Source organism: Halorientalis regularis (genome assembly GCF_023698535.1).
GTDB lineage: Archaea > Halobacteriota > Halobacteria > Halobacteriales > Haloarculaceae > Halorientalis > Halorientalis regularis.
The window spans coordinates 1-366,706 of sequence record NZ_JALJCL010000002.1 but is presented as its reverse complement, the minus strand read 5'-3'; the positions used below and the strand labels follow the sequence as shown (position 1 = coordinate 366,706).

Annotated in this window: 359 protein-coding genes, 1 tRNA gene and 4 pseudogenes; 175 read left to right on the top strand and 189 right to left on the bottom strand. The window is 67.4% G+C overall.

What is annotated here, in order from left to right:
* Window positions 1–123: 123 nt before the first annotated feature.
* A pseudogene (locus MU521_RS04045) lies at window positions 124–966 on the top strand (RNA-guided endonuclease TnpB family protein); the annotation flags it as partial.
* Between the two features lie 92 nt (window positions 967–1,058).
* Here the strand turns inward: MU521_RS04045 and MU521_RS04040 are convergent.
* The 11 genes from MU521_RS04040 to MU521_RS03990 all read right to left on the bottom strand — a co-directional run bounded on the left by MU521_RS04040 (window position 1,059) and on the right by MU521_RS03990 (window position 19,901).
* Entirely contained in the window at window positions 1,059–1,421 is a 363-nt protein-coding gene (locus MU521_RS04040; protein WP_092690074.1) for an Ig-like domain-containing protein, read from the bottom strand.
* A 170-nt stretch (window positions 1,422–1,591) separates the two neighbouring features.
* Window positions 1,592–2,134 (bottom strand): DUF7261 family protein, encoded by a 543-nt coding sequence (locus MU521_RS04035; protein WP_092690072.1) that lies wholly within the window; start codon window positions 2,132–2,134, stop codon window positions 1,592–1,594.
* Window positions 2,131–2,541, bottom strand: coding sequence for a DUF7262 family protein (locus MU521_RS04030; RefSeq protein WP_092690069.1), 411 nt, complete (start codon window positions 2,539–2,541; stop codon window positions 2,131–2,133). Before MU521_RS04030 ends, MU521_RS04035 begins: the two co-directional genes overlap by 4 nt.
* On the bottom strand, window positions 2,531–3,205 hold the full coding sequence (locus MU521_RS04025) for a DUF7263 family protein (protein WP_092690067.1): 675 nt from the start codon (window positions 3,203–3,205) through the stop codon (window positions 2,531–2,533). Before MU521_RS04025 ends, MU521_RS04030 begins: the two co-directional genes overlap by 11 nt.
* The gene (locus tag MU521_RS04020) at window positions 3,202–3,669 is read right to left on the bottom strand and encodes a DUF7266 family protein (protein WP_092690064.1); all 468 of its coding nucleotides are present in this window, start codon (window positions 3,667–3,669) and stop codon (window positions 3,202–3,204) included. Before MU521_RS04020 ends, MU521_RS04025 begins: the two co-directional genes overlap by 4 nt.
* On the bottom strand, window positions 3,666–4,382 hold the full coding sequence (locus MU521_RS04015; RefSeq protein ID WP_092690062.1) for a DUF7289 family protein: 717 nt from the start codon (window positions 4,380–4,382) through the stop codon (window positions 3,666–3,668). The genes MU521_RS04020 and MU521_RS04015 overlap by 4 nt, the downstream gene beginning before the upstream one ends.
* Window positions 4,379–6,310, bottom strand: a complete 1,932-nt coding sequence (locus tag MU521_RS04010) for a type II secretion system F family protein (protein WP_092690060.1) — start codon at window positions 6,308–6,310, stop codon at window positions 4,379–4,381. Before MU521_RS04010 ends, MU521_RS04015 begins: the two co-directional genes overlap by 4 nt.
* Window positions 6,297–8,537, bottom strand: a complete 2,241-nt coding sequence (locus tag MU521_RS04005) for a type II/IV secretion system ATPase subunit (RefSeq protein ID WP_092690057.1) — start codon at window positions 8,535–8,537, stop codon at window positions 6,297–6,299. The genes MU521_RS04010 and MU521_RS04005 overlap by 14 nt, the downstream gene beginning before the upstream one ends.
* Window positions 8,538–8,981: 444 nt before the next feature.
* Window positions 8,982–17,837, bottom strand: coding sequence for a CARDB domain-containing protein (locus MU521_RS04000; RefSeq protein WP_092690054.1), 8,856 nt, complete (start codon window positions 17,835–17,837; stop codon window positions 8,982–8,984).
* Window positions 17,838–18,467: 630 nt separating this feature from the next.
* Complete coding sequence (locus tag MU521_RS03995) at window positions 18,468–19,415, bottom strand: ArsA family ATPase (RefSeq protein WP_092690051.1); 948 nt, start codon at window positions 19,413–19,415, stop codon at window positions 18,468–18,470.
* A gap of 132 nt (window positions 19,416–19,547) precedes the next feature.
* The gene (locus tag MU521_RS03990; RefSeq protein ID WP_175452809.1) at window positions 19,548–19,901 is read right to left on the bottom strand and encodes an Hsp20/alpha crystallin family protein; all 354 of its coding nucleotides are present in this window, start codon (window positions 19,899–19,901) and stop codon (window positions 19,548–19,550) included.
* A gap of 88 nt (window positions 19,902–19,989) precedes the next feature.
* Here MU521_RS03990 and MU521_RS03985 point away from each other — a divergent pair, with 88 nt between their 5' ends.
* Together MU521_RS03985 and MU521_RS03980 are read left to right on the top strand one after the other, a co-directional pair.
* A complete protein-coding gene (locus MU521_RS03985) occupies window positions 19,990–20,313 on the top strand; it encodes a hypothetical protein (RefSeq protein ID WP_092690096.1) in 324 nt (107 codons plus the stop codon).
* A 90-nt stretch (window positions 20,314–20,403) separates the two neighbouring features.
* A complete protein-coding gene (locus tag MU521_RS03980) occupies window positions 20,404–20,808 on the top strand; it encodes a hypothetical protein (protein ID WP_175452808.1) in 405 nt (134 codons plus the stop codon).
* Between the two features lie 15 nt (window positions 20,809–20,823).
* Here the strand turns inward: MU521_RS03980 and MU521_RS03975 are convergent, their stop codons facing one another.
* A complete protein-coding gene (locus MU521_RS03975; protein ID WP_175452807.1) occupies window positions 20,824–21,201 on the bottom strand; it encodes a CBS domain-containing protein in 378 nt (125 codons plus the stop codon).
* 251 nt (window positions 21,202–21,452) lie between these two features.
* On the opposite strand from MU521_RS03975, the gene MU521_RS21400 reads away from it, so the two are divergent.
* Window positions 21,453–21,575, top strand: a complete 123-nt coding sequence (locus MU521_RS21400) for a hypothetical protein (protein WP_281187027.1) — start codon at window positions 21,453–21,455, stop codon at window positions 21,573–21,575.
* Between the two features lie 113 nt (window positions 21,576–21,688).
* Here MU521_RS21400 and MU521_RS03970 read toward each other — a convergent pair whose 3' ends face one another.
* Window positions 21,689–23,506, bottom strand: a complete 1,818-nt coding sequence (locus MU521_RS03970) for an L-aspartate oxidase (protein WP_092690046.1) — start codon at window positions 23,504–23,506, stop codon at window positions 21,689–21,691.
* A 42-nt stretch (window positions 23,507–23,548) separates the two neighbouring features.
* A complete protein-coding gene (locus tag MU521_RS03965; RefSeq protein ID WP_245681152.1) occupies window positions 23,549–23,926 on the bottom strand; it encodes a hypothetical protein in 378 nt (125 codons plus the stop codon).
* A gap of 116 nt (window positions 23,927–24,042) precedes the next feature.
* Here MU521_RS03965 and MU521_RS03960 point away from each other — a divergent pair, with 116 nt between their 5' ends.
* The 4 genes from MU521_RS03960 to MU521_RS03945 all read left to right on the top strand — a co-directional run bounded on the left by MU521_RS03960 (window position 24,043) and on the right by MU521_RS03945 (window position 27,138).
* Window positions 24,043–24,375 carry a hypothetical protein gene (locus tag MU521_RS03960; RefSeq protein ID WP_092690043.1) on the top strand — a complete coding sequence of 111 codons (333 nt, stop codon included), beginning with the start codon at window positions 24,043–24,045 and terminating at the stop codon, window positions 24,373–24,375.
* Between the two features lie 55 nt (window positions 24,376–24,430).
* Window positions 24,431–25,771 carry a cytochrome P450 gene (locus MU521_RS03955; RefSeq protein WP_092690041.1) on the top strand — a complete coding sequence of 447 codons (1,341 nt, stop codon included), beginning with the start codon at window positions 24,431–24,433 and terminating at the stop codon, window positions 25,769–25,771.
* A 69-nt stretch (window positions 25,772–25,840) separates the two neighbouring features.
* Window positions 25,841–26,578: an SDR family NAD(P)-dependent oxidoreductase gene (locus MU521_RS03950; protein WP_092690038.1), complete on the top strand. Its 738-nt coding sequence runs from the start codon at window positions 25,841–25,843 to the stop codon at window positions 26,576–26,578.
* Window positions 26,579–26,796: 218 nt separating this feature from the next.
* A complete protein-coding gene (locus MU521_RS03945) occupies window positions 26,797–27,138 on the top strand; it encodes a hypothetical protein (RefSeq protein WP_092690035.1) in 342 nt (113 codons plus the stop codon).
* A gap of 7 nt (window positions 27,139–27,145) precedes the next feature.
* On the opposite strand, the gene MU521_RS03940 is transcribed toward MU521_RS03945, so the two are convergent.
* From MU521_RS03940 to MU521_RS03915, 6 genes are all read right to left on the bottom strand, one after another.
* Window positions 27,146–28,051, bottom strand: a complete 906-nt coding sequence (locus MU521_RS03940) for an SDR family NAD(P)-dependent oxidoreductase (protein WP_092690032.1) — start codon at window positions 28,049–28,051, stop codon at window positions 27,146–27,148.
* Window positions 28,052–28,105: 54 nt separating this feature from the next.
* The gene (locus MU521_RS03935; protein ID WP_092690029.1) at window positions 28,106–28,483 is read right to left on the bottom strand and encodes a hypothetical protein; all 378 of its coding nucleotides are present in this window, start codon (window positions 28,481–28,483) and stop codon (window positions 28,106–28,108) included.
* A 62-nt stretch (window positions 28,484–28,545) separates the two neighbouring features.
* Window positions 28,546–29,550 (bottom strand): alcohol dehydrogenase catalytic domain-containing protein, encoded by a 1,005-nt coding sequence (locus MU521_RS03930; protein ID WP_092690091.1) that lies wholly within the window; start codon window positions 29,548–29,550, stop codon window positions 28,546–28,548.
* A gap of 107 nt (window positions 29,551–29,657) precedes the next feature.
* A complete protein-coding gene (locus MU521_RS03925) occupies window positions 29,658–30,320 on the bottom strand; it encodes a DUF2238 domain-containing protein (RefSeq protein WP_092690026.1) in 663 nt (220 codons plus the stop codon).
* A gap of 87 nt (window positions 30,321–30,407) precedes the next feature.
* Complete coding sequence (locus tag MU521_RS03920) at window positions 30,408–31,037, bottom strand: hypothetical protein (RefSeq protein ID WP_092690023.1); 630 nt, start codon at window positions 31,035–31,037, stop codon at window positions 30,408–30,410.
* Between the two features lie 75 nt (window positions 31,038–31,112).
* Window positions 31,113–31,514, bottom strand: a complete 402-nt coding sequence (locus tag MU521_RS03915) for a DUF2267 domain-containing protein (protein WP_092690020.1) — start codon at window positions 31,512–31,514, stop codon at window positions 31,113–31,115.
* Window positions 31,515–31,670: 156 nt separating this feature from the next.
* Here MU521_RS03915 and MU521_RS03910 point away from each other — a divergent pair, with 156 nt between their 5' ends.
* Entirely contained in the window at window positions 31,671–32,519 is an 849-nt protein-coding gene (locus MU521_RS03910; protein ID WP_245681150.1) for a diacylglycerol/lipid kinase family protein, read from the top strand.
* A 22-nt stretch (window positions 32,520–32,541) separates the two neighbouring features.
* On the opposite strand, the gene MU521_RS03905 is transcribed toward MU521_RS03910, so the two are convergent.
* From MU521_RS03905 to MU521_RS03855, 11 genes are all read right to left on the bottom strand, one after another.
* On the bottom strand, window positions 32,542–32,739 hold the full coding sequence (locus tag MU521_RS03905; protein WP_092690017.1) for a hypothetical protein: 198 nt from the start codon (window positions 32,737–32,739) through the stop codon (window positions 32,542–32,544).
* Window positions 32,740–32,783: 44 nt separating this feature from the next.
* On the bottom strand, window positions 32,784–33,173 hold the full coding sequence (locus MU521_RS03900) for a CBS domain-containing protein (protein ID WP_092690014.1): 390 nt from the start codon (window positions 33,171–33,173) through the stop codon (window positions 32,784–32,786).
* 205 nt (window positions 33,174–33,378) lie between these two features.
* On the bottom strand, window positions 33,379–34,842 hold the full coding sequence (locus tag MU521_RS03895; RefSeq protein WP_092690011.1) for an amidohydrolase family protein: 1,464 nt from the start codon (window positions 34,840–34,842) through the stop codon (window positions 33,379–33,381).
* A gap of 72 nt (window positions 34,843–34,914) precedes the next feature.
* The gene (locus MU521_RS03890) at window positions 34,915–35,598 is read right to left on the bottom strand and encodes a histidine kinase N-terminal 7TM domain-containing protein (protein ID WP_175452806.1); all 684 of its coding nucleotides are present in this window, start codon (window positions 35,596–35,598) and stop codon (window positions 34,915–34,917) included.
* A 109-nt stretch (window positions 35,599–35,707) separates the two neighbouring features.
* The gene (locus tag MU521_RS03885) at window positions 35,708–36,580 is read right to left on the bottom strand and encodes a DUF58 domain-containing protein (protein WP_092690006.1); all 873 of its coding nucleotides are present in this window, start codon (window positions 36,578–36,580) and stop codon (window positions 35,708–35,710) included.
* Window positions 36,577–37,530 (bottom strand): AAA family ATPase, encoded by a 954-nt coding sequence (locus MU521_RS03880; protein ID WP_092690003.1) that lies wholly within the window; start codon window positions 37,528–37,530, stop codon window positions 36,577–36,579. The genes MU521_RS03885 and MU521_RS03880 overlap by 4 nt, the downstream gene beginning before the upstream one ends.
* Window positions 37,523–38,356: a DUF7502 family protein gene (locus MU521_RS03875; RefSeq protein ID WP_092690000.1), complete on the bottom strand. Its 834-nt coding sequence runs from the start codon at window positions 38,354–38,356 to the stop codon at window positions 37,523–37,525. The genes MU521_RS03880 and MU521_RS03875 overlap by 8 nt, the downstream gene beginning before the upstream one ends.
* Before the next feature lies 1 nt (window position 38,357).
* Window positions 38,358–38,969, bottom strand: a complete 612-nt coding sequence (locus tag MU521_RS03870) for a hypothetical protein (RefSeq protein ID WP_092689998.1) — start codon at window positions 38,967–38,969, stop codon at window positions 38,358–38,360.
* A complete protein-coding gene (locus tag MU521_RS03865) occupies window positions 38,966–41,296 on the bottom strand; it encodes a vWA domain-containing protein (RefSeq protein ID WP_092689995.1) in 2,331 nt (776 codons plus the stop codon). Before MU521_RS03865 ends, MU521_RS03870 begins: the two co-directional genes overlap by 4 nt.
* Complete coding sequence (locus tag MU521_RS03860) at window positions 41,296–43,110, bottom strand: vWA domain-containing protein (protein WP_092689992.1); 1,815 nt, start codon at window positions 43,108–43,110, stop codon at window positions 41,296–41,298. Before MU521_RS03860 ends, MU521_RS03865 begins: the two co-directional genes overlap by 1 nt.
* Window positions 43,111–43,176: 66 nt before the next feature.
* Window positions 43,177–44,937 (bottom strand): histidine kinase N-terminal 7TM domain-containing protein, encoded by a 1,761-nt coding sequence (locus MU521_RS03855; RefSeq protein ID WP_175452805.1) that lies wholly within the window; start codon window positions 44,935–44,937, stop codon window positions 43,177–43,179.
* A 108-nt stretch (window positions 44,938–45,045) separates the two neighbouring features.
* Here MU521_RS03855 and MU521_RS03850 point away from each other — a divergent pair, with 108 nt between their 5' ends.
* On the top strand, window positions 45,046–46,143 hold the full coding sequence (locus tag MU521_RS03850) for an ATP-binding protein (RefSeq protein WP_092689987.1): 1,098 nt from the start codon (window positions 45,046–45,048) through the stop codon (window positions 46,141–46,143).
* Window positions 46,144–46,173: 30 nt separating this feature from the next.
* Here MU521_RS03850 and MU521_RS03845 read toward each other — a convergent pair.
* Window positions 46,174–46,383, bottom strand: a pseudogene (locus tag MU521_RS03845) (IS6 family transposase); the annotation flags it as partial.
* Window positions 46,384–46,817: 434 nt separating this feature from the next.
* Between MU521_RS03845 and MU521_RS03840 the strand changes: the two are divergent.
* The 7 genes from MU521_RS03840 to MU521_RS03810 all read left to right on the top strand — a co-directional run bounded on the left by MU521_RS03840 (window position 46,818) and on the right by MU521_RS03810 (window position 53,344).
* The gene (locus MU521_RS03840) at window positions 46,818–47,723 is read left to right on the top strand and encodes a transcription initiation factor IIB (protein ID WP_092690086.1); all 906 of its coding nucleotides are present in this window, start codon (window positions 46,818–46,820) and stop codon (window positions 47,721–47,723) included.
* 156 nt (window positions 47,724–47,879) lie between these two features.
* The gene (locus tag MU521_RS03835) at window positions 47,880–48,521 is read left to right on the top strand and encodes a hypothetical protein (protein WP_092689984.1); all 642 of its coding nucleotides are present in this window, start codon (window positions 47,880–47,882) and stop codon (window positions 48,519–48,521) included.
* 87 nt (window positions 48,522–48,608) lie between these two features.
* Window positions 48,609–49,631 (top strand): Cdc6/Cdc18 family protein, encoded by a 1,023-nt coding sequence (locus tag MU521_RS03830; RefSeq protein WP_092689980.1) that lies wholly within the window; start codon window positions 48,609–48,611, stop codon window positions 49,629–49,631.
* Window positions 49,632–49,702: 71 nt separating this feature from the next.
* Window positions 49,703–50,008 carry a putative quinol monooxygenase gene (locus MU521_RS03825; protein WP_092689976.1) on the top strand — a complete coding sequence of 102 codons (306 nt, stop codon included), beginning with the start codon at window positions 49,703–49,705 and terminating at the stop codon, window positions 50,006–50,008.
* A gap of 168 nt (window positions 50,009–50,176) precedes the next feature.
* Window positions 50,177–50,866: a P-loop NTPase family protein gene (locus tag MU521_RS03820; RefSeq protein ID WP_092689972.1), complete on the top strand. Its 690-nt coding sequence runs from the start codon at window positions 50,177–50,179 to the stop codon at window positions 50,864–50,866.
* Window positions 50,853–51,185: a DUF8156 family protein gene (locus MU521_RS03815; RefSeq protein ID WP_092689969.1), complete on the top strand. Its 333-nt coding sequence runs from the start codon at window positions 50,853–50,855 to the stop codon at window positions 51,183–51,185. The genes MU521_RS03820 and MU521_RS03815 overlap by 14 nt, the downstream gene beginning before the upstream one ends.
* Entirely contained in the window at window positions 51,182–53,344 is a 2,163-nt protein-coding gene (locus tag MU521_RS03810; protein ID WP_092689966.1) for a type B DNA-directed DNA polymerase, read from the top strand. The genes MU521_RS03815 and MU521_RS03810 overlap by 4 nt, the downstream gene beginning before the upstream one ends.
* 19 nt (window positions 53,345–53,363) lie before the next feature.
* Here MU521_RS03810 and MU521_RS03805 read toward each other — a convergent pair whose 3' ends face one another.
* A complete protein-coding gene (locus MU521_RS03805) occupies window positions 53,364–53,993 on the bottom strand; it encodes a hypothetical protein (protein ID WP_092689963.1) in 630 nt (209 codons plus the stop codon).
* Window positions 53,994–54,036: 43 nt separating this feature from the next.
* Here MU521_RS03805 and MU521_RS03800 point away from each other — a divergent pair.
* A pseudogene (locus MU521_RS03800) lies at window positions 54,037–54,245 on the top strand (hydantoinase B/oxoprolinase family protein); the annotation flags it as partial.
* Window positions 54,246–54,290: 45 nt separating this feature from the next.
* Here the strand turns inward: MU521_RS03800 and MU521_RS03795 are convergent.
* Window positions 54,291–55,049, bottom strand: a complete 759-nt coding sequence (locus MU521_RS03795; protein WP_092689960.1) for a creatininase family protein — start codon at window positions 55,047–55,049, stop codon at window positions 54,291–54,293.
* A gap of 98 nt (window positions 55,050–55,147) precedes the next feature.
* Between MU521_RS03795 and MU521_RS03790 the strand changes: the two genes are divergently transcribed.
* The 3 genes from MU521_RS03790 (at window position 55,148) to MU521_RS03780 (ending at window position 56,717) form a co-directional block, all read left to right on the top strand.
* Window positions 55,148–55,846, top strand: a complete 699-nt coding sequence (locus tag MU521_RS03790) for a YkgJ family cysteine cluster protein (protein ID WP_092689958.1) — start codon at window positions 55,148–55,150, stop codon at window positions 55,844–55,846.
* A gap of 79 nt (window positions 55,847–55,925) precedes the next feature.
* Window positions 55,926–56,321 (top strand): TRAM domain-containing protein, encoded by a 396-nt coding sequence (locus MU521_RS03785; RefSeq protein ID WP_092689955.1) that lies wholly within the window; start codon window positions 55,926–55,928, stop codon window positions 56,319–56,321.
* A gap of 144 nt (window positions 56,322–56,465) precedes the next feature.
* The gene (locus MU521_RS03780; protein WP_092689952.1) at window positions 56,466–56,717 is read left to right on the top strand and encodes a DUF7123 family protein; all 252 of its coding nucleotides are present in this window, start codon (window positions 56,466–56,468) and stop codon (window positions 56,715–56,717) included.
* 28 nt (window positions 56,718–56,745) lie between these two features.
* Here the strand turns inward: MU521_RS03780 and MU521_RS03775 are convergent, their stop codons facing one another.
* From MU521_RS03775 to mfnA, 8 genes are all read right to left on the bottom strand, one after another.
* Complete coding sequence (locus MU521_RS03775; RefSeq protein WP_092689949.1) at window positions 56,746–57,351, bottom strand: winged helix-turn-helix transcriptional regulator; 606 nt, start codon at window positions 57,349–57,351, stop codon at window positions 56,746–56,748.
* Between the two features lie 111 nt (window positions 57,352–57,462).
* Window positions 57,463–58,638 carry an SPFH domain-containing protein gene (locus tag MU521_RS03770; RefSeq protein WP_092689947.1) on the bottom strand — a complete coding sequence of 392 codons (1,176 nt, stop codon included), beginning with the start codon at window positions 58,636–58,638 and terminating at the stop codon, window positions 57,463–57,465.
* A 579-nt stretch (window positions 58,639–59,217) separates the two neighbouring features.
* Window positions 59,218–59,805, bottom strand: a complete 588-nt coding sequence (locus MU521_RS03765; protein WP_092689944.1) for an NfeD family protein — start codon at window positions 59,803–59,805, stop codon at window positions 59,218–59,220.
* A 46-nt stretch (window positions 59,806–59,851) separates the two neighbouring features.
* A complete protein-coding gene (locus MU521_RS03760) occupies window positions 59,852–60,112 on the bottom strand; it encodes a DUF7312 domain-containing protein (protein ID WP_092689941.1) in 261 nt (86 codons plus the stop codon).
* 67 nt (window positions 60,113–60,179) lie between these two features.
* Window positions 60,180–62,264 carry a methionine--tRNA ligase gene (gene metG / locus MU521_RS03755; RefSeq protein ID WP_092689938.1) on the bottom strand — a complete coding sequence of 695 codons (2,085 nt, stop codon included), beginning with the start codon at window positions 62,262–62,264 and terminating at the stop codon, window positions 60,180–60,182.
* A gap of 54 nt (window positions 62,265–62,318) precedes the next feature.
* Window positions 62,319–62,903: a DUF7504 family protein gene (locus MU521_RS03750; protein WP_092689936.1), complete on the bottom strand. Its 585-nt coding sequence runs from the start codon at window positions 62,901–62,903 to the stop codon at window positions 62,319–62,321.
* 69 nt (window positions 62,904–62,972) lie between these two features.
* A complete protein-coding gene (locus MU521_RS03745) occupies window positions 62,973–63,524 on the bottom strand; it encodes a YqaA family protein (RefSeq protein WP_092689933.1) in 552 nt (183 codons plus the stop codon).
* 84 nt (window positions 63,525–63,608) lie between these two features.
* Complete coding sequence (gene mfnA, locus MU521_RS03740) at window positions 63,609–64,661, bottom strand: tyrosine decarboxylase MfnA (RefSeq protein WP_092689930.1); 1,053 nt, start codon at window positions 64,659–64,661, stop codon at window positions 63,609–63,611.
* 125 nt (window positions 64,662–64,786) lie between these two features.
* Between mfnA and MU521_RS03735 the strand changes: the two genes are divergently transcribed.
* Window positions 64,787–65,524, top strand: coding sequence for an SDR family oxidoreductase (locus tag MU521_RS03735; protein ID WP_092689926.1), 738 nt, complete (start codon window positions 64,787–64,789; stop codon window positions 65,522–65,524).
* A 33-nt stretch (window positions 65,525–65,557) separates the two neighbouring features.
* Here MU521_RS03735 and ppsA read toward each other — a convergent pair whose 3' ends face one another.
* From ppsA to MU521_RS03720, 3 genes are all read right to left on the bottom strand, one after another.
* The gene (gene ppsA, locus MU521_RS03730) at window positions 65,558–67,831 is read right to left on the bottom strand and encodes a phosphoenolpyruvate synthase (RefSeq protein WP_092689923.1); all 2,274 of its coding nucleotides are present in this window, start codon (window positions 67,829–67,831) and stop codon (window positions 65,558–65,560) included.
* Between the two features lie 118 nt (window positions 67,832–67,949).
* The gene (locus MU521_RS03725; protein ID WP_092689920.1) at window positions 67,950–68,849 is read right to left on the bottom strand and encodes a PhzF family phenazine biosynthesis protein; all 900 of its coding nucleotides are present in this window, start codon (window positions 68,847–68,849) and stop codon (window positions 67,950–67,952) included.
* Between the two features lie 527 nt (window positions 68,850–69,376).
* Entirely contained in the window at window positions 69,377–69,532 is a 156-nt protein-coding gene (locus MU521_RS03720) for a hypothetical protein (RefSeq protein WP_175452804.1), read from the bottom strand.
* 100 nt (window positions 69,533–69,632) lie between these two features.
* Here MU521_RS03720 and MU521_RS03715 point away from each other — a divergent pair, with 100 nt between their 5' ends.
* Together MU521_RS03715 and MU521_RS03710 are read left to right on the top strand one after the other, a co-directional pair.
* Window positions 69,633–69,977: an ArsR/SmtB family transcription factor gene (locus MU521_RS03715; protein ID WP_092689917.1), complete on the top strand. Its 345-nt coding sequence runs from the start codon at window positions 69,633–69,635 to the stop codon at window positions 69,975–69,977.
* Window positions 69,974–70,321 (top strand): hypothetical protein, encoded by a 348-nt coding sequence (locus MU521_RS03710; protein WP_092689914.1) that lies wholly within the window; start codon window positions 69,974–69,976, stop codon window positions 70,319–70,321. The genes MU521_RS03715 and MU521_RS03710 overlap by 4 nt, the downstream gene beginning before the upstream one ends.
* On the opposite strand, the gene MU521_RS03705 is transcribed toward MU521_RS03710, so the two are convergent.
* The 4 genes from MU521_RS03705 to MU521_RS03690 all read right to left on the bottom strand — a co-directional run bounded on the left by MU521_RS03705 (window position 70,318) and on the right by MU521_RS03690 (window position 75,710).
* Window positions 70,318–71,349, bottom strand: coding sequence for a segregation/condensation protein A (locus tag MU521_RS03705; RefSeq protein ID WP_092689911.1), 1,032 nt, complete (start codon window positions 71,347–71,349; stop codon window positions 70,318–70,320). The genes MU521_RS03710 and MU521_RS03705 overlap by 4 nt on opposite strands.
* On the bottom strand, window positions 71,342–74,932 hold the full coding sequence (gene smc, locus MU521_RS03700) for a chromosome segregation protein SMC (RefSeq protein WP_092689908.1): 3,591 nt from the start codon (window positions 74,930–74,932) through the stop codon (window positions 71,342–71,344). The genes MU521_RS03705 and smc overlap by 8 nt, the downstream gene beginning before the upstream one ends.
* A 24-nt stretch (window positions 74,933–74,956) precedes the next feature.
* The gene (locus MU521_RS03695) at window positions 74,957–75,298 is read right to left on the bottom strand and encodes a DUF7518 family protein (protein WP_092689905.1); all 342 of its coding nucleotides are present in this window, start codon (window positions 75,296–75,298) and stop codon (window positions 74,957–74,959) included.
* A gap of 109 nt (window positions 75,299–75,407) precedes the next feature.
* Window positions 75,408–75,710 carry a DUF6199 family natural product biosynthesis protein gene (locus tag MU521_RS03690; RefSeq protein WP_092689903.1) on the bottom strand — a complete coding sequence of 101 codons (303 nt, stop codon included), beginning with the start codon at window positions 75,708–75,710 and terminating at the stop codon, window positions 75,408–75,410.
* A 117-nt stretch (window positions 75,711–75,827) separates the two neighbouring features.
* Between MU521_RS03690 and gatB the strand changes: the two genes are divergently transcribed.
* On the top strand, window positions 75,828–77,345 hold the full coding sequence (gene gatB, locus MU521_RS03685; RefSeq protein ID WP_092689900.1) for an Asp-tRNA(Asn)/Glu-tRNA(Gln) amidotransferase subunit GatB: 1,518 nt from the start codon (window positions 75,828–75,830) through the stop codon (window positions 77,343–77,345).
* 46 nt (window positions 77,346–77,391) lie between these two features.
* Here gatB and MU521_RS03680 read toward each other — a convergent pair whose 3' ends face one another.
* A complete protein-coding gene (locus MU521_RS03680; protein WP_092689897.1) occupies window positions 77,392–78,147 on the bottom strand; it encodes a HEAT repeat domain-containing protein in 756 nt (251 codons plus the stop codon).
* Window positions 78,148–78,323: 176 nt separating this feature from the next.
* Between MU521_RS03680 and MU521_RS03675 the strand changes: the two genes are divergently transcribed.
* Both MU521_RS03675 and MU521_RS03670 read left to right on the top strand, forming a co-directional pair.
* Window positions 78,324–80,816: a DNA topoisomerase I gene (locus MU521_RS03675; RefSeq protein ID WP_092689894.1), complete on the top strand. Its 2,493-nt coding sequence runs from the start codon at window positions 78,324–78,326 to the stop codon at window positions 80,814–80,816.
* A gap of 45 nt (window positions 80,817–80,861) precedes the next feature.
* Complete coding sequence (locus tag MU521_RS03670; RefSeq protein ID WP_092689891.1) at window positions 80,862–81,566, top strand: phosphoglycerol geranylgeranyltransferase; 705 nt, start codon at window positions 80,862–80,864, stop codon at window positions 81,564–81,566.
* On the opposite strand, the gene MU521_RS03665 is transcribed toward MU521_RS03670, so the two are convergent.
* The 5 genes from MU521_RS03665 to MU521_RS03645 all read right to left on the bottom strand — a co-directional run bounded on the left by MU521_RS03665 (window position 81,567) and on the right by MU521_RS03645 (window position 87,349).
* Window positions 81,567–82,520, bottom strand: a complete 954-nt coding sequence (locus tag MU521_RS03665; protein WP_092689889.1) for an ABC transporter ATP-binding protein — start codon at window positions 82,518–82,520, stop codon at window positions 81,567–81,569.
* Window positions 82,520–83,746 (bottom strand): FecCD family ABC transporter permease, encoded by a 1,227-nt coding sequence (locus MU521_RS03660; protein WP_092689887.1) that lies wholly within the window; start codon window positions 83,744–83,746, stop codon window positions 82,520–82,522. Before MU521_RS03660 ends, MU521_RS03665 begins: the two co-directional genes overlap by 1 nt.
* Window positions 83,747–84,002: 256 nt before the next feature.
* Window positions 84,003–86,213 carry an amino acid permease gene (locus MU521_RS03655; RefSeq protein WP_092689883.1) on the bottom strand — a complete coding sequence of 737 codons (2,211 nt, stop codon included), beginning with the start codon at window positions 86,211–86,213 and terminating at the stop codon, window positions 84,003–84,005.
* Between the two features lie 23 nt (window positions 86,214–86,236).
* Window positions 86,237–86,686 carry an NAD-binding protein gene (locus tag MU521_RS03650; protein ID WP_175452803.1) on the bottom strand — a complete coding sequence of 150 codons (450 nt, stop codon included), beginning with the start codon at window positions 86,684–86,686 and terminating at the stop codon, window positions 86,237–86,239.
* 183 nt (window positions 86,687–86,869) lie between these two features.
* The gene (locus MU521_RS03645; protein ID WP_092689878.1) at window positions 86,870–87,349 is read right to left on the bottom strand and encodes an Lrp/AsnC family transcriptional regulator; all 480 of its coding nucleotides are present in this window, start codon (window positions 87,347–87,349) and stop codon (window positions 86,870–86,872) included.
* A 122-nt stretch (window positions 87,350–87,471) separates the two neighbouring features.
* Here MU521_RS03645 and aspS point away from each other — a divergent pair, with 122 nt between their 5' ends.
* On the top strand, window positions 87,472–88,776 hold the full coding sequence (aspS, locus tag MU521_RS03640) for an aspartate--tRNA(Asn) ligase (RefSeq protein ID WP_092689876.1): 1,305 nt from the start codon (window positions 87,472–87,474) through the stop codon (window positions 88,774–88,776).
* Window positions 88,777–89,067: 291 nt separating this feature from the next.
* On the opposite strand, the gene MU521_RS03635 is transcribed toward aspS, so the two are convergent.
* Window positions 89,068–89,607, bottom strand: coding sequence for a PIN domain-containing protein (locus MU521_RS03635; RefSeq protein ID WP_092689873.1), 540 nt, complete (start codon window positions 89,605–89,607; stop codon window positions 89,068–89,070).
* On the bottom strand, window positions 89,604–89,906 hold the full coding sequence (locus MU521_RS03630) for a UPF0175 family protein (RefSeq protein ID WP_092689869.1): 303 nt from the start codon (window positions 89,904–89,906) through the stop codon (window positions 89,604–89,606). The genes MU521_RS03635 and MU521_RS03630 overlap by 4 nt, the downstream gene beginning before the upstream one ends.
* 124 nt (window positions 89,907–90,030) lie before the next feature.
* Here MU521_RS03630 and MU521_RS03625 point away from each other — a divergent pair, with 124 nt between their 5' ends.
* Complete coding sequence (locus tag MU521_RS03625; RefSeq protein ID WP_092689867.1) at window positions 90,031–90,318, top strand: hypothetical protein; 288 nt, start codon at window positions 90,031–90,033, stop codon at window positions 90,316–90,318.
* On the opposite strand, the gene MU521_RS03620 is transcribed toward MU521_RS03625, so the two are convergent.
* A complete protein-coding gene (locus MU521_RS03620; protein ID WP_092689865.1) occupies window positions 90,315–91,625 on the bottom strand; it encodes an acyl-CoA thioester hydrolase/BAAT C-terminal domain-containing protein in 1,311 nt (436 codons plus the stop codon). The genes MU521_RS03625 and MU521_RS03620 overlap by 4 nt on opposite strands.
* A gap of 117 nt (window positions 91,626–91,742) precedes the next feature.
* Here MU521_RS03620 and MU521_RS03615 point away from each other — a divergent pair, with 117 nt between their 5' ends.
* The 4 genes from MU521_RS03615 to MU521_RS03600 all read left to right on the top strand — a co-directional run bounded on the left by MU521_RS03615 (window position 91,743) and on the right by MU521_RS03600 (window position 98,847).
* Window positions 91,743–92,570, top strand: a complete 828-nt coding sequence (locus tag MU521_RS03615; protein ID WP_092689861.1) for a pantoate kinase — start codon at window positions 91,743–91,745, stop codon at window positions 92,568–92,570.
* Window positions 92,571–92,649: 79 nt separating this feature from the next.
* Entirely contained in the window at window positions 92,650–95,541 is a 2,892-nt protein-coding gene (locus MU521_RS03610) for a DUF1508 domain-containing protein (RefSeq protein WP_092689859.1), read from the top strand.
* A gap of 79 nt (window positions 95,542–95,620) precedes the next feature.
* Entirely contained in the window at window positions 95,621–96,367 is a 747-nt protein-coding gene (locus MU521_RS03605) for a 4-phosphopantoate--beta-alanine ligase (protein WP_092689856.1), read from the top strand.
* Window positions 96,367–98,847, top strand: coding sequence for an ATP-binding protein (locus MU521_RS03600; protein ID WP_092689854.1), 2,481 nt, complete (start codon window positions 96,367–96,369; stop codon window positions 98,845–98,847). The genes MU521_RS03605 and MU521_RS03600 overlap by 1 nt, the downstream gene beginning before the upstream one ends.
* On the opposite strand, the gene MU521_RS03595 is transcribed toward MU521_RS03600, so the two are convergent.
* Entirely contained in the window at window positions 98,840–100,681 is a 1,842-nt protein-coding gene (locus MU521_RS03595) for a histidine kinase N-terminal 7TM domain-containing protein (RefSeq protein ID WP_092689851.1), read from the bottom strand. The genes MU521_RS03600 and MU521_RS03595 overlap by 8 nt on opposite strands.
* Window positions 100,682–100,833: 152 nt before the next feature.
* On the opposite strand from MU521_RS03595, the gene MU521_RS03590 reads away from it, so the two are divergent.
* From MU521_RS03590 to MU521_RS03580, 3 genes are all read left to right on the top strand, one after another.
* Window positions 100,834–101,754: a sulfide-dependent adenosine diphosphate thiazole synthase gene (locus MU521_RS03590; RefSeq protein ID WP_092689846.1), complete on the top strand. Its 921-nt coding sequence runs from the start codon at window positions 100,834–100,836 to the stop codon at window positions 101,752–101,754.
* Between the two features lie 199 nt (window positions 101,755–101,953).
* Window positions 101,954–103,960, top strand: a complete 2,007-nt coding sequence (locus MU521_RS03585; RefSeq protein WP_092689843.1) for a hypothetical protein — start codon at window positions 101,954–101,956, stop codon at window positions 103,958–103,960.
* Window positions 103,961–104,017: 57 nt separating this feature from the next.
* Window positions 104,018–104,779, top strand: a complete 762-nt coding sequence (locus MU521_RS03580) for a DUF7001 family protein (RefSeq protein ID WP_092689841.1) — start codon at window positions 104,018–104,020, stop codon at window positions 104,777–104,779.
* Here MU521_RS03580 and MU521_RS03575 read toward each other — a convergent pair.
* The 4 genes from MU521_RS03575 to dcd all read right to left on the bottom strand — a co-directional run bounded on the left by MU521_RS03575 (window position 104,776) and on the right by dcd (window position 108,494).
* Window positions 104,776–106,110, bottom strand: a complete 1,335-nt coding sequence (locus MU521_RS03575) for a hypothetical protein (protein WP_092689838.1) — start codon at window positions 106,108–106,110, stop codon at window positions 104,776–104,778. The genes MU521_RS03580 and MU521_RS03575 overlap by 4 nt on opposite strands.
* Window positions 106,111–106,145: 35 nt before the next feature.
* Entirely contained in the window at window positions 106,146–106,808 is a 663-nt protein-coding gene (locus tag MU521_RS03570; protein WP_092689835.1) for a class I SAM-dependent methyltransferase, read from the bottom strand.
* Window positions 106,808–107,704, bottom strand: a complete 897-nt coding sequence (locus MU521_RS03565) for a thiamine-phosphate synthase family protein (RefSeq protein WP_092689832.1) — start codon at window positions 107,702–107,704, stop codon at window positions 106,808–106,810. Before MU521_RS03565 ends, MU521_RS03570 begins: the two co-directional genes overlap by 1 nt.
* 199 nt (window positions 107,705–107,903) lie before the next feature.
* A complete protein-coding gene (gene dcd, locus MU521_RS03560; protein WP_092689830.1) occupies window positions 107,904–108,494 on the bottom strand; it encodes a dCTP deaminase in 591 nt (196 codons plus the stop codon).
* Between the two features lie 91 nt (window positions 108,495–108,585).
* Between dcd and pth2 the strand changes: the two genes are divergently transcribed.
* The 6 genes from pth2 to MU521_RS03530 all read left to right on the top strand — a co-directional run bounded on the left by pth2 (window position 108,586) and on the right by MU521_RS03530 (window position 112,633).
* The gene (gene pth2, locus MU521_RS03555; protein WP_092689827.1) at window positions 108,586–108,924 is read left to right on the top strand and encodes a peptidyl-tRNA hydrolase Pth2; all 339 of its coding nucleotides are present in this window, start codon (window positions 108,586–108,588) and stop codon (window positions 108,922–108,924) included.
* A gap of 42 nt (window positions 108,925–108,966) precedes the next feature.
* Window positions 108,967–109,212 carry an antitoxin VapB family protein gene (locus MU521_RS03550; RefSeq protein WP_092689824.1) on the top strand — a complete coding sequence of 82 codons (246 nt, stop codon included), beginning with the start codon at window positions 108,967–108,969 and terminating at the stop codon, window positions 109,210–109,212.
* The gene (locus tag MU521_RS03545) at window positions 109,209–109,604 is read left to right on the top strand and encodes a PIN domain-containing protein (protein ID WP_092689822.1); all 396 of its coding nucleotides are present in this window, start codon (window positions 109,209–109,211) and stop codon (window positions 109,602–109,604) included. Before MU521_RS03550 ends, MU521_RS03545 begins: the two co-directional genes overlap by 4 nt.
* Window positions 109,605–109,717: 113 nt before the next feature.
* On the top strand, window positions 109,718–110,356 hold the full coding sequence (locus tag MU521_RS03540) for a phosphoribosyltransferase (RefSeq protein WP_092689818.1): 639 nt from the start codon (window positions 109,718–109,720) through the stop codon (window positions 110,354–110,356).
* Window positions 110,357–110,452: 96 nt separating this feature from the next.
* Entirely contained in the window at window positions 110,453–111,838 is a 1,386-nt protein-coding gene (gene truD, locus MU521_RS03535) for a tRNA pseudouridine(13) synthase TruD (protein WP_092689815.1), read from the top strand.
* 69 nt (window positions 111,839–111,907) lie between these two features.
* Complete coding sequence (locus tag MU521_RS03530) at window positions 111,908–112,633, top strand: DUF2103 domain-containing protein (protein ID WP_092689813.1); 726 nt, start codon at window positions 111,908–111,910, stop codon at window positions 112,631–112,633.
* A gap of 9 nt (window positions 112,634–112,642) precedes the next feature.
* On the opposite strand, the gene MU521_RS03525 is transcribed toward MU521_RS03530, so the two are convergent.
* Window positions 112,643–113,248: a hypothetical protein gene (locus tag MU521_RS03525; protein ID WP_092689810.1), complete on the bottom strand. Its 606-nt coding sequence runs from the start codon at window positions 113,246–113,248 to the stop codon at window positions 112,643–112,645.
* A 39-nt stretch (window positions 113,249–113,287) separates the two neighbouring features.
* Here MU521_RS03525 and MU521_RS03520 point away from each other — a divergent pair, with 39 nt between their 5' ends.
* The 7 genes from MU521_RS03520 (at window position 113,288) to MU521_RS03490 (ending at window position 117,789) form a co-directional block, all read left to right on the top strand.
* A complete protein-coding gene (locus tag MU521_RS03520) occupies window positions 113,288–113,566 on the top strand; it encodes a 50S ribosomal protein L37ae (protein ID WP_092689807.1) in 279 nt (92 codons plus the stop codon).
* The gene (locus MU521_RS03515) at window positions 113,566–113,700 is read left to right on the top strand and encodes a DNA-directed RNA polymerase subunit P (protein WP_077205698.1); all 135 of its coding nucleotides are present in this window, start codon (window positions 113,566–113,568) and stop codon (window positions 113,698–113,700) included. The genes MU521_RS03520 and MU521_RS03515 overlap by 1 nt, the downstream gene beginning before the upstream one ends.
* A gap of 1 nt (window position 113,701) precedes the next feature.
* A complete protein-coding gene (locus MU521_RS03510; RefSeq protein WP_092689805.1) occupies window positions 113,702–113,962 on the top strand; it encodes a KEOPS complex subunit Pcc1 in 261 nt (86 codons plus the stop codon).
* 101 nt (window positions 113,963–114,063) lie between these two features.
* Window positions 114,064–116,562, top strand: a complete 2,499-nt coding sequence (locus MU521_RS03505) for a PAS domain S-box protein (RefSeq protein ID WP_092689802.1) — start codon at window positions 114,064–114,066, stop codon at window positions 116,560–116,562.
* A 54-nt stretch (window positions 116,563–116,616) separates the two neighbouring features.
* Window positions 116,617–117,015, top strand: coding sequence for a DUF7344 domain-containing protein (locus MU521_RS03500; RefSeq protein WP_245681149.1), 399 nt, complete (start codon window positions 116,617–116,619; stop codon window positions 117,013–117,015).
* Window positions 117,016–117,158: 143 nt separating this feature from the next.
* Window positions 117,159–117,548, top strand: a complete 390-nt coding sequence (locus MU521_RS03495; protein WP_092689800.1) for a prefoldin subunit beta — start codon at window positions 117,159–117,161, stop codon at window positions 117,546–117,548.
* Between the two features lies 1 nt (window position 117,549).
* Window positions 117,550–117,789, top strand: a complete 240-nt coding sequence (locus MU521_RS03490) for a DUF3194 domain-containing protein (RefSeq protein WP_092689797.1) — start codon at window positions 117,550–117,552, stop codon at window positions 117,787–117,789.
* Between the two features lie 4 nt (window positions 117,790–117,793).
* On the opposite strand, the gene MU521_RS03485 is transcribed toward MU521_RS03490, so the two are convergent.
* From MU521_RS03485 to MU521_RS03470, 4 genes are all read right to left on the bottom strand, one after another.
* Window positions 117,794–119,977, bottom strand: a complete 2,184-nt coding sequence (locus tag MU521_RS03485; protein ID WP_092689795.1) for a hypothetical protein — start codon at window positions 119,975–119,977, stop codon at window positions 117,794–117,796.
* Between the two features lie 88 nt (window positions 119,978–120,065).
* On the bottom strand, window positions 120,066–121,964 hold the full coding sequence (locus MU521_RS03480; protein WP_092689791.1) for a DUF2070 family protein: 1,899 nt from the start codon (window positions 121,962–121,964) through the stop codon (window positions 120,066–120,068).
* 137 nt (window positions 121,965–122,101) lie between these two features.
* Complete coding sequence (locus MU521_RS03475) at window positions 122,102–122,650, bottom strand: GMP synthase subunit A (protein ID WP_092689788.1); 549 nt, start codon at window positions 122,648–122,650, stop codon at window positions 122,102–122,104.
* A 42-nt stretch (window positions 122,651–122,692) separates the two neighbouring features.
* Entirely contained in the window at window positions 122,693–123,247 is a 555-nt protein-coding gene (locus tag MU521_RS03470; protein WP_092689786.1) for a DUF7097 family protein, read from the bottom strand.
* 215 nt (window positions 123,248–123,462) lie between these two features.
* Between MU521_RS03470 and MU521_RS03465 the strand changes: the two genes are divergently transcribed.
* Window positions 123,463–125,157: a methyl-accepting chemotaxis protein gene (locus MU521_RS03465; protein WP_217630114.1), complete on the top strand. Its 1,695-nt coding sequence runs from the start codon at window positions 123,463–123,465 to the stop codon at window positions 125,155–125,157.
* Window positions 125,158–125,162: 5 nt separating this feature from the next.
* Here the strand turns inward: MU521_RS03465 and MU521_RS03460 are convergent, their stop codons facing one another.
* Entirely contained in the window at window positions 125,163–126,935 is a 1,773-nt protein-coding gene (locus MU521_RS03460; RefSeq protein ID WP_139171073.1) for a sensor histidine kinase, read from the bottom strand.
* A 71-nt stretch (window positions 126,936–127,006) separates the two neighbouring features.
* The gene (locus tag MU521_RS03455) at window positions 127,007–128,752 is read right to left on the bottom strand and encodes a sensor histidine kinase (protein WP_092689778.1); all 1,746 of its coding nucleotides are present in this window, start codon (window positions 128,750–128,752) and stop codon (window positions 127,007–127,009) included.
* A 186-nt stretch (window positions 128,753–128,938) separates the two neighbouring features.
* Here MU521_RS03455 and MU521_RS03450 point away from each other — a divergent pair, with 186 nt between their 5' ends.
* The 4 genes from MU521_RS03450 (at window position 128,939) to MU521_RS03435 (ending at window position 136,269) form a co-directional block, all read left to right on the top strand.
* Window positions 128,939–129,394 (top strand): DUF192 domain-containing protein, encoded by a 456-nt coding sequence (locus MU521_RS03450; RefSeq protein ID WP_092689776.1) that lies wholly within the window; start codon window positions 128,939–128,941, stop codon window positions 129,392–129,394.
* 69 nt (window positions 129,395–129,463) lie between these two features.
* On the top strand, window positions 129,464–131,098 hold the full coding sequence (locus MU521_RS03445) for a (R)-citramalate synthase (RefSeq protein ID WP_284731802.1): 1,635 nt from the start codon (window positions 129,464–129,466) through the stop codon (window positions 131,096–131,098).
* Between the two features lie 356 nt (window positions 131,099–131,454).
* Window positions 131,455–132,000, top strand: a complete 546-nt coding sequence (locus MU521_RS03440) for a type IV pilin domain-containing protein (protein ID WP_250864787.1) — start codon at window positions 131,455–131,457, stop codon at window positions 131,998–132,000.
* A gap of 447 nt (window positions 132,001–132,447) precedes the next feature.
* Window positions 132,448–136,269, top strand: a complete 3,822-nt coding sequence (locus MU521_RS03435; protein WP_175452802.1) for a PAS domain S-box protein — start codon at window positions 132,448–132,450, stop codon at window positions 136,267–136,269.
* Between the two features lie 184 nt (window positions 136,270–136,453).
* On the opposite strand, the gene MU521_RS03430 is transcribed toward MU521_RS03435, so the two are convergent.
* Entirely contained in the window at window positions 136,454–137,935 is a 1,482-nt protein-coding gene (locus MU521_RS03430; protein WP_092689765.1) for an AMP phosphorylase, read from the bottom strand.
* Window positions 137,936–137,982: 47 nt separating this feature from the next.
* Window positions 137,983–138,450 carry a DUF4112 domain-containing protein gene (locus tag MU521_RS03425; RefSeq protein ID WP_092689762.1) on the bottom strand — a complete coding sequence of 156 codons (468 nt, stop codon included), beginning with the start codon at window positions 138,448–138,450 and terminating at the stop codon, window positions 137,983–137,985.
* A gap of 149 nt (window positions 138,451–138,599) precedes the next feature.
* Between MU521_RS03425 and MU521_RS03420 the strand changes: the two genes are divergently transcribed.
* Together MU521_RS03420 and MU521_RS03415 are read left to right on the top strand one after the other, a co-directional pair.
* Window positions 138,600–138,743, top strand: a complete 144-nt coding sequence (locus tag MU521_RS03420; RefSeq protein ID WP_175452801.1) for a hypothetical protein — start codon at window positions 138,600–138,602, stop codon at window positions 138,741–138,743.
* Between the two features lie 63 nt (window positions 138,744–138,806).
* On the top strand, window positions 138,807–139,277 hold the full coding sequence (locus tag MU521_RS03415; RefSeq protein WP_217630112.1) for a phosphopantetheine adenylyltransferase: 471 nt from the start codon (window positions 138,807–138,809) through the stop codon (window positions 139,275–139,277).
* Here the strand turns inward: MU521_RS03415 and MU521_RS03410 are convergent, their stop codons facing one another.
* Complete coding sequence (locus tag MU521_RS03410; RefSeq protein WP_092689754.1) at window positions 139,278–139,760, bottom strand: universal stress protein; 483 nt, start codon at window positions 139,758–139,760, stop codon at window positions 139,278–139,280.
* Between the two features lie 75 nt (window positions 139,761–139,835).
* Entirely contained in the window at window positions 139,836–140,273 is a 438-nt protein-coding gene (locus tag MU521_RS03405; protein WP_092689751.1) for a bifunctional nuclease family protein, read from the bottom strand.
* A 144-nt stretch (window positions 140,274–140,417) separates the two neighbouring features.
* On the opposite strand from MU521_RS03405, the gene MU521_RS21790 reads away from it, so the two are divergent.
* Window positions 140,418–140,564, top strand: coding sequence for a DUF7129 domain-containing putative zinc-binding protein (locus tag MU521_RS21790; RefSeq protein ID WP_432613031.1), 147 nt, complete (start codon window positions 140,418–140,420; stop codon window positions 140,562–140,564).
* A 42-nt stretch (window positions 140,565–140,606) separates the two neighbouring features.
* A complete protein-coding gene (locus MU521_RS03400; protein ID WP_092689749.1) occupies window positions 140,607–141,395 on the top strand; it encodes an enoyl-CoA hydratase/isomerase family protein in 789 nt (262 codons plus the stop codon).
* A gap of 1 nt (window position 141,396) precedes the next feature.
* On the opposite strand, the gene MU521_RS03395 is transcribed toward MU521_RS03400, so the two are convergent.
* Window positions 141,397–143,706: a heavy metal translocating P-type ATPase gene (locus tag MU521_RS03395; protein WP_092689747.1), complete on the bottom strand. Its 2,310-nt coding sequence runs from the start codon at window positions 143,704–143,706 to the stop codon at window positions 141,397–141,399.
* Between the two features lie 158 nt (window positions 143,707–143,864).
* On the opposite strand from MU521_RS03395, the gene MU521_RS03390 reads away from it, so the two are divergent.
* Window positions 143,865–144,116, top strand: a complete 252-nt coding sequence (locus MU521_RS03390) for a DUF8142 family protein (RefSeq protein ID WP_092689745.1) — start codon at window positions 143,865–143,867, stop codon at window positions 144,114–144,116.
* Between the two features lie 141 nt (window positions 144,117–144,257).
* Here MU521_RS03390 and MU521_RS03385 read toward each other — a convergent pair whose 3' ends face one another.
* Together MU521_RS03385 and MU521_RS03380 are read right to left on the bottom strand one after the other, a co-directional pair.
* On the bottom strand, window positions 144,258–145,586 hold the full coding sequence (locus tag MU521_RS03385; RefSeq protein ID WP_175452800.1) for a cytochrome P450: 1,329 nt from the start codon (window positions 145,584–145,586) through the stop codon (window positions 144,258–144,260).
* An 807-nt stretch (window positions 145,587–146,393) separates the two neighbouring features.
* Window positions 146,394–146,478 (bottom strand) — tRNA-Ser (locus MU521_RS03380).
* 105 nt (window positions 146,479–146,583) lie between these two features.
* Between MU521_RS03380 and MU521_RS03375 the strand changes: the two genes are divergently transcribed.
* Entirely contained in the window at window positions 146,584–147,531 is a 948-nt protein-coding gene (locus MU521_RS03375; RefSeq protein ID WP_092689740.1) for an AAA family ATPase, read from the top strand.
* Here the strand turns inward: MU521_RS03375 and MU521_RS03370 are convergent.
* Window positions 147,528–148,301, bottom strand: coding sequence for an MBL fold metallo-hydrolase (locus MU521_RS03370; protein ID WP_092689738.1), 774 nt, complete (start codon window positions 148,299–148,301; stop codon window positions 147,528–147,530). The two genes, MU521_RS03375 and MU521_RS03370, sit on opposite strands and share 4 nt — an antisense overlap.
* Window positions 148,302–148,340: 39 nt before the next feature.
* On the bottom strand, window positions 148,341–148,628 hold the full coding sequence (locus tag MU521_RS03365; protein ID WP_092689735.1) for a MarR family transcriptional regulator: 288 nt from the start codon (window positions 148,626–148,628) through the stop codon (window positions 148,341–148,343).
* 273 nt (window positions 148,629–148,901) lie between these two features.
* Between MU521_RS03365 and MU521_RS03360 the strand changes: the two genes are divergently transcribed.
* Together MU521_RS03360 and MU521_RS03355 are read left to right on the top strand one after the other, a co-directional pair.
* Entirely contained in the window at window positions 148,902–149,609 is a 708-nt protein-coding gene (locus tag MU521_RS03360; RefSeq protein WP_092689734.1) for a class I SAM-dependent methyltransferase, read from the top strand.
* A gap of 39 nt (window positions 149,610–149,648) precedes the next feature.
* Window positions 149,649–150,551 carry a glycosyltransferase family 2 protein gene (locus MU521_RS03355; RefSeq protein ID WP_092689731.1) on the top strand — a complete coding sequence of 301 codons (903 nt, stop codon included), beginning with the start codon at window positions 149,649–149,651 and terminating at the stop codon, window positions 150,549–150,551.
* Here the strand turns inward: MU521_RS03355 and MU521_RS03350 are convergent.
* Window positions 150,536–152,029 (bottom strand): glycosyltransferase family 39 protein, encoded by a 1,494-nt coding sequence (locus MU521_RS03350; RefSeq protein ID WP_092689729.1) that lies wholly within the window; start codon window positions 152,027–152,029, stop codon window positions 150,536–150,538. The genes MU521_RS03355 and MU521_RS03350 overlap by 16 nt on opposite strands.
* 61 nt (window positions 152,030–152,090) lie before the next feature.
* On the bottom strand, window positions 152,091–152,912 hold the full coding sequence (locus tag MU521_RS03345; protein ID WP_092689727.1) for an amidohydrolase family protein: 822 nt from the start codon (window positions 152,910–152,912) through the stop codon (window positions 152,091–152,093).
* Window positions 152,913–153,105: 193 nt separating this feature from the next.
* Between MU521_RS03345 and thsA the strand changes: the two genes are divergently transcribed.
* Window positions 153,106–154,665, top strand: coding sequence for a thermosome subunit alpha (thsA, locus tag MU521_RS03340; RefSeq protein ID WP_250864789.1), 1,560 nt, complete (start codon window positions 153,106–153,108; stop codon window positions 154,663–154,665).
* 124 nt (window positions 154,666–154,789) lie between these two features.
* A complete protein-coding gene (locus MU521_RS03335) occupies window positions 154,790–156,148 on the top strand; it encodes an APC family permease (protein WP_092689721.1) in 1,359 nt (452 codons plus the stop codon).
* A 60-nt stretch (window positions 156,149–156,208) separates the two neighbouring features.
* Here the strand turns inward: MU521_RS03335 and MU521_RS03330 are convergent, their stop codons facing one another.
* Window positions 156,209–158,692 carry a DUF5059 domain-containing protein gene (locus MU521_RS03330; protein ID WP_092689720.1) on the bottom strand — a complete coding sequence of 828 codons (2,484 nt, stop codon included), beginning with the start codon at window positions 158,690–158,692 and terminating at the stop codon, window positions 156,209–156,211.
* A 133-nt stretch (window positions 158,693–158,825) separates the two neighbouring features.
* Here MU521_RS03330 and MU521_RS03325 point away from each other — a divergent pair, with 133 nt between their 5' ends.
* Window positions 158,826–159,338: a CinA family protein gene (locus tag MU521_RS03325; RefSeq protein WP_092689717.1), complete on the top strand. Its 513-nt coding sequence runs from the start codon at window positions 158,826–158,828 to the stop codon at window positions 159,336–159,338.
* Here MU521_RS03325 and MU521_RS03320 read toward each other — a convergent pair.
* Both MU521_RS03320 and MU521_RS03315 read right to left on the bottom strand, forming a co-directional pair.
* On the bottom strand, window positions 159,329–160,099 hold the full coding sequence (locus MU521_RS03320; protein ID WP_092689715.1) for an SAM hydrolase/SAM-dependent halogenase family protein: 771 nt from the start codon (window positions 160,097–160,099) through the stop codon (window positions 159,329–159,331). The genes MU521_RS03325 and MU521_RS03320 overlap by 10 nt on opposite strands.
* A gap of 24 nt (window positions 160,100–160,123) precedes the next feature.
* Window positions 160,124–160,657, bottom strand: a complete 534-nt coding sequence (locus MU521_RS03315) for a nicotinamide-nucleotide adenylyltransferase (RefSeq protein ID WP_092689713.1) — start codon at window positions 160,655–160,657, stop codon at window positions 160,124–160,126.
* A 166-nt stretch (window positions 160,658–160,823) separates the two neighbouring features.
* Here MU521_RS03315 and lonB point away from each other — a divergent pair, with 166 nt between their 5' ends.
* From lonB to MU521_RS03295, 4 genes are all read left to right on the top strand, one after another.
* A complete protein-coding gene (lonB, locus tag MU521_RS03310) occupies window positions 160,824–162,950 on the top strand; it encodes an ATP-dependent protease LonB (protein ID WP_092689711.1) in 2,127 nt (708 codons plus the stop codon).
* 2 nt (window positions 162,951–162,952) lie between these two features.
* Entirely contained in the window at window positions 162,953–163,855 is a 903-nt protein-coding gene (locus MU521_RS03305; protein WP_092689709.1) for a CPBP family intramembrane glutamic endopeptidase, read from the top strand.
* Window positions 163,856–164,073: 218 nt separating this feature from the next.
* Complete coding sequence (locus tag MU521_RS03300; RefSeq protein WP_175452799.1) at window positions 164,074–164,214, top strand: hypothetical protein; 141 nt, start codon at window positions 164,074–164,076, stop codon at window positions 164,212–164,214.
* The gene (locus MU521_RS03295; protein WP_092689706.1) at window positions 164,204–165,445 is read left to right on the top strand and encodes an RNA-guided endonuclease TnpB family protein; all 1,242 of its coding nucleotides are present in this window, start codon (window positions 164,204–164,206) and stop codon (window positions 165,443–165,445) included. Before MU521_RS03300 ends, MU521_RS03295 begins: the two co-directional genes overlap by 11 nt.
* A gap of 180 nt (window positions 165,446–165,625) precedes the next feature.
* On the opposite strand, the gene MU521_RS03290 is transcribed toward MU521_RS03295, so the two are convergent.
* The 3 genes from MU521_RS03290 to MU521_RS03280 all read right to left on the bottom strand — a co-directional run bounded on the left by MU521_RS03290 (window position 165,626) and on the right by MU521_RS03280 (window position 167,514).
* A complete protein-coding gene (locus tag MU521_RS03290; protein WP_092689702.1) occupies window positions 165,626–166,087 on the bottom strand; it encodes an MGMT family protein in 462 nt (153 codons plus the stop codon).
* Window positions 166,088–166,122: 35 nt separating this feature from the next.
* Window positions 166,123–166,788 carry a twin-arginine translocation signal domain-containing protein gene (locus MU521_RS03285; RefSeq protein ID WP_092689699.1) on the bottom strand — a complete coding sequence of 222 codons (666 nt, stop codon included), beginning with the start codon at window positions 166,786–166,788 and terminating at the stop codon, window positions 166,123–166,125.
* Between the two features lie 63 nt (window positions 166,789–166,851).
* Complete coding sequence (locus tag MU521_RS03280) at window positions 166,852–167,514, bottom strand: hypothetical protein (protein ID WP_139171072.1); 663 nt, start codon at window positions 167,512–167,514, stop codon at window positions 166,852–166,854.
* A gap of 91 nt (window positions 167,515–167,605) precedes the next feature.
* On the opposite strand from MU521_RS03280, the gene trpC reads away from it, so the two are divergent.
* The 4 genes from trpC (at window position 167,606) to MU521_RS03260 (ending at window position 171,424) form a co-directional block, all read left to right on the top strand.
* On the top strand, window positions 167,606–168,391 hold the full coding sequence (gene trpC / locus MU521_RS03275; RefSeq protein ID WP_092689693.1) for an indole-3-glycerol phosphate synthase: 786 nt from the start codon (window positions 167,606–167,608) through the stop codon (window positions 168,389–168,391).
* Window positions 168,388–169,635, top strand: coding sequence for a tryptophan synthase subunit beta (trpB, locus tag MU521_RS03270; protein ID WP_092689690.1), 1,248 nt, complete (start codon window positions 168,388–168,390; stop codon window positions 169,633–169,635). The genes trpC and trpB overlap by 4 nt, the downstream gene beginning before the upstream one ends.
* Entirely contained in the window at window positions 169,636–170,481 is an 846-nt protein-coding gene (gene trpA, locus MU521_RS03265) for a tryptophan synthase subunit alpha (RefSeq protein WP_092689687.1), read from the top strand.
* A 139-nt stretch (window positions 170,482–170,620) separates the two neighbouring features.
* Window positions 170,621–171,424, top strand: coding sequence for a 2-amino-3,7-dideoxy-D-threo-hept-6-ulosonate synthase (locus tag MU521_RS03260; protein ID WP_092689684.1), 804 nt, complete (start codon window positions 170,621–170,623; stop codon window positions 171,422–171,424).
* Between the two features lie 160 nt (window positions 171,425–171,584).
* On the opposite strand, the gene MU521_RS03255 is transcribed toward MU521_RS03260, so the two are convergent.
* The 4 genes from MU521_RS03255 to MU521_RS03240 all read right to left on the bottom strand — a co-directional run bounded on the left by MU521_RS03255 (window position 171,585) and on the right by MU521_RS03240 (window position 174,667).
* Entirely contained in the window at window positions 171,585–172,337 is a 753-nt protein-coding gene (locus MU521_RS03255; protein ID WP_349356955.1) for a formate/nitrite transporter family protein, read from the bottom strand.
* Window positions 172,338–172,584: 247 nt separating this feature from the next.
* Entirely contained in the window at window positions 172,585–173,085 is a 501-nt protein-coding gene (locus MU521_RS03250) for a hypothetical protein (RefSeq protein WP_139171071.1), read from the bottom strand.
* A 384-nt stretch (window positions 173,086–173,469) separates the two neighbouring features.
* Window positions 173,470–174,225, bottom strand: coding sequence for a hypothetical protein (locus MU521_RS03245; protein ID WP_092689677.1), 756 nt, complete (start codon window positions 174,223–174,225; stop codon window positions 173,470–173,472).
* Between the two features lie 199 nt (window positions 174,226–174,424).
* Window positions 174,425–174,667, bottom strand: coding sequence for a hypothetical protein (locus tag MU521_RS03240; protein ID WP_139171070.1), 243 nt, complete (start codon window positions 174,665–174,667; stop codon window positions 174,425–174,427).
* Window positions 174,668–174,700: 33 nt separating this feature from the next.
* Between MU521_RS03240 and MU521_RS03235 the strand changes: the two genes are divergently transcribed.
* The 5 genes from MU521_RS03235 to MU521_RS03215 all read left to right on the top strand — a co-directional run bounded on the left by MU521_RS03235 (window position 174,701) and on the right by MU521_RS03215 (window position 179,008).
* A complete protein-coding gene (locus MU521_RS03235; protein ID WP_092689674.1) occupies window positions 174,701–175,066 on the top strand; it encodes a DHH family phosphoesterase in 366 nt (121 codons plus the stop codon).
* A 68-nt stretch (window positions 175,067–175,134) separates the two neighbouring features.
* Entirely contained in the window at window positions 175,135–175,560 is a 426-nt protein-coding gene (locus MU521_RS03230) for a DUF5791 family protein (protein ID WP_092689671.1), read from the top strand.
* A gap of 2 nt (window positions 175,561–175,562) precedes the next feature.
* Window positions 175,563–176,459 carry an SDR family oxidoreductase gene (locus MU521_RS03225; protein WP_092689669.1) on the top strand — a complete coding sequence of 299 codons (897 nt, stop codon included), beginning with the start codon at window positions 175,563–175,565 and terminating at the stop codon, window positions 176,457–176,459.
* 99 nt (window positions 176,460–176,558) lie between these two features.
* Entirely contained in the window at window positions 176,559–177,731 is a 1,173-nt protein-coding gene (locus MU521_RS03220; RefSeq protein WP_092689666.1) for a DHH family phosphoesterase, read from the top strand.
* Window positions 177,732–177,919: 188 nt separating this feature from the next.
* Entirely contained in the window at window positions 177,920–179,008 is a 1,089-nt protein-coding gene (locus MU521_RS03215; RefSeq protein ID WP_092689661.1) for an aldo/keto reductase, read from the top strand.
* Here the strand turns inward: MU521_RS03215 and MU521_RS03210 are convergent, their stop codons facing one another.
* Window positions 179,009–179,179 carry an HVO_0758 family zinc finger protein gene (locus MU521_RS03210; RefSeq protein ID WP_175452798.1) on the bottom strand — a complete coding sequence of 57 codons (171 nt, stop codon included), beginning with the start codon at window positions 179,177–179,179 and terminating at the stop codon, window positions 179,009–179,011.
* A 144-nt stretch (window positions 179,180–179,323) separates the two neighbouring features.
* Between MU521_RS03210 and MU521_RS03205 the strand changes: the two genes are divergently transcribed.
* Window positions 179,324–180,421, top strand: a complete 1,098-nt coding sequence (locus MU521_RS03205; RefSeq protein ID WP_092689659.1) for a glycosyltransferase family protein — start codon at window positions 179,324–179,326, stop codon at window positions 180,419–180,421.
* Between the two features lie 7 nt (window positions 180,422–180,428).
* Here the strand turns inward: MU521_RS03205 and MU521_RS21600 are convergent, their stop codons facing one another.
* Window positions 180,429–181,208, bottom strand: coding sequence for a response regulator (locus tag MU521_RS21600; RefSeq protein ID WP_092689656.1), 780 nt, complete (start codon window positions 181,206–181,208; stop codon window positions 180,429–180,431).
* Window positions 181,209–181,313: 105 nt separating this feature from the next.
* On the opposite strand from MU521_RS21600, the gene MU521_RS03195 reads away from it, so the two are divergent.
* The 5 genes from MU521_RS03195 (at window position 181,314) to MU521_RS03175 (ending at window position 184,922) form a co-directional block, all read left to right on the top strand.
* Window positions 181,314–181,784 carry a DUF7109 family protein gene (locus MU521_RS03195; protein ID WP_092689654.1) on the top strand — a complete coding sequence of 157 codons (471 nt, stop codon included), beginning with the start codon at window positions 181,314–181,316 and terminating at the stop codon, window positions 181,782–181,784.
* Between the two features lie 57 nt (window positions 181,785–181,841).
* A complete protein-coding gene (locus tag MU521_RS03190) occupies window positions 181,842–182,441 on the top strand; it encodes an NUDIX hydrolase (protein ID WP_092689651.1) in 600 nt (199 codons plus the stop codon).
* A gap of 102 nt (window positions 182,442–182,543) precedes the next feature.
* Window positions 182,544–183,320: a DUF7388 family protein gene (locus MU521_RS03185; protein WP_092689649.1), complete on the top strand. Its 777-nt coding sequence runs from the start codon at window positions 182,544–182,546 to the stop codon at window positions 183,318–183,320.
* Window positions 183,317–183,769: a hypothetical protein gene (locus MU521_RS03180; protein ID WP_092689647.1), complete on the top strand. Its 453-nt coding sequence runs from the start codon at window positions 183,317–183,319 to the stop codon at window positions 183,767–183,769. Before MU521_RS03185 ends, MU521_RS03180 begins: the two co-directional genes overlap by 4 nt.
* Window positions 183,770–183,794: 25 nt before the next feature.
* Window positions 183,795–184,922: an NAD(P)/FAD-dependent oxidoreductase gene (locus MU521_RS03175; RefSeq protein ID WP_092689644.1), complete on the top strand. Its 1,128-nt coding sequence runs from the start codon at window positions 183,795–183,797 to the stop codon at window positions 184,920–184,922.
* Here MU521_RS03175 and MU521_RS03170 read toward each other — a convergent pair whose 3' ends face one another.
* Together MU521_RS03170 and MU521_RS03165 are read right to left on the bottom strand one after the other, a co-directional pair.
* Complete coding sequence (locus tag MU521_RS03170) at window positions 184,923–185,414, bottom strand: Hsp20/alpha crystallin family protein (RefSeq protein ID WP_092689640.1); 492 nt, start codon at window positions 185,412–185,414, stop codon at window positions 184,923–184,925.
* Window positions 185,411–185,569 carry a DUF7559 family protein gene (locus tag MU521_RS03165; RefSeq protein ID WP_175452797.1) on the bottom strand — a complete coding sequence of 53 codons (159 nt, stop codon included), beginning with the start codon at window positions 185,567–185,569 and terminating at the stop codon, window positions 185,411–185,413. Before MU521_RS03165 ends, MU521_RS03170 begins: the two co-directional genes overlap by 4 nt.
* Window positions 185,570–185,638: 69 nt before the next feature.
* On the opposite strand from MU521_RS03165, the gene MU521_RS03160 reads away from it, so the two are divergent.
* On the top strand, window positions 185,639–186,430 hold the full coding sequence (locus MU521_RS03160; protein WP_092689636.1) for a DUF429 domain-containing protein: 792 nt from the start codon (window positions 185,639–185,641) through the stop codon (window positions 186,428–186,430).
* Here MU521_RS03160 and MU521_RS03155 read toward each other — a convergent pair.
* Window positions 186,427–187,251, bottom strand: coding sequence for a hypothetical protein (locus MU521_RS03155; protein WP_092689632.1), 825 nt, complete (start codon window positions 187,249–187,251; stop codon window positions 186,427–186,429). The two genes, MU521_RS03160 and MU521_RS03155, sit on opposite strands and share 4 nt — an antisense overlap.
* A 107-nt stretch (window positions 187,252–187,358) precedes the next feature.
* Here MU521_RS03155 and MU521_RS03150 point away from each other — a divergent pair, with 107 nt between their 5' ends.
* Window positions 187,359–189,080 carry a radical SAM protein gene (locus MU521_RS03150; protein ID WP_092689629.1) on the top strand — a complete coding sequence of 574 codons (1,722 nt, stop codon included), beginning with the start codon at window positions 187,359–187,361 and terminating at the stop codon, window positions 189,078–189,080.
* A gap of 14 nt (window positions 189,081–189,094) precedes the next feature.
* On the opposite strand, the gene MU521_RS03145 is transcribed toward MU521_RS03150, so the two are convergent.
* Together MU521_RS03145 and MU521_RS03140 are read right to left on the bottom strand one after the other, a co-directional pair.
* On the bottom strand, window positions 189,095–189,910 hold the full coding sequence (locus MU521_RS03145) for a hypothetical protein (protein WP_092689628.1): 816 nt from the start codon (window positions 189,908–189,910) through the stop codon (window positions 189,095–189,097).
* A gap of 71 nt (window positions 189,911–189,981) precedes the next feature.
* Window positions 189,982–190,167, bottom strand: coding sequence for a DUF7836 family putative zinc-binding protein (locus MU521_RS03140; protein ID WP_092689626.1), 186 nt, complete (start codon window positions 190,165–190,167; stop codon window positions 189,982–189,984).
* A gap of 196 nt (window positions 190,168–190,363) precedes the next feature.
* On the opposite strand from MU521_RS03140, the gene MU521_RS03135 reads away from it, so the two are divergent.
* A complete protein-coding gene (locus tag MU521_RS03135; RefSeq protein ID WP_092689623.1) occupies window positions 190,364–192,223 on the top strand; it encodes a flippase-like domain-containing protein in 1,860 nt (619 codons plus the stop codon).
* Here the strand turns inward: MU521_RS03135 and MU521_RS03130 are convergent.
* A complete protein-coding gene (locus MU521_RS03130) occupies window positions 192,220–192,726 on the bottom strand; it encodes a DUF84 family protein (protein ID WP_092689619.1) in 507 nt (168 codons plus the stop codon). The genes MU521_RS03135 and MU521_RS03130 overlap by 4 nt on opposite strands.
* Before the next feature lie 151 nt (window positions 192,727–192,877).
* On the opposite strand from MU521_RS03130, the gene MU521_RS03125 reads away from it, so the two are divergent.
* From MU521_RS03125 to MU521_RS03105, 5 genes are all read left to right on the top strand, one after another.
* On the top strand, window positions 192,878–194,191 hold the full coding sequence (locus tag MU521_RS03125) for a wax ester/triacylglycerol synthase domain-containing protein (RefSeq protein WP_139171069.1): 1,314 nt from the start codon (window positions 192,878–192,880) through the stop codon (window positions 194,189–194,191).
* A gap of 231 nt (window positions 194,192–194,422) precedes the next feature.
* Window positions 194,423–195,394, top strand: a complete 972-nt coding sequence (locus tag MU521_RS03120) for a transcription initiation factor IIB (protein ID WP_092689613.1) — start codon at window positions 194,423–194,425, stop codon at window positions 195,392–195,394.
* 85 nt (window positions 195,395–195,479) lie between these two features.
* Window positions 195,480–196,523 (top strand): DNA-methyltransferase, encoded by a 1,044-nt coding sequence (locus tag MU521_RS03115; RefSeq protein ID WP_092689609.1) that lies wholly within the window; start codon window positions 195,480–195,482, stop codon window positions 196,521–196,523.
* Between the two features lie 75 nt (window positions 196,524–196,598).
* Complete coding sequence (locus MU521_RS03110; RefSeq protein ID WP_092689606.1) at window positions 196,599–197,288, top strand: type I 3-dehydroquinate dehydratase; 690 nt, start codon at window positions 196,599–196,601, stop codon at window positions 197,286–197,288.
* A 93-nt stretch (window positions 197,289–197,381) separates the two neighbouring features.
* Window positions 197,382–197,792, top strand: coding sequence for a zinc ribbon domain-containing protein (locus MU521_RS03105; protein ID WP_092689603.1), 411 nt, complete (start codon window positions 197,382–197,384; stop codon window positions 197,790–197,792).
* Between the two features lie 21 nt (window positions 197,793–197,813).
* On the opposite strand, the gene MU521_RS03100 is transcribed toward MU521_RS03105, so the two are convergent.
* From MU521_RS03100 to MU521_RS03055, 10 genes are all read right to left on the bottom strand, one after another.
* Window positions 197,814–199,328: an aldehyde dehydrogenase family protein gene (locus MU521_RS03100; RefSeq protein WP_092689601.1), complete on the bottom strand. Its 1,515-nt coding sequence runs from the start codon at window positions 199,326–199,328 to the stop codon at window positions 197,814–197,816.
* Between the two features lie 117 nt (window positions 199,329–199,445).
* A complete protein-coding gene (locus MU521_RS03095) occupies window positions 199,446–200,612 on the bottom strand; it encodes a 3-dehydroquinate synthase II (protein ID WP_092689599.1) in 1,167 nt (388 codons plus the stop codon).
* Window positions 200,613–200,720: 108 nt separating this feature from the next.
* Window positions 200,721–203,834 carry a DUF7286 family protein gene (locus MU521_RS03090; protein WP_139171068.1) on the bottom strand — a complete coding sequence of 1,038 codons (3,114 nt, stop codon included), beginning with the start codon at window positions 203,832–203,834 and terminating at the stop codon, window positions 200,721–200,723.
* Window positions 203,831–204,730, bottom strand: coding sequence for a DUF7284 family protein (locus MU521_RS03085; RefSeq protein WP_092689593.1), 900 nt, complete (start codon window positions 204,728–204,730; stop codon window positions 203,831–203,833). The genes MU521_RS03090 and MU521_RS03085 overlap by 4 nt, the downstream gene beginning before the upstream one ends.
* On the bottom strand, window positions 204,730–205,119 hold the full coding sequence (locus MU521_RS03080) for a DUF7285 family protein (protein ID WP_092689590.1): 390 nt from the start codon (window positions 205,117–205,119) through the stop codon (window positions 204,730–204,732). Before MU521_RS03080 ends, MU521_RS03085 begins: the two co-directional genes overlap by 1 nt.
* On the bottom strand, window positions 205,097–205,567 hold the full coding sequence (locus tag MU521_RS03075) for a DUF7283 family protein (protein WP_092689586.1): 471 nt from the start codon (window positions 205,565–205,567) through the stop codon (window positions 205,097–205,099). Before MU521_RS03075 ends, MU521_RS03080 begins: the two co-directional genes overlap by 23 nt.
* Window positions 205,568–205,601: 34 nt before the next feature.
* The gene (locus MU521_RS03070) at window positions 205,602–207,356 is read right to left on the bottom strand and encodes a type II secretion system protein (protein WP_092689582.1); all 1,755 of its coding nucleotides are present in this window, start codon (window positions 207,354–207,356) and stop codon (window positions 205,602–205,604) included.
* On the bottom strand, window positions 207,353–209,260 hold the full coding sequence (locus tag MU521_RS03065) for an ATPase, T2SS/T4P/T4SS family (RefSeq protein WP_092689579.1): 1,908 nt from the start codon (window positions 209,258–209,260) through the stop codon (window positions 207,353–207,355). Before MU521_RS03065 ends, MU521_RS03070 begins: the two co-directional genes overlap by 4 nt.
* Window positions 209,261–209,286: 26 nt before the next feature.
* Window positions 209,287–209,781, bottom strand: coding sequence for a DUF7311 family protein (locus tag MU521_RS03060; RefSeq protein WP_092689575.1), 495 nt, complete (start codon window positions 209,779–209,781; stop codon window positions 209,287–209,289).
* A complete protein-coding gene (locus MU521_RS03055; RefSeq protein WP_092689573.1) occupies window positions 209,781–210,383 on the bottom strand; it encodes a DUF7310 family coiled-coil domain-containing protein in 603 nt (200 codons plus the stop codon). The genes MU521_RS03060 and MU521_RS03055 overlap by 1 nt, the downstream gene beginning before the upstream one ends.
* 151 nt (window positions 210,384–210,534) lie before the next feature.
* On the opposite strand from MU521_RS03055, the gene MU521_RS03050 reads away from it, so the two are divergent.
* From MU521_RS03050 to MU521_RS03030, 5 genes are all read left to right on the top strand, one after another.
* Window positions 210,535–212,025, top strand: a complete 1,491-nt coding sequence (locus MU521_RS03050; protein WP_092689570.1) for a CARDB domain-containing protein — start codon at window positions 210,535–210,537, stop codon at window positions 212,023–212,025.
* 47 nt (window positions 212,026–212,072) lie between these two features.
* Window positions 212,073–213,152 (top strand): tubulin/FtsZ family protein, encoded by a 1,080-nt coding sequence (locus MU521_RS03045; protein WP_092689567.1) that lies wholly within the window; start codon window positions 212,073–212,075, stop codon window positions 213,150–213,152.
* An 88-nt stretch (window positions 213,153–213,240) separates the two neighbouring features.
* Complete coding sequence (locus MU521_RS03040; protein ID WP_092689564.1) at window positions 213,241–213,528, top strand: DUF5789 family protein; 288 nt, start codon at window positions 213,241–213,243, stop codon at window positions 213,526–213,528.
* A 378-nt stretch (window positions 213,529–213,906) separates the two neighbouring features.
* On the top strand, window positions 213,907–215,565 hold the full coding sequence (locus MU521_RS03035) for a sensor histidine kinase (protein ID WP_092689561.1): 1,659 nt from the start codon (window positions 213,907–213,909) through the stop codon (window positions 215,563–215,565).
* 133 nt (window positions 215,566–215,698) lie between these two features.
* Window positions 215,699–216,136, top strand: a complete 438-nt coding sequence (locus tag MU521_RS03030) for a DUF302 domain-containing protein (protein WP_092689559.1) — start codon at window positions 215,699–215,701, stop codon at window positions 216,134–216,136.
* Here the strand turns inward: MU521_RS03030 and MU521_RS03025 are convergent.
* The 3 genes from MU521_RS03025 to MU521_RS03015 form a co-directional block, all read right to left on the bottom strand.
* The gene (locus MU521_RS03025; protein WP_092689556.1) at window positions 216,133–216,399 is read right to left on the bottom strand and encodes a LapA family protein; all 267 of its coding nucleotides are present in this window, start codon (window positions 216,397–216,399) and stop codon (window positions 216,133–216,135) included. The genes MU521_RS03030 and MU521_RS03025 overlap by 4 nt on opposite strands.
* A gap of 58 nt (window positions 216,400–216,457) precedes the next feature.
* A complete protein-coding gene (gene nreA / locus MU521_RS03020; protein WP_092689553.1) occupies window positions 216,458–217,714 on the bottom strand; it encodes a DNA repair protein NreA in 1,257 nt (418 codons plus the stop codon).
* A gap of 61 nt (window positions 217,715–217,775) precedes the next feature.
* Window positions 217,776–218,741 carry a transcription initiation factor IIB gene (locus tag MU521_RS03015; RefSeq protein ID WP_092689550.1) on the bottom strand — a complete coding sequence of 322 codons (966 nt, stop codon included), beginning with the start codon at window positions 218,739–218,741 and terminating at the stop codon, window positions 217,776–217,778.
* A 192-nt stretch (window positions 218,742–218,933) separates the two neighbouring features.
* Between MU521_RS03015 and rnhA the strand changes: the two genes are divergently transcribed.
* Both rnhA and MU521_RS03005 read left to right on the top strand, forming a co-directional pair.
* Window positions 218,934–219,527, top strand: coding sequence for a ribonuclease HI (gene rnhA / locus MU521_RS03010; protein ID WP_092689548.1), 594 nt, complete (start codon window positions 218,934–218,936; stop codon window positions 219,525–219,527).
* Window positions 219,520–220,143 carry a DUF7108 family protein gene (locus MU521_RS03005; protein WP_092689545.1) on the top strand — a complete coding sequence of 208 codons (624 nt, stop codon included), beginning with the start codon at window positions 219,520–219,522 and terminating at the stop codon, window positions 220,141–220,143. Before rnhA ends, MU521_RS03005 begins: the two co-directional genes overlap by 8 nt.
* Here MU521_RS03005 and MU521_RS03000 read toward each other — a convergent pair.
* Window positions 220,140–220,499 carry a PadR family transcriptional regulator gene (locus MU521_RS03000; RefSeq protein WP_092689543.1) on the bottom strand — a complete coding sequence of 120 codons (360 nt, stop codon included), beginning with the start codon at window positions 220,497–220,499 and terminating at the stop codon, window positions 220,140–220,142. The two genes, MU521_RS03005 and MU521_RS03000, sit on opposite strands and share 4 nt — an antisense overlap.
* A gap of 318 nt (window positions 220,500–220,817) precedes the next feature.
* Between MU521_RS03000 and MU521_RS02995 the strand changes: the two genes are divergently transcribed.
* On the top strand, window positions 220,818–221,348 hold the full coding sequence (locus MU521_RS02995) for an inorganic diphosphatase (RefSeq protein ID WP_092689540.1): 531 nt from the start codon (window positions 220,818–220,820) through the stop codon (window positions 221,346–221,348).
* 484 nt (window positions 221,349–221,832) lie between these two features.
* On the top strand, window positions 221,833–223,179 hold the full coding sequence (locus MU521_RS02990) for an alkaline phosphatase family protein (RefSeq protein WP_092689538.1): 1,347 nt from the start codon (window positions 221,833–221,835) through the stop codon (window positions 223,177–223,179).
* Between the two features lie 19 nt (window positions 223,180–223,198).
* Here MU521_RS02990 and MU521_RS02985 read toward each other — a convergent pair whose 3' ends face one another.
* Window positions 223,199–223,612, bottom strand: a complete 414-nt coding sequence (locus MU521_RS02985) for a universal stress protein (RefSeq protein WP_092689535.1) — start codon at window positions 223,610–223,612, stop codon at window positions 223,199–223,201.
* A gap of 36 nt (window positions 223,613–223,648) precedes the next feature.
* Entirely contained in the window at window positions 223,649–224,896 is a 1,248-nt protein-coding gene (locus MU521_RS02980) for an inorganic phosphate transporter (RefSeq protein ID WP_092689533.1), read from the bottom strand.
* A gap of 164 nt (window positions 224,897–225,060) precedes the next feature.
* Between MU521_RS02980 and MU521_RS21595 the strand changes: the two genes are divergently transcribed.
* A complete protein-coding gene (locus MU521_RS21595) occupies window positions 225,061–225,969 on the top strand; it encodes a DUF4352 domain-containing protein (RefSeq protein ID WP_175452796.1) in 909 nt (302 codons plus the stop codon).
* Between the two features lie 60 nt (window positions 225,970–226,029).
* Complete coding sequence (locus tag MU521_RS02970; protein WP_092689527.1) at window positions 226,030–226,923, top strand: cell division protein CdpA domain-containing protein; 894 nt, start codon at window positions 226,030–226,032, stop codon at window positions 226,921–226,923.
* Between the two features lie 27 nt (window positions 226,924–226,950).
* Here the strand turns inward: MU521_RS02970 and MU521_RS02965 are convergent, their stop codons facing one another.
* The gene (locus MU521_RS02965) at window positions 226,951–228,243 is read right to left on the bottom strand and encodes an MFS transporter (protein ID WP_092689524.1); all 1,293 of its coding nucleotides are present in this window, start codon (window positions 228,241–228,243) and stop codon (window positions 226,951–226,953) included.
* A 142-nt stretch (window positions 228,244–228,385) separates the two neighbouring features.
* Between MU521_RS02965 and MU521_RS02960 the strand changes: the two genes are divergently transcribed.
* Complete coding sequence (locus MU521_RS02960) at window positions 228,386–228,709, top strand: transcription factor S (RefSeq protein ID WP_092689520.1); 324 nt, start codon at window positions 228,386–228,388, stop codon at window positions 228,707–228,709.
* Between the two features lie 3 nt (window positions 228,710–228,712).
* Window positions 228,713–229,312 (top strand): DUF6517 family protein, encoded by a 600-nt coding sequence (locus MU521_RS02955; RefSeq protein WP_092689517.1) that lies wholly within the window; start codon window positions 228,713–228,715, stop codon window positions 229,310–229,312.
* On the opposite strand, the gene MU521_RS02950 is transcribed toward MU521_RS02955, so the two are convergent.
* The 4 genes from MU521_RS02950 to MU521_RS02935 form a co-directional block, all read right to left on the bottom strand.
* Complete coding sequence (locus MU521_RS02950; RefSeq protein WP_092689515.1) at window positions 229,309–229,707, bottom strand: hypothetical protein; 399 nt, start codon at window positions 229,705–229,707, stop codon at window positions 229,309–229,311. The genes MU521_RS02955 and MU521_RS02950 overlap by 4 nt on opposite strands.
* A 3-nt stretch (window positions 229,708–229,710) precedes the next feature.
* The gene (locus MU521_RS02945) at window positions 229,711–230,430 is read right to left on the bottom strand and encodes a tRNA (adenine-N1)-methyltransferase (RefSeq protein WP_092689512.1); all 720 of its coding nucleotides are present in this window, start codon (window positions 230,428–230,430) and stop codon (window positions 229,711–229,713) included.
* Between the two features lies 1 nt (window position 230,431).
* The gene (locus MU521_RS02940) at window positions 230,432–230,821 is read right to left on the bottom strand and encodes a nascent polypeptide-associated complex protein (RefSeq protein WP_092689510.1); all 390 of its coding nucleotides are present in this window, start codon (window positions 230,819–230,821) and stop codon (window positions 230,432–230,434) included.
* A 213-nt stretch (window positions 230,822–231,034) separates the two neighbouring features.
* On the bottom strand, window positions 231,035–231,550 hold the full coding sequence (locus MU521_RS02935) for a PUA domain-containing protein (protein WP_092689508.1): 516 nt from the start codon (window positions 231,548–231,550) through the stop codon (window positions 231,035–231,037).
* Window positions 231,551–231,716: 166 nt separating this feature from the next.
* On the opposite strand from MU521_RS02935, the gene MU521_RS02930 reads away from it, so the two are divergent.
* On the top strand, window positions 231,717–231,899 hold the full coding sequence (locus MU521_RS02930) for a DUF8178 family membrane protein (protein ID WP_092689505.1): 183 nt from the start codon (window positions 231,717–231,719) through the stop codon (window positions 231,897–231,899).
* On the opposite strand, the gene MU521_RS02925 is transcribed toward MU521_RS02930, so the two are convergent.
* On the bottom strand, window positions 231,896–232,393 hold the full coding sequence (locus MU521_RS02925; RefSeq protein WP_092689502.1) for a LabA-like NYN domain-containing protein: 498 nt from the start codon (window positions 232,391–232,393) through the stop codon (window positions 231,896–231,898). The two genes, MU521_RS02930 and MU521_RS02925, sit on opposite strands and share 4 nt — an antisense overlap.
* Window positions 232,394–232,697: 304 nt before the next feature.
* On the opposite strand from MU521_RS02925, the gene dapA reads away from it, so the two are divergent.
* The 9 genes from dapA (at window position 232,698) to MU521_RS02880 (ending at window position 240,260) form a co-directional block, all read left to right on the top strand.
* Window positions 232,698–233,618 (top strand): 4-hydroxy-tetrahydrodipicolinate synthase, encoded by a 921-nt coding sequence (dapA, locus tag MU521_RS02920; RefSeq protein WP_092689500.1) that lies wholly within the window; start codon window positions 232,698–232,700, stop codon window positions 233,616–233,618.
* Window positions 233,615–234,373, top strand: a complete 759-nt coding sequence (dapB, locus tag MU521_RS02915; protein ID WP_092689498.1) for a 4-hydroxy-tetrahydrodipicolinate reductase — start codon at window positions 233,615–233,617, stop codon at window positions 234,371–234,373. Before dapA ends, dapB begins: the two co-directional genes overlap by 4 nt.
* Window positions 234,370–235,200, top strand: a complete 831-nt coding sequence (locus MU521_RS02910; RefSeq protein ID WP_092689496.1) for a 2,3,4,5-tetrahydropyridine-2,6-dicarboxylate N-succinyltransferase — start codon at window positions 234,370–234,372, stop codon at window positions 235,198–235,200. Before dapB ends, MU521_RS02910 begins: the two co-directional genes overlap by 4 nt.
* Window positions 235,197–236,444, top strand: a complete 1,248-nt coding sequence (gene lysA / locus MU521_RS02905; RefSeq protein WP_092689493.1) for a diaminopimelate decarboxylase — start codon at window positions 235,197–235,199, stop codon at window positions 236,442–236,444. The genes MU521_RS02910 and lysA overlap by 4 nt, the downstream gene beginning before the upstream one ends.
* Window positions 236,432–237,340: a diaminopimelate epimerase gene (gene dapF, locus MU521_RS02900; RefSeq protein WP_092689490.1), complete on the top strand. Its 909-nt coding sequence runs from the start codon at window positions 236,432–236,434 to the stop codon at window positions 237,338–237,340. The genes lysA and dapF overlap by 13 nt, the downstream gene beginning before the upstream one ends.
* Entirely contained in the window at window positions 237,340–238,413 is a 1,074-nt protein-coding gene (locus MU521_RS02895; RefSeq protein ID WP_092689487.1) for a M20 family metallopeptidase, read from the top strand. The genes dapF and MU521_RS02895 overlap by 1 nt, the downstream gene beginning before the upstream one ends.
* A gap of 41 nt (window positions 238,414–238,454) precedes the next feature.
* Complete coding sequence (locus tag MU521_RS02890; RefSeq protein ID WP_092689484.1) at window positions 238,455–239,234, top strand: sulfite exporter TauE/SafE family protein; 780 nt, start codon at window positions 238,455–238,457, stop codon at window positions 239,232–239,234.
* 133 nt (window positions 239,235–239,367) lie between these two features.
* The gene (locus tag MU521_RS02885) at window positions 239,368–239,826 is read left to right on the top strand and encodes a hypothetical protein (RefSeq protein ID WP_139171067.1); all 459 of its coding nucleotides are present in this window, start codon (window positions 239,368–239,370) and stop codon (window positions 239,824–239,826) included.
* A 257-nt stretch (window positions 239,827–240,083) separates the two neighbouring features.
* A complete protein-coding gene (locus MU521_RS02880) occupies window positions 240,084–240,260 on the top strand; it encodes a hypothetical protein (RefSeq protein ID WP_175452795.1) in 177 nt (58 codons plus the stop codon).
* A 219-nt stretch (window positions 240,261–240,479) separates the two neighbouring features.
* Here the strand turns inward: MU521_RS02880 and MU521_RS02875 are convergent, their stop codons facing one another.
* The 4 genes from MU521_RS02875 to MU521_RS02860 all read right to left on the bottom strand — a co-directional run bounded on the left by MU521_RS02875 (window position 240,480) and on the right by MU521_RS02860 (window position 244,467).
* On the bottom strand, window positions 240,480–241,130 hold the full coding sequence (locus MU521_RS02875) for a helix-turn-helix domain-containing protein (RefSeq protein ID WP_092689479.1): 651 nt from the start codon (window positions 241,128–241,130) through the stop codon (window positions 240,480–240,482).
* Window positions 241,131–241,184: 54 nt separating this feature from the next.
* The gene (gene purB, locus MU521_RS02870; protein WP_092689476.1) at window positions 241,185–242,573 is read right to left on the bottom strand and encodes an adenylosuccinate lyase; all 1,389 of its coding nucleotides are present in this window, start codon (window positions 242,571–242,573) and stop codon (window positions 241,185–241,187) included.
* 48 nt (window positions 242,574–242,621) lie between these two features.
* Window positions 242,622–242,816, bottom strand: a complete 195-nt coding sequence (locus tag MU521_RS02865; RefSeq protein WP_092690081.1) for a hypothetical protein — start codon at window positions 242,814–242,816, stop codon at window positions 242,622–242,624.
* 64 nt (window positions 242,817–242,880) lie between these two features.
* Window positions 242,881–244,467 carry an acyl-CoA carboxylase subunit beta gene (locus MU521_RS02860; protein ID WP_092689474.1) on the bottom strand — a complete coding sequence of 529 codons (1,587 nt, stop codon included), beginning with the start codon at window positions 244,465–244,467 and terminating at the stop codon, window positions 242,881–242,883.
* Window positions 244,468–244,773: 306 nt separating this feature from the next.
* Between MU521_RS02860 and purH the strand changes: the two genes are divergently transcribed.
* Window positions 244,774–246,387: a bifunctional phosphoribosylaminoimidazolecarboxamide formyltransferase/IMP cyclohydrolase gene (gene purH, locus MU521_RS02855; protein ID WP_092689471.1), complete on the top strand. Its 1,614-nt coding sequence runs from the start codon at window positions 244,774–244,776 to the stop codon at window positions 246,385–246,387.
* 353 nt (window positions 246,388–246,740) lie between these two features.
* The gene (locus MU521_RS02850) at window positions 246,741–248,006 is read left to right on the top strand and encodes an RNA-guided endonuclease InsQ/TnpB family protein (protein ID WP_092689468.1); all 1,266 of its coding nucleotides are present in this window, start codon (window positions 246,741–246,743) and stop codon (window positions 248,004–248,006) included.
* 131 nt (window positions 248,007–248,137) lie between these two features.
* On the opposite strand, the gene MU521_RS02845 is transcribed toward MU521_RS02850, so the two are convergent.
* Window positions 248,138–249,343 (bottom strand): acyl-CoA dehydrogenase family protein, encoded by a 1,206-nt coding sequence (locus tag MU521_RS02845; RefSeq protein ID WP_092689466.1) that lies wholly within the window; start codon window positions 249,341–249,343, stop codon window positions 248,138–248,140.
* Between the two features lie 167 nt (window positions 249,344–249,510).
* Between MU521_RS02845 and MU521_RS02840 the strand changes: the two genes are divergently transcribed.
* Window positions 249,511–250,158 (top strand): hypothetical protein, encoded by a 648-nt coding sequence (locus MU521_RS02840; RefSeq protein ID WP_092689463.1) that lies wholly within the window; start codon window positions 249,511–249,513, stop codon window positions 250,156–250,158.
* Here MU521_RS02840 and MU521_RS02835 read toward each other — a convergent pair.
* From MU521_RS02835 to MU521_RS02810, 6 genes are all read right to left on the bottom strand, one after another.
* Window positions 250,149–251,354 (bottom strand): acyl-CoA dehydrogenase family protein, encoded by a 1,206-nt coding sequence (locus MU521_RS02835; protein ID WP_092689460.1) that lies wholly within the window; start codon window positions 251,352–251,354, stop codon window positions 250,149–250,151. The two genes, MU521_RS02840 and MU521_RS02835, sit on opposite strands and share 10 nt — an antisense overlap.
* A 177-nt stretch (window positions 251,355–251,531) precedes the next feature.
* On the bottom strand, window positions 251,532–252,095 hold the full coding sequence (locus MU521_RS02830) for an SCP2 sterol-binding domain-containing protein (protein WP_092690079.1): 564 nt from the start codon (window positions 252,093–252,095) through the stop codon (window positions 251,532–251,534).
* A 210-nt stretch (window positions 252,096–252,305) separates the two neighbouring features.
* Window positions 252,306–253,037: an SCP2 sterol-binding domain-containing protein gene (locus MU521_RS02825; RefSeq protein ID WP_092689457.1), complete on the bottom strand. Its 732-nt coding sequence runs from the start codon at window positions 253,035–253,037 to the stop codon at window positions 252,306–252,308.
* Between the two features lie 210 nt (window positions 253,038–253,247).
* Window positions 253,248–253,616, bottom strand: a complete 369-nt coding sequence (locus MU521_RS02820) for a 2Fe-2S iron-sulfur cluster-binding protein (protein ID WP_092689455.1) — start codon at window positions 253,614–253,616, stop codon at window positions 253,248–253,250.
* Complete coding sequence (locus MU521_RS02815) at window positions 253,613–253,873, bottom strand: hypothetical protein (protein WP_092689452.1); 261 nt, start codon at window positions 253,871–253,873, stop codon at window positions 253,613–253,615. Before MU521_RS02815 ends, MU521_RS02820 begins: the two co-directional genes overlap by 4 nt.
* A 2-nt stretch (window positions 253,874–253,875) precedes the next feature.
* Window positions 253,876–254,907 (bottom strand): ribonucleotide-diphosphate reductase subunit beta, encoded by a 1,032-nt coding sequence (locus tag MU521_RS02810; protein WP_175452794.1) that lies wholly within the window; start codon window positions 254,905–254,907, stop codon window positions 253,876–253,878.
* 266 nt (window positions 254,908–255,173) lie between these two features.
* Here MU521_RS02810 and MU521_RS02805 point away from each other — a divergent pair, with 266 nt between their 5' ends.
* Together MU521_RS02805 and folP are read left to right on the top strand one after the other, a co-directional pair.
* Complete coding sequence (locus MU521_RS02805; RefSeq protein WP_092689446.1) at window positions 255,174–255,830, top strand: helix-turn-helix domain-containing protein; 657 nt, start codon at window positions 255,174–255,176, stop codon at window positions 255,828–255,830.
* Window positions 255,831–255,884: 54 nt separating this feature from the next.
* Window positions 255,885–258,329 carry a dihydropteroate synthase gene (gene folP / locus MU521_RS02800; protein WP_092689443.1) on the top strand — a complete coding sequence of 815 codons (2,445 nt, stop codon included), beginning with the start codon at window positions 255,885–255,887 and terminating at the stop codon, window positions 258,327–258,329.
* Window positions 258,330–258,348: 19 nt separating this feature from the next.
* Here folP and MU521_RS02795 read toward each other — a convergent pair whose 3' ends face one another.
* Window positions 258,349–259,797, bottom strand: coding sequence for an acetyl-CoA hydrolase/transferase C-terminal domain-containing protein (locus tag MU521_RS02795; protein WP_092689440.1), 1,449 nt, complete (start codon window positions 259,795–259,797; stop codon window positions 258,349–258,351).
* Window positions 259,798–259,851: 54 nt separating this feature from the next.
* Entirely contained in the window at window positions 259,852–260,910 is a 1,059-nt protein-coding gene (locus MU521_RS02790) for a glycosyltransferase family 4 protein (protein ID WP_092689438.1), read from the bottom strand.
* A 216-nt stretch (window positions 260,911–261,126) separates the two neighbouring features.
* On the opposite strand from MU521_RS02790, the gene MU521_RS02785 reads away from it, so the two are divergent.
* The 3 genes from MU521_RS02785 to MU521_RS02775 are packed head-to-tail and all read left to right on the top strand — an operon-like array spanning window position 261,127 to window position 264,814.
* Window positions 261,127–262,929 (top strand): S9 family peptidase, encoded by a 1,803-nt coding sequence (locus MU521_RS02785; RefSeq protein ID WP_092689435.1) that lies wholly within the window; start codon window positions 261,127–261,129, stop codon window positions 262,927–262,929.
* Between the two features lie 53 nt (window positions 262,930–262,982).
* On the top strand, window positions 262,983–263,918 hold the full coding sequence (locus MU521_RS02780; RefSeq protein WP_092689433.1) for an ABC transporter ATP-binding protein: 936 nt from the start codon (window positions 262,983–262,985) through the stop codon (window positions 263,916–263,918).
* Window positions 263,915–264,814, top strand: coding sequence for an ABC transporter permease subunit (locus MU521_RS02775; RefSeq protein WP_092689430.1), 900 nt, complete (start codon window positions 263,915–263,917; stop codon window positions 264,812–264,814). Before MU521_RS02780 ends, MU521_RS02775 begins: the two co-directional genes overlap by 4 nt.
* A gap of 211 nt (window positions 264,815–265,025) precedes the next feature.
* On the opposite strand, the gene MU521_RS02770 is transcribed toward MU521_RS02775, so the two are convergent.
* Window positions 265,026–266,081 carry an NAD(P)-dependent glycerol-1-phosphate dehydrogenase gene (locus MU521_RS02770; RefSeq protein WP_092689428.1) on the bottom strand — a complete coding sequence of 352 codons (1,056 nt, stop codon included), beginning with the start codon at window positions 266,079–266,081 and terminating at the stop codon, window positions 265,026–265,028.
* An 81-nt stretch (window positions 266,082–266,162) separates the two neighbouring features.
* Window positions 266,163–267,152, bottom strand: a complete 990-nt coding sequence (locus MU521_RS02765) for an NAD-dependent epimerase/dehydratase family protein (RefSeq protein WP_092689426.1) — start codon at window positions 267,150–267,152, stop codon at window positions 266,163–266,165.
* 213 nt (window positions 267,153–267,365) lie between these two features.
* On the opposite strand from MU521_RS02765, the gene MU521_RS02760 reads away from it, so the two are divergent.
* A complete protein-coding gene (locus tag MU521_RS02760; protein WP_175452793.1) occupies window positions 267,366–267,524 on the top strand; it encodes a hypothetical protein in 159 nt (52 codons plus the stop codon).
* A 170-nt stretch (window positions 267,525–267,694) separates the two neighbouring features.
* Here the strand turns inward: MU521_RS02760 and gltB are convergent, their stop codons facing one another.
* Both gltB and proS read right to left on the bottom strand, forming a co-directional pair.
* The gene (gltB, locus tag MU521_RS02755) at window positions 267,695–272,257 is read right to left on the bottom strand and encodes a glutamate synthase large subunit (RefSeq protein WP_092689423.1); all 4,563 of its coding nucleotides are present in this window, start codon (window positions 272,255–272,257) and stop codon (window positions 267,695–267,697) included.
* A gap of 264 nt (window positions 272,258–272,521) precedes the next feature.
* Window positions 272,522–273,973 carry a proline--tRNA ligase gene (gene proS / locus MU521_RS02750; RefSeq protein ID WP_092689421.1) on the bottom strand — a complete coding sequence of 484 codons (1,452 nt, stop codon included), beginning with the start codon at window positions 273,971–273,973 and terminating at the stop codon, window positions 272,522–272,524.
* A gap of 99 nt (window positions 273,974–274,072) precedes the next feature.
* On the opposite strand from proS, the gene MU521_RS02745 reads away from it, so the two are divergent.
* Complete coding sequence (locus tag MU521_RS02745; protein WP_092689418.1) at window positions 274,073–274,417, top strand: DUF7344 domain-containing protein; 345 nt, start codon at window positions 274,073–274,075, stop codon at window positions 274,415–274,417.
* A gap of 126 nt (window positions 274,418–274,543) precedes the next feature.
* Here the strand turns inward: MU521_RS02745 and MU521_RS02740 are convergent, their stop codons facing one another.
* Window positions 274,544–274,861, bottom strand: coding sequence for a hypothetical protein (locus tag MU521_RS02740; RefSeq protein WP_139171066.1), 318 nt, complete (start codon window positions 274,859–274,861; stop codon window positions 274,544–274,546).
* A gap of 138 nt (window positions 274,862–274,999) precedes the next feature.
* Between MU521_RS02740 and MU521_RS02735 the strand changes: the two genes are divergently transcribed.
* A complete protein-coding gene (locus MU521_RS02735; RefSeq protein WP_175452792.1) occupies window positions 275,000–275,137 on the top strand; it encodes a hypothetical protein in 138 nt (45 codons plus the stop codon).
* Between the two features lie 328 nt (window positions 275,138–275,465).
* On the opposite strand, the gene MU521_RS02730 is transcribed toward MU521_RS02735, so the two are convergent.
* Window positions 275,466–275,948, bottom strand: a complete 483-nt coding sequence (locus tag MU521_RS02730; protein ID WP_092689412.1) for a DUF7984 family protein — start codon at window positions 275,946–275,948, stop codon at window positions 275,466–275,468.
* Window positions 275,949–276,209: 261 nt separating this feature from the next.
* On the opposite strand from MU521_RS02730, the gene MU521_RS02725 reads away from it, so the two are divergent.
* Window positions 276,210–278,135 carry a beta-CASP ribonuclease aCPSF1 gene (locus tag MU521_RS02725; RefSeq protein WP_092689409.1) on the top strand — a complete coding sequence of 642 codons (1,926 nt, stop codon included), beginning with the start codon at window positions 276,210–276,212 and terminating at the stop codon, window positions 278,133–278,135.
* A gap of 212 nt (window positions 278,136–278,347) precedes the next feature.
* Here MU521_RS02725 and MU521_RS02720 read toward each other — a convergent pair whose 3' ends face one another.
* From MU521_RS02720 to MU521_RS02700, 5 genes are all read right to left on the bottom strand, one after another.
* On the bottom strand, window positions 278,348–279,403 hold the full coding sequence (locus MU521_RS02720) for a phosphotransferase family protein (protein ID WP_092689407.1): 1,056 nt from the start codon (window positions 279,401–279,403) through the stop codon (window positions 278,348–278,350).
* Window positions 279,396–280,214, bottom strand: coding sequence for an endonuclease III domain-containing protein (locus MU521_RS02715; RefSeq protein WP_092689405.1), 819 nt, complete (start codon window positions 280,212–280,214; stop codon window positions 279,396–279,398). The genes MU521_RS02720 and MU521_RS02715 overlap by 8 nt, the downstream gene beginning before the upstream one ends.
* A gap of 42 nt (window positions 280,215–280,256) precedes the next feature.
* The gene (locus MU521_RS02710) at window positions 280,257–280,724 is read right to left on the bottom strand and encodes a hypothetical protein (protein WP_092689402.1); all 468 of its coding nucleotides are present in this window, start codon (window positions 280,722–280,724) and stop codon (window positions 280,257–280,259) included.
* A gap of 67 nt (window positions 280,725–280,791) precedes the next feature.
* Window positions 280,792–281,205, bottom strand: a complete 414-nt coding sequence (locus MU521_RS02705) for a DUF371 domain-containing protein (protein WP_092689399.1) — start codon at window positions 281,203–281,205, stop codon at window positions 280,792–280,794.
* Between the two features lie 39 nt (window positions 281,206–281,244).
* Window positions 281,245–281,391, bottom strand: coding sequence for a hypothetical protein (locus tag MU521_RS02700; RefSeq protein ID WP_175452791.1), 147 nt, complete (start codon window positions 281,389–281,391; stop codon window positions 281,245–281,247).
* 135 nt (window positions 281,392–281,526) lie between these two features.
* On the opposite strand from MU521_RS02700, the gene MU521_RS02695 reads away from it, so the two are divergent.
* The 5 genes from MU521_RS02695 (at window position 281,527) to MU521_RS02675 (ending at window position 287,621) form a co-directional block, all read left to right on the top strand.
* Window positions 281,527–283,377: a glycoside hydrolase family 2 protein gene (locus tag MU521_RS02695; RefSeq protein WP_092689396.1), complete on the top strand. Its 1,851-nt coding sequence runs from the start codon at window positions 281,527–281,529 to the stop codon at window positions 283,375–283,377.
* 248 nt (window positions 283,378–283,625) lie between these two features.
* A complete protein-coding gene (locus tag MU521_RS02690) occupies window positions 283,626–284,516 on the top strand; it encodes a coiled-coil protein (protein WP_092689393.1) in 891 nt (296 codons plus the stop codon).
* Window positions 284,517–284,668: 152 nt separating this feature from the next.
* The gene (gene sppA / locus MU521_RS02685) at window positions 284,669–285,670 is read left to right on the top strand and encodes a signal peptide peptidase SppA (RefSeq protein WP_092689388.1); all 1,002 of its coding nucleotides are present in this window, start codon (window positions 284,669–284,671) and stop codon (window positions 285,668–285,670) included.
* A 46-nt stretch (window positions 285,671–285,716) separates the two neighbouring features.
* Window positions 285,717–286,847, top strand: a complete 1,131-nt coding sequence (locus tag MU521_RS02680) for a DUF373 family protein (protein ID WP_092689385.1) — start codon at window positions 285,717–285,719, stop codon at window positions 286,845–286,847.
* A gap of 51 nt (window positions 286,848–286,898) precedes the next feature.
* Complete coding sequence (locus MU521_RS02675) at window positions 286,899–287,621, top strand: diphthine--ammonia ligase (protein WP_092689383.1); 723 nt, start codon at window positions 286,899–286,901, stop codon at window positions 287,619–287,621.
* 307 nt (window positions 287,622–287,928) lie between these two features.
* Here the strand turns inward: MU521_RS02675 and MU521_RS02670 are convergent, their stop codons facing one another.
* On the bottom strand, window positions 287,929–288,267 hold the full coding sequence (locus tag MU521_RS02670; protein WP_092689380.1) for a winged helix-turn-helix transcriptional regulator: 339 nt from the start codon (window positions 288,265–288,267) through the stop codon (window positions 287,929–287,931).
* An 85-nt stretch (window positions 288,268–288,352) separates the two neighbouring features.
* Here MU521_RS02670 and merB point away from each other — a divergent pair, with 85 nt between their 5' ends.
* Window positions 288,353–288,964, top strand: coding sequence for an organomercurial lyase (merB, locus tag MU521_RS02665; RefSeq protein ID WP_092689378.1), 612 nt, complete (start codon window positions 288,353–288,355; stop codon window positions 288,962–288,964).
* A gap of 11 nt (window positions 288,965–288,975) precedes the next feature.
* Here merB and MU521_RS02660 read toward each other — a convergent pair whose 3' ends face one another.
* Window positions 288,976–289,941 (bottom strand): nucleotidyltransferase family protein, encoded by a 966-nt coding sequence (locus MU521_RS02660; protein WP_092689375.1) that lies wholly within the window; start codon window positions 289,939–289,941, stop codon window positions 288,976–288,978.
* Window positions 289,942–290,060: 119 nt separating this feature from the next.
* Between MU521_RS02660 and MU521_RS02655 the strand changes: the two genes are divergently transcribed.
* Both MU521_RS02655 and MU521_RS02650 read left to right on the top strand, forming a co-directional pair.
* Window positions 290,061–290,357: a transcriptional regulator gene (locus tag MU521_RS02655; RefSeq protein WP_092689373.1), complete on the top strand. Its 297-nt coding sequence runs from the start codon at window positions 290,061–290,063 to the stop codon at window positions 290,355–290,357.
* Between the two features lie 118 nt (window positions 290,358–290,475).
* A complete protein-coding gene (locus tag MU521_RS02650; RefSeq protein WP_139171065.1) occupies window positions 290,476–290,973 on the top strand; it encodes a hypothetical protein in 498 nt (165 codons plus the stop codon).
* Here the strand turns inward: MU521_RS02650 and MU521_RS02645 are convergent.
* Window positions 290,961–291,461 carry a Rieske (2Fe-2S) protein gene (locus MU521_RS02645; protein WP_092689368.1) on the bottom strand — a complete coding sequence of 167 codons (501 nt, stop codon included), beginning with the start codon at window positions 291,459–291,461 and terminating at the stop codon, window positions 290,961–290,963. The two genes, MU521_RS02650 and MU521_RS02645, sit on opposite strands and share 13 nt — an antisense overlap.
* A gap of 92 nt (window positions 291,462–291,553) precedes the next feature.
* On the opposite strand from MU521_RS02645, the gene MU521_RS02640 reads away from it, so the two are divergent.
* Window positions 291,554–292,606, top strand: coding sequence for a saccharopine dehydrogenase family protein (locus MU521_RS02640; protein WP_092689366.1), 1,053 nt, complete (start codon window positions 291,554–291,556; stop codon window positions 292,604–292,606).
* Window position 292,607: 1 nt separating this feature from the next.
* A complete protein-coding gene (locus MU521_RS02635) occupies window positions 292,608–292,805 on the top strand; it encodes a hypothetical protein (protein ID WP_092689364.1) in 198 nt (65 codons plus the stop codon).
* Window position 292,806: 1 nt separating this feature from the next.
* Here MU521_RS02635 and MU521_RS02630 read toward each other — a convergent pair whose 3' ends face one another.
* The 5 genes from MU521_RS02630 to aroE are packed head-to-tail and all read right to left on the bottom strand — an operon-like array spanning window position 292,807 to window position 297,308.
* Window positions 292,807–293,694, bottom strand: coding sequence for an aminotransferase class IV (locus tag MU521_RS02630; RefSeq protein ID WP_092689361.1), 888 nt, complete (start codon window positions 293,692–293,694; stop codon window positions 292,807–292,809).
* Complete coding sequence (locus tag MU521_RS02625; protein ID WP_175452790.1) at window positions 293,667–294,308, bottom strand: anthranilate synthase component II; 642 nt, start codon at window positions 294,306–294,308, stop codon at window positions 293,667–293,669. Before MU521_RS02625 ends, MU521_RS02630 begins: the two co-directional genes overlap by 28 nt.
* Window positions 294,305–295,888: an aminodeoxychorismate synthase, component I gene (gene pabB, locus MU521_RS02620; RefSeq protein ID WP_092689359.1), complete on the bottom strand. Its 1,584-nt coding sequence runs from the start codon at window positions 295,886–295,888 to the stop codon at window positions 294,305–294,307. Before pabB ends, MU521_RS02625 begins: the two co-directional genes overlap by 4 nt.
* A gap of 42 nt (window positions 295,889–295,930) precedes the next feature.
* Entirely contained in the window at window positions 295,931–296,485 is a 555-nt protein-coding gene (locus tag MU521_RS02615; protein WP_092689357.1) for a helix-hairpin-helix domain-containing protein, read from the bottom strand.
* A 25-nt stretch (window positions 296,486–296,510) separates the two neighbouring features.
* The gene (aroE, locus tag MU521_RS02610; RefSeq protein ID WP_092689354.1) at window positions 296,511–297,308 is read right to left on the bottom strand and encodes a shikimate dehydrogenase; all 798 of its coding nucleotides are present in this window, start codon (window positions 297,306–297,308) and stop codon (window positions 296,511–296,513) included.
* A gap of 125 nt (window positions 297,309–297,433) precedes the next feature.
* Here aroE and MU521_RS02605 point away from each other — a divergent pair, with 125 nt between their 5' ends.
* From MU521_RS02605 to MU521_RS21590, 7 genes and pseudogenes are all read left to right on the top strand, one after another.
* Window positions 297,434–298,819: a sodium/calcium exchanger protein gene (locus tag MU521_RS02605; protein ID WP_092689351.1), complete on the top strand. Its 1,386-nt coding sequence runs from the start codon at window positions 297,434–297,436 to the stop codon at window positions 298,817–298,819.
* Entirely contained in the window at window positions 298,819–300,198 is a 1,380-nt protein-coding gene (locus MU521_RS02600; RefSeq protein WP_092689349.1) for a D-aminoacyl-tRNA deacylase, read from the top strand. Before MU521_RS02605 ends, MU521_RS02600 begins: the two co-directional genes overlap by 1 nt.
* 97 nt (window positions 300,199–300,295) lie before the next feature.
* On the top strand, window positions 300,296–301,453 hold the full coding sequence (gene ftsZ / locus MU521_RS02595) for a cell division protein FtsZ (protein WP_092689346.1): 1,158 nt from the start codon (window positions 300,296–300,298) through the stop codon (window positions 301,451–301,453).
* A gap of 90 nt (window positions 301,454–301,543) precedes the next feature.
* The gene (locus MU521_RS02590; protein ID WP_092689343.1) at window positions 301,544–301,720 is read left to right on the top strand and encodes a protein translocase SEC61 complex subunit gamma; all 177 of its coding nucleotides are present in this window, start codon (window positions 301,544–301,546) and stop codon (window positions 301,718–301,720) included.
* 1 nt (window position 301,721) lies between these two features.
* Window positions 301,722–302,159, top strand: a complete 438-nt coding sequence (locus MU521_RS02585; protein ID WP_092689341.1) for a transcription elongation factor Spt5 — start codon at window positions 301,722–301,724, stop codon at window positions 302,157–302,159.
* A 92-nt stretch (window positions 302,160–302,251) separates the two neighbouring features.
* Window positions 302,252–302,347: pseudogene (locus MU521_RS02580) on the top strand (transcription elongation factor Spt5); the annotation flags it as partial.
* 354 nt (window positions 302,348–302,701) lie between these two features.
* The gene (locus MU521_RS21590; RefSeq protein ID WP_245681225.1) at window positions 302,702–303,439 is read left to right on the top strand and encodes a potassium channel family protein; all 738 of its coding nucleotides are present in this window, start codon (window positions 302,702–302,704) and stop codon (window positions 303,437–303,439) included.
* Window positions 303,440–303,441: 2 nt separating this feature from the next.
* Here the strand turns inward: MU521_RS21590 and MU521_RS02565 are convergent, their stop codons facing one another.
* Window positions 303,442–303,843 carry a hypothetical protein gene (locus MU521_RS02565; RefSeq protein ID WP_092695003.1) on the bottom strand — a complete coding sequence of 134 codons (402 nt, stop codon included), beginning with the start codon at window positions 303,841–303,843 and terminating at the stop codon, window positions 303,442–303,444.
* 78 nt (window positions 303,844–303,921) lie between these two features.
* The gene (locus MU521_RS02560; RefSeq protein WP_092695001.1) at window positions 303,922–304,227 is read right to left on the bottom strand and encodes a DUF7565 family protein; all 306 of its coding nucleotides are present in this window, start codon (window positions 304,225–304,227) and stop codon (window positions 303,922–303,924) included.
* 99 nt (window positions 304,228–304,326) lie between these two features.
* On the opposite strand from MU521_RS02560, the gene MU521_RS02555 reads away from it, so the two are divergent.
* On the top strand, window positions 304,327–305,100 hold the full coding sequence (locus MU521_RS02555; RefSeq protein WP_245681224.1) for a PHP-associated domain-containing protein: 774 nt from the start codon (window positions 304,327–304,329) through the stop codon (window positions 305,098–305,100).
* 1 nt (window position 305,101) lies between these two features.
* Here the strand turns inward: MU521_RS02555 and MU521_RS02550 are convergent, their stop codons facing one another.
* A complete protein-coding gene (locus MU521_RS02550; RefSeq protein WP_092694999.1) occupies window positions 305,102–305,596 on the bottom strand; it encodes a metal-dependent hydrolase in 495 nt (164 codons plus the stop codon).
* 45 nt (window positions 305,597–305,641) lie between these two features.
* Window positions 305,642–306,160: a CinA family protein gene (locus tag MU521_RS02545; protein WP_092694996.1), complete on the bottom strand. Its 519-nt coding sequence runs from the start codon at window positions 306,158–306,160 to the stop codon at window positions 305,642–305,644.
* A 209-nt stretch (window positions 306,161–306,369) separates the two neighbouring features.
* Between MU521_RS02545 and MU521_RS02540 the strand changes: the two genes are divergently transcribed.
* Window positions 306,370–307,476, top strand: coding sequence for a pyridoxal phosphate-dependent aminotransferase (locus MU521_RS02540; RefSeq protein ID WP_092694994.1), 1,107 nt, complete (start codon window positions 306,370–306,372; stop codon window positions 307,474–307,476).
* Between the two features lie 9 nt (window positions 307,477–307,485).
* Here the strand turns inward: MU521_RS02540 and MU521_RS02535 are convergent, their stop codons facing one another.
* Window positions 307,486–308,562 carry a hypothetical protein gene (locus MU521_RS02535; RefSeq protein WP_092694992.1) on the bottom strand — a complete coding sequence of 359 codons (1,077 nt, stop codon included), beginning with the start codon at window positions 308,560–308,562 and terminating at the stop codon, window positions 307,486–307,488.
* A 114-nt stretch (window positions 308,563–308,676) separates the two neighbouring features.
* Between MU521_RS02535 and MU521_RS02530 the strand changes: the two genes are divergently transcribed.
* From MU521_RS02530 to MU521_RS02525, 3 genes are all read left to right on the top strand, one after another.
* Window positions 308,677–311,178, top strand: coding sequence for an ATP-dependent DNA helicase (locus MU521_RS02530; RefSeq protein WP_092694990.1), 2,502 nt, complete (start codon window positions 308,677–308,679; stop codon window positions 311,176–311,178).
* A 55-nt stretch (window positions 311,179–311,233) separates the two neighbouring features.
* Window positions 311,234–311,389, top strand: coding sequence for a DUF7563 family protein (locus MU521_RS21375; protein WP_175452932.1), 156 nt, complete (start codon window positions 311,234–311,236; stop codon window positions 311,387–311,389).
* Window positions 311,390–311,478: 89 nt separating this feature from the next.
* The gene (locus tag MU521_RS02525) at window positions 311,479–312,600 is read left to right on the top strand and encodes an ArsA family ATPase (RefSeq protein ID WP_092694988.1); all 1,122 of its coding nucleotides are present in this window, start codon (window positions 311,479–311,481) and stop codon (window positions 312,598–312,600) included.
* Here MU521_RS02525 and MU521_RS02520 read toward each other — a convergent pair.
* From MU521_RS02520 to MU521_RS02510, 3 genes are read right to left on the bottom strand one after another with little or no spacing between them, the layout of a single operon-like run.
* Window positions 312,597–312,773 (bottom strand): hypothetical protein, encoded by a 177-nt coding sequence (locus MU521_RS02520; RefSeq protein ID WP_175452931.1) that lies wholly within the window; start codon window positions 312,771–312,773, stop codon window positions 312,597–312,599. The two genes, MU521_RS02525 and MU521_RS02520, sit on opposite strands and share 4 nt — an antisense overlap.
* A 56-nt stretch (window positions 312,774–312,829) precedes the next feature.
* Window positions 312,830–314,155 carry a glycerate kinase type-2 family protein gene (locus tag MU521_RS02515; RefSeq protein ID WP_092694986.1) on the bottom strand — a complete coding sequence of 442 codons (1,326 nt, stop codon included), beginning with the start codon at window positions 314,153–314,155 and terminating at the stop codon, window positions 312,830–312,832.
* The gene (locus MU521_RS02510) at window positions 314,152–314,979 is read right to left on the bottom strand and encodes an SDR family oxidoreductase (protein ID WP_092694984.1); all 828 of its coding nucleotides are present in this window, start codon (window positions 314,977–314,979) and stop codon (window positions 314,152–314,154) included. Before MU521_RS02510 ends, MU521_RS02515 begins: the two co-directional genes overlap by 4 nt.
* A 114-nt stretch (window positions 314,980–315,093) precedes the next feature.
* Between MU521_RS02510 and MU521_RS02505 the strand changes: the two genes are divergently transcribed.
* Window positions 315,094–315,879: a creatininase family protein gene (locus MU521_RS02505; RefSeq protein ID WP_092694982.1), complete on the top strand. Its 786-nt coding sequence runs from the start codon at window positions 315,094–315,096 to the stop codon at window positions 315,877–315,879.
* Window positions 315,880–315,904: 25 nt separating this feature from the next.
* On the opposite strand, the gene MU521_RS02500 is transcribed toward MU521_RS02505, so the two are convergent.
* Window positions 315,905–316,711: an endonuclease V gene (locus MU521_RS02500; RefSeq protein ID WP_092694980.1), complete on the bottom strand. Its 807-nt coding sequence runs from the start codon at window positions 316,709–316,711 to the stop codon at window positions 315,905–315,907.
* 3 nt (window positions 316,712–316,714) lie between these two features.
* The gene (locus tag MU521_RS02495) at window positions 316,715–317,653 is read right to left on the bottom strand and encodes a rhomboid family intramembrane serine protease (protein ID WP_092694978.1); all 939 of its coding nucleotides are present in this window, start codon (window positions 317,651–317,653) and stop codon (window positions 316,715–316,717) included.
* A 119-nt stretch (window positions 317,654–317,772) separates the two neighbouring features.
* Here MU521_RS02495 and MU521_RS02490 point away from each other — a divergent pair, with 119 nt between their 5' ends.
* From MU521_RS02490 to MU521_RS02475, 4 genes are read left to right on the top strand one after another with little or no spacing between them, the layout of a single operon-like run.
* Window positions 317,773–318,222, top strand: a complete 450-nt coding sequence (locus tag MU521_RS02490) for a DUF5788 family protein (RefSeq protein ID WP_092694976.1) — start codon at window positions 317,773–317,775, stop codon at window positions 318,220–318,222.
* A gap of 48 nt (window positions 318,223–318,270) precedes the next feature.
* Entirely contained in the window at window positions 318,271–318,681 is a 411-nt protein-coding gene (locus tag MU521_RS02485; protein ID WP_092694974.1) for a GNAT family N-acetyltransferase, read from the top strand.
* Window positions 318,682–318,733: 52 nt separating this feature from the next.
* Window positions 318,734–320,476: a DNA polymerase/3'-5' exonuclease PolX gene (polX, locus tag MU521_RS02480; RefSeq protein ID WP_092694972.1), complete on the top strand. Its 1,743-nt coding sequence runs from the start codon at window positions 318,734–318,736 to the stop codon at window positions 320,474–320,476.
* Window positions 320,473–320,982, top strand: a complete 510-nt coding sequence (locus MU521_RS02475; protein ID WP_281187069.1) for a Mut7-C RNAse domain-containing protein — start codon at window positions 320,473–320,475, stop codon at window positions 320,980–320,982. Before polX ends, MU521_RS02475 begins: the two co-directional genes overlap by 4 nt.
* Before the next feature lies 1 nt (window position 320,983).
* Here MU521_RS02475 and MU521_RS02470 read toward each other — a convergent pair whose 3' ends face one another.
* From MU521_RS02470 to MU521_RS02445, 6 genes are all read right to left on the bottom strand, one after another.
* Complete coding sequence (locus MU521_RS02470) at window positions 320,984–321,913, bottom strand: alpha/beta hydrolase (protein WP_092694970.1); 930 nt, start codon at window positions 321,911–321,913, stop codon at window positions 320,984–320,986.
* Window positions 321,914–321,936: 23 nt separating this feature from the next.
* Window positions 321,937–322,119 (bottom strand): DUF7522 family protein, encoded by a 183-nt coding sequence (locus MU521_RS02465; RefSeq protein WP_092694968.1) that lies wholly within the window; start codon window positions 322,117–322,119, stop codon window positions 321,937–321,939.
* A 44-nt stretch (window positions 322,120–322,163) separates the two neighbouring features.
* On the bottom strand, window positions 322,164–322,922 hold the full coding sequence (locus MU521_RS02460) for an SDR family oxidoreductase (RefSeq protein WP_092694966.1): 759 nt from the start codon (window positions 322,920–322,922) through the stop codon (window positions 322,164–322,166).
* A gap of 75 nt (window positions 322,923–322,997) precedes the next feature.
* Window positions 322,998–323,654 carry a DUF7504 family protein gene (locus MU521_RS02455; protein ID WP_092694964.1) on the bottom strand — a complete coding sequence of 219 codons (657 nt, stop codon included), beginning with the start codon at window positions 323,652–323,654 and terminating at the stop codon, window positions 322,998–323,000.
* Window positions 323,651–324,547, bottom strand: coding sequence for a GAF domain-containing protein (locus MU521_RS02450; protein WP_092694962.1), 897 nt, complete (start codon window positions 324,545–324,547; stop codon window positions 323,651–323,653). Before MU521_RS02450 ends, MU521_RS02455 begins: the two co-directional genes overlap by 4 nt.
* Before the next feature lie 130 nt (window positions 324,548–324,677).
* Window positions 324,678–325,451, bottom strand: a complete 774-nt coding sequence (locus MU521_RS02445) for an enoyl-CoA hydratase/isomerase family protein (protein ID WP_092694960.1) — start codon at window positions 325,449–325,451, stop codon at window positions 324,678–324,680.
* A gap of 93 nt (window positions 325,452–325,544) precedes the next feature.
* Between MU521_RS02445 and MU521_RS02440 the strand changes: the two genes are divergently transcribed.
* A complete protein-coding gene (locus MU521_RS02440; protein ID WP_092694958.1) occupies window positions 325,545–326,021 on the top strand; it encodes a DUF5797 family protein in 477 nt (158 codons plus the stop codon).
* Window positions 326,022–326,079: 58 nt separating this feature from the next.
* On the opposite strand, the gene MU521_RS21370 is transcribed toward MU521_RS02440, so the two are convergent.
* The 3 genes from MU521_RS21370 to MU521_RS02430 form a co-directional block, all read right to left on the bottom strand.
* The gene (locus tag MU521_RS21370; RefSeq protein WP_281187068.1) at window positions 326,080–326,205 is read right to left on the bottom strand and encodes a hypothetical protein; all 126 of its coding nucleotides are present in this window, start codon (window positions 326,203–326,205) and stop codon (window positions 326,080–326,082) included.
* Between the two features lie 99 nt (window positions 326,206–326,304).
* Complete coding sequence (locus MU521_RS02435; protein WP_092694956.1) at window positions 326,305–327,369, bottom strand: DUF5787 family protein; 1,065 nt, start codon at window positions 327,367–327,369, stop codon at window positions 326,305–326,307.
* Window positions 327,370–327,432: 63 nt separating this feature from the next.
* Entirely contained in the window at window positions 327,433–327,858 is a 426-nt protein-coding gene (locus tag MU521_RS02430; protein ID WP_092694954.1) for a bis(5'-nucleosyl)-tetraphosphatase, read from the bottom strand.
* A gap of 117 nt (window positions 327,859–327,975) precedes the next feature.
* On the opposite strand from MU521_RS02430, the gene MU521_RS02425 reads away from it, so the two are divergent.
* Window positions 327,976–328,299 carry an uS10/mL48 family ribosomal protein gene (locus tag MU521_RS02425; RefSeq protein WP_092694952.1) on the top strand — a complete coding sequence of 108 codons (324 nt, stop codon included), beginning with the start codon at window positions 327,976–327,978 and terminating at the stop codon, window positions 328,297–328,299.
* Between the two features lie 33 nt (window positions 328,300–328,332).
* A complete protein-coding gene (locus tag MU521_RS02420) occupies window positions 328,333–329,613 on the top strand; it encodes an amidohydrolase (protein WP_092694950.1) in 1,281 nt (426 codons plus the stop codon).
* 28 nt (window positions 329,614–329,641) lie between these two features.
* On the opposite strand, the gene MU521_RS02415 is transcribed toward MU521_RS02420, so the two are convergent.
* Window positions 329,642–330,172: a type IV pilin domain-containing protein gene (locus tag MU521_RS02415; protein ID WP_092694948.1), complete on the bottom strand. Its 531-nt coding sequence runs from the start codon at window positions 330,170–330,172 to the stop codon at window positions 329,642–329,644.
* A gap of 170 nt (window positions 330,173–330,342) precedes the next feature.
* A complete protein-coding gene (locus tag MU521_RS02410; RefSeq protein WP_092694946.1) occupies window positions 330,343–331,755 on the bottom strand; it encodes a geranylgeranyl reductase family protein in 1,413 nt (470 codons plus the stop codon).
* A gap of 157 nt (window positions 331,756–331,912) precedes the next feature.
* Here MU521_RS02410 and MU521_RS02405 point away from each other — a divergent pair, with 157 nt between their 5' ends.
* Window positions 331,913–332,239 carry a 2Fe-2S iron-sulfur cluster-binding protein gene (locus MU521_RS02405; protein ID WP_092694944.1) on the top strand — a complete coding sequence of 109 codons (327 nt, stop codon included), beginning with the start codon at window positions 331,913–331,915 and terminating at the stop codon, window positions 332,237–332,239.
* Between the two features lie 91 nt (window positions 332,240–332,330).
* On the opposite strand, the gene MU521_RS02400 is transcribed toward MU521_RS02405, so the two are convergent.
* From MU521_RS02400 to MU521_RS02380, 5 genes are all read right to left on the bottom strand, one after another.
* Window positions 332,331–333,515: a DUF5305 family protein gene (locus MU521_RS02400; RefSeq protein WP_092694942.1), complete on the bottom strand. Its 1,185-nt coding sequence runs from the start codon at window positions 333,513–333,515 to the stop codon at window positions 332,331–332,333.
* Between the two features lie 45 nt (window positions 333,516–333,560).
* The gene (locus MU521_RS02395) at window positions 333,561–334,703 is read right to left on the bottom strand and encodes a signal peptidase I (RefSeq protein ID WP_092694940.1); all 1,143 of its coding nucleotides are present in this window, start codon (window positions 334,701–334,703) and stop codon (window positions 333,561–333,563) included.
* 54 nt (window positions 334,704–334,757) lie between these two features.
* A complete protein-coding gene (locus MU521_RS02390) occupies window positions 334,758–335,648 on the bottom strand; it encodes a DUF1102 domain-containing protein (RefSeq protein ID WP_092694938.1) in 891 nt (296 codons plus the stop codon).
* A 76-nt stretch (window positions 335,649–335,724) separates the two neighbouring features.
* Entirely contained in the window at window positions 335,725–336,936 is a 1,212-nt protein-coding gene (locus MU521_RS02385) for a LamG-like jellyroll fold domain-containing protein (protein ID WP_217630191.1), read from the bottom strand.
* Between the two features lie 210 nt (window positions 336,937–337,146).
* On the bottom strand, window positions 337,147–337,863 hold the full coding sequence (locus MU521_RS02380) for a hypothetical protein (protein WP_139171178.1): 717 nt from the start codon (window positions 337,861–337,863) through the stop codon (window positions 337,147–337,149).
* 524 nt (window positions 337,864–338,387) lie between these two features.
* Here MU521_RS02380 and MU521_RS02375 point away from each other — a divergent pair.
* From MU521_RS02375 to MU521_RS02345, 7 genes are all read left to right on the top strand, one after another.
* Window positions 338,388–338,993, top strand: coding sequence for a DUF7344 domain-containing protein (locus MU521_RS02375; RefSeq protein WP_245681223.1), 606 nt, complete (start codon window positions 338,388–338,390; stop codon window positions 338,991–338,993).
* Window positions 338,993–339,526 (top strand): hypothetical protein, encoded by a 534-nt coding sequence (locus MU521_RS02370; RefSeq protein ID WP_092694932.1) that lies wholly within the window; start codon window positions 338,993–338,995, stop codon window positions 339,524–339,526. The genes MU521_RS02375 and MU521_RS02370 overlap by 1 nt, the downstream gene beginning before the upstream one ends.
* Before the next feature lie 82 nt (window positions 339,527–339,608).
* On the top strand, window positions 339,609–341,297 hold the full coding sequence (locus MU521_RS02365; protein WP_092694930.1) for an AMP-binding protein: 1,689 nt from the start codon (window positions 339,609–339,611) through the stop codon (window positions 341,295–341,297).
* A gap of 153 nt (window positions 341,298–341,450) precedes the next feature.
* Complete coding sequence (locus tag MU521_RS02360) at window positions 341,451–342,611, top strand: hypothetical protein (protein WP_092694928.1); 1,161 nt, start codon at window positions 341,451–341,453, stop codon at window positions 342,609–342,611.
* 64 nt (window positions 342,612–342,675) lie between these two features.
* Window positions 342,676–343,746 carry an ABC transporter permease gene (locus MU521_RS02355; RefSeq protein ID WP_092694926.1) on the top strand — a complete coding sequence of 357 codons (1,071 nt, stop codon included), beginning with the start codon at window positions 342,676–342,678 and terminating at the stop codon, window positions 343,744–343,746.
* The gene (locus MU521_RS02350; RefSeq protein ID WP_092694924.1) at window positions 343,743–344,486 is read left to right on the top strand and encodes an ATP-binding cassette domain-containing protein; all 744 of its coding nucleotides are present in this window, start codon (window positions 343,743–343,745) and stop codon (window positions 344,484–344,486) included. Before MU521_RS02355 ends, MU521_RS02350 begins: the two co-directional genes overlap by 4 nt.
* 85 nt (window positions 344,487–344,571) lie before the next feature.
* Complete coding sequence (locus MU521_RS02345) at window positions 344,572–345,507, top strand: ferritin family protein (RefSeq protein ID WP_217630190.1); 936 nt, start codon at window positions 344,572–344,574, stop codon at window positions 345,505–345,507.
* 121 nt (window positions 345,508–345,628) lie between these two features.
* On the opposite strand, the gene MU521_RS02340 is transcribed toward MU521_RS02345, so the two are convergent.
* Window positions 345,629–347,077 carry an amidase gene (locus tag MU521_RS02340; RefSeq protein WP_092694922.1) on the bottom strand — a complete coding sequence of 483 codons (1,449 nt, stop codon included), beginning with the start codon at window positions 347,075–347,077 and terminating at the stop codon, window positions 345,629–345,631.
* Window positions 347,078–347,187: 110 nt separating this feature from the next.
* Window positions 347,188–348,222 (bottom strand): NAD(P)/FAD-dependent oxidoreductase, encoded by a 1,035-nt coding sequence (locus tag MU521_RS02335; protein ID WP_092694920.1) that lies wholly within the window; start codon window positions 348,220–348,222, stop codon window positions 347,188–347,190.
* A 239-nt stretch (window positions 348,223–348,461) separates the two neighbouring features.
* Between MU521_RS02335 and MU521_RS02330 the strand changes: the two genes are divergently transcribed.
* The gene (locus tag MU521_RS02330; RefSeq protein WP_092694918.1) at window positions 348,462–349,055 is read left to right on the top strand and encodes a DUF7110 family protein; all 594 of its coding nucleotides are present in this window, start codon (window positions 348,462–348,464) and stop codon (window positions 349,053–349,055) included.
* A gap of 26 nt (window positions 349,056–349,081) precedes the next feature.
* Here the strand turns inward: MU521_RS02330 and MU521_RS02325 are convergent, their stop codons facing one another.
* On the bottom strand, window positions 349,082–350,203 hold the full coding sequence (locus tag MU521_RS02325; protein ID WP_092694915.1) for a hypothetical protein: 1,122 nt from the start codon (window positions 350,201–350,203) through the stop codon (window positions 349,082–349,084).
* Window positions 350,204–350,299: 96 nt separating this feature from the next.
* Window positions 350,300–350,545: a hypothetical protein gene (locus MU521_RS02320; protein WP_092694913.1), complete on the bottom strand. Its 246-nt coding sequence runs from the start codon at window positions 350,543–350,545 to the stop codon at window positions 350,300–350,302.
* A gap of 143 nt (window positions 350,546–350,688) precedes the next feature.
* On the opposite strand from MU521_RS02320, the gene MU521_RS02315 reads away from it, so the two are divergent.
* Window positions 350,689–351,657, top strand: a complete 969-nt coding sequence (locus MU521_RS02315; protein ID WP_092694911.1) for a phosphoadenosine phosphosulfate reductase family protein — start codon at window positions 350,689–350,691, stop codon at window positions 351,655–351,657.
* A 151-nt stretch (window positions 351,658–351,808) separates the two neighbouring features.
* On the opposite strand, the gene MU521_RS02310 is transcribed toward MU521_RS02315, so the two are convergent.
* Window positions 351,809–352,018 carry a hypothetical protein gene (locus MU521_RS02310; protein WP_092694910.1) on the bottom strand — a complete coding sequence of 70 codons (210 nt, stop codon included), beginning with the start codon at window positions 352,016–352,018 and terminating at the stop codon, window positions 351,809–351,811.
* A 147-nt stretch (window positions 352,019–352,165) separates the two neighbouring features.
* On the opposite strand from MU521_RS02310, the gene MU521_RS02305 reads away from it, so the two are divergent.
* Window positions 352,166–352,810, top strand: a complete 645-nt coding sequence (locus MU521_RS02305) for an adenine nucleotide alpha hydrolase family protein (RefSeq protein WP_092694908.1) — start codon at window positions 352,166–352,168, stop codon at window positions 352,808–352,810.
* Window positions 352,811–352,822: 12 nt separating this feature from the next.
* Here the strand turns inward: MU521_RS02305 and MU521_RS02300 are convergent, their stop codons facing one another.
* Complete coding sequence (locus tag MU521_RS02300) at window positions 352,823–353,242, bottom strand: VOC family protein (RefSeq protein ID WP_092694906.1); 420 nt, start codon at window positions 353,240–353,242, stop codon at window positions 352,823–352,825.
* Between the two features lie 36 nt (window positions 353,243–353,278).
* Window positions 353,279–354,775, bottom strand: coding sequence for a DUF790 family protein (locus MU521_RS02295; RefSeq protein ID WP_092694904.1), 1,497 nt, complete (start codon window positions 354,773–354,775; stop codon window positions 353,279–353,281).
* Between the two features lie 81 nt (window positions 354,776–354,856).
* On the opposite strand from MU521_RS02295, the gene MU521_RS02290 reads away from it, so the two are divergent.
* On the top strand, window positions 354,857–355,279 hold the full coding sequence (locus MU521_RS02290; protein ID WP_092694902.1) for a hypothetical protein: 423 nt from the start codon (window positions 354,857–354,859) through the stop codon (window positions 355,277–355,279).
* On the opposite strand, the gene MU521_RS02285 is transcribed toward MU521_RS02290, so the two are convergent.
* Window positions 355,276–356,679, bottom strand: coding sequence for a DEAD/DEAH box helicase family protein (locus MU521_RS02285; protein WP_092694900.1), 1,404 nt, complete (start codon window positions 356,677–356,679; stop codon window positions 355,276–355,278). The genes MU521_RS02290 and MU521_RS02285 overlap by 4 nt on opposite strands.
* Before the next feature lie 112 nt (window positions 356,680–356,791).
* Here MU521_RS02285 and MU521_RS02280 point away from each other — a divergent pair, with 112 nt between their 5' ends.
* From MU521_RS02280 to MU521_RS02255, 6 genes are all read left to right on the top strand, one after another.
* Window positions 356,792–357,394 carry a hypothetical protein gene (locus MU521_RS02280; protein ID WP_092694898.1) on the top strand — a complete coding sequence of 201 codons (603 nt, stop codon included), beginning with the start codon at window positions 356,792–356,794 and terminating at the stop codon, window positions 357,392–357,394.
* 68 nt (window positions 357,395–357,462) lie between these two features.
* Window positions 357,463–358,170, top strand: a complete 708-nt coding sequence (locus MU521_RS02275) for a nucleotide exchange factor GrpE (protein ID WP_092694896.1) — start codon at window positions 357,463–357,465, stop codon at window positions 358,168–358,170.
* 191 nt (window positions 358,171–358,361) lie between these two features.
* Complete coding sequence (gene dnaK, locus MU521_RS02270; RefSeq protein WP_092694894.1) at window positions 358,362–360,311, top strand: molecular chaperone DnaK; 1,950 nt, start codon at window positions 358,362–358,364, stop codon at window positions 360,309–360,311.
* A gap of 398 nt (window positions 360,312–360,709) precedes the next feature.
* Window positions 360,710–360,964, top strand: coding sequence for a hypothetical protein (locus tag MU521_RS02265; RefSeq protein WP_092694892.1), 255 nt, complete (start codon window positions 360,710–360,712; stop codon window positions 360,962–360,964).
* Window positions 360,965–361,040: 76 nt separating this feature from the next.
* Window positions 361,041–362,195 (top strand): molecular chaperone DnaJ, encoded by a 1,155-nt coding sequence (dnaJ, locus tag MU521_RS02260; protein ID WP_092694890.1) that lies wholly within the window; start codon window positions 361,041–361,043, stop codon window positions 362,193–362,195.
* 279 nt (window positions 362,196–362,474) lie between these two features.
* A complete protein-coding gene (locus MU521_RS02255) occupies window positions 362,475–363,173 on the top strand; it encodes a class I adenylate-forming enzyme family protein (protein ID WP_092694888.1) in 699 nt (232 codons plus the stop codon).
* 3 nt (window positions 363,174–363,176) lie between these two features.
* On the opposite strand, the gene MU521_RS02250 is transcribed toward MU521_RS02255, so the two are convergent.
* Together MU521_RS02250 and MU521_RS02245 are read right to left on the bottom strand one after the other, a co-directional pair.
* Window positions 363,177–364,922, bottom strand: a complete 1,746-nt coding sequence (locus tag MU521_RS02250; RefSeq protein ID WP_092694886.1) for a histidine kinase N-terminal 7TM domain-containing protein — start codon at window positions 364,920–364,922, stop codon at window positions 363,177–363,179.
* A 59-nt stretch (window positions 364,923–364,981) separates the two neighbouring features.
* The coding region (locus MU521_RS02245; RefSeq protein ID WP_250864786.1) for an acetate--CoA ligase at window positions 364,982–366,706 on the bottom strand (1,725 nt) is incomplete at its 5' end.

Genomic DNA, 366,706 nt, shown 5'->3' with positions numbered 1-366,706 from the left:
TCGCCACCGCCGTTGCTGGAGCGGCTGATCGAGGACGCTCAGAAGATTCACCAGCAACGACCGATCTTACAGGAGACGCTCGCTACCGCTACACAACCGAGGTGTGAGTCTTAGCTAAAGACGAATGCGTTCAGGGCCTTTCAGCCTGTCACCCTGCCCGATTCTCGACAGGATTCACGGAAAATCGAAGATTTTCCTGAAGTCGAAAACGCTTCGCGTTTTCGGAATTCACCATTGGCTTCGGAAGAAGCCGCGCTGGACGTGGGCGCAAACAATCTCGTCGCCTGTACCACCACGACTGGCCAACAGTACCTCTACGAAGGCCGGGACCTGTTCGCCCGGTTCCGCGAGACGACCGAGGAAATCGCCCGCTTGCAGTCCAAACTCCGCGAGGGACGATACAGCAGTCACCGGATACGGCGGCTGTATCGCAAACGGACGCGACGGCGCGACCACGCACAGGACGCGCTGGTTCGGGATCTGATGGAACGACTCTACGCCGAGGGGGTCGCAACGGTGTACGTGGGCGACCTTACTGACGTACTCTCGACGCACTGGTGCGCCGAGGTGAACGAGAAAACCCACCAGTTTTGGGCGTTTCGGGCGTTCATCGAGCGACTGTCACACACCGCCGAGGAATACGGCATCACGGTCGAAGTGCGCTCAGAAGCCAACACAACCCGGACCTGCCCTGTGTGTGGCGAGCAGGATGATACAGATCGGGACGGCGACGTGTTCCGGTGTCTATGCGGTCACGAAGCCCACGCCGACCTGTGTGCGTCTCGCACGTTCCTCGAACAGCAGGCTGGCAAAGAAGTCGGGTCGATGGCACGGCCCGTGCGCCTCAAGTGGGACGACCACTGTTGGTCGGAGATGCCACACTCTCCCGAGAGGGCAAGTCCCAACGAGGAGCGCACAACCCGGAGTACCGGCAACGGGAAACTTGCCTCCGTGGGTGCGGCGTAGCTAGCATCCCCACCGGAGGAATCCCACGGCTTCAGCCGTGGGAGGATGTCAATGGCCGGAAGTCGAGCACGAACGCGCCCGCACCGCGAGCGTCAGTAGACGCCCTCTGCGACACTCACGAGTCCGTTCCCGACTTCGACCAGCGCGGTCTCGGACGGCGCGCTCCCGACCAGACAGTCGGCGCTGGCGCTGTCGGCACCGTCGATCCGAACGTCGACACGGTAGACCGCACGCGGGAGTCGCGTCCGGATGCTCGTGACCGCCTGTGGGGTGAGGGTGCAGGTCCGCTGGAACGCGATTTCGTCGTCGGCGTTGTGAAACTCGACGGTGACTTCGTGAGTCGTCTCGCTGTCGTAGTTCCGAAGGACGAGGGTCTCGTCGGAAACGAGCAACCGTTCGTCGCCAACCGGTTCGGCTGCTTCGGATCGGCGTTGGAGGGGGGATTCGGGCGGCATACTCAGCAAAAGGGGGTCAGACCACTAAAAATGGACCTCGGTGTTTCTGACTCTGAAAACCATCCTGTCCCGTCAGGTGGGCAGTGAGACGCGGTGATCGAACTGACAGCGGGCTCTCGCTGTCGGAAGGTCGTGTCGACGGCCGGCACCGAGAACCGCGCGCCCGTTCGCTAGCTCGACTCGACGACCAGCGTCACCCGTCGCTCGCCGCGCTCGGTCGCCACCGTCACGTCCAGTGCGACCGCGAGGACGTGTGTCTCGCCGACCCGTTCCTGCGCCACGACGCCATCTTCGGCCACGCAGTCGCCGAAATCGCGGTTCGGACCGTCCGGACAGCGGTCGGTCGCCCAGTCTTCGGCAGCCGACTGGTTGTAGGTCGTTCCGTAGGCCGTCCCGGATTCGATGCGGGCGGTCGCGAGCGTCGACAGATGTGGGTCGAGTCGATTGTGGACCACGCTGATAGTCTCCTCGCGCTCGCTCCACGGTCGACCGGTCGCGTTCGTCCCGGCCTCGTGGACGGCTCGCTCCAGCAGTCGCTCGGCGTTCGCGATGGGGGCGTCGTACTCCGTGCTGGCCGCCACGTCGGCGTGGTAGCCGAGCTGAAGATAGGCGAGGACGACCGGCGCGAGCGCGACCACGAGGACTGCGGCCGCGGCGAGGACGAGTTGGCCGCGCTCGCCGTCCCGTCGTCTCGTCGGCTCGGCCCCAGTCACGCGTACCACACCCAGATCGTCACGCCGCCGTTGACCGTCGTGACGGTCGCCCGCCCCACTGGAGCGCCGGCGGGTTTCTCGAACCCGACCGCACCGTGTGGCGTCTCGACGCGGTACATGAGGTTGTCCGGGAGGATGCGCTCGACCCGGCGGTCCAGCGCCGCTCGCTCCCGCTCGAAACTCGACGGCGACGCGACGACCTCGGCGAGCCGGGTCGTCCCCTGGTGGCGCGGCGCTTCACCTCGCAGGACCGTCGCGGCGTCCTCGGCGTACACGTCGAGTTGCGGTTCCCGCGTGTCGGGTTGTGGGACACCGAGCGCGAACCCCATCGCCACTGTCAGCAGGAAGACGACGCCGACACCTGCCTCGATCAGCGACAGCGAGAGCTGACCGCGATCACCCCGCATCTACGGTCACCTCCAAGATCGCCTTCGTCTCCCGGGCCGGGAAGTACGCCACGCGCACGTCGCCGGTCGAGAGCGTCCGATTGGCCGAGAACGCCAACTGGGTGGTCTCGAACCGTGACAGATCGGCGGCGAGCGTCCCGCGGAGTCCCGACGCGTTGTGGCGGACGACTCGGCCGTTCGCACGGACGGTGTGAATGGCGGTCCGCGGTGGCGGATCGAGCGTCAGGCGAACGCGGTCGGTCCGGCGCGGGATCGTCGTCGTGTTCCCGATGTCGAGGGTGGGCTCGTAGCTCCGAGTCTGGGTCGTCCGGACGAGGACGATCCGCCGAATCGTCGTGCCGCCGTCGGGCGTCCCGGTCTCGACGAGTGTGCGGTCGTCGAGCCGGACGCGGACGGCACGGTCGCCGACAACGGGATACTGTGCCCGGAGCTGAGCCAAGGTGACATTCCCGACCGCCGTCGCGTTCAGCACGTTCGCCCGTGTCGTCAGCGGCCCCGTGGGACCGACCAGCCGCTCCGACAGCGCGATTGCGACCCGCCGTTCGTCGGCGTCGCGTTCGGCACTGGCGAACGCACCGTCGGCCAGCGCCATGCCGAGCCCGGCGGTCGTCGTCAACACCAGCAGGGCGACGGCGAGCGCCGGGAGGTTCGTCTGGGCCCTCATGGCACCCCCGTTTCCAGTCGAACGACCAATCCCGCGTCCACGCGACGAACGCGGACGACTGTCGCCTCGCCGCTGCCCCAGCGTCCCTCGACCCGAACGACCGAGTCGGGAAGCGCGAGTCGCGCTCGTTGGTCGAGCCGGTCCCGCGGGTGGTCGAGGACGAGCGACCGGTTCTCGGCGCGGATCTCGTAGCCAGCGCCCCGGATCGTCGGTGGCAGGTCGACCCGCACCCGTATGTCTGCGGCTGTCGCGTTCGGTGGGACGGCCTGCTGGACTCGCTCGGCGGCCGTCGCCAGCGTCCGCTCGCTCAGCTGCTCGCCCGCGGCCGTCCGGGCGTCGGGGACGACACCGCCGTAGACAGTGACCGAGACGAGGCTAACGAACAGCGTCACCAGCCCGATGGCCAGTATCTTCTCGACGACGGTGCTGAAGGCTCTGTCGTCCCGTCGAAACGTTTCGATCATCCGCCGTTCACCTCCGCGTGCATGTCGTGGACGACGAGATATCCCGTCCGGCTCCCCGGAAAGCGTCCGACGACGCTCTCCGTTCCGTCACCGTCGAAGTCCCGGCGTGAGACCGTCGCGCCGCGCTCGCGGAACCAGCGTTCGAGCGGTCCCGGCGTGGCCGTCTCGATGGCGATTCCGAACGTGCCCGTTCCCAGTGCGGTCCGGTTGTGCCTGACGCGAGTGCGAACGGTAGCCGTGGTCTCCCCGGTGCCGCCGACGCCACCGGCGCTCGCGTTGAGCCGCGCGACGCTCGCGACGAACACGTCGCCACCGGCTGTGGCGGTGATCGGTGGCCCGTCGTGGAGCCACGCGCTCCCGCCGGACCGCCGGACGATGGCGTCGCCCACGTAGGAAACGCGGCGATCACGGGCCTCGAAGACGAGTCCGCCGACTTCGACGGTGGCGCGGACGCCCGAGGCGTCGAGGATTCTGATCTCACGGTCGACGGTCGAGAGGTGGCCGCTGGTGAACCGGACGGTGTCGCTGTGCTGGCCGGTCGTCTCGACGGGCTCGAGTGCGTCGTCGAGTGCGGTCGCCACCCGAGCGGCGTCGGCGCTGGCCGCGTTGTGCTGGACCAGCGCCCCGACGGCGGCCGTGAGCGCGGCCATCGAGATGACCGCGATGCCCAGCAGGAGGGCGACGCCGACGACGTTCGACTGAGCGCGGGTCATACCATCCCCGCCCCCGTGAAGACGACGTAGGCGACGCCGACCAGCGCCGCCGAGTGGAGCAGCGCCTCGTAGCGACCGCGCGAGGCGGTGCCGGCGAACCAGCCACACGCCAGCATCGTCGCCTGCGTGACGACGTAGAACCGCCAGCGGTCCCGCGCCGGGTCGATGGCGTCCGGACTGATCGCCAGCCCTGCACTCGATCCGGCAACCGAGGATAGCTGGGTGAACCCGTCGAGGACGTAGCCGTTGACTGCGACCATGATCGCCACGACCAGGAGGGCCGTCGTCCAGCCGACCGCGACGTACACCAGCAGTGAGGAGCGCAACTGCTTGCGGGCGTGGTAGAGTCGCCCGATCTCGGTCTGGAGCGTCTCGAACACGTCCTCGGAGTCGCTGCCGGCGTCGAGTGCGCCGGTCACGAGTCCGATGGTCTGTTCGGCCATCGGCGTCCCGACTTGCTCGACGAATCGAGCGAGCGCGGCCGCCTGTACGTCCGTCCTGTCCCCGTTCCGGTCGCCGCCGGTCGTCAGGTTCATCGTGAACGCCAGGTCGTCCACGTCGTTCTGGAGCGCGCCGAGGTCGACCTCGCGGGCGACTCGCTCGACCGCGTCGGGGAACGGCCGGCCGAGGCTGACGTGCCCCGACACGGCGTGAACGAAGTCCTTGATCTCCCGATCCTTCGCGTCGTCGATGCGCGCTCGCCGGACGGCGACGAGCCCGACCGGGAGCCCGAACGCAACGTATCCCAACAGAACTGCGTTCAGGGGGCGATAGCTCCAGGTCCACAGCAAGACGGTGATCGCCCCGGCCAGTGGGGTGGTCACGACGGCCGCGCTGGCGGGGTTCGTCGGCACGCTCTCCAGCAGGGCGAGGACGCCGTCGGGCAGGCCGTACCGGCTCGTGGAGTGTTCGGCCGGCCGGAGCGATTCCACGAGTAGCGCCGAGCCGGCACCGACCGCGAGGACGAACGCGCCGCTCCCGTAGACGAGGACCGTCCTGGTCGCCACCGGTCCGACGGGCGTCGCGACCGGTTCGGACAGCCCGGGCGCGAGGACGCTCATCACCGTCAGGATGAGGACGAACAGCGCGGGGAGGACCAGGAGGACGACGAACAGTTCGGAGAGGAGTTCGAGGAAGCCGCTGGTCCGCTCGCGGGCGCGTGCCTCCCGGTTCGAGAGCATCCGCCCCTCCAGCTGGAGGTAGTTCGCCAGCGCGTCCCCGCCCTGATTGGCGTGTTCCCGGAACTTCAGCAGGAAGGGCGCGAGCAGGTCCGTGGAGGGGGTGTCACGAGCGACCATCTCCAGGCCCTCGTCGACGCTGCCGGTCAACTCGGCCTTGTTCAGCGCTGTCCGGAAGGCGACCGCCGTCTCGCCGTAGGCGTCCTGGTCGGCGACGGTTCGCAACATCGTGCGCTGGTCGCTACTCCCCGTCGCGAGGACCCGCAGGTACCGGACCGCCCCCGGAAGAGTGCGCTCGATGCTCGACCGGCGTGCGCTGGCGACCCACCGGAGGTAGAGCCCGCCGGTCCAGACGGTGACTCGCTTGCCGACCAGCCCGGCCGCCAGTCCGATCCCGAGCGCGACGTACAGTCGGGGAATCGCGGGGAGGCCGATCCGGTTGACGACCGGGAGCCCCGACCCCAGGAAGCCGACGATACTGTCGATCAGCGCCGAAGGCAGGGCGGCGGTGACTGTCCCGGTCAGCACCGCGAGCGCGACCAGCACGACCCAGGAGACGCCGTAGACCCGCGCGAGGTACACGTCGAACCCGGTCGGGAGGTTCGCGGCCCGGTAGCGCTTCCGGTCGGGTTCGTGTCGCGCCCGGTCGGCATGGCGCGAAAAGAGTGCATACAGCCCACGGTCGAGGACGGAGAGCGATCGGGTCCCGGATGCGGGACTGGTCACCGTGTCCCGGTCAGTCGTCGCCATCGGCCCCTCCGAGTTCCATCTCGATGTCCGGTTCGTAGCCGTTGCCGTCGCGGTCAGCGACGGATCGGCTCGCTCGTTCCACCGTGGCCGCCTCGTCGGTCCACAGGTCGGCGAGGAACTCGAACAGGTCCTCGAAGTCGGTGACGCCCTCGCGTTCGAGGTACTCCACGTACCGGTGTTTCCGGTGGAACTCGTCCTCGACGGCGTCGACTGGTCTGTCGGTTCGCTCGGCGAGGCGGTCGAACACACGTGTCTCCATCGCCCGCTCGTCGTCGCCCAGCTGGGGGTGGTCGTAGGCCAGTCGGAACTCGCCGTCGTGGCCCCGCTCGACGACGGTGTTGTAGTAGATCGTCGTCCCGTCCTTGCGGATCGTGCCACAGGCGTCGGCCTCGCGGTCCAGCTCACGGAACGCCGACTCGTCCAGCAGTTCGACGACCCGGCCGACGTAGCGGTCGCCGTCGATATGGCGGGGGAAGACGACCAGATCGAGTTCCTTCAGCAGGTACGGCGGGAGTCCCTGCTCGACGATCCGGTTGACTAGCGTCCGCACGTCCTCGGCGTGGGTCGTCCCGATGATGCCGTGGCCGGTATTCAGGCTCTCGGCGAAGGTTTCGAAGGAAGCAGGCGTGTTGATCTCGGCGATCACCTCGATGTCGGGATTGAGGTAGTTAGCTTCGGTCATGAGGTCCGACATCGTGACGCGCTTGTACTCGCTCTCGTGGTCGCGGGTGGTGAGCGAGACGCCGGTCTCGTGGGGCAACTCCACCTCGCGGGACCCTTCGTCGATGCTGATCGGTCGATCGTCGTACCGGACGAAGGGCATGTGGGCGTTCATCAGCGTCGTCTTCCCGACACCGGTCGGGCCCGAGAAGAGGACGACGCCGCGGTGTTCGTACAGCAACCACAGCAGGGCGACCAGTTCCGTCGAGACGCTGTTGCGCTGGAGGAGGTCCACGGGTGTCATCACGTCGGGGGCCTGCTTGCGGATCGAGATGTGGGGGCCGTCCTCGCTGATCGTCGGGAGCGCCACCGCACACCGGATCGTCTCCTCGACGCCCTCGGGCTGGAGGTTCACCTTCGCACTGGGCGTGCTGGCGTTCAATTCCGTCCCGTCGGCCGCGGCCAGTTGCGTGACGACGTTGACGAACGTCTTCTCGTCCTCGAAGGTCAGGTTGGTCGGGATGCGCTCGTTGTGCCCCACGTCCGCACGCGGGACGACCTTGACGCGCTCGCCCACTCTGTTGGCCTCGATGTCCTCGAGCGTCGGATCGCGGATCGGGATGGTGAGTTTGCCGTGGCCGACGTAATCGCGCAGGACGTAGTAGACGAGATCCGACAGCCGGTCGTCGGCGAACCGGCGGTCGACCGGCGGAACGGCCAGGTCGTACTCGGCCAGGGCCGTTCGGACCCGGTAGGAGAGGGCGTCGAACCACGCGCGGGTGTTCCGGGCGGTCAGCTGTCGGGAGAGCAGCTCCCGGGCGCGTTCGGCGACGAACGCGGCGGCGTCCTCGACGAGCCCGTCGGTACTGGTCTCCCAGATGCGCTCCTTGCAGTCCTCGATGAGTTGTTCGTCGCCCGGCAGGAGGTCGGGTTCCTGCACCGCGTACTTGGTGGTGAACGGATCGTTGCCCAGCACGTTCTCTCGGTAGACGACGACGGGGATCTCGAACCCGTGGAAGGTGACGGTGTGGCGTTCGAGCCGGTCGCTGGCGAACCGTTCGAGGTGGTCGGGATCGGCTGGGAGTTCCGTGATGGCGGGCGCGTAGTCCTCGGTGTGGACGACCAGCCGATCCTCCGCTGCGTCGGCCACGTCGATGCGCTCGTCCAGCGCGTAGGGTGTCAGTTCTTCCAGACAGCGCAACTCGGCGAGCGTGTGGTAGTCCAGGCGACGGCGACCGGCGGGCGTGCAGTCGGTCAGCCGGCCGATCACGCGGCGGGACTTCGGCGCGAAGCCCCGTTGCATCGACTCGATGGCCCCCTCGCGGGTGAGCGGCCGGGCGAAGCCGGCGTCCGCGAAGTGGTCGCGCACGCGGCCGAAGTCGCTCCGTTCGGCGGGTGTCATACTCGGCTCCCGGACCTCGTAGCCGAACCCGTCCGGGCGCTCGCGGATCGTCGCGACCACCCCGGGATGCACCTCCCGCTGGTCGCACACGTCGGGCGCGTACCAGGCGTCTGGATCGTCCGGCGGGACCGGCGCTGGCACCTGCTCCCCAACCCGTTGGCTCATATGCCGGCTTGGTCGCGTTTTCTGACTTAAAATTACGGACGGCCGGTGTCCGGATTGGCCCTCTCTCGTACCGACTGGCTCTGCGAGTGACCCGGGGACCCCTCCAGAACTGGGGTCCGTCGAAGCGTCCTGTGTACCCACTCTCTGATGACTCCTCGTGGATCGAAAGAGAACGATCCGAACCGATCCCCGCGGCGTATCGCTCCCCGACCGTACGCTGGAGTGCCTCCACGGTCATCTCGGCTACCCTTTCGTCGCGATCGTCGAGCACAGTGACGATCCGATCGGGCAGAGGGACAAGGAGATCCGGGTAGTCGTCTGCGCTGTCGTACACGCGTATTTCCCGGTCGGACACCGGCCGCCTTCTCCGTGACGGTCCGGTCGAGGACGATTCGGTCTACGCGCACCCGGCCTGTGTCGGTCGGTGACGCCGGTGTCGGCGGGTCACCGACCGCGGCGGCGAATCCGAGCCGCGAGGACGGCGACGAACAGCGCGACCAGCGCCGCGAGTCGGCCGAACCCAGGCCCGTCGGCCGTGGTCGTGGTCGGCGCCGCGGTCGGCGTCCCGCCGTCCTCCGCGGCCGGCTCCGCCGCCGTAATCGGCGTCGCACCACTGGTCTCCGTCGTCGGCTCCGTCGTGGATTCGGTCGCCGTCGTCGTGGTGGTCTCCGTCCGGGTTCCCTCGGTCGTCCGCTCCGGCGTGGCCGTCACGGTCCGTTCTCCGTCGTCCGCCACTCCAGCGTCACCGCCGCCGGTCACACCACCGGCGTTGCCGCCGCCACCGGACCCCGTGCCGCCGTCGGACCCACCGTCCGAGCCAGTCCCGGAGTCGCTGGACCCATCGTCCGAGCCGCTCCCGGAGTCGTCGGACCCACTGCCGGCGTCCACGTCCGCGGCGACGGTCAGCGACGCCGACACCGCCGCCGGTGACTCGTACCGCGTTCCGCCGTCGTCGCTGATGCTCTCGGTGTCGACGACGACGGTCCCGTTGCCGGTCGCCTCGCCGCGGAGGGTCGCTTCGAGGATGGCCGGCCCGTCGCCGTGGCCGGCCGCGACCAGCGCCGGTCCGCCGTCGCGGTCGGCCAGTTGTTCGCTGTACTCGCTGTCGACGGCCGCCAGCTCGGTGACGGTCAGCGGTCCGTCCGCCCGAACCGTCACGTTGAACGCGCCGACCGGGTCGTTCGGGACGGTGACGGCTACCGTCGCCGTCCCGTCCGCTGGGACCGTGACGCCGTCTTCGATCTCGATCTCCGGTTCCGTCGCCGCGGTCTGTGCCCCCACGCCGGCGGTCCCACCGGTGGCCGCACCGGCGAACGCCACACCGGCGACCGCGCCGGGCGCGCCCGTGGGACCCGGTTCAGACGGGCCGACGACGGACGGCTGCGGGCCGCCTCCGTCGGCACCGTCGCCGTCGTCGGTCTCGGCGAGTATCGTCTGGACGTCGTGGACGTCGACCCGACCGTCACCGTTGGCGTCGAACCGCGGGCGCTGCGTCCGTAACGATTCGTCGGTCCTGCGCTCGAAGAACGCCCGGAGGTCGTCGTCCGTGACGACGCCGTCCCCGTCGAAGTCCTCGTACACGCCGTCACAGTCGGCGTCGGTCGGCAATCGGCCGTCGACCAGCGGGGGTGCCTCGCCGTCCCGCGGCCGGACCCGCACCCGGGCGACGGTCCCGCGCTCGGTGGGTGCCACGGACCGCGCGGTTCCGTTGCGGCTGTCGTTCAGTGCGACCGAGACCGACTGCCCGGTCGACAGGTTCGGCGCGGTCACGAACGCGCGTCGGAACCCGGTCGGTCGCTCCGCGGTCGCCGGCGGCACGCAGACCTGGCGCGTCCGGACGTCGTCACCGTAGGCGACTTCCAACTCTGTCCGCGTGCCGTTCAGGCCGCCGTTCGTGATCGGTACGCTGACGAACGTCGTGTTCCCCAGCGACACCGCCTCGACACCGGGTTCCGGGATCGTCGGACCGGCCCGAGCCAGGGGCAGCCTCTCGCGGGCCGCGAGTCGCTGCTCTGCAGGCTCTGTCGCCCGCACGAGCACCTGGCCCGGCTCGCTACGGTTGAGTACGTCACGCGAGACCTCGAAGCCCACGCTCCCCGTCTCACCCGGCGCCAGCGACCCAGCGACGCTCCGTTCGAGTCCCAGGTCGCCGTTCACCAGTTCGACCGACGCGTTCGTCACGAGCGTCTCGCCCGCGTTCGTGACCGTGGCGTTCATCACCAGCCCGTCGGTCGTCGGCGTCTGTCGCGCGTTCTCGACCGACAGCCGGGGCCGCTGTGCGACCGCCGTCGCCTCGTTGTTCGCTTCCGAGAGTTCCGCCAACTCGCCCTCGGCGTCGGCTCTGAGCGTGACGACGCCGGTTTCGGGCACGGTCGTCGTGACGGACACCGTGGACCGGCTCCCGGCGTCGATCGGATCGACGGTGACCGCGTCGATCACGGTTCCGTTCCCGTCCGCCGCCGCCAGCTCACTCCGCCCACCGGTGCCGGCGTCACCCGTGTTTGCGACGGTCACGTCCAGGCTCACGCGGTCGCCGACGGTCGCGTTGCGGACGGTCGCACGGTCGTCCTCGGGCAGTGAGACGGTCAGGTCCGGACGGTAGTCGTGGTCGACGTAGAACAGGTCGTCGACCGCACCCGGTTGTCCGAACGCGACCGCCGCCGCCACCGAGACGAACGACCGGTCGTCGGTCGTCACGGCGTGGTCGTAGATCGTCCTGTCGGTGTCGACGGCCTGTTCGACTGTCCGGGGTGGCGACCAGCTCCCGTTGCGGAACAGCTGGTAGTAGGTGGTCCGGGCGTTCGGCAGGAACGCCTCGTCCGCGGCCGGGCTCGACCCCTGGTACTGGAGCAACCGCCGGTCGCCCACCGTCGCGAGCCGCAGCTCCCGGACGGTTGTCCCGTTGCCGACCGGGACGGTTCGAACGCCGTCCCCGTCCGCCAGCGTGACCGCCCCCGATCCGGAGGTACCGTCCGCAGTCCAGGCGACGGCGTCGGCGGCGACGTCGAACGTCGTCAGATTGTCGACGGCCTCCTCACGCAGCGTCGTCACGCCGGTGTCGTCCACTTCCGAGACGACGAGGGTGCTCGCGCCGTCGCTCGGGCTTTCGTGGCCGATTCTGACCGCACCGGTGTCGGTCGGCGCTGCTCGCGGCCCGTGGCCGTTACCCAGGGTCCCGTTCTCGACCGGCGTGCCGGCAGCGTCGAGACGGGCGTACTCGACGGTCTCGTCGTCGAGCGTCGTGTAGTCGAAGTCGCCGTCACGTTCGTACGCGACCACGAACCCGGTCCCGGACGCGATGGCCGCTGCGACGGGCGACCCCTGATACCGGCTGTCGTTGGTCAGCACGCGCGGCTCCGACCAGCCGGTGTCGTCGTTGACCGCGTACGCGATCTCGGAGGCGTTGCGCGTGTCCTGGAAGGTCAGCTCGCCCGCCGGGATCGAGTCGAGTTGGTCGCTCTCCATCCGCGCCCAGGCCACGACTGTCGTGCCGCCGGCGCGTGCCACCGTCGGGTCGACGTTGTACGCGGCGTCGTCGGTCAGCCGGACCCGGTCGCCGAAGCTCCCGTCGGCGTACTCCCGGACGTAGATCTCTCGCCGTTCGGGCTGGGGCCGGTCGCGGGCCTGTCCGCTCCAGGCGACCGTGTAATCGCCGTCACTGCCGGCGATGGCCGGGTCGGTGTCGTTGAGTCCGTTGTCGGTCAGTCGACCGTCGGCTGGGTCGTACGACGCCCGCCGACCGGTCTGTCCCAGCGTCGGTGCTCGGTCCAGCGACAGCGGCACCGCCGGCGTGCCGGCGGCCATGGGGAGCACCGTGGACGGGCCGGCACGGGCGGCGAACGGCGGCCCAGGTCGGTCGACGTCCTGTGACCCGGCGGCGAACAGGGTCTTCCCCGCGGTGAACTCCCCACTGAAGCCCGGCGCACTGACACGCGCGCCGACGGCACCGTCGAGGCTGCCACCGAAGTCGATACTGGTGATCGAGACGTCGTCGAACCGGTTGGGGTCGTTGTCGATCGTCGCCTCGCCGTTGCCCTCGATCTCGCCGTCGACCGAGACGAACACCTCCTGGCCGGCGACGGACTGTGCCGCCTCGACGCCGCCGGTGACGTTCGCGTAGCCGAGCCCCTCGTCGACGGTCAGTCGGCCGCCCCTGATGCCCGACAGCGTCAGCTCGAACCCGTACCCGGGTCCGATGTAGGCGGACGCGCTGACGTTTTGCCCCCCGACGGCCGGGAACCGGCCCGGCAACCCGATCTGGAGGTCCCGCGTCAACAGCGTCCGGGCGATGACGTAGAAGCGGGCGTTGCCGTTCAGCCGCCACTCCGGCACGCCGTACTCGGCGGCCGCGCCGATGCGGAACGACTGGTTGACGTTGGTGACCGCGCTGAGCGGAACACCGACCGACAGCGACCCGTCGCCGTAGCGGGCGGCGAAGGCCTCGCGCTGGTAGGTGTCGACGCCGTACCGGATCGCGCCGCTGAGACCGATCTGCTTCCCGCCGACGACCGGGTAGCTCTTCGGCGGTTCGACCACCGCGTTCAGTCCGCCGTCCGGAATCACGATGGCTTCACCGACGGTCCCGCCGTCGGAACCGACGGTCGAGCCACCGTTGCGGTAGATTCGCTCGGCCCACAGTGGCGGGTCCGTCGTGTAGAGGTCGACCGTCTCGACGGTCCGGCCCTCGTCGTCGACGGCGACGACGCGCAATTCCGCGTCCGGGCCGAACCCGTCGTCGTTCGGAACGTCGGAGACGTCGAACTCGGCGCTCCAGCCGTCACTCGGGTTCGTATCGGTGACGTTCCCGCCGTCGACCCACTGGGGTGCGAACGTCACCCTAGTCACCTGGTCCGGCGCGAGGAACTGCGCGCCGAACCCCTCGCGGATGGTCGTCTCGCCGTCCGGTTCCAGGTCGTCGCCGGGGTCGCTGATGTAGACGCCGTCACTGCCGTCGACGCCGGTGAGGATGGGCGGCAGTTGCTCGGGCGACCCCACGCGGTACGGTTTCGTCCTGAACGTCGTCTGCGGCTGGTTGGGGTACTGGACGGTGACGCTGGCACCTGCACGGCCCGCTTCGGCGAACGCCTGCGTCACGCGCGTGCCGGTAAACGTGACCTTCTCGATGTCGTCCGGCACCCCGATTCCGCCCGGTCTCCCCCTGGCACGGTCCAACGAGGGGTACAGGAACTCCCACTCGACGTCCGGCGTCTCGCTGCCACGGCCGAAGAAGTACGACCGAACCGCCTGTCCGACCCGGAACCGGACCGGCTGGGTCACCGGGAACGCCGGGTCACGATCCGCGCGGACCCGTGGCGTCGGTCGCGCGGAACTGGGTAACAGGAACAAGTCCACGTCCCGACGCAGGGTATCGGCCTCGAGCGTCGGCGTAATCCGCTCGCTCACGAGAACCCGGAGCGTCGCCGCGTCGCTGGTCGTCGGGAGCGAGACCGTCCGGCCGGGGTCGACGGTCTCGTTCCCGTCGAGGGACGTGACGGCCGACAGCCGCGTCAGTCCGTCCACGTCGGTGAGATTCGTCCCGTCGACGATCACCTCCCCGGCGATCAGCGGCCGACTGGCGTTGTTGGTGAGTTCGAGTGTTCCCTGTTGGCGATCGTAACTCACCTCGAAGTCGGTGTTGCTGGACGGTCCAAGCTCGATCTCCGGCAGCCGGAACTCGAAGGTCTTGGTCTCAAGCGGCTCGAAGGTGACGTTCTCCCGGAGTCGGACCGTCGAGACGACCTCGTTTCGCCCGACCGGCGCCTCCTCGGTCGGGATACTGAACACCACGTCCTCCGTCTGGTTGACGACGCCGCGGTTCGTCACGTTGACGACCACCGTTCGGCCCTCCTCGTTGCGGAGGAACTGACGGAACTGGCGGTCCGTGACCTCCAGACCGCGGAGCGCGGTGTCGTTTCGCTCGACGTCGTCGAGCGCGCGGAGGCGGGGGAACTCATCTGGACCTGGCACGTACCAGGTGTCGTCGAAGTCGAATCCAGTCATGTTCCCGCGGGCGGCGTCGCCGGTCATCGCCGCAGTCGTGAGGGCCGTGCCGTTGGCCGAGCCGTCCTGTCCGGTCGCTTCGGTGTCCCAGTAGGAGTTCCGCACCGTACGCTCGCCGGTGAACCGGTCCCGCTCGCCGGTGAGCCCGCCGACGTTGCTGTCGCCGGTCACTTCGCCGGTCGCATACGTCCGGTCGAGGACGCCGCCGAACGCGCCGACGAGACCACCGACGCTGCTGGTCCCCGAGACGTTCCCCGTCGCGTACGAGTCGACGACTTCGCTCTGGACGCTCTGGAACCCGACGAGGCCGCCGACTTCGGGCCCGGACGCGGCGACGTCTACGGCCGCCGAGGAGTTCCGGACGGTCACTTCCTCGTTGAATCCGATCAGGCCGCCGGCGACACCTCCGCCGGCCGAGATACGCCCCCTCGCCTGTGAGCGGCGCACGTCCGTGCTCAGGGCGATTCCGATCAACCCGCCCACCGTATTGTCCGTGTCGATCTCGACCGCAGTCGTCGAGTCGGTGATCGTCGTCCCGGAGAAGGCCGTTCCGGCGATGCCACCGGCGTTGCCGACGACGGAGCGAATCTCACCCGCGACCGACACGTTTCGGATCGTCGCGTTCTGCAGGGAACCGGTGTACCCCGCGAGGCCGCCGACGTTCGCCGCACCGCCGACGTCGACGTTCTCGAGTGCGAGGTCGGTCACCCTCCCCGAGAGGTTGTAGAACAGCCCCCTGTTGTTCTCCGCTTGTCCGACCCCGGTCTGGTTGACGACGAGTCCCGAGATCACACGGCCGTTCCCGTCGAACGACCCGGTGAATCCCGCCGTGCCGTTTCCGATCGGCTCGAAGCCCAGCCCGTCGTTGGCGTCGGGACCGGCCACCTCGTCGTATCCGGCCGTACTCGGGGTGAGGTCGTTCGCCAGAACGTAGTCGCCGCTCAGGTTCTGCCGGATCGCGTCGAGGTCGTTCCAGTCTTCGATCCGGCTACTCGGGCCGCCGTCGGCCAGCGCCCGGAGTTCGGGGTACTCGCCGGGCCCGCCCGCGGCCCACGTGTTCTCGAAGTCCAGGCCGCTCATGTTCTCGCGGGCGGCCTGGCCGGTCATTTCGGTGGTGGAAAGGGGCGTTGCGTCGTCACCGGACGTACCCTGCCCGGTCGTCTCCGTGTCCCAGTACGAGTCCTCGACCGGGTCGGTCGGTCCGAACGAGTTGTTGTACCCGACCAGTCCACCGACGTTCGTCGTGCCGGAGACGGGCCCGACGGCGAACGTGTCGGTAACCCGTCTCCTGTTTTCTCCGACGAGTCCGCCGACACGGTCAGCGCCGTCAACGGCGCCGGCTGCCACCGCTGCCTGCACTATCCCCCCGTTGTCCCCGACGAGTCCGCCGACCCACGTGTCGCCGCTGACGGTACCGTTCGCCGAAACGTTCGTTACTGAACCCTCGAACGATGAGAAGCCGACGAGTCCGCCGACCCACGTGTCGCCGCTGACGGTGCCACCCGCCGAGGCTCCTCTCACCGTCCCTTCGTTGAAGCCGACGAGTCCGCCCGCGTTCGTGAGGTCCTGGTCACCGACGGTGACGGTCGCCGACGCCTCCCGTACCGTCCCTGTGGGCTCGTTGAGTCCAACGAGGCCGCCTGCAACGTCCCTGCCGCCGACAGTGCCACGCGCAGAGACGTTTCTCACCGTGCCTCCGTTCGTCCCGACGAGCGTGCCCACGGCGTCACGGGCGGTGACCTCGGCGTCGACGAGCGAGACGTTCCTCACCGTGCCGTTGTTCCATCCGAACAAACCGGCGTGGGAGTCGTTCGGTCTGTCGATGCTGAGCCCCGAGACGGTGTGTCCGTCTCCATCGAAGGTCCCGTTGAACTGTTCACTCTCGACACCGATCGGCTCGAAGCCCGACCCGTTGTTGGCCTCGGGACCGGCGACGTCCTCGTAACCGGGCGTACTCGGGGTGAGGTCGTTCGCCAGGACGTAGTCGTCGCTCAGGTTCTGTCGGATCGCGTCGAGGTCGTTCCAGTCCTCGATCCGGCTACTCGGGCCGGAACCGACATCAGCGCCGACCTGAACTCGGAGGTCCGGGAACTCGTCTTGCCCACCGGTTTCCCAGGTGTTCTGGAAATCGAGACGGTCCATGGCGTCGACGGCGGAGTCACCCTGCAGCTCCGATCCCGCCAGACCGGTCGCGTTCCGGTCGTCGATCGCGGTCGCGGAGGTGTCGTAGTACACCCCGGAGACGGTGCCGTCGGTGAAGCCGACGGCCGCCGCAACGTCGCGCTCGAGGCCCGATTCGACGGCAGCGGAGACCCACGAGCGGTTTACGGTCGCGATGTTGCGACCGACGATTCCACCCGTTCCCCCGGTATCGGACGGGCCCGTGTGGTTCACGGTCCCCGTATTATACGCCGTCGTCACGGCCTCGCCTTCGATGAGGGCGTTGCCGTTGACCCCGACGATTCCGCCGACGGTGAAATCGCCGGTCACCGTCCCGGCGTTGGAACTCAGACGGACGAGACCGTTGTTGCTCCCGACGACACCGCCTGCTTGTCTGGCTCGGACCGACGCCGTATTGTTCGACTGTCGGACCACTCCCTCGTCATTGTTGACGCCGACGACGCCACCGCCGTATCTCCCTTCGATGGTCCCGGACACTGTCGTCCGGTTGACCAGACCGCTGTTCGACCCCGCGACGCCGCCGACATAAAAACTGGCATTCAGGACACCCGACACTTGGACGTTCGCCACGGTTCCGCTGTTCCTCCCGACGACAGCCCCGACTCCGTTGTCACCGTTCAGATCCACATCGGACAGCGCGAGGTCGGTGACGGACCCGCGACTGTTTCCGATCAACCCCACTGGAGTCGTGTCGGGTCTGTCGGCGAATAGACCGACGATTTCGTGTCCGTTGCCGTCCAGTGTCCCGCTGAACCTCGCGCTGTCGTTACCGATCGGCTCGAAGCCCGATCCGCTGTTGGCGTTCGGACCGGCGACGTCTTCGTAGCCCGGCGTCGTCTCGTCGAGGTCGTTCACCAAGACATAGTCGCCGTCCAGGTCGTTCCGGATCGCGTCGAGGTCGTTCCAGTCCTCGATCTCGACGGGGTTCGCCTGCTGGGCGACCACACTCGAACGCCCTTCGGCCACCGGCCCGCCGCCTGCGGCCCGACTCGCCGTGGTATCACTACCACCGACAGTTCGGGTACCGTCGTCGGCCTGTGCAGCAACGGCTCCGAGCGGGCCGACCGCTCCCGCAATCGGCCAGACCACGAGCGCCGCGGTCACCACGAGCACCAGCACGGCTCGGCCGCTCCTGCGCCGTGGTGACCTGCTTCGGTCAGATCCCCTCATCTTGACCCCTGCAATCCCGCGTTCCGGACTCTCCGACCCCACGCCGGCGGTTTCCCTCACTGTACACCCTGACCGTGTCGGCCAGAACGGGACACCCAGTCCCCGTCCCACCCATTTGCTCGCTTCCGTCACCCCACATGCCTGCGATTAGTTTGCTGAGCGGGAGTTTGGGTCGTCCGTATTGAACCCTCGGCGAGTGTGTGCGGCAAGTACACAGCCGACGGACCTCGGAGCGGTGGCACTGCTCGGACCGACGGATCGCCCTCACTCGGGTGGGGCCCGAGCGGTCGGCCCCGGGCTCGCACCTGCCGTGCGGTCGTCGTCGGGAATCTCCACTCCCGACGTCTGCGAACGAATCCGAAACCGTGCCTTCGAGCCACCGACCACCACACGGGGACTCCTGCAGGACACGGGAGCGGGTGCGACACCCGATCCGCCCGAACCCCGTGTGGTTCAGTTCGAGCAGTTGCGAGCAGTGTGGCGCCCTCGGCACCCGGTAGTCGGTCCGACGTGCGGGACAAACGGAGAGTCGAGTGGACTCGTACCGGGGAGCGAACCCGAGTGACGATAGGGAGGGCCCTACTGCAGGCCGAGGTCCGCGGCGACCCGCTCGAGCGCCTCCAGCCCCGTGACCTCGCCGGGCTGGTCGGCGACGCGCCAGACGTCGAGGTCCGGGAGCTGTGCGCGGAGGTCCTCGATGGCGTCCTCCTGGACGGCCTTGTTGGCCTGACAGCGTTCGCAATCGCCGGGGTCCTCGATGACCTTGTTGACGACGAGTTCGCCGACGGGCACATCGAACCCGCGGAGCTTGGCGACGAGGCGGACGGACTCCTCGACGGCCATCGTCTCTGGGAGGGTGACCACGCGGAACGTCGTCAGGTCGGGGTCACGCAGGACGGACTCGACGCGGTTCATGCGGTCGCGCATCTCGGTGATGGCGCTGGGGTCGTCGGTGTGGCGGCTCGCCAGCACGCCCAGCATCAGTGTCTTCTGGACGTTGACCTTCCGCTGGACCTGGTCGTGGACCTCCGCGGCCGTCGATAGCGTGTCGGCCATGATGCCGGGCAAATCGAGCAACCGGAGTGTGTGGCCGGTCGGTGCGGTATCGAAGACGACGTAGTCGTAGTCGTCGGTGTCGACGTATCTCGCCAGTCCGTCGAGTGCGGCGAGTTCGTCGCTACCGGGGACGATACCGGAACTGAACAGGTCGGCCGCGTTGCCGATACCCTCCTCCTTGCTCTCGAAGTCGACGCCGGCCTCCTCGAGGACGTCCTCCATCGTCTCGAACAGCTCCTGATAGCGCTCCAGTCCCTCGTCGGGGTCGACCTCGACGCCGAACAACCCCTCGCGGATCTCGGTCGGGTCGTCCCCGACCTCGGTCCCGACGGAGTCCGACAGCGAGTGTGCCGGGTCCGTCGAGACGACGAGGGTCTCGTGGCCAGCGCGTGCGAGCGCCAGCCCGGACGCCGCCGCGACGGTCGTCTTCCCCACACCACCCTTCCCGCCGTAGAGGACGAACTCTGTCACACCCGACACTCGGGGCTCGGCGAACTTAATTCCGCCAGAGGCGGTAACGGACGGAACCTGTCGCTCTCCGTCGGTGGTGACCGGACATCGAAGAGGTTGCTCCTGTGACTCGAGCGAACGTCGCTCAGTCTCTCACTGGAAGCCGATATTCGCAGGATCGTTCTGTCGGTCGAGTGTAACTTCGAGAACGCCGTTGTTGAAACTCGTCTCTGCCGATTGATCGTCGACGTACGACGGCAGGTCGACGCGTTTGACGACTGGACGCGGGTCACGCGCGACACGGATCGCCAGGATCCGGCCGTCGCACTGGGTATCGATTTCGTCCTGGCTGGCGTCCGGAATGTCCGCGACGACACGGATTTCGTCGTCGTACTCGTGGACATCGACAGGTTCCGTCTCGTCGCCAGCCATTCCGGACAGCATCTCGTTGATCTTGCCGAAGGAGTCGCCGAACGGATCATCGTCGTCGTCCGGATTCCGTCTCATCGCTATATTTAGGGCAGTAACGCTGATAAGACTTCGGTGCGAGGGGGACGGAGACAGGTTGAATCCGCTCCGGACCAACGACCAACCGATGGGACAGCGGACACTGGACGGCGACGACCTCTCCGACCTCCGTGCCGAGTACGACCGACTGGTCCACGAGCGACTGCCAGCGGCGGCACGGGACGGGGAAGAGTGGCCGATCCACGCCGATCACTGCTTCGCACGGATCGTCCTCGACGACCTCTTCGAGGACGAGTGGTACGACCATGTCGACGGCCGACCGGCGTACGAGCACCTCTCCGCGGCGGAACTCCGGGGAGCTATCGATACCGCCCACCGGCTCCTCGACGAGGGTCCGTCGCTCGCGACGGAACTGAACCGAAACTCGCTCCGATGGCGCGACGAACTGTGATCCGGACGACCCGTCGAGTTCGGACCCGGGTGAGTGCCGACGCCCGCACCGGCCCATCGGCTGCCACCGCGTACGTGCCCGCCACACACTGTGGCCGGCGAGCCACTGATCGAGGGGTCGCGGGCGCTGTCGGCGTTCGTCGTCAGTACCCACGTCGAGTTCCGGGCCTTGGTCGCCGGCGCTCGGGCAGTCGCTACACTGTCGACCCACCGGCCGGTCAGCGCCGTCCACATCCGCGGTGACGCTGCGGCGGTCATCGACACCGTCGACCCGACCCGGCCGACCGCTCCGGGGGACGCGATCCGCCGCCGGCGTGTCGCTAGCGTCCGCGACGCGCTCGCCGACACGGGGCGGGGACGCTTCCGTCGTCACTCCGACCTCGGTCGTCAGTTACTCGGCTGCGGGCGACGCCGTTTTTCTGCGCTCACGCGCGTTCGCGGTGAACAGCGCATACGTCGTGTCGGTCGGACGCTGTACGCCGTCTGCCGAGACTGACCGCGTCAAGAGCGGTCACTGGAACGAACTGATCACATCGTTGAGATTCGGCACGAGCGAGTGCGTGATGTCGGTCGTCGTGACGATACCGATGGGCTGGCCGTCCTCGACCACGGGGAGTTTCTTAATGCCGTTGGCCCGCATCCGCTCGCAGGCGATTTCTATCGATTCCTCCGGTCCGACCGTCAGAACCGTCTCCGTCATCAACTGGCCGACAGTCTCTCCATCGACGGTTCGTTCCGCCGCGATTGCCTTCACCAGGTCGGATTTGGTGACGATTCCCTCGATACCGTCGCTTTCGACGACGAGCGATCCGATCTCGTTTCGTAACAGCGTTCTCGCGGCCTCCGACGCCGACAGCTTATAATCGACCGTCCGGACGGGGGCGCTCATTACCTCTGACACTGGTTGATCGAGTATGCTTCGGTCCATGGGCAGGGCACAGGCGGAACCGAACGCCTGTATATCACGAATGTTAGTGAGGAAAACGTGAATAAATAACTAACGCTGGCCCACAGCGGACGAGCCAGCGGTAGCCCACCGACAGCCACACGCAGACCGAAGTGTCCTGCCTCCGCGGAAGAAAACGCACGACCCAGACCGTTGGTGGCCGACCGAAAACCGACAGATGACTCTGCTCGGGGATGGACCCGGAGCAACGACCGGACGGCCCCGAACCTATCGCGACCGAGTTCGATGGCACGCTCGACCGGAACGCAGTTCCGGTCCAGACGTCGACGCTCGTGTTCCTGGGTGTGGAGACGTAGGTGAATCTGGTCGACACAGAACATCCGCAGTACGCGACCGTCCGCACTCTCGAGACGACGATGTGGTCGCTCCACGGTCGAGGCGATGGCGAGCGGAATCGACCGGGCCGACGTCACTCCAGCTGGTGGTAGTCGAGTTCGTGGCCCTCTTCGAGAGCGGTCTGGACGGCGTCGCTCGGCTCGTCGACGGGCTCGGTATGCGTGGTCAGCCCGCCGAGGTCCGCGCGCTCGAAGCAGATGTTGCGCTGCCAACTCTCGTCGGTCTCGGGGTAGTCGGTGCGGTAGTGGGCACCCCTGGACTCGGTGCGTTCGAGTGCGCCCCGCAGGACGGCCTCGGCGGCGGTCAGCATGAATCCCACGTCGAGCGCGAGCTCGAAGGACCGGCTCGTGACCGACCCGACGGCCATGTCCGCGGCCATCTCGCGCACGTCGTCGAGTGCGTCGAGCCCGGCCCGGAGCGATTCCTCGTCCCGGAGCAGACCGGCGTGTTCCCAGGTGAACTCCTGCACCGCCTCGAAGACGGTCTCGACGGCGTACCCGCCGTCGCTGTTGGCCGTCGCCGCGAGGTCCTGGAAGTGGGGCTCGATGAGGCTCTCGACGAGGCTGTCGGGCACCTCGCCAGGGCCGTCGACCCGTGGCGCGATCCGTTCGCCGGCCACGACGCCGTAGGCGACCGTCTCGGCCAGCGAGTTGCCACCGAGGCGGTTAGCCCCGTGGACGCCCGCCATGGTTTCGCCGATGGCGAACAGGCCGTCGACGTCGGTCTCGCCGTACTCGTCCACGGAGACGCCACCCATCCCGTAGTGTGAGGTCGGCGCGACCTCGACCGGTTCCTCGGCCATATCGACGCCGAGGTCCTGGAACCGCTCGTACATCCGGGGGAGTCGCTCCTCGATGAAGTCGGCGTCGCGGTGGCTGATGTCGAGGTAGACGCCGCCGTTCTCGGTGCCACGGCCCTCGGAGACTTCCTGTGCGATTGCCCGCGCGACCACGTCACGCGCGTCCAGTTCCATCTGGTCGGGCGAGTACCGCTCCATGAACCGCTCGCCCTCGCTGTTGTAGAGCCGTCCACCTTCGCCCCGGACGGCCTCGGTGACGAGGCGGCCGCTCCAGGGTTCCCACTCGGGGTCGTCCTCGTCGACGGCCATGCCGGTCGGGTGGAACTGGACGAACTCCATGTCCATCAGTGACGCCCCGGCGTCGACGGCCAGGGCCGGCCCGTCGCCGTTGTTCTCGTCGTCGCGAGAGGTGTGACGGCCGTAGATCGCCGCGTAGCCGCCGGCCGCGAGGACGACGGTCCCGGTATTGAACAGGACGAACTCGCCCGTGTCCATGTCGTACCCGATGGCCCCGTGGAGCTGCTCGCCGTCCGAGACCAGCTTCGTGATCATCACGTTCTCGCGGTAGGGAATCGACCGGTCCTGGGCCTGCTCGACGAGCGTTTCGAGCAGTGACTCGCCGGTGTGGTCACCGGCGAAGGCGGTTCGGCGGAACGACTGGGCGCCGAAAAAGCGCTGGTCGATCTCGCCGTCGTCGGTCCGGGAGTAGTCCATCCCCCACTCGTCGAGTTCCCGGAGGCGCTCGGGCATCTGCTTGGCCACCGTCTCGACCTTCTCGGGGTCGTTGACGAAGTGCCCCTCGTTGAGGGTGTCCGCGGCGTGGATCGTCCAGTCGTCTTCCGGATCGTGGGTTCCGAGCGCGCCGTTGATCCCGCCACGCGCCCAGGTCGTGTGGGCGTCGCCGTGATTGCGCTTGCCGAGCACGAGGACGTCCTCGACGCCACGGTCGTCGAGCTCGATCGCCGCCCGGGCCCCGGCCGCGCCAGCACCGACGACGAGGACCGACACGTCGACTTCCTCGTACGCCGGCACCGGCTCATCGTCGGTTCTCGTATCGGGTCTGCTCACAACATACGTAGGGGCCGAAGCCATTTGAACCCTTCGTGCGCGTGTGCCCGCGCGCACGCAAGCCGATCACGACGCGCCGTCGGCTTCGCCGGTGATCCCGGCCACGACGACGTACAACCCGAACGTCGAGACGAAGGTCCCGGCCAGCTGGACCCCCGCGGTCGGCAGGAATCCGGTGTCCGCGTACAGCAGGGGTGCGAGCATGAACCAGCCGCCGAAGATCGTCGTGAGGACGGCGGCTGGCAGACTGGGCCGTCCGGTCGCCCGGAGCAACTGAACACTCCGGACGGTGAACACTAGTCCGAGAAGTCCACTCGACGTGACGCTTCCAGTGAACGCCCGCGAGGCACCCGTCGCGAGCGGGACGACGGCCGCGGCCGCACACGCGAGGACACACACGACCGCCGAGGCCAGGAGGAACCGTGATGGCGCTGTCTCTGACACGGGAGAACAATGGGTCCCGTCGGATTAAATCTCCCGTCGGCACACGCCGGCCGAACCGCCGCTACTGACGGGGCCGGCCGCGACGGTTTTTGTCGCCCCGACCCGTACTCGTCGCCGTGAATCACGTGCCCGACGCGGCGCTCGACGCTATCGACGCGTTCGGGGAAGGCCTCCTCGTGGGCGATCCGCCGCCGATCACCGAGCGGTTGCGGAGCGACCTCCGGTTGGTCGTCCGCACGACCGGTGACGGGACTGCCCGCTGTCGGTTCGAGACGGAACACACCCAGACACCCCCGACGCTACGTGACCGTGGCTCGTTCGTGGTGACGATCGTCGACGGCACCGACAGCCGATTTCGAGCCTGGGGGATCGACCCGCCCGAAGCGTACCGGTACACCGAGACCGTCGACGGGAGCCACCACTACGAGGGACGGCTCCGCCTGCCCTGACTGCCGGCGGTGGTCCCCACCGAAGACCTTTGTTCGTCTCGCCCTTGTCGTGGGTATGTCCGACAGGGTGCATACCCCGCCGGGACCGCCGGTGGTGGGGAACGTGCCGAAATTGACCGACGATCCGCTTCGATTCTTCGTCGCGCTCCAGGAGGCCTACGGCGGCCGGTATCCGCTGGTGCGACTCGATCCGCCGGTGGGCCAGTCGTTCGTCGTCGTCCTCGACGCGGAACTGGTCCACGAGATACTCGGGGATCGGGACCGGTTCGCGCGACCGGCGCTCGGGCCACAGGAACGGCGCCGGCAGGGGTTGCTCTCCAGTGACGGGGTGCTCTGGGAGCAACAGCGATCCGTCCTCCAGCCGGAGTTCGTCGGCGGGAAACTCGCCGAGTACGCCGACATCACGGCCGACACGGTGTCGGAGACGATCGACGGCTGGCCCGCCGAGGGCCGGCTCGACCTCCACGAGGAACTCTCGACGCTGACGATGCGGGTGATCACGCGGTCGCTGTTCAGCCGCGACACCGACCCCGAGCAGGCCCGTGCCGTCCACGAGGCGCTGGGGCAGTTGAGCGACGAGGTCGAACCCAGTGCCACGGACGTATTGTTGCCGGACGCGCTCCAGTCCGGGCCGTCGGAGACCTTCGAGGAAGCCGACGCCGTCATCGAGGGCGTCGCGTCGGAGTTCGTCGAGTGGCACCGTGACCAGTCCGACCCGCCAGCGGACATGATCACCGCGCTCATGGACGCCCAGGCCGACCCGGACGTGGCCCTCTCGGAGAACGAACTCGTCGACGAGGCGGTCCTCTTTCTCACCGGCGGCCAGGAGACGACGGCACTCACGATCACCTACGCGTTCTACTGGCTCTCGAAACACCCGGCGATGCGCGACCGCGTCGCGGCCGAGGCGGCGGCGGTCCTGGACGGCGGGGAACCCACCTGGGCGGACCTCTCCGACCTGACCTACACCGAGCGAGTGGTCCGGGAGACGCTCCGGCTCACCCCGGCAGTGTGGAACGTGACGCGCGAGGTGCGCCAGCCGACGACCCTCGCCGGCACCGAACTGGACGCCGAGGACCTGCTGTTCATGTCGACGTACGCCCACCACCGTGACAGCCGCGTCTGGGCGGACCCGCTGGCGTTCCGTCCGGACCGCTGGGACGGCGAGGTCTCCCGGAGCGAGGACGCCTACTTCCCGTTCGGGAGCGGCCCGCGCATCTGTATCGGCCAGCAGATCGCGCTCACGGAGGCACAGTTCACGCTCGCGCACGTCCTCCAGCACTACGACGTGACCGTCGAGGCCGACGAACTGGCCCTGCAACCGAGCGTGACGCTCCGGCCGACCGAGCCCGTCCACGCGACCGTCACCGAGCGGTCGGCGCCGGTCTCGGAGTGAAGTGGTGGGCCGTCCTTTTCGGCGGGTAGACGCGGCTGGATTCAAGTCGATCCGAGCCCTGACGCGGGTATGGAGCTGGCACCCGACCTCGACGGACGGACGGCACTGGTGACCGGGAGCGCGACACGCGTGGGGCGTGAACTGCTGTTGACGCTGGCGGCCTGCGGTGCCGACGTGGCGGTTCACTACAACGAGAGCGCCGACGCTGCACGGACGACGGCGGCCGACGCCCGCGAGTACGGCGTCGACGCGACGACGGTCCAGGGCGACGTGACCGATCCCGACGACGTCGACGCCCTGTTCACGGCCGTCGAAGCGGACCTCGGGACGGTCGACGTCCTGGTCAACAACGTCGGCAACTTCGACGCCCGCCACTGGGAGGACATCGAGTGGGCGGCCTGGCGCGACGTGGTCGAGAGCACGTTCTACGGGACGGTCCTCTGTTCGCGGCGGGCACTCGACGGGATGCGCGATCAGGAGTGGGGCCGGATCGTCAACGTCGGCTTCGCCGACAGCGACCGGATGCACGCCCACCCGGTGAACTTCCCGTACTTCGTGGCCAAGACGGGCGTGTTGATGTTCACCCGGATGCTCGCCGCCGACACCACCGAGGACGGGATCACGGTCAACGCCGTCTCCCCGTTCGCGGTCGAGAACACGGTCTCTGACGTCTCCTCGTTCCCGCGGGGCCGGGCCGCGAGTTTCGAGGACGTGGCCGCGCCGCTGCTTTTCTTCGTGAGCGACGCTGCCGCCTACATCAGCGGCGAGAACGTCGCCGTCGACGGCGGTCGGCTCCCCGAACGCTGACGGGCTACACCCGGTTCAGCACGAACCGGCGCGGGGCTGGAACCGCGCGCCACAGTGCGGACAGGTCGCGTAGAAGTCGTCGTCGGCACACTCGAACCCCTCGCCGCAGGACTCACAGCGAAGCAGTGTCGCCATACCCGAGCCTCGGACCACACGGACAAAAACCCCGCCGTCGGGCCGGCGGTCGGACCAAGTGGCTCGGGGCCATATCGTCGTCGATGCCCGGCGACGACCCCTCCGGCGCACGGACCCGAACCGAGCGAGTCGGGCGTGCGGGCATCGCGGTCATGCTCGTGGCCCACCTCGTCTGGGACCCCGTGCTGACGCTGGTGGGCGTCGCTACCTTCGGGGTCGCCGAGGAAGATACCGCCATCGTCCGGACGCTGCTCTCGATCCACCCCGCCGCGTGGCTCGGCGTGAAGGTCGTCGTTCTCGGTGCGTTCACCGCGGTGTTCTTCAGAATCGGCGGCCACCGTGACCTCGGGACCGCCTGGCTCCCGTGGCCGGTTGCCCTCGTGGGAATACTCGCACCGCTGGGGTGGCTGGAACTGTTGTTCTGAGCGGGGCTCACTCCCCGGCCAGCGGTTCGTCGATCCCCAACAGGTCGGCGCTCTCGGTCCAGAGTCGTCGCTGGGCCTCCGTGTCGCGGGCGGCCGCCGACGGGGTCGACGGCGTCTGCTGGTCGAAGTACCGGCCGGAGACGTCGGCGGTCCGCTCGGCGGCGGCGAGGGACACGAGCGCGGCCGCGCCGTCGTCCACGTCGGTCACGAACGGAAGGCCGCCGAGTAGTCCCACCAGACGGGGGAGCGGGCCCGGGAGAAAGCGGGCAAAGTTCGAGCCGGGGATCGCGCCCGGGTGGACGGCGTTGGCAGTGACATCGCGGCCGAGCCGGTCGAGGCGGCGGTCGAGTTCGAAGGCGAACAGCACGTTCGCCAGCTTCGATCGGCTGTAGGCCGACATCCCGGAGTAGCCGGCGGTGGATCTGACGGCACCGAGATCGAGGCTCCCGCCGCGGTGGGCCGCCGAGGCCGTCGTCACGATCCGCCCGCCGTCGGGAACCAGATCCACCAGTTCCGCCGTCAGCAGGTACGGCGAGAGGTGGTTCACGTGGAACGTGTACTCGACACCGAGGTCGGTCGTCGCACCGTCCCGGAAGAATCCGCCCGCGTTGTTCACGAGAAGGTCGAGCGCGTCCGTCCGCTCGCGGACCGTCTCGGCCAGGTCGCGCACGGCGTCGACGCTGGCGAAGTCCGCGCGGACGAACGTCGCGTCGCTCCCGCGAGCAGTGAGGTCGTCGACGACTTCCTCGCCGGCACCCTCGTCCCGGCCGTGGACGAGCACGTCGGCACCGAGTGCGCCCAGCGCGAGCGCCGCCCGCCGACCGATCCCGCTCGTCGATCCAGTCACTAGCGCGGTCGATCCCGTCAGGTCACGGTCGGTGACGCCGGCCCGTTCGAGCACTGTCTGTGCCATCGTCACGGATAGGGTCTCCAGCCGCAAAAACCGCTCTCTGCCGCTTTCGTCCCTTCAGGCCAGTCCGACGTACAGCACGCCGGTCGTCAGGGCCGCGAGCGCGACCGCTGCCACGGTGATCTTGGCCGCCTGCACGCGGTCGTCCCGTCGCACGTCCTCGGGCACGGTACCGCGCTCGCCGCCGGACCCGCCGAAGTCGTACCGGCCGACCAGCGCCAGTCGGACGCAGAAGGAACTCGCAGCCTGGATGCCCCACTCGAAGGCGACCGCCAGCGGGACGAACACACCGACGAGCAGCACGCGGGGGAGCACTCCCGAGAGGCAGGCCGCCACGTACCCTGCGGCGACGGCCGCGGCCGCGGTGGCGAAGCCGAACCGTCGTCTGCGCTGTGCCGTCCCGATGTTGCACACGCCGGGTTGGTACTCGCTCACGAACCAGTTAGGGACTCGACGAGAAAGAGCATTACCGATCCGGCACCGCGTCTGCCCGTCGCTCAGGGTTCCAGGACGACCCGGAACCGCGCCTCGTTCTCGATCATGCGCTCGTAGGCCGCCGCGACGTCGTCGAGCGGGAAGGTCTCGATCTCGGGACGCACGTCGCGCAGGGCGCTGAACTCCAGGGTGTCCTGGGAGTCCCGTGCGTGGCCGGAGGCCCAGCCCTCGACACCGCCGCGGGTCCCGACGAGCGTGTTGGCGTCCACCTCGATGGGCGCCCCGGGGACGCCGACGACGACGACCGATCCGTCGATGCCCATGCCGCCGACCACCGACGAGATGGCGTCGCTCGATGGTGCCGTCGCGAGGACGACCCGTGCGCCGCCGAGGGCCTGTAACCGCTCGGCGGGATCGGTCTCGGCGGCGTTCACGAAGTGGTCCGCGCCGAGCGAGCGCGCGAGGTCTTCCTTGTCGGGGCTTCGCGAGATCGCGACGGTCTCGTAGCCGGCGGCGTGGGCGTACTGGAGACCGAGGTGGCCCAGGCCACCCACGCCCTGCACGGCGACGAGGTCGCCCGGTCGAGCGTCGCTGTTGCGCAGGGCGTTGAACGTCGTGACGCCGGCACAGAGCAGCGGCGCGGCGTCGGCCGCGTCGAGGTCGTCGGGCACCGCCGCGACGGCCTCGCTCGGGACGGTCACGTACTCGGCGTAGCCGCCGTCGAACGTGATGCCGGTGATCTCGCCGTTCTCACACTGGAGGAAGTTCCCGCGCCGGCAGGGCTCACAGGTGAAACAGTGGCCGCCGTGCCAGCCCGCGCCGACCCGGTCGCCCTCGGCCCAGGCGGTGACGCGATCCCCGACGGCGTCGACGCGGCCGGCGATCTCGTGGCCCGGGACGTGGGGATAGCTGATTCCCGGATACGTCCCCTCCTTGGCGAAGACGTCGCTGTGACAGATCCCGCAGGCCTCGACGGCGATCCTGACTTCGTCGGGGTCGGGATCGGGAACGTCGCGTTCGACGAGTTCGAAGTCCCCGCCCGCTTCCGGAACGACCGCGGCACGCATCGTATCGGACATAACATCCACTGGTCGCGCGGGGCGAGCAAAAAGACGGCGACACGGGCCGGCGATGAGATGCCCCGGTGGCGGCCTGCCCCCATCGCTCCTCCGTTTCACTCCTCAACCGGCCACACGACGACGGTCATCACGACAGACCCCACAACCACTACGCCACCGCCGCCGACCACCAGCGTCTCGGCGGCCCGCGGGAACCGGTCGATCAGGGGGACGAACACGCCGACCTCGAAGCCGACGATCAGCAGTGCGCCGACCACGTCGAAGAGGAGGTCGAAGGCGGTGTCGCGCCAGCCGTAGTGGACCAGCACGGGCTCCACGTCGAACCGGTCGCCGACCTCGCGCGCGACGAGTTCGATCAACTCCCAGAACACGCCGACGGCGAAGGTGAAGAGGACGGTGGCGACCGAGAGGACGACCGTCGAGGGGGCGAAGGCGACGACGAGTGCGGCGTACAGGAGGGCGGCGACCAGCGCGGCGGAGACGGTGTGGGTGAGGTGGTCCCACCACCAGATCGCCTCGTAGCACCCGAGCATCCCCAGCGAGTGGAGGAAACCGGCCAGCGCGACCCACAGCGGAACTGTGGGGTCGATCACGACCGAGGGTGAGACGATCCCGACCACCGCTGGAAGCAGGGCGACGGCGAGGGCGAACAGCGCGTTCACCGCCGCGGCGACGTTCCGGCGGCGTGCGGCCTCGCCGAGGGTTCCGAGGACGGCGAGCTGGAGGACCAGCGCCAGCCCGGCGACGGCGTCGGTCACGGTCGCCCTCCCTGACGAATCGCCGTTCGCGCGTTCACGCTCACGCGTGCCATCTCACCCCGACCCAGTGCCCCTGTCCCCGAGAAACTACTGTTCGCCGCCCTCCTGCCGATAGCGTGTCGGGAGCTGTGCCAGTACCACGGCTGGAAGGACCGCCCCGAACTCCTCGACGAGTCGTTCGGCCAGCGTCGGGAGGACCCGCCGGACGGTGGCGTAGATCACCGCGACGACCAGGCCGGCGAGGACGGCCAGCCGGAACGCGCCGTCGACGGTCACCAGCAGGGGGACGGCCAGCAGGCTCGACAGCAGGAGGTCGCCAGGTGACCCGTCGTAGCCGACCCAGCGCCGGGGTGTGATCCACCGCCCGCGGTAGTGGTCGTAGACGGCCCGGTCCGAGGTCCCCTCCCACGGGCGCAACTCCAGGCCGCCGCCGAAGGCGTCGGTGACGCTGTGGAGGGCCGCGCCCAGCAAGCAGAAGGCCAGGCCGACGGTGAGCGCGGTCGGCACTGCCAGCGCGAGCGCGATCGCCCCGGCCGCGAGCGCGGAGAAGTACACGGGATAGTGCAGCGTCTTCCGGTGACCGAGGTACATGTCGAGGTCCGGGAGGACGCCGCCAGCGAACCCTGCCGCGAGCGCGACGGGCGCGAACTCCGGGGCCACGAACACGACCGGGAGCGCGAGCACCATCCCTGCCAGAGCGTGGGTCGGGAGCATCATCGTGTCGGAGAGAAAAAGACAGAAAGTCATGAGTGTGTCGGTGGATCGTGCGGAGGGGTCACACGCCTGCCCGACTCAGCCCGCGAGTTCGGCGGTCTCGAACAGGGGGTCGAAGCTCTCGGGGAGGTGGTCGTGGACGCGTCGGAGTTCGTCGTCGCCGCCGTGAGCGGCGATGGTGGCGATGGTCGCCCGCGTGTGGATCACGGCGTCTTCGGGGCTGACGCCGATGCCCTCGCGGTCGGCGACCAGGACGACGAACTCGTCGGCGGTCCGTTCCTCGTGGGTGTCGCGGTGTTCGGTGATCGCGTCACCGAGTGCGCCCGGGAGGCGGACGCCGAGTGCGTCGGCCTCGGCCGTCGGGATCGACTCCCCGAGCGTGAGCAGGGTCTCGATGGCGGCCCGCTCGGCGGTGGCCATGTTGTCGATCCCGGCCCGGCTCCCGAAGTCGTCCATGATCGCGTCGTAGTCGGTTCGCATCGAACGACGACTGGTCGCGTCGCTGACGGCTTGAAGATTCGGGCCAGTTCGACCGTCGACCCGTCGGGCCGCCCCTCTCGGTCCAGCCGATTAAAATACGCGGCGACCCTCGGTAACAGTACGCAGGTCGGGTCACACCGGTGCACCCTCGACCCCGTGAGCGGGACGGGCGATTACGGCGAGTACGTCACGCGCCTGCACCGGGATCGCGGGTTCGAGGTCGACCGCACCGAGGACGAGGGTGACGCGCTGGCGCTGGCCCGCGAGGCCGGCACGGCGGGCGTGTCCGAACTTGCAGTCTGTGGCGGCGACGGGACGATCAACGAGGTCCTCCGGGGACTCGACGCCGCCGACCACCTCGCCGACGTGACGCTGTCGGTGATCCCGGCCGGGACGACCAATATCCTCGCCCGGACCGTCGGGATCGAGGGGGTCGAAGACGCCGTCGACATCGCGGACACCGGCGAGGTCGCGACCGTGGACGTGGGGATGGCCGGCGACGAGCCGTTCCTGGCCTCCTGTATCGCGGGCTTTCCCGCGGAGGCCAGCGTCGCGACCTCCAGCGAACTGAACGCCCGGTTCGGGACGCTGGCCTTCCTGCTCACCGGTGCCCAACAGGCCCGATCCTTCGACGGGCTGGACGTGCGCCTCGAAACCGAGACCTGGGAGGGGGAAGCCCTGTGCCTGCTCGTGGGCAACGCGCGCCGGTTCGTCGAGGAAGGGAGCCAGGCTGACGTGGCCGACGGGCTGTTCGACGTGGCGGTCGTCGAGAACATGCCGACGGGCGACCTGATGTCGGAAGCGATCCGCCACCGCGTCCTCGGCCAGGGGACCGAGGGCGTCACCCACATCCAGGCCGCACAGATCACCGTCACCGGCCGTGACGGTCCGATCACGTTCAGTCGGGACGGCGAGGTCAGCACACACGAGACCGTGACGATGGCGATTCGACCGCGGGAACTACATCTACGGGTGGGCCCGGACTACGAGCCCCCGCCGGAGTGAGTGGGGGGTGCGACCGCGCTGCTCACTTCGGGCCGCCGGTCGGCCGGTCGCGATCCGTCGCACCGCCGGTGATGGCGTCGCCCGCCGGCGCGTCGTCGCTCGCGAAGGTGGGCGTTTCGTCGGCCGTCGTCTCGGTTTCGGCGTCTTCTCTCGCCTCTTCAAGCAGTTCTTCGGCGATCTCGTCGCGCAGGATGAACCCGGGAGCGAGTCCGTGACACATACACGCGTTCCAGGGACTGGATGCTCATAAATCCCGGCCTGCACTCAGGCCGTCGCTGTCTCGGCCGTGTGACGCAGGATGTCCGTCGTGGTCAACATCCCCACCACGTCGTCGTCGACGACCGGGATGTGGTTGAACCCGCTGTCCAGCAGGTGCGCGGACGCCTCGGTGACCGTCGCGTCGGGCGTGATAGTCTCGACGGGAGCCGTCATGCGTTCTTCGACGGTTGTCTCGGTCGGGTTCGCGTCGTCGGCGGCCACCTGCACGAAGTCCGTCGACGTGAGGATACCCACCGGGTCACAGTCCGCGTCGATGACCGCGACGGACTTGATTTCGGTGTCGCGCATCGCCCACGCGACGTCGGACAGAGTCTCGTCCGGGGCGACAGTCAACACCGGCGTCGTCATGATTTCGCTGACTGCAGTCTCGGGCATAGGTTTCACACCGTCCCCGCGAACAAAACCGTTCGTTTCCCGGCGAGTGTTGACAGTCCACACGTCCTACCGGCAGTCGGCTCGAACGGCGGGCATCAGCGTACGAGCGGGCCGAACACACGAGCCTCGATCTTCCGGCAACCTTCGCCGGCAGCCGTCGGTGCGGGACCGACCCGTTCGGCCACGTCCGCGTGATCGATCTCGCTCAGAGCGAGAACCGATCTCTCGCCGACTGGATCGCAAGCCGGGAGAGCAGGCGAGCAGGCCCGCGTTTATCGATCTCGCGGGCGGTCGCGACCGCACTCGGTGGATCGCCGCCACCCACGTCGAGATCCCAGTCGGTTTCCTCGACGAACCGCTCGACGGCCGCCTCGGCGCGCTGCTGGATCGCGTCGCCGTCGAGCCGTGTCGGCGTCCCGTCCTCGACCACGATCTCGCCGTCGACGACGACTGTCTCCACGTCGGCCGGCGCGGCCTGGTTGACGACCTGCGCGGGGAGGTTCGTCCGCGGTGCGAACTTCGGTGCGTCCACGTCGAGGACGAGGAAGTCCGCCCGTTTGCCGGGTTCGAGGCTCCCGATTTCGTCGCCGACGTTCAGCGCCCGCGCACCGTCGACGGTGAGCATCCGGAGCAACTCCATCGACTGGAACTGTCCGCGCCCGCGTTCGAGGTTGGCTGCGAGACGTGCCTGTCGGGCCTCGCCGAACAGGTTGTACGAGTCGTGCCAGTAGTGATCGTCGAGTCCCAGCCCTACGTCGACGCCGGCCGCCCGGAGTTCGGGCACTGGCGTCCACTGCGTCGACGGATCGGGGTTCCAGTAACAGAAGACGGAGGGGCAGTGGGCGACGCCCGCACCTGCCTCGGCAGTGCGCCGGATGTCGTCCTCGTCGGCGATCCGGAAGTGAGCGGCGACCAGTCGATCGTCGAGTAGCCCCACGTCCGACAGGAGTGCGGTCGAGTCCGCGCCGCCGTTGGCCCGTGCCATACTGTCGCTCTCGTCGAGTTCGAGCAGGTGCGTGTGGACGAGGAGGTCGGGATACTCGGCGGCGAGATCGGCAGTCCGCTCCCACAACTCTCGGGTACACGACCAGTCGTCGTGCGGACAGATCGTCGCGCGGATCCGCCCGCCGTAGGTGTCGTGGTGGGTTTCGACGAATTCGCGAGCCCGGTCGAACTGCTCGTCGACGGGACGGTCCCAGAACAGGTCGCTGATCGCGGGACCCAGGAAGCCGCGCAGTCCGGCCGCACCGACCGTCTCGGCGCCGACACCGGGACGCACGTCCATCGAGTTGACCGTCGTGATGCCGCCGGCCAGACCGTTGTAGGCGGCGAGTTCGTACCCCGCCTCGATCAGGTAGTCGAACTCGCCGTCGGCGAACTGGGTGTAGACGGCCGTCATGCTTCCCATCATCTCCAGCAGGTCGAGGTCGCTGAACGCGCCCAGCAGTGGTGTCAGTTCGAGATGCGTGTGGGCGTTGACCAGCCCTGGCATCACCAGTGCGCCGTCGCCGTCGATCACGTGGTCCGCGTCCAGCGCCGTGTCGTCGGGGCCCGTGGACCGTACCTCGGTGATCGTGCCGTCTTCGACGACGAGTGTTCCACGCTCGAAGAGGCGATTCCGTTCGTCGACCGTGAGGAGGGTCGCGTCGTGGACGACGATATCGGGCATGGATCTCTCGTCTCGCCGCCGCGTGAAAACGTTCCTCCCTCGGTCCGTACCCGGATTTCCGAGTGGAACCCGTCAGTAGTAGAAGATGGCGGTGGTGAGCGTGATCGCGGTCACGATGTAGGTGACCGGCCCCCAGTCGATGGCGGTCAGGTCGGCGGCGTACAGCAGACTACCGAAGGTCGGCAGGATGCCGCCGAACAGGAACAGCTGGGTCTGACGGAGTCGCCGGCCCGAGACCTTCGGCCACTGGGCGGCGAACAATCCCGCGGCGACGAACGACACACCCAGCGAGTAGAGCGCGTGGATGTAGTACCACGGACCGTACGTGACCGAGAGCCGCTCGATACCGCCCTGCGTGACCATCTCGGCGTCGACGCGGATCAACTCGTGCAAGCCGAAGTGGTTCGTCCACACGAGGACGATGGTGAGCGTCGGAATCGCCGCCAGCAAGGCGACGTTACGCCGTGTCAACAGATCCGACCGATCCGTGAACTGGAAGGCAAAGAGCAGGAAGGCAAGCGACGCGAACGCGGGACCGATGAACCGGACCGTGTTCCACAGCAACGCTTGGTCGAGGGTCGTACTCGCCAACTGGAGCGCGTAACTGACCGACCACACGACGATAGGTGTGAACAACGCGATCATGAGATAGGCCCCTTTCTGCTGGCGTTTCATCATCGTGATCGCCAGCAACGCGCCGACGATCACGGCCGAAAGCGCCAGGGGGATCGTGTACGGTGTCGCCTGAAATGCCATTGTACTCGTCTCCGACATATCGGTGTAATAAAATACTTTGGTGAGAATCACGACCCGATTTCGGTGTCTGCCGGAGCACTCCACGGGTGAGGACTGTCGAACGCGCCGGTCACTCCACCCAGACCTCGCCGAAGGTGTCGAAGAAGTCCGCGCCGCTGTCGACGGCGACGTGGCGCGCGCCCAGGCGGTCCCCGACAGCCTCGATCTCGTCGATGTGGGACTGGAGGCGGTCGCGGTAGCGGCGTTCGACGTTCGCACCGAAGTACGTCCGCAGTGTCGTGTCGGCCTCCGGATCGCGGAAGATCGTGTCGCCACGCGCCGGCGGGTCCCGCTCGTCGGGGGCGAGGACGTGCGCCAGCGTCAGGTCGTTGCGCTGGAGGGCGGCCAGTCCCGCCTCGATCTCGGCGGGGTCGTCGAGGAAGTCACTCGCTACGAGGACCAGCGACTTCGAGTCGATGGTCGCGGCGTAGTCTTCACAGGCCGTCCGGAAGTCCGTCTCCCCGTCGGGGTCGGTCTCGTTCAACTGTTCGATCAGTCGCAGCACCTCCCCCTGTGTCGAGCGGTTGCGGTCGATCCGCTCGAAGGTCTCGCCGAGCAGTGCGAATCGGAAAGCGTTCCTTTCGGCCGCCGCGAGTGCGGCGAAGCCCAGGCCCAGTTTGGCCGCGGACTCGAACTTGTGGGGGGTCGCCGACACGGTCCTGTCGCCGCCGAAGTCCATCGACGTGCTGGCGTCGAGCAGGACGTGGACGGTGAGGTTGCGTTCGGCCTCGTACTGCTTGACGTACAGTTCCTCGGTGCGGGCGTAGACGCGCCAGTCGACCAGTCGGGTGTCGTCGCCGGGCGTGTACTTGCGGTGGTCGCTGAAGGTCAGCCCTTCCCCGACCTCCGTGGAGCGCTGTTCGCCCTGCCTGACGGCGTCGACCCGCCGCTGGACGGAGGGGTCGAACCGCGCCAGTTCGTCGAGGAAGGTGGGTTCGATCACAGCAGGTCTCCGATCACGTCGTCGGCCGTCACGCCGTCCCGTTCGGCCCGGAAGTCCACGACGACACGGTGTCTGAGGACCGGACGCGCCATCGCTTCCACGTCCTCGCCGGTGACGTGGGCCCGGCCGGCCATGAACGCGCGGGCCTTCGACAGCACGACCAGCCCCATGCTCGCCCGCGGACTCGCCCCGTACTCCAACCGGTCGGCCGTCCGGGTCGCCCGCACCAGTTCGACCACGCGGTCCCGGATGTCCTCGGCGATGGGTACCTGACGGACGAGTTCCTGGGCGCGCAGGAGGTCCCCGCTCGCCAACTGCTGTTCGACCGGGATGGTGTCGTCCAGTCGGCCGGTGTAGCGGTCGACGATCTCCCGCTCGGACGCCTCGTCGGGGTAGTCGACGAGGACTTTCGCCAGGAAGCGGTCCTTCTGTGCCTCGGGTAGCGGGTACACCCCCTCCTGTTCGACCGGGTTCTGTGTCGCCAGCACGAAGAAGGGGTCGGGCAGGTGCCGGGTCTCGCCGCCGGCGGTGACCTGTCGCTCCTGCATCGCCTCCAGCAGTGCGGCCTGGGTCTTGGGCGTCGCACGGTTGATCTCGTCGGCCAGCACGACGTTGGCGAAGATCGGCCCGGGCTCGAAGGTGAACTCCCGGCCGTCGCGGGTCTCGCGGATGATCTCGGTGCCCGTGATGTCGGAGGGCATCAGGTCCGGCGTGTTCTGGACCCGCGAGAACGAGCAGTCGGTGACTTCCGCGATGGTCCGAACGAGCATCGTCTTGCCCAGCCCGGGGACGCTCTCTAGCAGTGCGTTCCCGTCGGCGAGCAGGCAGGCCAGTACCTGATCCAGGACGGCCTCCTGGCCGACGAGGCGCTTTCGCACCTCCGTCCGCACCGCCGCGAGTCGGTCCTGAATCCTGTCCACCTCGTCGTCGTCGAGTGTGTCGTCAGTCATCGGTATCACGCTGGACGCGCAGGTTGTATTCCCGCACCAGATCCGCGTCTTCGAGGTTCCGTTCGGCGGCGAAGCCGGCCTGCCGGGCCGCCACGGCGTCGCCGCTGGCCGACAGCCCGCTGTCCTCGTAGCTGTCGACCTGCTCGCCGGCCCCGCCGCCGCTACTCCGTGAGAAGTTCACGTCGATCGCCTCCCGACCGCCGGCGGCCGCCTTGCGCTCGCCGAGCACGTCGTCGGGGTTCCGGAGTTCGGACACGCCGTTGTCAGGCCCGCCGAACGACTCCGGGCTTCGCTGTTCCTCGGTCGTGTTCGTCGTCGGCGCGAACGTGACGCCCACGACGGCCGCCTGGACCGTCAGGGCACTCGCCAGGACGACCACGACGGCGCTGACCGACAGCCAGCGGGTGTGGAGGAAGCCGCCGGCGCTGGTCTCGGAGAGCCGGTCTGTGACCTCCCGGTAGAGCCGCCGGGCCATCTGCGTCTCGGCCCCGTCGGCCGCGGCGTCGCGGGCGGTCCGGAGCGCGTCCGCGACGACCGGGTTGGCTGCCTCGAACCGCTCGACCGTGTAGTAGCGGACCCGGAGACCGAACTCGATGCCGCCGGCCAGCAGGGCGACGCCGATAGCCGCGACCGTCCCGCCCCGGACCGGCCCGACCGCCGGCAAGGGGGCCGCGACGACCCGCGTCAGCAAGTTCACGACGAGGAAGACGGCCACGGCGTCGACCACTGCGTGGAGGGCGGCCGCCTTGTACCCCTCGCGCCTGATCGCCCGGACCGCGCGCTCGATCCCGGTGCGTTCCTCGCTGGGTTCGGGTTCCTCGCTCATCTCAATCACACTCCGGATACTGCGAACTGTTGTCGATCTTTCCACAGAGGTCGTCCAGATCGCTCTGCAGGGCGTCCCTGTCGTCTTTCAGGCCGTCGATCCGGTCGTCCTTGTCGTCGATGGTGCTGTTCAACTCGTCGGTCAGGTCTTCGAGATTCGTGTTTCGCTCCCGGAGCTCGGTGTTCTCCCGAAGCAGTTCGTCCCGGCGTTCTTCGAGTTCGGCCACCCGATCCCTGAGGTCCGCCCGCTCGTTCAGGAGGTCGTCGATCTCGCTCTGGAGTGCCTGCTTGTCGTTTTCGAGCCGGTCGATCCGGTCGCGGGCGGCAGAGAGGTTGCGCTCGGCGGCCTCCAGCTGATCGGTGAGGTCCCGTACGTCCGTCTGTCGGGTTTCGAGGCTCTCGTTGATCCGTTCGAGCCGCTCCCGGGTCTCTTCGAGTTCGCTGCGAACGGTCGCGAGTTCTTCTTCGGCGGTCGCTTTCTGCTGGGCGAGCCGTTCCGCGCGGTCGGTCACGTCGCCGACGCTGTACTCGTAGTAGACGGTGACGCCGCCGACGCCGAGGACTGTCAGTCCGACCACGGCGAGCAAGACGACGTTGAGTCTGGTTCCGATCATAGGTGTCTGATGCGAACGAGTCGCCGCGTGCCGACCTCGACGAGGTACAGCACGAGTGCGACGACGAGGACGAGCCACGTCCACTCCCTGGTGACGGTCTCCACGGTGCTGGCCTCCTGGCGGACCTGCTCGGCGATGGCCGCGGCCTGACCCGGCTCGAACACGCCCCCGCCCGAGCGCTCGACGGCGGTCCTGACGGCCCGCGACTGGCCGAAGGCCGCGAACTCCCGGGGGTAGTTCACGGCGAACTCGGCGGCCAGCAACGACTGGTAGCCCGCCGATGCCGGCACGAACGTCGTCTCGTACTCGCCGGTGTCGACCTGGACGAACCGGTAGCCGTCGGCCGACGGCCGGTTGGCCCCCTCGTAGGTGGCCGTCGCGGGACTGCCCACGCGGGCGTCCGGGGTCGACGTGATGCCGGTCGCCAGCCGCTCGGGGTCGCCGATGGCCCAGTTGACGGACTTGGTGATGCCCAGCGAGTCCGGGGCCGAGAGCAGGCCGTCCAGGCCGCCGTTCTCGCCGTATGCGGTGATCGCGACGGTGCGCCCCAGCCCGTACCGCCAGGCCGTGATCGCCGGCGCACCGTCCGATCCCGCGACCAGCAGGTCCGCCCCTCTGGCCGCGGCGACCGAGTGGGTCCGGGCCGGCCGGGCGGTGAACTCGACGCCGCTCGTGATGAAGTGGGTCCGGTCCAGCACCGTGAGGCCGCTCCCCTGGAACTCCCGGGTCTCGCCGCCGAACTCGATCCGGAGCTTGCTGGACTCGTCGGCCCGGAGGAAGACGCCCTCGCCGGCGTCGGCCACCTGCTGGAGGTAGTCGACGGCGACTTCGTTGCCGACGCCGACGGGGATCACCTCGATGCCACGCTCGCTGGCCCGGGCCGCCGCGGCTGGGGCGTCCCCGGTGTATGCGCGCCCGTCGGTCAGCAGGATAACTGTCCCGCTTCCCCCGAGCATCCGGGTCGCGCCCTCGATGCCCGCGCTCACGTCGGTACTCCCCGTACTCTCCAGCCGGCGGATGCGGTCTTCGAGGAAGGATCGGGAGTTCCCCAGCCCGGTGAGGCCGGCGATCCGGTAGACCTGATTGTTGAAGGCGACGATACCGACCCGGTTCTCGTCGCCCAGTTGGTTCAGCACGTCCAGCGCCAGCGCCTGCTGGGCCGACATCGACCCGCTCGTACTGCCGGAGATGTCGACCGCGACGACCACCCGCGAGGTCTCGCCGCCCTCGCCGATAGTGACCGGCAGGAGGTCGGTCAGCAGCGACTCGCGGTAGTCGCCCCGCTCGAAGGCGCTGGGGCCACCGACGGTGACCAGTCCCGTGCCGTCGATGACGGCCCGCTGGAGCGCGCTCACGTTGCCCAGGTCGCCCGCGGCGACGTTCTGGACCACGACGGCGTAGTACCCCGAGAGGTTCGCCGGGATCGACTCGACGGTGTCCACGTCGTACACGTCACGGAGGAACCCCTCGAAGGCGTAGTCGCCCCGCGAGACGTAGAGGATCTTCGGCGGTTCGACGACCCGCACGGTCTTGCGGAACACGTCGTTGCGGTCGTACACGTCGCCGCCCTCGATCCGGGCGGTCACCCGGTGGCTCCCGGTCGAACTGAAGTTGTACGTGAACGTCAGCCCGCCCGCCTCCGCGACGGTCTCCTGGCGGATCTGCTGGCCGTCGATGCTGACGGTCAGGGTCGTCTCGGTCCCGGAAAGCGCCGTCCCGTCGACGGTCACGCGGAACTGGTTCGCGACGCCGGTGCTGGTCTTGGCCGGGCCGCTGACCGTGACGGCCCGCTCGGTCCGGTTCGAGTCGAGCGAGACGGCGTGGATCGAGGCACCGACCCGTTCGGCGACGCCCGCGGCCGCGTCCAGCGAGCGCCCGCTCGTCACGCGCCCGTCCGAGACGAGCAGGACGCTCCCGTTCGGGGCGAGCGCGCTCGTCACCGCGTCCCCGACCGGCGAGTCCGTTTCGCTACCGACCGTCCGGGTCCTGACGGCGACCCCCTCGTTCTCGATGGCGGCCGCGAGGTCGCCGGGCGCGGCGTCGGTCGTCGCCATGCTAGCCGAGCGGTCCACGAGCATCGTTACCGTGGGTTTGCCCGTCGAATCCGTCGTCGCCAGCGTGTACGGGCCGGCGGCCGCCACCACCAACAACGTCACGAGCAGGAGTCGCGAGGTCAGGAACAGCGCCCGCGAGCGTCCCGTGAACACCGCCCGCTCGCGCCGGCGGAAGGCGAGGCCCACCAGGACCGCCGCGACCGGCAGCGCGACCAGCACGAGCGGGCGCTGGAGGCCGATCCGGAGCCCCGCCAGCGTGGTTTCGACGGGCATCAGATGTCACCTCGCCGGCGGAGATACCCCAACTCGGCCCCGAGCAGGCCGAGCAGGCCGAGCAGGACCAGCGGCGTGAGGTCCTGTCGCACCTGCTGGCCCGTCGTGGGACCGCCGTCGCCGGCTCCCGCACCACTGGCGTCGACCGGGGCGGCGCTCACGTTCGACTCGGCGGGCGAGAGCAGGGCGGCGCTGGTCCGCCGGTCCGTCGTCCGGTAGGTGCCTACCCGATCTAGCTGGACTGCCGCGGTCGTCCGCCGGCCCGTCGGTGTCTCGACGGTCGTCTCGTTGGCCAGCTGGAGCGTCGTTCCCGTCTCGCGGTTCAGGTCCGACAGCGAGGGGCGGTCGGCCAGCCAGTGGATCGCCCGCTTCCAGAACACGGGATAGCGGTAGTCGTAGCGGAAGGCGGTCTGGTTGGGGAGGTAGCCGTAGTACATCGTTCGGCCGCCCGCCCGCCCGTCGGTGGCCAGCAGTGGCGATCCGTCCGAGAGCGTCACCAGTGCCGTCCCGGTCGCCGTGGCCCCGAGGTGGTAGTCCGGGGCCGGGAAGTCGAAGCCGGTGGTCACGGGGTGGCTGGTGACGTTGTCGATGCCGCCGGACTGTTCGATCCCGCCCGGCGTGACCGGGAGGAGGTCGCCGTAGCCGACCTCGCCGACGTTGCGCTGGCCCTGGAGCAGGACACCGCCGCCGTCGTCGACCGTCCTCTGGGCGGTCTCGACGGTCGACCCCAGTACGCGCTCGGCGACCACGTCGGCGAACACCACGGCGTCGTAGTCGCCGGTCGTCGAGACCGGGGGTCGCTTCACGGTCACGTTCACCGTCGGGATCACGTCGAGTGCGGTCCGGAGGTTCCGGTTGTTCCCGTTGGTCAACAGCAGGGTGTCTTCGGCCTGCTCGTCGGGGACCGCGACGGGCACGCTGTCGTCGACCGGGAACGCGTCGCTCCCCGCTAACCGGGCGGTCGCCGACGCCGCGGGGAGCGGGAAGACGACCGAGCGCCGGTCGCCCGGCTGGAGCGACACCGTCCGTGACTGGCCGGCGACGGTCAGGGTCCGCTCGGCCGCCGTCGCGCCCGTGTTGGCGACGCGGAGGACGACGTTGCGGTTCTCGAACGACCGGCCGACGATGCCGACGTTCTCGGTCGTCCCGCTGCCGAACTGCCGGAGGGTCAGCGTCGCGCCGCTGGCTCGCACCGCGTCGGCGGCCTGCTTCCAGCCCGCCTCGCCGCCGCCCGACCCGCCCGCGAAGTCGCTGAACACGAGGACGCGGCTCTCGGAACCGGCGAGTTCGCGGGCGCGCTCGATGGCCCCGCGGAGGTCGCCGGGCGCGTGCGCGACGCGGAGTTCGTCGAGCGCCGACCGCGCGTCCTCGGGGTCGGCCTCCGTGACGGGCGTCCGGACGGACCCGCCGGCGACGACGACGGTCGTCGGCGTCCCGACGGCCGCTCTGGCGGCGGCGACGGCCTCGGCGAAGCGGGTCCCGTCGCCGGTCTCGGTGGCCATGCTCGCGGAGGCGTCGACGACCAGCACCGTGGGCTGGGCGCTGACCTCGCGGGTCGTCGTCACGTAGGGGGCGGCCAGTCCGACCGCGAGCAGAACGATGGCGAGGACCTGCAACAGGAGCAGGAGGTTGCGGCGCAGTCGCTCTAGCACCGGGTTCGAGCCCCCTTCGTCCGGGTCGGACTGGAGAAACGCGACCGTCGGCAGGGGGAGTTCCCGCGGATCCGGCTGGATGAGGTACAGCACGACGAGCGGGACCAGGGCGGCGAGGGCGGCCAGGCCGAGCGGGGCGGCGAAGACGTCACCGAGCGCCATGTGTTGGAGGGACCACTGCAGTCACGCTTCTCTTGTGGGACGGGTACTATAAGCCTCGTGGAAAGTTTAACGGGGATTTGCGTCACCGGTCGCCTCGTACGCCGCACTGTCGACGCCGACGACGGGGAACCGGACGGTCGCGGTCGTCCCTGCGTCGGTCACGTCGAAGTCGACGTCGCCGCCAGCCGCGCTGACGCTCCAGGTGACGAGCCAGAGGCCGAGGCCGCTCCCGTGTTGGAGGTCGGTCTCGTCGCCGTCCTCGATGACGGCCAGTTCGTGGTCGGGCACCCCCGGTCCGCGGTCGCGGACGGTCACCGTCACCGTGTCGTCCTCGGCCCCCACCGAGACGGTCACGTCCGGCGCGGTGCCGTCCGCGTCGCCGCCGTCGCTCGCCGCGGTGCCCTCGCCGATCCGCCCGTGTTCCAGCGCGTTCTCGACGAGGTTGCGGACGACGACCTGGAGCAAGGCGGGGTTGATCCGGAGCAGGGCGGCGTCGGTCCCCTCGATGTCGACGGTCGCCTCGGGGAACTCCTCGCGGAGTTCGGCCACCACTTCGCCCACCACGTCCCGGGCGGCCACCAGCGACTCGGTGTCGTCCTCGATGACGCGCTCGAAGCTACGGGCCTTCTCGCTGAGCGAGACCAGTCCCTGGGTCTTCTCGCGGGCGGGTTCGAGCAACTCGGCCACGTCGTCGTCGGCGCGGTCGGCGGCGGCGTCCAGGTTCATGTCCACGACGGTCAGATCGTTACGGAGGTTGTGCCGGAGGACGCGGTTCAGGACGGCCAGGCGCTGTTCGCGCTGGCGCTCGGCGGTGATGTCCTGGAAGACGAGCGTGTAGCCCAGGTGCGCGCCGGTCCCGTCGTCGAGATCCGTCGAGGTGACCTTGAACGTCCGCCTGCCAGCGTCGGTCCGGATCGTGGCGTCCTGCTCGGTTTCGGTGGGGTCGATCTCGTCGCCCTCGTAGCAGGCGGTGAACGGTTCGGTCAGCACGTCACGGGCCGCCAGCCCGAGCGTCGACTCGGCGGCGGGGTTGTAGTTGACGACCCGGTGGCGTTCGTCGACGATCACGACCGGGTTCCCGAGGTCGGCGATGGCCGCCCGGTTGCCCGCCCGCCGCGTCGCCGGGTGGAAGTCGAACATCCCACTGCCGACGAAGGCGTAAGCGTCGAAGGCGACGTGGGCGAGAAAGAGGACGGGCGCGACGTTGATCCCCGGCGCGGGGACGACGCCGAACGTCCAGGCGATCAGGCCGATGCCCGGCGGGAGCGGGGAGAGCGCGACGGCCAGCGCTTCGCCCCGGTAGAGGTCGCCGTAGCTGATGATCGTGTCCACGAGCAGGAGCGTCCCGACGGCGGTGCCGATGCTGGTGACGCCCAGGATCAGGAACGCGCCGCCGCGGCGGGTGAACGACGCCGTCGACAGTCCCCAGGTCGACCGGACCGCGAAGTCCGCCCAGACGAGTTCGTGGACCGGATTGGTGACGACCAGCAGGGTCAGCAGGACGGTGAGTCCGGCCAGCAGTGTGAACCACGGCGAGCGGATGACGTGGCCCCGGCCGGTGTAGGCCAGCGCGAAGGCGATAAAGAGCGCGCCGAGCCAGATGTAGGCCACCCAGAACAGCGCCTCGACGGCCCAGCGGAGCCAGTAGCCGGAGACGAGGTAGCCGACGCCGTAGCCGGCCGTCAGCGCGAACTGGACGCCGAGTACGACCAGGAGCCACGTCGCGCCCGGGCGGTCACGGACCGACCACAGGTAGTAGCCGAGCGCGAGCGTGCCGGCGGCCGCACCGAACGAGCCGACCACAGGCCAGAGCGTGGTCGGAAGCACGTCCGAACCCTCGGCCCCCCGAAGGACGTACCTTTCGGTCGGCTCACCGGGGGGAACGGCGTGACACCGTGGGAGGGTTGAAATACGAAGGCCGGGCCAGACCGGGGTGTGACAGGCCAGGAGTTCGTCATCGGGCGCGGGAAGGACCTCGACGCTGGCCCGTCGGGCCGGCTGGGTGCCTACCGGGCGCTGGACGGGAGCGAGGGGGCACCGGTGTATCTGGATCTCGATGGTCCCCACGCCATGCTGATCGTCGGGAAACGTGGCTACGGGAAGTCCTACACGCTGGGGGTCATCGCGGAGTCGCTGGCGCGGGCCCGTGGCGTCGCGCCCGTCGTTATCGATCCGATGGACGTGTTCACGACGCTCGATCAGCCGGCGCGGGGCGACGCGGACCCGGTGCTGGCCGACGTGTTGGAGGACCCGGCCGTCGCGCCCTCAGCGCTGGACCCGCGGTCGTGGTGTGCGCTGCTGGGACTCCCGGCCGAGAGCGGTGCCGGGAGCCTCCTCTGGCAGGCCGCGGGCGAGGCCGACACGCTCGACGGGATGCGCGACGAGATCGACGCGACGGACGCGCCGGACACGGACACGCGGGCGGCGATCAACCACGTCGACATGGCCGAGGCGTGGGGCGTGTTCGACGCCGAGGGGCTGACGGCCCGGGACCTTGCCGGCCCCGAAATCACGGTTATCAACGTCGCGGGGATGGACACCGACCCGATGAACGCCGTGGCGCGAGGCATCGGCGAGGCGCTGTACCGGGCCCGCGAGACCGAGACCATCGACCGGCTCCCCTGGCTGTTGATCGACGAGGCCCACACGCTCTTCCAGGGGGTCGCCGAGTCGACGCTGGAGACGATCCTCACGCGGGGGCGCGCACCCGGTGTCAGCATCGTCATGGCAACCCAGCGACCGAGCGCGGTGCCGGAGGTCGGGATCTCCCAGTCGGACGTGCTGCTCTCCCATCGGCTGACCTCGGAGGCTGACCTCGACGCCCTGCAGGCGGCCCAGCCGACCTACCTGAACTCGTCGCTGGCCGACGAGGATCGGATGCCCACAGAGACGGGTGAAGTCGTCATCATCGACGACTCGACGGAGACTGTTCACGCGGCACAGGTCCGGCGGCGGGACACGCCCCACGGCGGGGACAGTCCCAACGCCAGCGACGTGGTGGTCGACAGCGGGGCGGTGGCCGGAGACGACTGAAGAACGGCGACGGGCATCGCCACCATCGTGCTAACTTTGGCATTGATTCCACCAGACGGCCAAGGCCTGTAGCCACGATTCTGCCGTCGGTGGCTCTACGTTACTGAACGTATTTGAAAACGAAGAGGTGCGTCGTTTCACCTCACGGAAGACACGTTCGACGGCATTCGGATTTCCGTGACGCGTTGTCTGAAATCGGAGGCCGAGTCGCTCCAGCGCGGCTTTGAGATGGTGCTCGCCGCTCTTCCCGAGGCGCAGTTCGGCTGATCCGCTCACAGCCGTCGATACCGGACGGAAAGGGCTGGTGCCTCGTGGAGCAGGATGAAATACTCGACTGGCCAGGGCCGGGAAGATTCCACGATCTGGTATGAAAGACTTTACATCGAAACCAAGAGTGAAATTAGATCGGTATCGTCCCTGCTCGCAGTAATGAATGAACTCTGATATACTGTTCGAATCTGCGCGGGACCGCCAGTCATCGGTTGACGGTCGGGTTCGTCCAGAGACGGCTGTCGAAGCCGATAAAGACTGAAATACGCTGTTTTACCTACCTGCCATCACCCGGTTATACACGCTTTATTAAATCGAGTCTGATATTCTGTTCCCAGGACAAGTAGTAACTTTTATACTTCAAATCTCCCGCTATGGATATGTCGCGATTCGGTGGACTACAAATGGGTGGTGTAAACGACGGTGTTTCCTGCACCGAGTGTGGCGGATCGGTACGGCGTACGGGCACGGAGACAGTCTGTGACGACTGTGGGCTAGTCGTCGACGAGGACGCGATCGACCGCGGACCGGAGTGGGGCTCGCTCGACGCGGAGAACGACGAGCGCCGGACCGGTGCGCCGTTGACGCGGGCGCGTCACGACAAGGGGCTGTCGACCGAGATTGGCTACGGGACGGGAGCCGAGGTCTCGGGCCGGCGACAGCGCCAGCTCGTCCGGATGCGTCGCCAGCACAACCGGGCACGGCTCTCCTCGAAACGGGAGCGCAACCGGCTGTACGCCTTCACCGAGATCAGACGGATCGTGTCGGTCCTGGGACTGCCGACGACGATCCGCGAGCAGGCGTGTTCGCTGTTCGAGTCGGCTCAGTCGGAGGACCTGCTCTGTGGCCGCTCGCTCGAAGGGTTCGCGGCGGCGGGCGTGTACGCGACCTGTCGGACCAACTCCATCGCCCGGACGATGGACGAGGTGGTCGACGTTGCCCGCGCCGACCGGAGCGAACTCAAGGCCGCCTACGACGCCCTGAACCGCGAACTCGGCCTGCCCGTCGGCCCCATCGACCCGAGGGACTACCTGCCACGGTACGCTTCGGAACTGGACCTGGAGGCCGACGTGGAGAGCGGGGCGCGGGAGTACGCCGTCCTGCTCGTCGAGACCGGTCGTCTGGGCGGGAAGAACCCCAGCGGCGTCGCGGCCGCCTGCCTCTACAAGGCAGCTTACGACCACGGCGTCGAGGTGACTCAGACCCGGGCGGCCGACCTGGCCGACGTGTCCCGGATGACCATCCGCTCGACGGTGACGGACCTCAAGAACCTCCGGCAGGCCGAAGACGTGGAGTTGCCGTTCGAGTAACTGGAGCCGGTCGTCCCGTCGGTCGCTGCGTGAAACCGTCCGGCACTGGCTTTCACCGGAAGCCGTACCTGCCCGGCGACGTGCCGCAACACGCTGGCAGCCCGTTCGACGACGATACCCCGAAGGGTTAGGTAAGTGGAGTGTCATCGGACAGGTATGTTCGGGCTGGGGAGCGATTCCTACGAAGACGTCGAGGACGTGGTGGTCGAGGACGCCGACGATCTGGTCCTCTCGAACCCCCAGGACGTGTTCGTCGAGCGCCGCGCCGTCGCCGGCGAGTGTCGCATCGACTCCGTCGGGGACGTGTACCTGACCGACTCGAACGAGGATATCGCGGACCCGTACCGCGATTGTGTCGTCTCCGGGGGTGACGACACCCGGATCGAGACCTGCGAGGACGTGCTGATCACACGCGGCGCGGTCGACGGCGACCTCGTGATCGAGAACACCATCGACGACGTGTTCACCGCCGTCACCGACGCCGTCGTTCTCGACGCCGTCGACGACGTCTACCTCCGGGGCGGCGTCGGCCACGGAGACTCTGTGCGGGTCGAACGCGCCGAGGACGTGCGCATCGAGTCCGACGCACGCGTCCCGGCGGTGACCGCCGATGACACCGAGGACGTCCTCGTCGCCGGTCCATCGGCCGTCGCCGACGGCGTGGACGAACGGGCCTACCACGAACGCGCGCCCGTCCACCTCGGCGACGTGGAAGACGTGCTGGTCGAGGCCCGTGCCGTCGAGGGACGACTGGTCGCTGCCGATCCCGGTGACGTCGACGAGGACGCGGTGCTGTGAGCGACGAGTGATCGGTGTGTGAACCCTTCTGGAAATTCCGGAAGCGACACGCCACCAGTTAAGCCACTGGCACCACAGGGGGCTGACATGATCGAGGACGCCCGTGTGTTGCGTGCGGAGTTCGTCCCGCACGAACTCGAACACCGGGACGGTGAGGTGACACACCTGTCACAGGTCCTCGAACCGGTGACGCGGGGCGAGCCCGCGGGGCCGGCCATCATCACCGGGCCGTCGGGGGTGGGCAAGACCTGTGTGGCTCGCTACACCGTCGAGCAGTTGCGCGAACAGCATCTGGACGTGGCCTCCCAGTACGTCAACTGCTGGCAGAACTACTCGCGCTTTCGCGCGCTCTATCGCGTCCTCGAAGGGCTGGGCAAGACCGTCGACATCCACCGGCAGTCGACACCGCACGACGAACTCCTCGAACGGCTCCGGCAGTACGACGGCCCGCCCTGTGTGGTCGTGCTGGACGAGGCCGACCAGCTGGAGTCGGCGGACGTGCTCTACGACCTGCACGCGTTATCTTCCTTTTCGCTGGTGTTGATCGCCAACCGCGAGGCGGACCTGTTCGCCGGGGCCGACGACCGACTGCGCAGTCGCCTCCGGGGGAGCGAGCGGATCGGCTTCGACCGCTACGGGATCGATCAGCTCACGTCGATCCTGCAGGCGCGTGCCCGCTGGGGGCTGACCGAGGACGCCGTGGCGACCGACCAGTTGCGCGATATCGCCGACGCCGCCGCGGGGGACGCCCGCGTGGCCATCAGCATCCTCCGGAACGCCGCCCGGCGCGCCCAGCGGACGACAGCTGCGACGATCACCGACGAAATCGTAACGGCGGCGGTCCCGGCCGGCCGGTCGGCGGTCCACCGGCGCACCCTCGACACCCTCACGCCCCACCAGCGGGCCGTCTACGAGATCGTCGCGGACGCCCGTCGGATCGACCCCTCGACGCTGTACCGGCGCTACCGCGAGGCCGTGGACGACCCCAAGACCGACCGCACGGTCCGGAACTATCTCGGGAAGATGGTCCAGTACGACCTGCTGGTCGCGGAGGGCACGAGCCGCGACCGCACATATCGGGTCGTCGAGCCCGCGGCCGACGAGGGCTGACGCCGGCGCCACAGACCGATTTCCGCCACGGACAGGTTTATTTCGCTCTCGCCCAACTAGAACGCGCTCCCATGAGTGACTCCGAGTACGCGTTGCTGGCACGACTCGAAGCCAAGGACGGCAAAGAAGCCGAGGTCCAGGAGTTCCTGGAGTCGGCGCTCCCGATGGCCGAAGACGAACCCGACACGACGACCTGGTTCGCCCTCCGGATGGGCGAGTCGACGTTCGGCATCTTCGACACGTTCCCCGACGAGGACGGCCGGCAGGCCCACCTCGACGGCGAGATCGCCGCCGCGCTGCTGGAGCAGGCCGACGACCTGCTCGCCGAAGACCCCCAGATCGAGGAGGTCGACGTGCTCGCGGCCACACACGCCTGAGCCACCGGCGACCGCGACGGCGACCCCGCACCGTGACAACTCTTCTGGAAACCCGCGAAACCTGCCGTTCAGGGCCGAGAACATCCGTTCGTGACCGGGACCGGGCTTTCCGGAACTTCCGGAAACGACGCGCCAGCGCCCTTTTCGATGGCTCCACTCGGTCCGGGTATGGATCGCACTCGACTCCCCGAACTCCCGACGCTCGACCCCGGCGTCCAGTTGCTGGCGATTGACGGCCAGCGGGCCGGCGAACCGCTCCGTGCGCTCGTCCTCGACCACGCGCTCGGCGGCGGCGGGCAGGTCCGCTGGGTCGACAGCCGCGGGTACGCGCGCACCGACCGGCTGGCCCGACTCGCCCCGGACCCGCGGGCGCTCGACCGCATCCGGATCGCTCGCGGGTTCACCGCGCATCAGCACGTCGCGCTGGTGCGCCGACTGCCAGACGTGGTGACCGACGACACCGCGCTGGTCGTCCTGCCGGCGATGGACGCACCCTACCGGGCCGACGACGTGTCCCGGGGTCGTGCCCTCCTGCTCCGGAGTCTCGCCACCGTCGCCCGAGTCGCCCGCGACCACGCGGTCCCGGTGCTGGTGACCCGGACCGATCCCGAGGGCCTCGGCGAACCGCTCGCGGCGGCCGCCGACCGCACCGTGGAGTGCCGCCAGACGCCACAGGGGCCGCGGTTCGTCACCGACGACTTCGAGACGCAGGTCTACCCGCAGGGGGACGGGATCGTCCAGACGACGCTCGCGTTCTGGCGGCGCGTGCTGGCTGCCAGAGCGCCGGCCGCCGGCAGCGAGAGTGGTCACGACGATCACCCCACCCCTGCGGAGGTGACCGTCGATGGGGCGTACTAACCCGACCTTCCGGGACCGACTGGAGCGACTGCGCGCCGACTGGAGCGACTACCGGCGGGCGCTCCGCCGACGCGACGAGCCACACTTCGACCGGCTGTTCGAGTACGCCCGCGCTCACGCCGACGCCTGTGGCTACCTGAACCACGACTCGCCCATCGTCCCCGTCCTGCTGTCGGTGGCGCTGGAACAGCAGGCGACCATCGACGCCCTCGAGGAGCGGATCGCCGCGCTGGAGGCCGCCGAGGGCGACAGCGATCGCCAGGTCGACGCCTGCCAGACCGTGATCGAGCGCCCCTGGCCGGGCGCGGGCGACGAATGACCCTGACCGTCGATTTCGAGGACAGCGAGACGCGAAGCGCCGCTCGCAGCCGGACGCGGTCCGGCGACGGCGACCCCGTGGTATGGGAGTGTACCGACGACGGCGCGACGGCGACCCGGGACACCGACTACGCGCCGACGGTGTGGGTCACCCGCGAGGGCGGTCCCGTCGCGGCCGTCCGCGAGACCGTCGCCGGCATGGTCGACGTGCGGGGCGCGACCGTCGAGCGCCGCCGTCGCGAGTGGCGCGCCGACCCCGAATCCGCCCTCCGGGTCACCGTCGACCGGGTGGACCGAATACGGCCCGTGGCGACCAAGCTCACCGACCTCGGCCGACCCGGCGAGTACCGCTGTTACGGCGTGGACCTCTCGCCGGGCTTCCGATACTGTCTGGACCGGGGGCTGTCGCCGGTGCCCGACCGCGAGTTGCGGACGCTCGAACTCGGGACGACCGAGGCGGCCCGCAACGGTGACCCGCTCGATTCGGTGACCGTCGACGGAGATACCTTCGAGGGAAATACTGGGGGTCTCGTGGCTCGGGTCGCCGATACCGTGGCCGAGGTCGACCCCGACGTGCTGGTCCTCGATGCGGGCGCGACGATCCCGACGCTGTACGAGGCGGCCGCGACGGCCGGCCGGACCCTGCAGCTGGGGCGTCGGCCGGGCTGGAAGCGGCTGGCCGGGGAATCGACCTACGAGAGCTACGGGCAGGTCCACCACTCGCCCGCGCGGTACACGGTGCCCGGGCGGGCGGTCGTCGACCGCTCGAACACCTTCTTCTACCGGCAGGCCGGCCTCGACGGCTGTCTCGATCTGGTCGAGCGATCCTGGAAACCCCTGCAGGAACTCGCCTGGGCCTCCATCGGCAACGTGCTGACGGCGATCCAGATCCGCGAGGCCCGCGACCGGGGCGTGCTGGTGCCCTGGCGCTCGTACCGCCACGAGCGGTTCAAGTCCGCTCGCACGCTCGCCGACGCCGACCGCGGCGGCCACACCCTCGAACCCGCGGTGGGCGTCCACGAAGACGTGCACGAACTCGACTTCGGGAGCCTCTACCCGTCGATCATGATCGAGTACAACCTGAGCCCCGAGACGGTCCGCTGTGACTGCCACGACCGCGCGGACGTGCCCGGCCTGGGCTACAGCGTCTGTGACGACCGGGGCTACCTCCCGGACGTGCTCGGTCCGCTCGTGACGGATCGGCGGGCGATGAAACGCGAGCGGGCGGCGACCGACGACCCCGAGCGCCGGCGTGCACTCGACCGGCGTATCGAGGCTATCAAGTGGATTCTCGTCTCCTCGTTCGGTTACCAGGGCTTCTCCAACGCCAAGTTCGGCCGGATCGAGTGCCACGAGGCGATCAACGCTCACGCCCGCGAAATCTTGCTGGACGCGAAAGCCGAACTCGAAGCGGGCGGCTGGCGCGTGCTTCACGGCATCGTCGACAGCCTCTGGGTGACCGCCGCGCCGGACGTACCCGACCGCGAGCGGACGCCGCTCGCCGAACTGGCCGAGCGGATCACCGAGCAGGCTCGCGTCCCCCTGGAGTACGAGGCGGCCTACGACTGGATCGCGTTCGTGCCCCGGGCCGACAGCGACGCCGGCGCGCTGACGAAGTACTTCGGGAGGGTCGCCGATCCCGCCCCCTCCGACGACGCCCACACCTACCGCGGGATCGAGTGCCGGCAGGACAGCACGCCACCGTTCGTCGCCGACTGCCAGCGCGAGTTGATCCGGACGTTCGACACCCACCGCGACCCCGAAGCGGTCTGTGATCGGCTCGCCGGCCAACTGCAGACCCTCCGATCTGGCGCGGTCGACCCCGCGGAACTGGTCGTCGAAAAGCGCGTCTCGAACGAGCGCGAGGCCTACAGCCAGCGGACGCGTTCGGTCGCCGCGCTGGATCGACTCGCCGACACCGGACTCGGCCGCGAACCCGGCCAGAGCGTGCGCTACGTCGTTACCGACGACGGGCGTGACTCCCGCGAGCGGGTCCGACTGGCACGCGAGTCTCCCACGGAGTACGACGCCGAATTCTACGCCGATCGGCTCCTCCGGGCCGCCGAGAGCGTCTGCGCGCCGCTGGGCTGGCGTCGCGGCGGCATCGAGGACTACCTCGCGGATCGGGCGGACGCGTCGCTGTCGGCGTTCGGTCGATAACGGAGCATTCGGCGGTCGATCAGTTCTTGGCGATACCGGGCCGCCAGTCGCGGAGCCGGGTGACGCCGGCGCCGACGAGCCCGGCGGGAATCGCCATGACGACGGAGCCGACGATGAAGTCACCGAGGCCGCCACCGCCGCCACCGCCCGCACCGCCGCCAGCGCCGATGGAGATGAAAATCGCCACCAGAATCCCCATCACGAGAAAGCCCGCGGCGTTGCTGACGAACGCGAGGACGTACGTCTGGGTGTCGACCTCGCCGATCTGGAGGAAGTCCTGGAGTCCGATGACTGCCGCCAGGATGCTCCCGCCGAAGATCGCAACGCCGAACGCCATCAGCGTGATGCCGAGGCTGATGAAACCCGCGGCGCCGGTGGTGCCCCCACCCCCGAGAAGCGAATCGGCGAGGAGGGCGGTGAGACCGATGCCCACGCTGACGATGGCGAAGATTCCGACCACGTACTTGATGACCGACTGGCCAGCCGGCCGACTCAGCACGTCGGTCGCGCTCGGCCCGGTCTGGACCTGCTGTGCACGCCCCTGTCCGGGCTGGGCCTGTCCGGCCTGCCCGGGCTGGCCGCCGGTCTGGCCGCCCTGACCTGCCTGTCCACCCTCGTCTTGCCCCGTCGGATCGTCGTCCGAACTCATACGTGTACCATTAATTAGACAAGTAATAAAGGTGAACGGTGGCAGGATCGTCGCGACAGGCACCGTATACTACGTCATACGATGTATTACGGACCTGGACATCCCGTCGAACCACGGCTGTTACGAGCCGGTGACGGTGACGGCACCCGAAGGGTCATCGTTGAACCCGAGACGGCCAGCGGCCGTCGTCGGGGGCAACGTCGAGACGAACCAGCGGGTCACCGATTCGTCTTCACCGCGCTGGCCGAGGCCGACGAATCCGACGATGGGAACTGAAGGCGAAGCCGCGCCCCCGTCTCAGACCGCGTCCCGCTCGGCCTCGATGTGCTCGACGTAGGCCTCGGTGACGCGCTCGAAGATGGCCTCGCCGGCTTCGGCGGTCGCCTCGCGTGGGTCGCCGAGGACGCCGTTCTTCGTGATCGACGCAAAGCCCTCGCTGAGAAGCCGCGCGGTCGAAATATCGCCCTCGTGGCCGGGGGCGAGGTCGTCGGTTTCGACGAGTCCCTCGTCGATGGCTAGTACCATCGCGGTCTCGGCGGCCCCGGCGTGGATCACCGACTGGTCGTAGTCGACCCCTGCCTCGCTCAACCCCTCGTTCAGCAGTTCCATGTGTTCGTCGAGGTCGGTCAGCGCGATCACGTTCGCGTCGACCTCGCGGGCCACGTCCGGAGCGACGGTCTCGACCGGCGCGAAGTTGCCGCCGTGGGTCGGCACGAGCACCACGTGCTCGAAGCCGTGGGCCGAGAGCGAACGGCAGTACGCCCGGACGAGATCCATCAGTGTCTCCGGCGGGACCGTGATCGTACCCGGGAACTCCATGTGGTGGCCCGAACACCCGGGGCGGATCGTGGGTGCGGCCAGTGCGTCGCCCAGTCGCGTCGCGATACGCGTCGCGAGTTCGTCGCCGTCCAGCGTGTCCATGTTCAGTGGCAGGTGGGGACCGTGCTGTTCGATCGACCCGACCGCGACGACCGCCGTCCGCGTTCCACGTTCGAGCGCCGATTCGACGTCCGGCCAAGATAGCTCAGCGAGTGCAACGTCGTCGGGAGAAGCCATCTACAGCCGATCGGACGCCCCAACGTGAGTCTCTTTCGCCCGACCGACGATCGTCGCGAAGCCACGCAGCTTTTGCGCTTCCATCGCTTTCGATCGGTATGGACACCCTCGAAGCCGAACTCGACCGAGCGCGTGACCTCGACGTGGCCACCCTCGCCGACGCCATCGTCGAGATCGGTTTCGAGTGTACCCGCTGTGGTGCCTGTTGCAAGGCCGAAACCTGCGGAAACGAAGCGAGCGACGACGCTGAATCCGATTCTGAACCCCACACGGCGACGGTCTTCCCGGACGAGATTCGGCGGGTGCAGGACGCCGGCGACCAGGAGTACGACTTCCGGGACGCGGCCCGTCCGATGCCCTACGGTCTCGAAGACGGCCCGGAGGGTCCGGAGGGCGAGACCTTCGAGTGGGCGCTCCAGACCGACGACTGCGGGGACTGTACCTTCTATTCGGAGGACGAGTCAGGGACCGGGGCCTGTACGGTCCACGAGGATCGGCCGCTGATCTGTCGGACCTACCCGTTCTCCGTCGCACTCGGGGGCACCAGCCAGCCGATGGGGGAGGCCGTCGACGAAGAGGGCATGGTCCGGGCCCACGAGTGTGAGGGGCTGGGTCGGGACATCTCGCGGGCCGAGGCCGAGGAGCTGGCCGCGGCGCTGAAAGAACGAGCGATCCGGGAGATCGAAGAGGCCATCGCGGTCCGGGACGCGTACGAACCGGTCGAGACGGGGCCGGGCGAGATAGTCGTCCACGATTCCGAGGGCCAGAAGCGACCCGATGGGACGCCGCTGGACTGAGGGCGGAGCGTCCGTCAGGGGCCGAGTCACGGGCAAGTTCTTTACTATAGGCCTACCACATGCCCATGGAGGTCTAACCTTGGAGATATCTGATAAACTCCTGTGTTTGTTCAGCGCCGAAGTCGAGCGGAGTGAGGACGGGTACGTGATCGAGGTACCACAGCGCGAACTCGATACCGGCTCGGTCGAGGCCGGCGACACCTACCGGGTGGCGCTCATCGAGAGCGAGCGCGAGGAAGTGTCCGAGGACGAACCCGAAACGCCATCCTCGGAGCCCCAGCCCCCGGTCGAGGCCGGCGAGATCCGCTACGTCGAGATCGAGGACATCGGCAAACAGGGTGACGGGATCGCCCGCGTCGAACGCGGCTACGTCATCATCGTCCCCGGGGCCGAGATCGGGGAACGCGTGAAAGTCGAGATCACCGAAGTCAAGTCCAACTTCGCGGTCGGCGAGATCATCGAAGAGGACATCTGAGCGTTACCCACCTGTACCAACGTACCCGTCTCGGCTTCGTTCCCGACCCGTTCTCCCTCCGACCAGTCCGAAAAACCGCACGACTGCGGCCGGTTAACCGTCTGTACCAAACCCGCTAAAGGGACCCTTACCGTACACGTTTGTATGAGCGCAACCGCGACCGCGACGGCCCAGGCACAGACCAGCCTCTCGGAAAAGCAGTCCCGCATCCTTGAGTACCTCCGGGAGAACGCCGACACACAGACCTACTTCAAGTCACGCCTCATCGGCGATGCGCTGGACATGTCCGCCAAGGAAGTCGGCACCAACATGCCCGCCATCGAGAACGGCGACTTCGAGGTCGACGTGGAGAAGTGGGGGTACTCCTCCTCGACGACCTGGAAAGTCACCTCCTGAAACCCACGTTCGCGTTCGCTCGTTTTCTTCAGCCGTCGTAACTGAGTAGCGTGTCGGCCTCGGCCGCCAGCGCCGCGGCGTCGGAGCCGAACGAATCGGCGTACCGCACGAGCAAGAGCATGATCGTCTCCGGTCGTTCGACGGCGTAGCCGTCCGCCCGCGAGAGCAGGCCTGCCGTCTCGAGTTCGCTCCCGTACTTGCTGATCGTCGGCGTCGAGACGCCCAGCCGGTCGGCGAGGCCGCCCGCGGTCAACGCCGGATCGCGCAACAGCGCCACGAGCATCCCCCGCGGCGTCTCCCGGCGCAGGTAACCCAGGGCTACCTGTTCGAACTCCGAAAAGCGGTCGGCCGGGAAGTACCGGCGGTAGTCGCCGTCCTTCCGGCTCTCGACGACACCTGCACGGACCAGTCGGCGGAGATGGTGCTGGGCCTCGCCGGTGCCCAGCTGTAGGTCGTCGCGGAGCTTCGAGAAGTGCGCGCCGGGAGTCGCGGCGACGTAGCCCGCGATGGCGTCGGGGGCGTCGCTGTCACTCGTCCCGTCGGACTGGAAGCGAGCGAGGGGGCTGGCCGCGCCGATGGCTGCGAACCGGCGCAGTGTCGACCGCTTGGACTCGTCCACCCCCTCCTCAGGCATAGCTATGGGTTGGTAAGACGATGATAAAACGCCTTCGACTAGTCATCCCGGCCGATTCGCTGACGAACGAGTGCGCTGGCCGTGCGCGTCGGTTGCGGGGCCGTTGCGTCGCTACTTGCCGTCGGCCTCGCCGTCGGTGTCCTCGACGCTCGTCCCGCCGCCACCGCCAGTCTCGAACTCGTCGTCCATCTCGTCGATGACGTCGTCGGGATCTTTGATTTCGGCGGGATTGTCGCCCTGTTTGACGGCTTTGGCCTGTTCCTCCATGGCCTCCACGTCGACCTCGGCTTCCTGGTCGATCTGGCCGAGGATCTCCTCGATGTTGTCGAGGCCAAGCATCTCGCGGGTCTCGCTGTCGAACTCCAGGCTGTCGAGGGTTCCCTCGCCGTTGGTCTGGACGTCGCTGCCGGAGAGGTGTTTGCCGTAGCGGCCGACCATCGAGGTCAGTTCCTGGGGCAGGACGAAGGTGTTCGACTCACCCTGACCGATGTTCTCCAGTGTCTCCATGCCCTTCTCGATGACGGCGCGTTCGCCCATCGACTCGGCGGATTTGGCGCGCAGCACGGTCGAAATCGCGTCACCCTGCGCTTCGAGGATCTGGCTCTGCTTTTCCCCCTGTGCGCGGATGATGTTGGACTGCTTGTCACCTTCCGCCTTCTCGACGGCGGAACGGCGTTCACCCTGCGCTTCGAGGATCATCGCGCGGCGGCGGCGCTCGGCGGAGGTCTGCTGTTCCATGGCTTGCTGGACGTCCTGGGAGGGGTTGACCTCGCGGACCTCGACGGACTCGACGCGGATCCCCCACTCGTCGGTGGGTTCGTCGAGTTCGCGGCGGATCTTGGCGTTGATCTCCTGGCGTTTGTTCAGGGTGTCGTCCAGTTCCATGTCCCCCAGCACGGCACGGAGGGTGGTCTGGGCGAGGTTCGAGACGGCGCGTTTGTAGTCGTCGACTTCGAGGTAGGCCTTCTTGGCGTCCATCACCTTGATGTAGACCACGGCGTCGGCGGTCACCGGCGAGTTGTCGCGGGTGATCGCTTCCTGCCGGGGCACGTCCAGCGTCTGCGTCCGCATGTCGAACGTGTGGGTTCGCGAGACGAAGGGCGGGACGAAACTGATGCCCGGTTCGAGCAGTTTGCGGTACTCACCGAAGACCGTCAACGCGCGCTTCTCGGTCGCGTCGACGATCTCGACCATCTGGTAGACCGTGACCACAGCGAGTACCAACACCAGCATCAGGACGATGCTGATGGTGCCACCGCCGAGTTGCAGTACTGTCGCGGGGAACATTACTTCAATTTCGGACGAACAACAGAAAAGGGTTCGGTCCCGTGGGGCCAGTGGTCTCGTCGGGACTCTCGGACGCGAACGACACCGGACAGGGACACAAAAGGGTTCGGTACGGTCGGGTTAGTGGCTCCGTGTTGGTTGGGTTGGGGGGAGCGAAACCGGAGAGCAGCGAGCCGACGTGGGAGCTCGCCATGCTCGTGGACAACGGAACCACTGACACCAGTGGTGACCAGCCACGTAGTCGCTGACAGCGCACTGTGGAGCGTGACTACCTGGCTGACCACCTCCCGGTGCCGGTCGCGCCGGCGACCCCTCTCGCCGCACGGGAACTGCACGAACGTGCGGCGCACCTGCGTTTCCTGTACGCCCGTCGTCGGCTGAACATTACATCTACACGTATGTCTGAGGAAGGTAATAAAGATTGGGTATAAGGAAAGTAATATCGATTATTAGTGTTTGGTCACGTCGGGTATATCCGACGAAAGCAAACAATCGTGTGGATGTATCTCGGGTTTGGACGTGGACCGAAGAATCACGTCGATATCGCCGGGACGAAACTGGGCGGCTGTTCGCAGTCGGTCAGGCCGCGTCCGGGTCCGCGTCCGGTTCGCTCGCCTCCGCGTCGCGTTTGCTGGCCTCCTGTGCGAGTTCACGGTCGATGTCGTCCGAGATGTCGTCGATGGCTTCGACCGTGACGACGTTGCCGCCGCCAGGGTCGATGACGATGACCTGGGTGCCCTCGGCGATCTCGCCGTCGACGGAGCGGGCCCGGTAGAGCGGGTTGAACCCGCCGTCGTCGAGTTTCACTTCGCCGCCCGTCTCGGTGACCCGCTCGGTGACGCGGCCGGTCTGACCCCGCAGGTCGTCCGAGGAACTCGTCTGGCCGGTGCCTTTCCCGCCGTAGAAGTCGAACTGCCGGTAGCCATAGAGCGTGATCCCGCCGACGACCAGCACCAGCGCGGCGAGGACGAGCGGCGCGAAGATGCCGATACTCGTCGGCAACAGGAGCCCGGCGATGCCGGCGACCAGGAGGGCGACGCCCAGGACGATGAAGTGGGCACCGGGGGCCAGCGCCTCGGCGATGACCAGCCCCGCTCCGGCGACCACGAGGAGCAAGGCGAGGTCCTGTCCCAGCACCGAGGCCTGTGCGAGCAACCAGAATACCATACCCGTGAGTAGGGCTGCCCCGGGGTTAAGCTTCGGGGTCGGCGGGTCAGATCACGCCCAGGACCGCCATGAAAAACAGGACGGTACACAGTGCGCCGAGCAGGACGAACACCGTGTTCTCCATCGAGGGCGACCCTGGTTCGAGCGGCTGGTCGAGGACCATCGCGCCGGCGACGTTGCCCTCCTCGTCGCCCGCCTCGCCGTCTTCGTCCCCGCCGCTGTCGGGCCCTGCCGCCGCCTCGCCCCCGTCCTCGGGCAGGTCCTCCAGTTCGAACTTCCAGCCGCCCTCGTCGTCCGCCTCGGACATACGGGACTGTACTGGCCTCACGACCAAAAGCACACGGTCCGCGTCCGCGGTCGATCCGCCGACCGCGCTACTGCACCTTCGACCCCAGCGGCGCGTCGTCGTGGGTCGTCAACAGGTCGGCCTCGTCGCCGGCCGCCAGGATCATCCCGTCGGACTCGACGCCGAACAGCTCCGCCTGCTCCATGTTCGCCAGCAGGATACACCGCTCGCCCGGCAACTCGTCGAGGTCGTGGAGTTGCTTGATGCCGGCGACGACCTGTCTGGTCTCGACGCCGATGTCGACCTCCAGGCGCGCGAGGTCGTCGGCCCCCTCGATGGGCTCGGCCACCTCGATCCGCCCGACGCGCATGTCGAGGGCGCCGAAGTCCTCGAAGCCGATCCGCTCGTCTGCCAGCGCCTCGGGCTCGAAGGCAGCAGTGTCGCCGTCGGCCTCGTCGTCCTCGGTCGCTTCCTCGACGCGCTCCTGCAGTTTCTCGTTCAACTCGTCGATGCGCTCGTCCTCGATCTTGGCGAACAGTTCGCCGGGCTCGCCGAACTCGGCCGGCGGCGTGGCCAGCGCGTCGTCGAGCGCCGTCTCGTGGACGGAGCCGTCCTCTCCCAGCTGGGTCCAGAGCTCGGCGGCCTTCTCGGGCATGACCGGTTGCATCAACACGGCACAGGCCTTCGCGAGTTGCACGCAGTCCCGGATGACCTGGGCGGCCTGCTCGGGGTCGTCGTCGGTGAGCTTCCAGGGCTCGTTGCGCTGGATGTACTCGTTACCGAAGTCGGCCAGCTCGACTGCCGCCGCGCCCACGTCGCGGATGCGGTAGTCGTTGAGCGCCGCCTCGAACGCCTCGATTGACTCCTCGATTCGGTCGCGCACGTCGTCGCTCACGGCCACGTCTGGCGTCCCGTCGTAGTTGCGGTGGGCGAAGAGCAGCGACCGGTACGCGAAGTTCCCGAGGTTCCCGACCAGTTCCCCGTTGACCCGCTCGGCGAAGCGGTCCCAGGAGAAGTCCACGTCGGTCTCCATCCCGCTCCCGTCGATCATGTAGTAGCGGAACAGGTCGGGGTGGAACCCCTCGTCGAGGTACTCGTCGGCCCAGACCGCGCGATTGCGCGAGGTCGAGAGGGCCTTCCCGTCGATCCCGACGAACCCCGTCGCCAGGATCGCCCGGGGCTCGTTGTAGCCCGCGCCCCGGAGCATGGCGGGCCAGAAGACGGCGTGGTGCTGGATGATGTCCCGGCCGATGACGTGGACGATTTCACCGTTGTCCGCGCCGGTCAACTCAGACTCGTCCTCGACTTTCCAGACGTCTTCCCAGTCGTACTCCGCTTTCCCCACGCGCTCGGTGTACTGCTTGGTCGAGGAGACGTACTCGATGGGGGCGTCGACCCAGACGTACAGCACGAGCTCCTCCTCACCCTCACCGGGGTAGTCGATCCCCCAGTCCATGTCCCGGGTGATACAGAGGTCCTGCAATTCGCCCTCGATCCACTCGCGGGGCTGGTTCTTCGCGTTGTCGGTGCCCTCGACGCGGTCGATGAAGTCCTGCAGGTAGTCCTGGAAGTTCGAGAGCCGCAGGAACTTGTGGTCGCGCTCGCGGTACTCGGCGGAGTTGCCGGTGAGCGTCGAGACGGGGTCCTCGACCTCGCCGGGTTCGAGGTGGCGCTGGCACCCCTCGTCGCACTCGTCGCCGCGGGCGTGTTCGCCACAGTAGGGGCAGGTCCCCTCGACCAGTCGGTCCGGGAGCCACTGGTCGGCGTCGGGGTCGTAGGCGACCTGGATTTCCTTCTCGAAGACGTGGTCGTCGTCGATCCACGAGCGGACGAACTCCCGGGTCGTCTCCACGTTCGTCTCGTCGTGGGTGTGCCCGTAGTTGTCGAACTCGACGTTGAACTTCGGGAAGGTCTCGGCGTACTCCTCGTGGTACTCCATCGCGAACGCCTCGGGGGAGACGCCCGCCTCGGCGGCGTTGACGGCGATGGGTGTCCCGTGCATGTCCGACCCGCAGACGAAGGCCGTCTGCTGGCCGACGCGCCGGAGCGCGCGGGCGACCGTGTCACCGGTGACGTAGCCCCGGAGGTGGCCGACGTGCAGGTCGCCGTTGGCGTAGGGCAACCCGACGGTCACCACCGCGGGATTGTCGGTGGGGAATGCCTCGTGACTCATATCCCTACGGTCCCGACAAACGGCCTAAAACCCGCCGGTTCGCGGGCGGGGTCACTACTGCTGGACGGTCCAGCCCTCGTCGTCCTCGCGGCGGACGACCGTATCGAACAGCGTCGCGATGGTCGCCACCGTCTGCTCGTCCTGTGTCGCGGGGTCGAGGTGGGCGTGGACGGACGCGTCGACCGCCAGACACCGGCTGGTGATCGTGTGCAGGAAGCGAAACACCCGGTCGCGGTCGGCGTACTGGAGCAACGAGGTCAGCGAGTTCAGACAGACCGTGATCGGTTCGCCGTCGCCGTCCCAGCGGTCCAGATACCGCGAGATGGCGATGCTCGCGCCCGTGAGGTCGCTGGCCGGGACGTGAGTCGTGTGGACGCCGTCCGGCGACTCCCCGTCGGCGTGGGACTCCGGGCAGACGATGGCCATCGACGCCGGCAGGGCGTCGTGGGTCGCTCGCCAGTGGTCGACGAGCCGTGTCGGCCGGCGCGTGTAGGACAGCGACAGCACGCGCTGACGCTCGGGACTGGCACTCGAAAGCAGGTCGACACAGAGGTCGTTCGCTGCCACGTCGGCCGACGACGCCAGCACGAGCGCCCGCGGACGATTCCTGACCGACTGGGCTGTGGACTGTGATTCCATCCCCCGATCTGGTTGTCATTTCTACGGGGACGCTGGAATAGCTTTCGGTCGGTTCGGCACGAACCAAAGTCAGATGATGGCGAACGCGGCCGCCCCGAAGGAGATGGTCACGAGCAGTCGGCCGACACTGCCCGCGAACGTCGCCAGCGCGAACCTGACGTAGTCCTCCTCCAGCACGGTGAAGGCGTAGATAGAGAGCGTGTCGGGGAACCCGGGGACACAGAGGGCCAGCGCCAGCCCCACGTACCCCCACTTCTGGGCGAGCTGGACGGTCTTGCTCTCGGACCACTCCACCACGTCGAACCGCGACCGGCGCAGGAACCGGATCACCGGGCCGGACTGTTTGGCCTCCTGACCGATGTGGAACGCGAAGACGCTCCCGGCCGCCTTCCCGAGGCCACTGACGAGGACGATGAGGCCGATCTCGGCCGAGTGTGGGAGGCCGAGGTTGAGCGGCGTCGCGAGGACGACCTCGCTGGGCAGCGGGAGGATGAAGGCGATCAGAAACGAGTAGACGGCGATGATGCCCAGCCCCGCGGGACCGGTCGCTGTCCGGATCGCCTGTTCGACGACCTCGAGTTGGAGGAACCACTCCAGAACCGCGAGGGTGGCGGCGGGCACTACGCGGCGTTTTTTCTGCCGTTGCTGTAAGCCTTCATATTTGTGTTCCCGAGGTCTCCGGAACCGGGCAGTCGGATCGCCCTGTCAGAACCAGTCGAGTTCGGCGACGAACGAGCGCAGCATCGACCGGGTGACGTGGGGCATACAGACCACACGCATCTCGCCCGCGCCGGTCTTGGTGACCCGCCAGCCGCGGCGGCGCAGATCCTCCGTGACGGGCATCGACATGTCGGCGGCGACGATGGGCAGTTCGGGTTCGACCACGTCGTGGCCCCGGGCGGCCAACCGGTCGGCCAGCCACTCGGCGTTGGCCATCGACTCGTGGTACTGCTCGCGGTAGCCGACGGGCCACAGCGCGTCCATCGCGGCGACGGCGCTGGCGACGCCCGCCCCGCTCCGGGTCCCGGTCAGCGTCGCCTGTGATTTGGACTCCAGATACGGCGTCTCGACGGCGAGTTCGTCGAGCAGCGACTTCGAGTGGGTGACCAGCCCGCCCGACGGGATGGCGGCCTGCCCCATCTTGTGCGGGTCGATAGTCATCGTGTCGACGTCCGCGTGGCCGAAGTGCCACCGGTGATCGGTGAAGGGCAGGACGAACCCACCCCAGGCCGCGTCGACGTGACAGAGCGCGTCGACCTCGTTGGCGATATCGGCCAGTTCCGGGATGGGATCGACGCGGCCGTACTCCGTCGAGCCGGCGACGCCGACCACGACGGCCGTGTCCTCGTCGACGGCCCGGGCGACGGCGTCGGGATCGGCGCGGTGGTCCTCGTCGGTCGGCGTCGTCCGCAACTCGACGTTGAGGATGTCGGCAGCCTTGTTGAACGAGAAGTGGGCGCTGTCGGGCGCGACCATGTTCGGCCGGTCGGTGTCGGCCCGGTTGCGCGCGATGCGAACCGCCTGGATGTTGGCCTCCGTCCCGCCGGAGGTGACGTACCCCGCGGGATTGGGCAGGCCGGTGACCGTCCCGAGCATGTCGACGGCTTCTTGCTCCAGTTCCGAGACCGTCTCGTAGGTGCCCGGGTCGCCGGGATTCGTCGCCAGAAACTCCTCGGCGGCCTCGCGGGCCGCTGGATGTGGCTTGGTACACATCGAGGAGAGAACGCGGCTGAAGTCCTGCGGTTCGACCCGCTGCATACTCCATCCAAGTGATGGCAACGGCTTAGGGATTGCGCTCTGTTCACTCGCCGCCACCCCTGTATATACGCTGTTTGCCGCGACGGCACGAACCGTTAACAACTGTCCCGCCGTAGCCGGGAGCGATGCTACGGAGTTCACTCGACGGCGACACAGCGGTCGTCACTGGGGCGAGCGCGGGCATCGGCCGCGCGACTGCGCACGCGCTCGCACGGGAAGGCGCGAACGTCGTCCTCGCTGCCCGGAGCGAGGACAGACTCGACGACATCGCCGCGACCGTCCGCGATGAGTACGACACCGCGGCCCTGGTCGTTCCGACGGACGTGACCGACGAAGACGCCGTGGCGGCCTTGATCGACGCCACGGTCGAGGAGTTCGGCGGCCTCGACGTGCTGGTCAACAACGCCGGGTTGGCTCGGGGCGGCCCCATCGAAGACATGTCCACCGAGCAGTACCGGACGATGATGGACACGAACGTCGACGGGATGTTCTTCGCCGCCCGGGCCGCCATCCCCCACCTCCGGGACTCGGGCGGGACGCTGGTCTTCCTGGGGAGTTTCGCCGGCGAGTACCCGCGCCCCTCCAACCCCGTCTATGCCGCGAGCAAGTGGTGGACTCGCGGGTTCGCCAAGAGCCTCTCGGCCCAGGTCGGCGACGACTTCGCGGTGACGGTCGTCAACCCCGCGGAAGTGCGCACGGAGTTCGGCTACGAGGAAGGCACGCCGTTCGAAGAGCGGTTCGACGAGGGCGAGGCCAGCGAACCCGCCGAGATCGCCGAGGCCATCGTCTTCGCGGCGAAACAGTCGCCCTCGATGGCCGCGGAGATCGACCTCTACCGGCGGGACAAGTTCGAGATGTTCTGAAAACCGGGCGCAACGCGAGTTCGCGGCTGGCTGTTACCGCACCGAGTCGAGCAGGAGTTTCTGCTCGACGCGCTTGACTTCGTGCTGGACGTCGCGAACGGCGTCGATGTTGGCCGAGATGGACGTGGCTCCCTCGTTGACGAGGTGTTTGACCATCCGGGGCTTGGAGCCGGCCTGGCCACAGATCGAGGTGTTCACGTCGTGGTCGCGGCAGGTCTCGATGGTCTGGCTGATGAGATCGAGGACGGCGGGGTGGAGTTCGTCGAACCGGTCGGCGACGTTGCCGTTGTTGCGGTCGACCGCCAGCGTGTACTGGGTCAGGTCGTTGGTGCCGAAGGAGGCGAAGTCGATGCCGGCTTCGGCCATCTTCTCGACGCCCAGCGCCGCGGCGGGCGTCTCGATCATGACGCCCCAGGAGCGTTTCTCGGGGTCGATGCCCGCCTCTTCCATCAGGTTCCTGGCCCGAAGCACGTCCTCGGCGTCGTTGACGAGGGGGAACATGATCTCGACGTTGTCGTAGCCCATCTCGAACAGCTGGCGGAAGGCTTCGAGCTCGTGCTTGAAGACCTCCGGCGTGTCGAGGCTCCGGCGGATGCCCCGGTAGCCCAACATTGGGTTGTGTTCCTCGGGCTCGTTCTCGCCGCCTTCGAGCTGTCTGAACTCGTCGGTCGGCGCGTCGAGCGTGCGAACCCGGACGGGGCGCGGGTAGAACTCGTCTGCGACCCCGCGGACGCCGTCGACGATCTCCTGGATGTAGGCGCGTTCGCCGTGGTCCTCGATGTAGCGCTCGGGCGTCTTGTTCGTCGAGAGGATCATGTGCTCGATCCGGAGCAGGCCGACGCCGTCGGCACCGGTCGCCGCGGCGCGTTCGGCCGCCTCCGGGATCGAGACGTTGACCTTGACCTCCGTCGCAGTCATGGGCTTGACGGGGGCCTGCGGCCGGACTTCCTCGACGGGTTCGGTCTCGTCCTCGGTCTCGACGCCCTCGCGGATGGTCCCCTTGTCACCGTCCAGGGTGACCAGCTGATCGTCTTCGAGCGTGTCGGTCGCTCCACCGGTCCCGACGACGGCGGGCGCGCCGAGTTCGCGCGCGACGATGGCGGCGTGGGAGGTCATCCCCCCTTCGCTGGTGACGATGCCGGCCGCCCGCTTCATCGCGGGCACCATGTCCGGCGTCGTCATCTCGGTGACGATGATGTCGCCCTCGCCGACCTTGTCGAGCTGGTCGAGCTTGTCGACGATCCGGACTGCGCCCGAGGCGATTCCCGGGCTCGCGCCCAGACCCGAGAGCAACACGTCTTCTTCCTCGGCCTGGGCCGCGGCCGCGCCGGAGCCGTCGGCGGTGGCGGCCGACTCGCCGTCCTCGGCGATCGTGGTGATCGGCCGGGACTGCAGCATGTAGACCTCGCCCTCGAAGATGGCCCACTCCACGTCCTGTGGGGTGTCGTAGTGGTCCTCGACGCGCTCGCCGAGTTCGACGAGGCGTTCGATCTCGGCCTCGTCGATGACCCGTTCGTTGCGCTTCTCGTCGGGCACGGGCCGTTCGTTGGTCTCGCCGGTCTCGGGGTCTTTGGCGTACATCGTCTTCTTGTCGGCGACCTCCACGTCGGTCACCGCGTCGCTCTCCCGGTCGATCACGTAGTTGTCCGGCGTGACCGAGCCGGAGACGACGCCCTCGCCCAGGCCCCAGGCGGCCTCGATGATGACCTTGGGTTCGCCGGTCGAGGGGTGGGACGTGAACATCACGCCCGACTTCTCGGCCTCGACCATCTGCTGGACGACGACCGCGATGTCGACCTTGTCGTGGGCGAAGCCCTGCTCCTGCCGGTAGTAGGTGGCCCGCTGGGTGAACAGGGAGGCCCAGCAACGCTTGACCCGGTCGAGCAGGTCCTGCCCGGTGACGTTCAGGAACGTCTCTTGCTGGCCCGCGAACGAAGCGTCGGGCAGGTCCTCGGCGGTCGCCGAGGAACGCACCGCGACGAACGCCTCGTCGTCGCCGATCTCCTCGTAGGAGGCCAGAATCTCCTCGCGCAGGTCCTCGGGCATCTCCGTCTCCAGAATGAGTTCCTGTGCGCGGGCCTCGGCTTCGGCCAGCGCCTTCGAGTCCTCGGCGTCCACGTCGACCGCCTCGAACAGTTCTTCGTCGATTCCTGTCTCCTCGATGAATCGTCGGTAGGTCCCCGCTGTGACGACGAACCCCGGGGGAACCGGCAGGCCTGCGGCCGTCAGTTCCCCTAACGAGGCCGCCTTCCCGCCGACCGACTCGAGGTCGTCTGCCCCGATTTCGTCCAGCCAGAGTACAGCCATGTCCTCACCTGGGAAGTACAGAACACCGATAAAGAAGGTTCCGAACCGCGGCTTGGGTGCAACGCTTGCCACCCGCGGACGGGCGAAACAGAGTCCAGAAACCCCAGCGCGACGGAATTTAGACCTCGATGATGTCGTCGTCTTCGGTCTCCGGAACCACCAGATCGCCGTCCAGCGCCGTCACCGCCCACCCGCCGACCGCGATCTCCGCGCCGACCCGGACGTACACCGTCCCCGGGCGGTCGACGAAGTGCCCTTGCTCGAAGACCAGCTCGTCGGGCAGATCGTCGAAGGCCTGGAACTCCCGCAGGTAGGCCCCGACTGCGCCGCTTGCGGTCCCCGTCACGGGGTCCTCGGGCACACCCGCCTTCGGCGCGAACATCCGCCCGTGTAGCGTCGACTCCTGTTCGAGCGTGTCGAAAGTGAAGGCGTAGACGCCCGCGGTGTCGACCTCGCGGCTCAACTCGGCGATGGCCGCCATGTCCGGGTCGAGGTTGCTCAGGTGTTCTAGGAAGTTTACCGGGATCACCAGGAAGGGAAGACCAGTCGTACTGCGCGCCAGCGGGAGGTCCGCGCCCACGTCTTCCAGCGCCGCCACGTCGACGCCGAGCGCGTCGGCCATGCGGTCGTAGTCGAGATCGACGCGTCGGATCTCGGGCTGGTTCTGGGTCATCCAGACGCCGCCATCCTCGGTGACCTCGATATCCAGCACGCCGGCCTCGGTTTCGAGCGTGTGGTCGCCGGCCTCGATCTCGTCGCGCTCGTAGAGGTACGCGTGGCTCGCGATGGTCGCGTGCCCGCACATGTCGACCTCGGTCCTGGGCGTGAAGTAGCGAACCGCCCGGTCTGCATCTTCGGAGGACCGGAGGAATGCGGTCTCGCTCGCGCCCAGCTCCGACGCGATGGCCTGCATCTGTTCGTCGTCGAGGCCGTCGCCGTCGGGCACGACGCCCGCGGGGTTGCCCGCCAGGGGCTCGTCGGTGAACGCGTCGACCAGAAGCGCCTGTCGCGTGTCCATGCCTCCGGGTTCGGAGAGGGGTCGGATCAAGCTACCGGCGGTGCGGGAGGCCGTCCTACGCCGTCGGTCCATCGCGTCTCCGGCGGCCGCGAGCGCTTCCAGTAGCGTCCGTCCCTCTGGTCTAGAGGTCGACAGCGGCCGCTCCGGACGGATCGTCGAAAGATACGATTCGAGTGGTTCCCCGCCACACACCGACCAGCCGCTTGCCGCCCCGCGCGACCGGCCGGGGGGATCACCGGTGTCCGTCGTCCCGGACGTACTGGAGCGCCTGGAGGAACTGCTCGGTGTCGACCCGGCCCTCGGTCTCGGCCAGTCGCTCCTGGAATCTGGTCGGCGTCATGTTCACCGTTACCATACAACACGAAAGATCATAGCTCTTTCGCCGGGAACCGAACGGGCCGAAATCGTGTGCTGCCATCCCGCTCGGGGCTACCACGTCGAGACCGTTAACTACCCGTTCTTGGCGGGTTGAGACGACGAGCGCGACGAACAACGATTGCCGAGAGTCCGGCGGGACGACCGGTCGGCTACAGTTCGTTTTCGCCCTCGTGCTCGTCCAGCTTCGCTTTGATCTCCCGGAGGCTGTTGATACCGTACAGGCCCAGGACCAGCCACGCGACCGAGAAGACCACGCCGAGAACGGCGAAGGTCAGTCCGAGGGTCGTTTCGTTGATTGGGACCATGCTCGGAGGGAGGCGGGCCATGAATATAAGCCGCCAGCCTCGGTTTCAGCGAGTGAAGTCGTGCAACCGCGTTGATACTCGGTCACCGAGTGGTGGTACTGTGGATGCAGACAGCGATGTCGAGGCCATCGCGACGCTGCTGGCCGACGACTGCGCGCGGACGATCCTCGAAGCGACCGCCGCGCAACCCCTGTCGGCCGACGAGCTCAGCGACCGCTGTGGCGTGTCGACGCCGACGGTCTACCGCCGCCTCGAGGACCTCCGGGTACACGATCTGGTCACCGAACAGACCCGCGCGGACGCCGACGGCCACCACTACAAAGTCTACACCGCCACCCTCGACCGCGTCGTCGTCGATCTCTCCGCGGACGGCCTCACGATCCGACTGTCCCGACGGGACCGCATGGCCGACCGCTTCACCCAGTTCGTGGAGGACCTCCGATGACTGACCCAGTACTCCAGTTCGCGGCCCGGACGAGCGACCCCGTCTCGTCGACCTTTACCGTCGCCATCGCGGTCCTCGGTCTGCTCGTCGGCTACATCGCCTTCCGGGGGTACCGGCGCAACGAGAGCCTGCCGATGCTGTTCGTCGCGACCGGCTTCCTGCTCACCTTCTGGACCCGTGGCTTCCTGCTCGGCGTCTATCTCGTCCTCGACCGCGTCGGCTCGTTCGCACCCGGGATGCGGACGACCGTCGACGTCGCGCTGTCGCTGGCCGCCGACGGGAGTACGGTCGTCGGACTCCTCTGTCTCCTCTATGGCCTCTGGATGCCGCGCCGCGAGAACTAGTCCGCGATGGCCTCTTCGGAACCCTGGGCCGCGTTCGGATCCTGAATCCAGAGGTCGCCGAACAGGTCGTCTTGCTGGAGGTACACCTGCCCGCGGTGGGAGAGAAAGAGCAGGCCGAGGAACGTCTCGACCCGGGAGCCGCCCGCGTTCTCGATTTCGGCGTAAAGGACTTCCTCACGGCCCGCTTCCCACTGCTCGAGGCAGGCCCCGTACACGTCGTCGATGATCGCGTCGATGTCCTCGCCGTGGGCGGTCCCGGTCACGTCCGCGGCCGTCGGCTCGTCGTCCATCCGGAACTCGTCGCCGCTCCGGTAGTCGAGTTCCTGTGTCCCGCGCTGGTACGTGCTGGGACTGTCGCTCGTGTCGTACTCCCTGGACTCCTTCCACCAGGTGTCCCGTTCGGCTTCCCGGAGGTCCCGGACCAGTTCGTCCAGTGTCTGTGGCATCCCGCGGGCCCGTTTCCGGTCGAGCCGCCGATCCATCTCCTTCTCCAGTGAGGCGAAGGGATCGGCGTCCGAGTCCAGCGGCGTGTCCTCGCCCATCGCCGCCGCCTCCCAGGGCTCGGGTTCCTCCTCTTCGTCCTCGTCGTCGCTCAGCATCGCGTCGCTTTTCATCCGCAGGAGGACGCTCGCGTAGAACAGCGCGCGACCCGACGTCCGGAGGTCGGCCTCGTCCAGTCGGTCGAGGAACTTGTCCGTCACGGTCACGATGTCGATGTCCCAGGGCTCGATCTCGTCGTCCTTGGCGAGCTGGACCAGCACTTCGACGGGTTGCACGTCGTCCTCGTCGTCCTCGCCCGGCGGTTTCGGTCGGTCGACGGCGTGGGCTTCGGCCGCGTCACCGTCCGCGTCCCCGCCTCCGTCGTCACTGCCGCGCATCGACGACGCACCGTCTGGTTTCTCGCCCGCTCGCGGGTCGCTCCGCTCCCCGCTCGCGCTGTCGGAGCCGCTGGGCGGCTCCCGGTCCTCGTGACCAGCGATGTTCAGCGGAATGTCGTCGTCCTCGCCCCGCTCGTCCCCGCTAGTCATCCGCCGGCACCTCCTCGTCGCCGTCGCCACCGACCTCGCTCAGGTCGATGCCGGTCACGGCGGAGATGTTGTCCTCCTGCATCGTGACGCCGATAGCTCGCTCCGAGCGTTCCAGCAGCGCCGAGCGGTGCGAGACCACGACGAACTGCGCGTCACCCGCGAGTTCGTCGACCATCTCGCCGACCATCTCGGCGTTGGCCGCGTCGAGGAAGGCGTCCACCTCGTCCAGCGCGTAGAACGGCGCGGGGTTGTACCGCTGGATGGCGAAGATGAACGCCAGCGCAGTCAGGGACTTCTCCCCGCCGGACATCGCCGCCAGCCGCTGGATCGGTTTGTCCTTGGGCTGGGCTTTCATCGTCAGCCCGCCGTCGAAGGGGTCGTCCTCGTCTTCGAGGTGCAGGGTCCCAGTCCCGTTCGAGAGCCGCTCGAAGATGTCCTCGAACTGCTCGTTGATGCCCTCGTAGGCATCCATGAACGTCTCCTTCTTCCGGGCCTCGTAGGTCTCGATCCGGTCGCGGATGCCGTCGGCCTCCTCGACGAGCGTCCCCTTCTTGTCCTCGAGGTCGTCGAGGTCCGCCTTCACCTCGTCGTACTCCTCGATGGCGAGCATGTTCACCGGTTCGAGCTTCTCCATCTCGGTCTCGAGGCGGTCGATCTCGCGTTCGACCTCGTCGTGGTCGGGCACGTCCTCCGGGTCGTAGTCCCCGACCTGTCCTTCGAGTTCGTCGACCTCCCACTCCAGTCGGTCTTCCTCCTCGCGACAGTCCGCGAGGTCGTCCTCGACGCTGGTGACCTTCGACTGCTGTTCGTCACGAACCTGCTTTGCCTCCTTGAGGTCGTCTTTCAGCTCCTCACGCTCCGCTTTGAGGTCTGCCAGCTCTTCTTCGAGGTCGGCGACCGCCGCCTCTTTCTCTTCGAGCAGTTCCTCCTGCTCGGCGATCTCGGCCTCGAGTTCCTCGATCCGCTCTTCCTGCTCGGCCTTGCGGTTCTGGGCCGCCTCGATGTCGTCGTGGAGTTCCTCGATGGCGTCCTCGGCGTACTGCTTTTCGAGTTGGAGTTCGTTCAGGTCGCCGTCGAGATCGTCGCGCCGGGCTTCGAGGTCGGCGATTGCCTCGCGCACCTCGTCGGCCTGGTTCGTCAGCTTCGGCAGTTCCGAGTCCTCGATCTCGCTCTCCAACTCGACGATCTCGTCCTCGATGGCCTCGATCTCCGCGGTCCGTTCCTCGATCTCGCCTTCGAGTTCGTCCATCCGGTCGGAGACTTCTTCGCGGTCTTTTTCGATTTCGTCGAGTTCGGCCTCCAGCCGTTCGATCCGCTCCTCGGTCTCCTCGCGTTCGGTTTCGAGGGCTTCGATCTCGCTCTCGATCTCCCGGACCTGATCCGCCGCGTCTGATTTCCGGTCGCGGGCGTCGTCCAGCCGGTTCTCCACGTCCCGCAGGTCCGACCGGATCGACTTGCGCTCGTCTTCGAGGTCGTTGATCCGCGCGGCGACGCGTTCGAGCTGGCCCTGCCCGCCCGAGAATGAGTAGCGCGTCCCCTTCGAGGAGCCGCCGGTCATTGCACCCGACTTCTCGACCAAATCTCCTTCGAGGGTAACCATCCGATAGTCGCCCATCAGGTCGCGGGCGGTGTCCATCTCGTCGACGATCAGCGTGTCGCCGAGCACGTACGAGAAGATGCCCGCGTACTCGCTGTCGAAGTCGACCAAGTTGTAGGCGAAGTCGATCACGCCGTCGTGGCTCGGCAGGCTCGACAGCGACCGCTGCTGCATCTTCGTGATCGGCAGGAACGTCGCCCGCCCCGCGTTGCGAGACTTCAGGTACTCGATACAGTGCTGTCCGATGCCGTCGTCGTCGACGACGACGTGTGCCAGTCGCCCGCCCGCGGCCGTCTCACACGCCGTCGCGTACTCGGGATCGACGCCGCCCAACTGGCCGACCGTGCCGTGAACGCCGTCGATCCCGCCGTTGAGGATCGTCGTCACCGCCCGGCCGTACGAGGAATCGCCGTCCTGTCCCGCCTTCGCTTCGAGTTCGGCGTACTCCTGCTGTTTGGCCGAGATCTCGTCCTCGATGTCGTCGAGATCGGACTGCAACTCGCGTTTCTCCTGTTTGAGGTCCTCGACGACGCCCGAGATGGTCGACCGGTTCTCCGCGGCCTTCTCGAGTTCGTCCTCCAGATCGGTGATCTCGGCGTCGATCTCGGGGAGTCGGGCCTCGGCCTCCTCGATGGCCGCCTCTTTCTCGCGTTGCTGGTTCGAGCGCCGGCGCGCCTCGTCCAGCAGCCGGTCCTGCTCGCGCTGGAGGTCGTTTTTCTCGCTCTTTTCGTCCTCGAGGGCGGCCCGTTTCTCGTCGAGTTCGTCTTTGACCTCCTCGAACTCCGCGCCGACCTCCTCGATCTGTTCTTCCAGTCCGGCGAGTTCGTCCTCTTTCTCCTGGATGTCGGCTTTGACGCCGGACTTGGCGACCTTGGTTTCGCGGATGTCGCCCTCCAGGTCGTCGATCTCCTCCTGTTTCCGGTCGATCTGGACGAACGCCTGCCGGCGCTCGTTCTCGGCGTCCTCGATCTTTTCTTCGGCGCTCTCGACGGCGTCTTCCAGCCGAGAGATCTCGCCTTTGACCTCCTCGATCTCGCGTTTGATCCGTAACTGCTCGTCCTCGCCTTTGCGCTCGATCTCGGCGTTGAGGTCTTCGAGGTCCTCTTCGAGGCGGACGACCGTCCCCTGGCGCTCGTCGAGTTCGCGCTGGAGGGTCTCCAGTTCGTCCTCCAGTTCCTCGATCTCCTCTCGGACCGCGTCGAGTTCTGCCCGTTTGTCCTCCAGTTCGGCGGCCTTCCGGTAGGATTCGTACTCTTCCTTCTCGTCGCGGAGCTCCTGATACTCGAGGGCGGTCTCACGTTCGTCTTCGAGCTGGCTCAGCCGATCGCGTTTCTCCTCGATGCGGAGCTGGGCCTCCTCGATGCGTTCCTCGACGACCTCCAGTTCCTCGAAGGCGTCTTCCTTCTTGGCGTCGAACTGGGCGACCCCGGCGATCTCGTCGATGATCTCCCTGCGCGCGTGCGGGGTCATGTTGATGATTTCGGTCACGTCGCCCTGCATGACGACGTTGTACCCCTCGGGCGTGACGCCGGCCTGGGCCAGCAGGTCCTGGATGTCCGAGAGGTTGACCGAACGGCCGTTGATGTAGTAATAGGAGTAGTAGTTGTCCTCGGTCTCTTTGACGCGGCGCTTGATGGAAATCTCCGAACAGTCGCCCACGTCCTCGGTGCCGGCGGCGTTGACGACGGTCCCCCGTTCGAGGGTCCCGTCGGCGTTGTCGAGGATGACTTCGACGCTCGCTTCGCGTTCCTCGTCGCCCTCACGCTCGCCGTCCTGGTGACCGGGATTGTAAATGAGGTCGGTCAGCTTCTCCGCGCGGATGCCCGACGTGCGAGCCAGGCCCAGCGCGAACAGAATCGAGTCGATGATGTTGGATTTGCCCGATCCGTTCGGGCCGCTCACGGTGGTGAAATCCTCGTAAAACGGGATTCGCGTCTTCCGGCCGAAACTCTTGAAATTGTCGAGGACGAGCTCTTTGATGTGCATGGGGGTGCTCGTGGCCGGAGCCCGTCAGGCGACGATGATGTCGCTGCCCTCTGACTCCGTCTCGTCTTCCGCCTCGGCGGCCTCGGATTTAGGCGTGTCGGCCGGCTCCGCGTCCGCGGCCGGCTCGGGCTCCGGTTCCGGCTCCGACTCGGCCGCCGCGTCGTCGGCCTCGCGTTCCGCCGGGGCCGTCGACGACCCGACGCCGCTCCCGTCGATGGTGTCCAGTCCGACCTGGTCGTCGACGACGTTCTCTAGCTCGCGAATACGGACCTTGCACTCGACGAGTTCGTCGGTCAGGCCGTCGACCGTCGCCTCAAGCTCGTTTACGCGCGATTCGAGTTCCTCGACGCGATTGCCGCTCGCCATAGAGACATAGCCCGTCCCCGCCGGCATAAAGTTACGTCAGACATTCACATAGCTTCTGATAAGAACGGGCCTGGTGAAAACGGTCGGCACGGGTCGGCAGGCGTGTCCGTCAATCGTCGTCGGTCTCGACGGTGATCGGTTCGTCCGGCTCCTCGGCTGCCTCGGCCTCCTCGTCCTCGCTAGCTCGATCTTCCAGCAGGAGGCCGACACCGCCGGCCGCGAGCATCCCGACCCCAGCGGCGCGGACCGAGCGGACGTACCACGGTTTCGGCTTCAGTTCGCCGGTGTTCTCGAAGGCCAGGCCCCACAGCTTGGCGTTGAGCTGGATACTCCGTTTCGGGCTGGCGGCGGCCAGCAGGCCCTGGACGAGCAGCCAGCCGTAACTCAGGCGGCGCAGTTTCTCGGTGACCATACCGGTACGTGGGCGAGGACGGACAAGAAAGGTGCGTCTCCGGCCGTCCGCGGCGCGGCGACGCCAGCACTCGCCCGGGTCGTTAGCCTTTAGCCGTCCGCTCACGAACCGCGAGTAATGACTGCACAGGCTGCCGAAACGGGGGATCTCGTCGCCGTCATCGGGCTGGAAGTCCACGTCCAGCTGGAGACGGCGACGAAGATCTTCTGTGGCTGTTCGACCGACGTGGGCGACGACGAGCCGAACACCCACACCTGCCCCGTCTGTCTCGGTCTCCCCGGTGCCCTGCCGGTCCTCAACGAGGGGGCCGTCGAGGCCGCGGTCAAGGTGGGGAAGGCCATCGACGCCGAGATTCCCGAGGAAACGACGTTCCACCGGAAGAACTACTACTACCCGGACCTGCCCAAGAACTTCCAGATCACCCAGTACGACGCGCCGATCTGTCAGAACGGGGCACTGGAGTTCAGCGTCGACGGCCGTCGCCGGAGCGTCGACATCCGGCGGGCCCACCTCGAAGAGGATCCCGGGAGCATCAAGCACGTCCGCGAGGGCACGGAGGGGCTGGAGAGCCGCACCGTCTCCATCGAGCGTGCCGACTACACCCTGATCGACTACAACCGCGCCGGCACGCCGCTGATGGAGGTCGTCACCGAACCGGACTTCCGGGACCCCGCCGAGGTCCGGAAGTTCCTCGAAAAACTCGAAGAAGTCCTCGAGTACCTCGGCGTGTTCGATCCCGGCCGTGACGGGTCGCTCCGGATCGACGCCAACCTCTCGATGGTCCCCGCCGAGGAAGTCGACGAGGACGGCGAGATTCCCGAGGACGTGCTGGAAGCCGCCAACCGCACGGAGGTCAAGAACATCTCCAGCCACAAGGGCGCGGAGAAGGCCCTGGCCTTCGAGAAGTCCCGGCAGAAGAAACTCGTCGAGTCGGGCCGCGCGGTCGAGCAGGAGACGCGCCACTTCAACGAGACCCACGGCAACACGGTCTCGATGCGCTCGAAGGAAGAGGAGAAAGACTACCGGTACTTCCGGGAGGCCGACCTCCCGCCGCTCCAGGTGGCCGACTGGAAGGAGCGAATCGCCATCCCCGAACTGCCCGACGCCCGCCGCGAGCGCTTCGCGGCCGAGTACGGCCTCAGCGACGAGGCGGCCTCGAAACTCACCAGCACGAAGCAGGTCGCGGACTTCTTCGAGGACGTGGCCGAGGAGTTCGATCCCGACCTCGCGGCGACGTGGGTCGCGGACAACCTGCTGGGCGAACTGAACTACCGCGACATGGCGATCACGGACATCGACGACCGCTTCGACGAGGTCATGCGCCTGGTCGAACTCGTCGCCGAGGACGAGATCACCGCCAAGAACGCCCGCGAGACGGTCCTCCGGACGATGCTCGACGAGGGGAACGCTCCCGATACCGTCGTCGAGGACGCGGACCTGGGCAAGACCAGCGGCGACGAGGTGGCCGCCGCGGTCACCGCGGCTATCGACGAGAATCCCGGTGCAGTCGAGGACTATCACGACGGGGACGACAACGCCATCAACTTCCTCGTCGGCCAGGTGATGCAGAAGACTGGTGGCAGTGCCGACCCGGGCGACGTGAACCAGTTGTTGCGGGAAGAGCTAGAGGGGTAGGACCGACGAGGTCCGGAGAGCCGAGTCGGCTGGTTCGCCAGAACTCTCACTCGGCACCGTCGGTCAGGGCCTCGGTTGCGGCGTCCCGCACTCGTTCGTCGGCGTGACGCTCGCTGGCCTTCCGGAGACCAGCGCGCGCCGTCTCGTTGTCGACGTGGCCGAGCAGGGCGGCGGCCTGCCCGCTGACGGAGATCGCGTCGTCGTCGAGCGCGGTCACGAGAATGTCCGTCCGGGCCGCGTCGAGGGACGCCAGATCACGCGTCGCCACACCCCGGGAGATCGCCGAGAGGAGGTACTCCCGGGCCAACTCGTCGTCCTCGGTCCCCGCGTCGCCCTCGTTCGTGGCAGCGACGGCGTCGAACAGTGCCTCGACCTGTGCCGGCGCGAACTCGTAGGTGATCCGCCCGAGCGCGTGATAGAGGCCGACTGCGCCGGCGGCGCGGACGCCGGGGTCGTCGGCGAGCGCGTAGGGGAGTACGTCGTCGACGACCGTCGCGTCGGTCGTGACCGTCAGCGCCTCTGCGGCCGCGAGCCGGACCGACCGCTCGGGGTCGTCCAGACACTCGATCAGCGGGTCGGCGGCGACGAGTTCGTGGTAGACCTCGACCGAGCCCAGCACTTCCGCGGCGGTGGTCCGCACGAGCGGGGACTCGTCGTCGAGTGCCGCGAGGACGTCCTCGGTCGCGTCGTGGCCGTGAGCCAGCGGATCGCGCCCGATCTCACGGAGGCGGTCGGCCCGGGTCTCGGGATCGGCCGGTCTGTCATCGTCCGATCCCAGCCACGACAGCAGGCGGCGGAGCATCGGTCTACTCTGGCGGCCGAGAACGGATAAGCGTTGAACCTGCCCGCTCGCCGGCGCGCGAACGCGCGTACCCGCGCAGTCCAGCGATTTCCCGGCTCACTGGGACGAAAGCTTCAAAGCCTGTGTGCGCTTAGAGCCTGGCGAATGACCACCCACGCACCGGGAGGTGGGCCGCCGTGGAGTTGATAATCACGGAGAAGGACAACGCCGCGCGGCGCATCGCCGAAATCCTCAGCGAGGACAGCGCCGAGGTCGACCGCCGGAACGGCGTCAACGTCTACCGCTGGGGCGACAAGCGTGTCGTCGGGCTGTCGGGCCACGTCGTCGGCGTCGACTTCCCGCCGGAGTACTCGGATTGGCGCGACGTGGAACCCGTCGAGTTGATCGACGCCGAGATCACCAAGTCCGCGACCAAGGAGAACATCGTCCGCACGCTCCGCCAGCTCGCGGGCCGGGCCGACGAGGCCGTCATCGCGACCGACTACGACCGCGAGGGCGAGTTGATCGGCAAGGAAGCCTACGAGATCATCCGCGACGAGACCGACGTGCCGATCAAGCGGGTCCGGTTCTCCTCGATCACCGAGCGCGAAGTCAAAGACGCCTTCGCCGAGCCCGACGATCTGGACTTCGACCTGGCGGCGGCGGGCGAGGCCCGCCAGATCATCGACCTGATCTGGGGCGCGGCGCTCACCCGATTCCTCTCGCTGTCGGCCCGGCAACTGGGTGACGACTTCATTTCCGTCGGGCGGGTGCAGTCGCCGACGCTGAAGCTGATCGTCGACCGCGAGCGCGAGATCGAGGCCTTCGAGCCCGACGACTACTGGGAACTGTTCGCCGACCTCACGGAGGACAGCCAGTCCTTCGAGGCCCAGTACTTCTACGACGACGACGGCAAAGAGGCCGAACGCGTCTGGGACGAGGACGCCGCCGAGGACGCCCACGAGCGGTTGCTGGCGGCGAAAAGCGCGACCGTCACCGAAGTCCGACGGCGCACCCGGACCGACGACCCGCCCGCGCCGTTCAACACCACGGCGTTCATCAGCGCCGCGGGTTCGCTGGGCTACTCCGCCCAGCGCGCGATGAGCATCGCCGAGGAGCTGTACACCGCGGGCTACATCACGTACCCGCGCACGGACAACACGGTGTACCCCGAGGATCTGGACCCCGAGGAACTGCTGGGCGCGTTCACCGATACCGGTGCCTTCGGCGAGGACGCGGCCGGTCTGCTCAACCTCGACGAGATCGAGCCCACGCGGGGCGACGAGGAGACGACCGACCACCCGCCGATCCACCCGACGGGCGAACTCCCCAACCGGAGCGAACTCGACGATGACGAGTGGGAGGTCTACGAACTGATCGTCCGCCGGTTCTTCGCGACCGTCGCGGAACCGGCCACCTGGGAACACCTGCGTGTGGTCGCCGACGCCAACGGCTGCCAGTTGAAGGCCAACGGCAAGCGCCTCGTCGAACCGGGCTATCACGCGGTCTACCCCTACTCCAGCGCGAGCGAGAACTTCGTGCCCGACGTGGAGGAGGGCGCGGAACTCGCCGTCTCCGACGTGGAACTGGCGGCCAAGCAGACCCAGCCGCCCCGTCGCTACGGCCAGTCACGGCTGATCGAGCGCATGGAGGATCTCGGCCTCGGAACGAAGTCGACGCGACACAACACGATCGAGAAGCTGTACGACCGGGGCTACATCGAGCAGGATCCGCCGCGGCCGACGACGCTGGCCAAAGCCGTCGTCGAGGCCGCCGAGGAGTTCGCCGACCACGTCGTCAGCGAGGAGATGACCGCCGAACTCGAAGCCGACATGGCGGCCATCGCCAGCGGCGAGGCGACGCTGGACGACGTGACCGAGGAGTCACGGGAGATGCTCGAACGCGTGTTCGAGGAACTCCACGAGTCCCGCGAGGAGGTCGGCGACCACCTCCAGCAGTCGCTGAAGGCCGACCGCACGCTGGGCCCCTGCCCGGAGAGCGACCACGACCTGTTGATCCGGCAGAGTCGCCACGGCTCCCACTTCGTGGGCTGTGACGGCTTCCCGGACTGTCGATACACCCTCCCCCTGCCGAGTACGGGCCAGCCACAGGTGCTGGACGAGGAGTGTGAGGAACACGGGCTCCGGCACGTCAAGATGCTCGCGGGGCGGGACACGTTCGTCCACGGTTGTCCCCAGTGTGCGGCCGACGAGGCCGACGAGAGCGAGGACGAAGTGATCGGTGACTGTCCCGAATGCGGTGCTGACGAAGGAGGCGACCTGGCGATCAAACAGCTCCGCAACGGCTCGCGGCTGGTCGGGTGTACGCGCTACCCCGACTGTGAGTACTCCCTGCCGCTCCCGCGCCGGGGCGAGATCGAGGTGACCGACGAGCGCTGTGACGAGCACGACCTGCCCGAGTTGATCGTCCACAACGGCGACGACCCGTGGGAACTGGGCTGTCCGATCTGTAACTACCAGGAGTACCAGGCCCGGCAGGCGGTCGACGATCTGGTGGATCTGGACGGACTGGGCGAGCGCACGGCCGAGAAACTGGCCGAGGCCGACATCGAGACGCTGGCGGACCTGGAGACCGTCGACCCCGACGAGGTCGCGACGACGGTGCAGGGGGTCAGCGCCGACCAGATCCGGGAGTGGCAACAGCAGGCGGGCGCGGAAGCCGCGGACTGACTGCTTTTCCGAAGTAGTTTTCACGGTCGGTCGGAATGCCCCGGTATGAGCGGGCCATGGACGGAGTGGGATCACGTTTTGAAGATCGACCCGGACAAGTCGCTGGTCGACGGTGAGACGTTCGAGGACGTGGCGGCGACCGGGACCGACGCCATCGAGGTGGGCGGCACTACCGGGATGACCGAAGAGAAGATGCAGCGGGTCGTCGAGGCCTGCGGGAAGTACGACATCCCGCTGTACATCGAGCCGTCCAACCCGTCTTCGGTCGTCCACAGCGACGCCCACGACGGCTATCTCGTCCCAATCGTGCTGAACGCCGGCGACGTGACGTGGACGACCGGCGCGCACAAGGAGTGGGTCCGACTGGACGACGACATCGACTGGTCGCGTACCTGGACGGAAGCGTACATCGTCCTCAACCCCGAAGCCTCCGTGGCGACCTACACCGGGGCCAACTGCGAGCAGGACGCCGACGACGTGGCCGCCTACGCCGAGGTCGCCGAGCAGATGTTCGGCCAGGAGATCGTCTACGTCGAGTACTCCGGCACGCTGGGCGACCCCTCGAAGGTCCGGGCGGCCAGCGAGGCGCTGGACGAGGCCACGCTGTTCTACGGCGGCGGCATCCACGACTACGACTCGGCCCACCAGATGGCCCAGGAGGCAGACGTGGTGATCGTGGGCGATCTCGTCCACGACGAGGGTGTCGGCGCCGTCCGCGAGACCGTCGAAGGCGCGCGAGACGCGAACTGATCATCCTCGCTCTCCGTCCGGCCCGCCCGTTTCGTCCCCGTCGTCGCCGTCATCGAGCGGCCGTAACGGCGTCACCTGCGGGCCGTGGTCGGTCGTCGCGACCGCGGCGTCGACGCCGAACACGTCGGCCAGCAACTCTTCGGTGACGACCGCCTCCGGCGGACCGCGGGCGGAGACCGACCCGTCTTCGAGCGCGACGACGTGATCGGCGTACTGGGCCGCCTGCTCGATATCGTGGAGCACGAGCACCACGGTCGTCTCGCTCTCGTCGCGGAGGCGTTCGACGATTGCCATCACCTGCAACTGGTGGCGCAGGTCGAGGAACGTCGTCGGTTCGTCGAGCAGGAGGACGTCGGTCTCCTGGGCCAGCGCCATCGCGATCCAGGCCAACTGCTGTTGGCCGCCGCTTAACTGGCCGACCTCGCGGTCCCGGAGGTGATCGACACCGGCCAGCGAGATGGCGCGGTCGATGGCGTCCCAGTCCGCGTCGGTCAGCGCCTCGAACGCGCCGCGGTGGGGGTAGCGACCGTGTGCGACCAGTTTCTCGACGGTGATGCTGTTGGGCGCGGTGCTGTCCTGGGAGAGCAAGCCGAGTTTCCGGGCGAGCCGCTTCGTCCCGAGTTCGTGGACCGCCGCGCCGTCGACCCGGACGGTGCCCCGATCAAGCGACAACTGGTCGGCCAGCCCCTTCAGCAGGGTACTCTTGCCGCTGCCGTTCGGGCCGACCAGCGCGGTCACCTCGCCCGGCGGGACGCGGATCGACTCCCCGTCGATCACCGGCTCGTCGGTGTTGGGATAGCCGATCACGAGGTCGTCGCCGCTGAACTCGCTCGCACCGGTCCCGTCGCTGGCGTTCGCGGGGCTGTCGTCCGCATCGTCGTCCGCTGTGCTGTCGTCGTCCCGGCCGAGGATCGAGCCCACGCCGCCGTCCGTGGCGAAGCCGCGCTCACCCATCAGATCTCACCCAGGCTCTCCTGCCTGCGCATCAGGTAGAGGAAGTACGGGCCGCCAACGAGGCCGGTGACGATGCCGACGGGGATCTGCGCGGGGCTCAGCGCGAGTCGCGCGCCCACGTCGGCGGCGACCAGCAGCGCGGGGCCGGCGAACAGACAGCCGATCAGCAGCTTCCGGTAGTCGCTGCCGACGACGTTGCGGACGACGTGGGGCACGATCAGGCCGACGAAGCTGACGATGCCGGCGACGGCGATGCTCGCCGCGGCCAGCAGGACCGCGACGGCCGACAGGCCAAACCGCATCCGTTCGACGCGCATCCCCAGGGACTTCGCCGTGCTCTCGCCCAGCAGGAGGACGTTCAGCTGTCTGGCGCTCGCGATCGCAAGCGCCAGCCCGAAGACGGTCCAGGGAATCGCGATCCGGACCTGTTCCCAGTCGACGCCGGTCAGCGAGCCCGTCGTCCACTGGATGGCCGACTGGACCACGCCGATGTTGTCGGCGAAGAAGAACATCGCGGTCTGGAGTGAGCCGAAGACGGTGCTGACGATGACGCCCGCGAGGACCAGCCGTACGGGCGAGGTCCCGTTCTTCCAGGCGATGGCGTAGACCAGCAGGAAGGCGGCGATCCCGCCGACCGCGGCGATCACGGGCAGGAGCGCGGACAGCCCCAGCGTGATCTCGGTGACGACCAGCGGCACGACCAGTGTGACGCCGGCGAAGGCCACGAGTGTCAGCAGGATCGCCAGCCCCGCGCCCGAGGACACGCCGAGGATGAACGGGCTCGCGAGTTCGTTCCGGGTCACCGCCTGGAAGACCGCGCCCGAGACTGCGAGGTTCATGCCGACCAGAACCGCGACCAGCACCCGGGGGAGACGGATGTTCCAGACGATCAGACTCTCGGTGCGCATCTCGGGGACGGCCTCGCCCAGCAGGAACGCGTCCCAGGCCTGCGGATCGAACAGGACGTTCGGGTTGACCACCGCCGCCCAGGCCTGCCCGATGGTCATCTCGTAGGCGCCCAGACTGACCTGGACGAGTCCCGCGCCGACGACGATGGCCGTACTCCCGAAGATCAGGGCGAGCAACGAGGCGTCGAGCCACGCGAACCGTCGGACGAGCCGGCCCGTGAGGCCGGCGTTCGCGCCAGTCTCGCGCGCTCGCCACGGCGTCAGCCGCTCGGTGAGACTCCGAGTCCCGTCCTCGCTCGCCCGTTCGTCTTCGGTCATCGGGGACGGTCACCCCCCCGACCGTGGCCCGTCGATCCCGGTGGTCTCTCGGGTCTCATCGGCGAGGGTGTCGCCACAGTTGATTTGGCCGCCATCTCGTTTTAGGCATACCTAAACACTGGTTTAGTGGTTTCGGTTCGCCTAAAACACGGTCGGGCGACCGGGGACCAACCGCGTCCGGTCACTCCCGGGCGGTCGGCGGGTCGGCGGCCGCAATCGGGCCGGCCGGACGGGGGCGATGGCCGGACGTTTCGGCTCAGAAGACGATGCGCTCGATCGTTCGACGGAAGACGCCGGGCCGCTCGGACCGGGCGGGCTGGATCTGGACGGCCGTGCAGTCGACGCTGTCGACGATCCAGTCGGCCGGTCGGCCGAACAGGTTGCTTCGGAGGCGACCGCCGTCGGTCCCGATGACCAGCACGTCGGTGGGGTCGGTCGCGGACACGAAGTCCCGCGTGGGGTCGTCGCTCTCCACGACCGAGCGATACACCGGGACCGAACAGAGTTCCTCCAGTTCCGCGAGGTACTCGTCGAGCGTCTCGCGCTGGGTCTCGGTCGCGCTCCCGTCCACGGGATAGCGCAGGTCGATGCGCGATCCGGTCTCGCTCGCCAGGGCGTTGGCGATGGCGATCTTCTGGGGGTCGAACGGGCCCCGATCCGTCACGACGGTGATCGAGTGGATGTCCGCGAGGTCGCGCTCTTCGATCAGCAACACGTCACAGGGGGCGTTTCGCGTGACCCACTCGACGCCCGTGCCGAAGACCGACGCGTACAGCGGGTCGTCCTCGCGCTCGAGCAGGAGGAAGTCGGCGTTCTCGTCCTCGGCGAAGTTGACGACCGCGCGCTCGGCGTCGTGGCTGACGATCTCGCCGTACTGGATCGGCACGTCGAACTCCTCGGTGAGTTCGGCCGTGCGTCGCTCGAAGTCCTCGTCCGACGCCGACATCGTCTCGGAGGCGTGGCCGAGTGGGGCCTGGTCGGGCACCTCGTCGAACTGGACGACGGTGACGCTCCCGTCGTTCTTCCGGGCGATGTCGGCGGCGATCCGGACCAGCGAGCGCTCGCGGTCCGCGCTCGTGTCCTCGGTGATCGCGACCAGCACCTCGTACCCCTCGATCTCCTCGAAGGTCGACTTCGTGCGTTCGATGGCCTCCTGTCCGATCGCCCGGCGGAGCACGTCCGTCGCCGCTCCCTCACGCTCTACCCGCTCGCGGGCGTAGTAGAAGTACCACAGGATCGACCCGACGGTGATGACGACCGCTCCGATCAGCGGAACCGTTCCCATGAAGCCGATGAGCGCGAGGCCGCCGGCGATCCCGGCGATCTGGGTCCAGGGGTACAGCGGCGACTCGAAACTGGGGTCGTACTCGCCCACGTCGCCCTCGCGGAAGGCCACGACCGCACCGTTGACCAGGGCAAAGACGACGATCTGGAAGGCACTCGCCAGTTTCGCGATCTCCTCGATGGGGACGAACGCGATGAGCACGAGCATGACGACCCCGGTGAGCGTGATCGCCTTCGAGGGGGTCCCCCACGACTCGTGGATCTCGGTCAGCGACGGCGGTGCGAGTTTGTCCCGGGCCATCGCGAAGGGGTATCGCGACGAAGAGAGAATGCCAGCGTTGGCGGTACTGATGAGCGCGAGGACGGCTGCGACGATGACGGCGACCACGCCGGGGAACGCCAGCGTCGCCTCGGCCGCGTTGATCATCGGCACCGCCGAATCGCTCAGCACGTTCGGCGGCGTCACGCCGACCATGACGACGACGATGAGGACGTACAACAGCGTCGTGAACCCGAGCGAGACGAGGATTCCCAGCGGGATGTTCCGGTCGGGGTCCTCGATCTCCTCGGCGATACTCGCCACCTTGGTCACCCCGGCGTAGGAGACGAACACCAGTCCGGTCGCGGCGAGCAACCCGCCGGTCCCTTTCTCGAAGAATCCGCCGTAGTACCTCCCGGTCGTACTCGGCAGGCCGGAGACGACGAACCACACCATCGCCAGGAGCATCACGACGACGATGCCGATCTGGAGCCGGCCGGTCTGTTTCGCGCCGACGAGGTTGACGACGATCAGGAGCGCCGCCAGCGCGAGCGCGACCGGTTTGATCGGGAGATCGAACAGGTACAGCAGGTACGGGACGCCGCCGATGAGCGCGAACGCGCCTTTGAACGCCAGCGAGAACCACGTCCCGACGCCGGCGATGGTGCCGAGGAGGGGCCCCATGCCACGCTCGATGTAGATGTACGTCCCGCCGGCCTCGGGCATCGCCGTCGCCATCTCGGCTTTGCTCAGGGCGGCGGGCAAGACGAGGATTCCGGCGACCAGATACGCCAGGATGACCGCCGGGCCGGCCGTCTTCAGCGCGAGGCCGGGCAGGATGAAGATGCCGCTCCCGACCATCGCACCGACGCTGATCGCGATCACCGCAGGCAGTCCGAGGTCACGTTCGAGTTCTTTTGGCATTGTATAATAGAGAAATCGTGGCGTCAGGCGCCGGACTCGGGTTCGGTCAGTCGCTCGCGGACGACTCCGGCCAGCAACGACGGCGGATCCACGAATCGGATGCCCGTCTCCGCGAACGCGTCGCGGTAGGCCGCCTCGGTGACGCAGGCGATCACGGTCTCGATACCGCAACAGGCACGCAGTAACTGCGCGGTGAACAGTGCTCTCCGGTCCGGGCCGACGGTCACGATTGCCGTCTCGAACTCCTCGACGACCGGATAGAGACTGCTCGCGTCGGTCACGTCCACACAGTGTGCGTCCAGTCCCGCGTCCGCCGCCCGGCGGACGTGGGTCCCGTCGTCGCTGACGAAACGAACAGTTGCGGATTCGTCAAGGTTCGATGCGAGCCCTCGCCCGCCGTCACCACCGACGACGACGATCGACGGCGTATCGGCCGAGAGAACAGCTTTTGGCCGCTTTTGATTGGATATCATTGTTTTCCTCCAGCGAGAAGGCCGTGGCTGTTCGGGTGGCAATGCGACCCGGATTCCTGGGCTTTCCCGCCTGGTGATCGCTAGTACTTGCTTCATCCGCATAAACTGACCGGTTATTCTGCGGAAAAAGTAATAGAAACCTATTGATTGTGTGGGGGCGTCACAGGATATCGCTGTATCCGGTCAACTCTCCGGCGAAAACCCCTCGTACGCGTGGACGTACTCGTTACGGATGATGTCCTCGTCGACGACCTCCAGGCCGAGCGCGTCGAGTTCCTGCCCGATCCGGCTGAGGTCGTCGCCGTCCCGACCGACGACCTCGACGTGGACGTTCTCGCTGCCGGTCATCACTTCCCGGACGGCGACCACACCTTCGATCTCGAGGGCCTGTCTCGAAAGCTTCTCTCGATCCGGAATCTCCGCGTTACAGACGATGAGGGTATGCAGCTGGAACCCGGCCCGTTCGTAGTCCACGTCCAGATAGTAGCCCTTGATGACGCCTTGCTCTTCCAGCCGGTTGATCCGGTTGCGGACGGTGCTGGCGGCGACGTCCATCTCGTCGGCGATCGTACTCGCGGACGTGTTGCGCGCGTCGTGCTGGAGCCGATAGATGATGTGCCGATCCAGCGCGTCGAGTTCGACGATATCGTCTCTGTCGCTCATAGCGAGTGGACTGGGCACCCGACAAAAAGTGTACCGTCGCCGGGCGTTCGAGTCGCTCCGTCCCCGTCCCTGCCTGACGGGAAACGAGGGGGCTTAAGTCCCGGCCGCCGATATCGGACAGCATGGACGACCGCACCTACACCGCAGACGCCGAGCCGGGCGACACGGTCACCGTCGCCGGCTGGGTCCACGAGATCCGAGACCTGGGTGGTATCGCGTTCATCATCATCCGGGACACGACCGGCAAGATCCAGGTCAAGTTCGAGAAAGACGAGATGGACGACGACCTCGTCGAGACCGGGCTGAACGCACACCGCGAGAGCGTCGTCGCCGTGACCGGCGACGTGGAGGACGAAGAGCGCGCGCCGACCGGCGTCGAGATCGTCCCCGACTCCCTCGACGTGATCGCCGAGGCTGACCCCGAACTGCCGCTTGACCCCTCCGGGAAGGTCGACGCCGAACTCCCGACCCGACTGGACAACCGGACGCTAGACCTCCGCAAGCCCGAGGTCAAGGCCATCTTCGAGATCCGCGCTGCGGCCCTGGAAGCGGTCCGGGACGCGTTCCGCGACCTGGGCTGTACGGAGATCAACACGCCCAAGATCGTCGCCACGGGGACCGAGGGCGGCACCGAGCTGTTCCCGATCACGTACTTCGGGCAGGAGGCCTTCATGAACCAGAGCCCCCAGCTGTTCAAACAGCTGATGGTCGGCTCCGGCCTCGAACGCGTCTTCGAGATCGGCCCGATCTTCCGCGCGGAGGAACACAACACGCCGCGACACCTCAACGAGGCGACCTCCATCGACTTCGAGTCGGCCTTCTACGACCACCGTGAGGCGATGGACGCCTGCGAGACCATCGTGAAGGCCGCCTACGAGGGCGTCGCCGAGAACTGTCAGGACCAGCTCGAAGCGCTGGACATGACCGAGGAGTTCGAGGTCCCCGACGGTGACTTCCCGCGGCTCACCTACGAGGAGGCCCTCGAGAAGATCAACGCGACGGGCGAACTCGACGAGGTGCTCGTGTGGGGCGACGACCTCTCGACGGAGGCCGAACACGTCCTCGGCGACGAGGTGGGCGAACACTACTTCATCACCGACTGGCCCAGCGAGATCAAGCCGTTCTACATCAAGGATCACGACGACGACGCGGAGGTTTCCACGGGCTTCGACATGATGCACCCGTCGATGGAGCTGGTCAGTGGTGGCCAGCGTGAACACCGCTACGACAAGCTGGTCGACGGCTTCGAACAGCAGGGACTCGACCCCGAGGCCTTCGAGTACTACACCAAGATGTTCAAGTACGGCATGCCGCCCCACGCCGGCTGGGGGCTCGGCGGCGAGCGCCTCATCATGACGATGCTCGGACTGGGCAACATCCGGGAGGCCGTCCTCTTCCCGCGAGACAGGCAGCGCCTGTCGCCGTAGGCGACGGTGACCCTGTCGAGCGGGAGCAGGGAACAGCTCTGCTGTGACCGTGTTCCCGCGGGATCGCCAACGTCTGAGCCCGTAGGGCGACGACGTTGGGAGCCCACGAGACGAGTGCAACGAGTCTCGTCAGACCGGTAGCGACTCAGTCCCTGACGAAGACGTTGGGGGCCAACGAGACGAGGGTGCGAGGTGCGACCGACGGGAGCACCTCGGAGACGCGAACGGCGAAGCCGTGAACGACGCGACTCTCGTCAGATCGCCAGCGCCTGTCGCCGTGAGCGACGCGGCTTACTCCGCTTCTCCGACGGCCTGTTCGCGCAACTCGCCGGTCAGGTGGAGGCCGTGGCTGTCGATCCGGCGGACGACGCGTTTGGCCTGTGACTGGGAGAAGTACTTGTCCGAGACTGCCGCCCGGACGACGACGCCGAACGTCCCGGTCACGGTCGCGCCGAATCCTTCAGCGACGGTCCGAAGCAGCCGGTCGTCGGAGAGCAGGCCGACGGTCGGAGCCGCAGCTCCGTCTCCGCTCGCCGTTTCTGCTCCGTCCGTCGCGTCGAGGATGCCTTCGACCACGCGCACGTCGCTCGTCGTCTCGGCGGCGTCCAGTACGCGTATGGCGTCGTCGGACCAGTCGGTTTCGACCGGGCCGGTCACGATATCGTTGTCGTCGACGAACCGGTCGAGGTTCGTGCGAGCCGGCTCTGTCGTCACTTCCGCCCGAACGGCGTCCGGGACGGCGATAGTGCCGTCGAAGGCACCGAGCAGGTCGAGTTCGCCGACCGCTCCCAGGGCGGTCAACACGGTCGCGTCGACGTAGATACGGCTCACAGCTCCCTCGCGTCGTCGGCATCCCGCCGGAGGTCGGCTGCGCTCAACTGGGTAGTGAGGTTGCGCTCCCGGGCGACTTCCAGCCACTCCGCGACCGAGAGGCCGGCGATCCGGGACGCCTCGGTGACGGCCACGTCACCCTGCTGGTAGCGCCCGACCGCCTCGCGAATCCGCAACTCCGACAGCCCCTCTTCGAGGGCCTTCCTGATCGTCGTACTTCGGTCGTCGTCCAGTAGCTCCGCGACTCGCTCCAGTTCCGCCTGCTCGTCCTCCGACAGCCGCGCGCTGATCGTCGGCATGTTTACGTGGTAATACTACGCATACAAAGAGCTATCGACGGCCGTGTCGCGGTTCGGTGGGTGTCGACTGCTATCAGCCCGCGTCGGATACAGCTATGTCGGATCCGGTCGTAGTACAGTCGTTATGTCAACGTTAGAGTCCACCGACCCGACCACAGACGAGTGGGTAGACATCCGGATGACCGATCTCGAGGAAGGCGAGTGGGAACTCGACGCCGTCGTCGTCGACGGTCGGATGGAACACGTCGACCTCCGTGTCCGGGAGGACCTCGTGGCGTCGTTCGTCGAGTGCCTCGCCGACGACCTGTCCCGGAATCAGCGAGCGGCACTGCTCGACCGTCTCTCCGAGGCGGGGGCCGACGGTCCCGACGCGGCCGCCGCTCCCGACACCGCTGACGCGACCGAAGACTAGGGTCGCAACCCCTCGTCTAACATTTCAAGTGTCCGCGCCCACGCCTGCGCGTCGGCGCGAGCGTACCCTGCTGGCGTGCCGCCCATGTCCAGCATCAGCGAGCGACCGGGTAGCGGAAACGGTCGCGTCGCACGCTCGGTCGTCGGGTGATACGGGACCTTGATGTCGTGACCAGCGCCGGGAACGCTGAGGTGGTCGCAGGTGTGTGAGTACGACCGCCCATCCAGCCGTGCCATCGCCCGCGTGGCGAGCGTGTCGGCCGGCCAGACGCGGTCGTCGCCGCCGGTCACGAGCAACACGGGGCCGCCGATCTCCTCGACGGGAATCGTCGCCGCCCGGACCCGCTTTTCGCCCGCGCGGGCCAGTCCGCGTTCGAACAGCGGCCGAACCGAGAGCGGTCGGCCCCGGAGCCACCGGGCGACGATCCGTGATCGAAACCCGACTGGTCCCGCGAGGGGGACGTACGGTCGGCCCTCCCCGTCGGCCGTCCAGGCCGGCCCGGGATCAGACAGCAGTTTGTTTCCCTGGAAGGTAATCGGGCTCGGCGCGTAGCCGACGGCGGTCCGGAGGCGGTCACAGCGGGTCGCCGCGAGCAGGGCGAGTTCGCCGCCGCGCGACCAGCCGACGACCCCCAGCGGGTCGGGTCGGACGCGGTCGCGATCGGCGAGCCACTCGACGGCCGATTCGACGTACTCCAGCGGGACCTCGACGAGTCGATTCGGGAGGCCGTCACGGCCGAAGTAGGCCAGCGCCAGCACAGCGAAGCCACGCGAGGCCAGCAACGAGGCGACTCGCCGGGACGGGAAGCCGCCGCTGGAGCCACCGAGGAGGAGAATACCGGGGTACTGTCTGTCGTCAGCGGACTCGCCGGGTGGCTCGTACAGGCGCCCGACGAGATGGGAGTGATCGACCGTCGCGACGGTGACGCCCTCGCGCTGGAAGCGTCGTTCGACGGTGGCACTGGCGACGCGCTCGCCGCCGACCGTCGCGGTGAGCGAGACGTTGCCGTCGGTTCGCGTGCGCTCGCGGGGCGCGGGACGGTCGCCGATCCGTTCGGCCGACCAGACGAGTCCCATGGCGTCGGCGGCGTCGTACGTGCCGGCGAGCGGTCGCTGGCTGTCGAGGTCGGCGGTCCCGTCGCCGTCGGTCCCGACTGTCGCGCGGGACTCCCAGAGCCCGCCGTCGAGGGGCATCCGGGCGCGAACGGTCACCCGTCGTTGCGGGGGAAAGCCAGCGAGGCGGACCGCGAACCGCTCGTCGACCAGCGGGCGAGCGGGGTCGACGACGACCTGGGGACTGTCGGCCATCGCTCTGGACCTGCGAGGCTGGGGTGAAAGCGGTGTCGACCGTCGGATCCGACGGGGCCGAATCGGATCCGACCGCGACGACCACCTTTTATTCACACGGGGGCCCGACCGAGAGGCATGACCGAAGCCGAAGCGTTCGTCCCGGGCCACGTGACCGGCTTTTTCACCATTCACCGGGACGACGATCCGACGAAAGCGGGCTCCCAGGGCGCGGGGCTGACCCTGACCGACGGCGTGACCGTCACCGTCCGGCCGGCCGAGGAGACGAGCGTGCGCTGTAACGACGTGCCGGTCGAGATGGACGCCGTCGAGACGGTCCTCGACACCCTGCAGGCGACCGCTCGGGTCGACGGCCAGACCCCCCTCCCCATCGGCTCGGGATTCGGCGTCTCCGGCGCGATGGCGCTGGGCACCGCGCTGGCGGTCAACGACGTGTTCGACCGCCGACTCTCCGAGAACGAACTCGTCACCATCGCCCACGGCGCGGAAGTCCAGGCCGGGACGGGCCTCGGCGACGTGGTGGCCCAGGCCCGTGGCGGCGTCCCGATCCGGCTGGAACCCGGCGGCCCACAGGACAATCTGCTGGACGCCATTCCGGCACGCGGGCCCGTCGAGTACCACACCCTGGGCGAACTCTCGACGGCGGAAGTCATCTCCGGCGACACCGACCTGCTGGATCAGGCCGGCAAGCGAGGCCTCTCCCGGGTCGTCGAGGAGCCCACGCTCTCGTCGTTCATGCGTGCGTCCCGGCAGTTCGCCCGCGAGGCGGAACTGCTCACCCCCGACGTTCGGGACGTAATCCTGGACGTGAACGAGGCCGGCGGCGACGCGTCGATGGCGATGCTCGGCAAAACCGTGTTCTCCATCGACGGCGGGCTCTCGGCGGCCGGCTACGACCCCTCGATCTGCCGGATCGACCCGACGGGCGCGCAGTTGCTCGATTAGCCGTCTTTTCGGTCCCCGAGAGGCGTGTGAACCAACCCCACGTTTAAGGTACCGAGTGGTCCAACGTCGAACTGTACCAATGGCAACGGGATCGCAACCGGACAGCGCTTTCTACGGATTCTACGACGAGTACATGGGGGAAGCGCAGACGAAACCGGAGGTGTACGGCTACTGGATACTGGTGCTCGGGCTGGTGGCGATACTCGCCGCTGCGGGGGTGTTCGCGGCCGGTCGCACGGGTCTACTCGGCCTCTCGCCTGCGGCGCTCACGGAACTCACGCTCATACTCGCCGCGGCCGGATTCCCCGTGTTCCTGCTCGGGACCGTCCTCCAGTTGCCCCTCCGCAGGCGGGCGGTCCCGGTGGCGGTGCTGGGTGCGCTCGTCTCCGTCGCCGCGGTCGGGTACTTCCTGCAGATCTATCCGGGGCAGTGGGGGGTCGGGAAGACCCAGGGGCAACTCTTCCTCGCCGGCTACGGCAGCGGATTGGCACTCCTGGCGCTGGTCGCCGCACTGGTGCCCGTGGTGACCGGACGACGGAGCTACCTCCTGGCCGACGAGGACGCGGCCGCGATGGGGTGGGTCGTCGAAGACGAGACGGAAGCACGCGTCTCGGACGTGCTGGTCGGCGAGGCCGACCGCGACGGCGTGTTCGCGGTCTTCCCTGGTGAGTCGGGCTGGCACTGGTGGTTCGTCGAGCAAGCGGCCGTCGCCGACGGGACCCGAGCCTACGACAGCCAGACCGACGCCGAGGCGGCGCTGGAGGAGATCAAGGCGAAAGTGGCTGGCGCGAGTCTGCTGGAGATCAACCACGCCGCCTTCCGGCTGTACCGCGAGGCGGGGGAGGACGGCGAGTCGACGGCCCGCTGGACGCTCGTCGACGAGGACGGCGTCGTGCTGGCCGACAGCGACGGCCGCTACGCCGACCGCGAGAAAGCCGAGAGCGCCGTGAACCTGCTGAAAGAACACGGCCCCGGCGCCTCCCTGCTCGACGTGGAGGACGGGGCCTTCGAGGTCTACGGCGATGGCTCGGACTGGCGCTGGCGGCTGGTCGACGAGAACCGGGGCGTCCTCGGCGACGGCCCACAGGCCTACGAGGACCGCGACGACGCCGAGGCCTCCGTTCGGTCGATCCGGGAGGCCGCCCGCGAGTCGCCGGTGATGGACGTCGAACAGGTGGGCGTCGAGCTGATCGAGGCCGATGGCACCTGGCGCTGGGAGCTGCTCGACGCCGACGACGAGACCATCGCCCAGTCCAGCGACGAGTTCGACAGTCGGGAGGCGGTCGAGGGGTCCGTCCGGCGGATCATGGAGGGGGCCATCGACATGCCGTTCCTCGAATCCGGCTCGCCTGCCTACGAGGTCGTCGAGGGCGACGAGGGCGGCTGGCGGTGGCGGCTGGTCGACGCAGACGACGCGGTCGTCGCCCGCAGTGAGGGTGCAGTGCCCTCCGAGGAGAGCGGTCGCTCGGTCGTCGGCCGCGTCAAGGAGGTCGTCGCGGACGCGCCGGTCGTCGAACTCGACGATGCCGAGTACGAGATCTACCCCGAGGGCGACCAGTGGGCCTGGCGACTGGTCACCGAGGACCGCGAGACCGTCGCGCGCAGTCCGGCCAGCGCGACCTTCGCGGACCCCGAGGCGGCGGCGGCGGCCGTCGAGCAGTTGCGCGAGGAGATCGAGACCGCCGACCGGATCGAGTTCGATAGCGCCGCGTTCCACCTCTACGAGGCCGACGAGGGCGGCTGGAACTGGCGGCTGGTCGACGCCGACGGGAGCGTCGTCTCCGACAGCGGGCAGGAACACGCCTCCCGCGAGGATGCCGCGGCGGCCATGAACACGATGAAACAGCACGCGCCAGAGGCCGATCTGGTGGAGATCGGCAGCGCCGCGCTGGAGCTGTACGAGGCCGAATCCGAGTGGCACTGGCGACTGGTCGACGCCAGCGGGGACACGCTGGCGACCAGTCCCGGCCGCTACGACAGCGACGAGACAGCCCGCGAAGCGATGGACGCGCTCTCACTGCTGGCCCCCGAGGCCGAGACCCGGCAGATGGACGCCGCTCTGTTTCAGGTGTACGTCGGCGAGGGCGAGCGCCGGCAGTGGTGCTGGCGGTTGATCCACCCCGACGGCAGCACCATCGCCCGGAGTCTCGGCGGCTTCACCGACCGGGAGAGCGCCACCGAGGCCGCCGAGTCGGTCGCCGACTTCGCCGCCGACGCGGCCGTCCACACCGTCGAAGACATCGCGATCCGCTTTTCGGTCATCGAGGGCGAGGAGGGCGAGGCCTGGGAGTGGGAGATCGTCGACCGCGAGCGCGAGCCCCTGGCGGTCGGCACCGAACAGTTCCCGTCCCGGGACGCGGTGGCGACGACCGCACGACTCGTCCGGGACAACGCCGGTGGCGCGAGCGTCTTCGCGGTCGACCCCGCCGCGTTTCGACTCGAAACGGTCACCGACGAGGACAGCGGGACCGAGAGGTGGCGCTGGCGGCTGGTCGATCCCGACCGGAACACGCTGGCCGTGGGGGCTCGGACTCACGAGAGCCGCGAGAGCGCGCGGGTGGACCTCTCGCGGGCCCGCGAACTCGCTGGCGGCGCGGGCCTGCTGGATTTCGATCTGGCAGCCTTCGAGGTCACCGAACGCCAGGACGGCTGGATCTGGCGATTCGTCGACACCGCTGGCAACACCGTCGGTATCAGCGGTCCGACGTTCGAGTCCCGGAGTGGGGCCGAGCGCGCGCTCGCGTCGGTCCGGGACGTGTTGACGACGGCGAGCCTGCTGGAGATCGGGTCGCCGGCCTTCGAACTCCACGAGGATGATGGGGAGGACGGCTGGCGCTGGCGACTCGTCGACACCGACGGGAGTACCGTCGCCGAGAGCAAGCGGACCTACCCGACCCGCCGTGAGGCCCGGGAGGCACTGGGCGGGCTCCGGGAGTTCGGGCCCGACGCCGCCACCGAGACCCAGGCCTGAGTCGGGGCGGGCGGCGAGGAACGGTTGATTTCGCCGGCGCACCGGGCGATTTTTCACACCAGCGACAACGTGATCGAGTATGGACGAGATCGACGTGCCGGAGAGCCACCCCCGCTACGAGTCGCTGCTGACGCGACACCGGATCGAACACGGGGTCGATCTGGGGATCACCTCTCGGCAGGGACTGATCGCACAGGGCCGGGGTGAGGCCTACGACTACCTGCTCGGGGAACGCACCACCGAGAGCGCCGACCGGGCCGAGCGCGCCGCCGCCGCCCACCTCCTGCGCGCCGACCATCCGGTCCTCTCGGTCAACGGCAACGCCGCCGCCCTCGTGCCCGGCGAACTGGTCGAACTGGCGGCCGCGACCGGCGCGGATCTGGAGGTCAACCTGTTCAACCGCACCGCCGAACGCATGGAACGCATCGCCGACCACCTCCGCGAGCACGGGGCCGAGGAGGTGAAGGGCCTCGACGCCGACGGTCGGATTCCGGGTCTCGACCACGAGCGCGCGAAGGTCGACGCCGACGGCATCGGCGACGCCGACGTGGTGCTGGTCCCCCTCGAAGACGGCGACCGCGCCGAAGCACTCGCGGCGATGGGCAAGACCGAACTCGTGATCGACCTGAACCCGCTCTCCCGGTCGGCCCAGACCGCGACGGTCCCCATCGTCGACAACATCATCCGCGCGGTGCCGGGCATCACCGAACACGCCAGGGCCCTCACCGACGCATCCCGCGAGGAACTCGAGCGGATCACCGAGGAGTTCGACCGCGAGGCGGCGCTGTCGGCGGCCGAGGACGCTATCCGAAGCGGTGATCTGTGATGTCGCTGCCGCCGTACATCTACGTGGACCACCGGCTCCCCGACGCCGACAAGGTGCGGGACGTGCTGGACGACCGGACGCTCACGCCGTTCGACGAGGACGAACGCCTCGAACGCCTCCACCGCGTGTTCTATCCCGTGTTCCGGGTCACTGTCCGGTACGAGTCCGACGAGGGCCAGTGGTTCGGGAGCGAGCAACGCGAAGACACCGTCTTCCTCGACGGCCTGTGGGCGGACAACGACGCCCACGTCTCCCGGTACGCCGAGGACGCCGGGACGTTGCTGAACGTCGCGACCGGCGATTACGACTTCGGTGAGGGCCCCGGCCTCGGTCCCGCCGTGTTGCTCCAGTTTCAGGTGGACAACGACACCGCCGGCGACCTCATCCCCGAGCGGGTCGCGGACTGGGCGCGCCAGCGCGACGCCGGCCGGGGCGATCAGGCCGACGTGTTCCTCCGGAAACTCCGCGAGAACTACGGCCTCCCCGGCGAGTTCGATCCCGCCGGGTTCGACGAGGTGACCGAAGTCACGCGCGTGTACCTTCCCTTTTGGCTGGCGGAGTACCGCGGCGAGACGGGCGATCACTCGATCATGCTCGCCTTCCGCGACCCCGACGCCACGGAGGCGGAGTTCAAGCGCCACGGCTGGCTCTCCGAGTTCATCGCCGACGACCCGACCCGACTGGCCGAGTACGGCTACGACCTCTCGCTGGACCGGGTCCAGAAACAGCTCTCGGACGACGAGGGGCGGGCCGGACGCGACGAACGCGGTGCCAGCGGCACCACGGATCGCTCGCCCGACCGGTCGTTCGGCGGCGAGGATACGGCCGGCGAGGACGAGGTCGTTCAGCCCGACGGCGTCGAGATGGACGCCGGGTCGCTGGTCACGAAGCAGGTCGAACGCGGCTTCGGCGACGTGGGTGGGATGGACGACCTCAAGGAGACGCTCCGGCACAAGGTGATCCGCCCGCTCGAAGACCCCGCGGCCTTCGAGGAGTACGGCATCGGCGTCGTCAACGGCGTCCTCCTGCACGGCCCGCCGGGCTGTGGGAAGACCTACATCGCGGAAGCGCTGGCGGGCGAGGTGGGTCACGACTTCGTCGAGATCGGCCCCGCCGACCTGACGAGCAAGTACATGGGCGAACCCGCCCAGAAGGTCAAAGAGCTGTTCGAGATCGCTCGCGCCAACCAGCCCTGCCTGCTCTTCATCGACGAGATCGACGCCATCGCGGGGACGCGCGACGGCGACGCGAACATGAACTCCAGCGAACAGCAGATGGTCAACCAGTTGCTGACCGAACTGGAGGACGCCAGCGAGGACGACGTGGTCGTGATGGGCGCGACCAACCTCGTCGACGACGTGGACGGTGCGATCCGGCGGTCGGGCCGGTTCGACGAGCGCGTCGAAGTGCCGCCGCCGGACACCGACGCCCGCCGCGAGATCGTCGAAGTTCACCTTGCGGGCCGTCCGACGGCCGAGGCAATCGACCTGGAGGGCGTCGTCGCGGCGACGGCGGGCTACGCGGCCAGCGACCTGGAACTGATCGCGGAGAACGCCGCCCGGAAAGCGCTGCGCGCCGGCGAGGAGATCGACGAGTCACACCTGCTCGCGGCCGCCGAGGAACTCGACTCCTCGATCCCGGACTGGAGCGGACCGACCGACGCCGAGGATCACGTCGAACAGCCCGACAGCGCGGATCTGAACGCCCGCTCGCTGGTCGACCCCGATCCCGGCATCGACTTCGACGACGTGGGCGGCATGGCCGACCTGAAGGCCCGCCTCGAAGAGACGGTGATCGACCCGCTCGACGACCCCGACCGGTTCGAGGACTACGGGCTGGACGTGCTGAACGGACTCCTGCTCCACGGGCCGCCGGGTTGTGGGAAGACGTACATGGCGACCGCACTGGCCGGCGAACTCGGCCACAGTTTCCTCGACGTGACGCCGGCGGACCTCACGAGCAAGTGGATGGGCAAGCCGGCACAGAACGTCGCGGACCTGTTCGCCATCGCCGCGGCCAACGCCCCCTGTGTCCTCTTCATCGACGAGATCGACGCCATCGCGGGCAACCGAACCGGCGGGATGAACACCAGCGAACAGCAGATGGTCAACCAGTTGCTCGCCGAACTGGAAGATGTGGGCGAGGACGTGGTCGTCGTCGGCGCGACCAACCTGCTCGAAGATATCGACGGCGCGATCCGGCGGTCGGGCCGGTTCGACGAGCGCGTCGAGGTGCCGCCGCCGGACGCCGAGGCGCGCCGCGAGATTCTCGCTGTCCACCTCCGGGACCGGCCGCTGGCCGACGACCTCGACTGGTCGACGGTCGTCGAGCGGACCGAGGAGTACGCGGCCAGCGACCTCGAACTCGTCGCGGAGAACGCCGCGCGAACGGCGATGCGGGCCGACGCACACATCGACACCGACCACCTGACGGGGGCCGTCGAGCGGACCACGTCGAGCCTCGACGGCTGGGCTAACTGAAATCGAAGCCCACGTCCGTCTCGCCGAGCGCCAGCCCCTGTGCGGTGGTGACGCCGGTGATCTCGAAGCGTGCGCCGCCGTACTCGCCTTCCTCGTGGGTGCTGGCGAGTTCGCCGTCGACAGACCGGATCTCCCAGCCGTGGGCCTCGACGATTTCCTTGACGATGGCCAGCCCGAAGCCCGTCCCGTCCTCTTCGGTCGTGTGTCCGTAGTCGAAGACGTTGTCCCGCTCTTCGGCCGGGATGCCGGGGCCGTCGTCCTCGACGGCGAAGCCCGCACGGGTGCGATCCGAGTCCTCGTCGCCGCTCCCGTCACCGTCGCCGTTCGCGTCGGCCGAACCCGACGCCACGCCGAGTTCCGCGTCGTACTCCAGGGGTTCGACGATCAGCGAGACGTCGTCGCCGACGTGATCGACGGCGTTGCGAAAGAGGTTCTCGAAGGCCTGCTGGAGGCGGTCGCGGTCGGCCTCGACGTACATGTCGCTCTCGACCTGCAGGTCGGCCTCGGGTGCGTTCACCAGCGACCAGGCGTCGTCGGCCACCTGACGGAGCGACACGCGTTCGGTCTCGTCGACGGTCTGGCCCTGCCGGGCGAGCTGGAGCAGGTCGTCGATCAGTCGGTCCATCCGGTCGGCCGCCCGGTCCAGCGCGTCGAAGTGTTCGACCTCGCCGGTCTCGCGGGCCAGTTGCGACCGTGCGCTGATGACGTTCAGCGGGTTGCGCAGGTCGTGGGAGACGACGCTGGCGAACTCCTCTAACTGTTCGTTCTGCTGGCGGAGCCGACGTTCGCGGCGGACTCGCTCGGTGATGTCCTGCAGGACGACCAGCTGGCCCATCACGACGCCGTCGCTGTCGGTCAGGGGCGTTCCGGTCCGCTGGTAGGAGCGACCGCTCTCGGGGTTGGTCACGACCTCGCGGTCGCTCCCGGGGTCGCCCGACCGGGGCGCGGGTGGCACCGCGAACGGGCGGAGGGTTTCGCCGACGGACCCGCCGATGGCCTCGTCGGAGTCGACGGTCAGGAACGGCTCGGCCTGCTCGTTCACGTTGACGACGAGCCCGCGGATGTCGATGACGACGACCGCGTCGTCCATCTGTTCGACGGCGGCTTGACTGGCGATGGGGATCAGCGTGAACAGGCCGTGGCGGGCGACCGCCCAGCAGAACGACCCGCCGGTCACGGCCAGCGCAATCGTCATGACTTCGAGACCGGGCAGGGGGTTGCCCCCGGAGAAGTAAACGCCCGCGGCGACGACGGGGACCACCGTCCCGGTGACCAGCAACACCGCCTGCCGGCGGTAGATCCCGGCCGACGTGTACGCCCGCAAGGACAGGAGGGCGATACTGACACCGCCCAGCAGGACGCTGATCGCCACGTACGCGACGATCGCCCGACCGTACTCGGGTCGCAACGCGACGAACGCCTCATTGTCGATGGTCATCGGGTCCGTCCAGACCAGTTGATGGGTTTCGTTCGTGAACACCAGTCCGATCATCGCCAGCGGGATCAGGAGCAAGAGCCCGATGCTCCACCACGTGATCCACTCGTCGCGGCCCGTGTACTGCAAGGTAAAGAACAAGAGGAGCACGGGAACGGGCATGAACCCGATGTAGCCCAGCCTGTACCAGAACAACTTCTGTGGGAGTTCGACGCTCCCGATCTGGAGCGCGTACGTGACGAGCACCCAGCAGATCGCCACCGACAGAATCACCGCCGTGTACCCACCCGGAACTGGCTCGTAGGCCCGCTGCTGGCGGACCACGTAGAGCGCGGCGACGCCCACCACCACGGCTGCGATGAGTGTGAGGGTGAGAAACGGGGTGTACTGCCAGGTCATTCCGGAGTTGCGATGTGTTGTCCGGCCGATGGCTTATGAGTTTTCGCTATTTCGACGCCGGACGCCGATCCGACGGCTGGTTCGGGGCCCACAGCCTCGCGACTCCGCCGATCAGAACCCCTTTGTATCACCGGGTGGTAGTAGTGGTTACTATGTCCGATTTCGAGCAGTTCAGCGACGTGGGCGAGGCGGAAGTGACCCGTGCCATCGGCCAGGAGTGGACCGAGGAGTTCATGGACTTCTCCGACAGCGACGTGATCATCGTCGGCGGGGGTCCCTCCGGCCTGATGGCTGCCAAGGAACTCTCAGAGCGTGGCGTCCAGACGATGGTCGTCGAGAAGAACAACTACCTCGGTGGCGGCTTCTGGCTCGGTGGCTTCCTGATGAACAAGGTCACCGTTCGGGGGCCGGCTCACCACGTCCTCGACGACCTCGACGTGGAATACAAGGAGTCCCAGGACAGCGAGGGGCTGTTCGTCGCCAATGGCCCCGAGGCGTGTTCCGGCCTGATCAAGGCCGCCTGTGACGCCGGCGCGAAGATGCAGAACATGACGGAGTTCACCGACATCGTCATCCGCGAGGACCACCGCGTCGGCGGCATCGTGATGAACTGGACGCCCGTCCACGCCCTGCCCCGCGAGATCACCTGTGTCGACCCCATCGCCGTCGAAGCCGACCTCGTCATCGACGCGACCGGCCACGACGCCATGGCCGTGAAGAAACTCGACGAACGTGGCGTCCTGAACGCGCCCGGTCTCGAAGACGAGGCCAGCGGCATGGACCAGACCGGCGACGACTCCTACGGCGCACCCGGCCACGACTCGCCCGGCCACGACTCCATGTGGGTCGGCAAAAGCGAGGACGCCGTCGTCGAACACACCGGCCTCGCCCACGACGGGCTCGTCGTCACCGGCATGGCCACCGCGACCACCTACGGCCTCCCGCGGATGGGCCCGACCTTCGGCGCGATGCTCCTCTCCGGGAAACGGGCCGCCCAGGCCGCCATCGACGAACTCGGCGTCGACGCCGAGGACGTGGACATGACCACGCGGGCGAGTCCCGCTGACGACTAACCACCTTTTTCGCGAGGGGGTCGCCGCTGGCGACCCCCTCGCCAAAAACGTGGGCGAAAAAAGGCGCGAGCGGCTCCGCCGCTCGCGAAGAACCGCGCCGCGGAGCGGCGCGGATGCTCGTACCGGACCGACACCCGCACAGCTACCGCACCGCAACCCGCCACCGGAACTAAGTTCGCGCTGGCCCTCGCTGTGACCGATGCGACGACGACGCGTGCTGGTATTCTCTCTGCTGGCCGTGCTCGCTCTCGGTGTCGGTCTGCCCGGGCCGGCGACTGCCGAGACCGCGAACGTGTCCGCCGCGAACGTGACGACGACCACTCAGGACGGCGGGACGTTGCAACTCACGAAACGCGTGCGCCTGACGCCCGACCGACCCGGCGAGATCGAGGTCACGGCGAAGTTTTCGGAACCGGACAATCTGGTCGAACTGGAGACGGAACTGCCCGCCCGGACGACGGTGATCGAGACCGACGGGTTCTCGGAATCGGGTGGGCAGTTCGCCTGGGACGGCTCGACGGACGCGCCGAGCCTGACTTACCGGCTGTCGGTCAACGAGACGCGCGAGACGGAGGGGCCGCTGGCCGGACGGGGCGACTACACCTTCGTCGACGCGGGGCCGTGGGCGCTCGTCCGGACGCCCCGGGTCGGCGTCTCCTGGAGCTGGCGCGGCGAGAACGTCACGCTCGACCGGCAAACGCGGGTCGTCGGCGAGGGTGTCGCCAGCGACGCCATGCTGTTTCTCGGCCCGCACGCCGAGTACACGCGGCGAGCCCACGGCCAGCAGTTTCAGCTGGTCGTGCCGGCGGCGGCGACGCTGGCCGAGCCCCGGCGTGAAATCTTCGAATCGGTGACGGCAGCTTCGGACGCGATGCGGGTGGGCGACCGCGACGCGAGCGTCTTCATGATCGCCGGGCCGACGACGACCGTCGAGTGGTCCGTCCGGGGCCTCCAGACCGGCGGGAACTCCTTCTGGGTGCGGGACACCCAGCGGCTCGACGTGCCCGACAACGTCTGGGTTCACGAGTACGTCCACACGCGACAGGCCTACGACCGCAACGACGGGACGCGCTGGTTCACCGAGGCCAGCGCCACGTACTACGCCGCCTTGCTGTCGCTCGAACAGGACCGGATCGCCTTCCCGGCGTTCAGCACACGGCTCGAAGCCGGCGACATCCGCTCGAACCCCGGCGAGATACTGGCGGTCCCATCGACCTGGACCGGCCGGACGCCGTACCTGAAGGGTGCGCTCGTGGCGGGCGAACTCGACCGGCAGATTCGGCTGGCGACCGACGGCCGGACGCTCCAGCGGGTCTTCCAGCGGATGAACGCGGCCGACGGCCCGCTGACGGCACCGGCCTTCCAGTCCATCGTGGCCGACGTTGTCGGCCCCGAGGTCGGGCAACTCGCGGACCGTTACACCACGACCGACGCCGTCCCCTCGATGTGGACCCGGACCGAACACCTGCGCGCCTTCGAGGGCGCGGCCCCGCGCATCGAGTACGGGCTCGCACCGGCCGCCGACCGTTACCGCGTCACCGGCCCCTACCGCAACGGCACGCTCGACGCCGGCCAGCCAGTCGAACTCGCGACCGGCGAACGCCTCTCGCTCGACGTGCTCGTCGAGAACACGGGCGACGCGGCCGGCGAGTTCGACGCCGCCTTCGCGGTCGACGACCGCCGCCTCGACGACCGGTCCGGCTCGCTCGACCCCGGCGAACAGCGGCGACTCACGTTCGCGCACACCTTCGACAGCCCAGGAACGTACACCCTCACGGCCGGCACCCGTTCGATCACGGTCACGGTCCAGCGGCCGTCGCCGCCGGCCGTCGCCGACCTGCGGCCGAACGCGTCCCGCGTGACCGCCGGCGATGCACTCGAACTTACGGCACGGCTCCGTAACGACGCGGCCGTCCCGGCCGCCGGAACGCTCACGCTGTATCGGAACGAGACGGCGGTGTCGACCCGGGAAGTCGTCGTCCGGCCCGGAAGCGAGCGGGAAATCGCGTCCGTCACGTCACCCGCCGTCGGTGTCCATCGGTTCCGCCTCGGCAACGCCACGGCGACGGTGCGGGTCGACGCACCGCCGACGGAACGAGATGGGGCGGCCACCGGAACCGCCGCGGACGGTGCCGGGTTCGGTGTCTCCGTCGCCGTTCTCACGGTGATTCTCGGCGTACTCGCCGCCCGCCGTCACGGCGGATAGCGAGGCTGCTCACCGGGACCCAAAACCCGTAACTGGGGCGACGGCGGACTGTCTGGTATGCCCGACCGAGTCACTCTCTATCGCGCGCCGACGACGCCGGCCGACGCCGACGCCGTGGCCGACTGGCTCGCCGAGCGCGTCCCCGCGACCGTCGCGGTGCGGGATCGGTTTCTCGACCGCGAGGACGACGGCCTCGCCGAAGCCTTCGCCGAAGCCAGAGTCCTCAGCCCCTACGAACCCGAGACGGGCAACACCATGCTGGGCATCGTCCGCTACGAGGAGCGCGCCCTCGACCATCCCGAGCGCGCCGGCGGCGTCATCTACGACGGGCTGGCCGTCCAGGAGGCCCTACGTGAGCGTCTGCCCGCCGACGAACGCTCGCTCGACCACCTGCACGTGCCACTGCTGGACCGCGTGCTGGGGACCTGGGGCGACCACGACGGCCGCTGGCACAAGCGCGTGAACGTCCTCGGCCAGCCTGCGCCGATCTCGGTGCCCGGTCTCTACGAAGCGCCGGCAAAGCCCGAACAGTACTACAAGGAGAAACAGCGCACGGCGATGCTCAGCGGCGACACGCCCCCGCGGGAAGTCCTCGAAGAACAGGTCGACGGCGAGTTTCTGGTGCAAGACGACCCCCGGACGACCGAGGTGATCAAGGGGTACGTTCTCCAGGCCTACCACTATCTGGCGACCGGGGAGGACTTCTGTGCGACCGAGGGCTGTCGGCTGGCGAACCCGCACCGTCAGCCCGGCGTAGTCGAGGCCCAGTTGTGCGAACCCGAGTTCTGCGAGGAGCACGCCCCGCGGTACGAGGCCTAAGATCCGACCTGCACGGTCACGTTCGCGGTCGTGCCCTCGACCGAGGCGGCGTCGACCAAGGATTCGGGGCCGATCACCAGCGCGGTCGTCTCGTCGCTGATCCGGACCGTCCGGAAGTCGCGGTCGCCGTCGGCCTGTCGCGCCACCTGGTAGTCCTCCAGCGCGGCGAACGCCTCGTCGGCCTCGCTACTGTTGTCCCAGCGGTGGACCCAGACCCAGCCGCCCGTCTCGTCGGACCGCTGGAACACGGTGAGCGTGTCCGACCCCCAGCCGGTGGCTGCGGCGGCGGCCCGGTCCGGCGACAGTTCGGTCCCCAGCGAGTGGCGGGTCGTCATCTCGCCGAGCGTATCGTCTCCACGGTACCGCCAGTCCGTCGCGGGCGCGCTCGCCGCGACCGACAGGTTCGCCTCCGGCTCCTCGGCCCGGGTGACGTTGTGGATCAGTTGTTCGGTCGTTCGCGGATACGTCCGGTAGACCGTCGAGAGGTTCGCCGGCGAGTCGATCACGTGGGCCACGTATTGCGTGCCGAACAGGTACGGAGCGAGCGCCGACCGGTAGGTCGCGCCGCCCTGCTCGTACTGGTGGCGGACGAACGCCGAGTTCGTCTCGGTGTCGAGGTAGCGTTCGGTGTAGGCGTCGGCCACGTACACGGCACCGCCCTCCTGAAGCGAGCGATAGACCTTCGCCTGGTCGGTCTCGATCCGCCGGGTCCGCAACCGGTCGAGCCAGGGGAGCATGTTCGCCTGGTACTGGATCGTGTGTGCGAACTCGTGGGCCAGCACGCGCTCGACGGCCGCGGCCGACCCCGCACCCGGATGGACGTAGACGTAGCCGGTGAGCCGCGTCACGCCCGACGGCTCGCTCCAGTTGACCGAGACGTTCTCGTACCCGAGCGCCGCGTTGAGCGGACTCGCCGCGACCCGGGGGAGACTTCCTCGCCACTCGCTCAGATTCCTGATCTCGACCGGCCGTGGGTCCACGTCAGTACCGATCAACCCCTGCACGCGGGCGAAGGTCCGGTTCACGTCGAACGGGAGCGTTCCGTTCTTGACCTGAATGTCGTACGCCGTCCTCTCCCCACTGTCGTCGGTTTCGTTGCTCGGTGTCCCCTCGTCGGGTGTCGTGTCCGCGGGCGTGTCCGGTGGTTCCTGGTCGGATGTCCCCGTCTCTCCGGGCGTCGGGGTGTCGGTCGACGCCGGTGTGTCAGTCGCCGTCGACGCGTCGGTTTCGGACGGTGCCGTCGTCGTGCCGTCGCTCGGGCCGGCCCCACATCCCGCCAACACCAGGAGGAGGGCGACCGCGAGCGGCGCGAGTCGCTGGGCGGACAGCATATTCGTACACACTGAAACGTCCGAAAAAAGCGTTCCTAAACGCGGCCGGAGAGCAGGCCGAGGTAGCCGCCGCCGAACGTCTCGTAGCGGCGGTCGTCGGTGCGGGTGGCGAGCGCGGTCCGGCCGGCGTCGACCCGTCGCTCGAAGGCCGCCGTCACGGGTTCGTCCGGCACCCTCCAACCGGGCGAGCCAGCCCAGAGGAACGCCGCGAACGCGAGGTTGATCGGGGCGGCAAGCGGGCGATCGCTGCGCTGGAAGTTCAGGACGGCGACGCGCCCGCCCGGCCGACACAGGTCCACCCAGTCCTCGACGACCGCCGCGGGGTCCCGGAACAGTCCGAGCACGAAGGTTCCGAGGACGGCGTCGACCGGCCCCGAGACCGGTGGCTGGGTCGCGTCGCCGGTACAGAAGTGTGCGTTCGTCCAGCCCCGGCCCGTCGTGCGAGCGCGGGCACGGTCGAGCAACGGGCGGGTCACGTCGATACCGACGATCAGACCGTCCGGGCCGACCTGTTCGCGCAGGAACGGGACGTTCGCGCCGGTGCCACACCCCATCTCGACGACGGTGTCGCCCGGCGAGAGATCGAGTGCGGCGGCGGCCCGGCGTCGCCAGGACCGCACGCCGGGTGCACTCGCCAGTCTGTCGTAGATGTGAGCCCACTGGCCGTAGAACTCCCGCACGCGGTCGCGGTCGGACATCAGGTGCAGTCCCGGAGCCGGCCCGCGACCGTCGGCGCGTCGGGGCCGAGGACGTAGATCACGGGTTCGATGCCGAAGCCACCGGTCTGGTAGAGGACCTCGGCGTCGGGATTCGCCGCCAGTGCGGTCGGGATGGCGTCGTCGATGCCGGCTTCGGCGTCGAACTCGACGGGCGTGTGTCCGTTGGATTCGAGCGCGTCGACGATGGTCGGGTCGTACCGGACGTTGATCGCGGCGCGGGCGTCGCTGCCGTGTTCGCGGGCGGTCAGGAGGACGCTGGCGACGTACTCGCTGACGCCGAACTCGGGTTCGGCTGGGATCTCCGGGCGACCCTTCAGGTCGATGATCCGGCCCGGAACTGCTACCACGTCCTCGATGCCCGTGGCGTCGGGCAGGGCTTCGACGACGTTCGTCCCTACTGCCGGGATGTGTGGGGCGAAGTCCGTCGTGTTCTCGATCACCGTCAGCCCCCGGCGGACCGACGCCAGTGCCTGCTCGGCGATGCGCACGTCGCTGTCCGGGTCGTGCACGTCGAACGCGCCGCCGTAGTCGGCCAGTTCGGGTACCGCCTCCTGGTGCAACTGGGCCAGCACGTCCCCCTGTTCGAGTTGCCGGATGACGACCTCGGTCTCGACGAGTGCCTGCACGGGACTCATCGCACCGTCGGTCAGGCCGTCGCCCAGGCGCTCGACCAGATCCACCACCCGCTCGTCGGTCAGGAGCCGCTCGTTGCGCGCCACCTCACCGTGGACGTACTTCGAGACGGCGCTCTGGCTGATCCCGAGGAGGTCGGCCACCTCGCTCTGGGTCAGCCCCCGCTCCCGTAACTCCTCGGCCAGCATCGACCTGAAGGTCGGGAGGAACTCCTCGACTACCACCTCCTCGATGAATCTCATTGCTCCTCCCTCCGGGACCGACTGGCATAAAAACCGTGCTGGTCGATTCACTCGCTTGACGGAACCGGATCCCGCTCCGAACGCTTTCTCGCCGAAGAAAATCGACGCGGAACAGGGTTCGCGCTCAGACCTGGTCGCCTCCTCACGCTCCTCGTTCTCGGCGACGACGCCTGAGCGCGACGCAGAACAGGGTTCGCGCTCAGACCTGGTCGCCTCCGAACTCGTCGTCCCCCTGAATCTTCGATGCCTGCGGTCCCGACTGGTCCTGGTACTTCGAGCCCCGCTCCTCCCCGTAGGGCCGATCCGCGGCCGTCTTCAGTTCGGTGAAAGTCAACTGGGAGATGCGCATCCCCGGCGTCAGCGCGACGGGCGCGGTCCCGAGATTCGACAGTTCCAGGGTTATCTGGCCCTGGTACCCCGGATCGCACAGACCCGCTGTCGCGTGCACCACGATGGCCAGCCGACCGAGCGACGAGCGGCCTTCGACGTGAGCGATCAGGTCCGGCGGAATCTCGACGCGCTCGACGGTCGTCCCGAGGACGAAGTCGCCGGGATGGAGGATGAACTCGTCGCCCTCCTCGACGTGTGTCTCGTCGACGTACTCTTCGACCTCCTGTTCGCTGTTGGGGTGGATACAGGGGATGTTGGCGTGCTGGAACTCCAGGAACTCCCGGCCCAGCCGGAGGTCGACGCTCGCGGGCTGGACCTGCAGGTCCACGTCTTCCAGCGGCTCGATGACGAGGTCGCCCTCGGCGAGCCGGTCGAGAATGTTCGTGTCCGAGAGGATCATGTCCCTACCAGCGGAGTCGGTCGTCTAAAGTCATGGGGGTCCGCGACGGCCAACGGTCAGACCTATTGTCGCCGCCCCGCTCCCCCAAGATATGAAACAGGCAATCGTCGCACGCGCGGACGTGGGGATGGGCAAGGGCAAACTCGCCGCGCAGGTCGCCCACGCGTCGCTGTCGGCCTACGAGGACACACCCGACCGGACCCGCAAGGAGTGGAAAGGCGGCGGCCAGAAGAAGGTCGTCCTGAAAGGCGAGAGCGAACAGCAACTGTTCGAGTTGGCCGACAAGGCCGAACGCGAGGGGTTGCCCAACGCCGTCGTCCGGGACGCCGGGCACACCCAGCTGGAACCCGGGACGGTCACCGCGCTGGCGGTCGGGCCGGGCGACGAGGACGCCGTCGACCGCGTGACCGGCGATCTCTCGCTGTTCTGAGGCGGGGAAACGCCTAACCTCCGCTGTCAACGACGTATTAGCATGAGCCATCAGGTCCGCCTCGACGACGACGTATACGAGCGAATTAAGAGTCGAAAACGGAGTGACGAGACGTTCAGCGAGGCGATCGAACGGCTGACGAGCGAGTGGACGCTGCTGGATTTCGCCGACGGTGAGCCGGTCGTGGATGCAGCGACTCACCGGGAGGCACTGGCTCAATCCAAAAAGCGGGGCATCGAAGACACGCGGGACAGACTGGAGCGCATGGGTGCCGAGGACGACGGATGATCCTCGACACCGAATTCCTGATCGAACTCGACAACCGGAATCAGAACGCGATAGAGAGAGCGGCCGAACTGGAGTCAGCGGACGTGCCGCTACGAGTGCCCACGATTGTGGTTCAGGAACTCTACGTCGGGGTTGGCGCAGGTTCGCAGTCGTTCGAGAACGCCCGGCAGTACGGGGCACTCGTGGCGAACAAGCCGGTCGTGGAGATCGACGGAAACATTGCGCGTCAGGCCGGCGCGCTGGAAGGACGACACGCGGTCAGTGACGAGAAACCCGAACTCGGCCCCGGCGATGCCATCGTCGCCGCGACGGGACTCCAGTACAACGAGCCGGTCGTGACTAACGACGGCGATCTCACTCGGGTCGACGGACTCGCGGTCGAACTCGTCTAGGGTCACTACCGCGGCCGAATTCTCGACGTGCTGTGTACGTGGAACTTCTCTCGCAAGGATCCACGGATAGTTGGCACGGACGCCTTTGCGTGTCGCCCGCCATTGCTCCGAGTATGTTCGCCGACAGGAGCGACGCGGGCGAGCGACTCGCCGACCGACTCGCGAGCGAGGAGGTGGCCGCCGATCTCGTGCTGGCGATTCCGCGGGGTGGGCTGCCGCTGGGACGCGCGGTCGCGGACGCGCTCGACGCCCCGCTGGACGTGGTGGTCGCGAAGAAACTCGGCGCACCCGGCAACGAGGAATTCGCCATCGGTGCCGTCGCCAGCGACGGGAGCACCTGGTACAACGAGGACACCATCGACCGCCTCGGCGTGCGTGGCGCGTACGTCCGCGAGGAGTGGCAAGCACAGACCGTCGCCGCGCGACAGAAGGCGGCGACCTACCGACAGGGCGAACGACTCGGTGACCTCGACAGCCAGGCGGTCGTCGTGGTCGACGACGGCGTCGCGACGGGGTCGACCGCCCGGGCCTGCCTGCGACAGGTGCGCGAAGCCGGGGCCGACCCCCTCGTCTTCGCCGTCCCCGTCGGGCCGCCAGATACCATCGAGGCCCTGCGGGACGAAGCCGACCGGGTGCTCTGTCTGGAGACGCCCCAACAGTTCCGCGCCGTAGGCCAGCACTACCGGGACTTTCGGCGGGTCCCCGACGAGGAGGCGCTGACCTATCTCGACCGGGACGGCGCGGCGGCGTGAGCGGTCGAGGCTGGTCGACCGCCGCGGATCTCCAGGCTTTTGTCGGGGCGGGTCCAACCCCGGAGCAATGACGACCGATTTCCGGGTGGGTGGCTGATGCGCGAGGCCGAGCCCGTCGAGCGCGCCGTCGGGATGGAGTACTACGTGAGCGACGCCGCGGGCGTCGGCGGCCGGTTGCGCGCCGAGCCCGAAGATTTCCGGGTCACCGAGATCGAGGCGTTCGAGCCCGAACCGGTCGACGCCGACCCCGGCGCGTACCCGCACGTCCTCCTGCGGGCCACACTCACCGGCTGGGACACCAACGACTTCGCGAGCGCCCTCTCGAACGCGCTGGAATCCAGCCGCGAACGCATCTCCTGGGCCGGCACGAAGGACAAACACGCCGTCACGACCCAGCTGTTCTCGGTCGCCGACGCCGACCCCGAGACCGTCGCCGATGTGACCTTCTCGGACGCCGACATCGACGTGCTGGGCCGGACGGGCCGCCCCATCTTCTTCGGCGATCTGGCGGGCAACGCCTTCGAGGTCACCGTTCGCGATCCCGAGCGACCGGAGCTGGTCGACGCCATCACCGACGACCTCCGGGCGTTCGCGGGTGCGGCTGGAGCCAACGAGGGCGACGACACGCCCGCGGACGACCCAGTCACCGTCGGCGTGCCGAACTACTTCGGCCAGCAACGCTTCGGGAGCCACCGGCCGATCACCCACGAGGTCGGCCTCGAAGTCGTCCGCGAGAACTGGGAGGACGCAGTTCTTGCCTACGTGGGTAGGCCTTCCGAGCGCGAACCCGAGGAGACGCAGGCGGCCCGTGCACGCGTCGAAGAGGTCGCAGCGGGCTCACGGGACTGGCAGGCCGCCCTCGACGCCTTGCCGGGCTATCTGAACTACGAGCGGGCGATGTTGCACGAACTGGTCGACCGCGACGCCGACGAACCCGAGGACTTCCGGGCGGCCCTGGAGACGATGCCGAGCAATCTCCAGCAACTCGTGGTCAACGCCGCCCAGTCGTACGTGTTCAACCGCGTTCTCTCGGAGCGACTGGCGCGCGGCCTGCCCTTCGACCGACCGGTCGCGGGCGACGTGGTCTGTTTCACCGACAGCGACGCGCCGCCCGAGGTGACGGTGCCCGACACCGACCGCCGCCAGCGCGTCGACGCGGATCGGGTCGACACCGTGACCCGTCACTGCGAGCGCGGGCGGGCGTTCGTCACCGCGCCGCTGGTCGGGACCGAGACGGAGTTCGGCGACGACGAACCCGGCGAGATCGAGCGCGAGATTCTTTCCGACGTGGGCATCGAGCCTGCGGACTTCGACCTGCCGGGTGAGTTCCACTCGACGGGGACCCGGCGGGCGGTGCTGGTGCGGACGGACCTGACAGTCGGGCGCGACCCGCTCTCGTTTTCGTTCGCCCTGCCGAAGGGGAGCTACGCGACGGTCCTGTTGCGGGAGTATCTGAAGGCCGATCCGGCGGACCTGGGGTAGCCGGTGAACCGCGGCCGCCGGACGACTCGAACCGTCTCCCTTATCCCGTCGAATCACCGACACAGTGACATGGAGTGTCGGCAGTGTGCCAGCGAACTCGACCGACCCGGCGATTACTGCCTGGTCTGTCGAACGGCCAACGCCGACACCGTCGTGCTGGACCTCGAACGCGACCGCGCGACGGTCACGACGTTACTGGACGACGAGACCGTCAGCCGGCGGACGATCACCACGACGCCCGAGGACCCCGACGGCGAGGCCGACGTGATCGAGTTGCGCAACTTCGCCGGGCTGATCGCCGACGAGATCAGGCGCAAGCGGCCGGAGGAGGTGTACGCGACGGGCGACCGCGAGGTCCTCCGGGCCGTTCGCGGGCAGGTCCACTACGAGTTCTATCGCGTGACCGGCGAGGACCCCGTGACGGCGGTGATCGAGCGGAAGGGGCGGCCGGCGCTGGAGGTCGTGGAGACGTCGACGGCCGACATCCTCGGCGGATCGCACACGACGCTGATCGGCGAGCGTGCGGGCAAACAGGCAATCGAGACCGTCGCGGGCCACCCGCACGTCAAGAAGATCATCCCGGGCCCCATCGACGCGAGCGGGTCGGGCTCGCGGGGCGGCGTCCGGGCGAAGGCCACGCGGGCCGACGCCAACGGGAACGTTCGGCTTTTGATCCGGGACGGGTCCAGCGTGCAGGAGAATCGCGTCGTCACGACCGCGGGCGACCGCGAGTTGGGCGAGCAGGTTCGGGCGGACCTGAACGACGCGCTGGACGAGGTCGGGTTGCGGGAGTGAGTGTCGCGGTCACGCCCGGCGTCGCCCCAGGCCGCGTGCGTCGAGTGCCAGTGGGACGACGTGGAGCGTCGCGACGACCGGGTACCCGCCCACGTCTCCGCCGGTGACGCCAGTGTAGCCGAGGCCGACTGCGACGGCACAGGCGAGCGCCGCGGTCGCGTACCCCCGAGTTCGGCCCGGCTGTCCGGCCCGTCCCAGCGCGACCGCGGTCCAGGCGTAGCCGAGTGCGAGGTCGGCGAGCCAGACGAGGGGGATTGTTCCCGTCGGTGCGTCGACCGCGACCGCCCATAGCGTCACGGTCGTCGCCGTGCCGTTGAGGACGCCCCAGCCGAACAGGGGTGTCGAGAACCGCACAGGGTTCGCAGCGTGACGGCCGATGGCGTACACCATTCCGGCGACGGGGAGTGTCCACCAGCCGAGTGCGAGGTGACCGGCCGCTGGCGCGTCGAGTCGAGCGAGAATCGCGGTGCCAGTCCAGCCGACGAGCCCGAGTGCCGCGCCGAGCCGGAGCAGGCCCCGTTCGCCGACGCGGCCCGTGGTCGGGAGGGAGTGGTCGAGGCGAGTGGCCACGTCCAGTGGAACGGAGCGATCGGCAAAGCGTCGTCGGTCGAACACGCAGGGTTTATCAGCGGCCTGTGCCGATACAACGGTACTATGGCCAAAGACAAGGCACGGACGGGGAGCGCCGGCCGGTTCGGCGCTCGCTACGGCCGCGTCGCACGACGCCGCGTCGCGGACATCGAGGACGACATGAACGACGACCACGAGTGTCCGGAGTGCGGCAAGGAGGCCGTCGAGCGCCAGGGCACCGGTATCTGGCAGTGTGGCTACTGTGACTACAAGTTCGCGGGTGGCACGTACCGCCCCGAGACGCCCGGTGGCAAGACCGTCACGCGCTCGATCCGCGCGGCCCTGTCCGAAGACGACGAGTAATGAGCTACAAGTGTTCCCGCTGTAAGCGCGACGTGGAACTGGACGAGTACGGCGGCGTCCGCTGTCCGTACTGTGGCCACCGCGTCCTGCTGAAAGAGCGCAGCCGCGACGTGAAGGAAGTCGACGTCAACTAGCGTGGCGCGTGCCCACGACGCCGTTCTTTCGTTCACCTTCGAAGACGAGCGTCGTGCCCGAACCGTCGAGCGAAGCGTCCGCCCCGAGGTCGGTGCCATCGCCGGCGACCGGACCACGGCGACACTGGACCGCGAGGCCGCGACCGTGACGGTGACCGTCGAGGCCGACGATCTGGTCGCGCTCCGGGCCGGGATCAACACCTGGTCGACGCTCGTCTCGGTCGGCGAAGCGGCCGACGCGGCCGGCTGTGGCAGTCTCTGACACCGGCGATACGCTTATCAGACGCTTCGACTAGACCGGAGTATGATCGAACAGCCGTCGCTACCAGGGCTGGCGACGCTCGTCTGGGGAGGGGGGCACGGATGAGTCGGGCACTGGGACACCAGGGCGACTGGTGGGTCGATCCGGACAGTCGCAGCGAGTGGCCGGATCCCGAGGACGCGTCGGGGGCGATCCTCGACACGCTGACGGACCTGTACTACGTGTTCGACCGGTCGGGTCGCCTCGTCGACTGGAACGAAACGTTCGAGACGGTCCTGGGGTACTCCGAGGACGAACTCGCCGAGATGGACCCGCTGACGCTGGTCGCGGACAGTGACCGCGAGCGGGCGGTGGATGCGCTCGGCCGCGTCGCGGCGGGCGAGGAGGTGACCGAGGCGTTCCACCTCGAAACAGCGGACGGGCGGGAGATTCCACACGAAGTCACGGCCGCGCCGCTGTACGAGGACGACGAGGTCTGGGGGCTCGCCGGGACGGCCCGTGACGTGAGCGACCGCCGGGAACGCGCGGAGTTGCTCGAACAGCTCCACTGCGGGACCCGGGACCTGATGGCCGCCGAGACCCACCGCGAGGTCGCCGAGACGGCCGCCGAAGTCTCACAGCGTCACTTCGCGTTCGCGACGACGGGCGTCAGAATGGTGACCGACGACGGCCGCCTCGAACCTATCGCGGTGGCGACCGACGACGACAGGCTGGACGAGATGCCCCCGACCTGCGCGGTCGGCGAGGGGTTCGTCGGTGAGGCCTACGAGGCCGGCGAACCGGTCGTCGTCGACGACATGCGCGACCTCGACACCGACTTCGACTACGACCCGGCCCGAAGCGCGCTCTTGCTCCCCATCGAGGGGTACGGCATGATCAGCATCGGGGCGACGGAGCCGTCGGCCTTCGACGAGACCCACCGCGAACTCGGGCGGCTGTTCGCGGCGGACGTGGAGTCGGCCTTTCGGCGGGCCGACCGCGAGGAGAAACTCCGGGAGCGGACCGAGGAACTCCAGCGCTACGAGACGCTGGTCGAGACGATGAGCGACGGGGTCTACATGACCGACGAGAACCACGACGTGCGGATGGTCAACGGGGCGGCCGAGGCGAAACTCGGGTTCGATCCCGCGGCCTTCGGTGGACTGGACGCGCGGTGGTTCGGTTCCGACGGCGTCGTCACGAACGCCCGCGAGCAACGCGAAGCGATGCTCGACGGCGAGCGCTCGGTCGGGACGGTCGAGGGATCGCTCCGGACGGCCGAGGGGGAGGAGATCCCCGTCGAGAACCGGTTCTCCCTGCTGCCCCTGGACGACGGGGAGTTCGCCGGGACCGTCGGCGTCGTCCGCGACATCACCGAACGCAAGGAGAGCGAGCGGCGACTCCGGACCCAGCGCGACGAACTGGAGACGCTCAACCGGATCAACGAACTCGTCCAGGAGACCATCGGAGCGCTCGCGTCGGCGGCGACGGCCGAGGAGATCGAGGAGACGGTCTGTGAGCGGCTGGGTGGGTCGTCGCTGTATCGCTTTGCCTTCACGGGTGTGCGTCGTCCGGGCACACCGTTCGTCGAGCCGAAGGCCTGGGCCGGTGAGGGGGCCCAGTACCTGGAGGCAGTCGAGATTCCGACCGAGGCGGATCACGAGGATGCAGGACCGGCCGCCAAGACCTTCGAGACTGGCGAGGTGACGGTCACAAACGACGTGGAGTCGGACCCGCTGTTCGAGCCGTTCCGGGAACCGGCGCTGGATCACGGGTTCCGGTCGGTCGCGGTCATTCCGTTCACCCACCGGACGGTGACCCACGGAATGCTGGCGGTGTACGCGGACCGACCCGGCGCGTTCAGCGACCGCGAACGCAAGGCCTTCGAGGTGCTGGGCGAGATGGTCGGATTCGCGATCAGCGCCACGCAGAACCGCCAGCTCATCGAGTCCGACGTGCCCATCGAGATGACGCTCGAACTCGACGAACCCGAGACGTTCTTCGGGACCGCCTCGGCGAACCTGGACTGCGCTTGCCGACTGCTCGGGTCGGCGAAAGCGTCCGGCGACGGCCGCCTCCACTACGTCGCCGTCACCGCACCGCCCGACGAGGTGCGCGCGCTGGCCGACGAGTCGGGGACACCGGGGCCCGACTCGCTCCGGCTGGTGACGGAGACCGACGACCACGCCGTCTTCGAGGCGCGGGTCAGGCCGTCGATCACGTCCGTCCTGCTCGAGTCCGGCGCCAAACCCGTCGCGGTCGAGGCCGAGGGCGGCGAAGTGACAGTCGAGGCGGCCGCCCCCCGCGGGTTCGACCTCCGGGCGTTGACCGAGCGGCTGGACGAACGGTTCGGCGGCGTCACGCTCGCGGCCAAACGCGAGGGCGACGGCTGGCCGGCCGCCACCGAGGCACCGTGTGAAGGCGTCGACGACAAGCTCACCGACCGGCAGCGGGCGGCGCTGTCGGCGGCGTACTTCGGCGGGTACTTCGACTGGCCGCGCGACAGCACCGCCGAGGACGTGGCCGAGTCGCTGGACATCTCGTCGCCGACCTTCCATCAGCACCTCCGGCACGCCGAGCGGAAACTGCTCTCCACGTACTTCGACGACGGCCGAACCTAGACAGCTAGGTACTTATCTCATGCGGCTGGACGTACGAGTACGTGTGTAGTCTCCATGAGAGACGACAAACAGCCCGAACGATCAGTTCGGCCCCAGAACGCGACGAACCCGCTGGGCACGAACCGTGCGGTAGTGACACCACCGATCGACGACGTGTTCGAGTTGCTCTCGAACGACTGCCGACGCCGCGTCTGCCTGTTCCTGCGGCGGACGGGCATCGAGGTGGCGACGCTTTCGGACCTCGTCGACGCGCTCGCACCGGACGCGAGCGACGAGGAACGCGACCGGCTCGCGATCAACCTCCACCATCGGCATCTGCCGAAACTCGACGAAGCGGGCATCGTCGACTACGACCCGCGGAGCAACACCGCACGCTACTGGGGCCAGCCGACCGTCGAGAAGTGGGCCGAACACATTGAGGCCGTCGACGAGGGTCGGCAGGTCGAATCCTGATCGCTCGGCCGCCCGCTCGCCGCCCGACCCCGCTGCCCTCCGTTCCTCGCTGCCGCTCGGCCCCCGATCGGCGGGTCCGCCGTCGCCGTTGCCAGAGGGGTGAGATGCGTGGGTTTTTCACTCCGGATGCCGAGGGTCTGGGTATGCAGGGTAATCTGCCGCCGGAAGCACAGGAGAAAATCGAGGAGCTACAGGATCTTCAGGAGACGGCACAGCAGGTCGCCGCCCAGAAACAGCAGGCCGAGACACAGCTGACCGAGTCCCAGAACGCACTCGAAGAACTCGACGACGTTGACGAGGACACCACGATGTACCGCGAGGTCGGCGAACTGCTCGTCAAGACCGAGTACGCCGAAGCCAAAGACGACCTCGAGGAGTCCGTCGAGAGCCTCGAAGTGCGCGTCGACACGCTCGAAAAGCAGGAAGAGCGCGTCCAAGAGCAGTTCGAGGAACTCCAGCAGGAGCTTCAGCAGATGCTCGGCGGTGCCGGCGGCGGTGGCGGCCCGATGGGTCCCGGTGCAGGCGGCGCATAGGATGGGCGAGCCCACCGACGAGGAAGTCGTGGAGACGGCCGCCGATGCGGCTGAGGGGGTCGTGTTCGAACGGTACAAACAGTCCGAGGTCACCGATCTCGACGTGACCGTCACCTTCGAGGACGGGGTCCTCGAAGTGGACGTATACCTCAACGCACCTTCGGACACGCGCGACCCCGAACAGGTCGCCGACGACGCGGCGCTGACCGCGCGATCCGCCGTCGACGACCTGTTCGAGTAATTTTTCAGGACGCGCTCTCGCTGCCGCCGCGCCGGGCGACGACCGCCCGCGCGACCACGTACGCGAGGATCACGAACACCGTCGAGCCCAGCGTGTAGGGGACGACCGACGTGACGTAGCCGACGAGTCCGCCGAGCAGTGACCCCCCGTCCTCACTCGGCGCGGAGGCGTTCGTCGCGACGGAGGTCGTCGGGCCGGGTGTCGCCGTCGCGGTCACGGTTCGAGTCGGCGGTGACTGTGGCGTGTCGTCCGCTGTCGTGATCGGTGGCCGAGCCGTACTCGGCGTGTCGGGTTCAGCGGTGGCCGTCGGCTCGGGGGTCGCCCGCGGTTCGATCACGAGCGTGCCCGAGAGCGTCCGGTCCTTGCTGGCCAGTCTGACGGTGTAGGGGTACTCTCCAGGGGGGAACGCGGGGTAGGAGCTGTCGAACCTGAGGGTTCGGTTCCCGTCCGGTGTGACGGTGACCGTCCGGTTGCCCCAGAGGTCGCCGTCGATCCGGAGTCTGACGTTGGCGTTCCCGTTTGCGACGCCGGTGTTCTCGACCGTGGCGCTGAGTGCCGACAGCGACTCGCCCTCGGTGATCGTCACCGACGAGGTGGCCCTGACCAGCGCGAGTTCGGCCGGGTTGTCGGGATCGTCGGCGATGACGACCGGCCGACGGTCGACCAGCCGGTCGCGCAAGAACAGCTCCGCTTCGACCGGGTACTCGGGGTCGAGTTCGGCGAAGCTGACGGCTGGCGTCCGGAAGTCGCCGTCGGCCGCGATGGACACGTCGTCGATCCGGATCTTCGTCGGTGGCGGGTCGTCCCGGGAGATGAGCTGGATCTCGATGTCGGTCCCGGGCGCGTACGTCGTCGTCCCGGTGAGCCGGTACTGTCCGCTCTCACCGACGATCAGCGCGCCGTCGCTCGTCAACTGGTCCCGGCTGTACTCGATCCGGGGTTCGACGACGGTGAACGTCGTCGTCGACTCGACGGTCGTCTCCTCGATATCGAAGTAGGGGTACTGTTCGCTGCGGTCCGGATCGGCGGTCGACTGGGCCGTGAACGGTCCCGGCAACCCGCTTCCGCCGGGGAAGCGATACTCCTCGCCGACCGTCCCCTCGAACTCGTAGGTCACCCGGAACCGATCCCCGGGGGCCGACCGCTGACCGAACCAGGTGCCCCCCGAGGTGTCGAGGACCATCGAGAACGACGACTCGCCGTCGGCGAAGTCCACGAACAGGTCCTGGGCGTCCGCGCTGTCGAACGTGACCTGTTCGGGCTCCTGGTTTGTCCCGGGATTCAGGTGTTCGATGGTGACGTTGACGCCCTCGGGGTAGTCGAGCAGGGTGCGGAGTTGATCGAGCCCGTCGGCGTCGATGGCCGTGAGCGTCCCCCGGTAGCCGGCGGTCGAGAAGCCGCTGATCCGCACGCGGTCGCCGGCCGCGACCCGGCCCCGGTCGGTCGCGGGCGTGAAGTCCTCGTCGGCCCCGCCTTCGGGCGCGACGCTCCGTTCGAGGTCGCCCTCGAAACTCGGTTCGGTCAGCCTGAGGTTCGACCGGTCGAGTGGCTCCTCCAGGTAGGGGACGCCGTCGTCGCCGAGGACGAGCGTCTCGTTGGCTCCCGCCAGCAACCGGTAGCGGGCGGGCTGGACCGGTCGCGGGAGTCGCCTGATGCCCACCTGTTCGTTGAACTCTTCGAGGGTGTCGGCGATTTCCTCGCCGTCCTCGTTCACGAACTCGAACCCGTCGAACTCCGTGGTGTCTTCGGGTGCGGTGTCCGCGCCGTACTGCTGGGCGTAGCTGACGACGCCCCCGGAGTAGGCCGACTGGTCGGTGCCCAGCAGGCGCGTGTTGACGGTGAACGTCGTCCCACCGGAGACGTACAGCAGGTCCAGAAAGTTCCGGTTCGACGAGGATTCCACCGTCTTGTCGCCGCCGACGAGGAGGTAGCCGCTGCAACTGGTCGAGATCTGCACGGTGTCGCCGGCCACAGCCTCGAACGTGTCCGGTCCGAAACAGTCCTCCTGGGCCAGCGTGGTCGCGGGCGGCGCGACGCTCGTGGCGGCCGAACCGGTGTCGACACCTGCCGCCGCGGCCGGTCCCGAGACCGCGAGCAGACACAGCCACAGGCAGACACCGTAGACCACCCAGCGCGCCGGTCGGCTGGTCGCGGTGCTCGTGTTCTCCGGTGCCAGTGGCAGTTGCATCGTCGGATCCCCGGCGGTCGCCCGCCGTTTCCCGACGCTCGGACTGGCCGCGGCTTAAAACGTCCCGTCGGGTTATCAGATTCGGTAACTACGCGAGGGCAAAGAGGAACACCGAGATGGCGAGGACGGCGACGATGACGGCGGCGGCCAGCGTCGCGCCCATCGAGATCATCGCGTTGGCGTGGGAGGCGAGCGTCTCGGTCCGGTCGTTGCCGAAGACGGTGACCGCGGCCCGCTCGGAGGCCATGCCCGCCTCGACCGGTTCGAGGTCGTCGGCGGCCTGATCGACCAGTTCGGTGACGATGGCGACGAGTTCGTCGTCGTCGATGGCCGCACCGACCTGGTTGTCGGCCTCGACGGTGTTGACGATGTGGGTATCAGTCGTCATCACCTCGGCGTGGTCGACGCCCTCGATGGCGTCGACGAGTGTCCCGCGCAGGCCCGGTTCCATGTTGTTGCCGTCGACCAGAACGTATGCTGTGCGGTGGTCGCCGACTTCGAGGACGGCCACTCGGACCCCGAGCGGGCCGATCCCGTCTTCGGGTTCCCAGGGCGTCTCGTCCCAGGCGACGCCCAGGTTCGGCTGGCCCCGCTCGGCGTCGACGAGTCGCTCCCCGACCGCGCCGGCCCCGGTGATCATGTCGAACGAGCGCCTGCTCCCGGGCGTGACGTGGCCCAGATCCTCGCCTTCGAGGCCGTTGTTGCTGTTGTGGGCGTCGACGAGCATCACGTCGTCGAGGCCGGCCGAGCGGGCTTCGGCGGCCGCCGAGAGACCGACTGCGTACTCCACGTCGTCGGCGAACTCGGGGGCGTAGGTCGCCACGGTCAGGGCGTCGTCGCCGAAGGCCTGGCCGACCAGTTTCGCGTCCCCCTCGCTGGCCCGGACGGAGACGGTGGCCTCGTCGGTGAACTCGATCTCCCCGATGGCGCTGTCGGCGGCCTCGAGGATGGTGTCGACCTCCCGTTCGGTCACGAGGTTGAAGTCGTGGCCGGCGGTCGCGTGGGGCGGGAAGGCGAGTCCCTCGGCCCCACGGGCGACGCGCTCGGGGAGGTTGCCGCCGCCGATATCGCCCATCGGACCGGGGTGGATCATCGGCAGGACGAAGCGGGCTTTCTCCGCGCCGTTCTCGGTCCGGAAGACGAGGACGGTGACCGGGACCATCGCCTCCTCGCCAATCTCCTCGAAGAAGTCCTCCAGTTCCCGGGTGCCCTCGGCGATGTGGCCGATGAACCCGCGGACGAAATCCAGCACGGACACGTCGAGACTGCGCCGCCACGGGGAGTCGATAGCCCGGAGGAAAAGCGCCACGCCGCCGCCGTAGACGAGACAGACGATGCCCAGCAACACGAAGTCCCGCGGGATGACCACCGTCAGTTCCGGCGGGGCCGCCTGTGGCCGGGAGAGATAGGAGTTCATGATCGGGCCACCGACCTCCAGGAACCGGAGCGTGCCGCTGTAGATGAACAGGAGGACGGCAGCAGCGACGGTCTGGATGCTGGCGGGGATCGCCGCGACCGGCAGGGAGTGTCTGGAGACGGCGACGATCACGAACAGCCGGATGGCGAAGATCGAGGCCAGCGCCAGCAAGAGCGCGTCGAAGACGAACTGCTGGCCGAGCGCGCCGACGGCGGGCTCTGTGAGTACCAGGTTCTGGACTGGCCCCGTGACGAGGACGAGCAGGCCCGCGACCATCAGCACCGCGACGGTCACGAGTTCACAGGTCAGCGCCAGCAGTGACGCGCGGTTGGGCGTCAACTGCCCGCCGAGTCGGCCGTCGACGTACGGCGTGAGGACGCTCGCGGCGATGGTCGGCAGGCCGACGAAGAAGATCCCTTCCCACGCGTCGCCGAGGACGTACCGGCCGTCGAACACGGCCACACCGGTGACGGCGGCGATCACGAGGGCGAACGTCATGGTCGAGTACCAGTTGGGCGCGCGGAAGATGAACCGCGAGAGCCCGGCGAGATCGCCCTGGGTCTGGGTCATTGTTGCTGGTTCGATGCCCCTCCGCTATAGTTCTTGATGCCTTCTTGACTGTAGGGAATTGTTCACATGCGGGTCGGAAATGAGACCTCTCAGGCCCGCTATGGCAACAAATGGCGGATCGACGGCCCCGAGACCGCTCACTCGCAGATTTCGAGGAAGTTCTCGAAGACGGCTTCCCCCTCCTCGGTGTGGGAGACCTCGGGGTGCCACTGGACGCCGTAGAGGTCCCGCTCGGCGTCGCTCATTGCCTCGACGCCGCACACGTCGCTTTTTGCGGTTCGGGTGAACCCGTCGGGGACCTCCTTTACCTCGTCGGCGTGACTGGCCCACACCCGCGTTTCGGGTGCGAGCGAGCCGATCAGGGGATCGGTGTCGCCGGTGATCTCGACGGTCACGTCGGCGTAGCCGCCGTAGTCGCCGGCGTCGACCCGGCCGCCGAGTTCGTCCGCGATGATCTGCATGCCGAGACAGATGCCCAGCACCGGCACGTCCAGGTCGAGGTAGTCGGGACAGTTGCCGATATCGTCGATGTCCGGGCCGCCCGAGAGGACGAGGCCGTCGGCGTCCACCGCCGCCGGCGGGGTGGTGTTGTCGATGAGTTCCACGTCCACGCCCAGGTCACGGAGCGCGCGGTGTTCCAGGTGGGTGAACTGACCGTGGTTGTCGACCACGTCGATACGCGTCATTGCGAGGATAGAGACCGACGGGACGGATAAGTCGCCCGAAACTCAGCCGTCGCGGTCGAATCGTTCGGCCGCCGACGAAAAGCTCAGTTCGTCCTGTTCCCGGGCGCGCCGGGATTCGGCCTCGGCGATGGCCTCCGCGTCGGGATTTACGTCGTCGTCGATGCGCGCCCACGAGTCGTGGACCTTCGCGTGACACCAGCGACAGAGGACGACGGCGATCTCGTGGCTCGGATCGCCGTCCTCCTCGGCCGAATCGGTGTAAGAGAGGTGGTGTTCCTCCAGCAGGGGCCGCTCGTCTGAGTGGGCCAGCCGTCGGGCTTCCAGTCCACAGCGGGCGCACTCACGTTCGTGGTCACGACACCGGAAGTGGGGGCAGTCGGCCCACTCCCACGGGCCGGTCAGTCCCTCCTCGTCGAGGTCGCCAGCCACGGGACACTGAAAATCCTCGGCGCTGCGGGCGTCGGCGAAAGCCGGGTCGCGGTCGCCCTGCTCGACGGCGAAGCGACACTTTCCCGCGTCCGTGAGGTGGTCACACCGGTCGACGTGGACGTAGGGGTCGTCGACCCCGACGGCGGTCCCGGTCGGCGTCTTCTCCATACCCCGTCCCTGGGCCCACGACGGCTTCAATCGCCCGATCGTCACACCGGTTCGGCTCGTGTACCGACGACCCGTGACGCAACGAAATCATATCTGAATATTTGAATTCGGCTTCAAGACACTCAAGAGGAAGCAAATAGCACGAAAAGGCGAAAATTTCACATTCTGAGAATTGGCGGGCGGTTAAACCGTGCCCACGCTGATCTTCGAGACACATGGACGCAGTTCTCGACAGGTATCGGTCCCTGCTGTGGGGTTCTATGGATCGGCTCGGTGTGACCGGCTCCGTCGAGCGGAAGGTCGTCGCCGCGGTGGCGATCCAGTTTTCGATCTCGCTGGCCCAGGCCGTCCTCCCGTTTCTGGTCTCCGGGCTGGTTCGCGTCGCGCTGGTCGGCGCGCTGGTCGCCGCGGCCGTCGTCGCCTTCCTGAACACACTTCTGATCACCCGCGAGGATCTCGTCGCGCCGATCAAAGCCCTCGAACGGACGGTCGCGGCCGTGGCGGCCGGCGACCTCGACGTGACTGCCACTCGCTCGGACCAGCCCGACGAGGTAGGGTCGCTCACCAACGCCGTCGCCGACATGAGCGAGTACCTCACCACGGTCTCCCGGCAGGCCGACGCCCTGGCTCACCAGGAGTTCGACGCGCCGGCGCTGGACGAGGACGTTCCCGGTGAGTTCGGCGAGTCGCTGTCGACGATGGCCGAGGAACTCGACGGCTACACGACGGAACTGGAAGAGATGACCGCCGAACTCCAGGCACGGTCGGCGAACTTGGAGGAGATGGCCGCGGCCTTCGCCGACGCGACCGAGCAGGCCCGCGAGGGTGACCTGACCGCGACGGTCGAACTGGAGACCGACGACGAGGGCCACGCGGCCGTCGTCGAGAACTACAACGAGCTCCTGGGGACGCTGGCCGACACCATCGGCGACGTGGCGGCGTTCGCGGGCGCGGTCGCGGACACGAGCGACGACCTGCAGTCCTCCGTCGCCGAGATCGACCGCGCCAGCGACGAGATCGCCGGCTCGACCGAGGAGATCTCCCAGGGGGCGGCCACACAGAGCGACCGGCTCCAGGAGATCGCGACGGAGATGAACACGCTCTCCGCGACGGTCGAGGAGATCGCGGCCTCGGCCGACGAGGTCGCCGAGACCGCCGAGGAAGCCGCTCAGCGGGGGCGCTCTGGCCGGGAGGCCGCCGCGGACGCCATCGACGAACTCGACCGCGTCGAGGAACGCATCGACCGCACCGCCGAGGACGTGGCCGGACTCGCGACCAAGATCGGCCGGATCGACGAGATCGTCGCCGACGTGGAGGCCATCGCCGAGGAGACGAACCTGCTCGCGCTGAACGCCTCCATCGAGGCCGCCCGGGCCGGCCAGGACAGCGAGGGGTTCGCCGTCGTCGCCGACGAGGTGAAGGCACTGGCCGACGAGGCTCGCGACTCCGCCGACGAAATGTCCGAACTCATCGCCGAGGTCCAGCGCGAGGCCGACGACACCGCCGCGACCGCTCGCGAGATGAACGAACAGGTGACCGACAGCATCGCGACGGTCGAGGGAACGCTGTCGAACTTCGAGGACATCGTCGCGGTCGTCGGCGAGTTACACACGAGCGTCGCGGAGATCTCGACGGCGACCGACGATCAGGCCGAGACCACCCAGGAAGTCGTCGACATGGTCGACGAAGTGGCCTCGATCAGCGAGGAGACCGCCGCAGAGGCCGAGACCGTCGCCGCGGCCGCCCGCCAGCAGACCGCGTCGGTCTCGACGGTCGCCGACCAGACCGAATCCCTGTCGACCGAAGCGACCGATCTGACCGATCTCCTGGGCCGGTTCCAGCTGCCGGACGCGTCCCTCCAACCCGACGCGGCCGCCACCGGTAGCACGTCCCGCCCCGCCGACGACTGACCGAATCAGGTGGTGGGTTGTGACTCCCGGTCGTCGACGACCGGGCCACCGCCGACACCGGTGAAGACGAAGCGGGTGCCAGTGGACGCCGCCTCGCCGTCCGGTGGCTCCAGTTCGACGGTCCAGCCGTGGGACTCGGCCATGGTCTCGACGATAGACAGGCCGAGGCCGGTGCCGTCGTCGGTGGTGGTGTAGCCGTACTCGAAGACGCTGTCGGCGTGTTCCGCGGGGATGCCGGGGCCGTCGTCTGCCACGTAGAAGCCGTCGTCGATCGCCCCGACCTCGACGGTCACGTCGTCGGGACCGTGATCCAGTGCGTTCCGGAGAAGGTTCTCGAAGATCGTCAGCAGTTTCGAGCGGTCGGCCTGGAGCCGGCGGTCCTCGGCGACGGTCAGGGTCGCCGCGCCGGTATCGACGTTGGCCCAGGCGTCGCGGGCGACGGTCGAGAGGGCGACCCGTTCGGTCGATTCGACGGTTTTGCCCTCGCGGGCGATGGTGAGTACGTCGTCGATGATCGCCTCCATGCGGCCGTGGGTCTCGCTCGTCTTTCGCAGACACTCCGTTGCTTCGTCGGCGTCGGCGGCGTCCAGCCCGTCCGCGTCGACCATGTCGTCCAGCATCTCCACGTACCCGTCTGCCACCTGGATGGGGTTGCGGAGGTCGTGGGAGATGGTCGAAGCGACCTGATCGAGGCGTTCGTTCTGTGTCTGGAGTTGCCAGCGAGATCGCTCCAGTGCGGTCACGTCCCGCAACAGGACGGAGTACCAGCGCCGGTCGTCGCGGCCGCGGCCGACCTGCGAGACGTTGACCGAGTAATGCCGTTCCGCGTCCGCGACCTGGAGCGTGAGCCGCCCGGCGGTCTCCTCGCCCGCCTCGGGGAACGAGACCGCCTCGGCCAGCTCCGGACAGGCCACGCCGAACCGGTCGCCGACGTGAGCGTCGAGGCCGTCCCAGACGCGGGTGCTAGCTTCGTTGAAGTCGACGAGCCGGCCGTCCTCGTCGAGGACGAGGACGGGATCCCGGAGGTTCTCGACGACGGCGTTGCGCGCCACCGGCTGGATGTCGAACAGGCGGAGCCGAAAGAGCGCCACCGTCGTCAGGACGTTGAACGGGAGCGCCCCGTAGGCGGCGTGGGCCAGCCCCTCGGCCGGGAAGACGCCGGTCTTCCCGAGCACCTGCGCGACGGCGATGGCGAGCCCGCCTGCGAGCAGGAGAACCAGCTGCACCTCCGACCGCTGGGAGGTCGAGAGCAGGTACTTCACCAGTACCGACCAGGCGTAGCCGATCACCACCGCCAGCAGGACGATGAACACGATGAAGCCGGGCTCGTAGACGAACTCGTAGTACGTGAAGGGCGTCCGGTGGGGAACGAGTCGCTGGTAGAGCAGTCCGTGCGCCCAGTTGGTGAAAGAGAGGACGGTGACCCCGCCGACGAGGACGGCGAGCGCGACCTGTACGACCGGGTGCCGGTGGAATCCCGACCCGGTGTACTGGGAGACGAACACCGCGAAGAGGCCGTACGAGCCGAAGGCGGCGCTCGTCTCGACCATTGCGGCCGTCCACTGCAGTGTCGGATCGGACACGACGATGTGTGCGACCAGCGATAGCACCCACACCTTCCCGACGAGCAAGAGCAGGACGAACGTCTTCGCGCCGGGCCGATCCCACTGTAACCGGTAGATCCAGTAGATCAAGCCGACGCCGATGACGGCCGTCAGGACCGGCAGGCCGACGTACGCCAGATAGACCGCCGAGACGCCCATGTCGGTAGATAGCAATCGACAAATATAGAGTCCCGTCCAGTTACAGGTCCCGAAAGCGGTCGGCCGGTGTGTGACACCCGTGACGCTCACTCGACGACGGGCGACGCCGTCTCGGTCACGGGTTCGCTGCTGGCGTCGCCGAACACGAAGCGTGCTCCCTGCTCGGAGTCGGCGTCGTACTCGACGGTCCAGCCGTGGGACTCGGCCATGGTCTCGACGATAGACAGGCCGAGTCCAGTGCCCTCGTCGGTGGTGGTGTAGCCGTACTCGAAGACGCTGTCGGCGTGTTCCGCGGGGATGCCGGGGCCGTCGTCCGCGACGGAGAAGCCGTCCGCGGTCGCATCGACCTCGACGGTCACGTCGTCGGGGCCGTGGTCGAGCGCGTTCCGGAACAGGTTTTCGAGGATCGAGAGGAACTTCGAGCGGTCGGCCTGGAGGGTGCGGTCACCGTCGACGGTCAGGGTAGCGTCTCTCGTGTCGACGTTGGCCCAGGCGTCCTGGGCGGCGGTGGCCAGCGAGACGGTGTCGGTGTCTTCGACGGTCTTGCCCTCGCGGGCGATGGTGAGGATGTCGTCGATGATCGCCTCCATCCGGTCGTGGCTGGTCTGGATCTCGCCGAGGTGGTCCAGCGCCTGCTCCCCCTCTTCGGCGTCGAGACCGTCCGCGTCGATCATGCGCTGGATGATCTCGGTGTAGCCGTCGGCGACGTTGATGGGGTTGCGCAGGTCGTGGGAGATGGTCGAAGCGACCTGATCGAGGCGTTCGTTCTGTGTCTGGAGTTGCCACCGGGACTGTTCGAGTGCCGTCACGTCCCGCAGGAGAACCGAGAGCCACTCGTCGTCGCCGTCGCGCCGGGCGACGCGTGAGACGGTGACCGAATAGTGGCGGTCGCGGCCGTCGGTCGGGAGGGTGAGTCGGTTCGCTTCCTCGTCCTCGTCGGCCGGATCGACTTTCCCGGCGAGCGTGGGGCAGGCGGCCTCGAAGGGCTCGCCGACGTGGCCGTCGAGGTCGGGCCAGATGCGGGTGCTGGCCGCGTTGTAGTCGACGAGCCGGCCCTCGTCGTCGAGGACGAGGACGGGGTCCCGGAGGTTCTCGACGACGGCGTTGCGCGCAACCGGCTGGACGTTCAGCAGATCGAATCGGAACAGAGCCAGTGTGGTCAACAGGATGAACGGAATCGTGGCGTAGGCGCCGTGGTAGAAGTGTTCCGCGGGGAACCACCCCAGGTTACTCACTGTCGCGATGACGAAGATACTGAGCGAACCAGCCATCAGCAGGGCGAGTTGTTTCGTGGCGCGCTTCGAGGTCGACAGCAGATACACGACCAGTTTGTACAGGTTGTAGAAGCCGACCACGTACGACAGGAATATGATGAACAGGAGTCCCGGTCCCGGTTCGAAGGCCAGATACCGGAACGGCTCGGTCTCGATCCAGACGTCGGTAATCCAGATATTCCCGACCGTCTGGAAGGGGGCCATCACGAGGTAGCCCACCGGAATGCTCGCCAGGATGACGACGACCACTGGATGCCGGTGGTACTGCGTCTCCGTGTACGTCCCCGCGAAGCCAGCGAAGGCGACGTATGACGTCAGGCCGAAGAATCCGCCCACCGTCGTGAAGAGGGCCTTCGCTTCCTGTGAGAAGAGAAACAGCTGGACGGACGTGACCGCGGTGTAGACGCCGCCGAGCGCGAGCATCCCCACGAACCACCTCGTGCCGCGCTTGTCCCAGTGATTCCGGTAGATCCAGTAGCCCAGTCCGACGTGCAGCAGCACCGCCACTGGCGGGAGTCCGAGATACGCCAGGACCACGCCGGAGAGTTCACTGGCCATGGTTCGCTTTTTGTATACTCCAGTTTTAACTATCCGCTCCAGTTCTCACGCTTGAAACTTTGCCCTTGTGTGCGAGGGTCGTGTCTCCCAGCCCGTGGCCGGGCGATGGGACGGCTTTCGGTCGGGGCTGCGTCCGCACGTGGAAACGGACCAAAACGTTTTGTCGGCACCGGGCGAGCGAGGGGTATGCGCGTCGTGCACGAGGCCGCGGGCGAGCGGCGAGCGCTGGCGACGACCGTCGACCTCGCCGATTCGTTCGTCTCACAGACCGTCGGGTTGATGGGCCAGTCCACGGTGTCGGACGACTACGCGCTGGTCTTCGAGTTCGGCGATCCCGGGTTCGTCTACCGGTTGCTCGACACGATACCCCGGCGCGTGATACACATGCTGTTCGTCCGGACCCCCCTCGACGTTCTCTGGCTGCGGGACGAGGAAGTGGTGAAGGCGGCGACGCTCTCGCCCTGGACGGGCATCGGCGTCGCCAAGGCCGACACCATCGTCGAACTCGCCGCCGGTAGCGCCGAGGGCGTCGCGGTCGGTGACCGCGTGGTCGTCGAGCGCGAGGCGTCGCCCGACGACGGGGAACCGACCGACGACGAGCAGTCGGCCGAAGACGAACCGGCCGCCGACGCGACCGAGTGAGTCGCGCGGTCGGCCGCTGTGTCGAATCCAATAGATTAAAGCGCGAGCATCGGCCTACTCCCGGGTACAATGTCGGACCATACACCGACGGAGGTAGAGGAAGTCGCCGCAAGGCGGCTGGGCGCGAAATTCTCGGTTCTGCCTGATGGTGGACACACTGTGACAGAGAGTAGCTTCTTCGGGAGCCACCCACAGCTCCGGGACCTGAGTGACGTCGACGACGTACAGTTCCTCGATACGACGCTTCGCGACGGCGAGCAAGCGCCGGGCGTGTCGCTGACGCCCGAGGAGAAAGCGCGCATCGCCCGTGGACTCGATCGAGCAGAGATCGACTTCATCGAGGCCGGCAGCGCCTGCACCGGGCCGGGCGAGCGCGAGACGATCAGACGCGTGACCGACCTCGACCTCGACGCGACGGTCACGAGTTTCTGTCGCGGGATCGAAAACGACGTCGACCTCGCGCTGGACTGCGACGTGGACGGCGTGACCATCGTGGTCCCGGGCAGCGACAAGCACATCGAGACGAAAGTCGGGACGACCCACGAGGAGAACGTCCAGAACACGGAGGAACTGGTCGCCTACGCCAAAGACCACGACCTCTGGGTCGAAGTCATCGCGGAGGACGGCTCCCGTGCGCGCGTCGACTACCTCGAAAAACTCATGAGCGCGTCGATGGACGCCGGGGCCGACCGCATCTGTTACGCGGACACGGTGGGCCACGCCACGCCCGACGACACGCTCGAACGGATCGAGCCGATGACCGAACTCGGCCCGACGAGCACCCACACCCACGACGACCTCGGACTGGCCGTGACGAACGCGCTGGTCTCGATTGCCGCGGGTGCGGACCTCGTCCACGGCACGATCAACGGCATCGGCGAACGGGCTGGCAACGTCGCCCTCGAAGAGGTCGCCATCGCGCTGGATCACGGCTACGGCGTCGAGCCGATGGACCTGACCGAGGTGTACGACCTCGCACAGTTGATCTCCCGCTCGACGGGCGTCCCGCTGGCCCCGAACAAGGCCGTCATCGGCGAGAACGCCTTCACTCACGAGAGCGGCATCCACACCGACGGCACGCTGAAGGACGACGCCATGTACGAACCCTACCCGCCCGAGAAGGTCGGTCGGGAGCGCCGGCTCGTCCTCGGCAAACACGCCGGCCACGCCGGCGTCGAGGCCGCCCTCGCCGAACACGGCATCGACGCCGACGACGACGAGATCGACGAAGTCGTCGAACGCGTCAAGGCCATCGGCGACCGCGGCAAGCGCGTCACCGACGCCGACCTGCTCACCATCGCCGAGGAGGTCGTCGGCAAGGACCGCGAGCGCCGTGTCAAGCTCCTGGAGATGACCGCCGCGAGCGGGTCGGGCACCCCGACCGCCTCCGTGCGGGTCGAGGTCGACGGCGAGGAACGCGTCGCGTCGGGCCACGGCGACGGCCCCGTCGACGCCGCCGTCTCCGCCGTCCAGCAGGCGCTCGGCCACGCCGCCGACGCCTCGCTCGATTCCTACCACGTCGACGCCATCACCGGCGGCACCGACGCCGTCGTCACCGTCGAAGTGGAGATGTCCCGCGGCGACAACTCCGTCACCGTCGCCGTCTCCGACGCCGACATCACGCGGGCCTCGGTCGAGGCCATGGTCGAAGCCATCGACCGCCTGATCGAGAACGAACCCGAGCAGGTGCTCGCCGACGACTAGCACCCACTTTTTACTGCGGGGGGTTCGCCGACGGCGAACCCCCCGTCTGCTCACGGGCGGCGAAGCCGCCCGTTCGCATGGTACGAGGGAGCAAAGCTCCCTCACCATTGCAAAACTCTGGGGAAAAACTACGGGACTCGCGCCGGCGGCGCGAGTCTCGTGAACCGCGCGCCGAGGGCGCGCGGATGCTAACCATACTCCGCCAACACCAGTTAGCTGAAATATCCAACGGATCGCTGCAGCTCCTTCCAGATTCCGATGGTATTCGGGTGACGCTACTGAATAGAGGGCGCGTGTGCAGCACTCTCAGACAAATAATACGAATTGATTAGTGCCCCTATGGCTTAGTACACACGGTGGTGATATCTTCGTCACGGGCCGCTTCACCAGTCATAGCTAACATTTTGATGGTTGCTATCGTGGTGATACTGGCCGCGATAATCTCTGTCTTAGCGCTTGGGTTTACTGACGAAGCCAATCAACCCGGCCCTATCGTTGGTCAATCAAGCGGTGAACTTGTAACACAAGATGGGAACGATGGCGGGAAAGTTAACATCACGCATATCGCAGGAGACACTCTGTCAGCTTCTAACCTCGAGATCGCTGTTGATGCACAGGAAGCCTGTGGGAAATCCGGTCGACTGGTGAACTTACCGGCAAGTGGAGGCGACCCGGTACCGACGAGCGAGTACGTTCGTGGCGACGATATTTTCGACAACTCATATAATTCAGTGAGCGGACCGATTGGTGAAGCAGGCGGTCAGTGGCAGGCAGGCGAAACAGCGACGTTTAGATTAGCCAGTTCCGAATGCGAACTCGATAGTGGTGAGAGCATTACAGTTCGCGTCGTTCACACGCCGACAAACTCGGTCGTAATCAAGCAAACATTGACTGCGACGTAGTCGATCTCCGAATGTTTCACTCTTCACCTGTGAGTATTACATTCGGAATCGAAGAGCCCGAAACAGGCCTAGCTGTCGGCTGACTCCAACCTCTGAGTCGGTCACGTGCGTTCTGACGGGATTCGAACTCATCAGAAGCAGCAGTGCAAGATACACAGCGCGTCTCTCGTACCACAGATATTAGGTTAGCACGACATAATCGGCTGGTACAGCGGTGTGCAACAACTCACCATCGCTTTGAGTCTCCTCCGATGGATCAACTGCCACGGACGATGGTGTCAGTGTTGCCCCATTGTCACTTCCTGTCGGGTGGGGAAGGAAGAGTAAAACCATCAATTCTGTAGCTGACACGGTGGAAAAACGCCACTAGAGACAGTGAAATCTCCTAATCGAACTGACATACCCTTCGAACATTTATCCGAACGTCACGCGAACATGAATTCGACGATGGACGATGTCCCCTACGAGTCAATCGTTGAAGAGAGTAACGACGGCATCCTCGTTGCTCAAAACGGCGAAATCGTCTACGCGAACGAACTTCTGCAGGAAATGACAGGATACGCGGAGGCAACGCTCGTGGGCGCACCGAAAACGATGCTTGTCACAGACGACGATGCAGCCCTCGTTGAGCAGTATCACAGTGCTCGGACGAGCGGCGAAGACGCCCCGGATCAGTACGAGGTCACTCTCGAAACCAAGTCGGGTGATCGAGTTCCAATCGAGTTCTCTGTAAATCAGATATCCTACAATGGGGAAGCCGCAGTCGTCGCATTCTGTCGTGAGATCACCGAGCAAAATGAACGAGAAGCGACCCTGAACGATCTCAAACGGGAGTACGAATCAGTCTTTGATCACGTACAGGACGCACTCTTTTTGCTCGATGTTGACGACGACGGAACTGTTCGCTTCCAGCGGTTCAACGAACGCGAGGAAGCGTTTACCGGCAAGTCCATCGAGGAAGTCCGCGGGAAGACGCCGACCGAGGTATTCGGCGACGAAATCGGGTCGGAACTGGCGGCCAACTATAGAGAGTGTATCGAACGTCGGGAAACACTCGTCTACGAGGAGGAACTCGACCTCACCGACGAGACGACAATCTGGCAGACCAAGTTGACGCCGGTGGTCGTCGACGGGACGGTCGAGCGCATCGTCGGGTCCGGACGTGAGATTACCGAACTCAAAAACCGAGAACGGGAACTCGAACAGGCCAAAACGCGGCTCCAAGCGTTGCTCGACGAGGCTCCGGACGCCATTGCTATTCACGACGCGGACGGCAATATTCTGGATGTCAACGATCAAAACGTCGAGAATCTCGGATATACTCGCGACGAACTACTCGAAATGAACGTCACGGACTTCGAGGTTGGACTCGACCCGGAAACGGCACAGGAGACGTGGGCAGCGATGGACATCGGAGAGACGCTCAAGCTAGAAGGAACACACCAGCGCAAGGACGGTTCGACATTTCCGACCGAGGTCTGGGTGTCGAAAATCGAAGTTCTGGGCGAGCCACAATATCTCGCGCTCGGACGAGATATCACCGAGCGGAAAGAGCGCGAGCGCCAGATACAGGAACTCAAAGACCGGCTGGAACTCGCAGTCGAGGGCGCCGAACTGGGCGTGTGGGACTGGAACGTCAAAACCGACGAGGTGGAGTTCAACGACCAGTGGGCCGAGATGCTGGGGTACGACCCGGCGAACATCGGCGACCACCTCGACGCATGGGAGAAACGAGTCCACCCCGATGACATCTCTGAAGTCGAGGCCACACTGGAGAGTCACCTGGCCGGCGAAACCGAGTACTACGATAGCGAACACCGGATGAAGACAGTCGACGGGAACTGGAAGTGGATTCGTGACATCGGAGAGGTCGTCGAGCGTGACGACAATGGCGACCCGGTCCGTGCCGTCGGCATCCATCTCGACATCGACGAGCGCAAGCGCCGAGAGCAAGAACTCAAAGAGAGCAGAGAACAGATTACAGAACAGAACAACGCCCTGGAATCGTTCACCGAAATAGTAACTGATGCCGAGCGAACAGTCGATCAGCAGATAACTGACCTGCTCGATCTGGGAGCGTCGTATCTCGATCTCGATATCGGAATCCTCTCAGAGATCGACGGCTCCGAGTACACAGTCCGAAATGTCGTGGCCGCTGGCGATGCCGTCGAACCCGGAGATACGTTCGATCTCACCGATACGTATTGTTCACTCGTCTACGACGCGGACGGACCAGTTGTGTTTCACAGCGCAGATGCTGGTAGTGTCAAAGACCACCCAGCGTATCAGAATCGGGGAATGGAGGCCTATGTTGGGGTACCAGTCTTCGTCGATGACCGACGGTACGGAACCCTGAATTTCTCCCGTCCAGAATCGCGTGAGACGCCAATCACAGACGCCGAGGAGTCGTTCGTTCGGATTATGGCACAGTGGATCGGGATGGAACTCACACGTCAGCAACGCGAACAGGAACTCGAGCGGACTAGCCAGTTTCTGCAAGACTCACAGGAAGTCGCCAGCATCGGTGGCTGGGAAGTCGGCCTGCAATCTGAGACGTTGCGGTGGTCCGAACAAGTGCATCGTATTCACGGACTACCGCTGGATGCGAACCCGACGCCCGAAGACGCGATCGAGTTCTATCACCCAGAGGATAGAGACACGATCAGGGAAGCGTTCAACCGGCTCACGACTGAGGGTGAACCATACGACCTCGAACTGCGGATTATACGAGCAGATAACGACGAGGTCCGCTGGGTTCGCACGCGTGGAGAGCCGCGCTACGCGGATGACGAAATCGCTGCCGTCCACGGGACGTTCCAGGACATCACCGAGCGCAAGCGCCGAGAGCGGAAACTCGAGCAGTTCCGCGAGGCCGTCGAACAGACCGGCCACGCGGTGTACATAACCGACACGAACGGGAGCGTCGAGTACATCAACTCGGCGTTCGAGGAGATCACCGGGTACAGCGAGGACGAAGTGATCGGTGACACACCCCGACTGCTCAAATCAGGCGAACACGAGGACGCCTTCTACGAAGAACTCTGGGAAACTGTGGGTGGCGGAAACCACTGGGAAAGGGAAATAGTCGACAAGCGAGCTGATGGTGAGGAGATAGTCCTTTACCAGACAATCTCACCGATTACCGACAGTGACGGCGAACCGCAAAAGCTCGTGGCCGTCGCACAGGACATTACCGAGCGCAAAGAGTACGAGGAAGCTCTCGAAGCGACCCAGGAGAAACTCAGAAAGATAATCGACCTCGTGCCGGACCTGATATTCGTCAAGAACAGAGAGGGCGAGTATCTGCTGGCCAACGAGACGACGGCCAAGTTCTACGGGATGGAACCCGAAGACGTAGAAGGACGCCACGAGACGGAGGTCATTCCGTCAGTTGAGGACTCCGAGGAGTTCCGACAGGACGACATCGAAGTAATCGAATCCGGCGAAGCCAAGTTCGTCCCCGAGGAGGAACTGACGACAGCCGACGGCGAGACGCGTATTCTCCAGACGACGAAGATTCCGTATCAGGTCCCCGAGAGCGGAGAAGACGCGGTTCTGGGATACGCTCGCGATGTGACAGATCTCACAGAGTACCAGCACAAACTCGAGAGTCAACGGGACAACCTCGAAATCCTCAATCAGGTCGTGCGCCACGACATCCGCAACGACCTCCAGCTCGTGTTAGCCTACGCGGAAATGCTGGCCACCTGCGTTGACCCCGAGGGTGACGAGTACGTCGAACAGGTCCTCGATGCGACGCGGGACGCAATCGACATCACCACGACAGCACGGGATGTGACGAGAGTGATGCTCCAGTCAGATGTCGACCTGACACCGGTTCGACTCCGGCCAGCACTCGAAAGTGAGGTAGACAACGTTCGGTCGAACTACGAGGAGGGGCTGGTTCGCATCGATGGAACAATTCCAGACATCGAAGTGCTGGGTGACGGGATGCTGAAGTCGGTGTTCCGGAACTTGCTGAAAAACGCCATCCAGCACAACGACAAGGAGGTTCCAGAAGTGAGCGTCTCCGCGACACAAGAAGACGACATCGTTGCTGTACGTATCGCTGACAACGGGCCGGGTATCTCTGATGAGCGCAAAGAGAAAATCTTCCAGCAGGGAGAGATGGGACTCGACAGCGAAGGCACTGGACTTGGACTGTACCTCGTCGAGACGCTGGTTGACCGCTACGGCGGCAGCGTTTACGCCGAGGACAACGATCCGATGGGCGCGGTATTCGTCGTGGAACTCCTGAGGTCCACCTGAACGAACGACCACTTTTGCGGCGTGGCTGGATACTTTAGGTCGTATCCTGTCGATATCTTTCTTCCTTATCATTTCCAGGTACCTTCGTGCAAGATTGAACCTCTGTATCTCGCACGCTGGCCTCGACAGTTACGGGACAGATTGCGGTCGGTGTAATACGGCGGCCGACTGAGCCGACTGCGAGTCACCCGTACCGTTCGACCAGCGCCTCGTCGGGCGGGCTCACGCGGACGGGCTGGTTCTCGCGGGCGTACCGGACGGCCGCGTCGCGTTTCTCGGCGGTCTCGGCGTGGATCGTGAACAGCGCCTCCCCCGCTGCGACGGTGTCCCCGACCCTCGCGGTGAGGTCCACCCCCGCACCTTTGTCCTTCGGTGCGCCAGCGCGGCGCGCACACTCGTTCACGAGCCGGTTGTTGGCGTGGCTAACGCGACCGTCGCGTCGGGCTTCGACCGTCGCCGTGTGGCTGCCGATGGGGAGGTCGTCGGTCGTCACGTCCGGATCGCCGTTCTGGGCGGCGACGATCTCGCGGAAGGTTGCGAGCGCGCGGCCGTCGTCGAGGATGGCGGCGGCCGACTCGTCGCAACCGCACGACGACAGGAGGATGTCTGCGAGGGTGACGCTTTTCGACCGGAGGTCTTCGGGACCCTCGCCCTGGAGGACGGCGAGCACGTCCCGGGCTTCGAGGCCACAGCCGATGCCGGCCCCGATGGGCTGGTTGCCCCGGGTGATCGCGCAGTCGATCTGCATGTCGAGCGCGTCACCGACGCGGTCGAAGTCCTCGGCCATCTCGCGGGCGGCGTCGAGACTGGGCACCTTCGAGCCCTCGCCGTAGGGGATGTCGATGACGATTTCGGTCGAGCCAGCACTCTTTTTCTTCGAGAGCACGGAGGCGATCATCTGTCCCGGCGGGTCCAGCGAGAGCGGCGTCTCGACGCGGATGATCTTGTCGTCGACCGGGGAGAGGTTGACGCCGCCGCCCCAGACCATACAGCCGTCGGTCTCGGCGACGACCCCGCGAATCTCGTCGAGACCGAACTCCACGTCACAGAACACTTCCATGGTGTCGGCGGTGCCGGCGGCGGAGGTGACCGCCCGCGAGGACGTTTTGGGGATCGTCACGCCCGCCGCGGCGACGATGGGGACGACGACGGGTGTCACGCGGTTGCCTGCGACGCCCCCGATTGAGTGCTTGTCCGCCACGCGGTCCCGATCCCAGGTCATGGTCTCGCCGGCGGCGACCATGCTCTCTGTGAGGTTGACGATCTCGGCCCGTGAGAGGCCGTTCGTGTAGATGCTCGTGACGAACGCGCTCAACTCGACGTCACTGAGCCGGTCGTACTTGATGTCCGTGACGATGGCCTCGATCTCTCCGGCTTCGAGTTCGATGTCGTCCAGCTTCTTCCGGACGAACGACGCCGAACTGGGGTTGGGCGCGATGGTCACCGTGACCTCGCCCTCGATGTGGCCGAGCGGGCGCGTCACCGCCAGTTCGCCCTCGGCGACGAGTTCGTCGGTCAACTCGACGATCCCGACGACCGTGCCGCCGTCGTGGTCGATCTCGACACGGTCGAGCGGGTGGGCACCGAGTTCGGCGGCGTCGTCGCCGTTGAGGATCACCGTCGGCGTCCGGGTGCCGATGTCGATCTCCCGGGCCTGCAGTTTCATGGCTCAGCCTGTCGGCGCGAGAATATAAGTGTCGGGAGAGGGCCGCCTCAGTCGGCCGGTTCGTCGACCTCGATCATCACCGGTTCGGGCTCACTCGTCTCCGTGACCGCATCCGGCTGGTCCGTCTCACCCAACTCGTCGAGCAGGAGCTCGACGTTGCGCTTGTTGGACTTCCAGAACGCGTCGAAGACGGTCCCGACGAACGGGATGGCACCGCCACCCACGTCGATGGCGATGTTGGCGAGCATGCGCGCCAGCGTGGCGTACGAGACGCCGAGATACGCGGACTCGACGACGATGTACAGCGAGAGGCCGCCGCTGATCACGTCACCCACCACGGGGACCGCGCTCACCAGCGGGTCGAGTCCGATCCGGACCTCCGTGCCCGGGACGCGGACGCTCTCGTCCATCACGTAGGCGACGGCCTTGAGCCGGTCGAGCGCCGCCTCGTCGACGCTGTCCGGTACGTCCCCGTCGAACGTCTCGTCGAGTCGCGCCTCCAGGTCCCAGCTCATACCCGACTACTTCGGCTCCGCGACGGATAAGACCGACGCCGCTGGTCTCCGGGCGTTGATACCGACGCCGGCTGTTCGGCGTGTCGAGCACCCGGGAGCGATCGGACCGCCACAAAACACATCCGACGGGCGACGCCACACCCGAGCGTATGCTTCAGGCAGAGTTCGAGGTGTGTACCGACTGCGGGAACCTGCACATGGAAGGCGGATCGGCACCCGAACACGTCGGCGAGTGTGCGGTCTGTGGGGGCCGTCTCGACGACGTGGAACTGGACGACCTCGTCGGGCTGTGATCGCGCCCGACCCACTGACTCCCGGTCGTCGCCGTTGAAGTACCTGGCGCGCGAAGGCTGGCTGTGACCGGAACTCGCGTCGCCGTCGCCGGAACCTTCGGTCCGCTCCACGACGGCCACCGGAACCTCCTGCGGACGGCGCTGAAGTACGGGGACGAGGGGTTGATCGTCGGCCTGACCAGCGACGCGTTCGCGCAGGCGTCGCGGACGCGTGCGGTCCCGCCGTTCGAACGGCGACGGGCCGCGCTGGAGGCCGCAATCGCGGATCTCGACGAGTGGGGCCGCGACGTGGAAATACGAAAGCTGACCGACGAACACGGCATCGTCAGCGACGAGCCGGAGATCGACGCGCTGGTCGTCTCACCCGAGACGGCCCCGGAACTGGCGGCGATCAACGACGGCCGGCGCGAGAGGGGGTTCGAGCCCATCGAGGGAATCGTCGCGCCCTACGTCCTCGCCGCGGACGGCGAGCGCATCTCCTCGACGCGCATCGTCCGTGGCGAAATCGACGAACACGGCCACGTCCGGGACTGACTACTCCGCCCCGTCGGTGGGGCGGATCGTCATGACGGGGGCCGGGGAGGTCCGGACGACGCGCTCGGCGACGCTGCCGAGCAGAACGCGCTGGAGGCCCTGCCGTCCGTGCGTTCCCATCACGACCAGGTCGATCCCCTCGTCCTCGACGTAGTCGACGATGGCCCGGTGGGGGACGCCGACGAGGATCGCTTCTTCGGTGTCGGGGACGGTGGCCTCCTCGGTCTCGCGTCCCTCGGCCCCGGCCAAGCTCACGATCTCGTCGATGTCGGCCTGTGCCTGTGTCCGTAGCGTCGACTTCAGGTCGCCCAGATCGGTGTCGGTCGGCGTGGTCAGGGCCACGTCGTCCACGTCGACCACTGCGAGGACGTGGATCGTCGCGTCGTAGCGCTCGGCCAGCCCGATAGCGTGTTCGGCCGCTGCCAGCGCACCGTCGCTCCCGTCGGTCGGCACCAGAATCGTGTCGTAGTCGCGGTCTCCCATGGGTTCGTTTCGAGGTTCTCGCCGTGCGGTAAAAAAGACGGTCGCCGTCTCTCAGTCGCTGGGAGTACCGTCCCGTCAGGTGCCCTCGACGTCGAACTCCTCGGGCGGGCGGCCGGCGGCGTCGAGGACTTCGTCGGAGACCATGATCGGGCAGTCCACCCGGAGACCGAGGGCGATGCCGTCGCTGGGGCGGGCGTCGAAGACCAGTTCCTTGCGCTCGCCGCCGTGGTACTGCTCGGCGTCGATCTTGGCGTAGAAGGTTCCGTCGGCGAGGTCGTCGATGCGCACCTTGTCGATAGCGCCACCGAACTCGGCGACCACCTCCACGAACAGGTCGTGTGTGAGCGGTCGGTCGAACGGCTCGCCCTCGATGGCCAGTTGCATCGACTGGGCCTGGTCACTGCTGACGAAGATCGGCAGGAGTTCGTCCCGCGCACGGAGGACGACGACCGGCGCGCCCGAGCCTTCGTCGCCGACGCCGACACCGACGCCCTCGACGGTGGCCTCGTTCATACCTACAGTACGACCGGTGGGTATGAAAAGATATCCCGCGCCCGGTGGCGCGGGTCACGTCGTCCCCGCCCTCCGTTCCCGACCACTGTCACCGGCCGTGAACGTCGGTCCGTATTCAAGCAAGTGTGACACGAACTAGCACACATCCCTCGTGGTGACCCCTACTCCCCCGTCCGACCGTTCGTCTACGAGTGCGTGGGCTGTCGGCTTCGCATGCAGGCGGACCGCCAGCCCCAGACCTGTCCGGAGTGTGGCTGTGTGATTGCCGATCTCAGCGTCCCGCGCGAGTGACGCGGGCGAGCTTTTTTACCCGTCTCGGCAGTGAATGCCTCCATGCAATCCATCGGAGCAGGAACGGTCGCCGTCTCGTTCGAGGACCACCGCGCCGACGTCCTGCTGGACCGGCCCGAGAAGCGCAACGCGATGGACCTGACGGTCCTCGACGACCTCCGGGCGGCCGTCGAGACCGTCGACGACCGCGAGGACGTGCGCGTGATGACGCTGCTCGGGAACGGTCCCGTCTTCTCGGCCGGGATGGATCTGGAGCTCATGGCCGAGGCCGACATGGACGGCCACCAGGAGATCTACGACGGCCTGCGGGGCGTCTTCGACGGTATCGCCGACCTGTCGGTGCCCACCGTCGTCGGCATCGAGAAAGCGGCCATCGCCGGGGCCTTCGAGTTGACCCTGCCCTTCGACTTCCGGATCATCGGTGCCGACGCCGCCTACGGCCTCAAGGAGACCAAACTCGGGATCTTCCCGTTCGGCGGCGGCACCCAGCGACTCCCCCGGCTGATCGGGCTCGCGAAAGCGAAGGAACTGGTGATGAAATCGGATACGATCGACCCCGAAGAGGCCGAGCGGCTCGGCCTGGTCAACGAGGTCGTCGAACCGGGGACGGTCGGCGAGGCGACCCGCGCGTACGCCGACGAACTCGCGACGCGGGCTCCGATGGGGATGACCCGCGCCAAGGAGTGCCTCAACAGCGCCTTCGACGTGACGCTGGCGGAGGGGCTGGACATGGAGTACGAACGGTCACGGGAGGTCTGGGACAGCCACGACCACCGCGAGGGGTTCGCGGCGATGCTGGAGGACCGAGAGCCCGAGTTCGAGGGGGAGTGAGTTAGAGGTCCTCGGGCTCCAGTCGCGCCAGCCGCATCGCGTTGCCGGTGATGGCGCTGGTCATCCCCACGTCGCCGATCAGGACGGCGTGGATGACGCCGACGAGGCCGAACGGAATCCCGAGTGCGAGGACGGCCTTCACGCCCAGCGAGCCCCAGATGTTCTGGCGGATGACACCGTTGGCCCGGCTGGCGAGTTTCGAGAGGTAGGGCAGTCGCGAGAGGTCGTCGCCCAGGAGTGCCACGTCGGCGGTCTCGATGGCCGTGTCCGAGCCGGCCGCGCCCATCGCGACGCCCACGTCGGCCGTGGCGAGGGCGGGCGCGTCGTTGATGCCGTCGCCGACCATCGCGACCTCGCCGTACTCGGCCTGCAGGGACTCGACGGCCGACACCTTGTCCGCGGGGAGCAGGCCGGCCCGGAAGTCGTCGACGCCGACCTCCTCGGCGACGGCACGGGCGGTCCCCTCGTTGTCGCCGGTGAGCATCACCGTCGTCAGTCCCTGCTCGCGCAGGGCCGCGACGGTGCGGGCCGCGTTCGGCCGGATCGTGTCGGAGACGGCGATCAGCCCCTCGACTTCTTCGTCCGTGCCGACGAGGATCACGGTCTTGCCCTCGGACTGGAGTCGCGGGATGGTGTCCTCGACGAGGTCGAGACAGCCCGCGCGCGCACACTGGTCGCGGGCGTCGGCGGGCAACTCGCCGGCGTCGGTCGTGAAGTGGACGTGGCCGAGGTCGAAGCCCAGGTCCTCGAACAGGGCGGGCTTGCCGGCGTAGTGGGTCGCGCCGCCCAGCTCCGCCCGGACGCCCTGCCCGGTCAGGCTCTCGAAGTCCGCGACCTCGCGGTCGCCGTCCGCGACGCCCTCGGCGCTGGCGTGGCCGACGATAGCCGCGGCGATGGGGTGTTCGCTCCGGGCTTCGAGGCCCCAGGCACAGCGGAGTACGCCGGCCTCGTCGTTCCCGTTGAGGGGAACGACATCGGTGACACCCAGATCGCCGGTCGTCAGCGTCCCCGTCTTGTCGACGGCGACGGCGTCGACCTCGCCCATTGCCTCGAGGTGGTCGCCGCCCTTCACGAGGACGCCGTTGCGGGCCGCGCTCGTTACGCCCGAGACCACCGTGACTGGCGTCGAGATGACGAAGGCACAGGGGCAGGCGATCACGAGGAACGTGATGCCGTTGACGAGCCACTCGATCCCGGGCCAGCCCAGCACCAGCGGCGGGATGGTCGCCGTGAGGATGGCGGCGGCGACCACGATTGGCGTGTAGTAACTGGCGAAGCGGTCGACGAACTGCTCGCGGTCGGTCTTGCGCTCCTGGGCTCCTTCTACGAGGTCGATCACCCGGGACAGCGTGGTGTCCTCGGCCCCGGCAGTCACCTCGAATTCGAGGTAGCCGCTCTCGTTGATCGACCCGGCGTACACCTCGTCGCCGACGGTCTTGTCGACGGGCACGCTCTCGCCGGTGATCGGGGCCTCGTTGACCGCACTCTCGCCCTCGATCACGTCGCCGTCCAGGGGCACCTTCTCGCCGGGTTCGACGACGACCGTCTCGCCCACCGCGACCTCGCCAGCGGGAACCTCCGTCAGTTCGCCGTCCCGGCGCACCAGCGCACGCTCGGGCGCGAGTTCCAGAAGCTCGGTCAGGGAGTTCCGCGCCCGGTCGACGGCGTGCCGTTCCAGCAACTCGGCGACGTTGAACAGGACTGCCAGCGAGGCCGCCTCGATCAGCAACCGCTCGGGCGTGAACAGCGACACCGCCGTCGCGCCGAGTATCGCGACAGTCATCAGGAAGTCGATGTCCAGGCTCAGGTTCCGCGCCGAGTAGTAGCCGCTCCGCACGATCACCTCGCCGCCGACCGCGACGGCCACCAGCAAGAGTCCGTCGGCGGCGAACAGCGGATGGCCGAAGGGACGGGCGACCGCCACGTCCAGCCCCAGCGGCAGGAACCGGAGCAGAAGGCCAGCCAGCAACAACACGCCGCTGGCGGCGGTCTTCCTGGCTCGCGTCGTCTGCCAGACCGGTTCCGCAGCCGCGGGTACCGCACGCTCCGAACCGGCCTCGGACGCGTTGGTCACCTCGTAGCCGGCCGCTTCGACTGCCTCGACGGCCGCCTCCCGGCCCTCGCTCGACGCCGCCGTCAGCGTGACCACGCCCGTCGCCGGGCTGAACTCCGTCCCGGTCACGCCGTCGACGCCGTCGAGCGCGTTCTCGACTTTCCCGGCACACGACGGACAGTCCATCTCCGGCACTTCCAGCCGGAGCCGAACCCCGTCGCCCGCGTCCCGGTCGCCGTCCACTGTGCCGTCGGTCATTACGAAAACGTAGCCACACTGGACTTATTAATGGCGCTGTTACTACCCCGTCCCGTACTGCCTTTCCTTAATAACCGAAGTCGATACGATTAACAAACTGGGGGGTCGGCTGGGGTAGACAACGCGGTGCTTTTTACCTCGAAAGCCGAACGTGTGGTATGGACGAACTGCTCTCCGACGACGAGGGAGGGGTCAGTCGCAAGCGGGCGGCACTCTGGATCTTGCCCTTTCTCGCGCTCGGGATTGCAGACGTAATCCTCCTCCTCGGATGGGGACTCGACGGACTCTGGGGCTTCATGATCCTGCCCCCGATCCTGTTCATCTGCGTCCTCGCCTACATCGCCTTCCGGACCGGGTTCGCGGCGGATCGGACTGGTGATGTGAACGGCGATGTCGAGCGAACGAAGTGAGCGAGACAGCGAAGCGAAACGGCGACGAGAGGAGCCGTGAAGCAGGGCGAGGCCGAACAGAGTGAGGCCTCGGAACGAGCGAGCGGGGAGGCGGAGCCGACCCGCGGGCAGGGCGATGTCGAGCGAACGAAGTGAGCGTCCTCAGCGGACCCGGGGCACCATCTCGACGGGCTCGGTCGGTGAGGCCGTCACGCCGGAGGTGAGGTCAAGCGGCCCGCCGTCGCCGACCAGTTCGAGTCGAAAGTTCCTGGCCAGCGTCGCGAGGATGAGCTGGGCCTCCAGTTTCGCGAAGCGCATCCCGATACAGCGCCGCGGCCCGCCGCCGAACGGGAAGTAGGCGTAGTCCGGGCGGTCACGGTCCGCGGCCCACCGCTCGGGTCGGAACTCCAGCGGGTCGTCGTACCACCGCGCGTCCCGGTGGACGATCCACTGGGGCATCGTGAGGATCGCCCCCTGCTCGACGTTCCGACCGCGTAACTGCACGTCCTCGCTGGCCTCGCGGACGACCCGGTGGACCGGCGGGTAGTACCGCATCGCCTCGGTCACGACCTGCTCGGTATACGAGAGGTTTCCGAGATCGGCCATCGTCGGCACCCCATCACCCAGCACGTCGTCGATTTCCGCGTGCAGTCGCTCCCGCACGTCCGGATTCTCCGCCAGCAGATACCAGGTGTAGGTCAGCGCCAGTGAGGTGGTCTCGTGGCCAGCCAGCAGGAACGTGACGAGCTGGTCCCGGAGCGTCCCCCGGCTAATCTCCCCCTCGTCGTGAGCCACCAGCAGCGTCGAGAGCAGGTCGTCGCGCCCCTCGGCGTCGCCCCGACGCCGCTCGATCAGGTCCGCGATCACGCCGTCGATGGCGTCGACGCCGCGCTGGGCCCGGCGATCCCACGGCGTCGGCACCCACTCCGGGAGCAGGGCCGTCGCCGCCGGGGCCTCGGCCTGGGCCCCGATATCCCCCATCGCGTCGGCGATGGTCTCGACGTGGTCGCCGATGTCGGTCCCGAACAGCGACCGCGCGAGGATCTGGACGGTGATGCGGCGCATCTCCTCGTCGACCGCGACCTGCCGCCCGTCCCACCACCGCCTGCCGGCCCCCTGGGCGCAGTCGGTCATAATCTCGACGTAGGAGTCGATCTTCTCCGGCCCGAACGTCGGCTGGATGCGCTGGCGCTGCTCGCGCCACCGCTCGCCCTCGCTGGTCAGCAACCCCTCGCCGAGGACCCCGCTCAACTGCTCGCGCTGGAAAGCCCCCTTCTCGAACTTCCGGTGTTCCGTCGAGAGAATCCGCTCGATATCGTCGGGATGCGTGACGAGGTAAAAGGTCATTCCGCCAACCTCGTAGGGCACCACGTCCCCCAACTCCGCACACCGCTCGTAGAACGCGAACGGATCGCGCGCGAACTGGAAGGTGTTCCCGACGACCGGCCAGCCGTCCGGCCCCTCCGGGCCGCCCGCATCTGTCTCTGCCATGCTCTCACATACACTCGCCGCCTCTTGATTACACCGCCTTCCTTCGTGGGTTTTTGAAAAGCGGTGACGCGAATGGCTCGCCGGAGAACGCCGACAGTACCGACTCGCGGCGCTCGTCGGGTTGTGTCGGCAGAAGCGCCGAGGCGGAGATTTGAACTCGCCGAGACGTTCCGGGCGTGCGCCCTCGCTTCGCTCGGCCGGTCCGGGGCTGCGACTCGTCTGCTCAAATCTCCTGCGGGTCATTCGCGGCGCTGACGGTTCGCTTCGCTCACCGTATTGCGCCGCGAATATGACGCCGAGGAGGAGATTTGAACCACGCGAACACGGTCTCTCCCTCCGGTCGAGCGTGCGTGTTCTCTCATTCAAATCTCCGTACAGCGTCTCCACTCGCCGTGTTGGCTCGTGGAGAACGCCGAGGAGGAGATTTGAACCACGCGCAGACGGTCCTGCTAACTCGCTTCGCTCGTTGCGCGGGTTGCGACTGCTCTACTTCAAATCTCCAGTTGCGTTCCGGCTTCGGTGATGCGAGCGACCGCTCTGCGGTCGCTCGCGGATAGCTCGCCGGAGAACGCCGAGGAGGAGATTTGAACCACGCGAACACGATCTCTCCCTTCGGTCGAGCGTGCGTGTTCTCTCATTCAAATCTCCGTACAGCGTCTCCACTCGCCGTGTTGGCTCGTGGAGAACGCCGAGGAGGAGATTTGAACCACAGTCGTTCCGCTTCGCTCCACTCCCTGATTCAAACTCCACTCGCCGCTCTGCCGACAGTACCGACTCGCGGCGCTCGTCGGGTTGTGTCGGCAGAAGCGCCGAGGAGGAGATTTGAACTCCTGAGTCCGTGAGGACAGTTGCTCTCGAAGCAACCGCCTTGGCCAGGCTAGGCTACCTCGGCTCACCCAAACGTTCCACCGGTTGGTCTTTATCCGTTTCGATTCGGAAGACGTAGCGACCTTTCAGCGACCCAACGGCTAAATGCAGAGACGTGGATGGACAGGACATGGAGATCCCCGATGCGAGTGCCGCCCTGGAATCGGTTCGCGAGGAGGTCGGGTCGGCCGTCGTCGCCGACGACGAGTTCCTCGAAACAGTCCTCCTCGGCATCGTCGCCCGCGGTCACGTCCTCATGGAAGACGTGCCCGGCACCGGCAAGACCCTCACCGCCCGCAGCGTCGCCACGGCGCTTGGCCTCTCTTTTTCCCGCGTCCAGTTCACGCCCGACCTCCTCCCCTCGGACGTGACCGGCACGAACGTGTACAACGAGCGCGACCGGACCTTCGAGTTCGCCGACGGCCCGATTTTCGCCAACGTCGTGCTGGCCGACGAGATCAACCGTGCGCCACCGAAGACCCAGTCGGCGCTGCTAGAGGCCATGGAAGAAGGGCAGGTCACCGTCGACGGCGAGACCCACCAGCTCCCCAAGCCGTTCTTCGTCATGGCGACCCAGAACCCCGTCGAGATGGAGGGAACCTTCGAGTTGCCCGAAGCGCAGGTCGACCGCTTCGCCGTCAAGACCGCCATCGGCTACCCCGACGAGGACGGCGAAGTGGAACTGCTGAAGCGCCGCCGCGGCCGGGACGCGCTCAGTCCGACCGTCGAGTCCGTGCTGGCCCCCGGTGACGTGGAGGCCGTCCGGCAAGCGCCCGAGGCCGTCCGCGTCGAGGACGACCTGCTCGACTACATGGCGGCCATCGCCCGCGCGACCCGTGAGGACCGCCGCGTCGAAGTCGGCGTCTCACCCCGCGGGACTCAGCGGTTGTTCGAGACCGCCCGCGCCCGCGCCGTGATCGAGGGCCGCGAGTTCGTCACGCCCGACGACGTGAAGTGGGTCGCCCAACCGACGCTCGCCCACCGGCTGGTCCTCACGCCCGACGCGCGCGTCGACGACGTGCAGACGGCGCGCATCGTCCGGGAGATTCTCGACGAGATTCCGGTGCCGACAGTTTAGGGGTCGGCCCGCTCGCCGTCGAAGTCGAGGTCCCCTTCGACGGCCAGCTTGTGAAGGTGAGCGCGCACGGTCGCACGCGCGAGGTCGCGAACGCCCGTGAGGTCCTTGTCGTAGGCCTCGTCGAGGATCTCGTCGACGGTCCGGGCACCCTCGGCCACAGCGCGACGGACCGTCCGCTCGCGGTCGAGCCGGTGGTCGATCAGTCTGGCGAGCGTCGCGTCGGGGTCCTCGATCACGGGACCGTGGCCCGGATAGATCAACTCGAAGCCGCGGGCGCGAAGCCGGCGGAGACTCGTCAGGTACGCCCGTATGTCGCCGTCCGGTGGGCCGATGACGACGCTGCCGACCGCGACCGCGAGGTCGCCGACGACCGCGCCCCGATCCCACGTGAACGCGACGTGTTCCTGTGCGTGACCGGGCGTGTCGACGATCTCGACGTGGCCGTCGCCCGTCGCGATGCGGTCGCTCGGCCGAAACGTCCGGTCGGGCGCGACGCCGGTAGCGCGCTCGAAGGCGTCGACGCGGCCGGCGCGTGCCCACAGGGTCGCGGCGCAGGCGTCGGCGTACTCCGCGACTGCGCCGACGTGGTCGGGGTGGTGGTGTGTCACCGCGACGTGGTCCACGCTGGTCGCGTCGACGGCGTCGTCGAGGTCGTCCGTCCGGGCAGCCGGATCGATAAGGACGGCGCTGTCGCTGCCGAGGATATACGCGTTCGTCGCACCGCCGGGGCCGCGCGTGGCGGTGTCGACGGGGACCCGGGAAACGTCCATACCCCACCCCTGAGGTACGCCGGGTAAAAGAGCCTGCGGTCAGTGACTCAGGTAGTAGACCTGCTTGCGTGCGTCGTGGAAGCTGTACCGTGACCCCACGAGATCGGACTCCTCCAGGCGGTTCAGCGCGTAGCGTACGGTTCTGTCGGGCAGCAGCGACTCCTCGGCGAGCTGCCCCTGCGAGAGGGGCGCGTCACCCTCCAGCACCTTCGCGACGAGCTTGGCGCTGGGCGGGAGTTCGCGCAACCGCTCGCGGAAATCCGGGTCTGCAAGTGGGCTCTCTTCACTGTTCTCGGTATGGGTACTTTCGTCCGGCGTCGTACTCATACCTGCACGTGGCCGAACACGACGGGTAAAACTTGGCTATATGTATGACAAAACAATAGGAACAAATAAGTGCGTATTATGCAACCTTATACAAAGTCTGCCGACACAAATTGCCGGAACCGATACCGTATCTTCGTCTATCGGTTCCAGTCGTCAGATTCCTATTCTGGGGCAGAAGTATTCGAATAGGTATCATTGGGCGGTTTTCGGCGCCGTCGAGCGATGTGTTTCAGTATCGTTTTATGGACTGCGAGTTGCATTCAGGCACAAACCGTGAAGGGACAGGAGTGGTATCAGGAAGACGACATCGCCGAGGAGTACGAGGAAAAGCGGTTCTCTCGGGGGGGACGGCTCATCGATCGGCGGGAGAAACAGGCCGTGCTGGACGCCATCGGCCCGGTCGAGGACAGGGACGTGCTGGAGATCGCCTGCGGGACCGGCCGGTTCACGGTCATGCTGGCCGAGCGCGGGGCCAACGTCGTCGGCCTCGACATCTCGGGGCCGATGCTCCAGCAGGGCCGTGAGAAGGCCAAACGGGCAGGCGTCGCGGAGAACATGGACCTGATGCGGGGCGACGCCGGACGGCTTCCGTTCCCCGACGACAGTTTCGACTCGGTGATCGCGATGCGATTCTTCCATCTGGCCGACCAGCCCGCATCCTTCCTGAGCGAGATGCGGCGGGTCTCGCGCAACCAGGTCTTTTTCGATACGTTCAACCGCTTCACCACGCGCTCGCTGTACAACTGGGCGCTCCCGATGGGGTCGCGGCTCTACTCGCGCTGGGAGGTGTCCCGGTTGCTCGACAGCGCCGGGCTCCACCTCGTGGACGACGATCACGACTTCGCGTTCCCGTACGGGCTCTACCGTGAGATACCCAACGAGCTGGCCAGCGTGTTCCGGGACATCGACACCACGCTGATCAGTTCGCCGCTGGGCAAGCGTCTGGCGTCGGTCTCGTACTGGCACACCCGGGTCCCCTGACGGCGCGAGTTTTTAGGGGTCCGGCGGAGAATGGAGAGTATGGATCTCTCGGTGGTCGTCCCGACACTCAACGGACGCGAGCGGCTGGCGGGCTGTTTAGACGCCCTCGCCGAGCACGCGTCCGACGCCGAGGTCGTCGTCGTCAACGGCCCGTCCTCCGATGGGACGACGGGGATGGTTCGGGAGCGCGACGACGTGGACCTGCTGGTCGAGATCGCCGACCGCCGGCTCAACGTGGCGCGCAACGCCGGCCTCGACCGGGCCAGCGGCGGTGTCGTCGCCTTCGTCAACCACGAACTCGCCGTCGAACCCGACTGGCAGTCGGCCCTGGAAGCCGGCATCGAGACCGCCGACGTGGTCACCGGCCCGACCCACCAGGAACTCAAGGCTGGTATGACGACCGAGAGCGTCGAGTCCACGAGCATCAAGAGCCGGACGGTCACGTACTTCAACGGCGACAACACCGCCTTCACCCGGACGGCACTGGACGCCATCGACGGGTTCGACGAGTACCTCCGCACCGGCGGCGCGCGCGACGTGGCCCACCGCCTGGCCGGACGGGACTACGAGGTGACCTGGCGTGGGGACATGTCCGTCCGGGGCGAGTACGGCACCGACGGCGGCGTGACCGACACGGACTGGCGCTGGAAGTACCGCTCGCTGGCCTACCGGCTGGCGAAGAACTACGGCCTCCGGCCGACCGTCGTCCGCCGCCTCGTCGGCCACGCCGTCCGCGACGCGGGCGGTGGGCTCCGGGCTGTCGCCGGTGGTTCCATCGAACCCTCACAGTGGTTCGGCAACGGCCGAGACGTACTCGCGGGACTCGCGGTCGGCCTCAAAGACGGCGTCCAGGCGCGCTGGCGGGACCGGACGCCCGCGCGCAACCCCAACGGCCGGGCCGACCGCACCGACCGCGCCGTCTCGGTCTACGACTGGCGCTGACCGCGGGCCAGCAGGTAGACCTCGATGCTCTCGTACTCCCGGTGACGAACCACCTGCCGCCCCTTGCTCGCCACGTCGAGCATCCGCTGCCGTTCGCCCGGCAGGAACCAGAGGTGTGTCAGGACGAGCCACACCCGGCCGTGGCCGGCGGTCACGTTCCGGAGCGTCGCGTTCGGCGTGACGTAGCTCCCGTTCGACCCCCACCCGGCTTGAATCGGTCGAACAGTGATGTCACTTCGCGTCCGGTAGTACTCGAACGCCGACAGCCCCGCCCGGTCGATCACGAGGACCAGATCGTCCGACTCCGCCGCCGCTTCGAGGGCCGGAACGGCCTCGTCCCACTGTTCCTTCTGATCGGTCGTGTGGTAGTGAACGGTCGCCGGCAGAATAGAGACGACCAGCAGGCCGGCCAGTGCGTAGCCGACGTGGCGGCGTTCGAGGCCGAGGCCGAATCGGTCACGGTCGAGGCTCGTCAACCCGCGGGCCGCGAGCAGGGCCCACGCCGGGGCGGCGGTGATGGTGTACCGATCCCAGAACAGCGGCGTCACCAGGTACGAGACCGCGACCAGTCCGACTATCGGCACGAGCGCCCAGACCAGCAGGAGGCGACGTTCGCGCCCGAGCGGCCGTGATCGAAGCGCGAGGGCGACGCCGACGGTGACGAGCAGTCCGACGACGAGCTCGGCCGCTCCGCTCGCGGTCGTAAAGTACTCGACGACGGTGCCGGCGACCCGTTCGAGGCCCGGCGGCGAGATGAAGTTGAAGCCGGCGACGGCCGACTCGAGTTTCAGGAGGCCGACAACCAGAATCGGTGCCAGAAGCGCCCAGCAGGCGGCCTGGGTCCGTTCGCGTGTCGTCGGTCCGTCGAGTGCGCTGCCGTCACCGGCCAGCAGACGGTCGATCACGAGGACGACCCCCTGAGTGACGACGACGAGCAGGCCGAACGGGTGGACCGCGGCGGTCGAAAGCGTCGCGACGACGTAGCTCGCGGCCAGGCGACGGGTCGGGCGGCGTCGGAGCCAGAGGAAGGCGAGGAAAGAGAGCAGTGTCAACAGCGTCCACAGACTGTACATCCGCGTCTCCTGGGCGTAGTAGAGCTGGAACGGAGCGACGGCGAACACGAGCGTCGCGACCAGCCCCGTTTTCGGATCGAACAGCTCACGGCCTAGCAGGTACAGCAGGGGCAGGGTGAGGATGCCAAAGACCGCGGACGGGAAGCGGACGGCGGTCGCGCTCGTGCCGACGAGTTCGGTCCAGACGTCCAGGAGCACGTAGTACGGCGGGAGGTGGGGTTGCTCGCTCGGGATGACCCACAGGAGTTCGAGGGGGCCGTGGTTCTCGACGAACCGGAGGGTGATCGCCTCGTCGACCCAGATGCTCTCGACCCCGAGGCCGTACAGCCGCAGGGCGGCTCCGAGGAGAACGACCCCAGCCAGGGCTAGCACGTAGCGGTTCCGCCAGTCGATACTCCCACCCACAGTCCCACTCTCTGCCGGTGTCGGTCATAAAGACTACGAGACGTACGGAGCGCTATATAGCTCAGTCCCCGCCCGAGGGGGACAGCTCCGGGATCACGCGCGAGGGGTTCTTCGAGAACACCTTCACCATCGCGTCCTCGGGCACGTCCAGTGTCAGGATCTCCATGACGCCCACGTCCGGGTGGGTGGCCGGCGCGCCGCTGCCGAAGCAGATCCGGTCGGGGTGTTCCATGATCGCCCGTTCCAGCGGCGTGCGAAAGCGGGCGAAACTCGTGTCGAGATAGCAGGATTCCCACCGGTCGAGCAGCGCGATGCCGTCCGCGATCAACTCCCGGTCGAGCGGGTAGCCGCCGAAGTGCTCGACGATCACGGGGAACTCGTATTCCAGCAGGTGGTCGGCGACGGCCCGGGGCGGGAACTCTCGGCCGGCGTGGACCAGCACCGGGAGACTCACGTCGGCGAGTTGTGCCAGCACCTCCTCGTCGGGGAGGCCGTCGGCCGCGGGGTGGAGCTTGAACCCGGCGAAGCGGTCGTCGTAGGCGTACTGTTCCACGTCCTCGGGTGAGGTGTGGTGCTCCTCGCGCGAACTGGCGAGGTTTCGCAGGCGCGCGCCCGGACTCGATCCGGCGTCGCGAGCGCCGTTGATCCGGGCGAGCGCGACGAACGAGCGCCCGACGCTCATCCGGGCCACCGCGTTGTTGACCTTGAGGTAGCTGCCGTCCCGGGGCCCCGGGAACACGACCGACCGGACGACCCCGGCCTGGTGCATCTCCCGCTCGATGGTCTCGGGATCGCCCGTGCGGGCGTCGGCTCGTCGCGACTCCTCGGGTTCCAGACGGACGTGAACGTCGACGACGCGGAACTCGTGTTCCAGCTCCAGCATCCACCGTGGTAACGAACGGCCCTGTAATAACGGTTGCCCGCCCGAGGTCGACTCCGTCGGCGGATCCGACTCTCCGCCTCCCAGACTGTGGTCGGTCCCGATATTCGCTCGCCGTCGCTCACTTTCTCCCGATAGTAACTTTTATATAGAACCGCTGACCACCTCATTATTGACTATGTCTCAACAGCGACGGATGGGCGGCCAGCCCATGTTCATTCTCAACGAGGATTCCCAGCGGACAGAAGGGGAAGACGCACAGACATCCAACATCGCCGCGGGGAAGGCCATCTCTGAGGCGGTACGGACGACCCTGGGCCCTCGCGGGATGGACAAGATGCTCGTCTCCGATTCCGGCGACGTGGTCATCACCAACGACGGGGCCACGATCCTCGACGAGATGGAGATCGAACACCCTGCGGCTCAGATGATCGTCGAGGTCGCCGAGACCCAGGAGGAGGAGGTTGGTGACGGGACGACGACCGCCTCCGTTCTCGCGGGCGAACTCCTCAAGCAGGCCGAGGATCTGCTCGACGACGACGTGCATCCGACGACCATCGTCGAGGGGTACCACGAGGCCGCACAGTTGGCCCAGGAATCCATCGACGCCGAGACGCTCGACGCCGACGTGGACGAGGAGACCCTGCTCTCGGTCGCCGAGTCCTCGATGACCGGCAAGGGCACCGGCGACGTGAACGCCGCCGGCCTGGCCGAGACGGTCGTCGAGGCCGTCCAGCACGTCGACACCGACGCCGGCGTCGTCCGCGACAACATCACCGTCCGGACCCAGACCGGTGCCTCCTCCTCCGCGACCGAACTCGTCGAGGGCGTCATCGTCGACGAGGAACCGGGCCACGAGAACATGCCCCGCTCCGTCGACGACGCGGCCATCGCCGTCCTCGACAACGACATCGACCTCAAGGAGTCGAGCATCGACGCCGAGTACAACATCACCGAGGTCGACCAGCTCGACCAGGCCATCGAGGCCGAGGAGACGGAGCTGCGCGGCTACGTCGACAAGATCGAGGACGTGGGCGCGAAGGTCGTGTTCGCCACCGGCGACATCGCCGACCGCGCGAAGGCCTTCCTCGCCAAGCGTGGCATCCTCGCCTTCGAGAGCGTCGGCGACGACGACGCCAAGTCCATCGCCTCCGCGACGGGCGGCTCGCGTGCCGGCTCCGTCGACGACCTCGAAGCCGACGACCTCGGCGAGGCCGACGAGGTCCGCGTCGAGAAGTTCGACGACGACGACGTGGCCTTCATCGAGGGCGGCGCGGCCGCCGACGCCGTCACCGTCTTCGCCCGCGGTGGCACCGACCACGTCACCGACGAACTCGAACGCGCGCTCACCGACGCGCTCGACGTCGTGACCGCCGCGCTCGATCAGGGCGGCGTCGTCCCCGGCGCCGGTGCCGCCGAGATCGCCATCGCGGCCCACATCCGCGACGAGGCAGCCAGCATCGAGGGCCGCAAACAGCTGGCCGTCGAGGCCTTCGCCGACGCCGTCGACGTGCTCCCGCGCACGCTGGCGGCCAACACCGGCATGGACCCGATCGACGCGCTGGTCGACCTCCGTTCGGAGTTCGACAGTGAGGGTCGCGCCGGCATCATCTCCGAGGGCCAGACGGGCATCATCGGCGACCCCGTCGAGTACGGCGTCCTCGACCCCGCTGCGGTCAAGGAGGAGGCCGTCGAGTCCGCGACCGAGGCCTCCACGATGATCGTCCGCATCGACGACGTCATCTCCGCCGAGTGATCGGGTGAGACGCTGCCGGACTACCGGCAACGGCGATCCCCCAGTCGGGGCCTGTCGCGCCGCCCCGCCCACCGGAACTGAACCACGTACTTTCTTTCGTCCCGATCGATCTCCGGCCTGTACGATGAGTGACGAACGACTCGGCCTGACCGAAGCCGTCTCGATGGCACTAGGTGGCATGATCGGCGGCGGCATCTACGCCGTGATGGGTGTCGTCGCGGGGATTACGACATACGCGACCTGGGCGGCGTTCGTCCTCGCGGGTGTCGTCGCGCTGGCGGCCGGGTACTCTTACAACGCTCTGAACCGCCTCAGCGACAGCAACGGGGGATCGGTCACCTTCGTGCAATGTTTCACTGGCAACACGACGCTGGCGGGGATGACCGGCTGGACGCTCCTCGTTGGCTACATCGGTTCGATGGCGATGTACGCCTTCGCGTTCGGCGAGTTCGCGGTCGCGTTCGAGGCCGTGCCCGCCGAGGTCGTTGGCCTGCCCGCTCGCCCGCTGCTCTCCGTGCTGGCGGTCGCGGGTTTCGTCGGCCTGAACGTGCTGGGTGCGCGGACGACCGGCACCGTCGAGAACGTCCTCGTGGCCGCGAAGGTGGCTATCCTGCTGGCGTTCGGCGTCCTCGGGCTGGCGTACGCCTTCGGGTACGGCGGCAGTGGTACCCTCCAGTTCGGCGTCGGGCACCTCACGCAGTTCGGCCCCATCGTCGCGGCGGCTATCTCCTTCGTCGCGTTCCAGGGCTGGCAACTGCTGTTCTACGACCAGGACTCGATCAGCGACCCCGTCACGACGATCCGGAGAGCCGTCTACGTCGCCATCCCGGTCGCGGTCCTGATCTACGTCCTCGTCGGGGTCGTGACGGTGAATCTGGTGCCAGGGGCGCTCCAGACCCATCCCCACGTCGCGCTGAAGGACGCGGCCAGCCTGATGCTACGCCCCTACGGACTGGCGGCGCTTGGCGGGACGGTGCTGGCCCTGTCGGCGCTGTTCTCGACGGGGAGCGCCATCAACGCCACGCTGTTCTCGGCGGCCCACTTCGCGAAGGGGATGTTGAGCGACGACCTGCTCCCCGACCGGATCGGGTCGGCCGACGCCGACGGCGTGCCGGCGCGGGTCGTCGTCCTCATCGGGGCCGTCACGGCCGCGTTCACCGCGGTCGGTGGTCTCGGCGCGATCACCTCCTTCGCCTCCCTCTCCTTTATGATCGTCTTCGGCGCGATGAGCTATCTGGCCTTTCGCCACCGCGACCAGGAGGCGGTCAATCCCGTTCCGCCGCTGGTCGGGGTCGTCGGGGCTGCCGGCTTCTTTCCGCTGATGCTGTGGAACCTCGCGAACCGTGAGCCCAACACCTTCTACATGGTCGTCGTCATCGCGGTGCTGGTCGTCACCGTGGAACTGCTCTACTTCGAGCGCGACGACATCGCGGCGGAAGTGGTGCCGTTCGAGGAGGTGCCCGTCGGTAACTCGTCGGGCTGACGGCCGATGCGGACCGAAGGCGGGCCGGGCAACGGGGACCGAACGTGAATCTGAACCGCGTCACCCCTCGACGACGAGCTTGCCTTTCATCCCCGCCATCTCGTGGGGGATGCAGAAATACTCGTGTGTGCCTGTCGTCTCGAACGTGTGGGAGTACGACTGGCCGGACTGGACGGCGCCCTTGCCGTTCTCCCACCCGGTCTCGGCGGCGGACTGGGACTCGAAGCCACCGGAGGCCCAGTACTCCGCGCCCTCGGGGATCTTCCCCTCGTAGGCCGTGACCGAGTGGGCTTCGCCACCGGCGTGCTTCCAGGCGACCGTGTCGCCCTTCTTTACCGTGAGCTCTTTCGGTTCGAAGGCGACGGCCTCCATGTCCACGACGTGGTCGGCGTCCTCGGGCACGCCGTCCTGGACGTTGGGACCGCCCTGGAGACTCGTCTCCTCGCCTCCACCGCCGGATTCGCCGCTCCCGTCACCGACGGGGGCCTCGTCGACGGCGCCGACGACGGCGAACTGCGCACGGATCGAGGCGTCGGCGTACGCCGTCGCGGCGCTCTCGACGCCCGACCCGGATTCGAGCGCGCTGATGTACTCGTCCAGCGCGGCCTCGTAACCCTCGTACGCTCCCTGATCGGCGTCTTCGAGCATCTCGTGGACCGTGGCCCCCTCGAAGTCGGCGAAGACGTCCTGCATCACCGGCGTGATGGCGCTGGCCGCGACGCTGGTGCCGCCCGATCCGACCACTGCGTAGGCGGCGTCGACGGCCTTCCCGTAGAACATCTTGGCGGTGCCGTACACGTCGCCGCCGTTGCTGGCCGCGGAGCCGACCGCCGAGAGGTCGCTCTCGAAGGTCTCGTACAGTTCCGAATCGGCTTCCTCCAGCGCTTTGTGGAAGCCGCCGGCGCCCGCCTCGAAGCCGGCGAACGTCTCCTGCACGATGCTGTTTGCGCGTGCCGGTTTGCCGAGTGCGGCGACACCCGTGGCGTCGAAGATCCGGGCGGCCATGTACGCTGCCTCGCCGGCACCGACCCGGCCGGTCGATCCGGCGGTCGTCTCGAAGCCGAGCAGTTCGTCGAGCACGGCCGTCGCGTGGGTCTCGACGCCGCTGTCGTTCGTGTTCTCGAAGGCCGTCCGCAGGGAGCCCAGGTGTGACTCGAAGGACTCGTAGGCCTCGGCGTCCGCGTCCTCGAAGGCCTCGTGGAAGCCCAGTTCGTTCCCCTCGAACGTCTGGAACAGCGACTGGGCGATCCCGGCGGCGGTGTCGTTGTCGCCGAGCCGGTAGATCTCCCAGGCGTCCTGAACCCGTGTCCGGAAGAACTCGGCTTCCAGAACCGCGGCCCCGCTGGGGCCGACCAGCGCCTCGATACCGGCGACGAGGTTGTCGTCGACCGTCGCGAGCGCGTCGTCGATGCCCGAGGAGTTCCCGTCGCCGATGGCCGAGATCAGCGAGTCCAGGCCGCTCTCGAAGCCCTCGTATGCCTCGGCGTCGGCCGCCTCAAGCGCGTCGTGGGCCGTCGCGCCCTCGAAGTGGGCGAACACGTCCTGGGCCATCGTCTGGGCGGTGTCGGTTTCGCCGCGGGTGCCGACCCAGTGCGCGTCGTGAACGCGTGCGCGATACGTCGTGAGGACGGCAGCGTGGGCCTGTGCCTCGCCGGCACCGCCCATGGAGGCGAGCGTCGCGGCGTCCCAGCCCTGTGCCTGGTAGGCGGCGAGTTGCCCCGCGCCGGCGACCTGCTCGCTGGCTGCGACGGCGTAGGCTCCGGTGGCCGACGCGCTCAGTGCCGTGGTCGTCGCGCTCCGGAGGTTCTCCACGTTTCCGGACTGTGCGGCCGAGATGGCGGCCTCCATCGCGCCTTCGAGGCGTTCGTAGGCCTCGCTGTCGGCGCTCTCGACTGCGTCGTGGGCGGGCGAGGTCTCCCACCAGCCGAGCACTTCCCGGCCGACCGCGGTCGCGCCCTCGGTGTCGCCGGCGGCGGCGAGCAGTTCGACGTTGTTGACGGCCGCGCCGAACCGGAGCACCGCAAGCGCGTTCGCGCCGGTCTCGCCGATGCGGGTGATCGTCGCTTCCCGGAGGTTCGTGTTGGCCGTCCGCCAGCCGTCGCGGGCGGCCTCGACATCTCCCGCGTTCAGCCCCTCGTTCATGACGACCAGTCCGTCCTCCTCGAAGCCGCTGTAGTTGGCCTCGCTGGTGGCTTCGAGGAACTCGTGTGCGCCGTACTCGCCGTTTGCGCCCTCGAAGCGGGCGAAGACGCTTTGTCCGACGCTCGCGCCCGCGTCGCCGTGGCCCGCGACGCCGAGGGCGAGCGCGTCGTCGAGTCGCGCTCGCATCGCCGTCCACTCGGCGGCGACGGCCGCCTCTGCGCCGACGCTCGACGAGGTTTCCGCCTCGGTGTCGTCCTCTGTCGACGCCGGCGTGTCCGTGGGCACGTCCGTCGCCGTATCCGTCGGCGTGCCGTTCTGTGAACCACCGCTACACCCTGCGAATCCCAGTCCGGCGGCCACCGCAGTGGCCGTCCGGAGCACCTGTCTCCTGTTCGGTCGCATATTTTTAGGCTAGCCTAATCTATACTTAACTCCGTCGAAGTTTAGGCGAGCCAAAAAGAGCCGAATAAGTCCGGTAGAGAACATGTTCGGCCCATTCGTGGGATTCAAATCCGTCGGCGTTGTGGCCAGGTCCATGCACGAGTTTTCGGAGGAGCCACTGATCGAGACGCGGGTCGGCGAGGCGCTGACGGAGCGTGGCGAGACACTGGCGGCCGCCGAGTCCTGTTCTGGCGGGCTGGTCGCCTCGCTCGTGACGGACGTGCCGGGGTCCAGCGAGTACTTCGACCGGTCGTACGTGACCTACAGTTACGACGCGAAACAGCAGATCCTCGGTGTCTCCCGTGAAGCCCTCGACGAGGCGAGCGCGGTCTCGGAACGGGTCGGCCGGCAGATGGCCACGGGAGCGCGCGACACCGCCGACGCGACGTGGGGCGTCTCGACGACCGGTGTGGCCGGACCCGAGCGAGACCGCGCGGACCACCCGGTCGGCACCGTCTTCGTCGGCGTCGCGCGCGCAGCGCCGTGGGGCAGCGGCGAGTCGACGACCACCGTCGAGCGCTACCAGTTCGACGGGTCCCGAACGGAAGTCAAAGAACGGGTGGCCAGACAGGCCCTCTCGGATCTGCTCGACCGGATTCAGGACTGATCGAAGCCCAGTGACACTGCATCGCCGACGGCCACGTCGAAGGCCGCCTCGCCGCGGCCCCGGTTGACCGCCAGTTCGACGTTCTCGTGGCTCCCGACGGTGACGAGTCGCTGGCCCGCCTCGACGGCGGCGTAGGTCGGTTCGACCGGCGCGCGCTCGCCGTTCACGGTGACTCGCCCGCCGTAGCGGCCGTCGAGGACCGCGCCGGGAAGGTTCGTGATCGCGTTGCCGAACCCGTCGACGACCAGCACCTCGCCCTCGGCGCGGTCGTCCTCGACCGTCGGCTCCGGGAACGTCAGGTCGACCACCGAGTCGACTGGTTCGAACTCCTCGCGTGTCTCGAACCCCCCGACGCCGGCCTCGTGGACCAGCGCGGCCGCGGGCGCGAACACGTCTCGCCCGTGAAACGTCGAACTCGCGGGGTCGCCCAGGTCGATCTCGAAGATCTCGATCCCCGCCTCGCCTGCCAGCTCGCGGGCGGCCGGCAGGCAAACACCGTTGTCAGGGCCGACGAGCGCGTGGTCGCCGGCGCGAACCACGACGGCGGCCCGGTCGGTGCCCACGCCGGGGTCGACGACGACCAGGTGGACGGCCGGCGGGAACCAGGGGAGCACCTCCCGCAACCAGAAGGCTGCGGTCCGCACGTCCTGGCGGGGGAAGTCGTGAGCCACGTCGACGAGGCGGGCGTCCGATTCTTGGAGGATGACGCCTTTCATCGCGGCCGGGTAGGGACTGCCGAAGTCGGAGGCGAGCGTGATCATTTGGTTTGTGGGTCGGCGCGCTGGTCAGTGGTCGTTCTCGGTTGCGTCGTCGCCGTCGTCGCCCGCGATCCGTCGGAGTCGCTCCAGCCCGTCGATTTCGTCGATCACGTCGGCGACGGCGTCGGGAACGAGCGGTTCCCACTCTTTTCCCTCGATCATCCGTGACCGGATGCGCGATCCCTTCAGATCCCCGCGGTTGTACATCTCGGACTGGCGGACCTCGATGCCGGCTTCCTCGAACAGGCGGACCACGAGCGGGTTGTTCGAGTAGGCCACGTCGAACGCCGGTGCCATGCTCTGGATGTGGCCCACCCAGACGGAATTGCGGTCGATGTCTTCGATTGGAACGACGTACGTCTGTTTGTCGAGTTCGTCGAGGACGCGCGTCAGCATCATGATGCGCTCGCCCGCGGTGAACGGATTCCGGACGGTGTGGCTGGCGCCGGCGCTGCCGATGCCGACGACCACCTCGTCGACCTCCTCGGCGATACGGTCGGTCATCTCCCGGTGGCCGTCGTGGAACGGCTGGAACCGGCCGATGTAGAACCCCCGTGTCATACGAGTACGTACGCGGGCACTTTCATAAAATCCGCGAGTCGACGGCGGTCCCCCGACGCCGCGGACATACTGCCGCAGTCTTGCGGTTTTCTGTTCTCACTGGTCGGAATAGGGGAGAAAGTATATCAGTCGACAGCCCTTCCTTTTCGCTAACAGCAACGGTTCTATGAGCAACGATATGGACACCGACGACGACCCCGAAGACGGGGGACCTGACTCCGCCGAGGAGTCCCCGGCAGCGTTCGAGGACGCAGTCGACGACATCGACGACGTCGACGGCATCGAGAGCGTCCGCGATGGGGACGACGACGAGTCGGGTGTTCCCGACGGCAACGAGGGCACCATCGACGACCTGGGCAGTGAAGTCGAGATCGACGCCCCGGTCGACGAGGAAAACGCCGAGGACGACATCTTGGGCGGTCTCAAGATCGACTCTACCCACGATATCGAGGTTCCGGACCGACTGGTCGATCAGGTAATCGGCCAGGACCACGCCCGCGACGTGGTGAAGAAGGCTGCGAAGCAGCGCCGCCACGTCATGATGATCGGCTCCCCCGGGACCGGGAAGTCGATGCTCGCCAAGGCGATGAGCCAGTTGCTTCCCAAGGAGGAACTGCAGGACGTCCTCGTTTACCACAACCCCGACGACGGTAACGAGCCGAAAGTTCGGACCGTCCCCGCCGGCAAAGGGGACCAGATCGTCGACGCCCACAAGGAGGAAGCCCGCAAGCGCAACCAGATGCGCAGCTTCCTCATGTGGATCATCATCGCCATCGTCATCGGCTACGCGCTGCTGATCGTCCAGCAACCCCTGCTGGGCATCCTGGCGGCCGGTGTCATCTACCTCGCGTTCCGCTACGGCTCGCGGGGCAACGACGCGATGATCCCGAACCTGCTCGTCAACAACGCCGAGCAGAACACCGCGCCCTTCGAGGACGCGACCGGTGCCCACGCCGGTGCCCTGCTGGGCGACGTTCGCCACGACCCGTTCCAGTCCGGCGGCATGGAGACGCCCAGCCACGACCGCGTCGAACCCGGCGCGATCCACAAGGCCAACAAGGGCGTCCTGTTCGTGGACGAGATCAACACCCTGGACATCCGGAGTCAGCAGAAGCTGATGACGGCGATCCAGGAGGGCAAGTTCTCGATCACGGGCCAGTCCGAGCGCTCCTCGGGCGCGATGGTCCAGACCGAGCCCGTCCCGTGTGACTTCATCATGATCGCGGCCGGGAACCTCGACGCGATGGAGAACATGCACCCCGCCCTGCGCTCGCGGATCAAGGGCTACGGGTACGAGGTGTACATGGACGACACCATCGAGGACGAGGCCGAGATGCGCCGGAAGTACACCCGATTCATCGCCCAGGAAGTCGAGAAAGACGGACGGCTTCCCCACTTCGATCGGGAGGCCGTCGAGGAGGTCATCCTCGAAGCCCGCCGCCGCGCCGGTCGGAAGGGTCACCTCACCCTGAAACTGCGCGACCTCGGTGGACTGGTGCGGGTCGCCGGCGACATCGCCCGCGCCGAGGACAAGGAGTACACCGAGCGCGAGGACGTGTTGCAGGCCAAACGCCGCAGCCGCTCCATCGAGCAACAGCTCGCGGACAACTACATCGAGCGCCGGAAAGACTACGAGCTCACCGTCAACCAGGGCGACGTGATCGGCCGTGTCAACGGCCTGGCCGTCATGGGCGAGGACTCCGGCATCGTCCTCCCCGTCATGGCCGAAGTCACGCCCTCGCAGGGGCCGGGCGAAGTGATCGCCACGGGCCAGCTCAAGGAGATGGCCCAAGAGGCCGTCCAGAACGTCTCGGCGATCATCAAGAAGTTCAGCGACGAAGACATCACCGAACGGGACGTTCACATCCAGTTCGTCCAGGCCGGTGAAGGCGGCGTCGACGGCGACTCCGCCTCGATCACCGTGGCGACCGCGGTGATCTCCGCGCTGGAGGACGTGCCCGTCGAGCAGAACATGGCGATGACCGGTTCGCTGTCGGTCCGGGGCGACGTGTTGCCCGTCGGCGGTGTCACGCACAAGATCGAGGCCGCGGCCAAGTCCGGCCTCGACAAGGTCATCATCCCGAAGGCCAACGAGCAGGACGTGATGATCGAAGAGGAGTACGAGGAGATGATCGAGATCATCCCCGTCTCCCACATCAGCGAGGTCCTGGAGGTCGCCCTCGCGGGCGAACCCGAGAAAGACGGCCTCGTCGACCGCCTGAAGAACATCACCGGCAAGGCGCTGGAACAGCGCGAAGTCGGACGCTCCGGCGGTAGTCCCAGCCCGCAGTAACCGTGGCGCAGTGGGCGGCGTTCGTCGGCCTGACGGGCGTCGTCTGCACCCTTTTGCTCGCGCTCGCTCGTCTCTCCCAGCAGGTCGTCCGCGGTGACGACGCCGACGGAACGGGACCGGGCGACGCACCGTCTTCCGTACCGGACCGCAGACGGAGCGACGAGATTCCGCGGTTCGTCCCGCCGGCGAGCGACGACACCCACGCCGCCGAGCGACCACTCCGGGCGGACGGCGAACTCGCGGCGACCAGGACGCCCCACGGACACGGTCCGCATGCGGATTCCACCGCCGGCGACCTCTCGACCGGAACACTGCTGGCCAACGTCGCGCTCACCCAGGGGCTGTTCGGCGGGCTCTTGCTCGCTGGCGCGTGGTACTTCGGGATTCCAGCGAGTGCGTTCGGCGTCACCGACGCGGGGCTCTCGACCGGCCTCCCGGCGCTGGCGGTCGGTGTCGCGCTTGGCGTCACGCTGTACGCCGCCAACGAGATCGGTGCGGTCAGCGCCGACGCGGTGGGCGTCGAACACGACGAGCGCCTGCGGTCGCTGCTCGCGCCGGACTCGACCGGCGGGTGGCTCGTCCTCCTGCTGGTGGTCCTCCCGATCATCGCGGGCGTCGAGGAGTTCATCTTTCGGGCGGCGGTGATCGGCGCGACCACCGCCGGGTTCGGGACCTCGGTGTGGGCGCTGGCGGTCGTCTCTTCGCTGGCGTTCGCGCTGGGCCACGGCGCGCAGGGGCGGGCCGGAGTCGTCGTCACCGGGTCGCTTGGGTTCGTCCTCGCGGCGGCGTTCGTTCTGACCGGGAGCTTCCTGGTGGTGTTCGTCGCCCACTACCTCGTGAACGCCCTGGAGTTCGTGGTCCACGAATTGCTCGGTGTCGAGTGGGTCGGCGACGCGGCCGGGTGAGGTGGAACTAAGACCGTCCCGGTTCCGTCTCTGTACCATCTTGATACAGCGAGGGAATCCCGCCCTTCCCGTGAGTGACGAGTGTTCCGACGCGTCGGAACCGAGGAGCGAACAGGGCGGGAGGGAATCGCGTAAGCTCCGAGAGACAACCGCTGGGACTGTTGGCCCCCTGAATACCACACGTAAGCGTTTAGTTACACGCCTACTTACATAGCCCTGTGCGAACCGACGTAGACATGGAGCGGGACGGCGACCTACACGAACGGGTCAAAGAGTATGCCCGTGAGAACGGTCTTCGCCACCCGCGAGCATACCGCGAGCTAATCGAGAAGGGCTTAGAAGCCACTGATGCCGACTAAGACGCTCGAAGCGACACTCGCGCCGCCGACAGCCCACAAAGAGCGAAAGCTACAGCAACTCCACGACCTGTATCACGAGGGACTACATGAATCGTTCGAGGCTGGCGCTGATACGCAGTCAGCAGTCAACGACATTGTGACGCCCTACGACCTGCCGTATCAGGTCAAAGACGCCCTCAAAAACTACGTGCCGTCGTTGGACGACGCACAGGAATTGAGTGCCAACCACCCGACGCGGATGGTCAACCGTGCCGCCAGTTTCGACTACTCGGAAGGCCGAACACACAGCTATGTGTGGGAAGTCCCCCAACCCGGTCGTGGGACGAATTTCTGGATTCCGCTTCGCATCAACCCCGAACAGGAGCAACTGTGGGCTGACCTGCTGGCCGGGAACGTGTTGCCCGGTCAACTCCAACTGATACAGAATCGCGCATCATGGAAGCTACACGTCTCTGTCGAGTATTCTGTCGAGGATTCCGACTACGATACCGACAGCGACGACGTGACGCACATCGGTCTGGATATTGGTGAATCGTCGCTTATTATGGGCTGTGCCCTCAGAGACGGTTCACCGACCCGCCCGCTTGTGTGTGACGGGAGCCGTGCCAAGCATCTCCGCAAAGAGATGCACACCACCCTGCAACGACTCCAAGAGCGTGACGCCGCCGAGTGGCGGATAGATGAACGATTCGACTACTACCAGAACGCACTGACCGATATTGTCGAGAAGGCGTCTCGGCAGGCTGTCGAGTACGCTCGTGGGTTCGAGAAGCCGATGCTGGTGATGGAGGACCTAACGTACATCCGTGAGTCGCTGGACTGCGGCAAATTCATGAACCGGCGGCTTCACGCTTGGGCGTTCGCTCGATTGCAGGACCGTATCGAGGACAAAGCGCGAGATGCCGGTATCCCGGTCGAATACGTGAACGCCGCATACACGTCCCAGACGTGCCACGAGTGCGGTCATATCGGCTATCGTGACAGTGGCGGAGAGTTCCACTGTACGAACGACAAGTGCCGCGTCACGACGTTTGAGGGCGATATAAACGGCGCTATCAATATCGCACAGCGGGCAGACCCGTGGGGAGAGAGCGTGCCGCTGAAACCGGCAGGCAATGACTCGCCTCGGGATGGGAGTGCCTGTGACAGCACCACGACCCACACCGAGCAGAGCCAACCAGAGCAGATGACGCTCAGTGAGTTCGGGTCGAAACCCACTGCCAGCGATTAGCTGGTATTCCCACGCAGGGAAGCCGCGCCGTCGCCGGGCCCTGCCCGGCTGCCTGAGGGATCTTCGATCCCTCTCCGTTCACGGCGCGGAGGATGTCACGACCTGTTGTCTGTAAAACAGGCATAAATAAATTCACGGTAGAACAGATCGAAATTTATACCGCCCGTCGGTGGTCCGGGTTCAGATCCCTTCGACGGAGCGGAGTTTGTCGACGACGGCGGGCGGGGTCGCGCCGGGGCCGTCGCGCACGCGGTGGTCGGGGATGAGTAGAGGGGCGGGGTTCTCGGTGAGTGCTTCCCGGACCGCCCGGATGTCGTCGTCGCTCTCGTCGTCCAGTCCGGGGGTCATCCGCACGAGTTGTGCGACCGAGGAGTCCTGCCCGTAGGGGATCTCGCGCACGGCTTCGAGGACTTTGCGCTGGTCGGTCGGGACCGTCAGCGCGACCTGTACGTCCTCGAAGGTCTCCTCGACGCCGTCGAGGTAGGCACCGATTCGATCCAGGAGGTCGTGGTCGTCCTCGGCACCCTCGTCGGGCGACTCGGGAAAGGAGACGGAGATGACTCGACCCTGTGCGATCCCGACCTGCACGTAACGGTCGAGATACGCCGATTCGCGCGCGTAGATGCCCGCAACGTCGCTCATGTTCGTTCGGACGGGCGACTGTGCCTTGAAACTGGCTACAGGGTGACGGCCCGCGCGCCCGACAGCGTGGCGGGGACGGTCAGGCGCACTGTCGAGGATGCCCCGCTTCCGGTCGTGACCCGGAGTGTCGCGTCCGCTTCGGGTTCCAGCGGCTCGCCGAACCCGTCCGCGCCGGATACGTCGTCGTCCGTGCCGAGGTCCATGGACAGTTTCAGCCGGTCGTTCGGTTCGTTCAGCACCGGCGCGGAGTCGTCGGCATCCTTGATCGGCGTAGTTCGGAAGGTTCCGTTGACGCCGGTGGCCGTCGAGTCGCTCGACGCCGCGACGACGACGTCGGTGCCGTTGCCGTCGACCCACTGGATCACCACGTCGCGGAGGTCGATGGGGTCGGCACCCGGCGCGAGCGCGACGATCAACTCGACCGCGGTGACCTGTCCTTCGGCGACGAGTCCGACCGTCGAGATCACGTTCAGCCGGTCGGTGACCTGCGGGTCGTCGGTCTCGCGTGACTCGTCTCCGGCGGCCCCTTCCTCAGTGGCCGTATCGCCCTCGGTCTCGGCGGCCGTGCTCTCCGAGTCGCCTTCTTCGTCCTCGCCGTCCGTCTCCGCGGGATCGGTCGAGTCGTCCTGCCCGTTGCAACCGGCCACCGCCAGCGTCGCGGCGGTAGCGCCGGCCCCGAGGAGTACCTGTCGCCGATGCATGTGTCCCGCTGTGCCAGCCCTGTCTGGTAACTGTTGGTCCTGTGACGAGTGCCGATAGGCCACTCAGCGGACGGTCAACTCGACGGTCCCCTCGATCTCGTTCACCTCGGTCGGGGCCAGGAGTCGGGCGGTCGTGGTCGATCCACCGGGCGTCGTGAGCCGGAGGCTCACCACGTCGTCCGTCCGTAACACGCGACCGAAGTGCGTGCTGTCCTCGTCCAGTCGCCGGTGTCGGTCGTCGATCTCCTCGTTGTCGTCGCCGAGATCGAACACCAGTCGGTGCCACTCGTCGCCCGTCGTCAGCGTCGCGTCCGCGCTCGTGCCCCTGCCCGGTTCGATCCCGAAGTAGCCGTCGGCGTCCGTATCGGTCGACCGCGCGGCCAATTCGTAGCTGTCGTGGGCCGTCGTCCAGTCCACGGCGACGCCGGTCAGATCGACTTCCTCGACCCAGTCGGCCTTGGCGACGGTCACCTCGACCGTCCCGATCCGCCGCTGGGCGACGTTGGTCCCGACCGCCGAGACGACCCGGAGTGCCGACGGGAGCGCCCCCTCGTTCTCCGCTTCGCCCGGCCCGGCGGAGTTATTCTCGAACGTCCCCGGCCCCACCGTCGTCGGCGTCGCGGCCCGGTCGCCATCCCCGTCCCCGCCGCCGTTACCGAGACAGCCGGCCGCGCCGGTCGCCCCGAGGAGTGCCACTCCCCGCAGGAACCCTCGTCTGCCCGTCATTTCTGCCCGGTAGTTACCCGTGCCCGCCCTTTAGCCTGTCCGTCCCCGTGACGCAAGTCTTATGTGCAGTTCCGTCCGTCAATGTACAGTAATGGACGCTAGTGACGAGATAGCACCAGCGGTCGAGTCGATACTCGCGGCCGCACGCGAGCGCGGCGGGAGCGACGAGCGGGTGTCCGTAGACGCCCGGTCGGTACCCGAGGCGTTCGCGGCCGCCGAGGCCGACGGCCGGGTGCCCGTGATCGCGGAGGTGAAGCCGACGAGTCCGACGACCGACGGCGAGCGGACGGACGACCCCGTCGCACTCGCTGAAGAGATGGTCGCCGGCGGTGCGGCGGCCCTGTCGGTGCTGACCGAACCCGACCACTTCGGCGGGTCGCCCGGGGCCCTGCGACGCATTCGGGCAGCCGTCGACGTGCCGGTCCTGCGGAAGGACTTCGTCGTGCGGGAGGAACAGCTCGACACCGTGGCGGCCGACGTCGTCCTGCTGATCGTCCGGTTCCTGCAAGAAGCGGACACGGACGACCTGGACGACCTGCTCGCGGCGGCCCGGGAGCGGGGTTTCCAGGTCCTCGTGGAGGTCCACGACGCGGCGGAACTCCAGCAGGCACTTGACGCCGGAGCCGATATCGTGGGTGTGAACAACCGCGATCTCGCGCAGCTGAACGTCGATCTGGACACGTTCGAGCGCGTCGCGCCCGACGTGCCCGACGACGTGACGCTACTGGCCGAGAGCGGGATCGAGACCACCGACGACGTGGCCCGGATGCGCGCCGCTGGCGCGGACGGGCTGTTGATCGGCAGTGCGATCATGGACGGATCGGTCGGGGAGAACACGTCACGGCTGACGAACACCGAGTGGGAAACCCAAACATGAGCGAGACAGGCAAATTCGGACAGTACGGCGGACAGTACGTGCCCGAGGCGTTGATGCCGGCCATCGAGGAGCTGACGGACGCCTACGAGCGGTACGTGCTGGACAACGAGGACGGGTTCATGGACGAGTTCCGCGAGCGACTGCGCGACTTCGGCGGCCGACCCACGCCGCTGCAGTACGCCGATCAGCTCTCGGAGCGCTACGACACCGATGTCTACCTCAAGCGGGAGGACCTGCTCCACGGGGGCGCACACAAACTGAACAACGCCCTGGGCCAGGTCCTGCTGGCGAAGTACATGGGCAAAGAGCGGATCATCGCCGAGACTGGCGCCGGCCAGCACGGCACCGCGACGGCGATGGCGGCCGCCCACCTCGACATGCCCTGTGAGATCTACATGGGCCGGACGGACATCAACCGCCAGCGGCCCAACGTGTTCCGGATGCGGCTCAACGGGGCCGAGGTGAACCCCGTGACCGTGGGCCGGGGCACGCTCAAAGAGGCCATCAGCGAGACGATGCGCGACTGGGCGACGACCGTCGAGACCACCCACTACGTCATCGGTTCGATCGTCGGCCCAGATCCGTTCCCGCGGATGGTCCGTGACTTCCACCGCGTCATCTCCGACGAGATGCGCGAGCAGAGTCGCGAACGGCTCGGCAGACTCCCCGACTCGGTACTCGCGTGTGCCGGCGGCGGATCGAACACGATGGGTGCGTTCGCCGAGTTCGTCGAGGACGACGCGGTGGACCTGATCGCCGTCGAGGCCGGCGGCTCCTCGCTGGCCGTCGACGAGGACGAAGGTGTCGCCCCCAACTCCGCGACGCTCTCGACCGGTGACGAGGGCGTCCTCCACGGCGCACGCACCAAACTCCTGCAGGACTCCGACGGCCAGATCATGGAGTCACACAGCGTCTCGGCGGGGCTGGACTACGCCGGCGTCGGCCCGGAACTGGCCCACCTCGTCGACACGGGTCGGGTCACGCCCGCCAACGTCGACGACGACGCCGCGCTGGAGGGATTCCACCGCCTCTCACAGGAGGAGGGGATCATCCCCGCACTCGAAACCGCCCACGCCTTCGGCTACCTGCACGAGAATCCCGACGCAGTGGGCGACGTCACAGTGATAAACGTCTCCGGCCGGGGCGACAAGGACCTCGAAACCGTCATCGAGGAGACCGAAAAGCGCGACCTGGACGTGGACGTTGACATGTCCGTCTTTGACACCGCCGGAGGTGCGATGTAGATGGCCAACAACCCCGACCTCGGTGCAGCCTTCGAGCGCGACGAACCCGCGTTCGTCCCCTACCTGGCGGCGGGCGACCCCGACTACGATGCCTCCATCGAGTACGTCGAGGCGCTGGCCCGCGGCGGCGCGGACGTGATCGAACTCGGTCTCCCCTTCTCCGAACCCATCGCCGAGGGCAAGACGATTCAGGACGCCATCGTCCGCGCGCTGGACGCGGGCATGACCCCCGACCGGTACTTCGAGTTCGTCGAAGAACTGGCCGTGGACGTGCCGCTGGTCTGTATGACCTACTACAACCTGATCTACCAGTACGGCGACGAGGAGGGACCACGACCCTTCGTCGAGAAAGCGGCCGACGTGGGGATCACGGGCTTCGTCGTCCCGGACCTCCCCGCGGAGGAAGCCGACCCGCTCCGGACGGCCTGTGACGAGTTCGACCTCGATCTCGTGTTCATCGTCGCGCCGACGACACGGGGCGAGCGACTCGACAGGATGCGCGAGCAGGTCTCGGGGTACGTTTACGTGCAGGCGCGACTGGGGACGACCGGCGCGCGCGACGACGTGAGCGACCAGACCGACGAGAGCCTGGCCCGCATCGACGACTGGGACGTGCCCAAGGCCGTCGGCTTCGGGATCAAGGAGGGCGACCACGCCGCGCGGATCGTCCGCGCCGGGGCCGACGGGATCATCGTCGGCTCCGCGCTGGTCGACATCGTGGCCGACGGGTACGAGGACGACACACCCGTCGCCGAGGTCGCGAACCGCCTCGAAGCGAAGGCCCGCGAACTGAAGCAGGGGGCCCTGCGCGGGGCCGAACAGCGCGCCGAGGCGGGCGGGGACTAGCCTGCCTCACGGATCGCCGATAGCCCGTACACCCACTGTGTCTCCGTCCCGAAATCACCGCCAGCGATTGCTTCGTCGGCATCCCCGATGTCGCAGTCTCGCAACGCTTATGTCCGTACTTGCCACACCTTCACCTAATATGAGTACGGGGAACCCAGCGCGGCTGGCCCGGATCGGGACAGGGGGACGCCACCTCATCGTCCCCATGGACCACGGTATCACACTGGGGGCTGTCAAAGGCCTCAAGGACATCGAATCGACCATCGACGCGATCACGCGGGGCGGCGCGGACGCGGTTCTCACACAGAAAGGCATCGCGGGGCGCGTCCACGAGAACAAGAACGGTGCGGGCTACATCTGTCATCTCAACGGCTCGACGGCTATCGGCCCGGACGAGAACGACAAGCGCACGACCGGAACCGTCGAGGACGCCATCCGGGCCGGGGCCGACGCTGTCTCTTTCCACATCAACGTCGGGTCACAGTATGAACGCGAACAGATCGAGGAACTCGCGGCGGTCACCAGCGAGGCCGACCGCTACGGGATGCCCGTCCTCGCGATGACCTACGCGCGTGGGCCAGACATCGACCCCGAGTCCGAGGACTACAACCAGGCCGTCGGCCACGCCGTCCGCCTGGGCGAGGAACTCGGCGCGGATCTGGTGAAGACCGGCTACACCGGCGACGCCGAGAGTTTCCAGCACGTCGTCGAGTCGACCAGCCTGCCCGTCGTCATCGCGGGCGGCGCGAAAGGCACCGACAAGGAGACCCTGGAGATGGTGCGGGGCGCGATGGACGCGGGTGCGGCCGGCGTCTCGATGGGCCGGTCGATCTTCCAGCACGACGACCCCGAGGCGATTACGCAGGGCGTCGCCAGTGTCCTCCACGACGACCAGAGCGCCGAGGAGGCCGCCCGCGAGGCCGGGCTGGCAGTGGAAGCCTGAGAACCTCCACTTTTCGTTTTCCGATCCACTCGGTACAGAGACCACGATCAGCAAACAAAAGTGGCTCAATTCGCGCGTGGACCTCCCAATCGGTCGGCCGAGAGCGTCCGCACATCGGTCACCGATCACCCGCCCAGTTTGGCAACACTGCTTACTGCCATCACTCTTCGATGCCGCCAGTAACGTAGCCGTATTTCAGCAACGAGACAAAGATGGTGCCGCCGACGACGTTCCCAGTCGTCGCAACCAGCAGGAAACGACCGTAGTCAGCTATCGTAATAGACGGAGACGCGAGCAAGCCAGCGACGACTTCGACGTTGCCGGCGATGGAGTGAGGCAGGTGACCGAACCCGATGATCGTAGTGATAGCGACGACCAGGATAATCCGAGCGGCCGAACCTTTGACTGACGTGACCATCCAGGAAAGCAGTCCCATCAGCCACCCGGCCAGGACCGCAGCGAAGAGCGTCGATGCGACAGAATGCGAGACGAGCGGCTCGGCCAGACGGACGAACGCTGTCGGGGCGATTAGTCCGTATGCTGGACCGAACGTGACCATCCCAGCGGCGAACACGGCCCCGCCGAGGAGGTTCGTGCAGTAGACCACGCCCCACAGTCGAGCGAGGTCGAAAATCGTCGCGTCCCCGTTCAACACCGGCAAGACGGCGAGGGTGGTGTGTTCGGTGAACAGCTCTGTGCCACTGAGAACGACGAATACGAACCCGAGAGAATAGACGAGTCCAGTCCCCAACCGTATGGTCGGCTCGCTCCAGACGCCGGCAGCAGTAGTTATGAGTGCCGTCATGAACAGGGGGCCGAACCCGATGTCGAGCCCGGCTGAGAGACCGGAGAGCGCGAGTCCGCGCTTCGGTCGTGTCAGCTCCTCTCGACCGATCTGCAGTTGGGCCCGCAGTGCGTTCTCCTGCGAGACGGGGGTATGTTCCGATTCGGTATCCGCCTCGGCTACTGAGTCGTCGTCGGTGGCTCCCGCTTCGTTAGGCTGTGAATTCACGGATTTGACAGTCCACGAGGGGACACAGACGCTTGTTCACGGCGACGGGTAAAATCCCTGTGACCGCTCCGCACAGGGCGCGTATCTTGCACGAATTCACATCGAGAATCGTCGACTCAAATCGGTCGATACCAACAGACCGGAGAGGTCAGCCGGCTGGCTCGGTCGATGAATCGAATACCCCTGCATACCAGTACCAAGCAACAGTAGCAGCAGCGGCAGCAACCTCACCGGTTACTACCAGCAACGGACTATAGCCCTCAACTGCAATCAGATACACCCCGGTGAGAACGCCAAGTATGGCGCCCCAGAGCAAGACGCCTGATGAACTAAGCGGATATTGTAACTCCGCACCCGAAACAGTTCGAATACCGATCATCCCAGCAGTAAGCACTGCACACGTAACCACGGGCAGGCCAAACACGGTGAACAGATTCTGTTCTAGCCACGCAAGCTCGTCGACGAGGATCGGCCAACCGACAAGCGCCAGACCGAACCACGCAATGCTTCGCCACAGTTCCTCACGTACAATACGCGGTATTTCTCTGTTCATAAACCCATATTTCACCGGTAAAAGATTAAAAACCAGTAGCCCACTTCCAAACCAGCAACCATACACAAGTTTTATCGGATATACGTCTCCCTTCAATTACCGCCTCCGACGTTGGCTGTCCGTTCGATACGCACGAACGCTGAGCAGTCGGTCCACCTTCGATAGTCCCGAAACCAACCACCTCGCGAACCGTCCCGCAACACCCCGGTTCCCGACGGCAACCACTGTGGAATGTCTGCTTCCAGCGAGCATCCGCGCGCCGCGGGCGCGCGGTTCTTCGCGGGCGCCGGAGGCGTCTTCTCGCGGGTGGTTCGAGAGACGCCCGTGGCGTCTCTCGTCATCTCGAAAGGCTCCGCCTTTCGGACGACTTCGCCCGCTCGAACGGTCCGCGGAACTGCGTTCCGCGCTACTCGCGCTTTTTTGCCAAGTTTTTGCGCAGGGGGGTCGCCCACGGCGACCCACTGACGGAAAGAGTGGGGACTAGAAGAGGAATCGCTTGTCGGTTTCCGCGGCCACGTCGACCATCACCAGCTGGGCGTCCATGTACTGCAATGTGTTTTTCATGTCGGCGGTCACGTTCAGCGTCCCGCCCATCACGGCGTCGAGGAGGCCGAGTTCGCCGGAGAGCAGGCGTTTCCAGTCCTCGTACTCGCCGGTGAGGCGGACGCGGTGCTCGCGTTCGTCCACGGACTGCATGGTCGCGGTCTCGCGGCAGTCACCGTCGACCATGTTGAGCCAGGCGAAGACGTGGCCCTCGTCGGTGACGTGTTCGTCGAGCTCGTCGACCAGCGAGTCCAGCACATCGGGCATGATGTTCCGGAGGCCGGGCCAGACTTTCTCCGGCGACTCGTTGAGCGGTGTCTCGAGCAGTTCGGCGGACGCACGCTCCTGCAGGGTCCCGGTTCGGGCCTCGACGTTCTCCTGGATCTGTTCGGGTGCGGTCTGCATGACGGCTTCGAGCGTGCTGTCGGGGAGCTGTCGGATGGCGTCGCCGAGGTTGCGCCAGAGTTCCTCTGGCAGGTCGTTGACGGCGTTCTCGAAGATGGGGAGGTTGCGGATCTCGAAGACGAAATCACCGTTCCAGTCGGTGCCCCAGCCGTCCATCTCCCGGTCGAGTGCCTCGCTCTCGCAGAGCCGTTCGGCGTAGGTCTCCAGCCACGCCGTCGTCGGGAAGTACTCGTGTAGTTCGTAGTAGGTCAGTTCGTCCGCTGCCGTCCCCTCCTGTTGCGTACTCATGGTGTTTCACCCCGTCTGCCACGGACGGCACCGGTCCCGCTGGTCGGCACCGCCCGGCGTCACACTACGTAACGCAACACGTCGTACAATAAAGTCTTGTTCGATTCTATCAGCATGCGACCACGTCGGCGAACGCCGTGGCTGCTCGTTCCGGGTCCGCCAGTCGCAACCGGCCGGTAGCTCCCCTGCGAGGACGCTTTTAGGCCTGTAACCGCCGATCGAGACTATAGCTCCCGTACAGCAAGACGAGGAGGCCGGCGAGTCGGAGTCGAGCGTTCCACGGCCGGCGACCTCGCGCATCGACGACCTGGCCCACCTCGACGACACGGACCTCGACGGGTTCGACTGCATCGCCTTCCTCGACCACCCGATCCCGGGCGTCAACAACAGCGTTCCGACATCGACTATCCTCCACCGCGAGCGCCTGGGCTACGTCCGACATCCGACCGCCGGGGAGTACCAGGCCGCTCTCACCGTGTTCCGGCAGGCCGACGTGCCGCTGGTCAAGGAGATGTACGGGTCGGCCTTCGCCCCCGCCATGTTCGACGCCATCGGCGAGGCGATCCGGAGTCGCACCGTCCGCGGATCGAGCCTCGTGGCGACCGTCGGCCGGACGAGCGAGAGCGGCGCGATCCCACAGGCCGCCGACTCCCTCCTGAATCCGGAGGGGAGCACGACGGTCCTGGTGTTCGGCCTGGTCGACGAGACCGTCCGGCTTAGCGCCCGGGCCAGCGACTCTCGGGTCGACATCGCCGACGCGCTCCGGGCCCCTTCGCCGCCCGCCGGGTCCGGCATCGCTTTTTCGACGCGATGCATCTGGACGGCGAGGACGGGTGAGTGAGATCGTCCGGGCCGCCTCGGCCTGCGGGAACTGACACTGATTTAGGGGACGATACCCTACCAGCGTGCATGCTCAGAGACGAGTTCGAGGCAGTCGGGGACCGCGACCCCGAGGATCTGCTGGCCGCCTACGAGGCGGTGCTGACGGACATAATCGACGATCAGGGTATCGAGACCGTCGCCGCCGAGACCGGGATCGACGAGGAACGACTCTCGGCGCTGGTCGACGACGAGTCGCCGGACCTGACCCTCGAAGAGGCGGCGGCGATCCTCGCGACCGACCCCGACCGGCCCGACGCGGACTTCCTCGTGGCCGACGCCCGCGACATCCTCATGATGGGGATGAGCACTGCCGTCCTCGACGTGGAGGCGATCCAGTCGGGGATCGACAGCCAACTCGAAGCCAAGGAGATCCAGCAGAAAGTCGAGGGGCGCTACCCGATGACCATCGCCGAGTACGCGCTGCTCCACGGGTACATCGAGAGCAAGAAGTGACCATGCGCGTCGCGATTCTGGGCTGTGGCTACGTCGGGCTGGAACTGGGGCGACAGCTATCGGCCGATCACGAGGTCGTCGGTATCCGCCGCTCCGAGGCGGGCGTCGAGGCCATCGAGGCCGCGGGGTTCGAGGCCGTTCAGGCCGACGTGACCGACCCCGACGACCTGGAGGAGGTCCCCGACGCCGACGCGGTGGTGTTCGCGGCCAGTTCGGGGGGTCGCGGCGCCGAGGCGGCCCGCGAGATCTACGTCCACGGCCTCCGGACCGCAGTCGAACACTTCGCTGCCCGCGACCACTCGCCGGAGCGACTGGTCTACACGTCCAGCACGGGCGTCTACGGCGACCACGACGGCGACTGGGTGGACGAGACGACGCCACTCGACCCGACGACCGAGAAGACCGAAGTGCTGGCCGAGGCCGAGCGGATCGCCACCGAGGTGGCCAGAGAGCACGGCATCGACGGCACTGTCGCCCGCTTTGCCGGCCTGTACGGCCCGGACCGCTACCGGCTGGAGCGATACATCGAGGGACCGGTGACGGAGGGGTACCTGAACATGGTCCACCGCGACGACGCCGCGGGCGCGGTGCGGTACCTGCTGGAGACCGACCGCGGCCGCGACGACGTGGTACTCGTTGTGGACGACGAACCGGCCCCGAAGTGGGACTTTGCGGACTGGCTGGCCGCCGAGTGTGGCGTCCCCGAGCCGCCCAAGCGGACGAAAGCCGAGCGGCTAGCCGACGACTCGCTGTCGGCCGCTGCGGTCCGCCGGATCGAGACGAGCAAGCGGTGCTCGAACGACCGGCTCCGCGAGTGGGGCTACGACTTCGCGTTCCCGACCTACCGCGAGGGGTACCGGGCGGCAATCGAGGCGTATCGGCGCGGCGACTACGGATAATTCCGCCGTACAGAACCGGTACGTGCGCGCTGGTGGCGCCTTCCGAGTATTGCACCGATGGGGAACCTTCATGTTCATCCAGCGCGACACAACGCGAGTATGCCACTTGCAGCCGCGGGTGGCGTCGGGCTCGGTGCAGCCGTCGATACCACCGCGGCGTTCGCCCTGGACGGCCCATCGCTCGTGGCGGCGGCCGTCGCTGCGCTGATCGCGCTCGTCGTCGTCGCCTGGCTCGTCGCCCGCTTCCGCCGACCGACGGGGGCGAAACTCGAGCGACTCTTGGCCGCCCGCGACGAGGTGTCGGTGTTGATGCACCCCAACCCCGACCCGGACGCCATGGCCAGCGCCATGGCCGTTCGGACGCTCGCCGAATCCGCCGACACCGACGCGACGATGCAGTACACCGGTCAGATCCGCCATCAGGAAAACCGCGCCTTCGAGACCGTCCTCGACCTCGAGTTCGAGCGCGTCGAAGACGCCAGTGAACTCACCGCCAAGGAAGTCGTCCTCGTCGATCACAACACGCCGAGGGGCTTCTCCGGCGCGGACAGTGTCGACCCCTTCGCCGTCGTCGACCACCACCCCGGCGAGGGCACCGGCTCGGAGTTCACCGACGTTCGGACCGACACCGGTGCCTGTGCCACCATCTGCGCGGAATACTTCCAGACGCTCGGCTGGGACACCATCGACCCCGACGACGAGGCCGGCCCCGAACAACTCCCGACGGACCTCGCCACCGGCCTCATCTACGGCATCCAGTCGGACACGAAACACCTCACCAAGGGCTGTTCGGCGGACGAATTCAGTGCCGCCGGCTACCTCTACGAGGGTGTCGACGAGGACATGCTCGACCGCATCGCCAACCCCGAGGTCGACGCCGAAGTGCTGGAAGTCAAAGCGAGGGCCATCACCAACCGCGAAGTCCGCAACGCCTTCGCGTTCGCCAACGTCGGCGAGGTGAACAACGCCGACGCCATTCCACAGGCCGCCGACGAACTCCTCCGGCTTGAGGGGGTCACGGCCGTCGTCGTCGCCGGCGAGAAAGACGGCACCGTCCACCTCTCGGGCCGCTCGCGAGACGACCGCGTCCACATGGGCAAGACGCTCCGGGCCGCCGTCGACGACATCCCGATGGCCGAAGCCGGCGGCCACGCCCGCATGGGCGGCGGCCAGATCTCGCTCGATCACATGGAGGGACTCGGCCCCTCGACCGGCATCACGATGCCCGAGTTGACGGATCGGCTGTTCGACGCGATGAGCGGGGACATTTAGCCCACCCACTTTTTACTCCCTCGGGTGGCCTGCGGCCACCACTCGGTCGCAAAAACGTGGGGCAAAACTGCCGACCCCTCACTTCGTTCGGGGTCGGGGAACCGGCGCGCTTCGCGCGCCGGATGCTGGTGCTGGTCGCACCACCCGCGACCGCCCCGCCTTTACAGTCCGCGCCCCTACCCACGCGCATGGCTACCCGCGAGGCAACCTGGGACTACCGCGACCGCCACCACGAGCGGTTCGCCCGCACCTACTTCCGCTCTTTCGGGAACTGCGTCGTCTCCTCGGTCGGCGTCGGCACGTACCTCGGCGACCCGACCGACGCGGCCGACGAGGACTACCGCGAGGCAATCGTCGAAGCGCTCGAATCGGGCATCAACGTGGTCGACACGGCGATCAACTACCGGTGTCAGCGATCCGAACGCGTCGTCGGCGAGGCCATCGCCGACGCGGACGTGGACCGCGAGGCCGTCCTGGTCGCGACCAAGGGCGGGTTCGTCCCCTTCGACGGCGAGCGGCCCGCCGACCCGGGACAGTTCGTCCGCGAGGAGTACCTCGGCACCGGCCTGGTCGATCCCGACGACCTCGTTCGCGGGCAACACTGCATCGCGCCCGACTACGTTTCTGAACAGCTGGACCGGTCGCTGGAGAACCTGGGGCTCGATACGGTCGATCTGTACTACGTCCACAATCCGGAGACGCAACTCGAATCGAAGTCGCGGGACGCGGTCTACGAGCAGTTAGAAGAGACGTTCACCCGACTCGAAGAACGGGCGGCCGAGGGAGACCTGCGCCACTACGGCGTGGCCTCCTGGGAGTCGTTCCGGGTGGCCGACGGTGCGGACAGCTACCTCTCGCTCCCGGAGATCGTCTCGTGTGCCCGGGCGGCGTCGGATCGAGCGGGCACCGATGCCACTCACCTTCGGGCGATCCAGTTGCCGTTCAACGTGTTCATGGCCGACGCGTTCACGGTCGAATCACACGACGGTGCGGAGGGGCCACAGTCGGCGCTGTGGTTCGCGAACGAGGCGGGGCTGGACGTGTTCACGAGCGCGTCGATCATGCAGGGGCGGCTGGCCACGGAGATGCCCGGCTCGGTCGAAGCGAAACTGGACGGCGAGACGCGGGCCCAGCGGGCGATCAACTTCGCGCGGAGCGCTCCCGGTGTGACGAGTTCGCTGGTCGGGATGGGCTCGCCCGACCACGTCGCGGAGAACGTCGCGGCGGGCACGTTCGAACCGCTGGGCGCGAGCGCGTTCGACGCCGTCTTCGAGTGACTAGCCGACTTTCTTCCACTCGCGGTCACAGCTCGGACAGAACCTGATCGTGTTGAGTTCGTCGGGGTCGTTTTCGGTTCCGAGTTGCTCCCCACACGCCGCACAGGTGAGTCGCTCGTAAGTGTCTTTCTCGATGTCGCCCGAGCGTAGTCCCTTGCGGACGGATTCCATAGCCGGCCATACTCGTGGGCTCGTTAAAAAGCCCGCGCCGACGTGTCGGACGCGCGTTCGACGGCGCGTCCTGGGGCCGATCGGGCAAGCGACACACGGCCGAGAACGGCGGGTTTTTTCGGGGCCAGTCCGTACGACGCGTCGATGGAATACGTCCAGGAGCGGGTGGCGACGCTCCACGCGTTCGCCGACCGCGTTCCGGAGGCTCCGACCGAGAGCGCCGCGGTCGTCGTCCCCCTGACCGAGCGGGAACACGCCAGCCTCGCGGCCGAGCGAGTGTTGACGACGCTGGATCGGGTCGACCCCGCCCGCGTAATCGTCGCGCTCCGGGCCAGCGAGGAGCGTGTCGACACCGTCGCCCGCTGGCTCGACTCCTTCGAACTCGGCCCCGACGTGCTGTGGTGCAACGCCCCGGAGGTCCAGGATACCCTCGGCGAGCATGGGCTGAACGGTCCCGCCGGGAAGGGGCGGGACGTGTGGCTGGCGCTGGGACTCGCCACACAGGAAGAGTACGTCGCGGTCCACGACGCCGACGCGACGACCTACTCGCGGGCCCACGTCCCGCGCCTCCTCTTTCCGCTCGCCCGTGGCTACGACTTCTCGAAGGGCTACTACGCCCGCGTCGAGAACGACCGGCTGTACGGCCGGCTCTTTCGACTGTTCTACACGCCGCTGGTCCGGGCCCTCGCCGCGGACGACGACGCGCCCATCGTGGATTACCTGGCGAGTTTCCGCTACGCGCTGGCCGGCGAGTTCGCGGCCACGAGCGACCTGGTTCGCCAACTGCGCGCCCAGCGGGGCTGGGGGCTGGAAGTCGGGACGCTCGGTGACGCCTTCGACGTCGCCGGCTTCTCCGGCACCGCACAGGTCGACCTCGGACGGCACGAACACGACCACCGCGCGGTCGGCGGCCCGCAGGGCCTGGGCGACATGTGTCGCGAGGTCGCCACCGCACTGTTCCACGCCGTCGAGGACGCGGGCGTCGATCCCGACTACGACCGGCTGCGCGAGCGCTACCGGGCGGTCGCGGACGACCTCGTCGCACAGTACGAAACCGACGCGGCGTTCAACGGGTTCGCGTTCGACGCCGCCGGCGAGCGCGAGCAGGTCGCCACGTACGCCGAGGCCGTCGCCCCGCCAGCGGCGGACACGCGACTCCCCGCCTGGGCGGAGACGGACCTCGATCCCGCGACGGTCGAACGGGCCGCCCGGCAGGGGCTTGCCCGCGCGACCGATCGGTGACCGGCGGTCACACCTCGCCGTCCCGCTCCGACCAGTTCACGACGACACCCATCACCGCGGGGCCACCCTCGTACTCGATCCGGCCGCCGTGGAGTTCCAGGTCGAGCGTCGAGCCGTCGCGGTGCTTCCCGACGATCCGGTAGTTCAGTTCCTCGCGGCCGCCGGCCAGTCGCACCTGGAGGTTCCGGCGGACGCGGTCGCGGTCGGACTCGGCGACGACCGTCAGCGGTGACATGCCGATCATCTCCGACCGGTCGTAGCCGTGGATGGCGGCGAGTTTCTCGTTGACGAACCGGAACTCGCCGTTCTGGATGAGGTAGATCCCGACGACGTTCTGTTCGACGAGGCGCTGGTACTGCTCTTTGGTCGCGCGCAGTTCCCGTTCGGTCCGGTGGCGCGCCACGGCCGTCTCGATCTTGTTGGCCAGCACGTCGTAGTGGTCGATGCCGGACTCCTTCTGGAGGTAGTCGGTCACGCCCGCGGAGATGGCCTCGCTGGCGATCTCCTCGCTGCCCTTCCCGGTGTAGAGGATAAACGGGAGGTCGTCGTATTCCTCGCGGACGCGGTCGAGGAAGGCCAGCCCGTCCATCCCGGGCATGTCGTAGTCGCTGAGGACGCAGTCGACTGCCGACTCCGCGAGCCGGTCCAGTCCGGCCGCCGCGGTGGTCTCCCGGACCACGTCGAGCCGGTCCGACGCCCGCTCCAGACACTCCTGGGTCAGATCGAGGAGGCTAACCTCGTCGTCGACGTGGAGCACCTGTACCCGGTCGTCGGTCGGTGCGTACACAGTTCGTTACAAGTTAGGAATACTGTATAATAAACCTGGGCCCTGATACGAGGAGTTGTCGGCGGCCCCGTCAGAGTAAAGGGGGTGCCACTCGCGGGTCGGGGCATGGACGTGACGGGCGACGAGTTGGCGGGGGTCGTCGACCTGTTCGACGCGCTGACGCCCGGGGAACTCGGGCAGGCGCTGGTGGAACTGGCCTACCGGCAGGGTGAGGATCTGGCGCCGGCGGCGTTCGAGGACGACATCGCCGCGGCCCGCGAGACCTATCACCTGGTCGGGTTCGAGCCGGCGGCGGCCGACGAGGCGTGGCTGGTGCCCGGGCCGGTGGCGTTCCCGGAACTCCCCGAGGACGCGACGGACCTGCCCCACATCCTCGACGTGCCCGACCGGACGGTCGACCGCGAGCAGCTGGGGGCGGCCGCGGAGGAACGCTTCCGTGCGGACACGGCCCGGGCCGTCGCCGACGGGGACGACGAGCGGATGCGGGAACTGCTCGACGTGAGCTACGAACTCGAAGTGTGGGGGCCGGTCGACCTGGCGGCGGCGCGAGACCGGCTCGACGACGCGCTAGCATGACTCACGGACACCGGTGTCCCCGGGTAAATTAAGAGCGCGGGGGCCCACATGACGGGTATGGACCTGGAGCGGGTCGGGAACTTCCGGGCGACCGGAATAAACGACGAGGAGCGCGAGGCCGCCGTGCTCGCGCCGATCATCGCCCGTGACGGCGGTGAACACCTGTTGTTCACCAAGCGGGCGGACCACCTCGGGGAGCATCCGGGTCAGATGAGCTTCCCCGGCGGTGGTCGCGAACCCAGCGACCGGGACCTGGAGGCGACCGCGCTCCGGGAGGCCAACGAGGAGATCGGACTCGACCCCGCTCAGGCCGACATCGTCGGCCGCCTCGACGACATCAGCACCGTAACCCGGTACTCCGTCCGGCCGTTCGTCGCGAGAATCCCCGATCAGGAGTACGTCCCCGACGAGCGCGAGGTCGCCGAAATCGCCGTCCTCGCGGTCGCGGACCTCACCGACCTGGACAACTACGAGTCCGAGCGCCGGGACCACCCCCACTACGGCGACATCCGCCTGCACTTCTTCCACGTCGACGGCTACACGGTCTGGGGTGCGACCGCCCGCATCCTCGTGCAGTTGCTCGAACTCACGACCGACTGGGAGATGCCGCCGGAGGCGGATCGGGAAGTGGATCCGGACGCCGATCTCCCGATGTAGCCGCCCGGAGCGACCGCGCTCCAGCAAGGAAACGACAGCGTTTTGCGGGCCACTCCCACACTGGCGCACAACGGGTCGTGGGAACGCGGCCGGCCGGAGACTATGTTAACTGAGGGCGTGCTGGCGAGGCCCGGCATCGACGCGGTCGGATTGAAACCCACGGAGATCGACGTGTCACGAGCGGCGTCGCTCCCGGTCGACGCGGTCGTCGACTACGAGGGCCGGGACCAGCTTCCCGACGCCGAGGTACTGGCCGATCTGGCCGCCGACCGCGAGGTCCGGGCCACGACGCCGATCAAGGCCGACGGCTTCGACCCGCTCGGCGACGACGGGTCGTGGGACTGGGTGGCCGACGGTATCGGCCGGATTCTGGTCGCGGGCAACCCCATGTACCTGACCGCGACCGAACAGGGGCGGGCAGTCGCGCCGCGACTCGGTGTGGCACGCGACCGCGCGCCCGACGCCTGGGTCGGCACCGAGAGCGTCGAACGGGTCGCGCTGGCAGCCGGCGGACCGCAGCTCGAGTTGCTCTCCCGGTCGACCGAGCGGGACCTGCACGCGCTCCGGGCGGCCGGGTTCGACGGGCAACTGGCCGTCTACGCGCCGACGGTCGTCACCGACGACGAGGACGCCATCCTCGACGCGGTCGGGGCCTACGCGGCGCGTCGTGGACCGGTCAGGGCGGCACTCCCCGACGACGCCGCGACGGACGCGACGGCGACCGGCCGGGCCAGAGACGTCCTCACACAGGCCGTCAGGGATTACGCCCTGGTCGGTGACGGCGAGACGGTCGAGAATCGGGTCGAACGGCTCCCCGAGGCTGGGGCCGACACTGTGGTCGCGTACCCGGCCCGCGGCCTCGACGCGCTCGGACGATGAGCGTCGGGCGGGCCCGCGTCGCCGGCGTCGTCGGCGTCGCCGGTCTTCTCCTGACGCTGCTGGCCGGCGTCCTCGAAACGTCGCCGGGGTTGGCCGCGACAGCCGCGTGGGCGGCCGAACTGTTCATCTTCGTCTCCTTCCGGATCGCTGCCGTCGCGGTGTTCTGTCTCGGGTTCGCGGTCATCGTCTACTCGGCGTACCACCAGCGCCGGGGGAGCGTCGACGAGGCGACCGCCCGCCGGATCTCCTTCGGCGTCGCGGGCGTCCTCGTCCTGTCGCTGTTTTTCCCCCTCGTCGTGCTGGACGACCTCGCCGTGCTGGCCGGCGGTGTCCTGCGGCGAGCAGGTGTCGATCCCGACGGGATCACCGTCTTCTACGCGAGCCTCGCCGTGTTCGGGAGCCTGACGCTGGTCGGGCTGGTCGACGCCGTCCGCCGACGCCGAGGCTAAGTGCGGTCGCGCCCCAGCGTCACCAATGACCGACTCAGTCGCCGTTGTCGGCGGCGGCGCGGTGGGCGTGACCGCGGCCCGCGCCCTCGCCGACCGCGGCGTTGACGTGACGCTGTTCGAGCGCGGGGCCATCGCGGCCGAGAGCACGGGCCGTGCGGCGGGCATCTGCTACGACGCCTTCGCCGGCCGGACCGACGCCGCGGTCGCCGCGCGGGCGATGGCCCGCTTTCGCGAACTCGCGGCCGAGACACGGTTTTCCGTCGCCGAACGGCCCTACGTCTGGCTCGCCCGCGAGGGCGACGAGACGCGAGCCGAGGCCATCAGGGAGCAGGTGCCCCGGATGCGCGAGCGGGGTCGTGCCGTCGAACTGCTCGATCCGGGGGCGCTGGCCGCCGAGTTTCCCGCACTGCGGACCGACGATGTGGCCGTCGCCGCGGTCGCACGGGACGCGGGCTGTGCCGACCCGGCCGAGTACGCTGCCGTGATGGCCGAGCGGGCCCGCGAGGCCGGCGCGGCGATCCGGACCGAGACCGAGGTCGGCTTGACCGACGGTCCCGCGGTCGTGACGCCCGACGGCACCGTCGAATTCGACGCGGTGCTGGTCGCGGCCGGTGCACACACGCGCTCGCTGCTGGCCGACGCCGGCGTCGCCGTGCCGATCAAGGCCTACCGGGTGCAGGCGCTGGTCACCGAGCCGATTCCGGCGAGCGAGCGCGTCCCGACGCTGTACGACGCGACCGCGGGGTTCTACTGGAGAGCGCGCGAGGGTAGCCTGCTCGTCGGCGACGGCGTGGAGAAACGCGACTTCGACCCCGAAGACTGGGACCGGACGGCCGACGAGCCCTTCCTCGCCAGCGCTATCGAGCGCGTCGACGCGGCGCTGGCCCCCGGGGAGACGCGACCATCCGCGGTCGAGCGCTCCTGGGCCGGGCTCTGTACCGCCACGCCGGATCGGGACCCGCTGGTCGGCGAGATCGACTCGGGCTTCTTCGTCGCGGCGGGGTGGCACGGCCACGGCTTCATGCGTGCGCCGGCGCTGGGGAGGACAGTTGCCGGGGTGATGCTGGGCGACGATGGGATCGGCGAGTTCGATCCGACGCGGTTCGACGGGGACGAGCAGTTCCCGGTCGTCGAGGGGATGACCGTCGAGTGACTACGCGTCGCTCGCGTCCGGTTCGTCCGTGGCCGCGTCGGTGTCGTCGGCCGACTCCTCAGCGGTTTCGACGTCTTCGACCGCGGTCGACTCCTCCTCGGCGTGCATCTCGCTGGCGTCCTCGTGCTTGGGGATGCGGACTTCGAGCGTCCCGTTGCGCCGGAGGGTGGCGTCGGCCCCAGTCGGGTCGACGGCGGCCTCGGTGGGGAGGGTGACGCGGCCGTCGAGCGCGAGGCCGCGGCCGGGGACGAGCATCTCGAACCCCTCGTAGAAGTCCCGGAAGCGGTCGATCCGGACCTCGACGGCGTTGTCGTCGAAGCGGACCTGTACGTCGCTGCTGGTCGCGCCGGGCGCGTCGAACACCGCCAGGAATGCGTCCTCGGATTCGAGCAGGTCGACCGGGAGCGGCCGGCGCTCCTGGACGCGACTCGCCGCGCGGCCGACGGTCTCCATGACCGTGTTACCGATCGAGCGGCCGAGTTCCCGGATCATAGTTCGATTTCCTCCAGCCCCTCCGTCTCGCCACAGTACGGGCACGAGAAGTCCGTGATCCCCACGTCGTCGGGCATGTCGTAGGTGTAGTGCATCTCGAACATGTCGAGCTCACAGTCCCCGCTCGTACACGTGACTTCGAGCGTTTTGGGCATATCCATCGCTAGGGTGGCCTCGCCTATCAATGCCCCGGCTTTTTGCCTCCGTCGCACCCATCCCGGGGTATGCTCCACGGCGTCGATTTCAGCGGCGCGGCCCAGGCCGGCCACAACATCTGGATCGCCGAGGCCACGGCGAGAGACGACGAACTCCGGATCGAGTCCTGTGACTCGGCGGCCGACCGCTTCGGCGTCGCCGAGCGTGCCCCCTGTCTGGGCCAGTTGAGCGCGTTCCTCCGGGACGCCGAGACGGTCGGTCTGGACTTCCCCTTCGGCGTGCCCGCGACCGTCCACCAGTGCGATAGCTGGGCCGCGAGCGTCGAGTGGGTCGCCACGGCCGCGACCGACGCCGACGGATTCCAGGCGACGTGCCGCGCTCGTGCCCGAGAGGCGACGGACGGCGAGCGGGCCGACCTCCGCCGGGAGACCGACGGCCCCGTCGGCGCGCTCTGTCCCTACGGGAGTCACGTCTGGAAACAGACCTTCTTCGGCATCCGGGACGTGCTCGCGCCGCTTTCCCGCACCGACGCGGTGGCCGTTCGCCCGATGCAGGACGGTGGCGACACGTCCCTCTGTGAGGTGTACCCGGCGGCGACGCTGGCCCGGTGTGACCTCCCCGCCGCCGAGTACAAGGACGGCGGCCAGCCTGCGCGGGAGCGCCGCCGGACCATCGTCGAGGGACTGGAAGTCGAGACGCCCCTCGCGTTCTCCCGGGGCGTCCGCGCCGCGTTGATCGACGATGCGGGCGGGGACGCGCTGGACGCGGTAGTCGCCGCGCTCGCGACGTATCGGGCCCGCGAGGCCGACTTCGAGCCGGATCGGCCGTGGGACTCGACTGAGGGGCACATCTACGTCTAACCCTCGCGGGCGACGACGAGGAAGACCACGGCGAACAGTCCCGTGACCGCCGCGGCCCACCAGCCGACCGGGCCGCCCAGCCGGGTCAGTGCAACCGCACCGATCACGAGCAGGACCGCAAACGAGCCGGCGACGGCCCGAACTGCAGGATTGGGGTCCCGCGCCGGATCGTCTTCGGTCGTGTCGAGGATTTCATCGAGCGCGGCCGTCGCGTCGTCGGCGACGGTCGCGGGCACGAGGAGCCACGAGGGGACCGCACCGAAACTCCCCGGCCCGGATGCAGACAGCGAGACGACCACGAGCGGGCCGATCCGGCGGGTGCTGTAGTCGGTGACCCGCGAGAGGTCCCATTCGCGGTAGTCGTTGCTCGCCGTCCCCGATTCGGGGTCGATCTCGCCGTGTGTCGAGCAGGCCACCCCCACCGCACCTGCGAGGAAGCCGACGGCGAACAGCCCGCCCGCCAGCCGCTGGTCGATCACCAGTGCAGCCGCGAGCGTCGGGCCGCCGACGATACCGGCCAGGACCCGCTCCCGACCGGGGATCGTCGGCTCGCGACCGATAAATGGGAGGTTCCGCTGGGACCGGTCGGTGAGCATCGGCAGGAGGTACAACAGCGAGAACGGGCCCCCGATCAGCGCGAGGACGACGACGAGCAGGCGCACCTCGGTACTCCCGACGAAAAACACGAGGACCAGGCCGAGCGCGCCGAGTGCTAGCATGCCGGCGTAGACGCCGAAGACGGCCGCCATTCCGGCCCGGACGAGCCAGCGGAGCCACGGCTCGGTGCTGTAGTCGTACCGCCAGGAGACCGTGGCGGGCATGACCGGAGGTTCGTGGGGCGGTTTCAAGAGCGTGGGGGTCGGCGGCGGTGGCGAGCGCGAGCGGCGAGTCAGACACCGTTATACGCGTCGACGGGCAAGGGTCGCGCATGACAGACCCGGCCGAGATCGACGTGACCATCGTCGACGGCTACGTCGACGAGCCGGCACACTTCGGCGTGCCCCCCTACATCTCGACGTACCCCCGCTATACCGCCGGGGCGCTGGTCGACGCCGGCGTCCCCCGCGAGCGCATCACCTACCACACTATCGACGCGCTCCGAGAAGAGGGCTCGCGGTGGCGCGACGTGGAGGACGCGGACCTGCTGATCTACGTCGGCGGGATGACCGTCCCAGGGAACTACGTCGGGGGGACGCCCGCCGAACCCGACGAAGTGCGCCGGATCGCCTGGACCGCCGAGGGCATCTCGATGATGGGCGGCCCCGTCCGCTTCGGCGTCGGCGAGGCGAACGAGGGGGCCTCCGAGACCGCCCGCGACGACCTGGACTTCGACTTCCTCGCGATGGCCGACGTGGAGGCGGCGGCCTACGATCTGGTCCACAACGGACTCGAAGGGTTCGAGGACCGCTACCGGGGCGTCCCCGAGGAGACCCGCTGGGCGAAGCAGGGCGCGTTCGTCGTCGAGCAACACCCCAACCACCCCGAGTACATCCTCGCGGAACTGGAGACCTCGCGGGGCTGTCCGTATCGGTGTTCGTTCTGCACGGAACCGATGTACGGCGATCCGGACTTCCGGCCGCCCGAGAGCGTCGTCGACGAGGTGGCCGCCCTCGCGGACTACGGCGTGTCCGACTTCCGTCTGGGCCGGCAGGCCGACATCCTCGCCTACGGCGGCGACGGCGAGGCTCCGAACCCCGACGCACTGCGGACCCTCTACAGCGGCATCCGCGAGGTCGCCCCCGATCTTGACACCCTACATCTGGACAATATGAACCCGATCACGGTGGTGAAGTGGCCCGAGAAGTCCAGGGAGGGCATCCGGATCATCGCCGAACACAACACACCCGGCGACACGGCCGCGTTCGGGCTGGAATCCGCGGACCCACTCGTGCAGGACGAGAACAACCTGAACGTCACTGCCGAGGAGTGTTTCCGGGCGGTGAAGATCGTCAACGAGGAAGCCGGGTTCCGGCCGGGTGGCGACCCCGAAACGGCACCCAACTTCGGGAGTGACGCCAGTCCGCGGCTCCCGAAACTCCTGCCCGGGATCAACCTCGTCCACGGACTGAAGGGCGAACGCGCCGAGACCTTCGAGCACAACAAGCAGTTCCTCCAGCGGGTGTACGACGAGGGGCTGATGCTCCGGCGGGTGAACATCCGGCAGGTGATGGCCTTCGAGGGGACCGACATGGCCGACACCGGCGCGGAGATCGCCCACGACCACAAACAGCAGTTCAAACAGTACAAAAGCGAGGTCCGCGAGACCATCGACAACCCGATGCTCCAGCGGGTCGCGCCGCCGGGCACGGTCCTCCCCGACGTGCACCTGGAGTATCACGAGGACGGCTACACGTTCGGTCGACAACTGGGGACGTATCCCCTGCTCGTCGGGATTCCGGGCGAGCGGAAACTCGGCCGGACCATCGACGTGGCGGTCACCGACCACGGCTACCGCTCGGTCTCGGGGGTACCCTACCCGCTGGATCTCAACGCCGCCTCCATGGACGAGTTGACCGAGATTCCGGGGATCGGCGATCAGACCGCCGGGAACATCGTCGTCGACCGGCCACACGAGTCGGTCGGCGGGGTCGCGCCGGACGCGGAGCTGGACCGGTTCGTGGCCCTCGGGAGTCGCGAGAGCGCCGACTGATCGACCGGAAGCCCTCAGGCGAACTCGTCCTCGTCGTCACGCAGTCGGTCGCTGACGAGACCGACGAGTGCGCCGGCACCGCCGAACACCAGCGGATAGCCCACGCACATCCGGAGGGCAGTCCGCGGGAAGTCCCGGAGGACGACCGTCAGTTCCGCCGACTGGACGACGGGAAAGACGGACAGGATCGCCACGAACAGGTCCGCGACGACGAGGTTGAATAGCCACGTCGCGCCGAGGGTCGCGACCGCGGTCGCGAGCCCGTAGCCGAGGACGAGCGCGACCGGTTTCCCCAGCAGGTCGGGCACGCTCCGCGTCCCGGCGCCGACGACGGCCCCGTACCAGAAGAGGACGAGCGGCGGGAGGACGAGGCCGAGTTCGGCGAACGGTATCGCGAGCGTCTCGGCCGTGATCGGGAGGGTACCGGTCCCCGTGACGGTCGACGAGACCGGAAGCAGGCCGACGAAGGGGTCGACCGATCCCGTGGCAGAGAGAACGAACTCGATATCGACACTGTGGAGACTCACGAACACGAAGACGGCGAAGAAAAAGGTTAGAAAGACGCCGACGAGCAGGCCGATAATCAGCGCGACGAGCAACCCCCAGAGCCCGTAGAACGCACCGACGGGTGACGACCCGGCGGCCGCGCCGGCCGCCCTCGTCCCGCCGGTGAGGATCTCGAACAACTGGAGGACAAAGAGCGCGAACAACACCAGGTAGACGGCCATGATGCCGAGAAACGCGCTGATACCGCTGATGCCGGCGTCGGTCAGGAATCGCCCCAGCGCCGTGTTCGGCTCGGCGCCGGTCCGTCGCCGTCCGCTGGACATGTCACTCGTGGGGCAGGTGGGCGATCGCGCACTTAACGGTACGGACCGGTTCGGCGTCAAAAAGGAGCCGCTCAGGCGGTCTGCATCTCCTTGAGCAGCTCAAGATCGCGGTCGGTACGCATGAACTCGGCGGTCCGGCGCTCGGTGCCACAGTCCGGGCAGGTGAATCCGTCGTCCGCCGCCGGGAGGTCGGTCGGCCCGTCCTCCCAGTCTTTCTCACACGCGGGACACAGGAGTTGAACGAACGCCTCGTTCATACCCGACCGTGCGACTCGTGGGCGTGAAAAAGTGACGGCGGTTCCCGACCCGAAAGAACGGACGGGGTAGGTTTTTACGACGGCGGCCCTGCCCGCGGCGGCGACGGTGGCGGGGCAGGTGGTCCGGGACGTCGTCCGCCGCGACGGCCCGCGGGCTAACAGAAGGTACTTTTGCGCGCTGGTGGAAAGACGGGCAATGAGTCCGACTCGGGAGGTGAGCGTCGTCCTCCCCGCCTACGACGAGGCGGCGACCCTGGCGGACACGGTCGAGATCACCCTCGAGACGCTCGAGTCCTTTCTGCCCGCCGAGTCCTTCGAGGTCATCGTCGCCGAGGACGGCTGTTCGGATCGGACGCCCGAGATCGCCGACCGACTGGCAAGCGACGACGACCGCGTCCGTCACTACCACAGCGACGACCGCCTTGGCCGGGGGAAAGCCCTCGGACAGGCGTTCCGCGCCGCCGAGGGCCAGACCCTCGTCTACTTCGACACCGACCTCGCGACCGACATGCGCCACCTCGAAGAACTGGTCGAGCGCGTTCGCTCCGGCGAGTACGACGTGGCGACCGGCTCGCGGTGGGTCCCGGGAGCCGACGCCGACCGCCCGGCCAGGCGGGGCATCCCCTCGAAGGGGTACAACCGCCTCGTGCGCCTCTTTCTCCGCTCGGATCTGCTCGATCACCAGTGTGGGTTCAAGGCGTTCGACCGCGGGGCCCTGCTGGACCTGCTGGACGACGTGGAGGACGACCACTGGTTCTGGGACACCGAAATCCTCGTTCGGGCTCAGCGGGCCGGCTACCGTGTCGCGGAGTTTCCCGTCGAGTGGACGCCACAGGGCGACTCGAAGGTCGACCTCGTCCGGGACGTGTTCGGGATGGGCAGTCAGATCGTCCGGACCTGGTGGCAACTGAGCGTGAGCCCACGCCTGACTCGGCGGGTGAGCATGACCGCCGGGTCGGTGCTGGTGTTCGTCGCGCTGGCGCTCATGCTCGTCTATCTGGAACCCGCGGCCGTGCTGGACGCGATCACCGGAGCCGACCCGGCGCTGGTCGCGGTCTCGGCGGTGGTCTACCTGCTCTCGTGGCCCCTCCGTGGCCTGCGCTACCGGGACATCCTGTCGCGGCTCGACTACGAGGGCGACATCTGGTTCCTGACCGGGGCGATCTTCATCAGTCAGACCGGCAACCTCGTGTTCCCGGCGCGGGCCGGCGACGCGGTGCGGGCCTACGTGGTGAAAGCCAGACGCTCCATTCCGTACCCCACCGGGTTCGCGTCGCTGGCCGTCGAGCGGGTGTTCGACCTGCTGGCGATCACGGTGCTGGGCGGGAGCGTCCTCCTGGGGCTCGTCGCCACGGGCGGGACCGAGGAAGTCGCCGCGGCCATCGCGGCGGACGTTGGCACGGTCACTATCGGCGGGGAGACGCTGAACCCCGCGGCGGCGGCCGGCACGGCGATGCAGGTCGCGGCCGGCGTCGGGCTGGTCGCCATCATCGCGGTTGCGGTCATCGTCGTCAACGCGCGCCGGGACACGAATCTGGTGCGCCGGGGCGTCCGGGCCATCAGCAACGACTCCTACGCCGAGTACGTCGCGGGCGTGATCGAGCGGTTCGTCGGCGACGTGGAGCGGGTCGTCAGCGACCGCGGGGCCTTCCTCCGGGTCGGCTTCGGGAGTCTGGCCATCTGGACGCTGGACGTGGTGACCGCGCTGCTCGTGTTCGCGGCCTTCGGGATCGAGGTGACGCCGTACCTGACCGCAGTGGCCTTCTTCGCGGTCAGCGTGGGGAACCTCGCGAAGATCCTCCCGCTCTCGCCGGGTGGGATCGGGCTGTACGAGGGTGCGTTCACCATCATCGTCGTCGGCCTGACCGCCAATCCCGCACTGACGGCGCTGGTCGCGCTCGGCATCGCGATCGTCGACCACGCGGTCAAGAACCTGGTCACCATCGCCGGCGGACTGACCGCGATGGCCTGGCTCAACGTCTCCCTGACCACTGCGGTGGCCGAGACCGAGGAGGCGAGCGCGAGTGCCGCAGATGCCGGTGACGAAGCGGCCTAGTACCGCTCGGTCACGAACGGGCCAGCGGCGCTCGCGACGGCGTGGACAAGCGCCGACTCGCGGTCGATCCGTTCGCCGGTGAGGACACCCGCCGCACCTTCTCGCTCGGCCACGCCCTCTGTGTCGAGCAGGTCGTCCATCACCGGCCCGAGTTCGGCCCCGTCCGCGACGCGGGCGGCCACGTCCTCGGGGAGTCGGAGGCTCGGCCCGCCGCCGACGCCCCAGCGCTCCCCGTCGGTGACCGCGGCCCACATGATCAGAAAGAGGCCCTCGGTTCCCTCGACGCGGGCGACGCCGCCCTCGATGCCGACGCCGAGTTCCGCGTCGGTCGCGGCCAGCGCGGCTTCGGCGCGGTTCCGTGCGCCGCCGATCGTCTGGTCGCGTCCGCGGGGCTGTTCGGGGACGCCCGACTCGACGCCGACGGGTTCGGCGACCGTCTCCGGGAGCGCTCGTCTGGTCGCGGCCATCTTCACCGGATTCTCGCTGCCGACTGCGACATGCATGTCGAGCCCTGGGGCGGGGGTGATCTTGTGCGTTGTGCCCGAACCCCGCTCTCAGGCCGCCGGGTCCCAAAAATCGAAGCGTTTGGTGTGAATTTATGTGCGGCCACGGTGTTCTCTCGTGTATGTGGGGTCAGAAACGGGGTGAGAACCGGTGAGCACGACAGTTCCGTTCTCGATGATCGAGGAGTCGGTGCATCACATCGAACACGAGTTCCAGCCCTGGAACATCCAGGCCGAACTCGAAACGACGGTGACGGTCGATGTCGACCGGCTGGGTGAGGCCGCGGCGACGGCCTGTGCGGTCCATCCGATAGCCGGGGCCCGCAAGCAGCCGAGCGACCTCTCGTCGACCCGCTTCGAGTGGGAGCTTCCCGACGACGAGTACGAGGTCGAGGTCGGTGCGATCGACGGAAGTGGGCGGGACCTCGAGGAGATCCAGAATCAGCTCTACTACCGACGGTTCGATCTGATCGAGGAACCGCCGTTTCGGGTGCTGGTCGTCAGAGGTGCGGGGATCGACGGCGGCGACCGGATACTGGTGAGCATGAATCACGTCGCCGCCGACGGCGTGGGTACCCTGCGGATCGCCCAGGCGCTCTGTGAGGCGTACCGCGGCGACGAACCGATGCAGGATTCCGTGAGCTTCCGGGAGTCGCGGTCGATGCTCGACGACCTGCGCCCCTCGTCGCTGGACGACGGGCTGAACGTGGTCGATTCGGCGACGCGGCACCTCCAGAACGTGGTCGACTCGCCGACCCGGATCGCACGGGTCGGCGGCACGGACGAGGCGGGCTGGCGGTTCGCCCGGCGCAAACTCGACGCCGACCTCACGGCGCGGCTCATCGGCAACCGGCCCGACGGCGTGTCCGTCAACGACGTGTTGCAGGCGGCGCTGCACATGGCCATCGCGGAGTGGAACGAGGACCACGGGAAGTCCGCCCGGAAGATCAGCGTCATGATGCCGATCAACCTCCGGCCAGACGACTGGTTCTACCAGGTCGCCGGGATGTACTCGATGTTCGAGAGCGTCGAGACCCGGACCCGGGACCGAACGGATCACATGACGGCGGCCCGAGAGATCGGCGAGCAGACCGAGGAACTCACCGAGCGCGACCGGGCAGCCGCCCTCTACAAGATCCTCGAGATGTTGCCGCCGGGGACGCCGGTGGAGCTGAAACGCCAGCTGCCGCGCCTGCTCCGTGGCCCCGGGCGACGCCTGCTCGACACTGCGATGCTGTCGAACCTCGGCCGGATTCCGGCGATGCCCTCGCTCGAACCCGACGCCGAGGAGCGGCCGTGGTTCTCGCCGCCGGCCTGGCGAGGCACGCCGGTCTCTATCGGCGTCGCGACCTTCCAGGGCGAAGTCAACCTCTCCTTCCGCTACCTGCGCAGTCAGTTCGACCAGCAGGCCGGCGAGGAGTTCGCGGACTACGTCGTCGACCACGTCGAACGCGCCATCGAGTGACGTGGCCGACCGCTTTTTGAGCGGGTCGCTGAGGGTGTGGGGTGTCACACTGTAACAACATATTAATACTCCAACTATCCGGTCGAAATCAGATACGTAGAACCTGCTACCCGGAGAACAGCGAACGGCACCGAAACATTTAAATAAGTTTCGCCGTAATGTATTTGCTACCTACGACTGTCCGGGAATTTTCAGGTCACACCTGCCCGGATAGCATCCGCCTTCGTACCAATGAGCGAGAACACGAGAGCGCGAACGCGCACGACCGACGAGACGACAGCGGAGGAGACCGACGAGGCCGAAGCGGTAGATTGCCCGGAGTGTGGGGGTCACCTCGTCATGGACAACGAACACGGCGAGACGGTGTGTGAGGACTGCGGACTGGTCGTCGAGGAAGACGAGATCGACCGCGGCCCCGAGTGGCGCGCGTTCGACGCCAGCGAGAAAGACGAGAAATCGCGCGTCGGAGCCCCGACAACCAACATGATGCACGACAAGGGGCTCTCGACCAACATCGACTGGCGCGACAAGGACGCCTACGGTAACTCCCTGGGCAGTCGCCAGCGCCAGAAGATGCAGCGGCTCCGGAAGTGGAACGAGCGGTTCCGGACCCGCGACTCCAAGGAACGCAACCTCAAGCAGGCCCTCGGTGAGATCGACCGCATGGCCTCTGCGCTGGGCCTGCCCGAGAACGTCCGCGAGACCGCCTCCGTCATCTACCGCCGCGCGCTGGACGAGGACCTCCTCCCCGGTCGCTCCATCGAAGGCGTCTCCACTGCCTCGGTCTACGCCGCCGCGCGCCAGGCCGGCGTCCCCCGGAGCCTCGACGAGATCACGGACGTTTCGCGGGTCGAGAAGAGCGAGATCGCCCGCACGTACCGCTACGTCGTGCGCGAACTCGGCCTCGAAGTGAAGCCGGCCGACCCCGAGAGCTACGTGCCCCGCTTTGCCTCGTCGCTGGAACTCTCCGACGAGGCCGAACACCGCGCCCGCCAGCTCCTCCAGAACGCCAAGGAGAAGGGCGTCCACTCCGGGAAGTCCCCGGTCGGACTCGCCGCCGCCGCCGTCTACGCGGCCGCCCTGCTGACCAACGAGAAGACCACGCAGGCCGCCGTCTCCGAGGTCGCAGACATCAGCGAAGTCACCATCCGCAACCGCTACCACGAACTGCTGGAAGCCGAGCAGGACCTCCCGATGGCCTGACTGACTGGCGCTTTTCTCCCGCAGTCGCCGACTCCGGAGCGACAGGACCACAAGAGTCGAAAGGGGGCCGTTCGTGGCCACCCGCATGGAGACCGAGCACAGGGTCGTCCTCGACGACGCGCGCACGCTGGCCGCCGTCGAGGACGACGCTGTCGACCTCGTCGTGACCTCGCCCCCCTACCCCCTGGTCGAGCAGTGGGACGCCCTGTTCGCGGACCTGGACCCCGCGGTCGAGACCGCGCTCGACGAGGGTGACGGCGACCGCGCCTTCCAGCTGATGCACGACGCGCTCGACACCGTCTGGGCCGAACTCGAACGCGTCCTGGCTCCGGGCGGCATCGCCTGCATCAACGTCGGTGACGCGACTCGTACCGTGGACGGCCAGTTCCAGCTGTGGCCCAACCACACCGAGATCGTCACCCGGATGCGCGACCACGGGTTCACCAGCCTCCCGGAGATCCTCTGGCGGAAACCCACCAACAGCCCGAGCAAGTTCATGGGGTCGGGCACCCTGCCGCCGAACGCCTACCCGACGCTGGAACACGAACACGTCCTCGTCTTTCGCAACGGCGATCTCCGGGAGTTCCCGCCGGGGGACGACGAGCGGTACGAGAGCGCCTACTTCTGGGAGGAGCGCAACGAGTGGTTCTCGGACTGCTGGGAGATTCTGGGCGAGGACCAGCACCTCGACGGCGACGGGACGCGCGAGCGGTCCGCAGCCTATCCCCTCGAAATCCCGCTCCGCCTGATCCGGATGTTCTCCACCTACGGGGACTCGGTCCTCGATCCGTTCCTCGGGACGGGGACGACGACCATCGCGGCGATGGTCGCCGGCCGCGACTCCGTGGGCTACGAACTCGATCCGGCCTTCGCCGACGCCATCGGCGAGAGCGTCGAGCGAGTCCCCGAACTCTCGGAACGGCTCGCCAGCGACCGCCTCGACGCCCACCGCGAGTTCGTCGAGCGCCGCCGCGCCGAGGGCGACCCGCCGGGCTACGAGGCCGCGAACTACGAGTTCCCCGTGACGACCAGAAACGAACGGGAGATCCAGCTGTACACCGTCGCCGACGTGGCGAGCGAGCGGCCCGACGACGGCCACCGCTATCTGGCGACCCACGAACCGTACTGACGGCCGCCGGGAGCCCAACCCGACTCGAACCGCCAAGTGGACAGGTTTTTATTCGGACTCGGACTGACCGGAGGTATGGACTTCGAATCGTTCGTGCTGGCGGCGGCCACGGCCGATCTGGGGGACGAGCCGGCCGCCCGCGAAGACGCAGACGCCGTCGAGTTCCGCATGGACCTCGCGACGGACCCGCTCGCGGCACTCGCCGACTACGACGGGGAGTTGCCGCTGATCGTGACCAACCGCGCGGACTTCGAGGGCGGGGAGGCCGACGACGGCGACGCCCGCCTCGACGCGCTCTGTGCCGCCGCCGAACACCCCGCGGTCGAAGCCGTCGACGTGGAACTCAGGACCGCCTCCGAGGGCGACGGTGGACGCGTGATCGACCACGCCCGCGATCACGGGGCCGCCGTCATCGTGTCGACCCACGACTTCGCGAAGACGCCCGAACCCCCCAAACTCCGGCAGTTGCTCGACCGGGCCTGCGAGTACGGCGACGTGGGCAAACTGGCGGTGACGGCCCGCTCGACCGACGACGTGCTCGAACTGCTGGCGGCGACCCGGGCCTCCGCGGCTGCCGGCGACCGGGTCGCGACGATGGCGATGGGCGAACCCGGCCGTCACTCCCGGGCGGTCGCGCCGCTGTACGGGTCGAAGATCGGCTACGCGCCCGTCGATCCGGCCGAGGCGACCGCGCCCGGGCAGTACGACCTCGCGACCCTGCGCCGACTCGTCGCCGAGCTGGAGTCGAAGCCGACCGAAGACTGACCGAACGTCGCACCGAACCGCCCGAGAACGGCCGGAGACACCGTTCATCGAAGGCGGAAGCTTAACAACCGCCCGTCACAGAATGCCGGGACAGTGCTAGATAGCGCCCGAAAGCGGCCGCTACTCGCCGCCGTGCTGGGACTCGTCTATCCGGGACTCGGCCACGTCTACCTGCGGGAGTGGGCGCGTGCGCTCCTGTGGTTCGGACTCATCATTCTCACCGGCTCGCTCATGATCCCCGACGGGGTCTACCCGACGACGCTGACCGTCGACTCGCTGATGCAGATGTCCCGCGCCATGCCGCTCCGGGCGGTGGTCGCGCTCTCGGCCGTGACGGGCATGAACATGGTCGACGCGTACATCCTGGCCTCGCGGGACAACGAGGCCAATCAGCGCGTCGCCGACGGGACGCAGTGTCCCAGTTGTGGGCGCGAGGTCGACTCCGATCTGGAGTTCTGTCACTGGTGTTCGACGGAACTGGACGGCGGGCCTGAAAAAAACTGAACGGCGAGTCGTCGGCCGGCCCTACATCGGGAACTGGCGCGGCTCGCGCTGGACCGAGATCCACTTCGTCTCGGTCAGTTCCCGCATGATCGCGTCGCCGTGGAACCGGCCGATGCCGGAGGCTTTCATGCCGCCGAAGGGCACGTTGGCTTCCTCGTTGATCGGCTGATCGTTGATGTGGACCATCCCCGCGTCGATGCCGTCGGCCACGTCCTCTGCGCGGTTGCGGTCGCCCGACCAGACCGAGGCCGCCAGCCCGTACTCCGTGTCGTTGGCCAGTTCGATGGCCTCCTCGTCGTCCGAGAAGGGGATGATCGGTGCGACCGGCCCGAAGTGTTCGTTACAGGCCGCGGTCATCTCGTTGGTCGCGTCCGAGAGGACGGTGGGTTCGACGACCAGCGAGTCCTCGACACCGTCGACGGGAACCGTGTCGCCGCCCGTCTCCAGCGTCGCGCCCTGCTCGACCGTTTCCTCGACGAACTGGAGGATCTGGTCGCGCTGGGTCTCGTTGATGATCGGGCCGACGATGTTGCCGTCGTGGACGCTGCCGGCCGGGAGCATCTCGGCTTTCTCGACCATGCCCTCGACGAACTCGTCGTAGATGGACTCGTGGACCAGGTGGCGATTGATCGAGATACAGACCTGTCCCTGGTGGGAGAAACTGCCGAAGGCGCTCCCCGAGAGGGCGTTGTCCAGATCCGCGTCTTCGAGGACGACGTTGGGGCCGTTCCCACCCAGTTCCATCGCGGGGAAGGCCAGCGAGTCGACGGCCTGTTTCGCGACGTGGCGACCGACTTCGGTGGAACCGGTGAAGGCAACCACGTCCACGTCGGGGTGGCCGGCCACGCGGTCACCGATCTCGGACCCTCTGCCGGGGACGCAGTTGACCAGGCCCGGCGGTGCCCCGGCCATCTCGAACAGCTTGGCGATGGCCAGCCCGCTCGTGACCGGCGTGTCCGAGGCGGGCTTGATGACCACGCCGTTACCCAGCGCGACGGCGGGCGCGACCGCACGGATCGCCAGGTGGAAAGGGAAGTTCCACGGCGGGATGACCGCGACGACGCCCGCTGGTTCTCGCTTGACGAGGTTCTCCTTGCCCTCGATGGTCGAATCCCGGATGTCGCCGCCGGCCCGTGAGGGGTAGGTCGCCGCCTCGGCGACGCCGCCCGCGGCCGTCTGGAGTTCGACGTTGCTCTTGAGCTGGGCGCTGCCCGACTCGGCCATGAGCAATTCGGTGAGTTCGTCCTCGTACTCGTCCATCAGCGCGTAGACCGTCTGGACGACCTCGGCGCGCTGGTCGGGGCTCTTCTCGGCCCAGCGCTCCTGGGCGCTTTTCGCCGCTGCGTAGGCGTCGTCCACGTCCTCCGTCGTGCCTGCGGGTACCCGCGTCCACTCCTCGCGTGTGGAGGGGTCCTCGACTGAGATCGTGTCACGGTCGCCCGGGCCGTGCCAGTTCCCGTCGACGTACAGGCAGTTCCAGTCCGCGTCCGCGGATAGCTCCGGTTCGGATCGCTCGGTCTGTGGTGTCTGTGCCATCAATCACTTATCGTTACGGAAGTCCAAAAACCCAGAGGTAGCGGAAACATCGTTAGTTACATCGGGCCCACTGAAAACAACGTTAGAATCCGAACCCTGCCACGGAAAAACGATCGACTACTTTTCGATGATGCTCTCGTCGACGGCCTCGCCGAAGTGGCGGGCGGTGTCCTCGTAGAACACCTTCAGTTCGTCGCCGGCTTCAAGGTCGGTGACGGCTTTCCGGCCCTCGCTCGTGGCCACCTTGATCGTCTCTGCGTTCTGGAGCAGGGTCTCGATGCGGTCGCCCTCCGCCGTCTCGGCCTGGACCCGGAACATGGGTCGTTTCTCGATTTTCACGCGGCCGACGATGGCTTCGCGGGTGTTGCCTTCGGTGTCGACGACTTGCACCTCGTCGCCGCTGCGCAGTTCCGAGAGGTACTTCGTTCCGCCGTCGGGCGTGCGGACGTAGGCGTGGACCGCGCCGGCGTTGACCCGGAAGGGACGGGAGGCGACGTAGGGAGATTCGGCCGTCTCGGCGTGGACGAAGAAGAGACCGCGGGACATCGAGCCGACGAGCATCCCCTCGTCGTGTTCCATGAGGTTGCCCGTGTCGACACAGACCCGGTCGGCGGAGCCCGTCTGTTCGATGGCCGTGATCTCGGCCCACTGGAGGTCGACGGACTCGCGCTGGCTCTCGTCGCGGACCTCGACCGTCTTCCGAATCTCGTCGGGGTCGTCGGTGTCGAGCAGGACGCCGTCCGAGCCCAGTTCCAGCGTCTCGAAGGCGGTGCGGGCCTCCTCGGCGGTCTGGACGCCGGCGATCAGGTCGGTCTCCTCGCCGATGCGGGCGATGAGGTTCTCCAGGGGAATAATCTGCCAGTCCTCGCCGATGACGAGGGTGTACTCGGCTTCTTCGGCGACCGCCTGGGCGAAGGCTTCGTAGTCCTCGTTCAGGATGCGGACGTAGCCACCCTGCGGGCTGTCGCCGTTCGAGCGCAGCGAGGAGAGATCGGCCGAGCCCGAGAAGTCCGTGGGCAGGTCGACGGTGCCGTCGCCTTCGCCGTCCTTGCCGACGACGACGGCGTCGGCTTCCGTGTCGTCCTCCTCGGCTTCCATCACGTGAACGTCGCCGTTCGAGAAGGCCGCGACGTTCACTTCCCCGAGTTCGCGGACACGGTCCACGTCGGACTCGTCGACCAGCACCCAGTCGACGCCGGCCTCCAGGCCGGCCGTGATGCGGCGTTTGCGTGTCTCCCAGTCGCCGACTTCGTCGTCGGCTTTCAGCCAGACGGAGCGTGTCATGTGTCACGCCTCGCAGTCGCCCGGCTTGAACATGGCGAAGTCGGGGGCAGTCACCGTCGCGATGCCGGGTCAGCGGCGCTCCCGTCTCGTCGCCTGGCGCGGGGCCGATCACCGACGGTCGGGCCAGGTGTTCGGGACTGCCGGACCGCTGTCCCGCCCGGGGCGGACGGCCTGCCAGTCGGTCCAGCTCGCGGATCGCTCGTCTACGTTCCCGTTCTTGTCGCCGACGCCCTGCGGGCCCGGTGGGACCGCGATGACGATGCCGGTCCGGGACGCGAAGGAGATCCGGTCGGCGTGCCCGAGCCGTTCGGCTCGCCCGTCGCCGTCGTAGTCGACGTTCGCGACGCCGCCGTCCCGCACGTAGGTGAGCGAACCGCCGGGGCCACTGGCCGGACCGGTCGCCGCCCGAACTGCGAAGCGGTCGTATCCACCGCGAACGTCGACGATCCAGGCGTTCACCGTCACCCACCACGCCGGGCCGACTGGGACGATGGGAAGACCCGCCGGGACTCTGCTCACTGCCCGCGTCAGTCGCTCGTCGAGTTTGTCGGTGAGTCGACTCGCACCCTCTCGGGTCGCGTTCTCGATGCCGGCGGCCAGTCCCAGCTTGACTTTTTGCCGGAGCAACTCCGCGGTCGTGCTGATCTTCGCCCGCGAGACCCGCGTGTCCTCGCCGGTCGCCGTCGCGTGCAAGCGCAACTGGAGCGTCGCCCGGATGCTGTCTTCCCGCGTCTCGTTGTGACCGACCGCTCGGTCGGCGATAGCCGCCGCGGCCGACCCGTTCGTCAGCGCCAGCGCTTTCGCGCCCGGCCCCTCCCACTGTGCGAGCGCGTCGTCCACGATGCGACGGCGCTCGGTCTCGTTGTCACCGATCCCGAACTCGGCCAGCTGATCCCCGAGCAGGTTCCGGGCGTCCCCGACCGTTCGCCGGACCACCCCGTCGAGTGACCTCGATTTCCGGTCGAGCGCGCGATCCAGCGTCTCGTTCTCGGTCGTCAGTTCGCTGGCCGCCCGGGTCGCGTGGAGGGTCCGGGCGGCCGTCCGGAGGCTGACCGTCGACCCGAGATCGACGCTCCCGAGCAGGGTGTCCGCAACGTCGCCGTGTGGCGACGCGAACAGGTTGATATTTTTCGCCGCCAGGGGACTGATGCGCGCATCATCTGGCAACGAGTCGGCGTACTTCGGGCCGACTTCCGCGACGGTCAGATACGCCGGAGACCCCTCGACGGCGGTGATGTCGACTCCGTCGATACCGGCTTCGACCGCTGTCCCGACACCGCTCCGGTTTTCCAGTGCCGCCCCGAGCAGTTCCGTCGAGCCCCCGCCAGCACTCCCGACCGCCGCACCGAGGTTCCGACTCCGCTGCTCCTGTCTGTCGGCCCGTTCATCGAGGAGTTGCCGCGTCCGTTCGACGAACACGCCCCGGGCGGCGAACCGTGCCTTCTCGGCGACGCTTCCGTACTCGCTCGGTGGATTCACCAGTCCGGCGAGCTTCCGGTGTAGTTCGGCCGCCGGGTTCGCCTCGAACGCACCGGCACGGCCGCGCTCGACGGTCACGGAGACGTTCGCGACCCGGTCCCGGAAGGCCGCGAGGTCGGCCAGTAGCCACCGGCGAATCCCGTCCGGAACTCGTCCCTGAATGGTCCGGCGACCGGTGATATTTTTTCCCTCCATGACCGCAGTCTTCGCGAGTTCGTCCGGGCCACCCCGTCCCTCGACGAGTCGCAGTCGCGCCCGCCGACTGACGTTGGCCAGGTTCGGGCCGTCGAGCGGCCCCGCGCCGGCTTCGTGAACGGTTTCGACCCCGCGAGCCGGTGCGTATTCGGTGTGGGCGTGGCGGCCGATCAGCGCCATCCCCACGTCGAATCGGAACGTGTCGCTCACCGCCGTGACGGTCGTCTCGTTACCGTCGACCCAGTGGCAGAACTTCGTCCGTTCCTGTCTCATCCGTCGCCCGTACGTGTCCAACGCGTGCCAGCCGTCCGGAATCGACGGACTCGCCTCGGTCGCCCCTTTTACTACCGGATCGCCCCCATCGACGCTCTCGTAGTCGAGTCGCCACCAGCCCTCGGGCTGGATGGACCAGCAACTCGGCAGGGACCCGCTGGTCCGATCTACCTCGCTGATCGTCTCGACTTCGGCGCTGTAAATCGACCGGACGAGCGACCGGAGGCTTACTGGCGCGGCGGCCCGGGCCAGCCCCCGGTCGGCGGTGCTGTTGACGCCGACGGTCATCCGGTCCCCGGGGTCGGGTGCCCCGGTGCTCGTGTCGAGGGAGGGAATATCGACGGGGACGTTCGGTCCCGGCCGCCCACCCCGGAACAGTGTCTTGACGTAGCCGCCCGGGATTCCCGCACCGCGAAGCAGGTCGGTCGTGGCGACGCCGACCATCGCCCGGTCCATCGCCCGACGGCCGGCCGCGTCGCTTCGGCCGAACAGGCGGCGCTGTTCGCGCAGGATCGCGCCGTTGGTCGTGATCTCGACGTGGCGGTTCGCCAGCACGTTCTCGATGGCGGCCCCGCCGGAACTGTACTGCACGTAGCCACGCGCCCAGACCAAAGCGTACAGCTGTGTCGTCAACCGAGTGGTGAGGCCTGATCGTCCGATCTCCGCGTTCAGCCGTCGGTCGAAGCGACCGACGCGCTCGTGAACGGCGAGCACCGGCGTCCGGACCACGACCGTCGGGCTCACCGTCCGGTGGACGACCGTCTCGGTCCCACGCTTTGTGGTCACGGTCACGTTCTCGACGCGCACTCTCAGCCGCGTCCGGTTGTCGTTTGCCGTTTCGACGTGGACTCGCTCCGTCGCCGCCGCCAGACTGCTGGCGTTCGGCGTCGCCGGAAGTGAGGCGGTCGCCGTCACGTCGCCGCGCCTGATCGTCAGCTCGTCCAGTCGCTCCCTCGCTCGCAGGTAAATCCGGATGCGCAGGGCGTCCCGGAACGGCGTTTCGTCGGAGAGGACTCGTCCCGCAGTCGTGTTCGCCCGGTCGAGAACCGGGTTCCGCGCCGCGGCGTCACCGGCCTCGACGACCGCCGTCCGGATCGCCGTCTGTGTCTCGCCGACGACACGGTCGACGGCCACATCCGTCGCCGGGTCCGCGGCCGGTCGATCCGGCTGGAGCCCCACGAACAGCGCCACGCTCCCGACCAGCAGGACGACGCCGACCAGCGCGAACGGGAGCCATCCACGGTCGTCGTCCCGGAAATCGGTGCTCCGGGTCACGGCGACCACGTCCGGACGGTGATCCGGACCTCTCCGACCGACACCGACTCAGCCGCGTCCCGGGGCGACTGGAAGCGGGTGCGCATGTCCGCGGCCAGTCGCTCACCCAGCGCCGTCGTGAGCCTGTCGTTGGCTTTCGTGGCGTTGTCGGCGACTGCCGGGGCCGTCACGCTCGTGCCGAGGAACCGCCCCAGCCGCTCGTATCGGTAGGTAACGAGTCCCTCGACGGGATAGTCGCCCAGCAGCGCACTCCGGGTGTGGTCCGGCGGGAACAGCCCCCGAACGATCCGCTGTGCCACGACCGCCCCCACTCGCTCGAAGGTGGCGTTCGTCCCGTTCCCGGCCGTCACTCGCCGTGCAGAGCCGCGGGCAGACGGGAGGCCACTCGCCACGACGACCGCCTCGGCGTGGACGGTCTCGGCCGGTGGCGGCGCGGGACCGACGGTGTACGCGCCCCGGATCGGCGCGCCGGGATACGGCTCCCAGCGTGCGCGAATCTGTGCGAGGTGAGTCCGTCCTCGGGTCAGGTTTCGGGTCGCGTTTGCCACCGCCCGCTGGAAGTCCGCCCGTGTGCGGGTGACGCGCCGGCCGCGAACGACGAGACTGCCGAGCGCGGCCGTCGAGAGGTGGCTCGCGAGCGTACCGTGGGCCGTCCGCTGGAAGGCCGCACCCTCCGTTATCGGGAACTCGACGACTCGTGACGACGCGTGCCGTGCGCCCGGCGCGAGCGTGTAGTGGACCGTCGCCGCACTCGTCGTGAGCGTGTCGGCCACGCCGTCGGCCGTGTCGGCGCTCGCCGGCGGTGCCGGACTCGTGACGAGTGCGAGGGTGCCGACCGCAACCCCGACGAGCAGGAGGAAGAAGGCCGTGTCGAGTACCGTGCTGATCGCTCGCATCACCACACCCTCACTGTGAGCCGCCCCGGCTGGACCCGTCCCGATCCGAGGGCAATACTCACTCTGGCACTCGCTCGCTGTGCAGACTCCGGCGGCGATGCACCCCGAGTCCACCGTCGGTCGCCGGCGGTCAGTGTCACGTTCAGCCGCCGTCCCGCCGGTGCCGCGGATTGCACGCGGCTCAACCGGTCCGGCCGGATCACACCGCTGGTCTCGACGGCGTCCTCGACGGCCGACAGTGTGGGCTGGGCGACGTTCCGGGGCTCGGTGCCCGGGAGTGCGTCGTCGACCGCGCCCGCGTAGATCGTCAGCCCGACGCCGAGCGCGAACACCGCGGCGATGGCCGCGACCGGCTCGACCTGTCCCCTACGCGCCGACGAGCGTGACATCGACCCCCTCCCAGGTGACGCGCCGAACGACGAGTCGGCCTGCCGTCGCTCGCCACGCGCGAGTTCGGTTCCGTGCCTCCGCTGCAGCCGCCCGGAACGCCGTGGCGTTCTGAAACACTTTCGCTGGCGGTTCGCCACGGAGGACCGCCGCGAGCGCCGTCCCGTTCCGGACCGGTGTGACGGGACCGTAGGCGAACGCCGCGTGCGCGGTGCCGCCGTCGTTCCGCAGGGCGATGCGACGGCTGCCGATCTCGACCGCCGTCGCGTCCACGCCGTGTTCGCCAGTCGCGTTGTGGGGACTGGTCGCCACAGCGTCGACCGTCGCCGCCGCTCGCTGGGCGTCCGGTGGAACCGTCGTCGGGAGTGCGACCGCCACCCCAAACGCGAGCGCGCTCGCCGTCGCGACGCCGAGCCAGAGATACCAGGTGTCGACCGGTGCATCGAACATGGACAGGGGTGGTCCCCTCTCGGTACTTAAGCGTTCAGACGAACAGCCCCACGGCGTGGATCGCGGCCAGGTAGGTCGCGGTCGCGACGAGCAGCGCCCACCCGACGCGGTAGCCGACCAGCGCGCGGTCGAGGCCGTGGGCCAGCCCCGTTGCGAGCGTCGTCAGGATCGCCGCGAGGACGAGCGCGTACGCACCGACCGCGAGTCCGAGGCCGGCCGTCGACGGCCCGGACGCTGCTCCCGCTGTGCCCACCGTCCCAGAGGCTCCCACAGCCCCAACCGCGAACGTCCCGCTCGCGTCCATCCCGGCGGCCAATGCGACGGTCGCGCCCCCGACCAGCGGCCCGAACAGCGCGGCCGTGTTGGCCAGCGTGCCGGTTACCGTCCCGATCTCGTGGCGTGCGTCGCGCTCGACCGCCGCGAGTTCCTCGACGTTGTCGGCCATCGCAACGATCGCGCGGCCCGCGGGCTGGCCTTCGCTGGCGGCCAGCGCCAGGAGGGTGGCGGTACTCCGCACCTGCGGACTCGGGATGTCAGCCAGCGCGCCGTGTTCACCGAGGAACGCCTCGCGGACACCGACTTTGAGCCGGCGCTGTCGCTGGGCGGCCGCCCGCAGAACTGCGCCGGTCGGGTCGGCTACCTCCTCGGCGGCGGTCGCGACGGCGCGCTCGACCGCCTCCCCCTCCTCCACGCGCCGCCCGATCTGGTAGAGCGCGTCGGCGAGGCCCTCCTCGACGGCCCGAACCCGCTCACGGACGGCGGTGATCGGTCGGTAGGAGACCACGAGCGCCCCGCCACAGCCAGCGCCGACAGCCGCGAGGGGCCCCGCCCACGACGCGACGAGCCTGCTGGCCAGGACCCACCCGGTCGCGCCGACCGCGAGTCCAGCGGCCAGCGCTGGCCACCGTCGACTCGGTACGTCCGGATGATCTCGTCCGACCGACGGCGGCGGGAAGGTGACCGGCCGGCGCACCAGGAGCCACGCGCTCGCGGCCACGAGAACGGCCGGCAGTGCGAGGTCGTAGAGTACGACGACGGCCGCGAGCGGGACGGACGCGCCCGCCGTCCGGACCGCGGGCAACATCGCGACCAGCGCGAGCGGGAGCAAGACGCCGAAGGCGTACAGCCCCGTGGCCGGCCCCTGCAGGCTCGAGGCGAACTCCGCCATCCGGTCGCGGGTGCCGTCGAGCACCGCCGACATCCCGCGGTCGAGGGCGCGTTCGCGCTCACCTTCGGGCGCGGTGCCCGCGGATTCGACGAGCAAGAGCGCGCGCCGCAATGCCGGGAACCACTCGTCCCACTCCGCCGTGAACGAGGGAAAGCCCGAGCCCGCCGACCCGGCGGCGCGGCGCACGTGCTCGCCGAGACTGTCCGCGAGCGGCCCCTGTCCGGTCTCGGCCGCGAAGGCCGCTGCCGTCTCAGTCGCCGGCGTCACTCGCATTCGGAGGACGGCCCGGCTCACCAGCGCCGGTGCTTCCCCGAGCGCGCGTGTCCGCCGAGCCGTCGCGAGCGCGTGGGGTGCGCTGTGGACCGCGTGGACGACGGCCAGCGCGCCCGCTCCACCACAGCCGAGGACGAGCGGTACCGTCCCTGCCGGTGCGACGACGCCCGCGAGGACGACCACGGGGACACACAGTAGCGCGGCCCCGTACCCCGCACGGACGACGGTCTCGGGGGACAGATCCGAGGCGAGGAATCCGAGTGCCCGATCGAGGTCGGCGCTCCCCTCGGCCGGCCACGGATAGCACTGCGCGAGCAGTCGGACGACTCGCTCGATGGCGACCGTCATGCTGTCCGCTCCGCTCTTCGTCGGGCGTGAGCCTGCCGGATCGTCTCCGGATCGGTGCGGCCGCCGTCGGCGAGGTCGGCCAGCCAGTCGGTCCGTTCATCGAGGCCGTTCCGGACGGCCGCGTAGCTCTCGGTCGAACGGACCAGCCCGTCGATCAGTCGGCTGTTCCCGCGCTCGATTCGCCCGGTCGAACTCAGCTCTCCGGAATCAAGTTCGAACAGCGTCTCGAAGCCGACGCCGTCGGCGGTGACGACCTCCTCGATCCGTTTGACCCGCCGGGCGCGACCGGTCGGTGACTCGTAGGGTTCCAGCGTCACCAGCAGGTCGGTCGCGCCGAAGGAGGACTCCGGGACGCCCAGGTCGGTGACGACGCGCTCGCGGACGGCCGCGCCGCCGTCGCCGTGGATCGTTCCCAGCACCGCGCTCCCGCTCGCGCCGACCCGCATCGCCTCGTAGAGGACACCCGCCTCCTCGCCGCGAACCTCGCCGACGACCAGTGCGCCCTCGCCGAGTCTGAGCGCGGTCCGGAGCGCTTCGGCCGGGGCGAGTGCTCCGCTATCGTCGTCCCCGGTTCGAAGCGACTGCACGTCCCGGCCGGCGGCCTGTAACTGCCCGACCGGTAATTCCGGCGTGTCCTCGATGACCACGGTCCTGATCTCGGCTGACAGTTCCCACAGCAGGGCACCGAGCATCGTGGTCTTCCCGGCACCGCGGGTCCCGGCCAGCAGGGTCGCGGCATCGCGCTCGACGGCCAGCGAGAGCAACGCGGCCGCGTTCGCGGTGAGCGTCCCGTTGTCGATCAGGGCCGGGAGCGTCCACGCTTGCCGCTCGTGGGCGCGGAAGGTGAAGGCGATCCCATCGCTGACCGGTTCGGTGACGCCGGCGACCCGGACGCGTCGGTCCGCGACCGTCGCCGTCGCGTCGAGCGCCGGACTGGCCCGCGAGAAGGCCCGCCCGCTCTCGCGTCGGAACCGCGAGGCCAGTGCCTCGATACCGCCCTCGGTGAGCCGAACGTTCGTCGTCAACGTCTCGCCGTCGACGCGAACGCGGATCCGATTGCTCGCCGCTGGTGCCGTCACGAACACGTCCGTGACTCGCTCGTCGGCGAACAGATCGGTGAGGACGCCGTGGCCCTGTGTGTGTTTTTCGAGGACGCGCTCCAGTTCTCCGACGGTCGCGTCCAGCGCGGACTCGTCGTCGACCACGCGCCGGACCGCGCGACCTGGCGCACGCTCGCCGCCGGTCACCGCACCGCTGGCCAGCCGGTCGTAGGCTGTGACCAGCCGTTCGGTCGCTGCCCGACCGAACCCGTGTTCGACCGGTTCGAGATGGTAGAGCCGGCGCTCACGGTCCGGTTCCGCGTAGATCCGAGCGACTGCTCCCGTCTCCAGATTCTCTCGCGACGCGAACCTGGCCGTCGCGGGCGGCTGGAGTCGCACCCGCGACCGGCTGATAGTCGGCCCGACCGCGGGGGCCAGCAGCTCCTCGTATCCGCCGGCCTGTGTGGCCACTTCGGCCAGCCCGGTCTCGGCCGCCAGTGTCGCGACTGGCCCCGCCCGCCCCGTGGCGGCCCGGGCAGCCCCGAGCGGATCGCGGCGTGCCCGGTCGGCGATGGCTTCGTCGTGGAACGCGGCCGCGTCGGCGAACCGACCGGCAGCAACGAGCGTGGCCGCCGCCGCCCCCTCGTAGGCCCGCTCGACGCCCGCGGCCCGGGTACAGATGGCGTCGGCGTCTCGCTCGCAGAGCGCGTCGACGACCGCGGCCCGACAGGTCGGTTCGGTCGCGAGCAGCCCTCCGCCCGGGCAGTCTCCGGCGTCGATAACCAGTCTGTCATCGTCGAACGACGGTGTACAGCGACAGCCCGTCTCGTCGTCACCACCGCGGACGCGACTGAGTACTCCCATAGCCGTCGCTCGTCCCGTTCCCGGATTTAAATCTCGGGGAGCCGCCGGACCGCGATCAGTCGCTCGCCGTCGCGTTCGATGCGCGTCAACGCGATCCGGTGTTGACCCGGCGATTCCAGAACCAGCGGCTCGTCGCGGATACGGCCATCTCGATAGTGGGCTACCCGGACCCCGGGGAGTCGCCGCGTCTTGACCTCGCCGCCATGAACTCGCCACGCGAGATCGACGGCTGATCGACTGACCGAACGCGCCTGCTCCGGGGCGCCGCCGAGCGAGAGCGCTGTGACACCGGTGGTCGTCCGGAATCGTGCCGGAATCTCGACCGTGACGACCCGGCGCGCACCAGGCCCGTTGCCTACAGCGGTCTCACGGTGCCGGAGGTCCGCGATGGCCGTCCGGAGCCGGTCAGCGTCGGCCGTGAGCGTCGCCTCACTGCGCTCACGGGCTGCCAGCTCGATCCCCGGCAGACTGGCCGCGAGCAGTGCCGACGCGAGAACGACCGCCACGACCACTCGGAGCATCAGAGCGCGTCACGCAAGTCGGAGAGGAAGCCGCCCCCGTTCTCGTCGTCGTCGTGCCGTCCCGGGCCGGTTGCGGTATCGCTCCGATCCCGTGGATGCGCGCGCCTCTCGGATCGGTCTGGCTGTCGTCTCACGCCGCCACGACCGCTCCCGTCACACGGTGGCCGTCGTTCCTGCTTGCTCTCGTCTCGACCGGTGATCCGACGTGCGATATCTCCGGGTGATTCGGGCGAGTCGTCGTCTCTTCCGTCGACTCGTGACTGGCCATCGTGCTGGCCCGTTTCATCGGCGTCGTCGTGCGGATACCGGCGGTTGCGGTCGGTCCCGTGACGCTCCAGTTCTTCGACCTTGGCGAGGGCGGTGTCGGCCCGGCGCTCCACGTCGCGGTTGACGGTTCGGACGTTGCCGACGTACCCGCGCACTGCCTGGACGCTGGCAGCCAGGTCCGTAAGCTGGGATTCGAGGTCGTCGACCCGCCCCCGCAGTTCGTCGAGTTCGCGCTCGCGTTCGGCGGCCTCGGCGACCGCCGCCAGGTCCGTCTCCCCGTCGGCGAGCGCCCGTTCGACCGCTTCGAGCCGTGCTTCCACGTCGTCTTCGTCCATAATCGTGGCTGGTCCCGTACCGGTATTTCAACGCTTGGGTCCCAAGATTGAATACCCGGTTCGGTGTTAGTTACGCGCTACAGCGATAGTAACAAACCGCTCGGTGCGGGCTCCGACGCACGCGAGGCGCTCTCGCGGGGACTTACCAGCCATGCACGACACAGACATCCACACGGTAACGGTGACGTTGGTGACGCTGTTCACGGCCGCGCTCGTCGCGACCGCCGGTATCGGCACGGCAGTCGCACAGGTCGACGACGGCGACGCCGACAGTACGGAACGACAGTTCGACTTCGACGCCGGTCCCGACTCGTCGGTCGACTTCGAGTTCGCCGACGGGAGTCCCGACTTCGATTTCGGCGGTGACGACCGTGACGAACCGGGCTTCAGCTTCGGTGGCGGGGACGACGAACCGGGTTTTAGCTTCGGCGGCGATGACGGTGACGCGCCGATTTTCGGGTTCGGTGACGGCGACGACGCCCCCTCCTTCGGTGGCACGGACGGCGACGACGCACCGTCGTCCGACTTCGGTGACGACGGCGACAGCGAACCCGACGATGGCGACGACACTGGCGATGGCGATACCGGTGACGAGCAGGCCAGCGTGGTTCTGGTGCCGACGGTCACGGACACGAATTCCCCGGTCGAGGAGACGGCGACGCTCACCGTCGTCGCGACAGTCGAGAACACCGGTTCCGGAGACGGAACGGGGACTGTGGAACTCACCGTCGACGGCCAGTCCGCGGACAGCCGGCAGGTCGATCTCGCGGCCGGGGCGACTACCACCGTCTCCCTGTCGTGGACGCCACAGCCCGGCGACGCGGGCGAGTACACCGCGACGGTCACGACCGCCAACGACACCGCCACGACGAGCGTGAGCGTCGTGAACGAGTCGGACGGCGGCGACGGCGGGACGGTGTTGCCCTTCCGACCGTCGTCGTTCAGGGGATACGTGGAAGGCGAGACCGGGTATCTGCACACCGGGATCGGCAACGACTCGTTCGTGATCGACTTCACCGAGTGTCGGAACTTCAAGCCGACCGGCGAGTACGTCCAGCAACACCCGGACTACCTGCCCATCGACCCGTGCATCGTCCTGACCGGCAACGTCTCGGCGGAGACCGACACCTGGGAGGGCGAGTTCCAGACCTCGCGGGTCACCGGGTCGATCACCGACACGGCGGTCGGTGCCGCATACTACGCCGCCAACATCACCACGACCGACGGGGTGTCGGGCACGTTCGACCTGACGACGGGTGAGATCACCGGCCAGGGCACCGCCGAGATAAACGTCACCGTCTGGAACGTCGACCACGTCGGCGTCCCGTGGGCGCAACGCGGTGACCCGATCTCGGACGACACCTGCCACATCCCGAACGTCCCGCTGCGGCTCTCGACGGAGAAAAGTTACGAGCCGAAATCACCGAGCTCGTCGACCGACCTCGTCTCGGGCATGCGGTTGAACGACGCCAACGAGACCACCGTCGTCTCCAACGACTTCGCCGTCGGGAGTGCCAAGGATTGTGGCGAAGTCTACGGATACATCAACATCAGCAACCAGATCAACGCCGAACTCGGGATTCCGGCCGAGGCGGGGCGCAACGAGCTGGTCTTCGACTTCGATCTCGATATGAAGCGGTAGTCGGCCCGCCCCCACCTTTGATTAGTCGGACTCACGTTGGTGATGATATGAAAGTCGTCCTGATTGGTGTCGGACAAGCAGGAGGGAAGATCGCGCAGGCCCTCGCGGAATTCGACTACGACCGCGGATTCGAGGCGGTCCAGGGTGCCTTCGCGGTCAACACGGCGCGTGCGGACCTCCAGAATCTCGACATCGACACGATGCTGATCGGGCAGGACCGGGTGAAAGGACACGGCGTCGGTGGCGACAACGAACTCGGGGCCGAGATCATGCAGGCAGAGGCCACCGAGGTCATGGACGAACTCGACGGCCGTGTCACCAGCGAAGCCGACGCCGTCTTCGTCGTCGCCGGCCTCGGCGGTGGCACCGGGAGCGGCGGCGCGCCCATGCTCGCCCGCGAACTCAAACGCGTCTACACGATGCCGATCTACGGCCTCGCGGTCCTCCCCGGCCGCGACGAGGGTGCGATCTACCAGGCCAACGCCGGCCGCTCGCTGAAGACATTCACCAGGGAAGCCGACTCCGTCCTCGTCATCGACAACGACGCCTGGAAGACCTCCGAGGAGAGCATCGAGGAAGGGTTCGCGGCGATCAACGACCGCATCGCCGAACGCGTCGGCCTGTTGCTGGCGGCCGGTGAGATCGTCGAAGGCGTCGGCGAATCGGTCGTCGACTCCAGCGAGATCATCAACACGCTCAAAAACGGGGGCATCGCCTCGCTGGGCTACGCCTCCGCGCTGGCCGACGAGGACGCCGGCGAGAACATCAACGCCATCACCTCCACCGCGCGGAAAGCCCTCCTCACCGGCACCTCCCTCCCCCAGGCCGTCGAAGCCGACAAAGCCCTCCTCGTGATCGCCGGCCACCCCGACCGCATCGCCCGCAAAGGTGTCGAACGCGCCCGCAAGTGGCTCGAAGAGGAGACCGGTAGCCTCGAAGTTCGGGGTGGCGACTTCCCACTCAGTAGCGAGCGCATCGCCGCGCTGGTCCTGCTGGGCGGCGTCGAACGCTCCCAGCGCGTCCAGGAGTTCATGGACCGGGCCCGCGAGGCCAGCAAACAGCAGGAGGACCCTCAGGAGAGCGCCGAAGACGCCTTCCAGAACGACGAACTCGACGACCTGATGTAGCCCCGGCCGCCTGTCGGATTTTTCGACGCTGGTGTCTGTCTCGTAGCTCTTCGAAACAACTAATCAGCGCCCCCGAGAAGTGCCAGTCATGGCTGAGGACGAATCCGAAGACGAGGGGCCTGCCGTCGAGCTCGGTGACGGCGAACCAGTCGAGGGTGTGCCGCTGGCGCAGGTCTCGGCGCGACTGATGTGGGGCGCGAAAAAGAGCTACATCCAGCAGCGCGAGGGCGACACGACCATCCGGACGCCCGACGGCCCCCGCGACCTCGGCGACGTACTCGACGAAGTCGAGGAGACCTACTTCCAGCGCCGCCAAGAGTTCGAGGAATCGGTCCGCGAGGTCGTCGGCACCGGCCCCGTCCCGACCGCCGAGTAATCCCCGGCTTTCGGTCGAATGCCCGGCCAAACGTGGACATCGTTCACCACTTCCGGCGTCACCGACGGACCGAACCGATCCACTACCCAGGACCGACCGAGTACCGTCTCGGTTCGCTCCACCCAATAGTTGTCTCGTATTCCGACATATCGCGCCCCCTACGTACGGGGGCACGACGACTCTCGACCCACGACTCTATCTCGATAGTATATTTCGACAACTGATTTCGAACGAAGTTTTCTGCATTCTCAGGAACTCTGGACGGCACTTTCGATTATCATACAATGAAATAGCGGAGCAAATACTAATGTTGTCTGGCCCAACTAGAGAACGATGCTACCTACGGATTGGTCCTGGCAATTTCTCGGGTATTTCCTGATGTTTGGCGCTGCGACGGTCGTGTGTCTCGTCGCTGCGATGCGGGCCAGGAAGATCGAGGACGACGAAACGAGCCGTGGGCTGGTCGCCTTGCTGGCCACCACCGGCGGGTGGGCGTTTTTCGAGCTGGGGCTGCTCGTCGTTCCGAGTCCAGCCGTCGCTTACTGGATGTACGAACTCAGCCTCATCGTCGGCCTGGCGACGGTCGGCGCGTGGTTGTACTTCTGTTCGGCCTACACCGGTCGGTCGTTCCACAAGAATCGGCTTTACCGGGACACCGCCGTCGCCGTGTATCTGGTGATCGTCGGAATCAAACTGACGAACCCGATCCACGGGCTGTACTTCGCGACCGAACTGACCGCGACGCCGTTCCTACACTTGGCGGTCGAACACGGGATCATCCACTGGCTCGTCTCGGGCATCGCTTACTCGCTGGCCAGCGTCGGACTGTTCATGCTCTACGAGATGTTTCTGGAGGCGAACTACGACACGACACCGCTCGCCGTCCTCGGGGCCGCGACTGCTGTCCCGGTCGCACTCGACGTCACGGGGTTCGCGACCGACGTGTTGCTGGACGTCAACTACGAACCACTCGGTGTCGCCGTGTTCGCAGTCGGCGTCCTTTACCTGTTCAAAGACCGGTTTTTCGCCGTCCAGCTCGCGAAGGACGTCGACGAAGCGATCGTCCACATCGGTCCCGAGGGTCGGATACAGCGCACCAGTGACCGGGCCGACCGGGAGTTCCCCATGCTCGCCGACGCCACCGGAGAACCGTTCGATTCGGTCTTCCCGGCGGCGGCCGAACGGCTCGGCGATACGGAGCAGGTCCTCGAATGGAACCGCGACGGTGACACGCGGTACTACCTGATCAACGATATATCCGCGACGCTCGGGCAGACGAACATCGTTCGGTCGGTGGTGTTCACGGACGTGACGGAAGCGGAAACGCGACGCCGGGAGCTGAAGCGACACAACGCACAGCTCGAAGGGTTCGCGGCGGCCATCAGGCACAACCTCCTCAACACGCTGCAGGTCGTCGAAGGCCGGTTGGCACACGCGGACAGAGCGCTGGGGAACGGAAACGTGCAGGAAGCCAACGAGTCGCTGGTCAAGGCTTCGGAGAGCTCGCGCTCGATGGCCGACACCGTGGACGACCTCTCGGTCTTGGCCAGGGAGGGACAGACGGTCGAGGATGTGCAGTCGGTTCCGTTCGCCACGGTGGCCAGGGATGCGTTCACCGACGCCGAGACGGGCGACCTCGAACTCGCTGTGAGCGGTGACGGCAGTATCCGGGCGGACGAGGGCCGCCTCCGCAAGATACTCCGGTACGGGTTCGAGTTCGCCGCGTACAACGACGCAGCGACTGTCACCGTCACACTCCGGGACGACGGATTCGAGATCGTCGACGACGGCGACACCCCGGACGAGACGGACGTGGAAGCGTTCTTCCAGTACGGCAGGGCCGTTCCCGACGCGGACACCGGTATGATCCTCCCGAACCTGGAGATGCTGGTCCGGACGCAGGGCTGGGACGTCACGGTCGATCTGGAGTACGGCGATGGGTTCCGGCTCGTGATCACTGGTGCGCCGACGGACCTGACGGCCTCGGTCACTGGTGACCAGTCGCCGGCAGGGCTAGCCGACTCTACCGGACAGTAAGCATCGACGGGAGTGAGCGGCCTCTTCCGGAGTGTCCCGACCTCCGTCCCACGACGATACCGAGAACGAGTCCGGGGCCGCCTCGACGCGTGGTTCAGGTAGCTTTTTGCCCGCAGACGATCGATCTTCGACGATGACGCTACCCGTAGATCCCAGTCTGATCGAGTCCGGTGACATCGGCGAGAAACGCGCGACGCTTTCGATGGACCACGACGAGGCCATCGAGCACACCCGAGAGACCTTCGCCGACGCCGGCTTTGGCGTCGCCGTCGAGTTCTCCGTCTCGGACATGCTGGCCGAAAAGATCGGTGCCGACCGCGACCCCTACTACGTCCTCGGGGCCTGCAACCCGGAGGTGGCCGACCGCGCGCTCGACGAGTGCATCGAACTCGGCGGGCTGATGCCGTGTAACGTGATCGTCCGCGAAGCCGAACCCGGGACACAGGAAGTGTACCACCTCTCGATCATGCGCGTCGCCCGCCTGCTCGGCCTGGCCGAAGACGACGAGGCGTGGGCCGACATCGTCGCGACGACTGGCGAACTCGTCGACGAAGCCTTCGAGAACCTCTAGGACTGCTCGTCGTCCGTCCCGGCGGGTTCGTCGTTGCCAGCCGCCCGTTCGGCTTCGAGGTCGGCGATCCGTTGCTCCAGTTCTTCGATACTCTCGTCCCGGCGGAGATAGAAGTACCCGCCGGCGACGAGTACCAGCGGGAGGCCAAAGAGGAGGATCGCGATCAGCAGGATGACGAACAGTTCCGGCGCACCTGGAACGCCGGGGACGACCAGCGGACCGGCAGGGAGGGCTGCAGGCGACGGAACCGAGGGCGCGACCATGCGCGCCGGTACTCACGGCGCGCGCTTCACTCTGTCGGCGTGGCGCGAGCGCGACGGTTCAGAAGTCCGTGATCTGTGCCTGCAACCCCGACACCAGCTCGGACTTGCGGCGCAACTGCGCCAGCGAGACGGGGAAGTGTGGCGCGAGTTCGGTCAGCGCGTCCCGGAAGCTCTCGGCCTCGCCCAGTTCCTGCTCGAAGGCGTGCCGGACGCCCTCGCGAATCTGCCAGACGCCGACGGGGGCCCAGTACTCGGGGGAAGCGTGCCGGACCACGAGGACCTTGGCCTGTCGGCCGCGTTCCTGCAGGTGTTCGAGAACGGCGAGCCGAGTGGCGTAGTACGCGCCGGAGGTCTCGTCGACGTAGTCGGTGCGGCCCTCGTAGCCCTCGCTGTCGGCGGCCATGTACATGCCGGCCTCGGGGTCGGGGTTCCAGATGCTCCCGGGCGCTTTCAGCTCCACGAGTTCGAACTCCCACTGGCCGGGCGTCATGATGACCCAGTAGGTGTTGCCCATGTACTCGTTGACCCGGACCTCCGTCCGGTCGATGGAGTTGACGTTGCGGATGGTCCCCCGGAGGTACTGGCCGACGGTGTCGTCGACGGCGGTGATCGACCAGCGGGTCGGGACGAGCCGGCGGTTCGCGCCCTGCCCCAGCGCGCCGGCCGAGAGTATCTTGTTGATCTCGTACACGTCGAATCCCCGACGGTAGAGGTAGGTCATCGCCCCGTCGGCCCGCCAGTCGTCGTCTTCGAGCGTCTTCTCGACTTCCAGTGGGACGGAGGGGTTCTCCGCGAGTTCGGCGTCACGGGCGCGGGCGCGAGGGCCACGCGGTGCGCCGATGTCGTCCAGATCCACGTCCAGATCGGGCTGGCCGTCGAGGCCGATCTCCACGTCGACGGGTTCGTCGGCGATGGCGACCTCGCGCTGGACGCCGACGAAGCCGTCCCACACGTCCTCGACGTTCACGCTGGCGGAACGGGTCGAGTTGAGCAGGCCCGTCCGGCGCTGAAACACGTCGTCGATGGAGTAGCCCTGCTGGTACCACTCGCCGCTGGTCACGTAGTCGGTCGGGTCGGTCTCGGGGCCGGCCACCGGCGAGAGCAGGCCGGTCGACACGTCGGGATAGTTCGACCGCCCGACGAAGATCGAGGGGGCCGTCGACCCGAAGAGGGCGTCGCCCTGGACGGTCTCGTCGAGCTGGCGCTCCACGTCGTCCAGGTACTCGGTGATCGCGTAGGACTTCTCCTCGGCCAGCCGGCGCAGGTCGGCCGAGTCGTCGCGCTGGAAGTCCTCGATGAACTCGTCGAGCCGCATCTGTCTGTCCTTGGTGGCTCCGTGCCAAGAATCTGTCCCGTCCGGGCGCTGGGACGCCGCCCTAGCTGTGGATGCCCATCGCCTCGATCTGTTCCTGGTAGCGGTTCCGGATGGTGACCTCGGTGACCTGGGCCACGTCCGCCACTTCCCGCTGGGTCTTTTTTTCGTTACAGAGCAGGGAGGCGGCGTAGATGGCGGCGGCCGCGTAACCGGTCGGCGATTTCCCCGAGAGCAGGCCCTTCTCGGCGGTGGTCTCGATGATCTCGTTGGCCTTGGACTGGACTTCCTCGCTGAGATCGAGTTCGGAACAGAAGCGCGGGACGTACTTTTTCGGGTCGACCGGTTCCATCTCCAGGCCGAGTTCCTGGCTGATGTATCGGTAGGTTCGGCCGATCTCTTTGCGTTCGACCCGGGAGACTTCCGAAATCTCTTCGAGACTCCGCGGGATGCCTTCCTTCCGGCAGGCCGCGTACAGCGCCGACGTGGCGACGCCCTCGATGGAGCGTCCCCGAATGAGGTCCTCGCTCAGCGCCCGCCGATAGATGACCGAGGCCACCTCCCGGACCGACCGAGGCACGCCGAGCGCGGAGGCCATGCGGTCGATCTCCGAGAGAGCGAACTGCAAGTTCCGTTCGCCGGCGTCTTTGGTCCGGATGCGTTCCTGCCACTTCCGCAGGCGATGCATCTGGCTCCGTTTTTTCGAGGAGATCGAGCGCCCGTAGGCGTCTTTGTCCTTCCAGTCGATGGTGGTCGTCAGCCCCTTGTCGTGCATCGTCTTCGTCGTCGGGGCCCCGACCCGTGATTTCTCCTGTCGTTCCTGGTGGTTGAACGCCCGCCACTCCGGCCCAGGGTCGATGTTCTCCTCCTCGACGACCAGACCACAGTCGTCACATATCAGTTCGCCGCGATCGGCGTCCTTGACCAGGTTGTCCGAGTCACACTCCGGACAGGCACGTACCCCCTCCTGATCGGTTGATTCGGTCTCGGCCTCGCGCTCGCGCTCCCGCTGACGGGTGGACCGTGTCATCGCACTTTTATAGTAGTACGACGTGACGACTTAAACTCTTGGACAAATATCTTATGGTTCGTACTGCGTGCGTCAGACACTTTCTCCGGGCCGTTACCGCTTGCTTTCGGCTATTTCTGCACCGGATGGAGGCTCGCCGCCGCTCGGCGGCGACCACAAACGGTAAGCCCGGGCACTGGTGAGTGGAGTTCGATGCCGGTCATCGAGTGTGACGTGGCCGAGGCCCGCGAGCGGTTGGCCGAGGCCGGCGTCGACGTGCAGGAAGGGAACACGGAGCACGAGTGCTGGCGGGCCACCCACGGGGGTGCCACGGCCGTCGCCTACGACGACAAGGTCGTCGTGCAGGGGGAGTCCCCCGAGGCCATCGAGGCGCTCCTTCAGGACGGGGGCGGCCGTGCACACGTCTACTTCGACGGGGCCTGCCGCGGCAATCCCGGGCCGGCGGCTGTCGGCTGGGTCGTCGTCACGGACGACGGCATCGTCACCGAAGGCGGCGAGCGGATCGGCCGAGCCACCAACAATCAGGCCGAGTACGAGGCGCTGACGAAGGCGCTGGAAGTGGCCCGGGACTTCGGGTTCGACACCGTGGAGGTGCGGGGCGATTCCGAGTTGATCGTCAAGCAGGTCCGCGGGGAGTACGACGCCAACGACCCGCAACTGCGCGAACACCGGGTGACGGTCCGAGAACTGCTGGCGCGCTTCGACGACTGGACGCTGACCCACGTACCGCGGGAGATAAACGAACGCGCCGACGAACTTGCAAACGACGCACTCGACGATGACTGACGAGACACCCGACCCCGAGGACGCGCCGGTCGCGCGACTGGACGACGAACAGGGGGACGACGCGGCCGACGAATCCGCCGAGGTACCACAGGACGTACTCGACGAAGTCGAACGACTGACTCGGCTCGCACGCGAGGCCGTCGACGAGGGGGAAGCGGCGGCCTACCGGGAGCGACGGGCCAACCTGCTCGCCGAGTACGAGTTCACCGCCCGCGTCCGCGAGGACGACGCCCACGACACGCTGGTGCTTCACCCCGAGGAGTGGCTCGACGACGGCGTGGTCCAGATGGACGCCGTCGAGGACGTAGACCGGGGCATCGAGCGACCGCTTGATGGCCCCGGTGACAGCGAGGACTGGGACACTGTCGCGGAACGCAACCGTCAAATCGCCGAGACCGTCGCCGAGGAACACGGCGCGGTCCACGGCGAGAACGCCGCCGCGCTGGCGGAGTTCATGCACAACCACTACGCCCAGCCCATCGACTCCGCGACCGACGACCAAATAGAGGAGTTCGTAACCGAGTACTTCCCGCGCAACGCGTGGCCGAGCGAGAAACAGCGTGACCGAATCGACCGTTCGGTCGCGCTCACACTCGACGTCGCTGACTCCGTCTAGCGCTGCTCGTCGATGAGCGCTTCGAGCTCGTCGGCGCGACTGTCGTCCGTGACGAAGCGGCCGAACACCCAGGATAGCTGGTCGAGGAGCACGTCGTGACCGGCCTCGGTCAACGAGTACTGGTTGGTCCGCTTGTCGAGTTCGCTCTTCTCGACGAGGCCCATCTCGACGAGGTCGTCGAGGTTGGGATAGAGCCGCCCGTGATTGACTTCCGAGTCGTAGTAAGTCTCGAGTTCGCGCTTGATAGCGAGACCGTATCGGGGTTCCTCACTCAGAATGACCAGAATGTTCCGCTGAAACGCCGTGAGTTCGCGCGCGACCTCCAGGTCAGCCTCCACAGTTTGTGTCTCTGACATGCTTAGATAAATGTCATCAAGGCATTTAACCCTTGTTAACTCGAACGGAGTTCCTCCGGATTCGAGGCCAGCGTCGCGTGATTTCTCCTTGCAGATTCGTGTCGGAATGAATATTGTTGTACGCTGGTGGGGCGTTTCAGGCATTCTCATGTCTGATCTCTTATTAGTGCACGATACAAGCCAGTGATGACGGACACCCGGTCCACACGGGTCCGCTCGCGTGCGACGGGTTCGGTCGTCGATGGAGAACCGGCGCTCGTCTACCGTTGGACACGGATTACGAAAGTACTTTTTGGCCCGCTGTCGCACGGGCAGGTGATGACGAACCTCTGGAACGACCTCGAAACTGGGCCGAACCCGCCCGAAGAGATCTACGCGGTCGTCGAGTGCCTGAAAGGCGAGCGCAACAAGTACGAGTACGACAAGGACGTTCCCGGCGTGGTGCTGGACCGGGTCCTCCACAGCAACGTCCACTACCCCTCCGACTACGGGTTCATTCCGCAGTCCTACTACGACGACGAGGACCCCTTCGACGTGCTCGTCCTCGTCGAGGACCAGACGTTCCCCGGCTGTATCATCGAAGCCCGCCCGGTCGCGCTGATGAAGATGGACGACGACGGCGAACAAGACGACAAGGTCATCGCCGTCCCCACCGAGGACCCGCGCTTCGATCACATCCAGAACCTCTCGGACATCCCCCAGCAGCAACTCGACGAGATCGACGAGTTCTTCGCGACCTACAAGAACCTCGAGGAAGGCAAGGAAGTCGAGACGCAGGGCTGGGAGGACAAGCAGGCCGCCAAAGACGCCATCGAACACGCGATGGACCTCTACGAGGAGAACTTCTAACCGAACCCCTCCATTTTCGGTTCACAGACCGCCCACGAGCAGTGTGTGAATCGTTTCTCCCCGCCGGCCGGTCCTCGACGGCCAGCTGCCCCCGAGATTCCGGCAACGGATGCCGGGATAACGGGCGACCGGCCGACGGCTCCGTCGCTCTCGGCCCGTCCCGACCTGCGTGGCTCGCCGACGACGCGACCCCTGACACCCCGCCGATACCTCTCAGTTATCGCCCGACCGTCCGCCGATGTATTATGATTATGGGTAATTATTAGGGTGTCGCGGTCGTACGTTCGGACGTGATGTCGACCGAACGACAGTCCGTCGGTATGTGTCACGTGACGGTGGTCCCCGAGAACTTCGAGTCCAACGAGGAGCCGTCGGACGACGACATCGAGCGGGAGTAAGGACAGGTTTTGCCGGTGTCCCGGACGGCCGCCGATATTCCACCGCGAAAAGAAGCTTCTTGTGCCCGCTCCCGGTAACGAGCGGTATGGGTCTGTTCGACCGGCTTCGTGGCGACGACGGTCCCCGTGTTGCCTTCTTCGGTATCGACGGGGTACCGTACAGCATGCTCGCGGAGCATTTCGACGAGTTCGAGAACCTCGCCGCACTCGCGGAGGAGGGTAGCGCGGGGGCCATCGACAGTATCGTGCCCCCCGAATCGAGCGCCTGTTGGCCGTCGCTGACGACCGGCGTCAACCCCGGCGAGACCGGCGTCTACGGCTTCCAGGACCGGGAAGTGGGGTCCTACGACACGTACGTCCCGATGGGTCGGGACGTACAGGCCACCCGGATCTGGGACCGCGTCCACGACGCCGACCGGCAGGCGACGGTGATGAACGTCCCCGTCACGTTCCCGCCCCAGCGTGACGTGCAGCGGATGGTCTCGGGCTTTCTCTCGCCCGGCATCGACAAGGCGGCCTACCCCGACGACCTCCGGGACTACCTCGACGACATCGACTACCGCATCGACGTCAACGCCAAGCTCGGGCACGACGACGACAAGTCCGACTTCATCGCGGACGCCCACGAGACCATCGACCGCAACCACGAGGCGTTCAAAAACTACATCGAGCAGGACGACTGGGACCTGTTTTTCGGCGTCTACATGACGACCGACCGGGTCAACCACTTCCTGTTCGAGGACTACGAGAACGACGGCGAGTACAAGGAGGAGTTCCTCGAGTTCTACCGGAAAGTCGACCGGTACCTCGGCGAGATGCGCGAGCTGCTCCCCGACGACGTGACGATGGTCGTCGCCTCCGACCACGGCTTCACCACGCTGAACTACGAGGTCCACTGCAACGAGTGGCTCGCCCAGAACGGTTGGCTCAGCTACGAGGACGACGATCACGACAAACTGGGCGACATCGCCGAGGACAGCACGGCCTACTCGCTGATCCCCGGCCGCTTCTACATCAACCTCGAAGACCGGGAACCTCGCGGGAGCGTCCCCGAGGACGAGTACGAGGCCGTCCGGGACGAACTCAAAGCCGAACTCGAAGCGCTGGAGGGCCCCGACGGCCGGAAGGTCGCCGACCGCGTGGTCACCCGGGAAGACGCCTTCCGCGGCGACCACGACGACATCGCGCCCGACCTCGTGGTCGTCCCGAACCACGGCTTCGATCTCAAGTCCGGGTTCAAGGGCGACGACGACGTCTTCGGGAAGGGGCCGCGCAACGGCATGCACAGCTTCGACAACGCCTGTCTGTTCGTCGACGACCCCGACGCACGCATCGACGACGCCGACCTGCTGGACATCACCCCGACGCTGATGGACCTGCTCGACATCGAGTACGACCGGACCGCCTTCGACGGTTCGACACTGCTGTCCTGAGCGTTCGGTCCCATTACGCTCACCGGACGACTGTCACCGGAATCGGCGCTCGGCGGAACACTTTCTCGGCGACGTTCCCGATCACCAGCCGGTCCGCGACGGAACCGCCGTGACTCCCGACGACGACCGTGTCGTGGTCCTCGGCGGCGTCGAGGATCGCCCGCGCTGGATGACCCGTCAGAACCGTCACGTCCACCTCGGCGTCGTGGTCGGCCGCGATCTCGTGGGCGCGGTCCGCGACCGTCTGGCCGTGTTCCTCGGCTGCTTCCTGCATATCGTCGGCGATCGCGATCGCCGCCGCCTCACCCCACATGATCGACGGCTCGCCGACGACCGTCAGTACGGTGATCTCGGCGTCGTCGAACACGTCGAGAGCGTATTCGAGCGCCCGTTCGGCCATCTCGGAGTCGTCCATCGGGACGAGAACGCGCATACTCGCCCTACGACGGACGCCGACAAACCTGTTGGGTCACAGAATGAGCGCGAACAGGAGGTAGGAGCCGACGACCGACAGCACGGGCGAGAGGATCCACAGCGTGACGATTCTGGCCGTGGCCGCCGGATCGAACAGGCTCTCGGCCGTCACTTCTTCGGGTTCTTCTGTCCCGATCCCGGGAACCGCGACATCTTCTGGCGGTCCCGTGGGTGCTTCGGCCTCGCCGGTCGCGAGGTCCCCGACCGTCGGTCCGGCACCTTCCTCGGCGGCCGGTGACGCGGTCAGCGAGCCGGTCGCCAGTTCGGTCTCCCCTTCGCCCGGGGGCTTCGGCGTCGCCAGTTCCGCCAGCGTCGCGGTCCGGCTGGCCCGACCCCAGCCCAGCCCGATGATACAGCAGGTGGTACTCACCGCGAGACTCGCCGGGATGCCCAGTTGCGAGAGGACGGTGATGATCGTCGCGCCGACGAGCGAGACGATCAGTGCCGCCAGGATCGGCAGGTCGGTGATGTCGTCGCCGACGGTCGCCAGTGTCCGCCGGGCGATGGTGAACCCGCCGAGGCCGATAGTTCCGACCGCCAGCAGGATGCCCTGGTTCATGGTGATCGAGCCGTTGCCGACCAGCGGTGCGACGGCGTTGGCCGCGTTCGAGGCCCCCGCGGAAAAGCCCATGTAGCAGGCGATCAGGAGGACGAGGGCGGCACCGATCAGGTCCCGCCGGGAGGCGTTCTCGTTGAGTCCGGGTCGTGGGACGGGTCCGGATCGGTCGATCCGGAGCAGCGGGTCGCGCATCCGGCCAAAGGAGAGGCGGGCGTCCAGATGGGGGTAGAGATAGCGGCCGATGACGGCACCGACGGCGAAGCCGATCAGGGGGGCGACGATCCACGCCGAGACGATGGTGAACATCAGTGCCGCGTCGAGCGTCCCGGTCGCCAGCCCCAGCCCGACGATGGCACCGACCGCGGTCATCGACGTGGAAGCGGGGACGCCATAGATGTTCGAGATCAGGAGTGCGAGCCCGGTAAAAAAGAGAACGCCCACGCTGGCCGTCGGTGAGAACTGCGCGGCGGGGACGATCCCGTCGCTCATGGTGTCGATGACGTTGCGCCCGACGGTCCAGGCCCCGACGAATGCAAAGAGGGTGAAAAGCGCCGCCGCAGTGGTCTTCCGCACGATCCGACTGCCGACCGCCGGGCCGAACGCGACCCCGGTCGACGAGCCACCGATGTTGTAGCCGACGAACGCTGCGACGAGCAGGCCGACGACGACGAGTGCCGACACCATGCTGAAATTCGCCCTCGGTGACGTGGAGTTCCATCCCCCGGGTCTTCGGTCTGTCGACGGCCAGCGCTGGCTCGACAGCGGGGCAATCGACGGCCGCTCGCCGTCTCGGAACGCACAGATACCGAGTAACAGGCTTTTAGTCGCCGGATATGCCACCTTCGCCCGTGCGTTGGAATCTCAAAGGACGGCTGGCATACGTCGGCGGACTACTGGTGCTCGCACTCGGTCTGCTCTTTTTAATCAGTGCACCGCCGGTCGGTATCGTCGTCGTGTTGCTGGGGCTGTACGTCTTCCCGCCGACGCGACGGCGACTGCGGATCGACGTTTCCGCGCGGCGACTCGTGGTCTGGATCGTGAGTGCCTTCTTGCTCCTGTTCGGGCTCGTCACCGCGCTCAAGTCACCCCTCCCCGGCGCGCTCGCCGTGGGCGCGGGCCTGCTCGCGCTCCCGCCGCTCCGGGCGCAACTCCAACGGCGCGGGGGCGTCGAACTCCGCGGGCCGGTCGTTGCAGTCGTCGTCCTCGTCGCGGCGGCGTCCTCGATGTGGCTCGTCGCCGCGGAGCTGAACGAGCCTGCCGAGCGCGGGAACGTCACCCACGAGATGAACGAGTCGTTCGTCGTGAACGCACATCAAGAAGGGAAGCTCCGGGCCAACGTCACCGGCGCGCGAGCGCTCCTGGGTGCCGACCCCGTCGGGGACTCGACACCCGTGACGCCCACCGACCAGGTGTTTCTTCTCGTGTCCGTGACCTTCGAGAACGTCGGCAACGATTCGGTCATGGTCGAGGGGCGAAGCGGGGGCGTCGTCGCACTCGTCACCGCAGACCACAACGACGTGTACTCTCCGAGCTTCCGGGCGGATATCGTCGGGTACGACCCGGGCGTCGACAACGACGTGTTTCATATCTACGAGAACGACATCCGTCTCGAACCCGGTGAAGAAGTCAGCGGCACGCTGGTGTACTCGGTCGATGCGGAGCATCAATACCACCTCAGAGTCTCACCGGACGGCCCGACGATAGAGGGCGACAACCACTACGTCCCGATCAGTGTCGAGACGCTCCGGGGATACTGACCGGGCCGTCTGCCGCGTGTCTGACGGGTTGTTTTGTGGACTGGTCACGTACCGCCCCGCATGGCAAACCTGACGGACGTCTACGACGGCGGCGTCGGCGGTGTCGCGGGTCGACGCCGGCGATTCCTCGGCCTGTCGCTGTTCGGTCTCGGGGCAGTGATGGTCGTCACCGCCATCGTCGTCGCGACGACCGGGCTGGCCGACCAGTTCGGCCTCACGACCTTCGGCGCGCGGGAACTGGCCGGCGTCCTCGCGGGGCTGGGGTTGCCGGCGGCGTTCCTCGGGAGCTTCGCCGTCCTCCCCGCCTCCCAGCGCGCCCGGGCGGCGGCCGTGATCGGCGCGAGCCTCTCGGTGTTCGGCGTCGTCCTCTTCCGGGAGGCCTACCCCTACCAGTGGGTCGGCTCCGGGAGCGGCCCGGACCTCACCCTGCCCGTGGTCGTCGTCTACTTCCTCGGGACGATCACGCTGTTCTGGTGTCTGTTCGTCGCCGTCGCCAACTTCAAGACCCGCACCGACCCCGGCGGCACGGTCCGCATGGAAGTGACCGACGAAGGGACGACCCGCATCCTCGAAGTCTCCGGTTCCGTCCCCGGGCTGGGTGGGATCGGCCTGTTCGGGCAGAACCCCGACGGCGAAGTCCAGACCCAGACCAACAGCGCCGACAAGGATGACGTGCTCTACGCCCGCGAGGAGACCCACACACCCACGGGCGGCCAGACTGCCGCGAGCGACGGCGGCGCGGCCGCTCAGCAGGGCGGGATGGACGACGCCGAACCGGTGCCCGACGAGGTGGTCGAGGCCGCCGAGACTCGCGGTCAACCCGACGCCTACTGTGGCAACTGCGAGCACTTCCAGTACGTCCGGGCCGACGGCGAGATCCGGCCCGCCTGCACCCTCCACACCGAGGTCATGAACGACATGGAAGCCTGCGACGACTGGCAGGCCAACAACTGAGTCCCCCCACTCTTCTCCGCCGCCCCCTCAGTCCTGCGGCACTGCGTCCGTCTTACCGCCGGCATCCGGGAGCGTCTCCTCGACCTGGGTGTAGACCAGTCCCAGCGCCACCAGGCCGAGTGCACCGCCGAATGCGAAGGGGACGACGAAGCCAAAGCGGACGAGGTAGCCCGACACGAGTGGCCCGAGCGCCGTCCCGAGACCGAACGCCATCGTCAGCAGGGAGAGCTTCGTCCCGGACTGGCCCTCCCCGGTGAGATCGCCGGCCAGCGCCAGTCCCGGCGCGTACACCATCCCGACCGCGACGCCGTGGAGCGTCCGGGCGGCGAGCATTCCCGCTGGTGTGGTCACGAGCCCCTGCGCGAGGACCGCGGGCGCGAGCAGGGCCGACCCGACCAGCAGGAAGGGGCGACGACCGTACCGGTCGCTGGCCCGGCCGATGGGAATCTGGAAGACGACGTTGGCGATGACGACCGCGGCGAACTGGAGGCCGAACAGAACCGGGGCCTGTCCGAGCCGGGCGTTGATCCGACCCTGGAGCGTCGCGAAGAGCGCGATCCCTACCGAGAGACACAGCGTCGCGACTGCGATGGCGAAGACCGGATCGAGCAGGTGTCGGCCGTTCGGATCTCTGATCGCGAGGTCGAGTTCCTCGCCAGCGGTCGCTCTCGTCTCCTCCGGGTCCGAGACCAGGAGACTCACCAGCCCGAAGCTCACCAGCGCCCCGACGACGGCGACGAGGAAGGCGGCGTCGAACCCCGAGAGACCGCCGGCGGCCGGGAGCCGGTAGGGGCCGGCCTCGACGACCGTTCCGGCGACGACGGGGCCGAACCCGAAGCCGAGCAGGCGGAAGGTGTTGAACACGCCGAAGTTCCCGCCGCGACTGGTCTCGGTCGCGAGTTCGTTCACCAGCGCGATGGTGCAGGGAATCGTGAACGCCGCACCGACGCCCTGTAACATCCGGAGACTGACGATGACGGTGTAACTGTCCGTGTACAGGTAGCCCAGCGACGCGACCGCCAGCAGTGCCAGCCCCAGCAGGACGTACAGTTTCCGCTTGCCGGTTCGGTCGGAGAGCCGGCCGGTGAACGGTTGCCCGACGCTGTTGAGCAGGCCAAAGAGCGAGAGGACGACGCCGATCAGGAGTTCCTCGGTGACGAGGAGGCCGACGACCGGCACCGTCGAGCCGACCAGTCCCGTGATGTCGACACCGCCGCTGGCGATGAACAGCGGCAGGACGACGATCAGAAAGGAGTTGGCCACCGCGTCGGCCATCCGTGCCAGCGCCAGCACCAGCACCCGACGGTCCGTCCCGAACATCTGTCCACACACGAGGGCGCTCTCCGTTTGATCGTTGTGATCCGGGGTCGCGGTCCCGCGCCGGTCGCGGGCCCGGATCGCGGCGCCACGTCTGTGGGATCCGAGGGGGTTTTAGGGGGGCATCCTGTAACTGGTAGCTAACATGGAGTTCTGTGACGAGTGCGGTTCGATGATGAAAACCGACGACGGAATGTGGATCTGCGGGAGCTGTGGGTACGAGACGCCTCGTGACTCGGAGAAGGAAGCGGCGATGACTTCCACCCAGTCCCAGGAAGAAAGTGAGGTGATCGACACCTCGGAGGTCGACGCCGAGGATATGGGCCCGACGACCGGAGCCAAGTGTCCCGAGTGTGGCAACGACCGCGCGTTCTGGGAGATGAAACAGATCCGCGCGGCCGACGAGAGCGAGACGCGATTCTTCACCTGCACCGAGTGTGAACACAAGTGGCGTGAGGACGATCACTGACGCATGAGCGGTGACGGGACCCCACGGGTACCCGACGACGAACTCGATGGCTGGGCCGTCACCGACAGGTCGAGCGAGACCGTTTTCGAACTACCGGTCGCCCGCGTCGTCGGTCACACCGCCGTCTACGACGACGAAAACCTCCGGTCCACGGTCAGCACGCTCACCGGTGGTTCCGTCGACCGCATGTGGCGCTTTTTCTTCGCGACCCGACTGGAGTTTACCCCCTCGCTTCCCCCGACCGTCGGCCCGGCGGCCGTCTTCACGACCGTCCGCACGCAGGCAAACAGCGTGTTCAAGAACCGACTGCAGGATCGCGGTTTCGGCGAAATATCGAAGGCCGGCCACGACCGCATCCGCGTCGAGACCGGTGACCGCGCCTCGTTGCAGGCCTACGAGGCGTCCATCGAGACCAGCGTCGTCGACGTGCCCGTCGAGGGGTACCTCGCCGTCTGGTCCAACGGCGGCGAATTCCGGCTGGCCGGCGGTGCCTACCCCGCGGCGTCGCTGTCGGACCTGCTGGGCATCTCGATCCCCGGCATCGACATCGACCCGAACTCCTTCCGGCAGGAATTGCTCACCCTGGTCAAATCCGTCCGTTAGCGGTGGCGAACGGCCGCCGTAACGACCCCGCGGGCCAGCAACTCGGTCCGCCCGTCACCGAGCCACCGGCTCACGCGTCCCGGATCGGCACCGACACCGAGCAACGCCACCCGGGTCTCCCCGACGTACACCGCCGCGGTGTACCCGCCGGCCCGTAGCGTCGCGTCGAGTCGTTCCAGTGTCGCTCCCTCGGTCCGGACGATCCGGACGGCCTCGCGGAACCGGTCGATTTCGATGTGGACGGGCCCGCCGACAGACCGCAGCCGAAGGCGCGCATCATCGAGGTCCACGAGCAGATTGGCGGCGGTCTCCACGGCGGGCGCGGTCGCCATCGTGAGCGCGCCGTCGACCGCCCCGAGAATCCCCTGCCGATCCGGGTCGCGTCGGTCGGGCATGGCTCACTCTCGCCGGGCGAACGTCAGGAAGCCGGTGTGGCCGACCCCTGCCGTCGAGGGCCGGGACCCCCGGTCGTCGAAGTCCATCTCCCGCTGGATCGTCTCCAGCGTCTCGACCCCCTCTAGCCCGACGCCGCGCGCCGTCCGGGCGACCTCGCGAGCCTGCTCGACGAACGGCGAGTACACCGCCAGACACCCGCCCGGCGTCAGCAGGTCCGCGGCGTGTTCGACCACCGTCGCCGCGTCCTCCGTGTCCAGCGTCAGCACGTCTACCGGTCCCACATCCAGGTTCTCCGTCACGTCGCCCGTCCGCACGTCGACCTGCTCGTCGACGCCGGCCAGTTCCATGTTCTCGCGGGCCACGTCGGCGAACTCGGCGTCCTGCTCGTAGGTGATCACGTCGGCCCCCGCCCGGCCCATGTACGCCGCGAGGACGCCGGTCCCCGTCCCCGCGTCAAGTACCGTGTCGCTCTCGGAGACCCCGGTGTGGCCCATGATCAGCCCCACGTCGCGTGGCATCATCGGCGCGCCCGTGCGCTCGAAGTGGTTGAAACAGTCCGGGCCCCGCAGCTCACGGACCGTGAACCCCTCGTCGAGGTGCGTCGTGACGACCTCCCCCGCCGCGGCGTCCTCGGGCACTTCGAGGATGCCCAGGTCCGTCTCCAGACGCTCGCCCCGTTCCAGGAGGTACTCGCGGTCGTCCCGGACCAGCAACAGCGCCACGTTACTCCAGGCGCTCGACGGCCGCCGCGAGGTCGCCGTCCTCCGCTTCGAGGGCCTCGCGAGCGTCGTCCTCGGTCACGCCGGCGCGGTTGGCGACGATCTCGATGTCGGCGTCGGGAATGCCGCCGCCGCCACCGCTCTCGCCCGAGTCGCCGTCACCGCTCTCGACCGCCGACGCCTCGCCGGGCTCGCGGCTCTCGGGCGTCCCGATGACCTGGTAGGTCTCCTGTCCCTGGGCGTCCATCCGCTGGACCTCGGCGTCGGTGAACACGAGTTCCTCGTCGGCCGTGCGGATGATCACCTCCTCGGCGTCGAGTTCGTCGATGTCGATGCCGAACTGGTCCATCATCTGTTGCATCTTCTGCGGATCGAAGCCGCCTCCTCCGAACATACCCAGGAGGTCGCGCCCTGCACTCAAAATCTCTTCGCACCACCTTTTTTCACGAGCGGGTCGTGGGGCGACCCCCTCGTGAAAAAACGTGGGCGAAAAAAGCGGAACTCGCGCACGGCGCGAGTTCCGGTGCTGCGCTGGCCGTCTCCGCAACCGCCACCGCACAGCATCCGCAACCGCCCCGCAACCGCCCCGCCTCCGCTACCGCCTCGCTTAGCTCGCTTCTTCTCTCTCAGCGTCTGTATCGCCGTCACCGGCCTCGGCCGGCCCGACCCCGTGGCGCACGAACACGGCCATCCCCGTCTCGAAGTCGAGCATGTCCTCGCCGGCCAGTTCGGCGCGGCCGACGCCGAGCAGGGTGTCGTCGTCGCGGACGACCGCCACCTCGTCGCCCGGCCGGACGCCCGGATCGGCCCGCTGGACGAACTTCGCGAAGGTGTTGCGCCCCTCCCGGACGAACGGGTCGCTGTCCTCGCCGACCACGACGCGGTGTGTGGGGTCGTCGAGCGCGCCGAGCAGTCGCCGCGCGCCGGCCGGACTGAGCGTGAACCGACCCTCGACGGCGTAGGTCACCAGCCGACCGGCGTCGGCGACCACCTGCTGTGGCCGGCCGGAGGTCGTCCGATAGATTTCCAGACCTTCGTCCGGCGGGAACAGCGCCGCGCCCGCATCCGCACCGAACTGATAATCCGCTACCCGGCGGAGCATCCGCCCGTCCTCGTCGTTCATCGCCTCCTCGTTCCCGAGCCAGCGACTAAACACCTTCCACCCGCGACGAAAGTATTGGTTCGTGTTACCAATCACCGCGATGACTGTGCCTTGTCACGAGTTATCATTTCGTCTGCCGGTGGTTTTGGATGGATTTATACGCGAGAATTACATACCTTCGGGCAACATGCCAACGAGTTCGATGAAAGTCGTGGTCGGTGCGGTCTTGCTGCTGATCGGTTCGGTGCTGATCCTCGGGACGGGTCTCCAGCAGTTGCCGCTGCCGGCCATCGCCGGGAGCATCGCGGCGCTGTTGCTGGCGGCCGGATCGGTGCTCCTGGGCACTTCCGAAGGCGGCCAGCCGGTCTAGAGCAAGAACGTCTCCTGTTCCTCGCTGAGGTCGCGGAACGTGTCCGCCGCCTCGATCAGTTCCTCGGCGGTCGACTCGCGGAAGGCCATGATCTCGACCTTGCAGCCCTCGTGTTTGAGGTGGCGACAGAGCCGCGAGAAGTCGCCGTCGCCGGTACAGAGGACGACGGTATCGACGTGATCGGCCAGCGTGACCGCGTCCAGGCTCATCCCCACGTCCCAGTCGGCCTTCTTCGACCCGTCGCCGAAGGTCTTGATGTCCTTGATCTTCGTCTCGAATCCGATATCGACCAGCGCCTCGAAGAAACTCTCCTCGTCTTCTGCCTCGGCGCGGATCACGTAGGCGATCGCACGCGTCAGCTCCCGGCCGTTGACGCCTTCGTCCAGCAGTGACGCGTAGTCGATGTTGCGCGTATAGAGACTCCGGGCGGTGTGATAGAGGTTCTGCGCGTCGGCGAGCATCGCCACGCGCTGCCCGGGATGCACGTCAGTCATACGCGGTGTTTGGAGACCCCGCCGGATAAACCCTGCCGGACGGGTGATGGTCCCGAACCGGCGGGGAAGTGTCGCAACGACTAAGTTCTCTCCGCACGGTCGCTCGTGTATGCATCGGGCCACGCTGGAACTCGCTGGGTCGCCGACCAGCCACCGGTGTGGCGCGGTCCGTTTTCGGGGGACCAGCAAACGCAAACGCGCGCGGTAGGCTCACGGCGGGCGTAGCGCCCCTGTCGCGGGCCGTGTTCGTTGTCTCGCGCGCACCGATCTCCGACCGACCCCCCAACCCGTACACAACACAGCAATGACACACGAGACGTTCACCGGCGTGTTCCCCGCGATGACCACGCCGTTCCACGCAGACGAGAGCATCGATTTCGAGACACTTCGCGACCACGCCCAGTGGCTCGAACAGCGCGGCGTCGACGGCGTCGTGCCCATGGGCACCACCGGCGAGAGCGCGACGCTCTCGCACGACCAGCACGTCGAGGTCATCGAGGCCGTCACCGACGCCGTCGACGACGTGCCCGTGATCGCCGGCTCCGGCTCCAACAACACCCGCGAGGCGCTGGACCTCTCCGAACGCGCCGCCGACGCCGGTGCCGACGGCCTCCTGCTCATCTCGCCGTACTACAACAAGCCCGAACCCGCCGGCATGGAACACCACTTCCGACAGGTCGCCGACGCGGTCGACCTCCCGCAGATCATCTACAACGTTCCCTCCCGGACCGGCCGCAACATCGCCGTCGAGTCCGCCGTGACGCTGGCCGAACACGAAAACATCGTCGGCTACAAGGCCGCCTCCGGTGACATGAATCGCATCACCGAGGTCATCGAGCGCACGCGCGAGGAGAACTTCGAGGTCCTCTCGGGCGACGACGCGATGACCCTGCCGATCATCGCCACCGGCGGCAGTGGCTGTATCTCCGTCTCTGCCAACGTCGAACCCGCCCGGACCTGCGCGCTGGTCGGTGCTGCGCTCTCGGGCGACTACGAACGCGCCCGTGAGTACCACCACGAACTCGGCGAACTGTTCCGGGTCCTGTTCACCGAGAGCAACCCCATCCCGATCAAGGAGGCCATGGAGATCCGCGGCCACTACGACTCGGGCCGGATGCGCTCGCCGCTCTCGCGGGCCACCGACGAGACGCTCGACGCGCTCCACGCGGTACTCGACGAGCTCGACGACGGCACCGCCCCCGAACCGGCGGAGGCCCAGCGATGACACGGGTCGCAGTCAACGGCCCGGCCGGCCGGATGGGCCAGACCGTGATCGAGACCGCCGCCGACCGCGACGACGTCGAGGTCGTCGTCGGCTTCGACGTGGACGGCCCCGACGAGGTGCAGGGTGTCCCCGTCGTCGATGCCGCCGACGCCGCCGACGCGCTCGCCGAATACGACGCCGACGTGGCCGTCGACTTCACCGTCCCCGAGGCCACCCTGTCGCTGGCCGAGGCCTGCACGGAGGCGGGCGTCGGCATGGTCGTCGGCACCACCGGGTTCGACGAGGACGGCTTCGCTCGGCTGGACGACGCCGCCGAGGACGTGCCGCTCCTGAAGGCCACCAACTTCGCCCGCGGGGTCCACGCGCTCCTCCGGGCGATCAGCGAGGCCCTGCCTGCGGTACCGGAGTACGACCTCGAACTGATGGAGACCCATCACAACGGAAAGATCGACGCGCCCTCCGGGACGGCCAAGACCATGCTCGAAACCGTTCAGGAGGAACGCGACGTGGAACCGGTCTACGGCCGGGAGGGCCACGCCCCGAGAGACGAGGACGAAATCGGCGTCTTCGCGCGCCGGGCCGGCGACATCCGCGGCGAACACGAACTGATCGCGGCGGGCAACGACGAGGTGCTCTCGCTGTCTCACCACGCCGAGGACCGGAGCGTCTTCGCGGCCGGCGCGCTGGACGCCGCGGTCTGGATCGAAAACCAGGACCCCGGGCGGTACGACTTCGGGAACGTCATCGACCAATGAGCCTGCAATCCGACATCGAAAACCTGTGGAATCGCTACGACGACGGCCTCACGGCCGACGACGCCACCGCCGAGGACGCCGACACACTCGACGCGTTCCTCGACGCTCTCGAAGCCGGCGACGTGCGCGCCGCCGAACCCGCCGGCGGGGACTGGCAGGTCAACGAGTGGGTCAAGCAGGGCATCCTGTGCAACTTCGGCCTCCGCGAGATCGAGTCCCGCGAGTACGGCGACGTGGCCTACCACGACGTGCTCCCCCTGCGCGACACCGCCGACATCGGCGACCGCGGCTCCCGGAACACGCCCGACGGGACCGTCATCCGTCGCGGTGCCTACGTGGGCAGTGACGCGATCATGATGAGTCCCTCCTTCGTCAACATCGGGGCACACGTCGGGGACGGCACCCTCGTGGACTCCTGTGACACGGTGGGTTCGTGTGCCCAGATCGGCGAGGACGTCAAGCTGGGCGCGAACACGCTGATCGGCGGCGTCCTCGAACCGGTCGAAGACGGTCCGGTAATCGTCGAGGACGGCGTGTCGCTGGGCGCGGGCTGTCGGGTCACCTCCGGATTCCGGGTCGGCGAGAATTCCATCGTCGGCGAGAACACACTCCTCACGCCCCGGATTCCGGTGTACGATCTGGTCGAGGAGCAGGTGCTGTACGGCGAACTGCCGCCCGAGCGCCGGGCGTTCGCCCGCTACGTCGAATCCTCGGTCAGCGACGAGGATCTGATCCCCGGCGCGGCCTACAAGCCGGCGGTCGTCGCGACCGACATCGAGACCGAAACCCTCGAAGGCACCGAGCGCGAAGACGCACTCCGAGAATGACGACTGGGTCCGCGGTCCGCCGGCTGTCTGCCTGGGACGCCGAGCGACTGCGCGGCCTGGCCGAGGAGTACGAGACACCGCTGTACGTCTACGATCTGGAGCGGGTACGCGACAACGCCGCTCGCCTTCAGAGCGCCTTCGACGAGGAGGAGATCAGCTACGCAATCAAAGCAAATACGACGCGGCCGGTGCTGTCGACCATCGAGGCCACCGGCGTCGGGGCGGAGTGTGCATCGGCCGGCGAAGTCGAGCGGGCCCTCGCCGCCGGATTCGACGGCGCGGACGTGCGCTATACGGCGGTCAACCCGCCCGCCCGGGACCTCGACTACGTGGTAGACACCGCGGCCGACGAGGACCTGATCGTGACCGTCGGTGCGGCCGACACGCTCGATCAACTCGCCGAGCGCGGCTTCTCCGGGCGACTCTGTATCCGGGCGAACCCGGGTGTGGGAGCCGGACACCACGAGAAAGTCTCGACCGGCGCGGCCCCGAAGTTCGGGGTCCCGCTGGATCGGGTCCCCGATCTCGCGGCCGAAGCGGTCGACCGCGGATTCGACCTCGTGGGCCTGCACGCCCACGCCGGGAGCGGGATCTCCGGCGGGGACCTCGAAGCGCACCGCGAACTCGTCGCACGGATGGGCGAACTGTCCAGAACGGTAATTGCCGATGTAGGCAATATCGAGTTCGTCAACGTCGGTGGCGGGCTCGGGGTCCCCTATCGCGAGGATCAAGCCCCTCTCGATCTGGACGCGGTGGCAGCGGCGACCCGCGACGCGTTCGGTGACGTGGACGCCAGACTGGGGATCGAACCCGGTCGATACTTCGTCGCGGACGCCGGCGTCTTGCTGACCCGCGTCAACACGGTCAAGCCGACGCCGGAGACGACCGTCGTCGGCGTCGACGCCGGGATGACGACGCTGGTCCGCCCGGCGATGTACGATTCGTACCACGCGATCCGGTCGCTGGCAGCCGACGCTCGCACCCGCGAGCCGGTGTCGGCGACCGTGGCCGGGCCCATCTGCGAGACGGCGGACGTACTGGGCGAAGACCGGTCCCTGCCGGACCCCGAGCGGGACGACCTGCTCGTGGTCGGCAACGCGGGGGCCTACGGGTACGAGATGAGCAGCAACTACAACTCCCGGCCACGGCCGGCGGCCGTTGCCCTCGAGGGTGACGAGGCTCGGCTGGCGGTGCGTCGGGAAGCGGTCGCCGACATTACAGGACTGGAAACATGGTCGGAGTAGAGAAGTACCACGGCACGGGCAACGACTTCATCATCGTCGACGCGGCCGAGAACGTCCCGGACCGCCGGGCGTTCGCGGCCGAGCTCTGTGACCGGGAGACCGGTCTCTCCCATCCAAACGCGCGGAAACGCGGGGCCGACGGCGTCCTCTTTCTGGCGCTGGAAGCCGGTTACTCCCCGCCCAGGGTCGTGATGACGCTCGTCCAGCCCGACGGGAGCGTCGCGGCCATGTGTGGCAACGGCGCGCGCTGTGCGGCCAAGTGGGTCGCCGAGCGCACCGGCTCCAGCGAGGTCATGATCGACACGCAGGCCGGCACGCGCCGCGCCGAGATCGGCGAGCAGGGCGTCACCATCGAGATGGGCGCACCCGTGTTCGATCCCGCCGGCGTGCCCGTGGTCGGCGACGAACCGCTCGTCGAGCGCGAGGTCGAGGGCCCGACCGTCACGGCGGTCAACACCGGCGTCCCCCACGCCGTCGCGTTCGTCGACGACGTGACGGCCGTCGACGTGGAAGCCGTCGCGCCCGCCGTCCGAGGCGCCGACGTGTTCCCCGAGGGCGCGAACGTCAACTTCGCCGCTCCGCGGGCCGACAGTGACGACACCGACGGGATGGTCCGTGGGTTCGATCAGCGGACTTTCGAGCGCGGTGTCGAGGCCGAAACCGACTCCTGTGGGACGGGCGCGGTGGCCATCGTCGCCGCCGCCGAACGCCTCGGCAAGGTCGAACATGGCCAGCGCGTCCCGGTCCATCCGCCGGGCGGTCGCCTCGTCGTCCAGCTGACCGAGCGCGACGCGCTCTTGCAAGGCCCGGTCGAACGCGAGTACACCGGCACCGTGACCGTCGTCGATCCGACGACCTTCGACGTAGAACTCGACGGCGTCACGGGTGACGACTGATGGCGTTCGACCCCCTCGATTTCCACGCGACCGCCGTCGGGATCGAGTCCCACGAGGACGTGACCGAGATGCGCGAGTTCCTGGTCGAGACCCTCGAAGACGAGGGCGTCGACCCGCGCGTCGACGACGCCGGCAACACGCTGGCGATCCGTGAGGGTGCGGCCGACGGCCCCCACATCGTCTGCAACACGCACATCGACACGGTGCCGCCCCACGTCCCAGTGGAGGTCGACGGCGAGATCGTCCGCGGTCGCGGGTCCTGCGACGCGAAGGGACCGCTTGCGGCGCTGTCGGCGGCGTTTCTGGACGCCGAGATCGAATCGGGACGCCTGACACTGGCAGTCACGCCCGACGAGGAGGTGTACTCGACGGGTGCGGCGGCGCTGGACCTGGACGCGGACGGCTACATCGTCGGCGAGCCCACGGGGCTGGATATCTGCAACGCCGCGAAGGGCCGATTCGAGGGCACGGTCACCATCGAGGGCGTCGCGGCCCACGCCGCCGAACCCGAGAGCGGCGCGAGTGCGATCCGTGCGGTCGCGCCCGTCCTGCAGGCCATCGAATCGTACGACGAGACGGTCGGCCCGCCGGAACACGACTCCCTGGGACGGCCGACGCTCGAACCCACCGTGATCGAGGGCGGGGAAGCCACGAACCAGATCCCAGCCGAGTGTGCGATTACGGTCGACCGGCGGAGCGTCCCGCCCGAGACCCAGCAGGGCTTTCACGAACAACTGGAGGCCCACCTCCAGTCCTGGATTCCCGACTCGATGACGCTCTCTTTCGAGTACACCGAGCGGGAGACGCCGTTCCTCGAAGCGTTCGCCACGCCCGAAGACAGCGACGTGGTGCGTGCGCTCCAGGGGGCCGGCGCTGGCGAGATCCGTCCGTTCGGGGCCGCGACCGAGGCCTCCTACTTCGCGGCCGACGCGCCGACGGTCGTGTTCGGTCCGGGCGTTTTGGCCGACGACGAGGGCGCAGTGGCCCACGCCGAGCGCGAGTACGTCCGCCGCCCCGAGGTCGAGCGCGCCGGCGAGATCGCGACGGCGGCCGTCGAGTCGCTGCTCGACTGACGGGGACGCGTCTTTTTGAGGCGGGCGGTCGATCCATCGACGTGGCCTACGACGTGACGACGCTGGCGCTCGTGTTCGCCGCCGTCTTCGCCGGTGGGCTGGTCACCGGCGTCACCGGCTTCGGGTACGCCATCGTCGCGACGGCCACGCTCGCCTCGCTGCTGGAGCCCCGGACCGCCATCGTCGTGGTCATCCTGCCGATCCTAGCCGCGAACCTCTCGCTCGTGACCGAGCTCGACCGCGCGGGACTGCGCTCCTGTGTCCGGCGGTTCTGGGCGTTCGTCGCCGCGGGGGCGGTCGGGACCGTCGCTGGAATGGTCGCTCTGACGCGGATCCCGGCCGCACCGCTGTCGGCGGGGCTGGGGCTGTTCACGCTTGGTTACGTCGCCGTCAGTCAGCCCTGGATCGCCCTCCCCGGCCAGCGGCGGTTCGAGTCGTTCTGCCTCGTCGAGACCCACGCTCGCAAGGGACTGCTCGGCGTCGCCGCCGGCCTCGTGTTCGGTGCCTCGAACGTCGGCGTCCAGGTGGTCGCGTACCTGCGGTCGCTGGACCTCGACCACGAGACGTTCGTCGGCGTCGTCGCGATGATCTTCCTCGGCGTCGGCACGGTTCGCGTCGCGACCGCCTGGCTGCTTGGTCTGTACGGGTCGTCGTCGCTGCTCGCCGTCTCGGCGGCCGCCGCGGTCCCCGGCCTCGTCGGCGTCACCGTGGGCAAGCGACTCCGCCCGATGATAACGCCCCGTCGCAGAAACGCTGCCGTCTACACCATGCTGCTCGTCATCGGCGTCCGCCTCGCCGGTGCTGGTCTGGCCGGGCTGTGAGTGTACGCCTGCGAGACGAACTGTCGCTCCAGCGACCGGTGTTTCCAGTCCTGATAGCGCCCGGCAGTCACGCGGCAGACGCCCGTCAGACGCCGCGTAAACGCTTTTGTCGGCGGCTCGGAGAGCAATAGATATGGCAATGGCACAGCGGCGACGGTTCGACGCGGAATCGATCGGGCGAGCGGGGGCGCTGATCGCGACCTGCACGCTCGTCCTGACGGCGACGTTCCTGGGGCTGGTGGCACTGGTGTCGGGCGAGGCGGCCGGCCTGAGCGACCGGCTCCCGGCGTACGTGCTGGGGATGGCGACGGCGTTCGTCGGCGCGGTCCTCATCGCGGAGACCCAGAGCCTTGACGGCCGGACGGTCATCGTGGGCGCGGGCGGGGTGGCGCTCGCTGCCTTCGTCGTCCTGACGCTGGGCGGTGAGGGCCTCCTGCACGCGGTCAGGAACCCCGGGGCACTCGTCACCTCGCACCTGCTCTTTTATTTCCTGGCGGCGGGGATGATCGCCACCGGTTTCGGCTACTGGGCGATCAACCACTGGGGAGAACTGTCGATCCGGTCGCGACAGAGCAGTTTCAAGGGCGGATAGCGATCCGACCGGTTCTGCGTGCCCGGATTTCGAGACACCGCGTGTCGCCGGCGATTCCGAGACACCACAGTCGCCAGACGCCGACCCGCCGGTGTCCGAGCGACCAGTGGCCATCCCCCTCGCCGTTCGTCCAGACGTCACCGTCTACGAAACGGAGTACCCTGCGCACACCTGCGTGACTCGGGACCGACGACGAGTGGTGCCGGATGGATCGTACGAGGCCAACACATAAGCAGTCCTGGTCACATCTACAAGGTATGGGGTTCACGAAGCACACGGTCAACGGACTCATCTCGTTAGTGATCAGTGTCGTCGCCACGGCGGTCATGTCGGACGGTGCCGACGAGGGATACAGCTCGGAGGAGGTGCTGTTGTCGGTTGCAGTATCGGCGTTCCTGTCCGGGTTCTTCACCAGTTACTTCGCTGGCGAATAGCCGGATACTACCGGCTCGCATCGACGCGACCCGTGACTCCGAGACAGCAACGCCGGTCGCGTCGGCGGCCTCACAGCACACAGGGAGACTCCCGACGGACCCGCTACACTGACGCGGAACGGACTGGAGCCCGCCGCCCGGGAGCCCGGCGACGCCCGGCGGTCCTGCGTGACCGCGTAACAGCCGCTATCTGGACGACGGATCTTCGCTGACCCGTTCCTACCCGAGCAGGGCGTTCAGCAGACGGGACTCGACTTTTCTGAGAATCTCGCCGACGGTACCGGGAGCCACGTCGACCTCTTCGGCGATGTCGTCGTACGTGACCTGCCGCGGCGTGTCGTAGTAGCCCATACCGACGGCGATTTCGGCGACCTCGCGCTGGCGGTCGGTGAGCCGCGAGAGCAGGCGTTCGTTCTCGGGGGCGTAGTCGCCGAGCTTCTGGAGTTCGACCGAGATGCCGTCGGGCACGGCGTCCATCGCCTCCCGGATCTGGTCCTCGTCGCCGACGATGGTCAGCCTGATGCCCCCGTTGCTGGCGAACTCGATCGGGAAGTCCGGGACGATCTGGTAGGTGTGGGGAAGCTCCAGCAGGCCAGTGAGCATCTCGTTGGATTCCAGATGCGCGTAGGTGATGATGCGGTCCTGCATCGGCGAGACCTGGTAGGTGATGAGTTCGGGGACGTACTCGGCGGCGAACTCGATGACCTCCCGGTCGCCGCTGAGTTCGTACATCGTCGTCACCGTCCCGTCGTCGAGCAGCTCCATCTGGAGGATCCGTTCGTTCTTGATCCCCGGTGCCTGCTGGATGCGCCGTTCGATCGGGTGAATCCACCCGCGGTCCGGCGTCAACAGACCCTCGACGTATCGCATTTGCTCAGTGATTGCGCCCGACCAGCATATGCGTTTGGTACCGACAGCCCACTGTCAGTCGCCCAACTGATCGACCAGTTCGTCGCCCACACCGACGTAGCCGGCCGGCGTCAGTTGGGTCAGTTCCTCGCGCACGTCCTCGCTCACGTCCAGATCGGCGAACAGGTCCTGGAAGTCCTCGATGGTGACCCGCCGGCCCCGCGTGAGTTCCTTCACCCGCTCGTAGGCGTCGGTGTGGCCCTCCCGCCGGAGGATGGTCTGGACGGCTTCGCCGATGATCTCCGGCGTCGCCTCCAGGTCCTCGCGCATGACCTGTTCGTTGGGGACGACCTTCTCGAGTCCGCGCTCGCACTTCCGGTAGCCGATGAGACAGTGGGCCAGCGCCGCGCCGACGTTGCGCTTGACCGTCGAGTCCGAGAGGTCACGCTGGAGCCGCGAGGTGGTGACGTAATCCCCGAGGAAGACCAGATCGGAGTTGGCCTTCGAGAGGTTGCCCTCGCTGTTCTCGAAGTCTATCGGATTGACCTTGTGGGGCATCGTCGACGAGCCGGTCTCGCCGGCGGTGGCCTCCTGCCCGAGGTAGCGGTCGGAGACGTAGAGCCACACGTCCAGGTCCAGATCGAGGAGAACGTTGTTCGCGCCACGGAGCGCGTCGAACAACCGTTCGAGGTCGTCACAGGGGTTGACCTGTGTGGCCAGTTCGGTGTGGTCGAGGCCGAGGCCGGTGACGAACGACTCGGAGACGGCGGGCCAGTCCACGTCGGGGTAGGCCGCGTCGTGGGCGGCGTAGGTGCCCGACGCTCCGGCGAGTTTGCCCGAGAGACCGGCGGCGGCGCGTTCGATTCGCCCGAGTGCCCGGCCCAGGCGGGCGGCGTAGACGGCCATCTCCTTGCCGAACGTGGTCGGCGTCGCTGGCTGGCCGTGCGTGCGGGCGAGCATCGGCACGTCGCGGTGGTCGCGGGCCAGCTCGGCCAGCGCGTCCCGTACGTCACGGAGGGCGGGCACCAGTACGTCCTCGACGGCCGGTTTGACCAGCAGTCGGTGCGCGAGATTGTTCACGTCCTCGCTGGTGAGGCCGAAGTGGATCCACTGGGTGGCGTCCAGTCCCGCGGGCAGGTGTTCTCGGACGAAGTACTCGACGGCCTTCACGTCGTGGTTGGTCGCCGAGTAGTCCTTCCAGCCCTGCGTTTCGAGGGCTTTGACGATGTCGGCGTCGTCTTCGTCGAACTCCTCGTAGAGCGCCCGCAGGTGGGCGCGCTGGTCGGGGCCGATCTCGAGGGGTGTGGCGTCCAGGTCGGCGAGGGTGATCAGGTACTCGACCTCGACCTGGACGCGGGCGCGGATCAGCGCCTGCTCGCTGGCGTAGGGAACGAGCGGTTCGGTGTAGCGGGCGTACCGCCCGTCCAGCGGCGAGACGGCGGCGAGCGGACTGCGGTCTGTCATACCCGTCGATGGGCGAGGCCGGCCCAAAGGGGTATCGAAGCCCGCCGATCAGGCGAGCTTCCGGTACACCCGCAACAGCACCGAGACGGCGACGCCGAGTCCGGGGATCCGGGTCGACAGGGCCGCCGCGCCGAGCAGGAGCGCGCCGGCCTTCGGTCGGCCGCGGGCGAACGCAACCAGCGCGTCGGCCAGCGTCGAGACGATACCGAGGTCGCGGACGGAACGGTCTGAGAGTGCCGTCATCATCCGGACGATGGACGACGGAGAGAAATCACTTGTGCCTGCACTCGCAGACCGATGCCGACGGTCAGATGGGGTTGATGGAGTGTTTCTTGGGGGGCCAGTCGTCCTCCCTGGTGTCCTCGGCGCGGTCGATGGCGCGGACGATTCGTTCGCGGGTGTCGCCGGGGTCGACCACGGCGTCGATGCCGAGCCGCGAGGCTGCACGGACCGCGTCGGTGCGGTCCTTGAACTTCTCGACGAGGGCGGCCCGCTTTTCGTCGGGGTCCTCGGCGGCCTCGATCTCCCGGCGGTAGGCCACGTCGACGGCCCCCTCGATGCCCATGGCGGCTATCTCGGCGGTCGGCCACGCGATGCTCAGGTCGGTGTCGGCCGAGCGGCCGCCGCCCATCGCCACGTAGCCGTAGCCATAGCCCCGGCGGAGACAGACCGTGACGGTGGGGACCGTCGCGCGGTTCAACTCGAAGGGGAGTTTCGCCGCGTGGCGGGCGACGCCCTCAGCCTCCGAGTCGGGCCCGGGGAGGATGCCCGGCACGTCGATGAGCGTCAGGACCGGGCGGTCGAAGGCGTCACAGACCGAGACGAAGTGACTCGACTTGTCGGCGGCGGCGGTGTCGATGGTGCCGGCCTTGTGACGGGGGTTGTTCGCCACGACGCCGACGGGACGGCCTTCCAGCCGGGCAAAGCCCGTGACGATGTTGCGGGCGTACTCGGGCTTCAACTCGAAGAAGGAGTCGCGGTCGACGATGCCCTCGACGATGGCGTAGATGTCGTAGCCCTTCTTCTCGTTCGCCGGAATCACGTCGGTCAGGGCGTCGATCGTCGCGTCGGTTGGGGCCGCCCAGTCGTCGGACACAGGCGGGTCGTGCGTGGCGTTCCGTGGGAGATACGAGAGGTAGGTCCGGACGGCGTCGAGACAGGCCTCGTCGTCCTCGCAGGCGAGGTCGGCCATCCCGTTGCGGGTCGCCTGCACCGCCGGCCCGCCGAGTTCCGCCTTCGAGAGGTCGGTCCCGAGCGCCGCCTCCACGAGCGAGGGACCGGCGACGCCCAGCGTGGCGGTGCCCTCGACCATCGGGACGAAATCACACAGCGCCGCGAAGTTGGTGGGTGCGGCGAAGCCGGGACCCATCATCGCGGAGACGGTCGGAACCCACCCCGAGAGGGTCTCCTGCAGGTTGGCGAAGCCGTTGTCCCCGCGGGCGGTCGGTGCGGCGTCGAGGCCCTCCTGGATGCGGTGGCCGCCGCCGTCCTGCAGCATGACGAACGGGTACCCCCTGTCGCGCGCGAGCGTAGCGACCCGCTGGAGTTTCCGGCCGCCGGCGTGGCCGATGGAGCCACCCTTGACAGTGTAGTCGGTGGCCATGATGGCGACCGGGCGGCCGTCGACCTCGCCGATGCCACAGACCACGCCGTCGGCGGGGGCGTCCTCGCGCTCCCAGTCGGCCACCTCGGGCGTGGTCGGCATCGGGGCCGCGAGTTTGCCGATCTCGTCGAAGCTCCCCTCGTCACAGAGGTAGTCGACCCGTTCGCGGGCGGTCAGTTTGCCCGCCTCGTGCTGGCGCTCGACCGCCTCCGGGCGACTGTCGTCCGCGACGGCCGCCGCCGCCCTGTGGACGGCCGCGATCAGGTCCGCGACGTCCTCGTCGTCACTCATGGCGTGCTCACCGGACTTGGCTGCATCTCGCGAGTCATGCCCGAACCAATATATTACAGCATCAAAACATTTGCCGCACCGCTGAACGCTGTTAGCTATACGTGGGAGAAAGCGGAACAATGATAAGCAACGAATCGGCACTTGCCACTGGGGAAACTGATCACCCCAAGTGTGGTTCACTCCACTCTCACTCTCCCTTGTCCCCACCCCCCACATCTCTCCCCCCACACCCCTTTCGGGATACACCGCGGAGTCACGGCTGAGCGATTCGCAACGCCTTTGCGCCCGGACCGCCCCCCTCCGCACATGAAGCTAGCGGGCATGGCCAGCAACCGCGGCCGCAATTTACTGAACGTCCACGATCTGGCACCCGGCGGGGCCGAACTCGCCGTCGTCCTCACCAACTCCGAGGACGCGCCGGTCGTCGAGAAGGCCGAGAAACGAGGGATTCCGACGGAAACGGTCGTCCAGCGCGACGACGAGAGCCGACGGGAACACGAGGCACGCGTCGTCGAGGCCCTCGAGGACTACGAGTTCGACCTCGTCTGTCTGGACGGCTACATGCGCGTCCTCTCGGACACCTTCCTCGATCCGATGCCGACCACGCTGAACGTCCACCCCTCCCTGCTGCCCGCGTTCCCGGGCATGGACGCGTGGGGCGACGCGCTGGAGTACGGCGTCGACGTGGTGGGCTGTACCGTCCACGCCGTCACCGACGCCGTCGCCGAGGATGGCTCGCTGATCGAAGACGAGGTCGACGGCGGTCCCGTCGTCACGCAGGAACCGATCCCCGTCTACGACGGCGACGACGCCGACGACCTCAAAGAGCGTGTCCTCTACCAGGGCGAGATGAAAGCGTACCCGCGCGCGGTCAAGTGGTTCGCCCAGGATCGCGTCGAGATCGACTGGGACGCCAACCAGGTCCACGTCGAGGGCGACACCGGCGGCGACTTCCCGGAACGCCGGGTCACCAGCGAGGACCGTCACGCCGACCTGCGCTACGGGGAGAACCCACATCAGGACGCCGCCCTCTATGCTGATTCGACCTGCGACGAAGCCAGCGTCGTCGGTGCCGAGCAGTTGAACGAGGGCGCGAAGGGGATGTCCTACAACAACTACAACGACACCGACGCCGCCCTCAACATCGTCAAGGAGTTCGAAGAGCCCGCAGCCGCGGTCATCAAACACACCAACCCCGCGGGCTGTGCGACCGCCGACTCCCTCAGCGACGCCTACGCCGACGCCCTGGCCACCGACCCCAAGAGCGCGTTCGGTGGTATCGTCGCCTTGAACCGCGAGTGCGACCAGGAGACGGCCGCACAGATCATCGACTCGTTCAAAGAGGTCGTCGTCGCGCCTGGCTACACCGACGACGCCCTCGACACTCTCTTCGAGAAGGAGAACCTCCGCGTCCTCTCCGTGAGCGACAACTACGACGTGACCGAACCGGTCACCGAGAAGGACCTCGTCGGCGGCACACTCGTGCAGGAACGGGACACCCAGGCCCCGGCTCGCGAGGATCTGGAGGTCGTCACCGAACGCGAACCCACCGACGAGCAGATCGACTCTCTCCTGTTCGCCTGGCAGACGATCAAACACGTCAAATCCAACGCCATCCTGTTCGCCGACGGCACCGAGACGGTCGGCGTCGGTGCCGGACAGGTCTCCCGTGTCGACGCCGTCGAGATCGCGAAGATGAAAGCCGAGAAAGACGCCGAGGGCAAGAGCGCAGACGGTGCGGTCATGGCTTCGGACGCCTTCTTCCCGTTCCCGGACGGCATCGAGGCCGCTGCCGAAGCCGGCATCGAAGCGGTGATCCAGCCCGGTGGCTCGGTCAACGACGACGACGTGATCGAGGCCGCGAACGAACACGACATGGCGATGGTCTTCACAGGCTCGCGGGCGTTCCGGCACGACTGACGCTTCGCCCCTCTCGACGGCTGTCGGGATACGGGCCCTGACTCGACGGGCGGTCCCGGTCGGCGAGCCCACCTCGAAGCCGAAACCTGATGCGGTGTTCGTGGGATTCGGGCCGCCCGGTCCCGATCAGCAGTTTCGAGGCGGAGCCTCCGGCCTCAAGGAGCGAGGACTTCCGACGACAGTCGGAAGGACGACGCGAGTAGGCCGGAGAGGACAGCGTGGAGCGAAGCTCCGCGGGCCGTGCGAACGGGCCTGCGGCCCGTGAGCAGAAGCCGACAACCCCGAAACATACCACGGACTGTTGCCGCCCTTTCTGCTCAACGTTTATAAACCACCAGCTATACATCTGACGTATGGAGGTGCGGCGTACTGTCCCGGTGAAACTCGACGTGGACAGCGACGACGCCGCACTTCTCCGCGAGACAGTCGATGAGTTTCTATGGGCTGCCAACTACGTCGTTGACCACGCTTGGCAAGGCAACTACAAGACCACGAGCAAGGCCCAATTGCAAGAGGAAACCTACGACGAGGTACGTGACCAGACACGGTTGCACGCGAATCTCGTCCAGAACGCCCGCAACAAGGCCGCCGACGCCGTACAGGGCGTCGTCGCCCGCTGGAAACAGGGCGAGTACGCGGGCGAACCTCACTTCTCGACCCCGACCGTCGTCTACGACAAACGGTGTGCGGCCTTCCACGACGAGTCCGTGTCGCTAGCAACCGTTGACGGACGTATCGAAGCCCAGTACGTCCTGCCTGACGGGGACCGCGACACACCTCACAGCCGGTATCTCGACAACGACGATTACGAGGTGACGAGCGCAGAACTCCACAACAAGGACGGCGAGTGGTTCCTTCACCTCCGCACAAAGGCGGAGATGGAGTCGGACACGTCGGAACAGGCAACGACCGGGCATAGCACAGTCCTCGGCGTTGACCTCGGCGTGAACCAACTCGCGGTTGCGTCAACGGGCACGTTCTGGAGCGGTCACGAGTTCGACCACTGGCGGCGGGAGTACGAGAACCGGCGTGCCGACCTCCAACAGTGTGGCTCACGTCACGCTCACGAGAATATCCAAGCGGTCGGTCGCAAAGAGACGGGTCGGTTCAAGATGATGCTCCACCGGATTGCCAACGGTATCATCGAAGAAGCCACCGAAAACGGCTGTACGGTCATCGCCTTCGAGGAGTTGACCGGCATCCGCGACCGGCTCTCGGGGGCGTCGTGGGGTCATAAGTGGGCGTTCGAGCGGTTGTACGAGTACGTCGAATACAAGGCCGAACTCCACGGTATCAACGTGGAGCAGGTGGACCCGGAGAACACGTCACGGCGTTGCTCTACGTGTGGGTTCACGCATCCGGACAACCGTGAGAGCGAATCCTTCGAGTGTCTGAAGTGCGGCTACGAGAACCACGCCGACTACAACGCCGCCAAGAACATCGGCTTGCGGTATCTCCGCCGTAACCAAACTGGGGACGGTGGAGGCGCACCCGTAGGCGTGCGCTTGAATCGCGGGACGTTGAACGCGAACGGAGAGTATGAACCTCCTGCCGGGGAGTCCGGCCAGAGCGGGAGTCCACGCGAAAGCCCCATCACCAGAACCGAAGGTTCTGGTTAGCAGTCAGAAGCTCCGCTTCTGACGACACCCTCAACGAAGCGAACGGCGATAGCGCGGAACGAAGTTCCGCGGACCATTCGAGCGGGCCGGCGGCCCGCGAGAAGAAGCCGTGAGCGAGTAGGTGGGGTAGTTTACGCGTAGGCCGACATGTCGGTCATCTCGTAGCCGACGATGAGCTTCATGATCTCCTCGGTGCCGTCGGGGATCGTCATCGTCTGGGCGTCGCGGTAGTACCGCTCCAGCGGGTAGTCGGTCGAGAGCCCGTTGCCACCGTACAGTTCGACGCCGTGGCGGGCGGTCTCGACGGACTTGTCACAGGCGTAGCCCTTCGCGAGCGAGGAGTACATCCGCGACTCGTCGTCGGCGTTGGACAGCTTCTCGACGGCCTCGTGGGTCAGCAGGCGCGAGGTCTCGACGTTGGCCTTCATCTTGTAGAGGCGGTTCTGGACGAGCTGGTGCTGGGCGATGGGTTTGCCGAAGGTCTCCCGGTCGGTCGCGTACTCCAGGGCGTCCTCGTAGGCCGCTTGCTGGATGCCGACCGCCATCGCGGCCATCCCGGTCCGCATGAACGAGAAGATGGCGTTCAGCGGCTTGTGGCTCAGGAACAGGTCGACCATCTCGTTGGGGAAGGGCAGGGCTTCCGCGAGGTCGCCGTGTTCGAGGATCAGGTTGCGGATGGCGTTGCTGAGCTTGTTGCCCTCGGGCACGCGCACGTCGTCGAAGAACATCTGGCCGGTCGGCGAGCCCTTCCAGCCGAGCTTGTCCAGTTTGCGCGTGTCGAACGGGGAGTTCTCCTGGTCGACGATGAACATGTCCTGTGCGTCGTTTGCCTCGTCCCACGCGACGATCATCGTCAGGTCACAGATCTGGGCGTTGCTCACCCAGGTCTTCTCGCCGTTGATGACGTACTCGTCGCCGTCCTTGCGGGCGACGGTGTTGGGCTTGCTGGAGTGACTGCCCGAGCCGGGCTCGGTGACGCCCAGCGCGCCGATGGCTTCGCCGTTCTCCAGTTTGTCGTCCAGCGCGTCCTGGGTCTCCTCGCTGGCCCAGTTGGCGAACATGGCCGGGAACGACATGTTGAGCATGACGTTCAGGCTCGGCCAGACGCGGGAGATCTCCTCGGACCCGATGACGTAGTACTTCAGGTCGCCGAAGTAGTCCTGTGCGGTCTCCTGGTCGAAGCCAATCCCCAGCTTCCGGAGGTCGCGCAGGTAGCCGACAGCCTCCTCTTTGGTCATCTCCTGCTTGTCAAGTTCCTGCACGTCCGGTTCGATCTCGCTCTCGAGGTAGTCCCGGAGCGAGTCACGGAACATCTCGTGTGTCTTGTCGAATTGCATGTTGTCGTCTCCCCCATGGCGGCACCGACGCCGCGCACGTCGGCGGCCAGGTTAGCAGAGCGTTATCGCGGAACGGCGTAATGCCTACCCCGTCACATACGAGGGAGGTTTATGTCCGGTAGCGACTGCCACAAACGTAATGTGCTGGCCGTCGTAGCTGGCCCCACATGGATCGACCGAACCTCCAGGGGCGCGTCCCCGAGACGCTCACCTCGCGGCTCCCGGGTGGGGAGTCCGATGGTCCCGGGGACGCCACGGGTGGATCGAGCGTCGACGATTCGGCCCCCGACGCCGACGAGTCCGACTCCCGGCGACTGACGACGGTGCTCACCCTCTCCGGGCTGGGGCTGGCGGCGCTGGGCGTCGTCCTCCGCTACGCCCTCGACAGCCGCGGTGAGAGCGAGGCAGACGACGAGGGTGACCGCGACGAGCCGGATCTCGACCGGGACTTCGAGGGGACCGTCCAGGTCGTCGGCGACACCGGGGCCGTCGACGTCGCCGACGAGGCACCGAGCGACGCGACGGCCGACGAGAACGACGCGGCCGAAGACGAGCGCGACGGGTCGACCGCCGACGCCGAGACCGAGCAGGAGACCGACGTGTCCGTCGAGACGTTCGGGGTGGATCGAACCGCCGACCGGAACGACGGTGACGGCGCGGAGACCGACGACGGTGACGCAGAGGCCGACCGGGAGGGGCCACCACGGATCGCACCGCTGGTCGGGATGGTCGCGCTGGTCGGAATGCGACAGTTCGTCGAGCGCGTGCGAAAGCGGACCGAAGAGCCTCCGAACGACGCCGCCGGTCAGTCGTAGGCCGAGCGGCCCGTGATTTCCTTGCCGACGATGAGTTTCTGGATCTCGGTCGTCCCGTCGGGGATCGGCATGACGCGGGCGTCACGGAAGTAGCGTTCCAGCCGGTTCTCCGTCTTGAGCCCCTCGCCGCCCATCACCTGGATGGCGTTCGAGGTGGCCTCGTGGGCTTTCTCGGCGGTGTAGCCTTTCGCCATCGAGGTGAGCAGGCGTGCGTCGCTGGAACCGTTCTCCAGTGATTCCAGGGCCCGCCGCGAGAGCTGGCGCGAGGTTTCCAGGTCGACCCGGATATCGTAGAGCAGTTCCTGGACGAGCTGGTGTTCGGCGATGGGTTTGCCGAAGGTTTCCCGTTCCTGGACGTAGTCGACGACTTCGTCGTAGGCCGCCTGCATGATGCCGACGGACATGAACGACATCCCGGTTCGCATGAAGGAGAACGTCGCGTTCAGCGCCTTCTGGTCGAAGAACAGCTCCGCGACCGAGTCCGGGAACGGCACCACGTCGGTTAACTGGTTCCCGTCGCGGATCGCGTTGCCGATGATCGCCGACAGCTTGTTGTCCTCCGGCACGCGGACGCCGTCGAGGTACATCCGCCCGTTGTTGACGGCCTTCCAGCCGATCTTGTCGAGCGTCTCGGCCTCGTAGTCCGAGTACTCGCGGTCGACCAGGAACATGTCCTGAGCGTCGGCTTCCTCGTCGTGGGCGACGATCAGCGACACGTCCGCGATGGGCGCGTTGCCGACCCAGGTCTTCCCGCCTTCGAGAACGTACTCGTCGCCCTCTTTGTGGGCGACCGTCCGGGGCTGGGCGGTGTCCGAGCCCCCCTCAGGTTCCGTGACCGCGAGCGAGCCGATACACTCGCCGGTCTCCAGTTTCGAGAGCTGATTGGACCGCGTCTCCTCGCTGGCGAAGCGGACGAACTGGGCGGGAAAGCCCATCAGGAGCCCCACGTTGAGACTCGGCCAGTAGTAACTGATTTCCTCGGAGACGATGGCGAAGCGACGCAGGTCCCCGAAGAACTCCTCGACGGTGTCGGGGCTGAATCCGATCCCCAGCGCTTCGAGATCCTTCATGTACTTCACCATCTCGTCGCGGGTGAACGGTTCCTGATCGGCTTCGTCGACGACTGGCTCCACTTCGCGCTGCAGGTACGACCGCAACTCCTCCCGGAACGCTTCCTGTTCTTCGGTCAAGTGCATAATCAATCGTGTTTATTTGGTGTGTCGGCTCGGTATGTCGGTTACGACACTCGTTGTCAATACGTACTTCCGGTCCTCACGGACCGACTCGAGTTCGCTGTCCCGCGTGCCCGAGACGGTGTCCACGTGCCGTGCCCGCTGGACCTCGGGGACCCCTGATCGCGACGCCAGACGGCGTCAGTTCGGGACGTTGTCCGTGATCTCGCCCATGACGGAGGCGAGTTGGGTGCCCTTCTGGACGGAGCCGTCCAGTTCGTACTGCTGCTGCATGAACCCCTGGACCGGGTCGATGCCGCCGGTGATGAGTCCGGTCAGCGTGTCGGCGGGACCGGTCAGCGTGAGGTCGGGGTCGGCGACGGGACCCGAGCCACCGGTGATGGTCTCCTCGCCGGCGTTGACGTCGAGGTGGCCCTCCATGGGGCAGTCGTCGGCCTCGAAGTTCGCCGTGATGTCCGCCGCGATCTGGTCTTTGATCTCGGGGTTCTCTTCGACGAGGACGTTGACGCCCGTCCACAGCAGATCCTGGAACTGGTTGCCCGCCTCCGGCTCGTCCTCGTAGAAGCTCGCGATGTCGATGTCGTCCATCCGGCCGATGACCTTCGCGAACACTTCGGGATTCTCGGTGATGAGTTCCTTTTCTTGCCCCTGGATGTCGTTGAGCAGGTCCGGCAGGTCGTCCTTGAGCTGTTCCTCGTCCTTGTCGAGCGTTTCTTCGACGCGTGTGATGAGTTCGTCTGACATAGTTTCGCCCATTCCCCACCGGCACCCTGTGGCCGATGGCTACTGTTACGTAATTCGGCTATCCCCGTGAGGGTATCCCGTCGTATGTGAGGGGGTTTTATATACCGACTCCGGAACTGTCCGATTTGTTGAACAACACGAGGGAAATTACGCCACTAAGTGCTCTGAAACCGGCCAGTGAGTTCGACAAAAATATAGGCTTTCTGACGGTTAGAACAGGAAGCGCTTGTCCAGGTCGCTGGCCACGTCGGTCATCGTCAGGGCGGCGTCGGAGTACTGGAGGATCTTCTGCATGTCACCGTCCAGCTCCAGCTTCCCGGACATGATGGCCTCGACCACGTCGAGGTCGCCGTTGACCAGGTCGACCCACTGGTCGAAGTCGCCGGTCAGGACGAACCCGTGATCGCGCTCGTCGAGGGTGTCCATCGTCGTCGTGTCGTAACAGCCACCGTCTTCCAGGCCGATCCAGGCGTAGACCGTCCCGTCGTCGGTGACGTTCTCCTCCAGTTCCGTGAGCAGGTCGTCCATGATGTCCGGCATGACGCGGCGGAGGCCGGGCCAGACCTTCTCGGGCGCTTCGGAGATTTTCGTCTCCAGCAGTTCCTGGGCGGCCCGCTCGGGGAGGGGCCCGTCGCGGGCTTCGATTCCTTCGGCGACGTCTTCGGGCGCGTCTTCGAGGACGGTTCCCAGCGTGTCCTCGGGCAGTTGGGTGATCCCCTGTTCGAGGGCCTCCCAGACCTCTTCGGGGAGGTCGTTGACCGTTCGCTCCTCGATCGGGAGGTTCTGCATCTCGAAGACGAAGTCACCGTTCCAGCCGACACCCCAGCCTTCGCCGGTGTCTTCGAGCTCCTGACTGTCGTCGAGCGCGTGCTGGTACCTGGTAAGCCATGCCGTGGTCGGGAAGTAATCGTCGAGTTCGAACTGTTGTTCCTGTGTACTCATCGGTATCACCCCGTTGTGCGGGTCGGTCCCCCAACTGCGCGCCCGCCAACGGATCCACCCGTATCGACACTGGAGATCAAAAAAATAGTTCTCCCGTCGATGTGAGGTTGTTTAAATACCGTTTCGGCGAGAAAGTTAGGGTTATTAAATCCCACGTGGAGACGCAGTCGGAAATTACCCAAAAAGCGACAAAAAGCCGTCTCGACCCACCTAGAGGATGTCCATGTCGCCGCCGAACAGGTCGCTCTGGGTGTCGGTCTCGATGGTGCAGTCGGATTTGGGATAGGTGATACAGAGGAGCGCGAACCCGTCGTCTTCCTGCATGGGGTCCAGTGCCGCGCCCTCGCTCTGGTCGATCTCGCCCTCCTCGACTGTCCCGACACACGAGGTACACTGTCCCTTCCGGCAGGAGTAAGGCAGGTCCAGGCCGGCCTCCTCGGCCGCGTCGAGGATGTACTCGTCTTCGTCGACCGAGAGGGTGACGTCTTCACCCTCGTGTTCGAGGGTCACCTCGTACTCGCCGTCGTCGGTCACGACCTCCTCGCCGGCCTCGTCTTGTCTGTCTGCCCGGCCGCTCATAGCTCCTGGCGAAGCTTGAACATCTCCAGGGCTTCCAGACGCGGGTCGTTGTCGGTATCTTCGTTGTCGGCCGCTGCTGCGCCGGCCACACCCTCGTTGTTGGCCCGGCCCGTGCCCGAGTCCAGGATGTACGCCACCTCTTCTTCAACCTTCTCGGGCGTCATTCCGAGGTCGTCCGCGGCTTCCTCGACCGCCGTCTGGATCTTTTCGTCGTCTGCAGTGAAGTCCGCGCCTTCGATGTCAGTGAGCTCCGTCATGATCAGTCACCAGCCATCTTCTGGGAGTAGATGTGGTCGTACTTGTCGATCACGTCGTCGTAGTCGCTGCCCTGTGCGCTCTCCATGGCGTCCGCGGAGGCCTGCATGAACTCCGTGGCGCTCCCGGCGTCCAGGTCGAGCGTATCGAACATCATGTCGCCGGCCAGCCGCGCGCCACGGTTGACGAGTTCGCTGAAGTCGACGTCCAGCGGGTCGTCGATGTCCGCGGTGATGAAGTACGCCGTGTCGGTGATGTACCCGATGTCCTCGATCGCCTGCTCCCAGATGGCGTTTTCGACGCCCTGGTAGTCCGGGAGCCCCTCGCGTTCCTTCTCGATCAGTTCCTGCAGGAGTTCCAGCCCGAAGGTAATGTGTCGCCCCTCGTCGGTGCTGATGAACTGGAAGCCCTTGTTGAGCAGTTTCAGCGGTGCCTCCTGCATCATCCGGTTCTTCGCGAAGTAGCCACCCCGGGCGAGGATGCCCTCGACGCCGATGTGGTAGTTCGTCGCAGCGCGGGCGATGTCCGCGGGGTCACCGCCGTGAGCCGCCTGTGCCTGAAGCGTCCCTTGCCGCTCGAACATCTCACCAGCACCACAGGCCTCCGTTCGCGGGATCTGAATGCCCCCGCGACGACTGTCGAGTTCGTACTGCGGGAACTTGTCGCTCATCACGTTCGTGATATACAGGTCGAAAAACTGCGTGTGCTTGGCCTCCTCCAGCGCGAGCGCCGAGGCCATCATCTCTTTCTCCATTGACCGGTCGAAGTATGGCGAAGAGACCGTCTTCATGATCCGCCGGGCGTCCGCCGCGACGGCCTGTTCACCGTCGATGAAGTACGAAATGAGCCGCGCCCACTGCTCTTTCTCGTTGTCGTTCAGCCCCTCCCAGACCTCACGGTCGTCCTCGAAGCCGACTTTGTGGACCAGCTTTTCGGCGTCCCACGTCCCCAACTCGACCGACTTCTGGTACAGTTCGTAGTACGTACTGCTAGTGTCGATTCGCCCCGCCTTGATCTGATCAGTGCTGGCGTCCATACCCATGTCACGATACAACAGACTGGTGGATACATATACCCCCGATAATATGAGGAGCTTTTTAACAGGGGGCTCGACGCTGGAATCAGCCGTCGAGCGCTCGATATGAACGGGTGTGTGATAATACCACGGAAACCGTACCGCACGCTCGACGCGCTTCTATCATCATCGAACAGGACGTTAAGCGCCTGTGGCTCCCGTTACCGGGGCCCTTACCTCACATCACTGCCGAACCCCTTTTGTTCCCCTGGTTAGAACTGGAGGGCATGCGGGAGTTCGACATCGTCCTCCGGACGGAGGACGGCACGTACAATCCGCTCGACGAGGCCATCGTCGAGCATCCCGAGTTGACCCGCGAGGCCGCGCTACACTTCGATCTAATGTCCGATGGGACGAGCGTCCTGCTCTATCACCTTACCGGTGACGCCGACGAACTGGAGGCCATCCTGGCCGAGGAGGAGAGCGCACTCTCCTACGACGTGTTCGAAGTCGACGACGACGGGGTGCGCGCACACGTCCGCTTCGCGGCGAACACGGTCCTCTCGGCGATGATCCAGCTCATGGACGAGTACGACCTCATCATCGACCCGCCGGTCGATATCGACGACGAGGGCGGGCTGCACATGTCGGTTGCGGGCGACTTCAAGAAGATCCGCGAGGCCGCGCGGATGCGTCCCGGCGACCTCGACATCGAACTGCAGGAGGACGACTCGGGGCCGGTCGACCGCGTCGACGTGACGACGCTGCTGACCGAGCGCCAGCTCGAAGTGCTGGAAGTCGCGCTGGCGAAGGGTTACTACGAGATTCCGCGGCAGGCGACCAACGAGGACATCGCCGCGGAACTGGACTGTTCGACCAGTACCGTCGGCGAACACCTCCGGAAGATCGAGTCCCGGATCATCTCCCAGGTCGGCCCCGACTGATCGGAGACGGCCGAGTCCGACAGTCTAAAGCGCGCCGCTGTGTTCGGACGCGATATGGAGTTCCACGACGCGGCGAACTTTCTGTTCGACCTGCGCCGGTACCCGCCGCGGCCGGGCACGACGGCGACGCGGGACTTCTTGGCCCATCTCGACGACCCACAGGAGTCCGTTCGGGCGATACAGATCGCCGGCTCGAACGGGAAGGGCAGCACGGCCCGGATGACCGAGCGCGTCCTCCGCGAAGCGGGCCTCGACGTGGGTTGCTACACCTCTCCCCACCTCGACGACGTGCGCGAACGCGTCCGGATCAACGGCCACAAACTCACCGAACAGGCACTCGTCGAATTCGTCGACGAAGCCAGGCCCTACGTCACCGACCGCGCGGCCGACGGGAACGCGCCCACCTTCTTCGAGACCCTCACGGTGATGGCGCTGTGGGCCTTCCGCCGCGCCGACGTGGACGTTGCAGTGCTCGAAGTCGGCATCGGCGGCCGTCACGACGCCACCAGCGTCGTCGACCCCGTCGCCAGCGCCGTCACGACCGTCACGCTGGAACACACCGACCTGCTGGGCGACACCGTCGCCGAGATCGCCCGCGACAAGGCCCACGTCGCCCCCGACGACGCGCCGCTGGTCACCGGCGCGACCGGCGACGCCCGCGAGGCCGCCCGAGAGGTCGCCGGTGACCTCTACACGGTGGACACCGACGCGGACGAGGACTGCACCGTCGCCTACGGCGGCCGTGACGGCCTCGAAGCCGCGATCTCGCTCGACGGCGGCGACTGGACGCTGGACACGAAACTGCCCCTACTGGGCGAACACCAGGCCCGCAACGCCGGGGTCGCGGCGGCGCTGGCCCGGCAGGTCGCGGACGTGGACGGTGCGGACCTCGCACGCGGCCTGCGCAACGCCCACTGGCCCGGCCGGTTCGAGGTGATGGGCCGGGACCCGCTCGTCGTCCTCGACGGCGCCCACAACCCCGGCGGCTGTGCCGCCCTCGCCGACACGCTCGACTCGTTCGACTACGACGACCTCCACGTCGTGATCGGCGCGATGAGCGACAAGGACCACCGTGGCATCGCGGCTGCCCTGCCCGACACCGACCACGTCGTGGCCTGCGAACCCGACCTCGACCGCGCCGAGGCCGACGACGTGATCGCACGCGCGTTCGAGGCCGAAACCGACGCCACCGTCGAGACCCGCAGCGACGTGGCCGGCGCGTTCGAGATGGCCCGCGACGCCGCCGGTCCCGACGACTGCGTGCTGGTGACCGGCTCACTGTACTGCGTCGCGGAAGCCCGGACGGACTGGACGCGTCCCACGGTCCCCAAGCACGTCGACTCGGTGGCCGAGTCCCGCGAGACGCTCTCGGACGCCCACGTCACCGACGCCGGCGTCTGGCGGATGGGTGGGAAGGGCGTCTATCGCGTCCTGCGAACTCGCGTGCAGCCCCGCCAGGCCCAGTACCTCAAAGAGGAGCTGCTCTCGCTGGGCGGGGAGTGTGCCGTCTCCGGGCTGGTCGATCAGGACCGCGAGAACGTCGACGCCGTGTTGATGGGGACGCTCGCGCAGTTCAAACGCCTCTGCGGGAAACTCGACGGCCAGCCCTACGGACTCTCGCCGCTGGCCGACGACCTCAGGGCCGCGCTCGAAATCGAAGGCCACGGCCCCGACGAGCGCGGCTACCCCTGGGAGGATGGCACCGCCGTCATGGGCATCCTCAACGTCACGCCGGACAGCTTTCACGACGGCGGAGAGTACGAGGCCGTCGAGGCCGCCGTCGCCCGCGCCGAGGAGATGGTCGATCACGGCGTCGACATCGTGGACGTGGGCGGCGAATCGACCCGGCCCGGAGCCGACCCCGTCCCGGCCGAAGACGAGATCGACCGCGTCGTGCCAGTGATCGAGGCGATCAGCGACTTCGACGTCGACATCGCCGTCGACACCCGGAAGGCCGCGGTCGCCCGGGCAGCCCTGGACGCGGGTGCGGACATCCTCAACGACGTGTCCGGCCTCGAAGATCCGGAGATGCGCCTGGTCGCGGCCGACCACGACGTGCCCGTCGTCGTGATGCACAGCGAGGAGACACCGGTCGACCCCGACACCGACCGCGAGTACGACGACGTGGTCACCGACGTACTCGACGAGGTGACCGAACGGGTCCTGCTCGCCGAGAAGGCGGGCCTGGATCGCGAGCAGATAATCGTCGACCCAGGTCTGGGATTCGCCAAGTCCCCCGCCGAGGACTTCGACCTCCTCGGCCGGATCGACGAGTTCCAGGCGCTCGGCTGTCCCGTCCTCGTGGGTCACTCCCACAAATCGATGTTCGGGCGGATCGACCGTGGCCCCGACGAGCGACTGGCGGCGACCGTCGCGGGGACGACGCTGGCCGCCGAGCGCGGGGCCGACATCGTCCGCGTCCACGACGTGAAAGAGAACGTCGCCGCAGTTCGGGCGGTCGCGGCCGCAGACGACACGGTCGACGCCGGTGACGAGTGACCGCGGTTCGGGTCCCCGCTCACTCCCTGTGCATGTCGAACGCCGTCGGCAGGTCGTGGGGCATGTGGCCCCCGCCCTCGGCGGCGCGCTCGCCGTAGCGCCGAAGAGCCGGCCGGAACTCCGGATGGGCACACTCGCCGACGAGTGCCTCGAACCGCTCGTCCGGCGTCAGCCCACGCAGGTCGGCCACGCCGTGTTCGGTCACCGCCACGTCCACGTCGTGATCTGGATGGTCGACGTGTGACGCCATCGGCACGATCCGCGACACCTCGCCATCTTTTGCCGTCGAGGGTAACACCATCATCGACAGCAGTCCGTTGCGGGCGAAGTCGCCGGAGCCGCCGATTCCCTGTAGGAGTTGTGACCCGCGGACGTGTGAGGAGTTGGTGTGGCCGTACACGTCGACCTCGACGGCGGTGTTGATCGCGACGACGCCGAACGCCCGGATCAGGCCGGGGTCGTTCGAGACGCTCATCGAGCGCGTGACGACGTTGTCGGCGACGAGTTCGGGCCGGTCGAGCATCCGGTTCACGCCGTCCTCGCCGAGGACGAGTGCGGTCGCGCTCGCGGCCGAGAGCGTCCCGGCTTCCAGCAGGTCGAGCAGGCCGTCCTGTGCGACCTCACCGAAGTAGACCGCGTCGCGGTCGCCGAAGTCGAGGTCGCCGATCCGTTCGGTGATCTCGTTGCCCAGCGACCCGATCCCCACCTCGAAGGCGAATCGCTCGCTGAACGCGGGGTTCTCGGCGAGTTCGTCCGCCAGGAAGTCGAGGGCGTTGTCGGCGATGGCGGCTTCCGCGTCGGACGGCTCCCGGAAGGGGTAGGGGATCGGGTCGTTCTCGGTGCGGACCACAGCCGTCAGCTTCTCGGGATCGAACCGGACGAACTGGTCACCCAGCCGCTCGCCGGGGTCGGACAGCGAGAGCGGGGCCCGAGGCGGCGTCGCGGGTGTCCAGGTGTCGTGCATGTGCTGGAGTTCCAGCGGCAGGGCCTCGTTGACCTCGGCGATCACCGCATCGGCGGCGGCGACGAACCCCGGGACGGCGCCGACGGCAGTCGTCGGAACCAGCCAGTTCTCCCCCACCGCGAGGGCTTCCACCACCGCCACGTCGGGGTCGCCGAACTGGCCCTGTGCGACGGACTGCTCGACGACCGAGAGGTGATCGTCGACGAAGTCGACCCGTCCATCGTTGATCGCCCGCTTGAGGTTTGGCCACGCCGAGAAGGGATACCGGAGGTCGAGCGCGTCCGCGTTGGGCAGTTCGGTGTCGGCGACGAAGCCGGCGTCGGCGCTCGCGGGGACCGTCAGCGAGAGGTCCCGGTTCGAGGTGGCCAGTTCGTGTGCGATATCTTTCGGGCCGGCGCTGAGGCCGCTCATCGGGACGATGCCGTCGTCGGGGACCAGATCGGCGGCCGCGGCGGCGTCGGTCGTTTCCACGCCGTCGGCGACACGCTGGGTCGTCTCCTGCATACCGGTGCTTCCAGTGGCCGACGGAAAGCCCGGACGCCATAGAAGTGAGTCCCCTCAAAACAGGCCCTGTTCCTCGCGCAGGTCACGGTAGCAGTCGAGGTACTGATCGAGGACCTCCTCGTGGTCGTACCGGTCCATGTCGGGGTCCCGATCCAGCCGTTCCATGCCGGCGGCGTCGCGGATGGCCTCGGTGAGTTCCTCGTCGTCGGTGACCCGGAAGCTCCGCCGGTAGGTCTCGATGAGTTCGTGCGCGCTGGATTCGGCCTGGTACTCGACGATGCCGATACAGCCACAGGCCAGCGCCCAGAGCAGTTCCGTCGCGAAGTTCTCCCGGAAGGCCGTGTGGACGAAGGTGTGTGCGCCCCGATAGACCGAGAGCCGTTCCTCGCGGTCGAGGTCGCCGGCGAAGGTGACCCGGTCGTCGATCCGGAGGTCCGCGGCCTGCTGTTCGATCTCCTCGCGTCGGGGGCCGTCGCCGATGATGGTCGCCGACCAGTCACGGCGGCGCAACTCCGCCAGCGCGAGCAACAGCGTCTGGACGTTCGCGTCGGCGTCCAGGTCGCGGGCGTAGACGATGTCGGCGTCCTCGGCTGGTTCGACCTCGTCGATCAGTTCGGTGTCGATGCTCTCGGGGATCACTCTGGTGTTGTCGGCGGCCGCGCCGTGTTCGCGGACCGTCGTCCGGACGAGTTCCGACGGCGTGACCACGGCGTCGGGCAACTTCGCGGCGTAGGTCCGCGCCCGCGAGTCGGGCAGGTTCTCGTCACCGAACCACTCGACGACCAGCGGCGCGCGGGCGGGGACGGCCGCGAGTTTCGCAGCGGTGACGACAGCCGGCGGTTCGGGCGTCGTGTGGATCACGTCCGGGCGGTCCAGCGCGACGACCCACGGAATTCTGGCGAGAAAAGCCGCCTTCGAGTCCGACACCGTGATCCCGCGGTAGGTGATCCCCTCGTGTTCGATGGTCTCTGGGTAATCCGGCCACCACTGGGCGCAGTAGACGGTCACGTCGTGGCCGCGAGCGTCGAGGTTCGTCGCGATGCGGTGGAGGCGTTCCCGCCCCTCGGTGGACTCGTGAAACACCGTCCGCTCCGACACGAAGGCGACCCGCATACCCGGGGGGACACGGCGACCGCTCAAAAATCCCTGTCCTTTGTCCGACACGGAGTCGCGGACGGAATCCGACCGCTCGCCCGTCCGGCGACTCTCCCTCCGGTCGAGTCGTCCGGCTCACGGCTCCCTGCGGTCGCCGTTCGCGCACTCGGAGTCGCTCTCTGCGGTCGCGACTCCCCACATAAAACGTATAGGGACTCCGTCCGATCCACAGCCATGCACGACCTGGAGCGGTACCTCAACGTCCGCAGCGCCTACGGCGCGTCCATCGGTCCGGCGGGCACTCTCGCCTTCCTGATGGACACGACCGGGACGCCACAGATCTGGACGCTCGACGAACCCGCCGGCTGGCCCGAGCAACGCACGTTTTACGACGAACGCGTCACTTTCTGTTCGTTCTCGCCCGAACGCCGCGAACTCGCCTTCGGCATGGACGAAGGCGGCGACGAGTTCACGCAACTGTTCCGCCTCGACCTGGATTCGGGCGAAGTTGACCCGCTCACCGACACGCCCGACGCCATCCACTACTGGGGCGGGTGGTCCCACGACGGGGACCGGATCGCCTTCGCCGCCAACCGCCGCGACGAGTCCGTCTTCGACGTGTACGTACAGGGTCGCGACGAGCGAGGCGAGGCGGCCGAACTCGTCCACGAGGGCGACGGCTGGCTCGCGCTGGCGGGCTGGAGTCCCGACGACGACGGCCTGCTGGTCACCGAACACACCTCGTCGTTCGACAAGGACCTCTACGTCCTCCATCTCGACTCGGGCGACCTCGAACACGTCACGCCCCACGACGGGGACGTGCGGTACAACAGCCCCTCCTGGGGGCCCGACGGCGAGGCGATCTACTGCTGTACCGACCGCGATAGCGACACGCTCCGGCTGGAACGGCTGGATCTGGATTCGGGAGCGTTCGCCGTCGTCGAGGACGGGGGAGCGTGGAACGTCGACGGTATCGCGCTGGACGACGAGACCGGTCGGCTGGCGTTCTCCCGGAACGTCGACGGCTACACGGAGATCACGGTCGGCGAGCTGACGGGAACGACCGAGTACGACACCCGGCCCGCGCCGGACCTGCCCGACGGCACCGCGGGCGGCGTGAGTTTCGGTCCCGACGGCGAGGTGTTCGCGCTCTCGGCGTCGAGTCGGACGAACAACACGAACGTCCACCGGGTCGCGTTCGAGTCGGGCGAGACCGAGCAGTGGACGCGGGCCTCGACCGCCGGCATCCCGCGCTCGACGTTCCGCGAACCCGAACTCGTCCACTACGAGACCTTCGACGGGCGGGAGATTCCCGCCTACTTCACGCTCCCGGCGGAGGACGTGCGGGCGTCGGCCGGCGTCCCCGTGATCGTCGACATCCACGGCGGCCCCGAGAGCCAGCGCCGCCCCTCCTTTTCGGGACTGACACAGTACTTCCTCTCGCGGGGCTACGCGGTCTTCGAGCCCAACGTCCGCGGCTCGACGGGCTATGGCAAGGCCTACACCCACCTCGACGACGTGGAGAAGCGGATGGACTCGGTGCAAGATATCCGGGCGGCCGTCGAGTGGCTCACCGACCAGTCCGCGGTCGACCCGGACCGAATCGTCGCCAAGGGTGGCTCCTACGGCGGGTTCATGGTGCTCGCGGCGCTGACGGAGTACCCGGACCTGTGGGCGGCCGGCGTCGACTCCGTGGGCATCGCCAACTTCGTCACGTTCCTCGAAAATACGGGTGCCTGGCGACAGGAACACCGCGAGGCCGAGTATGGGTCGCTCGACGACGACGGGGAGTTCCTCGAAGCCATCAGTCCGCTCAACCACGCCGACCGCATCACGGCGCCGCTGTTCGTTCTCCACGGTGCGAACGACCCACGGGTACCCGTCGGGGAGGCCGAACAGATCGTCGAGGAAGTCCGGTCACAGGGCGTCCCCGTCGAGAAACTGATCTTCGAGGACGAGGGCCACGGCATCTCGAAGCTGGAGAACAAGATCGAGGCCTACACGACGGTCGTCCACTTCCTCGACCGGCACGTCTAACGTGTAACTGGCGAATCAGAAAACTTGTTGATGGGGCAGTAGAGAGGGTGAGTATGGCAGCGATCGAGACGGACGCCTTGACCAGGCGCTATGGGGAGGTGGTCGCCGTCGATTCGGTCGACCTGACCGTCGAACAGGGGGAGGTCTTCGGCTTTCTGGGACCGAACGGGGCCGGGAAGTCGACGCTCATCAACATGTTACTGGACTACACGCCGCCGACCGCGGGGCAGGCGCGTGTCTTCGGCCACCGGACGCGGGGGGAGGCCGTCGACATCCGCGAGCGGGTCGGCGTCCTGCCCGACGCCTACCAGCTGTACGAACGGCTCTCGGGCCGTCGACACCTGGAGTTCGTCGTGGAGGCCCGCCAGGCCGACGACGACCCCGACGATGTCCTCGCCCGGGTCGGGCTCGACCCCGCTGACGCCGAGCGTAACGCTGGGGACTACTCCAAGGGGATGGCCCAGCGGCTGGTCCTCGGGATGGCCCTGATCGGCGAACCGGACCTGTTGATCCTCGACGAGCCCTCCACCGGGCTGGACCCCAACGGCATCCGACTGATGCGGGACATCATCCGGGAGGAGGTCGACCGGGGCGCGACCGTCTTCTTCTCCAGTCACATCCTGGGGCAGGTGGAGGCGGTCTGTGACCGGGTCGGCATCATGAACGAGGGGCGACTCATCGAGGTGGCGAGCCTCGAAGAGATTCGCGACGCCGTCGGCGTCGGGACCACGCTACACGTCACCGTCGACCAGCAACCGGACCTCACGCTGTCGGACCTGGAGGCGATGGACGGCGTGAGCAACGTCAGGGCTGACGGGCCGGAGCTGACGATGAACCTGTCGGACTCGACGGCGAAGGCGAAGGTCATCAACCGGCTCGAAGATGGCGGCGCGACGGTCGTGGACTTCGAGACCGCCGAGTCCTCGCTCGAAGAGCTGTTCGCCGAACTGATCGACGAGGACGAGACCGAAGCGGAGGTGTCGGCATGAGGGACCACCAGCTCGCGGTCATGGCCCGGAAGGACTTCGACGACGCCGTCAGATCGAAGGCAGTCTGGGTCGTCAGCGCCCTCTTCGCCCTGATCGCGATCCTCGCCACCTACCGGATCTCACAGATCAACTTCCCGGAGGGTGTCCCGGCTGGTGTCGTCCCGAAGCTCGTTCTGGTCACGCTCACGAACCCGATTACCTGGATCGTCCCGATCATCGCGCTGGTCGTCGGATACATGTCGGTCGTCGGCGAGCGCCGGTCGGGAAGCCTCAAACTCCTGCTCGGACTCCCCTTCGAGCGCGGGGAGATCTTCGTCGGGAAGATCCTCGGCCGGACGGCGGTCATCGGCGTGAGCATCGCCGTCGGCTTCGTCGCGATGGTCGTGATGATTCCCGTCTTCGTCGGTCTCGGTGCGCCAGGAGAGTTCTTCGTCGCCATCCTGGGACTGTTCGTCGTCACGCTCCTGCTCGGGGCCGTGTTCACGACGCTCGCAGTCAGCGTGTCGGCACTGGCCAACACGCGACGCCAGGCGATCACGACAGTCTTCGCGCTGTTTTTCGTGACGCACGTCGCCTGGACCGGTGTGATCCAGTTCCTCGCGTTACCCTTCGGTGGCGTCCCGCGGGCCGGATCGGGCGGTTGGTACCTGCTTCTCAGCTACCTCAGCCCGACCGCAGCCTACACCCGGGTGGCCTCCCTCGTGTTCACGAACTTTCCGGTCCCGTACCCCGGCATCGCGATGGACGGCATCGGACAGCGGGCCCGGATCGTCGAGAGTCTCCAGCCGACACCGTTCTACCTCACCGAGTGGTTCGCCGTCCTGACGTTGCTGGCCTGGGCAGTCGGCGCTGGACTGCTGGCTCACGCCGTCTTCCGGAACGCCGACCTCGGCTGACGGCGTTTTCGGTCGACTCACCGCTCGATACCACCCCATCCCCGTCCGGCGTCAATCGGGGGTTGTGTGCCTTCCGAGAGGTCGAAAATATGTGACGGGTTAACTCTCTGCTAGTCCGTGCCTGATTGCATGACCCTTGCCGGCACGCACGTCGGCGGCACGCCCGCGGCCGGCTGTCAGTGGCACGCCGACCCACCGGAGAGTCAACTCCTCATATGACGCCGGTCGCACGGGCCGCCTCCCGGGCCGCCGCCTCGCTCACACCGTCGCCGAGGATCGTGTAGCGGTCCCGGATGCGGTGGGCGGTCGTCAGCGACTCGATCACCGTCTCGTCGTCGATCCCGAGTTCCTCGGCGGTCGTCGGCGCACCGATCCCGGCCAGCGCGTCCCTGATCTTGCGCCACTCGGTCTCGCCGCTGTGGAGGTACTCCGTGATGATCGAGCCGACGCCGACCTGGTGACCGTGGAGTGCCGCTCCGGGCACGAGCCGGTCGAGTTGATGGGAAAAGAGGTGTTCCGCGCCGCTGGCCGGCCGGGACGAGCCCGCAATCGACATCGCCACACCCGAGGAGACCAGCGCCTTGACGACGACCCACGCCGACTCTTCGAGCCCTTTCTTGACCGAGCCGGCGTTCTCGACGAGCATCTCGGCGGTCATCTGACTGAGCGCGCCCGCGTACTCGGAGTACTCGACGTTTTTCAGCCGGTGGGCGAGTTGCCAGTCCTTGACGGCGGTGTAGTTGCTGATGATGTCGGCACAGCCGGCGGTGGTCAGCCGCCAGGGGGCCTCCGCGAGGATCTCGGTGTCGGCGACCACGGCGAGGGGTGGTTCCGCGGCCACGCTGTGGCGCGTATCCCCCTCCGGCACCGACCCGCGGCCGCTGACGATGCCGTCGTGGCTGGCCGCCGTCGGCACAGAGACGAACCCCTTCCCGAGTTCGTCGGCCGCCATCTTCGTGATGTCGATGACTTTGCCGCCGCCGACGCCGATCAGGAAGCCGATCTCCTCGGCCCGGGCGGTCTCGATGACGCGCTCGACTTCGGCGAAGCTGGCCTCCTGGACCGTCGTCAGCGCCGGTTCGGTTCCCTCGGCCCCGAACGCCTCGACGACGCGGTCCCCCGCCACCTCCCGGGGCGTCGGACTCGTCACCACGAGCGGCCGCCCCGTCAGGTGTAACTCGGCGACGGCGTCGACCGTCTCGTCGAGGACGCCGTGCCCCACCACCACGTTCCGAGGCAGGCGTATCCACGTCGACTTGTCGAACATGTGTTCCCGTCTCGGCCGACGCGTGAAACCCTTTTCTCTCGGTAGAGGATGAGGCGTCCGACGGAACGGCAGTACATCGCCTCACGCCAGCGTGTCCAGCACGCCCAGCACGCGCGCCTCGGCCTCGCGGTCGGGGCCGTGCTCGCTCCCGTCGCGGTCGCTCTCGACGTACTCTTCGACCGTCGCGGCGAGTGCGTCCTCGGGCGGCGTCGACGCCCAGCCCAGTCCCGACAGTTTCGCCGTCGACAGCAGGTGGGGGTAGTCCCGATAGAGCGGGAACTCCTCGGCGTCGATGTCACCGGCCGCGAGTTCCCGTGGTCCGGCGTGGACGATCTCGACCGATTCGTCCAGTACCGTGGCGATGCCCTCGACCAGTTCGTCCAGCGTCGTCGCTCGGCGGTCGCCCGCGTTGTAGGCCTCGCCCGGCGTCCCGTCCTCGGCGACGATCCGGAGCGCCGCGGCCACGTCCTCGACGTAGGCCCGGTGCCAGACGTTCGTGCCGTCGCCGGGGACGAGGACGCGGTCGTGGTTCGCCACGCGGTCGATCCAGTAGTCCACCCGTCCGGTGTAGTCGTGGGGGCCGTAGACGTTGCACGGCCGGACGCTCATCGCATTCACGCCGTCCGCGGCCGCGGCGAACACCGCTCGGTCACCCTCGGCCTTCCGCGGGCCGTAACTCGCCTCCGAGTCGTCGGTCGCCTGTTCGTCGGAGCAGTCGTGGAGGGTGGTCTCGCCCTCGCGTTTCGGGATCGCTTCCTCGCCGTAGGCCGCGCCGCTGGAGACGAAGACGTAGGCCTCGACGTCGTCGAAGATCCGGGTCGCGGCCCGCACGTCGCGGGGGTGGTAGGCCACGCAGTCGATCACCACGTCCGGGGCGACGGCGTGGGCGGCGTCGGCCAGGTCGCCGTCGTCGGTCCGGTCGCCCTGGACGTGCTCGACGGCCGTGTCGGCGAAGGGGTTCTCGTGTTCGCCGCGGTTGCAGATCGCTACGTCGTAGCCGTGGTCGCGCAACTCCGCGACGGTGTGGCGGCCGATGAACCGCGTCCCGCCGATGACGAGCGCCTGGGTCATGGGTCACCTCACGACGCCCTGGCTGAAAAGGTTCGGTCCGGGCCGGGCGGTCTCGGCATCGCTGGGACCCGGGTCGCTGTCGACCGTCGATCCAATCACACGACGGCTCGACCGTCTCTCGACTCGGACGGTCGGGGCCGCCCGCTCGATTTGTGATATGGCAACTATTCTGCCACAGACTTTATGACTCACGAGTGACACGTTCCCGATGCTATGTCCGATCAGACCGACGACGCACTCCAACACGTTCGGGAGACCTTTGCCACTGCCGCAGAGGAAGCCGAACAGCTGAGCGAGTCGGCCAAACAGGACGTAGAAGACGCCATCGACGACCTCGAAGCGCGGATCGAGGACCTCCGGAACAGTAACTGACGCCGTCGGTCGAATTTTTCGTGGGCAGTGTGGCGGTGCCGTAGAATGAGCACGACCAGCAGCAAGCACAGCAGCCGCGAGCGCGTCAGCGACGCGCTCGCGGCGGTTTTTCCCCAAGTTTTTGCTTCGGGGGGTCGCCACCGGCGACCCCCCGACGTAAAAAGTGGCGGTTAGTCGTCGGCCTGGCCCGCTGCGGCCTCGCCGGCCTCCGCACTGGGGGTCGCGGCCTCGGGCGGTTCGGTCCGCACGTCGGCCTCGTCGTCGTCCTCGATGATCTCGGCGTAGGCGTCGGGCAGGACCTTCACGAAGTTGTCCAGTTCCGCCTCCCAGTTGTCGAGGACGTACTGCGCCCGGTCCGAGTCGGTGTAGGCGACGTGGTTCTCGAGCAGGCGGCGGAGCATCGAGCGGTCCCGTTCGTCGAGCGTGTCGAACGTCGAGACCATCCCACGATTCACCTTCCGCTCGAAGTCGCCTTTGCGGTCGAGGACGTAGGCGACGCCGCCGGACATGCCGGCCGCGAAGTTCTTGCCCGTGTCGCCCAGCACCGCGACCGCGCCGCCGGTCATGTACTCACAGCCGTGGTCGCCGACCGACTCCACGACGGCCTTCACGCCGGAGTTGCGGACGGCGAAGCGCTCGCCGGCCTGGCCGTTGACGTACATCTCGCCCTGGGTCGCGCCGTAGAGGGCGACGTTGCCGATCAGGGTGTTCTCCTCGGGCTCGTAGGGCGCTTCGGCGGGCGTGTTGACGATCATCTTCCCGCCGGAGAGGCCCTTGCCGACGTAGTCGTTGGCGGTGCCGGTCAGCTCGAAGGTCACACCGTCCTGCAGGAAGGCCCCGAAGCTCTGGCCGGCCACGCCCTCGAAGTCGACGCGGATGGTGTCGCTGGGCAGGCCGGGCGTGCCGTGTTCCTTCGAGATGCGGTTCGAGAGGGTCGCCCCGACCGCGCGGTCGACGTTGTCGATGTCCATCGACAGGCTGACCGGGTCGCCGGTCTCGATGGTGTCACCGATCTCGTCCAGGATATCCCAGTCGAGTTGTTCGTCGACCTCGTGCGTCTGTTCGCGGGTCTTGTAGCGGTCGTCGTCGCCCGCGGGCTCGGCGAGGATCGACGAGAGGTCGAGTTTCTTGGCCTTGGGGTGCTCTACGTCGTCGCGCTGGGAGAGGACGTCCACGCGGCCGATCATGTCGTCGACGGTCTCGAAGCCGAGTTCGGCCATGATCTCGCGCAGTTCCTGCGCGACGAAGGTCATGTAGTTGATGACGTTTTCGGGCGTGCCGGGGAAGCGAGCGCGCAGTTTCTCGTTCTGGGTGGCGACGCCGACCGGACAGGTGTTCTCGTGACACTGCCGGGCCATCACACAGCCGGAGGTGACCATCGAGGCGGTCCCGAAGGCGTAGCCCTCGGCACCGAACAGTGCGGCGACGGCCACGTCGCGACCGGTCTTCATGCCGCCGTCGGTCGAGACCTTGATCCGGGAGCGCAGGTCCGTCGCCCGGAGCATCTGGTTGGCCTCGGCGACACCGAGTTCCCAGGGCAGGCCTGCGCTCTTGATGGAGGTCTTCGGTGACGCGCCGGTCCCGCCGTCGTGACCGGAGATGTGGACCTTGTCGGCGTTGGCCTTCGCCACACCGGCGGCGATGGTGCCGATGCCGTCCTCGGCGACCAGTTTGACGTTGATGTCGGCGTCGGGGTTGGCCGCCTTGAGGTCGTGGATCAACTGCTTGAGGTCCTCGATGGAGTAGATGTCGTGCAGCGGTGGCGGGGAGATGAGACCCACGCCGGGCGTCGCGTACCGGACGTGAGCGATCATCTCGTTGACCTTCTTCCCGGGCAGGTGGCCACCTTCGCCGGGCTTTGACCCCTGTGCCATCTTGATCTGGATCTCCTCTGCGGCCGAGAGGTAGTCGCTGGTGACGCCGAACCGACCGGAGGCAACCTGCTTGGTCTTGCACTCTTTCTCGGTGCCGAACCGCTCGGGCGGTTCCCCGCCCTCGCCGGTGTTGGCGTTGGCGCCCAGCCGGTTCATCGCGATGGCGTTGTTCTCGTGCATCTCCGGCGAGAGGCTCCCCAGGGACATCGCGGCCGTCTCGAACCGCTCGACGATGTCCTCGATGGGTTCGACCTCGTCGATGGGGATGGATTCACGATCCTCGGTGTCGAACTCCAGCAGTCCCCGAAGCGTCTGGAGCTGTTGTGTCTGGTCGTTGATCTTCTCGGCGAACTCCTTGTACTTCTCGTAGTCGCCCTGCCGGACGGCCTGCTGGACCGTCCCGACCGTCTCGGGGTTCCACTGGTGGTGGATGCCGCCGGTGCGGTGCTCGAACTCGCCCTGGCGTTCGATCTCGGGATCGTCGCTGAACGCCACGTCGTAGCGGGTCCGCAGGTCCGATTCGAGGTCCTCGATCTCCATCCCTTCGGTGCGGCAGGTCGTCCCCTCGAAGTACTCGGCGACGAAGTCCGAATCGAGCCCGACGGCCTCGAAGATCTGTGCGCCCTGGTAGCTCTCGACCGTCGAGATCCCCATCTTGGCCATCGTCTTGAGGAGGCCGTCCTCGACGGCCCCGATGTAGGCCTCGATGGCCGTGTCGAGGTTCGCGCCGTCCGGCCCGGCCACGAGGTCCTCGATGGTCTGGTAGGCGAGGTACGGGTTGACCGCGCCCGCGCCGTAGCCGATCAGCGTCGCGAAGTGATGGACCGTGCGCGGGTCGCCCGACTCGACGACGAGCCCGACGTGATTGCGCAGGCCGTTACGCACGAGGTGGTGGTGGACGCCGCCCACGGCAAGCAGGCTCGGGATCGGAACGGCGTCCTCGCCGGCACTCCGGTCCGAGAGGACGAGGATGTCGTGTTCGGTCGCGGCCTCGTCGGCCTCGGCCCGCACGTCCTCGACGGCCGTCCGGAGGTCGGTCTCCTCGGGGTCGTACGTGATGTCGACGACCGCCGTCGAGAGTCCGTTCTCGTCGATTCCTTTGACCGCCCCCATCTCCTCGTCGGTGAGGACGGGCGAGTCGACGATGAGCTGTCGGGCGTGGTCCTGACTCTCGGCGAGCAGGTTGTGCTGGTAGCCCAGTCGCGATTCGAGGGAGGTCACCAGTTCCTCGCGGATGTAGTCCAGCGGCGGGTTCGTGACCTGGGCGAACAGCTGTTTGAAGTAGCTAAAGAGCGGCCGGTTGTGCTCTGTGAGCACCGACAGCGGCGTGTCGTCACCCATCGATCCGACCGGGTCCTTGCCCTTCTCGGCCATGGGCTGGATGAGGTGGTCGACCTCGTCGTACGTGTAGCCGTACAGCGCCTGGTAGGACCGCAGGGCGTCGACGCGGCCCTGGGGTTCGATCTCGCCCTCGGCCACGTCGTCGAGGTGGACCTGCTCCTTGTCGACCCACTCGGCGTACTTCTCGTCGGTGAGGCGGTCGAACACCTCGTCGTCGGGGATGACCCGGCCCTCGTTGGGGTCGGCGAGGAACAGTTGCCCGGGCTGGAGTCGTCCGCGTTTCTCGATCTCCGCCGGGTCGTTGTCCAGCGCGCCGGCCTCGCTGGACATCACGAGGCGGCCGTTCTGGAGGATGTCGTACCGGCAGGGGCGTAGCCCGTTGCGGTCCAGTACTGCGCCGATGCGCTCGCCGTCGGTCGCCGCCACGAGGGCGGGACCGTCCCAGGGCTCGACCAGCGAGGCGTGGTAGTCGTACCAGTCACGCCGCTTCTGGGAGATCATGTTGGCCTCGCCGCGCCACGCCTCCGGAATGAGCATCCGGAGCGCGTGGGGCAGGTCGCGGCCGCCCTCCATGAGCAGTTCCAGGCCGTTGTCGACGCTGGCCGTGTCGGACTGCTCGGGGTCGTCGATGATCGGCTTGATCTTCTCCATCTCCGCGTCGGTGTAGTGGTCGGCGAAGCCCTCCGCGGAGAGGTCCGTCTCGCGGGCGCGCATCCAGTTGATGTTGCCCTGGATGGTGTTGAACTCGCCGTTGTGGATGATGTTGCGGTAGGGGTGTGCGAGGTGCCACGCGCCCAGCGTGTTCGTCGAGAATCGCGCGTGGACCATCGCGAACGTCGAGGCCATCCGCTCGTCGGTGAGTTCGGGGTAGTACTCGGGCAGTTGCTCGGCGAGGAGGAGACCCTTGTAGACGACCGTGTCCTGATCGAGCGAGACGATGTAGAACCGTTCGTGACCCGCCGGCTGTTCGTCCTCGACAGTGTTCTCTACTACTCGGCGTGCGACGTAGAGGCGCTTGTCGAACTCCTCGTCGGTCACGTCGCCCTCGGGACGGACGAACGCCTGCTCGACACGGGGTTCGGACTCGACAGCTGTCGAGCCGAGCGTCGAGTTGTCCGTCGGGACAGTTCGCCAGTGGAAGACCTCTAGGCCTTCCGCGGCGAGTTTCGACTCGACCAGGTCTTTCAGTCCCGCGGCGGCCTCGTCGTCGCGGGGGAGAAAGAGTGACCCGACCGCGTACTCGCCTCGCGGCGGGAGATCGGCGTCGACCTCGGCGTCGAAGAACTCGTGGGGCATCTGGAGCAAGATGCCGGCACCGTCACCGGTGTTCTCCTCGGCACCCGTCGTTCCGCGGTGTTCGAGGTTCTCGAGTAGTTCCAAACCGTCGGCGACGATGTCGTTGTCTCGACCCCCGTCGAGATCCATGACGACACCGACGCCACAGTTAGACCGTGCGTCAGTGGGATCCACGAGCCCGACCTCGCTCGCAGACTCATCAGTAGTCCGTTGCCCAACCATACGCGTTAGTTTGACTGGTCCGTTAAGAGACTGTCCCTCAAGGGCTAAGGGTCTGTTAAACGCAAATAAGGGCATATAAACACATTCACTACAATACTGACAATATTCGTCGGAGAACCAAAACACACTTCAGAGATGTCCCAGCCCGCCGGAACTCTATTTTCAACGGACGAACTATTTCGGGATGGATCCTCTCGGACGCACCCTTTGGAGTTCCCCATCACCGCCATCTAGCGGCAAAAGTGACTGCTTATTGGGCGACTATCAGTAACTCTTCGCGAAGTATGCGGTCTCGGTGGCGTCCTCGCCACAGATCGCGCAGTCGTCGCCGATGGGCTCGGCGTCGGGGTCCATCGGGACCATGACGATCTCGGCGGCGATGGCCTCCTTGATCGGGTCCTCGCAGTCCTCGTCGCCACACCAGGGTGCTTTGACGTAGCCACCGTGCTGGCCGATGGTCCCGAGGATGTCCTCGCGGCTGTGGGCCTCGCGGACGTTCTCCTCGAGGTTCTCCTCGGCGTCGGCTTTCAGCTTCGCGAACACCGTGTCGAGGTGGTCCTCGACCGTCTCGTCCAGGTCGTCGCGGTCGGCGGTCTCGGTCTCGCCGTCGGGTCGATGCACGAGGGTGACCTCCTCGTCGTCGACCTCGTTGGGGCCGACCTCGATCCGGAGTGGGACGCCTTTGAGCTCCCACTCGTTGTACTTGAATCCGGGGTTGCGCTCGTCGCGGTCGTCCAGGTGGACGCGGAACTCCTCGTCAAGATCAAGCGCCAGTTCCTCGGCGTAGTCGAGGACCTCCTCCTTCGTGTCCTCCTGCCAGATCGGGACGATGACGACCTGCTCCGGTGCCAGGGCAGGCGGCAGGACGAGTCCCTGATCGTCGGAGTGGGTCATCACCAGCGCGCCCAGCGAGCGCCAGGACAGCCCCCAGGAGGTGGTGTGGGCGGTCTGTTCGTCCTCGTTCTCGTCGACGTAGGTCACGTCGTAGGCCTCGGCGAAGGACTGGCCGAGATAGTGGGAGGTCGCGCCCTGCACGGACTTGCCGTCGGGCATCAGCGCCTCGACGGTCGTCGTGGTGTCCGCGCCGGGGAACTTGTCGTGGTCGGGCTTGCGGCCCCGGAGGACCGGGATGGCCAGCACGTCCTCGTAGAGGTTCTCGTACTGGTCCAGTCGGGTCATCGCCTCGTCCCAGGCCTCGTCGCCGTCCTCGTGTGCGGTGTGGCCTTCCTGCCAGAGGAACTCCTTGGTCCGGAAGAACGGCTTGGTCTCGGTGGCCTCCCACCGAACGACCGAACACCACTGGTTGACCCGGTGGGGGAGGTCACGGTGGCTCCGCGTCCACTGCGCGAGGAAGGGGGTAATGATCGACTCGCTGGTCGGGCGCACGGCCAGTCGCTCCTCCAGTTCGTCGTAGCCGCCGTGGGTGACCCACGCCACTTCGGGGTCGAATCCCTCCACGATGTCTTTCTCCTTTTCGAGGTACGATTCGGGGATGAACATCGGAAAGTAGGCGTTGGTGACGCCCGTGTCCTTGAACCACGCGTCGAGGTGGTTCTGGAGGCGCTCCCACAGCGCGTACCCGCGCGGGCGCGTCACGATGAACCCACCCATCGGCGCGTAGTCGGCGAGTTTGGCCTTCTGGATCACTTCCGCGTACCACTCGCCAGTCGCGTGTTCCTTGCTCTCGGTGATACCGAGTTCCTGCGAATCGCTCATACACGGTCATCCGACACGGGACTAATAAACTCGCCGTGTTCGCACCCGATCCACCCGGAACGGTTCATAATTACACTGCAAAAACAAATAAACCAATCTGTGATAGAGATACACCCCATAGATCCCGATACTACACCGTTCCCGCCCCAGACTGTCGACGGTCGACTCGAAGCGCTCTCGAACCACACCCGTCGGTTTCTCTTCTACTATCTCCGGGAACACGGGGATGCCACCTGGGCCGAGTTGACCGACGTGGTGACCGGGTGGCTCGCGACGAGTGCCGGGATCGACGCCGGCTCTGCTGCCTGTGACGAGCGACGAATCGCGCTGCAACACGTCCACCTGCCGAAGCTCCTGGAGTGTGCCTCGCCGAGTACGATCCGGACACCGGCGTCGTCGCGCTCGGGGACTACCCCGAGTGGGTGGACGGCTGTCTCGACGTGACCCTTCAGGCCGAGGCCGCGGCCCCCGGTGATCGACTCCGATCGATCCAGGACCTGATCGACCGATGACCGAGACACTCCAGTCGCTCGTCGACGACCTGTCGGCCCAGCGACGGATAGTGACCGTCTACGCCGCCGATCCACCCGCGGACCTCGCCGAGCGACCTCGGACTGGCACGCCGACGTTCGATTCGACCGGCTCCCGCCGGAATCCGGGGCCGGGTTCGTCACCGTCCGGCAGGGCGACCGCTTCCTCGGAACCGTTCCGCTGGAAACCGTTGCGACGCTGTTCGAGCCCACTGCGGGGGTTTTCGACGCCGCGTCCACCGAGACGAGTTCGCTCGAACCACTGCTGGAACTGCTCGACGACACGCTCTTCCAGTCGTTCGAGCGCCGGCAACTGCTGGCGGCGACCCACGAGATCGAGGATCGGGCTTGGCGACACGGACAGGGGGCTTCACGCTGGCTTCCAGCGCCCGGCCGCACCGGCCGTCCAGCGTCCCGTCTACGAACGACTCGCGGAAAGTGGCCTCGACGTACACGTCTACGTCGACGGGGAGTGGGACGCCCTCCGATAGCCGGCGTGACCGAACACAGCGAGTCCGACGGTGAACTCGGTCAGTTCTGGTTCGTGGCGTTCCAGCCCGATGCGGCCGCGCGATCACAGACCTGTGCCCTGCTCGCCCGTGAGCGCGATCCCGCCACGTACGGCGGGTTCTGAACCTACGACCCCGACGGCGTCTCGGCACTGGTGTCTCATCTCTGCTCGACGTGCGTCGATGCCTGACCCGATCCACTGTGCGGCTCGGACGGGCGAGGGTAATAAATGCCCCTCTATATCCGGCGAAGGTTACACGCCCGGAGAGCGTATGTGAACGTGTAGCCCGATGGCTAGGGGCCATCGGGGGACGACCCGTGGTACGGGCCTCCGACGGTACCTGGGGGGGTACAGGGGGACCACTGGGGTGGGGTCACGAGGGTGGCACCGACACGCGCTTGCCGTTCTCCGGTTTCCGATCCGTCTCGAAGCTCCAGCTCCGCGCAGTCGCTCACTCGCTTCCGAACGGACTCGCCGTTTCGGTCCACTCCCAGCCGGGGAGTCGCGTCTGGAACCCGGCGGCCAGCGCGGCGTCGAGGTCGTCCGCGCCAGCCGGGGCGTCGGCGTCGCCGTGTGTCAGCACGTCCGCGTAGTGGAACGTCGCTTCACCGAGCAATCGGAGCGGCTGGCCGCCCGCGAGCATCCCGGCCAGTTCCCGACCGAGCAGTTCGTCCACGACGAATCCGGGGTAGTCCCCGTCCACGTCGAGGTCCCGCAGGAGGCGGACGAGGGCGGCGACGTTGACCGCCAGGTCGCCGTCCGCGAACACCTCGTCGACCGCTCGGTGGTACTGATCGACGGTCACGGTGGCGACCTCGGTCTCGAACTGCTCGCCGAGGTCGGCGCGGACGGTGTCGATCAGCGCGACGACGGTCGGTGCCCGGTCACGGACCCACTCGTGTTCGGTGGCGACGACGGACGGAGAGACGTGCATGGGCCGACTTCGTTCCGAAATACCTACTGTTTTGCGAAGGCTTTTATAATGGAGAGGCAATAGAGGCGGATACAGGCCGGTTTTCCGGACTCATCCTGCAGCGACGAGTCCGGACCGCATATAGCGGATCACACAAGACACTATGACCCTTACAGGAGACAGCCTGTGTCCCGCCGTGTGGGGGCTGGTGGGGACGCTCCCCATCGACCACTGCCGGCGTTCGGTTCGGACACGGGACCGCTTTTTGGCCATTTTCGAGCTATGAGTACGGTAGAAAATCAGTTAGACGAGTTGAAAGCAGAGATCGTCAGCGAAGTTCCCGACGACATTTCCATCTCGGACGTCCAGTACGAAGGACCGGAACTGGTCGTGTACACGCGCGACCCGAAGAAGTTCGCCCAGAACGGCGATCTCATCCGGCAACTTGCGAGCCAGTTGCGCAAGCGCATCACCGTCCGGCCGGACCCCGACGTGCTGTCCGTGCCCGACAAGGCCCGCGAACAGATCATGGACGTGACGCCGGAGGAAGCCGGCATCACGGACCTGGACTTCCACGCCGACACCGGTGAGGTCGTCATCGAGGCCGAGAAACCCGGCATGGTGATCGGTCGCCACGGCTCGACGCTCCGGGAGATCACACAGAAGGTCGGCTGGACCCCCGAGGTCGTCCGGACGCCGCCAATCGAGTCCTCGACGGTCTCGAACGTGCGGAACTTCCTCAAGCAAGAGCGCGACGAGCGCCGTGACATCCTCGAACGGATCGGGCGACAGATCCACCGCGAGGAGATGTCCGACGACGAGTGGGTGCGCATCACGACCCTCGGATGTTGTCGCGAGGTCGGACGCGCATCCTTCATTCTCTCGACGCCGGAGACCCGCGTTCTGATCGACTGCGGTGACAAACCGGGTGCCGAGGACGAAGTACCCTACTTGCAGGTCCCCGAAGCCCTGGGATCGGGCGCGAACTCGCTGGACGCGGTCGTGTTGACTCACGCCCACCTCGACCACTCCGCGCTCATCCCCCTACTCTTCAAGTACGGCTACGACGGCCCGATCTACTGCACCGAGCCCACGCGGGACCTGATGGGTCTGCTCACGCTGGACTACCTCGACGTGGCGGCCAAGGAAGGCCGTGCGCCGCCCTACGAGTCCGAGATGGTCCGGGAAGCGATCAAGCACTGTATTCCCCTCGAATACGGCGACGTGACCGACATCTCGCCGGACATCAAGCTCACGCTCCACAACGCGGGGCACATCCTCGGCTCCTCTATCGCCCACTTCCACGTCGGCGACGGACTGTACAACGTCGCCTTCTCCGGCGACATCCACTACGAGGACACCCGCCTGTTCAACGGCGCGGTCAACGAGTTCCCGCGCGTCGAGACCCTCGTTCTCGAATCCACCTACGGTGGTCGGAACGACTACCAGACCGATCAGGAAGACTCCGAACGCAAGCTCAAGGACGTCATCAACGAGACGTACGACGAGGGCGGGAAGATCCTGATCCCGGCGTTCGCGGTGGGCCGGTCCCAGGAGATGATGCTGGTCATCGAGGAGGCGATGCGGAGCGGCGACATCCCGGAGATGCCGGTCCACCTCGACGGGATGATCTGGGAGGCGACGGCGATCCACACCACCTATCCGGAGTACCTGCGCGACGACCTCCGGGACCGCATCTTCCACGAGGACGAGAACCCGTTCCTGGCCGACCAGTTCAACCACATCGACGGCGGCGATGAGGAACGTCAGGAAGTCGCCGACGGCGGCCCCGCGATCATTCTCTCGACCTCCGGGATGGTCACCGGCGGGCCGATCATGTCCTGGCTCGAACACCTCGGGCCGGACCCGGACACGACGCTGACCTTCGTCGGCTACCAGGCACAGGGGACGCTCGGCCGCCGCATCCAGAAGGGCCAAGACAAGGTCCCGCTGGGCAACAGCCGCGGCCGCGGGCGCTCGGACTCGCTGACGCTGAACTGCAACGTCGAGACCGTCGACGGCTTCTCCGGCCACGCTGACCGGCAGGGTCTGGAGAACTTCGTGAAGACCATGAACCCGCGCCCGGAGAAAGTGCTCTGTGTCCACGGCGACGAGCAGTCCACGCAGGACCTGTCCTCGGCGCTGTACCACGAGTTCAACATGCGGACGTTCGCGCCCAAGAACCTGGAGACGTTCCGGTTCCTCTGAGCAACGACGGGATCGCTAGCCGACCACCCCGGTCATCGCACGTACTTTTATATCCGGAACCACGACCAGCCCTGCCCGTGACCTGACCACGGCCGCGGAGCGCACTGGGCGGGTGTGCGACACGCCGCTCCGCCGGATACCCCCCGTGTCGCCTGTTCGCTCCCTCCCCGGTCCGCTGGGATGACGGTCACAGCGGGGTCACCCGCTCGGATTCACCGTCTCTCTCCCTCTATTATCCGCTCCGCGCGCTCCAGCAGTGCCGGAACTGCGTCGGCCAGCGCCGCGAACGCCGGCCGGTCAGACTCGCCTCGCAGATGCCGGCGATAGTATCCCTCACAGACGGCGGCCTGTTCGTACACCGCCAGCGCGCGGTAGAACCGGTCGTCGGTGAACGCTCGTCCGGTCACGCTCTCGTAGCGATCCACGAGCGCCGACCGTGACGGGAATCCCTCACGCGTCGTGAATCCGGGCACCACAGTCGTCGGGAGTCCCGCGCGTTCGCTCTCGTCCTCGAACCAGAACGCGGTCAGTCGACCGAGGTCGACCAGCGGGTCGCCGGCACCCGCTCGCTCCCAGTCCAGGACGCCCATCAGCTCCGGCGGTGTCGACCGACTGAACGCCACGTTCCCGAGCGTGTAGTCACCGTGGATCAGCGTCCGGTCGCCCGACGGCGGGATGTTCGCGGCGAGCCAGTCTGCCACCGCGTCCGCACCCGGAACCTCGCGGTCGGTCTCGGCGCGGTAGCAGTCGAACCGCTCGCGCCACGTCTCGATCCGCGACGAGCGGTCCGGGTACCCGAGGTCGCTCAGCTCCACGTCGTCGAGATCGACGGCGTGAATCGCTGCGAGCGTGTCGACGAGTTCTTCGGCCACCGTCTCCCGGTAGCCCGGCGTCGCGTACTCGACGGGTTCGCCGTGGCGGAGCACGTCCCCCGACACCCGCTGCTGGACGGTGAACGGTGCGCCAGCGACGGACTTGTCGTCACAGGAAAGCACCGGCCGCGGTGTCGGCACGTCGGTCCAGTCCAGCGCCGACAGCACCCGGTACTCCCGGCGCACGTCGTGACTCTCCTCCGTCGTCTCCGAGAGCGGCGGCCGCCGGAGGACGAACCGTCGCGAGCCCCAGCCGAGAAACAGCGTCTCGTTGCCCAGTCCGGCGTCGTGGTGGCTGAGCGACCACGTCTCGGCCCGACCCAACCGCTCCGCGACTCTGCTGTATACCCCTTCGGTGTCGAGATACCGGCTCGCACCGCCGACGTTTTCAGTCATCGGCCACCCCGACCTCCGCGGGGTCGGTCACGTCGCCGGCCCTCGGATCGACGCCGACCTGGTCGCAGATGTCCGCCATCGGACAGGCGTCGGGGTCGTCGAGACAGTCGGGCTTGCGCGCCGAACAGTACTCGCGACCGAACTGGATCATCGCGGTGTGGCCGAAGCCACATTTCCCGCCGGGAACGCCGCGTTCGAGGTGTTCCCGGACGGTCTCGTGGTCCGCGTCAGGTGGGGCGAGTCCGATCCGGCGGGCGATCCGGTGGACGTGCGTGTCGACGGGGAAGACGCCGTCACGACCGCCGGCGAACAGCAACACGCAGTCGGCCGTCTTGGGACCGACGCCGGTCATGTCGAGCAGGGTCCCCCGGACCGTATCGGGGTCGTCCTCGCGGACGAAGGCGTCGAACTCGTCTGCGCCCCCGTACTCCGCGACGATCCGGTCGGCGATGTCGACGATCCGCTCGGACTTCTGGTTGTAGAGCCCGGCCGAACTGATCGTCTCGGCGAGTTCCTGCTGGTCGGCCCCGGCCAGAGCCGCTGCGAGATCCGGACTACTACCATAGCGATCCATCAGGGCGTCGTGGGCCGGCTGGCTGGCTACGTCGCTGGTGTTCTGACTGAGGATCGTGCGGACGAGACACTCGAAGGCGTCCCGGCTGCCGTAGGACTTCTGCCAGTAGAGGTCGCCGAGGCGGTCGACGACGGCCTCGGCGCGGGTCGCCGGCGCGCCGGCGTCGAAGGTTTCGGCGTAGCCACCGCCCGCGCTCCCGCCGCTGATGTTCTCGGCCGGCTCGGGGTCGTCGGACATACCCCGTCTAGCGACCCAGCCTCAAAAGGCTCACCGGATCGCTCAGAGGCGGACCCCGACACCGGGGAGGATGTTCTTGCCGTGGTAGAGTCGAATGGCCATGACGAACCCGAGAAAGAAGAGGACAGCGTGGCCAGGTCCCAGCAGCGTCCCCAGACCGGTCTCGGCGAACTCGTTCGTCACGACTACCAGGATGTTGTTTACCACGTCACCCACGTAGACGATGGCACTCCCTTTGAGCAGCGCGTCCTTGCTTCCATGGGTCATCGTCGCCCAGAGGACGGCTCCGAACACCGCCGCTTGGTATGGAATATCGTCCAGTTGGTCGACGATGATGTCGCCGAAATCGACCGACCCGCCCTGCAGGCTGATACTGAACACGGCGAAAACGACACTCCCCACGAAAACCACACCCGCCGCCGCGAGCGCGATTTTTCCCACGCGTTCCGGCTCGATCCGGCGGCCGTTCTGTACACCACCAGGTTGCCCCTGCGTCTGCTGCCCTACCATGTCGGCCCCACTCGACTGACGTGTTGAAAGACTTACGTTCCGGGAAGGGTCTCGAACCGTCGCAGGTTCACTCGACGGTCAGGGTCACGGTCAGCGCTGCACCGTCGGCCAGCGCCGCCACGAGGTCACGGTCCAGGTCGCCCGCCGCCTTGTCGGCGTCTACGAGGATCGTCCGGTCGTCCACGTAGTCGCTCGTGCGGCCGACGGCGCTGCGGTCGTTCTCGAAAGCGAGGTCGGGGTGGCCGCGGCCGGTGACGGTCTCGGTGTGGCCGCCAGCTTCCAGCGTGACAGTGACCGTCGCGTCAGCCGACTGGCAGGCGGCGACGAACTCGGGGTCGAAGTCGGCGGGGACGCGGTCGGCCTCGATGCCGAGGATGCAGTCGCCGGCCGGGGTGAGGTAGTCGTCGCTCGTGACCTCGAAGGTACTCGCGTGCTCGGCCGAGACGTGCTCGTGGCCGCGTGCGCGAATGACTTCGTCCATGATCCGGCGTTTCCGCCCGCCCCACTTCAGCGGGTCGTTTCAGCGCGCGACGGTGATGGTCACGGTGCCACAGACACATTCGTAGGCGCGGCGTTCGCCGCTCTCGGTCCGGTAGGTGAGCCGGAGCGACTCCTCGCGGAGCTCCCGGTCACAGCCGCCACAGGTACAGGACAGTTCTTCGATCATGTCAGCAGAGACGAGCGGATCGGGTATCAAAGCGAGCCGTCCGCGGAGTGAAAGTGAAAGTAGTCGGGTCGGGGCCACTTCGAGGGCCGAATATCGCGTAAAGGATATGGCACAGGCGGACGCCGGGACACGTATATGCTGGGCGAGTGGACTGGGACGTCGGTCGAGCCGGGGGCGGGCAAACCCGATCCGGACGTGTGGACGCCGGTGGAGATACCGGGGCGGCCACAGGTGTTTGCCGACGCCGACGCCGCCGCGTACCGCTCCGTGTTCGACGACCCCCGGTCGGGCGACGAGGACCGCGCTGTCATCGAATTGCAGGGGCTGTTCGCCCACGCGCGCATCTGGCTCAACGGCGACCTCGTCGGCGAACACGACGCCTACTTCCGACCCTTCCGCCACTCGTTCGAACCCCAAGACCAGAACGAACTGATCGTCGAGTGCCGCTCGCCCGAGGACCGGTTCGGCGGCGTCCACGACACCGATCTCGTCCCGGAGCGCGACCGCATCCCCGGAATCTGGTGGGACGCGACCGTCGAGACACACCCCGGTACGTTCATCTACGAACTGGACGTTCACCCGCGGCTGGTCGACGGGAACGCCGAGATCGACGTTCGGGCGGTCGTCGAGACGGACACCGACCTCGACGACCGCGTGACCTTCTCCCTGCGCCCGGAAGGCGAGTTCCAGAGTCGCGGCATGATGGACCGGGCCGCCGTCGAGGCCGATGTCGGCGAGCGCGCCGTCGTGGAACACACCATCGACGTGCGCGACCCGTCGCTGTGGTGGCCACGGGGACTCGGCCCGCAACACCGGTACGCCGTCCGGGCGAAAATCGGCGACGCGACTCGCTCCGTCGTCACCGGACTCCGTTCGATGGACCGCGACGCCGACGGCCTAGTCGTCAACGGCGAACGCGTGCCGGGGCGGGGCGTCACGCTCCTCTCGGCGACACCCGGAGACATCGACCGGGCGGCCGAGGCCAACGCCACGTTCGTTCGCATGCACGCCCACGCGCCCGACCCGGCCATCTACGAGGCCTGCAACGAGGCCGGGCTGCTGGTCTGGCAGGACCTGCCACTGACCGGCCCCGGCGAGTTCGACGCCGACCACGGTCAGGACCTCGCGGCCGCGCTCGACCGGACGTACGGCCGTCACCCGTCGCTGTTCGCGTACAGCGTCCACGACGACCCGCTCAACCTCTTTCCGGACCAGCTGGGCTCGGGCACGCTCGACCGGTTGCGCCTGCGCTGGCGGGTCTGGCGTGCCAGCTACGACCGCGGCCCGGCGGAGTCCGTCGCCGCGGCGCTCCCCGAAGATCGGCTCGTCTTCCCGGTCGTTGGCGCGCTGGGGAGCGGGGCCGACGCGCCGACGCTGTATCCGAGCTGGGACTACGGCGATGTCGACGACGTGGGCTGGCTCCTCGACACCTTCGAGGTCGGCGGCGTCGTCGGCGAGTTCGGGGCCGGCGCGTACGGTGCCGTCATGCCTGACGACGATCCGGCCTTCGACCGGGCGAAACACGACGCCCACGTCGACGGCGGGACCGACGCCTCACAGGCCTACCAGGCACGCGTTGTCAAGCGTGTTGCCGAGGAACTCCGGCGGCGAGATGCCTCGCTGTTCGCCGCCCATACCCTCCGGGATGCCACGCCCGCGGGGATGGGCGTCGTCGAACGCGACGGCGACCCGAAGACCGGGTACGAGGCGCTCCGGGAGGCCTACGAGCCCGTCCAGGCGACGCTCGCCGCGCCGGGGCCCGGCGAGACGACGCCGCTGACGGTTATCAACGACGGTCGGGAGCGAGTCTCCGGAACCGTCGAGTGGTCGGCCGCCGACGCGGGCGGCGAGGTCGCGGTCAGCGTCGACGCCGGGGAGACCGAAACGCCGGATTCGATCTCGATTCCGGCCGACGCCGCGTCGGTCACGCTGTCGCTGTCGCTCCCCGAACGGGTCGTCGAAAACACCTACCGATTCGACGGGTGAGCGCCGGTCTGTGAGAGAACGTACCGTGGTCCCGTCGGGCGTTTGGTAGCTGTTTTCACGGGGGGTAGCGACCGGAATATTTAAATTGCCATCGACAGTAGTATGCGTCACCAGAACGCCTCCAGCGTTCCGGCAGTATCGTGCGATGCCCATAGAATGACAGGGAACCCTACTTATCAGGTGCTGGCTGCCGCCACGCAGTCCCAACTGTCGCGTGCTGGAGCGGTAATGGCATAGAGGTGTAAACTATGGCAGAGTCAATCGACGAATCCGAAAATCTCGAAGTAACAGACGACGACATCGAAAACAAATCGAAAGGTGAACTGATCAAGCTCGCCGGTCAGCTCCGTGACCGACGAAACGATCTGAACCAGCTCGCCTCGGAGCGTGCGTCCAAGCGGGACGACCTGAACGCGAAGACTCGCGAGAAGGTCGACGAAGCGCAGGAACACCGCGAGAAACGCGACGAGCTCAACTCCCAGGTCCAGGAACACAAGGAGAAACGCAACGAGCTCAACGCCGAGGCCAACGAGCTGTTCGATCAGGTCGAGGAGATGAAATCCGACCTCGAACTCGACGAGGGTACCTCCATCGAGCAGCTCAAAGAGGAGATCGAGGATCTGGAGTTCAAACAGCAGACGGAGGTCCTCAACCCCGAAGAAGAGCGGGAACTGATCGAGAAGATCGAGGACAAACGGGAACAGCTTCAGGAGAAACAGGAGAAACTCGATCAGACCGGTGACGTCGAGGAACTCAAAGAGGAGGCCGAAGAGATCCGCTCGGAGGCCTCCCAGCACCACCAGAAAGTCACGGAACTCGCGGACGAGGCCCAGAAGCATCACAACCAGATGATTGAGGCCTACCGCGAGGCCGACGAGATCCGTGACGAAGCCGACGAGATGCACGAGAAGTTCGTAGAGGCCCAGGAGGCGGCCGACCAGCACCACGAGGACTTCGTGCGCGTCCAGAAGCGCCTGCGCGAACTCGACAAGAAAGAGGAAGAAGAGGAACGCAGCAAGCGCGAGGAAGAACAGGAAGCCGCACGCGAGGAGGCCGAAGAGATCTACCAGAAGTTCAAGGAAGGCGAGACCCTCGACACCGAGGACCTGATGAAGCTCCAGAAGACGGGGCTGCTCTAGACGGCGCGATAGTCTCTTTCGTTTTCGACCGGCCAGTGGCCACGCTCGCCTGACACGGTCCGGTTCGAACCGACCCGCTGGACAGGTGGGCCCGCCGGTCGGTGTCGGTCGAAGGCTGGTAGTTTTACTGTCGTCGGGCACCGAGGTCAGGTATGAGCGGTGGACAAGGACGACTGTGGGCGCTGGGCCGTGGCGTCGTCGCACTCGTCTGTGTAATCGGGATCGTCGCGCTCGCGTGGTTACTGCTGGTCGTCTACCCGCAGGACCTGACGACGTTGCTCGGGGTCGTATTGGTCGTGTCACTCCTCCCACTGTCCGTTCGGGCGGGCGGGTCCGTGGCCAGCGCCGTCCTCCCGGGGTACAACGTCGCCGAGGTCGCCGTCGAGGGACCGATCACGAGATCGACGGGTGGCAGTCTCGTCTCCAGTCCCACCGGGGCAGATGCGGATGCCATCGTCGAACAGATCGAACGGGCCGACGACGGAGCGGCCGAGGCCCTGCTGGTGAAACTCAACACGCCGGGTGGGGAAATCGTCCCGAGCGAGGACATCCGGCTGGCCGCCGAGCGGTTCGACGGGCCGACCGTCGCGTACGCGACCGACGTGTGTGCGAGTGGCGGGTACGACATCGCCAGCGGCTGTGACGAGCTGTGGGCGCGCCGCGGGAGCATCGTCGGCTCCATCGGCGTCATCGGCTCGCGGGTCAACGTCAGCGACCTGGCCGACGAACTCGGGGTGAGCTACGAGCAGTTCACCGCCGGCGAGTACAAGGACGCCGGCCTGCCACTCAAAGACCTCTCCGAGGACGAGCGGGAGTACCTCCAGGGGATCGTCGACGACTACTACGACGACTTCGTGGACACCGTCGCCGAGGGGCGGGACATGGACCCCGAGCGGGTCCGCGAGACAGAGGCCCGGATCTACCTCGGCGGCGAGGCGCACGACATCGGGCTGGTCGACGAGATCGGGACGCGCGAGGACGTGGAGGACCGCCTCGAAGAGCGATTGGGCGAGTCCGTCAGTGTTCAGGAGTTCACGCCGTCGCTGGGCCTCCGTGACCGCATCGGGGGCGGGGCGGCGTCGGTCGCTTACGCGTTCGGTGCCGGGATCGCGAGCGTGTTCGACGACGCAGACGGGTTCGACTTCCGGTTCTGAGTCGGTCTGCAATGTTTTTTATCCGTTGGCGCACCAACAATCGGTCGTGACCACGTTGGTGGCGTGTATCGACCGGACGGGGAACCTCACGGCGGAGCCGCCGGTCGTGGGCTGGGAGGCCGTCCAGTCGCTCGTGACGGATCTCGGCGTCGCCGACCCCGAGGACAGCCGCGTCAACTGCGTGCTGGAGGCGTTGCGGGTCACGCGTGACCTGCGCGACGACGGCGAGGACGTGGTGGTTGCGGTCCTCTCGGCGGCCGGTGATTCGGTCTCGGCCGACCGGGCCGTCGCGCAACAGACCGAACAGCTCACCGCCGAGTACGACCTCGAATCGGCGGTCGTCGTCGTCGACAGTGCCGAGGACGAACGGCTGGTCCCTATCGTCGAGAGCCGTGTGCGCGTCGACGCAGTGGATCGCGTCGTCGTCCGCCAGGCTCGCGACATCGAGTCCACATACTACCTGCTCAAGCAGTTCCTCGCCGACGAGGAACTCCGGAAGACGGTCCTCGTTCCTGTGGGCGTCGCCTTGCTCGCGTTCCCGGCGCTGATGACGCTCGCGGACAGCCCGGCCGTCGCGGCCGGTGCCATCGCCGCCGTCATCGGCGTCTTCTTCCTCTACAAGGGGCTCGGAATCGACTCCGTGCTGGCCTCGTTGCCCGGCCAGATCCAGAACGCGCTCTACTCGGGGCGGGTGTCGCTGGTCACCTACGTCGTGGCCGTCGGATTGGCACTGATCGGCGTCTTCGCGGGTGCTATCGGCGTGTCGGCGACCGCCAACGAGGCGCCCTTTATCCTCGCGATGCGCTTCGCCTTCGACGCCATCCCGTGGCTGACCGCGGCGGCCTTCGCGGGGTCCACCGGTCGCCTGCTCGACGAGATCATCCGCGACGACCGGGTCCGTAGCGCCTACGTCAACCTGCCGTTCGGTGCGGTCGCGGTCGGGCTGGTCGTCCGGGGCTTCTCCGCGTTCTTTCTCGAGAGCGCGGGCGTATTCTCGTCGTTCCGGATGCCGGCGATGGACGTCGGTGCCGTCTCGATCCAGGGGATGACGCTGGAACCCCGGATCCGTCTCTTGCTGTTTATTCTCGCCGGCATCTTCGTCTCGCTGGTTGGCGTGCGCTTCTCGTCGTACTTCAACGAGCCCGATCTCGAAGAGGAGGTCGCCGAACAGCAGTGAGCGCGGCCCGGGACCGGTGTGGATTTACGCGGCGGCCGACAATCGACGAGCATGGCAGACGACGGCGCGTGGGTCAGTCTCTTCTCGGGCGGCAAGGACTCCTCGTGGGCGCTGTACCGCGCGCTCGAAGACGGACTGGCGGTCGAACGACTCGTCACCGTCCACCCCGAGGGCGACTCCTACATGTACCACGTCCCGGCGACCGACCTCGCCGCACTGGCGGCAGAGAGCGTCGGTATCCCGCTGGTCGACGTGCACCCCGACGACTTCGAGGCGGAGACGGCGACCGACGCCGGGGAACAGGGCGACGCCGAACTGGAACCCCTAGAAGCCGCCCTCCGCGACCTCGACGCCGACCTCCCCGGCGGGATCGCCGGCCTGACCGCGGGTGCTGTCGAGAGCGAGTACCAGACCAGCCGGATCGAGGCGATGGCCGACCGGCTCGGGGCCGACCTGTTCGCGCCGCTCTGGCAGGAAGACCCCCGCGACCTCGCCGACGCGATGCTCGATGCTGGCTTCGAGATCCGGATCATCCAGGTCGCGGCCTACGGACTGGACGAGTCCTGGCTCGGCCGGACGCTCGACCGGGACGCCCTGGCGGACCTCGAAGCCCTCCACGACGAGTACGGCGTCCACGTCCTCGGCGAGGGCGGCGAGTTCGAGACGCTGGTGACCGACGGGCCGCACATGGACCGGCCGATCCGACTCGACTACGACACCGTCTGGGAGGGCTCGCGGGGGTACATCGAGATCGAGGACGCCAGGCTGGAGTGATACGGTCAGCTCCAGTCCACGTCGTTTCCCGTGGCGCGTGCCGTCGAGTGCCCGAGCGACTGCGAGGGTGCGAGACGGACGCGCGAGGGACGAGCACTGCACGGAGCGACCGTGGGGAGCGAGTGCGGAGCGCAGTCGGCTGGGGAGGGTGTGGTGCGCGTCTGGGTGGATAGACAGGGGCCGCTCGCTGGCCGACGGCGGCCGACGAAAGCACTGCAACGACCGAGCGACGCGAGGGAGTGAAGCGCGCAGCGAGGCCCCCGAGGTCAGCGAGCGGGGGCTGTCGAAGTGACGTTCGCGGAGGTGTTCACTCGGCCTCGAACGCCTCGGCCCACTCCAGCAGTGGCTCTAGCCGCTGGCCCAGTTCCTCGCCGTCCTCAGTCAACTCGTACTCGACGCGGGGTGGGATCTCGTCGTACTGCTCGCGCCGGAGCAGTCCCGCCGCTTCCAGTTCGTCCAGTCGCGTCGAGAGCGTGGACGTGCTGGCGTCGGGCAGATGCGACTCGATCTCCCCGAACCGCACGCGCTCGTGGATGGCGACGATACACACCAGGTCCATCACGTACTTCCGGCCGAGCAGGTCCATCACGTCCGACAGCAGGCAGTAACACCCGCCGTCCTCCAGATTACAGGCGATCTCTGACATCTCTTCGATTCCTCGCAGTTACTCCTATGCTTTGGACTTCACAGCTTAATAACTTCGGGCATCGAAGTATAGGTGGAGCAGTCCAATGACGGCAGAAACAGACTCGATACGGATCGAACCGGCTTTCGAACCAGCGGCCATCGAGATTCCCGGCCAGGTCGGCGAGCGGATCGCGGACCTGTACGGTGTCGAGACGGTCCGCACCGCCGAGGACTGGCTGGCGGCGCTGACGACCGTACTCGACTCGACGGACGGCGAGCCACTCGGCGTCGCGGACCTCTGTACGACCGACGAATCGCCACACGTCCTGGAACGTGACGGCGAGCGGCAGGCCTACCAGTGCGTGTACGACCCGATGATCGTGCCCTTCCTGACCGACGAACCGGCGGCCGTGACGACGGTCTGTCCCACGACCGGAGAGACGGTGACCCTCGAAATCCGGGACGGTGCGGTCGACGTGACGCCCGAGACGGCCGTGTTCTCCATCGGCGTCGACGCCAGCGGCGCGACCGAACCGCCGTCTACTCCCGCCGAGAGCTACGGGTTCGTCTGTCCCTACGGCAACGCCTTCGCCGACTGGGCGGCCTACGAGGACTGGGCCGCGGACACCGACGCGGTCACCGCAGCGATCCCGCTGGAGTACGGTGTCTCGCTAGCTGGCGAGTTAGGGCGACAGATGGCAGAATCAGGCGAGTAACGAGGCGGGGGTCAGTTCCCGTTCGTGATCTGGGTGTGCGCGCCGATCAGCGCGCTCGCGAGGTCGAGGTTCTCGACGTGGGTCTCCTTGTCGATGATCGAATCGCGGATCTCACAGTCCTCGATGGTGGCGTCGGAGAAGACGACGGCCGATTCGACGGTCGAGTCGATCACTTCGGCTCCCGGGAGGACGTGGACGTTCTCGCCGATCTTCGAGCCCTCGATGGTCGCGCTCTCGGCGACGAGTTGCCCGCCGTCGAGTTCCCAGGCGACGGCTTCGAGGTAGCTCTCGGGGGTCCCGATGTCGTACCAGGCGTCGTCGAAGGCGAAGGCATAGGTGTCCTCCCGGGACTGGAGCCACTGGATGAACCAGCCCGGTTCGTCCGGGTTGTTGTCGCCGTCGAGATACTCCGCAAAGCGGATGCTCTCGGCGGGGAACGCGTAACAGGCGATGGAGACCAGCGTGCTGTTGGGGTCGTCGGGTTTCTCCTGGAAGTCGACCACCTGGTCGCCGTCCAGTTCGACGAGGCCGTAGGACGTGGCCTTCTCGCGGGAGCCAACGTCGTAGGCGGCCAGTGTCGGGGCACTCTTCTCCCCGAAATAATCGAGGAAGTCTGCGGTATCGAAGCCCATCAGGTTGTCGCCGGCGACGACGAGCAGGTCGTCGTCGACGTTCTCCCGCTCGACCAGCTGGGCCAGCGCGCCGACGACGCCGAACTTCTCGTCCTCCTCGGTCGTCTCCTCGATGGAGAGTTGCGGTTTCTCGTAGCCTTCCTGCTCCACGTGGGCCTCGAAGTCCGGCGCGAACCGCTCGTTCGTGCTGACGTAGACGTTGTCGATGCGGTCGTCGGTCTCCAGTTCCGCGAGGATGCGGTCGATGACGGTCGTTTTCCCCACCGGAAGGAGCATCTTCGGTCTGTGTTTCGTGACCGGCCACAGCCGCGTCGCGTAGCCCCCGGCGAGAACCACTGCTTCCATGTCCGGAGCGTCACTCTACGGGGCTAAGTTCTTTTTGGACCCCGCACGGCTGGGTACCGTCTTTTAAACTCGCTTGCGTCGTCCAGAAGAAGTATGGTAATCGGACCCAAACGACCGCCATGCGCGAGGCGAAGACGGACAAGACGACCCGCCAGCGCGTGACCGAGCGGCTCCGCGAGGAGGCGATGCCCGCCGCGGCCATCGCCCGGGAGTTCGAGATCGAGGCGAGTGCGGCGATCAGCCACGTCGAACACATCGCCCAGTCGCTCGAACATACCGACGAGCAACTGCTCGTCGCGCCGCCGACCTGTCGCGACTGCGGGTTCGACGACTTCGACGACCTCCTGAACCGACCCGGCCGCTGTCCGGAGTGTAAAAGCGAGAGCGTCGACGAACCGGCCTTCCGGATCGAGTAACGGCGCGACCGATCCCCGACGGAACCGGGAGACGACGCTCCCGACGCCCGGGTGTCGAGAACTGACGGGTCACTCGAAAGTAGCAAACTATAGGGCGTTCAACGGGGATGAGGGGAACGTGCGCGGAACAGTGGGCGCCGTCGTGCGGACGGCACTGGTGGCCGTGGGGATCGCAGTCCTGCTGACCGGCATCGTGACGCTCGCGTTTCCGCAACTGCTGACCGGGATCGTGGACGGCGGCCAGCAGGAGCCACGGGTGCCGAGTCAGCGCGGCGGGGCGACCAGTTGGGGAATGGACTCCCTGGTTACGTCCGTCGTCGGAATCGTCGCCGGGATGACGATCACTGCCGCGGGGCTCGCGGTCCCCGGCCGGTCGTCCCGCCTGCTCCTTCGCGAACAGGCGTTCACGCGGACACAACGGATCGCCGTCCTTCTCGGGGCGGTGTTCGCCGTCGGACCGCCGGCACTGCTGGCCGCGGGATTCGACTTCGGCAACTCGCTGTTCGCCCTGCTCGGGGCGGTCCTGCTGGCGTTCGTCGGGGCGCTGATGGTCCTCGTCGGGACGACGCGGGGCCTCCAGACGAGTCAGCGCCGACCGCCGAGTCAGAACTCGTAGTTGGACTTCGAGGACAGATCGAGGTCGTCCTGCTCGCCCGGTCCGACGCCGACGAACGCGTAGTCCTCGTCGGTCAGGTAGACGGCCCCGTCGGCGACTGCGATCTCGACGGCCTGGAGATACGCGCCCTCGCAGGGCCCGTGGGTACAGCGTCCGGAGTCGGTCTCGAAGTACGCGCCGTGGTTGGCACAGATCACTTCGCCGTCCCGCATCGACGCGCCCGACCCCTTGTCGAGTTTGATGTGCGTGAAGTGCTGGCAGTAGTTGAGCCAGCAGGCCAGTTCGTCCGCTCGCGGGTCCTCGCGACCGTCCTCCCTGATCGCCCCTTCCCGGGACTCCCTGCGGTCGTCTTCGCCGTCACCGTCCGCCGTGACCCGGACGATGATCGCCTCTTTCTCCTCGTCGGTCTCGCGATTGCGGACCCGGAACAGGAACGTAGAGTCCGTCGGCACGTCGTCGACGGCCGCGATCCGGCTGTCCTCGTCCATGTCGGATCGTAGACTGTCGCGGGTTTCAACGCCTCGGTTCGCGACGCACCCGACTCGCTAACTTAACGGGGCCGGCCTTCCGACGGTCGGGTATGTCCGGGCTGCTCGTCTACGGATCGTACGGGTACACGGGGGAACTGATCGTCGAGGACGCCGTCGAGCGGGGGCTCGACCCGATCCTGGCCGGCCGCAACGAGCGAAAGCTCTCGGAACAGGCCGCCGACTCGAGCTGCGAGATGGTCGCGTTCGACCTCGACGACCGCGCCGCCGTCACCGACGCTCTCGATTCGGTCGACGTGGTGCTGAACTGCGCCGGTCCCTTCGTCGAGACCTACGAGCCGATGGTCGAGGCCGCCATCGAGACCGGCACGCACTACCTCGACATCACCGGCGAGATCGACGTGTTCCAGGCCGTCGCGGGCTACGACGAGCGGGCCGCCGAGGCCGGCGTCATGCTGATGTCCGGCGTCGGCTTCGACGTGGTGCCCACCGACTGTCTGGCCGCCCACCTCGCCGAGCGCCTCCCCGACGCGACCCACCTCGCGCTGGCGTTCAAGGGACTGGCCGACATCTCGCCGGGGACGATGAAGACCATGCTGAACTACGCGGGCGACGGCGGCTACGTCCGCCGGGACGGCCTGCTGGAATCCGTGCCGGCCGCCTACCGGACCCGACAGATCGACTTCGGCTCGGGCGAGCGCTCGGCCGTGACCATCCCCTGGGGCGACGTGGTCACCGGCTACCACACGACCGGCATCCCCAACATCGAGGTGTACATGGCCGCGCCGGAACCGGCCATCTGGGCGATGCGCGGGACCCGTCCGGTCGCGCCACTGCTCGACATCGGCCCTGTCAAGTCGACGCTCCAGCAGGTCATCGACACGGCCGTGACCGGTCCCGGCGAGCGGACTCGTGAACGCGGCCGCGGCTACGTCTGGGGCGAGGTGACCGACGAGGACGGCGGCCGTGCGGTCTCGCGACTGGAGACGCCCGAGACCTACAGGCTGACCGTCCACTCCTCGCTGGAGATCGCCGGGCGCGTCCTCGACGGCGACGCGCCGGTCGGCTACCAGACCCCCGCCGGTGCCTACGGCCCCGATCTCGTCCTCGAACTGCCGGGCGTCGAACGGGAGGACGTGGCCTGAGATGGCCGCCGAACTCACTCGTCGAGCCCGCATCGGGTTCGCCCTCGCGCTGGGTGGGTTCGCCGCCGCCCTGGCGGGCGCGCTGGTCTTTCTCCCCCTCGGGCTGGAATGGCCGGCGGCCGTCGTCGTCGCCGGCGCGGTCTACGTCATCCTGCTGTTCGAGACGGTGCTGGACGACGCGACCTTCGGCGGGGAGTGACTCACTCGTAGTGGTCGCGCTCGACCCGCTCCTCGAACAGCCGGGAGAGTAGTTTCGTCATCGGCCCGGTCCCGATCTCGATACCGTCGACGCTTGCTATCGGCCGGATCTCCCACGTCGTGTTCGTCAGGAAGGCCTCGTCTGCGTCCCGGACGTCGCCGATCTCGTAACGGCCGGGTTCGACGGGAAACTCCTCCTCGCGAGCCAGCTCGATCACCGCGTCCCGGGTCACGCCGGGGAGGATGTCACAGTCCTCGCTGGGCGTCTTGAGGACGCCGCCGTCGACGAAGAACACGTTGCTCGTCGCCCCCTCCGCGACGGCGTCGTCGGTCGTCCGGAGCAGGGCCTCGTCGGCACGGAAGGCGTCGGTCTCGGCCCGGCGGAGTTCGAGTCGGGCGCGGATGCCGTTCAGGTAGTTGTGGGTCTTGGCTGCCGCCGGACTCGCCGCGTCGGGCGTCCGCCGGGTCTTGACCGTCTGGACCACCGCCGGGTCGTCCCACGGCGTCGTCCCCTCGACACCCCCGCGAGGCAACTCTTTCACGAGCACGACGACCGTCGGGTCCACGTCGGGATCGGGCGTCAGTTTTCCGGGCTGGATTCCTCTGGAGACCGAGAGCCGGACGTACGCGTCGTCGAGGTCGTTCGCGTCGAGGGTCGCCTGCACGCGCTCGCGGAGGTCGTCGGGGACGGCCTCGGGAAAGCCCAGCAGGTCGCAGGTGTTGCGCAGGCGCGTCTCGTGGGCGTCCCACGCGAAGACCGTGCCGCCGTAGGCGCGCAGGGTCTCGAAGGCCGCGTCGCCGTACATGAATCCGCGGTCGCGGACGCTGATCGTCGCGTCTGCGGCCGGAACGATCTCGCCGTCTACGTGGTACTGGTAGCTGTCTTGCATCGGTCACAGAAGGCCGCGATCAGTCGTTTGTCGGCGTCGGTCAGGATGCTCTCGGGGTGGAACTGCACGCCGTAGTGGGGTCGGTCACGGTGGCGCACACCCATGACGACCCGCGGTTCCGTCCCGTCGTCGACGGTCCAGGCGGTCTCGTCCAGCACGTCGGGCAGGTCGGCGCGCTCGACGGCCAGGGAGTGGTAGCGACCCACCTCGAAGCGCTCGGGGAGGTCGGCGAACAGGCCCCGGCCGTCGTGTTCGACCGTCGAGGGCTTCCCGTGGACGACCGCCTCGGCGTGCCCGACCGGTGCGCCGTTGGCCGCACACAGCGCCTGGTGGCCGAGACAGACGCCCAGCGTCGGGAAATCGAGGTCCGCGAAGATCGGCACCGACACGCCCGCGTCCGCCGGCGTGCCGGGCCCGGGCGAGACGACGATACCGTCCGGGTCGAGGTCACGGATTTCGGACACCGTGATCGCGTCGTTCCGGCGGACGAGTACCTCGCCGGCTCCCGACTCGGCCACGACGCCCCACGACGGATCGGTCACCACCCCGCCCACGTACTGCACGAGGTTGTAGGCGAACGAATCGTAGTTGTCGACGACGAGGACTGAAATCATCGCGTCTCACCTCCTTCGGATCGGTTCTCCGACGAGGTCCCGTTCGCCCTGCTCGCGGGACCCGCGTCGGTCGCGGCCTCGACGGCCAGGTCGCCCTGCCGGCCCAGCGCCTCGTCGACCGCCGTCACCAGCGCCCGCGCCTTGTCGAGCGTCTCCTCGTATTCCCGTTCGGGCTCGGAATCGTGGACGATCCCGGCCCCGACACGGAGGTGGTACTCGTCGTCGTGGCGCACCAGCGTCCGGATGACGATGTTCAGCGTCGCCCGGCTGTCGAACCCGAAGATCCCGACGCTCCCGGTGTAGGGGCCCCGACGCGTGGCTTCGACTCCGTCGATGATCTCCATCGTCCGCGGCTTCGGTGCGCCGGTGATCGTCCCGCCGGGGAACACCGCCGCGATGGCGTCCACCAAGTCCGCGCCGTCACGCAGGCGGCCCCGAACCTCCGAGACGAGGTGCATCACTTCGCTGTACCGGTCGACGCGCCGGTAGTCCGTCACCGCGACGCTGCCGAACTCGCTGACTTTCCCGAGGTCGTTGCGCTCTAGATCGACCAGCATGGCGTGTTCGGCCCGTTCCTTCTCGTCGGTCCGGAGGTCCCGCTCCAGGCGCTCGTCTTCGGCCGCGGTCTCGCCCCGGGGACGCGTGCCGGCGATGGGTTCGGTCACGAGTCGGTCGCCCGTCCGCTCCAGCAGGAGTTCGGGACTGGCGCTCACGAGGTCGACGCCGGGGAACTCCACCAGCGCGGAGTACGGCGCGGGGTTGACCCGGCGGAGCGCGTCGAAGGCGTCGACCGGGTGGACCGCCGCCGGGGCCGTCAGCCGCTGAGAGACGTTCGCCTGGAACGTGTCTCCGTCACGCACGGACTCCTTGACCCGGCGAACCCGGTCGGCGAAGTCCGCCCGGCCGCAGTCACTCTCGAATCTGGCGGTCGCGGCCTCGGTCGGCGGCGGGCCGACCGACGGGTCACCAGTCGTCGCCTGCTCGACCAGTTCCTTCGCCCGCGCCAGCCCGTGGTCGTAGGCCGCCGCGACCGGTCGCCCCTGCTCGCCGTCGGGGTCAACCCGCGGGCAGGCCGTCACCCGGAGCGTCGTCTCGCCGTCCCCGTCACGGGGTTCCTCCCACGCGGCGAGGCGGTCGTAGAGGGCCACCTGTACCCGCGGGAGGTCCCGATCACGGTCGGCGTCGTTCGGCAGTTCCTCCAGTTCCCGGGCGAGATCGTAGGAGAGCCAGCCGACCGCGCCACAGGGGTAGGGCACGTCGCAGTCGCCGCGGGTCAGCGACTCCGCCGCGAGGCGGTCGCCCAGCGCCGACAGCGCCGGTCCAGCGTCGGGATCGACGGTCACCCAGTCGACGGGATCGACGCCGAAGTAGCCCCACCCGGACTGACCGCCCGTGGTTTCGAGGTAGACGCCGTCGGGGGCGTCGTCGGTTCCCTCGCCCGCCGGACGGGCACGCCGGTAAGCCGTGAACGGGTCGTCGACCGTGACCCTGACTTCCACGGGCACGCGCGTGCCGGGCGAAACGCCGTCGGCGACGCTCCGGAAGGTGGTCCCGTCGGTCACGACCGTCGGCGTCGTCATCTACCGAAAGAGAACAGATACAGGAGTAACCGTTTTGCGGTTCTACTCGTCTTCGCCGCGTGCGCGGGCGATCCAGCGACCCACGCGTTTCTCCGAGAGGTCGGTCTGCGCCGCGATGTCGGCGGCCTCGGCCGCCGCGAGGTCACCGACCGTCTCGATGCCGACGTCGCCCAGCGTCTCCGCGTAGGAGGGTCCGATGCCCTTGATCGTGTCCGTCGCCGCGTCCGCGTTCTCGACCGCGATCTCGGGGTCCGCGTCGTCGGACGACCCGGATTCGGCTTCGGGTTCGTCGGCGTCCTCGGTGTCGGGCGACGCGTCGGTCTCGGCATCGCCGGCCTCGACCTCGGCGTCCGAGTCTTCGGTTTCGGTCTCGGATTCGGTCCCGGTATCACTCTCGTCGGCCGGACTCGATGCGGCGTCGGCGGTCGTTTCGTCGCCGGTTCCCTTCACTGCGTCCTCGGACGTGGTGTCCGGTTCGGGTTCGTGTTCGACTGTCACGTCGACGTCTTCTCGCCCGGGCTCGGCTGTTCCGGACGTCGAGCGAGACCCGGAACTGCCGAGTCCGATGACCGACTTCAGTATCTTGAACAGCCCCATGGTCCGATATAGTCAACCCGCCTACTTAAAGACGCTCCCGCAAGACGCGGTTCATTTTTTCGACGGGTGCGTCCCGCTCGGTCCACTGCTCGAAGGCCTCGACCCCCTGGTACAGCAACATCCACGCGCCGTCGACCGTCGTCGCGCCCGCCCCGGCCGCGTCCCGCAGCAGCTGCGTCTCGATGGGGTCGTAGACGGCGTCTAACACCCCCAGATCGGCGTGCAGGGCATCGGTCGGAACCGGCGAGCGGTCCGCTTTCATCCCGACGCTGGTGCAGTTGACCAGCACGTCGGCGTCGGCGACGAGTTCGTCGAGCGCGTCGAGGCCGTGCCCCGTCGCGTCCGGCACCTCGTCGGCCAGGTCGTGGGCCTTCGATTCGGTGCGGTTCGCGATGTGGACGCGCATCCCCTCGTCGGCGAGGCCGAACGCGACCGCCCGGCCCGCGCCGCCCGCGCCGACGACGACCGCGGTTCCGTCGAGTGCCACGTCGTGGTCCCGGAGTGCGCGAGTCGCACCGACGGCGTCGGTGTTGTAGCCCGTCGGCGGGTCGGTGCCGAAATCGACGGTGTTGACCGCGCCGATGCGCTCGGCCAGGGGCGCGGGCTCGACGGCGTCCAGCACGTCCTGCTTGAACGGGATGGTGACGTTCAGGCCGCGAACGCCCAGCGTCGCGGCCGACTCGACCGCTGCCGCACCGCCGTCAGCGGGCGGTTCGAAGGTGACGTAGCGGGCGTCGATACCCAGGTCCTCGTAGGCCGCCTCGTGCATCGGCGGCGACAGCGAGTGTCCCACCGGGTTCCCGATCAGTCCGTACACGTCCATACCGGTGGCCAGTCGCGGGGTCGGCATAATCGCACCGCTCCCCGGTCGGGACTCGCCCGGCGCGGCCGGACGCGACCGTGGTGAATTGGCAAAGTTTTCGTTCCGGTGCCGTCTCCGCTGGTGTAGTGAGTCGACTACGCCATCCGCTCGTCGCGGTCGCCGTCGCGGCAGCCCTCACGGCACCGTGGGTCGCGGTCTTTCTCACCGGGGCGCATCCGGGAATCGTCGCGGAGGTCGCCATCAGCGGCGTGGCGATCCTCGGCGCGTCGTTCCTGCTCGCGTGGGGGGCCGAGACCGCCGAGAAGGACGTGCCACGGGCGTTCGCTATCGCCGTGCTGGCAGTGCTGGCAGTCGCCCCCGAGTACGCCGTCGACGCGCTGTACGCCTGGAGCGCCGGGGCCGGTGGCGCGACCGCCGAGGCCTGTGCGGCGCTGAGTCCCGGGCAGATCGAGGCGCAGGCGACGCCGGTCGCGGAGGCCTGCCACAACGCCAACCTCGCCATCGCCAACATGACCGGTGCGAACCGCATCCTCATCGGCATCGGCTGGGCAGGGATCGCCGCGTTCACCGTCTGGCGGTCGTTCGAAACGCGGGACCCGGCGGTCGTGAACCGCGAGGGGTGGCTCGGCGACGCCGTCCAGCTCGACGAGGACATCGCCACCGAAATCACGTTCCTCTTTCTGGCCACCGCGTGGGCGTTCGCGGTCCCGCTGGGCGGTGGCATCGACCTCCTCGACACGCTCTTGCTGGTCGGTCTCTACGTCGCCTACATCGGGCTGGTCCTCAAATCCGACGTGGAGCAGAGCGAGCACACCGTCGGCGTGCCGAAGTACCTCCAGGGGTGGTCGCTCCCGTGGCGACCGCTGGCCGTCCTCTCGCTCTTTGGCTACTCCGGGGCGATGATCTTCATCGCGGTCGAGCCGTTCGCCCACGGCCTCGAAGTCATCGGGGTCCGGAACGGCGTCCCCGAGTTCTTCATGATCCAGTGGGTCGCGCCGCTGGCCAGCGAGTCGCCCGAGTTGATCGTCGTCGCCGTCCTCGTCAACAAGGCCCGTTCGACGGCCGGGTTCAACGCCCTGATCTCCTCGAAGCTCAACCAGTGGACGCTGTTGATCGGAACCATCGCCGTCGTCTACTCGCTGGCGCTCGGTGCCGTCGGGACGCTCCCGTTCGACGCCCGCCAGTCCGCCGAGATCTGGATCACCGCCGGCCAGTCGTTCTTCGCGCTGGCGATCCTCTGTAACTTCGAGATTTCGATCCGTGAAGCCGTCGTCCTGTTTGCCCTGTTCATCTCGCAGGTGTTGATCGAGTTCGCCCTTATCAAGAGCCTGATCGAGTTGCCGATCACGAGCCACGACCTGTTACTGGTGTACACGGCCGTCTATCTGGTGCTGGGAACGGCACTGTTCGTCAAGCGCCGGGACTCGCTGCGCCGCCTGTTCGGACTCGCCGGTGATGCGGTCCGGACCGCCGTCGGTCGCGAGCCCGTCTACATGGAGCGGGTGGACTGATGCTCGGCATCGTCGTCTCCCGCGCGGACCGGGCCTCCGAACACGTCGGCGATCGCCTGCGTGACCTGGTGGACTGGTCCCCGGTCGACGCGCCGGACCACCCCGACGCCGCGGGGCCTGTCTACCGGACAGACGGGGCACAGCTCCGCGAATTCGACGCGTGGCACCTCCACCTGAACGACGCCGCCGACGCCTTCCCGGCGGAGCTGGACCTGCTGGTGTTTGCCTCCCGGCACAGCGGCGAGACTGGCCCACTCCTCACGGCCCACCACACGGGAAACTTCGGCCCGGCCGAACACGGCGGCGAGGACGACGCACTCGCACGGGCCTGCCCGAACGCCCACAGCCGTGTCCTCGACGCCCTCGCCACCCACGCGCCCGAGGACTACGAGGTCGGCATGGAGTGTACCCATCACGGGCCAACCGACGTGGGCGTGCCCTCGATGTTCGTCGAGGTCGGGAGCGGTGACCCCCAGTGGGACGACCCAGCGGCCGCCGAGGCGGTCGCGCGGGCGATCCTCGACCTCCGTGGCGTCGCGCCCGACGCCGACCTGGAACCGGCGAGCGCCGAGGTCGCGGGGACGGGAGCAGACACCGTCCGCCGCCATCTCGTCGGGTTCGGCGGTGGCCACTACGCGCCGCGGTTCGAGCGTATCGTCCGGGAGACCGACTGGGCGGTCGGCCACCTCGCCGCCGACTGGGGGCTGGATGCGATGGGTGATCCCGCCGCGAACCGCGATCTTCTGGACGCGGCCTTCACGGAGAGCGCGGCGACTCACGCGGTCGTCGACGGCGACCACCCCGACCTCCGCGACGAGATCGCGGCCCTGGGCTACCGCGTCGTCGGCGAGACGTGGCTGCGCGCGGTCACGGGCGTCCCGCTCGCACTCGCGGCCCGACTGGAAGACACACTCGTCCCGGTCGAAGACGGTCTGCGGTTCGGTGAGCCAGCGTCCGAGTCCAGCCCGGACGCCGAGTTCGAGACGGTCTCACTGCCCGAGGACCTGCTCGACAGAGCCCAGGGGATCGACCAGAAGCGCACGCGGGACCTCCTCGCGGCCCACGCCCTGGCCTTCGAGACAGAGGAGAACGGGAACCGGGTCGCGGGCCGCGCGGCCGTCGCTTCCCGTGGAGATTACACGACGGTTATCGACGGTATCGTCGACCTACTCCGGACGGCCTACGATGCGGTCGAGCGGCGCGAGGACGCCGTGATCGCCCGAGAAGAGACCTTCGACCCGGGGAAAGCGAAGACGCTGGGAGTACCCGAAGGCCCCAAGTTCGGTCGACTGTCCGCGGGCGAACCTGTCGAGGTCGACGGGACGACGATTCCACCCGACCGGGTCCGGTCCGAACGGGAAGATCGCTTCTCCCTGTAGTTTAATTCACCTCTCAAAAAACTGAATGCAACGTGTGACGCATGGCTGACAGGAGGGGAAAGATAATTAATCCTGCTCTGCAATTTCCCCTTTAAATATGGACTCCATTATCGACGACGCCATGGAGGAAAGCGAGGAGGAGTCGGCACAGGCACCCGAGGAGACCGAGACTGGCGGGACGACGGCGACCGAGGACGTCTCCACGTCCGGGCAGATGAGCGACGAGGAACTGGCCAGCGTCGTCAAGGATCTCGAAACGAAAATCACCGTGGTCGGCTGTGGCGGTGCGGGCGGAAACACGGTCACCCGGATGATGGACGAAGGGATCCACGGCGCGAAACTCGTCGCCGCGAACACGGACGCCCAACACCTCGCCGACGAGGTGAAAGCCGACACCAAAATTCTGATCGGCAAGAAACGTACCGGCGGCCGCGGCGCGGGGTCGGTCCCCAAGATCGGCGAGGAAGCGGCCCAGGAGAACATCGAGGACATCCAGCAGTCCATCGACGGTTCCGACATGGTGTTCGTGACGGCGGGTCTCGGCGGCGGGACGGGGACTGGTGCGGCCCCGGTCGTCGCCCAGGCCGCACAGGAGGCCGGTGCGCTGACCATCGCCATCGTGACGATTCCCTTCACGGCGGAGGGTGAGCGCCGGCGGGCAAACGCCGACGCCGGTCTCGAACGTCTGCGCGCCGTCTCCGACACCGTGATCGTCGTCCCGAACGACCGCCTGCTCGACTACGCGCCCTCGATGCCCCTGCAGGACGCGTTCAAGATCTGTGACCGCGTGCTGATGCGCTCGGTCAAGGGCATGACCGAACTGATTACCAAGCCCGGCCTCGTCAACGTCGACTTCGCCGACGTTCGGACGATCATGGAGAACGGCGGCGTCGCCATGATCGGCCTCGGGGAGTCCGATTCCGAGAACAAGGCCCAGGATTCCATCAGATCGGCGCTCCGCTCGCCTCTTCTGGACGTGGAGTTCGACGGCGCGAACAGCGCCCTCGTGAACGTCGTGGGTGGCCCCGACATGTCCATCGAAGAGGCCGAGGGTGTCGTCGAGGAGATCTACGACCGGATCGACCCCGACGCCCGGATCATCTGGGGCGCGTCGGTCAACCAGGAGTTCGAGGGCAAGATGGAGACCATGATCGTCGTCACTGGCGTCGAGAGTCCACAGATCTACGGCAAAAACGAGACCGAGGTCGAACAGGCCGCCGAGAACCTCGGCGACGACATCGACTACGTGGAGTAGTCCGGTTCTCGCGGTCTCTTTCGACTCGTTGTGTTTCCGTTTCCGCTTCGCACCAATAGATAGAAAAAGGGGCAGGGGCTACACCCGAGTATGCAAGTACCGTACGACCTCACCTCCTACGTTCGGGTGCTGAAACTCGCGAGTACCCCGTCGTGGGAAGAGTTCTCCCAGATCGCCAAGATCGCAGGGGCCGGGATCGGCCTGGTCGGGCTGATGGGATTCGTCATCTTCCTGTTGATGAGTTTCATCACGAACCCTCCAGTCTAACATGGGCATCTTCGCTGTCAAAACCACGGCCAGCCAGGAACGCACCGTCGCGGACATGATCATGAACCGCGAGGAGCCGTCGATCCACGCCGCCCTCGCGCCCGACAGCCTCACCAGCTACGTGATGGTCGAGGCCGACGACGACGCCGTCTTCGAGCGCATCTCCGACGAGATCCCGCACATGCGCGGGGTCGTCCAGGGGAAAAGTTCTATCGCCGAAGTCGAACACTTCCTCTCGCCGAAACCCGACGTGGAGGGAATCGCCGAGGGCGACATCGTCGAACTCATCGCCGGCCCGTTCAAGGGCGAGAAGGCCCAGGTCCAGCGGATCGACGAGTCCAAAGATCAGGTCACCGTCGAACTGTACGAGGCGACGGTGCCGATTCCGGTCACCGTGCGGGGCGACCAGATCCGGGTGCTGGATTCAGAAGAGCGGTAGTACTGCGACGAGCGACGCGAGTCGCAGCTTTTTCACCCACGTTTTTGCACGAGCGGTGACGAACGGAGTGAGTCACCCGAGTGGAAAAAGGTGGCAGTGTCACCGTCGAACTGTACGAGGCGACGGTGCCGATTCCGGTCACCGTGCGGGGCGACCAGATCCGGGTGCTGGATTCAGAAGAGCGGTAGTACTGCGACGAGCGACGCGAGTCGCAGCTTTTTCACCCACGTTTTTGCACGAGCGGTGACGAACGGAGTGAGTCACCCGAGTGGAAAAAGGTGGCAGTGTCACCGTCGAACTGTACGAGGCGACGGTGCCGATTCCGGTCACCGTGCGGGGCGACCAGATCCGGGTGCTGGATTCAGAAGAGCGGTAGCACTGCGACGAGCGACGCGAGTCGCAGCTTTTCTCCACCGACCCCTGAGAGTCACGACTACCAGCTATCCGGGACAGCGGTGGGACAGTGCCACCGACCGCAGGGTTTGCCGCCGCCCGAATGTATATCATGATAATTTATTATTGATGGGGCCCTAGCGGTGGGCGTGTCCGGGACGGTCGGGTCGGTCCGTGGTCGGATCGGCGCTGCGGTGGTGCCGATCGGGCTCTTCGTCGCGACGGGGACCGTCGGTATCGCTGGGTTCGTCGTGCTCGCCGATGTCTCGCCAGTCGACGCGGCCTTCTGGCTCCTGGACCCGACCAGCATCGAACTCCACTTCCAGCGCCACTCCGGACCAGAGCGGGCAACGAAGGGGTTCGCGCTGGTCGTGTTCTCGGGGCTGATCGCGTCGGGGCTGTGGATCGGCGAGTCGGTCCTGGACACGGTTTTCGGCGGACAGTTTCGGGAGGAACTACGACGCGTGCAAACGGAACAGACTATCGAGCGCCTCTCCGACCACGTCGTGATCTGTGGCTACGGGATGTTCGGCCGGACGGTCGCACAGCGACTCAGGCGGCGCGGCGAGGACGTGGTCGTCGTCGAATCGGACTCGACGGTGGCCGAGGCGGCCAGCGACGAACCGCTCGTCATCGAGGGCGACGCGCGCCGCGAGGAGGTGCTGGAACGCGCCGGCGTCTCCCGCGCTCGCGCCGTGGTGGCGGCCATCGACGACTCGAACGTGACCATCCAGATCGCCATCGTGACGAGCCAGCTCGCACCCGACGCCGCCCTCGTCGTCCGGGTCGGCGACGAGACCTACGAGTCGGTCGCGCGGCGTGCCGGTGCGGACACGGTGGTGATTCCGGAGGTCGTCAGCGGGACCGAGGTGGTCGACGGGCTGTGAGGTCAGCCCTCGCGCCCGAACAGCGCGAACGGGACCGCGTGGATACCGCCGGAGGTCACGAGGAACGCGCCGACGCTGGCGAGGAACGGCGAGAGCCCGAGTCCGTCCGTCCCTGCCAGGAAGAGTCCGGCGAACGCGGCGGTCGCGACGGCACAGGCGACCAGCACCCACGCGACGGCCTTCCGGGTCCGGTCGTAGGCCGGCCAGTTGTCGTTGTAGACGGACGGGACGCCGACGGCCAGGGTCATCAACAGGAGGAAATCGCCACTGCTGGCTTCGAACACTGTGTGAAAGCCGTAGACCGTCGGGACGGCCACGAGGATGGCGGCGTAGATGGCGACGTTGCGCTGGGCGGTCGCGCGGTCCCAGAGCGACGTTCGCGTGTCGTCGGAGTGGGAGGGCATAGTCGACGCGTGGACGGCGACGCGGATAAAAGCGGGGCGGCGTTTCCGAGCCGGAAAACGGCCGGCCGAGGGGGACTGTCAGGCCCTGGGGCCGTTGCCTTCGAGGCGGTCGATGACCTCGTTGATGTCCGCGGTCTCTTCGATGGCTTCCTTGACCTTCTCGCGTCGGCGCACCTCGTCGCTGGTGGCGTCGTAGGCGCGGACGTACTCGGCGCGACTATGTTCGTCGAAGGCGTGACGGATGGCGAAGTAGCCGTCCGGCAGGACCGTTCCACAGACCTGACACTCGATGCGGTCGTGTTCTGTCGCCTGGTGGATGATGAGGTCCTCGACGCGCTCGAACCGCTCCGTGTCGCCCTCGATCGCGCACTCCCAATGTGGCATCGACCTGATGCAGTCGGCCAACGGATAAAAACGTTCGCCAGCCTCGACCGCGTGAAACCAGAATCCATATGCACCGACCGTCGAAACCCTCGAACGAGTATGGCCGGTAGGGCGACCGACGACGGGTTCCGGGTCGACATGCACGTGAAGCTCCTCGACGACGAGGTGGTCCGCCGGGCGAAGGCACGCGGACTGGACGCGCTCGTGTACGCACCCCACTTCGAGCGCCTGCCGGACATCGAAGCGCGGGCCCGGGAGTACTCCGACGACGAGTTGCTCGTCATCCCGGCCCGCGAGCTGTTCACCGGCGACTGGCGGTCCCGCCGCCACGTCCTCGCTATCGGCCTCACCGATCCGGTACCGGACTTTCTTACCCTCGACGGCACGATGGCGGAACTCCGCCGCCAGAACGCCGCCGTCGTCGTGCCCCATCCGGAGTTCCTGACGGTGAGTCTCGATCTCGACCAGATCCGGGAGTACCGCGACCAGATCGACGCCGTCGAGGTCTACAACCCGAAACATCTTGACCGGGACAACCGTCGCGCCCGCGAGATCGCCCGCGAGGTCGACCTGCCGGCCTTCGCGTCGTCGTACGCTCACCTTCCGAAGACCGTCGGCGAGGTCTGGACGACCTTCGAGGAGCCAATCGAGAGTCCCGCGGACCTCGTGACGATGCTACAGGCGGGCGCGCCGCGTCGGATCTTCCACCGCGACGGGCTCTCGCACGCTCTGCGGTGCAAAGCCGAGTTCGCGCACCTGCTCTGGGAGAACACGTACAAGAAGTTCGACCGGATCTACCTGCAGGGGACCGAGCCGACCCACCCGGGCCACATCGCGTACCGCGACGAGTTCGACGACGTGCGCCTCTACTGAGTCACACTCCCAGCGCCGTCGTCCCGTGGTCGATCAGTTCCTGGGGGACGTACGCGGGCGCGTACAAGACCAGCAGGCCGATGATGAGCAACTCGGCCCCCGTGATGAGCAGCGTCGCCAGGTTGGCGTACTTGCTGGAGGTCGAGACACCCACGGGCAGATTGAACTCCTTATCCCAGGGATAGAACAGCGCGAGTCCGCGCTTGCTCCCGGCCAGGTCCAGCATGTAGTGGGTCAACACGCCCAGCCAGACGAACTGGAGGTTGTCGAAGACGAACGGGTAGGCCAGGAAGACCCCCAGCACGAGGAAGTTGTGGAGCGTCTTCCGGTGGCGGCCGAAGGCGGTGTCGACGTCGGGGAAGAGCGCGCCCAGCGTGACCGGGATCGTCACTTCGGCGATGGTGCGGAACGTCGAGAAGTCACCGGCCGGTTCGAGGATGTACCCCAGGCCGATGCCCAGGAGTACGGCGTTCAGGACGTGGCCCTCCTTGTTCATCCGTCCGATGGCAGGTCCGGCCCCCTCAAAGGCTTTCCCGTCCCCTCACACCCGGTCGGTGACGTGACTGTTCAGGTCCGACAGCGCCCGTCGTGCGACCCGCTCGCGGACCGCCGCGCGGTCGCCGTCGATCCCGTAGCGCTCGACACTGGCCGTCGAGGTCCCACTCCCCCACTCGCCCGCGTAGGCGACGGCGACGAAGGCGGTACCGACGGGTTTCTCGGGCGTGCCACCCTCCGGCCCGGCGACGCCGGCGGTCGCGAGCCCCCAGGTCGTGCCCGCGGTATCGCGGACGGCCCGGGCGAGGTCGCGGGTGACCGGTCCGCTGACGACGCCGTGTTCGTCGAGCAGTTCGCGGTCGAGCGCCAGCAACTCCCGCAGGGAGTCGTACGAGTAGGGCACCAGCGCCCGGTCGAGGTAGTCGCTCGCGCCCGGCGTGGCCGTCAACAGCGTCGCCACGAGCCCGCCGGTACAGCCTTCCGCGACGGCCACGGTCTGGTCGGCCTCGCGGAGTCGGTCGCCGACGGTCTCCTCGATGGGCGGGTCGGAGGCGAACTCGTGCATGGCGGGAGTGACGGCCGCGCCCACAAAGAACTCCGCGGTCACCCGGTCAGGTCACGCGTGTCGAGGTGGAGGTTGTCCCCGTCGCCGACGGCCGCGATGTACAGCTCCATTATCAGTGATAAAGCAATTTTCCGAGGGATAACATCACGATCTGACAGGTGGCGGGCGCAGTTGGAAAGACACAGGTTTCGGGACTCCGAAGTGGCGGTATGGACTACGAGCGGCCGCAATTTTTCCGTGTCATGCAGTACGCGGACGCCGCGGCGGGGGACGTCATCGACATGGTGAGCGGGAACCCGGACTGGGAGCCGCCGGGGGCGCTCCGCGAGGGGTTGGTGGAGTACGCGGACGGCGATCCCGAACAGTTCCAGTATCCCGCCAGCGAGGGCCTGCTGGAATTGCGCGAGGAGATCGCCGCCCGCCGGAACGTCGACCGCGAACAGGTGCTGGTCACGAACGGCGCGGGCGAGGCCAACCACCTCGCGATGGCCGAGGGGCTGACCCGCGACGCTGGCGACGAGGTGATCCTGACCGATCCGGTCTACCCCTACTACGCCGGGCGGACGAACCTGCTCGGCGGGCGGGCACGCTACGTCGCCGTCGACGACGACGGCCGGCTCGACCCCGACGCCGTCCGGGACGCCGCGAGCGACGACACTGCGTTGATCGTCGTCAACAGCCCGAACAACCCGACGGGCGCGGTCTACCCCGAGGCGACGATCCGCGAACTCGTCGACGTCGCCGAGACCTACGACGCCCTGCTGGTCAGCGACGAGGTGTACGACCACTTCGACTACGGCGACGCGTTCACCAGCGCACTCGCTGTCGACTCCGACCGTCGCGTGGTCACCAACGCCTTCTCGAAATCGCTGGCGATCACGGGCTTTCGGGTGGGCTACGCCATCGTCCCGGACTGGCTCGTCGACCGGTTCCGGACCCGGCACATGCTGACCAACGTGACGAGCAGTCGGCCGGCCCAGTACGCGGTCTGGCGGGCGCTCAGGGAGACGCCGCCGGACTACTTCGCGGAGAATCGCGCGATGCTCCGCTCGCGGGTCGAGGTGTTCACCGACGCCCTCGACGCCGCCGGTGCGGAGTACACCACGCCTGAGGGGGGTTTCTACGTCATGGCGCGGTTCCCTGGATTCTCCGGAACCATGGAGAACGTCGAGCGACTGATCGACGAGGCGGGCGTCGCGGGGATGCCCGGTGCGGCCTTCGGGGAGTCGCGTGCCGACTGGTTCCGGTTCGCCCTCGTGACGCCCCGCGCCGAGGAAGCCGCCCAGCGTCTGGCGGAGTACTTCTCGGACGAGTAGCGCCGTCGGCTACGCGGCGACGCGCTCCCGGTGGATCTCCTCGGTCTCGCCGTCCTCGGTCAGAGTCACGACCACCTCGTCGCTCTCCTCGTGGATGCCCACGACGACGTAGTTCGCCGCTCCAGCCGGCTCGATGGCATTTTCCGCGCCGGAGCGCGTCGACTCGGCCCGTAGCGACCCGTCGCTCTCGAAGTCGGCCACCACGACTCGTGCGGTCATCCCCCACGGACTGTCGTCGTTCTCGGGGGGCTGGACGCGAACCGCCTCGACGATGCGCCTGGCACCGGTTCGTTCCCGGTAGACCGGCCGCGTCTCGCCGTCGACGGTCGCGGTCACGATGACTTCGTCGCCTGCCGGGTCGAGTTCGACTGAGAGCGACCCCGCCTCGGCCGGTGACTCGACGGTGGCCTCGTCGCCGGCTGTCGCCGACGCGACCGTCACGGGACCGTTCGCGGCCGACTCGGCGAACTGGACCTCGGCGCTGCTGCCGTCGTCGGCGACCGTCACCTCGTCGACCACCCTGGGGTGGAGCGCCGGCGGGTCGGATCCCGAGTCGGTTTCGGCGCCCTGCCAGAGGATGCGCCACTCCCCGTCGGCGGTGACGACGAGCGACTGGAACGCCGTCGCGCCGCCGCCAACCGTCCGCGCCCCGACGATCACCGCGTCCCGCCCGTCGAGCAGCCCCGCCAGTTCCCCCTCCTCGAAGAAGATGCCGGTTCCGGTGATCGAGCGGGCGTCCTCGACCGTGGCGTCTCGCGTCTGGATCTCCGTTCTGACGCCCTCGACGCCCTCGGCCGCAGCGTCGAGTTCGAACTCCTGCCCGCTCTCGGCGTTGTCCGGGTGCATCGGGTGGGCCGGGTGCAGGAGCGCGATGACTCCCTCCCGGTCGCCCTCGGCGGCCCTCGTGACGAACGCTTCGACGACGCTCTCGGGACTGTCGTCGGACTCGGGGCCCGTCCCGGTCCCATCGTCCGTCGATGTCTCGGTCCCGGTCGTCTCCTCGCCACTCTCGTCACCCTGGGTACAGCCCGCGAGGGCGGCGGCCCCGGTGGCCCCCAGCGCTGTCACGAATCGTCGTCGGTTCATGCCCGATCGTACTCCTTGCGGTCAAATAAGGGCGAACGCGCACTTGCTGGCTCGGAAACAGCGGCCAGCCGGAATCCGGGGGTTCATACCCGAGGACGCCCCCACTGTCTCTCAATGAGCGACCGTGAGGGGACCGGCCCGGCGTCCGCGCCCGCCGACGACGGTGGAGCGGGAGACGACGCCGACGACGCGGATTGGCGGCCCTACTTCGGCTACGACGAGCCCTACGCGAACCAGCCCGACGCCGTCGAGGCGGCCATCGAGGTGGGCCGGAAGAACGGCTACCTCGCGATGGAAGGCCCCTGCGGGACGGGCAAGACCATGGCGGCGCTGACCGCCGCGACGACGCTCGTCCGCGAGGACGACTACGAGTCCGTCGTGGTCGTCACGCCGGTCAAACAGCAACTCGATCAGTTCGTCGAGGACCTTCGTGTCGTCAACTCGGGACTGGAGGATCCCCTCGACGGCATCGCCCTCGTGGGCAAACGCGACCTCTGTCCGTACGGTCGCGAGGACCTGTTCCCGCGGGACGAGAGCGTCCACGACCGCTGTGAAGACCTCCGGGAAGACACCGCCCACCTCGTCGAGGCCGACGGCGGGACCGACACGCACAGCGGGGCCGCGACCGACGCCGCCGTCGGCGGCGACGCGGACGAAGAAGACCAGTGGTGGGACCCGAAACGCGGGGCCGATCTCGCCGAGGCCGCCCGCCGCGACCCCGAGCAGTTCAACACGATGGCCGACGACCGCCTGGAGACGGCCGGCGTCGAATCGCCGTACCGCCGCGAACAGCCCCGTGCGCCCGAGGAGATGGTCGACGGCGACGACCCGCCGCTGTACTGTCCCTTCGAGGCCGACTGGTACGCCCGCAACAAGGGCTCGCCCGTCGACTTCACCGACGGCGAGGACAACGTTCTCACTTCCGAGGAGTTCCTGCCCGAGTCCGTCGCTCACGGCACCTGCCCGCATCGCGCGATGGGCGTGCTGCTGGGCGAGGCCGACGTGGTGATCGGCAACTACAACCATCTGTTCGACCCCGACTCGCGCCCCCTCCTGTCCTCGATTCTCGACGAGAGTACGTTCGTCATCGTCGACGAGGCCCACAGGTTAGAGGGTCGCGTCCGTGACCTGCTCTCGGATCGCGTGGGGCGGCACAGCCTGGTGCGGGCGCGCAACGACTGCGCCCAGTTGCTGCAGCTGGCCAACCAGAGCCGCGACCACGAACGCGAGGTGACCGACCGGCTGGCCAGCCACGACGTGCCCCGCGAGGCCGTCGCCACGGCCCGGGAGTTCTACGACGACGTGGTGGGCTGGCTCGACGACCGCGTGACCGCCCACCTCGATTCGGAGTTCGGCCGTGGCTGGGAGCAGGATCTCCGCTCGCTCCCCGAGGAGGACATGGAAGTCCCGCTCCGGGAGCCCGAGACCGAGGAGGTCGACGACCTCACCGAGTGGGCCGAACGGGAGGGGTACGGTGGCGACCTGTGGCGTTCGCTGGCCGCGGTCGGGACCGCCGTCGAGACGACGCTGGACGAACTCGGCGAGTCCCGGCAGTGCGTCGCGGCCGCCGTGGGGGCGGTGATGGGCAACTGGTACGAGCGCGACCACGCCACCGCGTTCCGCGAGATCGAACTGGAACACTCCCCGTCGGAGACGGGCGCGACCGCCGCCCCCTGGCAGGCGGTCTACACCGCCGGCCTCCTGCTGTACGACTGCATGCCCGCACAGGCGCTCAGGACGATCTTCGACGAACTCGGCGGCGGCGTCCTCATGAGCGCGACGCTGGAACCGCTGGACGTGTTCACCCGCGTCTCCGGACTCGACGCCATCGAGGCCACCGGGACGGGCGGGCTGGCGGCCTCCGAGGACGACCCCGGCCGACCGGTCGAGACGCGATCCTACGGGCTCACCTTCCCCGAGGAGAACCGGGCGAGCTGGCTCGTCGACGCGACGGCCTACACCGCCCGGAACCGCGGCGATCCGGTCCGGGACCACGGCAACCGCACCCGCGACGAGTACGAGCAGGTCCTCCGGACCGTGGCCCGCAGTCCCGGCAACGTGATGATCGCCATGCCGAACTACCGGGAGGCCGCCTGGGCTGGCAGTTACCTCCGGGACATGGTCGAGAAGGAGGTCCTCGTCGACGAGAGTTCGAGCAACGAGGCCACTGACGACCTGAAGCGGCAGTTCTTCCGCGGTCCGGGAAAGGTGCTGGTCACCAGCACGCGGGGCACGCTCACGGAGGGTGTCGACTACGACGGGGACAAACTCCACGCCGCCGCCGTCGTCGGCGTCCCGCTGGTCAACATCGGCTCGCCGCGAGTCCGCGCGGTCCAGGCCGCCTACGGCCGCGCGTTCGGCGATGACGTGGCCTTCGAGTACGCGCTGACCGTCCCTGCGGTCCGGCGCGCGCGCCAGGCCATCGGCCGCGTCATCCGGGGGGCCGACGAAGTGGGCGTCCGGATGCTGGTCGGCGAGCGCTACACCGAGGACGCCGTCCACTCCGTCCACGAGTACCTCTCGCCCGCCGAGCGCCGCGAATTCGTCCGGATGACGCCCGATTTCCTCGGCCCGCAGTTCGACTCGTTCTGGAGCGACCACGATCGGCCGGAGTGAACCCCCGACTTCGTTTCAGAAAGCATATGTGGCGTGATTCCCCGCTTTCAGTCGGATGCCTGAGTGTCAGAACTGCGGTTCTTTCGTGACTGAGGCGTACGTCCGGGTGTTCGCACCCGAGACTCTCGACGCACCGCGTGTCTGTCCCAACTGCGAGGACAAGATCAGGGACGGCAACGACGTCCGCGAGGCCCGTTCCTCGCGGTCCTGACCCCCTTTTCGCTTTTCGTCGCCCGTCGGCACCCGCCAGCCGCCACGCCGGACCGACGGGTACACAAGTCCCCCGACGAACCAGTAGGTATGGATCTCGAGGTCGAGGCCGTCGAGGAGATCGACGAGACGGCCGTCCCGACAGGCGTCGACGCGGCCGACTACGTCCTCTACGGCGGGAAAGGCGGCGTCGGCAAGACGACGATGGCGGCCGCCACCGCCCTCGCGAGCGCCCGCGACGGCACCGCCACGCTGGTCGTCTCGACCGACCCTGCTCACTCGCTCTCTGATACTCTGGAGACGGACATTCCGGCCGACCCAGAGCGCATCCGCGAGGACATCCCCCTCTACGCCGCCGAGATCGACCCCGAGGAGGCCGTCGGCGACGGCCCCTTCGATTCCGAGGGCGGCCTCGGCGGGATGGGCGGGCTCGGGCAACTGCTCGGCGGCGGCGGGCCAATGGGCGGCATGGGCGGACAGGGCGAGCAGTCAGGCGCTGGCCCGGCCGGCGGTGCTGGACCGGACGCTGGGGACGACGACGCCACGGCCGCCGACCCCCTCGCCGGCCCGATGCCCGGGATGGACGAGGCGGCGGCGATGCGACTCCTGCTAGAGTACATGGACGACGAGCGGTTCGACCGGGTGATCGTCGACACCGCACCGACGGGCCACACCCTCAGACTGCTCGAACTGCCGGAACTGCTCGACTCGATGATGGGCCGCCTGCTGAAACTGCGCCAGCGGCTCAGCGGTCTGTTTGACTCCATGCCCTTCGGCGGCGGTGACGACGAGCAGGGCGCTGACATGGAGGACCTGGAGGTGCTACGTGAGCGCATCGAGCGGCTCCGGTCCGTTCTGCGCGATCCGGCGAAGACGGACTTCCGGATCGTGATGGTGCCAGAGGGACTGAGCGTGATGGAGTCCCAGCGGTTGCTGGATCGGCTGGAGTCGTTCGGGGTGCCCGTCGAGACCGTCGTCGTCAACCGCGTCATGCAGGACCTGACCGACGTGGCGGACGTGGAGGGCGACTGGTTCGTTTCGCCGGATCTAGAGGACTGCGAGTTCTGCCAGCGCCGGTGGCAGGTCCAGCAGAAAGCGCTCAAGGAGGCCCAGGATCTGTTCCGGGGTCACGACGTGAAACGCGTCCCATTGTTCGCCGACGAGGTGCGCGGGGAGAACCTGTTGCGGGTCGTCGCGGCCTGTCTCGACTAGTCGACCAGCCGTGAGACGCCGACGCCCATCCCGATGATGAGCAGGCCGATCAGGCCGTTCAGCACGAGGCCGACCCGACGGCCGCTGACGAAGTTCTGGACTCCCAGCCCGACGAACACCATCCCCACGAGTACGTGCAGTGCCAGCACCGCCTTCTGCAGGTCGAAGTCCATGCCTGTCCTTGCCCCCGACGGATGAAAAGTCGCCCGAAACCCGGTCGGTCGCCCTCCTACTCGTCGTCGGCCACGACCAGCACGTGCAGATCGTTGACGTTCGTCCCAGTCGGCCCCGTCCGGAGCAGGGCGTCCCGCTCGTCGAGGTACGCCGCCGCGTCGTTGTCCGCGAGCGCCTGGCCGGCGGCCCCGTCGCCGTCGACCGTCTCGGCGTCGACCAGCGCACCCGCCGCGGCGCTCGCGCCGTCCCGGCCGTCGGTGTCGACCGCAGCGAGGACGGCATCCTCGGGGAGCGAGGGGGCCACACTCAGCGCGAACTCGCAGTTTGGGCCGCCGCGACCGTCGCCGTCGACCGTGACCGTCGTCTCCCCGCCGGAAAGGACGACTGCGGGCGGTGAGACCGGGTCACCGCACTCGCGGATCTCCCGTGCCACCGCCGCGTGGGTCTTGGCGACCTCGCGGGCCTCACCCTCGATGCCCGCCGCGAGCACCAGCGGCGTCACGTCCGCGTCGGCCACGCCCCGCGCCGCCTCGATGGCCGTCCGCCCGTTCGCCAGCACGTGGACCCGGACGCTCTCGAAGACCGGATCGTCGGCGCCCGGGGTCTCTTCGAGTTCGCCGGCAACGCCCCGGTCGATCCGCTCGCGGACGGCCTCGGGCGCGTCGACGCCGTACTCGTCGAGGACGCTCCCGGCGTCGGCGAACGCCGTCGGGTCCGGGACGGTCGGGCCGCTCGCGATCACGGCCGGGTCGTCGCCGACCACGTCCGAGAACAGGAGTGTGTGGACCGTCGCGGGGGCGGCCGCCCGCGCGAGGCGGCCGCCCTTGATCGCCGAGCAGTGCTTCCGGACGGCGTTAACCCCCTCGATCGGCGCGCCCGCTTCCAGCAACGCCTCGGTCACGCTCTGCAGATCGGCCAGGTCGAGGTCGCCGGCCGGAGCGGGCAACAGCGCGCTCCCGCCGCCGGTCAGCACCGCCAGGACGAGCATGTCTTCGTCGGCGTCGTCGGCGGCCTCCCGGACCGCTCGCGCGCCTTCGACGCCGCGCTCGCTCGGGACCGGGTGGTCGCCCTCCCGGACCGTGACCCGCTCGGTCCCAGTCGGGTCGTTGGTGACCACCACGCCGCCGTCGAGGCGGTCGCCGAGGACCGTCTCCAAGGCGGCCGCGACGTGGGCCGCCGCCTTCCCGCCGCCGAGGACGACGACCTCCTCGAAGCCGCCGAGGTCGATCACCGCGTCGGCGATCCGCAACTGGTCGCCCTCGACCGTCAGCGCGTCGCGGACGACACGCTCCGGGCGGGCGGCGTCGATCCCGGCCTCGACGCATGACAGCGCGAGATCGTGGGCCGGCGTCCGGGCCAGCTCGTCGCGGTCGTCGATCATGCCAGTTTCTTGACCAGTCGGTACGCCCCGTCGCGCAGGCGGTCCGGGACGAACCGCAGGAACGAGGAGTACTTCGCGAGCTGGCCGACCGGGTAGCGCGGGTCGGGGTCGGGCGAACAGGCCGCCTCCAGAATCGTCTCGGCCACGTCCGTCGGCGGGACCGACAGCGCGCTGGTGCCGCCGAAGGTCTGGCCCTCCTCGTAGAACGCGTAGATCGAGTCGTAGGCTCCCGAGCGCTCCGTGCCGTTCTCCAGTTCCTCGTCGGCGCGCTCGTCGAAGTTGGTGTCGACGGGGCCGGGTTCGATCAACACGGCGTCGACGCCGTAATCGTCGACCTCGCCGCGGAGTGCGTCGGTCAGCCCCTCGAGGGCGAACTTCGAGCCGTTGTAGACGCCCATCCCCGGCGTGGCGACCCGGCCCGCGACCGAGGAGACGTTGACGATGGTCCCCTCGCCCTGCTCGCGCATGTGGGGCAGGGCCTCGCGGATCAGCCGGTGTGGGCCGTAGACGTTCACGTCGAACTGGTCGTGGACGCGGTCGGTCGGCACGTCCTCCAGCGGCCCGAACTGCGCGTAGCCCGCGTTGTTGACGAGACAGTCCAGCCGTCCCACGTCCTCGATGACGCGCTCGACGGCGGCCTCGACGTGTTCGGGCTCGGTCACGTCGAGTTCCTGTGTCACACAGCCCGCCTCGGCCAGGCCTTCGATGTCGTCCGTATCACGCGCCGTGGCGTAGACCGTCCACCCCTCCGCCTCGAACGTCTCAGCCGTCGCGCGGCCGATGCCGGACGACGCCCCCGTGATCAGCACCGTCTTGTCTTCCATACCGGTCGCCTCGCCCGGGTCGCTGTTAAATTGCAAGTATTTCGCCCGGCCGCTCTCTCCCGCCGACGCGGGAATGGGCAGGCTATTGGGGTCGGCGCACCTGCAACCGACAGAATGTACCTCGCAGACGAGACGTGGCCCGACCTGGGCGCGTACTTCGACGAGGAGTCGCTGGCCATCGTCCCGCTGGGCTCGACCGAACAGCATGGCCCGCACCTCCCCGAAGGGACCGACCACATGATCGCCGAGGCGCTGGCCCACGAGGCCGCAGAGCGAACCGGCTACCTCTGTACCCCGACGATCAACGTCGGTGTCTCGCCCCACCACCGCCAGTTCCACGGCACGATGTGGGTCGACGCTCCAGTCTTCCGGGACTACGTCGAGAGCTTCTCCCGGAACCTCACCTACCACGGCATCGACCGCATCGTCTACGTCAACGCCCACGGCGGCAACGTCGAACACCTCCAGGAGGTCGGTCGCCGCCTCCACGAGACCGAGACCGCCTACGCCATCGAGTGGATGTGGGACGAATCCATTCCCGACCTCGTCGACGACCTCTTTACGCAAAACGGCCCCCACGGCGGGCCCAAGGAGACGGCGATGATCATGCACATCGCCCGGGACCTGGTCCACGATGACCGTCTCGAAGACGCCCGCGACGGCGGCCTCGTCGACATGGAGGACGGCGACTACCGCATCCACGGCGCACGCACCTTCTACGACGCCGCGGACAACACCGACAACGGCGTGCTGGGCGACCAGACCGACGCCACGCCCGAGAAGGGAACGGAACTGTTCGAGGCCGCGAGCGACCAGCTCGTCAAGCTCTGTGACTGGCTCGACGACCAGCCCTTCGAGGACCTGATGCCCGAACCGCACGTCCACGAACGGGAGCGGTGAGCCACGTCGCGCCCTCGGTTCGCCCTCAGTCCCCGAGTTCGGACTTCAAATCGTCGGCGTACTTGTCGGCCAGCCGCGTCGGCTCGGGAAGTTTGTAGCCCGCCGAACAGGAAAGTACCAGATCCGCGGCCGTCGCGGCCCCGACGCGGTGACCGGGGCTGACGATCAGGGGGTTGACGTAGCGGTTCGGCGAGTCGTACTGCCGGGACTGGACGGCGTAGCCGACGACCGTCCCGTCGGGCGCGGTCACGTCCCCGTCGGCTTCGATGTCGACCCGTTCGCCCTCGGCCAGTCCGTCCGTCGACGCGACGGGGCGGCCACAGAGCAGGTTCTTCGCGACGCCGATGCTCGGGAGATCGAGGGTCACGCCGACGTGTGTCGCCAGCCCCGCCTCCCGGAAGTGGATGCGACCGCTCCCGTCGAAGAATGCGAGGTCGGGCTCGACCGTGAGTTCTCGAAAGCCAGCGAGGATCGCGCCGCCCTCCCGGAAGGAGAGCAGGCCGGGGATGTACGGGATCTCCGTCTGCGCGACGGCGTGGGTCCGTTCGATCACCACGCCGTCCTGCAACGCGACCAGTGCCGACACGGCGCGGTCGTCGTCGAGGAAGGCCTGGTCGACGCCGACGACGACGGGAGCGTCGCCGTCGGTGGTCCCGTCACTCGTCGCGTCGAGTGCCTGCTGGCCGGTCTCGCGGTCGGCACGGACCCGGCCAGGATCGAAGTCGAAGTCGTCCTCGAAAATCGCCTGCGCGGCGATCTCGCGCTGGAGCGCTTCCATCTCCTCGCGGTCGAGACTGGCGTCCGGAACGAAGTCGGGATGGACGGGGTCCATCGTTCAGAAGGGACCGCGACCGCCGGGACCGCCGGGGCCGCGACCCATTCCGCCGCCACCGAGCTGGAGTTGCCCGGGGGCGCTGAGCTTGTCTTTGACCCGCTGGCCGTAGAGCAGCCCGATCACGAGGCCGACGGCGTGGGCGACGTGGGCGATGCCGCCGCCGACTCCGCCGACGATCCCGAGCGCGCTCAGCCCGGCGTAGCCGATGGTGATCACCCAGATGGGAACGGGCAACAGGAAGTAGAGATACACCTTGAGGTTCGGGTTCAGCACGGTCAGCACACCCATGATCGCGAGCGCCGCGCCGCTGGCGCCGAGCGCACCCGCCGGATTGCCCTGGTAGGCTTGGATGGCGATCTGGCCCAGTCCGGCCAGGACGCCGCTCCCGATGAACAGTAGCGCGAAATCACGGGACCCGACGTACCGCTCGACGATCCGGCCGAAAAAGAAGATCACGATGCTGTTCCCGCCGATGTGGAAGAGGTTCAACGGCGCGTGGGAGAAGATCGAGGTGACCCAGGTCCAGACGTACTCCGGGTTCGCCGGTGAGATGACGAACAGGGCCCTGAAGGCCTCTCTGCCGAGCGTGAAGAGGACGACGTGTTCGATGAGGAAGACGGCCCAGATGATCCCGAGGAACAGGTAGGTCACGTTCCCCCTGAAATAGCCCATGAGGCCGCCGGGGCCGGTGTTGATCCCGAGCCGGGACGCGATGCCTTTGCTCTCGTTTTTGGAACTTCCCCACCCGCCACCGCCGCTGCTGCCGTCGACGGTGTCGTCGAAACCGCTATCGAAGACGCCGTCCGGGTCGTTCCAGTTTTCCAGCCCCGGACAACTGTGATTTTCGGGGAGGCGATGGTCACCGCAGTAGGTCCCCCCGCAGTGGCGACACTGATACGGCATGTTTTCCTCTTTCCCACACGCGTCGCACTTCGCCATTGTGCCGGGGTAGGGCACGCCCCCGGAAAGGTCTTCCCCACCGCCCCGACGGCCGTGCACGGCCGCTCCGGCCCGGAGCGTCCGAGAACGTTTTGTCGGTCGCGGCCCCAGACGCGACCGTGCAGGAGTTCCAGCGCAAACAACTCCTCGAACGGATCGAGCGCGAGGGCGCGACGGTGGGCGCGGACATCCCGGACGAGATCGAGGTGCAGGGCGAGTCAATCGACCTCAGCACCTTCGTCTTCGAGATCAAGCGCCGTGACACGGTTCCGAAGGGCGAACGCGAGCGGGTCGAGCAGGCCAAGAAGAACCTCCGTCGGGAGCGCATCCAGCGCAAACAGCGCATCGAGGAGGACGACATCACCTTCGAGGAAGGCGAGGCGATCGCCCGGGCGATCATCGGCATCGACCGCGCGCTGAACGCGCTGGAGAATCTCGGGCCGACCGACCTCGAACAGGAGGCCGAACTGCAGGCGGCCCAGGACAAGAAGCGCTGGACGAAGTTCCTCAAGAAGGCGCTGGGCCACGAGGACGACAGCAGCGGCATCGGCACCGGCCGTGGGCGTTGATGCTGGTTCTCGAAAACAGTTACTCGGCCACCGTCTCTGCGTGCCGGTATGGACGTTCGAGAACTGACGGCCGAATCCGAGCGCGAGGCGGCGGTTCCGATACTTCGTCACCTCTGGCGTGACGAGTCGCCCGAGGACGTGCTGGCCTGGACCGGCGAGGACGAGTACCGGTTGTTCGGTGGCTTCCTCGGCGACGACCTGATTGCGGTCGCGGGCGTCCTCGAACGGCGACACCTCCACCACGAACGGCGCGCGTGGCTCTACGGTCTCGTCGTCGACGAACCCCATCGGGGAGCGGGACACGGCCGGTCGATGGTCGAGTTCGTCGAGGAGTGGGCGGAGAAACAGGGTTGTGTGTCTATCTCGCTCGCCAGCCCGCTGGACAAAGAGGGTGTCCACGAGTTCTACAGGACCCTGGACTACGACGAGTGGGGGTACGTGATCGAGAAGGGGCTCTGAGAACCCCGTCGCGTCCGGACATTCATACCCCGGGCCGCCCAATCATCGGCCAATGAGCCGCAACGCGGAGGTCGCGAGTCTCCTGGAGGAGTTCGCCGACCTGCTGGAGGCCAAAGACGTGGAGTACAAGCCCCGCGCGTACCGCCGCGCGGCCGAGAACATCCGCGGCCACCCCGCCGCCGTCGAACACCTCGCCGTGGAGGGCGAGGACGGTGTCAAAGAGATCGACGGGGTCGGCGACGCCATCGCCTCGAAGGTCGTCGAGTACTTCGAGACCGGTGGCATCGAGGAACTCGACGAACTCCGTAACGACCTCCCCGTCGACATGGCCGCGCTCACCAGCGTCGAGGGCGTCGGCCCCAAGAGCGTGGGCACACTCTACGACGCCCTCGGGATCACCACCCTCGACGAACTGGAGGAGGCCGCGGAGAGCGGCGAGATCCAGGACGTCGAGGGGTTCGGCGAGACGACCGAGGCGAACATCCGCGAGGGTATCGCGTTCGCCCGCGAGGCCCACGAGCGGGAACTCCTCGGCGAGGCCCGGCCCTACGGCGACCGCGTGCGGGAGTTCCTGGCCGGTGTCGACGCGGCCGCCGAGGTCGAACTGGCAGGTTCGATCCGCCGCTGGCGGCCGACCATCGGCGACGTGGACGTGCTGGTCGGGAGCGACGACGCCGACGCCGTGGTCGCGGCGTTCGCGAACTGGGACGCCGCCGACACGGTGATCGAGGCCGGCGAGAGCAAGGCCAGCCTCCGCGTCGACGACTTCCGGGTCGATCTCAGGGTGGTCGCCGAGAACGAGTTCGGGGCCGCACTCCAGTACTTCACCGGGAGCAAGGATCACAACGTCAGGCTCCGCAACCGCGCCATCGACCGCGATCTGAAGATGAACGAGTACGGCATCTTCGACGTGTCCGAGGTAGACGATCCCGACGCCGGCCAGCGGGTCGGCGAGCGCGTCGGCGGCGCGACCGAGGCGGAGATGTACGAGGCACTCGACCTGCCGTGGATTCCGCCGGAACTCCGAGAGGATCGCGGCGAGGTCGCGGCCGCCGCCGACGGTGCTCTCCCGGAGCTCCTCGAAACGGGCGACGTGCGTGGCGACCTCCACACCCACACCGAGTGGTCAGATGGCGGGAACACGATCCGGGAGATGGCCGAGGGCGCGGCGGCGTTCGGCCACGACTACCTGGCGATCACCGACCACGCAACGGGTCCGGGGATGGTCGGCGGCGTCGGCCTCTCCGACGCGGACCTGCGCGAGCAGATCGGCGAGATTCGGGCCGTCGACGACGAAGTGGACATCGACCTGTTCGCCGGCGTCGAGGCCAACGTCGGGGCCGACGGCTCTATTTCGGTCGCCGACGACGTACTCGAAACCCTCGACGTGGTCGTGGCCTCGCCACACGTCAGTCTCGACGGCGACGGTACCGACCGGCTCGTGTCCGCCGTCGAACACCCAGAGGTCGACGTCCTCGGGCACCCGACCGGCCGACTCCGCAACCAGCGCGACGGGCTGGACGTGGACATCGACCGCCTCGCCGAGGCCGCGGCCACCGAAGCGGTCGCGCTGGAGGTCAACAGCGACCCACGGCGGCTGGACATCGACGGGAGCCTCGTCAAGCCCGCCGTCGAGGCTGGTGCGACCATCGCCATCGACACCGACGCCCACCAGCCCGGGACGCTCGAATACGTCCGCTACGGCGTCCACACCGCCCGCCGGGGCTGGACCGAAGCCGACGACGTGCTGAACGCCCGCGACACTGACGGCGTCCGCGAGTTCCTGGGACTGTGACGGACCGACTGCCCGGCACGGAAGACAGAACCGAGGACGACCCGACGCGCGCCCGCGACCGCCTCGTGCTGGACGTGATGCTGGGCAAACTCGCCACGTTCCTGCGGATGTGCGGGTACGACGCGGTCTACGCGCTGGACCGTGACCTGGAGGCCGACGACCGCATCCTGGCGCTGTCCCGGGCGGAGGGCCGGACCCTGCTGACCAGGGACCGCGGGCTGGCCGCCCGGACCGACGACTCCGTCCTGCTGACGGCCCGGGAGCCGACCGAGCAGTTGCGGGAACTCCGCGCGGCCGGCTTCCGGCTCGAACTGCCGGACCGGCCCGTGCGGTGTAGCCAGTGTAACGGCGTCGTCACCGCCGTCGACGGCGACGAGTCGACGCCGGGGTACGCGCCCGACCCGGCCGCGACCGACGTCTGGCGGTGTCGCGACTGCGGACAGTGTTACTGGAAGGGGAGCCACTGGGCGGACGTGACGGCGACGCTGGCGGCGATCCGGGACTGAGTCAGTGGCGCGTCTGGAACGAGGCGACGGCGTCGTAGAGCGCGTGACGGCGCGCTTCGAGGTGGACGAAGTGCGTGCCGCCGGCGATCTCGACGTACTCGCGGTCGGGCACGGTCAGGTCGTCGAAGAGTCCCGAAGCGTCGGCCCGCGTCGAGGTCGGGTCCCGCGAGCCACGGAGCACCAGCGTCGGGGCGTCGACGGCCGCCGGGTCGTAGCCGGGGTCGCCGTCGGCCGCGTCGCGCAGGTCCACAAGACAGCCGTTGGGCGCGGCGATCGCCTCGCCCTCCCGCCCCTGTCCGGACTCGACGAGCGTCCGCCAGAAGGCGTCGAACACGGGGTCGTCGTCGCCGCTCCCGCCGCGAGCGGACGCGGGGTCGTCACCGAGCTGGCGGTCCCACCGGTGTCTGACTTCCGCGCGGGAGAGGGTCCGGTAGGCCCGGGGCGGGTCCCCGAGGTCGAAGCCCTCGACCAGCTCCGTCGACGGTCGGTAGACCGGCGCGTGCAGCGTCGCGGACGCGATGCCCGGCCCCGCGGCCAGCACGCGGCCGAGGATCATCGTGCCCCAGGAGGTGCCCACGAGGTGGACCGGGCAGTCGACCCGGTCCCGGACCGCGGACAGCGCCGCCCGGACGTCGTCGGCGGCGGTCTCGGCCCGGACGACGGGCGCGGCGTCGTCGGGATCGCCGTCGAGTGCGGGCGGGCGTTCGCTGTCGCCGTACCCGCGCACGTCGAGCGCGAAGGCGGCGTCGCCGTCCGCCGCGACCGCCCGGAGCCACGAGAACTCGGGGGCGTCACGCGGCGCGAAGATGGCGCGGCTCGCGTAGGTCGCGCCGTGGACGAACAGGACGGCCCGGTCGGGATCGGCGGCCGAGCGCTCCCACAGTCGGAGGCGCGTGCCGTCGGCGTCGATGTCGTGAGCGGCGAGGTCCATGTCCGGGACAGTCGGGCGGGCGACTAATGCTTTCGGCCGGCGGGGGCGATCCGGGGCCTACCGCCGGGCCAGCACGTCGTTACCACGTCGTCGCGGACGTACAGCATCGTCCAGTCGTGCTGGTCGTACTTCACGGCCCCACGGAAGGCGTCGCCCGCCCGCCCGCGGATCAGCTGGCGGAGCTCTTGATATTGATCGGAAACCATCAACCGAAAATATAGACTGCCAGTCAGTTAGGCGTGCGGGCCGCTCAGGACTGCTGGTCGGTCGGGCGGACCAGCAGTTCGTTGACGCTCACCCGCGGGGGCTGGGTGACGGCGTACCGGATCGCGGCCGCGATGTCTTCGGGCTGGAGGACGGTCATGTCCTGGACCATCTCGGCCATGCGCTCCATGACCTGTTCGTCGGGGATGTGCTGGCCCAGTTCCGTGTCGACCGCGCCGGGTTCGATCACGGTCACGCGGACGCCGCTGTCCGCGGTCTCCTTCCGAAGTGACTCGGAGAAGGCGTTGACGCCGAACTTCGTCGCGGAGTACCCGCCGGAGGCCTCGTTGGCCCGCCGGCCCGCGACCGAGGAGATGTTGACGATGTGGCCGCTGTCCTGTTCGAGCATCCCCGGGAGTGCCTTCCGGGTCGCGGCCATCAGGCCCATCAGGTTCACGTCGAGCATCTGCTGGAGGTCGTCGAGGTCGGCCCGGATCACCGGCGCGAGCAGCATCACGCCCGCGTTGTTGACCAGGATGTCGAGGCCGCCGAGTTCCTCGCGCGTCCGCTCGATCATCCGCTCGACGTCGTCGGTCTCGGTCACGTCGGCCGTGATCGCCAGGGCCTCACCGCCCTCGCTCTCGATTTCCTCGGCGAGGGCCTCGATACGGTCGGTCCGGCGGGCGGTGACCGCGACCGCCGCGCCCGCGTCGGCCAGTGTCTTTGCCGTGGCGCGGCCGATACCGGAGGACGCGCCAGTTACGAGTGCGACGTCGTCGTCGAGGTCGTGGGGGGTCGTCGACATACGCGAGGATAGCAGGGTCTCAGTCGCCTAAACGTGGCGGCTGGGGCAATACGGGCGGGACACTGCGTTGTCTCGTCACCAGGATACGTCGACGGTGCCGTCGTTGCCAGGGAGGCCCGACACGTCGAGTGTGGCCCGGTTCCGGCCCGCACTCTCGACCTCGACGTGGGCGCTGAACGAGGTCTTCATGCCGGTGATCGTACTCGTCACGTCGCTGCCGATGTCGGCGCTCGTGTCGACGGCACAGACCCCGAGGGCCTTGCTTCGGCGCAACTCCGAGAGGAAGTTCGAGTTGAGGAACCGGTAGACCGACCGGGTGTCCTCGACTTCGCTCATGATCGTCGAACACAGCAGGATGCCCGCCCGGAAGTCGTCGACCTCGCCGGTCGCCTCGGCGAGCAGGGTGGAAAACTGCATCCCGAGGCCGGTCAGGTCGCTCACGTCCTCGACCGTCCGCACGTCGTCGCCCTGGGCCGGTCCCGCACAGGTGAGGACGGCCGCCCGGTCGTCGGCACCGCGTTCGGCGCGACCGAGCGACTGCTTGACCGAGCGCCCGTCGGCGTCCGTCGCCAGCAGGACCGCCTTCTCGTCGTCACGCGGTGCGGTCAGTCGGTAGAAGACGGCTTCGAGCGCGTCGCTGTCCTCGCCGGTGAGGAGGACGCTCGTCCCGTCGTCGATGGGGTCGAGGCCCAGCGAGTCGGCGGTGAAGCCCGATCCGGTCGAGAGGCTCATGCGTCGACCTCCGTCCTTTTCGCGTCGAGTAACTGCTGTCTGAGATCGAGAATCTCCATGGCCGTGTCGGCGAAGTCCTGCAGATCCTGCTTCTGGCTCTCGTCGTACTGTCGGGGTTCGTGGTCGATGAGACACACCTGCCCGATGATCTGGCCGTCGTCGGTCGTCATGTTCGCGCCGGCGTAGGACACGATGTCCAGGTTGTGCAGTTTGTCGTTGTTCGCGAACCGCTTGTCTTCGTTGATATCTTCGACGACCATCACGTCTTCCTGGAGCATGCTGTGTGTGCAGATCGTGTCTTCCCGTGTCAGCGAGTCCCAGTCGGCACCGGTACACGCGAGGAAGTCCTCTTTCTCCTCCTCGATGAGACCGATGAAGGCGACAGCGGCGTCGAAGTGACTCGCAATCAGGTCGGTCAGCCGGGAGAAACTCTCCTCGATGGGCATCCCGTCCACGTCGTATTCGGCCAGCGCCTCGAGGCGTGACCCCTCGTCGTCCGGGGCGAGAAAGCCCACCTGCGCGCTGTGGGTGATCACGTCGTCGACGACGAACCCGAGCCGGTCGGCCGCGTCCGGCAGATCCCGGTTCAGGTACTCGACGACCATCTCCTCGAACGACGCCGTGTCGATCTCGCCGGGCCTGGCCCCCGTGAACAGGACGACCGGCGTCTGGGGCTGTTCCTCGCGCAACGCCTCGACGATCTCCAGTCCGCTCCCGTCTTCGAGGTCGTACTCCGTCACGACACAGTCGACCGACTCCGACTCGACGGTCTCGGTCGCCTGCGTCACACTCGTCGCTTCGACCGGCGTCAGACTCTCCTCTCCAGACACCGCGGCAGAAATGGTCTCTATATCGTCTGCCGTATCGACACAGAGAACTGTTCTTTCAGTCACGATAGTTCGATAGTGGTAATCGGCTAAATACCTCCTCGTCAAATTATCACGTATGATTCCGCAAGCGATAGGTGGACAGAGCGCGGACAAAAGGCGAAATTTTCGATGTCATCCGAGACGAAGATTATTGCTACTGAAACTCCGGATCGCGATCCTCGACGAACGCTTCCATCCCCTCGCGCTGATCGGGGTGGCCGAACAGCCCGCTCCAGACGCGCTGTTCGTACTGGAGGCCGGCGTCCAGGTGCATCCGGTGGACCTGGTTGAGTGCTTCCTTGGCCGTCTGCAGTGCGAAGGCGGGCTTTTCGGCGAGGTCCTCGGCCATGTCGCGGACGAACGAGTCGAGCTGGTCGTGTGCGACCACGTCGCCGACGAGTCCGAGGCGGTCTGCGTCCTCGGCGTCGACGCGCTCGCCGAAGAAGACGAGCCGACGGGCGTTCTCGTCGCCGACGAGGCGAGCGAGGCGCTGGGTGCCGCCCCAGCCCGGGACGATCCCGAGGTCGATCTCGGTCTGGCCCAGCACCGCGCGCTCGCTGGCGACGCGCATGTCGGCCGCCAGTGCGAGTTCACACCCGCCGCCGAATGCGTAACCGTTGACCGACGCGATCACCGGCGCGGGGAAGGTGTCGATCCGGTCGATGACGTGGTGTCCCGTCTCGGCGTACTCCTTGGCCGCCTCGACGCCCATGTCTTTCATGTAGGCGATGTCCGCGCCGGCGACGAAGGCGTCCTCGCCCGCGCCCGTGACGACGAGCACGCGCGTGTCCAGGTCCTCGGCTTCGTCGAGGGCCTCGTCCATCGCGTCCAGGGTTTCGACGTTGAGCGCGTTCAGGCGGTCGGGGCGGTCGACGGTCAGCGTCGTGATGCCGTCCTCGTGGTCCAGCGTGACTGTGTCCCAGTCCATAGCCTCTCTCCGGCGGGCGGGGGGATAAGCGCTGGCCCCGGCCTTCGGTTCGATGCAGAACATCAAAATACGTGCTCGGTGTAGCGACGGGCAATGACGCTTTCGGAGGAGGCCCGCGAGCGACTCGCGGACGTCGTCGCGCTCCAGCCGACGAAAAACGCCGAACTCCAGGATCGGTGGGACCTGGAGAGCGGCAGCGAGGTCCACCAGTACCTCGAAGACGAACTGAAAGAGTACTACTACCGCGACGAGAACAGTCTGATCTGTGCCACCGAGGACGCCGCCGCGCTCGTCGGTGCCGACGACCCCGAGGGCGAGCGCGTCCTCCGCGTCCCGCCGCTGCAGGCCGCCGTGATCGAGGTACTGGCGGGTCCCGAGGACCGCTCACAGAGCGTCGTCTCGGTCCTCCACGCCCTCGGGGACGCCGGCCACGACCCCGAGGTCGACGACGTACGGTCCGCCCTCCGGAGTCTCTCGGACAAGGGCATCGTGGAACGCGTCCAGCGGACCGTCCCCACCTTCCGACTGGCGATGGCCCGGGAGGAGTTCACCGTCGAAGAACTCGACTGACGGCGCTGGCCCGCGCGCGGCTCCGGCTCCGAGACGCCGACCGCACCGGCCGTCCCCGTCAGAGTTTCTCGTGCTGTGGGAGTTCGTCACCACACCGGCGGCAGTACCGCATGGGTGCGCGTGACTCCTGTCCCTCTCTCCCGACTGTCACCTTCCGGCCACAGTTCTCGCATTCGATTTTCATGGTCACTCCCGACACGCCGGCCCGCGCCAGCGAGCGAGATGGTATCAGTAGGTCGGCCAGTGTGATAAAGTTCCGCACGCGACGGGTCGCTGTCGTGTTCTACAGCCCCGGTCGCCGACGCCGGCGCTGGGCGTCGAGCAGGCGTTTGATCGCCTTCCCGGGCCCGCCGTCGATGGGCCAGTCCCGCTGTCGCCAGGTCGGGGGTTCCGGCGAGAACTCCGGACAGGACCCGGCACACTCGCCGGCGGTCTGGTGACACGCTTTCTCGTCGCACCACGGGAGCGCGTCGCCGGTCTCGGTCCGGAGCCGAAAGTGCCGGCAGTCCGGCCGCATCGTGTCCGCGTACGCCCGCCAGCCCCGGCCGTAGGCGCGCTCGGCGACCTCGCGGCGCTTGTCGCCCTTCCACGCCGGATCGGCGTACTCGAAGCGCGCCGCGGAGGCGTCCCGGCCGCTCCCCGTCGGCCGCTCGGTGATCCGCGTGCCCGGTTCCTCGGGTGCGAGCGTCCGCGGATTCCAGGCAACGTCGACCGCTCCCTCGCCGGCCGGCGCGTTGGCCGTCGGATCGACCGTCAGGATGCCCGCCTCGACGGGCACGTCCTCCAGCAGTGCGGGCTCGACGGTACCGCCCGCCCGCGCGGTCGCCACCCACACCTCGTCGGCCAGCCCCAGCGCCACGTCGCGTTCGAGTTGCGGCGCGAGGTCACGCGCCGCGGACCGGTCGAGGTCGGGCTTGTTCTCGATGGCGACGACCCGCTCGATCCACTCGGGGTAGGGCTGGTGCCGTCGCAACTCGATGCGACCCCGGTCGCCCCGTCGCCGTTCGATCAGACCGCGGTCGGCGGCCTCGTGGACCGCCTCGCGGACGTACTGCCAGGGATACTCCGGGTCCGGAAGCGCGTCCCGGTACCACGCCCAGTCGGCGGGCGCGTGGCGGACGACACCCAGCAGGTCCGAGTTCAGCCCCTCGGCACCGAAGGCGGCCCGCTCGCGGAGCGCCGCACGGTCGGCCTCGACGACGATGCTATCCCACCGTCGGTACTTCGTCCCCAGTTGGCGCGCGACGAGGACGGCGGTGTCGGGGTCGCGGTCGCCGCCGGGGGGCCAGTTGCGCTCGGCCCACTGGCAGACCCGTAACTCGAAGACGAACTCGGGTTCGCTCGACACACGCCCCTCTCCGGACCGATGGCTCAAACCGTTGTCGCCCCGTCCCGCGTTGGCCCGCCGGGCTCAGAACTCGGTCTCCTCGTTCAGAAACTCGTGGGCCTCCTCCAGAATCTCGCGGGGGCCGTCCTGCGTGACGGTGTTGATGGCCTGCTCGTAGTCGCGCCACTGCATGTCGCGGTGTTCGTTCGACAGTTCCGCGCTCGCCTCGAACGACTTCGCGATGAACAGGTGGACTGTCTTGTGAATCGTCTTGCCGTTCGCCTCGAACACGTAGTCGTAATCCTCTCGGAAGCCGTCCAAGAGCCGGAAATCGCCGATTCCGGCCTCCTCTTTCACTTCGCGTATCGCGGTTTGCTGGAGTTCCTCGTCGCCCTCGACGCCGCCCTTGGGGAATTCCCAGTCGCCGGGGCGGCTCTTGAGCAGGAGGTACTCCCTGCGGCCACGCGTATCGCGAAAGAGGATGGCTCCCGCGCTCGTGGCCTCTATCATTACCCTACGATATTCGACCAGTACTTAAGAGAATATCGGAGGGATCACGCTCGGCGGCCGGTCGCGAGCGAGCACGGAGAGATGGGTTTTTGCCCGTCGATGTTCTCGACCCGGTGTATGCCGTTCGTCACGAAGCTCACGCTCGAAAGCGGCGATCACCAGCGCCTCGAGGACGTGGTCACCACGATCAAGGAGACCGCCGCGCGCAAGGGCGTCGAACTGAAAGGGCCCCACCCCCACCCACCGGAGGACAAGCGCGTCCCCCAGTGCAAGCGCCTCGTCGACGACGGCGACCGCTTCCAGCCCTGGACCTACACCGTCTACACCCGGACCATCGAGATCGTCGGCCACGACGAGTTCGCCCGCTCGGTCGCCGAACGCGATTTCCCCGACGGCGTCCACGTCTCCGCCGAGATCGAACAGCGCCGCCAGATGAACTGATTTCTTAAGTTCCTCGCAGTCCTCCGGACCTACATGAACGCCGTCGACCGCGACCACCTCGTCTCGCTCCGCCGCGAGTTCCACTGCCACCCCGAACCCGCCTGGCGGGAGTTCTGGACCACCGCCCGGGTCGTCGACGAACTCGACCGGATCGGCGTCGACGACCTGCTCGTCGGCCCCGACGCCCTCGACGCCGACGCCCGGATGGGCCTGCCCGACGAGAGCGATTTCGACGCGTGGCGCGACCGCGCCCGCGACGCCGGTGTCGACCCCGACCTTCTCGACCGTCTCGCCGGCGGACACACCGGTGCGATCGCCGTCCTCGACGGCGACCGCGACGGCCCGACCGTCGCGCTCCGGGTCGACATCGACGGTCTGCCCCGCGAGGAGTCCGACGCCCCCGACCACCACCCCGCGGCCGCGGGCTTCCGCTCCGAGACCGGCGCGATGCACGCCTGCGGCCACGACGCCCACGCGACCATCGGCCTGGGCGTCCTCGACGCCCTCGCGGACCGGGACTTCGCCGGGCGACTCAAGGTACTCTTTCAGCCCGCCGAGGAGGTCGTCGGCGGCGCGGCCGCGATGGCCGAGAGCGGCCACATCGACGACGTGGACTATCTGCTGGCGCTCCACATCGGCCTCGACCACCCGACCGGCGAGGTCGTCGCCGGTATCGAGGGCTTCCTCGCGGTGAGCCACTTCCGCGCCGAGTTCGAGGGCGAACCCGCCCACGCCGGCGGCCACCCCGCCGAGGGGCGCAACGCCGTGCAGGCCATGGCCACCGCCGTCCAGAACCTCTACGCCATCCCCCGCCACGAGGACGGCGCGACGCGGATCAACGCCGGCGAGGTGGGCGGCGGGACCGCCGCGAACATCGTCCCCGAACAGGCCTACATCGAGGGCGAGGTCCGCGGCGAGACGACCGACCTGATGGAGTACATGCGCGAGCGCGCCGACCGCGTCCTCGACCACGCTGCCGGAACGTACGACTGCGAGGTCGAGATCGGCACCAGCGGCCAGGCCCCCAGCGCCGAGAACGACCCGGAACTCGTCGACGTGGTCGAAGCCGTCGCCGGCCGTACCGAGGGCGTCGAGTCGGTTCTGCGCCACGACGACCTGGGCGGGAGCGAGGACGCCACCTACCTCATGCGCCACGTTCAGGACCAGGGCGGCAAGGCCGCGTTCGTCTGCGTCGGGACCGACCACCCCGGCGGCCACCACACCGCGACCTTCGACGTGGACGAGGACTCTCTGCCCGTCGGCGTCGCGGTGCTGGCGGAGACGATCACGCACCTCGGACGCGAGGCCCTCTGAGGCGAGAAAACGAAAAACTGCGGTGGTCTCAGCTCTCCCAGGTGTTCAGCGTGAACGTCGAACTGCTGCTCGGATCGTCCCAGACGAGTTTGACCGTCGTACCACTGTCGAGTTTGAGACCACTGAACGACGAGATCGGGGCCGTGCCCGCTTCCAGCGTCACGGCGTCACCGCCCGAAACCTTCTCGTCGGCGCTGACGGTCCCGAACTCGTCCCACTGATGTCGGTCGTTGAGAGCACTGTAACTACTACTGCTGGAATCGTACACCTGTGCCCCCGAAACTACGATATCGACGTTCTTCGCCACGATCGAGTCACCGCTGTTGTGGCTGATCCTCAGGGTGTCGTCCCGGACAGCCGTTCCGCCTAGCGTCTTCGTGTCCTGTGAGTAGTCGAAGTTCGTCGCCACCTGCGGCGTCGTATTACTGTTCTCTTGCCCGATGCTCAGGAAGAAGGTTGCGGCCGTCGCGGCCAGCAACACGGTGATCGCGACCATCAGCACGACGCCGATGACCGGTGACACTGCCGAATCGTCCGTGAATAGTTTCTTGACGTTCATCGTTGTCCCCCACCGGGACGGAACCTGTCGTCGAACCCGCACCGCACCACGTGCCCACGTCGGTACCGTCCCCGTTGTGGCATACTCGTTTGTACTTTAGACTGATAAATCTTGAGCGATTGATCGACGGGGGTTTAAATTAGACCGGAGAAGAGCGCTGCTCGCGGCGCTCAGTACTTCGGCTCGGCACCGGTCGTTTCGTATATCTCGTCCATCAGGTCGTCGCGGTCGGCCCGCCAGCCCTCGAAGCCACCCGGCGAGTCGGGATAGTCCTCGTAGTGGTCGAGGAGTCTGTCGGCGAGGTTTTTCGTCTGGTAGAGATCGTAGATCGTCTTCCAGTGGCCGAAGGTCCTGATCGCCGTCTTCACTTTCAGCGGGAGGCTGATGTCGGTCGAGCCCTCGTAGAGGGCTTCGGCGAGTTGTTCGCCGGGCATCGCCGCCAGCAGTGCCATCAGGTCGTCCAGATCGTAGGCGGTCGTGAAGATGTTGTACACGTCCAGCGCGGCGTAGCGCCCGCCGAAGTGATCCATGATCCGGCTGTTGTACTCCCAGAGCGCGCCCTCGCCGAGGTCGCCGTCGCCGATGGCGTCGATGGCCTCCTGGGCGGCGTACTGGCCGGCGTAGGCCGCACCGGCGATACCGCCGCCGGTCGTCGGGTTGACGTGGCCGGCGGCGTCGCCGACCGCGAGGAAGCCGGGTGCGACCGCGGAGTCGTAGGGCCGGCGGGTCGGTAGCGCCGCGCCCAGCTTGTCCGTCACGCGGGCGTTCTTGAACTCCGGTCGGTTCTCGATGTCCTCCTTGAGGTCCTCGACCAGCTGCATCGGCTGTTCGTTCATCTGGAAGCCCAGGCCGACGTTGATCTCCGTCGCCGTTCGCGGGAAGTACCAGAGGTAGCCCGAGGCGCGCTTGGTCGGCTTGAAAACGAGCGCGTCCGACCAGTCTACGGGCTCGTCGACCTCGATGATCTCCCGGTAGCCCGAGGAGAACTGGGAGTAGTCGACGTTGGTGTCGAACGTCGCGTCCGAGAGGTCGGCGTTGTCCTGCAGGATCGACAGCGCGCCCGCGGCGTCGATGGTCACGTCGGCCTCGTATGTGACGGGCTCGCCCTGTCGCATCGCGTCGACGCCGGTCACGCGCCCGGTCTCGTCCTGCCGCACGTCCTTGACGACAGTGTCGTAGTGGAATTCGACGCCCGTCTTCTCGGCACCCTCGATGAGGAGTCGGCCGTACTCCCACCGGTCGATGACGGCGAGTTCGCCCGGGACCGGGATGTCCAGCACCGCGTCCTCGGAGGGGATCTCGAAGCGGCCGTGATCGACGACGGTGTTCGTGAACGCCGGTTCGATCTGGGACTTGGGAATGCTGTCCGGGAACTTGTCGGCTCCCTTCAATGCGTCCCCACACGCGATGTGTCCGGCCTCTTGCTCGGACTTGCGCTCGATGATGACGGCGTCGAGACCCTCGCGTGCGGCGGTCGCGGCCGCGTAACACCCTGACGTTCCCGCCCCCACGACGACGATGTCGTACGTCCGGGTCCCGCCACCGACGCTCGCGTCGCCGGTGTCGGACTCCTGTGTAGCCATGTCCATCCCTGGTTGCCCCACCGAGAAAACTCTTTATAGAAGTCACAATGCGACCGCTTCCGAGCCTCACCGCGATTCGCCCGTGCCAATCCGGTCCTCCGAGCGAGAACTGATCGGTGGATAAAGACCTTTGATAGGTGGTACCCAATCGGGGAGCATGACCGACTACACCGTCGAATTCGTGGGGACGGGGGAGCAGATCACCGTTTCGGAGAAAGAGACGATCCTCCGCCGGTGCATCGAGGAGGGAATCGCTCAGGAGTACTCCTGTCGTGTCGGGATGTGTCTGGCCTGCTCGGCGAAGATCGTCGAGGGCGAGGTCACCCAGCCCGCAGCCCACGGGTTCACCGACGAGGAAAAAGAGGAGTACGCATTGACCTGCATGGCCCGGCCCACGTCCGATCTCGTGCTGGATCGCGGGCAGTACCCGCCCAGTATCGACGAGGACGCCGAGGGGTCGACCGGCGCGGCCGCCGACGACTGACGGACGGCTCGAACGTGGCGAGAGCCGTCGAACGAGAGCGGTGAGCGAAGCGAGCCGTGAGCCGGGCGACGCGACTGCCGCTCGAACTGCGTCAGTCGTTGCCGTCCGTACTTGCAGTGGCTTCCTCGTCCGCGACCTCGTCGTCACCCCAGTCGTCGGTTCCCTGGTCGCCGGACGCTCCGTTCGTAGACACGAGCGGTGAGAGGGGATCCGAATCCGGTTCCGGCGGTGCAGAGAATCGGTAGACTACGTCGTCGACGACGGTGACGTACTCGCCGTCGGGTCCGTTCTCGATGACGCGTCGGTCGCTGTCGATCGCGATGTCGACCAGCCCTTCGAGTGAATCCACCTCGACCGTCGGCCCGTCGCGGGCCTCCGGCGGAAGCCGTGCGGCGGTGATCCACTCTTCGTACTCGTTACGGTCGCGTTCGTAGGCCATGTACGCTCGTTCGGCCTCGCTCAAGGCCAACTGACCCTGATACCGGAGCGTGCCGAGCGCCAGCAGGCCGAGCAGACCGACGACGAGCAGTGCCGGCCCGCCGACACGCCCGACGAGGCCGGGCTGGACCTGCGTGCGGACGGCCCGGGTTTGCTTGGTCGCGTTCGTGATCGTGCCGGGATCGTCCACTCGGTAGACGCTGTCGTCGGCGGAGAGTCCGAGACGATAGGTCTGGGATCGGGCGACCGACCGTCCGTTGACCGTCCCCTCCGTCGTCACGTCGGCCGCGAAGGCCACCGCCAGCGTCCCCGGCGTGCCGCCGACCGACTCGTCGTACCGCTGGCTCTCGTTCAGCAGTTCCGTGACGTTCTCCGAGAAGGACAGCCGGACCGTCTCGCCGGGCTCGATCGACGCCGTCGTCCGGTTCAGCGGTCGCGTGACTCGCCAGTACTCCCCGCCATCCTCCCCGTCGGCGACCGACCGGAAGACCGCCTCGACAGTCGCCGTCACCGAGACGTTTCCGCCGTCGGTCGCGGTGTAAGTGTACCGGAAGGTCCCGTCAAGCACCGGTGTCGCCTGCGTGAAGTACGCCGTTCGGTTCGAGAGTGTCGTCCCCGCGTCGAACACGGGGCTGTCCACGACCACGTCGGCCTCGTGGTCGAACGCGCCGACGTACTGGGCCTGAGCGCGTTGCTCCTGCTCGACGGTCGTCTCCGTCGTCGCGTACGCACCGTAGGTCAGCCAGCCGCCGACCAGCAGCGTGGCTACGAGGACGAACACCACCGCCCCGAACTGTCCGTCGACTGTCGATCTGATTCGCCGTCCCCACGTTCTCATTGTATTCCTCCAGTTCGTATCTCCAAACCGTTCAATCGTGACACTTCAGCCGAGCCGGTCGAACACGCCGCCGGGCGTCTCTCGGGACCGCGACCGGATTCGTCCCGTGCCTGCGAGCGCGATCCCGACGACGTAGAAGCTCCCGCCCAGCAGCCCGTCGATGACCGCGATCGGGAGCCACGGGTGGACCTCGTACAGCGCCCGGATCGTCGACTGCGGCAGGATCGCCAGATAGCGATGCTCGACGAGGTACTGCCGGTAATATCCCGTCTCGGGCGGTGCCGACAGCGTCAGCGTCGCGTTGACGCTCTCCCTGGCCGGCACCCGCAACTCCGTCGGCTCGACACTCACCCGCTCGGAGTCGCCCTCGAAGTAGGAGACGATCGGCACTAGCCCGCCGTTCGAGACGGGATAGTCGACCGATTCGCTGGTCCCCTGCTCGATCACTCGCGGTCCCGGCGCGTCGGACTCGGCACTGACGACGCCGAACTCCTGAGAGCCGGCCGGAACGACCATCGCCGCCGTCGCCGCGAGGACGATCACCGCGGCGAAGATCGCGACGAGAAGTCGCGCGCTCGTCCCCGAGTCGCGCTCGCGTTGCCGGTCGCGCCGCCGGTCGCTCGACCCGCCGAGCCACACGTCGAGGACGTACGCGACGATCGACAGGGCGAACAGGAGATATGCCAGCCCCTGGACTCCCAGCAACGAGCGCGTCCCGAGCGCCGCGGCTGCCCGGCGCTGGACCGACTGGATCACAGACTGCGTTCCCATGACGACGGTCCCGAGTTCCGGGATCACCAGCACACCGCCGCCGGGCTGCCAGGCCGTCGCGACGATCTGGGCGTCTTTCACCGGCGGCTCGTCGTTGTCCTGATCGGTGAAAGGATTCGCGTCGCCTTTCGTGATGTACCCCCGGTCGGTCACGTCGACGACCCGGTGGGTCGTCAGCCCGCCGCCGTGGAGGCTCTCGGCCTGGAAGACGATCACGTCGCCCTCCTCGACCTCGCCCGCGACGGCCGCCGGAATCGCCACGAAGCCGTCGCCGGTTTCCATCGTCGGTGCCATGCTTCCCGAGGTGACATAGCCCAGCAGCACCGGCTGGCCGAGTAACTGGCCGGCCACGACGGCGACAATGGCGACAACCACCGCTGCTTCGATCACGGTTCCGAGACCCCACCCGCGAGCCATCTACGCTCGACTTTCACGGAGAGAAACAAGTATCTGACGCCACTTTGCTGAGGATCACTCGGCGGCGTACAGCCGACCAGCCACGATCAACAACCCCGAGACGATCCCGAGGAGAACCAGGAACCACCACCATGGTGGCCCGTCGCTGCCTGCGGGCGTCGACCCCGGATCGGCTGCCGCGCCGGGATCGTCGGCGGCCGCACCACCGTTGTCGACCGTCGCTGTGGCCGTCGGGGTTCCCGGCCCGCCGCCGGGTCCGGGCTGGCCGATGCCGCCCTCTTCAGTCCCGGTCGCGGGCGTCCCGGATTCGGCCCCGTCGGGCGTTCCCGACTCGTCTCCGTCCGGCGTGTCGGTCGGTGACGGCCCCGGTGTTTCGGTCTCGGTGCCGTCACCGTCGTCGTCTCCACCACTGAAGTCGAACCCACCGTCGCCGCCCCCGCCACCTGCTTCGTCGGTCGCCATCGGCGTCCCGTCGTGGACCTCGGCGTGGACGGTGAACTGGTCGGCGTCGGCTTCGACGGACCCGTCGGTCGCGTCGATCAGGACGCCGACGCTCACCGTCTCGTCGGGTTCGAGAACGACGGCGGTTTCCCGGCTCCCGAGTCCGTCGTCGGGGTCGTCATCGCGGTAGAACCGGATGTCCTCGACATCGGTGGTGAGCCAGACTCGGGCTCGCTGGTCGCCCGTGTACGTGATCGTGAACACGTCGTGGAACGGCGTCACCGACCCGGCGTTGACCCCTTCACCCTCGACGTTGGGATTCAAGGGCCCGAATCGGAGGGTGAGTTCCCCGTCTTCCATCACCGCATACGCGCCGTTGGGGCCGTCGCTGGGTGCGAGGGTGACATCTTCGTGGATTTGGTCGCCGCCGGGTGCCGCGGCTGACGAGAACAACAGGGTTCCCGCGAGGGCGAGCGCGGCGAGCGCGAGTAGTTTGCGTCGCATCTTCTGTCGTCTTTGTCGCCGTTGTCGCGTCGAAAGACCCACCGGTGGAGTCGAACCGCCGTACTCCGAGTGGGCATCAGTCAGCTGCGCTGTAGATAGCGTCGACCTCCGTCGCCGACAGCGCGCGGTCGAAAATCTGCACGTCGTCGATCCGGCCAGTGAAGTAATCCTTGTCCGGAAGGTGGGCCGGCGCACCGATAGTAACGGGTGAGTCCCGACTCACCAGCTGTGCGCTCACCGCTGCGTCGTCCACTTCGATCCCGTCGACGTAGAGACACACTTCGCTCGTCGCGTCGAACGTCATCGCCACGTGATGCCACTGATCGTCGGTGATCGGGATGATACCGGACACCTCTACACCGTCGGTCGAGACGGTATCGACCACCGTTCTCGGGTCCTCCGCGTTCGCGTCGATGCCGAGATTGTACTGCCGGTTCCCGGCACCACTTTGCTCCCGGGAGACGATCCGCGCGTAGTCGTTCTGATCGCTCGCCGGTTTCACCCAGGCAGCCAGCGTCAGCGCCTCCGTGATATCGAGAATCGGGTCGTCGGGTATCTTCACGTAATCGTCGTTACCGTCGAACGACAGTGCCTGCGCTTCGACGCCCGTAGCTGACTGTGCGCCATTGACTGTCCCGTTGAGCCCGTTCCCGCTGGCGTCGTTCGCATCCCCATCCAGCGGGTAATACGCCACGTAGTCTTCGGGCGCGGTCGGCGCGTACGGACCGCCGTCGGGGTTCTCGGGCGCGTCCGAGTCCGCCGGCTTCGTCGCGTTCGCGTGGATCGTCCCCTGGACCGTCGCCGTCCCGAGGTCGACCCCGTGCGTGTCGATGTGAACGCCCATGTGAACGGTCTCGCCGACCGCCAGTTCGACGACGCTGTCGTCGCCGTTGGTGAGTTTCGTTCCGTCGTCACTGCCCGGATACAGCCAGATCGACCCGTTCCCGAAGTTCGACGTGTCGAACGTCGCCCAGACGTAGACCGGCTGAGTCCCCTGGTTGGTGACCGTGAACACGTCGTCGAATTCGTAGACCGAGTCGGTGCCGAGGCCGTCGCCACGGCCGTTGCTCCCGAAGTCGAGTTCGAGCAGGCCGTTACTGTTCTGGCTGGCGAACTTGTCGCCGTAGATCGTGTTCGAGGGTTGGAGCTGCAGGAACGCCTGATCGTCGTCCGCGACTGCGACCGAGACTGTCCGGTCGGCGCTGACGCTGGTGAACGCGCCGGTGCCGACGACGCCGCCGACACCCGCGAGCCCGCCCAGCCCCATGAGTATGTTGCGTCGTTTCATTGTTCGTACCGTGTGTTCCCCATCGAGGGAGGACCCACCGGCGGAGTCGAATCGCCGCCGTATCGAACGGACACCAGTGTGGGTGGATGAACCAAGGTGGGTTCAGATGGACTCGGTTCCCAAGCCGAGTGCGGTGACCGTCACCTGCCCGTCGAGACTGGCGAGGCCGCCGAAGTGCCGACGTGGATCGTGATCCGCTGTTGATGTCCGTTATGTGTTATCGAGCCCTGCCTGCTCAGCGAGGTCAGCGTCCGCCACGATTTCGACGTTGTAATCGAAGTCACCGGTCGCCGCATCGTCGGTTCTGATATACAGGCCGAACTCGAACGACTCGCCCGGTCTGAGCAGGTAGACCTCAGGTGGGTTGGGGCCGACCGACCCTGGAAGGTCCGTGCCCTCGTCCAAGGTCGCCTCCTTGAAATTAGACCCATTGTCGAGGATCGTCCCGCCAATGTTAGTCAAGCTGGTGAACGGAGTTCCGTCGGGACGGTACCCGATGGAATCAGCCGAAAGCCCGTTAGGCATGTCGCTGACCTGCGGGTCGATGTAGACTCCGTCAACGCTGTCGTCGAATGCATCTGCACCGAGACTACTGGGGCTAGCGTAGACGATTGCGTTCTGCGTGCCTTGGTTCGCGATGTCAAAGATGTCGAAAATCACCGTCGTAGCGTTGTCGTTCACGCCACTTCCGGTGCTACCACTCGCACCGGCGACATCGATCGCAATCTCGTTTCCGGTCTCATTCGCGTACGCGGAGTTCTCGTTGCTGTCGGTCGCATCCATCTTAAGCAACGCACCACTATCGTCCGCGACGGACACAGTGACACCCCGGTCCGCGGCAACACTCGTAAACGCGCCTGTACCAACTGCAGCCGCCGAGCCGGCGGCGAGCGATCCCGCACCGATGAGGAATTTGCGTCGTTCCATAGTTGTTTCACGCGCACCCACCCCCAAGGTGAGTTGCGCTCACCCATCCCTACAGGCCATTCCCCCATTGTATTAACACGACAGAACGCTATCACGCCGATGTTGAACTCACTTCTCGGACAGCCTGAAGCGGCCCCGGCCGGACTACAGCGACCGCCTGAAACCGGTGTAATCAGTAATTACAACCGTCGAACGACCGGCTAACCGGGACCACCGTCCGAGCGCCGACGCACGGCGTGTACGGTCGATCGACAGTTCCACATCGCGACCGAACCGCCAGTAAGTAGCCAATTACGGGGGGTAGTTGGACCGTAATCGTCCGACATCCGTTGAAGAGTCGAAAGATCTTTTTGTATCTCTGAGGTAACAACAATCGATCAACCACTGCCGGACAGGGCCGGCGGGTTGGATGGAGACAGAACACACTCCCGCCGCCGTGCGGTTGGGTGCCGTGCGGCGGTGCGTGCCAGCACAGTCGCCGTCCGGGGATCGGACGCGAAGTGGGTAGGCAGCGATAGCAAATCGTGAGCAAGGCAGCACAAGAGACGGAGGCGGCCGACGGGCCGGCGACGCCCGACGGGGTGGGCGACGACGGGTCGATGACCGCCGACGACGCGTTCGAGGTATTGAGCAACCAGCGACGCCGGTACGCGCTCCATCACCTGAAGGCCGAGGACCGGCAGGTGGAACTGGGCCACCTCTCCGAGCACGTCGCGTCCTGGGAGAACGACACGTCGATCAGCGAGATCGGAGCCGACGAGCGCAAGCGCGTGTACACGTCCCTGCAGTCCCATCACCTGCCGAAAATGGACGAACAGGGAATCGTGAACTTCGACGACCGCGCGGGCGTGGTGGAGTTGACCGAGACGGCCGAGGATCTGGACGTGTATCTCGACGTCGTCCACGGCAAGGACATCCCGTGGAGCCAGTACTATCTGGGGCTGGCGGGGGTCGACGCGGCGCTGGTCGCGGCGGCCTTCATGGACGCGTGGCCGATCACCGTCCTGCCCGACATCGCGTGGGCGGCGTTCGTGGTCACGACCGTCGCCGCGTCGGCGCTGGTCCACATCTACCGCGACTCGACGAACAGGCTGGGGACCGACGACACACCACCGGAGATGCGAGACTGATGGGGCGACTCAAGTGGGCCAGTATCGTGTTCGCGTGCGCGGCCGTCTCCCTCGCCGTCGGGGCGGGCGCGTTCAATTCCGTGAGTGCCGACCGCGGCGTCGAGGTGTCGGTCGTCGAGGACGAGGAGGCGATGCTCGGGATCGAAACTGCCGCCGACATGTCGTTCGATAACGGCGTCGAACGGCGAGATATCGCGACGATCACCAACCGGTTCGGTGAGTCGGTGACGGTGGAAGTAACCGTCGTCGATTCGGGTGGTAACGTCCCGAGACTCAAGAGTGGTGGCTATCGATCGGTCACGCTCCAGCCAGGTGACGAGGCGACTATCGAACCGCGAATCCAGTGTAGTGCCAAGGGCGGACAGTCCAACCCGCAGTCCGAATCGTGGACGCTCACCGTGTTGGCGACCGGTGTAACGGTCTCCGTCGAGACCACCACGGAGATCCAGATCGAATGTACCGGGAACGGTAATGGATCCTCCGACGGCAACGGGTCGACCGGAACCCCTCCGGGTCAGTCGAAGCACGAATAACACGCCCCGAGTCGGTCTGTTTTTAATCGCCCCACATACCCGCGAGTGAATTTAAACGGACTGCCAATGATGACGAAAGTAGATGTCAGACTCGACTGCGATTCCGGAGAAACCGTGGTTCGCCGAGTACGAACAGTTCGGCGTGCCCGAGTCACTCGAACCGTATCCCGACCAGCCGGTTCACCAGTTCCTCTACGATTCGGCCGAGGAGTATCCCGAACAGGGGCTGGTCCAGCTGGGCCGGAAGTACACGTACCCGGAACTGGCCGAACAGGTCGATCGGCTGGCCACGGCGCTTCGCGACCGGGGGGTCGAGAAGGGGAGTCGCGTGGCCACCGTCTTGCCGACCTCTATCCAGTTCGTCCTCGCGGAGAACGCCATCTCCCGGGCCGGTGGGGTCCACATTCCGAACGACTTCCTCGACGCCGAGGAGGACCTGATCTATCGCCTCGAACAGGGCCAGCCCGAGGTCCTCATCGGTCAGGACAAACACCGGGACCTCATCGAGAGCCTCCAGGAGGAACTGGACCTCGACGACGTGATTCTCACCACCGTCGACGACTTCGGCGAGGACCCACCCGCGGACCACGAAGAGGTCGAGGGTGTCGAGTGGCTCACCGACGTGATCGAGTCCACGGAGCCGAACCCGCCCGAGGTCGAGTTCGACGTTGAAGAAGACGTGCACACGCTCCTGTTTACCGGTGGCACGACCGGCCTGCCGAAGGGCTGTCAGCTCACCCACCGCAACCTCGTCGCCAACGCCCTGCAGGCCAACGCCGCCCAGTCCCGGATGGCGGACATGATGCGTGGCGACGAGGGTGCCGTGATGGCCCTGCCGATGTACCACGCCTACGGCTACTCGGTCCAGCACTCGCTGATCGAACTCGGGCTGGAGATGCTGATGGTGCCCGACGCCCGGGACACGGAGATGATGGTCGACCTGATCGAGGAGCGCGAGCCCCTGATCATGCTCGGCGTCCCGACGCAGTTCATGGAAATCGTCAACGAGGACCTCGACCAGGACGTGGTCGGCCTCTCCGGGTCCGCGCCGCTGGCGACCGAGACCAAAGAGCAGTTCGAGGAGAAATCAAAGGGCGTCTCCCAGGGCTACGGCCTCTCGGAGATGTCGCCCGTGACCCACTTCAATACACGCGGGCTCCAGGACATGTTGCTGGGCGAGGACACACGCGAGGAGGGCTTCGACATGCCGACCATCGGCGTGCCGGTGCCCGACACCGAGGTCAAACTCGTCGACGTGGACTCCGGCGAGGAGATTCCGCTCCAGAAGGCCATCGACGAGGAACTCGAAGGCGAGATGCTGCTCGACGGTCCCCAGCGGATGAAAGGTTACCTCGACGAGAGCAAATCCCCGTTCGACGACGAGGGGTTCGTCGCGACCGGTGACGTGGCCAAGATCGACTCGAAGGGTCGCTTCTACATCGTCGACCGCGTCAAGAACATGATCAACGTCTCCGGGCTGAAGGTCTACTCCGAGGAAGTCGACGAGGTGCTGTTCTCGCATCCGGGCGTCCACCGCCCGGCGACCATCGGCGCGCCCGACCCGGACCGACCCGGCAGCGAGGTCGTCGTCATCTACGTCGAACCCGACCCGAGCTACGACGGCGAACTCACCGAGGACGACATCCGCGACCACCTCGAAGGCAAAGTCCCCAAACAGGCCATGCCCGAGGAGATCAACATCGTCGACGAAGTCCCGACGACCGACGTGGGCAAGACGGACAAACACTCGCTGAAGGGCCGCCACGAGTAGCCCGTCCTCGAGTCCCGCCGCCCCGCTGGAACCGACGAAAACTTCTTTGTCCTGTTGTCGAGGATATGTAAGTATGCTTGTGAATAGCTCCGTGTCCCGCTGCGCGATGTGTACTGGCCGTGCCCGGACTGTGCCGTCGCAGGAGGTGGTGTGATGGCGCTCGCCGAGACGGTCCTGGCGAACAAGCTGAAGATCGTCGGGGTGTTCCTCGCCGGCGGCACCGTCGTCACGACGCTCGCGCTCGGCGGCTTCCTGCCCGCTCTGGACGGTGGCGACGAGATGATCGACCGCGTCCCCGGCGAAGCCGATACCGTGGTGTACGTCGATCCGGGTGTCGTCTCCGATCCGACGACAAAACGCATGATCAACGCCACGCTGGAGCCGTTCGCGGCCCAGGATTCCTACGAGGGCCCCGCGGATTACGGGGAACTGATGGCCGAGTACGACAACGAGACCGGCGAGGACGAGCTCGCGCTCTCGAAACTGAACAGCGTCATGGTCTACGGCTCGACAGCCGGGAGCGAATCCGGTACCGAGTACTACGGCATCATCCTCGACTCGGCGTGGGAGAACTCGAACTTCGTCGAGACCGCCCGGAACGACAGCAACCTGTCGGAGGCCAGCTACGAGGGCTACACGGTCTACGTCAACGAGTCAGCGGGCGACGGCCAGACGGAACTCCTCGGCGTGCTGGGCGAGGGGCTCTACGTCGCGGGCACCGAAGCGGCGGTCGAGGACGCCATCGACGTCGACCGCGGTGCGGCCGACCCGGTCTCGGGCGACCTCAGGCAGACCTACCGGAACACCCGGGACGGGTACATCCAGTTTGCCACCTCGCTGGAGGCATCCGACGTCAACAACAGCACGCTCCCCGGGAACGCCGGCGGCTACTCCCGCGCACAGGTGCGTGAAATCTTCGAGGACACCCACACCGTCGCCGGTTCGTACTACACCGACGGCGACACCATCGGGTTCGAGACAAGGTTCGGCACCGAGGGTGAGAACACGGCCAGCGACCTGACGAATCTGATCGATGCCGGCGTCGTCAGGGCGAAGAAAAACGCCACCAACGAGAGCGTGGTCTCCTTCTACGACTCCGTCGGGGTGAATCAGGACGGGGCCGACGCTGTCATGCGAATCGAAGTCGACAGCGACACCGTCGCCGAGGCGATCCAGTCCATCGTCGAACCGTTCGCTCGGCTCTTCGGCTCGTTCGGCCAGCGCGGCGAGACGACCGCTGGCGGTCCGTCGTCCGGTCCCGGCCCTGGCGCGGAGAGTGACTCGGGGTCATACGCGATCCCGGCCCCACCGTAGAACGAGGATCGCGGTTCCGGTCCCCGTCAGTCTCAAGGCCCCCGGATTCGATACCCCGGCGTCGATGGACATTCCGTCGCTGTTGCGAAAGGAGGCCCTCTGGTCGCGGCATCGGCTGGTGACGCTGCTCTTCTTGCTCCTGATCCTGCCAGCCTTCTTCGCGGCGACGACGGCCGCCTTCGGCACCGTGATTCCGGAGGACGCTCCCGTCGGGGTCGTCGCCGAGAACGAGTCGGTCACCGAGGACGAGATCGCACTCGTCGAGGGCGGGCTGACGCTGTTCGCGGAACCCCGGGTGTACGAGAACGCCTCGACTGCCCGGCGGGCGTTGCACCGCGAACAGGTGTACGCCGTGCTGGAGGTCCCACCGGGGTTGTACGACGAGGGGGCCCGGAACGCGACGTTCACGCTGATCGTCGACGGGAGCATGGTCCCGTTCGAGCAACCCTCGAAGGCCATCCAGGGCATCGCTGGCGGGTACCTCGACCGGGAGTTCGACGCCGACGTGACCGTCCGGCGCGAGGTCGTCGGCGGCACACACTCGCTGTCGGAGTATCTGCTCCCCGTCTTCCTGCTCGGGATCGTCATGCTGTTCGCGTTCACGTATCTGCCGTACAATCTCGCCCGGGAACGCGACGTGCTGGACCGGTTGCTCGTCGAGTCCTCGCTCGATGCCGTCGTCGCGACGAAGATCGGCTACTTCGCCGTCCTCATGCTGATCCCGACCGTCGCCTTCGGCGCTGCGGCCGCCTCCCTGAACTACTCGGTGACGTTGTTCGTGCCGGGGGCCATCGCCGTCCTGCTGTTGACGTTCGTCTATCTGGCGGCGATCAGCACCTCCATCATGATCCTCACGAACTTCGACACGGTCGGGCGATTCCTCAACGTCGCCGTCCTGCTGGCGGCGATCACCTTCTCCAATCTGGTCTACCCGGTCGGCTTCTTCTCCTCGGTGCGCCGGGAGATCGCCCGCCTGGTTCCGCTGCACTACTCGATGATCGTCACCCGGAGCCTGACGCTGAAGGACACCTCTCCGGCGCTGTACGGGGATTACGTCCTCGGACTCGTCGGCTTCACCGTCGTGACCCTGCTCGTGCTGAAACTGTCCATCGAGCGGTACAAACGAACGATATGACCCGAACCGCGGACGACGACCATCGGAACGACCACGATCCCATCCTCGAACTGCACGCGGTCAGCAAGTCCTACGGGGACGTGACGGCGCTGTCCGGCGTCGATCTGTCGGTCGCACCGGGGACGATCCACGCGCTCGTCGGGCCGAACGGTTCGGGGAAGACGACGCTGTTCCGGATCGCGCTCGGTTTGACCCGGCCGTCGAGCGGGACCGTCGACGCGCCCGTCGAGGGGATCGGGCCGGGATTCCAGCGGGCGAACTTCTATCGCGACCTGACCGTCGCGGAGAATCTGGACGTGTTCGCCGCGCTGACCGGGGCCGAGGACGAGGCCTGGCGCGAGGAGATCTGTTCGACGCTCCGACTCGACCGCGTCCGCGACCGGCGGGCGGGCGATCTCTCGGGCGGGTTCGGGAAGAAACTCGACCTGGCACTGGCCCTGCTGAACCGCTCGCCCGTGGTCTGTCTCGACGAACCGATGGGTGACCTCGACGACGTGTCGAAGGCGAATCTGCTCGATCTGCTGGCCGACTACCGCGACGAGGGCCACGCGGTCGTCGTCTCGACCCACCACCTCGGGGCGTTCGCGGACGTGATCGACCACCTCACCGTCCTCCACGACGGCGAGGTCCTGCTCGACGACCCTCGCGGGGCCATCGACCTCGGCGATCACGACTCGCTACAGGACCTGTACGTGGCCCGGTCCCTGGCGGCCGACCGTGGCTCGACGGGCGATACTTAAACACCCGTAATACTGCCCTATTTTAAATGGCCTAAGGTCTCTTGCAACGGGGCTATGTAGTGTACTACCAACTATACTGTGGATCATGACGCAGGTGGAGGACACTTCCCGGGACATGCGCCTGGACCCGGATTCGTTCGCACAGGGGTACTTCAAGAACGCCGTCTACCGACACTGGGACCCGTACGACATCGAGGGGTTGGAGGCCGACAAGGAGAAAGTGATCGAGACGGCTCCGAGTGAGGAGGAGTTCAATACGCTTCGGACAGCCATCGCTCGCTTCGGCGCGGGCGAGGAAGCCGTGACGGAAGATCTGATGCCGCTGGGGATGGCGCTCGAGGACATCAACGACCAGATGTTCCTCTCCAGCCAGATCTACGAGGAAGCCAAACACACGCAGTTTTTCGACCGCTACTGGCGGGAAGTCGTCAACCCGGCGGAGGAGGCGCTGGACTTCGAGGTGACACGGCCGACGGACCAGCGATTCTTCAACGACCACTACATCGCGCTGTTCGACAAGACCGAAGACGCCATGGAGCGGCTGCTGGAGGACGACTCGCCGGAAGCGCGAGTCGAGGCCTACTGCCACTACCACCTCGTCGTCGAGTCGGTGCTGGCCCAGACCGGCTACTACGGGTTCCAGTCCGCGTTCAGTGACCAGGGGTCGGACGAGGTCGCAGTCAAGGACTGGCCCAACGCCGAAGGGCTGGTCGACGGCGTCGCCAAGATCCGCAGCGACGAGGGCCGCCACGTCGGTTTCGGGATGAACAAGGTTCGTGGCTACGTCCAGAACGGCGAGGTCGACGAGTCCGTCGTCCAGGAGACGCTGCAGGACCTCATGCCCCACGTCGCGGGTACCTTCAGTGATCTGACCGTCGGGATCAACCCCGCGCCGCTCGTGGCGTACTCCCGCGACAAACTCACTCGCAGGATCGAGATCATCACCGACGCCGAAGCCGAAGTCCCCGACGTGGACGAACTCGTCAAACTCGACACCGGCGAAGGGACCGCCGCCGACTGACCGCGGTCGTTCGTCAGCCGAAGCCACCGGGCGAAACGAGCTCGGCTACCGACCGACGACCACACGGCAATTCGCCGTCCATCCTCGTTTTTCCGACCCGAAACCGACAGCGCTGGCCGTCTCAGGCGTCCGGGTAGTCGTCGGCCCAGGGGTTCGCCCGTTCGAGCGCCGCCGCGATCCCCAGCAGGTCGGCCTCGGCGTACCGAGACCCGACGACCTGGAGGCCCACCGGCAACCTGTCGTCGGTGAGTCCGGCGGGTACGGCCACGACCGGGTGCCCGGTCATGTTGAACGGCCAGGTGAGCCCCCAGTCCATCGGGAGGCCGCCTGCGCGCTCGCCGTCGATCTCCGCGGGGTAGGGCTCGTCGTGGGTCAGCGGTGGCGTCGAGAGGGTCGGCATCACCAGCGCGTCGTGGTCCTCGAGGACGGCCTCGACCGCGTCGTACAGCTCCGTCCGCACCTCGTTGGTCTTCAGGTAGTCGACGGCGTCGTACCCCTCGCCCATCTCGACGGTCTGGACGAACGAACTGGAGAGGTCGTCGGCGTCCTCGCCGGTCACGTCCACGCCGTACTCCGCTTCGAGGTAGTGGGCCATGACGGCGAACAGCGGCGTCGCCTCGGTGCCGTACGCGTAGTTCAGCGTTCCCTTGTCGGGACCGTCGACCGTGACCTCCGAGACCGTCGCGCCCGCGTCGGCCAGCGCGTCGGCGGCCTCTCGACAGATCGACGTGACCGACGTGGCCACCGGGAACGTATCGAGGTCCGGCGTGAACGCGATGTCGAACTCGCTCGCGTCGCGGTCGGTCGCGTCCGTGTAGTCGTCTCTGGGTGCCTGGACGCTGAACGGGTCGCTGTCGTCCTGTCCGACCAGCACCGAGAGCATGAGCGCGAGATCGTCGACGGTGCGAGCCATCGGTCCGACGACGCCGACCGGTGTCGTGGAACTGAACGCGTCTGGCCGGTTGTCCTTCGGGACGAGGCCGAACGTGGGCTTCACCGAGACCACGTGACAGCACGACGCCGGGTTGCGGAGCGAGCCGCCCACGTCCGAGCCGGTCGCCAGCGGGGCCAATCCCGCGGCCAGCGCGGCCGCCGACCCGCCGGAGGACCCGCCGGCGTTGTAGTCGCGGTCGAACGGCGTCGCCGTCGGCCCGAGCAACTCGTTGTACGTCTGCATCGTGTGGCCCAGCTCGGGCGTGTTCGTGGTCCCGAGCGGGATCGCGCCTGCGTCCTCAAGTCGTTCGACGATGAGACTCGACTCCGCGGCCACGTTGTCGGCCAGCGGCGCGAGCCCCATGGTGTGTGGCACGCCCTCGATCTCCATGTGGAGGTCCTTGATCGCGACGGGCACCCCGTGAAGCGGGCCGAGGTCCTCGCCGTTCTCGACGGCCTGTTCGGCCTCGCGAGCCTGCTCACGCGCCCGTTGTTTCAGCACGTTCACGTAGGCGTTCAACTCGTCGTTCTGCGCGTCGATGCGGTCGAGGTACTTCTCGACCACTTCGACGGGTGATACATCCCCCGTCTGAATCGCGTCGGCGAGCTCGGTCGCCGACTCGTACCCTGTGGACATGTGTCGAGACCCGAACGGAACCGGAATAATAGCTTCGCCTAGTGGCTATCTCTCGGTTTTCCGTCGTCGCTCGCTCGTTCGGAGACGCTCCCTGCGGTCGCGTCTTCCCGTCAGTCGTCCGCGCTCGCACTCTCACCGCCGTCCTCGCGATGAGCCTCGGCCGACGCGCGAATGTCGTCCGACACCGCCGGTACGTCGTCGGCGTCGATCCCGCCCTGGGCCTCGATCTCCTCGGCCGACATCGGGTAGGTCCGCAGATCGTAGTGGATGTCGATGCCGGCCTTCGCGCCCTGGCCCATCGCCACCGGAATTTGGTTGTGGCCGGGCACCATGTCGCCGACCGCGTAGACACCGTCGGCGCTGGTCGCCCCGTGGTCGTCGACCGCAACGGTCCCGTCATCGTTCAACTCGACGCCCAACTGCTCGGCGAGGTCGGTGTTGTAATCGGACCCGTACATGGCGAACCCGCCGCGGTACTCCCGGCGCGTTCCGTCCTCGAATTCGAGGGCTTCGAGCCAGCCGTCGTCGCCGTTCTCGACGCCCGTGACCTCTTCCTCGACGATATCGACGGGGTGCGCGCGGACCAGTTCGTCCGTCTCGTCGCTCCAAGTCGGCTCGTCGCCGTCCAGGAGCACGTCCACGTCGTCGGTGAAGTTGAGCATGATCATCGCGACGTGGGCGGTGCTGTCGCCGTGGCCCATCACGTACACCGACTCGTCGACGAACATGTAGGCGTCACAGTGGAGACAGTAGTGCAGTCCCCGCCCCGTCCGGGGGACCGGCGGGTCGGGGTGGCCGTCGGAGAAGCCGGTGGCGAGGACGACTCTGTCCGTGACGGCGGTGATGTCGCCCGCCTCCAGTCGAATTCGGCCGTCGTCGAGTCGTTCGGCGTCGGTCACGAAATCGCGGTGGTAGTCCGCGCCGTAGCCTTTGATCTGCTCGATGGCAGTCTGGAGCAACTCGTTGCCCGACGTGTCCTCGGTGATCCCGATGACGTTGTGGGTGTCCTGCATCATCGCGGCTCGGCCACCGCCGCGGTTGACGACGGCGGTGTCGTGGCCTAGCCGTGTCGTGTACAGCGCCGCGGTCAGCCCCGCAGGGCCGCCGCCGACGACGACGACTTCGTACTCGCGTTCCTCGCTCATTGGTATTCCTCTGTAGGGCCGCGCGACACAAAACTGTCTGGTTACCTGTCGGTTATCGAGTCCTCGTCACGTGGCCCCCGAATCCGGAGGGTCACGGAATCGACCGTAGCAGGTCTATGAGGGTCGTTACCACGAGTCATACTCTCCATCGGTCACACGAAGGACAGGCCATATATGACTGGGGAGCGTATATTCCGACGAACAGACCCGGTGTCAGCCGACCGCCACTCATTCAAATCATGACAAGCCGTGTATTCAGACTCCATTCGACACTCGAATTGCCGCTCGAAGACGTGTACGAGTATTTCGAAGACCCCGATCTCCCGGTGGAGATGGAGGACATCGACATCACTCGTCGCAACAACACACTGATCATCAGTGCTGTGGCTGCCGACGAGTCGATGAGCAAGTACACGCCGACAGCACAACTGAAAGCCAGCATCACGGAAAACAGGGTGTACGAGGAAGAGCCCGAAGACCGACCCGGCGGCCCCGGTGGCGGTGGAGGCGGCAGCCCACAGTGGGGCACACTCGAAGAAGAGGAAGAGGAAATCGAGTCCGAACTCGTCGAATACGCCTGTTTCAAGGGCGACCGCGAAACTGTTCTCCAGAACACCGCGCTCCAGTACCCGATGTTCGAGGTCCTCTGTGAGATCGCCAAAATCGCAGAAAAAGGCACGCTGACCGCCGTCGTGGCGGTCGACGGCGAACTGCACGCGACCCGCATCGTCGACGGTGAGGAACGACCCGCCTCCGTCAACGTCGTCGAAGAGCCCAAGGAAGAAGACGGGGCAAACGGCGTCAACTGGCGGGACAACAAGTTTATCAGCTGAATTCGCGGCTCCGTCTCCGCTTCTCGCTACGACTGCCCGCGTAGCCCCGCGCTCGCCGTCGCACTCGAACTGGTCGCCGTCCCGGTTCCCGATGCGCCCTCGCGAACGCTCTCCGGGAGCGCCGTGTCGACCGGCGTGTCGAATTCGACGAACTCTGCGTACATAGTGAAGTTGCCGCTTCCGGTGGAGCCGCTGATCTCCAGGCCCTCGATCTGCATGTCCATCTCGACGTAGGAAATGTAGTTCGTCTCCCTGTCGACACCGATCTCGAAGCGCATCGACTCGAACTTGTCGAGGGCGTTCTCGCCCGGACCGCTGCTGGAGTTGCCGAAGATGCTGGCCAGTCCCAGCAGACTATCGAGGTTCCCGCGCACGATCACGGTGTCGTCGGTAACCGTCGCCCGCGACCGGTTGGTCAGTTCGAGTGGAATTTCGGTTGGCGGTGTCACGTCGTTGAAGGTCGTCTCCTCGGTCTCGTACTCGTACTCCATCTCGTTCTCGTTTTTCGACCGTTCGTACTCGGTCCCGTTCGCGTACCAGGTGTCGACCTGCTGGACGAAGCTGAACCCGCCGAACTCGATGTCGTTCTCCATGCTGGTGTAGGACTGATTGTGAACCATGTCGTACCGCCCGGTCCCTTCGCCGCGCATGATCATCCGGCCGTTCTGCTGCCCCTGGAGCGTGAGGTTCATCGACTGGCGCTCCTCGGTCACGATGGTATCGACGCCGTCCATCCGCTCGCGTGCCCTCGGTAGGGGATTCTCGATGGCCGTCACCGTCGTCGACTCCCCGGCGACTTCGACAGTGTACTCGCCTGGTCCCGGAAAGATGTGCCGGAGCGTGACACTCCGCTCGGCGTTCGCGTCCACGCGGACCGTCTCCGAGGCGACCTGTTCACCGTCGACGGTGAGGCCGACCGTGTGGTTCCCGGCCGTGTCACCCCCGTTCACCGCGTCCACGGTGACGGCGTACCCGACCCCGGCGAGGGCCTCCGCGTCGAGCGTCGCCGATGCCTCGACCGACGCGGCCGCACTGTCTTCGGTCTCGTTCTCGTCCGTGGCTGCCGGGGTCTCGGAGCCAGTGAGCCCCGAACACCCAGCCAACAACACCGCCCCTGCGACTACCAGTACCAGCAGCGATCGCTTCATACGAACACGTCAGCGAATAATCGTAAAATACCTGTTGTTCCATCGAGGCGTGAGTGGTCTGTCGCGGGCCGTTTTACCGTATCGTCTCGGGCGGCATCAGCCCCGGTGGCGGAAGGTAACGACCGTACTCAGCCCCTGGCCGTCGACCGACTCCGTCGTCACGTTCATCGTGAGCACGTCGTCCTCGTCGACGACGCCGTAGGTGACCGCTTCGAGGTCACTCGCGCTCTCGCCTTCGGCCAGCAGGACGATCCGAACCTGGTCGCGGTTGACCGTCACGTCGTCTACGTCGTAGCCCTCGTCCTCGAACGCTGCTCGCAGGTCCACTTGCAACTCGCTCATGGCCTTGCCTACGGCGGCCGCGCTTAAAATACAGGGGCCTGCGACCGCTCGCCATCGGCCGACCGGGCGGATATGGTAGGCTGACCCACACGAACGGAATCCCGAAAAACACTTATCGGGGAGTAATTATATCTCATTACACCATGGCGGAATTCCCAGACTACCTGGACGTCGATTACACCGACGGCGAAGGCGAAGACCCCTCGGACTATCCGACTATCGAGGACAAGATCGAGAAGGCCATCGAGGTCACTCGCGAGGGCCTCGAACAGTACGAGAATCCCGTCGTGATGTGGACCGGCGGGAAGGACTCGACGCTGACCCTGTACTTCATCAAGGAAGTCGCCGAGAAGTACGATCTGGAAGTGCCCCCGGCGGTCTTCATCGACCACTACCAGCACTTCGACGAACTGTTCGACTTCGTCGAGAAGTGGGCCAACGAGTGGGATCTGGACCTCATCTACGCCCGCAACGAGGACGTGGGTGAGTACGTCGAGGAGAACGACCTGGAGCCGGGCGACGACATTCCCGTCGACGAACTCTCGGAACACAACCAGCACCACATCCGGAACATCCTGGAGTACGAGGAAGACACCTTCCCGTTCCTGCTGGACACCTACGTCGGTAACCACCTGCTCAAGACCGTCGCGCTCAACGACGCCATCGAGGAGTACGACGTGGACGGCATCCTCTCGGGCGTCCGCTGGGACGAACAGGAGGCCCGCGCCGACGAGACCTTCTTCTCGGCCCGGCACGACCCGGACATCTACCCACCCCACGACCGCATCCAGACGATCCTGCAGTTCGCCGAACCCGACGTGTGGAACGCTTACTGGCACTTCGTCGTCCCGGACACCGTCGACGAGTACCCCGACGAGGGCTACGTTCCCCAGGGCCAGGACGACATCCCCGGCGACCTCACGAAGGACGACCTGCCCGTGAGCCCGAAGTACTTCGCCGGCTTCCGCTCGCTAGGCAGCGAAGTCAGCACGGACAAGGCCGCCGAGGAACCAGCCTGGCTGCAGGACATGGAGAACACGACCGAGCGCGCCGGCCGCGCCCAGGACAAGGAGGACCTGATGGAGCGCCTGCGCGACCTCGGTTATATGTAACCACTTTTTTTGCGAGGGGGTCGTTGCGCGACCCCCTCGCGAAAAACGTGGGCGAAAAAGCGGGACTCGCGCGACGCGCGAGTCCCGTGAACCGGCGGCCGAAGGCCGCCGGATGCTGGACTCCACAGCCCCGCCTACCGCCCAGCCCCGCCTACCGCCGCACTTTCGTCGGATTCTCGGCACGCATGAACGCTTCGCCAGTCTCGGAGTCGGCGAGGACCAGTCGGCCTTCGGCGTCCCGACCCTCGACCCACTCGGGCAGGTCGGGGATCCCGTAGTCCGCGGGGTCGTAGAACTGTGCGGCGATGGTCCAGGTACGGGCGAGCATCCGCCCGCCGCTCGCGTCCGCTCGCTGTTGCATACCGGAGGTTCCCGCGGCCACCGATAAGGGCACGCAAACGGTCGACAACGTCCACGGCGGTGGCGTTTGCGAGGGTTGACAGGGAGGGCTCCCGGATCGGCCTCGCGTCCGGAACAACTACGCCGGTCGCGCTCCCACTCTCCGGCAATGACCGACGGCGTTCCGGACGACTCCGGAGTCGACTACACGGACGGCGCGGGCGAGACGCCCGCGGATTACCCGACGCTGGCCGCGACGTTCGAGCGCGCGAGCGAGGTCGTGGGGACGGCACTCGAGGCCGCCGACGCGCCCGCGGTGATCTGGACCGGCGACCGCGACTCGACGCTCGCGCTCTATCTCGTCCGTGAGGTCGCGGCCGACCAGGACCGTCCGCTCCCGGCGGTGATCCTCGCGGAATCCGTCGCCGCCGACGCCTTCGTCGCCCGCTGGGTCGACCGCTGGGGACTCGATCTCGTGGTCGCTGGTGACGACCGTCTGGCGACTGTGATCGACGACCACGGCTTCGACGCCGTGATCGCACCGGACCGCGGCGACGACCCCGACATCGCGGCCGACGAGTCCTTCGCCGCGCCGACGCGGGACGGTGCCGTCACCTACGACCGGATTCGCCCCCTGCTCATCTTCGACGAGGACGCCGCCCGCAACGCCACCTGGGGCTTCGTCGTGCCCGATACTGTCGACGCATTCCCGGCCGGCTACGTCCCCGAGAGTACCGACGACCTGCCCGACGGTGTCGAACTGGCCGATATCCCAGTCGATTCCGGCACGCTCGACGCTCTGGACGACGAGTGATGCCTCGCGGTGCTACAGCTCCAGCACCTCGACCAGGTGCCCGTCCGGATCGCGCAGAAAGCAGATCCGCGTCCCGCTCTCGGTAGTCTGTGGTTCGCTGATCGTCGGCACGTCCTCCGGCAGGCCGGCGTAGAACCCGTCGAGGTCGTCGACTTCCAGCCCGAGGTGGGTCGCGCCGGGCTGGTTCACCCGACCTTCCGGGTGCCTGTCGCTCTCGGGGTCGTACTCGACGAGTTCGACGCGCGCGCCGTCGGCGTCGAGGTGGGCGAAGTCCGCCGACGCGCCCGCGATGCCGACGCCGGTGGCGAACGCCTCGCCGCCGACCGAGAACCGCGACAGCACGTCGAGTCCGAGCGTGTCCCGGTAGAACTCGACCGCCCGATCCAGATCCGACACCGTCAGTCCGACGTGGTGTGCGGTGAGGTCCTGCATACCGGAGCATCCGTCGAGCGCGTCAAAACCGCTTCGCTACCTCTCCCGGACCGTGCCCCCGCCCAGCCCCTCCCACTCGACTCTGTATCCGAGCCGCGAGAGGACCGCGCTGGCGTCGTCGAGCCCGTACTCCGAAAGCACCGTCTCGGCCTCGGACAGTGTCATCCCGGCCTCGATTTCGTCGGCCATACCCCTCAGCACGGCAGGCCGAACGAGGGTTCGACCGACCAGCTCGTGGGCCGGGAACGACGTGCCGTCGAGGGCAGAGTCGCTGACGCCGTGGCGCTCGGCCAGGTCGTCGAGCGTGATGGCGTCGTCGTCTGGGTCGAGTTCGTCGGGGAGGTCCGCGGCGGCCTCGGCGGCGAGGTCGTCCTCGTAGCGCCGGAGCGCGGCGCGAACGTCCTTGAGCCGCACGGTCCCGGAGTACGGGATCGCGCGGTGATTGCGGGCTTCGATCTCCTCGCCCACCCCGAGGCTCTCGTCGACGGCGACGAGTATCTCCACGTCCTCCAGATCGGCCAGCCGGTCGAGTTTCTTCGCGACGTACTCGGGCGTCCAAAAGCCCATGATCTCGAAGAAGACCCGGAAGTCGGCGTGCCGGTAGTCGAACGCGAAGTCGGGGACGACGACGTGGGCACCCGCTGCGAGCGGTTCCGGTTCACGGACCAGTTCCCAGTCGAGATCCAGCGACTGGAACCGGGTGGCGAAGTCGGCCTCGACGCCGCTGTCGAAGGTCATCTCGGTCACGGGGTCGGCGTCGGGCACCGACACGTCCGCGTCGGTCAGCGTCATCTCGCGCTCGGTCCCGCGGTCGTCGACGGTCGCAGTGAGGGTCCACTCGGCGGTACCGGCGACCGTCCGGAGCAGGCGGGCGAAGCGCGTGCCGTAGCGACGGGTCGCGCGAAAGAGCGCGTCGGGGCCGGTGACGACGACCTCGCGGCCCTCGTCTGTCCGGCGAATCTCGTACATCAGCCGGAGTCGCTTGACCGCCGAGACGACGGTCGTGGGATCGGACGAGCGCACCCGCACCTCGGTGGCGTCGAACAGCGCGGTCTGGGCCAGCGAGAGGTTGTACTGGGCCACCAGATCGGCGGGCTCCCAGCGAACCTGCAGGTCGGCCAGAACCTGCTCGCACTCGCGGTCGGCGTACAGCGACGCCTCGACCGCATCGGGCGAGCAGTCGAGACGGTCGGCCGCGGTCGCGAGCGCCTGCTCGCGCGCCTCGCTCGTGACCACACCGGACGGTGCGGCCCCGAAGGCGGCCTCGCGGGCACGCCCTGGATCGACGGGTGCGCGCGTCTCGAAGGTCGCCTCCCGTTCGAGGAGTTTGGCGAAGCCACGGACGAGTTTGAACTCGGACGCCTCGCGTTCGAGGTCGGTGAGCGCGTCCGACAGGCTCGTTCGGGACTGGTCGACGTGGCCCTGATAGACGCCGATCACGCGGGCCGCCAGCGCCTCGTCGTCGGCGTCGGCGAAGCGAGGCTGGTAGCCGCCACCGGCCCGGGACACCCGGAGCAGGTCCTTCGTCAGCACGGTCCGAGGTGGGCGACCGAGCGATAAAAAGCCCCGCAGTGAGAGAGAAGATTCATGCCTCGCCGCTGTCGAGCGATCTGTATGCATCGCCGACAGGTCCTGTGTGCGCTCGTGGTGGTCGTCGCCCTCACCGCGGGCTGTATGAACACGCCGCGGCCGACGCTCCAGCCCCAGTCCGGTGTTGTCGACGCCGACGGTGGTGACGATCAGCCGGTCGACACGCCGGAGCCCGACCGCTTCTCCGTTCCCACCTGGGACACCCGCGCCGGTGACAACACCACGATCATCGACATGGCGGTGCGGAACGAGGCCGACCGGCGGCGGGGCGTTCGGGTGACCATCACCCGAGAGGTGGGCAACCGGACCGTCGAGGGATCGACCGATCTCGTCCTGGACGCGAACCAGACGGCGTCCACGGAAGTCGTCCTCGACGTGTCCTACGAGACATTCTGGGAGGGCTCGAATCTGGACTTCGATCTCGAAGAACGGTCGGTCGGGGCCTAACGCCGCCGCCGCGCGACCCGTTCTTCGGCCGTCTCCTCGCTGACGATCTCGTAGAGGAGCGCCCGCCCGGGGCCGGACCCTTCGTCGTCCTCATCCCCACCGCGTTCGCCTTTCGGCCGGAGGATCCGACCGAGTCGCTGTGTGAACTCACGCTCGCTGCCACTCCCCGAGAGGACGACCGCCACGTTTGCGTCGGGCACGTCGATGCCCTCGTTGAGGACGTTCGCGGTCACGACCGTCGAGTACGTTCCCTCGCGAAACCGCGACAGGATCTCTCGGCGCTCGTCGGCGGCCGTCTCGCCAGTGATCGCCGGCACGAGAAAGCGTTCGGAGAGGCGATAGACGAGATCGGTGTGTGCGGTGAAGACGATCACGCGATCCTCGCGGTGGCGGTCGAGGATGCTCGCCAGTTCCTCGACCTTGCGGTCGGCGTTCATCATGATCTCGCGGGCGCGCTGTTTGGCCAGCAAGGCCTCCCGCGCTCTGGGGTCGGTCCCCGAGCGCTTGACGAGTTCCTGGTAGTCGCTCCCGCTCCGGAGTTCGATGCTCGACTGGGCGAGGTAGTCGGTGAAGGTGCCCTGGTGGCGTTCGTAGGCCTCGCGTTCGTCGGCGGTGAGCGCGACTTCGATCCGTTTCAGGTCGTACTCGGCGAGGTGGTCGCCTGCGAGGTCGTCGGCGTCGAGCCGGTAGACGACCGGCCCGACGAGGCCTTCGATCACGTCGTGTGCGCCGTCGGGGCGCTCGAAGGTGGCGGTCAACCCGAGGCGAGCGGGGGCAGCGAACAGGCGACCGATATCGCGGTACCCCTCGCCGCCGAGGTGGTGGACCTCGTCGAGTACGAGCAGGCCGAACTGGTCGCCCACGTCGTCGGCCCGGAGGTACGCCGAGTCGTAGGTCGCGACCGTCAGGGGCTCGGCGACCTGCTCCCCGCCACCGAATTGGCCCACCGAGACGTCGAACTCCCGCTGTAGTTCCTCGCGCCACTGTTCCAGCAGGTCGATGGTCGGCACGACCACGAGCGTCGGCACGCCGAGTCGTTCGATGGCGTCGATGCCGATGACTGTTTTCCCGCTCCCGGTCGGGAGTTCGACGACGCCACGGGGTGCGGGCTGGCTCTCTGCTCCACTATCTGCAGTGTCGTCCGTCTCCAGCCAGGCATCCAGCGCCGCCCGCTGGTACTCGCGGAGTTCGTAGGCGGACCCCAGATCGAGCGGCTGGAGATCGAGGACGCGATCCGCGTACTCGACGCCGCGCTCGTCGAGCGCCCGCCGGATTTCGTGGTACTGGACGGCCGGAGCGCGCCCGGTCCGGGAGCGCTGGTCGCGCTCGACGCCGGGCAACCCCGTCGGCACGTCCCCGGCCAGTCGGACCGTCCCGTCCTCGAAGGTCAGCGTCAGCACGGCCGCGCCTACGTCGGGACCCGGAAAGAACCCACCGCCTGGCACAGCGAACTGCCGCGCTGGCCTCACGCGCGCCGAAATCGACAAATGTTGCCGACTCGTAGTCGGACGTATGCCCTGGGTCGATCCGCACGAGACGGACCCCACGCAGTGGGCCGGGGACGCGGCAACGGACCGATCCTGTACGTCGGTCTACGAGCGGGCGCTGGAGACGGGGCGGCCCTTCGAGCGGACCGACAAACTCGTCTTGCAGGGGCCGTCGGTGGCCGACGAGTTTCGAACCCGGGGGTACGAGCGGGCGCGGACCGACTACCACCTCGCGGTCGAGACCGACGGGCGGGTGAAACTGCTCGCCCGGGGGCACCTCTGGGGTGGTGACGAGCCACACCAGCGGTTCCGCGCACAGTACCGGCGGGAGGGCGAACCGACCGAGACGGTGCCGTTCGACGAGTATCTGACCTGGACACGCTACCAGTACGGGACCATCGACGTCGAGGGCGGACGGCTCACGTTCGAGGCCGAGAGCGACCGACAGGAGCGGATGCGGCGACTCGACTGGGCGGACCTGTACGCGCCCGACCGGTTGCGGCTGGCCGAACTCGAACTGGTCCGCAATCCCGCGCTGGCACGATACGTCCTCGGGGACCGAGATGACTGGCGCGACGTAGCGGACGCACTGCGGTACAATCCCGAGGCGTTCGCGGTTCGGCCCTGAGGCGGGCCGTCCGGGTGCGGGCGATGGATTTCTGAACCCTTTTACCCATCGCGGGGCACTGTACGCACATGAGTGAGCAGGACGCCTCCGGAACGGACGACGCCGACGAGCCGGCAGCCGACGACGCGGCGGACCTATCCTCCGACGACGAGGCGTCCGCCGCCGAGACGACGGCCGACGAGTGGGACTCGCTCGACGACGTGGCCGAGGACGGCGAGAGCGACGCCAGCGAGTCGTTCGAGGCCGGCGAGGACCTGCTCGACCGCGTCGCCGCGACCGACGACGAACAGGTGGCAAACGAGATCGCGTCGCTCCGGATGCGCGTCGATTCCCTCGAATCGGAACTGGAGACCCGTGAGAACGAGGCCGAGGAGCTCGAATCCAAGCTCGCCCGGACGAAAGCGGACTTCCAGAACTACAAAAAGCGGATGAAAAAGCGCCGCGAGGAGGAGAAACAGCGGGCCACCGAGGACCTGGTCGAGCGCCTGCTCGACGTGCGGGACAATCTGAAACGCGCCCTCGAACAGGACGAGGACGCCGACATCCGCGACGGGATCGAGGCGACGCTCCGCCAGTTCGACGAGGAACTGCAACAGGAGAACGTCGAGACGATCGAACCCGAACCGGGCCAGGAGGTCGATCCCCAGCGTCACGAGGTTCTGCTCCGGGTCGAGTCCGACCAGCCCGCCGGCACCATCGCCGAGGTTCACCGGCCGGGGTACGAGATGGCCGAGAAGGTCATTCGCACGGCGCAGGTCACCGTCAGCGAGGAGTGACTGGCCGGCCGCGGTGTCGGTGACTGATAGCCGCTCCGCCACGCTCCGGGCTGATTGCGGTACGTAATATATCTCCCGGTCACTGCCCGTCGCTGTGAGCTAAAACGCCGGAAGCAGTTGGGAGCGGTCGGGTTCGTCCCTCTCCAATCTAGCAACTTTTAACCGATTCAGACCGGTAGGTGGGGACAACAATGGCGAGCAACAAGATTCTCGGTATCGACCTCGGTACCACCAACAGCGCCTTCGCGGTGATGGAGGGGGGCGACCCGGAGATTATCGTCAACAGTGAGGGTGACCGCACGACACCCTCTATCGTCGCGTTCACCGAGGACGGCGAGCAACTCGTCGGGAAACCGGCGAAGAACCAGGCCGTCCAGAACCCGGAGAACACGATCCAGTCCATCAAGCGCCACATGGGCGAAGACGGGTACACCGTCGAGATGGACGGCGAGGAGTACACGCCGGAACAGGTCTCGGCGATGACCCTCCAGAAGATCAAACGCGACGCCGAAGAGTACCTCGGCGACGAGATCGAGAAGGCCGTCATCACGGTCCCCGCGTACTTCAGCGACCGCCAGCGCCAGGCCACGAAAGACGCCGGCGAGATCGCCGGCTTCGAGGTCGACCGGATCATCAACGAGCCGACCGCGGCCTCGATGGCCTACGGGCTGGACGACGAGTCCGACCAGACGGTACTGGTCTACGACCTCGGCGGCGGGACCTTCGACGTCTCTATTCTCGATCTCGGCGGCGGCGTCTACGAGGTCGTCGCCACCAACGGCGACAACGAACTCGGCGGCGACGACTGGGACGAGGCCATCATCGACTACCTGGCCGACGAGTTCGAGGCCGAACACGGCATCGACCTTCGCGAGGACCGCCAGGCCCTCCAGCGGCTGACCGAGGCCGCCGAGGAGGCCAAGATCGAACTCTCGAATCGGAAGGAGACCACCGTCAACCTCCCCTTCATCGCGGCCGACGACGACGGCCCGAAGGACCTCGAACAGAAGATCACGCGCGCGAAGTTCGAGTCCCTGACCGAGGACCTGGTCGAGCGGACGGTCGGCCCGACCGAGCAGGCGCTGGAAGACGCCGGCTACTCCAAGAGCGACATCGACGAGGTCCTGCTGGTCGGCGGTTCGACCCGGATGCCGATGATCCAGGAGAAAGTCGAGGAGCTGGCGGGCCAGGAGCCCAAAAAGAACGTCAACCCCGACGAGGCGGTCGCGCTGGGCGCGGCGATCCAGGGCGGCGTCCTCTCCGGCGACGTGGACGACATCGTCCTGCTGGACGTGACCCCGCTCTCGCTGGGCATCGAGGTCAAGGGTGGCCTGTTCGAGCGACTGATCGAGAAGAACACGACCATCCCGACCGAGGAGTCGAAGATCTTCACCACAGCGGCGGACAACCAGACATCCGTGCAGGTCCGGGTGTTCCAAGGCGAACGCGAGATGGCCGAGGAGAACGAACTGCTCGGCGAGTTCCAGCTGACGGGCATCCCGCCCGCGCCCGCGGGGACGCCCCAGATCGAGGTCGGGTTCAACATCGACGAGAACGGGATCGTCAACGTCGAGGCCGAGGACAAGGGCTCGGGCAACGCCGAGTCGATCACCATCGAGGGCGGTGCCGGCCTCAGCGACGAGCAGATCGAGGAGATGCAGGAAGAAGCCGAGGAACACGCCGAGGAAGACCAGAAGCGCCGTGACTTCGTGGAGGCGCGCAACGAGGCCGAATCGGCCATCCAGCGCGCGGAGAAACTGCTGGACGAGAACGAAGACGAGGTCGACGACGAACTCGAGAGCGACATCGAGGCCGAGATCGACCGCGTGCAGGAGGCCCTCGAGGAGTACGAGAACGTCGACAGCGACGAGCTGGAGACGGCCTCGGATGCCCTCGAATCGGCGACCGAGAGTCTCTCGGAGGAACTCCAGGAGATCGGCAAGCAGATGTACCAGCAGCAGGCCCAGCAGGCCGCGGGCGGTGCCGGCCCCGGCGGCGCTGGCGCGGCCGGTGCCGGTGCGGGTCCCGGTGGTGCCGGACCTGGCGGTGCCGGTCCCGGTGCGGGTGCCGAGCCCGGCGACGAGGAGTACGTCGACGCGGACTTCGAGGACGTCGACGACGACGAGGAGTCGTCTTCCTGAGCCCGCCAGCAATCGGAGATCTCTGGGGACGTTGAGGAAGACGAGGGCTGAAATGACGAGTCTTCGTCAGCACGGCAGAGCGAAGCTCTGACGGCGTCTCGAAACGTGAGCGAGGCGAACTCTTCGAGTTAGACGGGGCGACCGGAGAGTGCTTTCTGAGGGCGACGACGAGTAACGCGAGTCGTCGTCTTCGACACGTCGGCGCTTCGCGCTGATAGGTCTCGGATCGACCGGAATCCGCCCTTCCGAACATGATCGGTCGGCGAGAGATGGCGTGACAAGCAGGGCCGAAACCGTCGGCGATGACGGGGTCGTCGTCCGGATCGGGTGGTTATAAAACGAGACACATATGCAGTAACACATTTTTGTGTGTCAGAACCCGAGTTCCGCACGAGACGATGGACGAACGGGGGACGATGCCCAGAGTTGTGTCCTGGTTGGTGGCGGTGCTGAAGTGGTGTCTCTACTGCGGCGGTATCGCCGTGGTCGGTGGTGGGATCGTCTTCGTGTTGACGGCGGCCTGGCTCGGGCTGCCGGTGCGGGAAGTCGTTCGGGAGACACCGGTGTTCGGTGCGGTCTCGCCGTCGCTGGTGGCGGTCGGCATACTGTTGGGGGCGGTGGTGATCGTCGCCGACGCGGATCTGCGGTCGTGAGTGGCGCGGCCGCTGGCAGGCCGAGTTGCCGACCCGTTCTTTTCAAGTATCTCAACCGAATAGGGTGAGACAACGAATGAGCGAGGATTTCTACGACGTGCTTGGGGTGTCGCGAGACGCCAGCGAGGACGAGATCAAGCAGGCCTATCGGGAGAAGGCACGGGAGTACCATCCCGACGTGAGCGACGACCCGAACGCCGAAGAGAAGTTCAAGAAAGCCAAGACGGCAAAGGAGGTCCTGACCGACGAGGAAAAACGGCAGGCCTACGACCGGATGGGCCACGAGCGGTTCGAGCAGGCCCAGAAACAGGGCGGGTTCAGCGGTGGTGGCGGCGGTGCACGCGGCCAGCGCGGTGCCGGCGGCGACCCGTTCGGGCAGGGTGGTCCCTTCGGGGACATGGGCGACATCTTCGAGCAGTTCTTCGGCGGTGGTGGCGGTCGGGGCGGTGCCCGACAGGGAACCGACCTCCGGACGGAACTCTCGGTCACTCTCGAAGAGGCCGCTAGCGGCGTCGAGAAACAGCTCGCCATCACCCGCCCGGAGAACTGTCCCGACTGTCACGGCGACGGACATCCCCCCGACAGCGACTCCCGGACCTGTCCCGAGTGTGAGGGTCGTGGCCAGGTCACCCGTGTCCAGCAGACGCCGATGGGGCGAGTCCAGCAGACGACGACCTGCCGGCGCTGTGAGGGAGCGGGGACGCTCTACAGTGAGACCTGCGACACCTGTCGCGGGAAAGGCCAGGTCCGCAACGAGGTGACGCTGTCGGTGGAGGTCCCGGCCGGGATCCAGAGCGGTCAGACACTCCGGATGGAGGGCGAAGGGGCACCTGGCGAAGGCGGTGGGCCCAGCGGTGACCTGCTGATCGAGGTGTCCATCGAGGACCATCCCGAGTTCGACCGGGAGAGTGAGGACCTCTATCACGAGTACGCCATCTCCTTCCCGCAGGCGGTGTTCGGCGACACGGTCGAGGTGTCGACGCTCGACGGGTCCGTCGAACTCGAGATTCCCAAACACACCCAGAGCGGTGAGGTATTCAGGCTAGACGGGAAGGGAATGCCGAAACTCCGGGGTCGCGGGAACGGCGACCTGTTCGTGCGGGTCCGGGTCGTCACGCCGGAGAGCCTGAACGACGAGCAACGCGAGGCGCTGGAGGCGTTCGCCGAGGCCGGTGGCGAGGAAGTCGACGTCGAACAGGGCTTTTTCGAGCGGCTGAAAAACAGTTTCTGAGCCACCGGTCCCCGGCCGATCCGCTCGGAGCCCAATCGACTGATAGTTCCGTCACAATCAGACTTAATATTATGAGGTATATAACTACAAGCGGCGCGGGGTCGGTATCGGTCACTCGACCGCTATTGGTTACCCCACCCCTTCCCCCCTTGGCGGCCTCGCGCCGTTTTTCGCTTTCACGAAATTTGTCCTGGGGAGTCCGTCGGATCTGGAAGCCCGAAATCGACGTGGCCCGACCTGTGGCAGACGACTTAAGCGGACACGGCGGTTACGACCGGTATGGACGTGATCGGCGATCTCGTCGCGCGCGAGCGTCGGGTGAAAGAACCGCTGGTGTACGGCGACGGGGCACAGCCATACACCGCACACAAGTTCTGTACCGACGCCTGGAAGACGGCGAGCCTGTTCCGGTACCACGGCGTGGGTCCCGAGCGTGGCGTCGCCGTCGCAGCCGACCCGGCACCGCAACCGCTGCTTTCGTTTTTCGGCGCGGCACTTCTGGGCGCGCCCGTCCGATTCGGCCTGCCTCCCGAGGGAGACCCGCGGGTAGTCATCGGTCCCGCCGGGGAGATCGAGGGACTGACCGTCGAACCCGGCACCAAACGCGTGGTCTACGGCGACGAACCGTCGGCCCCTGACGTGATCCACTTCGAGCGGGACATCTGGAGCGAGAACCCGACGATGCCGCCGGACACGGTGACGCCGGATCAGCCCGCGCTCCTGACGGCCGACCGGACCTACACCCACGCGGACCTGCTGACCGCTGCCGAGCGCGTCGTCGACGAGCGGGCCCTGACCGACGACGACGCCGTGGCGGTCCGTGCGTCGCTCGCTCGCCCGGGGACGCTCGTCGCGGGCGTCCTCGCACCCCTGCAGGTCGGTGCGTCGGTCCTGCTGGCCGAGACCGGGCCGGAGCCGACGGTGGTCGTGGGCGGTGACGGGTCGTCGGGTCTCGACCCGGACGGCGTCCTCGACTGAGGATCACTCGGCCGATGTCGGTCGCACGGGGTCCGCGGGCTGTTCGTCGGTGACGAGTTCGATTCGGGCCCCACCCGACTCCGAGTCGGTGACGCGCACGTCCCAGCCGTGCCCGGCGGCGATGTCAGTGACCACGGACAGTCCGAGGCCGGTCCCGTCACCGCTCGTCGAGAAGCCGTCTTCGAGGACGCGCTCGTGGTCGTCGGTCGGGATCCCGTCGCCGGTGTCGGCGACGAAGATGCCCGTCGCTTCGCCGTCGGTGAACGCTCCGACCTGGACCGTCAGGTCCGAGCCGCACCGGTCGGCGTCGGTTGGCTCTGGTCGGTTACCCGTCGGGCCGTGTTCGATACTGTTGCGAAAGAGATTCTCGAAGGCCTGTAAGAGCTGTGACCGGTCCGCGCGGATCGTCTCGTCGGTCGTCACGCTCAGGGCCGCGTCGCCGGAGTCGATATGGTCCCAGGCTTCCCGTGCGAGATCGTCGACGGCGACGGGTTCGCGGGTCAGGTCGTCGTCGCCGCGGGTCAGTGCGAGCACGTCGTCGATGATTTCGCCCATCCGGTCGGCGCTCTCGACGATGGCGTCGAGATGTGGGTCCACGTCGTCGGCCTCGCGGGCGACCTCGGCCCGACCGCTGATGACGCTCAGCGGGTTCCGGAGGTCGTGCGAGACGACGCTGGCGAACCGTTCGAGCCGTTCGTTCTGCCGTTCGAGTTCCTGTTCGCGCTCGATCCGGTCGGTTACGTCCCGGACGATGATGGTCTGGCCGACGTGACGGTCGCGCGCGTCGTTCAGCGGAAACGCCTCGATCTCGTAGTAACGGCCGTCCAGGCCCGCCTCGAACTGCACTTCCTCGCCGAGGTCGGCGACGGCGACGTAGTAGTTGCGAACCGTCGGGTAGTCGGCGAGGACCTCCTCCACGTGTTTCCCGACGACCCGCTCGTCGGGATCGAGTCGGAAGAACCGCCGTCCCATGGGGTTGATGTCGACGAGTCGGCCCTGGTTGTCGACGGTGAACACGCCGGCGCTGAGGTCGTCGATGACGCGGTGGCGACCGACCGGCACGAGGTCGAGCAACTGCGCCCGGAAGACCGCCCAGACCAGCGCACCGCCGGTGACGGCGAAGGCGATGGGCGTCACCCCGGCCGGGACCAGTCCGGCAGTCCTGAGGACGTGCCCGATCCAAGGGACACCGGTCGCGACGAGGATCGCCCCGGTCTGGTAGCGGTAGGTCGCGGCGGCGTCGACGGCGAAGCCCAGCAGCATGACCGTCCCCGCGGCGAGCAGCGCGTAGTTGTAGATTGTGTTCGCGACGAATCCGGGTGCGGGTTCGATCAGGAACCCCGTCGGTCGCGCCACATCGAGACCGCCCACGTCGAAGAAGAGGCCGTGGAGCGGGTTCGTAAACGCGACGACGGTGGCTGCGACGGGGACGACCGACAGTGCCAGCAGGTACCGGCGCCGCACCCACTCCTCACGGTTGGTGTACTCCAGTACGAACACGAAGAAGCCGGCGACCACCAGGTTCGAACCGGGTACGACGAACCGGTTCGCCGCCAGAGCCACCGGGGAGCCACGCGTCACCGTCGCGACGAGCAGGGCCCCGATCCAGACGAGTCCGCCGACCATGGTGGCACACAGCGGCAGTGCGCCGATCCGCTCGCGATTCTGCCAGGTGTAGGACGCAAGCAGGGCCGACAGTCCCCCGGCGAGAACGAGCGCCGCCTGAAACAGCGGAAGCCAGGGGGACATACCAGATGCCGACTCGGGAATCAGGGTAAGTCTTCCTCCTCGATTCTCAGATGTTGTAACTATCGGGCGTCCTCGATAGCTTCCAGCGCCGCGGGGTTCTCGATGCTACTCATGTCACCCAGGTCCTCACCCTCGTAGGTGGCTTCGACCGCGCGGCGGATGATCTTGCCCGACTGGGTCTTGGGGAACTCGTCGACGAACAGCACCTCCCGGGGGCGGAACGGCTTGCCGAGTTCCTCGCCGACCTGCTCGCGGATCTCCTCACGGAGGTCGTCCGTCTCGTCGACGCCGTCTTCCATGATCACGTAGAGGACGACGGCGGTGCCGGTGGTGTCGTCGTCGGCCCCGATGGCGGCGGCCTGGTTGACCGCGTCGTGGTCCATCGCCGCACCCTCGACCTCGGCGGGGCCAACTTTGCGGCCGGCCACGTTCAGCGCGTCGTCGGCCCGGCCGTGGAGGAACCAGAAGCCGTCTTCGTCTTTCTGGGCCCAGTCGCCGTGGTCCCACAGGTCGTCCCAGGTCGACCAGTACTCGTTGAGATAGCGCTCGTCGCCGCTCCAGAGTGATTTGGTCATCGAGGGACAGGAGTCACGCGCGACCAGATACCCCCGTTCGTGGGTGTCGGCGATGGACTCGCCGTCCGAGTCCACGATGTCGATGTCCATGCCGAGTCCGGGCCCACCGAGGGTGCAGGGCTTGAGGTCGTTGATCGGCATGGGCATCAGGAAACAACCACAGATCTCGGTTCCGCCGGAGATGTTGATGATGGGGGTGTCGCCGCCGCCGATGGTCTCGTGGAACCACTGCCAGGACTCGGGGTCCCAGGGTTCGCCCGTCGAGCCCAGCAGACGCAGGCTGGAGAGGTCGTGGCCCTCGACCCACTCGTCGCCCTGCTTGCGGAGCGCGCGGATCGCGGTCGGGGAGATGCCGAACTGGGTGAGGTCGTGGCGGTCGATCATCTCCCAGAATCGGTCGGGTTCGGGGTAGTCGGGTGCGCCCTCGTACATGAAGATGGTCCCGCCGAAGGTGTGGTTCCCGATCAGGGTCCAGGGCCCCATCATCCAGCCGATATCCGAGACCCAGAAGAAGCGGTCGGCGGGTTGCAGGTCGAACCCGAAGTACAGTTCCTTGGCGGTCTGGGTCTGGACGCCGGCGTGGGTGTGGACGATGCCTTTCGGTTTGCCGGTGGTCCCCGACGAATACAGCAGCATCGACTCCTGGTCGCTGGGGAGCGATTTGGTGTCGTAGTCGTCGGACTGGGTGGCGACGGCGTCGGCCCACCACTCGTCGCGGCCCTCTGTCATCGGAATCGAGAGGTCCGTGTCCGGATCGCTCGCTCCGAGTCGGTCGTAGACGATCACCGACTCCACGTCGGTGTCGGCCTGTGCGATGGCCTCGTCGGTGGTTTCCTTGAGCGTGATCGGATCGCCCCGCCGGAGGAAGCCGTCGCCGGTCACCAGGACCGAACACTCTGGGTCCTCAATCCGGGTGGCGGTGGCGTCGACGCCGAAGCCCGAGAAGATGGGGACGGCGATGGCACCGATCTTGAAACAGCCGTAGAGGATCGAGACGACCTCGGGGACCATCGGCATGTACAGTCCCACGGTGTCGCCGGTCTCGATGCCCCGCTGTTCGAGGGCGTTGGCGACCTGGTTGGCCTGGCGGTGAAGTTCGTGGTAGGTGACTTCCCGAACCGTCCCGTCTTCGCCCTCCCAGATGGTGGCGACCTTGTTCCGGCGCTCGTTGTCGGGGGCGGCGTGGCGGTCGACCACGTTGTGGGCGAT

What these genes read in the sequence shown, in the direction of transcription:
- MU521_RS04040 (WP_092690074.1), bottom strand. Translation starts at nt 1,421, where the DNA reads ATGCCGCCCGAATCCCCCCTCCAACGCCGATCCGAAGCAGCCGAACCG.
- MU521_RS04030 (WP_092690069.1), bottom strand. Translation starts at nt 2,541, where the DNA reads ATGCGGGGTGATCGCGGTCAGCTCTCGCTGTCGCTGATCGAGGCAGGT.
- MU521_RS04025 (WP_092690067.1), bottom strand. Translation starts at nt 3,205, where the DNA reads ATGAGGGCCCAGACGAACCTCCCGGCGCTCGCCGTCGCCCTGCTGGTG.
- MU521_RS04020 (WP_092690064.1), bottom strand. Translation starts at nt 3,669, where the DNA reads ATGATCGAAACGTTTCGACGGGACGACAGAGCCTTCAGCACCGTCGTC.
- MU521_RS04015 (WP_092690062.1), bottom strand. Translation starts at nt 4,382, where the DNA reads ATGACCCGCGCTCAGTCGAACGTCGTCGGCGTCGCCCTCCTGCTGGGC.
- MU521_RS04010 (WP_092690060.1), bottom strand. Translation starts at nt 6,310, where the DNA reads ATGGCGACGACTGACCGGGACACGGTGACCAGTCCCGCATCCGGGACC.
- MU521_RS04005 (WP_092690057.1), bottom strand. Translation starts at nt 8,537, where the DNA reads ATGAGCCAACGGGTTGGGGAGCAGGTGCCAGCGCCGGTCCCGCCGGAC.
- MU521_RS03990 (WP_175452809.1), bottom strand. Translation starts at nt 19,901, where the DNA reads ATGAGACGGAATCCGGACGACGACGATGATCCGTTCGGCGACTCCTTC.
- MU521_RS03985 (WP_092690096.1), top strand. Translation starts at nt 19,990, where the DNA reads ATGGGACAGCGGACACTGGACGGCGACGACCTCTCCGACCTCCGTGCC.
- MU521_RS03975 (WP_175452807.1), bottom strand. Translation starts at nt 21,201, where the DNA reads ATGAGCGCCCCCGTCCGGACGGTCGATTATAAGCTGTCGGCGTCGGAG.
- MU521_RS21400 (WP_281187027.1), top strand. Translation starts at nt 21,453, where the DNA reads ATGGACCCGGAGCAACGACCGGACGGCCCCGAACCTATCGCGACCGAG.
- MU521_RS03970 (WP_092690046.1), bottom strand. Translation starts at nt 23,506, where the DNA reads ATGGCTTCGGCCCCTACGTATGTTGTGAGCAGACCCGATACGAGAACC.
- MU521_RS03955 (WP_092690041.1), top strand. Translation starts at nt 24,431, where the DNA reads ATGTCCGACAGGGTGCATACCCCGCCGGGACCGCCGGTGGTGGGGAAC.
- MU521_RS03950 (WP_092690038.1), top strand. Translation starts at nt 25,841, where the DNA reads ATGGAGCTGGCACCCGACCTCGACGGACGGACGGCACTGGTGACCGGG.
- MU521_RS03945 (WP_092690035.1), top strand. Translation starts at nt 26,797, where the DNA reads ATGCCCGGCGACGACCCCTCCGGCGCACGGACCCGAACCGAGCGAGTC.
- MU521_RS03940 (WP_092690032.1), bottom strand. Translation starts at nt 28,051, where the DNA reads ATGGCACAGACAGTGCTCGAACGGGCCGGCGTCACCGACCGTGACCTG.
- MU521_RS03930 (WP_092690091.1), bottom strand. Translation starts at nt 29,550, where the DNA reads ATGCGTGCCGCGGTCGTTCCGGAAGCGGGCGGGGACTTCGAACTCGTC.
- MU521_RS03920 (WP_092690023.1), bottom strand. Translation starts at nt 31,037, where the DNA reads ATGATGCTCCCGACCCACGCTCTGGCAGGGATGGTGCTCGCGCTCCCG.
- MU521_RS03915 (WP_092690020.1), bottom strand. Translation starts at nt 31,514, where the DNA reads ATGCGAACCGACTACGACGCGATCATGGACGACTTCGGGAGCCGGGCC.
- MU521_RS03905 (WP_092690017.1), bottom strand. Translation starts at nt 32,739, where the DNA reads ATGTGTCACGGACTCGCTCCCGGGTTCATCCTGCGCGACGAGATCGCC.
- MU521_RS03900 (WP_092690014.1), bottom strand. Translation starts at nt 33,173, where the DNA reads ATGCCCGAGACTGCAGTCAGCGAAATCATGACGACGCCGGTGTTGACT.
- MU521_RS03895 (WP_092690011.1), bottom strand. Translation starts at nt 34,842, where the DNA reads ATGCCCGATATCGTCGTCCACGACGCGACCCTCCTCACGGTCGACGAA.
- MU521_RS03890 (WP_175452806.1), bottom strand. Translation starts at nt 35,598, where the DNA reads ATGGCATTTCAGGCGACACCGTACACGATCCCCCTGGCGCTTTCGGCC.
- MU521_RS03880 (WP_092690003.1), bottom strand. Translation starts at nt 37,530, where the DNA reads ATGACTGACGACACACTCGACGACGACGAGGTGGACAGGATTCAGGAC.
- MU521_RS03875 (WP_092690000.1), bottom strand. Translation starts at nt 38,356, where the DNA reads ATGAGCGAGGAACCCGAACCCAGCGAGGAACGCACCGGGATCGAGCGC.
- MU521_RS03870 (WP_092689998.1), bottom strand. Translation starts at nt 38,969, where the DNA reads ATGATCGGAACCAGACTCAACGTCGTCTTGCTCGCCGTGGTCGGACTG.
- MU521_RS03865 (WP_092689995.1), bottom strand. Translation starts at nt 41,296, where the DNA reads ATGCCCGTCGAAACCACGCTGGCGGGGCTCCGGATCGGCCTCCAGCGC.
- MU521_RS03860 (WP_092689992.1), bottom strand. Translation starts at nt 43,110, where the DNA reads ATGGCGCTCGGTGACGTCTTCGCCGCCCCGCTCGGCCTGGCCGCCCTC.
- MU521_RS03840 (WP_092690086.1), top strand. Translation starts at nt 46,818, where the DNA reads ATGGGTGGTGTAAACGACGGTGTTTCCTGCACCGAGTGTGGCGGATCG.
- MU521_RS03835 (WP_092689984.1), top strand. Translation starts at nt 47,880, where the DNA reads ATGTTCGGGCTGGGGAGCGATTCCTACGAAGACGTCGAGGACGTGGTG.
- MU521_RS03830 (WP_092689980.1), top strand. Translation starts at nt 48,609, where the DNA reads ATGATCGAGGACGCCCGTGTGTTGCGTGCGGAGTTCGTCCCGCACGAA.
- MU521_RS03825 (WP_092689976.1), top strand. Translation starts at nt 49,703, where the DNA reads ATGAGTGACTCCGAGTACGCGTTGCTGGCACGACTCGAAGCCAAGGAC.
- MU521_RS03820 (WP_092689972.1), top strand. Translation starts at nt 50,177, where the DNA reads ATGGATCGCACTCGACTCCCCGAACTCCCGACGCTCGACCCCGGCGTC.
- MU521_RS03815 (WP_092689969.1), top strand. Translation starts at nt 50,853, where the DNA reads ATGGGGCGTACTAACCCGACCTTCCGGGACCGACTGGAGCGACTGCGC.
- MU521_RS03810 (WP_092689966.1), top strand. Translation starts at nt 51,182, where the DNA reads ATGACCCTGACCGTCGATTTCGAGGACAGCGAGACGCGAAGCGCCGCT.
- MU521_RS03805 (WP_092689963.1), bottom strand. Translation starts at nt 53,993, where the DNA reads ATGAGTTCGGACGACGATCCGACGGGGCAAGACGAGGGTGGACAGGCA.
- MU521_RS03795 (WP_092689960.1), bottom strand. Translation starts at nt 55,049, where the DNA reads ATGGCTTCTCCCGACGACGTTGCACTCGCTGAGCTATCTTGGCCGGAC.
- MU521_RS03790 (WP_092689958.1), top strand. Translation starts at nt 55,148, where the DNA reads ATGGACACCCTCGAAGCCGAACTCGACCGAGCGCGTGACCTCGACGTG.
- MU521_RS03780 (WP_092689952.1), top strand. Translation starts at nt 56,466, where the DNA reads ATGAGCGCAACCGCGACCGCGACGGCCCAGGCACAGACCAGCCTCTCG.
- MU521_RS03775 (WP_092689949.1), bottom strand. Translation starts at nt 57,351, where the DNA reads ATGCCTGAGGAGGGGGTGGACGAGTCCAAGCGGTCGACACTGCGCCGG.
- MU521_RS03770 (WP_092689947.1), bottom strand. Translation starts at nt 58,638, where the DNA reads ATGTTCCCCGCGACAGTACTGCAACTCGGCGGTGGCACCATCAGCATC.
- MU521_RS03765 (WP_092689944.1), bottom strand. Translation starts at nt 59,805, where the DNA reads ATGGTATTCTGGTTGCTCGCACAGGCCTCGGTGCTGGGACAGGACCTC.
- MU521_RS03760 (WP_092689941.1), bottom strand. Translation starts at nt 60,112, where the DNA reads ATGTCCGAGGCGGACGACGAGGGCGGCTGGAAGTTCGAACTGGAGGAC.
- metG (WP_092689938.1), bottom strand. Translation starts at nt 62,264, where the DNA reads ATGAGTCACGAGGCATTCCCCACCGACAATCCCGCGGTGGTGACCGTC.
- MU521_RS03750 (WP_092689936.1), bottom strand. Translation starts at nt 62,903, where the DNA reads ATGGAATCACAGTCCACAGCCCAGTCGGTCAGGAATCGTCCGCGGGCG.
- mfnA (WP_092689930.1), bottom strand. Translation starts at nt 64,661, where the DNA reads ATGCAGCGGGTCGAACCGCAGGACTTCAGCCGCGTTCTCTCCTCGATG.
- MU521_RS03735 (WP_092689926.1), top strand. Translation starts at nt 64,787, where the DNA reads ATGCTACGGAGTTCACTCGACGGCGACACAGCGGTCGTCACTGGGGCG.
- ppsA (WP_092689923.1), bottom strand. Translation starts at nt 67,831, where the DNA reads ATGGCTGTACTCTGGCTGGACGAAATCGGGGCAGACGACCTCGAGTCG.
- MU521_RS03725 (WP_092689920.1), bottom strand. Translation starts at nt 68,849, where the DNA reads ATGGACACGCGACAGGCGCTTCTGGTCGACGCGTTCACCGACGAGCCC.
- MU521_RS03720 (WP_175452804.1), bottom strand. Translation starts at nt 69,532, where the DNA reads ATGGTCCCAATCAACGAAACGACCCTCGGACTGACCTTCGCCGTTCTC.
- MU521_RS03710 (WP_092689914.1), top strand. Translation starts at nt 69,974, where the DNA reads ATGACTGACCCAGTACTCCAGTTCGCGGCCCGGACGAGCGACCCCGTC.
- MU521_RS03705 (WP_092689911.1), bottom strand. Translation starts at nt 71,349, where the DNA reads ATGACTAGCGGGGACGAGCGGGGCGAGGACGACGACATTCCGCTGAAC.
- smc (WP_092689908.1), bottom strand. Translation starts at nt 74,932, where the DNA reads ATGCACATCAAAGAGCTCGTCCTCGACAATTTCAAGAGTTTCGGCCGG.
- MU521_RS03695 (WP_092689905.1), bottom strand. Translation starts at nt 75,298, where the DNA reads ATGGCGAGCGGCAATCGCGTCGAGGAACTCGAATCGCGCGTAAACGAG.
- MU521_RS03690 (WP_092689903.1), bottom strand. Translation starts at nt 75,710, where the DNA reads ATGGTCACCGAGAAACTGCGCCGCCTGAGTTACGGCTGGCTGCTCGTC.
- gatB (WP_092689900.1), top strand. Translation starts at nt 75,828, where the DNA reads ATGACTGCACAGGCTGCCGAAACGGGGGATCTCGTCGCCGTCATCGGG.
- MU521_RS03680 (WP_092689897.1), bottom strand. Translation starts at nt 78,147, where the DNA reads ATGCTCCGCCGCCTGCTGTCGTGGCTGGGATCGGACGATGACAGACCG.
- MU521_RS03670 (WP_092689891.1), top strand. Translation starts at nt 80,862, where the DNA reads ATGAGCGGGCCATGGACGGAGTGGGATCACGTTTTGAAGATCGACCCG.
- MU521_RS03665 (WP_092689889.1), bottom strand. Translation starts at nt 82,520, where the DNA reads ATGGGTGAGCGCGGCTTCGCCACGGACGGCGGCGTGGGCTCGATCCTC.
- MU521_RS03660 (WP_092689887.1), bottom strand. Translation starts at nt 83,746, where the DNA reads ATGACCGAAGACGAACGGGCGAGCGAGGACGGGACTCGGAGTCTCACC.
- MU521_RS03655 (WP_092689883.1), bottom strand. Translation starts at nt 86,213, where the DNA reads ATGCCAAAAGAACTCGAACGTGACCTCGGACTGCCTGCGGTGATCGCG.
- MU521_RS03650 (WP_175452803.1), bottom strand. Translation starts at nt 86,686, where the DNA reads ATGATATCCAATCAAAAGCGGCCAAAAGCTGTTCTCTCGGCCGATACG.
- MU521_RS03645 (WP_092689878.1), bottom strand. Translation starts at nt 87,349, where the DNA reads ATGAGCGACAGAGACGATATCGTCGAACTCGACGCGCTGGATCGGCAC.
- aspS (WP_092689876.1), top strand. Translation starts at nt 87,472, where the DNA reads ATGGACGACCGCACCTACACCGCAGACGCCGAGCCGGGCGACACGGTC.
- MU521_RS03630 (WP_092689869.1), bottom strand. Translation starts at nt 89,906, where the DNA reads ATGCCGACGATCAGCGCGCGGCTGTCGGAGGACGAGCAGGCGGAACTG.
- MU521_RS03625 (WP_092689867.1), top strand. Translation starts at nt 90,031, where the DNA reads ATGTCAACGTTAGAGTCCACCGACCCGACCACAGACGAGTGGGTAGAC.
- MU521_RS03620 (WP_092689865.1), bottom strand. Translation starts at nt 91,625, where the DNA reads ATGGCCGACAGTCCCCAGGTCGTCGTCGACCCCGCTCGCCCGCTGGTC.
- MU521_RS03615 (WP_092689861.1), top strand. Translation starts at nt 91,743, where the DNA reads ATGACCGAAGCCGAAGCGTTCGTCCCGGGCCACGTGACCGGCTTTTTC.
- MU521_RS03610 (WP_092689859.1), top strand. Translation starts at nt 92,650, where the DNA reads ATGGCAACGGGATCGCAACCGGACAGCGCTTTCTACGGATTCTACGAC.
- MU521_RS03605 (WP_092689856.1), top strand. Translation starts at nt 95,621, where the DNA reads ATGGACGAGATCGACGTGCCGGAGAGCCACCCCCGCTACGAGTCGCTG.
- MU521_RS03600 (WP_092689854.1), top strand. Translation starts at nt 96,367, where the DNA reads ATGTCGCTGCCGCCGTACATCTACGTGGACCACCGGCTCCCCGACGCC.
- MU521_RS03595 (WP_092689851.1), bottom strand. Translation starts at nt 100,681, where the DNA reads ATGACCTGGCAGTACACCCCGTTTCTCACCCTCACACTCATCGCAGCC.
- MU521_RS03590 (WP_092689846.1), top strand. Translation starts at nt 100,834, where the DNA reads ATGTCCGATTTCGAGCAGTTCAGCGACGTGGGCGAGGCGGAAGTGACC.
- MU521_RS03585 (WP_092689843.1), top strand. Translation starts at nt 101,954, where the DNA reads ATGCGACGACGACGCGTGCTGGTATTCTCTCTGCTGGCCGTGCTCGCT.
- MU521_RS03580 (WP_092689841.1), top strand. Translation starts at nt 104,018, where the DNA reads ATGCCCGACCGAGTCACTCTCTATCGCGCGCCGACGACGCCGGCCGAC.
- MU521_RS03575 (WP_092689838.1), bottom strand. Translation starts at nt 106,110, where the DNA reads ATGCTGTCCGCCCAGCGACTCGCGCCGCTCGCGGTCGCCCTCCTCCTG.
- MU521_RS03570 (WP_092689835.1), bottom strand. Translation starts at nt 106,808, where the DNA reads ATGTCCGACCGCGACCGCGTGCGGGAGTTCTACGGCCAGTGGGCTCAC.
- MU521_RS03565 (WP_092689832.1), bottom strand. Translation starts at nt 107,704, where the DNA reads ATGAGATTCATCGAGGAGGTGGTAGTCGAGGAGTTCCTCCCGACCTTC.
- dcd (WP_092689830.1), bottom strand. Translation starts at nt 108,494, where the DNA reads ATGATCCTCTCGGACACGAACATTCTCGACCGGCTCGCCGAGGGCGAC.
- pth2 (WP_092689827.1), top strand. Translation starts at nt 108,586, where the DNA reads ATGAAACAGGCAATCGTCGCACGCGCGGACGTGGGGATGGGCAAGGGC.
- MU521_RS03550 (WP_092689824.1), top strand. Translation starts at nt 108,967, where the DNA reads ATGAGCCATCAGGTCCGCCTCGACGACGACGTATACGAGCGAATTAAG.
- MU521_RS03545 (WP_092689822.1), top strand. Translation starts at nt 109,209, where the DNA reads ATGATCCTCGACACCGAATTCCTGATCGAACTCGACAACCGGAATCAG.
- MU521_RS03540 (WP_092689818.1), top strand. Translation starts at nt 109,718, where the DNA reads ATGTTCGCCGACAGGAGCGACGCGGGCGAGCGACTCGCCGACCGACTC.
- truD (WP_092689815.1), top strand. Translation starts at nt 110,453, where the DNA reads ATGCGCGAGGCCGAGCCCGTCGAGCGCGCCGTCGGGATGGAGTACTAC.
- MU521_RS03530 (WP_092689813.1), top strand. Translation starts at nt 111,908, where the DNA reads ATGGAGTGTCGGCAGTGTGCCAGCGAACTCGACCGACCCGGCGATTAC.
- MU521_RS03520 (WP_092689807.1), top strand. Translation starts at nt 113,288, where the DNA reads ATGGCCAAAGACAAGGCACGGACGGGGAGCGCCGGCCGGTTCGGCGCT.
- MU521_RS03515 (WP_077205698.1), top strand. Translation starts at nt 113,566, where the DNA reads ATGAGCTACAAGTGTTCCCGCTGTAAGCGCGACGTGGAACTGGACGAG.
- MU521_RS03505 (WP_092689802.1), top strand. Translation starts at nt 114,064, where the DNA reads ATGAGTCGGGCACTGGGACACCAGGGCGACTGGTGGGTCGATCCGGAC.
- MU521_RS03500 (WP_245681149.1), top strand. Translation starts at nt 116,617, where the DNA reads ATGAGAGACGACAAACAGCCCGAACGATCAGTTCGGCCCCAGAACGCG.
- MU521_RS03495 (WP_092689800.1), top strand. Translation starts at nt 117,159, where the DNA reads ATGCAGGGTAATCTGCCGCCGGAAGCACAGGAGAAAATCGAGGAGCTA.
- MU521_RS03490 (WP_092689797.1), top strand. Translation starts at nt 117,550, where the DNA reads ATGGGCGAGCCCACCGACGAGGAAGTCGTGGAGACGGCCGCCGATGCG.
- MU521_RS03485 (WP_092689795.1), bottom strand. Translation starts at nt 119,977, where the DNA reads ATGCAACTGCCACTGGCACCGGAGAACACGAGCACCGCGACCAGCCGA.
- MU521_RS03480 (WP_092689791.1), bottom strand. Translation starts at nt 121,964, where the DNA reads ATGACCCAGACCCAGGGCGATCTCGCCGGGCTCTCGCGGTTCATCTTC.
- MU521_RS03475 (WP_092689788.1), bottom strand. Translation starts at nt 122,650, where the DNA reads ATGACGCGTATCGACGTGGTCGACAACCACGGTCAGTTCACCCACCTG.
- MU521_RS03470 (WP_092689786.1), bottom strand. Translation starts at nt 123,247, where the DNA reads ATGGAGAAGACGCCGACCGGGACCGCCGTCGGGGTCGACGACCCCTAC.
- MU521_RS03465 (WP_217630114.1), top strand. Translation starts at nt 123,463, where the DNA reads ATGGACGCAGTTCTCGACAGGTATCGGTCCCTGCTGTGGGGTTCTATG.
- MU521_RS03455 (WP_092689778.1), bottom strand. Translation starts at nt 128,752, where the DNA reads ATGGCCAGTGAACTCTCCGGCGTGGTCCTGGCGTATCTCGGACTCCCG.
- MU521_RS03450 (WP_092689776.1), top strand. Translation starts at nt 128,939, where the DNA reads ATGCGCGTCGTGCACGAGGCCGCGGGCGAGCGGCGAGCGCTGGCGACG.
- MU521_RS03445 (WP_284731802.1), top strand. Translation starts at nt 129,464, where the DNA reads ATGTCGGACCATACACCGACGGAGGTAGAGGAAGTCGCCGCAAGGCGG.
- MU521_RS03435 (WP_175452802.1), top strand. Translation starts at nt 132,448, where the DNA reads ATGGACGATGTCCCCTACGAGTCAATCGTTGAAGAGAGTAACGACGGC.
- MU521_RS03430 (WP_092689765.1), bottom strand. Translation starts at nt 137,935, where the DNA reads ATGAAACTGCAGGCCCGGGAGATCGACATCGGCACCCGGACGCCGACG.
- MU521_RS03425 (WP_092689762.1), bottom strand. Translation starts at nt 138,450, where the DNA reads ATGAGCTGGGACCTGGAGGCGCGACTCGACGAGACGTTCGACGGGGAC.
- MU521_RS03420 (WP_175452801.1), top strand. Translation starts at nt 138,600, where the DNA reads ATGCTTCAGGCAGAGTTCGAGGTGTGTACCGACTGCGGGAACCTGCAC.
- MU521_RS03410 (WP_092689754.1), bottom strand. Translation starts at nt 139,760, where the DNA reads ATGGGAGACCGCGACTACGACACGATTCTGGTGCCGACCGACGGGAGC.
- MU521_RS03405 (WP_092689751.1), bottom strand. Translation starts at nt 140,273, where the DNA reads ATGAACGAGGCCACCGTCGAGGGCGTCGGTGTCGGCGTCGGCGACGAA.
- MU521_RS03400 (WP_092689749.1), top strand. Translation starts at nt 140,607, where the DNA reads ATGCAATCCATCGGAGCAGGAACGGTCGCCGTCTCGTTCGAGGACCAC.
- MU521_RS03395 (WP_092689747.1), bottom strand. Translation starts at nt 143,706, where the DNA reads ATGACCGACGGCACAGTGGACGGCGACCGGGACGCGGGCGACGGGGTT.
- MU521_RS03390 (WP_092689745.1), top strand. Translation starts at nt 143,865, where the DNA reads ATGGACGAACTGCTCTCCGACGACGAGGGAGGGGTCAGTCGCAAGCGG.
- MU521_RS03385 (WP_175452800.1), bottom strand. Translation starts at nt 145,586, where the DNA reads ATGGCAGAGACAGATGCGGGCGGCCCGGAGGGGCCGGACGGCTGGCCG.
- MU521_RS03375 (WP_092689740.1), top strand. Translation starts at nt 146,584, where the DNA reads ATGGAGATCCCCGATGCGAGTGCCGCCCTGGAATCGGTTCGCGAGGAG.
- MU521_RS03370 (WP_092689738.1), bottom strand. Translation starts at nt 148,301, where the DNA reads ATGGACGTTTCCCGGGTCCCCGTCGACACCGCCACGCGCGGCCCCGGC.
- MU521_RS03365 (WP_092689735.1), bottom strand. Translation starts at nt 148,628, where the DNA reads ATGAGTACGACGCCGGACGAAAGTACCCATACCGAGAACAGTGAAGAG.
- MU521_RS03355 (WP_092689731.1), top strand. Translation starts at nt 149,649, where the DNA reads ATGGATCTCTCGGTGGTCGTCCCGACACTCAACGGACGCGAGCGGCTG.
- MU521_RS03345 (WP_092689727.1), bottom strand. Translation starts at nt 152,912, where the DNA reads ATGCTGGAGCTGGAACACGAGTTCCGCGTCGTCGACGTTCACGTCCGT.
- thsA (WP_250864789.1), top strand. Translation starts at nt 153,106, where the DNA reads ATGGGCGGCCAGCCCATGTTCATTCTCAACGAGGATTCCCAGCGGACA.
- MU521_RS03335 (WP_092689721.1), top strand. Translation starts at nt 154,790, where the DNA reads ATGAGTGACGAACGACTCGGCCTGACCGAAGCCGTCTCGATGGCACTA.
- MU521_RS03330 (WP_092689720.1), bottom strand. Translation starts at nt 158,692, where the DNA reads ATGCGACCGAACAGGAGACAGGTGCTCCGGACGGCCACTGCGGTGGCC.
- MU521_RS03325 (WP_092689717.1), top strand. Translation starts at nt 158,826, where the DNA reads ATGCACGAGTTTTCGGAGGAGCCACTGATCGAGACGCGGGTCGGCGAG.
- MU521_RS03320 (WP_092689715.1), bottom strand. Translation starts at nt 160,099, where the DNA reads ATGATCACGCTCGCCTCCGACTTCGGCAGTCCCTACCCGGCCGCGATG.
- MU521_RS03315 (WP_092689713.1), bottom strand. Translation starts at nt 160,657, where the DNA reads ATGACACGGGGGTTCTACATCGGCCGGTTCCAGCCGTTCCACGACGGC.
- lonB (WP_092689711.1), top strand. Translation starts at nt 160,824, where the DNA reads ATGAGCAACGATATGGACACCGACGACGACCCCGAAGACGGGGGACCT.
- MU521_RS03295 (WP_092689706.1), top strand. Translation starts at nt 164,204, where the DNA reads ATGCCGACTAAGACGCTCGAAGCGACACTCGCGCCGCCGACAGCCCAC.
- MU521_RS03290 (WP_092689702.1), bottom strand. Translation starts at nt 166,087, where the DNA reads ATGAGCGACGTTGCGGGCATCTACGCGCGCGAATCGGCGTATCTCGAC.
- MU521_RS03285 (WP_092689699.1), bottom strand. Translation starts at nt 166,788, where the DNA reads ATGCATCGGCGACAGGTACTCCTCGGGGCCGGCGCTACCGCCGCGACG.
- MU521_RS03280 (WP_139171072.1), bottom strand. Translation starts at nt 167,514, where the DNA reads ATGACGGGCAGACGAGGGTTCCTGCGGGGAGTGGCACTCCTCGGGGCG.
- trpC (WP_092689693.1), top strand. Translation starts at nt 167,606, where the DNA reads ATGGACGCTAGTGACGAGATAGCACCAGCGGTCGAGTCGATACTCGCG.
- trpB (WP_092689690.1), top strand. Translation starts at nt 168,388, where the DNA reads ATGAGCGAGACAGGCAAATTCGGACAGTACGGCGGACAGTACGTGCCC.
- trpA (WP_092689687.1), top strand. Translation starts at nt 169,636, where the DNA reads ATGGCCAACAACCCCGACCTCGGTGCAGCCTTCGAGCGCGACGAACCC.
- MU521_RS03260 (WP_092689684.1), top strand. Translation starts at nt 170,621, where the DNA reads ATGAGTACGGGGAACCCAGCGCGGCTGGCCCGGATCGGGACAGGGGGA.
- MU521_RS03245 (WP_092689677.1), bottom strand. Translation starts at nt 174,225, where the DNA reads ATGAGTACGCAACAGGAGGGGACGGCAGCGGACGAACTGACCTACTAC.
- MU521_RS03240 (WP_139171070.1), bottom strand. Translation starts at nt 174,667, where the DNA reads ATGTCGGACGTAGCCCAGGCGCTCGCGGTGGAGGATAGTCGATGTCGG.
- MU521_RS03230 (WP_092689671.1), top strand. Translation starts at nt 175,135, where the DNA reads ATGCTCAGAGACGAGTTCGAGGCAGTCGGGGACCGCGACCCCGAGGAT.
- MU521_RS03225 (WP_092689669.1), top strand. Translation starts at nt 175,563, where the DNA reads ATGCGCGTCGCGATTCTGGGCTGTGGCTACGTCGGGCTGGAACTGGGG.
- MU521_RS03220 (WP_092689666.1), top strand. Translation starts at nt 176,559, where the DNA reads ATGCCACTTGCAGCCGCGGGTGGCGTCGGGCTCGGTGCAGCCGTCGAT.
- MU521_RS03215 (WP_092689661.1), top strand. Translation starts at nt 177,920, where the DNA reads ATGGCTACCCGCGAGGCAACCTGGGACTACCGCGACCGCCACCACGAG.
- MU521_RS03210 (WP_175452798.1), bottom strand. Translation starts at nt 179,179, where the DNA reads ATGGAATCCGTCCGCAAGGGACTACGCTCGGGCGACATCGAGAAAGAC.
- MU521_RS03205 (WP_092689659.1), top strand. Translation starts at nt 179,324, where the DNA reads ATGGAATACGTCCAGGAGCGGGTGGCGACGCTCCACGCGTTCGCCGAC.
- MU521_RS03195 (WP_092689654.1), top strand. Translation starts at nt 181,314, where the DNA reads ATGGACGTGACGGGCGACGAGTTGGCGGGGGTCGTCGACCTGTTCGAC.
- MU521_RS03190 (WP_092689651.1), top strand. Translation starts at nt 181,842, where the DNA reads ATGGACCTGGAGCGGGTCGGGAACTTCCGGGCGACCGGAATAAACGAC.
- MU521_RS03185 (WP_092689649.1), top strand. Translation starts at nt 182,544, where the DNA reads ATGTTAACTGAGGGCGTGCTGGCGAGGCCCGGCATCGACGCGGTCGGA.
- MU521_RS03180 (WP_092689647.1), top strand. Translation starts at nt 183,317, where the DNA reads ATGAGCGTCGGGCGGGCCCGCGTCGCCGGCGTCGTCGGCGTCGCCGGT.
- MU521_RS03175 (WP_092689644.1), top strand. Translation starts at nt 183,795, where the DNA reads ATGACCGACTCAGTCGCCGTTGTCGGCGGCGGCGCGGTGGGCGTGACC.
- MU521_RS03170 (WP_092689640.1), bottom strand. Translation starts at nt 185,414, where the DNA reads ATGATCCGGGAACTCGGCCGCTCGATCGGTAACACGGTCATGGAGACC.
- MU521_RS03165 (WP_175452797.1), bottom strand. Translation starts at nt 185,569, where the DNA reads ATGCCCAAAACGCTCGAAGTCACGTGTACGAGCGGGGACTGTGAGCTC.
- MU521_RS03160 (WP_092689636.1), top strand. Translation starts at nt 185,639, where the DNA reads ATGCTCCACGGCGTCGATTTCAGCGGCGCGGCCCAGGCCGGCCACAAC.
- MU521_RS03155 (WP_092689632.1), bottom strand. Translation starts at nt 187,251, where the DNA reads ATGCCCGCCACGGTCTCCTGGCGGTACGACTACAGCACCGAGCCGTGG.
- MU521_RS03150 (WP_092689629.1), top strand. Translation starts at nt 187,359, where the DNA reads ATGACAGACCCGGCCGAGATCGACGTGACCATCGTCGACGGCTACGTC.
- MU521_RS03145 (WP_092689628.1), bottom strand. Translation starts at nt 189,910, where the DNA reads ATGTCCAGCGGACGGCGACGGACCGGCGCCGAGCCGAACACGGCGCTG.
- MU521_RS03140 (WP_092689626.1), bottom strand. Translation starts at nt 190,167, where the DNA reads ATGAACGAGGCGTTCGTTCAACTCCTGTGTCCCGCGTGTGAGAAAGAC.
- MU521_RS03135 (WP_092689623.1), top strand. Translation starts at nt 190,364, where the DNA reads ATGAGTCCGACTCGGGAGGTGAGCGTCGTCCTCCCCGCCTACGACGAG.
- MU521_RS03130 (WP_092689619.1), bottom strand. Translation starts at nt 192,726, where the DNA reads ATGCATGTCGCAGTCGGCAGCGAGAATCCGGTGAAGATGGCCGCGACC.
- MU521_RS03120 (WP_092689613.1), top strand. Translation starts at nt 194,423, where the DNA reads ATGAGCGAGAACACGAGAGCGCGAACGCGCACGACCGACGAGACGACA.
- MU521_RS03115 (WP_092689609.1), top strand. Translation starts at nt 195,480, where the DNA reads ATGGAGACCGAGCACAGGGTCGTCCTCGACGACGCGCGCACGCTGGCC.
- MU521_RS03110 (WP_092689606.1), top strand. Translation starts at nt 196,599, where the DNA reads ATGGACTTCGAATCGTTCGTGCTGGCGGCGGCCACGGCCGATCTGGGG.
- MU521_RS03100 (WP_092689601.1), bottom strand. Translation starts at nt 199,328, where the DNA reads ATGGCACAGACACCACAGACCGAGCGATCCGAACCGGAGCTATCCGCG.
- MU521_RS03095 (WP_092689599.1), bottom strand. Translation starts at nt 200,612, where the DNA reads ATGACACGCTCCGTCTGGCTGAAAGCCGACGACGAAGTCGGCGACTGG.
- MU521_RS03085 (WP_092689593.1), bottom strand. Translation starts at nt 204,730, where the DNA reads ATGCGAGCGATCAGCACGGTACTCGACACGGCCTTCTTCCTCCTGCTC.
- MU521_RS03080 (WP_092689590.1), bottom strand. Translation starts at nt 205,119, where the DNA reads ATGTCACGCTCGTCGGCGCGTAGGGGACAGGTCGAGCCGGTCGCGGCC.
- MU521_RS03075 (WP_092689586.1), bottom strand. Translation starts at nt 205,567, where the DNA reads ATGTTCGATGCACCGGTCGACACCTGGTATCTCTGGCTCGGCGTCGCG.
- MU521_RS03070 (WP_092689582.1), bottom strand. Translation starts at nt 207,356, where the DNA reads ATGACGGTCGCCATCGAGCGAGTCGTCCGACTGCTCGCGCAGTGCTAT.
- MU521_RS03065 (WP_092689579.1), bottom strand. Translation starts at nt 209,260, where the DNA reads ATGGGAGTACTCAGTCGCGTCCGCGGTGGTGACGACGAGACGGGCTGT.
- MU521_RS03060 (WP_092689575.1), bottom strand. Translation starts at nt 209,781, where the DNA reads ATGCTCCGAGTGGTCGTGGCGGTCGTTCTCGCGTCGGCACTGCTCGCG.
- MU521_RS03055 (WP_092689573.1), bottom strand. Translation starts at nt 210,383, where the DNA reads ATGGACGAAGACGACGTGGAAGCACGGCTCGAAGCGGTCGAACGGGCG.
- MU521_RS03050 (WP_092689570.1), top strand. Translation starts at nt 210,535, where the DNA reads ATGCACGACACAGACATCCACACGGTAACGGTGACGTTGGTGACGCTG.
- MU521_RS03045 (WP_092689567.1), top strand. Translation starts at nt 212,073, where the DNA reads ATGAAAGTCGTCCTGATTGGTGTCGGACAAGCAGGAGGGAAGATCGCG.
- MU521_RS03040 (WP_092689564.1), top strand. Translation starts at nt 213,241, where the DNA reads ATGGCTGAGGACGAATCCGAAGACGAGGGGCCTGCCGTCGAGCTCGGT.
- MU521_RS03035 (WP_092689561.1), top strand. Translation starts at nt 213,907, where the DNA reads ATGTTTGGCGCTGCGACGGTCGTGTGTCTCGTCGCTGCGATGCGGGCC.
- MU521_RS03030 (WP_092689559.1), top strand. Translation starts at nt 215,699, where the DNA reads ATGACGCTACCCGTAGATCCCAGTCTGATCGAGTCCGGTGACATCGGC.
- MU521_RS03025 (WP_092689556.1), bottom strand. Translation starts at nt 216,399, where the DNA reads ATGGTCGCGCCCTCGGTTCCGTCGCCTGCAGCCCTCCCTGCCGGTCCG.
- nreA (WP_092689553.1), bottom strand. Translation starts at nt 217,714, where the DNA reads ATGCGGCTCGACGAGTTCATCGAGGACTTCCAGCGCGACGACTCGGCC.
- MU521_RS03015 (WP_092689550.1), bottom strand. Translation starts at nt 218,741, where the DNA reads ATGACACGGTCCACCCGTCAGCGGGAGCGCGAGCGCGAGGCCGAGACC.
- rnhA (WP_092689548.1), top strand. Translation starts at nt 218,934, where the DNA reads ATGCCGGTCATCGAGTGTGACGTGGCCGAGGCCCGCGAGCGGTTGGCC.
- MU521_RS03005 (WP_092689545.1), top strand. Translation starts at nt 219,520, where the DNA reads ATGACTGACGAGACACCCGACCCCGAGGACGCGCCGGTCGCGCGACTG.
- MU521_RS03000 (WP_092689543.1), bottom strand. Translation starts at nt 220,499, where the DNA reads ATGTCAGAGACACAAACTGTGGAGGCTGACCTGGAGGTCGCGCGCGAA.
- MU521_RS02995 (WP_092689540.1), top strand. Translation starts at nt 220,818, where the DNA reads ATGACGAACCTCTGGAACGACCTCGAAACTGGGCCGAACCCGCCCGAA.
- MU521_RS02990 (WP_092689538.1), top strand. Translation starts at nt 221,833, where the DNA reads ATGGGTCTGTTCGACCGGCTTCGTGGCGACGACGGTCCCCGTGTTGCC.
- MU521_RS02985 (WP_092689535.1), bottom strand. Translation starts at nt 223,612, where the DNA reads ATGCGCGTTCTCGTCCCGATGGACGACTCCGAGATGGCCGAACGGGCG.
- MU521_RS02980 (WP_092689533.1), bottom strand. Translation starts at nt 224,896, where the DNA reads ATGGTGTCGGCACTCGTCGTCGTCGGCCTGCTCGTCGCAGCGTTCGTC.
- MU521_RS02970 (WP_092689527.1), top strand. Translation starts at nt 226,030, where the DNA reads ATGGCAAACCTGACGGACGTCTACGACGGCGGCGTCGGCGGTGTCGCG.
- MU521_RS02965 (WP_092689524.1), bottom strand. Translation starts at nt 228,243, where the DNA reads ATGTTCGGGACGGACCGTCGGGTGCTGGTGCTGGCGCTGGCACGGATG.
- MU521_RS02960 (WP_092689520.1), top strand. Translation starts at nt 228,386, where the DNA reads ATGGAGTTCTGTGACGAGTGCGGTTCGATGATGAAAACCGACGACGGA.
- MU521_RS02955 (WP_092689517.1), top strand. Translation starts at nt 228,713, where the DNA reads ATGAGCGGTGACGGGACCCCACGGGTACCCGACGACGAACTCGATGGC.
- MU521_RS02950 (WP_092689515.1), bottom strand. Translation starts at nt 229,707, where the DNA reads ATGCCCGACCGACGCGACCCGGATCGGCAGGGGATTCTCGGGGCGGTC.
- MU521_RS02940 (WP_092689510.1), bottom strand. Translation starts at nt 230,821, where the DNA reads ATGTTCGGAGGAGGCGGCTTCGATCCGCAGAAGATGCAACAGATGATG.
- MU521_RS02935 (WP_092689508.1), bottom strand. Translation starts at nt 231,550, where the DNA reads ATGAACGACGAGGACGGGCGGATGCTCCGCCGGGTAGCGGATTATCAG.
- MU521_RS02930 (WP_092689505.1), top strand. Translation starts at nt 231,717, where the DNA reads ATGCCAACGAGTTCGATGAAAGTCGTGGTCGGTGCGGTCTTGCTGCTG.
- MU521_RS02925 (WP_092689502.1), bottom strand. Translation starts at nt 232,393, where the DNA reads ATGACTGACGTGCATCCCGGGCAGCGCGTGGCGATGCTCGCCGACGCG.
- dapA (WP_092689500.1), top strand. Translation starts at nt 232,698, where the DNA reads ATGACACACGAGACGTTCACCGGCGTGTTCCCCGCGATGACCACGCCG.
- dapB (WP_092689498.1), top strand. Translation starts at nt 233,615, where the DNA reads ATGACACGGGTCGCAGTCAACGGCCCGGCCGGCCGGATGGGCCAGACC.
- MU521_RS02910 (WP_092689496.1), top strand. Translation starts at nt 234,370, where the DNA reads ATGAGCCTGCAATCCGACATCGAAAACCTGTGGAATCGCTACGACGAC.
- lysA (WP_092689493.1), top strand. Translation starts at nt 235,197, where the DNA reads ATGACGACTGGGTCCGCGGTCCGCCGGCTGTCTGCCTGGGACGCCGAG.
- dapF (WP_092689490.1), top strand. Translation starts at nt 236,432, where the DNA reads ATGGTCGGAGTAGAGAAGTACCACGGCACGGGCAACGACTTCATCATC.
- MU521_RS02895 (WP_092689487.1), top strand. Translation starts at nt 237,340, where the DNA reads ATGGCGTTCGACCCCCTCGATTTCCACGCGACCGCCGTCGGGATCGAG.
- MU521_RS02885 (WP_139171067.1), top strand. Translation starts at nt 239,368, where the DNA reads ATGGCAATGGCACAGCGGCGACGGTTCGACGCGGAATCGATCGGGCGA.
- MU521_RS02880 (WP_175452795.1), top strand. Translation starts at nt 240,084, where the DNA reads ATGGGGTTCACGAAGCACACGGTCAACGGACTCATCTCGTTAGTGATC.
- MU521_RS02875 (WP_092689479.1), bottom strand. Translation starts at nt 241,130, where the DNA reads ATGCGATACGTCGAGGGTCTGTTGACGCCGGACCGCGGGTGGATTCAC.
- purB (WP_092689476.1), bottom strand. Translation starts at nt 242,573, where the DNA reads ATGACAGACCGCAGTCCGCTCGCCGCCGTCTCGCCGCTGGACGGGCGG.
- MU521_RS02865 (WP_092690081.1), bottom strand. Translation starts at nt 242,816, where the DNA reads ATGACGGCACTCTCAGACCGTTCCGTCCGCGACCTCGGTATCGTCTCG.
- MU521_RS02860 (WP_092689474.1), bottom strand. Translation starts at nt 244,467, where the DNA reads ATGAGTGACGACGAGGACGTCGCGGACCTGATCGCGGCCGTCCACAGG.
- purH (WP_092689471.1), top strand. Translation starts at nt 244,774, where the DNA reads ATGAAGCTAGCGGGCATGGCCAGCAACCGCGGCCGCAATTTACTGAAC.
- MU521_RS02850 (WP_092689468.1), top strand. Translation starts at nt 246,741, where the DNA reads ATGGAGGTGCGGCGTACTGTCCCGGTGAAACTCGACGTGGACAGCGAC.
- MU521_RS02845 (WP_092689466.1), bottom strand. Translation starts at nt 249,343, where the DNA reads ATGCAATTCGACAAGACACACGAGATGTTCCGTGACTCGCTCCGGGAC.
- MU521_RS02840 (WP_092689463.1), top strand. Translation starts at nt 249,511, where the DNA reads ATGGATCGACCGAACCTCCAGGGGCGCGTCCCCGAGACGCTCACCTCG.
- MU521_RS02835 (WP_092689460.1), bottom strand. Translation starts at nt 251,354, where the DNA reads ATGCACTTGACCGAAGAACAGGAAGCGTTCCGGGAGGAGTTGCGGTCG.
- MU521_RS02830 (WP_092690079.1), bottom strand. Translation starts at nt 252,095, where the DNA reads ATGTCAGACGAACTCATCACACGCGTCGAAGAAACGCTCGACAAGGAC.
- MU521_RS02825 (WP_092689457.1), bottom strand. Translation starts at nt 253,037, where the DNA reads ATGAGTACACAGGAACAACAGTTCGAACTCGACGATTACTTCCCGACC.
- MU521_RS02820 (WP_092689455.1), bottom strand. Translation starts at nt 253,616, where the DNA reads ATGAGCGGCCGGGCAGACAGACAAGACGAGGCCGGCGAGGAGGTCGTG.
- MU521_RS02815 (WP_092689452.1), bottom strand. Translation starts at nt 253,873, where the DNA reads ATGACGGAGCTCACTGACATCGAAGGCGCGGACTTCACTGCAGACGAC.
- MU521_RS02810 (WP_175452794.1), bottom strand. Translation starts at nt 254,907, where the DNA reads ATGGACGCCAGCACTGATCAGATCAAGGCGGGGCGAATCGACACTAGC.
- MU521_RS02805 (WP_092689446.1), top strand. Translation starts at nt 255,174, where the DNA reads ATGCGGGAGTTCGACATCGTCCTCCGGACGGAGGACGGCACGTACAAT.
- folP (WP_092689443.1), top strand. Translation starts at nt 255,885, where the DNA reads ATGGAGTTCCACGACGCGGCGAACTTTCTGTTCGACCTGCGCCGGTAC.
- MU521_RS02795 (WP_092689440.1), bottom strand. Translation starts at nt 259,797, where the DNA reads ATGCAGGAGACGACCCAGCGTGTCGCCGACGGCGTGGAAACGACCGAC.
- MU521_RS02790 (WP_092689438.1), bottom strand. Translation starts at nt 260,910, where the DNA reads ATGCGGGTCGCCTTCGTGTCGGAGCGGACGGTGTTTCACGAGTCCACC.
- MU521_RS02785 (WP_092689435.1), top strand. Translation starts at nt 261,127, where the DNA reads ATGCACGACCTGGAGCGGTACCTCAACGTCCGCAGCGCCTACGGCGCG.
- MU521_RS02780 (WP_092689433.1), top strand. Translation starts at nt 262,983, where the DNA reads ATGGCAGCGATCGAGACGGACGCCTTGACCAGGCGCTATGGGGAGGTG.
- MU521_RS02775 (WP_092689430.1), top strand. Translation starts at nt 263,915, where the DNA reads ATGAGGGACCACCAGCTCGCGGTCATGGCCCGGAAGGACTTCGACGAC.
- MU521_RS02770 (WP_092689428.1), bottom strand. Translation starts at nt 266,081, where the DNA reads ATGTTCGACAAGTCGACGTGGATACGCCTGCCTCGGAACGTGGTGGTG.
- MU521_RS02765 (WP_092689426.1), bottom strand. Translation starts at nt 267,152, where the DNA reads ATGACCCAGGCGCTCGTCATCGGCGGGACGCGGTTCATCGGCCGCCAC.
- MU521_RS02760 (WP_175452793.1), top strand. Translation starts at nt 267,366, where the DNA reads ATGTCCGATCAGACCGACGACGCACTCCAACACGTTCGGGAGACCTTT.
- gltB (WP_092689423.1), bottom strand. Translation starts at nt 272,257, where the DNA reads ATGGTTGGGCAACGGACTACTGATGAGTCTGCGAGCGAGGTCGGGCTC.
- proS (WP_092689421.1), bottom strand. Translation starts at nt 273,973, where the DNA reads ATGAGCGATTCGCAGGAACTCGGTATCACCGAGAGCAAGGAACACGCG.
- MU521_RS02730 (WP_092689412.1), bottom strand. Translation starts at nt 275,948, where the DNA reads ATGCACGTCTCTCCGTCCGTCGTCGCCACCGAACACGAGTGGGTCCGT.
- MU521_RS02725 (WP_092689409.1), top strand. Translation starts at nt 276,210, where the DNA reads ATGAGTACGGTAGAAAATCAGTTAGACGAGTTGAAAGCAGAGATCGTC.
- MU521_RS02720 (WP_092689407.1), bottom strand. Translation starts at nt 279,403, where the DNA reads ATGACTGAAAACGTCGGCGGTGCGAGCCGGTATCTCGACACCGAAGGG.
- MU521_RS02715 (WP_092689405.1), bottom strand. Translation starts at nt 280,214, where the DNA reads ATGTCCGACGACCCCGAGCCGGCCGAGAACATCAGCGGCGGGAGCGCG.
- MU521_RS02710 (WP_092689402.1), bottom strand. Translation starts at nt 280,724, where the DNA reads ATGGTAGGGCAGCAGACGCAGGGGCAACCTGGTGGTGTACAGAACGGC.
- MU521_RS02705 (WP_092689399.1), bottom strand. Translation starts at nt 281,205, where the DNA reads ATGGACGAAGTCATTCGCGCACGCGGCCACGAGCACGTCTCGGCCGAG.
- MU521_RS02700 (WP_175452791.1), bottom strand. Translation starts at nt 281,391, where the DNA reads ATGATCGAAGAACTGTCCTGTACCTGTGGCGGCTGTGACCGGGAGCTC.
- MU521_RS02695 (WP_092689396.1), top strand. Translation starts at nt 281,527, where the DNA reads ATGCTGGGCGAGTGGACTGGGACGTCGGTCGAGCCGGGGGCGGGCAAA.
- MU521_RS02690 (WP_092689393.1), top strand. Translation starts at nt 283,626, where the DNA reads ATGGCAGAGTCAATCGACGAATCCGAAAATCTCGAAGTAACAGACGAC.
- sppA (WP_092689388.1), top strand. Translation starts at nt 284,669, where the DNA reads ATGAGCGGTGGACAAGGACGACTGTGGGCGCTGGGCCGTGGCGTCGTC.
- MU521_RS02675 (WP_092689383.1), top strand. Translation starts at nt 286,899, where the DNA reads ATGGCAGACGACGGCGCGTGGGTCAGTCTCTTCTCGGGCGGCAAGGAC.
- MU521_RS02670 (WP_092689380.1), bottom strand. Translation starts at nt 288,267, where the DNA reads ATGTCAGAGATCGCCTGTAATCTGGAGGACGGCGGGTGTTACTGCCTG.
- merB (WP_092689378.1), top strand. Translation starts at nt 288,353, where the DNA reads ATGACGGCAGAAACAGACTCGATACGGATCGAACCGGCTTTCGAACCA.
- MU521_RS02660 (WP_092689375.1), bottom strand. Translation starts at nt 289,941, where the DNA reads ATGGAAGCAGTGGTTCTCGCCGGGGGCTACGCGACGCGGCTGTGGCCG.
- MU521_RS02655 (WP_092689373.1), top strand. Translation starts at nt 290,061, where the DNA reads ATGCGCGAGGCGAAGACGGACAAGACGACCCGCCAGCGCGTGACCGAG.
- MU521_RS02645 (WP_092689368.1), bottom strand. Translation starts at nt 291,461, where the DNA reads ATGGACGAGGACAGCCGGATCGCGGCCGTCGACGACGTGCCGACGGAC.
- MU521_RS02640 (WP_092689366.1), top strand. Translation starts at nt 291,554, where the DNA reads ATGTCCGGGCTGCTCGTCTACGGATCGTACGGGTACACGGGGGAACTG.
- MU521_RS02635 (WP_092689364.1), top strand. Translation starts at nt 292,608, where the DNA reads ATGGCCGCCGAACTCACTCGTCGAGCCCGCATCGGGTTCGCCCTCGCG.
- MU521_RS02630 (WP_092689361.1), bottom strand. Translation starts at nt 293,694, where the DNA reads ATGCAAGACAGCTACCAGTACCACGTAGACGGCGAGATCGTTCCGGCC.
- MU521_RS02625 (WP_175452790.1), bottom strand. Translation starts at nt 294,308, where the DNA reads ATGATTTCAGTCCTCGTCGTCGACAACTACGATTCGTTCGCCTACAAC.
- pabB (WP_092689359.1), bottom strand. Translation starts at nt 295,888, where the DNA reads ATGACGACGCCGACGGTCGTGACCGACGGGACCACCTTCCGGAGCGTC.
- MU521_RS02615 (WP_092689357.1), bottom strand. Translation starts at nt 296,485, where the DNA reads ATGGGGCTGTTCAAGATACTGAAGTCGGTCATCGGACTCGGCAGTTCC.
- aroE (WP_092689354.1), bottom strand. Translation starts at nt 297,308, where the DNA reads ATGGACGTGTACGGACTGATCGGGAACCCGGTGGGACACTCGCTGTCG.
- MU521_RS02600 (WP_092689349.1), top strand. Translation starts at nt 298,819, where the DNA reads ATGCTCGGCATCGTCGTCTCCCGCGCGGACCGGGCCTCCGAACACGTC.
- ftsZ (WP_092689346.1), top strand. Translation starts at nt 300,296, where the DNA reads ATGGACTCCATTATCGACGACGCCATGGAGGAAAGCGAGGAGGAGTCG.
- MU521_RS02590 (WP_092689343.1), top strand. Translation starts at nt 301,544, where the DNA reads ATGCAAGTACCGTACGACCTCACCTCCTACGTTCGGGTGCTGAAACTC.
- MU521_RS02585 (WP_092689341.1), top strand. Translation starts at nt 301,722, where the DNA reads ATGGGCATCTTCGCTGTCAAAACCACGGCCAGCCAGGAACGCACCGTC.
- MU521_RS02565 (WP_092695003.1), bottom strand. Translation starts at nt 303,843, where the DNA reads ATGCCCTCCCACTCCGACGACACGCGAACGTCGCTCTGGGACCGCGCG.
- MU521_RS02560 (WP_092695001.1), bottom strand. Translation starts at nt 304,227, where the DNA reads ATGCCACATTGGGAGTGCGCGATCGAGGGCGACACGGAGCGGTTCGAG.
- MU521_RS02555 (WP_245681224.1), top strand. Translation starts at nt 304,327, where the DNA reads ATGGCCGGTAGGGCGACCGACGACGGGTTCCGGGTCGACATGCACGTG.
- MU521_RS02550 (WP_092694999.1), bottom strand. Translation starts at nt 305,596, where the DNA reads ATGAACAAGGAGGGCCACGTCCTGAACGCCGTACTCCTGGGCATCGGC.
- MU521_RS02545 (WP_092694996.1), bottom strand. Translation starts at nt 306,160, where the DNA reads ATGCACGAGTTCGCCTCCGACCCGCCCATCGAGGAGACCGTCGGCGAC.
- MU521_RS02540 (WP_092694994.1), top strand. Translation starts at nt 306,370, where the DNA reads ATGGACTACGAGCGGCCGCAATTTTTCCGTGTCATGCAGTACGCGGAC.
- MU521_RS02535 (WP_092694992.1), bottom strand. Translation starts at nt 308,562, where the DNA reads ATGAACCGACGACGATTCGTGACAGCGCTGGGGGCCACCGGGGCCGCC.
- MU521_RS02530 (WP_092694990.1), top strand. Translation starts at nt 308,677, where the DNA reads ATGAGCGACCGTGAGGGGACCGGCCCGGCGTCCGCGCCCGCCGACGAC.
- MU521_RS21375 (WP_175452932.1), top strand. Translation starts at nt 311,234, where the DNA reads ATGCCTGAGTGTCAGAACTGCGGTTCTTTCGTGACTGAGGCGTACGTC.
- MU521_RS02525 (WP_092694988.1), top strand. Translation starts at nt 311,479, where the DNA reads ATGGATCTCGAGGTCGAGGCCGTCGAGGAGATCGACGAGACGGCCGTC.
- MU521_RS02520 (WP_175452931.1), bottom strand. Translation starts at nt 312,773, where the DNA reads ATGGACTTCGACCTGCAGAAGGCGGTGCTGGCACTGCACGTACTCGTG.
- MU521_RS02515 (WP_092694986.1), bottom strand. Translation starts at nt 314,155, where the DNA reads ATGATCGACGACCGCGACGAGCTGGCCCGGACGCCGGCCCACGATCTC.
- MU521_RS02510 (WP_092694984.1), bottom strand. Translation starts at nt 314,979, where the DNA reads ATGGAAGACAAGACGGTGCTGATCACGGGGGCGTCGTCCGGCATCGGC.
- MU521_RS02505 (WP_092694982.1), top strand. Translation starts at nt 315,094, where the DNA reads ATGTACCTCGCAGACGAGACGTGGCCCGACCTGGGCGCGTACTTCGAC.
- MU521_RS02500 (WP_092694980.1), bottom strand. Translation starts at nt 316,711, where the DNA reads ATGGACCCCGTCCATCCCGACTTCGTTCCGGACGCCAGTCTCGACCGC.
- MU521_RS02495 (WP_092694978.1), bottom strand. Translation starts at nt 317,653, where the DNA reads ATGGCGAAGTGCGACGCGTGTGGGAAAGAGGAAAACATGCCGTATCAG.
- MU521_RS02485 (WP_092694974.1), top strand. Translation starts at nt 318,271, where the DNA reads ATGGACGTTCGAGAACTGACGGCCGAATCCGAGCGCGAGGCGGCGGTT.
- polX (WP_092694972.1), top strand. Translation starts at nt 318,734, where the DNA reads ATGAGCCGCAACGCGGAGGTCGCGAGTCTCCTGGAGGAGTTCGCCGAC.
- MU521_RS02470 (WP_092694970.1), bottom strand. Translation starts at nt 321,913, where the DNA reads ATGGACCTCGCCGCTCACGACATCGACGCCGACGGCACGCGCCTCCGA.
- MU521_RS02465 (WP_092694968.1), bottom strand. Translation starts at nt 322,119, where the DNA reads ATGGTTTCCGATCAATATCAAGAGCTCCGCCAGCTGATCCGCGGGCGG.
- MU521_RS02460 (WP_092694966.1), bottom strand. Translation starts at nt 322,922, where the DNA reads ATGTCGACGACCCCCCACGACCTCGACGACGACGTCGCACTCGTAACT.
- MU521_RS02455 (WP_092694964.1), bottom strand. Translation starts at nt 323,654, where the DNA reads ATGAGCCTCTCGACCGGATCGGGCTTCACCGCCGACTCGCTGGGCCTC.
- MU521_RS02445 (WP_092694960.1), bottom strand. Translation starts at nt 325,451, where the DNA reads ATGGACTGGGACACAGTCACGCTGGACCACGAGGACGGCATCACGACG.
- MU521_RS02440 (WP_092694958.1), top strand. Translation starts at nt 325,545, where the DNA reads ATGACGCTTTCGGAGGAGGCCCGCGAGCGACTCGCGGACGTCGTCGCG.
- MU521_RS21370 (WP_281187068.1), bottom strand. Translation starts at nt 326,205, where the DNA reads ATGAAAATCGAATGCGAGAACTGTGGCCGGAAGGTGACAGTCGGGAGA.
- MU521_RS02430 (WP_092694954.1), bottom strand. Translation starts at nt 327,858, where the DNA reads ATGATAGAGGCCACGAGCGCGGGAGCCATCCTCTTTCGCGATACGCGT.
- MU521_RS02425 (WP_092694952.1), top strand. Translation starts at nt 327,976, where the DNA reads ATGCCGTTCGTCACGAAGCTCACGCTCGAAAGCGGCGATCACCAGCGC.
- MU521_RS02420 (WP_092694950.1), top strand. Translation starts at nt 328,333, where the DNA reads ATGAACGCCGTCGACCGCGACCACCTCGTCTCGCTCCGCCGCGAGTTC.
- MU521_RS02415 (WP_092694948.1), bottom strand. Translation starts at nt 330,172, where the DNA reads ATGAACGTCAAGAAACTATTCACGGACGATTCGGCAGTGTCACCGGTC.
- MU521_RS02410 (WP_092694946.1), bottom strand. Translation starts at nt 331,755, where the DNA reads ATGGCTACACAGGAGTCCGACACCGGCGACGCGAGCGTCGGTGGCGGG.
- MU521_RS02405 (WP_092694944.1), top strand. Translation starts at nt 331,913, where the DNA reads ATGACCGACTACACCGTCGAATTCGTGGGGACGGGGGAGCAGATCACC.
- MU521_RS02400 (WP_092694942.1), bottom strand. Translation starts at nt 333,515, where the DNA reads ATGAGAACGTGGGGACGGCGAATCAGATCGACAGTCGACGGACAGTTC.
- MU521_RS02395 (WP_092694940.1), bottom strand. Translation starts at nt 334,703, where the DNA reads ATGGCTCGCGGGTGGGGTCTCGGAACCGTGATCGAAGCAGCGGTGGTT.
- MU521_RS02390 (WP_092694938.1), bottom strand. Translation starts at nt 335,648, where the DNA reads ATGCGACGCAAACTACTCGCGCTCGCCGCGCTCGCCCTCGCGGGAACC.
- MU521_RS02385 (WP_217630191.1), bottom strand. Translation starts at nt 336,936, where the DNA reads ATGAAACGACGCAACATACTCATGGGGCTGGGCGGGCTCGCGGGTGTC.
- MU521_RS02380 (WP_139171178.1), bottom strand. Translation starts at nt 337,863, where the DNA reads ATGGAACGACGCAAATTCCTCATCGGTGCGGGATCGCTCGCCGCCGGC.
- MU521_RS02370 (WP_092694932.1), top strand. Translation starts at nt 338,993, where the DNA reads ATGGGGCGACTCAAGTGGGCCAGTATCGTGTTCGCGTGCGCGGCCGTC.
- MU521_RS02365 (WP_092694930.1), top strand. Translation starts at nt 339,609, where the DNA reads ATGTCAGACTCGACTGCGATTCCGGAGAAACCGTGGTTCGCCGAGTAC.
- MU521_RS02360 (WP_092694928.1), top strand. Translation starts at nt 341,451, where the DNA reads ATGGCGCTCGCCGAGACGGTCCTGGCGAACAAGCTGAAGATCGTCGGG.
- MU521_RS02355 (WP_092694926.1), top strand. Translation starts at nt 342,676, where the DNA reads ATGGACATTCCGTCGCTGTTGCGAAAGGAGGCCCTCTGGTCGCGGCAT.
- MU521_RS02350 (WP_092694924.1), top strand. Translation starts at nt 343,743, where the DNA reads ATGACCCGAACCGCGGACGACGACCATCGGAACGACCACGATCCCATC.
- MU521_RS02345 (WP_217630190.1), top strand. Translation starts at nt 344,572, where the DNA reads ATGACGCAGGTGGAGGACACTTCCCGGGACATGCGCCTGGACCCGGAT.
- MU521_RS02340 (WP_092694922.1), bottom strand. Translation starts at nt 347,077, where the DNA reads ATGTCCACAGGGTACGAGTCGGCGACCGAGCTCGCCGACGCGATTCAG.
- MU521_RS02335 (WP_092694920.1), bottom strand. Translation starts at nt 348,222, where the DNA reads ATGAGCGAGGAACGCGAGTACGAAGTCGTCGTCGTCGGCGGCGGCCCT.
- MU521_RS02330 (WP_092694918.1), top strand. Translation starts at nt 348,462, where the DNA reads ATGACAAGCCGTGTATTCAGACTCCATTCGACACTCGAATTGCCGCTC.
- MU521_RS02325 (WP_092694915.1), bottom strand. Translation starts at nt 350,203, where the DNA reads ATGAAGCGATCGCTGCTGGTACTGGTAGTCGCAGGGGCGGTGTTGTTG.
- MU521_RS02320 (WP_092694913.1), bottom strand. Translation starts at nt 350,545, where the DNA reads ATGAGCGAGTTGCAAGTGGACCTGCGAGCAGCGTTCGAGGACGAGGGC.
- MU521_RS02315 (WP_092694911.1), top strand. Translation starts at nt 350,689, where the DNA reads ATGGCGGAATTCCCAGACTACCTGGACGTCGATTACACCGACGGCGAA.
- MU521_RS02310 (WP_092694910.1), bottom strand. Translation starts at nt 352,018, where the DNA reads ATGCAACAGCGAGCGGACGCGAGCGGCGGGCGGATGCTCGCCCGTACC.
- MU521_RS02305 (WP_092694908.1), top strand. Translation starts at nt 352,166, where the DNA reads ATGACCGACGGCGTTCCGGACGACTCCGGAGTCGACTACACGGACGGC.
- MU521_RS02300 (WP_092694906.1), bottom strand. Translation starts at nt 353,242, where the DNA reads ATGCAGGACCTCACCGCACACCACGTCGGACTGACGGTGTCGGATCTG.
- MU521_RS02290 (WP_092694902.1), top strand. Translation starts at nt 354,857, where the DNA reads ATGCATCGCCGACAGGTCCTGTGTGCGCTCGTGGTGGTCGTCGCCCTC.
- MU521_RS02280 (WP_092694898.1), top strand. Translation starts at nt 356,792, where the DNA reads ATGCCCTGGGTCGATCCGCACGAGACGGACCCCACGCAGTGGGCCGGG.
- MU521_RS02275 (WP_092694896.1), top strand. Translation starts at nt 357,463, where the DNA reads ATGAGTGAGCAGGACGCCTCCGGAACGGACGACGCCGACGAGCCGGCA.
- dnaK (WP_092694894.1), top strand. Translation starts at nt 358,362, where the DNA reads ATGGCGAGCAACAAGATTCTCGGTATCGACCTCGGTACCACCAACAGC.
- MU521_RS02265 (WP_092694892.1), top strand. Translation starts at nt 360,710, where the DNA reads ATGGACGAACGGGGGACGATGCCCAGAGTTGTGTCCTGGTTGGTGGCG.
- dnaJ (WP_092694890.1), top strand. Translation starts at nt 361,041, where the DNA reads ATGAGCGAGGATTTCTACGACGTGCTTGGGGTGTCGCGAGACGCCAGC.
- MU521_RS02255 (WP_092694888.1), top strand. Translation starts at nt 362,475, where the DNA reads ATGGACGTGATCGGCGATCTCGTCGCGCGCGAGCGTCGGGTGAAAGAA.
- MU521_RS02250 (WP_092694886.1), bottom strand. Translation starts at nt 364,922, where the DNA reads ATGTCCCCCTGGCTTCCGCTGTTTCAGGCGGCGCTCGTTCTCGCCGGG.